Source organism: Pseudomonas sp. B21-028, from assembly GCF_024749045.1.
Classification (GTDB): Bacteria; Pseudomonadota; Gammaproteobacteria; order Pseudomonadales; family Pseudomonadaceae; genus Aquipseudomonas.
Genome location: NZ_CP087184.1, coordinates 1314948 through 1776320, shown reverse-complemented (window position 1 = coordinate 1776320; position 461373 = coordinate 1314948). Strand labels below are relative to the sequence as shown.

General features: G+C 61.1%; 429 protein-coding genes, 4 tRNA genes and 10 pseudogenes (1 of these 443 cut by a window edge). 174 read left to right on the top strand and 269 right to left on the bottom strand.

What is annotated here, in order from left to right; translation table 11 throughout:
• From fliH to LOY35_RS07925, 30 genes are all read right to left on the bottom strand, one after another.
• A protein-coding gene (gene fliH / locus LOY35_RS08070; RefSeq protein ID WP_041020345.1) for a flagellar assembly protein FliH crosses the window boundary here: on the bottom strand, positions 1-692 show its 5' portion. The gene continues 139 nt to the left of window position 1, outside the view; the window shows 692 of its 831 coding nt (coding positions 1-692); it begins with the start codon at positions 690-692; its stop codon lies off the left edge, out of view.
• A 7-nt stretch (positions 693-699) separates the two neighbouring features.
• Positions 700-1719, bottom strand: coding sequence for a flagellar motor switch protein FliG (gene fliG, locus LOY35_RS08065; protein ID WP_024778656.1), 1020 nt, complete (start codon positions 1717-1719; stop codon positions 700-702).
• Positions 1712-3496 carry a flagellar basal-body MS-ring/collar protein FliF gene (fliF, locus tag LOY35_RS08060; RefSeq protein ID WP_258631869.1) on the bottom strand — a complete coding sequence of 595 codons (1785 nt, stop codon included), beginning with the start codon at positions 3494-3496 and terminating at the stop codon, positions 1712-1714. The genes fliG and fliF overlap by 8 nt, the downstream gene beginning before the upstream one ends.
• A gap of 15 nt (positions 3497-3511) precedes the next feature.
• On the bottom strand, positions 3512-3838 hold the full coding sequence (fliE, locus tag LOY35_RS08055; RefSeq protein WP_041020343.1) for a flagellar hook-basal body complex protein FliE: 327 nt from the start codon (positions 3836-3838) through the stop codon (positions 3512-3514).
• A gap of 216 nt (positions 3839-4054) precedes the next feature.
• The gene (locus tag LOY35_RS08050) at positions 4055-5434 is read right to left on the bottom strand and encodes a sigma-54 dependent transcriptional regulator (RefSeq protein WP_258631868.1); all 1380 of its coding nucleotides are present in this window, start codon (positions 5432-5434) and stop codon (positions 4055-4057) included.
• Positions 5435-5439: 5 nt separating this feature from the next.
• Entirely contained in the window at positions 5440-6630 is a 1191-nt protein-coding gene (locus LOY35_RS08045) for a PAS domain-containing sensor histidine kinase (RefSeq protein ID WP_258633506.1), read from the bottom strand.
• A gap of 250 nt (positions 6631-6880) precedes the next feature.
• The gene (locus LOY35_RS08040; RefSeq protein WP_258631867.1) at positions 6881-8356 is read right to left on the bottom strand and encodes a sigma-54 dependent transcriptional regulator; all 1476 of its coding nucleotides are present in this window, start codon (positions 8354-8356) and stop codon (positions 6881-6883) included.
• Positions 8357-8525: 169 nt separating this feature from the next.
• The gene (locus LOY35_RS08035; protein ID WP_258631866.1) at positions 8526-8822 is read right to left on the bottom strand and encodes a flagellar protein FliT; all 297 of its coding nucleotides are present in this window, start codon (positions 8820-8822) and stop codon (positions 8526-8528) included.
• A gap of 11 nt (positions 8823-8833) precedes the next feature.
• Positions 8834-9229 (bottom strand): flagellar export chaperone FliS, encoded by a 396-nt coding sequence (gene fliS, locus LOY35_RS08030; RefSeq protein WP_109751342.1) that lies wholly within the window; start codon positions 9227-9229, stop codon positions 8834-8836.
• A 130-nt stretch (positions 9230-9359) separates the two neighbouring features.
• Positions 9360-10790, bottom strand: a complete 1431-nt coding sequence (gene fliD / locus LOY35_RS08025; RefSeq protein WP_258631865.1) for a flagellar filament capping protein FliD — start codon at positions 10788-10790, stop codon at positions 9360-9362.
• 82 nt (positions 10791-10872) lie between these two features.
• Positions 10873-11238 carry a flagellar protein FlaG gene (locus LOY35_RS08020; RefSeq protein ID WP_258631864.1) on the bottom strand — a complete coding sequence of 122 codons (366 nt, stop codon included), beginning with the start codon at positions 11236-11238 and terminating at the stop codon, positions 10873-10875.
• Between the two features lie 72 nt (positions 11239-11310).
• The gene (locus LOY35_RS08015) at positions 11311-12159 is read right to left on the bottom strand and encodes a flagellin domain-containing protein (protein WP_258631863.1); all 849 of its coding nucleotides are present in this window, start codon (positions 12157-12159) and stop codon (positions 11311-11313) included.
• Between the two features lie 338 nt (positions 12160-12497).
• On the bottom strand, positions 12498-13424 hold the full coding sequence (locus LOY35_RS08010) for a ketoacyl-ACP synthase III (RefSeq protein ID WP_258633504.1): 927 nt from the start codon (positions 13422-13424) through the stop codon (positions 12498-12500).
• A 331-nt stretch (positions 13425-13755) separates the two neighbouring features.
• Entirely contained in the window at positions 13756-16662 is a 2907-nt protein-coding gene (locus tag LOY35_RS08005; protein ID WP_258631862.1) for a TIGR00180 family glycosyltransferase, read from the bottom strand.
• A 64-nt stretch (positions 16663-16726) separates the two neighbouring features.
• Positions 16727-20308 (bottom strand): glycosyltransferase, encoded by a 3582-nt coding sequence (locus tag LOY35_RS08000; RefSeq protein WP_258633502.1) that lies wholly within the window; start codon positions 20306-20308, stop codon positions 16727-16729.
• Between the two features lie 109 nt (positions 20309-20417).
• Complete coding sequence (locus LOY35_RS07995) at positions 20418-21983, bottom strand: flagellar hook-associated protein 3 (RefSeq protein WP_258631861.1); 1566 nt, start codon at positions 21981-21983, stop codon at positions 20418-20420.
• 13 nt (positions 21984-21996) lie between these two features.
• Complete coding sequence (gene flgK / locus LOY35_RS07990; protein WP_258631860.1) at positions 21997-24063, bottom strand: flagellar hook-associated protein FlgK; 2067 nt, start codon at positions 24061-24063, stop codon at positions 21997-21999.
• Positions 24064-24073: 10 nt separating this feature from the next.
• Complete coding sequence (gene flgJ / locus LOY35_RS07985; protein ID WP_258631859.1) at positions 24074-25381, bottom strand: flagellar assembly peptidoglycan hydrolase FlgJ; 1308 nt, start codon at positions 25379-25381, stop codon at positions 24074-24076.
• Between the two features lie 10 nt (positions 25382-25391).
• The gene (locus tag LOY35_RS07980) at positions 25392-26477 is read right to left on the bottom strand and encodes a flagellar basal body P-ring protein FlgI (RefSeq protein ID WP_258633500.1); all 1086 of its coding nucleotides are present in this window, start codon (positions 26475-26477) and stop codon (positions 25392-25394) included.
• Positions 26478-26522: 45 nt separating this feature from the next.
• Complete coding sequence (gene flgH / locus LOY35_RS07975) at positions 26523-27218, bottom strand: flagellar basal body L-ring protein FlgH (RefSeq protein ID WP_258631858.1); 696 nt, start codon at positions 27216-27218, stop codon at positions 26523-26525.
• A gap of 52 nt (positions 27219-27270) precedes the next feature.
• Entirely contained in the window at positions 27271-28056 is a 786-nt protein-coding gene (flgG, locus tag LOY35_RS07970; RefSeq protein ID WP_024778628.1) for a flagellar basal-body rod protein FlgG, read from the bottom strand.
• A 49-nt stretch (positions 28057-28105) separates the two neighbouring features.
• Complete coding sequence (locus LOY35_RS07965; protein ID WP_003199043.1) at positions 28106-28843, bottom strand: flagellar basal body rod protein FlgF; 738 nt, start codon at positions 28841-28843, stop codon at positions 28106-28108.
• Positions 28844-29016: 173 nt separating this feature from the next.
• Positions 29017-30168: a dTDP-4-amino-4,6-dideoxygalactose transaminase gene (gene rffA / locus LOY35_RS07960; protein ID WP_258631857.1), complete on the bottom strand. Its 1152-nt coding sequence runs from the start codon at positions 30166-30168 to the stop codon at positions 29017-29019.
• A gap of 51 nt (positions 30169-30219) precedes the next feature.
• The gene (locus tag LOY35_RS07955; protein ID WP_258631856.1) at positions 30220-30897 is read right to left on the bottom strand and encodes a metallophosphoesterase; all 678 of its coding nucleotides are present in this window, start codon (positions 30895-30897) and stop codon (positions 30220-30222) included.
• Complete coding sequence (locus tag LOY35_RS07950) at positions 30878-31855, bottom strand: ATP-grasp domain-containing protein (protein ID WP_258631855.1); 978 nt, start codon at positions 31853-31855, stop codon at positions 30878-30880. Before LOY35_RS07950 ends, LOY35_RS07955 begins: the two co-directional genes overlap by 20 nt.
• Positions 31852-32700 carry an NAD(P)-dependent oxidoreductase gene (locus tag LOY35_RS07945; RefSeq protein WP_258631854.1) on the bottom strand — a complete coding sequence of 283 codons (849 nt, stop codon included), beginning with the start codon at positions 32698-32700 and terminating at the stop codon, positions 31852-31854. The genes LOY35_RS07950 and LOY35_RS07945 overlap by 4 nt, the downstream gene beginning before the upstream one ends.
• The gene (locus tag LOY35_RS07940; protein ID WP_258631853.1) at positions 32697-33425 is read right to left on the bottom strand and encodes a bifunctional 2-polyprenyl-6-hydroxyphenol methylase/3-demethylubiquinol 3-O-methyltransferase UbiG; all 729 of its coding nucleotides are present in this window, start codon (positions 33423-33425) and stop codon (positions 32697-32699) included. Before LOY35_RS07940 ends, LOY35_RS07945 begins: the two co-directional genes overlap by 4 nt.
• Before the next feature lie 45 nt (positions 33426-33470).
• Positions 33471-37007, bottom strand: a complete 3537-nt coding sequence (locus LOY35_RS07935) for a glycosyltransferase (RefSeq protein WP_258631852.1) — start codon at positions 37005-37007, stop codon at positions 33471-33473.
• Positions 37008-37058: 51 nt separating this feature from the next.
• Complete coding sequence (locus LOY35_RS07930) at positions 37059-37760, bottom strand: WbqC family protein (RefSeq protein WP_258631851.1); 702 nt, start codon at positions 37758-37760, stop codon at positions 37059-37061.
• Between the two features lie 123 nt (positions 37761-37883).
• Positions 37884-39443, bottom strand: a complete 1560-nt coding sequence (locus tag LOY35_RS07925) for a sigma-54-dependent transcriptional regulator (protein ID WP_258631850.1) — start codon at positions 39441-39443, stop codon at positions 37884-37886.
• A 288-nt stretch (positions 39444-39731) separates the two neighbouring features.
• Between LOY35_RS07925 and phhA the strand changes: the two genes are divergently transcribed.
• The 3 genes from phhA (at position 39732) to LOY35_RS07910 (ending at position 42165) form a co-directional block, all read left to right on the top strand.
• Positions 39732-40517 carry a phenylalanine 4-monooxygenase gene (gene phhA / locus LOY35_RS07920; RefSeq protein WP_258631849.1) on the top strand — a complete coding sequence of 262 codons (786 nt, stop codon included), beginning with the start codon at positions 39732-39734 and terminating at the stop codon, positions 40515-40517.
• 98 nt (positions 40518-40615) lie between these two features.
• Positions 40616-40972 carry a 4a-hydroxytetrahydrobiopterin dehydratase gene (locus tag LOY35_RS07915; RefSeq protein WP_003184087.1) on the top strand — a complete coding sequence of 119 codons (357 nt, stop codon included), beginning with the start codon at positions 40616-40618 and terminating at the stop codon, positions 40970-40972.
• Positions 40972-42165, top strand: a complete 1194-nt coding sequence (locus tag LOY35_RS07910; protein WP_258631848.1) for an amino acid aminotransferase — start codon at positions 40972-40974, stop codon at positions 42163-42165. Before LOY35_RS07915 ends, LOY35_RS07910 begins: the two co-directional genes overlap by 1 nt.
• A 173-nt stretch (positions 42166-42338) precedes the next feature.
• Here the strand turns inward: LOY35_RS07910 and LOY35_RS07905 are convergent, their stop codons facing one another.
• Positions 42339-42902, bottom strand: a complete 564-nt coding sequence (locus LOY35_RS07905; RefSeq protein WP_258631847.1) for an NAD(P)H nitroreductase — start codon at positions 42900-42902, stop codon at positions 42339-42341.
• Between the two features lie 164 nt (positions 42903-43066).
• On the opposite strand from LOY35_RS07905, the gene LOY35_RS07900 reads away from it, so the two are divergent.
• Positions 43067-44521, top strand: a complete 1455-nt coding sequence (locus LOY35_RS07900; protein ID WP_258631846.1) for a TrkH family potassium uptake protein — start codon at positions 43067-43069, stop codon at positions 44519-44521.
• Here LOY35_RS07900 and LOY35_RS07895 read toward each other — a convergent pair.
• Complete coding sequence (locus LOY35_RS07895) at positions 44478-45533, bottom strand: AraC family transcriptional regulator (protein WP_258631845.1); 1056 nt, start codon at positions 45531-45533, stop codon at positions 44478-44480. The two genes, LOY35_RS07900 and LOY35_RS07895, sit on opposite strands and share 44 nt — an antisense overlap.
• Positions 45534-45670: 137 nt before the next feature.
• Here LOY35_RS07895 and LOY35_RS07890 point away from each other — a divergent pair, with 137 nt between their 5' ends.
• Positions 45671-45982, top strand: coding sequence for a DUF962 domain-containing protein (locus tag LOY35_RS07890; protein WP_258631843.1), 312 nt, complete (start codon positions 45671-45673; stop codon positions 45980-45982).
• A gap of 27 nt (positions 45983-46009) precedes the next feature.
• Here the strand turns inward: LOY35_RS07890 and LOY35_RS07885 are convergent, their stop codons facing one another.
• Positions 46010-46825: a UDP-2,3-diacylglucosamine diphosphatase gene (locus tag LOY35_RS07885; protein WP_258631842.1), complete on the bottom strand. Its 816-nt coding sequence runs from the start codon at positions 46823-46825 to the stop codon at positions 46010-46012.
• A 133-nt stretch (positions 46826-46958) separates the two neighbouring features.
• Between LOY35_RS07885 and LOY35_RS07880 the strand changes: the two genes are divergently transcribed.
• Both LOY35_RS07880 and LOY35_RS07875 read left to right on the top strand, forming a co-directional pair.
• A complete protein-coding gene (locus LOY35_RS07880) occupies positions 46959-47708 on the top strand; it encodes an AraC family transcriptional regulator (RefSeq protein WP_258631841.1) in 750 nt (249 codons plus the stop codon).
• 187 nt (positions 47709-47895) lie between these two features.
• Positions 47896-48786 carry a DMT family transporter gene (locus LOY35_RS07875; protein WP_258631840.1) on the top strand — a complete coding sequence of 297 codons (891 nt, stop codon included), beginning with the start codon at positions 47896-47898 and terminating at the stop codon, positions 48784-48786.
• Here LOY35_RS07875 and LOY35_RS07870 read toward each other — a convergent pair.
• On the bottom strand, positions 48780-49067 hold the full coding sequence (locus LOY35_RS07870; protein ID WP_258631839.1) for a SelT/SelW/SelH family protein: 288 nt from the start codon (positions 49065-49067) through the stop codon (positions 48780-48782). The two genes, LOY35_RS07875 and LOY35_RS07870, sit on opposite strands and share 7 nt — an antisense overlap.
• Positions 49068-49138: 71 nt before the next feature.
• Here LOY35_RS07870 and LOY35_RS07865 point away from each other — a divergent pair, with 71 nt between their 5' ends.
• On the top strand, positions 49139-51340 hold the full coding sequence (locus tag LOY35_RS07865) for a patatin-like phospholipase family protein (RefSeq protein WP_258631837.1): 2202 nt from the start codon (positions 49139-49141) through the stop codon (positions 51338-51340).
• A gap of 157 nt (positions 51341-51497) precedes the next feature.
• Here the strand turns inward: LOY35_RS07865 and LOY35_RS07860 are convergent, their stop codons facing one another.
• From LOY35_RS07860 to recQ, 3 genes are all read right to left on the bottom strand, one after another.
• Positions 51498-53546: a FimV/HubP family polar landmark protein gene (locus LOY35_RS07860; protein WP_258631835.1), complete on the bottom strand. Its 2049-nt coding sequence runs from the start codon at positions 53544-53546 to the stop codon at positions 51498-51500.
• A gap of 101 nt (positions 53547-53647) precedes the next feature.
• Positions 53648-54082 (bottom strand): MarR family transcriptional regulator, encoded by a 435-nt coding sequence (locus tag LOY35_RS07855; RefSeq protein WP_258631833.1) that lies wholly within the window; start codon positions 54080-54082, stop codon positions 53648-53650.
• A 118-nt stretch (positions 54083-54200) separates the two neighbouring features.
• The gene (gene recQ / locus LOY35_RS07850) at positions 54201-56327 is read right to left on the bottom strand and encodes a DNA helicase RecQ (protein WP_258631831.1); all 2127 of its coding nucleotides are present in this window, start codon (positions 56325-56327) and stop codon (positions 54201-54203) included.
• Positions 56328-56630: 303 nt separating this feature from the next.
• Between recQ and LOY35_RS07845 the strand changes: the two genes are divergently transcribed.
• From LOY35_RS07845 to LOY35_RS07825, 5 genes are all read left to right on the top strand, one after another.
• Positions 56631-57218 carry a YecA family protein gene (locus LOY35_RS07845; RefSeq protein WP_024778612.1) on the top strand — a complete coding sequence of 196 codons (588 nt, stop codon included), beginning with the start codon at positions 56631-56633 and terminating at the stop codon, positions 57216-57218.
• A 10-nt stretch (positions 57219-57228) separates the two neighbouring features.
• On the top strand, positions 57229-57624 hold the full coding sequence (locus LOY35_RS07840; RefSeq protein ID WP_258631830.1) for a YbaN family protein: 396 nt from the start codon (positions 57229-57231) through the stop codon (positions 57622-57624).
• 122 nt (positions 57625-57746) lie between these two features.
• Positions 57747-59150, top strand: a complete 1404-nt coding sequence (locus tag LOY35_RS07835; protein ID WP_258631829.1) for an AAA family ATPase — start codon at positions 57747-57749, stop codon at positions 59148-59150.
• Between the two features lie 18 nt (positions 59151-59168).
• Positions 59169-59819, top strand: coding sequence for a retron Ec78 anti-phage system effector HNH endonuclease PtuB (gene ptuB, locus LOY35_RS07830; protein ID WP_258631828.1), 651 nt, complete (start codon positions 59169-59171; stop codon positions 59817-59819).
• Between the two features lie 351 nt (positions 59820-60170).
• A complete protein-coding gene (locus LOY35_RS07825) occupies positions 60171-60506 on the top strand; it encodes a DUF6124 family protein (protein WP_258631827.1) in 336 nt (111 codons plus the stop codon).
• Between the two features lie 161 nt (positions 60507-60667).
• On the opposite strand, the gene LOY35_RS07820 is transcribed toward LOY35_RS07825, so the two are convergent.
• Positions 60668-67789 (bottom strand): retention module-containing protein, encoded by a 7122-nt coding sequence (locus tag LOY35_RS07820; RefSeq protein ID WP_258631826.1) that lies wholly within the window; start codon positions 67787-67789, stop codon positions 60668-60670.
• 451 nt (positions 67790-68240) lie between these two features.
• On the opposite strand from LOY35_RS07820, the gene LOY35_RS07815 reads away from it, so the two are divergent.
• The 3 genes from LOY35_RS07815 to LOY35_RS07805 all read left to right on the top strand — a co-directional run bounded on the left by LOY35_RS07815 (position 68241) and on the right by LOY35_RS07805 (position 73366).
• Positions 68241-69599 carry a TolC family outer membrane protein gene (locus LOY35_RS07815; protein WP_258631825.1) on the top strand — a complete coding sequence of 453 codons (1359 nt, stop codon included), beginning with the start codon at positions 68241-68243 and terminating at the stop codon, positions 69597-69599.
• Between the two features lie 19 nt (positions 69600-69618).
• Complete coding sequence (locus LOY35_RS07810; protein ID WP_258631824.1) at positions 69619-71778, top strand: type I secretion system permease/ATPase; 2160 nt, start codon at positions 69619-69621, stop codon at positions 71776-71778.
• 223 nt (positions 71779-72001) lie between these two features.
• Positions 72002-73366, top strand: coding sequence for an HlyD family type I secretion periplasmic adaptor subunit (locus LOY35_RS07805; protein ID WP_258631823.1), 1365 nt, complete (start codon positions 72002-72004; stop codon positions 73364-73366).
• 138 nt (positions 73367-73504) lie between these two features.
• On the opposite strand, the gene LOY35_RS07800 is transcribed toward LOY35_RS07805, so the two are convergent.
• Positions 73505-74101, bottom strand: a complete 597-nt coding sequence (locus LOY35_RS07800) for a tRNA-uridine aminocarboxypropyltransferase (RefSeq protein ID WP_258631822.1) — start codon at positions 74099-74101, stop codon at positions 73505-73507.
• 7 nt (positions 74102-74108) lie between these two features.
• Positions 74109-75002: a LysR family transcriptional regulator gene (locus LOY35_RS07795; RefSeq protein ID WP_201868982.1), complete on the bottom strand. Its 894-nt coding sequence runs from the start codon at positions 75000-75002 to the stop codon at positions 74109-74111.
• A gap of 353 nt (positions 75003-75355) precedes the next feature.
• On the opposite strand from LOY35_RS07795, the gene speB reads away from it, so the two are divergent.
• From speB to LOY35_RS28525, 4 genes and pseudogenes are all read left to right on the top strand, one after another.
• On the top strand, positions 75356-76306 hold the full coding sequence (speB, locus tag LOY35_RS07790) for an agmatinase (protein ID WP_258631821.1): 951 nt from the start codon (positions 75356-75358) through the stop codon (positions 76304-76306).
• Positions 76307-76315: 9 nt separating this feature from the next.
• Complete coding sequence (locus tag LOY35_RS07785; protein WP_258631820.1) at positions 76316-76753, top strand: nuclear transport factor 2 family protein; 438 nt, start codon at positions 76316-76318, stop codon at positions 76751-76753.
• 23 nt (positions 76754-76776) lie between these two features.
• Positions 76777-78327, top strand: coding sequence for a cytosine permease (locus LOY35_RS07780; RefSeq protein WP_258633498.1), 1551 nt, complete (start codon positions 76777-76779; stop codon positions 78325-78327).
• 138 nt (positions 78328-78465) lie between these two features.
• A pseudogene (locus LOY35_RS28525) lies at positions 78466-78584 on the top strand (hypothetical protein); the annotation flags it as partial.
• 398 nt (positions 78585-78982) lie between these two features.
• Here the strand turns inward: LOY35_RS28525 and LOY35_RS28390 are convergent.
• Positions 78983-79096, bottom strand: coding sequence for a PA1414 family protein (locus LOY35_RS28390; protein WP_282958520.1), 114 nt, complete (start codon positions 79094-79096; stop codon positions 78983-78985).
• 139 nt (positions 79097-79235) lie between these two features.
• The gene (gene ptrR / locus LOY35_RS07770) at positions 79236-80129 is read right to left on the bottom strand and encodes a putrescine utilization regulator PtrR (RefSeq protein ID WP_258631819.1); all 894 of its coding nucleotides are present in this window, start codon (positions 80127-80129) and stop codon (positions 79236-79238) included.
• A 102-nt stretch (positions 80130-80231) separates the two neighbouring features.
• Between ptrR and LOY35_RS07765 the strand changes: the two genes are divergently transcribed.
• Positions 80232-81398, top strand: coding sequence for an MFS transporter (locus LOY35_RS07765; protein ID WP_258631818.1), 1167 nt, complete (start codon positions 80232-80234; stop codon positions 81396-81398).
• A gap of 121 nt (positions 81399-81519) precedes the next feature.
• On the opposite strand, the pseudogene LOY35_RS07760 reads toward LOY35_RS07765, so the two are convergent.
• Positions 81520-82358, bottom strand: a pseudogene (locus tag LOY35_RS07760) (S1 RNA-binding domain-containing protein).
• A gap of 340 nt (positions 82359-82698) precedes the next feature.
• Between LOY35_RS07760 and LOY35_RS07755 the strand changes: the two are divergent.
• The 3 genes from LOY35_RS07755 to LOY35_RS07745 all read left to right on the top strand — a co-directional run bounded on the left by LOY35_RS07755 (position 82699) and on the right by LOY35_RS07745 (position 84734).
• The gene (locus LOY35_RS07755) at positions 82699-82887 is read left to right on the top strand and encodes a hypothetical protein (protein WP_016702300.1); all 189 of its coding nucleotides are present in this window, start codon (positions 82699-82701) and stop codon (positions 82885-82887) included.
• 200 nt (positions 82888-83087) lie between these two features.
• A complete protein-coding gene (locus LOY35_RS07750; protein ID WP_258631817.1) occupies positions 83088-83804 on the top strand; it encodes a TorF family putative porin in 717 nt (238 codons plus the stop codon).
• Between the two features lie 63 nt (positions 83805-83867).
• Positions 83868-84734, top strand: a complete 867-nt coding sequence (locus tag LOY35_RS07745; protein ID WP_258631815.1) for a DUF6279 family lipoprotein — start codon at positions 83868-83870, stop codon at positions 84732-84734.
• Between the two features lie 140 nt (positions 84735-84874).
• On the opposite strand, the gene LOY35_RS07740 is transcribed toward LOY35_RS07745, so the two are convergent.
• Entirely contained in the window at positions 84875-85267 is a 393-nt protein-coding gene (locus LOY35_RS07740; protein ID WP_047701703.1) for a hypothetical protein, read from the bottom strand.
• Positions 85268-85441: 174 nt separating this feature from the next.
• On the opposite strand from LOY35_RS07740, the gene LOY35_RS07735 reads away from it, so the two are divergent.
• Positions 85442-86173 (top strand): thioredoxin family protein, encoded by a 732-nt coding sequence (locus LOY35_RS07735; protein ID WP_258631814.1) that lies wholly within the window; start codon positions 85442-85444, stop codon positions 86171-86173.
• 141 nt (positions 86174-86314) lie between these two features.
• On the opposite strand, the gene LOY35_RS07730 is transcribed toward LOY35_RS07735, so the two are convergent.
• Complete coding sequence (locus LOY35_RS07730) at positions 86315-88021, bottom strand: ShlB/FhaC/HecB family hemolysin secretion/activation protein (RefSeq protein ID WP_258631813.1); 1707 nt, start codon at positions 88019-88021, stop codon at positions 86315-86317.
• A 215-nt stretch (positions 88022-88236) separates the two neighbouring features.
• Between LOY35_RS07730 and LOY35_RS07725 the strand changes: the two genes are divergently transcribed.
• A complete protein-coding gene (locus LOY35_RS07725) occupies positions 88237-88512 on the top strand; it encodes a hypothetical protein (protein WP_258631812.1) in 276 nt (91 codons plus the stop codon).
• A 224-nt stretch (positions 88513-88736) separates the two neighbouring features.
• Here the strand turns inward: LOY35_RS07725 and LOY35_RS07720 are convergent, their stop codons facing one another.
• Entirely contained in the window at positions 88737-90083 is a 1347-nt protein-coding gene (locus LOY35_RS07720; protein WP_258631811.1) for a DEAD/DEAH box helicase, read from the bottom strand.
• A gap of 193 nt (positions 90084-90276) precedes the next feature.
• Between LOY35_RS07720 and LOY35_RS07715 the strand changes: the two genes are divergently transcribed.
• Positions 90277-91575, top strand: a complete 1299-nt coding sequence (locus LOY35_RS07715; RefSeq protein WP_258631810.1) for a mechanosensitive ion channel family protein — start codon at positions 90277-90279, stop codon at positions 91573-91575.
• Between the two features lie 258 nt (positions 91576-91833).
• Here LOY35_RS07715 and LOY35_RS07710 read toward each other — a convergent pair whose 3' ends face one another.
• Positions 91834-92478: a hydrolase gene (locus LOY35_RS07710; protein ID WP_258631809.1), complete on the bottom strand. Its 645-nt coding sequence runs from the start codon at positions 92476-92478 to the stop codon at positions 91834-91836.
• Between the two features lie 157 nt (positions 92479-92635).
• Here LOY35_RS07710 and LOY35_RS07705 point away from each other — a divergent pair, with 157 nt between their 5' ends.
• Positions 92636-93553, top strand: coding sequence for a LysR family transcriptional regulator (locus LOY35_RS07705; protein ID WP_258631808.1), 918 nt, complete (start codon positions 92636-92638; stop codon positions 93551-93553).
• Here the strand turns inward: LOY35_RS07705 and LOY35_RS07700 are convergent.
• From LOY35_RS07700 to LOY35_RS07685, 4 genes are all read right to left on the bottom strand, one after another.
• The gene (locus LOY35_RS07700) at positions 93516-94379 is read right to left on the bottom strand and encodes a carboxylate/amino acid/amine transporter (protein WP_041020167.1); all 864 of its coding nucleotides are present in this window, start codon (positions 94377-94379) and stop codon (positions 93516-93518) included. The genes LOY35_RS07705 and LOY35_RS07700 overlap by 38 nt on opposite strands.
• Before the next feature lie 244 nt (positions 94380-94623).
• Complete coding sequence (locus LOY35_RS07695) at positions 94624-96492, bottom strand: ATP-binding protein (protein WP_258631807.1); 1869 nt, start codon at positions 96490-96492, stop codon at positions 94624-94626.
• A gap of 221 nt (positions 96493-96713) precedes the next feature.
• Positions 96714-97313, bottom strand: a complete 600-nt coding sequence (locus LOY35_RS07690; RefSeq protein ID WP_258631806.1) for an FMN-dependent NADH-azoreductase — start codon at positions 97311-97313, stop codon at positions 96714-96716.
• A 139-nt stretch (positions 97314-97452) separates the two neighbouring features.
• Positions 97453-97767 (bottom strand): 3-phosphoglycerate kinase, encoded by a 315-nt coding sequence (locus LOY35_RS07685; RefSeq protein ID WP_258631805.1) that lies wholly within the window; start codon positions 97765-97767, stop codon positions 97453-97455.
• 50 nt (positions 97768-97817) lie between these two features.
• Between LOY35_RS07685 and LOY35_RS07680 the strand changes: the two genes are divergently transcribed.
• The 4 genes from LOY35_RS07680 to LOY35_RS07665 all read left to right on the top strand — a co-directional run bounded on the left by LOY35_RS07680 (position 97818) and on the right by LOY35_RS07665 (position 102036).
• On the top strand, positions 97818-98741 hold the full coding sequence (locus LOY35_RS07680) for a LysR family transcriptional regulator (RefSeq protein WP_258631804.1): 924 nt from the start codon (positions 97818-97820) through the stop codon (positions 98739-98741).
• A gap of 14 nt (positions 98742-98755) precedes the next feature.
• A complete protein-coding gene (locus LOY35_RS07675; protein ID WP_258631803.1) occupies positions 98756-99559 on the top strand; it encodes an alpha/beta fold hydrolase in 804 nt (267 codons plus the stop codon).
• A 4-nt stretch (positions 99560-99563) separates the two neighbouring features.
• The gene (locus LOY35_RS07670) at positions 99564-100118 is read left to right on the top strand and encodes a peptidylprolyl isomerase (RefSeq protein ID WP_258631802.1); all 555 of its coding nucleotides are present in this window, start codon (positions 99564-99566) and stop codon (positions 100116-100118) included.
• Positions 100119-100203: 85 nt separating this feature from the next.
• Positions 100204-102036, top strand: coding sequence for an ABC transporter ATP-binding protein (locus LOY35_RS07665; RefSeq protein WP_258631801.1), 1833 nt, complete (start codon positions 100204-100206; stop codon positions 102034-102036).
• A 172-nt stretch (positions 102037-102208) separates the two neighbouring features.
• Here LOY35_RS07665 and LOY35_RS07660 read toward each other — a convergent pair whose 3' ends face one another.
• The 6 genes from LOY35_RS07660 to aceK form a co-directional block, all read right to left on the bottom strand.
• Positions 102209-103333: a GNAT family N-acetyltransferase gene (locus LOY35_RS07660; RefSeq protein ID WP_258631800.1), complete on the bottom strand. Its 1125-nt coding sequence runs from the start codon at positions 103331-103333 to the stop codon at positions 102209-102211.
• Between the two features lie 272 nt (positions 103334-103605).
• Positions 103606-103842: an anti-sigma factor gene (locus LOY35_RS07655; RefSeq protein ID WP_024780432.1), complete on the bottom strand. Its 237-nt coding sequence runs from the start codon at positions 103840-103842 to the stop codon at positions 103606-103608.
• Positions 103836-104447, bottom strand: a complete 612-nt coding sequence (locus tag LOY35_RS07650; RefSeq protein WP_258631799.1) for an RNA polymerase sigma factor — start codon at positions 104445-104447, stop codon at positions 103836-103838. Before LOY35_RS07650 ends, LOY35_RS07655 begins: the two co-directional genes overlap by 7 nt.
• Before the next feature lie 179 nt (positions 104448-104626).
• On the bottom strand, positions 104627-105748 hold the full coding sequence (locus LOY35_RS07645; protein ID WP_258631798.1) for a beta-ketoacyl-ACP synthase III: 1122 nt from the start codon (positions 105746-105748) through the stop codon (positions 104627-104629).
• Positions 105749-106114: 366 nt separating this feature from the next.
• On the bottom strand, positions 106115-110026 hold the full coding sequence (gene hrpA, locus LOY35_RS07640; RefSeq protein ID WP_258631797.1) for an ATP-dependent RNA helicase HrpA: 3912 nt from the start codon (positions 110024-110026) through the stop codon (positions 106115-106117).
• Positions 110027-110174: 148 nt separating this feature from the next.
• Positions 110175-111896, bottom strand: a complete 1722-nt coding sequence (aceK, locus tag LOY35_RS07635; RefSeq protein WP_258631796.1) for a bifunctional isocitrate dehydrogenase kinase/phosphatase — start codon at positions 111894-111896, stop codon at positions 110175-110177.
• 129 nt (positions 111897-112025) lie between these two features.
• Here aceK and LOY35_RS07630 point away from each other — a divergent pair, with 129 nt between their 5' ends.
• Positions 112026-112934, top strand: a complete 909-nt coding sequence (locus LOY35_RS07630; RefSeq protein ID WP_258631795.1) for a DMT family transporter — start codon at positions 112026-112028, stop codon at positions 112932-112934.
• A gap of 119 nt (positions 112935-113053) precedes the next feature.
• Here LOY35_RS07630 and LOY35_RS07625 read toward each other — a convergent pair whose 3' ends face one another.
• The 3 genes from LOY35_RS07625 to cysK all read right to left on the bottom strand — a co-directional run bounded on the left by LOY35_RS07625 (position 113054) and on the right by cysK (position 116415).
• Positions 113054-113917 (bottom strand): DMT family transporter, encoded by an 864-nt coding sequence (locus LOY35_RS07625; RefSeq protein ID WP_258631794.1) that lies wholly within the window; start codon positions 113915-113917, stop codon positions 113054-113056.
• Positions 113918-114254: 337 nt separating this feature from the next.
• On the bottom strand, positions 114255-115193 hold the full coding sequence (locus LOY35_RS07620; protein ID WP_258631793.1) for an aspartyl/asparaginyl beta-hydroxylase domain-containing protein: 939 nt from the start codon (positions 115191-115193) through the stop codon (positions 114255-114257).
• Positions 115194-115440: 247 nt separating this feature from the next.
• A complete protein-coding gene (gene cysK / locus LOY35_RS07615) occupies positions 115441-116415 on the bottom strand; it encodes a cysteine synthase A (protein ID WP_258631792.1) in 975 nt (324 codons plus the stop codon).
• Between the two features lie 131 nt (positions 116416-116546).
• On the opposite strand from cysK, the gene LOY35_RS07610 reads away from it, so the two are divergent.
• Positions 116547-117623, top strand: a complete 1077-nt coding sequence (locus tag LOY35_RS07610) for a DUF748 domain-containing protein (protein ID WP_258631791.1) — start codon at positions 116547-116549, stop codon at positions 117621-117623.
• 45 nt (positions 117624-117668) lie between these two features.
• Here LOY35_RS07610 and LOY35_RS07605 read toward each other — a convergent pair whose 3' ends face one another.
• Both LOY35_RS07605 and LOY35_RS07600 read right to left on the bottom strand, forming a co-directional pair.
• Positions 117669-118169 carry a DUF2442 domain-containing protein gene (locus tag LOY35_RS07605; protein WP_258631790.1) on the bottom strand — a complete coding sequence of 167 codons (501 nt, stop codon included), beginning with the start codon at positions 118167-118169 and terminating at the stop codon, positions 117669-117671.
• Complete coding sequence (locus LOY35_RS07600) at positions 118157-118387, bottom strand: DUF4160 domain-containing protein (protein ID WP_258631789.1); 231 nt, start codon at positions 118385-118387, stop codon at positions 118157-118159. The genes LOY35_RS07605 and LOY35_RS07600 overlap by 13 nt, the downstream gene beginning before the upstream one ends.
• 198 nt (positions 118388-118585) lie before the next feature.
• Here LOY35_RS07600 and LOY35_RS07595 point away from each other — a divergent pair, with 198 nt between their 5' ends.
• Both LOY35_RS07595 and LOY35_RS07590 read left to right on the top strand, forming a co-directional pair.
• Positions 118586-119431: a MoxR family ATPase gene (locus tag LOY35_RS07595; RefSeq protein ID WP_003184225.1), complete on the top strand. Its 846-nt coding sequence runs from the start codon at positions 118586-118588 to the stop codon at positions 119429-119431.
• Positions 119432-119465: 34 nt separating this feature from the next.
• Entirely contained in the window at positions 119466-120644 is a 1179-nt protein-coding gene (locus LOY35_RS07590; protein ID WP_003198888.1) for a VWA domain-containing protein, read from the top strand.
• Positions 120645-120738: 94 nt separating this feature from the next.
• Here the strand turns inward: LOY35_RS07590 and LOY35_RS07585 are convergent, their stop codons facing one another.
• The 7 genes from LOY35_RS07585 to LOY35_RS07555 all read right to left on the bottom strand — a co-directional run bounded on the left by LOY35_RS07585 (position 120739) and on the right by LOY35_RS07555 (position 126640).
• Positions 120739-121659 carry a biotin-dependent carboxyltransferase family protein gene (locus tag LOY35_RS07585; RefSeq protein ID WP_258631788.1) on the bottom strand — a complete coding sequence of 307 codons (921 nt, stop codon included), beginning with the start codon at positions 121657-121659 and terminating at the stop codon, positions 120739-120741.
• Complete coding sequence (pxpB, locus tag LOY35_RS07580; RefSeq protein WP_258631787.1) at positions 121656-122360, bottom strand: 5-oxoprolinase subunit PxpB; 705 nt, start codon at positions 122358-122360, stop codon at positions 121656-121658. Before pxpB ends, LOY35_RS07585 begins: the two co-directional genes overlap by 4 nt.
• The gene (locus LOY35_RS07575) at positions 122357-123109 is read right to left on the bottom strand and encodes a 5-oxoprolinase subunit PxpA (protein WP_258631786.1); all 753 of its coding nucleotides are present in this window, start codon (positions 123107-123109) and stop codon (positions 122357-122359) included. Before LOY35_RS07575 ends, pxpB begins: the two co-directional genes overlap by 4 nt.
• A gap of 63 nt (positions 123110-123172) precedes the next feature.
• Complete coding sequence (locus LOY35_RS07570) at positions 123173-124459, bottom strand: MFS transporter (protein WP_258631785.1); 1287 nt, start codon at positions 124457-124459, stop codon at positions 123173-123175.
• A gap of 315 nt (positions 124460-124774) precedes the next feature.
• Positions 124775-125317 carry a DUF2937 family protein gene (locus LOY35_RS07565; RefSeq protein WP_258631784.1) on the bottom strand — a complete coding sequence of 181 codons (543 nt, stop codon included), beginning with the start codon at positions 125315-125317 and terminating at the stop codon, positions 124775-124777.
• A gap of 12 nt (positions 125318-125329) precedes the next feature.
• On the bottom strand, positions 125330-126106 hold the full coding sequence (locus LOY35_RS07560) for a class II glutamine amidotransferase (protein WP_047701739.1): 777 nt from the start codon (positions 126104-126106) through the stop codon (positions 125330-125332).
• A 33-nt stretch (positions 126107-126139) separates the two neighbouring features.
• On the bottom strand, positions 126140-126640 hold the full coding sequence (locus LOY35_RS07555) for an MFS transporter (RefSeq protein ID WP_258631783.1): 501 nt from the start codon (positions 126638-126640) through the stop codon (positions 126140-126142).
• Between the two features lie 90 nt (positions 126641-126730).
• On the opposite strand from LOY35_RS07555, the gene LOY35_RS07550 reads away from it, so the two are divergent.
• Together LOY35_RS07550 and LOY35_RS07545 are read left to right on the top strand one after the other, a co-directional pair.
• Complete coding sequence (locus tag LOY35_RS07550) at positions 126731-128785, top strand: S9 family peptidase (RefSeq protein ID WP_258631782.1); 2055 nt, start codon at positions 126731-126733, stop codon at positions 128783-128785.
• Between the two features lie 205 nt (positions 128786-128990).
• Positions 128991-129464, top strand: coding sequence for a cyclic nucleotide-binding domain-containing protein (locus LOY35_RS07545; RefSeq protein ID WP_258631781.1), 474 nt, complete (start codon positions 128991-128993; stop codon positions 129462-129464).
• Positions 129465-129587: 123 nt separating this feature from the next.
• Here LOY35_RS07545 and LOY35_RS07540 read toward each other — a convergent pair whose 3' ends face one another.
• Positions 129588-129875: a hypothetical protein gene (locus tag LOY35_RS07540; RefSeq protein ID WP_258633496.1), complete on the bottom strand. Its 288-nt coding sequence runs from the start codon at positions 129873-129875 to the stop codon at positions 129588-129590.
• A 74-nt stretch (positions 129876-129949) separates the two neighbouring features.
• Here LOY35_RS07540 and LOY35_RS07535 point away from each other — a divergent pair, with 74 nt between their 5' ends.
• The 4 genes from LOY35_RS07535 to LOY35_RS07520 all read left to right on the top strand — a co-directional run bounded on the left by LOY35_RS07535 (position 129950) and on the right by LOY35_RS07520 (position 132170).
• Positions 129950-130636 carry a spermidine synthase gene (locus LOY35_RS07535; protein WP_258631780.1) on the top strand — a complete coding sequence of 229 codons (687 nt, stop codon included), beginning with the start codon at positions 129950-129952 and terminating at the stop codon, positions 130634-130636.
• A gap of 48 nt (positions 130637-130684) precedes the next feature.
• Positions 130685-131059: a YajD family HNH nuclease gene (locus LOY35_RS07530; RefSeq protein WP_003184246.1), complete on the top strand. Its 375-nt coding sequence runs from the start codon at positions 130685-130687 to the stop codon at positions 131057-131059.
• Between the two features lie 185 nt (positions 131060-131244).
• Positions 131245-131715, top strand: a complete 471-nt coding sequence (locus LOY35_RS07525; RefSeq protein ID WP_003198862.1) for an RNA methyltransferase — start codon at positions 131245-131247, stop codon at positions 131713-131715.
• Positions 131716-131792: 77 nt separating this feature from the next.
• The gene (locus LOY35_RS07520) at positions 131793-132170 is read left to right on the top strand and encodes a DUF2892 domain-containing protein (protein ID WP_047701745.1); all 378 of its coding nucleotides are present in this window, start codon (positions 131793-131795) and stop codon (positions 132168-132170) included.
• Between the two features lie 134 nt (positions 132171-132304).
• On the opposite strand, the gene LOY35_RS07515 is transcribed toward LOY35_RS07520, so the two are convergent.
• From LOY35_RS07515 to LOY35_RS07485, 7 genes are all read right to left on the bottom strand, one after another.
• Complete coding sequence (locus LOY35_RS07515) at positions 132305-133537, bottom strand: hypothetical protein (RefSeq protein WP_258631779.1); 1233 nt, start codon at positions 133535-133537, stop codon at positions 132305-132307.
• Positions 133538-133561: 24 nt separating this feature from the next.
• The gene (locus LOY35_RS07510) at positions 133562-134011 is read right to left on the bottom strand and encodes a YcgN family cysteine cluster protein (RefSeq protein ID WP_258631778.1); all 450 of its coding nucleotides are present in this window, start codon (positions 134009-134011) and stop codon (positions 133562-133564) included.
• A 204-nt stretch (positions 134012-134215) separates the two neighbouring features.
• Complete coding sequence (locus LOY35_RS07505; protein ID WP_258631777.1) at positions 134216-135148, bottom strand: D-2-hydroxyacid dehydrogenase; 933 nt, start codon at positions 135146-135148, stop codon at positions 134216-134218.
• A 121-nt stretch (positions 135149-135269) separates the two neighbouring features.
• Positions 135270-135563: a YcgL domain-containing protein gene (locus tag LOY35_RS07500; protein WP_258631776.1), complete on the bottom strand. Its 294-nt coding sequence runs from the start codon at positions 135561-135563 to the stop codon at positions 135270-135272.
• The gene (gene rnd / locus LOY35_RS07495) at positions 135560-136693 is read right to left on the bottom strand and encodes a ribonuclease D (RefSeq protein WP_258631775.1); all 1134 of its coding nucleotides are present in this window, start codon (positions 136691-136693) and stop codon (positions 135560-135562) included. Before rnd ends, LOY35_RS07500 begins: the two co-directional genes overlap by 4 nt.
• A gap of 121 nt (positions 136694-136814) precedes the next feature.
• Positions 136815-137456, bottom strand: a complete 642-nt coding sequence (locus LOY35_RS07490) for a class I SAM-dependent methyltransferase (RefSeq protein WP_258631774.1) — start codon at positions 137454-137456, stop codon at positions 136815-136817.
• 69 nt (positions 137457-137525) lie between these two features.
• A complete protein-coding gene (locus LOY35_RS07485; protein ID WP_258631773.1) occupies positions 137526-139175 on the bottom strand; it encodes a phosphoethanolamine transferase in 1650 nt (549 codons plus the stop codon).
• Between the two features lie 275 nt (positions 139176-139450).
• Between LOY35_RS07485 and LOY35_RS07480 the strand changes: the two are divergent.
• Positions 139451-139723, top strand: a pseudogene (locus LOY35_RS07480) (LysR family transcriptional regulator); the annotation flags it as partial.
• 57 nt (positions 139724-139780) lie between these two features.
• On the opposite strand, the gene LOY35_RS07475 reads toward LOY35_RS07480, so the two are convergent.
• Together LOY35_RS07475 and LOY35_RS07470 are read right to left on the bottom strand one after the other, a co-directional pair.
• The gene (locus tag LOY35_RS07475) at positions 139781-140143 is read right to left on the bottom strand and encodes a 5-carboxymethyl-2-hydroxymuconate Delta-isomerase (RefSeq protein WP_258631772.1); all 363 of its coding nucleotides are present in this window, start codon (positions 140141-140143) and stop codon (positions 139781-139783) included.
• A 301-nt stretch (positions 140144-140444) separates the two neighbouring features.
• Positions 140445-141374 carry a LysR substrate-binding domain-containing protein gene (locus LOY35_RS07470; RefSeq protein ID WP_258631771.1) on the bottom strand — a complete coding sequence of 310 codons (930 nt, stop codon included), beginning with the start codon at positions 141372-141374 and terminating at the stop codon, positions 140445-140447.
• A 166-nt stretch (positions 141375-141540) separates the two neighbouring features.
• Between LOY35_RS07470 and LOY35_RS07465 the strand changes: the two genes are divergently transcribed.
• Positions 141541-141732, top strand: a complete 192-nt coding sequence (locus tag LOY35_RS07465; protein ID WP_047701756.1) for a DUF1508 domain-containing protein — start codon at positions 141541-141543, stop codon at positions 141730-141732.
• 102 nt (positions 141733-141834) lie between these two features.
• Entirely contained in the window at positions 141835-142203 is a 369-nt protein-coding gene (locus LOY35_RS07460) for a cupin domain-containing protein (RefSeq protein WP_201869464.1), read from the top strand.
• 32 nt (positions 142204-142235) lie between these two features.
• Here the strand turns inward: LOY35_RS07460 and LOY35_RS07455 are convergent, their stop codons facing one another.
• A complete protein-coding gene (locus LOY35_RS07455; protein ID WP_258631770.1) occupies positions 142236-143714 on the bottom strand; it encodes an amidase in 1479 nt (492 codons plus the stop codon).
• A 121-nt stretch (positions 143715-143835) separates the two neighbouring features.
• Here LOY35_RS07455 and LOY35_RS07450 point away from each other — a divergent pair, with 121 nt between their 5' ends.
• Positions 143836-144441: a TetR/AcrR family transcriptional regulator gene (locus LOY35_RS07450; protein WP_258633493.1), complete on the top strand. Its 606-nt coding sequence runs from the start codon at positions 143836-143838 to the stop codon at positions 144439-144441.
• On the opposite strand, the gene LOY35_RS07445 is transcribed toward LOY35_RS07450, so the two are convergent.
• The 3 genes and pseudogenes from LOY35_RS07445 to LOY35_RS28515 form a co-directional block, all read right to left on the bottom strand.
• Positions 144420-145190: a phytanoyl-CoA dioxygenase family protein gene (locus tag LOY35_RS07445; protein ID WP_258631769.1), complete on the bottom strand. Its 771-nt coding sequence runs from the start codon at positions 145188-145190 to the stop codon at positions 144420-144422. The two genes, LOY35_RS07450 and LOY35_RS07445, sit on opposite strands and share 22 nt — an antisense overlap.
• A 13-nt stretch (positions 145191-145203) precedes the next feature.
• Positions 145204-145983 (bottom strand): methyl-accepting chemotaxis protein, encoded by a 780-nt coding sequence (locus tag LOY35_RS28520; protein ID WP_408981250.1) that lies wholly within the window; start codon positions 145981-145983, stop codon positions 145204-145206.
• Positions 145984-146061: 78 nt separating this feature from the next.
• A pseudogene (locus tag LOY35_RS28515) lies at positions 146062-146838 on the bottom strand (MCP four helix bundle domain-containing protein); the annotation flags it as partial.
• Between the two features lie 427 nt (positions 146839-147265).
• On the opposite strand from LOY35_RS28515, the gene LOY35_RS07435 reads away from it, so the two are divergent.
• The 3 genes from LOY35_RS07435 (at position 147266) to LOY35_RS07425 (ending at position 148214) form a co-directional block, all read left to right on the top strand.
• Positions 147266-147532 (top strand): short-chain dehydrogenase, encoded by a 267-nt coding sequence (locus LOY35_RS07435; RefSeq protein ID WP_230166663.1) that lies wholly within the window; start codon positions 147266-147268, stop codon positions 147530-147532.
• 113 nt (positions 147533-147645) lie between these two features.
• Complete coding sequence (locus tag LOY35_RS07430) at positions 147646-147792, top strand: hypothetical protein (protein ID WP_258631767.1); 147 nt, start codon at positions 147646-147648, stop codon at positions 147790-147792.
• Positions 147793-147797: 5 nt separating this feature from the next.
• Positions 147798-148214 carry a type II toxin-antitoxin system YafO family toxin gene (locus LOY35_RS07425; RefSeq protein ID WP_230166661.1) on the top strand — a complete coding sequence of 139 codons (417 nt, stop codon included), beginning with the start codon at positions 147798-147800 and terminating at the stop codon, positions 148212-148214.
• A gap of 221 nt (positions 148215-148435) precedes the next feature.
• On the opposite strand, the gene LOY35_RS07420 is transcribed toward LOY35_RS07425, so the two are convergent.
• From LOY35_RS07420 to dapA, 5 genes are all read right to left on the bottom strand, one after another.
• A tRNA-Ser gene (locus LOY35_RS07420) sits at positions 148436-148525 on the bottom strand.
• A gap of 83 nt (positions 148526-148608) precedes the next feature.
• On the bottom strand, positions 148609-149322 hold the full coding sequence (purC, locus tag LOY35_RS07415) for a phosphoribosylaminoimidazolesuccinocarboxamide synthase (protein ID WP_258631766.1): 714 nt from the start codon (positions 149320-149322) through the stop codon (positions 148609-148611).
• A gap of 28 nt (positions 149323-149350) precedes the next feature.
• Positions 149351-150109, bottom strand: a complete 759-nt coding sequence (locus LOY35_RS07410; RefSeq protein WP_258631765.1) for an MBL fold metallo-hydrolase — start codon at positions 150107-150109, stop codon at positions 149351-149353.
• 4 nt (positions 150110-150113) lie between these two features.
• A complete protein-coding gene (gene bamC / locus LOY35_RS07405; protein WP_258631764.1) occupies positions 150114-151229 on the bottom strand; it encodes an outer membrane protein assembly factor BamC in 1116 nt (371 codons plus the stop codon).
• Between the two features lie 17 nt (positions 151230-151246).
• Entirely contained in the window at positions 151247-152125 is an 879-nt protein-coding gene (gene dapA / locus LOY35_RS07400; protein ID WP_258631763.1) for a 4-hydroxy-tetrahydrodipicolinate synthase, read from the bottom strand.
• Between the two features lie 316 nt (positions 152126-152441).
• On the opposite strand from dapA, the gene LOY35_RS07395 reads away from it, so the two are divergent.
• Together LOY35_RS07395 and LOY35_RS07390 are read left to right on the top strand one after the other, a co-directional pair.
• On the top strand, positions 152442-153002 hold the full coding sequence (locus LOY35_RS07395; RefSeq protein ID WP_041020812.1) for a glycine cleavage system protein R: 561 nt from the start codon (positions 152442-152444) through the stop codon (positions 153000-153002).
• A gap of 10 nt (positions 153003-153012) precedes the next feature.
• A complete protein-coding gene (locus tag LOY35_RS07390; protein WP_258631762.1) occupies positions 153013-153486 on the top strand; it encodes a peroxiredoxin in 474 nt (157 codons plus the stop codon).
• A gap of 118 nt (positions 153487-153604) precedes the next feature.
• Here the strand turns inward: LOY35_RS07390 and LOY35_RS07385 are convergent, their stop codons facing one another.
• Both LOY35_RS07385 and LOY35_RS07380 read right to left on the bottom strand, forming a co-directional pair.
• Positions 153605-154675, bottom strand: a complete 1071-nt coding sequence (locus LOY35_RS07385; protein ID WP_258631761.1) for an AI-2E family transporter — start codon at positions 154673-154675, stop codon at positions 153605-153607.
• Positions 154676-154705: 30 nt separating this feature from the next.
• A complete protein-coding gene (locus LOY35_RS07380) occupies positions 154706-154945 on the bottom strand; it encodes a sulfurtransferase TusA family protein (protein WP_258631760.1) in 240 nt (79 codons plus the stop codon).
• Between the two features lie 98 nt (positions 154946-155043).
• On the opposite strand from LOY35_RS07380, the gene LOY35_RS07375 reads away from it, so the two are divergent.
• Positions 155044-156477: a M48 family metalloprotease gene (locus tag LOY35_RS07375; protein WP_258631759.1), complete on the top strand. Its 1434-nt coding sequence runs from the start codon at positions 155044-155046 to the stop codon at positions 156475-156477.
• A gap of 208 nt (positions 156478-156685) precedes the next feature.
• Here LOY35_RS07375 and LOY35_RS07370 read toward each other — a convergent pair whose 3' ends face one another.
• The 4 genes from LOY35_RS07370 to rpoE all read right to left on the bottom strand — a co-directional run bounded on the left by LOY35_RS07370 (position 156686) and on the right by rpoE (position 160478).
• Positions 156686-158116 (bottom strand): DegQ family serine endoprotease, encoded by a 1431-nt coding sequence (locus LOY35_RS07370; protein WP_258631758.1) that lies wholly within the window; start codon positions 158114-158116, stop codon positions 156686-156688.
• A 207-nt stretch (positions 158117-158323) separates the two neighbouring features.
• Positions 158324-159268: a MucB/RseB C-terminal domain-containing protein gene (locus LOY35_RS07365; protein ID WP_258631757.1), complete on the bottom strand. Its 945-nt coding sequence runs from the start codon at positions 159266-159268 to the stop codon at positions 158324-158326.
• Positions 159269-159277: 9 nt separating this feature from the next.
• The gene (locus tag LOY35_RS07360; protein ID WP_258631756.1) at positions 159278-159865 is read right to left on the bottom strand and encodes a sigma-E factor negative regulatory protein; all 588 of its coding nucleotides are present in this window, start codon (positions 159863-159865) and stop codon (positions 159278-159280) included.
• Between the two features lie 31 nt (positions 159866-159896).
• On the bottom strand, positions 159897-160478 hold the full coding sequence (gene rpoE, locus LOY35_RS07355) for an RNA polymerase sigma factor RpoE (RefSeq protein WP_003172477.1): 582 nt from the start codon (positions 160476-160478) through the stop codon (positions 159897-159899).
• A gap of 558 nt (positions 160479-161036) precedes the next feature.
• Here rpoE and nadB point away from each other — a divergent pair.
• The gene (gene nadB, locus LOY35_RS07350) at positions 161037-162653 is read left to right on the top strand and encodes an L-aspartate oxidase (protein WP_258631755.1); all 1617 of its coding nucleotides are present in this window, start codon (positions 161037-161039) and stop codon (positions 162651-162653) included.
• Here nadB and LOY35_RS07345 read toward each other — a convergent pair.
• Together LOY35_RS07345 and LOY35_RS07340 are read right to left on the bottom strand one after the other, a co-directional pair.
• A complete protein-coding gene (locus LOY35_RS07345; RefSeq protein ID WP_258631754.1) occupies positions 162622-163074 on the bottom strand; it encodes a protein YgfX in 453 nt (150 codons plus the stop codon). The genes nadB and LOY35_RS07345 overlap by 32 nt on opposite strands.
• Positions 163058-163312: a succinate dehydrogenase assembly factor 2 gene (locus LOY35_RS07340; protein WP_003184348.1), complete on the bottom strand. Its 255-nt coding sequence runs from the start codon at positions 163310-163312 to the stop codon at positions 163058-163060. Before LOY35_RS07340 ends, LOY35_RS07345 begins: the two co-directional genes overlap by 17 nt.
• Positions 163313-163461: 149 nt before the next feature.
• Between LOY35_RS07340 and LOY35_RS07335 the strand changes: the two genes are divergently transcribed.
• Both LOY35_RS07335 and LOY35_RS07330 read left to right on the top strand, forming a co-directional pair.
• The gene (locus LOY35_RS07335; RefSeq protein WP_258631753.1) at positions 163462-164403 is read left to right on the top strand and encodes a folate-binding protein YgfZ; all 942 of its coding nucleotides are present in this window, start codon (positions 163462-163464) and stop codon (positions 164401-164403) included.
• Positions 164404-164437: 34 nt separating this feature from the next.
• Complete coding sequence (locus LOY35_RS07330; protein ID WP_258631752.1) at positions 164438-165259, top strand: HDOD domain-containing protein; 822 nt, start codon at positions 164438-164440, stop codon at positions 165257-165259.
• A 145-nt stretch (positions 165260-165404) separates the two neighbouring features.
• Here LOY35_RS07330 and LOY35_RS07325 read toward each other — a convergent pair whose 3' ends face one another.
• Entirely contained in the window at positions 165405-166796 is a 1392-nt protein-coding gene (locus LOY35_RS07325; protein ID WP_258631751.1) for a sensor histidine kinase, read from the bottom strand.
• Entirely contained in the window at positions 166789-167460 is a 672-nt protein-coding gene (locus tag LOY35_RS07320; RefSeq protein ID WP_041020823.1) for a response regulator, read from the bottom strand. The genes LOY35_RS07325 and LOY35_RS07320 overlap by 8 nt, the downstream gene beginning before the upstream one ends.
• Before the next feature lie 441 nt (positions 167461-167901).
• On the opposite strand from LOY35_RS07320, the gene LOY35_RS07315 reads away from it, so the two are divergent.
• The 4 genes from LOY35_RS07315 to LOY35_RS07300 are packed head-to-tail and all read left to right on the top strand — an operon-like array spanning position 167902 to position 171942.
• Positions 167902-168879 (top strand): Bug family tripartite tricarboxylate transporter substrate binding protein, encoded by a 978-nt coding sequence (locus LOY35_RS07315; RefSeq protein WP_408981183.1) that lies wholly within the window; start codon positions 167902-167904, stop codon positions 168877-168879.
• Between the two features lie 55 nt (positions 168880-168934).
• Positions 168935-169396, top strand: a complete 462-nt coding sequence (locus tag LOY35_RS07310) for a tripartite tricarboxylate transporter TctB family protein (RefSeq protein ID WP_258631749.1) — start codon at positions 168935-168937, stop codon at positions 169394-169396.
• Between the two features lies 1 nt (position 169397).
• A complete protein-coding gene (locus tag LOY35_RS07305) occupies positions 169398-170912 on the top strand; it encodes a tripartite tricarboxylate transporter permease (protein ID WP_258631748.1) in 1515 nt (504 codons plus the stop codon).
• Positions 170905-171942, top strand: coding sequence for an AbrB family transcriptional regulator (locus LOY35_RS07300; protein WP_258631747.1), 1038 nt, complete (start codon positions 170905-170907; stop codon positions 171940-171942). The genes LOY35_RS07305 and LOY35_RS07300 overlap by 8 nt, the downstream gene beginning before the upstream one ends.
• Positions 171943-172060: 118 nt before the next feature.
• Here LOY35_RS07300 and ung read toward each other — a convergent pair whose 3' ends face one another.
• Positions 172061-172756, bottom strand: a complete 696-nt coding sequence (gene ung / locus LOY35_RS07295; protein WP_175386948.1) for a uracil-DNA glycosylase — start codon at positions 172754-172756, stop codon at positions 172061-172063.
• A 127-nt stretch (positions 172757-172883) separates the two neighbouring features.
• Between ung and LOY35_RS07290 the strand changes: the two genes are divergently transcribed.
• The gene (locus LOY35_RS07290; RefSeq protein WP_258631746.1) at positions 172884-173996 is read left to right on the top strand and encodes an enoyl-CoA hydratase/isomerase family protein; all 1113 of its coding nucleotides are present in this window, start codon (positions 172884-172886) and stop codon (positions 173994-173996) included.
• 165 nt (positions 173997-174161) lie between these two features.
• Here the strand turns inward: LOY35_RS07290 and LOY35_RS07285 are convergent, their stop codons facing one another.
• Positions 174162-174545 (bottom strand): hypothetical protein, encoded by a 384-nt coding sequence (locus LOY35_RS07285; RefSeq protein WP_258631745.1) that lies wholly within the window; start codon positions 174543-174545, stop codon positions 174162-174164.
• A 382-nt stretch (positions 174546-174927) separates the two neighbouring features.
• Here LOY35_RS07285 and LOY35_RS07280 point away from each other — a divergent pair.
• From LOY35_RS07280 to LOY35_RS07250, 7 genes and pseudogenes are all read left to right on the top strand, one after another.
• Positions 174928-175533, top strand: a pseudogene (locus LOY35_RS07280) (GGDEF domain-containing protein); the annotation flags it as partial.
• Entirely contained in the window at positions 175526-175744 is a 219-nt protein-coding gene (locus tag LOY35_RS07275) for a cysteine-rich CWC family protein (RefSeq protein WP_258631744.1), read from the top strand. The pseudogene LOY35_RS07280 and the gene LOY35_RS07275, both read left to right, overlap by 8 nt.
• A 35-nt stretch (positions 175745-175779) precedes the next feature.
• Positions 175780-176472, top strand: coding sequence for a pseudouridine synthase (locus tag LOY35_RS07270; RefSeq protein ID WP_258631743.1), 693 nt, complete (start codon positions 175780-175782; stop codon positions 176470-176472).
• Between the two features lie 311 nt (positions 176473-176783).
• Positions 176784-177668: an alpha/beta fold hydrolase gene (locus tag LOY35_RS07265; protein WP_258631742.1), complete on the top strand. Its 885-nt coding sequence runs from the start codon at positions 176784-176786 to the stop codon at positions 177666-177668.
• A 169-nt stretch (positions 177669-177837) separates the two neighbouring features.
• A tRNA-Gly gene (locus LOY35_RS07260) sits at positions 177838-177911 on the top strand.
• 1103 nt (positions 177912-179014) lie between these two features.
• Positions 179015-179581, top strand: a complete 567-nt coding sequence (locus LOY35_RS07255; protein ID WP_258631741.1) for a Panacea domain-containing protein — start codon at positions 179015-179017, stop codon at positions 179579-179581.
• 218 nt (positions 179582-179799) lie between these two features.
• The gene (locus LOY35_RS07250; RefSeq protein WP_258631740.1) at positions 179800-179982 is read left to right on the top strand and encodes a hypothetical protein; all 183 of its coding nucleotides are present in this window, start codon (positions 179800-179802) and stop codon (positions 179980-179982) included.
• Positions 179983-180115: 133 nt separating this feature from the next.
• On the opposite strand, the gene LOY35_RS07245 is transcribed toward LOY35_RS07250, so the two are convergent.
• The 3 genes and pseudogenes from LOY35_RS07245 to LOY35_RS07235 all read right to left on the bottom strand — a co-directional run bounded on the left by LOY35_RS07245 (position 180116) and on the right by LOY35_RS07235 (position 182812).
• Positions 180116-181141 (bottom strand): phage portal protein, encoded by a 1026-nt coding sequence (locus LOY35_RS07245; protein ID WP_258631739.1) that lies wholly within the window; start codon positions 181139-181141, stop codon positions 180116-180118.
• Positions 181138-182550: pseudogene (locus tag LOY35_RS07240) on the bottom strand (terminase large subunit domain-containing protein); the annotation flags it as partial. The pseudogene LOY35_RS07240 and the gene LOY35_RS07245, both read right to left, overlap by 4 nt.
• Positions 182489-182812: a hypothetical protein gene (locus LOY35_RS07235; RefSeq protein ID WP_258631738.1), complete on the bottom strand. Its 324-nt coding sequence runs from the start codon at positions 182810-182812 to the stop codon at positions 182489-182491. The gene LOY35_RS07235 and the pseudogene LOY35_RS07240, both read right to left, overlap by 62 nt.
• Positions 182813-184505: 1693 nt before the next feature.
• Between LOY35_RS07235 and LOY35_RS07230 the strand changes: the two genes are divergently transcribed.
• Entirely contained in the window at positions 184506-185282 is a 777-nt protein-coding gene (locus LOY35_RS07230; RefSeq protein ID WP_258631737.1) for a hypothetical protein, read from the top strand.
• Positions 185283-185702: 420 nt separating this feature from the next.
• On the opposite strand, the gene LOY35_RS07225 is transcribed toward LOY35_RS07230, so the two are convergent.
• Positions 185703-186482 (bottom strand): SDR family NAD(P)-dependent oxidoreductase, encoded by a 780-nt coding sequence (locus LOY35_RS07225; RefSeq protein WP_258631736.1) that lies wholly within the window; start codon positions 186480-186482, stop codon positions 185703-185705.
• Positions 186483-186769: 287 nt separating this feature from the next.
• Here LOY35_RS07225 and LOY35_RS07220 point away from each other — a divergent pair, with 287 nt between their 5' ends.
• Positions 186770-188800, top strand: coding sequence for a hypothetical protein (locus tag LOY35_RS07220; RefSeq protein WP_258631735.1), 2031 nt, complete (start codon positions 186770-186772; stop codon positions 188798-188800).
• A 100-nt stretch (positions 188801-188900) separates the two neighbouring features.
• On the opposite strand, the gene LOY35_RS07215 is transcribed toward LOY35_RS07220, so the two are convergent.
• The gene (locus tag LOY35_RS07215; protein WP_258631734.1) at positions 188901-189377 is read right to left on the bottom strand and encodes an Lrp/AsnC family transcriptional regulator; all 477 of its coding nucleotides are present in this window, start codon (positions 189375-189377) and stop codon (positions 188901-188903) included.
• 142 nt (positions 189378-189519) lie between these two features.
• Between LOY35_RS07215 and LOY35_RS07210 the strand changes: the two genes are divergently transcribed.
• The 3 genes and pseudogenes from LOY35_RS07210 (at position 189520) to LOY35_RS07200 (ending at position 191026) form a co-directional block, all read left to right on the top strand.
• Positions 189520-190149 (top strand): LysE family translocator, encoded by a 630-nt coding sequence (locus tag LOY35_RS07210; protein ID WP_258631733.1) that lies wholly within the window; start codon positions 189520-189522, stop codon positions 190147-190149.
• A 249-nt stretch (positions 190150-190398) separates the two neighbouring features.
• A pseudogene (locus LOY35_RS07205) lies at positions 190399-190575 on the top strand (type II toxin-antitoxin system HicA family toxin); the annotation flags it as partial.
• A gap of 40 nt (positions 190576-190615) precedes the next feature.
• Positions 190616-191026: a type II toxin-antitoxin system HicB family antitoxin gene (locus LOY35_RS07200; protein WP_258631732.1), complete on the top strand. Its 411-nt coding sequence runs from the start codon at positions 190616-190618 to the stop codon at positions 191024-191026.
• 133 nt (positions 191027-191159) lie between these two features.
• Here LOY35_RS07200 and LOY35_RS07195 read toward each other — a convergent pair whose 3' ends face one another.
• A complete protein-coding gene (locus tag LOY35_RS07195; protein ID WP_193754057.1) occupies positions 191160-191306 on the bottom strand; it encodes a hypothetical protein in 147 nt (48 codons plus the stop codon).
• A gap of 175 nt (positions 191307-191481) precedes the next feature.
• On the opposite strand from LOY35_RS07195, the gene LOY35_RS07190 reads away from it, so the two are divergent.
• On the top strand, positions 191482-191886 hold the full coding sequence (locus tag LOY35_RS07190) for a low affinity iron permease family protein (protein WP_258631730.1): 405 nt from the start codon (positions 191482-191484) through the stop codon (positions 191884-191886).
• 48 nt (positions 191887-191934) lie between these two features.
• Here the strand turns inward: LOY35_RS07190 and LOY35_RS07185 are convergent, their stop codons facing one another.
• From LOY35_RS07185 to fos, 4 genes are all read right to left on the bottom strand, one after another.
• The gene (locus LOY35_RS07185; protein ID WP_258631728.1) at positions 191935-192843 is read right to left on the bottom strand and encodes an SDR family oxidoreductase; all 909 of its coding nucleotides are present in this window, start codon (positions 192841-192843) and stop codon (positions 191935-191937) included.
• A gap of 73 nt (positions 192844-192916) precedes the next feature.
• Positions 192917-193420 (bottom strand): DUF4142 domain-containing protein, encoded by a 504-nt coding sequence (locus LOY35_RS07180; RefSeq protein WP_258631726.1) that lies wholly within the window; start codon positions 193418-193420, stop codon positions 192917-192919.
• 348 nt (positions 193421-193768) lie between these two features.
• Complete coding sequence (locus LOY35_RS07175) at positions 193769-195118, bottom strand: GGDEF domain-containing protein (protein ID WP_258631724.1); 1350 nt, start codon at positions 195116-195118, stop codon at positions 193769-193771.
• Positions 195119-195273: 155 nt separating this feature from the next.
• A complete protein-coding gene (gene fos, locus LOY35_RS07170) occupies positions 195274-195690 on the bottom strand; it encodes a fosfomycin resistance glutathione transferase (RefSeq protein WP_258631722.1) in 417 nt (138 codons plus the stop codon).
• A gap of 306 nt (positions 195691-195996) precedes the next feature.
• Here fos and LOY35_RS07165 point away from each other — a divergent pair, with 306 nt between their 5' ends.
• Positions 195997-197232, top strand: coding sequence for an aminotransferase class I/II-fold pyridoxal phosphate-dependent enzyme (locus LOY35_RS07165; protein ID WP_258631721.1), 1236 nt, complete (start codon positions 195997-195999; stop codon positions 197230-197232).
• A gap of 119 nt (positions 197233-197351) precedes the next feature.
• Here the strand turns inward: LOY35_RS07165 and yiaY are convergent, their stop codons facing one another.
• A complete protein-coding gene (yiaY, locus tag LOY35_RS07160) occupies positions 197352-198500 on the bottom strand; it encodes an L-threonine dehydrogenase (protein WP_258631720.1) in 1149 nt (382 codons plus the stop codon).
• Positions 198501-198639: 139 nt separating this feature from the next.
• Between yiaY and LOY35_RS07155 the strand changes: the two genes are divergently transcribed.
• The gene (locus tag LOY35_RS07155; RefSeq protein ID WP_258631718.1) at positions 198640-199659 is read left to right on the top strand and encodes a DUF4917 family protein; all 1020 of its coding nucleotides are present in this window, start codon (positions 198640-198642) and stop codon (positions 199657-199659) included.
• Positions 199660-199842: 183 nt separating this feature from the next.
• On the opposite strand, the gene LOY35_RS07150 is transcribed toward LOY35_RS07155, so the two are convergent.
• The 6 genes from LOY35_RS07150 to LOY35_RS07120 form a co-directional block, all read right to left on the bottom strand.
• Positions 199843-200187, bottom strand: coding sequence for a YegP family protein (locus tag LOY35_RS07150; protein ID WP_258631716.1), 345 nt, complete (start codon positions 200185-200187; stop codon positions 199843-199845).
• A 71-nt stretch (positions 200188-200258) separates the two neighbouring features.
• Positions 200259-200840 carry a DJ-1/PfpI family protein gene (locus LOY35_RS07145; RefSeq protein ID WP_258631715.1) on the bottom strand — a complete coding sequence of 194 codons (582 nt, stop codon included), beginning with the start codon at positions 200838-200840 and terminating at the stop codon, positions 200259-200261.
• Positions 200841-201062: 222 nt separating this feature from the next.
• Positions 201063-202277 (bottom strand): SAM-dependent methyltransferase, encoded by a 1215-nt coding sequence (locus tag LOY35_RS07140; RefSeq protein WP_258631714.1) that lies wholly within the window; start codon positions 202275-202277, stop codon positions 201063-201065.
• Positions 202278-202509: 232 nt separating this feature from the next.
• Positions 202510-203127 carry a TPM domain-containing protein gene (locus LOY35_RS07135; protein WP_258631712.1) on the bottom strand — a complete coding sequence of 206 codons (618 nt, stop codon included), beginning with the start codon at positions 203125-203127 and terminating at the stop codon, positions 202510-202512.
• Positions 203128-203155: 28 nt separating this feature from the next.
• Positions 203156-203911, bottom strand: coding sequence for a TPM domain-containing protein (locus LOY35_RS28385; protein ID WP_309475899.1), 756 nt, complete (start codon positions 203909-203911; stop codon positions 203156-203158).
• A 124-nt stretch (positions 203912-204035) separates the two neighbouring features.
• Positions 204036-204644 carry a LemA family protein gene (locus LOY35_RS07120; RefSeq protein WP_258631710.1) on the bottom strand — a complete coding sequence of 203 codons (609 nt, stop codon included), beginning with the start codon at positions 204642-204644 and terminating at the stop codon, positions 204036-204038.
• 249 nt (positions 204645-204893) lie between these two features.
• On the opposite strand from LOY35_RS07120, the gene bglX reads away from it, so the two are divergent.
• Complete coding sequence (bglX, locus tag LOY35_RS07115) at positions 204894-207185, top strand: beta-glucosidase BglX (RefSeq protein WP_258631708.1); 2292 nt, start codon at positions 204894-204896, stop codon at positions 207183-207185.
• A gap of 132 nt (positions 207186-207317) precedes the next feature.
• On the opposite strand, the gene LOY35_RS07110 is transcribed toward bglX, so the two are convergent.
• From LOY35_RS07110 to LOY35_RS07095, 4 genes are all read right to left on the bottom strand, one after another.
• Positions 207318-208475 carry a phosphatidylserine/phosphatidylglycerophosphate/cardiolipin synthase family protein gene (locus LOY35_RS07110; protein ID WP_258631707.1) on the bottom strand — a complete coding sequence of 386 codons (1158 nt, stop codon included), beginning with the start codon at positions 208473-208475 and terminating at the stop codon, positions 207318-207320.
• 1 nt (position 208476) lies between these two features.
• Positions 208477-209067: a YceI family protein gene (locus tag LOY35_RS07105; protein ID WP_258631705.1), complete on the bottom strand. Its 591-nt coding sequence runs from the start codon at positions 209065-209067 to the stop codon at positions 208477-208479.
• Positions 209068-209388: 321 nt separating this feature from the next.
• Entirely contained in the window at positions 209389-209700 is a 312-nt protein-coding gene (locus tag LOY35_RS07100; protein ID WP_258631703.1) for an amidase, read from the bottom strand.
• Entirely contained in the window at positions 209697-210791 is a 1095-nt protein-coding gene (locus LOY35_RS07095) for a serine hydrolase (protein ID WP_258631701.1), read from the bottom strand. The genes LOY35_RS07100 and LOY35_RS07095 overlap by 4 nt, the downstream gene beginning before the upstream one ends.
• 319 nt (positions 210792-211110) lie before the next feature.
• Between LOY35_RS07095 and olsB the strand changes: the two genes are divergently transcribed.
• Both olsB and LOY35_RS07085 read left to right on the top strand, forming a co-directional pair.
• Complete coding sequence (gene olsB, locus LOY35_RS07090; RefSeq protein ID WP_258631700.1) at positions 211111-211866, top strand: L-ornithine N(alpha)-acyltransferase; 756 nt, start codon at positions 211111-211113, stop codon at positions 211864-211866.
• Positions 211866-212657 (top strand): lysophospholipid acyltransferase family protein, encoded by a 792-nt coding sequence (locus tag LOY35_RS07085; RefSeq protein ID WP_258631699.1) that lies wholly within the window; start codon positions 211866-211868, stop codon positions 212655-212657. The genes olsB and LOY35_RS07085 overlap by 1 nt, the downstream gene beginning before the upstream one ends.
• Positions 212658-212744: 87 nt before the next feature.
• On the opposite strand, the gene LOY35_RS07080 is transcribed toward LOY35_RS07085, so the two are convergent.
• Positions 212745-213338, bottom strand: a complete 594-nt coding sequence (locus LOY35_RS07080) for an ACP phosphodiesterase (protein WP_258631698.1) — start codon at positions 213336-213338, stop codon at positions 212745-212747.
• 165 nt (positions 213339-213503) lie between these two features.
• On the opposite strand from LOY35_RS07080, the gene LOY35_RS07075 reads away from it, so the two are divergent.
• The 4 genes from LOY35_RS07075 (at position 213504) to LOY35_RS07060 (ending at position 216911) form a co-directional block, all read left to right on the top strand.
• Positions 213504-213806 (top strand): helix-turn-helix transcriptional regulator, encoded by a 303-nt coding sequence (locus LOY35_RS07075; RefSeq protein WP_003198672.1) that lies wholly within the window; start codon positions 213504-213506, stop codon positions 213804-213806.
• Positions 213807-213818: 12 nt separating this feature from the next.
• Positions 213819-214985 (top strand): MFS transporter, encoded by a 1167-nt coding sequence (locus LOY35_RS07070; RefSeq protein ID WP_258631696.1) that lies wholly within the window; start codon positions 213819-213821, stop codon positions 214983-214985.
• Between the two features lie 32 nt (positions 214986-215017).
• Positions 215018-216067, top strand: a complete 1050-nt coding sequence (locus LOY35_RS07065) for an alkene reductase (protein ID WP_258631694.1) — start codon at positions 215018-215020, stop codon at positions 216065-216067.
• Between the two features lie 289 nt (positions 216068-216356).
• Positions 216357-216911, top strand: a complete 555-nt coding sequence (locus LOY35_RS07060) for a hypothetical protein (RefSeq protein ID WP_258631691.1) — start codon at positions 216357-216359, stop codon at positions 216909-216911.
• 137 nt (positions 216912-217048) lie between these two features.
• On the opposite strand, the gene LOY35_RS07055 is transcribed toward LOY35_RS07060, so the two are convergent.
• On the bottom strand, positions 217049-217681 hold the full coding sequence (locus tag LOY35_RS07055; RefSeq protein WP_258631689.1) for a TetR family transcriptional regulator: 633 nt from the start codon (positions 217679-217681) through the stop codon (positions 217049-217051).
• Between the two features lie 245 nt (positions 217682-217926).
• Here LOY35_RS07055 and LOY35_RS07050 point away from each other — a divergent pair, with 245 nt between their 5' ends.
• From LOY35_RS07050 to LOY35_RS07035, 4 genes and pseudogenes are all read left to right on the top strand, one after another.
• Entirely contained in the window at positions 217927-219096 is a 1170-nt protein-coding gene (locus tag LOY35_RS07050) for an efflux RND transporter periplasmic adaptor subunit (protein WP_258631687.1), read from the top strand.
• 3 nt (positions 219097-219099) lie between these two features.
• Positions 219100-222131: pseudogene (gene emhB, locus LOY35_RS07045) on the top strand (efflux RND transporter permease subunit EmhB); the annotation flags it as partial.
• Positions 222132-222250: 119 nt separating this feature from the next.
• The gene (gene adeC / locus LOY35_RS07040) at positions 222251-223708 is read left to right on the top strand and encodes an AdeC/AdeK/OprM family multidrug efflux complex outer membrane factor (protein ID WP_258631685.1); all 1458 of its coding nucleotides are present in this window, start codon (positions 222251-222253) and stop codon (positions 223706-223708) included.
• 282 nt (positions 223709-223990) lie between these two features.
• Entirely contained in the window at positions 223991-224134 is a 144-nt protein-coding gene (locus tag LOY35_RS07035; RefSeq protein ID WP_258631684.1) for a hypothetical protein, read from the top strand.
• A 62-nt stretch (positions 224135-224196) separates the two neighbouring features.
• On the opposite strand, the gene LOY35_RS07030 is transcribed toward LOY35_RS07035, so the two are convergent.
• Positions 224197-224550 (bottom strand): DUF6124 family protein, encoded by a 354-nt coding sequence (locus LOY35_RS07030; protein ID WP_258631682.1) that lies wholly within the window; start codon positions 224548-224550, stop codon positions 224197-224199.
• A 665-nt stretch (positions 224551-225215) separates the two neighbouring features.
• On the opposite strand from LOY35_RS07030, the gene LOY35_RS07025 reads away from it, so the two are divergent.
• Entirely contained in the window at positions 225216-226469 is a 1254-nt protein-coding gene (locus tag LOY35_RS07025; protein WP_258631681.1) for an OprD family porin, read from the top strand.
• A 202-nt stretch (positions 226470-226671) separates the two neighbouring features.
• On the opposite strand, the gene pcaC is transcribed toward LOY35_RS07025, so the two are convergent.
• From pcaC to pcaR, 11 genes are all read right to left on the bottom strand, one after another.
• On the bottom strand, positions 226672-227064 hold the full coding sequence (gene pcaC / locus LOY35_RS07020) for a 4-carboxymuconolactone decarboxylase (protein ID WP_041021408.1): 393 nt from the start codon (positions 227062-227064) through the stop codon (positions 226672-226674).
• A 10-nt stretch (positions 227065-227074) separates the two neighbouring features.
• Complete coding sequence (pcaD, locus tag LOY35_RS07015) at positions 227075-227875, bottom strand: 3-oxoadipate enol-lactonase (protein ID WP_258631680.1); 801 nt, start codon at positions 227873-227875, stop codon at positions 227075-227077.
• Between the two features lie 12 nt (positions 227876-227887).
• Positions 227888-229252, bottom strand: coding sequence for a 3-carboxy-cis,cis-muconate cycloisomerase (locus tag LOY35_RS07010; RefSeq protein WP_258631678.1), 1365 nt, complete (start codon positions 229250-229252; stop codon positions 227888-227890).
• Positions 229253-229310: 58 nt separating this feature from the next.
• Positions 229311-230606 (bottom strand): MFS family transporter, encoded by a 1296-nt coding sequence (locus LOY35_RS07005; protein WP_258631677.1) that lies wholly within the window; start codon positions 230604-230606, stop codon positions 229311-229313.
• A gap of 186 nt (positions 230607-230792) precedes the next feature.
• Positions 230793-231359, bottom strand: a complete 567-nt coding sequence (pcaG, locus tag LOY35_RS07000; RefSeq protein WP_258631675.1) for a protocatechuate 3,4-dioxygenase subunit alpha — start codon at positions 231357-231359, stop codon at positions 230793-230795.
• A 1-nt stretch (position 231360) separates the two neighbouring features.
• Positions 231361-232065 carry a protocatechuate 3,4-dioxygenase subunit beta gene (pcaH, locus tag LOY35_RS06995; RefSeq protein ID WP_258631672.1) on the bottom strand — a complete coding sequence of 235 codons (705 nt, stop codon included), beginning with the start codon at positions 232063-232065 and terminating at the stop codon, positions 231361-231363.
• Between the two features lie 37 nt (positions 232066-232102).
• Positions 232103-233308 carry a 3-oxoadipyl-CoA thiolase gene (pcaF, locus tag LOY35_RS06990; protein ID WP_258631671.1) on the bottom strand — a complete coding sequence of 402 codons (1206 nt, stop codon included), beginning with the start codon at positions 233306-233308 and terminating at the stop codon, positions 232103-232105.
• Positions 233305-234084, bottom strand: coding sequence for a CoA-transferase subunit beta (locus LOY35_RS06985; protein ID WP_041021415.1), 780 nt, complete (start codon positions 234082-234084; stop codon positions 233305-233307). The genes pcaF and LOY35_RS06985 overlap by 4 nt, the downstream gene beginning before the upstream one ends.
• Positions 234081-234941, bottom strand: a complete 861-nt coding sequence (locus LOY35_RS06980) for a CoA transferase subunit A (protein ID WP_258631668.1) — start codon at positions 234939-234941, stop codon at positions 234081-234083. The genes LOY35_RS06985 and LOY35_RS06980 overlap by 4 nt, the downstream gene beginning before the upstream one ends.
• Positions 234942-235230: 289 nt before the next feature.
• Entirely contained in the window at positions 235231-236577 is a 1347-nt protein-coding gene (locus LOY35_RS06975) for an MFS transporter (RefSeq protein WP_258631666.1), read from the bottom strand.
• Between the two features lie 115 nt (positions 236578-236692).
• On the bottom strand, positions 236693-237535 hold the full coding sequence (gene pcaR, locus LOY35_RS06970) for a pca regulon transcriptional regulator PcaR (RefSeq protein ID WP_258631664.1): 843 nt from the start codon (positions 237533-237535) through the stop codon (positions 236693-236695).
• 562 nt (positions 237536-238097) lie between these two features.
• On the opposite strand from pcaR, the gene LOY35_RS06965 reads away from it, so the two are divergent.
• Positions 238098-238298 carry a hypothetical protein gene (locus LOY35_RS06965; RefSeq protein WP_080686273.1) on the top strand — a complete coding sequence of 67 codons (201 nt, stop codon included), beginning with the start codon at positions 238098-238100 and terminating at the stop codon, positions 238296-238298.
• Positions 238299-238650: 352 nt separating this feature from the next.
• Entirely contained in the window at positions 238651-240126 is a 1476-nt protein-coding gene (locus LOY35_RS06960; RefSeq protein ID WP_258631661.1) for an inorganic phosphate transporter, read from the top strand.
• A gap of 276 nt (positions 240127-240402) precedes the next feature.
• Here LOY35_RS06960 and ccoM read toward each other — a convergent pair whose 3' ends face one another.
• The 3 genes from ccoM to LOY35_RS06945 all read right to left on the bottom strand — a co-directional run bounded on the left by ccoM (position 240403) and on the right by LOY35_RS06945 (position 241308).
• Positions 240403-240519, bottom strand: a complete 117-nt coding sequence (gene ccoM, locus LOY35_RS28380) for a cytochrome c oxidase subunit CcoM (RefSeq protein WP_047701837.1) — start codon at positions 240517-240519, stop codon at positions 240403-240405.
• A gap of 190 nt (positions 240520-240709) precedes the next feature.
• On the bottom strand, positions 240710-240871 hold the full coding sequence (locus LOY35_RS06950; RefSeq protein WP_258631657.1) for a hypothetical protein: 162 nt from the start codon (positions 240869-240871) through the stop codon (positions 240710-240712).
• Positions 240872-240966: 95 nt separating this feature from the next.
• Positions 240967-241308, bottom strand: coding sequence for an aspartate-semialdehyde dehydrogenase (locus LOY35_RS06945; RefSeq protein WP_258631656.1), 342 nt, complete (start codon positions 241306-241308; stop codon positions 240967-240969).
• Positions 241309-241555: 247 nt separating this feature from the next.
• Here LOY35_RS06945 and rapA point away from each other — a divergent pair, with 247 nt between their 5' ends.
• Complete coding sequence (rapA, locus tag LOY35_RS06940) at positions 241556-244402, top strand: RNA polymerase-associated protein RapA (protein WP_258631655.1); 2847 nt, start codon at positions 241556-241558, stop codon at positions 244400-244402.
• Positions 244403-244963: 561 nt separating this feature from the next.
• Here rapA and LOY35_RS06935 read toward each other — a convergent pair.
• The 4 genes from LOY35_RS06935 to LOY35_RS06920 form a co-directional block, all read right to left on the bottom strand.
• The gene (locus LOY35_RS06935; protein WP_258624523.1) at positions 244964-245992 is read right to left on the bottom strand and encodes an IS110 family transposase; all 1029 of its coding nucleotides are present in this window, start codon (positions 245990-245992) and stop codon (positions 244964-244966) included.
• Between the two features lie 101 nt (positions 245993-246093).
• Positions 246094-246975, bottom strand: a complete 882-nt coding sequence (locus LOY35_RS06930; RefSeq protein WP_258631652.1) for an ATPase — start codon at positions 246973-246975, stop codon at positions 246094-246096.
• A 107-nt stretch (positions 246976-247082) separates the two neighbouring features.
• Positions 247083-248066 carry an NAD(P)-dependent oxidoreductase gene (locus LOY35_RS06925; protein WP_258631651.1) on the bottom strand — a complete coding sequence of 328 codons (984 nt, stop codon included), beginning with the start codon at positions 248064-248066 and terminating at the stop codon, positions 247083-247085.
• Between the two features lie 76 nt (positions 248067-248142).
• Entirely contained in the window at positions 248143-249048 is a 906-nt protein-coding gene (locus tag LOY35_RS06920; RefSeq protein ID WP_258633490.1) for a LysR family transcriptional regulator ArgP, read from the bottom strand.
• A gap of 84 nt (positions 249049-249132) precedes the next feature.
• Here LOY35_RS06920 and LOY35_RS06915 point away from each other — a divergent pair, with 84 nt between their 5' ends.
• The 5 genes from LOY35_RS06915 to LOY35_RS06895 all read left to right on the top strand — a co-directional run bounded on the left by LOY35_RS06915 (position 249133) and on the right by LOY35_RS06895 (position 254879).
• Positions 249133-249534 carry an ACT domain-containing protein gene (locus LOY35_RS06915; RefSeq protein WP_258631649.1) on the top strand — a complete coding sequence of 134 codons (402 nt, stop codon included), beginning with the start codon at positions 249133-249135 and terminating at the stop codon, positions 249532-249534.
• Positions 249535-249538: 4 nt separating this feature from the next.
• Positions 249539-250141 carry a LysE/ArgO family amino acid transporter gene (locus LOY35_RS06910; RefSeq protein ID WP_258631647.1) on the top strand — a complete coding sequence of 201 codons (603 nt, stop codon included), beginning with the start codon at positions 249539-249541 and terminating at the stop codon, positions 250139-250141.
• Positions 250142-250315: 174 nt separating this feature from the next.
• Positions 250316-250912: a superoxide dismutase gene (locus tag LOY35_RS06905; RefSeq protein WP_024781210.1), complete on the top strand. Its 597-nt coding sequence runs from the start codon at positions 250316-250318 to the stop codon at positions 250910-250912.
• 306 nt (positions 250913-251218) lie between these two features.
• Positions 251219-253270: a bifunctional diguanylate cyclase/phosphodiesterase gene (locus LOY35_RS06900; protein WP_258631645.1), complete on the top strand. Its 2052-nt coding sequence runs from the start codon at positions 251219-251221 to the stop codon at positions 253268-253270.
• A 265-nt stretch (positions 253271-253535) separates the two neighbouring features.
• Positions 253536-254879 carry an imelysin family protein gene (locus LOY35_RS06895; RefSeq protein ID WP_258631644.1) on the top strand — a complete coding sequence of 448 codons (1344 nt, stop codon included), beginning with the start codon at positions 253536-253538 and terminating at the stop codon, positions 254877-254879.
• Between the two features lie 245 nt (positions 254880-255124).
• Here LOY35_RS06895 and LOY35_RS06890 read toward each other — a convergent pair whose 3' ends face one another.
• The 4 genes from LOY35_RS06890 to LOY35_RS06875 all read right to left on the bottom strand — a co-directional run bounded on the left by LOY35_RS06890 (position 255125) and on the right by LOY35_RS06875 (position 257710).
• A complete protein-coding gene (locus LOY35_RS06890; protein WP_258631642.1) occupies positions 255125-256360 on the bottom strand; it encodes an RNA polymerase sigma factor in 1236 nt (411 codons plus the stop codon).
• Positions 256360-256836 carry an SRPBCC family protein gene (locus tag LOY35_RS06885; RefSeq protein WP_041023843.1) on the bottom strand — a complete coding sequence of 159 codons (477 nt, stop codon included), beginning with the start codon at positions 256834-256836 and terminating at the stop codon, positions 256360-256362. Before LOY35_RS06885 ends, LOY35_RS06890 begins: the two co-directional genes overlap by 1 nt.
• A 27-nt stretch (positions 256837-256863) precedes the next feature.
• Positions 256864-257208, bottom strand: a complete 345-nt coding sequence (locus LOY35_RS06880) for a YciI family protein (protein ID WP_024781205.1) — start codon at positions 257206-257208, stop codon at positions 256864-256866.
• A gap of 67 nt (positions 257209-257275) precedes the next feature.
• Entirely contained in the window at positions 257276-257710 is a 435-nt protein-coding gene (locus LOY35_RS06875) for an SgcJ/EcaC family oxidoreductase (protein WP_258631639.1), read from the bottom strand.
• Positions 257711-257851: 141 nt separating this feature from the next.
• On the opposite strand from LOY35_RS06875, the gene LOY35_RS06870 reads away from it, so the two are divergent.
• A complete protein-coding gene (locus LOY35_RS06870; protein ID WP_258631638.1) occupies positions 257852-258355 on the top strand; it encodes a GNAT family N-acetyltransferase in 504 nt (167 codons plus the stop codon).
• On the opposite strand, the gene LOY35_RS06865 is transcribed toward LOY35_RS06870, so the two are convergent.
• Together LOY35_RS06865 and LOY35_RS06860 are read right to left on the bottom strand one after the other, a co-directional pair.
• A complete protein-coding gene (locus LOY35_RS06865; protein WP_258631636.1) occupies positions 258342-258830 on the bottom strand; it encodes a GyrI-like domain-containing protein in 489 nt (162 codons plus the stop codon). The genes LOY35_RS06870 and LOY35_RS06865 overlap by 14 nt on opposite strands.
• Before the next feature lie 79 nt (positions 258831-258909).
• Positions 258910-259572: a LysE family translocator gene (locus tag LOY35_RS06860; RefSeq protein ID WP_258631634.1), complete on the bottom strand. Its 663-nt coding sequence runs from the start codon at positions 259570-259572 to the stop codon at positions 258910-258912.
• 197 nt (positions 259573-259769) lie between these two features.
• Here LOY35_RS06860 and alaC point away from each other — a divergent pair, with 197 nt between their 5' ends.
• Complete coding sequence (alaC, locus tag LOY35_RS06855; protein WP_258631633.1) at positions 259770-260987, top strand: alanine transaminase; 1218 nt, start codon at positions 259770-259772, stop codon at positions 260985-260987.
• A 118-nt stretch (positions 260988-261105) separates the two neighbouring features.
• On the opposite strand, the gene LOY35_RS06850 is transcribed toward alaC, so the two are convergent.
• Positions 261106-262458 carry a GntP family permease gene (locus tag LOY35_RS06850; protein ID WP_258631632.1) on the bottom strand — a complete coding sequence of 451 codons (1353 nt, stop codon included), beginning with the start codon at positions 262456-262458 and terminating at the stop codon, positions 261106-261108.
• A 92-nt stretch (positions 262459-262550) separates the two neighbouring features.
• Positions 262551-263084: a gluconokinase gene (locus tag LOY35_RS06845; RefSeq protein ID WP_258631631.1), complete on the bottom strand. Its 534-nt coding sequence runs from the start codon at positions 263082-263084 to the stop codon at positions 262551-262553.
• Positions 263085-263299: 215 nt separating this feature from the next.
• Here LOY35_RS06845 and LOY35_RS06840 point away from each other — a divergent pair, with 215 nt between their 5' ends.
• The 3 genes from LOY35_RS06840 to LOY35_RS06830 all read left to right on the top strand — a co-directional run bounded on the left by LOY35_RS06840 (position 263300) and on the right by LOY35_RS06830 (position 265697).
• Positions 263300-264331 (top strand): LacI family DNA-binding transcriptional regulator, encoded by a 1032-nt coding sequence (locus LOY35_RS06840; protein WP_258631630.1) that lies wholly within the window; start codon positions 263300-263302, stop codon positions 264329-264331.
• Positions 264332-264496: 165 nt separating this feature from the next.
• Positions 264497-265048 carry a hypothetical protein gene (locus tag LOY35_RS06835; protein WP_258631629.1) on the top strand — a complete coding sequence of 184 codons (552 nt, stop codon included), beginning with the start codon at positions 264497-264499 and terminating at the stop codon, positions 265046-265048.
• A gap of 226 nt (positions 265049-265274) precedes the next feature.
• Entirely contained in the window at positions 265275-265697 is a 423-nt protein-coding gene (locus tag LOY35_RS06830) for a GNAT family N-acetyltransferase (RefSeq protein WP_258631628.1), read from the top strand.
• 123 nt (positions 265698-265820) lie between these two features.
• Here LOY35_RS06830 and def read toward each other — a convergent pair whose 3' ends face one another.
• Positions 265821-266360: a peptide deformylase gene (def, locus tag LOY35_RS06825; RefSeq protein WP_258631627.1), complete on the bottom strand. Its 540-nt coding sequence runs from the start codon at positions 266358-266360 to the stop codon at positions 265821-265823.
• Positions 266357-267316 (bottom strand): YihY/virulence factor BrkB family protein, encoded by a 960-nt coding sequence (locus LOY35_RS06820; protein ID WP_258631626.1) that lies wholly within the window; start codon positions 267314-267316, stop codon positions 266357-266359. Before LOY35_RS06820 ends, def begins: the two co-directional genes overlap by 4 nt.
• 237 nt (positions 267317-267553) lie before the next feature.
• Between LOY35_RS06820 and LOY35_RS06815 the strand changes: the two genes are divergently transcribed.
• The gene (locus tag LOY35_RS06815) at positions 267554-267931 is read left to right on the top strand and encodes a hypothetical protein (RefSeq protein WP_041023856.1); all 378 of its coding nucleotides are present in this window, start codon (positions 267554-267556) and stop codon (positions 267929-267931) included.
• A 194-nt stretch (positions 267932-268125) separates the two neighbouring features.
• On the opposite strand, the gene fadD1 is transcribed toward LOY35_RS06815, so the two are convergent.
• Together fadD1 and fadD2 are read right to left on the bottom strand one after the other, a co-directional pair.
• On the bottom strand, positions 268126-269817 hold the full coding sequence (fadD1, locus tag LOY35_RS06810) for a long-chain-fatty-acid--CoA ligase FadD1 (protein WP_258631625.1): 1692 nt from the start codon (positions 269815-269817) through the stop codon (positions 268126-268128).
• A 385-nt stretch (positions 269818-270202) separates the two neighbouring features.
• Positions 270203-271891, bottom strand: a complete 1689-nt coding sequence (gene fadD2 / locus LOY35_RS06805; protein WP_258631624.1) for a long-chain-fatty-acid--CoA ligase FadD2 — start codon at positions 271889-271891, stop codon at positions 270203-270205.
• A 225-nt stretch (positions 271892-272116) separates the two neighbouring features.
• Between fadD2 and LOY35_RS06800 the strand changes: the two genes are divergently transcribed.
• A complete protein-coding gene (locus tag LOY35_RS06800; protein WP_258631622.1) occupies positions 272117-273061 on the top strand; it encodes an alpha/beta hydrolase in 945 nt (314 codons plus the stop codon).
• A 44-nt stretch (positions 273062-273105) separates the two neighbouring features.
• Positions 273106-273576 carry a MaoC family dehydratase gene (locus LOY35_RS06795; protein ID WP_041023860.1) on the top strand — a complete coding sequence of 157 codons (471 nt, stop codon included), beginning with the start codon at positions 273106-273108 and terminating at the stop codon, positions 273574-273576.
• A gap of 179 nt (positions 273577-273755) precedes the next feature.
• Here LOY35_RS06795 and LOY35_RS06790 read toward each other — a convergent pair whose 3' ends face one another.
• The 4 genes from LOY35_RS06790 to LOY35_RS06775 all read right to left on the bottom strand — a co-directional run bounded on the left by LOY35_RS06790 (position 273756) and on the right by LOY35_RS06775 (position 277656).
• The gene (locus LOY35_RS06790) at positions 273756-274619 is read right to left on the bottom strand and encodes an HlyD family secretion protein (protein WP_258631620.1); all 864 of its coding nucleotides are present in this window, start codon (positions 274617-274619) and stop codon (positions 273756-273758) included.
• Positions 274620-274629: 10 nt separating this feature from the next.
• The gene (locus LOY35_RS06785) at positions 274630-274836 is read right to left on the bottom strand and encodes a DUF1656 domain-containing protein (RefSeq protein WP_024781186.1); all 207 of its coding nucleotides are present in this window, start codon (positions 274834-274836) and stop codon (positions 274630-274632) included.
• Positions 274823-276823: an FUSC family protein gene (locus tag LOY35_RS06780; RefSeq protein WP_258631619.1), complete on the bottom strand. Its 2001-nt coding sequence runs from the start codon at positions 276821-276823 to the stop codon at positions 274823-274825. The genes LOY35_RS06785 and LOY35_RS06780 overlap by 14 nt, the downstream gene beginning before the upstream one ends.
• Before the next feature lie 368 nt (positions 276824-277191).
• Positions 277192-277656 carry a PA2169 family four-helix-bundle protein gene (locus LOY35_RS06775; RefSeq protein ID WP_258631618.1) on the bottom strand — a complete coding sequence of 155 codons (465 nt, stop codon included), beginning with the start codon at positions 277654-277656 and terminating at the stop codon, positions 277192-277194.
• 205 nt (positions 277657-277861) lie between these two features.
• On the opposite strand from LOY35_RS06775, the gene LOY35_RS06770 reads away from it, so the two are divergent.
• Both LOY35_RS06770 and LOY35_RS06765 read left to right on the top strand, forming a co-directional pair.
• A complete protein-coding gene (locus LOY35_RS06770) occupies positions 277862-278098 on the top strand; it encodes a DUF3820 family protein (protein WP_258631617.1) in 237 nt (78 codons plus the stop codon).
• 12 nt (positions 278099-278110) lie between these two features.
• Positions 278111-279298, top strand: a complete 1188-nt coding sequence (locus LOY35_RS06765; protein WP_258631614.1) for an aminotransferase class V-fold PLP-dependent enzyme — start codon at positions 278111-278113, stop codon at positions 279296-279298.
• Between the two features lie 260 nt (positions 279299-279558).
• Here LOY35_RS06765 and LOY35_RS06760 read toward each other — a convergent pair whose 3' ends face one another.
• From LOY35_RS06760 to zwf, 3 genes are read right to left on the bottom strand one after another with little or no spacing between them, the layout of a single operon-like run.
• A complete protein-coding gene (locus tag LOY35_RS06760; RefSeq protein ID WP_258631612.1) occupies positions 279559-280224 on the bottom strand; it encodes a bifunctional 4-hydroxy-2-oxoglutarate aldolase/2-dehydro-3-deoxy-phosphogluconate aldolase in 666 nt (221 codons plus the stop codon).
• Positions 280225-280241: 17 nt separating this feature from the next.
• Entirely contained in the window at positions 280242-280955 is a 714-nt protein-coding gene (gene pgl / locus LOY35_RS06755; RefSeq protein WP_258631609.1) for a 6-phosphogluconolactonase, read from the bottom strand.
• Positions 280942-282411, bottom strand: coding sequence for a glucose-6-phosphate dehydrogenase (gene zwf / locus LOY35_RS06750; RefSeq protein WP_258631606.1), 1470 nt, complete (start codon positions 282409-282411; stop codon positions 280942-280944). Before zwf ends, pgl begins: the two co-directional genes overlap by 14 nt.
• 196 nt (positions 282412-282607) lie before the next feature.
• Here zwf and LOY35_RS06745 point away from each other — a divergent pair, with 196 nt between their 5' ends.
• Entirely contained in the window at positions 282608-283468 is an 861-nt protein-coding gene (locus LOY35_RS06745) for a MurR/RpiR family transcriptional regulator (RefSeq protein WP_171057240.1), read from the top strand.
• 124 nt (positions 283469-283592) lie between these two features.
• Here LOY35_RS06745 and LOY35_RS06740 read toward each other — a convergent pair whose 3' ends face one another.
• The 11 genes from LOY35_RS06740 to edd form a co-directional block, all read right to left on the bottom strand.
• Positions 283593-284450, bottom strand: coding sequence for a D-hexose-6-phosphate mutarotase (locus LOY35_RS06740; protein ID WP_258631605.1), 858 nt, complete (start codon positions 284448-284450; stop codon positions 283593-283595).
• Positions 284451-284701: 251 nt separating this feature from the next.
• Positions 284702-286048 (bottom strand): carbohydrate porin, encoded by a 1347-nt coding sequence (locus LOY35_RS06735; protein WP_258631602.1) that lies wholly within the window; start codon positions 286046-286048, stop codon positions 284702-284704.
• A gap of 229 nt (positions 286049-286277) precedes the next feature.
• On the bottom strand, positions 286278-287438 hold the full coding sequence (locus LOY35_RS06730) for an ABC transporter ATP-binding protein (protein ID WP_258631601.1): 1161 nt from the start codon (positions 287436-287438) through the stop codon (positions 286278-286280).
• Positions 287439-287440: 2 nt separating this feature from the next.
• On the bottom strand, positions 287441-288286 hold the full coding sequence (locus tag LOY35_RS06725) for a carbohydrate ABC transporter permease (protein WP_258631599.1): 846 nt from the start codon (positions 288284-288286) through the stop codon (positions 287441-287443).
• On the bottom strand, positions 288279-289187 hold the full coding sequence (locus LOY35_RS06720; protein WP_258631597.1) for a carbohydrate ABC transporter permease: 909 nt from the start codon (positions 289185-289187) through the stop codon (positions 288279-288281). The genes LOY35_RS06725 and LOY35_RS06720 overlap by 8 nt, the downstream gene beginning before the upstream one ends.
• A 172-nt stretch (positions 289188-289359) precedes the next feature.
• Positions 289360-290646 carry an ABC transporter substrate-binding protein gene (locus LOY35_RS06715; RefSeq protein WP_258631595.1) on the bottom strand — a complete coding sequence of 429 codons (1287 nt, stop codon included), beginning with the start codon at positions 290644-290646 and terminating at the stop codon, positions 289360-289362.
• A 116-nt stretch (positions 290647-290762) separates the two neighbouring features.
• The gene (locus LOY35_RS06710) at positions 290763-292022 is read right to left on the bottom strand and encodes an AGE family epimerase/isomerase (RefSeq protein WP_258631593.1); all 1260 of its coding nucleotides are present in this window, start codon (positions 292020-292022) and stop codon (positions 290763-290765) included.
• A 205-nt stretch (positions 292023-292227) separates the two neighbouring features.
• Complete coding sequence (locus tag LOY35_RS06705; RefSeq protein WP_258631591.1) at positions 292228-293697, bottom strand: ATP-binding protein; 1470 nt, start codon at positions 293695-293697, stop codon at positions 292228-292230.
• Positions 293687-294418: a response regulator gene (locus tag LOY35_RS06700; RefSeq protein WP_024776388.1), complete on the bottom strand. Its 732-nt coding sequence runs from the start codon at positions 294416-294418 to the stop codon at positions 293687-293689. The genes LOY35_RS06705 and LOY35_RS06700 overlap by 11 nt, the downstream gene beginning before the upstream one ends.
• 204 nt (positions 294419-294622) lie before the next feature.
• Positions 294623-295579 carry a glucokinase gene (locus LOY35_RS06695; protein WP_258631589.1) on the bottom strand — a complete coding sequence of 319 codons (957 nt, stop codon included), beginning with the start codon at positions 295577-295579 and terminating at the stop codon, positions 294623-294625.
• Positions 295576-297402, bottom strand: a complete 1827-nt coding sequence (gene edd / locus LOY35_RS06690) for a phosphogluconate dehydratase (protein WP_041022916.1) — start codon at positions 297400-297402, stop codon at positions 295576-295578. Before edd ends, LOY35_RS06695 begins: the two co-directional genes overlap by 4 nt.
• Before the next feature lie 229 nt (positions 297403-297631).
• Between edd and gap the strand changes: the two genes are divergently transcribed.
• From gap to LOY35_RS06645, 9 genes are all read left to right on the top strand, one after another.
• The gene (gene gap, locus LOY35_RS06685) at positions 297632-298633 is read left to right on the top strand and encodes a type I glyceraldehyde-3-phosphate dehydrogenase (protein ID WP_258631586.1); all 1002 of its coding nucleotides are present in this window, start codon (positions 297632-297634) and stop codon (positions 298631-298633) included.
• Between the two features lie 203 nt (positions 298634-298836).
• Positions 298837-299343, top strand: a complete 507-nt coding sequence (locus LOY35_RS06680) for an RNA polymerase sigma factor (protein ID WP_258631585.1) — start codon at positions 298837-298839, stop codon at positions 299341-299343.
• A 149-nt stretch (positions 299344-299492) separates the two neighbouring features.
• Positions 299493-300398: a FecR family protein gene (locus LOY35_RS06675; protein ID WP_408981249.1), complete on the top strand. Its 906-nt coding sequence runs from the start codon at positions 299493-299495 to the stop codon at positions 300396-300398.
• 119 nt (positions 300399-300517) lie between these two features.
• On the top strand, positions 300518-303109 hold the full coding sequence (locus tag LOY35_RS06670; protein WP_258631580.1) for a TonB-dependent receptor: 2592 nt from the start codon (positions 300518-300520) through the stop codon (positions 303107-303109).
• 165 nt (positions 303110-303274) lie between these two features.
• Positions 303275-303865, top strand: a complete 591-nt coding sequence (locus LOY35_RS06665; protein WP_258631579.1) for a biliverdin-producing heme oxygenase — start codon at positions 303275-303277, stop codon at positions 303863-303865.
• A 160-nt stretch (positions 303866-304025) separates the two neighbouring features.
• Positions 304026-304418 (top strand): YbaN family protein, encoded by a 393-nt coding sequence (locus tag LOY35_RS06660; RefSeq protein WP_258631578.1) that lies wholly within the window; start codon positions 304026-304028, stop codon positions 304416-304418.
• Between the two features lie 45 nt (positions 304419-304463).
• Positions 304464-305810, top strand: a complete 1347-nt coding sequence (locus LOY35_RS06655; RefSeq protein ID WP_258631577.1) for a CoA transferase — start codon at positions 304464-304466, stop codon at positions 305808-305810.
• 78 nt (positions 305811-305888) lie between these two features.
• Positions 305889-306248, top strand: coding sequence for a DUF5064 family protein (locus tag LOY35_RS06650; RefSeq protein WP_258631576.1), 360 nt, complete (start codon positions 305889-305891; stop codon positions 306246-306248).
• Positions 306249-306471: 223 nt separating this feature from the next.
• Entirely contained in the window at positions 306472-306648 is a 177-nt protein-coding gene (locus LOY35_RS06645; RefSeq protein WP_162843618.1) for a hypothetical protein, read from the top strand.
• 7 nt (positions 306649-306655) lie between these two features.
• Here LOY35_RS06645 and LOY35_RS06640 read toward each other — a convergent pair whose 3' ends face one another.
• Entirely contained in the window at positions 306656-307549 is an 894-nt protein-coding gene (locus tag LOY35_RS06640) for a helix-turn-helix domain-containing protein (RefSeq protein ID WP_258631574.1), read from the bottom strand.
• A gap of 173 nt (positions 307550-307722) precedes the next feature.
• Between LOY35_RS06640 and pobA the strand changes: the two genes are divergently transcribed.
• Together pobA and LOY35_RS06630 are read left to right on the top strand one after the other, a co-directional pair.
• Positions 307723-308913, top strand: coding sequence for a 4-hydroxybenzoate 3-monooxygenase (pobA, locus tag LOY35_RS06635; RefSeq protein WP_258631573.1), 1191 nt, complete (start codon positions 307723-307725; stop codon positions 308911-308913).
• A gap of 52 nt (positions 308914-308965) precedes the next feature.
• Entirely contained in the window at positions 308966-310501 is a 1536-nt protein-coding gene (locus LOY35_RS06630; RefSeq protein WP_408981182.1) for an MDR family MFS transporter, read from the top strand.
• 221 nt (positions 310502-310722) lie between these two features.
• Here the strand turns inward: LOY35_RS06630 and LOY35_RS06625 are convergent, their stop codons facing one another.
• Entirely contained in the window at positions 310723-312072 is a 1350-nt protein-coding gene (locus tag LOY35_RS06625; protein ID WP_258631569.1) for an MFS transporter, read from the bottom strand.
• Positions 312073-312355: 283 nt separating this feature from the next.
• Between LOY35_RS06625 and LOY35_RS06620 the strand changes: the two genes are divergently transcribed.
• Complete coding sequence (locus tag LOY35_RS06620) at positions 312356-314533, top strand: hypothetical protein (protein ID WP_258631568.1); 2178 nt, start codon at positions 312356-312358, stop codon at positions 314531-314533.
• A 277-nt stretch (positions 314534-314810) separates the two neighbouring features.
• Here the strand turns inward: LOY35_RS06620 and LOY35_RS06615 are convergent, their stop codons facing one another.
• Entirely contained in the window at positions 314811-315116 is a 306-nt protein-coding gene (locus LOY35_RS06615) for a DUF2288 domain-containing protein (RefSeq protein WP_309475911.1), read from the bottom strand.
• Between the two features lie 337 nt (positions 315117-315453).
• On the opposite strand from LOY35_RS06615, the gene LOY35_RS06610 reads away from it, so the two are divergent.
• The 9 genes from LOY35_RS06610 (at position 315454) to LOY35_RS06570 (ending at position 323309) form a co-directional block, all read left to right on the top strand.
• Complete coding sequence (locus LOY35_RS06610; protein ID WP_258631565.1) at positions 315454-316581, top strand: branched-chain amino acid ABC transporter substrate-binding protein; 1128 nt, start codon at positions 315454-315456, stop codon at positions 316579-316581.
• Between the two features lie 274 nt (positions 316582-316855).
• Entirely contained in the window at positions 316856-317779 is a 924-nt protein-coding gene (livH, locus tag LOY35_RS06605; RefSeq protein WP_258631564.1) for a high-affinity branched-chain amino acid ABC transporter permease LivH, read from the top strand.
• On the top strand, positions 317776-319029 hold the full coding sequence (locus LOY35_RS06600) for a high-affinity branched-chain amino acid ABC transporter permease LivM (RefSeq protein ID WP_258631562.1): 1254 nt from the start codon (positions 317776-317778) through the stop codon (positions 319027-319029). Before livH ends, LOY35_RS06600 begins: the two co-directional genes overlap by 4 nt.
• Entirely contained in the window at positions 319026-319793 is a 768-nt protein-coding gene (gene livG / locus LOY35_RS06595; protein ID WP_258631559.1) for a high-affinity branched-chain amino acid ABC transporter ATP-binding protein LivG, read from the top strand. The genes LOY35_RS06600 and livG overlap by 4 nt, the downstream gene beginning before the upstream one ends.
• Positions 319794-320495 carry an ABC transporter ATP-binding protein gene (locus tag LOY35_RS06590; RefSeq protein WP_258631557.1) on the top strand — a complete coding sequence of 234 codons (702 nt, stop codon included), beginning with the start codon at positions 319794-319796 and terminating at the stop codon, positions 320493-320495.
• A gap of 355 nt (positions 320496-320850) precedes the next feature.
• The gene (locus LOY35_RS06585) at positions 320851-321156 is read left to right on the top strand and encodes a DUF2282 domain-containing protein (protein WP_024776364.1); all 306 of its coding nucleotides are present in this window, start codon (positions 320851-320853) and stop codon (positions 321154-321156) included.
• A gap of 25 nt (positions 321157-321181) precedes the next feature.
• Positions 321182-322069, top strand: coding sequence for a DUF692 domain-containing protein (locus tag LOY35_RS06580; protein ID WP_258631556.1), 888 nt, complete (start codon positions 321182-321184; stop codon positions 322067-322069).
• The gene (locus LOY35_RS06575; RefSeq protein WP_258631555.1) at positions 322066-322827 is read left to right on the top strand and encodes a DUF2063 domain-containing protein; all 762 of its coding nucleotides are present in this window, start codon (positions 322066-322068) and stop codon (positions 322825-322827) included. The genes LOY35_RS06580 and LOY35_RS06575 overlap by 4 nt, the downstream gene beginning before the upstream one ends.
• Entirely contained in the window at positions 322824-323309 is a 486-nt protein-coding gene (locus LOY35_RS06570) for a DoxX family protein (RefSeq protein WP_258631553.1), read from the top strand. The genes LOY35_RS06575 and LOY35_RS06570 overlap by 4 nt, the downstream gene beginning before the upstream one ends.
• Before the next feature lie 83 nt (positions 323310-323392).
• Here the strand turns inward: LOY35_RS06570 and LOY35_RS06565 are convergent, their stop codons facing one another.
• Complete coding sequence (locus tag LOY35_RS06565) at positions 323393-324307, bottom strand: LysR family transcriptional regulator (protein ID WP_258631552.1); 915 nt, start codon at positions 324305-324307, stop codon at positions 323393-323395.
• Between the two features lie 104 nt (positions 324308-324411).
• Here LOY35_RS06565 and LOY35_RS06560 point away from each other — a divergent pair, with 104 nt between their 5' ends.
• The 3 genes from LOY35_RS06560 (at position 324412) to LOY35_RS06550 (ending at position 327525) form a co-directional block, all read left to right on the top strand.
• Positions 324412-325011: a short chain dehydrogenase gene (locus LOY35_RS06560; protein ID WP_258631550.1), complete on the top strand. Its 600-nt coding sequence runs from the start codon at positions 324412-324414 to the stop codon at positions 325009-325011.
• 79 nt (positions 325012-325090) lie between these two features.
• Positions 325091-325765 (top strand): COG3650 family protein, encoded by a 675-nt coding sequence (locus tag LOY35_RS06555; RefSeq protein WP_258633488.1) that lies wholly within the window; start codon positions 325091-325093, stop codon positions 325763-325765.
• Between the two features lie 146 nt (positions 325766-325911).
• A complete protein-coding gene (locus LOY35_RS06550) occupies positions 325912-327525 on the top strand; it encodes an NAD(P)/FAD-dependent oxidoreductase (RefSeq protein WP_258631548.1) in 1614 nt (537 codons plus the stop codon).
• A 172-nt stretch (positions 327526-327697) separates the two neighbouring features.
• Here the strand turns inward: LOY35_RS06550 and LOY35_RS06545 are convergent, their stop codons facing one another.
• A complete protein-coding gene (locus LOY35_RS06545) occupies positions 327698-328792 on the bottom strand; it encodes a PLP-dependent cysteine synthase family protein (RefSeq protein ID WP_258631546.1) in 1095 nt (364 codons plus the stop codon).
• 255 nt (positions 328793-329047) lie between these two features.
• Between LOY35_RS06545 and nhaA the strand changes: the two genes are divergently transcribed.
• On the top strand, positions 329048-330235 hold the full coding sequence (gene nhaA / locus LOY35_RS06540; protein WP_258631543.1) for a Na+/H+ antiporter NhaA: 1188 nt from the start codon (positions 329048-329050) through the stop codon (positions 330233-330235).
• A 257-nt stretch (positions 330236-330492) separates the two neighbouring features.
• Here nhaA and LOY35_RS06535 read toward each other — a convergent pair whose 3' ends face one another.
• Entirely contained in the window at positions 330493-330957 is a 465-nt protein-coding gene (locus tag LOY35_RS06535; protein WP_024776354.1) for a glycine zipper 2TM domain-containing protein, read from the bottom strand.
• Positions 330958-331128: 171 nt separating this feature from the next.
• Here LOY35_RS06535 and LOY35_RS06530 point away from each other — a divergent pair, with 171 nt between their 5' ends.
• Positions 331129-331413, top strand: coding sequence for a hypothetical protein (locus LOY35_RS06530; protein ID WP_258631541.1), 285 nt, complete (start codon positions 331129-331131; stop codon positions 331411-331413).
• Here the strand turns inward: LOY35_RS06530 and pdxH are convergent.
• The 4 genes from pdxH to dinG all read right to left on the bottom strand — a co-directional run bounded on the left by pdxH (position 331361) and on the right by dinG (position 336661).
• On the bottom strand, positions 331361-332008 hold the full coding sequence (pdxH, locus tag LOY35_RS06525; protein WP_258631539.1) for a pyridoxamine 5'-phosphate oxidase: 648 nt from the start codon (positions 332006-332008) through the stop codon (positions 331361-331363). The two genes, LOY35_RS06530 and pdxH, sit on opposite strands and share 53 nt — an antisense overlap.
• Before the next feature lie 24 nt (positions 332009-332032).
• A complete protein-coding gene (locus LOY35_RS06520) occupies positions 332033-333145 on the bottom strand; it encodes an OmpA family protein (RefSeq protein ID WP_258631538.1) in 1113 nt (370 codons plus the stop codon).
• A 116-nt stretch (positions 333146-333261) separates the two neighbouring features.
• Positions 333262-334407 carry a serine hydrolase domain-containing protein gene (locus tag LOY35_RS06515; RefSeq protein WP_258631536.1) on the bottom strand — a complete coding sequence of 382 codons (1146 nt, stop codon included), beginning with the start codon at positions 334405-334407 and terminating at the stop codon, positions 333262-333264.
• 109 nt (positions 334408-334516) lie between these two features.
• Entirely contained in the window at positions 334517-336661 is a 2145-nt protein-coding gene (gene dinG, locus LOY35_RS06510; protein WP_258631535.1) for an ATP-dependent DNA helicase DinG, read from the bottom strand.
• Between the two features lie 98 nt (positions 336662-336759).
• On the opposite strand from dinG, the gene LOY35_RS06505 reads away from it, so the two are divergent.
• Positions 336760-337224: a CopD family protein gene (locus LOY35_RS06505; RefSeq protein ID WP_258631534.1), complete on the top strand. Its 465-nt coding sequence runs from the start codon at positions 336760-336762 to the stop codon at positions 337222-337224.
• Between the two features lie 120 nt (positions 337225-337344).
• Here the strand turns inward: LOY35_RS06505 and LOY35_RS06500 are convergent, their stop codons facing one another.
• The 3 genes from LOY35_RS06500 to LOY35_RS06490 all read right to left on the bottom strand — a co-directional run bounded on the left by LOY35_RS06500 (position 337345) and on the right by LOY35_RS06490 (position 339232).
• Positions 337345-338103 carry a collagen-like protein gene (locus tag LOY35_RS06500; protein WP_258631531.1) on the bottom strand — a complete coding sequence of 253 codons (759 nt, stop codon included), beginning with the start codon at positions 338101-338103 and terminating at the stop codon, positions 337345-337347.
• Positions 338096-338368: a DUF1145 domain-containing protein gene (locus tag LOY35_RS06495; protein WP_258631528.1), complete on the bottom strand. Its 273-nt coding sequence runs from the start codon at positions 338366-338368 to the stop codon at positions 338096-338098. The genes LOY35_RS06500 and LOY35_RS06495 overlap by 8 nt, the downstream gene beginning before the upstream one ends.
• A gap of 168 nt (positions 338369-338536) precedes the next feature.
• Entirely contained in the window at positions 338537-339232 is a 696-nt protein-coding gene (locus tag LOY35_RS06490; RefSeq protein WP_258631526.1) for an OmpA family protein, read from the bottom strand.
• Positions 339233-339423: 191 nt separating this feature from the next.
• On the opposite strand from LOY35_RS06490, the gene LOY35_RS06485 reads away from it, so the two are divergent.
• The 4 genes from LOY35_RS06485 to LOY35_RS06470 all read left to right on the top strand — a co-directional run bounded on the left by LOY35_RS06485 (position 339424) and on the right by LOY35_RS06470 (position 341171).
• Positions 339424-339921 (top strand): DUF6231 family protein, encoded by a 498-nt coding sequence (locus LOY35_RS06485; protein ID WP_258631523.1) that lies wholly within the window; start codon positions 339424-339426, stop codon positions 339919-339921.
• Positions 339922-339935: 14 nt separating this feature from the next.
• Complete coding sequence (locus tag LOY35_RS06480) at positions 339936-340412, top strand: YchJ family protein (protein WP_144928775.1); 477 nt, start codon at positions 339936-339938, stop codon at positions 340410-340412.
• 64 nt (positions 340413-340476) lie between these two features.
• Positions 340477-340962 (top strand): LEA type 2 family protein, encoded by a 486-nt coding sequence (locus LOY35_RS06475; protein WP_258631520.1) that lies wholly within the window; start codon positions 340477-340479, stop codon positions 340960-340962.
• Between the two features lie 5 nt (positions 340963-340967).
• A complete protein-coding gene (locus LOY35_RS06470; RefSeq protein WP_003198420.1) occupies positions 340968-341171 on the top strand; it encodes an SEC-C metal-binding domain-containing protein in 204 nt (67 codons plus the stop codon).
• 175 nt (positions 341172-341346) lie between these two features.
• Here LOY35_RS06470 and LOY35_RS06465 read toward each other — a convergent pair whose 3' ends face one another.
• Complete coding sequence (locus LOY35_RS06465; protein ID WP_258631516.1) at positions 341347-341904, bottom strand: cysteine hydrolase family protein; 558 nt, start codon at positions 341902-341904, stop codon at positions 341347-341349.
• 155 nt (positions 341905-342059) lie between these two features.
• Between LOY35_RS06465 and LOY35_RS06460 the strand changes: the two genes are divergently transcribed.
• The 11 genes from LOY35_RS06460 (at position 342060) to pdeM (ending at position 356490) form a co-directional block, all read left to right on the top strand.
• Entirely contained in the window at positions 342060-342704 is a 645-nt protein-coding gene (locus LOY35_RS06460; protein ID WP_258631513.1) for a glutathione binding-like protein, read from the top strand.
• Between the two features lie 361 nt (positions 342705-343065).
• Positions 343066-345516 carry a penicillin acylase family protein gene (locus tag LOY35_RS06455; protein ID WP_258631512.1) on the top strand — a complete coding sequence of 817 codons (2451 nt, stop codon included), beginning with the start codon at positions 343066-343068 and terminating at the stop codon, positions 345514-345516.
• 254 nt (positions 345517-345770) lie between these two features.
• A complete protein-coding gene (locus LOY35_RS06450) occupies positions 345771-346796 on the top strand; it encodes a ligase-associated DNA damage response exonuclease (RefSeq protein ID WP_258631510.1) in 1026 nt (341 codons plus the stop codon).
• Positions 346793-348481, top strand: a complete 1689-nt coding sequence (locus LOY35_RS06445) for an ATP-dependent DNA ligase (RefSeq protein WP_258631509.1) — start codon at positions 346793-346795, stop codon at positions 348479-348481. Before LOY35_RS06450 ends, LOY35_RS06445 begins: the two co-directional genes overlap by 4 nt.
• Before the next feature lie 413 nt (positions 348482-348894).
• Positions 348895-349677: a transporter substrate-binding domain-containing protein gene (locus LOY35_RS06440; protein ID WP_258631508.1), complete on the top strand. Its 783-nt coding sequence runs from the start codon at positions 348895-348897 to the stop codon at positions 349675-349677.
• A gap of 58 nt (positions 349678-349735) precedes the next feature.
• Complete coding sequence (locus LOY35_RS06435) at positions 349736-350464, top strand: ABC transporter permease (RefSeq protein WP_258631507.1); 729 nt, start codon at positions 349736-349738, stop codon at positions 350462-350464.
• Entirely contained in the window at positions 350461-351171 is a 711-nt protein-coding gene (locus tag LOY35_RS06430) for an ABC transporter permease (RefSeq protein WP_258631506.1), read from the top strand. The genes LOY35_RS06435 and LOY35_RS06430 overlap by 4 nt, the downstream gene beginning before the upstream one ends.
• Before the next feature lie 18 nt (positions 351172-351189).
• The gene (locus tag LOY35_RS06425) at positions 351190-352308 is read left to right on the top strand and encodes a succinylglutamate desuccinylase/aspartoacylase family protein (RefSeq protein WP_258631504.1); all 1119 of its coding nucleotides are present in this window, start codon (positions 351190-351192) and stop codon (positions 352306-352308) included.
• A gap of 13 nt (positions 352309-352321) precedes the next feature.
• The gene (locus LOY35_RS06420; protein ID WP_258631502.1) at positions 352322-353086 is read left to right on the top strand and encodes an ABC transporter ATP-binding protein; all 765 of its coding nucleotides are present in this window, start codon (positions 352322-352324) and stop codon (positions 353084-353086) included.
• A gap of 264 nt (positions 353087-353350) precedes the next feature.
• Positions 353351-355837 (top strand): ligase-associated DNA damage response DEXH box helicase, encoded by a 2487-nt coding sequence (locus LOY35_RS06415; protein ID WP_258631499.1) that lies wholly within the window; start codon positions 353351-353353, stop codon positions 355835-355837.
• The gene (gene pdeM / locus LOY35_RS06410) at positions 355837-356490 is read left to right on the top strand and encodes a ligase-associated DNA damage response endonuclease PdeM (protein WP_258631496.1); all 654 of its coding nucleotides are present in this window, start codon (positions 355837-355839) and stop codon (positions 356488-356490) included. The genes LOY35_RS06415 and pdeM overlap by 1 nt, the downstream gene beginning before the upstream one ends.
• A 62-nt stretch (positions 356491-356552) precedes the next feature.
• Here the strand turns inward: pdeM and LOY35_RS06405 are convergent, their stop codons facing one another.
• Both LOY35_RS06405 and dcd read right to left on the bottom strand, forming a co-directional pair.
• A complete protein-coding gene (locus tag LOY35_RS06405) occupies positions 356553-356759 on the bottom strand; it encodes a hypothetical protein (protein ID WP_041022879.1) in 207 nt (68 codons plus the stop codon).
• 99 nt (positions 356760-356858) lie between these two features.
• Positions 356859-357425 (bottom strand): dCTP deaminase, encoded by a 567-nt coding sequence (gene dcd, locus LOY35_RS06400; RefSeq protein ID WP_017126297.1) that lies wholly within the window; start codon positions 357423-357425, stop codon positions 356859-356861.
• Between the two features lie 342 nt (positions 357426-357767).
• Here dcd and LOY35_RS06395 point away from each other — a divergent pair, with 342 nt between their 5' ends.
• Complete coding sequence (locus LOY35_RS06395) at positions 357768-357977, top strand: cold-shock protein (protein ID WP_024780123.1); 210 nt, start codon at positions 357768-357770, stop codon at positions 357975-357977.
• Between the two features lie 128 nt (positions 357978-358105).
• On the opposite strand, the gene LOY35_RS06390 is transcribed toward LOY35_RS06395, so the two are convergent.
• Complete coding sequence (locus LOY35_RS06390; RefSeq protein WP_258631494.1) at positions 358106-359113, bottom strand: DUF481 domain-containing protein; 1008 nt, start codon at positions 359111-359113, stop codon at positions 358106-358108.
• 162 nt (positions 359114-359275) lie between these two features.
• Between LOY35_RS06390 and LOY35_RS06385 the strand changes: the two genes are divergently transcribed.
• The 4 genes from LOY35_RS06385 (at position 359276) to LOY35_RS06370 (ending at position 364049) form a co-directional block, all read left to right on the top strand.
• On the top strand, positions 359276-359629 hold the full coding sequence (locus LOY35_RS06385) for an MGMT family protein (protein WP_258631492.1): 354 nt from the start codon (positions 359276-359278) through the stop codon (positions 359627-359629).
• Between the two features lie 44 nt (positions 359630-359673).
• The gene (locus LOY35_RS06380; protein ID WP_258631489.1) at positions 359674-361233 is read left to right on the top strand and encodes an AmpG family muropeptide MFS transporter; all 1560 of its coding nucleotides are present in this window, start codon (positions 359674-359676) and stop codon (positions 361231-361233) included.
• A 129-nt stretch (positions 361234-361362) separates the two neighbouring features.
• The gene (locus tag LOY35_RS06375; protein ID WP_258631487.1) at positions 361363-363078 is read left to right on the top strand and encodes a proline--tRNA ligase; all 1716 of its coding nucleotides are present in this window, start codon (positions 361363-361365) and stop codon (positions 363076-363078) included.
• A gap of 17 nt (positions 363079-363095) precedes the next feature.
• A complete protein-coding gene (locus tag LOY35_RS06370) occupies positions 363096-364049 on the top strand; it encodes a hypothetical protein (protein ID WP_258631486.1) in 954 nt (317 codons plus the stop codon).
• A 110-nt stretch (positions 364050-364159) separates the two neighbouring features.
• On the opposite strand, the gene dinB is transcribed toward LOY35_RS06370, so the two are convergent.
• On the bottom strand, positions 364160-365221 hold the full coding sequence (dinB, locus tag LOY35_RS06365; protein ID WP_258631484.1) for a DNA polymerase IV: 1062 nt from the start codon (positions 365219-365221) through the stop codon (positions 364160-364162).
• 282 nt (positions 365222-365503) lie between these two features.
• Here dinB and LOY35_RS06360 point away from each other — a divergent pair.
• From LOY35_RS06360 to LOY35_RS06345, 4 genes are all read left to right on the top strand, one after another.
• A tRNA-Met gene (locus LOY35_RS06360) sits at positions 365504-365580 on the top strand.
• Between the two features lie 261 nt (positions 365581-365841).
• Positions 365842-365918 (top strand) — tRNA-Met (locus LOY35_RS06355).
• Positions 365919-366086: 168 nt separating this feature from the next.
• Entirely contained in the window at positions 366087-368726 is a 2640-nt protein-coding gene (gene mprF, locus LOY35_RS06350; RefSeq protein ID WP_258631483.1) for a bifunctional lysylphosphatidylglycerol flippase/synthetase MprF, read from the top strand.
• Entirely contained in the window at positions 368726-370015 is a 1290-nt protein-coding gene (locus tag LOY35_RS06345) for a virulence factor family protein (protein ID WP_258631481.1), read from the top strand. Before mprF ends, LOY35_RS06345 begins: the two co-directional genes overlap by 1 nt.
• A 113-nt stretch (positions 370016-370128) precedes the next feature.
• On the opposite strand, the gene LOY35_RS06340 is transcribed toward LOY35_RS06345, so the two are convergent.
• From LOY35_RS06340 to LOY35_RS06325, 4 genes are all read right to left on the bottom strand, one after another.
• Positions 370129-371889 carry an L-tyrosine/L-tryptophan isonitrile synthase family protein gene (locus tag LOY35_RS06340; RefSeq protein WP_258631479.1) on the bottom strand — a complete coding sequence of 587 codons (1761 nt, stop codon included), beginning with the start codon at positions 371887-371889 and terminating at the stop codon, positions 370129-370131.
• 27 nt (positions 371890-371916) lie between these two features.
• A complete protein-coding gene (locus LOY35_RS06335; protein ID WP_258631478.1) occupies positions 371917-372600 on the bottom strand; it encodes an HAD family hydrolase in 684 nt (227 codons plus the stop codon).
• 26 nt (positions 372601-372626) lie between these two features.
• A complete protein-coding gene (locus LOY35_RS06330) occupies positions 372627-373622 on the bottom strand; it encodes an isocyanide synthase family protein (RefSeq protein WP_258631476.1) in 996 nt (331 codons plus the stop codon).
• Between the two features lie 274 nt (positions 373623-373896).
• On the bottom strand, positions 373897-375738 hold the full coding sequence (locus LOY35_RS06325; protein WP_408981248.1) for a potassium transporter Kup: 1842 nt from the start codon (positions 375736-375738) through the stop codon (positions 373897-373899).
• A gap of 335 nt (positions 375739-376073) precedes the next feature.
• On the opposite strand from LOY35_RS06325, the gene rimO reads away from it, so the two are divergent.
• The 5 genes from rimO (at position 376074) to tsaA (ending at position 380127) form a co-directional block, all read left to right on the top strand.
• Positions 376074-377414 carry a 30S ribosomal protein S12 methylthiotransferase RimO gene (gene rimO, locus LOY35_RS06320; protein WP_047701945.1) on the top strand — a complete coding sequence of 447 codons (1341 nt, stop codon included), beginning with the start codon at positions 376074-376076 and terminating at the stop codon, positions 377412-377414.
• Positions 377415-377639: 225 nt separating this feature from the next.
• Positions 377640-378113 carry a GNAT family N-acetyltransferase gene (locus LOY35_RS06315; protein WP_258631473.1) on the top strand — a complete coding sequence of 158 codons (474 nt, stop codon included), beginning with the start codon at positions 377640-377642 and terminating at the stop codon, positions 378111-378113.
• A gap of 75 nt (positions 378114-378188) precedes the next feature.
• Positions 378189-378899 (top strand): rRNA pseudouridine synthase, encoded by a 711-nt coding sequence (locus tag LOY35_RS06310; protein ID WP_258631471.1) that lies wholly within the window; start codon positions 378189-378191, stop codon positions 378897-378899.
• 58 nt (positions 378900-378957) lie between these two features.
• Positions 378958-379419 (top strand): DUF1456 family protein, encoded by a 462-nt coding sequence (locus LOY35_RS06305; RefSeq protein ID WP_258631469.1) that lies wholly within the window; start codon positions 378958-378960, stop codon positions 379417-379419.
• Positions 379420-379428: 9 nt separating this feature from the next.
• Complete coding sequence (gene tsaA, locus LOY35_RS06300; protein ID WP_258631468.1) at positions 379429-380127, top strand: tRNA (N6-threonylcarbamoyladenosine(37)-N6)-methyltransferase TrmO; 699 nt, start codon at positions 379429-379431, stop codon at positions 380125-380127.
• A 176-nt stretch (positions 380128-380303) separates the two neighbouring features.
• Here the strand turns inward: tsaA and fpr are convergent, their stop codons facing one another.
• Positions 380304-381083, bottom strand: a complete 780-nt coding sequence (gene fpr / locus LOY35_RS06295) for a ferredoxin-NADP reductase (protein WP_003184787.1) — start codon at positions 381081-381083, stop codon at positions 380304-380306.
• 121 nt (positions 381084-381204) lie between these two features.
• Here fpr and LOY35_RS06290 point away from each other — a divergent pair, with 121 nt between their 5' ends.
• Positions 381205-382131: a LysR family transcriptional regulator gene (locus LOY35_RS06290; RefSeq protein ID WP_258631465.1), complete on the top strand. Its 927-nt coding sequence runs from the start codon at positions 381205-381207 to the stop codon at positions 382129-382131.
• Here LOY35_RS06290 and LOY35_RS06285 read toward each other — a convergent pair whose 3' ends face one another.
• The 3 genes from LOY35_RS06285 to LOY35_RS06275 form a co-directional block, all read right to left on the bottom strand.
• Positions 382132-382494 (bottom strand): diacylglycerol kinase, encoded by a 363-nt coding sequence (locus LOY35_RS06285; RefSeq protein ID WP_041023590.1) that lies wholly within the window; start codon positions 382492-382494, stop codon positions 382132-382134.
• 71 nt (positions 382495-382565) lie between these two features.
• The gene (gene erdR / locus LOY35_RS06280; RefSeq protein WP_055128116.1) at positions 382566-383219 is read right to left on the bottom strand and encodes a response regulator transcription factor ErdR; all 654 of its coding nucleotides are present in this window, start codon (positions 383217-383219) and stop codon (positions 382566-382568) included.
• Positions 383220-383392: 173 nt separating this feature from the next.
• Positions 383393-384139, bottom strand: coding sequence for a tRNA-uridine aminocarboxypropyltransferase (locus tag LOY35_RS06275; protein WP_258631462.1), 747 nt, complete (start codon positions 384137-384139; stop codon positions 383393-383395).
• Between the two features lie 184 nt (positions 384140-384323).
• On the opposite strand from LOY35_RS06275, the gene LOY35_RS06270 reads away from it, so the two are divergent.
• Complete coding sequence (locus tag LOY35_RS06270; RefSeq protein WP_258631460.1) at positions 384324-384746, top strand: quorum-sensing-regulated virulence factor family protein; 423 nt, start codon at positions 384324-384326, stop codon at positions 384744-384746.
• A 43-nt stretch (positions 384747-384789) separates the two neighbouring features.
• Here LOY35_RS06270 and LOY35_RS06265 read toward each other — a convergent pair whose 3' ends face one another.
• Positions 384790-384990, bottom strand: a complete 201-nt coding sequence (locus tag LOY35_RS06265) for a hypothetical protein (protein ID WP_024780146.1) — start codon at positions 384988-384990, stop codon at positions 384790-384792.
• 235 nt (positions 384991-385225) lie between these two features.
• On the opposite strand from LOY35_RS06265, the gene LOY35_RS06260 reads away from it, so the two are divergent.
• A complete protein-coding gene (locus tag LOY35_RS06260; RefSeq protein ID WP_258631459.1) occupies positions 385226-386344 on the top strand; it encodes a TIGR00730 family Rossman fold protein in 1119 nt (372 codons plus the stop codon).
• Positions 386345-386394: 50 nt separating this feature from the next.
• On the opposite strand, the gene recX is transcribed toward LOY35_RS06260, so the two are convergent.
• The 41 genes and pseudogenes from recX to LOY35_RS06055 form a co-directional block, all read right to left on the bottom strand.
• A complete protein-coding gene (gene recX / locus LOY35_RS06255; RefSeq protein ID WP_258631458.1) occupies positions 386395-386862 on the bottom strand; it encodes a recombination regulator RecX in 468 nt (155 codons plus the stop codon).
• Positions 386863-386870: 8 nt separating this feature from the next.
• Positions 386871-387923, bottom strand: a complete 1053-nt coding sequence (gene recA / locus LOY35_RS06250) for a recombinase RecA (protein ID WP_258631456.1) — start codon at positions 387921-387923, stop codon at positions 386871-386873.
• 83 nt (positions 387924-388006) lie between these two features.
• On the bottom strand, positions 388007-388507 hold the full coding sequence (locus LOY35_RS06245) for a CinA family protein (RefSeq protein ID WP_258631454.1): 501 nt from the start codon (positions 388505-388507) through the stop codon (positions 388007-388009).
• 71 nt (positions 388508-388578) lie between these two features.
• On the bottom strand, positions 388579-389091 hold the full coding sequence (locus LOY35_RS06240; RefSeq protein WP_258631453.1) for a lysis protein: 513 nt from the start codon (positions 389089-389091) through the stop codon (positions 388579-388581).
• Positions 389088-389513 (bottom strand): cell wall hydrolase, encoded by a 426-nt coding sequence (locus LOY35_RS06235; protein WP_258631452.1) that lies wholly within the window; start codon positions 389511-389513, stop codon positions 389088-389090. Before LOY35_RS06235 ends, LOY35_RS06240 begins: the two co-directional genes overlap by 4 nt.
• Positions 389514-389600: 87 nt before the next feature.
• Positions 389601-390041 (bottom strand): DUF4376 domain-containing protein, encoded by a 441-nt coding sequence (locus LOY35_RS06230; protein WP_258631449.1) that lies wholly within the window; start codon positions 390039-390041, stop codon positions 389601-389603.
• 11 nt (positions 390042-390052) lie between these two features.
• A complete protein-coding gene (locus LOY35_RS06225; protein WP_258631447.1) occupies positions 390053-391291 on the bottom strand; it encodes a hypothetical protein in 1239 nt (412 codons plus the stop codon).
• A gap of 11 nt (positions 391292-391302) precedes the next feature.
• A complete protein-coding gene (locus LOY35_RS06220) occupies positions 391303-391902 on the bottom strand; it encodes a YmfQ family protein (protein ID WP_258631445.1) in 600 nt (199 codons plus the stop codon).
• Positions 391890-392930 (bottom strand): baseplate J/gp47 family protein, encoded by a 1041-nt coding sequence (locus tag LOY35_RS06215; protein ID WP_258631443.1) that lies wholly within the window; start codon positions 392928-392930, stop codon positions 391890-391892. Before LOY35_RS06215 ends, LOY35_RS06220 begins: the two co-directional genes overlap by 13 nt.
• A complete protein-coding gene (locus tag LOY35_RS06210) occupies positions 392920-393318 on the bottom strand; it encodes a phage GP46 family protein (RefSeq protein WP_258633486.1) in 399 nt (132 codons plus the stop codon). Before LOY35_RS06210 ends, LOY35_RS06215 begins: the two co-directional genes overlap by 11 nt.
• Positions 393318-393827, bottom strand: coding sequence for a phage baseplate assembly protein V (locus LOY35_RS06205; RefSeq protein ID WP_258631442.1), 510 nt, complete (start codon positions 393825-393827; stop codon positions 393318-393320). Before LOY35_RS06205 ends, LOY35_RS06210 begins: the two co-directional genes overlap by 1 nt.
• A 247-nt stretch (positions 393828-394074) precedes the next feature.
• Positions 394075-395115 (bottom strand): phage baseplate assembly protein, encoded by a 1041-nt coding sequence (locus tag LOY35_RS06200; protein ID WP_258631440.1) that lies wholly within the window; start codon positions 395113-395115, stop codon positions 394075-394077.
• Between the two features lie 3 nt (positions 395116-395118).
• Positions 395119-396357, bottom strand: coding sequence for a DNA circularization protein (locus LOY35_RS06195; protein WP_258631438.1), 1239 nt, complete (start codon positions 396355-396357; stop codon positions 395119-395121).
• Positions 396344-397840 carry a phage tail protein gene (locus LOY35_RS06190; protein WP_258631436.1) on the bottom strand — a complete coding sequence of 499 codons (1497 nt, stop codon included), beginning with the start codon at positions 397838-397840 and terminating at the stop codon, positions 396344-396346. Before LOY35_RS06190 ends, LOY35_RS06195 begins: the two co-directional genes overlap by 14 nt.
• A 130-nt stretch (positions 397841-397970) precedes the next feature.
• Positions 397971-398267, bottom strand: coding sequence for a phage tail assembly protein (locus LOY35_RS06185; RefSeq protein ID WP_047230006.1), 297 nt, complete (start codon positions 398265-398267; stop codon positions 397971-397973).
• A complete protein-coding gene (locus LOY35_RS06180; RefSeq protein WP_258631435.1) occupies positions 398264-398611 on the bottom strand; it encodes a phage tail tube protein in 348 nt (115 codons plus the stop codon). Before LOY35_RS06180 ends, LOY35_RS06185 begins: the two co-directional genes overlap by 4 nt.
• 62 nt (positions 398612-398673) lie before the next feature.
• Positions 398674-400170, bottom strand: a complete 1497-nt coding sequence (locus LOY35_RS06175) for a phage tail sheath subtilisin-like domain-containing protein (RefSeq protein ID WP_258631434.1) — start codon at positions 400168-400170, stop codon at positions 398674-398676.
• Positions 400170-400352 carry a DUF2635 domain-containing protein gene (locus LOY35_RS06170; protein ID WP_007907211.1) on the bottom strand — a complete coding sequence of 61 codons (183 nt, stop codon included), beginning with the start codon at positions 400350-400352 and terminating at the stop codon, positions 400170-400172. The genes LOY35_RS06175 and LOY35_RS06170 overlap by 1 nt, the downstream gene beginning before the upstream one ends.
• Complete coding sequence (locus LOY35_RS06165) at positions 400349-400933, bottom strand: hypothetical protein (RefSeq protein ID WP_258631432.1); 585 nt, start codon at positions 400931-400933, stop codon at positions 400349-400351. The genes LOY35_RS06170 and LOY35_RS06165 overlap by 4 nt, the downstream gene beginning before the upstream one ends.
• 452 nt (positions 400934-401385) lie before the next feature.
• Positions 401386-402402 (bottom strand): contractile injection system protein, VgrG/Pvc8 family, encoded by a 1017-nt coding sequence (locus LOY35_RS06160; protein ID WP_258631430.1) that lies wholly within the window; start codon positions 402400-402402, stop codon positions 401386-401388.
• A gap of 9 nt (positions 402403-402411) precedes the next feature.
• Positions 402412-402624 carry a tail protein X gene (locus tag LOY35_RS06155; RefSeq protein ID WP_047701972.1) on the bottom strand — a complete coding sequence of 71 codons (213 nt, stop codon included), beginning with the start codon at positions 402622-402624 and terminating at the stop codon, positions 402412-402414.
• Positions 402617-403000 (bottom strand): phage tail protein, encoded by a 384-nt coding sequence (locus tag LOY35_RS06150; protein WP_024779062.1) that lies wholly within the window; start codon positions 402998-403000, stop codon positions 402617-402619. The genes LOY35_RS06155 and LOY35_RS06150 overlap by 8 nt, the downstream gene beginning before the upstream one ends.
• Entirely contained in the window at positions 403000-405126 is a 2127-nt protein-coding gene (locus LOY35_RS06145) for a phage tail tape measure protein (RefSeq protein WP_258631427.1), read from the bottom strand. The genes LOY35_RS06150 and LOY35_RS06145 overlap by 1 nt, the downstream gene beginning before the upstream one ends.
• A gap of 128 nt (positions 405127-405254) precedes the next feature.
• Positions 405255-405839, bottom strand: a complete 585-nt coding sequence (locus tag LOY35_RS06140) for a phage tail assembly protein (protein WP_258631426.1) — start codon at positions 405837-405839, stop codon at positions 405255-405257.
• A gap of 141 nt (positions 405840-405980) precedes the next feature.
• Positions 405981-406487, bottom strand: a complete 507-nt coding sequence (locus LOY35_RS06135) for a phage major tail tube protein (protein ID WP_258631425.1) — start codon at positions 406485-406487, stop codon at positions 405981-405983.
• Entirely contained in the window at positions 406487-407653 is a 1167-nt protein-coding gene (locus tag LOY35_RS06130; protein ID WP_024779058.1) for a tail protein, read from the bottom strand. Before LOY35_RS06130 ends, LOY35_RS06135 begins: the two co-directional genes overlap by 1 nt.
• Positions 407654-407655: 2 nt before the next feature.
• Positions 407656-407865, bottom strand: coding sequence for a hypothetical protein (locus tag LOY35_RS06125; protein WP_258631424.1), 210 nt, complete (start codon positions 407863-407865; stop codon positions 407656-407658).
• Positions 407866-407954: 89 nt separating this feature from the next.
• Positions 407955-408392: a phage tail protein gene (locus LOY35_RS06120; RefSeq protein WP_258631422.1), complete on the bottom strand. Its 438-nt coding sequence runs from the start codon at positions 408390-408392 to the stop codon at positions 407955-407957.
• A gap of 81 nt (positions 408393-408473) precedes the next feature.
• Complete coding sequence (locus LOY35_RS06115; protein ID WP_258631420.1) at positions 408474-410021, bottom strand: phage tail protein; 1548 nt, start codon at positions 410019-410021, stop codon at positions 408474-408476.
• Positions 410022-410657 carry a phage tail protein I gene (locus LOY35_RS06110; RefSeq protein WP_258631418.1) on the bottom strand — a complete coding sequence of 212 codons (636 nt, stop codon included), beginning with the start codon at positions 410655-410657 and terminating at the stop codon, positions 410022-410024. It abuts the gene before it with no gap.
• Positions 410654-411649: a baseplate J/gp47 family protein gene (locus tag LOY35_RS06105; RefSeq protein WP_258631416.1), complete on the bottom strand. Its 996-nt coding sequence runs from the start codon at positions 411647-411649 to the stop codon at positions 410654-410656. Before LOY35_RS06105 ends, LOY35_RS06110 begins: the two co-directional genes overlap by 4 nt.
• Positions 411646-411978 (bottom strand): phage baseplate protein, encoded by a 333-nt coding sequence (locus tag LOY35_RS06100; protein WP_024779051.1) that lies wholly within the window; start codon positions 411976-411978, stop codon positions 411646-411648. The genes LOY35_RS06105 and LOY35_RS06100 overlap by 4 nt, the downstream gene beginning before the upstream one ends.
• A 10-nt stretch (positions 411979-411988) precedes the next feature.
• Complete coding sequence (locus tag LOY35_RS06095) at positions 411989-412600, bottom strand: phage baseplate assembly protein V (protein WP_258631413.1); 612 nt, start codon at positions 412598-412600, stop codon at positions 411989-411991.
• Between the two features lie 3 nt (positions 412601-412603).
• On the bottom strand, positions 412604-413116 hold the full coding sequence (locus LOY35_RS06090) for a hypothetical protein (RefSeq protein ID WP_258631412.1): 513 nt from the start codon (positions 413114-413116) through the stop codon (positions 412604-412606).
• A gap of 37 nt (positions 413117-413153) precedes the next feature.
• The gene (locus tag LOY35_RS06085) at positions 413154-413504 is read right to left on the bottom strand and encodes a phage holin family protein (protein WP_258631411.1); all 351 of its coding nucleotides are present in this window, start codon (positions 413502-413504) and stop codon (positions 413154-413156) included.
• Between the two features lie 183 nt (positions 413505-413687).
• Entirely contained in the window at positions 413688-414116 is a 429-nt protein-coding gene (locus LOY35_RS06080; RefSeq protein WP_258631409.1) for a hypothetical protein, read from the bottom strand.
• Positions 414117-414186: 70 nt separating this feature from the next.
• Positions 414187-414828 (bottom strand): hypothetical protein, encoded by a 642-nt coding sequence (locus LOY35_RS06075; protein WP_258631408.1) that lies wholly within the window; start codon positions 414826-414828, stop codon positions 414187-414189.
• Between the two features lie 84 nt (positions 414829-414912).
• Positions 414913-415029, bottom strand: a pseudogene (locus LOY35_RS06070) (Com family DNA-binding transcriptional regulator); the annotation flags it as partial.
• A gap of 466 nt (positions 415030-415495) precedes the next feature.
• Positions 415496-416230, bottom strand: a complete 735-nt coding sequence (locus LOY35_RS06065; RefSeq protein ID WP_024779046.1) for an XRE family transcriptional regulator — start codon at positions 416228-416230, stop codon at positions 415496-415498.
• Positions 416231-416429: 199 nt separating this feature from the next.
• Positions 416430-417329 carry a proline iminopeptidase-family hydrolase gene (locus LOY35_RS06060; RefSeq protein ID WP_258631407.1) on the bottom strand — a complete coding sequence of 300 codons (900 nt, stop codon included), beginning with the start codon at positions 417327-417329 and terminating at the stop codon, positions 416430-416432.
• A gap of 97 nt (positions 417330-417426) precedes the next feature.
• Positions 417427-418188 carry a LuxR family transcriptional regulator gene (locus LOY35_RS06055; RefSeq protein ID WP_258631405.1) on the bottom strand — a complete coding sequence of 254 codons (762 nt, stop codon included), beginning with the start codon at positions 418186-418188 and terminating at the stop codon, positions 417427-417429.
• Positions 418189-418362: 174 nt separating this feature from the next.
• On the opposite strand from LOY35_RS06055, the gene LOY35_RS06050 reads away from it, so the two are divergent.
• From LOY35_RS06050 to fdxA, 8 genes are all read left to right on the top strand, one after another.
• The gene (locus tag LOY35_RS06050) at positions 418363-419253 is read left to right on the top strand and encodes a proline iminopeptidase-family hydrolase (RefSeq protein WP_258631404.1); all 891 of its coding nucleotides are present in this window, start codon (positions 418363-418365) and stop codon (positions 419251-419253) included.
• Between the two features lie 3 nt (positions 419254-419256).
• Positions 419257-420204: an ABC transporter permease gene (locus tag LOY35_RS06045; RefSeq protein ID WP_258631403.1), complete on the top strand. Its 948-nt coding sequence runs from the start codon at positions 419257-419259 to the stop codon at positions 420202-420204.
• Positions 420201-421061 carry an ABC transporter permease gene (locus tag LOY35_RS06040; protein WP_258631401.1) on the top strand — a complete coding sequence of 287 codons (861 nt, stop codon included), beginning with the start codon at positions 420201-420203 and terminating at the stop codon, positions 421059-421061. Before LOY35_RS06045 ends, LOY35_RS06040 begins: the two co-directional genes overlap by 4 nt.
• Positions 421058-422044, top strand: coding sequence for an ABC transporter ATP-binding protein (locus tag LOY35_RS06035; RefSeq protein ID WP_258631400.1), 987 nt, complete (start codon positions 421058-421060; stop codon positions 422042-422044). Before LOY35_RS06040 ends, LOY35_RS06035 begins: the two co-directional genes overlap by 4 nt.
• Entirely contained in the window at positions 422041-423015 is a 975-nt protein-coding gene (locus tag LOY35_RS06030) for an ABC transporter ATP-binding protein (RefSeq protein WP_258631398.1), read from the top strand. Before LOY35_RS06035 ends, LOY35_RS06030 begins: the two co-directional genes overlap by 4 nt.
• Before the next feature lie 34 nt (positions 423016-423049).
• Positions 423050-424591 carry an ABC transporter substrate-binding protein gene (locus LOY35_RS06025; RefSeq protein ID WP_258631396.1) on the top strand — a complete coding sequence of 514 codons (1542 nt, stop codon included), beginning with the start codon at positions 423050-423052 and terminating at the stop codon, positions 424589-424591.
• 337 nt (positions 424592-424928) lie between these two features.
• Complete coding sequence (gene mutS / locus LOY35_RS06020) at positions 424929-427496, top strand: DNA mismatch repair protein MutS (RefSeq protein WP_258631395.1); 2568 nt, start codon at positions 424929-424931, stop codon at positions 427494-427496.
• A gap of 133 nt (positions 427497-427629) precedes the next feature.
• Positions 427630-427953 (top strand): ferredoxin FdxA, encoded by a 324-nt coding sequence (gene fdxA, locus LOY35_RS06015; protein ID WP_024779043.1) that lies wholly within the window; start codon positions 427630-427632, stop codon positions 427951-427953.
• A gap of 704 nt (positions 427954-428657) precedes the next feature.
• Here the strand turns inward: fdxA and rpoS are convergent.
• From rpoS to LOY35_RS05975, 8 genes are all read right to left on the bottom strand, one after another.
• Complete coding sequence (gene rpoS, locus LOY35_RS06010) at positions 428658-429665, bottom strand: RNA polymerase sigma factor RpoS (protein WP_041022899.1); 1008 nt, start codon at positions 429663-429665, stop codon at positions 428658-428660.
• Positions 429666-429771: 106 nt separating this feature from the next.
• Positions 429772-430617 carry a peptidoglycan DD-metalloendopeptidase family protein gene (locus LOY35_RS06005; RefSeq protein ID WP_258631392.1) on the bottom strand — a complete coding sequence of 282 codons (846 nt, stop codon included), beginning with the start codon at positions 430615-430617 and terminating at the stop codon, positions 429772-429774.
• Between the two features lie 211 nt (positions 430618-430828).
• Positions 430829-431464, bottom strand: a complete 636-nt coding sequence (locus tag LOY35_RS06000) for a protein-L-isoaspartate(D-aspartate) O-methyltransferase (protein WP_162843647.1) — start codon at positions 431462-431464, stop codon at positions 430829-430831.
• A 38-nt stretch (positions 431465-431502) separates the two neighbouring features.
• A complete protein-coding gene (gene surE / locus LOY35_RS05995) occupies positions 431503-432252 on the bottom strand; it encodes a 5'/3'-nucleotidase SurE (protein WP_258631390.1) in 750 nt (249 codons plus the stop codon).
• Complete coding sequence (truD, locus tag LOY35_RS05990; RefSeq protein ID WP_258631388.1) at positions 432240-433298, bottom strand: tRNA pseudouridine(13) synthase TruD; 1059 nt, start codon at positions 433296-433298, stop codon at positions 432240-432242. The genes surE and truD overlap by 13 nt, the downstream gene beginning before the upstream one ends.
• On the bottom strand, positions 433295-433768 hold the full coding sequence (ispF, locus tag LOY35_RS05985) for a 2-C-methyl-D-erythritol 2,4-cyclodiphosphate synthase (protein WP_258631387.1): 474 nt from the start codon (positions 433766-433768) through the stop codon (positions 433295-433297). The genes truD and ispF overlap by 4 nt, the downstream gene beginning before the upstream one ends.
• Before the next feature lie 43 nt (positions 433769-433811).
• Positions 433812-434657, bottom strand: a complete 846-nt coding sequence (gene fghA, locus LOY35_RS05980) for an S-formylglutathione hydrolase (protein WP_258631386.1) — start codon at positions 434655-434657, stop codon at positions 433812-433814.
• Between the two features lie 92 nt (positions 434658-434749).
• Positions 434750-435862: an S-(hydroxymethyl)glutathione dehydrogenase/class III alcohol dehydrogenase gene (locus tag LOY35_RS05975; RefSeq protein ID WP_258631383.1), complete on the bottom strand. Its 1113-nt coding sequence runs from the start codon at positions 435860-435862 to the stop codon at positions 434750-434752.
• A 107-nt stretch (positions 435863-435969) separates the two neighbouring features.
• Between LOY35_RS05975 and LOY35_RS05970 the strand changes: the two genes are divergently transcribed.
• On the top strand, positions 435970-436866 hold the full coding sequence (locus tag LOY35_RS05970) for a LysR substrate-binding domain-containing protein (protein ID WP_024779033.1): 897 nt from the start codon (positions 435970-435972) through the stop codon (positions 436864-436866).
• 134 nt (positions 436867-437000) lie between these two features.
• Here the strand turns inward: LOY35_RS05970 and ispD are convergent, their stop codons facing one another.
• From ispD to pyrH, 21 genes and pseudogenes are all read right to left on the bottom strand, one after another.
• Positions 437001-437708: a 2-C-methyl-D-erythritol 4-phosphate cytidylyltransferase gene (gene ispD, locus LOY35_RS05965; RefSeq protein ID WP_258631381.1), complete on the bottom strand. Its 708-nt coding sequence runs from the start codon at positions 437706-437708 to the stop codon at positions 437001-437003.
• Positions 437705-437983, bottom strand: coding sequence for a cell division protein FtsB (ftsB, locus tag LOY35_RS05960; RefSeq protein ID WP_024779031.1), 279 nt, complete (start codon positions 437981-437983; stop codon positions 437705-437707). Before ftsB ends, ispD begins: the two co-directional genes overlap by 4 nt.
• A gap of 171 nt (positions 437984-438154) precedes the next feature.
• The gene (eno, locus tag LOY35_RS05955; RefSeq protein WP_258631378.1) at positions 438155-439444 is read right to left on the bottom strand and encodes a phosphopyruvate hydratase; all 1290 of its coding nucleotides are present in this window, start codon (positions 439442-439444) and stop codon (positions 438155-438157) included.
• 161 nt (positions 439445-439605) lie between these two features.
• On the bottom strand, positions 439606-440451 hold the full coding sequence (gene kdsA / locus LOY35_RS05950; protein ID WP_258631377.1) for a 3-deoxy-8-phosphooctulonate synthase: 846 nt from the start codon (positions 440449-440451) through the stop codon (positions 439606-439608).
• A 4-nt stretch (positions 440452-440455) separates the two neighbouring features.
• Positions 440456-442087: a CTP synthase gene (locus tag LOY35_RS05945; RefSeq protein WP_258631375.1), complete on the bottom strand. Its 1632-nt coding sequence runs from the start codon at positions 442085-442087 to the stop codon at positions 440456-440458.
• 292 nt (positions 442088-442379) lie between these two features.
• Positions 442380-443690, bottom strand: a complete 1311-nt coding sequence (tilS, locus tag LOY35_RS05940) for a tRNA lysidine(34) synthetase TilS (RefSeq protein ID WP_258631373.1) — start codon at positions 443688-443690, stop codon at positions 442380-442382.
• Between the two features lie 134 nt (positions 443691-443824).
• On the bottom strand, positions 443825-444772 hold the full coding sequence (locus LOY35_RS05935; protein WP_024779026.1) for an acetyl-CoA carboxylase carboxyltransferase subunit alpha: 948 nt from the start codon (positions 444770-444772) through the stop codon (positions 443825-443827).
• Positions 444773-444922: 150 nt separating this feature from the next.
• Positions 444923-448444 (bottom strand): DNA polymerase III subunit alpha, encoded by a 3522-nt coding sequence (gene dnaE, locus LOY35_RS05930; protein WP_258631372.1) that lies wholly within the window; start codon positions 448442-448444, stop codon positions 444923-444925.
• A gap of 248 nt (positions 448445-448692) precedes the next feature.
• Positions 448693-449295 (bottom strand): annotated as a pseudogene (gene rnhB, locus LOY35_RS05925) (ribonuclease HII); the annotation flags it as partial.
• Positions 449292-450422, bottom strand: coding sequence for a lipid-A-disaccharide synthase (gene lpxB / locus LOY35_RS05920; protein ID WP_258631371.1), 1131 nt, complete (start codon positions 450420-450422; stop codon positions 449292-449294). The pseudogene rnhB and the gene lpxB, both read right to left, overlap by 4 nt.
• A gap of 2 nt (positions 450423-450424) precedes the next feature.
• On the bottom strand, positions 450425-451201 hold the full coding sequence (lpxA, locus tag LOY35_RS05915) for an acyl-ACP--UDP-N-acetylglucosamine O-acyltransferase (RefSeq protein WP_258631369.1): 777 nt from the start codon (positions 451199-451201) through the stop codon (positions 450425-450427).
• On the bottom strand, positions 451198-451638 hold the full coding sequence (fabZ, locus tag LOY35_RS05910; RefSeq protein WP_258631367.1) for a 3-hydroxyacyl-ACP dehydratase FabZ: 441 nt from the start codon (positions 451636-451638) through the stop codon (positions 451198-451200). The genes lpxA and fabZ overlap by 4 nt, the downstream gene beginning before the upstream one ends.
• A gap of 106 nt (positions 451639-451744) precedes the next feature.
• A complete protein-coding gene (gene lpxD, locus LOY35_RS05905) occupies positions 451745-452800 on the bottom strand; it encodes a UDP-3-O-(3-hydroxymyristoyl)glucosamine N-acyltransferase (protein WP_258631365.1) in 1056 nt (351 codons plus the stop codon).
• A gap of 3 nt (positions 452801-452803) precedes the next feature.
• Positions 452804-453307: an OmpH family outer membrane protein gene (locus LOY35_RS05900; protein WP_024779019.1), complete on the bottom strand. Its 504-nt coding sequence runs from the start codon at positions 453305-453307 to the stop codon at positions 452804-452806.
• Between the two features lie 45 nt (positions 453308-453352).
• On the bottom strand, positions 453353-455728 hold the full coding sequence (bamA, locus tag LOY35_RS05895) for an outer membrane protein assembly factor BamA (protein WP_258631363.1): 2376 nt from the start codon (positions 455726-455728) through the stop codon (positions 453353-453355).
• A 74-nt stretch (positions 455729-455802) separates the two neighbouring features.
• Positions 455803-457155, bottom strand: coding sequence for a sigma E protease regulator RseP (rseP, locus tag LOY35_RS05890; RefSeq protein WP_258631361.1), 1353 nt, complete (start codon positions 457153-457155; stop codon positions 455803-455805).
• Between the two features lie 52 nt (positions 457156-457207).
• Positions 457208-458398, bottom strand: a complete 1191-nt coding sequence (gene ispC, locus LOY35_RS05885) for a 1-deoxy-D-xylulose-5-phosphate reductoisomerase (RefSeq protein ID WP_258631360.1) — start codon at positions 458396-458398, stop codon at positions 457208-457210.
• A complete protein-coding gene (locus LOY35_RS05880) occupies positions 458395-459201 on the bottom strand; it encodes a phosphatidate cytidylyltransferase (RefSeq protein ID WP_258631358.1) in 807 nt (268 codons plus the stop codon). The genes ispC and LOY35_RS05880 overlap by 4 nt, the downstream gene beginning before the upstream one ends.
• Positions 459201-459956 carry a polyprenyl diphosphate synthase gene (gene uppS, locus LOY35_RS05875; protein ID WP_258631356.1) on the bottom strand — a complete coding sequence of 252 codons (756 nt, stop codon included), beginning with the start codon at positions 459954-459956 and terminating at the stop codon, positions 459201-459203. The genes LOY35_RS05880 and uppS overlap by 1 nt, the downstream gene beginning before the upstream one ends.
• A 13-nt stretch (positions 459957-459969) precedes the next feature.
• Entirely contained in the window at positions 459970-460527 is a 558-nt protein-coding gene (frr, locus tag LOY35_RS05870; protein WP_139647352.1) for a ribosome recycling factor, read from the bottom strand.
• Positions 460524-461267, bottom strand: a complete 744-nt coding sequence (pyrH, locus tag LOY35_RS05865) for a UMP kinase (RefSeq protein WP_024779012.1) — start codon at positions 461265-461267, stop codon at positions 460524-460526. The genes frr and pyrH overlap by 4 nt, the downstream gene beginning before the upstream one ends.
• Positions 461268-461373: the final 106 nt, after the last annotated feature.

Here is a 461373-nt window from a genome sequence, read left to right as displayed (position 1 = left end):
TGATCGAAGAGCTTGGCCATGATCTGGCTGATACGGGTTTCGACGGTCGCATCAATGCGGCTGTGCTCGGTTTCCACGCGGCAACCGCCCGGCAACAGGGCTTCGTCTTCGACGATGCGCCAGGTTTCCTCATGACGCTCGCGCAAGGCTTTGACCAGCTCGAAATCCTGGGGATTGATGTACAGCCGCACGTTGCCCACGCCCAACGGCAGAAGCTTGAGGGCCTCGCGCATGACGTGTTCGATCTGGCTCGAATCGATCGCCAGCTCACGCTGAATGACTTGCCTGGCGATGTGTTGCACCAGCCCCACCAGCGACTTTTCAATCTGGGTGTCCTGCTCGGCGATGGGATCGAACAGGTTGAGCATCAGTGATTCCAACGCCCGCAGCTTGGCCGTCAGGGCCACATCAGCTTCCTGACGGACCTTGAGCGAGGTGCTGTGGAAGCCTTCCTTTTCGCCGATGGCAAAGCCTTCGTTGTAGGCCTCCTGGCGAATGCCCTCGACTTCCTCGAGGGTCAGTGGCTGGACTTCCTCCAGCGGCACCTCTTCCATCTCCGGCAGCTCTTCCACTGGCTCGGGCTCGGGCTCGGGCACGTGGGGATCGAAGCTGGGCAACGACCAGACGTCGAAACCACCGACGTCCCGGGCGCGGATCAGGTCGCTGGGTGAATCATCACTCTTGGCAGACATAACGACCTTAGATCATCTCTTCGCCGCCCTTGCCACCGAGCACGATCTCTCCGGCTTCGGCCATGCGGCGGGCGATGGTGAGGATTTCTTTCTGCGCGGTTTCCACGTCGCTGACACGCACCGGGCCCTTGGCCTCGAGGTCGTCGCGCAACAGTTCGGCCGCCCGTTTGGACATGTTCTTGAAAATCTTTTCCTTGACGCCTTCGTCCGAGCCCTTGAGCGCCAGGACCAGCACATCGGAGGACACCTCGCGCAACAGCGCCTGGATGCCACGGTCGTCGACATCGGCCAGGTTGTTGAACACGAACATGAGGTCTTCGATCTGACCGGACAGATCTTCGTCGAACTCGCGGATCGAGTCCATCAGTTGACCTTCGATCGAACTGTCGAGGAAGTTCATGATGTCCGCCGCGCGCTTGATGCCACCCAGGGTGGTGCGCGAGGCATTGGAATTGCCCGAGAACTGCTTCTCGAGAATCTGGTTCAATTCTTTCAGGGCCGCCGGCTGCACGGTGTTGAGCGAAGACACCCGCAAAATGATGTCCAGCCGCACCTTGTGGTCGAAGTTGCCCAGCACTTCACCGGCCTGGTCCGGATCGAGGTAAGCCACCACGATCGCCTGGATCTGCGGGTGCTCGTAACGGATCACGTCGGCTACCGCCCGCGGCTCCATCCACTTGAGGCTGTCCAGGCCGCTGGTGTTGCCACCCAGCAGGATCCGGTCGATCAGGCCGTTGGCCTTGTCCTCGCCCAGGGCCTGGGTGAGCATTTTGCGCACGTAATCATCGGAACCCACACCCAGGCTGGTCTGATCGCCAACGATGTCGACGAACTCGCTCATCACCTGCTCGACCTGCTCGCGGTGCACGTTCCCCATCTGGGCCATGGCCACGCCCACACGCTGGACCTCCTTGGGCCCCATGTGGCGCAACACCTGGGCAGCATCGGTCGAGCCCAGGGACAGCAGCAGAATCGCGGCTTTGTCGACCCGGGACAATTTGGCAACAGCGGCTCGATTATCACTCATCTGCGTTGATCCACTCTTTCACGACCTGGGCCACGCGACCCGGGTCTTCTGCCACCAGACTCTTGATGGCGTTCAACTGAGCGTCATAACCTTCGCTCGGGCTTGGCAGCAGAATGCTCTGCGGCCCGCCGAGGCTGACGCGATCGTTAGCCAATTCGCCATCCAGGCCGCCCATGCCTCCCAGCTCTACATCGCCCAAGCCAGCCAGCTGCTTGTTCTTGCCGCCGTTGGTGATGTTGTTGAGCACCGGACGCAGGACACCGAACACCAGCACCAGGATGAACACCACACCCAATACTTGCTTGACCACATCCCAGAACCAGGGTTGCGAATAAAACGGAATATCGGCGATGACTTCACCACGCTCCGAGGAGAACGGCACGTTGATCACACTGACGCTGTCGCCACGGCTGGCGTCGAAACCGACGGCGTCCTGGACCAGGCGAGTGAAGCGCGCCAATTCGTCGGCGCTCCATGGCGCGCGACTGGTTTCGCCGTTGGCCGGGTTGACCTTGATCTGGTCGTCCACCACCACCGCAACCGACAGGCGCGTCAAACGACCCTGCTGTTGCTTGGTGTGGCTGATGGAGCGGTCGAGCTCGAAGTTCTTGGTCGACTGTTGGCGCTTGTCGGCCGGGTACGGGGCAAGCATCGGTTGGCCGGTGGCCGGGTCCATGATCTGCTGGCCGTTGGCATCCACCAGCGGCTGGCCTGGCTGCACCATGCCGGCAGCAGCGGTAGCGCCACCGGTGGTTTGCGGCGCGCTGGCCGGCGACGGCGGCTGATTACTCAAAGCGCCGGGCACGCCTTGCGGGCCGTTGCTGGCGGTGCGCTGCTCGTTCACCGACTGCTCGCTGCGCAACGCCGGTTGATCGGGGTTGAACTGCTCGGACGTCGACTCGACCGCGCTGAAATCCACGTCTGCCGAAACTTCGGCCTTATAGCGGTCGTTACCCAGGATCGGTTGCAGGATGTTGTGCACCCGCTGGGTCAGCATGCCTTCCATGCGACGACTGTAATCGAACTGCTTGCCGGCCATGGTCAGCGCGGAGTTTTCCACCTGGTCGGACAGCAAGTTGCCTTTCTGGTCGACCACGGTGATCTGGGACTTGCTCAATTCCGGGACGCTGGTCGCCACCAGATTGACGATGGCAAGGACCTGGCCTGGCTCCAGGGCGCGACCTGGATACAGTTCAACCAGGACCGACGCGCTTGGCTTGCGCTCGTCACGCACGAACACCGAGCTTTTCGGAATCGCCAGGTGCACACGGGCACCCTTGACGTTGTTCAGGCTGGAGATGGTACGTGCCAGCTCGCCTTCCAGGCCGCGACGATAACGGGTCGCCTCCATGAACTGGCTGGTACCCAGGCCCTGGTCCTTGTCGAGGATCTCGAAACCGATGTTGCCATCGGTAGGCGTCACGCCGGCGGCGGCCAGCTTCAGGCGCGCACGGGCCACGTCGTCGGCCTTGACCAGCAAGGCGCCGGAATTCGGCTCGACGGTATAGGGAATGTCGGCGGAAGCCAGGGTTTCCATGACTTGCTTGGCGTCCATGCCCGCCAGGCTGCCGTAGAGGGGACGGTAGTCTGGCTGCTGGGACCACAGCACCACGGCGAAACCAATAGCCACGCTGGCAGCCAGGCCGACCAACAGGCCCACCTGACGCAACATGGTCATCTCGGAGAGGTTTTCCAGGAAGGACAGCCCGAACAGCGGCGGTTTGCCGTCTGGTGGGGTGGCCTTGGCCGGAACGTTATCTACGGCTGCTTCTGCCATGACTCAATAGCTTCCTTAGACCGGCATCTGCATGATGTCTTGGTAGGCCTGGACCAGTTTGTTGCGAACCTGGGTCAGGGCCTGGAACGAGACAGTGGCTTTCTGCGAAGAAATCATTACGTCGGTCAGGTCGACGCCACTTTTGCCAATTTCAAAGGCACTGGCTAATTGGTTCGACGCCTGCTGGGTATCGTTCACTTTATTGACGGCCTGGCCAAGCATGTCGGAAAAACTGCTGCCGCCCACCTGGGGCACCGCGACCGATTTTGGCTGCGACATGGCGTCCATCTGCATGGCCCGCATGTCCAGCATCAACCGATTAAATTCAATACCTTGGCTCATGGTCTACTCTCTCTGGCGGCCCGCGTTTTTTTGACGCTTACTCGTAGGGTACACAGGTGTTAGCAACAAGGGTGCCAGCTCCATGGCGATAGCAATAAACTCATGTGGGAGCGAGCCCGCTCGCGAAAGCGGTGGGCCAGTCAACATCTGCATTGGCTGACCCGACGCTTTCGCGAGCAGGCTCGCTCCCACAAGGGGATTCCCGGTGTACACGACTCAACTGGCGAACAGATACGCCTCGACATCCATCCCCGCATCACGCATCTGCGCCAGCTTGTAACGCAGGGTGCGCGGGCTGATACCCAGGCGTTCGGCCGCTTCCTTGCGACGTCCGCGTTCGGCGCGCAGGGTGTCGATGATCATCTGGAATTCGCGTCGACGCAGGTCCTCTTCCAGCGCGCCGGCCAACTCGTTTTCCACCTCTACCCTCGGCGGGACCGGCGCCAGCGTCGGCAGTGGCGCGCAGGCCACGGGACCCGCCAGGCAGAAATCCTCCGGCTGGATCAAACCACCCTGCTGCAGGATCAATGCACGCTGAATGGCGTTATCCAGCTCCCGCACGTTTCCGGGCCAGGGATAGGCAATCAGGCACGCCTTCGCCTCGGGCGAAAGTCTTGCCGCTGCATGCTTCATTTTATTGACGTGCCGGGCCAGCAGACGCTCGGCCAGCGGCAGGATATCGGCAGTGCGCTCGCGCAATGGACGCCAGGCAAGGGGGAATACCGACAGACGGTAGTAAAGGTCCTCGCGAAAACGTCCTGCCGCCACCTCTCCGGCCAGATCCCGGTTGGTGGTCGCCACCACGCGGATATCCAGGCTGATGGGCTTGCGCCCGCCCACCCGCTCCACTTCCCGCTCCTGCAAGACCCTCAACAGCTTGGCTTGCAAGCCCAGGGGCATCTCGGAAATCTCATCGAGCAAGATAGTGCCGCCATCGGCCTGCTCGAACTTGCCCGCCTGGGCCGCAATGGCACCGGTAAACGAGCCCTTTTCGTGCCCGAACAGCGTCGCTTCAAGCATGTTGTCGGGAATCGCCGCGCAGTTGATGGCGATGAACGGTTCGTTGGCGCGACGGGATTGCTGGTGGATGTAGCGCGCCAGCACTTCCTTGCCGGTACCCGACTCACCGGAAATCAACACGGTGGAATCGCTACGCGCCACCCGCGCGGCCAACTCGAGCAATTGAGCGCTGGCCGGTTCGAGCGCCACCGGCCCCTCCCCCTCGACCGCAGGAACGCCCAGCGCATGGCGAGCCACCAGATCGAGCAGCGCCTTGGGCTCGAACGGCTTGACCAGGTAATCCGCGGCGCCCTGGCGCATGGCATCCACCGCCCGCTCGACCGCCCCATGGGCCGTCATCAGCAAGACCGGCAACTGCGGCTGGCGAGCACGCAACAGCCCCAGCAATTGATGGCCGTCCATGCCCGGCATGTTCACATCGCTGACCACCAGGCTGAAGGTCTCCCGGCCCACGGCCAGCAATGCGTCCTCCGCCGAACCGACCGCCGCGTAATCGTGCCCCGCCAGCAGCAGCGTGTCGGCCAACGCTTCGCGCAGGGCGCGGTCATCCTCAACCAGCAAAACCTTGATCGCCATCGACTTCACTCCACCTCCGGCGCGCCGGAAAACAGCGGCAGGAACACCAGCGCGCAAGTACCACGCCCCAACCGCGAACGTAGTTGCAATTCTCCCTGATGGGCACGGGCCACAGCCTTGACCACGGTCAGGCCGAGGCCGGTCCCGGTGGTCTTGGTCGTGAAGAACGGTTCGCCGAGACGCGCCAGCACTGCCGGCTCGATCCCGCCGCCATTGTCGCTGACACACAGGCGCAAGGTGTTGTTGCGGCTATACAGGTGAACCTTCAGTCGTACATCCTCGCCACTGGCCTGGATGGCATTCTCGATGAGATTCAACACCGCGCCCACCAAGGTGTCGCGGTTGCAGAGGACTTCCCCGGCATGGCTGTCGCACTGCCAACGGATTGGCAGACCCTGCACATGAGTCAACGCCGCGGCTTGCAAGGATTGCAAGAGAGCCTTTGGCGTGACGCGGTCGGTCAGTGGCAGCTCGCCACGGGCGAACACCAGCATGTCCCGCACTTGATGCTCGAGCTCATGCAAGCGCTCTTTCAGACGCCCGGCGAAGCGCTGCTGGGTTTCCATTGGCAACTGCTGCTCCGTCAGGTGACTGGCGTATAGCAACGCGGCGGACAATGGCGTGCGAATCTGGTGAGCCAGGGACGCCACCATGCGCCCCAGGGACGACAAGCGTTCGTGACGGGCCAATTGGTCTTGCAAGTGACGGGTTTCAGTCAGGTCGTTGAGCAGCACCAACTGGCCGGGTTCGGCATCCAGCGAGCGCGTCGAGATGGACAGGCGCCTGCCGTCCTTGAGGGACACTTCATGACCGTCGTCCTCGCGGGGAGCAAAACAACGCGCAATGACGTGCCGCCACAGCTCCCCTTCGAGCGGCAACCCGAGTAGCTCGCAGGCCGCCGGGTTGGCTTCGCGGACGAAACCATGGGCGTCGATAACGATGACGCCGCCAGGCAACAGGTCCAGCAGGTTCTGCAGCCGGTTGGCCAGGCGCTCTTTTTCCGCCAATTCCTGCATGCGCTGGGCGCTGACCACCGCCAGCTCGCCCTTGAGCTCAGTGACCCGGGCTTCGAGCAGACTGTAGGAATCGGTCAGCTGGCTGGACATCTGGTTGAACAGCGAAAACGCCTGCTCGAGTCCAGGGCGGCTTGCCTGCTCGGCGGACGGCATGAGCCCCGACTCAGGGACAGGAGACATCTGGACGTGGGCGGCTTGGCTCATCGAACTCTCTCGCTTGGCTGACCGTCATTTAAACGGTCTGTTGAGAGAGCTTTAGCAATAGCCGTGCCGGAAGGTGGTGAATATGAACCGAGCCGTAGCGGCGACTTTGTGGCGAGGGGATTTATCCCCGCTGGGCTGCGTAGCGGCCCCAAAAACAGGGCCGCTTCACGCCCCAGCGGGGATAAATCCCCTCGCCACAAAAAATCATGCGGTCATGAGACAGGCGTCAATCATCCGCCTGTTCATCGCCTTCACGACGACTCATGCCGTACTTGCGCATCTTCTCCACCAGGGTGGTGCGACGGATGCGCAGGCGTTCCGCTGCACGAGCCACGATACCGTTGGCGTCGTCCAGGGCCTGCTGGATAAGCCCCTGCTCCAGGCCACCCAGGTAATCCTTGAGATCGAGGCCTTCCGGGGGCAGCAAGGCACTGCTGGTGAAATCCGGTGTGTGGCCGTTGATCGCCACGCGCTCTTCCAGATCGCTGCGCAGGCTGTCGACCATTTGCTCGTCTTCGTCGTCAACGTAGCGGAATTTCTTCGGCAGCTCAGCCACACCGATCACGCCATAGGGGTGCATGATCGCCATGCGCTCCACCAGGTTGGCCAATTCGCGGACGTTGCCCGGCCAGCCATGGCGGCACAGGGACATGATCGCGGCCGAATTGAAGCGGATCGAACCGCGCTTTTCGTGCTCCATGCGCGAAATCAGCTCGTTCATCAACAGCGGAATGTCCTCGACGCGCTCACGCAACGGGGCCATTTCAATCGGGAATACATTGAGGCGGTAATAGAGGTCTTCGCGGAAACTGCCGACCTCGATCATGCTCTCGAGGTTCTTGTGGGTCGCGGCAATGATCCGCACGTCGACGCTCTGGGTCTTGTTGCTGCCCACGCGCTCGAAGGTGCGCTCCTGCAGAACCCGCAGCAGCTTGACCTGCATCGGCAACGGCATGTCGCCGATTTCGTCGAGAAACAGCGTGCCGCCGTTGGCCAGCTCGAAACGCCCGGCCCGGCTGGTGATCGCGCCGGTGAAGGCGCCCTTCTCGTGCCCGAACAGCTCGCTTTCCAGCAACTCGGCCGGAATTGCGCCACAGTTCACCGGCACGAATGGCGCTTCGCGACGCTTGGAGTGGTAATGCAGATTGCGCGCAACCACTTCCTTGCCGGTGCCCGATTCGCCCAGGATCAGCACACTGGCGTCCGTATCGGCGACCTGCTGCATCATCTGGCGCACGTGCTGGATCGCGCGACTGGTGCCGACTAGGCTGCGGAAAAGGTTGGGTTCGCGATGCCTGCCGCGCTCACGTGCCTGATCGTACATCTCGCGGTAAACCTGGGCGCGATGCAGCGAATCGAGCAATTTGCTGTAGCTGGGCGGCATTTCGAGCGTGGAAAGCACTCGGCGACGCTGGTCCTCAGGCAAGTCAAGGGAAGAATTTTCGCCCATTAACAAAACCGGAAGGAACTCATCCCAGGTTGAGAGTGTCTTTAGCAAGCCCAATAGAGTTGCGGGGGCATTTACGGTCCCGATGAGGACGCAAATGACTTCACGACTGGACGCCAGCGAGCCGACGGCCTGCTGCCAGTCATGGCTTCCGCAAGGTAAATTTTCTTCGCCAAGAAAATTTAAAATCACCGCCAGGTCACGGCGGCGGACGCTGTCGTCATCGATCAGGAGAATTTTGGTTTCACGCCACATGCAATAGCAACTTCCCTAGTCAACTCAGTGCCCGAAATTAGGGGGCAAGCTAGACGCTTGCAGACTTGTCATGCCTGTAGACGCCTGAAATCTGTAAACAGCTACTAGTTAAGTCAAAAAACGGTGCACAGTCAAATTTATGGCGCACTTTGTTCGGATTAACTGAGTATTAACCGAACAGATGGTAAACCTTTGCAGCGTTTTGTGCTTGATGGATCTGCTGCATCTCGTCGACGACCGCCTGACGTTCTCCCGTCGCCGCCTCCAGCAACTGCCGATACACTCCCAGCAACTCCTCAAGATTCAGCCGCAATGCCACCTCGTCCACCTGGGACTCGCTCAGGACGTCTTCCATGCAGGAACGACAAGCCAGGTCCAGCTGACCGATGGCCTCCCAGTTTCGCTCGGCCAGGGCATCTACCAAGGCATCACGGGTTTGTTCGATTCGCTGCAGGACAAGACTCATGAGAGTACCCCTTAGAATTGCGGACCAGGCGCGGCAATGGCATCCCAGCCTTCCTTGACCGTGCGAAGCAGATCGGTGACTTCGTCGAGGATCTTCGGATCGGCCTTCACGTTGGCTTCGGCCAGGCGCTTCATCATGTAAGCGTAAAGAGCATCCAATTCAGCGACCGACTCGGCCTGGTTTTCCAGGTCCAGGCCTTCGCGCAAGCCACCGACGATGCCGATGGCCTTGCTGATCAGAATGCCTCTGTTTGCAATATCCTTGCGCTCCATCGCGCCCTTGGCCTGGGCGATACGATCCAGCCCGCCTTCCATGAGCATCTGCACAAGACGATGGGGACTTGCTTCAGAGGTTTGCGCCTGGGCGCCAATCTTCTGGTATTGGCGAAGGGCTAACATCGGATTCATGTTCTACCTCATCAAAAAACTTCGGTTCGTATAAACAGCGTATCGACGCCGCGTCAAAAAACTTTAGATTGAAAAGCCAAAAACCCGGAACGTTGTCAAACGTTGCCGGGCTTTTGGCATCGGTCGAAAATCAGCTGTTTTTCTGCTGTGCCGTCAAGGCTTCGAACATCGAGGTGATGTTGCTGGCAGTGGCTTTCAGCTTCCCGACCAAGGTATCCATGTCGTTGTACTTTTTGGTCAGCGTGGCAGTCAGGGTCTCGACCCGGCGATCCAATGCTTCCTGATCGTTCTTCAGGCGGGTCTGGGTCCTGCTCAGTGCCGAGGTCCGCTGATCGAGAATTCCACCCGTCTGACTGTAAGATTCGATCGCCTTGCCCATGCGCTCCAGCAGCCCATTGGTGCCCGTGAACAACGTTTGGACTTCACCGCTGAGCTTTTTGTCGTTCATCGCCGTGTTGAACTTGGTGGTATCGAAGTTCAACGCGCCGGTCTTCTGGTCAGTGGTAATACCCAACTGGGCCAGAGACGTCAGCTTGTCGCCAGCGCCGGTTTCAGACAAGGGCGTTCGAATCGCTGCCAGCAGCGAGCGAGGCAATGCGTCACCGGTCAATTTAGCCGACACCGTCAGCTTCCCATCAGCGTCGAGGGATGGCTTGGTCAGCGCGGTGATGCTATTGGCGATCGCGTTATAGGCATCGACGAATTTCTGGATCGAGGCTTTCAGGCCGTCGTTGTTCGGTGCCACGGTGACGGTTGAAGTGCCCCCGTCCGCTACTCCGAGCAAATTCAATGTCAATCCGGAAATCGCCGTGCTGACCGTATTGCTCTTACTGGTCAGCGCCATGCCATCGACGGAAAACTTGGCATCCTGGGCCAGAGCACCAATGGCGCCCGCCGAAGCGGCCGTCAGCGCAGCACCGCCGGCACCCACGACGTTCGTCCCATCGATCTCCAACCCCGCGATACCGCTCACCGAGATGTCGGAACCTGCGCCGGTAGTGCTTGAACCCAGCACCAGACGCGAACCGAAAGAGTCGGTGATAATGTTGGCACTGAAACCAGCAGCTTTGAGCGAAGTGTCGGCGTTGATCGCGTCACGAACAGATTGCAGGGTCGCACCGGACGCCACGTCGAGGTTGTAGTCGACGCCGTTCTGCTTGATGGTCAACGTACCGCTCGGAATCGCACTGCTAGTGCCACCGGCGAAGGCTGCCGAGGTGACCTTGGAAGCCGTTGCGATATTCTCGACCTTGATTGCATAGGTACCGCCCACCGCAGAGTTGCTGGCGGTTGCCGTCAGAACAGTGGGGGTCGAGGATGTTGCAGCAAAACCCGAGAATTGCGGGGTCGTGGTGCTGGACAAGTCCTTCATGGCGGTATTGAAAGCTGCCAACAACGACTTCAGGGTTCCTACCCCGGAGATACTGTTGGTAGTCGTCGTCGTCGCTCGGGTGATCTGACCTTGCTTGGCGGCCTTGTCGGAATCGACCAGTGCCTTGACGATCGCAGTGGTATCAAGGCCAGAGCCTAGACCCAGGCCAGGTAGAATTGGACTTGCCATGTGGGACTCCCTTCAGTGTGTCGCCGGCCTTTTGACCTTTACAACGCCCAAAAGAACATAACAACAAAATTCGTGCCGGTTGTCAGGCTTCAGCGCTGAACAACAAGCTGCTTGCATCATTCAAACTGTTGGCCAGTCTCAGAACTTCTTCGTTCGGGATCTGGCGAATCACCTCACCGGAACCACTGGCAATCACTTTGACCACTACTTTGCCTGAAGGCTCATCAATAGAGAACTCCAGATTGCGCTTTACCGACTGAACGAACTTCTCGATTTCCTGAACGGCCTTCTTGAGTTTGTCCTGCTCGGCGGCAGCATCTTCAGGCGCTTGCTTGACCGGTGTTACGGCAGCAACGTCGGCTTGAGGCTTCTCCACTGGCTTGTCGGCCACAGCAGGTGCCGGCTTCGCCGCTGGATAAGACAAGTTCAGCTTCACGCTCATATCCATGTCCATCACCTCTTGAACGGAAAAAGCGAGAGAGCACGCAAGCGCACTCCCCCGCTAAAACTCATCCGGCTATTACTGAAGCAGCTTCAGTACAGCGGATGGCAGTTGGTTGGCCTGCGCCAGAACCGAGGTAGACGCTTGCTGCAGAGTCTGCTGCTTGGTCAGTTGTGCAGTTTCAGCAGCGAAGTCGGTATCTTGTACGCGACCCAGTGCAGCACTGGCGTTTTCGTTGATGTTCTGCAGGTTGGAGATGGTGCTGTTCAGACGGTTCTGGGCAGCACCGAGGTCAGCACGAGCACTGTTGATGGTGTCGATCGCGCTGGTGATTGCGTCCATGGCGGCCGAGAAGTTGGTTTCAGCAGTAGTGCTGTCGGAACCAACGATGGTGATCGCCGAGTCAACACCCAGAGTAGCAGCGTCGAAGCTGGCGCTCAGGGTCAGGGTGATCTGGTTGTCAGAACCGTTGTTGGAGCCGACCTGGAAGGTCATGGTGCTCGCGGTACCGTCAAGCAAGTTCTTGCCGTTCAGGTTGGTGCTGTTGGCGATACGGGTCAGTTCATCGCTCATCTGCGAGAACTCTTTGTTCAGAGCAATACGGTCATCTGCGCTGTTGCTGTCGTTACGAGACTGGATGGCCAGTTCACGCATACGTTGCAGAATGTTGGTTTGCTCCTGCATCGCGCCTTCAGCGGTCTGCGCCATGGAGATACCGTCGTTGGCGTTCTTGATCGCCATGTTCTGACCGCGGATTTGCGAGGTCATACGGGTAGCGATCTGCAGGCCGGCGGCGTCGTCTTTGGCGCTGTTGATTTTCAGGCCGGAAGACAGGCGGGTCATCGAAGTGGACAGAGCATCGGAAGCCTTGTTCAGGTTCTTCTGAACGTTCAACGATGTGACGTTAGTGTTTACTGTTAAAGCCATGACGAATTCCTCGTTGGTTGGGTACTGCGGCTTCCGGCCCTGGCAACCGCCGGGTGTGGCCTAGAGAACCTTCGTAATAGTTATCGTCGGATTGGGAACTTGCTTGAGGGCTTTTTTCAAAAAATTTGCTAGCAGGTGGCCACCCCTTGAGAAACAAGGGGTTAGCTCAGGGAAAAGGCTCGAAAAATGACGCCAAAAACCTGCTCCACCCAATTGCGGGCAAAAAAAAGTGGGAACAGGCTTGTTCGCGAAAGCGGTAGGTCAGCTTGTATCCGTGCCGAATCTACCGACGCCTTCGCGGGCAAGCCCGCTCCCACATCACATCTCAGGTTGATTGATCAGTCGCGATAGAGAATCGCCGACCCCCACGACAGGCCCACGCCGAAACCACTGATTGCCACGCGCTTCCAGTCAGCATCCAGCACGTGCTTTTCCAGTAGCAACGGAATGCTCGAGGAGACGGTATTCCCGGTCTCGACCATGTCCTTGATGAATTTCTCAGGCTTGTCTTCGAAACGTCGCGCCACCGCATCGACAATCGCCGCACTGCCCTGGTGGATGCAGAACGCGTCGATGTCGCCGGGCTGCAATGACGACTCGCCCAGCAGTTCGTGCAAGTGAGCCGGTACTTTTAGCAAGGCAAAGTTGAACACCTGGCGCCCGTTCATGAAAAACACACCGTCACTGACCTTCAGATGCGGTGCTCCGGAACCGTCGGTGCCAAACTTCGCCTTGCCCAGTTGCCAGATCGCCTCCTCGCCCATCCACGTCGCGGTGGCGGCATCACCAAATAGCATGGTGGTGTTGCGATCTTCAGGATCGACGATTTTCGAGTAAGGATCAGCCGTCACCAACAAGCCATTCTTCAGCCCTGCGGCTTCCATGAAACCTTTCAGGGCGTAGATGCCGTACACATAGCCCGAGCAGCCCAAGGAGATGTCGAACGCTGCGACATGGGTCGGCAGGCCCAGCTTGTGCTGTACGATGGCTGCTGTATGAGGCAATCCTTCTTCGTCACCGTTCTGGGTGACGACGATCAGCGCATCGATCGACTCGCGCTTGAGCTCGGGATTGCTGGCGAACAACGCGTTCACCGCTTCGACACACAGGTCCGAGGTTTCCTGGTCCGCGCCTTTGCGCGGCAGGAACGCCGAACCGATCTTGCCAAGGATGAATTCCTCATCCTTCTCGAATTTGGCACCCTGAGCGTAGTTATCCACACCAGCGGTCGGCACATAACTCGCTATGCTTTTTATGCCAATCATCATGGCTTCCCGATCATGAACAGCGACTAGGTTCACCCCCAAAAGCTCAGGGGCGCTTCAAATGGTTGATTTCCAAGGGCGGCCGCCTGGTCTGGCGAACGGACGAACCTCCACTCCATGGAACACAATACAGTGGAGATGCACTTTATGACCTATGCGTCACGCCGTTTTGTCCTGAAGGGGCATTTTTTCATGACAAACGAAGCCGTGTCACTTCCAGAGTCCGTGTCGGACACCGGATAAGAATCCTGGGGATGGCGGCGTGATCAGAAGAAAAGACGCCGGCAGGTTTCAACTGCCGGCGTTGAGGGAAAGCCTCGTACGGCTTGAGCTACGCAGCAGGTCCGTCCAGCAATTCGGTCCAGGGTACGTTGCGCACCGGTCCCAGGGTGAAACCTACGCCTTCCAACGCCAGGTTCCCGTTGTAGAACCGATCCTGGGCCAACGTCCCGGACCACTTTTCACGCAGTGCCGCACGTGCCTGTGGCGTACTCGCCAGGACGCCGGACTGAATGACCTGCACATGCGGAGTCCATACCGTCAAGTAACCGGCCTGGCCGACTCTGAGACAAAGATCCACATCTCCCAGGGCCTCGTCGAACAAACCGCTGTCTACGCCGTCAGCCGCTTCGAATAACTGCTTGGAAATCATCAGGCAGGCAAAGGACACCGCCGAGCAATTCTGCTCGACGACGAGTCTGTTCATGTAGCCTCTGGCACTCTTCGATTCGCCAACGAATGCCGAGCCGACTTCGCCGTTCAAGCCCAGGATCAGGCTCGCCTGGGTGACACGTCCATCGCGCTCGATCAGCTTGGCACCGACCACGCCGACTTCCGGACGCAAGGCCTGATTGAGCAGTGATTCGATCCAGTTGACGTTCACTATCTCGCTGTCAGCCGCCAGCGTCACCAGATAGTCGCCCTTGGCCTCCTGGCTGGCCGCGTTGATCAATGAGCCCGTCGCCATGCCTGGTTCAATATCCAACAAGCGAATACGACTTGCCTGGTGTCCCTGCCCCTGGAGCCAGGTACGCAGCACAGCGTTGTCTGCCGCAGCGGCGCAGAGCAACACCTCGTAGCGCTGATATCGCGTGCGCTGCAGTACGCTGAGCAGGCAGCGTTGAAGGGGCGTCAGATCGCAAGCGCCATGGACGATGATCGACACCATGGGCCGTTCGGCAAAGCGGTAGTCGATTTTATGCGTACCCGGCACGACCGCACTCACATCGGCCTGATAGCCACGAGCCGCCAGATGACGCAGCAGGGTCCTGCGCTCGTCGGCGTTGTCTTCCACCGCCGGCGCCTGGCAAATCAATAGAGGCTCATCCAGGTGGGCAAGCCCCTCCAGGCCATCCTGCTCGATCAGGCGCAACAGCAGATCGAACTCCATCGCATTCTTGAACTCACGCGAATAACCGCCGAGTCTGACCAACGTCTCGCGTCGTACCAGCCAATGCCGGGCCATCAAGGCCGGTGAACTTTGCAGCAAGTCAAGGTTGAACCCTGGCCGGAAGACATCGGCCAGCGTCCCGTCGGGCTGGCGCTGAAACTCATCCATTGCCACGGCCTGGCATTGTGGCGCGGCCAGCAATTCCACACCCGCTCGAAACAGACCGCCCGGCGTCAATTCATCGCCGGCCTCGGCCATGACCATCCAATCACAATCGCTCTGGCTGATAACCTGATTGATTTTGTCGACGTAGTTACTTTCGTTGACTTTGACAAAATGCAGGACTTGCTTTGGCGTCGTCTCGGCCGGCAGGTCCCCGGTAGTAAACACGACAATCTTGAACGCCCGGCAATAGCCATTTATCACGCTGTCGAAAGTTGCCTGCATCTTGAAGATGTCGGCGTCCAGATCCAGGATCAAGATGCCGAACGTCGGACCTCCTTTGCGAGCGGCCAGATATTTGGACACTTTCTGGGCTTCACTGGCGCTTGGTTCACGCGCCTCGAGCCAGCGCAGCAATTGGCCGGAGTGCGTGGCGTCGAACAACCTCGCGGTGTTTTCAAACGCCGCCGCCTTGAGCCGTGGTTCCCAGGCCTGGAGCATTTGCACGTAGCGCTTGTCACCCTTGGCCTGCATGACCTCGAACAGCTGCTCCACCAGATCCTGGTTGAAGGCATAACTCAAGAAAGCCCTCGCCAGCTGTTCATCAAGCGGCTCGGCGCTGGTGTTGCGCTGGGGGCGAGACAGTTCCTTCTGCTTGAGCATGACGGCTTCCAGCTCCTTCAACTGCACCGTCCCGCTTGGCGCCGCATGAAGCAGGAACTCCAGCGAAGTGAGCACGTCGAAAAAAACCTGGTTATAAAAGGGCAACTCAACGTATTGCGTCGGCTCAAAACGCCGAACCGGTTCGCCACGCCGGGAGTCCCAGGTCGACTCGAACAGTTTCTCGGACTGCGGCACCGCACGCTCGACCAGCTTCTTGAGCATGGCTCGAACATGTTCCCGCGCCGAAGCATCCGTACCCAAGACGTCGGCCAACATCGTGCCCATGCGTTCCTGTTCGGCGGCTGCTCGCAAGTCCTCGGTACCAAGCGCCATACCAACCGGGTTCCGTGGCTTCGCCACGCGACTGCGCTCGTGTACAGCGTAAGGAATGTCCAGCAAACGGACCTTTGCGTCCACCACCAGCCCAAGAGAATGGCCAGCCTCCTGCAACCGGGAATCAAAACCGGCGGGCAACAAAGCGTAACTGCGCCGTAGGGTTTCAGTTCGTGTGAGGGCATTCGCCAGGGACGGGCAATCCTCGGCAAACACGGCCAGCCGGGCGTCGACCGATGCGTTGGAGTAATCTTCACAGCCTTTGCGATCAAGCAAGTAATAGTCAACACGATCGGCATGCGCCTCGAATGCCAGGCTATAGCCTTGACAGGCACTGTATTGCGCATGCGCCTCCAGGAAACTCAATGCCTGCTCGAGCGCTTCGGGCAGCAGGAAGCTCTCGGCATCGGCAATCGCCAGGTAAGGCGTGGCGACTCGCTCAACGGCCTGGCGAACCTTGTCGCCGAAACCAATGGCCGTGGGTGTGTGCAGGTATTGCACACCGGGGCACGCTGCCGTGATATCAGCGTCGATCAGGCTCGATGAGTCGATCACCAATATGGCGAGCGAACTGTCGCGGTAGTGACGCAACGCCCGCCGCAAGGCAGTCGACTGGTCGTGAGCGAGCAGCACCAGGGTAACCCGTTCATTGAACGGCGCAGTCGATCCTGCTGGGACATTGCTTTGCATATTCATTCCTTAACGAGCGAGGTGGCCGCACCCGCGATGACCGGGGTCTCGCGATTGAAACCCATCAATCCGGTAGCCAACCATTGGCCCAATACTGCAGGTTATCGCCGCGCAAGATAAAGTCGCGCAGCACCACTTCACGTAATTCGTCACCCATCCGGTAGCTGGCAATCGGATCTGCCAGGTGCATACGGATTGCCTCCAGCCACTCTTCCGTGCTGTTGGTGAGGACCCGTGTACAAGGCAGGTGCCCCCGGTATGCCTCGGTATCCGAACAAATGACCGGATAGCCGCACGCACCGTATTCCAACAGGCGAAGATTGCTTTTACAGTCGTTGAAAATATGGAATTCCAACGGTGCCAAGGCCAGGTCGAGATTCAGGCTGGCAAGCTTCTTCGGATAATCCGCCAGGTTCACGCCCTGATGAAACTCATGGACATAGGGCTTGAGTAAATCGGGACACATGCCAAAGAAAACCCATTCGACTTCATCAGCCAATTCCCGGACGACATCGGCGATGAGCTCCAGGTCGCCGCGGTGGCTGGTGCCCCCTCCCCAACCGACACGCGGCTTGCTGGAGGTTGCACGCTGGCTTCTGAGCCGGCTCCACAGGCCAGCAGCCAGCATGTTCGGCACGACGCGGATGTCGTGGTGCATGCTGGACAAGACGTCCGCCAGCGGATGGGTTGACACCACGACCCGGTCACACAGGCCGATCCCCCTGCGTAGCATGTCCTCCAGGTTGTCCGGCATGTTGCGGCGGTGTTCGTTTTTTTCCGGGACCTTGGCGATGTAGTCATCCAATTCGTAGATGCGCATGGCGTTGGAGTAAGTCTTGACCTGAGTAATGTCCTTGAACTTACCCACGTTATAGCGACCTTGCAGGATGATCACATCCGGTGACTGACGCTCGATGTCGATGATCGAAGGCGTATCGTAGGCCACACGCCCCACGACTCGCCCAGCCGCTTCCAGTTCGAATAACGGTTGGCTGACGCGGTAATGCCCCACCGCCGAGGTATTGACCGCGAGCCCCAGGATCGAAGGAACGTTGCGTGTGACCAACGGATTCCAGCCGGTGCGTGGTCCAGGCTCAAGACTGAAACTTTTCCCGGTCAAGGTCAGGTTACGGTTGTAGGCAGGATCATTGGCGATCCTGGGCAGCCAGCGCCGGTAGAACGCCTCTTGCTCGTGCTCCAGCCGCTGCTTCCACTCAGCATCACGACTGGCTTCCACACCGGCCGCCAGCACGACGTCACTGTAAGGGGTGGTGACGATCAGGTAACCGTTTTTTCCGATCTGCTGGCATAACTCCAAAGAGTTGATCCGCTGCGTAGTGATCGACTCATCGAAGCCGCCGACTTCCTCCAGAACCTGCTTGCGCACCAACAGGCAGTGATCGCCGACAGCGCTCCAGTTCTGCACCGTCTGCAAGCGCTGCATATAGCCGCCAGACGTTACCGACTCGTTGACGAAAGCCCTGCCCGCCAACCCACCCAGTCCCATGATCATGCCGGAGTCAATGACCCGACCTTGCTGGTTGAGTGTGCGAGGCCCCACGATCCCCACCTCGGGACGCAGCGCATGATTGAGCAGCTCATCCAGCCAGGCAGCTTCCAGCACGATGCAATTGGCGTTGAGCAACAACAGGTACTCACCGCGGGCATGCTGTACGGCGAAATTGCGGATCACGGCTTCGCTGCCGCTTCCCGGGTGCAGGAATATCCGCAGCTTGTCACTGCCCAGCTCGGCCATGGCCCGCAGCCAATGCTGCAGCTCGGGGGTTTCACTGGCGTTATCCACAATGATGATTTCGTAATGCGCATACGTGGTCGTGCTGATCAGGCTGTTTACGCAACGCTCCAGCGCGCCCAGGTCATCCTTGACGCTGATGACGATCGACACCAGAGGGCGCTCATCGAACAGGTATTCGATACGCGGGACCAGCGCCAGGAGCGGCCCCGGATGAAGCCGGTGCGGCACGCCGATACGCTGTAGATGAGTGCTGATCAGCCGGGCGTTTTGCTCGATGACTTCGGGCAACGACAGCCATTGGGCAAACGAGAGCGTCGATTCAACCTGGACTTCCGGGATGTGACTGATGACCTGCGGCCCATCCGTCTCCACCAATCGCCAGATCAAGTCATGAGGCGCCAACTCGCCCAGGCTCGAATCGAATCCGCCCGAGGCCAGGAATCGGGCACGCTGGAAGGCCAATGTCCGGCCTACGTAGGGATAACCGCGCATCAGATCGAGATTGAAGTCGGGCTTGAAGATCGGCCCCACCGACTTGTCATCCACCAACGCACCTTCATCGCTGTAGATACAGGCAGAAGCCGGCGAGCTGACAATCCGGTCGGCCATTATCAGCAGCGCTGATTCCGTCAAGCGATCGCCGGCACGCAGCAGATAGAACCAGTCGGCCCCGTCCAGTTGAGGCAACAGCCCATTGAGCTGCTGCGCCCAGTCCGCTTGCAGGCCAAGGCGCATGACATGGTTGTCCACGGCCTGGCGCCCATTGGACAGCAACAGCACCGATTCGCAGGCATAGGTTTGGGCAGCGATGCTCTGCAGGGTAATACCCAACGCATAAGGATCGTCCTGCTCATCGATGATGACCGGTACGATCATCGGTCGATAGGCCCAGCGAGCAATCTGCCGGGACAAGACTTGCTTGCGCATTGGGCTGAAACGTCGACACGCCAACCATTGCGCATAGAGGTCTGTGTAACTTTCGATGTCAGTACCAACTTGTGAGCCGATGACACCCTGGCGAGTCGCAATAATCGAGTAAACGTTGATTTCTTCCCACTCGGACGTCTCCGAGTCCTTGCTGCGCTCCAGCGCCAGGTAACGCACCCAGCCACTGGCTGGCGCCGGCTCGCTACTGCGCTGGGCCAGCATTTCCTTGAGCCACGTCAGCTCTACCGTTGCCGCGTCAAGCATCTTGGCCTGACGCGCCAGGCGCTCCGGATGCAACCGCTGGCCGCTTCCCTCGGCGTAAAGCTGAACCAGATTACCCCGGCGCAGCAGGCAGATGAACAAGGCAAAATCGAGGACAGCCTCGAAACCTTCACCGGGCCTGGCCAAGGCTGGCAGCAAGGCTTCGACATCTGCGCGACGCATTAATGCGCCACTAAGACCGCCGAGAATATTGCGGGTGGTTTTTTCAAAATACGCCAGCATGTCGTTGCCGTTGAACATTGCATCGAACAGCGTGATGCCCGTGTTTTCAACGCGTACCGGCAAGGCAAAATTGTCTGCATCGATTAAATGATGCTTGTTGATCACCAGTGATACTTGCGCATGCTCTTGCAGGATGGCCGCCTGCTGTTTGACGCAGAACGCCAGCAACTGGTCGTCGTCGCACAGGAACTTGATGAATTCGCCCCGGGACTCTTCAAGGCAGCGCAACAGATTCTGCTGGAATCCCAGCCGAGTCGGGTTGTGCAGGTAGCGCACCGCAACACGGGAGCTCACGCCAACTTGCTGAACAATCTGCTCGATTTCATCGGTGCGGCAATCGTCGCAGATGACAACTTCAAGGTTCTCGTAGGTCTGCTCGAGCGCGCTTTGCAAGGCGAGGCGGAAAAAGCGTGGGTTGAACGCGGGGATGGCAATGCTGACAAGAGGAGCTGATTTCACACGCATGGCTCTCAACCGTTGGGCGCCAACTCAGGCGAGAGCAGGACGTCCTGAATCGTATAGAGGAACGGGTCAGGGACCGCACATATCGTCACGGTCCCTGCCCGAATCACATTTTGTTGAACAAGCCCAATTGAGCGATCTTGCTGAACGCCAACTGCGACGCCTGCAGCATAGTCTGCTGCAAGGTCAGGCGCGTCATCACTTCGGCCGGATCGGAATCACGGATTGCAGACTGGGTTTGCGAGTTCGCCAAGACAAAGCTCTGATTGGTATCGCTCTGGGTATCGAGCGCCTGTCCGCGGCCGCCGACCGAGCTCAGTGCACTGGTCAACTGGTCGGTGCCGCTGGCCAGGTTACCAATACCCGAAGCCAATGCCGCATTCAGTTTCTGGATAGCGATGTTGTCACCATCGGCTGGCGTGTTCAAAGCCGTCCGCAACTGGCTCACGGTGTCCAGGATGTTCTGCGTCTCATGGGTATTGACCGCGATGCTGAACTGATCGTTGGCGGCCGGGGCACCATTGAGGGTAAAACTCACACCGGATGCAGTGGCAACGTTGCCCGCCAGCGTGCCGCTGGACACCGGTTTGCTGTCAGCAGTCAGTGGCGCGGCGTATAGATCGAAATCCGTGGCGCTGGTGAACTTCAGCACCGCCGCCCCCGTCGGGAAGCTGGAGTGGTAGGCCACCGGATCGGTGATTGCGCTACCGGTGATCTGGGTTGCGGTGGAATTGCCCGGGCTACGGGCCGGAGCGAACGAGTCGGGCTTGGCAGCCAGAGTGAAAGTATGACCAGGCAAAATCGTGCCAGCCACATCGCCCGCATGGAGGTTGACGTTCAAGGTCAAGTCGACGCCACGAAAGCTCACAGTCTGCCCGATCTGGTTGTTCGGCTCGATGACCCCGCCCTTGCTGGCTTCGGCAGTCACATCATTGCCGCTCGAATCGGTGATTTTCAACTGGGTGCCGCTGGCAAACTCCACGGTGTACGGCTCGCCACTGCGGAACTGGCTATTGTAGGTCACACTGGAGGACACTTGGCCGTTGGTCAGCACGACGCGACCGTCATCCACCGCCGGCGCGGTCATGGTGACCTGGCTGCGGCTGGTGTTGATGGCTTGCTGGAACGCATCCCAGCCGGTGCTGTTGGTGGCCATGGACATGGTGTCGCCGATCGGCAGGTCAAGGGTGACCTGGTCACCGTTATAGCTGTAGCTGCCGTCGTCGTTACGGGTGAACGGTACGACATCGCCCTTGGAACCGGCAAAGATGTATTTGCCGTTTTCATCCTTGGTGTTCATCAGGCTCAGCAACTGATCTTCGATCGAACCCAATTCCGAGGCAACCGCTTTGCGGTCCGAGTCGGTGTAAGCGGCGTTACCGGCACTCACGGCCAATTCCTTGGCGCGCTGCAGCACATTACCAATACTGGTCATGACCGCTTCAGTCGTCCCAAGGGTCGCCTTGATGGTGGTGACGTTAGTTTCGTATTGGGAAAGCATCGAAGCCTGGTTTCCCAACTGCAGCAGGCGCGAAGCGCCCACCGGATCATCAGCGGCGGTGTTCACACGCACCAGGCTGCTGGCTTCTTCGCTGGTCTTGACCACTTTGGCGAAGTTTTTCTGGTAGTTCGCAGCCGTGCTTTCGTAAAACTGAGAAGTAGAAATGCGCATGGGCTACGGCTCCTTAAAGACTGTTGATCAATGTGCTGAAGATTTGCTGCGCCGCCTTGATGATCTGCGAAGACGCGGTGTAGTACTGCTGGAACTTGACCAGGTTGCCAGTTTCTTCGTCCAGGTCCACGCCTGACAGCGAGTCGCGGGCGTTCTTGGCGTTGTTCAGGATCGCACCGGTGGCGGCGCTGTCGAGCTTGCCCTGGGCAGCCTTGGAACCCACGCCCTCCACCAGCTTGCCGTAGGCATCACTCAGGGAAATACCGCCGCTGGAGGAACCGGTGTCGACGGTCTTGGCGGTCTGCAAACCGGCCAGGATGGTGCCGTTACGGTTGTCCAGGCTGCCCGCTTGGCTGACGCTGACGTTGATCGCGGCACCGTTGGACGGTGCTCCGGCGATGGACATGGCGAAGCTGACGGTGCGCTGCACCGGCGGCACCGACGAATCCATGATCGGGTTGCCGCTGGCGTCCTTCAGCGGAACGCTCAGGTTCAGGGTATTACTTTGGCCGGGCGTGATCGTACCGTTGCTGAGCTCATTGCCCTGGGCATCGAGCAGTTGGTAAGCCTGGCTGGCGCCGCCGGCGGAGATCGCACCGAACAGTACCTTGACCGGCATGGAGGTCTTGATGCCGTTCTGGATGACGCTGGTAGTGGCCGCGTCATAGATATCCAGCTTGGTCGTCAGGGTCGGCTGCCCACTGGCCGGAATGGTCAGCGTGCCGCTGCCGCCCGCTGCGATGGCTGCACCCAGCGGTGCGGCAATCGCCAGCCGCTTGGAGTCGGTCATCTCGGTCTTGATGTTGCCCGCCGCGTTGCGTGTCGGGGTGAGCTTGAACGAGTCGCCGGCCGCCGCGGTGCCGTTGGCGAAGGTCATCGAGAAGCCGTCGATCACCGGTGGTGGCGTGGTCGCGGTGCTGAACGCACCCATCGACGATCCGTCAGGCAAGCGCTGGACGGTGTAGTTGGTACCGCTGGTGAAGGTCACCTTGTAGTCGTTGATGGTCAGTTTGCCGGCGTCGGTGATGGCCACATTGAAATTGCCGGAGCCTGCACTGTTGTTCAGCGCGGCAACGCTGCGCTGACTGACCTGCGCGGCGCTGTTGATGTCATTGAACAGGTTTGAACCAAAGGCACCGTTCATGTCGATGCCCGACGCCTGCACGGTGTTCATCTGGTCAGCGACCACCAGGGCGACGCGACCCAGTTCGTTCATCGCCGGGTCGAGAACCGTGCTGCGATAGCGCATCAGGCCACCGATCTCGCCGCCAGTGAGCACCGAGGTGAGGTCCATGGAGCTGGAGCCGCTGTTGAGCTGGATACCCATGCGCCCCGGATCGTTCTTGTCCGGCACGGCTTCCAGGGTATTGACGATGGTGCCCATCACCAGCGGCTGGCCGGAACCCAGGTAGATGTCCAGGCTGCTGCCGTTTTCCACGACTTGGGTGCCGGTGAACGTCGACAGTTGGCGAATGGCTTCGCCACGGGAATCCAGCAGATCATTAGGCGCGCCGCCGGAGTTGGAGACTTCGGCGATTTTCTTGTTCAGTTGGGCAATGGTGACAGCGAGGTCGTTGACCTGGTTGACCATGTTCGACAAGTTGCCGTTGATGTTCTGGCTCTGCTCGGTCAACTGGCTGGAAATCGAGTTGAACCGGTTGCTCAAGGCCTGGGCATCGCTGAGCAGCAACTGACGGGACGCATCGTCACCCGGCTTGGCATTGACGTTCTGCACCGACGCGAAGAATTTGGTCAGCGCGCCGTTGAGGCCGGTGCCGCTGTCCGAGAGCAAGGAGTCCAGAGGCGTGATCTGGCCCTGGTAAGCCGCCGCATCGCTGTTGAGCGAGGTGGTGGTTTTCAGCTGTGCTTCAAGGTAGGAGTTGTAGACCCGACGCACGTCGGCCAGGGTCGTACCGGAACCAATGAACACGTTGCCGTATTGATTGGAGGCCTTGGTGGTCTGCACGGTCTGCTGACGCGAATATCCGGCGGTATCGACGTTGGCAATGTTGTTACCCGTGGTCACCAACGCGGTCTGGCTGGCTGACAGACCCGACATCCCTATATTGAGCAAACTCATGGTTCAGACCTTATAAAGTCGTGGTGGCGCCTGCGGATGCGTAGTTCTGGGAACTGGTCATCTGCCGGGCTATATGCGAAATCTTGCTGGCGTAGTGCGGATCGGTGGCGTAGCCGGCCTTTTGCAACTCGCGTACAAACTGTTCCGGGTTATCGGCCGACTTCAGCACAGCTTGATAGCGACTGTTGCTTTGCAGCAGATTGACCAGGTCATGGAAGCTGTCGCGGTACGAGGCGTAGGAACGGAACTCGGCCGTCTCCTTGACCATCTCGCCATTGCGGAACTCACTGGTGATTGCCCGCGCCGAATCGCCCTTCCAGTTCTGGCTGGCCTTGATGCCGAACAGGTTGTGACTGCTGCTGCCGTCGGGTTGACGCATGACCGATTTGCCCCAACCGGTTTCCAGGGCAGCCTGGGCCACCAGGTAACGTGGATCGATGCCGATGCGGGCCGCCGCTTCCTTGGCCATGGGCAACATGGCGTTGACGAATTCGTCGGCATCGCGGAAGGCTTTGCGGGCCGGCGCCAGCGGTGGCTGTGCCACGGCGCGACCATAGACCTGCATGTCACCGCTCGACCCGGAGGCCTTGAGCGCGGCCAGCCAGTCGCCATTGGCCATTTCGCCGGAGGCGGACCTGGCAGCGCTGACGGCGCGATCCGAGCGGATGTGCTGGGCCGGCGCATCGGTACTGGCGTCGGTCGATGCCGACGGCACCAGCCCGGCCAGCAGGCGGTCCGCCAGTTTCGGCGGCAGGGCCAGGCGACGCTGGTTGAGCAGCTCCATGTCGTTGCGATGACTGCCCTCGCCCGCCCCTTGCGGTGCGTTGACGGCCCGCGAGGCCCAGAGCGGACGCTGGCCGCTCTGGCGCGACAAAGGCCCGTTGGTGGGCAATGTTCCGGCGGCCACCGGGGTGGGCACCGCCTTGACCTTGTCCAGCGCCTCTTGCTGTTTGGCTGCCGACGCAGCGGCCGCTTCGCCCGACGCCAGCGGCTTGTTCTTCGACATCTGGCGCAGCAGGACATCGGCCAGGCCGATGCCGCCACCCTCGCGAGACATGGAAACGGCCAACTGCTGGTCGTACATTTCCTGATACTGCTTGGCTTCAGGCGTATTCATGGGGTTGTCCTTGCCCAATGCCTCGGTGGCAGAGCGCATGGACTTGAGCATTTCGCCGAGGAACAGCGACTCGAATTCCTGGGCCACTTTGCGCAGGTTGCCATCGCTGTTCTTGTCGCCAACCTTGAGCTGGTTCAGGCGGTTCAGGTCCGAGTAGGAGCCCGAATCCCCACTGATCAAAGCGCCCTTGCGCATATCCATGGCCCGTTCCTCAAATCACAATCAGGTCGGCTTGCAATGCGCCGGCCTGCTTCAAGGCTTCGAGAATCGCCATCAGGTCGCCTGGTGCCGCGCCGACCTGGTTCACCGCCCGGACGATTTCATCCAGGGTAGTGCCCGGGCCGAACTTGAACATCGGCTTGGCTTCCTGTTCGGCATTGACCCGCGACCGGGGCACAACAGCAGTCTGGCCGTTGGACAGCGGGCCAGGCTGGCTGACGATCGGATCTTCGGTGATGGTCACGGTCAGGCTGCCATGGGTCACGGCGGCCGGAGAAACCTTGACGTTCTGGCCAATCACGATGGTGCCGGTGCGTGAGTTGATGATGACCTTCGCCACGGCCTGGCCCGGATCGACCTCAAGGTTTTCCAGGATCGACAAATAGTCGACCCGCTGGCTCGGATCAAGCGGCGCGGTGACGCGGATCGAGCCACCGTCGATGGCCTGGGCCACGCCTGGGCCGAGCATGTCATTGATCTTGTCGACGATGCGCTTGGCGGTGGTGAAGTCGAAACGGTTGAGGTTCAGCGTCAGGCTGTTGCCCTGGTTGAAACCGCTCGGCACCGCACGTTCCACCGACGCACCGCCAGGGATGCGACCGGCCGACGGAACGTTGACGGTGATCTTCGAACCGTCACGTCCCTCGGCGTCGAAACCACCGACCACCAGGTTGCCCTGGGCGACCGCGTAGACGTTGCCGTCGATACCCTTGAGCGGCGTCAGCAGCAAGGTGCCGCCGCGCAAGCTCTTGGAGTTACCGATGGACGACACGGTGATGTCTACCTGTTGACCGGGCTTGGCGAACGCCGGCAGATCGGCACTGATCGACACCGCCGCGACGTTCTTCAACTGGACGTTGCCGGAACCTGGCGGCACCTTGATGCCGAACTGCGACAACATGTTGTTGAAGGTCTGCAGGGTGAACGGGGTCTGGGTGGTCTGGTCGCCGGTGCCGTTCAGGCCCACGACCAGGCCGTAGCCGATCAACTGGTTGGAACGCACGCCGGAAATGCTGGCGATGTCCTTCAGACGCTCGGCATGAGCGGTGAAGGCTGCCGACATCAGCAACGCACCCATCAACAGCTGTTTGAGGTTCAACCGCTTAAGATTCAACTGGGCCACCTAGAAAGGGAACTTCGGGCTGAGGAAGAAACGGTCGAACCAGCCCGGCTGACTCGCATCGGCAAAGGCACCGGTACCCGAATACGTGATGCGCGCATCCGCCACACGGGTGGAAGGAACGGTGTTGTCGGTGGCGATGTCGTCGGCGCGAACCATGCCGGCGATGCGCACCAGTTCGTCACCGGTGTTGAGCGTCAGCCACTTCTCGCCACGCACGACAATGATGCCGTTGGGCAATACATCGGCGACGGTCACGGTAATGGAACCGGTCAGGCTGTTGCTCTGGCCAGACTTGCTGTCACCCTTGGTGGCCCGGTCGGAACCGTAACCGGCGTTGAGGCTCAGGTCGCCGCTGCCAATGGGATTGTTGGTGGTCAGGCTGGAGCCGAACAGCGAGGTGAGGCCGACACTGGTGTTGCTGGTCTTGTCCACCTGGGAGTTGGCGTTCTTGCTCGCCTGGGTCCGCTCGTTCAGGGTGATGGTAATGATGTCACCGACCCGGAACGCCTTGCGATCGCTGTACAGGTTCTGCTCGAAACCGGCCTGGTAGATCGAGCCATTGTTGGCGGCTGCCGGCAACGGCGTGCGCGGCAACACCGGAGCGTAGTACGGGTCATTGGGCCTGGGCGTTGGCGCGACACACCCCGCAAGCGCGGTGATCCCACTCAGTGCCAGTACAGATACAAAGCGTTTCATGACCCTACCTCTCGGTGTAGCAGGCGGCCTTGAAGCCGCCCTATAGAAGTGATTACAGATTCTGCGTAACGAACGAAAGCATCTGGTCGGCGGTGGAGATCACCTTGGAGTTCATCTCGTAGGCACGCTGGGTGGTGATCATGTTGACCATCTCCTCAACGGTGCTCACGTTGGAGGTTTCCAGGGTGTTTTGCAGCGTGGTGCCGAAACCGTTCAAACCCGGGGTGCCGATCTGCGGCGCGCCGCTGGCAGCGGTTTCCAGGAACAAGTTGTTGCCTACCGCTTGCAGGCCGGCCGGGTTGATGAAGTCGGCGGTCTGCAGGTTGCCGATCACCTGGGCGGCCGGGTTGCCCGCCACGGTGATGGACACGGTGCCGTCACGGCCCACGGTGAAGGTCTGGGCATCGTTCGGGATGATGATGGCCGGTTCCAGGGCGAAACCGCTGGCGTTGACGATCTGGCCATTGGAGTCCAGGTGGAACGTGCCGTCACGGGTATAGGACGTGGTGCCGTCCGGCTGCAGGATCTGGAAGAAACCGCGACCGTCGATGGCCATGTCCAGCGGCTGCTCGGTGGTTTGCAGGCTGCCGGCGGTGAAGTTTTTCTGGGTGCCGACAATGCGCACACCGGTACCGACTTGCAGGCCCGACGGCAGTTCGCTGTCCTGGGTCGACTGGGCGCCTGGTTGACGCTTGACTTGGTACAGCAGGTCCTGGAATTCGGCACGGTCACGTTTGAAACCCGTGGTCGAGACGTTCGCCAGGTTGTTGGAAATGGTGGTCAGGTTGGTGTCCTGGGCGGACAGACCTGTTTTGGCAACCCACAGAGCCGGAAGCATTCGATTCTCCTCGTACGCCTGATTTTCGGCGCGACGCTTTAATTAATGGTTAGATCTGCAAGACCCGAGCCATGGCCTCGTCGCCTTCTTTGGCGGTGTTCATCATTTTCACGTGAAGCTCGAATTGCTTGGCCAGGGCCAGCACCGAAGTCATCTCGTCCACAGCATTGACGTTGCTCGCTTCCTGGAACCCTGACACCAGTTGCACATTGGCGTCGATCGGTGCCGGCTGGCCGTCCTTGGTACGGATGGAACCGTCCAGGCCCTTGGTCATGTTCTTGAGGTCCGGGTTGACCAGCTTGATGCGGTCCACTTCAGCCATCACACGCGGGCCTTCGCCCATGGCGCGGATGCTGATGGTGCCGTCTTGGCCGATTTCGATTTTCTGCTCCGGCGGCACGGCGATAGGACCGCCATTACCCATTACCGGCATGCCGTTGCCGGCCCGCAGTACGCCCAGCGCGTCGACGTTGAGGCTGCCGGTGCGCACGTAGCTTTCACCGCCGTCAGGGTTCTGCACCGCCATCCAGCCCGGCCCGCTGACCGCCACGTCGAGGTCGCGACCGGTCTCAACCAGCGCACCCGGGGTGAAATCGGTGGCAGGCCGCTCGGACATGGCAAACGCCCGCGCCGGAAAGCTGTCGCCGAACACCGGCATCGAACGTGCCTGCTCCAGGTCTTTCTGAAAACCATTGGTGGAGATGTTCGCCAGGTTGTTGGCATGGGCCCGCTGCGCCAGTGCGTTCTGGCTGGCGCCGGTCATTGCCACATATAGGTACTTGTCCACTGTCGTTCCTCTGCATGCCGGACGTTTGCCGCCCACTGCTGTGTTGCACAGCTTCAAGCAATTTGCAGACCAACTTTTCTCTGGCGAGCCCAGGCCCGGAAAACAAAGGGTCCTGGGGATTCGGAGGGCATCACTGAATGGATCGAAGTCGAAAAACCGGCGGTGTTATGCCGCTAAGTGGCAAGGGTTGCCAAAGCTCCGCCGAGCACCTCGACCACCCGGTCTTGTTGATCCCTGGTCAGACCGAGCCATATTGGCAAACGCAATAGCCGCTCCGAGTAACCATCGGTAATCGCCATAGAGCCATGCACACGCCCATAGCGCGCTCCACCGGGGGATGAATGCAGCGGTACGTAGTGGAAAACCGCATAGATTGCCTGGTTCTTGAGCATCTCGAGAACAGTCTGGCGCTCCACACCTGGCGCCAAGAGCACGTAGTACATGTGCGCATTGTGCTGGCAATCGTCGGGAACGATAGGACGACGCAGCAGCCCCTGCCGTTCAAGTCCCGCCAGAGCAGCATGGTAATGCTCCCAGATCGCCAGGCGGCGTTGGGTGATGGCTTGCGCCTCCTCCAACTGAGCCCAAAGGAAGGCTGCAGTCATTTCTCCGGGCAGAAACGATGAGCCCACCTCTTGCCAGGTGTATTTGTCCACCTCGCCCCTGAAGAAGCGACTGCGGTCGGTACCTTTCTCCCGGATGATCTCGGCTCGCAGTGCCATGGCAGGATCATTGGCCAGCAAAGCCCCACCTTCCCCCGAGATCACGTTCTTGGTTTCGTGAAAACTGAATGCTCCAAGGTCCCCGATGCTGCCCAAGGCTCGGCCCTTGTAGGTTGACATCACCCCCTGCGCGGCGTCTTCGACCACCGCCAGCCCGTGCTTACGCGCAATGGCCAGGATAGTGTCCATCTCGCAGGCCACGCCGGCGTAATGGACGGGCACGATGGCCTTGGTCCGTGACGTGATCGCCGCCTCGATCAGGCGCTCGTCCAGGTTCAAGGTGTCAGGACGTACGTCGACGAAAACCGGCACCGCGCCACGCAACACAAAAGCGTTGGCCGTGGAAACGAAGGTATAGGAAGGCAGGATGACTTCATCGCCGGGCTGAATGTCCAGCAGCAAGGCCGCCATTTCCAGCGCAGCGGTACAGGAATGGGTGAGCAATGCTTTGTTGCAACCCGTGTGGGACTCCAGCCAGCGGTGGCACTGCTTGGTGAACGGACCATCACCGGCGAGCATGTTGCCGAACTTGGCCTGGGCAATGTAATCCAGCTCCTTGCCGGTCATGTACGGGCGGTTGAAGAGTATCGTTTCTTTGCTCATTGCAAACTTCCCTGGGTGGGCATGTTGATGGGTGGTGCGCAGCACAGCATCTCAAACCGCACTGATCCGCCCACCGATCTGGCTGCCGATATCAAGATTGTCATAGAAGTACGGGGTAAATCCGGCCCTCTTCATCGCCTGTTGAGCCTCAGCGATATCGTATTCAACCCGGTGCAGATTGAACGCTTCACCGTCCCAGGTCGCGAAACCTGCCCGGGGATCACCGTCACGTGGCTGGCCGACCGAACCGGGATTGCAATAGATCTTGCCCTCGTCACTCCACAAGTACTGGACATGGGTATGGCCTGATGCGAAATGCCGACCAGGCAACGGCGCGAAATACGCTTGCGAGGGGCGTACGTACTCGTCCAGCGGATCGTTCCAGCCTCCATGGACGATGCTCACTCCATCCTGGATCGAGCGCTCCGGAAGTGATCCCAGCCAGGCCAGATTCTGCGAAGTGATGACGCCCTGTTGATAGTCCAGGCACGCATTGGCGCTATTGGAACGAGGACAGCGCTCATTCCTGGCCAGGTACCAGTCATGATTGCCCATCACGGAGAAAATGTTTCGCTCGCGCAGAGCTTCGCAACACTCATTGACCTGACTGTAATAACCGGCCGTGTCACCCAGGCAGATAATTCGCGACACACCCAGCCCATCAAGTTCGGCAAGCACTGTTCGCAGAGCGCTGTAATTGCCATGTACGTCAGAAATGATCCCGATCATAGACAATGAAATCCTCTATATAACGAACAGCGAAACCACCGCGAACGGCTGGCTGGGCCGGTGTCGTGCCATCCAGGTAATAATCCAGGCACATAGCCGCCTCGTTGTAGCCAAATGCGCGTCGTATCGAACTGGTCGAGGAGATACGCGGATTGATCTCGAGCAGGCACCAGGCCCCATCGCTGCCACGACGAAATTGCAGGTTGGTCGGCCCCACCGGCTTGAAAGCGCGGCAAAGCCTGGCGACCGTCTTGTCCAGAGAGTCATCCTGATAAACCCAAGCCTTGGCCGTAGACCCGTCCGAGGCCAATTTGCGCTGGAAGGCGATCATCGGACCAGTATCGCCTCGACCGTCGCCAAACGCCGCTACCGTGAATTCATCGGCTGCACTGCCAATGATCGGCTGGGCCATGAGGTAGTCGCCCAGCAGGGCGGCGTGTGGCGTGAAATCACTCTCCTCGCGAACCCAGACCAGCCCTTTGGACGCGTAACTCCGGCGTGGCTTGAGCAGGAACGGCAGGCCCAAGGCCTCCTTGAGCGAATGAAAATCCCCCGACAGCAGGCTGGGAATACGGCTTGCGTCCCCCAGCGCCACCAGCGCCTGGTCCATTGCCCACTTGTCCTTGGAAAGGCCGATCAAGTGCCGATTGTTGAGCACGGCCTGACAATTAAATGTCGCCAGCAACGCTCGGTTGTCCGACAGCCAATGGACATCCTGCTCGATCCCGGGAATCAGCAGATCGACCTCGTGCCCGGCCAACGTATCACCCAGCCACTGGCCGTACCTCGGGTCAGCGGTCAAGGGAGCCTGGACGAATACATCGCTCCAGCCGCGACCGACAGCATCGTCGTAGATATCGGTGCCGACGAGCCGAACAGAGGGGTCCGCAGCACGCAGCGACTTGAGTAGGCCGTAGCCCATGATGGCACCTACGCCAGTCACCATGACAGTCTTCATGACAGGCTCTCCCGGTGCGCTCGCATCAATTCGAAGCCCCGGCGAATGTCTATTCGCGGGGTGAAACCAATTCGGTCATACAACTCATGCGCACAATCGAAGTCAGGTAGATCGGGGATGTCGCTTTTCTCCGGCAGGAAGCGCACAGCCGACCGCTTGCCAAACGCCTCGAATGCGGCCCGCGCAATCTCGGAAAGACGGGGGGATTCGGGATGGCCGCAGTTATACAATCCAGTTACACCTTTCTCCGCCAGTCGCGCGCAGACCTCGGCGAGGTCGCTCAGGTGCAGGTAGTTACGCCTGGCGTCGTTACTGCCATACAGCTCGACGGTTTGCCCCGCCTGCGCCTTGTCGGCGATGGCATATAGCAACGGTTGGTGAGGCCTGCATTGCTCGCCGCCATCGTAGACCTGGCTGATACGCAGGATCGTCAACGCCATGCCGCGCTCTTGGCAGTACAGGCTCGCCGCTTCTTCGGCATGGCGCTTGGACAGCGAGTAGATGCCGAAGTAGGGATCCGTCGGACGGTCGCAGGCCGAACGCGACGACAGCAGAATGAAATGACGCGCCCCGCATTGTTCGGCCAGGCGGCAGGCCGTCAACGTGCCGACACTGTTGACCAACTCGGCGCGAACCAGGTCATCCGGCTGGCGACCGCCGAAATCGGCAGCAGCGAGGACGACGATGTCGAAGTGCTCGTAGCAAGCGCAAGGCTCATGACTGCTCAAGTCAAAGGTAATATCGGCCTCGCGGCGCCCAGCCAACTTGACTTCGCCAAGGCGCGACAACGCAAGGACGACCGCCTTGCCAATGACTGATGTATTGCCGATCACCAGGCTTTTCATGACGGAGCAAGTGTCGCTTCAAGCATCAGTGCACAGCTGAGCTCCGGATAATCGATGCCCACGGTGCACATGGCCTGGACGATGTCCGCACTCAAGTTCAGTTGTTTCAATTGCCCGGTGGTGAAGGGCTTGAGGAAAACGCCTTCCTTGCGCACCACCTCAAGGCCGGCGGCTTCCAATTCGGCGGTCAGGGTCTGTAGCGAATAACTACGCACATGGCCCAGTTCCAGATCGCCACTGCCCAGCGCCATCATGTTATCCAGCAACCCAGCCGCATGACCGAACCGCCGATGCAGCGACTCGCCATTGGGAACCAGCACGAAGCAACGACCGCCCGGAGCAAGAAAGTGCTTGAACCTTTGCAGTACCCGCTGTGGATCTTCGACATGCTCCAGGACAAACCCCATCACGATGAGGTCGAAGCGCTTGTCGGTGTCGAATGTCTCGAAGTAGCTCTCGACGATTTCGGCCTTACTGTCTGGATACTGGGTCTTGAACTGTGAGATCACCGATGCGGAGCCATCGATGACCGTGTGTTCGCGGAAGAACTGCGAGAAACGATGTGTACTGAAACCATGGCCAACCCCGAGCTCCAGCAGGCTTTGCGCCTGAGTGCAGAGCGCCATGATGCGTTGGGGATACCAGTTGAGAATGATGTTGTTGTCATACGCATAGCCAAAGCTGTCGCTGTAGGCTGCAATGAAGGTATCAAGATCGTTACTCATGTCACGTGCACTCCGCAGGGCGGCAAAGGTAATAGTCAGTACGAATCAATCGGCCAGCCAAGCCCGTTGCCAGGCGTCCAGGCGTTCGCCTTCGAGCAGCCACTGCGCTCGCACGGTCGACTGCAAGGCGTCGCCCAGGGCCGCGGAGGCGTCACGGTCCTCCAGATGCATGCGAATCGCCTGGATCCAGTCTTGCGTCGCATTATTCACCCGTGTAAGCGGCAATACCTCGCCCCCGGTAAAGCCCAGGACGCGGCTGCAAATGACAGGATGGCCACAAGCAGCATGTTGCAGGACACGCAGGTCACCCGAACAGGCATTGCCCAGGCTTTCCGCCATGGGTACCAGCGCCAGATCCAGATTCAGTGCCGCCAGGACCTCTGCCAACTGCTGCTGCGCGACGGCGGGATGCTGCTCCTTCAGAAAAGGCTGCAATGACGCGGGGCAGTCACCCAGCACCACCCAATCTACTTCGCCAGCGAACGCGGGCAGCACGTCAGCCAGCAGTTGAGTATCCTTGCCGCCCAGCAAGCCCAGGCGCGGCTTGGTCCCCGTGCGTCGTTTGCCTTGTACACGCCCCCATGCGGCCGGCAACAGGGTTTCCAACACGCGGATGTCGTGGTGTTGGCCCTGCAACAGTTCGGCCAGCGCCAACGTAGGGACCAGCACGCGATCAACCTGCATCATCCCGAACTGCAGGCGCTCCAGCAGCTCATCGGCGGAGAAATCCCCCTTCAGCGCCATTTGCGGCAAGTAACCGTCCAGGTCGTAGACGGTGAACGCCTTGGAAAATGCCCTCAGACGACTCAGAGCCAGCAGCCCGGCGTCATCCAGGGGTCGTTGCAACACTACGGTTGCCGGCGCCAGGCGTTCGACCTCCACTGGCGACAGCAGACTCGACACAGCAGTGCCTTCGATGTGCCCCGCTTCAACCAATGCACTGAACGGCTGAACGAGTCGCGAATAAGCCCCCACCTGCTGTTCAGTGACACAAACCAACACCCTGGGCACGCTGCCCTGCAGCGGATACCAGCACAGTTCCGTGTTTTCCCGGGCAAAGCCCTCGCCAGCGCGCAGCGAAAAGTTGGTGTTGTAGGCAGGGTCGCGGGCCAACTGTGGCAACCAGCGCGCGAACAAGGCATCCTCCTGCTCACTACTCGCCGGGGCGTCTGCCACAGGGTCTATCAAGAGTCGAGCGTCAGGAGTCCAGACGTTCAGGTAGCCTGCCTGTTGCAGCTTCAGGCACAGGTCGACAGCGGTCCAGGGCGCCAGCAGCGGATTGGTGTCAAAGCCATCGGCCTCGAGGAAAAGCGCTCGACGCAGCATCAGGCATTCACCGCCCACTGCGGAGCAATTCTGCTCAAGCCCAAGTCGCCCCATGTAACCTGCGGCCTGAGATGAAAGGCCCTCAAAAGCTCGACCGGCAACGCCACCCAGCCCCAACACCAGGCCCGCCTGGCGTATGCGACCCTGGCTATCCTGCAACTTACCCCCCACGGCACCGACCTCCGGGCGCTGGGCGTGATTGAGCAACGCTTGCATCCACCCCGGCTCAAGCACAGCGCTTTGCGCATCGAGCCAGAGCAGATACTCGCCACGCGCCTCCTGCGCCGCCGCGTTGCACATGGCTGCACGAGACTGCCCCGGCATGAAACGCAGCACCTGGAAACGGCCTTCGCCCATCTCCTCGACCAACCCCAGCCACTCCAGCAGTGCCGGCTCGTCGTTGCCCGGCTCAATCAGCAACACCTCGAGGTCCACCGCGTCAGTCTGCACCAGCAGGCTTTCCAGGCAACGCTGAAAACTCCCCAACTGGCCTTCCAGGTAAATCAGAATACTGACCGAGGCCTGCCGCTCGTGGCCGTAGTCGATACGATAGCGACCCGACTCCAGTGCAATCGCTCGCGCCTGACCGTAGCCCCGCGTTTGCAGATGCGCATCAATGACCGCACGCTCATCCGCGCATTCCGACTGCCGCACCTCGTTGGCGATCAACAGCGGTTCGCTGACATGACCGACGCTCGCCACGCCCAGCTCGCTGATCAGGCGCAGTTGGTAGGCCAATTCGAAGGCGCTCCCACAGGCATTGTCGAAACCGCACAGGCGCACCAGCGCCTCACGACGGTACATCCAATGACGGGAAAGGCTGGCTGGAAATGCCAACAGCAAATCCAGATTCAAGTCGGGCCGCAACGAGAGGTCAACCACTCCGCCCATGCGCAGCGCCTCGTCGGCGTACACCGCCAGGCAACTGTCAGGCGCTTCAAGCAGATTCAGCGCCGTCACCAGCAGCCCGGCGGCGGTGAACTCCTCCCCTGCCTCAACCAGCATGAACCAATCGCTCTGGACATCCCCGAGCAGACCATTGATCGCTGTTGCCGGTTGCTTCGGATCACTCGCCAGCCACTGGACGTTAGCACGCCCCGGGTCAGCGTCTCCCATCACGCACACATGGATGCGTTGATACAACTGTCGATCCAGGCTGTCCAGGGTATGGGCCAGCGCCAGCTGATTACCGTCATCGCGGACCAGGACAGTGAAGCTCGGCGCTGCCGAATTTGCCAACCGCTCATTGATCAGACGCAATGGCTGCACAGAGGGGTAACGCTGGCGCAACCAGTCGAGCACACCCAGACGGTTGCCGACCGCTTCACGAGCGGCAGTCGCTTGGGTTTTCGCAATAAACACGTCCAGTTGCTGCCAGAAAGACGCAGTGCGCTCAACGTAACGCGGCAGGGCGTCGCCGAGGCTTGCTCGCGCACGTTGCAACGGGTCCGGCTGATCGAGCATGGCAAAGCCGACACTGCCGAAGAAACTAGTGTCGAGCAGCGGCTGGTCAACGCCATGGCCAGGAATGAATATCACCGGGCATCCACACAACACCGCCATGACGCAGGTCATCGACCACTCATAGCTGTACATCACCTCTGCATTGCGCAGCAGCTCGGCCAGCTCAGGCAGGGCCAACGGGTTAGCCATGCTTAGCAGGCGGATATCCGCGGGCAGTTGCGAGTAATCGATCTGATCCAGCGGATGGCGATTCTGGTAGAGATAGCTACCCTTGCGCACAGCTCCAGCACCCACCGTCGAGAACAATTCGACATCAATGGCCGGCAGGCACAACAAGTCACCGTCAGGGTCACCACGGTGTTCGGCGAGTCGGGCTGCATAATAGAAAAACAAGTCAGTGGGCGCGGCGTTCATGCCATTGCCCGTGAGGAAGCCCTCGAAATTCAGCAGAAAACGCGCCACGACCGAACAGTTGAGTGGATTGCCAGGGAACACCTCGGGGTACACTGCAATCGGCACCTTGCCCGCTGCCGTATGGCGTTGTCTGATCGTCGAATTGAGCAGCGGCGTCTTGAGTTCCGGATTGACCACTTCGGTGCCGCAGATATAGGCCTCACGACCACTGAGATTGAGCATGTGGCAGAGGTAGTGCAGCGAAACGACGCCCGATGACGATTCACGGTATGCAGGTGCCAGGAAGTAGTACGGATGTTCGGGCTTGGCATACATCAGCCGCAGACGCGCAAACGCCTGTTCGAGCGAGTGAGCGTCCAGCTGCGCAAGGTTCGACATCGGGTGCTATCTCCAGAATCAAATCAAATGGGGTGTCACTGCAACGTCCGCTCAGGCAGGCCTTCTCTGCAGAAAGGCCGACGCATCCGCACCGGTATTAAATAACAGGTCGATCACACTGACCGCGTGCTGGAAGTCGCCGTACACCTGCGGGTACTCGGGATAGCCGGCATAGCTCATATACGACACCGTTATCCCTTTGGCGGCGAACGCCGCCTCATCGAGGTAGTGACTGGCCGCAGGTCCCGAGAGGTATCCATCGGCACCGAGGGCCTGACACAGGTGGATCAGGCGCTCATTCTTGCCCTCCACCCCCCCCAGGTCCTCGGAGCGGTAAAGCGGCGTATGGATGCCTAGCAAGGGGCACAAGCCGGCGATAAACAGGTGGTTGATGTGCGTCAGGTGGGTGAGATCGGCAGCCTGCTCGTAGAGCGCACGAATCGGCGCCTCCATCTGGGCGAAGCACGGTGCGCGCCGGTAGCTCTGCTCAATGGTCTTCCAGTGCCCGGCGGCCCAATCCAGACTGTTGACCTGGACTTCGTTGATCAACTGGCCGAGACGCCCCTTCTTCTTGACCGGAATACTCAGCCAATGCTCACCTTGGGCAGTCTTTATCTTGTTACGGTTGCGCCAGTCACTCCGGGTGTACTGGACATCGTCGTACAGGATGAACGCATCGACGCTGCGGATCAGATCGAAATAGCCCTTCCAGGGAATATAGTTCGACTGCACCACTGCAATTTTCTTATGCATTCTGAATCTCACGTACGCAGCGGAAACCGGGGCTGAGCCCTGTCAAAAAGTCGCCACAGAATGTGAATAAGCGGCGCACAGACCTCGGTCGAGCAAATCCCATACCAACTATTTCCGATGCCGTCAGGACTCTGCCTTGCCCACCTCGTACTCCCGCAACTTATTGGCAATGGTGGTATGGGACACCCCCAACCGCTTGCCCAGTTGCCGGCTGCTGGGATGTTCGGAATAGAGGCGCTCCAGCACCGCCTTCTCGAATCGCCCGACGATCTCGTCCAACCCGCCGTCCAGGGAAAAGTCGCCCAGGGGCTGGCGCACGCCGTAGTCCGGCAGGCGGATATGCTCGGCCTTCACCTTCCCACCGTCACACAGGGAAACCGCCTGGAACAGCACGTTTTCCAGTTGCCGGACATTGCCCGGCCAATGGTAGTGGCTCAGGCGTTCCATCGCCGCCGGGGCCAGTTTTGGCAACGCACAGCCGATCTGGCGACTGGCCTGGTCGAGAAAGTGCTCCACCAGAGGCTCCAGGCCGTCGAGGCATTCGCGCAACGGCGGGATGTGCAGGGACAGCACATTCAAGCGGTGATACAGATCCTGGCGAAACTCCCCTCGGGCACAGAGCTCGGACAAATCCACCTGGGTCGCGCAGATCACCCGGACATCCAGGTACACCTCCTCGTCGCTGCCGACCCGCCGGAAGCAACCGTCCTGCAAAAAGCGCAACAGCTTCACCTGCAGGCGCGGGCTCATTTCCCCCACCCCATCGAGAAACAAGGTGCCGCCAGCCGTCAATTCCAACAGGCCGAGCTTGCCTTCGGCCCGGGCGCCTTCGAAGGCACCGGGGCCGTAGCCGAAGAGCTCCGTCTCGGCCATGGACTCCGGCAGCCCGGCACAGTTGAGCGCCATCAGCGGTGATTGCCCGCGCGGGCTCGCCAGGTGGCAGGCCCGGGCCAGCAACTCCTTGCCAGTGCCGGTTTCTCCTTCGATCAGCAGCGGCGCGTCCAGCGGGGCCATGCGCCTGGCTTCGCGGACCACCGCTGCCATCACCTTCGAGCTCTGGAAGATACTGTCGAAGCCACGCAGTTCCTGCTTGCGCACGTTGTAGATACGCTCACCGACCCGGTCGGCCCGATGCAACGTCAGCACCGCGCCAGCCATGGCCTCGCTGTCGTCATGTTCCGATTGCAATGGGGCGATGTCGGCCAGGAACACATCGCCCTTGACCTTGACCCGCAGCCCATTGATGCGCGACTGGTTGGCACGCACCAGTTCCGGCAGGTCGAAATCCTCGGCGTAGCGCGACAGCGGAATCCCCGGCACTTCGTCCACGCGCACCCCGAGCAACTGCGCCGCCGCCCGGTTCGCCGCGACGATGGAACCGCCCATGTCGATGGACAACACCGGAAACTCCAGGGCGCCGAGCAACGCATTGAGCTCCATGTGCCGGCGCTCGCTGGGCATCAGCCCCACCCGCTTGACGCCGAACACACCGGCAATGCCTTCGAATTTCGGGCGTAATGCCTGGAATTGAATGTTGATCAGGTTCGGGCAGTGCAGGTAGATCGCATTGCCATGCTCGCCACCGACTTCGCCCCGGGCGACGTTGATGCCGTACTCCACCAGCAGGTTGAGAATGTCCCGCAGGATGCCGATGCGGTTCTGGCAATGGACTTTGATGCGCATAAAAGACCCAGACGTTCGTGGCTGCTCTCTGCCACCCGATTTTTTACCGAGTGGCGCAAATTCTTGTAAATATTATGTGACAGCAACAAGCAAATTCCCACAGAAAAATCCAGACACTGCTGCATGGAGACGGCTTTCGTAACGAAAAATTTACGAAATAGCCCCTATCACCTTGAACACACCTGCGCCGTCCTGCTGCACCCACGAAGACTTCGGGTTATCTCTATTACATCGCTGGACATAACAACAAACAGTCTTCCCCTCGAGGGAAATCAGCAGGAGAGCAGCATGAAGCAGACGCAGTACGTGGCCCGCGAGCCCGATGCGCAAGGTTTTATCCACTACCCCGCCGAAGAACACGCGGTGTGGAACACGCTGATCACCCGCCAGTTGAAAGTCATCGAAGGCCGTGCGTGCCAGGAATACCTGGACGGCATCGACAAGCTTGGCCTGCCCCATGACCGCATCCCGCAATTGGGCGAAATCAACAAGGTGCTGGGCGCGACCACGGGCTGGCAAGTTGCCCGGGTACCGGCGCTGATCCCCTTCCAGACCTTCTTCGAATTGCTCGCCAGCAAACAGTTTCCGGTAGCGACCTTCATTCGCACCCGGGAAGAGCTGGACTACCTGCAAGAACCGGACATTTTTCACGAGATCTTCGGCCACTGCCCGCTGTTGACCAACCCCTGGTTCGCCGAATTCACCCACACCTACGGCAAGCTCGGCCTGCAGGCGTCCAAGGAAGAGCGTGTCTACCTGGCGCGCCTGTACTGGATGACCATCGAGTTCGGGCTCGTGGAAACAGCGCAGGGCCGACGCATCTACGGTGGCGGCATCCTGTCTTCACCCAAGGAAACCGTGTATTGCCTGTCGGACGAGCCGGAGCACCAGGCCTTCGATCCGCTGGAAGCGATGCGCACGCCGTATCGCATCGACATCCTGCAACCGGTGTATTTCGTCCTGCCAGAGCTCAAGCGTTTGTTCGAGCTGGCCCACGAAGACATCATGGGCATGGTCAAGCGTGGCCAGGAACTGGGCCTGCACACACCGAAATTTCCACCGAAAGCCGCCTGAATGGCTTTCTTTGATCCCAAGTGAGTCTGTTGCACTGCGCAGCTTTGCTTTAGCGTGGGTGCATCGACGTTCTACCCAATTCGATCCAGGAACACACCATGAACACTCTGAACCAAGCCCATTGCGAAGCCTGCCGTGCCGACGCCCCACAGGTCAGCGACGAAGAACTGCCGGTACTGATCAAGCAGATCCCGGACTGGAACATCGAAGTGCGTGACGGCGTGATGCAGCTGGAAAAGGTTTTCCTGTTCAAGAACTTCAAGCACGCCCTGGCATTCACCAACGCCGTCGGTGAAATCTCCGAGGCCGAAGGCCATCATCCAGGCCTGCTCACCGAGTGGGGCAAAGTCACCGTGACCTGGTGGAGCCACTCCATCAAGGGCCTGCACCGCAACGACTTCATCATGGCCGCCCGCACCGATGACGTGGCCAAGACCGCCGAGGGCCGCAAGTAATGCATTTCGACGCCATCGGCCGGGTACCCGGCGACCCGATCCTCGGCCTGATGGAGGCCTACTCGGCGGACAGCAACCCGAGCAAGTTCGACCTGGGCGTGGGCGTCTATAAAGACGCCCAGGGCCTGACGCCGATTCTCGAATCGGTGAAACAGGCCGAGCGGCGACTGGTGGATCAGCAGACCACCAAGACCTACATCGGCGGTCATGGCGACGCCGCTTTCGGCCGGTTGATCACTGCGCTCGTCCTGGGTGCCGACGCCTTGCAGATCGCCGAACAACGCGCCGGCGCCACCCAGACCCCGGGCGGCACCGGCGCGCTGCGCCTGAGCGCCGACTTCATTGCCCAGTGCCTGCCGGGCCGTGGCGTATGGTTGAGCAACCCGACCTGGCCGATCCACGAAACCATTTTCGCCACCGCGGGCGTCAAGGCCAGCCACTACCCCTATGTGGGCAGCGACAATCGCCTGGATTTCGAGGCGATGCTGGCGACCCTCAGCCAGGCACCGAAGGGTGACGTGGTCCTGCTGCACGCGTGCTGCCACAACCCTACCGGTTTCGACCTGTCCCAGGATCAATGGCGCCAGGTGCTGGAGGTGGTGCGCAGCCGTGAGCTGTTGCCGCTGATCGACTTCGCCTACCAGGGCTTCGGCGACGGACTGGAACAGGATGCCTGGGCAGTCCGGTTGTTCGCCCAGGCGTTGCCCGAGGTGCTTATCACCAGTTCCTGCTCGAAGAACTTCGGCTTGTACTGCGATCGCACCGGTGCGTTGATCGTCTGCGCCCGCGATGCCGACAAGCTGGTGGACATCCGCAGTCAGTTGGCCAACATCGCCCGTAACCTGTGGTCGACACCGCCGGATCATGGCGCGGCGGTGGTGGCGACGATCCTGGGCAACCCGGAACTCAAAAGCTTGTGGACCGACGAAGTGGAGGCCATGCGCCTGCGCATCGCCCAGCTGCGCAGTGGCCTGCTGGACGCCCTTGAGCCCCATGGCTTGCGGGACCGCTTCGCCCATATCGGCGTGCAACGCGGAATGTTTTCCTATACCGGCTTGTCGCCGGAACAGGTCAGACACCTGCGTGAACGCCACAGCGTGTACATGGTCGGCACGGGCCGGGCCAACGTGGCCGGTATCGATGCGACGCGCCTGGACCGGCTGGCCGAGGCGATAGCGGACGTTTGCAAGTAAGCACCTGTGGCGAGGGGATTTATCCCCGCTGGGCTGCGAAGCGGCCCTAAGAACCGGCGCCGCGGAGTGTCAGGTCTTCTTGTACAAGCAGTTGGGGGGCTGCTTCGCAGCCCAGCGGGGATAAATCCCCTCGCCACAAAATCCATTCTTGCCGCAAAGCGTGTAAATGGCTGCTACGAACCTGTCCACTCGCGAACGAATTCAGTGGTGTCTTCCTTCGGTGCCGTCCGCGCTTCTTTCTGCGGTGTGCCCAGGTAAAGGAAGCCAATCACCTCTTCGCCCACGTCTAGACCCAGCCCCTTGGCCACGTGCGGCGAGTAGGCCAGTTCACCGGTACGCCACACGCCACCAACGCCTTGGGCATAGGCCGCCAGCAGGATCCCGTGAGCTGCGCAGCCGGCGGCCAGCAATTGCTCGGATTTCGGGACTTTGAAATGGTCCTGCAAACGCGCGATCACCACCACGACCAACGGCGCCCGCAGCGGGCCATTGAGGGCTTTTTCCACAACCGCCTCGGATACCAGCGGATCATTGAATCGCGCCGCGTCAGCCAGAAGTTCGCCCATGCGATAGCGCGCCTGCCCTTCGACCGTCAGGAAACGCCAGGGCCGCAACTGACCATGATCGGGAGCGCGCATCGCCGCGGCGAACATGATCTCCCGCTGTTCAGGCGTGGGCGCCGGTTCCACCAGGCGTGGAACGGAAACACGGTTGAGCAAAGCATCGAGAGCCTGCATCGGCCACCTCCCTGAAAAAATGTCTGGCTATTCTAGTGTCCTGTACGGTGAGTCCGTTAGCGCAAATTGGCCGCCGACGCATACACCAGTCGCGCCGAGTGCGGTTTACATGCCGCTTGCCGTCGGTAGAATGGCGCCCTTCTCTTTCAACCCGAGCGGACTTCATGGCGTTGCCGACCCTGCGGATCATTGGCTTCATCATCGGCATCTTCCTGATCACCCTGGCGATCTTCATGGTCGTGCCCATGGCCACTCTGCTGATCTTCGAGCGCACCGGGGACCTTCCATCGTTCCTCTGGTCCAGCATGATCACCTTCGTCGCCGGCCTGGCCCTGGTGCTTCCCGGACGCCCCGAGCATGTGCACCTGCGCCCGCGGGACATGTACCTGCTGACGGTCAGCAGTTGGCTGGTGGTGTGCATCTTTGCCGCGTTGCCGTTCCTGATGACCCAGCACATCAGCTACACGGACTCGTTCTTTGAAAGCATGTCGGGGATCACCGCCACCGGCGCCACGGTCCTGAGCGGCCTCGACACCATGTCCCCGGGTATCCTGATGTGGCGCTCGCTGCTGCACTGGCTCGGCGGGATCGGCTTCATCGGCATGGCGGTGGCGATCCTGCCGCTGTTGCGCATCGGTGGCATGCGCCTGTTCCAGACCGAGTCCTCGGACCGTTCGGAAAAGGTCATGCCCCGCTCCCACATGGTGGCGCGGCTGATCGTGGCGTCCTACGTCGGCATCACCATTCTCGGCACCCTGGCGCTCTGGTGGGCCGGGATGAGCCTGTTCGATGCCGTCAACCATTCGATGTCGGCGATCTCGACCGGCGGTTTCTCCACCTCGGACCTGTCCCTGGCCAAATGGAGCGAGCCGGCTGTGCACTGGGTCGCCATCGTCATCATGATCCTCGGCAGCCTGCCGTTCGCCCTGTACGTCTCGATGCTGCGAGGCAATCGCCGGGCGCTGATCAAGGACCAGCAGGTCCAGGGCCTGATCGGCGTGCTGCTGGTGACCTGGCTGGTGCTCGGCACCTGGTACTGGGCGACCACCGACCTGCATTGGCTGGACGCGCTGCGGCACGTGGCCCTGAACGTGACGTCGATCGTCACCACCACCGGTTTCGCCTTGGGGGACTACAGCCTCTGGGGCAACTTCTCGCTGATGCTGTTCTTCTACCTGGGGTTCGTTGGCGGCTGTTCAGGGTCGACGGCCGGCGGGATCAAGATCTTTCGCTTTCAGGTTGCCTACATCCTGCTGCGGGCCAACCTCATGCAACTGATTCACCCACGCGCGGTGATCAAGCAGAAATACAACGGTCACCGCCTCGATGAAGAAATCGTGCGTTCGATCCTGACGTTCTCGTTCTTTTTCGCCATCACCATCTGCGTGATCGCCCTGCTGCTGTCGCTGCTGGGGGTGGAGTGGATGACGGCGCTGACCGGCGCGGCCAGCACCGTATCCGGCGTCGGCCCCGGGCTGGGGGAAACCATTGGCCCGGCCGGCAACTTCGCGCCGCTACCGGATGCCGCCAAGTGGATTCTGTCCGGTGGCATGCTGCTGGGCCGACTGGAGATCATCACGGTGTTTGTGTTGTGCATCCCGGCGTTCTGGCGTCACTGACCGCCTTGGCCAGCCTCGCCGCCCGGTATTCGCCGGGGGTGACATCGAACCAGCGGCGGAAGGCGCGAAAGAAATTGCTCGGGTCGGCAAACCCCAGCAGGTAGGCGATCTGCAGCAAGGTGGTGGCCGGCTGCGCCAGGTACTGCTCGGCCAGTTCGCGACGGGTGTCGTCGAGCAAGGCCTGGAAACTGGTGCCCTCTTCCCGCAGGCGCCGCTGCAAGGTGCGCTGGGATAGATGCAGGGCCTGCGCTACCACGTCACGCTTGGGTTCGCCCTGGGGCAACAACCGACACAGCACCTGGCGCGCCTTGTGGGTCACCCGGCTTTCCGAAAAGCGCGCCAGGTACTCGCCGGCAAACCGGTCGTGGAGCTGCGCCATGGCCTCGTTGGCCGTGGGTAGCGGTACCTCCATGTCAGCCCGCTCGAAAACCAGCGCATCAAAGGGTGCGCCGAACACCAGTGGTGCGCAGAACGCCTGTTGATAAGGTGCACGATCGACCGGTTCGGCCCCCTGGAAAAGTACTTTGACCGGATGCAGGGTTCGTCCGGTCAGCCAGTTGCACAAGCTCAGCGCACAGGCCAGGGACGCCTCGGTACTTTGCCGGGTGGTGGGGAGATGATCGCCGTGCACCGTCAGAATCAGCGCGTAGTTGCCTTCCATCTGACGGATGCTTACATCGGCACTTTCGGCAATGATCCGCTGGTAACGCACCAGTCGCTGGAAACCTTCGATCAACGTCCGACTGGACATCAGGGCGTAACCGACCACATGGAACGACGCCGGGCGCACCACCTTGCCCATGTTCAGGCCAATGGCCGGGTTGCCCGACAGCTCCACCGCCAGTTGCCATAGCCGCGTCATCGAATCCTGGGGGAAACGGGCGTCCGGATCTTCCAACGCGTCAAAGTCCAGCCCCAGTTGCTTGAACAGCGCCTGACAATCCAGGCCGTCCATTTCCAGCGCCTTGACAATCCCCATCGCCCAGCTTGAAGAAGTCGTTCGTTCGCTCATGACGTATCGCTTGCATGACAAGCCGCAGAGTACGGCCGGATTTGCGAAGGATACTAAAGTGGCGCTCATTGTCACTGGCCGTTGCAGCCGATCGCTCTAGACTTGAAAACAGAACCATCACCAAAGAGCCCGCAGTCTTGGAAAACATCCAACAATTCAAGAGCTTTGCTGACTTCTACCCGTACTACCTGGGCGAACACAGCAATAGCACCTGCCGACGACTGCACTTCATCGGCACCTCCCTGGTCATTCTGATTCTCATCCTGGCGCTTGTCGCAACCGCCTGGTGGTGGTTGATCGCCTTGCCGGTGGCCGGCTACGGCTTTGCCTGGGTCGGGCACTTCTTCTTCGAAAAGAACCGACCGGCCACCTTCAAGCACCCGCTCTACAGCCTGCTGGGCGATTTCGTCATGTACCGCGACATGCTGCGGGGCAAGGTTCCGTTCTAGGAAAAAAACATCCCCATGTGGCGAGGTTCAGGCCGGCTCGGCGATTTTGAGGGTTTTCAGCTGGGCTTCGCGCGCCTGGGCATCCGCCAACCGGTACAACTCGATCGAGCCGTCCCAGTGCTCGATCAGCGCCGTACAGGACTCGACCCAGTCGCCGCAGTTGAGGTATTCGACCTCACCCACCTTGCGGATCTCGGCGTGGTGAATGTGCCCGCACACCACACCATGCAATTCGCGCTTCACACATTCATGGGCGATGGCTTCTTCGAAGTCGCTGATGAAGCTGACGGCGGTCTTGACCTTGTGCTTGAGGTACGCCGACAACGACCAGTAGCCGTAGCCATAGCGGGCCCGCCAATGGTTGAGCCAGCGGTTGAGCGTAAGGGTGAACTCGTAGGCCGAATCCCCGAGAAATGCCAGCCAGCGGTGGTAGCGGGTGATGACATCGAACTGGTCGCCGTGAATCACCAGCAGGTGCCGGCCGTCGGCGGTGACGTGCACCGCCTCATCCACCAGTTGGATATTGCCCAGGATCAGTTTCGAATAGCGGCGCAGGAACTCGTCGTGATTGCCGGTGACGTAGATCACCTCGGTGCCGCGTTTGCTCATGGTCAGCAAACGGCGGATGACGTTGGTGTGGGCCTGGGGCCAGTACATGCCGCCGCGCAGTTTCCAGCCATCGATGATGTCACCGACCAGATAGATCTTGTCGGCGTGATAGCCCTTGAGGAACCGCGACAGATGTTCGGCCTGGCAATCCCGGGTACCGAGGTGCACATCGGAAATCCACAGGGTGCGGACACGCTGCTTGCGGCTGGGTCTGGCGAGCTCGGCGCTGGTCATGAGCAACCCTCTGATCGTTTTCACCACTGTGCACACCGGCGGTTAATCGCCCATGACAGGCACATGTCGATTACATGACAGGCCACGCGATACTTCTGCGGTGTATGCTGGCGGCCTGCCCCGGGAGACCGCGATGAGACCGATCCTCACGCTGCGCCACTACAGCCACGACCTGATCGTCCACAGCCATGACCACGCCCAACTGGTCTTCGGCTTGTCGGGCGCGCTGGATTTCGAGGTGGAGGGCCGTGGCAGCCAGGTGGTGCAGCAGAGTTTCGTGGTGGTGCCGGCCGGTGCTCATCACGCCTGCGGCAGCCCTCGCGGCAGCCAGTGCCTGGTGCTGGACGTCCCGGATGATGAGTGGGTCGGCCAGTGCCTAGGGGATCACGCCGACGCCAGCCGGCGCTTGCTGGACAGCACCGTCCGCCGGCCCCTGGATGCGGGACAAAGCCAATTGGTCAACTGGCTCGCGGGCAGTCCGGTGAACGACTCGCTGATCGCCCAGCAAGGTGCAGTACTGCTCCTGGCCAGTCTCAACGGCGCTCGCCAGGAGCCAGCCGGCCGTCGGCGCCTGCCCTACGCCGCCCTCGACGCGCACATCGACCAATACGCCGCCTATCCCCTACAAGTGGCGGACCTGGCGCGGATCGCGGGGCTTTCCGCCGCTCGGCTGCATGCCCGGTTCGTCGCCGAATGCGGGCAAACCCCGATGGATTACATCCGCAGCCGCCGCTTGCACAAGGCTGTAGCACTGCTGCGCGACTCGGACCTGCCCATCGGTGAAATCGCCCACCGGGTCGGCTACAGCTCCCAGAGCGCCTTCGCCGCGGCGATATTGCGCGAATTCGGCACCTCGCCGGGCAAACTGCGGCGCTCGCGCTAGCCTGGCGCTAAAAAACGCCAGCATCGCGACAGACAGCCACTCATCCAAAGGTTTAAATATTGATCCCTGTGGGAGCGAGCCTGCTCGCGAACGCGGTGTGTCAGTTGATAGACATGCTGACTGATAGGCCACTTTCGCGAGCAGGCTCGCTCCCACAGGGAATGTGATGACTGCTCTAAGGACTGCAATGACTCCCCGTACCGCCCTGGGCGCCCTGCACATTGGCGCATTGATGTTTGGCCTGACCGGTGTGTTCGGCAAACTCGCCGCCGCCTCGCCGGCGATCATCGTATTTGGCCGCGCCGTATTTGCCGTGCTGGCCCTGGCGGTCTTCGCCCGCTTCGCCAGCCACACCCCATGGCAGAAACTCCGGCCGCGGGACGGCTGGCGACTGCTGCTGAGCGGGCTGTTGTTGACCGGACATTGGGTGAGTTTTTTTATCGCGGTGAAAGTCGCCGGGGTGGCGATCGCCACGCTGGGGTTTGCCAGTTTCCCGGCCTTCACGGTACTGCTCGAAGGCTTGGTGTTTCGCGAACGGATTCGGGCCAATGAAATCCTGCTGGTGGTACTGGTCAGCATCGGCCTGGTGCTGGTCACCCCGGACTTCGACCTGGCCAGCGGCGCCACCACCGGTCTGCTGTGGGCGGTGGCGTCAGGGTTGCTGTTCTCCCTGCTGTCGTTGACCAACCGCGCCGGCGCAGGCTTTGTACCGCCCGTGCAGGCGGCGCTGTGTCAGAACCTGGTGGTGGGGGCCTGCCTGTTGCCGATGGCCGCGCCACAACTGGGCGCGGTACGTCCGCTTGACTGGCTGTGGATCGGCCTGCTCGGCGTGTTCTGCACCGGCCTGGCCCACAGCCTGTTCGTCGCCAGCCTGGGGGTGATCAAGGCTCGCACGGCGGCGGTGGTGTTCGCCATGGAGCCAGTCTACGGCATCACCATGGCCTGGCTGCTGTTCGGTGAAACCCCGACCCTGCGCATGCTGCTGGGCGGCGCGCTGATCATCGCCGCCATCGTGGTCTCAAGCCAGCTAAGCGGCGCGAAGAAACCGCTGGCAGGCAGCGAAGCCCCCTCTCACTGAACCCGGTCGTTGTGGCCCAGGTCCCGCTCCGGGTCGATCCGGTCACGAACCCGCTGCTTGAGCACCTTGGCCTCAGGGAAACCGCCATCAACCTTGCGCTCCCAGATCTGCTCGCCATTGCAACTGATGTGGAACACCCCGCCGGTGCCCGGCACCAGGGACACCTTGCCCAGATCGTCACCGAAGGTACTGAGCAGTTCCTGGGCCAGCCAGGCAGCGCGCAGCAACCATTGGCACTGGGTGCAATAGGTAATGATGACTTCCGGTTTTTGCTCGCTCATTGCAGGTCGACTCGTGGCATCGAAGGCGCCGCTATAATACTCGCCTTTGACCGCCTGCCCCGAGATTGACGATGCGCCGCCTGCTGCCTTGCCTGTTCCTGTTGCTATTGCCCCTGCTCGGCCAGGCCAGCGAGCCCGCCGCCGAAACGTCGCGCCCGAAAATCGGCCTGGTGCTGTCCGGCGGCGCGGCGCGAGGCCTGGCCCACATTGGCGTGCTCAAGGCCCTGGAAGAGCAAGGCATCAAGATCGATGCCATTGCCGGCACCAGCATGGGCGCCGTGATCGGCGGGTTGTACGCCTCGGGGTACAAGATCGACGAACTGGAAAAACTCGCCCTGGGCATCGACTGGCAACAAGCCTTGTCCGATGCCCCGCCTCGCAAGGACGTGCCGTTCCGGCGCAAGCAGGACGACCGGGACTTCCTGGTCAAACAGAAACTGAGCTTTCGCGATGATGGCAGCCTTGGCCTGCCGCTGGGCGTCATCCAGGGACAGAATCTGGCCCTGCTGCTTGAGAGCCTGCTGGCCCACACCAGCGACACCCGGGACTTCGACAAACTGCCGATTCCTTTCCGCGCCGTCGCAACCGACATCGCCAGCGGTGAAAAGGTCGTGTTTCGCAACGGCCACCTGCCCAAGGTGATTCGCGCCAGCATGTCGATCCCGGCGGTGTTCGCCCCGGTGGAGCTGGACGGTCGGTTGCTGGTGGACGGCGGCATGAGCGACAACATTCCATTGGACGTGGCGCGGGAAATGGGCGTGGACGTGGCCATCGTGGTCGACATCGGCACCCCGCTGCGCAATCGCAAGCAACTGGTCACGGTGGTCGACGTCCTGAACCAGTCCACCACCTTGATGACCCGGCGCAACTCCGAAGAGCAACTGGCAACGCTGAACAAAGAGGACGTGCTGATCCAGCCGGCCCTGGCGAGCTTCGGCTCCACCGATTTTGGCCGGGCCCGGGACATGATCGATGCCGGCTACCGGGCCACGCAGATACTCAAGGCCCGCCTGGCACTACTGCACCCTCCGGAGTCGACCGACGTCGCACTCATGGCAGCGCGTACCCCCGGCCAGCGCACACCGGTCATCACCGCCATTCGCGTGGAAAACGACTCGAAAGTCGGCGACGACGTGATTCGCTATTACGTACGCCAGCAAATCGGCGAGCCGTTGGACCTGGGACGCCTGCAGACCGACATGGGCACGCTGTATGGCCTGGATTATTTCGAACAGGTGCAATACCGCGTGGCGCACAAGGGCCCGGATAACACGCTGGTGATCAGCGCCCGAGGCAAACGTACCGGCACCGACTACCTGCGGCTGGGGCTGAGCCTGTCGGACGACATGCGTGGCGACAGCGCCTTCAACCTCGGCGCCAGCTATCGGGTCAACGGTATCAATCGCCTCGGCGCCGAGTGGCTGACCCGGGCACAGATCGGCGACAGGCAGGAATTGTACAGCGAGTTCTACCAACCATTGGACGTGGGCTCGCGCTACTTCATCGCGCCCTATGGGCAATTCGAATCTCGCAACGTCGAAGCGATTCTGGATAACGATCCGATCGCTCAATACCGCGTTGAACGTTATGGCCTGGGCCTCAACCTGGGTCGGCAGATCGGCAACAGCGGCGAGATCCGTTTCGGCGTTGGCCAGGCCTGGGGCAAGGCGGATGTGCGCATCGGCGATCACAGCCAACCCAGCGAGGACTTCAATGAAGGCTTCTACGAACTGAAGTACTCGTTCGACTCCCTCGACAGCGTGTACTTCCCGCACGAAGGCGAAGACATCGGCCTGACCTGGCGCCAGTACGAACCGGGGCTAGGCTCCGACCAGCGTTACCGCCAATGGGAGTTTAAACTGGACAAGGCCCTGAGCAGCGGGCCCGACACCTTCATCCTGGGTGGGCGCTACGGCCGCACCCTCGACACGGCGCAAATCGTGACGTCGAGCTTCGTGCTAGGCGGCGCGCGGCAGTTGTCGGGTTTTCGCGAAGACGGGATTTCCGGCCAGAACATGAGCCTGATGCGCGCCGTGTATTACCGTCGGCTGACACCGCGGGCCTACCTGCCCCTGGACTTTCCGCTGTACCTCGGCGGCTCCCTGGAGCGCGGCCGGGCCTGGAATAACGACAACGAATTCGACAGCGGCTATATCAATGCCGCCAGTATTTTCCTCGGATTCGACACGCCACTGGGGCCGCTGAATTTCAGCTATGGCTTTAACGACGATGATGAGCAGGCGGTGTATCTGAACCTGGGGCAGACATTCTGATCGGTCGTCGCCAACACCCTGTAGGAGCAAAGCTTGCTCGCGATAGCGGTGGGTCAGTGGCCATCTATGCAGAATGTGCCACCGCTATCGCGAGCAAGCTTTGCTCCTACAGGTCGCTCCCACATTGGTTCCGCTACTGTCCATCGATCTGCTTAGTTCAGCGAATCCCGGCCAGCAGCACCCGGGCCGTCTGCTTGAGGGGCTCGTCGCCGTCCTGGAGCAGTTCTTCAAGGAGGGTGATCGCCGTCTTCAAGTCGCCATCATCGATGCAGTTCTGCGCTTGCTCCAGTTTTTCAGCGTATTCCGGTGCGTCGGGCTCAAGGAACATGCTTTCCAGAGGCATGGTTTCCAGGGGCATGGTCTCCAGAGACAAGGCCCCAGACTCACGCTCGAGGGGCAGCGCTTCCAGCTCCAGCGACTGCTCTTCATCGGCAAACCCGTCGAGAAAAGCATCGTCCAGAGACTCGGTTTCCATTGGCGCCGTCCATTGCAGCTCCGGCTCGTCGAACCCCGAGAGTGACAGCTCCTCGGAGACGTCAACGGCAGGCGTCGCGGCGGCGGCTTTTTCCTTGGCGCTGTCCTGCTCATCGGTCAGGTCCCAGTTGCTGTCCATGGACAGCGCATCCAGATCCAGCTCGAATTCGTCGCCGGGCGCGTGAACAGGCGCAGGAGCGGGGGCTTCGGAGGCTTGAGGCTCTGGCGGTGCCGCCACCACGGGCGTGACAACCAGAGCGACCTTCGGGTAACGCCCGCGAATGTCTTCCAGTGTCCTGGCATCGACGCCCTGCGCCAATAAATGATGTTCCTGGGCCTGAAACCCGATGACATCGCCCTGTTTGCCCAGTACCTCCAGCAACTTGAGGCCCAGGTCCGTGCGCTCCGGCTCCGCCAGCAATGCCGCGCGCAACAACCCCGCCGCCTCGGTGAAGCGGCCATAGGTCAGGTAGATCCCGACACCCTCCAGCACATCCCCCAACGGCGCATCACCGTTATTGAACGACGAAGCGACCTCGGGCTGTTCCGTATCGGCGGCCGATGCGTAGGTTTCAGCGTTGTCTTCGAGCATTGGTTCGGGGCGTTCCGGCATCGGCTGTACGTCGGCCTGCTCCTGTCGACGACGGATGAACAGCAGCAATGCAAGCAACCCCAGAAGAGCCACCAGCCCCGCCACCCACAACCAATTGATGCCCTCGGGCTCCGGCTGCTCTGCCGCAGGTTGTGACGGCGTCACTGGCTGCGGCTCAACCACGGGTGCGTCCTTCGCCGCCTCGGTTACCGGAGGCACAGAGGGCGGCGCAGTCGACGTAGCCGGGCCCGGAGCGACCTCGGCCAGTTTCGCCTGCAGTTCGCTGATCTGCTTGCGCTGACTGGCAATTTCTTCGTCCTGGGCCTGAAGCCGGGCCTGCAAGTCGTCGATGGTTTTCTGTTGCTGCTGGTTCTGCAGCACGCTGGCAGCCAGTTGCTCGTCGGCGGCAACGGTAACTGGCGTGGCGGCGGGTTCCGCCGGGGATGGCAACACGGCCGAATCGGGCAGCAGCAGGCGCTGGCCGATAGAGAGCCGGTCGCTGCCTGGGTTCAAGGCCTGGATCCCTTGCATCAGTTCATGGACCGAAGCGCCGCTGCCGGCATCGTGCAAGCGTTTGGCGATAACCCAGGGGTTATCACCCTGCACGACGGTGTAGCGCTTGCCCTGGGTCGCCGGGGGCGGCTTGATGGCCGGCACTGACGAGGTCGACATTGAAGACCGGGGAGCGGCGGCGGGCTCGTCGGAAGCGGGCACGATACCCGGCGTACCCGGAGGGTCGATCAGCACGGTGTATTCGTGCAGGAGACGCCCGTTGGGCTGGTTGAGCTGCACCAGGAAATTGAGGAAAGGTTCTTTCACCGGTTTGCTGGAAGTGACCCGAATGAAGCTACGCTCGCCGCGTATCACCGGGGTAAAGCGCAGGTTACTGAGAAAGAACACCCGCTCCACGCCGGCACGCTTGAAGTCGTCCGGACTTGCCAGACTGGCTGACAGATCACTCTCGCTGAGTCCGGCCGCATCGACCAAGGTGATGTCAGCGCGCAACGGCTGGTTCAGGGCGGAATGGAGCGTGATCTCTCCCAACCCCAGCGCAGCCGCCAAAGCCGGATACCCCAATGCACCCAAGACAACTGACACGTTGACCCAACTGCGCAACGTGGACTGCAAACTTTCAAGCATGGGTATCCCTTTCGATTCGAGCGCTTCCAATACGATCGCTTAGTACTGGTTATAGTTCGCTAATCGCCGAATCTCAAAAGTCGGGGTATCGCAGAAATACCTCAGGATTTTTCCAGATTGGCCAGGATCGTGCCGTGGACCCGCATGCACACCCGCATGTCTTCTTCGTCGATGCCTTCGAACAGCTCCCGGCGCAGTTGCGTGGCAATGGTTTCAATCTGTTCGATCAGCGGCCGGGCCGGTGCACAGAGCACGATTTTCTTGGCCCTGCGGTCCTCCGCCACGGCTTGGCGCTGCACCAGCCCTTGGGTTTCCAGGCTGTCGAGCAAACGGGCCAGGGTCGGGCCTTCGACGGCAACGCTCTGGGCCAGTTCGCGCTGGGTTGGCGCGTGTTCGAAGCGGGCCAGGTGCAACAGCACCAGCCAGCGCGCCTGGGACAGGCCCAGCCCGGCCAGACGCCGGTCCAGTTCGGCACGCCAGCCCCGGGACATCTGCGCCAGTTGCATGCCAAAACGGTGTTGATCGGTCAACGACATAAAAAACTCATCAGATCTGAAATAGGAGAAATGCTAATTATTAGTCAGCTAAGCATGCACACTGGATTCAAGCAAGGCCTGCCCGGCACTGAATCGTTAAAGGAACGCAACTTACTGATCAGACTTCGAATTCCGACTGCAACGCAGCCCTCACGCAATACAGGACACCTTCCGGTACTCGACCGACGAACAGCACCGCGATCTCCGCCACTGCCGGCAGCTCGCCCTCCCCGTCGAGGAACGCATCCTGCACTTCCCCCATCAGTTCCTCGGGCAAATCCAGGGCCTGTTCCAGCGACAGTTGCTGCTGGCCGATGGCTTCGGCAAGCATCGTGTAGACATTTTTCTCCGAACACTGGAGCTGTCCGGCGATCTGCAACGGGGTCATGCCGGCCCGGGCCAGGGTGATCAGCTCATGGCGCACATCGGCCACTGCCTTCGGCGCCTCGGCCTCGCCGCCCAGTACCTGGAGGAAGGCTTCGCCATAACGCTCCAGCTTGCGCGCGCCGACGCCGCTGACCCGGGCCATCTCCGCCAGGGAAGTGGGTTGGCTGCGCAGCATTTCCAGCAGCGTCGAGTCGGGAAAGATGACGTAAGGCGGCACGGCATGCTCCTCGGCCAGCTTGCGTCGCAAGGCACGCAAGGCTTCCCATTGATCGCGCTCTTCGCCACGGACCAGTTGGCTGGCCTGGCTCTTGCTGCTCTTGACCGCAGTCGCCGGCTTGAGATCGCGGCGCAGCTCCAGACTCACCTCGCCCTTGAGCAACGGCCGGCAGGTCTCGCTCAAGCGCAGGCCGCCATAGCCTTCCAGGTCGATGTCCACCAGGCCACGGGCCACGAGCTGGCGAAACAGCGAACGCCATTCACTCTCGGAGCGGGCCTTGCCGACGCCGTACACCGACAGGTGCTGATGACCAAAACTGCGGACCTTCTCGTTGTCCTTGCCCAGCAGGACATCCACCAGATGCCCCACGCCATAGCGCTGGCCGGTGCGGAAAATGGTCGACAACGCCTGGCGCGCCGGCTCGGTGGCGTCCCAGGTTTCCACGCCATCGACACAGTTGTCGCAGTGCCCGCACGGCTGGGGCATGTCTTCGTCGAAATAGGCCAGCAAGGTCTGGCGACGGCAGCGGGTTTCTTCGCACAGCGAGAGCATGGCATCGAGCTTGTGCTGCTCCAGGCGCTTGTGGCGCTCGTCACCTTCGGAGTTCTGCAACATCTGCTTGAGCATCACCACGTCTTGCAGGCCATAGGCCATCCAGGCGTCGGCCGGCAAGCCATCCCGGCCGGCACGACCGGTTTCCTGGTAATAGGCCTCGAGGGATTTGGGCAGGTCCAGGTGCGCCACGAAACGCACGTTGGGCTTGTCGATGCCCATGCCGAACGCCACGGTGGCGACCATGATCAAACCTTCCTCGTTGAGAAAGCGCTTCTGGTTATGGGCCCGCAGTTCGTTGGGCAGGCCGGCGTGATAAGGCAACGCCGGAAACCCCTGGTCGCAGAGAAACGCCGAAACCTCGTCGACCTTTTTCCGTGACAGGCAATAGACGATGCCGGCATCGCTGCGCCGTTCGGCGAGGAACGCCAGCAATTGCTTGCGCGGCTGCTCCTTGGGCACGATGCGGTAGAAGATGTTGGGGCGATCAAAGCTGGAGAGGAACCGCTCGGCGTCCTGCAAGTGCAGGCGCTCGACGATTTCTTCCCGCGTCCGTTTGTCGGCGGTGGCGGTCAGGGCGATACGCGGGACATCGGGGAACAGCTCCGCCAGTTGCCCCAGTTGCAGGTATTCGCGACGGAAATCGTGACCCCACTGGGACACACAGTGGGCTTCGTCAATGGCAAACAGAGCGATTTCCAGGCTCTGCAGGAAGGCCAGCATGCGCGGCTGTACCAGGCGCTCCGGGGCCAGGTAGAGCATTTTCAGCTCACCGCGCCGGATCCGCGCCGCCAGATCCCGCTGCTGCTCGGCGCTCAGGGTGGAGTTCAGCGAAGCCGCGGCAACGCCCAGTTCCTCGAGCGTCGCGACCTGGTCGTCCATCAAGGCGATCAACGGCGAAACCACCACCGCCAGGCCATTGCGCAACAGCGCCGGAACCTGGAAGCACAAAGACTTGCCGCCGCCGGTGGGCATCAGCACCAAGGCATCGCCACCGCTGGCCACGCGCTCAATAATGGCACCCTGACGGCCACGAAAACTGTCGTAGCCGAAGATGTCCTTGAGGACGCGTTGAGCCTGTTCGAGCATAGAAACTCCAAAAATCACCGAAACATCCCTGCAAGGCTGGTTCAGAACCGAACATGCTGCACCGGCAAATCGTAAGTGCGCGTTTCGAACCGGTGGGACGCCGCAGGGCATCACAAAGCGCCGCAGTATACCCGAGGCCTTCCGCGCAGAGGGTGTTGCTGACAGGAGGTGTTTGAGAGATGGCAGGTCAGCCACAAAGCCCCTGTCAGTCGCAGCGAAGCAGGCAAATCTGCCAAGCGGCTGGCCTGGGCGCTCAAGAAAGCCTAGAATTCCCGCATTGTTTATTCCCCAAGGTAGCCTGTAATGTCCTTCGCTGAGCAACTGACCCGCCTGCAAGTCTTTCTCGACGCCGATGAGCTGCACGAGGAAGCGCTGGACTACGTGGCCGCTCATGGCTACCTGACCGCCCTGTCGATCTGCTCCGAGCAGGTGCCGGACCGCGAGTGGATCGACGCCCTCTTCGCCGAAGAGCCGCACTACACCGACGAAGCCCAGCGCATCGAAATCGAAGCCACGCTGGTCGGCCTCAAGGCGCACATTGCCCGTCAACTGGCGTCCGACGAAGAGTTCGAGTTGCCCTGCGAACTGGACCTGGGCGATGACCCGGACGACTCGGAACTGCGCGGCTGGTGCATCGGTTTCATGGAAGGCGTGTTCCTGCGCGAAGCGGCCTGGTTCGAAACCGCCGAAGAGGAAGTCAGCGAAATGCTGCTGCCGATCATGGTCGGTTCCGGCCTGTTCGACGAGCAACCGGAATTCTCCGACATCGCCGCCGACGCCAACCTGATGGACGACATGATCGTACAGATCCCGGAAGCCCTCACCGCGCTGTACCTGTTGTGCAACGCTCCGGACGAGAAGCCGGCGATCCTCAAGCCTCGTCACCACTAAGACGCGGCCTATGGACAACCCCATAGGCAACCGCCCCCTGATGTTGCGCTACGTACTGCTGGCCATCGGCTGGCTGAGCGTGGCATTGGGGGTGATCGGGATTTTCCTGCCAGTACTGCCTACCACCCCCTTCCTGCTGCTGGCCGCCGCCTGCTTCGCCCGCAGCTCACCGCGCTTCTACCAATGGCTGGTGGAGCACCCGCGACTCGGGCCATGGATCAAGGACTATCTCAGCGGCAAGGGCATCCCGCTCAAGGGCAAGGTCTACGCCATCGGGTTGATGTGGGCGAGCATTCTGTTGTCGTGCTACCTGGTGCCCTTGCCATGGGCACGGGGGTTCATGTTGACGAGTGCGGTGTTAGTGACGGTTTATATCCTGCGACAGAAGACCCTGCACAAACCGTGATTCGCGATGGGAATTGTGAGTAGTATTCACCTGTTTTCATTCACAGTAGAATTCGCGCCACATCTGTCCCCGGAACATCACTTCTGCCGTAGCCTGGCATCGGTCCACATGGAGGAAAGTCTGTGAAACTGATCAGGCTGGAGCTAGAAAACTATCGCTGCTTCCCTACCCTGACACTTGAGCTGGATTCCCAGCTGACTTTGTTGGTTGCGCGCAACGGTCAAGGCAAAACGAGCTTGCTGGACGCGATTAAAGTCGCGTTGTGGCCCTATGTCCGCGGTTTTGATCTTGGCAGTACCACCAACGATGTAACTGGTATTCACCCGGAAGATGTTTTCCTGCGCCCTCTCGCGGCCCATCAAATGGAGCCATCTCTTCCCGCTCGATTGACTGCACACGCCCACTTTCAAGAAAAAACCTGGACATGGTCGCGCCGTCGGGAAAGCATCCGTAAAGGTACCCAAACCCGAGGGGATGCCAGCACCAACATGCTGGAAATGGCTGCCGAAGCTCTTGAAGTACAAATATTCAAACGAGCGGCGTCCGGCAAGCACGACCCCTTCGACCTTCCGGTTCTTGCCTACTACGGCACTGGACGGCTCTGGAGCCAGAAGAAACTGACCGCGACGCAGGAAAAAGCGGAAAACGCGGAGCTCTCCAGAACCTACGCCTATCGCGACTGCCTTGACCCTGCTTCAAGCTATAAGCACTTCGCCAAATGGTATACGCGAATCTTTCGCAGCTATCGGGAAGAGCAGATCCGTAACTTGGAACGTGGAAAACTCAGCGTCGATGTTAAGGACGAATTTGCCCATCCGGTGTTGGCGGTACAGAACGCGGTAAATGCCGTCCTCGCGACCCGTACAGGATGGCGAGACCTGGCGTATAGCAGTGAATTCTCCGACCTGGTGCTGGAACATCCTGTCCATGGAGTATTGAAAGTCAGCCAACTCAGCGATGGTATTCGCAACATCGTCGCCCTGGCTGCCGACATTGCCTATCGCTGCGTGAAACTCAACCCTCACTTGGGCATTTCGGCGCCTCGTAAGAGCTCTGGCGTCGTCTTGATCGATGAAGTCGACATGCATTTGCACCCAGCATGGCAACAAACCGTCGTACCTGACCTGCTCGATGCTTTCCCACACATTCAATTCGTCATGACGACGCACAGCCCACAGGTGATCAGCTCGGTGCATGCTCATTGCATCCGGGTCCTTCAAACGGTAACCGATGAGGGCGGACGACAGATCACCGTCAATGATGTGGAGCAACAGACTCAGGGAGTTGCCAGCTCTCAGGTGCTGGCCTACGTCATGGACATCGATCCGACGCCTGATAACGAGCCAGCTCAAAAACTGAGCAAATACATGGCGTTGATCCAGCAGAACCTGCATGAAACGACAGAGGGTCTGGCACTGCGTCAGTACTTGGACAAACACTTTGGCGTCAAGCACCCGAACATGCTCGACTGCCATCGGCTGATCCGGCTGGAAACCTTCAAACGCAAGAAACTGACAAAACCGTGAGACAAGGAAATCGGGGCCATGCGCAAGCTTGTTAGAGGTGAAGGACCGCGTTGCCTCACCCGCTACAAACACGGAGTGCATAAATGGTCGCCACAGTCCCCGACCGCACTGGAGCGCGAGCAGGTCTGGGAGTGCCTCCAAGCCATGCAGGATACCCGATGCGCTTACTGTGAAGCCGATATCAGGACATCTCGTCATATTGAGCATTTTCGACAACGAGATAGATACCCTAAGGGCACCTTCGAATGGATAAACCTCTTTGGCTCATGCTGCCGTGAAGATGCCTGCGGTAAGTTCAAGGACCGCTGCGCCGCCTATGAACATGCCATTCTGGTTAAACCTGACGTGGACAATCCCGACGACTATTTCATTTTCGTCAGCGACGGCACCATTGTCCCGCGAGCAAATCTGGATGATCGGTCGAGACACAGGGCAGTCGAAACATTGCGAATCTTCAACCTGGATGCTCAGAACGGAGCGTTGCGTGAGATGAGGCGAGAGGCGGTTCGTCCTTACCTAAACACCGCACAAGCACTCATGGATATGATGGATATGCCTGAAGAATATTCGGAGAACGATATTCAGGATTTCCTTGAAGAGGAAGTTCAAAAAATCGCAAGCCTGCCCTTCTCTACGGCGATCAGGCACACGCTATCGATAAAGCATTGATCTATTGTGTTTATTGAGCCGTAGGACACTACTGCACTCAGCTACACCGCCTTGCGCCATTGCCTACAACTACGCCAGAATCCGCCGGCTTGTGCACCAGGGGGGCGAGATCTATCGTTTGCCGGTCGCTGACGAATCAGCGATCGGGTTTGGTAGCCCGTCCTCCACATGACGCACAGCGTCACCTTCAACGGTGTCTTTTTGGCATTCGTCTTATGGTGGCCATGCGCAGGGCGCCCTCGGGCGCGCCGGCTTTCCATGTGGTCCGGTCTACCAACCTTCGTATGGCCGCCACCCTTCGTTTGGTAGCGAGGGTGATGGCTCCTTTCATTACACATGGAGCTTCATCTTATGTTCAAAGTAACTCCCAATCCGCCAGACGCCGACCCCACATCCTCATATGACAAAGCCGCCGATCGCGCCCTCGACTTTTACCTGAAACCCAAACCGAGCGGGTCCGAGATCGATCCGCCCTTCGATCAGCTCTTTGCCGTCGTCAATGGCATCGACACTGAAATCCTGCTCGCCAACCTCAGCGAAACCCTGGCCTCGGCCAATGCCATGGTCAGTGATCTGGCCTTCGAGCTGAACGGTTCCCGGCGGCATGTGGCGTTGGGTATCCAGCAATTGATTGAACTGGGCGCATTGCTCGCGAACCGGGCACTGGACAACGTCGAACATCGCTAGCCACTCCGCCCTTGATCGTTCCCACGCTCTGCGTGGGAATGCCTCAACGGACGCTCTGCGTTCGGCTCTTGGAGACGCAGAGCGTCCCAGGCTGCATTACCACGCGGAGCGTGGGAACGATCAAAACCCGGAAACGGCGGGGTTTGCCGTTTCAACTCAGCTCACACCGTATCCACCTTCAACGAATGATCATTCAACATCCCATTGATGATGGTCGCCGTGTCCGCCCCGCCCGCAATCATCCCTCCTGCTCCCGGTGTCACGCCGTAGTGACTGGCGAGGTCGACGCCGGCCAGGTCGATGGTCTGGTTCGGCGTGGCGCCGGCCGTGGCGCTGACGTCGACGCTGGTGATGACCGATGCGCCGCTGCCGGTGACGGTGAAGTGCAGGTAGTCGTCCAGCGATGCACTGGTGCCGTTTTCTCCCAGCAGCAGTTGCGACAGGTCGAGTTTGTCGAGGCCGGGGGTGAAGTCGGTGACCACGTCATGACCGCTGTTGCCCACCTGCCACTGGAACGTGTCGGCGCCGCTGCCGCCGGTGAGGGTGTTATTGCCCAGGCCGCCGATCAGGATGTCATCGCCGCCACCGCCATTGAGCACGTCATGACCCAACCCGCCGTCGATGCGGTTGCTGGCTCCATCGCCGGTGAGGGTGTCGTTGAAGTTTGAGCCGACGAGGTTTTCGACACCGCCCAGGGTGTCGGTACCGGCGCCTAGCGTGTTTTGCGCGGCGAGCAGGCCCAGGTTGACCGTGACACCGGCGGTGGCATGGGCGTAGCTGGCGGTGTCGGTGCCGGTGCCGCCATCGAGCAGGTCATTGCCCGCGCCGCTGTAGAGCAAGTCATTTCCTGCTCCGCCGTGCAAGGTGTTGTTGCCCGAACCGGCACTGAGGATGTCGTTGCCGTCCCCGCCGCTGAGGAGGTTGTCGCCATTGCCGGCCAACAACACGTCGTCTCCCGTGGTGCCGGTCAGGGTATGGCCCGCCTGGTAACTGATGCTCACCGCCGCACTGTCGCTGCCGCCATGACTATCGCTGGCGGTGTAACTGCCATGGTAATCCGGCGTGCTGTCCTGGGCGCCGGCGTAGTTGACGGTCAGGGTCAGTTGGTAGTTTTCCGCGGCGTTGGCGTTGCCGCCACCGGGGTTGGGGATGTTGGTCACGTGGATCTGGTAATTGCCGTCCGCCGCCGCGGTGAACGAGGCCCCGTCGTTGATCGCGATGAACGGTCCGCCATTGAGGGAATATTCCATGGCAATGCGACCAGCCGCGAGATTGTGGTCCAGGGTCAGGGTTTCGCCCTGCTTGAGGCTGATGTTGAGGCGGTCCTCATCGTTGGTATTGTTGTTGGACACCATCCCCAGCGCCCCGCTGACTACCAGTACGGCGGTCATGGCGGCGGCATTGGCGACGAAGGTGCTGCGGTCGAGATTGATCGACTGCACGTTGTTGCCGGTGAAACTGGCCGTGCCAGTGCTGCCGGTGAAGTCCCCGCCCTTGCCGACCCAGCCTGTGTTGAAGCTGGTGGGTGAAGCGCTCAGCGGATCGCCATTGGCGTCGCTGTCGTTGCCCAGCAGCAGTTCCCCCGGTACCACGATATTGCCCGACAGCACGTTGGTGATGACGTTGTCGTCCATCGCCACGGGTGGACTATCGGGCACGACGTTGATCACCAGGCTGGAGCTTGCCAGGTCGCCATCGTTGTCGCTGACGGTGTAGCCGATATTTTCGCTGATCACCGTGCTGGTGGTGGTCTGGGAGGTGTAGCTGTACTCGCCGCTGTCGAGGTTGATCACCAGCGTACCGTTGTGGGCAGTGGCGATGCTCACGCTGTTGTTCACGCTGTCGAACGTGCCGTGGTTGGCCCCGCCACTGGCTGTCAGTGCACCCTGGCCACCGTTGGCGGCTGGGTCATAGCTGTACGTGGTGCCGTCGACCACCAGGCTTTTGACATAGCCGCCGTCGGCGCCGAACGTACCGCCCTCGCCCAACAGGCTGCCGGTGACCGGCACGCCTTGCACGGTGCCGGACAGTACCGAATTGAGCTGGCTGAGATCGGTTACCACCACGGCGTTGGTGTTGGTATGGGTGCTGCCGTCGTAGGCCAGCGGGTCGAGGTTGGCATTGCTGACGCCGCTGCCCAGACCGATGGCGTAGTTCTTGATGTCGTTGGCGTCGAGGAAGGCTTTCCAGGCCGCTTCATCGGCCGCACCGGTTTCCTGGCCCGACGTCGGTTTGCCGTCGGAAAAGAAATAGCCGATGTTCTGCGCCCCGGTCAGTTGCCCAGAGGTGACGAACGCAGTCTTGGCCGCCGCCACTGCCGCATCGTAGTTGGTCCCGCCGTCAGCCGTCAGGCTGGCGAGGAGCGTCTTGGCCGTTGCCACATCGACCCACACCGAAGTCTGGTCGGTGGCACTGCTGCTGAAGGTCACGAGCTGGACTTTGACGTCTCCCAAGTCGTCGTACTTGTCGAACAAGTCGCTGATAGCCTGCTTCGCCAGATCCAGCCGCGAAAGCCCCGGTACGCCGGAGGCATCGGCCATGCTGCCAGACACATCGAGCACGATCAGCAGGTTCGAATCGATCTCCACCGCCGTCACTGAACGTTCAGACGCAACGGCGCTGGGCACATCGTCGACGATGCTCACCACCAGGCTGCCGCTAACGTTGTTGCCCAGAGCGTCCGTGGCCTGGTAGGTGAAGCTTTCGCTCAGGACGTTCGGGCCGTCATTGGCGTGAGGGGTCGTCGTGGCGGGTGAGGTCAGGGTGTAAGTGTAGGAGCCGTCAGGATGGAGCAGCAGCTGACCATAAGCCCCCGTGGCGTTGCCCACCAGAGTGAAAGTCACCGCGCCAGTGGCACCCGAGACCGACCCGACCAGGCTGCCGCTGGCCGTTTCGCCGGTACCGCTCGGGTCGCTGCCGGTGACCGCGCCAGGGGCCAGGTCCTGGCCGTCCTGGTTCAGGTCGAGGGCTTTTTCGTAGACGGTAATGTCATGGTCGGTTTCGGCGACAAGGCAGCTGTTGTGTACATCGATAGTGATGGTAGTGGTGCTCTCATCCCCATCGCCATCACGCACGGTGTAGGTGAACACGTCCGTGGCGCCGGATGCGCTGACACTGTCCGGGTTGCTGTGGTAGACCGCGTTGCCATTGGCATCCAGGGTCAGGTAGCCGTAGGTACCATTGATCTGGGTGTTGAGGCCGCCAACCGCCGGGGTTGAAGTATCGCTGCCACCCCGTACACCGATGACGGTACCGCCATCGGCGCCGAGCACGTCGTTGTCCAGCACGTTGCCGCTGACCGTCCCGCCCTCCACCACCGCGGCGGTGTCGCAATAAGCCTTGGGCACATCGTCGACGATGTTGATGACGATGGTGCTGGTGACGGTGTTGCCCAGGGAGTCCGTGGCCTGATAGGTGAAACTCTCACTCGTTACGTTCGGGCCGTCATTGGCATGGGGCGTTGTCGTGGCGGGCGAGGTCAGCGTGTAGGTATAGGAACCGTCCGGGTTGAGCAGCAACTGCCCATGGGCGCCGGTGGCATCGCTTACCAGGGTAAAGGTCACGGCACCAACGGCACCGGTCACCGCCCCCACGAGACTGCCGGTGGCGGTTTCGCTGGTGGCGCTCGGGTCACTGCCGGTGACCGTGCCGGGGGCCAGATCCTGGCCATCCTGATTCAGGTCGAGGGCTTCTTCGTGGACGCTGATGTCCTGATCCGGCGTGGCGACAAGGCAGACGTCGTGCACGTCGATAGTGACGGTGGTGGTGCTTTCATCGCCGTCGGCATCGCGTACGGTGTAGGTGAATACGTCCGTGGCGCCGGGTGCGCTGACGGTGTCCGGATTGCTGTGGTAGACCGCGTTGCCATTGGCATCCAGGGTCAGGTAGCCGTAGGTGCCGTTGATCTGGGTGTTGAGGCCGCCGATCGCCGGAGTCGAGGTGTCGCTGCCGGCGCGTACGCCGATCACCGCGCCGCTGGCAGCGGGCCCATCGGCACCGCCCACGTCGTTGTCGAGGACGTTGCCGCTGACCGTCCCGCCTTCATTCACCGTGGCGGAATCGGCGTGGGCGGTGGGCAGGTCATCGACGATGTTCACATCGAGATTGCCGGTTGCCGTGGTGCCGTTGTCATCGGTGACCACGACATTGAATTGCTCGCTGAGGCTGTTGGCGCCGTTGGCGTTTGGATGGGCTTCGTTGTCCAGCAAGGTGTAGCTGTAGCTGACCACCCCTGTGGCGGTGTCGAAGCCGGTGATGGTCAGGGTGTTGCCCAGTGCCGTCGTGATGGACTGTGGAAAACCAGCCGCCACGCCGCCGCTGACGACAGTGATGCCGCCGACGCTCAAGGTCTGCACACCGTCCAGCGCGGTTACGGTGAAGGTGCCGCTCTGGGTCAGGGCCGGCCCATCCGGGCTCGTGCCGTCACTGAGGTTTTTCTCCTGCACCGTCAGCTCGCCGCCCTCAGTGTCCAGGCCAGTGATGATCACCGGATCGTCGTTGTTGTGCACTTGCAGCACCAGGTTCGCAGTGCTGCTGTCACCGTCCGCGTCGGTCAGGGTGTAGGTGAAGGTTTCAGTGCCGTTGCCGCCACCGTGCAAACCTTTGAAGTCCGTATCGACGGGATTGAGGGTGTAGGTGTAGGAACCATCGGCGTTGAGCACCAGGGTGCCGTAGGTGCCGGTAAACGTACCCGGTGTGATCGGGCCCGAAACCACATGGTCTGCGCCTTCGGTGTCGTTGGTCAGCACGCTGCCGGTCAGGGTCAGGTTGGTTTCAGATGCGGTGCCGACGTTACTGTCGTCCACGGCATGAGGCAGGTCGTCGACGATGTTTACATCGAGATTGCCAGTTGCCGTGGTGCCGTTGTCATCGGTGACCACGACATTGAATTGCTCGCCGAGGCTGTTGGCGCCGTTGGCGTTTGGATGGGCTTCGTTGTCCAGCAAGGTGTAGCTGTAGCTGACCACCCCTGTGGCCGCGTTGAAGCCAGTGATGGTCAGGGTGTTGCCCAGTGCCGTCGTGATGGACTGTGGAAAACCAGCCGCCACGCCGCCGCTGACGACAGTGATGCCGCCGACGCTCAAGGTCTGCACACCGTCCAGCGCGGTCACGGTGAAGGTGCCGCTCTGGGTCAGGGCCGGCCCATCCGGGCTCGTGCCGTCACTGAGGTTTTTCTCCTGCACCGTCAGCTCGCCGCCCTCGGTGTCCAGGCCGCTGATGATCACCGGATCGTCGTTGTTGTGCACTTGCAGCACCAGGTTCGCAGTGCTGCTGTCACCGTCCGCGTCGGTCAGGGTGTAGGTGAAGGTTTCAGTGCCGTTGCCGCCACCGTGCAAACCTTTGAAGTCCGTATCGACGGGATTGAGGGTGTAGGTGTAGGAACCATCGGCGTTGAGCACCAGGGTGCCGTAGGTGCCGGTGAACGTACCCGGTGTGATCGGGCCCGAAACCACGTGGTCTGCGCCTTCGGTGTCGTTGGTCAGCACGCTGCCGGTCAGGGTCAGGTTGGTTTCCGATGCGGTGCCGACGTTACTGTCGTCCACGGCATGAGGCAGGTCATCGACGATGTTCACATCGAGATTGCCGGTTGCCGTGGTGCCGTTGTCATCGGTGACAACGACGTTGAATTGCTCGCTGAGGCTGTTGGCGCCGTTGGCGTTTGGATGGACTTCGTTGTCCAGCAAGGTGTAGCTGTAGCTGACCACCCCTGTGGCGGTGTCGAAGCCGGTGATGGTCAGGGTGTTGCCCAACGCCGTCGTGATGGACTGTGGAAAACCAGCCGCCACGCCGCCGCTGACGACAGTGATGCCGCCGACGCTCAAGGTCTGCACACCGTCCAGCGCGGTTACGGTGAAGGTGCCGCTCTGGGTCAGGGCCGGCCCATCCGGGCTCGTGCCGTCACTGAGGTTTTTCTCCTGCACCGTCAGCTCGCCGCCCTCGGTGTCCAGGCCAGTGATGATCACCGGATCGTCGTTGTTGTGCACTTGCAACACCAGGTTTACAGTGCTGCTGTCACCGTCTGCATCGGTCAGGGTGTAGGTGAAGGTTTCGGTCCCGCTTCCCCCGCCATGCAGCGCCACGAATTGCGGGTCGCTGGTGTCCAGGGTGTAGGTGTACGTTCCGTTGGGGTTGAGCACCAGGGTGCCGTAGGTGCCAGTGAACGTCCCGCCGATGATCGGCCCGCTGTCGGGGCCGGTGGGAATGCGGTCGGCGCCCTGGTGGTCGTTGGGCAATACGTTGCCGGTGAGAGTGACCAAGGTTTCCGATGCGGTGCTGGCGTTGCTGTCGTCGATCGCCTGGGGCACGTCGTCGGTGATGTTGACGTCCAGGGTGCCGGTGGCGCTGTCGCCGTCGGTGTCCACGGCCACGACCGGGAACTGTTCGGTGAGAGTATTGGCGCCGTCGCCGGCAGGATGGCTTTCATTGTCGAGCAGGGTGTAGGTGTAGCTGACCACCCCGGTGGAGGGGTTGTAGCCGGTGATGGTCAGGGTATTGCCCAGCGCGGTGGTGATGGCCTGAGGAAAACCTGCGGGAACGCCGCCGGCTATCACGCTGATGCCGCCGATGCTCAGGCTGTTCAGCCCGTCAGGCGCGTTGATGGTGAACGTGCCGCTTTGCACCAATGCGCCCGGATTGCTGGCTGAGCCGTCGGGCAGGTTGGCCTCGTTGGCGGTCAGTTCGCCACCTTCCACGCTCAGGCCGTCGAGGGTCACGGGGTTGTCCGGTGGTTCAGGGGTCACCGGTGGCACGGCTTCATTGTTGCCGTTACCATTCTCATCGCCAGCCAGGCGTATCAGCGGAAATTCGGGAACCCCGTTGAATCCGGCCGTAGGGAAGCCGATCTGCGGCGCCACGACGCCGCCCACCTCTTCCAGCAGGACAAAGCTGTGCCCCCCGCCCAAGGCTCCGGGCGCATTACCGGCACCGGGGCCAGCGGCGGTGGCTTCACCGGTCTGGGTCGGGTCGGCACCGGCGGCGATGGCTTGCTGCAGTTTCTGCACATCGGTCAGTTGCCCGGCCGTCGGTGTCGCCGCTTCAGGCGCATCGACATGGGGAGCCTGGTGGGCCAGCAGTTGCGCAGTGAGGGTCAGGTTGCTTTCACGGCCCAGGGTCAGGTCCTGGCCATTCGCAAGGTGCACGGCCACCGCCCCTTCAGCACCGGTGATCAGGTGCTCGCCGGCATACAGCCGGTCCCCTTCGACCAGAGGACGCCGCTGGCCTGCGGCAGTCTCCGCGAAAACCTGCCCCACAATCTTGCTGACGGTACCGATGAGCGCTGCCATGTGCATCCCTCCGTTGCCAACCGCGGTCGGCACTTTTTTGGGTGAAGAAATCCGTGCTTAGGGACAACCAGAAATCTGGAAAATCTGCCAGCTTTCGCAGGTTCAAGAAGCGCTAGCTATTCGCCACAACGACAAAAAACCGTCACTTAAAAACCCTGCTCATTCGACCCTGCTTGCACCTCTTCACATTGTTTAAAAATTCCAACGGAACTTTTATTTGACGTCTAAAAGCCGTCAGAACCCGCAATTTCAAAGGACTCGCCCTTGAACAATGTGCCGCTTTTTTCCGGGCACATAAGTTTTTTTCGGCATAAGTCTTATGAGAAATTCTTCTTAGGTTTCCCTCAGGATGTTCTTAGCTGTGTTGTTACAAGGTTGAAACGGTTTTGATCTTAAATACGTCAATATTCTGGCGAAACAGAAGCACAACAGACCTCAGGAGATGCACCCCATGCGCGTTTTATCCCCTCTTTGCAGCGCGGTTTTGCTGGCGATGGCCTGCTCTTCTTCTGCGCAGGCCATGTCGCTGACCGAAGCGATCCAAAGCACCATCGCGACGCACCCTGAATTGGCGCAACGGGTGGACAGCCGCCTGTCGGCCAATGAAGACGTCAAGGTCGCCAGGGGAGGCTTCTTTCCGTCAGTGGACTTGAATGCCGGCTACGGCCGTGGTTACAGCGACAACCCCAACACCCGTGCTTTGGGCAATCACAACACCAACACCCTGACCTACACCCAGTCGGAGCTACGTCTGCGGCAGATGCTCTTTGACGGGTTCAACACCAGCAATGAGGTGGAGCGCACCAAGGGTGTGGTCAATTCCCGGGCCTATTACGCACAAGGCACCGCCCAGGACCTGGCCCTGCGCACCATCGAGGTCTACCTCGAAGTGCTCAAGCGTCGAGAATTGGTGACCCTGGCCAAGAACAACCTGCAGGCGCACCTGCGGGTCAACGATCAGATCGGCTTGCGCACCCAGCGCGGGGTGGGCAGCACGGCCGACTCCGACCAGTCCAATGCCCGTCGGGCGCTGGCGGAAAACAACTACGACACCGCCCAGGTCGACCTCGCAGACGCCGAGGCGAACTTCTACAGCGTGGTCGGGCGCATGCCCGATGAGCTGGAAGCACCGCCATCGACCAAGGGGGAAATGCCCGCCGACCTGCGCGAAGCCCAGCAGAGCATGGTGGAGAACCACCCATACCTGAAATCGGCCCAGGCCGACGTGCAGTCCGCCGAGAGTCAATATGAAGTGGCCAAGTCGCCGTTCTACCCACGCTTCGACGCCGAGGCCGCGGTGGGCGCCAATAACAACATCGGTGGCGAAGAAGGCCACGACAACAACTGGCGGGTCGGTGTGGTGATGAACTACAACCTGTTCCGCGGTGGCAGCGACAAGGCACGACTGGCCTCCAACGCGCACCAGATCGATCAGGCCATGGACATTCGCAACAACGCCTTGCGCCAACTCAACGAAGACACGCGCCTGGCCTGGAACGCGATGCTCAACGCTCGCAAACAGACCCCCACCGCCCGGGAATATGCCGACACCACCGCCCGCGTGCGCGCCGCCTACCAGGATCAGTTCGGCCTCGGCCAGCGGACCCTGCTCGACCTGCTCGACAGCGAAAACGAGCTGTACAACGCCAACCGTCGCTACACCGAAGTGCGCTACACCGAGGAATACTCGATGTACCGGGTGCTGGCGAACATGGGCCTGTTGTTGAGCAAACAACGGATCGTGCTGCCGGCCGACGCCATCGCCCAGACCGAAGTCAAGAGCGAAGCGCGGTTGCCCGAATTGAAGTAACCCACTGGGAGCGATCAATGTGACCAGCATGGAACCCGCTATCCCCGGCGCCGATCCGCGCCTGAGCTTCGATGACCCTCTGCTGGATGGTCTGTTGATCCTCTGCAAACTCCATGGCGCGACGGTCAGCCGCGCCAGCCTCAGCGCCGGGCTTCCAATGGCGCACCAACGGCTGAGCCTGGACCTGCTGCCACGTGCAGCGGCCCGGGCCGGTTTGCAGGCACGGGTGCTGCGCCGTGGCCTGGCCGAGATTTCGCCCCTCAATCTGCCAGTGATGCTGATGCTGGCGGGTGGGCGTTGCGCGGTATTGCGACGCTGGCATGAGGACGGCCGGGCACTGATCCTGCCCTGCGAAGCCGACGGCGGCGAACAATGGGTCAGCCGCGAGGAACTGACCGCCGACTACAGTGGCCAGGCGCTGTTCGCCCGGCCACGCCATGAACTCGAAGACCTGCGTGCGCCCCTGGTGCCACGGGTCGAAGCGTGGTTTCGCGACACCTTGAAATTGTCACGCTGGCTGTACAGCGACGCGATCCTGGCAAGTCTGCTCATCAACCTGCTGGGGTTGATGGTGCCGCTGTTCGTCATGCAGACCTACGACCGTGTGGTACCGAACCAGGCCACGTCTACCCTGTGGGTGTTGGCGGTGGGGCTGTTGATCGGCACCGGGTTCGAGCTGGTACTGCGAGTGGTGCGCGCCCATTTGCTGGACAGCGCCGGCAAGAAAACCGACGTGATTCTCTCCGCCACCCTGTTCGAGCGCATCACCGGCATGGCGATGAAGGCCCGGCCGGTGACCATCGGCGGGTTCGCCCAGAGCATCCATGACTTCCAGGGCCTGCGGGAATTTCTCACCGCCGTGACCCTCACCAGCCTGATCGACCTGCCCTTTGCCGTGCTGATGCTGTTGGTGATCGGTTTGCTGGGGGGCTGGCTGGTGGTCATTCCGGTGGTGGCGTTCCCCATCACGGTGATCTTCGCGCTGATCATCCAGGTGCGCCTGCGCGACACCGTACAAAAAAGCCTGGCCCTGGGTGCCCAGCGCCAGGCCTTGCTGATCGAAACCCTCGGTGGCCTGGAAACCCTCAAAGCCTGCAGCGCGGAAAGCGAACGCCAGCATCAATGGGAAAGCACCCACGGCGCCCTCACCCGCCTGGACAGCCATGCGCGCAACCTCTCGGCGCTGGCGACCAACGGCACCCTGTTCCTCCAGCAACTGGCCGGCATGAGCACCATCGTCGCCGGGGTCTACAGCATCATCGCCGGCAACCTCAGCGTCGGCGCGCTGGTGGCGTCCTACATGCTTGGCAGCCGGGTCCTGGCGCCACTGGGGCAGATCGCCGGGTTGATCACCCGCTACCAGCAGGCCCAACTCACCATGCGCAGCACCGACGCCCTGATGGCGTTGCCCCAGGAGCGCGATGCCAAACAGCGGCCGCTGGACCGTACCCAATTGCAGGGCGCGCTGGACGTCCACGGCGTGACGTTCCACTACAACGACCAGAGCACCCCGGCGCTGTCGAACGCGAGCTTCCAGCTCAAGGCCGGTGAGCGGGTCGGGATCATCGGCCGCAGTGGCTCGGGCAAAAGCACCCTGGCGCGCCTGGTGATGGGATTCTATGAACCGCAGGAGGGCCAGTTGCTGCTCGACGGCCTGGACCTGCGGCAACTGGACGTCGCCGACCTGCGCCAGCAGATCGGCTATGTCGCCCATGACCTGCCGCTGCTGGCCGGCAGCCTGCGCGACAACCTGACCCTCGGCGCCCGCTACGTCAGCGATGCCCGCATGCTCGAAGTGGCGGAACTGACCGGCGTCGGCGAACTGGCCCGTCAACATCCCCAGGGTTTCGACCGCCCGGTGGGCGAACGCGGCCAACTGCTCTCCGGCGGCCAGCGCCAGGCCGTGCTGCTGGCCCGGGCCCTGTTGCTCGATCCGCCGATCCTGCTGTTGGACGAACCCACCAACGCCATGGACAACAGCAGCGAAGATACCTTGCGACAAAAGCTCCACACCCACATCCAGGGCAAGACCTTGCTGCTAGTCACCCACCGCACCTCGATGCTGAGCCTGGTGGATCGCCTGGTGGTGCTGGACAACGGCCGGATCGTCGCGGATGGACCGAAAGAAGTGGTGATCGATGCACTACGCAAGGGGCGGGTGGGTTCCGGAACGGTTTAGCAAACACCACCGAACCCTGTGGCGAGGGGATTTAGCGAAACGTCGCACCGCCCCGCTGGGCTGCAAAGCAGCCCCAAACCAGTCAACTCAATCTGCCTGATATACCGAGGTGTCAGGTTTTAGGGCCGCTGCGCAGCCCAGCGGGGCGGTGCGACGTTTCGCTAAATCCCCTCGCCACAAAAACCTCATCCGGCTTTATTTCACTTAACCGACGGGTATCCCCATGTCTGCCCAAACATCCGATCCAGCCGCCCGAAGCCACTTCGGCAGTTTCAGCAAAAGCGCCGAAAGCGAGTTCATGCCGGAAACCGCCGGCGCGGCGTTGCAGGACTCACCCCGCCGCTCCCGCGTCACCGTGTGGCTGGCCGCCGGGCTGATCGTCACTGCACTGGTTTGGGCGAAGCTGGCGATCCTGCAGGAAGTCACCACTGGCGAGGGCAAGGCGATTCCGTCGAGCAAGGTCCAGGTGATCCAGAACCTGGAGGGCGGCATCGTCACTGAGATTTTCGTCCGCGAAGGCCAGATGGTGAACAAGGGCGACACTCTGCTGCGTCTGGACGATACGCGGTATCGGTCGAACAAGGGCGAGAGCGAGGCCGACCGCTATGCTTTGATGGCGCAGGTCCAGCGTCTGTCGGCGGAAGCCGAGGGGCGGCCGTTCCAGGCATCAGCCGAGGTGACCGCCAAGGCTCCGCAAGTGGCCGAGGACGAGCGCGCGCTGTACGAGCAACGGCAACGGCGCCTGGCCAGCGAACAACGGACACTGACCGAGCAACTGCGGCAGAAGACCCAGGAACTGGCGGAGTTTCGTTCCAAGCAAGGCCAGTTCAGCTCCAGCCTGGCCCTGCTGCAAGAGGAAATGAACATGTCCGCGCCGCTGGTGAGCACCGGGGCAGTGTCACCGGTGGAAATCCTGCGGCTCAAGCGCAGCGCGGTGGAGATCCGTGGCTCGCTCAACGCAACCACCCTGGCGATTCCCCGGGCCGAATCAGCGATCAACGAAATCAAGAGCAAGATCGACGAATCGGAACAGACTTTCCGCTCCGACGCGGCCAAGGAGCTCAACGAGAAACGCACGGACCTGTCGAAGATCACCGCCTCCAGCATCGCCATCGACGACCGCGTGACCCGCACCACCGTGGTTTCACCGGTGCATGGGGTGATCAAGCAGCTCAAGGTCAACACCATCGGCGGCGTGGTGCAGCCCGGCAGCGACATGGTGGAAATCGTGCCCATGGAGGACAACCTGCTGATCGAAGCCAAGGTCCGCCCGCAGGATGTTGCTTTCCTCAACCCGGGCCAGAAAGCCATGGTCAAGTTCAGCGCCTACGACTACACCATCTACGGTGGGCTGAGCGCCCGGCTCGAACTGATCGGCGCCGACACCATCACCGACGACAAGGGCAACAGCTTCTACCTGATCCACGTGCGTACCGATAAGAACCATCTGGGCGGCGACACCAAGCCGCTGCTGATCATTCCGGGGATGGTGGCGACGGTGGACATTATTACCGGGGAGAAAAGTGTGCTGGATTACCTGCTCAAGCCAGTGTTGAAGGCGCGGACCGAGGCGATGCGCGAGCGGTAGTCTGAGCCAGGATGTTCATTGATGGTTCTACCGCTATCGCGAGCAGGCTCGCTCCCACAGAGGATCTCCAGTGGATACAAAATGTGTGATCATCACTGCTTTACTGTGGGAGCGAGCCTGCTCGCGATGAGGCCAGCACTATCTGTCAGCATGATTACGCCGAAACGTCTCCTCCCCCATCGCCGCAATCTGCCCCTCGATCAACGCCTCGAACGGCCGGAGCAACGGCTCGAAACTGATCGGCGCCTCCAGCACCTGCAACGCCTGGACAATCGCCTCCACCGTCGACAACGCGCCCGGTCCCGGAGCCTTGCGCAAACGGTAACGGGACACCCCGCCGTCGGCCAGCGTCACCCTCGGCAACGCCGCCAGCGAAGGATTGAGGTGCAGCAACTTGCGCGCCTTGCGCCAGGTGCCGTCCGGCACGACCAATAAAAGCGGGTCATCGGACGGTCCATAGGCCTGCATCGGCTGCGCATCCTCGCCGGGAAACAGCAGGCAGGCCCGATAACCCGGTCGATTGAGTAACGCAGGCAGATGCTCGAACACCTCACCCACGATCAACTCGGCATTGTTGAGCCCCAGCGCCGCCAGCCGGGCGGTATTCAGGGCGTGGTTCACTTCGCTGGGGTGTTGCAGCAGCAAGACCCGGGTGCGGCTGTCGAGGCTGGGAATCAGCGGGCACAGGCAATGGCTTTGCGGTCGGAGGCAGCGCGGGCAATGGATTCTGGACATCGTCACCTCAGGCCTGGTGGAGCTGCGCTTTAAGCAGGTCGCGGAAAGTCTGGATCAGCGGCTCGCGGCTGCGGCCCCGGCGCATGATCATCGAAAACGGCGCCTGATAGCCGAACGTGGCCGGCAGCAGCACCCGCAAGTCACCCTTGTCGACCCAGGCCTGGGCGTAATGCTCGGGCAGGTAACCGATGTAGGCGCCGGACAAGACCAGGATCAGTTGCGCCTCCATGCTCTCCACCGTCGCGGCGCTGTGCTTGAAGCCGTGGCGGGCCAGCTCGGCCTGGCTCCAGTAACCGCGCCCGACCATCCGCTGCTGGGTGATGAGCTGTTCGGGGATACGCCGTTCGTTGAACAGCGGGTGGCGATTGCTGCAGTACAACCAGTGTTGCTCGCGGTACAGCGGCATGTAGACCAGCCCGCTCATGCGCGTGGAAAACGCACCGATGGCCAGGTCCAGGCGATTGTCCTGCACCCCGAGTTGCAGTTCGTAAGGGCTCATGACCGACAAGTGCAGGTGCACCGCCGGGTGCTCAAGGCTGTAGGCGCCGATGACCTCGGCGAACGGCAGGGCCTTGTCGCTGACGGTGGAATCGATCACCCCCAGGTTCAACGTGCCACGCAACTCACCCTTCAGAGCTGCAGCGTACTGCTCGAAACCTTCGAGCTCGCCCAACAGGCGCAGGGTTTCCTGATGGAACAACTCGCCCTTGCTGGTCAGGCTGAAACCGCCCCGACCGCGATGACACAGCACCAGGCCCAAGGCCGACTCGAGCTGGCTCATGTAGGTGCTGATGGCCGACGTCGAGAGGTTGAGTTCGTGCTGGGCATTGGCGAACCCCTGGTGCCGGACCACGCTGACAAAAATGCGCAGCAGTTTCAGGTCGGGTAGAGCGTTGGTCATTGGGGGTTCTCCATACCGGCGTTCACTCGCAAAACTTTGTGGCGAGGGGATTTAGCGAAACGTCGCACCGCCCCGCTGGGGCGCGAAGCGGCCCTAAAACCTGAACACATGGTGGGTCAGAAAATTTGAATTGGGGCCGCTTCGCAGCCCAGCGGGGCGGTGCGACGTTTCGCTAAATCCCCTCGCCACAGGGTATCCATCAGGGCCAGCCTTGCTGGACTGGAGTCTATCGCCCCACTCCGCATTAGTTTAGAAAAATCTGAACTAAGTATTTGCCCCCAGCGATTCTTCGCAGCCACCGCTTTTCGCAGAATCGGCCCCTGATAACTAGAACAAACGATGAGGCCCTACCCGTGGACAAGATTCTTCACCAGCCACTGGGCGGCAACGAAATGCCGCGCTTCGGCGGCATCGCCACCATGATGCGACTTCCCCACGTGCCCACCGCCGCCGGCCTGGACGCTGCCTTCGTCGGCGTGCCGCTGGACATTGGCACCTCCCTGCGCGCCGGCACCCGTTTCGGGCCGCGGGAGATCCGCGCCGAATCGGTGATGATCCGCCCCTACAACATGGCCACCGGGGCCGCACCGTTCGACTCGCTGTCGGTGGCCGACATCGGCGACGTGGCGATCAACACCTTCAACCTGCTGGACGCGGTGCGGATCATCGAGGAGTCGTACCACAAGATCCTCGAACACAACGTCATCCCGCTGACCCTGGGCGGCGATCACACCATTACCCTGCCGATCCTGCGGGCCATCCACAAGAAGCATGGCAAGGTCGGCCTGGTGCACATCGACGCCCACGCCGATGTGAACGATCACATGTTCGGCGAGAAAATCGCCCACGGCACCACCTTCCGCCGCGCCGTCGAAGAAGGCTTGCTCGATTGCGACCGCGTGGTGCAGATCGGCCTGCGGGCCCAAGGCTACACCGCCGATGACTTCAACTGGAGCCGCCGCCAGGGCTTTCGCGTGGTCCAGGCCGAAGAGTGCTGGCACCGTTCCCTGGCACCGCTGATGGCCGAAGTACGGGAGAAAGTCGGCGGCGGCCCGGTGTACCTGAGCTTCGACATCGACGGCATCGACCCAGCCTGGGCCCCTGGCACCGGCACCCCGGAAATCGGTGGCCTGACCACCATCCAGGCCATCGAAATCGTGCGCGGCTGCCAGGGCCTCGACCTGGTCGGTTGCGACCTGGTGGAAGTCTCGCCACCGTACGACACCACCGGCAACACCTCGCTGCTGGGCGCCAACCTGCTGTACGAGATGCTCTGCGTACTGCCCGGCGTGGCCCATCGCTGAGGAGCCGTCATGAACGAACGAGATCAAGTACTCAAGGCCGCCGCGGAACTGGTGTCGGCTTTCGCTCGCAATGACCGCGACGGCTACTTCGGCGCGTTCACCACGGATGCGAGCTTCGTGTTCCACACCCTCGAACAGCCCCTGCTGTCTCGCGACGCCTATCAGGCGTTGTGGGACCGCTGGCGGTCCGAGGAGGGTTTCGAGGTGCTCTCGTGCACCTCGAGCAACGCCTTCGTCAGCCTGCAAGGGGACGTGGCGGTTTTCATCCATGACGTGGCCACCGAGCTGCGCATGTTAGGGGAGCGACACTTTAGCCAGGAGCGCGAAACCATCCTGTTCCGCAAGCAGGAAGGACGCACGCAAGCACAACAGGGCCTTTGGCTGGCCTGCCACGAACATTTATCCGCAATGCCCCATAGCCAAACAGACGACGCCCACACTCGATGAGCGCACCTCGATGATCGGAGCAGATCATGCCTAACAATAACGACAATAGCCTTACGCAAATCGAAACCAACGGAGTCGAACAGATTCCGGACCACGAACGAACCGCCGGCCCGGGCGACCTGTTTCGTCTGATCTTCGGCGGCGCCAATACCTTTGCCACCGCCGTGCTCGGCAGCTTCCCGGTGCTGTTCGGCCTGTCATTCCAGGCCGGGGCCTGGGCGATCGTGCTGGGCGTGCTGGTGGGTTCGATCATCCTCGCCCCCATGGGCCTGTTCGGCCCGCTCAACGGGACCAACAACGCCGTGTCCTCCGGTGCGCACTTCGGCGTGCATGGGCGGATCGTCGGTTCGTTCCTGTCGCTGCTGACGGCCATCGCGTTCTTCTCGCTGTCCGTCTGGAGTTCCGGGGACGCGCTGATCGGCGGCGCCAAGCGCCTGATCGGCGTGCCAGAGACCGACCTGAGCCTGGGCCTGGCTTACGGCCTGTTCGCCCTACTGGTGCTGACGGTGTGCATCTATGGCTTCCGCTTCATGCTGTGGGTCAACCGCATCGCCGTGTGGGCCGCCAGCCTGTTGTTCCTGCTGGGTATCTTCGCCTTCGCACCGACCTTCGACAGCCAGTTCGCCGGCACCGTCGGCCTCGGCCAGCCGGGTTTCTGGGCGGCCTTCATCGGCGCGGCGCTGGTGGCCATGAGCAACCCGATTTCCTTCGGCGCGTTCCTCGGTGACTGGTCGCGCTACATCCCGCGCCACACACCCAAGCGTCGCATCATGGCGGCGGTGATCGCCGCGCAACTGGCGACGCTGATTCCGTTCCTGTTCGGCCTCGCCACCGCCACCATCGTGGCGAGCAAGGCACCGGACTACATCGCGGCGAACAACTACGTGGGCGGGCTACTGGCGGTGTCGCCGACGTGGTTCTTCCTGCCGGTGTGCCTGATTGCGGTGATCGGCGGCATGTCCACCGGCACCACGTCGCTGTATGGCACCGGGCTGGACATGTCCAGTGTGTTTCCTCGGGTGCTGTCGCGGGTCAAGGCGACGCTGTTGATCGGCGTGCTGTCGATTGCCTTCATCTTCATCGGGCGCTTCGCGGCGAACCTGGTGCAAAGCGTGTCGACCTTCGCCGTGCTGATCATCACCTGCACCACGCCATGGATGGTGATCATGATCATCGGTCTGCTGGTGCGACGCGGCTTCTACTGCCCGGATGACCTGCAAGTGTTCACCCGGGGCGAAACCGGCGGCCGCTACTGGTTCCGCCACGGCTGGAACTGGCGCGGCCTGGGGGCGTGGATCCCCAGCGCGCTGGTCGGGCTGTGCTTCGTCAACCTGCCGGGGCAGTTCGTCGGCCCGCTGGGCGAACTGGCCGGCGGCATCGACATCAGCCTGCCGGTGACCCTGGGCCTGGCTTCGGTGGCGTATCTGGTGTTGCTGGGGGTGTTCCCGGAACCGGCGGCGGTGTACGGGCCGGGGGATTCGCGTAACAAAAGCCAGCCGAGTGCTGACCCTGTGGCGAGGGGATTTATCCCCGCTGGAGCGCGCAGCGGTCCCAACCCTGATACCTCGATGTAACAGGCAGATCAAGTTGACTGCCTTTGGGGCCGCTCCGCAGCCCAGCGGGGCGGTGCGACGCTTCGCTAAATCCCCTCGCCACAAAGGCAGCACACGCCCCGACTTCACTATAAAAAAGACAATTAGAGACACGCCATCATGGCTTTGGATTTAATCGTGGTTCTCATCTACGCCGCCGGCATGATCGCCCCGGCTGGTACGGCATGCGCCGCGCCAAGACCCGTGACGACTACCTGGTCGCCGGGCGCAACCTCGGCGGCGATCACCAGCATGTCCCTGGGCTTCCTGACAGCGCTGTTCTTCATGCTCAAGGATGGCCTGGACGCCAACACGCCGATCTATTACAGCCTGGGCGTGGCGCTGGTGAGTTTTGTGGTAGTGAGTGTGTTGTCGCCACGGGCGAATGTGGTGGCGAAGATGGTTTGATCTACGACTGAGAAAAGTTTGCTTCTAAGGGTGTGGTGTCGGTGGCCACACCTTTTTTATTTGTTTAAGGCAAAAATAGAAATAGACGCAGTTGTGGCGAGGGGATTTATCCCCGCTGGGCCGCGAAGCGGCCCTCGCATCTGGATTATTCCAACATGACAGACGAATGGAGTGAGTCTGTTTGGGGTCTGCTTCGCAGCCCAGCGGGGATAAATCCCCTCGCCACAGGTTAGCGGCGGCGTTGCTCGTCATCGGTGCGAATTGGTATCGGTTGCATGGGCGGTTCGATCAGGCCGAGTGCGACACCCAAGTCGTGAAGCCAGTTCTGGATTTTCTCTTTCATCGTGGTGCCCCCTCAGGGTCATGCGAGCGGCAGATTTCTGTGGCCCCTTCGCGTTGATAATAGTCCGATGTGCTGCGCAATGCTCGTCTCCGTTTGCAATGATCTGTTACTGAATTGATCCAAATCCCGCGCCCGTAGTTCAAGCCGATTGGGCCGTTGCCACCGGCGTCCGCGGCCAGGCCTGTTGCTGCAACTCGATCCAGGCGTTCAGGTTGGCCCCGACCATGCCTTTGCGCCACATCAGCCAGGTCGTGGCGCTGGCAAACGGCTCGGCCAGCGGATGCACCGCCACCCGCTCGCGGCCCGGCATGCTGGCCAGCATCGACTCGGATAACAACGCCACCCCGGACCCGGCAATCACGCACGCCAGCATCCCCTGGTAAGACTCGATCTCCATCGCCCGGCCCATGGTTGCATGATCATGGGCAAACCAGGCTTCCAGGCGCATGCGGTACGAACAGCCCCGGCGAAAAGTGAACACTGAGCGGCCCTGGACATCCAGCGCACTGCGCACCGGCGGATGATCGGCCTCGGTAATCACCACCAATCGCTCGTCGCACAACGGCACGCCGTCCAGCCCCGCCAGCTCCAGCGGCCCATCCACCAGCGCCGCATCGAGCCGGCCGGTGAGCAAGCCCTCGAGCAATTCGCCACTGGGCCCGGACTGCACTTGCAGGTTTACCGCCGGATACGTCCGGTGATAACTGGCCAGCAGGTCCGGCAGATGAATCGCCGCCGTGCTGTACATGGTGCCCAGCACAAACTCCCCGGCCGGCTGCCCGCCCTGCACGGCCGCATGGGCTTCGTCGTGCAAGGCAAAGAGCTTGGCCGCATAGTCCAATAGGACTTTTCCCGCAGGCGATAGCTGCAAACGCTGACGCTCCCGCAGGAAAAGATCCACGCCCAGTTGCTCTTCAAGCTGCTTGAGCCGGGTCGACAGATTCGACGGTACCCGGTGCAGGCGCTCGGCGGCGCGGGTGATGGACCCTTCCTCGGCCACGGCCTGAAAAATCCGCAACTGGCTGAACTCCACGACATTCTCCAAAAAGGAACAAGTTACTCACTATTATTCATTTTTAATGAAAGTCAATCGGTTCTAGCCTGACGGTCATTCGCCTCAATGTGGAGAACGACCATGTCGCCCCTTGTTCGCCTGCTTGCCAGCTTCATTGCCTTGATGATGGCCATGGGCATCGGCCGCTTCGCCCTTACACCTCAGTTACCTCATCTCATCGGCGAGGGTCAGATCGACTTGACCGCCGCCGGTCTGATTGCCGCCGCCAACTACCTGGGTTATTTCTTTGGCGCACTGGAGGCCATGTTCGCCCGTCGCCCGGGCCAGGTACGCCGGCGTTTGCTCGGCGGCTTGTGGCTGTGCGTGCTGCTGACCCTCGCGTCGTTCTGGGCCTGGGGCTTCTGGCCGCACCTGGCACTGCGCTTCGGCACGGGCGTGGCAAGTGCCTGGGTGCTGGTGATGATCACGGCCTTGAGCCAACCCCTGGCAGCCGCGGCGGGACGACCACGGCTCGGCGCGCTGGTATTTGCCGGACCGGGGTTGGGGATTTTTCTCACAGGCCTGCTGGCCTTGGGCTCGAACCTGTTGGGCCAGACATCCGCCACGCTGTGGCTGGTGTACGCCGGTGTGGCCCTGGCGATGCTGCTGGTGGTGCTGCCGATCCTGCCGCAACCCGCAGCAGCCGTGACCGTTGCACCGCCGGCCGACTCATCGCCGAACCGTGGCATTGCCCGGCTCGGCGTGGTGTACGCCTTGTACGGCGTGGGCTACATCATCCCCGCCACGTTCCTGTCGCAAATGGCCTCGGCGCAATTCCATGGTCAATGGCAGGCCGACCTGTTCTGGCCCTGCTTCGGCCTGGCCGCCGCCCTCGGTGTGCTGCTGGTGAGCCTGCGTCGACCGACCCCGAACACCTCCGGTCGCTGGTTGATCGGCACGTTATGGTTGCAGGCCGCCGGGGTGTTTGCCTGCCTGCTGGGCAGCGGGCCGGGGCTGGCATTGGGGGTCATCCTGTGTGGCGCGCCGTTCCTGGCGTGCATGCAGCTGGTGATGCTGCGCTCGCGGGAGCTTGCGCCCCATGCCACCCAGCGCAACGCCGGGCTGTTGACCGCCTGCTTTGCCGTGGGCCAGCTCAGCGGGCCGTTGCTGGCGGCACTGAGCAGCCACTTCAGCGGTGGCCTGCAACCGGCGCTGATCATTGCCGGTTGCGGCCTGGTACTGGCCGGTGGGTTGTTGCTACCCCGCCAGAGCGCGGCGAACCCTTGTGCCCAAACCGTGCTGCGTTGATCAGGCCGGGCCGACTGAACTGAACTGAACTGAACTGAACTGAACTGAACTGAACTGAATAATGGGCTCGGTTGCGCGGCCGGCTCAAGCCACCCCCACCATGATTGGTCAGGCTGGAGATTCAGCTCAACTCAATGCGATCCGCATGAATGACAATTTGCCCATTCTTGTACAGCGCACCAATGGCCTTCTTGAAGTTGCCCTTGCTCACGCCAAACAGGCTGCTGATCAGCGCCGGATCGCTCTTGTCGCTGACCGGCAGGGTGCCGTTGTTGTCACGCAACTTGGCGAGGATCTTGGCATTCAGGCTGGTGGCGGCTTCCTGGCCCACTGGTTGCAGGCTCAGGCTGATCTTGCCGTCCCCACGGATTTCCTTGATATAACCTTTTTTCCTGTTTGCCGGGGCGCAGGAACTTGAAGACTTCGTTCTTGTGGATAAGTCCCCAGTGGCGGTTATTGATGATTGCCTTGAAACCCATGTCGGTGGCCTCGGCAACCAGCAGATCCACTTCCTGTCCCGGCGAGTAGTTGGCTGGCGTCTTGTCCAGGTAACGGTCCAGGCGCGCCGTGGCGGTGATACGGCGGGTGTGCTTATCGAGATAGACGTGCACCACGCAATAATCCCCGGCAGCCATCTGACGTTTTTCTTCCGAGAACGGCAGCAACAGATCCTTGGGCAGCCCCCAGTCGAGGAACACACCGATACTGTTGACTTCAACCACTTTCAGGCTGGCGAACTCACCGACCTGGACTTTGGGTTTTTTCCGTGGTCGCGATCAATTTGTCGTCGCTGTCCAGATAAATGAAAACATTGAGCCAGTCTTCATCTTCGCTGGGAATATCCTTGGGGATATAACGATTGGGCAAGAGGATTTCGCCGTCCGCACCACCGTCCAGATATAAACCGAAGTTCGTGTGTTTAACCACTTGCAAACTGTTGTAGCGCCCGACTAAAGCCATTTCCGAATACCCTCATTGCGTGGGCGGCATTCTACCCGGTTTTGCGGTGTGATTCGTGACCGACAGGAAAGCGCCCGTCCCAGCCATGGATTTGCCAGCGTTTTTCTCCGTAGAGCGGCCATTCGTCAGGCAGGCGAGGCTCCGTGCGACCGATTCGCACAGGCCGCCCGACGTTATATTTCGCTCTCGGTTGTTATTTAAAACAGTGGCTTAGGGCATTGATTGCGGCTTAAATCAACCAACTGTCCAGTCTCATCCAGATCAATCAGCGGGATATCAGCCAAGCAAGGGTCATGTATTTCCTGTACGATGCCTGGCCCAATTAATTATCGACAGGTTAATGGCCGCCATGCGTGTAAAAGCATCCAACAGCAAAGCAAAGCCAGCTCCAGCCGTTGAAACCAGCGAATCGATCAACGACCAGATCGCTGCGTTCCTCAAGTCCGGCGGTGAAATCCAGCAAATCGCCAAAGGCGTCAGCGGCCAGACATTCGGCCCGTCCAAGCAGATCAGCCTGGGCAAGAAGTAATCCCCGCATCACCTGGTCCCAAAGCGCTTTGAGCTTCGAAGCGCTTGGACTGGAACCTCCCCCGCCACATCCCACTTGCAGAAATCGACGAACGGCCTACACCGCCGGGTATTCGTGGGTATGCTTGCACCTCTCTAGCTCAAGTGTTCTAGCTCAAGTGTTCCAGCTTGTCCTGCTCCTCGCTATTCACGGAGTGAAGCATGCGTAACCCCATTGCCCTGCTGACCATCAGCCTGTTGGCCTGTCCATCTGCCCACGGACAGATTTTCCAGCGCGAACTCGGCGACTTCGACCTCAAGCTCGGCACCAGCCCCAGCCGCAGCATGGCCCAAGGCCTCGTCACGCCTGCGAGCACCGGCTCATTTCACGGTGGACTGGACTTGAGCCATGACAGCGGCTGGTACTTTGGGCAATGGTCACCCAGCGCCGGTCTGACCTCATCCGCCGACCTCGAGGTGGATTCCTACATGGGTTTCAAACACCCCTTCGACCAAACCCTGGGCTACGAAGTCGGCCTGATCCACTACAGCTACCCCACCCTCGACACCCTCGACAGCCAGGAACTCTATGGTGGCCTGACCGTGCTCGGCAGCCGTTTCGGCGCAGCCCTGAGCAACGACCCGGACAAACAGAACAGCACCCTCTTCACTGACCTGGGCGGTAACGTGCCGTTCGGCATCGGCGTCAGCGCCAAGTACACCACCCATCAGCTCAACACGCCGGTTTCGGTCGAGAACGGCTATGTAGGCAGTTTCAGCGACTGGTCGTTGAAAATTTCCCGTCCGTGGCGCGGCATCGATCTGGACCTGATCTACAGCGACTCCAGCCTCAGCGGTAGCAGTTGTTCGGCCTACTCCGGCCACAACAGCGAATGCGACGGCCTGTTGACCCTGAAGATGGCCCATCCGTTTTACTAGGCTGAACTGCCGCGCGCCTGCCATGCTCAAACAAGTCATCGATGGCTTCGCAAGGACTCGCTCATGTCGCGCTGGTTTACACGCACCGTCACGTTTATCGCCCTGCTGCTGTTGCTCACGGCCTGCAGCCGCATCGGCCTGGCCTACCGCAACCTCGACCTGATCATCCCCTGGACCCTCAACGACTATCTGGAGATCAACGGCGAGCAAAAGGACTGGTTCAACGAACGCCTCGAGGAGCACCTGAGCTGGCACTGCACCACGCAACTGCCCGGTTACCTCGATTGGCTGGACCGCTTGAAGACCATGGTCCAGACCGGTCAGGTGACCGACGAAGCCCTGCAACAGCGCACCCGGGAAGCCAAGGCCGCCATCGCCGAAACCGCTCGGGAAATTACGCCGTCAGCCATCGAATTGCTGCAAGGCCTGAACGACGAACAAGTCGCCGACATGGACGCCGCGTTCATCAAGGACCAGCGCAAGCGCCAGCAGGAATACCTCAAGCCGTCACTGCAACAGCAGATCAAGGAACGCAGCGAGCGCATGGAAAAACGCCTGAACGACTGGCTCGGCCCCCTCAACATCGCCCAACGCCAGCGCGTGGTGGCCTGGTCCACCGCCCTGGGCGACCAGAACCAGCAATGGATCGCCAATCGCGCCCACTGGCAAAACCAGTTCAGCGCCGCCGTGGCCCAGCGCCACGACCCTGACTTTCCAAGACGCATCGAGCAATTGCTGGTCAACCGCGAAAGCCTCTGGACCCCGGCCTACCGCGAGGCCTACAACAACACCGAAGCCCAGGCCCGCAGCCTGCTGGTAGACCTGATGGCCGACAGCACCCCGCCCCAGCGCGAACGGCTGCTGAAGAAGATCGACGGGGTGAAGAAGGATTTCAGTGATTTGAAGTGCCTGAAAGGCGCAAAAAGCTGAACGGACACGTTCTCAAAAACACTGAAGAACCCCTGTGGGAGCGAGCCTGCTCGCGATAGCGGAGTGTCATCCCGCGTACATGGCGACTGACACACCGCTATCGCGAGCAGGCTCGCTCCCACAAGTGTTGTGTACAGCCCTCAGGCAATCTGCGCCTTCGAAGCCAGATCATCAAAGGTAAACTCGTCCAGCGCATCCTCCTGCTCATCCAGCACCTGGCGCGGATGATCATTACCAGGAATGCTACTGTCGATCAGGCTCAACAAACGCGACCCCCGCACCGTCAGCACGAAATTCTCGCCATTGCCGCCCTCTTCCTCCGGCCGAGGCTCAATGAAGCCACGTTCCAGCAGCAACTTCTCGTACTCCCCGGCGACCGCTTTCAGATGATCGAGGTTCTCTATCTCCTCGCCTGCGGCCGCTTTCGCCGCCGCGTACTGCTCCGCATAAGGCCGAGGAGTAAAACTGTGGCCGGCGCCGTTCTGCACTTCGTGCAACAACCGTTCGATCAAGTCCCAGTTATAAGTCGTCATCCTGGTCCATCCTCCAAAGAGTGAGATGTCTACTTAGGGTGTGACCGAGGCGCCACGCCACCGTTCAGCCAGGCTTCCAGGCGGACCGTCGCGCCAACCGACCAACGGTCTGTCGAATTCATCCAGGGCCAAACGACCACTTGTTGAAACGCCCTGCCTCCAGGAGAAATCACCATGAACGTAGAGAATCATCCAGTCGTCTCGCGGGAAGAATGGCTCAAGGCCCGCCAACAACACCTGGCCCACGAAAAAGCCTTCACCCGCGAACGGGACAAACTCAGCGCCGAACGCCGCGCCCTGCCCTGGGTAAAAATCGACAAACCCTACCGCTTCCAGGGACCTAACGGCGAACTCAGCCTGGCCGACCTGTTCGGCGGCCGCAGCCAACTGATCGTCTACCACTTCATGTTCGGCCCTGGCTGGACAGAAGGCTGCCAAGGCTGCTCCTTCCTCTCCGACCACATCGACGGCGCCAACCAACACCTGGCCCACCACGATGTGGCGGTGGTCGCCGTCTCCCGCGCGCCGTTCGCCGAATTCCAGCCGTTCAAACGCCGCATGGGCTGGGCCTTCGACTGGGTCTCCTCAAACGGTTGCGACTTCAACTACGACTTCGGTGTCAGCTTCAAAGCCGAAGACACCGCCGCCGGAACGGCCACCTACAACTACGAAAAAACCGACACCGCCGAAGGCGAACTCCCAGGCCTGAGCGTCTTCTATCGCAACGAAGCCGGCGAAATCTTTCACACCTACTCAACCTACGCGCGGGGTCTGGACATGCTGGTCGGCACCTACCAATACCTCGACCTGGCGCCCAAGGGGCGTAATGAGGACGAGATCATGGATTGGGTGCGGCATCATGATAAGTACGAGGATGCGAAGGCTCATAGCTGCTGCCACGGTTGATGCTGGGCGCTCACCTACCGCCAGTCGAGCAAAGCTCCCCGTGGCGAGGGAGGTTTTTCGCCTGGATCTCGGCGTTGATCTTGGCGCTGCGGGTGATGATTTCGAAGCGGTCGTCCATGATCAGGTCTCGTTGCAACAGAATTAAATGGATACATCCACGCGGAAATAGATCGGCGCTTCACGTTCGGTCAGGGCATCCGGGCGTTCCAGGGAGTGAGCAAAGGTGACGCTGGTGGTGAGGTGCTCGCCGCGGGCGAACAGCTCCACCGAGTTGCTCGACATGCGCCCGTGCTGATCGCCGTTGTAGCGGGTCCCGCTGATGACGCCCTGGTCATAGCCCAGGCTGGTGCCGTATTCGGCAAATATCGGACGCAACCATTCCAGGGTCACCGGACGGCTCCAGCGCAGGTCGTTGCGCCAGTACCCACCGTTGTCGCCAGCCAAGGACTGGTCTTTGTAGCCACGAATCGAAGACTCCCCGCCCAGGCTCATGCGCTGCGGGCTGAACAGCACGTCTTCGCTGTGCTGGCCGGTCATCAGGCTGCTGAAGCTGAAGGACTCGCCCCACAGCTGGAACGGTTGCAGGTAGCTGGCCGTGGCGGTGTATTTGCGATAGCGGGCGTCAGCCTGGCCGGGGGCTGGGTTGTGGTTGGCCTGGGCATCGAAAGCGCCGATACCTTGTTGCATGCCCAGGTCCAGGTTGACGAAGGCACCGCCGATCCGCCGACCGTGGTTGATACCGAACTGCGCTTCGCTCAGGCGATTGCTGCTCAGGGCCAGTTTGCTGTCTTCGATGAAGTTGTTGCTGCGCAGGTAGGCCAGACCGGTGTTGAGGGAGGTCTTGCTCAAGGCGTCGCGATGGATGACGCGCTCGACCAGCAACTGATGGTTCTGACTGTCGCCGCTCTGCTTGAAGTTGAAACCGTTGGCCGCGATCTGCGAGCGGTACTCGCTCTGGCTGTAGGTGTAACTGACATTCCACCAGCCAAACGGCAGGTTGTAATAGAGCATGGCGTTTCGCGAGGTGTGCTGGTGATCGCTCATCGCGTCATGACCGCCGCGCAGCATCAACTGATCGGCCAAGCCCAGCGGGCTGTCCCACTCGAAGCGGGTGCCCCACTGCTGCTCGCCGGTGCTGCGCTGGCCGTCGTTGCTGCGCGACAGCCCGGCACGCCAGGGCTTCTGCGGGGTATTTTTGACCAGCACTTCACTGCCGCCGACGTTCTGGCCGGGGGTCAGCTCCATCTGCGCCTGGTTCGACGGCAGGCGATTGAGCTGGTCCACCATCTGCTCGATTTCCCGCAGGTTGACCAGCTCGCCGGTCTTGCCGGGAAACGACATCGCCAATTCACGCTCCGACAGGTGGCTGTTCTCGGCGCCTTTCAAGCCTTCGAGCCGGCCCTCGACCACCAGTACTTGCAGGTGACCAGCGGACAGATCCTGCTGCGGCAAGTAGGCACGGCTGGTGACCAGGCCTTTTTCGATGTAGTGGTCGGTGATGACTTTGAGCAGTTCATTGAGCTGGGGCACACCCAGGCATTGGCCGATGTAGGGCTGGAGCAGCCGCTCGCGCTCGCTGGCGGAAAGGCTGTCGGCGCCCTTGAGTTCGATGGCCTTGATAGGGAAGCAACGGGTATCGGCCGGCTCGCTCGGCTGGGTCGGTTTCGCTTCCTTACCGGGGAGATCCTTGAGCTCCTCCAGACGGCGGCGCTGCTCTTCGAGCAAACGGTTCTGGCGCTCGCGGATCAGGTCGGTTTCACCGGGAGTCGGGGCGGCGTGAGCCAGGGTGAGCGGAGACAGGCACAGCAAAGCCAGGCACAACCTCGCCCAACGGGCGGGTGAGAACATGTTCGATCCCTCGATACGAAAGTGACATCAAAATAGTGGCGCGATATTAGAGAGCCATCATTTTGGCGTCAATTACCTAAACCCCCAGCCATGAAAGTTTCATAAACCACCTATCGAAAAACCCATAGGGCGTACTCGATTCACGCTGGTGAACTTTCCACCCGCACCAAGCCTCAACCCATTACCTGCCCAACAAGGAATACGAGGCCCACACCATGAAAACCCTCCTCACATTCACCCTCGCCGCCACGCTCACCTGTGCCCTGCCCGCCTGGGCCACTTGCACCCCGGAAGAAGCCACCGCCAAACGCGAACAGCTCGCTCAGGAAGTCACCAAGCTCACCCAACAGAACCCGGCCAAGGCCAAGGAGATGAATGACGAGTTGCAGGCCATGGATCTGGAGACAGCCAGCAAGGACGTGCCGGACAAGTGCCAGTTGATTGATAAGCGTCTGGAGGAACTGAAGGATGCCGGGAAGAAGGCTGAATAGAGGCGATGCATGGCTCCGCTTTTGTGGCGAGGGGATTTATCCCCGTTGGGGTGCGAAGCAGCCCCATTACTGTCTGCCTGACATATCAGGTCGGCTGGTTTTAGGGGCGCTTCGCACCCCAACGGGGATAAATCCCCTCGCCACAGAGTTTGTGTAGATGAGTGGAATGCGCATAAAAAAACCGGACCCAAGGTCCGGTTTTTTCATGCTGCGCTACAGGCGACTCACTCAGACGCCGGCGCTGGCGGCTTGCGACGCTTGAGCGGGGCCATGCCGTCCTTGCTGACCAGTGCCGGGGCGTCGGCCTTCGGGCGGTTGGCGGTCTTGCGCTTGGTCGGGGCCTTGGCGGCGGTTTTCTTCTTGTCGCCCTTGGCGTCGACCTTTTTCTTCTTCACGCCCACGGCCTTGCCCGAGGCCTTGACCTTTTTCGGCCCGCCGTAGGTGCCTTTGACTTCCTTGATGGTGCGGCGCTCGAAGCTCTGCTTGAGGTAGCGCTCGATGCTCGACATCAGGTTCCAATCGCCGTGGCAGATCAGCGAGATCGCCAGGCCATCGTTGCCGGCACGACCGGTACGGCCGATGCGATGCACGTATTCGTCACCGCTGCGAGGCATGTCGAAGTTGATAACCATGTCCAGGCCGTCCACGTCCAGGCCGCGCGCGGCGACGTCGGTGGCCACGAGGATCTTCACGCCCCCCTGCTTGAGACGGTCGATCGCCAGCTTGCGATCTTTCTGGTCCTTCTCGCCGTGCAGCACGAACGCCTTGTATTCCTGTGCCACCAGGCGGCCATAGATGCGGTCGGCCATGGCGCGGGTGTTGGTGAACACGATGGCTTTTTCGTAGGTTTCGTTGGCCAGCAGCCAGTTCACAATCTGTTCTTTGTGAACGTTGTGATCCGCCGTGATGATCTGCTGACGAGTCGTGGAGTTCAGTTGGCTGACCGCGTTGAGCTGCAAGTGCTCCGGGTTGTTCAGCACCTTGGCGACCATCTCCCGCAGGCCCGAGCCGCCAGTGGTGGCGGAGAACAACATGGTCTGCTGGCGGTTGGCGCATTCGTCCACCAGGCGTTGCACGTCTTCGGCAAAGCCCATGTCGAGCATGCGGTCGGCTTCGTCCAGCACCAGCACTTCGACTTCCTTCAGATCGAGGTTGCCGGCGTTCAATTGCTCGATCATCCGCCCTGGCGTACCGATGAGGATGTCCGGCACCTTGCGCAGCATGGCGGCCTGGACCTTGAAGTCTTCGCCGCCGGTGATCAGGCCGGACTTGATGAAAGTGAACTGCGAGAAGCGCTCCACTTCCTTCAAGGTCTGCTGGGCCAGTTCACGGGTTGGCAGCAGGATCAGGGTCTTGATGCTGACACGGACCTTGGCCGGACCGATCAGGCGGTTGAGGATCGGCAACACGAACGCGGCGGTCTTGCCGCTGCCGGTCTGCGCCGTCACCCGCAGGTCACGCCCCTGGAGCGCGAGCGGAATGGCCGCTGCCTGCACTGGCGTTGGCTCGACAAATTTAAGCTCGGCCACGGCTTTGAGCAGGCGTTCGTGCAGGGCGAATTCGGAAAACACGGGTGCTACCTCGAAGAAATGCAAAAAAACAGCTGCATAGGGTAACGGTTTCGAGCGCGAAGGCCGAGTTTCTTTATGCAAACGGCGACAATCAGCGGCTTTTTTCACGGCCGACTCGCCATCGAAGGTCACTTCGACAGGCTTAAATGCTCTAATCCTCCCGTCGCATTTCAATAGAAGACCCGTTTCGCCCATGGACATCAAACAGCTCTGGCTCAACATCCAAGACTTCTGGGGAGCCCTCGACCAGCACCCGCTCCTGCATACCGGCCTCGCTCTGGTGTTGCTGCTGACCATCGCCCTGGTGCTCGGACGCGTGGCACGTTATCTGATCCTGCACGGCGCCAAGCTGCTCGGTCGCCAGCCGGCCCTGCATTGGGTCAGCGACCTGCGCCACAACAAAGTCTTCCATCGCCTGGCGCAGATGACACCTTCGCTGCTCATCCAGTTCGGCCTGCCCCTGGTGCCCGGGCTCGGCAAGACCAGCCAGGTGTTCCTCGGCAATGTCGCTACGGCCTTCACCGTCCTGTTCATGATGCTGACCCTCAGCGCCCTGCTCAACGCGCTGCTGGATGTCTATGCCCGCACCGAACATGCCCGGACCCGCTCGATCAAGGGCTATGTACAACTGACGAAAATGGTGCTGTACGTATTCAGCGCAATTATCATCGTCGCGACCTTGATCGACCGTTCGCCGTTGTTGCTGCTGTCGGGCCTGGGCGCGATGTCGGCGGTGATCCTGTTGGTGTACAAGGACACTCTGCTGTCGTTCGTCGCCAGCGTGCAACTGACCAGCAACGACATGTTGCGAGTCGGCGACTGGATCGAAATGCCCCAGGTCGGCGCCGACGGTGACGTGGTGGACATCACGCTGCACACGGTCAAGGTGCAGAATTTCGACAAGACCATCGTCTCGATTCCCACCTGGCGGTTGATGTCCGAATCGTTCAAGAACTGGCGCGGCATGCAGCAATCCGGTGGACGGCGGATCAAGCGCAGCCTGTTCATCGACGCCAGCGGCGTGCGCTTCCTGCATGACGAGGAAGAACAGCGCCTGACCCACGTGCGCCTGCTGACCGACTACATCAGCCGCAAGCAGGCCGAGCTCAAGGCCTGGAACGAAGCCCAGGGCAACATTGCGGCGATGTCGGCCAACCGTCGCCGGATGACCAACCTCGGCACCTTCCGCGCCTATGCCCTCGCCTACTTGAAGAGCCACCCCGAAATCCAGCCGAACATGACCTGCATGGTCCGCCAGATGCAAACCACGGCCCAGGGCATCCCGCTGGAAATCTACTGCTTTACCCGCACCACCGCATGGGCCGACTATGAGCGCATCCAGGGGGACATTTTCGACTACCTACTGGCGGTGATGCCGGAGTTCGGGTTGAACCTGTATCAACAGCCCAGCGGCATGGATTTGCGTTCGGGGTTGCTGCCGGCGGTGTTGGGGGCGAGTCATATTCCGGAGGAGCAGAAGCAGTTGCTCTGAATACACCGCTGATCCTTGTGGGAGCCAAGCTTGCTCGCGATGGCGGTGGGTCAGTCATATCTCTTTTGAATGTGCCGCCGTCATCGCGAGCAAGCTCGGCTCCCACAGGTCATGCGCCATACCCGTAAATCATGAACACCACAAACCCCTGTGGGAGCGAGCCTGCTCGCGATTGGCAATACCAGTCGACATCGATGTCGTCTGACTGATTGCTATCGCGAGCAGGCTCGCTCCCACAGGGGTTGCAGCTATGTCTAATTACTTGGCTTGGCGCTGCGGGGCCTTGTGCACCATGGTGTAGGCGTAGTCCACGCCCATGCCATAAGCGCCGCTGTGCTCCAGTACCAATTCCATCACCGCTTCGTACGTCTCTTTGTGTGCCCAGTCACGTTGGTATTCCAGCAGCACTTGTTGCCAGGTCACCGGTACCGCACCGGCCTGAATCATCCGCTGTACCGACATGTCGTGCGCTTCTTTGCTGGTGCCGCCCGAGGCGTCGGTGACGATGTAGACCTCGTAGCCTTCAGCCAGCGCTTCCAGTGCCGGGAAGGTCAGGCAGACCTCGGTCCACAGCGCCGCGATGATCAGTTTCTTGCGGCCGGTGGCTTTCACCGCACCGACCAGCGCCTTGTCTTCCCAGGAGTTCATCGAAGTGCGCTCGATGGGCTTCTGCTCCGGATGAACCGCCAACAACTCAGGCCAGATGTAGCCGCTGAAGCTTTCGGTTTCGACCGAGGTGTAGATCGTCGGTACGTTGAAGATCTTTGCCGCCTTGGCCAGGCCGACGGTGTTGTTCTTCAAGGTCTGACGGTCGATCGACTGTACGCCGAAGGCCATTTGCGGCTGGTGGTCGATCAGGATCAGGGCGGAGTTGGTTGGGTTCAGCAGTTCGCGGATAGACATGGTGTGTTCCTTTTTAATGTCGAAATTTCAATCGGTTAGGGTTTTTCAACGTTCGCTTCAGCGGTGATGTCGTCGGCATGGGTGTACTTTAGGGGCTAGCTACAAAAGGGACAATTACCTAAAATCAGGAATCATTGATTCTAAAAAAGGAACAATCATGGATCGCATCGAATGTATGCGCGCCTTCGTCGTCACCGTGGGCGAGAACGGCTTCGCGGCAGCCGCCCGGGCCATGGACGTGCCGAGGTCGAAGGTCAGCAAGCAGATTCAGGCGCTGGAAGAAGCCATCGGCGTGCAACTGCTGCAACGCACCACGCGCAGCCTGCATCTCACCGAAGCAGGCGCTGAATATTTCGATGCGGCCCGGGAGGTTTTGGCGGCACTGGATGAGGCCGAGCAGCGGGCGCGGGACGGGATCGGTGAGTTACGCGGGGTGTTGCGGGTCAACGCGCCGATGTCGTTCGGCCTGCGACGGCTGGGCAAGCTGATACCGCTGTTCCATGAGCGGCACCCGAACATCGAACTGCAGGTGGTGCTCAGCGACCAGCAGGTGGATCCGGTGCGCGGCGGTTTCGACGTGACCATCCGCATCGCCAGCATGCCCGACTCGACCATGATCGCCCGACAACTGGCGCCAGCACCGCGCATCATGGTCGCCGCCCCCACCTACCTGGAGCGCGCAGGCGTCCCGCAGACGCCCCAGGACCTGCGGGCCCATCAGTGCCTCAACTACGGCTACCTGCAAAGTGGCGTGAGCCTGCAATTGAGCAATGGCAAGGAGACGCAACGGGTCAATGTCACCGGTCCCCTGCACGTCAACAACGGCGACTTGCTGGCGCAGGCCGCCGAAGCCGGCATGGGCATTGCGCTGCTGCCGGATTTCATCGTGGAAGACGCTCTGGCTGCGGGGCGGCTGGTGCCGGTACTGTGCGAATGGCAAGCGCCGGCAATCAGCATCAACGCCGTGTATTCGTCAGCCCGGCGCCTTCCGCAGAAAACCCGGGCCTTCATCGACTTCCTGGTCGAACAATTGGCGATCAGGCCACCTGCGGCTTGCGCAAGCTCAATCGACTGATCCACACCGCAAGCAGAATGACACCGCCGCCCAGGAACAACCGGCCCAATGCCTCGTGCTGGTTCCAGATCAGCAGGTTCAGCAACAGCCCTACAGGTACGTGCAGGTTGTTCATCACCGCCAATGTTCCGCCTTGGACCAGGCAGGCGCCCTTGTTCCACCAATACAGCCCCAGCGCCGTGGAGACGAGGCCGAGGAACACCAGCACGCCCCATTGCAGCGGCGCTTCGGGCCAGAAATTCGTCTTGCCGAACAGCAGGAAAGCCGGCAACGCCACCGCCAGCGCGCCGAGGTAGAAGTAGCCGAAACGCCGGTAGTGTGGCAGGTCGCTCGGGTGACGGGCCACCAGGTGCTTGTACAGCACCTGCCCGGCCGCGTAGGTGAAGTTGGCCAGTTGCAACAGCAGGAAGCCCATGAAGAAATCCGGATTGATCCGGTCATAGCGAATCACCGCCGCGCCGGCCACGGCCACCAGCGCGGCGACCAGTGCCCAGGGATTGAAGCGGCGGTTCAGCGCATCTTCGATCAAGGTCACGTGCAGCGGTGTGAGGATGGTGAAAAGCAGCACCTCGGGCACCGTCAGCACTCGGAAGCTCAGGTACAGGCAGACGTAGGTCACGCCGAACTGCAAGGCGCCGATCAACAGCATGCCGCGCATGAACGACGCTTCCACCTGACGCCAGCGGGTCAAGGGAATGAACACCAGCCCGGCCAGCAACACCCGGACCAGCACCGCGAAATAACTGTCCACATGCCCGGCCAGGTATTCGCCGATCAGGCTGAAGGAAAATGCCTGGATCAATGTCACAAAAAGTAGATAGCCCATACGCCAATGCCTGTCAGTTAAGAAAAATAGAAGCTATACACAGCTCTTGTGGCGAGGGGATTTATCTCCGCTGGGTTGCGCAGCAACCCCGGACAGTCAACACAATCTGTCTGATGCACCGAGATATCAGGTTCTGGGGCCGCTTCGCAGCCCAGCGGGGCGGTGCGACGTTTCGATAAATCCCCTCGCCACAGAGTCCTGCGACACTGACTGTTTAGGTGATGGCGTTTATTCCCAAGCCACCTCAACAGGAAACTTCATCCACCGCCAACGTGCGAACCTGACGTTGCTGCCGATCGTTGGCTGCACGCTGAAGCACCCGGGTCACGGCGTGGAAATTCGCCGGTTTGGCGAGAATGTCATCGGCACCGGCGGCCCTGAAACGTTCGACCTCATGGGCAAAGACACTCGCGGTAAAAGCCACCATGTAACAAGCACTGCCCTGCGGCAGCGCACGGATCTTGCGGATCGCTTCCACCCCATCCATGCCAGGCATGTTGATGTCCATGAGGATGACCTCGGGCGTCGACGTCGAACACCGCCTGAGCGCCCCCAGGCCATCGGATGCAAGGTCCGGGGTATACCCCAGCGCTTCCAGCATCGCCATGGCCACTTTCTGGTTCACCGGATGGTTCTCCACCAGCAGGATATCGAGCGGGTAACGCCTGGCAAAAGATGAGTCGAAACCCACCGCGTCATGGTCGTCACCCAAGGGGATTTCCGAGCCTCGGAAAGGCGCCAGGGGGAGCGAGAAGGAGAACGTCGAACCGATACCCGATTGGCTGGTAAAAGATAAAGTCCCCTGCTGTGCTTCGACTAGTTTCTTGCAAATTGAAAGACCGAGGCCACTCCCACTGAAACGTTGACTGGCTTGCCCTTTAAGCTGAACGAAGGGCTCGAACAGACTGCCTTGCCGCTCTTCGGGGATGCCTATGCCGGTATCGTGTATGGAAACGTCAAGCCGGGCTCCGGCGTCGTGTTCGCTCGTCGTGACCATGAGCGATACGTTCCCGCTTTCGGTGAACTTGATCGCGTTGCCCAGCAGATTGATCAGTATCTGACGCAGACAATCGAGATCGGTTTTAACCCAGCGGGGTACGCTCGCGGAAACTTGACTCTCAATGACGACCGGCTTGTCCTTGATGTTCTGCCGGATGATTTCAACGCTGGATGAAACCAGTGTCCGCAATTCAAATACGCGAGGCTTCAACTCAAGTTTGCCCGCTTCGATTTTTGCCAGATCGAGCACGTTGTCGATCAGCGACAGCAAGCTTCGTCCGCTGGTATGAATCGTTTTCAGGAGGCTGGTCTGCTCGACGGTCAGGGACGAACGCGCCAGCAACTCGGTTGCACCGATGACGCCGTACATGGGGGTACGGATCTCATGGCTCATGGTGGCTAAAAATTGGGTTTTTGAACGGTCCGCTTCCTCGGCGGCATCCTTTGCCTCGTTCAATATCCGTTCGTTCGTTTTCAACTGCTGGAGATGACCACGGGTGCGGAAAAGGCTGAACGCGAGAAAAACCAGAATGGCAAGAATGATATGGTCCAGCGAATCCTGATTGAGTTGGTGGTAGTAATCCGCCAACGTCATCTCCGCCCCCGCCACATAGACCGTACCGTCCTTGGACTTCATCGGAACGAAGACGGCACGAAAGTCCCCCCAATGATCCGAATAATCGATCCAGGTGGGCTCGCTACGCTCGAAGCTGTCGAGTAGCGCCTGGCTGGCATCGGGATAAGGATCGAAGAAACGCACGAAGTTTTTTTCCTCGATTTCCTTCTTCGATGCGCTGGAACTGATCAGATACGCCTTTCCATCACGCTTGATCACGCTGTAGACAAAAGCAGTGCCCATTGACTCGTTGAAACTGGAAAGCCGCTGAATGGCGTCCCAGTCTTGCGCCGGCGATTTGGACTGTTTGTCGATCAGGCTGTCATGGTAGCCGTCGCCGAGGATGGCCGAAGCACCCAGCGCGGCATGCAGCAGCTTGCTATTGATGTTGTCGGTCAGGATTTCCTGGGTCTCGACATAGAGGTAATAGATGTAGCCACTGACCCCTACGATGTAGACCAGAAGTAACGCCCATGTTTTGCGCCTGAGTTTGAACATCTTTCACAGCCTCCATACTGTCCGGCCCAGCATAGAGCGAAGCTCGGTTAAAAACCATTTTCCAAAAAAAAGCCCGATCTCGCCAATGCGTTCAATCGGGCTACTGCACTCAGGAGCAACAAGTGCAAAGGGAGGTTCGATGCGCGAAACGGTTTGAAGGGAATCGCCAGCTCATCAGTGGCCCTACTAGACCACCCGACGATTACCCGAGGATTAACAGCTCAGGCAACCTGGGACAGTTTGGCGTTGGCCTGATTCAAGCCCTTCTCCTGGAAGTCACCGCCCAGGTTCATGCCTTCGGCATGGATGAAAGTCACGTCGTGGATCCCGATGAAGCCCATGACCTGGCGCAGATAGGGTTCCTGGTGATCGGAGCTGCCGCCGGCGTGGATGCCGCCGCGAGCGGTCAGCACGAAAGCCCGCTTGCCGGTCAGCAGGCCTTGGGGCCCGGTGGGGGTGTACTTGAAGGTCACGCCGGCACGCAGCACATGGTCGAGCCAGGCTTTCAAGGTGCTGGGGATAGCGAAGTTGTACATCGGCGCGGCCATCACCAGCACATCGGCGGCCAGCAGTTCATCGGTCAGTTGGTTGGAGCGCTCCAGCGAGGCGTTCTCGATGTCGTTGCGCTGCTCGGCGGGCTTCATCCAGCCACCCAGCAGGTTGACGTCCAGATGAGGCACGGGATTGACGGCAAGATCGCGGACGTTGATTTCATCGGCCGGGTGAGCGGCTTTCCATTGCTTGATGAAGGTCTGGGTCAGTTGACGGGAAACCGAGTCTTGCTGGCGGGCACTGCTTTCAATGATCAGAACGCGGGACATGGGATGTAGGCTCCATCTGAATGTGTTGTCAGTCGATGGAGCAGAGACTAATAGGGACTATATCGATAAAAAAGCGCAAATATTTGCTGCAAAGCATCGATAAATTCGCTTATAAGCTGAACAAGCGTCCCAGTTCGGATTACTTTGGCTTACAGGTCAGTTCGATGCGCAGCTTGATGATGTTGCGGTTGAACTTGGCGGTGGCGTTTTTGAACTTGCCGGCGGCCACCTCGATCTTGCGGGTACGAGGCGCTTCCGGACCATTGCGAAACACCACGGTGCAGGCCGCGTCGGTGCTGCCGTAGTTGTTGACCTGGATGGAGCCGATGTCGGCGTCAGTGTCATAGGCGGTGTAATCGATGCTCAGGCCGTTGAGGTGTTTTTCCACATCGATCGGGTATGCGAACGCAGTCAGCGGCAACAGGGCCAGCACTGCACAACAGATTTTCTTCATTCGGCTGTCTCCACCAAGGGACCGCCAGCTTAGGACAAGAGGAGCTCAATATGAAAGCGCCCCGCGTGACCCTTGATCAATGGCGGACGTTGCAGGCCGTGGTGGACCACGGCGGTTTCGCCCAGGCCGCCGATGTGCTGCACCGCTCCCAATCGTCGGTGAGCTATACCGTGGCCCGCATGCAGGACCAGCTCGGCGTGCCCTTGCTGCGTATCGATGGACGCAAGGCGGTGCTGACCGAGGCCGGCGGCGTACTGCTGCGGCGTTCCCGACAACTGGTGAAACAGGCCAGCCAACTGGAAGACCTGGCCCATCACATGGAACAAGGCTGGGAAGCGGAAGTACGGCTGGTGGTCGACGCCGCCTACCCCAGCGCCCGCCTCGTCCGGGCCCTGACGGCGTTCATGCCACAGAGCCGCGGCTGCCGGGTGCGCCTGCGGGAAGAAGTGCTGTCGGGCGTGGAAGAGGTGCTGCTCGAAGGCGTGGCTGACCTGGCCATCTCTGGCTTCAGCATCCCCGGGTACCTCGGCGCGGAGCTGAGCGACGTGGAGTTCGTCGCGGTGGCCCACCCCGAACACGCGTTGCATCGACTCAATCGCGAGCTGACGTTCCAGGACCTGGAAAGTCAGCTGCAAGTGGTGATCCGCGACTCCGGTCGCCAGCAACCCCGGGACGTCGGCTGGCTCGGTGCCGAGCAACGCTGGACCGTCGGCAGCCTCGCCACCGCCGCGACCTTCGTCGGCAGCGGCCTGGGTTTTGCCTGGCTGCCCCGGCACATGATCGAGCGGGAACTGCGGGAAGGCACGCTCAAGCGGCTACCCTTGGATCAGGGTGGCAGCCGCAACCCGAGTTTCTACCTGTATTCGAACAAGGAAAAACCCCTGGGCCCGGCCACGCAGATCCTCATCGAACTGCTGCGTACCTTCGATACCGCGCCGCTGGATGCGCCGTTCGCCGCCCCTGAACAAGCCTGACAAGGATTTCGCCGATGGCCTATTTCGTACACGAAGACTGCAATCTGCACTACGAGGAATATGGCCACGGCGCCCCCCTGCTGCTGGTCCATGGGCTGGGTTCCAGCACCCTGGATTGGGAAAAGCAGATCCCGGTATTGTCCGTCCATTACCGCCTGATCGTGGTGGATGTGCGTGGCCACGGACGCTCCGACAAACCCCGTGGGCCCTACAGCATCGAAGGTTTCAGCGCCGACCTGATCGCCCTGATCGACCACCTGGACCTGGGCCCGGTGCACCTGGTGGGCTGGTCCATGGGCGGCATGATCGCCTTTCAGTTGGCGGTGGATGAGCCCGGGCGGGTCAAGAGCCTGTGCATCGTCAACAGCGCGCCGCAAGTCAAGATCCGCACCCTGGACGATTGCTGGCAATGGTTCAAGCGCTGGAGCCTGATGCGTATCCTCAGCCTGGCAACCATCGGCAAGGCCTTGGGGGCCAAACTGTTTCCCAAGCCCGAACAGGCGGATTTACGCTTTGAAATGGCCCGACGCTGGGCAAAAAACGACAAACATGCTTATCTCGCCAGCTTCGATGCCGTCGTGGGTTGGGGTGTCCAGGAACGACTTTCGCAGATTGCCTGTCCAACCCTCGTCATCTGCGCCGACCACGACTACACCCCAGTGGCACTGAAAGAAGCCTATGTAAAACTGCTGCCCGATGCACGGCTGGTGGTCTTCACCGATTCAAGGCACGCTACTCCGCTGGACCAACCCGAACGCTTCAACCAAACCCTGCTCGACTTTTTGATCGCAATCGACTCCACCACCCAGGATCAATGAACCCATGCTGAAAAAGATCGCCCTCGCCGCCGGCTCCGTTCTGTTTGCCGCCAACCTGATGGCAGCACCTGCACCCCATGTGCTGCTGGACACCACCAACGGCCAGATCGAAATCGAACTGGACCCGGTCAAGGCTCCCATCAGTACCAAGAACTTCCTCGAGTACGTGGACAGTGGCTTCTACAACAACACGATTTTCCACCGTGTGATTCCGGGCTTCATGGCCCAGGGCGGCGGCTTCACCCAGCAGATGCAACAAAAGGACACCAAGGCGCCGATCAAGAATGAAGCCAGCAACGGCTTGCACAACGTTCGCGGCACCTTGTCGATGGCCCGCACTTCCGATCCGAACTCGGCCACCAGCCAGTTCTTCATCAACGTGGCCGACAACGCGTTTCTCGACCCGGGTCGTGACGCCGGTTACGCCGTGTTCGCCAAAGTGGTCAAGGGCATGGATGTCGTGGACATCATCGTCAACTCCCAGACCGCCACCAAGCAAGGCATGCAAAACGTGCCGATCGACCCTGTGATCATCAAGTCGGCCAAGCGCATCGACTAACTGAAGTACAGGGCAAGCCTGAGCGGCGACGGCGATCCCGCGCCGCTCACAGCAAAAAAGGAGAGCCCCGCCCGGGCTGCTTAGCATGGTTTATCGCCGTTTCGAAAAGCTGATCGATATCTTCCGCGACGCCCCGAGTTCGGCCCCGCCGAACCGCGTCCTGCCCTTCTACACGTATTACCTGAGACAAGTCTGGCCGAGCTTCGCCGTCCTGCTGGTGGTGGGCCTGATCGGCGCACTGATCGAAGTGGCGCTGTTCAGTTACCTGAGTCGCATCATCGACCTGGCCCAAGGCACGCCCAACGTCGACTTCTTCAAGATCCATGGCCTGGAACTGGCCTGGATGGCAGTGGTGGCGCTGGTCCTGCGGCCCATTTTCGTGGCCCTGCATGATCTGCTGGTGCACCAGACCCTGAGCCCCGGCATGACCAGCCTGATCCGCTGGCAGAACCACAGCTATGTGCTCAAGCAGAGCCTGAATTTTTTCCAGAACGACTTCGCCGGGCGCATTGCCCAGCGCATCATGCAGACCGGCAACTCCCTGCGGGATTCGGCGGTGCAGGCCGTGGACGCGTTATGGCATGTGCTGATCTACGCCATCAGCTCGCTGGTGCTGTTCGCCGAAGCCGACTGGCGCCTGATGATCCCTCTGTTGCTGTGGATCGCCGCCTACATCGGCGCGCTCTATTACTTCGTGCCACGGGTCAAGGAACGCTCGGTGGTGTCGTCCGATGCCCGCTCCAAGCTCATGGGCCGGATCGTCGACGGCTACACGAACATCACCACCCTGAAGCTGTTCGCCCACACCAATTTCGAACAGCAGTACGCTCGCGAAGCCATCCAGGAGCAGACCGAAAAAGCCCAACTGGCCGGCCGCGTGGTGACCAGCATGGACGTGGTCATCACCAGCATGAACGGGCTGCTGATCGTCGGTACCACCGGCCTGGCGCTGTGGCTGTGGACCCAGTCGCTGATCAGCGTCGGTGCCATTGCCCTGGCGACCGGGCTGGTGATCCGTATCGTCAACATGTCCGGCTGGATCATGTGGGTGGTCAACGGCATTTTCGAAAACATCGGCATGGTCCAGGACGGCCTGCAGAGCATTGCCCAACCGGTCAGCGTCACCGACCGCGAGCACGCCAGGCCATTGGCCGTGGCCCGGGGCGAAGTACGCTTCGAGCATGTAGATTTCCATTACGGCAAGCAGAGCGGTGTGATCGACGATCTGAACCTGGTGATCAAGCCAGGGGAAAAAATCGGTCTCATCGGCCCCTCCGGCGCGGGGAAATCCACCCTGGTCAACCTGCTGCTGCGTCTTTATGACGTCGAGGGCGGGCGGATTCTCATCGACAGCCAGGACATCGCCGAAGTGAGCCAGGAAAGCCTGCGCGAACGGATCGGCATGATCACCCAGGACACCTCGCTGCTGCACCGCTCGATTCGCGACAACCTGCTTTACGGCAAACCGGACGCCACCGACGCGCAGCTCTGGGAAGCCGTGCGCAAGGCCCGTGCCGATGAGTTCATCCCGCTGCTGTCGGACGCCCAGGGCCGTACCGGCTTCGACGCCCACGTGGGTGAACGCGGCGTGAAACTCTCCGGCGGCCAGCGCCAGCGCATCGCCATTGCCCGGGTGCTGCTCAAGGATGCGCCAATCCTGATCATGGACGAAGCAACGTCAGCACTCGACTCGGAAGTGGAAGCGGCGATCCAGGAAAGCCTCGAGACGCTGATGCAAGGCAAGACCGTGATCGCCATCGCCCACCGCCTCTCGACCATCGCCCGGATGGACCGGTTGGTGGTGCTGGAAAACGGCCGCATCGCCGAAACCGGCAGCCACGCCGAACTGCTGGCCCATGGCGGGTTGTATGCGCGGTTGTGGCAGCATCAGACGGGAGGGTTTGTGGGGATTGACTGAAACCTGACTCAACCCACCTGTGGCGAGGGGATTTATCCCCGCTGGGCTGCGAAGCAGCCCTAAAGCGAATACCTTGGCGTGTCAGGCAGATTGAGTTGGACCCTCTTGGGGCCGCTTCGCAGCCCAACGGGGATAAATCCCCTCGCCACAAGATTTCATGTTCGCAGAGAACTCAACACTGCCGATACGGCAACGCCCCCCTCGCCTCCTCGGCATACGCCAACACCCCCTCCTGCTCCCGGTTCAGGAAATCCGCCACCGCCGCTTTCAACCCGGAATGGCGCAAGTAATGCCACGACCGGGTAATCACCGGTTCGAAACCGCGAATGAGTTTGTGCTCGCCCTGGGCGCCGGCATCGAATCGCTGAAAGCCTTGGGCGATCGCATAATCCATGCCTTGGTAGAAACAGGTCTCAAAGTGCAGGCGGTCGAACTCTGCCAGGCAGCCCCAGTAACGCCCGTAGAAACTGTCGCCGCCTACCAGGCTGAACGCCATCGCCACCGGCCGCGATCCTTGCCTGGCCAGCACCACGCGAATGGCCTCGGGCATGCGTTCGGCCAGCAGGCTGAAAAATTCTCGGGTCAGGTACGGTGCCTGTCGGCGCACGGCGTAGGTATTGGCGTAGCAGGCATAGACGAAATCCCACTGCGCCTCGTCCAGTTGATGCCCCTCGAACCATTCGAAGTCGATGCCCTGCCCCGCCACTTGCTCGCGCTCCTTGCGCATCTGCTTGCGCTTGCGGGAACTGAGTGCGTCGAGAAAATCCTGGAAGTCCCGATAGCCGCGATTGTGCCAGTGGTACTGGCAACCGATCCGCTGCAGCCAGCCCTCTTGAGCGGCCAGTGCCGTATCGGTGAAGGGATCCGTGAAGTTGATGTGGGCACTGGAAAGCCCTTCGATTTCCAGGTAGCCCGGCAAGCTCTTGAGCAACTCGAAACCATCTTCGACCGAGGCCGCCAGTAGACGCGGCCCGCTGACCGGACTGAACGGCACAGCGGTCAACAGTTTCGGGTAATAGTCGATACCGGCACGCGCGCAGGCGTCCGCCCAGCCATGATCGAACACATACTCGCCGTAGGAATGCCACTTGCGATAGCTGGGCAACGCAGCGACCAACCGGTCACCGTCCATGTGCAGCAGATGCTCGGGCTGCCATCCGGAATGCGGGCCGACACTGCCGCTGTCCTCCAACGCGCTGAGAAAGGCGTGGCGCAGAAACGGCTGGCGTTCCGGTACCAGGGCATCCCAGGTGCGTGGCGCTATTTCAGACAGTCTGTGCAGGCGCTGCAACGGCATCGATTCCTCTCCACTTGGCGATTCAGAGCCGCGCCAGTATCGCTTATCGCCGTGAGTTCCACACCCCGCAGCGTCGACAAGCCCCTGTTCAACAGCGTTCGGAAAGCCCTGAATCGTTCCGCCCGATGCAGCAACGCAAGTTTTTTGTGTTTAGCCGCCCCTGTGGGAGCGGGCCTGCTCGCGATGAGGCCGTCCAGTCGACATCCCGGTCAACTGACAGACCGCTATCGCAAGCAGGCTCGCTCCCACGGGGGGTTGTGATGACTCAAGATTCAGCGCGAATGCCGGCGACGTTCGGCGGCGAGTTTTTCGGCGAGGTGATCCAGGTCGGGGACGGGTGGCTCGGGGAGCTTTCTGAGGGTGGCCTGCATCAGCTTCATCTGGCGAATGAAACGTCGGCAGTTGGGACAGAACATCAGGTGATGACGCACCATCAGGCGTTCGCGAAAGCTCAGCTGGCCGTCGAGATAATCGCTGGAGCGCGCCACTTGTTCCTTGCAGGTCAGCATTCGCCGGTCTCCTCGAAATGTTCCACGGTCGCGAAGACCTTCAGCCGGGCGCGATGCAACAGCACGCGTACGTTAGAGAGCGAGATGTCCAGAAGATTACAGATTTCTTCCAGCTCCAGCCCCTGACGTTCACGCAAGGTCAGCACGCTGCCTTGCAGTTCCGACAGGCTGAGCAGCGTGTGCTCGAGGCAATCGCGTAATTCGCTTTCCGTCAGCAGCGCTTCCGGCGTGTCCTGGTGCCAGGCGAACGGCGCAAGCAGCCAGTGGCCATCGGCGGCGAAGCGATCGTCGCCCAGCGTGCCATGGGGCGACGGCAGGTCGTCGAGCAACACCTCGCGACGGTTCTGCTTGTAACGCCCCTTGGCAGCGTTGGCCGTGATGGTCAGCAGCCAGGTCTTGAGGCTGGAACGGCCCTGGAAACCACCAAGGTTGCGCACCACCGACAGCCAGGCGTCCTGCACCACTTCGTCGGCATGGCGGCTGCCGACGATGGCATAGGCGACCGCGCGCATCGGGCTCTGGTAGGTGCTGACCAGCTCCTTGTAGGCGCGCTGCTCCCCCGCCAGCAGGCGTTGGAGCAATTGAGTGTCGTTGGTGGTGGTCATTCAACCTCTCATATGCCTGCCACCATTGTGGCGAGGGGATTTATCCCCGCTGGGTTGCGGAGCGACCCTGAAAGCAGTCACTCAATTTGCCTGATACACCGCAGCGCTTGGTTTTAGGGCTGCTTCGCAACCCAGCGGGGATAAATCCCCTCGCCACAATAAATCCGCCAACAACTGGATTAATGCTTGCGTAGAATCACGCTGCCAATCGAATACCCCGCCCCAAACGAACTGAGTACCGCGACCGAGCCGCTGGGCAAGTCATCCTGGTTCAGGTGGAACGAAATCACCGAACCGGCCGAGCTGGTGTTAGCGTAGCGGTCGAGGATCACCGGGGCTTCCTCTTCGGTGGCTTCGCGCCCCAGCAGCTTGCGCACGATCAGGTGGTTCATGCTCAGGTTGGCCTGGTGCAGCCAGAAGCGCTTCACCTGCTCGACGTTCAGCTGGTTTTCTTGCAGATGAGCGCCGATCAGTTCCGCCACCATCGGACAAACGTCGCGGAATACCTTGCGGCCTTCCTGGACGAACAGCTTGTCACGGCTGCCAATGCCCTCTTCCGCGGCGCGGTTGAGGAAGCCGAAGTTGTTGCGGATGTTGTTGGAGAACTTGGTGAGCAGCTTGGTGCTGACCACGTCGAACTGGTACGGCGAGGTCGCCAGGTCCGCCCGCTCAATGATCACGGCGGTGGCCGCGTCGCCGAAGATGAAGTGGCTGTCGCGGTCGCGGAAGTTCAGGTGACCGGTGCACACTTCGGGGTTGACCATCAGGATCGCCCGGGCCTGGCCCAGTTGCACGCTGTTAGCCGCGGTCTGGATGCCAAACGTCGCCGAGGAACAGGCCACGTTCATGTCGAAACCGAAACCTTCGATGCCCAGGGCTTCCTGGACTTCGATGGCGATGGCCGGGTATGCGCGCTGCAGGTTGGAGCAGGCGACGATTACGCCGTCGATGTCGGCGGCGGTACGACCGGCACGTTCCAGCGCCTGTTTCGCGGCGCCGACGGCCATTTCGCAAAGCACCGACCATTGCTCATTGGAGCGCTCGGGCAGGCGTGGGGTCATGCGTTGCGGGTCGAGGATGCCGTCCTTGTCCATGACAAAGCGGCTCTTGATGCCGGAAGCCTTTTCGATGAACGCAGCGCTGGATTCAGTCAATGCCTCGACTTCACCGCGCTCGATGACGTCGGCGTTGTCGGCATTGAACTGCGCGACGTAGGCATTGAAGGATTGCACCAGCTCTTCATTGGAAATGCTGTTGGCCGGGGTATACAGGCCGGTGCCACTGATGACGACGTTATACATGGTCGTGTCTCTGATCTGTTCAGGCAGAAAGTATTGGTACCGACGTACCAATACGCAAAGAGTCTTTTCCCATCCAGGGGAAGCAGACCTGGCATCGCTTTATTCCGATCCGCCCGGTGAATTGAAGCTCAAAACCACGGGACCGGCATTTATAGGCGCGAAGTTTGCCATAAACGCTGGCGTTTGGCCCATTCTCCATAAGCCAAGACACAAAACCCTTGTGGAAGATGCAAAACCCAGGGCAACACCCAAGACCCTGTGGGAGCGAGCCTGCTCGCGATAGCGATCTGTCAGTTGATAGGGACGTCGACTGACACTGCCTCATCGCGAGCAGGCTCGCTCCCACAATGGATAAATGGTGTGGCCTCAGGGCTCCACCTGCCCCCACTGCTTGCCCAGGCGCTTGTCCGAAATCGGTACCTTGGTTCCCAGTTGCTGGGCGAACAGCGACACTCGGTATTCCTCCAGCCACCAGCGGTAAAGCTCCAGTTGCGGGTCGCGCTTGCCTTCCTGGGCGTGTTTGCCGGCGCGGGTCTGGTATTGGGCCCAGAGATTCGACAGTTCGCCGCTCCAGACCCGGTCTTTCTGCACCTGGCTGCCCAGCTTCTCGAAACGCTGCTCGATGGCCTTGAGGTAGCGCGGCAGTTCCTTGAGCCATTGATGCGGGGTTTCGCGCACGAAGCCCGGGTACACCAGATGGCTGAGCTGTTGCTTGATATCGTTCAGCGCCACGGCCTGGGCCAGGTCGATCTTGCCCTTGAAGCGCTTTTGCAGGCCGTGCCAGAGCTTGAGGATATCCAGGGTCAACTTCGCCAGGCGTTCGGCGTGTTCAGTCCAGCCGCCGCGCTTGCGCTCGGCCAGGGACGCCAGCGCGGCGCCGTCGCGGGGCAGGCTCGCTTCGCCTTCCAGCACGCAGCTGTCGAGACTGGCCAGCAGGATGTCTTCCACCAGGCTGTCGATGCGTCCCAGTTCACGGTAGAGCAATCCCAGCTCCGTCAGCCCCGGCAACTTGCCCCGCAGGAACTTGGCCGACTCCGCCAATTGCTGCATCAGCAACCGCTGCAAGGCGCGGCGATGCTGGAACTCGGCTTCGGCCGGGGTCGGGAAACGCCCTTCCTTGACCACGCCACCCTCCTCCACCAACGCCGGATACACCGTCATCGACAGCCCGGCGATCTGCTGCTGGGTCTTTTCCGCCACCGGCGCGAAGACCTTGGCCTCCACCGGCGCCTGGCTTTTTGCCGTTTGCGGCACCGCCAAGGCAGCCTGGCTGGCTTCGGCAAAGCGCGCCGTCAGCTCGGCCAGGTCGCGGCCCTCGCCGAGGAACTTGCCCTGGCCATCGACGATTTCCAGGTTCATGCGCAGATGACCTTCCACTTGCTGCGCCGCTTCGGCCCAGGCTTCATCGCTGACCCGCGCGCCAGTCATGCGCAGCAGCTCACGGCCCAGGGATTGCGGCAACGAACCTTCAGCGAAGGTGATGCGTTGCAGCGCAGCCTTGACGAAGTCCGGCACCGGCACGAAGTTCTTGCGCAGGGCCTTGGGCAGGTTGCGCACCAGGGCAATACACTTGGCCTCGATCATGCCGGGCACCAGCCACTCCAGGCGCTCCGGCGGCAGCATCGGCAACAGCGGCGCCGGTACCCGCAACGTCACGCCATCACGGGGATGGTTGGGTTCGAAGTGGTAGCTGAGCGGCAACGTCAGGTCGCCGACGCGCAAGGTGTCGGGGAAGTGCGCGGCGGTCACTTCGCTGGCCTCGCGAGCCAACACGTCCTCTTCGCGCATGATCAACAACTGCGGGTCTTTCTGGCTGTTGATCCGGTACCAACTGTCGAACGTCGCAGTCTGGTGGATCTCGGCCGGCAACCGTGCGTCATAGAAAGCGAACAGGGTTTCCTCGTCCGCCAGGATGTCGCGGCGACGGGCCTTGGCTTCCAGTTCGTCGAGTTGCTCCAGCAATCGGGTATTGGCCGCCAGGCACTTGGCCTTGGACTGGATCTCGCCGCGTACCAGGGCTTCGCGGATGAACAGCTCGCGCGACACCACGGGGTCAACCGGCCCGTAATGCACCGGCCGACGGCCGACCACGATCAGCCCGAACAGGGTGATCTGTTCATACGCCACCACTTGCCCGCGCTTCTTCTCCCAATGGGGTTCGAAGTGGTTCTTCTTGATCAGGTGCCCGGCCAGCGGTTCGATCCAGTCCGGTTCGATCTTGGCGACCATGCGCGCATACAGCTTGGTGGTTTCCACCAGTTCGGCGGTCATCAGCCACTGCGGACGCTTCTTGCCCAGCCCCGACGAAGGGTGGACCCAGAACCGCCGTTGGCGGGCGCCCAGGTAGTCGCCGTCTTCGGTTTTCTGGCCGATCTGGCTCAACAGGCCCGAGAGCACCGCCTTGTGCAGTTTCGGGTAATCAGCCGGGTCCTTGTTGAGGCTCAACTGCATGTCACGGCAGATCAGGCTCAACTGGCGATGAGCGTCGCGCCACTCGCGCAGGCGCAGGTAGTTGAGGAAGTTCTTGCGGCACCAGTTGCGCAACGGGCTGGCTGTCAGGGCCAGGCGTTGCTCTTCAAAACCGCGCCACAGGTTGACCAGCCCGGCGAAGTCCGAGTCCGGATCCTTCCATTGGGCGTGGGCCTGGTCGGCGGCCTGTTGGCGTTCGGGCGGACGCTCGCGCGGATCCTGGATCGACATGGCACTGGCGACAATCAGCACTTCCTGCAGGCTGCCCAGCTTCGCCGCTTCCAGCAACATGCGGCCCATGCGCGGGTCCACCGGCAAGCGCGCCAACTGACGGCCCAATGGGGTCAGTTGGCTGTTGCGGTCCACCGCCGACAACTCTTGCAGCAGGTTGAAACCATCGCTGATGGCCTTGCCATCCGGCGGCTCGATGAACGGGAAATCAGTGATCTCGCCCAGGCGCAGATGGAGCATCTGCAGGATCACCGCCGCCAGGTTGGTGCGCAGGATCTCGGGGTCGGTGAATTCCGGCCGGCCGAGGAAGTCTTCTTCGCTGTACAGCCGCACGCAGATCCCCGGCTCGACCCGGCCGCAACGCCCCTTGCGCTGGTTGGCGCTGGCCTGGGAGATGGCTTCGATGGGCAGGCGCTGGACCTTGGCGCGATAGCTGTAGCGGCTGATCCGCGCGGTGCCGCTGTCGATCACGTAGCGGATGCCCGGCACGGTGAGCGAGGTTTCGGCGACGTTGGTCGCCAGCACCACGCGACGGCCCGGGTGGGACTGGAAGATCCGCTGTTGTTCGGCCGGAGACAAACGCGCATACAACGGCAGAATCTCAGTGTGCTTGAGCTGGGCCTTGCGCAGCATTTCCGCCGCGTCGCGAATCTCCCGCTCGCCCGGCAAGAACACCAAAACATCGCCAGGGCTGCGACGCTCGCTGCGCTCATGGGCGGCGATTTCATCGAGGGTGGCGAGAATCGCCTGGTCGACGGTCAGGTCGTCCTCGACCCGGTTGCCCTCCTCGTCCTGCTCCAGGGTCAGCGGGCGGTACCAGGTTTCCACCGGGAAGGTGCGGCCAGAGACTTCCACGATCGGCGCATCATCGAAGTGTTTGGAGAAGCGCTCCAGGTCGATGGTCGCCGAGGTGATGATGACCTTCAGGTCCGGGCGGCGCGGCAGCAGGGTTTTGAGATAACCCAGCAGGAAGTCGATGTTCAGGCTGCGCTCGTGGGCTTCGTCGACGATGATCGTGTCGTAGCGCTCGAGGTAGCGGTCGTTCTGGGTCTCGGCCAGGAGGATGCCGTCGGTCATCAACTTGATCAGGGTGTTGGCGTCGCTCTGGTCCTCGAACCGCACCTGATAACCCACCAGCGCGCCCAACGGCGTCGCCAGTTCCTCGGCGACCCGGCTCGCCACACTGCGGGCGGCGATCCGGCGTGGCTGGGTGTGGCCGATCAAGCCATGCTGGCCGCGGCCGATTTCCAGGCAGATCTTCGGCAATTGCGTGGTTTTGCCCGAACCGGTTTCGCCGGCGATGATCAGCACCTGGTGCTTGAGCAGCGCGTCCTTGATTTCGTCACGCTTGGCGGCAATCGGCAGATTGTCGTCGTAGCGAATCAGCGGCAGGCTGGCCTTGCGCGCCAGCACCTGGTCACACGACGCTTGCATGCGCGCCACCCACTGGGCCAGCTTGGCCTCATCGGGTTTCTTGCGCAGCTCGAGCAACTGCCGCCGCAACCGGTGTCGGTCGGCGAGCATGGCGTGGTCGAGGTTCTTCAGCAGTTTGTCGATAGCGGGGGCTTGGTCAGTCATCAGGTACGCAAGGGTCGTCGGTTTTGTGCAGGGGGCGATTGTCGCAGATTTGCGCCCATGTGGGAGCAAGGCTGCCCGCGATGAAGATGACACGGTCTCTCGGGGGACCGAGGCGCCTGCATCGCGAGCAAGCTATGCTCCCACTGGGTTATTCGTTGCCCCGGTCCTTACGCCGATACGGGAACACATCGATCACCTTCCCCGCCCGAATGGCCTCTTGCAGGCCTTTCCAGTAATCGGCGTCGTACAGCTCGCCGTGCAGCTGGTCGAACAGTTTGCGCTGCCCGGCGTCGGCGAACAGGAACGGCGGGAACTCTTCGGGAAAGACGTCCAGCGGACCGATGGAGTACCACGGTTCGGAAGCCATTTCGTCTTCCGGGGTGCGTGGCTGGGGGATGTGTCGGAAGTTGGCTTCGGTGAGGAAGCAGATCTCGTCGTAGTCGTAGAACACCACGCGGCCATGGCGGGTCACGCCGAAGTTCTTGAGCAGCATGTCGCCGGGAAAGATATTCGCCGCCGCCAATTGCTTGATGGCCAGGCCATAGTCCTCCAGCGCCTCGCGCACCTGGGCTTCGCTGGCGTTTTCCAGGTAGAGGTTCAGCGGGGTCATGCGCCGTTCGGTCCAGCAGTGACGGATCAGCACCGTATCGCCTTCCACCGACACGGTGGAGGATGCCACTTCCAGCAGTTCTTCCAGGCACGCCGGTTCGAATTTGCCCAGGGGGAAACGGAAGTCGGCGAACTCCTGGGTATCGGCCATGCGCCCGACCCGGTCGACGCTTTTCACCAACCGGTACTTCTCGATCACCGTGGCGCGGTCGACGTTTTTCGACGGTGAGAAGCGGTCCTTGATGATCTTGAACACCGTGTTGAAACCCGGCAGGGTAAACACGCTCATGACCATGCCGCGCACCCCCGGCGCCATGATGAACTGGTCGTCGGTGTTCGCCAGATGATTGATCAAGGCCCGGTAGAATTCGGACTTGCCGTGCTTGTAGAAACCGATGGAGGTGTACAGCTCGGCGACGTGTTTGCCCGGCAGGATACGCTTGAGGAAGCCGATGAATTCCGCCGGCACCGGCACGTCCACCATGAAATACGAGCGGGTGAACGAGAAGATGATCGAGACCTGGGCCTCGTCGGTGATCAGCGCGTCGATCTGGATGCCCCGGCCCTCGCGATGCAGCAACGGAATCACCAGCGGCCACTGGTCGTCGTGGGTGAAGATCCGGCCAACCAGATAGGCTCCCTTGTTGCGATAGAGCACCGATGAGAACAGCTCCACGGTCAATTCCGGGTCCTTGCAGACCCAATCCGGCAGGTTTTCCCGCAGTTGGGCTTCGAGGCGCCGCAGGTCGCTCGCCAGGTCGGCGTAGTCCTCGCTGAAACGGTAATCGGCGAAGATACCCGCGAGCATCCGGTCCAGTTGCCCCACGGGCTTGTAGGTACGAGTCTGCGCGGAGCGCGCCCGGCGCAGGCTTGGCCGGGTGGTGTGGATGAACATGGTGCCGTCGCTGATCAGGTCATGGCTGAACAGACCGCAGAAAATCGAGTTGTACCAGGTCTCGGACAGCTCATCGTCGAAACGCAGGTCGATCAGGCTGATATAGGCACTTTTCACCAGCGGCCAGCAGCCGACATCCATCAGCGCCTCGGCGTCGAAGGCCTTGCGCAGCCGGGCCACGGTTTCGAAGACTTTTTCTTCGTACAGATTGATCCGCGCCGCCGACGCCGCTTGCGCCTCCTGCCATCGGGCCTGCTCGAAGCGGGCACGGGCACCGTCGGTAATCTGCCGGAAATGCTCGCGATAATCGTCGAAGCCGTCGAGAATCGAGCGGGCGATAGCGCTGGCGGGCCATGGCTGCGGCATAGGGAAAACCTCGGCGGGGCGTCTTGTTGTGAGCGGCTGAGCTTAGAGGCCAATCACGCGGCAACGCAACCATTGCCATCGGTCCCAGGGAGGGCGACACTTGCCGGCCAACCATGGAAGGAATTCCCCGTGAACCTCGTCGATCTCCTGCGTCTGCTGTCCCTGGCCGCCATCTGGGGGGCGAGCTTCCTGTTCATGCGCATTATCGCGCCCGTCATCGGCACGATCCCCACCGCTTTTTTTCGGGTCTCCATCGCCTTCGTCGGATTGGTGGTGATCCTGGCACTGATGCGGGTCGACTGGAATTTCCGCGGCAAGCTGAAAGTCGTGATGGGGCTGGGCCTGATCAATTCGGGCATTCCGGCGACCTTCTACTCCCTGGCGGCCCAGACCCTTCCGGCCGGTTACTCGGCGATTTTCAATGCCACGACGCCCCTGATGGGGGTGTTGATCGGCGGGCTGTTCTTCAGCGAGCAGCTCACGATGGCCAAGGTCAGCGGGGTGTTCCTGGGACTGCTCGGCGTCGGCATCCTGACCCGCGCCGGCCCGGTGGCCTTCGACCTGCAGTTGCTGATGGGCGCCCTCGCCTGCCTGATGGCCACCACCTGTTATGGCTTTGCCGGATTCCTCACGCGGCGCTGGCTCGATCATCAAGGCGGGCTGGACAGTCGTCTTTCCGCCCTGGGCAGCATGTTCGGGGCCACGGTGTTCCTCCTGCCGCTGTTCGGCTACAGCGTCATCAGCCACCCTCCGGCCAGTTGGGGCGGCTGGAGCGTCTGGCTGTCATTGCTGGGGTTGGGCCTGGTGTGCACCGCGCTGGCGTACATCCTTTATTTCCGGCTGATCAGTTCCATCGGGCCGGTCAAGTCGATGACCGTCACCTTCCTGATCCCGCCTTTCGGCGTGCTGTGGGGGGCGTTGTTGCTGGATGAGCCGCTGGGGATGGCGCACCTGTATGGCGGGGTGCTGATTGCGGCAGCGTTGTGGCTGGTGTTGAAACCGGCGGCGCAGAAGCCGGTCGAGGTGTCCGCCCGATAGTGCATCGGCGCTTTGAGCCTGTCATCGCGGGCAAGCCTTGCTCCCACAGGTTATGCGACGTCCTGTGGGAGCTTGGCTTGCCCGCGATGGAGGTACTGCAGTCACTGAGCCGCTAACGGCTAGCGGCGTTTACGAAACACAAACACCAGCCCGACGATGATCAGCACCATGCCCAGCAAGCTCAACAGCGCCAGCCGGTTGCCGAACACCAGATAATCCATGACGGCCGTCACCGCCGGCACCAGATAGAACAGGCTGGTGACATTCACCAGATTGCCCCGTGCAATCAACCGGTACAGCAGTAGGGTCGCCAGCACCGATACCACCAGCCCCATCCATAACACCGGCACGATGAAGCCCGCGTTGCTTTCGAAATGGAACGGCTGGAACGGTACGAACACCGCGCACAGCAAAAGCCCGGCCAGGTACTGCACCGGCAGCGTGCCGAGGGGATTATCGGTAATGCGTTTCTGCATGATCGAGCCCGTGGTCATGGACACCAGCGCCAACAAGCCGCACAGCATCCCGGTCAAGGACATCCCGGCCAACCCGATGCCCTGGTACACCACCATGACCAAGCCGACCAACCCAAGCGCCAGGCCGAACAGACGCTGCCCGGAACGCTGCCGTTCCACGAGTACCACGGTGAGAATCGGTTGTACGCCCATCAGGGTTGCCATCACGCCGGGCGTCACGTTCATTTGCAGGGCCAGCAGATAAAAAATCTGATAGGCCCCCAGCAGCACCAATCCGGTGGTCGCGGCAAAGATCATCGGCTTGCCGGCCTTGGGCAGCTTGAACTTGAACACCGGGATCAACAACACCAATGCACACAGTGCGATGGCAAACCGGATCAGCAGAAAAGCAAAAGCTGAAGCGTGGGCCAGGCCCAGTTTGGAAAAAATTGCCCCGCTGCTCCACAGCAGGACGAACAGGCTCGTGGAAGCCGCCGCCAATAAGGCGTTCTTGGATAGGGAAAACATGGATACCACCTGTAGTCAGGCAAAAGCCAACTCAGCCGAGGCTGAAGTCCAGTAGTTTTTTTCAGGCGGGCACAGGGGATGGCAACTGTTGCCGATCAGCCCTGTATGCCAACACCCGGCGGTGATACGACGGCGTATACCGGTGGGCTACTGACAGGTGGGTATTGACCGATCTGCACAGGCTGCTGATCCCCGCACGGCACGACGCCAGCGTTGAACGCTGGAACCACAACCGCGATGACAGGGGATACAGGCATGAGCCGATCTCTTTGGGGAGGTGGGTTCGAAAACCCGACGAGCGCCGACTATAACCAGCGCCCGATGTATTGCGCAACAGTCAACCGAACAACCAATAGCCAAGCGCCGTGAGCACCAGCACCGCCAGTACCGGCCGCATCACCCGGTACACCTTGGGATACTTGCGTTTCCATTGCTTGACCCGACCGCTGATACCGTCGCTGAACGACTTGCTCCAGGCATAGGCCTGGTTGATGCCGCCGACGCGTTCGTCATCCAGGTTCTGCGGCGCGGTAGCGCGACCAAGCATACCGCTGACGGCGCGATTGAGACGGGTCATCAACCGGTTGCTCAAGGGCCGCTCGACGTCGCAGAACAGGATCACCCGGGTCTGGGGTGTTTCATTCTTGACCCAATGCACATAGGTCTCATCGAACATCACGTCTTCGCCGTCGCGCCACGCATAGATCTGGCCATCGACGAAGATCCGGCAATCGTCGGAGTTGGGCGTGGAAAGCCCCAGGTGGTAGCGCAACGAGCCGGCGAACGGATCGCGGTGCGGGTTCAAATGGCTGTCACCCGGCAACAGTGCGAACATCGCGCCGCGGACATTGGGAATCCGGTTGACCAGCTCGACGGTCCTTGGGCACAGCACTTCGGCCGACGGCAGCGGTTTGTCGTACCACTTGAGGTAGAAACGCTTCCAGCCCTTCTTGAAGAACGAACCGAAGCCGGCGTCGTTGTTCTTTTCGGCTGCCCGGATATAACCCTCGTCGAACAGGTGCATTGCCTCCTCACGGATGACCTGCCAATTGTCCTTGAGCACATCCAGTTCGGGAAACTTGCTGCGGTCCAGGTACGGCCGGGAGGGTACGCCGGAGAACAGGTACATCAGGGCGTTATAGGGAGCGAACAGCGCCGAATGGTTGACGAACTGGCGCAACACCGGCAAACGCGCCTTGCCGCGCAGGTGCACGTAAAGGGTACTGCCCAGGAACAGCAGCAGTACCGACGCCTTGGCGACAAACGAAACGGTCATTTATAACTCCTTGTCAAGAAACAACAGGGCAACGTCAACAGCCCGACGTGGCCGTGGGCCATGCTAAATGCTCATGGCCCGGGTAAAAATCGTCTGATGCAATATTCACTGTTGTGCAGGACGTAATAAACCTGACAGACGTCACCTGAACCCTGGCTGACGCCAGTCAAAACACCTTTAGTCCTGCTGAAGGCTTCTGTGGCGAGGGGATTTATCCCCTCGCCACAGAAACTGTCCTGCCACCGGGTTACTGCTGGTTTTCCTGCTCGGTAAACAAATCACTGAACAGCATGCTCGACAAGTACCGCTCGCCCGAATCCGGCAGGACCACCACGATCGTCTTGCCCTGCATCTCCGGTTTTTCCGCCAGGCGCGCGGCCACGGCCATCGCCGCGCCACAGGAGATGCCACAGAGAATGCCCTCCTCCTGCATCAACCGCAGAGCCATGGCCTTGGATTCGTCGTCCGTGACCCGCTCAACCTGATCGACCATCGACAGGTCCAGGTTCTTCGGGATGAATCCAGCGCCAAGTCCCTGGATCTTGTGGGGGCTGGGCTTGATTTCCTGGCCCGCGAGCGCCTGGGTGATCACCGGCGAACTCTCGGGCTCCACCGCCACCGACAGGATCGGCTTGCCACAAGTGTTCTTGATATAACGGGAAACCCCGGTAATGGTGCCACCAGTGCCCACGCCCGCCACCAGCACGTCCACCGCGCCGTCGGTGTCGTTCCAGATTTCCGGACCGGTGGTTTTTTCGTGGATCGCCGGGTTCGCCGGGTTATCGAACTGCTGCGGCATGAAGTAGCTGGACGGGTCGCTGGCAGCAATCTCGGCGGCTTTGTCGATGGCCCCCTTCATGCCCTTGGCCGGCTCGGTCAGCACCAGCTCGGCGCCGAGGGCCTTGAGGACCTTGCGCCGTTCGATGCTCATGGAGGCCGGCATGGTCAGCATCAGCTTGTAGCCACGAGCGGCGGCGACGAACGCCAGGCCGATTCCGGTATTGCCCGAGGTCGGCTCGACGATGGTCATGCCCGGCTTGAGCCTGCCGGTGCTTTCAGCGTCCCAGATCATGTTCGCGCCGATCCGGCACTTGACCGAATACCCCGGGTTGCGCCCTTCGATCTTGGCCAGGATGGTTACGCCCCGCGGGGCAATCCGATTGATCTGCACCAGTGGCGTATTGCCGATGGAATGGGCGTTGTCAGCGTAGATACGGCTCATGACGAGGTCCTTAGTGAGGCGTGAATACAAGCGCCTAAAGGTATGCCTGTTGCCCAAGGGCGTCCAGTTGCACCGAACGTTCGCGATGCCGCAACGGTCAATGGTTTTAATATCGCCGGAGACCTAATGACATGAAGCGTCGATACAGCTGGCCACTGTGGACCCTCGCGGCCATCGTTGCGGTGCTGGTGGCCTTGCATTTCACGTTGCCTTACCTCGTGCGCAATTACTTGAACGACAAACTGGCCGACATGGGCGACTACCGCGGCCAGGTCATTGATGTGGACCTGGCGCTCTGGCGCGGGGCCTATCGGATCAACGGCCTGAAAATCGTCAAGGTCGACGGCAAAGTCCCGGTACCGTTCGTCGACGCGCCGCTGGTCGACCTGTCGGTCAGTTGGCACTCGCTGTGGTACGACCACGCGGTGGTGGCCGAGGCGGAGTTCGCCCGGCCCGAAGTGAACTTCGTCGATGGCGGCGGCAACCGGCAGAACTCCCAGACCGGCCAGGGCACCAACTGGCGCGAGCAACTGAGCAAACTGCTGCCCATTACGTTCAACGAAGTGCGAATCAGGGACGGCAAGGTGACCTTTCGCAACTTCAATTCCAAGCCGCCGGTCAACTTGCGGGCTACCGAGGTCAACGCCAGCTTCTATAACCTGACCAACGTGGTCGACACCGAAGGCAAGCGCGACGCCCGCTTCGAGGGCAAGGCCCTGGTGGCCGAACACGCACCGCTGGAGGTGCAAGCCACCTTTGACCCACTGAGCAAGTTCGAGGATTTCGATTTCCGCCTGCGGGCCAGGAACATCGAACTCAAGCGTCTGAACGACTTCGCCGCAGCCTATGGCAAGTTCGACTTCAACGCCGGCCATGGTGACCTGGTGATCGAAGCAGAGGCGAACAACGCCAAACTCACCGGCTATATCAAACCTTTGTTGCGAGATGTGGATGTATTCGATTGGCAGCAGGATGTGGAAAACGAGAAAAAGAACATTTTCCGCTCGGTCTGGGAAGCGCTGGTCGGCGCTGGCGAAACGGCCTTGAAGAACCAGCGCAAGAACCAGTTCGCTACGCGGGTTGAACTCAGCGGCAATGTCCATCAACAAGACATCAGCGCCTTCGAAGCCTTCCTGCAGATCCTGCGCAACGGTTTCGTCGAGGCCTTCAACGCGCGCTACGAACAGCCACCGCCGTCGAAGGACTAGTGGCCCGTACAACTGATTCGAGTACTCAATTAGCCACACAAGCCCTTACGGTTTGCGGGTGACGGTATAGCGGCCGGGCGGCTCTGCCGCCACTGCACCTGCTCCACGCTGCAGCGAGTCCCAGCCCAGGCACGCCAGGGCCAGAGAGCGCGGAACAGCCTCGCGTCCGCTGCTGTACCGGCTGATGCTGCGAGCGCTGACACCCAACGCTTCAGCTGCTTTGTTCAACGGCAGACCAGTGCGGGCGCGCCACTCAATGAAGATACGGGTATTTTCGTCCTCGGCGTTTTGCGCCAGCGCGTCAAGGTACAAGGTATCGGCGCCGATCTGGATATCCAGCGAGGGCCATTCCACGCTCCAGCCATCGTCGCCCAGGGTCGCGCCTGCAAACGCACCCTCCTCGAGCAAAGGCCGCAACCCCGGGTAACGTTGCACATCGCTGCTCAAGTCGAGCATCAGCTTTTGCCCGTCGATGAACGCCAGCTCCAGGCTGAGTGGCAACACGGCTTGTACGGCCAACAGCCTGGGCCGCTTCATGGATAACATCGTTTCCAATCCTCCAGCAGTTGCGCCTGGTGAGTCCTGACCCAGTCCAGTGCTTCCTTGATGATCAACGGCGGCGCCCGGCCCATCATGACTTCGACGGTTTCCAAGCTCAGCATCACGTCCAGCCCGCCACCGGTGAGATGGACATGGGGCGGTGGATGGTCCCGTTCGCGCAGTTGAATGCGGTACCTGTTCTTGAATCGATATTTAGTAGACATGCCTCAAACATATCGCCAAATTGGCGATATACAATACTGGCAAGCGGCCGAGACTGAGTCAACATGTGACGCCCCATTCAGAGACTGAATACAGCGTCTGCGTTCACAGTCGGCGGGACGTCGCGTTATAGTCGGGCACGCCATTTATTTCGCGCGCCCCGCCTCGCCGGGCCAGCGACACGCTCGAGGAAACTGCAGATGAAGTTCGAAGGCACCAGCGCCTACGTGGCCACCGATGACCTGAAGCTGGCCGTGAACGCCGCCATCACCCTGGAGCGGCCATTACTGGTCAAGGGCGAACCGGGTACCGGCAAGACCATGCTGGCCGAACAACTGGCGGAGTCCTTCGGCGCGCGCCTGATCACCTGGCACATCAAGTCCACCACCAAGGCCCACCAGGGCCTGTACGAGTACGACGCGGTCAGCCGCCTGCGGGACTCGCAACTGGGCGTGGACAAGGTCCATGACGTACGCAACTACCTGAAGAAGGGCAAGCTTTGGGAGGCTTTCGAGTCCGAGGAACGGGTCATCCTGCTGATCGACGAGATCGACAAGGCCGACATCGAGTTTCCCAACGACCTGCTGCAGGAACTCGACAAGATGGAGTTCTACGTCTACGAGACCGATGAAACCATCAAGGCCAAGCAGCGCCCGATCATCATCATTACCTCCAACAATGAAAAAGAGCTGCCGGATGCGTTCCTGCGCCGCTGTTTCTTCCACTACATAGCCTTCCCGGACCGCGTCACCCTGCAGAAAATCGTCGATGTGCACTACCCGGACATCAAGAAAGACCTGGTCAGCGAAGCGCTGGACGTGTTCTTCGACGTGCGCAAAGTACCGGGCTTGAAGAAGAAACCCTCCACTTCCGAGCTGGTGGACTGGCTCAAGCTGCTGATGGCCGACAACATCGGCGAAGCGGTGCTGCGCGAGCGCGATCCGACCAAGGCCATCCCACCGCTGGCCGGTGCCCTGGTCAAGAACGAACAGGACGTGCAGTTGCTCGAGCGTCTGGCGTTCATGAGCCGTCGCGGCACGCGTTGAGCCCTCTTCGTCAACAAGCGCGAGGGCAACTGCCATGCTGCTGAACCTGTTCAATGAGATGCGCGCCGCCAAGGTGCCCGTGTCGGTGCGTGAGCTGCTGGACCTGATCAACGCGCTGAAACAGCGGGTGATCTTTGCCGACATGGACGAATTCTATTATTTGTCCCGGGCGATCCTGGTGAAGGACGAGCGCCATTTCGACAAGTTCGACCGGGCGTTCGCCGCTTACTTCAACGGCCTGGAAAAACTCGACGACCATCTCCAGGCACTGATTCCCGAAGACTGGTTGCGCAAGGAATTCGAGCGCTCGCTGACCGATGAGGAGCGGGCGCAGATCCAGTCTCTGGGTGGCCTGGACAAGCTGATCGAGGAATTCAAGAAGCGCCTGGAAGAACAGAAGGAGCGCCATGCCGGTGGCAACAAGTGGATCGGCACCGGCGGCACCAGCCCGTTCGGCTCCGGCGGCTTCAACCCCGAAGGCATCCGCGTCGGCGACGCCGGCAAACGCCAGGGCAAGGCCGTGAAGGTCTGGGACCAGCGCGAGTACAAGAACCTCGACGACCAGGTGGAACTGGGCACCCGCAACATCAAGATCGCCCTGCGCCGCCTGCGCAAGTTCGCCCGCCAGGGCGCGGCCGAAGAGCTCGACATCGATGGCACCATCGACCACACCGCCCGGGACGCCGGCCTGCTGAACATCCAGATGCGCCCCGAGCGACGCAACACCGTCAAGCTGTTGCTGCTGTTCGACATCGGCGGCTCGATGGACGCCCACGTGAAAATCTGCGAAGAACTGTTCTCGGCCTGCAAGACCGAGTTCAAGCACCTGGAGTACTTCTACTTCCACAACTTCGTGTACGAGTCGGTGTGGAAAAACAACCTGCGCCGCACCTCGGAACGCACCTCGACCCAGGACCTGCTGCACAAGTACGGCGCCGATTACAAAGTGATCTTCATCGGCGATGCCGCCATGGCGCCCTATGAAATCACCCAGGCCGGCGGCAGCGTCGAACACTGGAATGAGGAAGCGGGCTACGTGTGGATGCAGCGTTTCATGGAGAAATACAAGAAACTCATCTGGATCAACCCTTACCCGAAGGACACCTGGGGCTACACCGCCTCGACTAACATCGTGCGGGAGCTGGTGGAAGACCGGATGTACCCGCTGACCCTGCGGGGGTTGGAGGAAGGGATGCGGTTTCTTTCCAAGTAAGATTTTTTACCGCCTGACAGGGCCTCATCGCGAGCAGGCTCGCTCCCACATTTGGAATACGTTCTCTGTGGGAGCGAGCCTGCTCGCGATGCTTTCAGCGGTCCATGAATCCGCGCAAGCACTCCACCTGCTGTCGATGCGCAACCTCCTGCACCACCGGCCGCAACCGCACCTGCGTCCCTGGCAGGCATTGCGCCAGCCGCGCCAGGGCCAGTGGCGTCAAGGCGCCAAGGCGGGGGTAGCCGCCAATGGTCTGCCGGTCGTTGAGCAGCACGATCGGCTGGCCATCCGGCGGTACCTGCACGGCTCCCAGGGGAATGCCTTCGGAAATCATCGCAGGGCCCTGGTATTCCAGGCCGGCGCCCAGCAAGCGGATGCCCATGCGGTCGGCGCGGCTGTCCAGTGTCCAAGGCGTGTTGAACGCATCGAACAGGCTCCGTCCGCTGAACGCGCCATTCTGCGCCCCCAGAATCAGGTCCAGCGGCTGGGCCTGCTGGAAATCCGGAATCAGCCTGCCCGGCATCGGCCGAGGCGTGACCGGGCCTGAATAGCTCAAGTGCTCGCCACGGCCCAACGCGCGCCCCAGCCCATCCAGGCCACCGAGCTCTTCACGCACCACCGTCGACCGGCTGCCCAGCACCGCCGGCGCATCGAAGCCACCGGGGGCCGCGAGGTACGCCCGGGCACCGAGCACAGGTTGGGTCAACGCCAGGGTCTGGCCCTTGCGCAAACTGAAATAGCGCCACGCTGCCACGGCCTGGCCGTCCAGCCGTGCCCCGAGGTCAGCCCCGGCCAGCGCCAGTACACAATCCTCTTCGGCCACCACTGTGAAGCCGCCGAGGGTGATTTCCACCACAGTCGCGCCCAGGGCATTGCCCAGCATCCAGTTGGCCCAGGCCATCGACAGCCAGTCCGCCGCGCCGCCCTGGGTCACGCCCAGATGCCTGACGCCGAAACGGCCGCCGTCCTGCAACAGGCACAGCGGTGTGCTGGCCTCGATCAACAAACGGCTCATGCCAGGGCCTCCTGCGGTGTGTCGTCGCCACCCAATGCGATGAATTCGGCGTGGTCCACGGCGACAAAGCGCACCGTGTCGCCGGGTTGCATCAGGCTGTAGCCGTCACGCTCACGATCGAACAGTTTGGCCGGGGTACGACCGACCAGGTTCCAGCCACCGGGCGACACCAGCGGATACGCCGCGGTCTGGCGCTCGGCGATGCCGACGCTGCCCGCCGCCACCCGCTTGCGCGGCGTGTCGAGGCGCGGCGCGGCCAGTACTTCGTCCACCAACCCCATGAAGGCAAATCCGGGCGCAAAGCCCAGGGCAAACACCTGGTATTCGTGCTCGCTGTGGCGACGGATCACCTGCTCCACCGTCAACCCGCTGCGACTCGACAACAGGTTCAGTTCGGGTCCGACACTGAGGTCGTACCACACCGGCAGCACATGGCACTGGCCGACCGAGCGGGCGTCGGGGGAGAGATTGTTCAGCGCCTCGTTGACCAGATCCCGAGCCTGTGCCGGGTTCAGCGCCAGCATGTCGTAATGCACCATCAGCGTGGTGTAGGACGGCACCAGGTCGATCAGGTACTCGGCGAACACCTCGCGCAGACGCCCACTGGCAGCAAGCATCCACGGCATGTGGGTCTCGGCGATCTCATCGAACAGGCGCACCATCAGGCAGTCCACCGCCACCACTTCCACCCGTGGTTTCATGATGCACGCTGCCCGTCCAGCGCTTCACGGATGCGTTGCACCGCCGCCACGGAGCTGGCGTTGTCACCGTGCACACACAAGGTATTGGCATGCAGGAGCAACGCGCTGCCATCGCTGGCGGTCAGCGAGTCGCCGCGGGCGATGGTCAGGGCCTGCCCGATGATGACCTCGGCATCGTGATGCACCGCGCCCGGCAACTGGCGCGAAACCAGGTGGCCGGCGCTGTCGTAGGCACGGTCGGCGAAGGCTTCGAACCACAACGTCAGGCCATACTCGTCACCCAGGGCCTGGGCGGCGCTGTTGTCCCGGGTTGCCATCAGCATCAGCGGCAACTGCGGGTCGTAGGCCGCGACGGCCTGGATCACGGCACGCAGTTGCGCCGGATTGGCCATCATGTCGTTGTACATCGCGCCATGGGGTTTGACGTAGCTGACCCGCCCGCCCTGGGCCCGGCAGATGCCGTCAAGGGCACCGATCTGGTAATGCAGCAGGTCCTGCAGTTCCTGGGCGGTATAGGCCATGGAGCGGCGGCCGAAACCCGCCAGGTCCTGATAGGCCGGGTGTGCGCCGATTTGTACGCCATGGCTCAGGGCCAGGCTGACGGTCTTGCGCATGATGCTCGGGTCACCGGCATGAAAACCGCAGGCGATGTTGGCGCAATCGATGAAGGGCATCACCTCGGCGTCCAGACCCATGGTCCAGTTGCCGAAGCTTTCGCCGATGTCGCAGTTCAATAGCAGGCGGTTCACTGTGAACGCTCCTGTAGGTTGTTTCTTTTCTGGCCGTGGGGCATGTGCCCCACAGGTTATCAGTTACTCGGCATCCAACTGTTTGCCCTGGGTTTCCGGCAGGCTGAGCGCCGCCAGGATCACCACGCCGTAGGACACGGCCGCGAACGCCCCGATGCCGACACTCAAGGGCACCTTCTGGCTCAGCAGGCCGATCAGTAGCGGAAACAGCGCCGCCAGTGCCCGACCGATGTTGTAGCAGAAACCCTGGCCCGAGCCGCGGATGCGGGTCGGAAACAGCTCGGTAAGGAACGAGCCCATGCCGCTGAATATCCCCGACGCAAAGAATCCCAGGGGGAAGCCCAGCCAGAGCATCACGTTATTGCTCACCGGCATCTGGGTGTACAGCAGCACGATGACGAACGAACCGACGGCGAACAGGACAAAGTTCTTCTTGCGGCCCAGGATGTCGGTCAAATAGGCGCTGATGACGTAACCCACGTAGGAACCGGCGATCACCATCGCCAGGTAGCCACCGGTACTCAGAACGCTCAAGCCACGTTCATTCTTCAGGAAGGTCGGCAACCAGGAGGTGATGGCGTAGTAGCCACCCAGCGCACCGGTGGTCAGCAACGAAGCGCGAATCGTGGTGAAGAGGATGCCGGGGGCGAAAATCTCGTAGAACTTCGCCGGATTGCTCGGTTCCTCACGGGCCTTGGTCTGGTTATAGATCTCCGGGTCCTTGACCAGTCGCCGGACGAAAATCACGAATATCGCCGGGACCAGGCCAAGCATGAACAGGGCGCGCCAGGCGTCTTCCGGCGCCAACACCGAAAACAGCAGCGCATACAGAATCGCTGTCATGCCCCAACCCAGCGCCCAGCCCGCCTGCACCATGCCAACCGCCTTGCCGCGGTCCTTGGCGCGGATCACCTCGCCCATCAGCACCGCGCCGGCGGTCCATTCGCCACCGAAGCCGAAGCCCATCAGGGTACGGGCGATCAGCAGCTGTTCATAACTCTGGGCCAGGCCACACAGGAAGGTGAAGAAAGCGAACCACAGCACCGTCAGTTGCAGGGTACGGACCCGGCCGATGCGGTCCGAGAGAATACCGGCCACCCAGCCGCCGATGGCCGAGGCGATCAGGGTGCTGGTGTGGATCAGCCCTGCTTGCCCGGTGGTGATGCCCCACATCGCGATCAGGGTCGGCACCACGAAACTGAGCATCTGCGTATCCATGCCGTCCAGGGCATAACCGATCTTGCAGCTCCAGAAGGTGCGGCGTTCCTGCTGATTGATGTTGCGGTACCAGCCGAACGGACCGGAACGGGCCTGGGGTTGGCGGACGCCGAGTGTGTCAGGGGCACTCATGGTGGTTCTCCACGGTTTTATTGTTATAAGCCTCGACGCTGGAAACGTAGAGACCGGTTGCGCCGATTCTTGGGCCCACGGCGCGGCGCGTCCAACGAATAAAATTGCGGACGGGTCATAAGAAAAAGTTGATTGGGTGGGAAACGGGGTGCTTGGCTACTCACCATTAGTGGCGAGGGGATTCATCCCCGCTGGGCTGCGAAGCAGCCCCAAAAAACATCGCCCCAGTGGTGTGTCAGACAGATCCAATGGGGCTGCTTCGCAGCCCAGCGGGGATGAATCCCCTCGCCACAGAAAAGCTCTATTTGGGTTGGGTCAAAGCCCGCGCAAATCCCGCTCTTCAATCGGCCGGCTCTGGCGCAGGCGCTTGCCACCCAGTACCACCCAGTCGATCAGGCGGAACAGGCATTCCAGGCCGAACGACAGCAGCATGGCGCCGCTGATGCCCCAGATCATCGCTTCGGGGGTCAGCAGGATCTGGTAACTGTAGCCATTCCAGGTTTCCTTGCGGATGTCCGGATCGGCGGCCAGCGCCACTTGCAGCAGACGGATATACCACGGGCCTTGCATCGCCTGGTATTGCTTGTCCAACGCCTGCTGGCGCACCAGCAGGGTGTTCAGGCTGTCGGCATCGCTGCGAAAGATCGGGTCCTCGCTGGCACGGTAATGCGCCACCAAGGCCTGCATGTCACCTTTGAAAAACTGGTTGGCGGTGCCCTGAAACCCTTGCAGGCCCTTCTGGGCCTCGATCAGGTGCGCTTCGACCCGCTTGGCGTAATCGCTGATGAAACCCGGCACCTGGACCCCGATCAGCAGGCCCACTGCAAACAACACCAGCCGTAGATAACTGAGCAACATAACGTGACGTCCTTATTCGGTGCGGCCATGGCTGACGCATTCGCCGCGTCGCCACAGGCTCCATTGGCCCGGTTCGTAGCGGGTCCAGGTTTCGTTTTCGGTCAAGGGTTCGGTGGCGATCACCGTGACCACGTCGTTGGGCGTGGTTTCGGCCTGGAAATCCACGATCACATCCACATCCTTGAGCCGCGCCGGGCCAAACGGCGCGCGACGGGTGATCTGGGCCAGTTTGGTCGAGCAATAGCAGAACAGCCAGTCGCCGTCGCTGAGCAGGCAATTGAACACGCCCTTGCTGCGGTATTCGGAGCAGGCCTGGATCAGCGACGGCAGCAGTAACTCCACCTCCACCGGCTCCGGAAAAGCCTGGCGCACGCGGTTGAGCAGGTCGCAGAACGCCGCTTCGCTGTCGGTATCGCCCACCGGGCGGTAGAAACTCACCGCTGGCTGGAAACCGGCGAGCTGGCCGTTATGGGCAAAACACCAGTTCCGTCCCCACAACTCGCGCACGAACGGGTGGGTGTTGGACAGGCAGACCTTGCCGACATTGGCCTGGCGGATATGCCCGATCACCACTTCGCTCTTGATCGGATAGCGCTGCACCAGGTTCGCCACTTCCGACTCGCTGCTGGCCGCGGGGTCCTGGAACAGGCGCAGGCCACGGCCCTCATAGAATGCGATGCCCCAACCGTCCCGGTGCGGCCCGGTCTTGCCGCCGCGCTGCATCAACCCGGTGAAGCTGAACACGATGTCGGTCGGCACATTGGCACTCATGCCCAGTAGCTCACACATGCTCGGACTCTCGCTTGAAGGGGACAGGCCGGGTTACAGACGCGGCTCGATACGCGAACGCTGGGGATTGCTCGGCACCGGCGGGCGACCGTAACGGTCATCGCCGGCCACGCCGAACGGCGGCTCGTCATCCTCCGCATCGGCCGCGGCAGCTGCAGCTTTCGCGGCGGCGGCCCTTTCCTTGCGGGCGTTGGAAGCACGCTCGATGGGGAAACGGATCAATGCGAAGATCAAATAGACGCCAAAGGCGATCATGCCGTACATGAGCAGGTCAGACGCTGCCCGCCAGACGTTGTTGCCAACCTTGAACAGAATGTCCAGGGCGGCAATCGCCAGGGCCGGAGCGAACTTGTCCTTCACCGGGTCGACAATGGTGGGGCAGAACAGCAACACCGCCATCAGCAACCGCAGCGGCTCGCGCAACCAGCGCCACATCCAGCGGGTGATGCGCATCCATACCAGCAGGCAGCCCAGTGCGGCGAAGGCGTAGAGGCCCCAGGCGATCAGATAGTCGTTCTCGGTCATGGTGTCCATGGCAAGGCAGGCAAAGAGGCGCTTATAGTAACGGCTTTTCGCCCGTCAGGCTGCCCAGACGTGCGCCATGAATATGTTCGAGAGCCTTTCATGTCCTTATCCATCCCTGTTTCCAACGCCCCGGTAGCCCGCAAGGACCCCGGTGTCGACCCGTATGCCTGGCTGCAGGAACGCGACACCGACGCCGTGCTCGACTACCTCAAGGCCGAAAACCGCTTCCAGGAAGATCAGCTCGCCGATCAGGCCGAACTGCGCGAAACCCTGTTCCAGGAGATCAAGGGGCGGATCCTCGAGACCGATCTGTCCCTGCCCTCGCCCTGGGGTCCCTACCTGTACTACACCCGCACCACCGCCGGTGACGAATACCCGCGCCACTACCGCTGCCCGCGCCCGGCGGACGACAGCCTGACCGTGGACGAACACCACGAGCAATTGTTGCTGGACCCTAACGCGCTGGCAGGTGGCGGTTTCTTTTCTCTCGGCGCCTTCAGCATCAGCCCCGACCACCAACGCCTGGCCTACAGCCTGGACACCACGGGCGACGAGATCTACACGCTGTTCGTGAAAGAGCTGTCCAACGACAAGGTCAGCGAACTGTCCTTCGAAAACTGCGACGGCAGCATGACCTGGGCCAACGACAGCCTGACGCTGTTTTTCGGCGAACTGGACGAAACCCACCGTCCTCACAAACTCTGGCGCTATCGCCTTGATGGCACCGCCGCCGAAGAAGTGTTCCATGAACCGGACGGGCGCTTCTTCCTGCATTGCTACCGTTCGAGCTCCGAGCGGCAGTTGATCCTGTCTCTGGGCAGCAAGACCACCAGCGAAGTCTGGGTACTGGACGCCGCCCAACCCCAGCAGCCCTTCACCTGCCTGGCACCACGGGTGGAGCATCACGAATACGACGTCGACCACGGCCTGCTCGACGGTCAATGGACCTGGCTGATCCGCACCAACCGCGACGGCATCAATTTCGCGCTGTACCAGGCCCCCGATACGGGCGTGGCGCCGACCGAGGCCGACTGGCGGAACCTGATCCCCCACAGCGACACGGTGATGCTCGATGGCCTGAGCCTGAACGCTGGCGCCATGACGTTGAGCCTGCGGGAAGGTGGCCTGCCGATCATCGAGGTTCATCCACAAGGCTTGCCGGCCTTTCGCGTGCAACTGCCGGATGCCGCCTACAGCCTGCATGTGCAGAACAGCCTGGAGTTCGTCAGCGAGCGCATCCGCCTGCGCTATGAAGCCCTGAACCGTCCGGCGCAGATCCGTCAGTTGGACCTTGCCAGTGGCGCACAAGTGGTCCTCAAGCAAACCCCGGTGCTGGGTCCATTCGACGCCGATGCCTACGTCAGCCAGCGGCTGTGGGCTACGGCACCGGACGGCACCCAGGTACCCATCAGCCTGGTGGTCAAGCGCGAAGCCCTCGGCCAACCGGTGCCGCTGTATCTGTACGGCTACGGCGCCTATGGCGAAAGCCTCGATCCGTGGTTCTCCCACGCACGACTGAGCCTGCTTGACCGCGGCGTCGCCTTTGCCATCGCCCATGTGCGTGGCGGCGGCGAACTCGGCGAAGCCTGGTACCGCGCCGGCAAGCAGGAACACAAGCACAACACCTTCAGCGACTTCATCGCTTGCGCCGAGCATCTGATCGACAATGGGTTTACCACTGCCGACCAGCTGGCGATCAGCGGCGGCAGCGCAGGCGGCCTGTTGATCGGCGCGGTCCTCAATCAACGCCCGGAGCTGTTCAAGGTCGCGATTGCCGAAGTGCCGTTCGTCGATGTGCTCAACACCATGCTCGACCCGGACCTGCCACTGACCGTCACCGAATACGACGAATGGGGCAACCCGGAGGAGCCGGACGTCTATGATCGGATCAGGGCCTATGCGCCCTACGAAAACGTCCGCGCCCAGGCGTACCCGGCGCTGCTGGTCATCGCCGGCTACAACGACAGCCGCGTGCAGTACTGGGAAGCGGCCAAGTGGGTCGCGAAACTGCGCGCCACCAAGACCGATGACAACCCGTTGCTGCTCAAGACCGAACTGGGTGCCGGCCATGGTGGAATGAGCGGGCGCTACCAGGGATTGCGTGACGTAGCGCTCGAATATTCATTTGTGTTGAAGATTTGGGGCAAGGCTTGAGGAACTCTGGTTGAGGGCCGGGTCTTAGCTCCATGAGCAGGGCCCAGCCTTGGCACAATTCAGAACTGTGGGAGCGAGCCTGCTCGCGATAGCGGTCTGCTTTTCAACATTGAAGTCGACTGACGCTGTGCTATCGCGAGCAGGCTCACTCCCACAGTGATCATTCCCACTCTTGCAAAGAACACAAGAAGAAAGACCGTAAGCCATGCCAGAACCGACCTTACTGAACAACGAAATCCGCGACTGGCTGATGGACTGCGGCCTGTTCGATCAGTTGCTGCCCGTCGACTTCGCCGCCGCGTCGGGTTACTTCAGCATCAGCGCCATCGCCCAGGGCGAAGCGATTTTCCGCGAGGGCGATGCGGGCAGCTTCATGTGCATTATCCACACCGGCCAGGTAGCCGTGCAGAAGACCGGCCCCGACGGGCAACCGGTGACCATCGCCACCCTGCGCAGTGGCCGGGCGTTTGGTGAAATGGCCGTGCTGGACGGCGAGCGGCGTTCGGCCAGTTGCATCGCCGCCAGTGATTGCCAACTGCTGAACCTGGGCAAGGATTCCCTGGAAAAAATGCTCAACGATGCCCCCAAGGTCGCCGCAAAAATCATCCGCGCCCTCGCCGTCTCCCTGTCCAAGCGCCTGCGCATGGCCGATGGGCAGTTGCTGTCACAACAGGTCTAGCACCTGTGGGAGCGAGCCTGCTCGCGATAGCGCCGGATCAATCAATATCCATGTGACTGACCCACCGCTATCGCGAGCAGGCTCGCTCCCACAAGGGGGTCGTCATTCACATAGGCCATGGGATCAGCCCCCCGGCGACTTGACCTTGGGCGGCTTCACCTCCATCCCTGGTAATGGTTGATCCTGCGGCGGCCTGGGTATCTCGATCGGTGGCAGCAATGGCGGCCCGTCATTTCCGGAATCGGCCTTGGGCACGCTGCTGGGCGCGACCGGTGGGTAGGGCATCGGGGTGGCGGTACCAGGCGAACCAGGGACGCTGGGTGGGCTTACCGGAATCGTCGGCTGCTGGGCCTGTGCACAACTTATTGAGAGCGCCGCCAGGGCAATGGCCGTTAGAATGCTGCACTTCATCACTGGCTCCGTGGCTACTGTCATCTTCAGGCTAGACCCTACCGCAGCGGTCCGCCCTTCCTCATGAGATTTCCATGAAACGTTTCGTTCTGCTCGACACCACTCCCATCCCCGACAATGGCGGTGCCCTGTGCCTGTTCGAGTACGGCGAAGACTTCGTCATCAAGATCCAGGGCGGTGACGGCGGGCAGTTGATGAACACCCGCATGCACGGCTCCGAAGACGCCCTGGCGGAGATTCCCTGCCGCAAGGTCGCCGGCCGGCCGGGTTCGCGGGTGCTGATCGGCGGCCTCGGCATGGGGTTCACCCTCGCCTCGGCCCTCAAGCACCTGGGCAAGAACGCCGAAGTGGTGGTGGCCGAGTTGGTGCCCGGCGTGGTGGAGTGGAATCGTGGCCCCCTGGGCGAAAAGGCCGGGCGGCCGCTGGAGGATCCGCGCACGGTGATCCGCCTGGAAGATGTCGCCAAGGTGCTGCAAGCCGAGCCCCAGGGTTTCGACGCGATCATGCTGGATGTCGACAACGGCCCCGAAGGCCTGACCCAGAAAGCCAACAGTTGGCTGTATTCGGCCGGCGGCCTGGCCGCCTGCGCAAAGGCCCTGCGGCCCAAGGGGGTGCTGGCGGTCTGGTCGGCCAGCGCTGACCGGCAGTTTTCCGACAAACTGAAAAAGGCCGGCTTCAAGGCCGAAGAGGTGCAGGTGTTCGCCCACGGCAACAAAGGCACCCGCCACACCATCTGGATTGCCGAGAAGCTCAAGGGCTGAGCTAAACTTCGTTCAACCGTCATCAGTCTTATCTACAAAGGTGAACCCATGAGTTCGTCAACGCCTCCTTCCAATACCGCGAAGCTGGACCGCATCCTCGCCGACGCCCAGCGCGACCGGGAAATGGGTTACCGCGACAAAGCCCTGAAAATGTACCCCCACGTCTGTGGCCGCTGCGCCCGCGAGTTCTCCGGCAAGCGCCTGAGCGAACTGACCGTTCACCACCGCGACCACAACCACGACAACAACCCCCAGGACGGTTCCAACTGGGAACTGCTGTGCCTGTACTGCCACGACAACGAGCACTCGCGCTACACCGACCAGCAATACTTCGGCGACGGCTCCCTGAGCACTCCTAAAATCGCCAAGGCGACTCACAACCCGTTTGCCGCACTGGCTGGGTTGATGAAGAAAGACGAGTAGTCGGCAAGGCACTGAGCGCCTGCCAGGCCCTCATCGCGAGCAGGCTCGCTCCCACATTGGAATGCGGTCTCCTGTGGGAGCGAGCCTGCTCGCGATGGCGATGCTACTTTCACCGCCAATCTTGAAACTGACCACCCTCCCCCATTCCCCGTATAATCGCGCCTTTTCCCAAAGGCACCCCGCCCGTGGCCAACAAACGCTACAGCTGCATCGGTCTGTTCAACCCCAAATCACCGGAAAACGTCGGTTCGGTCATGCGCGCCGCCGGCTGCTACGGCGTGGCGTCAGTGTTCTACACCGGCAAGCGCTATGAACGGGCCGCCGACTTCGTCACCGACACCAAGAAGGTCCACTACGACATTCCGTTGATCGGCATCGACGACCTGAAGAAAATCCTGCCCCTGGGCTGTGTGCCGGTGGCCGTGGAGCTGGTGGAGGGCGCCCGCCCGCTGCCCGAATACACCCACCCGGACCGGGCGCTGTATATCTTCGGCCCCGAAGACGGCTCGCTGGACAAGGACATCCGGGACTGGTGCGAAGACGTGGTGTACATCCCCACCACTGGCTGCATGAACCTGGCGGCCACGGTCAACGTCGTGCTGTACGACCGCATGGCCAAAGGCAACAACACCCGCTCGGGGCCGCAATTCCGCTGATCGGTGGGAAATTCCATGGAACGACGGATTCGCTCCGGCAGTCAGTTTTATACCAATCCCCACACTGGAGACAGACCATGAGCGATAACAATCCGTTCGAGCCGATCGAGAGCACGCCATTCCAATCCCGCCCTGCACAAAACGTCCACGGCTGGGAACGCGCGGGCTCCCTGGCGGGCGGCGTACTGATGATGGGCAAGGGTTTGCGGCGTGGCGGCATCATTGGTCTGGCGCAACTGGCCATCGGCGGCATGGCGCTGGCGCGGGGCATCACCGGGCACTGCTCGGCCAAGACGCTGCTGGAGAAAAGCCGTCAGAACCTGAGCAGCGCCCGTGCCCGTATCGAACAGGCCGGCGATGAACTGGTCCGCATGAAGGCCAACGCCGAGGCGGCAACCGGTACGGCTACGGTAACGGGGAATGATTCGTTGGATTCACCGAAGGCCGGGCTTTGAGCTTGTAGCGCAGCTAAAGACCAATCGCGGGCAAGCCTTGCTCCCACAGGAATCCCGGTGTCTGTGGGAGCAAAGCTTGCCCTGATGCCAGTCAGGTAAACCTGTGGGAGCAAAGCTTGCTCGCGATGGCGGTATTACTGGAGTAACCGACTATCCAGTACCGTAGAAGCCCCACCCAGAATGCTCTCGCTGAGCTGCACGAACTCCCGGGTATCGACCGTTTCCAGGCGCATCGCGGCCTGCAGCACATCGTCGAGCGAGCGCTTGTTACGGGTTTTCAAACGAATTTCCCGATCCAGCTCCTGCAGCAATAGCACCGCCTTGGCCGTTATCGCGGAGCTTACCTGTTCGCCGCGCAAAGTCGTCACGCCCTGGCTGTCCCGCACTAGACGCTCGTTCAGGGTCTGGTAACGCTCGTCGCTCATGCCGCCGGCGCGGCGCAGCAGTTCGATGGCGTAGTACTCGGCCAGGCCTTCGCTGATCCAGTCGCTGCGCTCACGGTCGTGGACACGAGCGAGGGTCTGCACCAGTTCCCGCAGCAACGGGCTGGTGCCCCGCTCGCTGACCAGCGGCGGACGGCTGTGCAGGTAAATCGACTCATGGCCAGCCTGGGCACCACGCCACATCGGATCCTGGGCACCGACAATCAGCAGTTTCGTGGGGTGGCGCGGTATCAGCGCCTGCACCTGCGGCCAGACGAAGGTCAGCAACGTCAGCACGTCCATCCGGCGCATGCCCTGACCCAGGGGCGAGGCCACGGTAACTTCGGTTTCACCCAGGCGCGTGCGACGGCTGCCCAGCTTGCCGGCCAGCATCCAGCCCGTGGGACGGTCGAACAGGCGTGAGGGGTTGTCGACGCGAAAACGTTGCTTGCCGATCCGTGGCCAGGGCGTTTCGATGCTTTTCCAGCCGGCGGGCAATTCAACGTCCAGGCGCGCCACCAGTTCGATGCCGTCCTGCTGGTCGAGCCGGGCCGACGGCACCAGGTTATCGCCGCGCAGCAAGGCCCAAGCAGGCGTCATGCGGGTTTCGAAGGAGCCATTCTTGCGCCCATGACTGATGCGCACCCGGTAGGTCAGGCTGGCCTTGTCGGCGCTCGGGCGCCAGAGGCCGCGCGCGGTTTTACCCGGCATCAGTCGCCATTGACCGTCCGCCTTGAAATCGCTGTAGCGGCTGCCGTCGCCGAGGTCGAAATCCAGGCTGCGCACCGCCGAGCCACGGGCCAGGGTCAAGCGCACTTCGGCCTGATCGCTCTGTGGCAACAGGTGCACGTGGTAATCCAGATCGACTTTCTGCGCCGCCCATAGCGGACCGCACACCGCCAGCAGCCCGCCGGTCGCCAGCAGCCGTTTCCATTCTGCGCTCATGGGCTCTCCCCAACGCCTGACGATTCAGCCGGCGCGAAAAATCAGATGATCTTCCCAATCGTCTTCGGGCACGCTGCCTTCGGCCAGCATCCGCCCGGATTGGGAAATGCGCTCGTGGTGCACGGCATCACGATCACCACAGACCAGATGGTGCCACAGCGGCAGGTCCTTACCCTCGCTGACCAGCCGGTAGGCGCAGGTCGGCGGCAACCATTTGAACTCATCGGCCTTGCCCGGCGTGAGCTGGATGCAATCGGGCACGGATTCGCGGCGGCGTGGGTAATCGGTGCACTGGCAGGTTTTCAGGTCCAGCAGTTTGCAGGCGATGCGGGTGTAGTAGACGCTGTTGTCGTCTTCGTCTTCGAGCTTTTGCAGGCAGCATAGGCCGCAGCCGTCGCACAGCGATTCCCATTCCTGAGAATCGAGTTGATCGAGGGTCTTGCGTATCCAGAAGGGTTCGACTTTGGCGGCCATGGCTCGAGCATCAACATCAGGTGGTGAAAAGGCCGACAGTCTAGTGCCGGGGCTGCTTGAGGCCAAGCGTTGGCGACTGTCGGTAAGTGCCAAGCACCTTTGTGGGAGCGAGCCCGCTCGCGATAGCGATGCAACAGCCGATATCAATGTTGATTGACACACCGCTATCGCGAGCAGGCTCGCTCCCACAGGGCTGATTGGGGGTCAATAGCCCCGGGCGAAATCCACTTCCCCGCGCAAGGCTTCGCCGGCCTGGTAGGCGCGCAGGTTATCCAGGAACAGCTGGGTCATCAGCGGCGGCGAGGTCGGTGCCGAACTGTGACCGGTCAGCAGCAAACCCCAGGCCGTCCAGAACGGATGACGCTGGGGCAGCGGTTCCTGGCGACAAACGTCAATCACCGCACCAGCCAGATGCCCATCTTTCAAGGCTTGCACCAGGTCCGCGTCCACCACGGCCACGCCGCGTCCGGCATTGATGAACAATCCGGTGGGCTTGAATTGCTTGAACAGCGCCGCGTCGTACACGTCATGGGTCTGGGGCGTGTTGGGCAGCAGATTGATGACGTAATCCACTTCGCCGACCAGGCGCGGCAGTTCCTTCATCGCCCCGACCTCGACGAAAGGGGCCAGCTCCCGCGCCTCGCTGGCAATGCCATAGAGCTGCACGCCAAATGGCACGAGGAACTGCGCCACCCGTTGACCGATATCACCGGTCCCGACGATCAGCGCCTTGCGCCCCGCCAGGCCCTGCCCCTGGCGGTTGTCCCACTTGCGCTCGACCTGGCTGACCAGCCGCGCCAGCACCTCGCGCTCATGGCCAAGCATGTAGGTGAGCACGTACTCAGCCATCAACTGGCCAAAAATGCCTACCGCGCGGGTCAGCCGGTAGTCACGTGTCAGCCCCTCGGCCAACAGCGGCGTGATGCCCGCCCAGGTCGATTGCAGCCATTGGGGGCGATGGCCCTGACGCAACAAGGTAGCCAGCAGATCGGGCTGGCCTAGCCAGACCACGCAATCAGCGGCCAGCCGTGACAACTCAGCAGAGTCACCGCTGGTCAGCACTTCGATATCGGGCGCAGCCTGGCGCAACAGTTGGGCATATACCGCGTGGTCGTGTTCGGCAATCAGAACGCGCATGAATCAAACCTTTCAAAACAGTGCAGACGAACGCCGACAGAGTGTCGCTCCATCCATGCGGCGATCGTCAAAAAATTCCAGTGTATTTCAAGAGGCCCCAGGACGGTGCCTCAGTATCGATTCAGACCGGGTCGTTGCGTCGCAGCAACTCTTCAGGCAGATGCTCGATGTACTCATCTTCGGCCGGTGGCATCTGCAGGTGATAACCCTGGGTGTCGAGATTTTCCAGCACCTTGTTGATGTCCTCCCGGGACAACTGCCGCTCAGGGCTCAGAACCAGGTCGAAGGCATGGGTCGCCTTGCCAAAGGCCGCCATCAAGGGCTCAGGCACACGCGCCAAGGCATCGCTCTTGAGCACATACAGGTACATTTCGTTTTTCTTCGAGCTGCGATAAATGGAGCAAATACGTTTCAAGGCTGTTCTCCGGCAGTGGCCAGGCTGTCGAGCAGCGCCTGGCCCATCAGTTCGCGACGCCAGCCACGCAGCGAATCAGGCAATTGGTAAGGCCCCTCGGGAAAGCCGCTCTTGATCAGAGCTTCGAGGGTTTTCTTGCGCAGCATCAGTTCCGGGGCAATGCCCAGGCGTTCGGCTTCAGCCTGCCCCAGGGCCCGCAGACGCTTGACCAGCGCCGCGGCCTCGATGGGCAACGGCTCGGCCACGGCCGGCGGCCATTGTTCGGGCGGCACGCTGGCGGCGCGCTTGATCAGGTCCAGCAGAAACTCGCCGTCCTGGCGCACGGTGCGCGGGTGCATGTCTTCGATTTTCGCCAGGGCACCGAGGTTATCCGGCTGGGTACGGGCCAGGGGCCACAGCGAATGCTCGCGGATGATGCGGTTGCGCGGCAAGTCACGGGCCCGCGCCTCCCGCTCGCGCCAGGCGCAGAGCTCACGCAGCACGGCCAGTTGCGCGCGGGACAGTTTCCAGGCCAGCTTGGCGTCGCGGTACACCTCGTTGGGGTCGACTTCGCGGCGCAGGTTGGCGACCAGCTCAGCGCCGTCCTCCAGGACCCAGGCGAACCTCTCATCGGAAAGCTTGGGACGCAGTTGTACGAAGACTTCAGCCAAGTGCACCGCATCTTCCGCGGCATAACTGATCTGCGTTTCGGACAGCGGCCGTTGCAACCAGTCGGAGCGGGTCTCGCCCTTGGGCAATTCGATGCCCAGAACGTCCTGCACCAGCCGCGAGTAGCCCATGGAGAAACCCAGGTTCAGGTAGGCGGCAGCCAGTTGTGTATCGAACAGCGGCGCGGGCAGGCTTCGGGTCAGGCGCAACAGGACTTCAAGGTCCTCGCTGCAGGCGTGCAGCACCTTGAGCACGGACGGGTTTTCCAGCAATGCCGACAGGGGCTGCCAGTTGTCGATGGTCAAGGGGTCGATCAGGTAGGCACGCTTGCCATCGCCGATCTGCAGCAAACCGGCGATAGGATAAAAGGTGTCGACCCGCATGAATTCAGTGTCGAGGGCGACGAAGGGCAACTGCTGCCATTCGGCGCAAAACCGACCGAGGCTATCGTTGTCGCGAATCCAGTGAATATCGATGGCCACACGGCTCTCCCTTGAATAATGGCGCGCAGTATATATCGCCGTCAGCGATTGCGAGCATCCATAGAGCAAGAGCCTGAGAGAAATCGCCTGCGCAATCGCAAGAATAGTCCTACATTCGAAGCTAACTGGTCTTACGCAAGACATAAACCCGCGTCAGCGCAAATCCAGGCAGGAAGTCTTGGTGCCATAGCACGTTGAAACCGGCCTGGAGGAACTCGGCCTCGACATCGGCTTTGTCCGCCAGGCTGTGGGGCGGTGGATGGCCGAGTTTGAAACGTCCGTCGATTTGAACCGACACGATGACCGTGTCGCGGCTGACCCGTCGAAACTCGCGCAGCAGCGCCAGGCGATGCTCACTGGTACTCACGTGGCGAAACAATTGCAGGCAACAAATACAGTCCACCGCATTTTCCGACAAACCGATGGTAAACGCCGAACTCGGAAAGGTCTTGACCCGCTTGAGCAACGCGCCGCCATGGTGGGTGAGCGCGTGTTCGAGCATGTCCGGCGAGGGGTCCGCCGCCAGGATCACCCGGTTGGCATGTTCGGCCAGCACCGGCCAGAACCGCCCAGCCCCACACGCCACGTCCAGCACCAATCCCGGCTCACCGGCCACTTTCAGGGCGTTGCGCACCATATGCTCATCGCGCCAGAACGCCAGGCGCAGCCGTCGAGGGGCCGGCCGGGAGCAGACTTGCGCATGCTCCCGGTCGTGATGCCTGGCGAACTCAAGCTCGACGGTAGATGGGGGTAGCCCGGACATACGAACGGCTCTTGGAAAATGGACAGATGACAGGTTAAACGGCGCGGCGTGAAAAAAAGGTGTAGGCGTTTACTCTCGCGCCAACACACCGTCAATCACCGCGCTGCGACAACCGGCAAACAGATCCAGGTCCCGGTTATAGACATTGCTGTTGACCTCCAGCAAGCCGAGCATCGAGTGAAACAGGTTGTCCTGGCTCAAGGGCTTTTCCCGACTCAACTGCAGGCAATGGGTGTCCACCGCGAAGGATTTTTGATAACTGTCGGAAAACCAGGCGAGCATCGCCACATGCTTCTGCTGCTCCGGGGCAAGCATGTAGGGCGTGCCATGGAGAAACAGGTTGTATTCGCCCAGGGACTCACCATGGTCCGACAGGTAGAGCATGGCCGTATCGACCTTGTCCTGGTTGGCCCGCAGCAGATCGATCAGGGTCGAAAGAACGTGGTCGGTGTACACCAGCGTATTGTCGTAACCGTTGACGATGCTTTCGCGGCTGCAATTGTTCAGCGCATTGCTTTCGCATACCGGCGTGAAGTGTTCGTACTCCTTGGGATAACGCTTGAAGTACTCAGGCCCGTGGCTGCCCATCTGGTGCAGGACCAGCACCGTGTCCTTGTCCAGGGTGTCGATGAAATGCTGCAGCCCCTGAAGCAGGATCTCGTCCCGGCACTCACTGTTGGCGCACAGGGTCGGATCCTTGAGATTGCTCACATCCTGCAGGGTAACCCGGTCGCAGGTGCCTTTGCAGCCAGACTGGTTGTCCCGCCAGATCACGTCCAGGCCGGCGCGCTGGAGCACATCCAGCAGGCCTTCTTCATGCTTGGCCTTGCTGGCGTCGTAGTTCTTGCGGCCCATGTTGGAAAACATGCACGGTACCGACACAGCGGTTTCGGTGCCGCAGGAATGCACATCCGTGAAAGCGATCAGGCCCGCCTCGTGATTCAACGTCGGCGTGGTGTCACGGTTATAGCCGAGGATGCCGAAGTTCTCGGCGCGAGCACTCTCCCCGACGACCAGTACCGTCAGGGACTTGCGGGTGTGGGTCCGCCAGGCCGGATTGCGACTGGCATCCTCGCCCAACTTGATGAACGGTTGCTTGGCCGACACCACCTGCTCGCGCAGGTAACCGACCGAAGCACCAATGTAATTGCTTGGCACGATCATCAGGTGCAATTCGTGATGGTTGCGAAACAGAGAAGACAGCCCTTGGTAATTCGCCAGGGCAACCACGCCAATCAGCGCAGCCGAGGCTACACCGACCAACAGCTTACTTAACAACTCTTTGGACCAGCTGCGGTACTTGATCGGTGTCTTGAACAATAACCAGGAAGGTAAGACGCCAAGTAAGCCGAGATAGGCAAATAACTTCAGGGACAACAAGTCACGAACTTCGGTGGCATTGGTTTCGGCAAAGTTGCGCAGCATGCCGACGTCGATCAATACACCGTATTGGGCCATGAAATAGGCCACGCCGGCGCTGATCAGGAACATCAGCATCAGCACGGGCTTGAGCAGCGGGCGGAACGCCACGAACGTCAGTACCAGGTTGAATGCAAAGAAAATCATCACGCCAAAGGCCGCGCACATCAGCAGGCCCCGACCGTCAGCCGCCGTGATCGTCAACAAGTGCTGCCAGAGAATGAAGTTGAAACCAACTAATAAAAAGGCACTGGCGAGCAGCGTCACCCACTCGGGGCGCACGGCTTTAATGGTCAGCATGATGGTGGGCGTTTTCCTGAAAGTTGCTCTTTGGAGAAGAAGTGCCTAGGAAAGCGTGAAAAACCCGTTCCCTACGGCAACACAAACTTTAGGCAGCACACCATCAATTTTTCGTGAAAAAGTTGCTATTAAATTATTATTTAAGCGACAAGACCCAACCATAACCTGCTTGTAGCTCGTAGCTCCCACGGCATTCACTTGGGACCATCGTTCCGTTATGATCACGGATCTTGTTTGCGCAAGATCCGCGCAAGGAGCACAGCGAGAAGCAACGGATGCTAAACAGCAACGCCCTCAGAAAGCTCGATATGCAGGACCTCATGGTGTTTAGCGCCGTGTACGAACAAAGCAGTGTCAGCGGCGTGTCCGAGGCATTGTGTGTCAGCCAGTCAACGGTGAGTTACTGCCTGAAGAAACTGCGGACCTGTTTCAAGGACGAGCTGTTCATCAACACCCGCACCGGCATGCGCCCCACCTGCAAAGCCGAAGGCATGTACGATCATGTGCGCACCATCTTGCAAAGCATCAACTTGTGCCACGCCGGTGCTGGCTCACCCATGCCACAAACGGGCGATCGGAGCCGGCACCCGGCTGATGCCTGAGCCTCAGTTGTCGAGGATAGCCTTCGCGTAGCAGCCGCGATCCATATCGACGATTTCCACACTGAACTGCACGCTGACACCGGCCGGCCACGGCCCCAGGTCCTGGATCACGGTCAACAGGCTTTCTCCCAGCTGCTTCTTGATTTCCGGCGAACGACCACTCAACAACGCCAGCTGCACGTGCACGAAACCACGCTCGCCCAAACCGGTGCCCACCCGGAAATGTTCGACCTTCACGGCCCGGCTCTTGATGTCCGTCTCCGCGAACTGACCGGACGCCACCAACGCGTTGTTCAAGCGCAGCAAAGCGACGTCGGCGTTCAGCTCGGGCAGGTTGGCGGTGTACTCGATGTGCAGGTGAGGCATGTTCGACTCCGATTCGAAAGATGACGACGTGAATTCAGCCGACGCAACCATACGCCTACTTGGCGCTCAAGCACAGAATCCTGTGGTTGAATCCCCTCACCGGGGTTAAGCACGAGGCTTTTTGGTTAACCAGATTCCAATGCTAAACACAGAACTTTGTGGCGAGGGGATTTATCCCCGCTGGGCTGCGGAAGCAGACCCAAAAATCCAACTGTCGCTGCGGTGTGTCAGGTCCGACGCAGAGGACCGCTTCGCGCCCCTGCGGGGATAAATCCCCTCGCCACAAAAACCATGTACTGCTCTAGCCTAGCGCCTGCCCCGACACCCCGCGCTCACTCATGAACGCCTCCAGCCGGGACCGTAACCAGCGTTCCGCCGGGTCAGTGTCGACATGGCTCAGCCAGACCATGGACAGATCCAGAGTCGGGGTCTTGAACGGAAAGGGTTCGCTGAACAACTGGCCCGAAGCCGCCATGGCGACGGCGGTATAGTCCGGCAGGCTGGCGATCATATCGGTGCCGGCCAGCAGCGCCGGCAACGCGCTGTACTGCGGCACGGACAACACCACTTGACGCTTGCGACCGATCTCGGCCAGCCATTCGTCGGCGAACCCGGCCACGTTCGCGGTATGGGACACCAGCACGTGGGGGCGCGAACAATAGTCGTCCAGGGTCAGCGGCGTCTCCGAGGCATCAGCCCGCAACACACAAGGCTGGATGTGTCGCAACAGTTTACGCTTGGCATTGGCCGGTAGCCCGCGGGTCTGGCTGATCCCCACGGTGATGTCGCCGGACGCCAGCAAATCGGGAATCCGCCAGTAATCGACGTGCTGGACCACGAACACCACTTGCGGCGCTTCCTGGCGCAGGCTGCGCAACAGCGGCGGCAGCAGGCCGAATTCGACATCGTCCGAAAGGCCGATACGAAACGTCATGTTGCTGCTGGCCGGGTCGAAATCATGGGTCAGACTCAGGGCCGCCGACAGCGAGTCCAATGCCGGCGACAAGTGCTGGATGATCTCCTCCGCCCGCGCCGTGGGTTCCATGCGATGGCCGACGCGAATGAACAGCGGATCGTTGAACCGCGCACGCAATCGGTTGAGGGCCGAACTGATGGCTGGCTGTCCCAGGAACAGTTTTTCTGCCGCCCGTGTCACATTGCGCTCAAGCATCAGCGTTTCGAAAACCACCATCAGATTGATGTCAGCCTTGCGCAATTCGTTGCGGTTCATCCTTTACTCCCGGTTCGAGTCAGTTCGAGCGAACGCTGTCATTATCGGCAATATTTCATAACCATTGGAAACGTATTTCCGATAGCGAAAACTTTCAGCTTGGCTAGGCTTCCGACGACATGTTCAAAAACATGTCTTGAATGAGTCAATCGCAGGGAGCGAACCGATGTACTTTGAAATCTACAGACAGACCCGAGGCACCCACAGCAGCGGCAAAGGCCAATGGCGCTGGCGTCTGCGCGCGGGCAACCACGAAACGATCGCCAGCGGCGAATCCTATGTGAACAAGGCTGACTGCCTGCATGTCATCGGGCTGATCAAGAACGTCCAGGGCGAGACGCCAGTGAAGGAAATCTGACACAGCGTCGCGCCATTACCGCCCCATCAGCTGCTTCGCCGGGCCCTGCCTGTCGAGCAGCTTGTTGCGGCCTCATCCAAGTCCCACAGCGAGTATTGCGCGATGGCTACCCATGATGCCCCTGTCAACTTTGCCCAGAAATACGCCCTGTTCCAGGATCAGTGGGCTCCCAAGGTCGTGGCTGAAATGAACGACTACCAGTTCAAGGTTGCCCGGCTCGAAGGTGATTTCGTCTGGCATTCCCACGCCGACACCGATGAAACCTTCATCGTGCTGGAAGGCGAGCTTCGTATCGATTTTCGCGACGGTGCGGTGACCATCGGTCCTGGCGAGATGTACGTCGTCAAGAAAGGCGTCGAACACAAACCCTGGGCCGCACAGGAAGTAAAGGTGTTGTTGATCGAACCTCGCGGGGTCATCAACACAGGGGAAACCCATGAGCGAACGGCAGACAACGACGTCTGGATCTGAGGTTGACCTCCGCACGCTCATCGGATGGCGAATCAGCCTTTCGATGCGCGCTCCGTTGGGGACGATGCTTGAGCATCCCGATCACCCGCCCACACTGTCGGCCGTCGGTTGCGCCAAGGCATCGCACGCTCCAGCTGTGCCGCCAGTTGCAGCAACAGGTCTTCACGACCGTAACCCGCCCCGAACTGCAGCCCGATGGGCAGGCTGCTTTGCGCGTCTTGGACCAGGGGCACGGACATGGCCGGACAACCGCTGACGTTGAATACCGCGGTGAATGGAGAGTAACTGAATACCCGTGCCATCCACTCGCGCCCATTGAGTCGCTCCTGGCCGGTGTTGTACTCCCCGACCAACGGGGCGACGTCTGGCAACGTGGGCGTCAGCAACACGTCGTAATCGGTGAACACCTGGCCCATATGCCGGGTCACCAGGTTGCGATTGTGCATCGCGCCCAGCAACTGCATGGCGCTCAACTCTTGGCCCATGCGGTACAAGGCCAGGGTGGCCGGTTCCAGGGTGCTGGCATCGATGGGGCGTCCGGTCGCGCCCGCGATGGCGTCGATCCAGGCGGCGGTATTGCTGGACCAGAAGCAGGCGTTGAGGTCGACGAATGCTTCCCAGCTCAGTCCGATGTCGGTTGGTACGGGGATGACCTGATGCCCGAGGGCTTCAAGCACCTTGCACACCCGGTCGAGGGCATCATCCACTGCGGGTGCGTTCAACTGGCCGCTCAAGGCCCGGTGTTGCACGGCAATGCGCAAGGGTTTGGGATCGCGATCCAGTAAAGAAGCATAGCGTTCGGCAGGGGGCGCCACGTGGAACGGGTCGCCCACGGCAGGACCGTGCAGACAGTCCAGCAAAGCGGCGGTGTCCCGCACCGTCCGGCTTAACACACCGTGTACCGCCAGCCCGGACCATACTTCGTCGACAGCGGGGCCCATGGGCAGGCGACCACGACCAGGCTTGAGACCGAACAGGCCAGTGGACGCGGCGGGCACTCGAATGGAGCCGCCGCCATCGGTGGCATGGGCCACGGGAACCGCTCCGGCCGCCACCGCGGCAGCCGAGCCACCACTTGAACCACCCGCGCTGCGGGCCAGATCCCAGGGGTTACGAGTCGGTCCATCCACACGATTCTCGGTGGTGGTACTGGCCGCGAGTTCCGGCGTGGTGGTACGGCCCACCGGCAACAGGCCTGCACGACGAAACCGCAGCATCAATTCGGAATCCTCAGGGGCAACGCACCCCGTGGCCAGTCGGCTGCCCAGTTCATTGAGGCGGTTGCGTACCGTCAACCCCAGGTCCTTGACCAGCAACGGTACGCCCAGGAAAGGGCCCGACTGGGGTGCTGGCTCATCCTCCCAGACCTCGATGACCGCGTTGATGCGGGGATTGACGGCGTCGATTGCCGCTAACGCGGCGCTGCGCACCTGCGCTTGGCTGACCTGGCGATCCCTGATCAACTGTGCCAGACCTACAGCGTCCTGTTCGGCGTATTCAAAGCGATTCATATGACCTCCTGCCCAGAATAGATACTACAAAGTATCGAACGATACTGTTTAGTATCATGCAATACCATGTAGTATTCATGTCAAGCAGAAATCTCAATTCTCGGAGAACACCTTGAAGCTCATTCACCCTGAACGCATCGCACAGTTGCCGCCGCGTGAACGCATCATCGATGCCGCGCATGCCTTGTTCGTCGAACAGGGCATTACCCGCGTGACCGTGGATGCCATCGCCGCCCTCGCCGGCTCGACCAAAATGACCTTGTACCGGCATTTCGAAACCAAGGATGTGTTGGTGCTGGAATGGCTGCGCTTGCTCACCGCCCAGTACAGCCGGGTGCTCGACGACCTCGCGGCGCAATGGCCAGGCCAGCCGGTTCAGCAGTTGTTGGATTTTAGCCAATTCATCGCGCAGGATCTGGCTCGTGCCGGCTACCGTGGTTGCTCCTTCACCAATTGCCTGGCCGAACTGGCCGACCCGCAACATCCGGCGCGGCAACTGATCGAGGCGCACAAGCAACGTCAGTTCCAGCGACTGGTGACCCTGTGCCAGGAGGCGAAGATGCCCGATGCCCAAGCCACCGCCCGCGAGCTGACGTTCCTGCTTGAAGGGGCCCAGGTTGTCGCCCAGAACAAAGGAGTGAGCAACGTGGCGGAACACCTGTTGCAGATGGTCGAGAAACGTCTTGGGGTTGAGGCACCGGACAGTCAGTCGTACTCGGCTTCCTGATGCTCGCCCAGCAGGCGCCGCTGGCGAGGTGACGCGGTCGCCAAAACGGCCGGGGTGAATTGCCAGTGCAGGTAAGGCGAAAATTTCTGCGCCACCATGCGTCGGCCATAGTGCACTTGCAGCAGGTACCGCGTGCGGTCGGCGGTCCGGTTGTCGCTGCCGGCATGCCATAACTCGCTGCGCAGCACCAGCACATCGCCAGCCCGACACAACACCGGCTGCGCAGCCTGCCCTGACCACTGGGTTTCACCTGCCACGGGTGCCCGCCCCGCCCGGTGGCTGCCGGGAATGACACGGGTTGGGCTCAAGTCGGCATCGATGTCATCGAGATAGAACTGCGCGGTACAGACCTGCATCGGCAACTCGAAAGCAGGGTCGGCCAAAAGACTCGGCGGCAGCGCCATCGGCAGGTAGTCCAGGTGCAGCGGCGCCCCGATAAACCCGGGATGGCAACGCCAGGCCGTCTGGCCGATGACATGACAGTCATCCCCCAGGGCGGCCTCGGCCAGTTCGATCACGCCGTCTACGTCCAGAAATGGCAACCAGAACGGGTCGCGATTGAAAACGCATTTGTAATGATCGATGACACCGCTGTAGTCCCAGTGCTGGGGTTTGAGCTGGTCGATTGCCTGGCGCAGCGCCACGATTTGCGCGGCGCCCAATATTGCCGGCAGCAGCACGAAGCCGTCCCGATGCAGGGCCCGCAGGCGCTCGCGAGTGAGCGCCGCCCGGGACTTGCGGGTAGACACGCCCGTGCCCGACTCAGGTGCGGAAGCGGCCGGTGAGTTCCGCCAGGCTCTTCGACAGCGTGGACAGTTGCCGGCTGGCCTGCATGCTCTGGGCGGAATTCTCTGCCGCTTCGTTGGACAAGTCGCGGATGTCGGAGATGTTGCGGGCAATCTCCTCGGTGACACTGCTTTGCTCTTCACAGGCGTTGGCAATCTGCGCGGCCATGTCGTTGATCCGCTGTATCGAGCCACTGGTACCGCTGAGCACCTGATCGACGCCCGCGGCGCGCTCGACACTGTCGCGGGCCTTGTCGCTGCCGGCCTGCATGGCCTGCACCGCCTTGGCCACCCCGCTCTGCAGCCGCTCGATACGCACCTGGATGTCCTTGGTCGAATCCTGGGTACGCGCCGCCAGGGCCCTGACTTCGTCGGCCACGACGGCAAAACCGCGGCCCTGCTCGCCGGCCCGCGCGGCCTCGATGGCGGCGTTCAGCGCCAGCAGGTTGGTCTGTTCGGCGATGCCTCGAATCACCTCGAGGACGGCACCGATGCTGGAGGTTTCCTGGGCCAATGCGCCGATGGTACCCGAGGCGCTTTCCACCTCCTGGGCCAACTGGCGGATCGACTCAATGGTGCTGCTGACCACCTCGGCGCCGTCGCGGGACTGGCTGCTGGCTTGTTTCGCGGCGTCCGAGGCATTCACGGCACTGTGCGCCACTTCATGCACGGCCGCGCTCATCTGGGTGGCGGCGGTACTGACCTGATCGAGCGCCGCATGTTCGCTGCTGATCAGTTGATCATTGGTCGCGGCCATACTGGCCATGGTGCGGGCCGCGGCATCGACCTCCCCGGTCACCCGGCCGACCTCGGCAATCAACGGCTGGAGTTTGTCGAGGAAACGGTTGAAAGCACTGCCAAGCTGCCCCAACTCATCAGCCGAACGTACCTCGAGCCGCCCCTTCAAATCACCGCCGCCCTCCGCAATCTGCTCGACGCGGTGAAGCAACCGACGCATGGGGTGCAGCACCACAAGCGGCAAGACAAAAACCAGCAGGATGCACCCGAGCAGGCCGATCAACAGAATGCCGCCTTGTTGCCGCCCCACCGCCTCGCCATGGCCTATCGCTGCCTGCCCTTCGTTAAGCGACGCCTGGTCTTCCAGCTCGCCCAGCTTGTCGATGGCATCGCGCATGGTGTCAAACCGGTGTTCGCTGTCGCCGAAGCTCAGGGTACTGGCCGCCTGCGGATTGGTCGTGGCCTGCTCCACCACCTGCCGCGACAGCTGTGCCCACTGGGCAAAACTGTCATCGAACTGTTTGACCAGCGCCAGCGCCTCGTCCCCCGGCTGCATCGCCGCGTACTTGTGCACGCGATCATAGGCCTGCTTCATATTCTCGGCATGGCTGGCGCGCAGCGCTTGCACATGATCGCCCGCATTGCCGGCGAGCAGGCTGCGCTCGGCCACGAACGCCTGATAGAGATCGCGGTCGGCATTGAGCAGCAGGCTGATGGCCGGCAGATAACGCTTGGTCAGTTCCGTACTGGAGTCAGTCACCTGATCAATGCCACGCACGCCCGTCCAACCCATCAACACCAACAGCAACGCCAGGAAAGCGATTGGCAGGGTGATTTTCCAGCGAAAGCCCAGGTCGGCGAAAAATCGTGGCATGGGGTGTCACTCCTTTTTAGGGTATGCCCTACCTATCGGCAGGATGTGCATTCTGCTAGAGAGACATTAGCCCAATTGTCACAGGGTGGTGACGAGCGGCGGAGAGACTTTTTTCTTACACCCTGCACCTACGCAATTCAAAGAATCGTCTTACACACCATCTTATTGATGATCTCGGCAGAAAAACCCATAGTTCAGGTGCCGTCGCAAGACGACTCGGGTTTGGCGACTCGAAGACAAATACGCAGAAACCTCCCGCATGTTTGCGGATTGCTTCTGCGCGCAATATGCTGCTTTCCGGTGGCTGTGCGCGGGAGATCTTCGGATCTGCCGGTCTTTCCATTTGTCCCGGTTCGCCAACCCGCGTACAGCCACCACCTTTTCGTTTGGCGACGATTAAGTTGGCTTCAATCAAATGGAGTTCCAAATGAACAAATACATGGCTCTTACAAGCAATGCCGATGATCAACCTCTCTTCGTCGACACCACTGCTCCTTTACACATATTGCTCGACACGGCAGGTTATAGAATACGCGCTGTAACCCAGCTTTTAGAAAACCTCGCGATGCGAGGAGACATTCCAACCGACGCAATCATACTTCAAGACTTTGCGCAACTGTGCTGCATTCCCTTAAGGGATGGCTGCGACGTGCTAGACGTCATAGCACGACGACTGGATGCAGAACCTGCTTAATAGAAAAGCCCCCAGCAAGCCGCGGGGGACTTGTGCCCCCGCCCTCCCATTTGCCCGGATACGATTATTCACATAAGCTGATCAGCATGAATACACATACCTCGGAGGCTCCGATGGCCACCACAAAAAAAGCCGACAAACCGCAGAAAAAGGTCGTTCACGACGAGCTCACTTTTCTTGATGTCAGGCAGGCCGCGCGTGATGGACAAAAAGCATTCGATAAATTTGTAATCACTGGCAAGCTTCCTATTACAAAGTAGGCCTGATGCCAGCCATTAAAATTTCCGCTCTGTTTGAAGAAATACATAACTGGAAAAACTTCGCCGCACACTTTTATAACTACAAAGTGTGCGGCGAAATCCCAGCCATCTTCGGTAGGGATGAAGGGCTCGACTTGAGCGAGATGTATCACATTCATCTCGCGAGCACTGAAAAGACACAAATCCGTTGGGCAAAAATGGATAGTCAATACTATCGCACCGCCTTGAAAGACGATCCAGCCAATGACTTCTGGCTTATCTATGCATACGATGATTTCAGAGATGAATATCTGTTGCTGACAATTACTGGACCCGATGCTCATAGTCGTTCGCAGTGGGGGTCGTTCTTGCGTACGATTCATAGCGACATCGTGGAGCCTTGGGTATTGGGCAAGATCGTGTTTCCTGATCTGGATGATTAGTCCAGAAACCCAATGGTTATCGTTGATAAATCCCGTACGGTAATGCAGACGTGACGAGGGTGCTTGCTCCATGTGAGTACGGAGCGCTCACAAAGCGGGGTCGCTTTGCAGCCCAGATGTGTCTACTGCTCGACGACATGAACCGCGGAGCATTAAAACGCCAGAAACGAAAAAGCCCCTGAAATGTTCAACCATTTCAGGGGCTTAGTCGTATTCAATAATGGCGGAGAGATAGGGATTTGAACCCTAGGTACTGTCGCCAGTACAACGGATTTCGAATCCGTCCCGTTCGGCCACTCCGGCATCTCTCCAGTGGCGCGCATCATACCAGCACATTCGCCGGAAGCGAACCCCCGAGCGAATTTTTTTCCGTGCTATCAGATGCTTGCGTCGATTACAGCGGCACACCCAGACGTTGGGCGACTTCTTCGTAGGCTTCGATGACGTCACCGAGGCCCTGGCGGAAGCGGTCCTTGTCCATCTTCTTCTTGGTGGTCTTGTCCCAGAGACGGCAGCCGTCCGGGCTGAATTCGTCGCCCAGGACGATGGAGCCATCGCTGAACACGCCGAATTCAAGTTTGAAGTCCACCAGCAGCAGGCCAGCGTCGTCGAACAGCTTGCTCAGCACTTCGTTGACCTTGAGGGACAGCTCTTTCATGCGCGCCAGTTGCTCGGTGGTGCCCCAACCAAATGCCACGACGTGGGATTCGTTGATGAACGGGTCGCCCTTGGCGTCGTCCTTCAGGAACAGTTCGAAGGTGTACGGATTGAGCTTCATGCCCTCTTCCACACCCAGGCGCTTGACCAGGCTGCCGGCGGCGTAGTTACGCACGACGCATTCCACCGGGATCATGTCCAGTTTCTTGACCAGGCATTCGTTGTCGCCCAGCAGCTTGTCGAACTGGGTCGGCACGCCGGCAGCTTCGAGCTTCTGCATGATGAAGGCGTTGAACTTGTTGTTCACCATGCCCTTGCGGTCGAGCTGTTCGATGCGCTTGCCGTCGAACGCCGAGGTGTCGTTGCGAAACAGCAGGATCAAGCGGTCGGCGTCGTCGGTCTTGTAAACCGATTTGGCTTTGCCGCGGTAGAGTTCTTCACGTTTTTCCATGATGGGCTCCGCTTGCTAAGTAGATGGGCTAGGCGATATGTCGCCAGTCGAGCCCTGAATCTTGATCGGCCAGTTGCAGCCAGTCCGGGTCGCACCCGAGGGTGTCGACAAAACATTGCCGGGCCAGCTGCGGCAGGTTGTTCTTGCTGCTCAGATGGGCCAGGACCAGGTGTTGCAGGCCTTGCCAGCCCAACTCGGCCACCAGGTACGCCGCCTGGTGGTTATTCAAATGTCCGTGTTCTCCGCCGACCCGCTGTTTGAGGAAGTACGGGTAGTACCCACGTGCCAGCATGTCACGGCAATGGTTGGACTCGATCATCAAGGCATCGAGGTCCCGATAACTGTCCATGACCCTGTCGCAATACGATCCCAGGTCGGTCAACAAGCCGAAACGCCGCTCGCCATCGCTGAACACATACTGCGTCGGCTCCCGGGCATCGTGGGCCACGCTGACCACGTCGATGTCCAGGGCGCCAATGCGCAATTGTTCGCCACCGGCCACGAAACCGGCTGGCTCGATAGGTTTGCGCAGGCCCTCCAGCGTTCCGCGGCTGAGGTAGACCGGCAGATTGTAGCGCCGTGACAGCAAACCCACGCCATGCACGTGGTCGGCATGTTCGTGGGTCACGAGTATCGCGCTCAGTTGCGCCGGATGCACACCCAGGCGCAACAGGCGTTTCTCGGTTTCCCTCAGGGAGAAACCACAGTCGACCAGCACATACGTACCGGCGCTGGCTACCAGCGTGCCGTTCCCTTGGCTACCGCTGCCGAGAACGGCAAAACGCATCGGATCAGCCCAGGTTGTCCTGAATCACACCCAGCACCTTGCGGGCCACTTCGGCCGGCGCCACGGTGTTGATATTCTTCTCGACGGTCACCTGGACGTTGTCGCCCACCTTGCTCAGGCGAACCTGATAACGCTCGGCGCGGGCCTCGACTTCTTCCTTGTCCGGCTTGCCGCCGAACAGACCACTGAAGAAGCCGGGCTTCTCGTCTTTCTTCTCGGCTTTTTCGGCGAGGTTGATGTAGTACAGGCCCAGGCTGCGGTTGATGTCTTCAACCCGCCATTCGCCCTGCTCCAGCGCGCGGCCGACGCTCGACCACGCACGGTCCAGGTCGGAGCCGACGTTGAGCACCGGGTTGCCGCTGCCGTCTTCGGTCAGACTGACACGGCTCGGCGTGTCGAAATCCCGGGAAGCCAGCATCGAAACCGAACCGCCCTGCTCGGCGGAACGGGTCATGCTGGCAAGCATGTCGTCCACCAGCGCAGCGTCGAGACCGGTATTGACCGAACGATTGGTGAACGCCACGTCGGCCGTGCTGCCGGCGGGACGCTCGGCGCTGACCACGTAGACTTCACTGGTGTTGCGCTGCACGCCCGGCTCGATACGCACCCGCACGCGGGACTCGCTGTCGCTGCCGACGCCGGCAGCACTCAGGCGCTTGCCCATGGCGGCGGACAATTCATCGGCGTGTTGCCAGGTGGTGGTGAACTCGCCGGTTTGCGGACGCTGTTCATCGATGCGGAAACCGTTGTCCTGGAAGAACTGGATCGCCACGGGCCAGACTTCGGCCGGAGGGTGCTGGGCCATGACCCAACGTGAATCGCCACTCTTCTGCAGGGTGTAGTCGCTGGCATCGGCCATGGCCGACAACGGCTGCGGACGAGGAACGTCGTATTCGCCCTTGACGGTGTCGTCGGCCACGTTACGCGGGATCGGCAGCAGCGGATCCAGGCGCTTGGCGACATGGACATCCGGCGGCAGTTGCATCGGGGCAGTCTGTTGCGCGTTCAGGTAATCGCTACCACGATCGCGGAAGTAACCTTCCGGGCCCCAGATCCACCCACAGCCACTGGTGCTGGAGATAATCAAGGCAAGTGCGGAAAGTCCGGCAATTCGCTTCATGCGGTGTACTTCCTCAATTAAACCAGGACGCCGGACTGGCGCATGGCCTGCCGCAGCGGTTCGTGACAGGCGTTGCTCAGCCAGGTGAGTGGCAGGCGGATGCCTTCGTGCATCAGGCCCATTTCCACCAGCGCCCACTTCACCGGGATCGGGTTGGCTTCGATGAACAGGTCCTTGTGCAGCGGCATCAGTTTTTCATTGATGGCCCGTGCGGTCTCGGCGTCGCCCTTGAGCGCGGCCTCGCACAGGTCGGCCATTTCCCGCGGCGCGACGTTGGCGGTGACGGAGATGTTGCCCTTGCCGCCCATCAGGATCAGCTCGACCGCCGTCGGATCGTCACCGGACATCACGATGAAGTCCTTGCTCACGCCATCAAGGATGGTCTTGGCGCGCTTCAGGTCGCCGGTGGCTTCCTTGATGCCGATGATGTTCGGGACGGTCGACAGGCGGATCACGGTCTCTGCCTGCATGTCGCAGGAAGTGCGGCCGGGAACGTTATAGAGGATCTGCGGGATGTCGACCGCTTCGGCGATATGCTTGAAGTGCTGGTACAGGCCTTCCTGGGTCGGCCGGTTGTAGTACGGAACGACGAGCAGGCAGGCGTCGGCACCGGCTTCCTTGGCGTTGCGGGTCAGCTCGACGGCTTCGCGGGTCGAGTTGGCGCCAGTACCGGCGATGACCGGAATGCGACCGTTGACCTGCTTGACCACGGCCCGGATGACTTCGATGTGCTCGTTGACATCGAGGGTCGCCGACTCGCCGGTGGTACCGACGGCGACAATGGCGTGGGTGCCGTTTTCAAGGTGGAAGTCCACGAGTTTGCTGAGGCTGGCCCAGTCAAGACGCCCTTGTGCATCCATGGGTGTGACCAGTGCCACCATACTGCCCGCAATCATGAAACCGCTCCTGCCGGAAAAAGAGAGCCGTAATGGTACTGGCGCCAAGATGCTTGTACAAGCGAACTCCCATTCCCCTGGGCGATGGTTTTCGCTACCCTTCAGACTTTGATCGGTACCGACACGCTCACAGGCCGGTTCCCAGCCTCCGTTTTCGTCGCCACAAGCCCCCGATCCTGCGTTTGCCTTGGCGTATTCCCCTCTGTTGCGGAATGCCGCGCAACCCCAGGCACAGGGCTTGAGTCGTTCGCTTTCGCAGGCTGGCGCCATGCAGGGTGACGTAGGTATCGACCGCTCATCGCTTTAGGAATGCTGCATGTCCACCCCCACAGTCCGCGAACAATTCCTTGTCATCAGTGCCCTTGGCGCCAACCCCATGGAGCTGACCAACGTCCTGTGCCGCGCCAGCCATGAAAACCGCTGCGCCGTCGTGACCTCACGCCTGACCCGCCACGGCGAATGCAGTGCGCTCGTGCTTGAGGTTTCCGGCAGCTGGGACGCCCTGGCCCGCCTGGAAGGCAGCCTGCCGGTATTGGCCAAGAAGCACACCTTCACCGTCAACGTGGTGCGCAGCGCCGCGCTGGAAAACCGTCCACAGGCCCTGCCCTACGTGGCCTATGTGAGTTCGGCGTACCGCCCGGACATCATCAACGAACTGTGCCAGTTCTTCATGGATCACCACGTCGAGCTGGAAAACCTCACCTGCGACACCTACCAGGCCCCGCAGACCGGCGGCACCATGCTCAACGCCACGTTCACCGTGACCCTGCCGGCCGGCACCCAGATCAGCTGGCTGCGCGATCAGTTCCTGGACTTCGCCGACGCGATGAACCTGGACGCACTGATCGAACCGTGGCGCCCACAAAACCCAATGTAAGGAAGCGCCCATGGCCGTCGCCATTGACCAACCGGTTACCGATTTCCAGGCACCCGCCACCAACGGGCAGACCGTCAGCCTCGCCGCCCTGAAAGGCAAGCAGGTGGTGATCTACTTCTATCCGAAGGACAGCACCCCCGGCTGCACCACCGAAGGTCAGGGCTTTCGTGACCAGTACCCACAGTTCAAGGCTGCCAACACCGAAGTGTTCGGCGTCTCCCGGGACAGCCTCAAGTCCCACGAGAACTTCAAGTGCAAGCAGGAATTTCCGTTCGAGCTGATCAGCGACAAAGACGAAGCCGTCTGCCAGTTGTTCGATGTGATCAAGCTGAAAAAGCTCTATGGCAAGGAATACCTGGGCGTGGATCGCAGCACGTTCCTGATCGACAAGGACGGCGTGCTGCGCCAGGAATGGCGTGGGGTGAAAGTGCCCGGGCATGTGGATGCCGTGCTGGCGGCGGCTCAGGCGCTCGATAAGGCCTGAGGCTTTTTATTGCCTGTCGGGCCCCATCGCGAGCAGGCCCGCTCCCACATGGATTGTGTAGGACCCCGTGGGAGCGAGCCTGCTCGCGATGGGCCATCAGCCTCACCTGATAAGTCAGCTAGAGCAACGGCGCCACCACCGGCTCCTTGCTCGGCCACGCATCCAGCACAGCCTTGAACAGCGTCGCCAGGGGGATCGCAAAGAACACCCCCCAGAATCCCCATAACCCACCAAACAGCAGCACCGCGCAAATGATCGCCACCGGGTGCAGGTTCACCGCTTCGGAGAACAGCAACGGCACCAGCACGTTGCCGTCCAGCGTCTGGATGATGCCGTAAACCGCCATCAGATAAATGAACTGGTCGCTCCAGCCCCACTGGAACAACGCAATCAACGCGACCGGCACGGTCACCACCACCGTGCCGACATAAGGCACCACCACCGATACCCCCACCAGCAGCGCCAGCAACGCAGCGTAGTTGAGCCCGAGGGCCACGAAGCCGATGTAGGTCACACCGCCGCAGATGAACACCTCGATGACTTTCCCGCGAATGTAATTGGCGATCTGGCGATTCATCTCCTGGGCCACCCGGGTAATCAGCGCCCGCTCACGGGGCAGGTAACCACGGACCCAGCGCCCGATCATTTCCCGGTCCTTGAGAAAGAAAAATACCAGGATCGGCACCAGCACCAGGTAAATCATGATGTTCACCAACAGCGGCAGACTGGACAGCGAAAACGTCAACGCCCACTGGCCGAACTTGCCGATCTGGCCGCGCACCACTTCGATGGTCTGGAGTACCTGCTCGTCCGATACCAGGTGCGGATAACGCTCGGGCAACAGCAACAGCAGGGATTGCCATTTGGCGAGCATGCCCGGCAACTCGTTGAACAGCGTCACCAATTGATGCCAGAGCAGCGGCACGATTATTACGACGAACACCACCAACAGCCCCATGAATAGCGCAAACACCAGGCCCACCGCCACGGTGCCGGGCAGCCGCAGACGCTCCAGCGTCGTGACCAGCCCTTGCATCAGGTACGCCAGCACCATCCCCGCCAGCACCGGTGCCAGCATGCCGCCCAAGGTGAGGACAGCCGTGAACCCCAGGAATAGCAACACTGCCAGCACCACTGCTTCTTCATCGGAGAAGTAGCGCTGGATCCAGTCGCGTAACACTTTGAACATTAAAAATCCTTAAGCAACACCATCGGTTATTCAGGCTTTCTTCAACCAGTAACGGTAGACGCCGTTATCGTCTTCTTCACGCAGCAGCGTATGTCCGGCCAGCCGGGCGAAGGTGCGGAAATCACGCTGGGAGCCCGCATCCGTGGCGATGACCTTGAGCACGTCGCCACTGGCCAGGCGGTTGAGTTCCAGCTTGGCCTTGAGCAATGGCAACGGACAATTCAGGCCACTGGCATCCAGTTCGGCATCGTGGGCTACAGCATCGGTCATGGATTCACTCCGCAGCAGGTCGTAGAGCCGCCTAGAATATCTGGTCCCGGGCCCGGTGTCCGGCTACAGTAGGGTCTTTGTCGACTAAGGCCCCGTGCATGACATTTCTGCGCCCCACCCTGCTGACGCTCGCTTGCCTGCTCGCCTCACCAGGCTTCGCCGACGACCTGCCGTCACTTGGCGATGCCAGCTCTGCCATTGTCTCGCCGGAGCAGGAACACCAGCTGGGTCGTGCCTGGTTGGCCCTGCTGCGCAGCCAGGTCGAACAACTCAACGATCCACAGCTCAAGGATTACGTCGAGACCAGCGTGTACAAACTGGTGGAAACCAGCCAGGTCAACGATCGCCGTCTGGAATTCATTTTGATCAACAGCCCGCAACTCAACGCCTTCGCCGCACCTGGCGGGATCGTCGGGGTCAACGGCGGCCTGTTTCTCAACGCCCAGACCGAAGGCGAATACGCCTCGGTGATGGCCCACGAACTGGCTCACCTGTCGCAACGCCACTTCGCCCGCGGCGTCGAAGCCCAGCAGCGCATGCAGGTGCCGATGATGGCCGCGCTGCTGACCGGTATCGTGATTGCCGCCGCCGGCGGTGGTGATGCGGGGATCGCGGCCATTGCCGGGACCCAGGCCGCCGCCATCCAGGAACAACGGCGTTTCTCGCGCCAGAATGAGCAGGAGGCCGACCGCATCGGTATCCAGAACCTGGAAAAAGCCGGCTACGATCCACGCTCCATGCCGACCATGTTCGAGCGCCTGATGCGTCAGTACCGCTTCGACGCCAGGCCACCTGAATTCCTGCTGACTCACCCGGTTACCGAATCCCGGATCGCCGACACCCGCAACCGTGCCGAACAAGCCAAGCCGGGCGGCATAGAAGACAGCATGCGCTATCAACTGATTCGCGCACGGGTCCAGTTGATCTACGAAGAAACCCCGGGCCTGGGCGCCAAGCGCTTCCGGGCGCAGCTGGATGAAAACCCCAAGAACGACGTGGCCCGCTATGGCCTGGCGATTGCGCAGATCAAGGGCGGCCAGTTGAACGAAGCTCGGGAGAACCTCGCGCCGCTGCTGGCCAAGTCTCCCAACGAAATCATCTACAACCTGGCCCAGGTCGACCTGGACATTACCAGCAACAAGCTGGCCGACGCTCAATCCCGCGTCGAGCGGATGCTGGCCCAATACCCAGGCAATTACCCACTCAATCAGGTGCGTGTCGACCTGCTGCTCAAGCAGAACCGTCCCGCCGACGCCGAGAAGGCCCTGGAAACCCTGCTCAAGAAGCGCCCGGACGATCCGGATGTCTGGTACATGGTGGCCGAGACTCGCGGGCTGTCGGGCAACATCATCGGCTTGCACCAGGCCCGCGCCGAGTACTTCGCCCTGGTGGGTGACTACCGCCAGGCCATCCAGCAACTGGACTTCGCCAAGCGGCGCGCCGGCACCAACTTCCCCTTGTCGTCACGCATCGATGCCCGGCAGCGGGAGCTCATGGAGCAGGAGCGCATGGTCAAGGACATGATGGGCTGAGAAGACAATATTCTCGGTCAGGCTCTGCCTCTGTGGGAGCGAGCCTGCTCGCGAAAGCGCTGGTCAGCTTGCAGTGATGTTGGATGTGCTACCCCTTCGCGAGCAGGCTCGCTCCCACAGGGGCCATATATTCGCCAATGGATGCCCATTCACCGGGCACAGAAAAACCGCCTCTCTCGAGGCGGTTTTTCATTGAGCCACTAACCGATCATTCGGCCAGCTTGAAGGTGATGAAGCTCGCACGCCCCTGGCGCAGCACCCGCATCGAGACCGAGCGATTCTTCGGCAGGGCCTTGGCGATCTCGGTGAACTCCTTGGTGGAGCCAATGGCCTGGTTGTTCAGGTGCGTGATGATGTCACCGGGTTGCAGGCCGATCAGGGCGGCAGGACCGTCCTGCACCTCCTTGATCACCACGCCTCCCTGCAGTTCCAGGGCTTTCTTCTGCTCGGCCGTCAGCTCGACCACCGCCACGCCCAGACGATTGCTGCTGCGCTCGACGCCGGACTTGGGTTGCGACTCCAGCTCCGCGCCTTCTTCAGGAATGGCACCGACCGTCAATTCGATGTTCTTGCGCTTGCCCTCGCGAATCACTTCCAGATTGGCCTTGGCACCGGCCTTGAGGGCGCCCACCAGATGTGGCAGGTCGGCGGACATGATGATCGGCTGGTCATTGAGCTTCAGGATCACATCACCGACCTGCAGGCCACCCTTGGCAGCCGGACCGCCTTCCTGGATCTGCGCCACCAGCGCACCCGCCGGCTTCTCCAGCCCGAACGATTCGGCCAGGTCCTTGTTCACTTCCTGGATGACCACGCCCAGCCAACCGCGACTGACCTTGCCTCCACTTTTCAGCTGATTGGACACGTCCATGGCCACATCGATCGGAATCGCGAAGGACACCCCCATGAAACCGCCCGAACGGGTGTAGATCTGGGAGTTGATGCCCACCACTTCACCGGCCAGGTTGAACAACGGACCACCGGAGTTGCCCGGATTGATCGGCACGTCGGTCTGGATGAACGGAACGTAGTTTTCGTTCGGCAGGCTGCGACCGATCGCACTGACGATGCCCTGGGTCACGGTATGGTCGAAGCCGAATGGCGAGCCAATGGCCACGACCCACTGACCGGCCTTCAGGTCCTGGGACTTGCCAAGCTTGAGCACCGGCAGGTCCTTGCCGTCGATTTTCAGCAGCGCCACGTCGGAACGCGGGTCGGTCCCGATCAGCTTGGCCTTGAGCTCGCTGCGATCGGCCAGGCGCACCAGGATTTCGTCCGCATCGGCGATCACATGGTTATTGGTCAGGATGTAGCCGTCGGGCGAAATGATGAAACCCGAGCCCAGGGACTGCGCTTCACGCTGACGACCACCGCCCGGCGAACGCGGCTGCTGTGGCATGCCGCGCTCGAAGAACTCGCGCAGCATAGGGGGCAACCCTTCCAGGTCCGGCATCTGCTGCTCCGAAACACGGCGATCCGGCAGCTTCTGGGTGGTGCTGATGTTCACCACCGCAGGCGAAGCATTTTCGACCAGCTGGGTGAAGTCAGGCAAGCTGTCCGCCACGGCGGGAACAGCCTGGCCGAGCACCAGCACGGTGGCAAGAATGGAGAAATAGGTTTTCAAGCTTGGTATCGACATACGGCTCCCGTTACGACGAGCAGGGTTAAGCGATATGGAGCAAAAAATGCCGGTGGAAATACACGCCGGTATCATTGTTCCGGAAAAACAGGCAAGGACAGAGCCGAGCGGCTCTGACCTAATAGAAAAAAAACTGAAGTTTTGCAAATGAAAATGCTGACAGGAAGTTTCGGCATTTCGATCAAGGCCGAACCACCGGGCCGCACGTCACTGAGTCGCCGTGGCATCGGAACGCATCGAAAGCGCGATCCGCTCTGCCGTACCGATAGGGATCTCGCCGACCACGGTCACCATCATTTCGCCCTGAGGTGTCGTGAGGCGACGAGAGACGGCTGCCGTCGGGCCGAGCTGGGTACGCGTGTCAGTGACGGATGCGCCGTTCAGGGGCTCCAGGAACACAGAGAAACGGGCCAAGCCATCGTCGTACATCAGACTGCTGACCTGAACGCCGGTCTCCGGGTCCTTGCGCACGGCACTGTTGGTCAATTCGAAGCCAGGGGGAAGCCAATCCGAATGCCAGCTGGCTTTCGCCACGGCGGTCTTACTGGCGCCCCGGACAACTGCCTTGCACTCGGCACTGGCTTGCAGGTCGCTGTCCGCCGGCTCGGCAATGTTCAGGCGTGTGAACTGGAAACGCTCGAGCAACTGCCCCTTGTCGTTAAGCAGCAGGGACTTGAGCGGCAGACCGGTCTCTTTGTCCAGGTGCAGCTCAAAGCCGTAACGATGCTGGTCTTTGGGCGTCAGGGAAACGATGACAGCCGGTCGCCCGGCCACGCGCGACTTGCCGATGACGGCAAGGTCGTACCAATTCTTGAGTTTTTGCGGATCGAGCGCACGGGCGGCGCCTTCGGTGTTCCCAAGCCCTGGAATCAAGGAGCCGCTGACGCATTGAGTATGTCCATCAATGCGCAGGACTTCCTGCGCCGAGCCGTCCTGCTGGAGCAACCGCTCGCGTACTTTGCCATCCTGGACACGATGCCAGATGTTATGAGTAGAAAAACTACCGTTGCGCTCGTAAACGAAGGTGCCCTGGAAGCTTTGCTGTTGCTCGGCCTGGCCCAACCGATTCAACCAGTCCTGAGCCTCATCGGCATACGCTGGGACAGCACACCAGCCACCCAGCAGCAGCGTGAATAGAGGTATGGCGCGCAAGGGTTGTCCTTAACGGTTTTCCAGACTGGCTGCACGGGCGTAAGGCAATGCGCTTTCAGTCCCTTTCAGGGCAGCCTGTTGGGCATGCTGACGCAGGTAGTTGGGCAGACGCTGGTCATGCCAGCCTGGCTGACCCTGCAGAACACCGTTGACCATGGGACCGGCGGCTTCCGAGCTTTCGCTGTAACCGGCCAATACCGCAGGGCCCTTGACCTGTGGAGCGACCAGGCCTGGCTGGTTGGATTGTTGCGCCATCTGTACACCGGCGATTTCATCCTGGTTGTACAGACGTACACCGGCCAGAACGGCGACGGTCACCGAAGCAGCCACTGCCAGACGACCCAGGCTACGCCATGGGCTACGGGAAGCTTTTGCCGGTACGGCTTCGTCAGCCAATGCAGCAGAAACGGCCGCAGCGATGTCCAGGCGCGGAAGCAGCAGGTCCTTGTGCATGACAGCCCGGGCGATCTGGTAACGAGCCCAGGTCTCACGGGTTTCAACATCGTCACAGGCATTCAATACCCGACGTAATTCCAGTTCGTCCGCTTCGTTATCCATCACTGCGGACAGCGATTCCTGCAGGGCTTCACGACTCATGGCGTTCCTCTCTTGGCTATCGCCGCTGTCTTTAGTTTTCCTGCAACAACGGTTGCAGGGCTTTATCGATGGCCTCCCGGGCGCGGAAGATCCGGGAGCGCACGGTGCCTACCGGACATTGCATGACGCTCGCAATGTCCTCGTAACTCAGACCGTCGAATTCACGTAAAGTTAACGCCGTACGTAAATCTTCAGGCAGTTGCTGGATGGTCCGATGGACGGTGCCCTCGATCTCATCCCGCAGCAACGCTCGCTCCGGGGATTCGAGATCCTTGAGGCCATGATCGCCATCGTAGAACTCTGCGTCTTCGGAACTCACATCGCTATCCGGCGGCCGGCGGCCGCGTGAAACCAGATAGTTTTTCGCCGTGTTAATGGCTATGCGGTAAAGCCACGTATAAAACGCGCTGTCCCCGCGAAAATTACCAAGTGCGCGATAGGCCTTGATGAAGGCTTCTTGAGCGACATCCTGGGCTTCATGGGTGTCGTGCACAAACCGCACGATCAACCCGAGAATTTTGTGCTGGTATTTCAGCACTAGCAGATCGAAAGCTCGCTTGTCGCCGCGCTGAACACGTTCGACCAGCTGCTGATCCTCTTCCTGGGTTAGCATGAACACTCCTCGATAAGCTCGAAGGAGGCTTGCATGACTAATTGACCGGACTTGCAAACATAGACTCGGGCTTTTCGCAAAAGTTCTCCCCCTTTCAAGCAAGTTTCCGGCGTGCTCTGATCCGGCACGCACGAAAAACGCAGCACGAGATTCCCCGGCTGCGCGAATAATCTGTCACCGGGCCTGCTGGCAAGGACTCGTATCGAAGTCCTGCACCAACCCGACGCTGTTCCCTTTTGCAGACAACCGTCTATTGAACGTAGGCGATCAGCAAAAGTTCCCATCATTTACAGCCATTCAAAGCAGACATTGAGCGACCGTGATGAGATCGGCCGCGTTTATCCTCGAAAAAGCGGTCTTGTCACCTATCGGCGAAAAAGCCGATCCGACGAAGCGCGTCGCTTTTCTGTCACGCTGGTTTCACATTGCCATGAATGCCCGGCTATTGTGCCGTTCCACCCCTCTATATACTAGTGGGCTGCGTGGCTGCCTGACTCCGCTGAAGCGGATGCCTTGCGCCAACCCCGACCCGGGTCGCCTTGAGCGGAAACCTATCGAATGAGCCAACAGTTCCAACATGATGTTCTGGTAATCGGCAGCGGTGCCGCCGGATTGAGCCTTGCACTGACATTGCCGGAGCACCTGCACATTGCAGTGCTGAGCAAAGGCGACCTGGCCAACGGCTCGACGTTCTGGGCACAGGGCGGTGTCGCAGCCGTGCTGGATGATACCGACACCATCGAGTCCCATGTCGACGACACCCTCAATGCCGGTGGTGGCCTGTGCAATCCTGAAGCGGTGCGCTTCACCGTCGAGCATAGCCGCGAAGCCATCCAGTGGCTGATCGACCAGGGCGTGCCTTTTACCCGCGACGAGCAGTCCGGCACTGAAGACGGCGGATTTGAATTCCACCTGACCCGTGAGGGCGGCCACAGCCATCGGCGCATCATCCATGCGGCCGATGCCACCGGCGCGGCGATTTTCAAGACGCTGCTGGCCCAGGCACAGCGGCGACCGAATATCGAACTGCTGGAGCAACGCGTCGCAGTCGACCTGATCACCGAAAAACGCCTGGGCCTGGCCGGAGATCGTTGCCTGGGTGCCTACGTGCTCAATCGCGGCACCGGCGAAGTCGACACTTATGGCGCACGCTTTGTGATCCTGGCGTCCGGTGGCGCAGCCAAAGTCTATCTGTACACCAGCAACCCCGACGGTGCCTGCGGCGACGGCATCGCCATGGCGTGGCGCTCGGGCTGCCGGGTCGCGAACCTGGAGTTCAATCAATTCCACCCCACCTGCCTCTACCACCCGCAGGCGAAGAGTTTCCTGGTCACCGAGGCTCTGCGTGGCGAAGGCGCGCACTTGAAGCTGCCTAATGGCGAACGTTTCATGCAGCGCTTCGACACGCGCGCCGAGCTGGCACCGCGGGACATCGTCGCCCGGGCCATCGACCATGAAATGAAGCGCCTGGGTATCGACTGCGTTTACCTGGACATCAGCCATAAACCCGAGGCGTTCATCAAAAGCCATTTCCCGACGGTGTATGAGCGCTGCCTGGAATTCTCCATCGACATCACCAAACAACCGATCCCGGTGGTACCGGCCGCGCATTACACCTGCGGCGGCGTGATGGTCGACCAGCACGGCCGCACCGACGTACCGGGCCTGTACGCCATCGGCGAAACCAGCTTCACAGGCCTTCATGGCGCCAACCGCATGGCCAGCAACTCGCTGCTGGAGTGTTTTGTCTACGCCCGCTCGGCCGCGGCGGACATCCTCAAACAGTTGCCACAGATTGCCATCCCGGCTGCCCTGCCCTCGTGGGACGCCAGCCAGGTCACCGACTCGGACGAAGACGTGATCATCGCCCACAACTGGGATGAACTGCGGCGCTTCATGTGGGACTACGTGGGTATCGTGCGCACCAACAAGCGCCTGCAAAGGGCCCAGCATCGGGTGCGGCTGTTGCTGGACGAGATCGACGAGTTCTACAGCAACTACAAGGTCAGCCGTGACCTGATCGAACTGCGCAACCTGGCCCAGGTGGCCGAGCTGATGATTCGCTCAGCGATGGAACGCAAGGAAAGCCGAGGACTGCATTACACCCTCGATTATCCGAACCTGCTGCCCGAGGCGCTGGACACTATCCTGGTGCCGCCCACCTACGCCGACTGAACCTGAGCCGCACCCGCAGGCGCCGATGGACATCCGGCGCCAGCGCGTCGCGGGGAACACACAGAGAGCGGATCCGCCACTCGCCCTTCAAGCGAAAGCGCAGTATCACGATCAGTGGCAGTGCCAGGCTGTCAGGGCGCAACTGCACTGCCTGCCAGCCATTGGCCCTGTTCCAGAGCTGCCAGCCATCGACATCCCGACGCAACCCGCAGAATGCCTGGCGGTGAGTCAGCAACAATTGTCGCGGTATCGCCCAGGTACCGTGGGCCAGGCACAGCACGACGCCAAGTATTGCAAACCCCGACGGGACAGACATCAGGAGCAACGAGCCCAGCGCGAAGACCTGGGCCAGGACATAGGCCGCCAGCAGTTGCCCGGAGGCCTGCCAGCGGCATTCGAAGCGATTACTTCGGCTGGACACGGTCCAGGATCATCCGGACCATGCGCTGCAATTCCGGATCTTCGGATTCGCTGCGTTCCATGAACCAGCCGAACATGTCCTGGTCTTCACATTCGAGCAGGCGGACATAGCAGGCGCGGTCCACTTCATTCAGGTGGGGGTAGACCTCTTTCACGAACGGCACCAGCAAGACATCAAGCTCAAGCATGCCGCGGCGGCTGTGCCAGTAGAGGCGATTCAGTTCTACATCTTCGACCATGGAGCGCTCCTCAAATAGAGCGCAAGTATACAGGCCCGGCCGCGGTGAAACAGACAGCTTTGGTCAGTCGCCATCGATCCTTTGTGAACTACCCATTTCAAGGGCGCGCCCTTATGATGTCTACCAGACTTTTTATCCTGCGATGACTCATGGCTGATTCCGCTTTTTTCTGCACCCTGTCCCACGAAGGCGTTCTTGCGGTCCGCGGCGTGGACGCCGGCAAATTCCTGCAGGGCCAATTGACCTGCAACCTCAGCTACCTGAGCGACAGCCGGGCCAGCCTCGGCGCCCGGTGCACCCAGAAGGGCCGGATGCAATCGAGCTTTCGGATCCTGCTCGAAGGCGACGGTGTGCTGATGGCCATGGCCACCGAGTTGCTCGAGCCGCAATTGGCGGACCTGAAGAAATACGCCGTGTTCTCCAAATCCAAGCTCACCGACGAAAGCGCAGCCTGGGTTCGCTTCGGCCTGGAAAACGCCGACACGGCGCTGGCTCAACTGGGCCTGACGCTACCAGCCGACATCGACAGCGTGGCGCGCCACGAATCCTTGATCGCCATCCGGGTGTCTCCTGGCCGAGCCGAACTGTGGGCTCCCGCCGAACAGGCCGACGCGCTGAAAACCCGTCTACGCGCCACCCTGGCCGAGACTGACCTGAACCCGTGGTTGCTGGGGCAGGTCCGCGCAGGCATCGGCCAGGTCATGCCTGCCACCCGCGAGCTGTTCATTCCGCAGATGCTCAACCTGCAGGCCGTCGGCGGCGTGAGTTTCAAGAAAGGCTGCTACACCGGCCAGGAAATCGTTGCCCGCATGCAGTACCTGGGCAAGCTCAAGCGACGCCTGTATCGCCTGCAACTGGACGCCGGCGAACTGCCGGAACCCGGCACAGCCTTGTTCTCTCCCGCTCATGGCAGCGCCATCGGTGAGGTGGTGATCGCAGCGCAAGCCGAGCGAGACATTGAACTGCTGGCGGTGTTGCAGGCTGAAGCAGCAGAAGAAGGCAATGTGCACCTCGGTAGCCTGGAAGGCCCGATACTGAAATTGCTGGACCTGCCTTACGAACTGGATCGCGACCGCGAAATCCAGCGTTGATCGCAGCATTTGTCGCAATACCTAGAGAATCGAAATGAGCGATTTGGCGGATAAGGTCCAACGGGACTTGGTGGAGGCCATCGATAACGATGACCTGGTTCTGCCGACATTGCCGGAAGTGGCCCTGCAGATTCGCCGTGCCGCCGAAGACCCGGAAATCAGCGTCAGCAACCTGAGCAAGGTGATCGGCCGCGACACGGCGCTTTCGGCGCGCCTGATAAAAGTGGTCAACAGTCCATTGCTGCGCGCCACCCAGGAAGTCACCGATCTGCACACGGCCATTACCCGGCTGGGCGTCAATTACAGCAGTAACCTGGCCATCGGGTTGGTCATGGAGCAGATCTTCCACGCCCGCTCCGAGGTGGTCGAGCAGAAGATGCGCGATGTCTGGCGCAGAAGCCTGGAGATCGCCGGCGTCAGCTATGCGTTGTGCCGGACTTACACACAGCTCAAGCCCGATCAGGCCGCGCTGGGAGGGTTGGTGCACCAGATCGGCGTACTGCCGATCCTGACCTACGCCGAAGACCATAACGAACTGCTGTCAGACCCGGTCAGCCTCAACCACGTCATCGAAACGATTCACCCCGTGCTGGGGGACAAGCTGCTCAGCGTCTGGGAGTTTCCGGAAAGGCTGGTGAAACTGCCGGGCCTTTACCTGGATTTCGCCCGGGATTCCCGGCAACTCGACTACGTCGACCTGGTGCAGGTCGCTGCGCTGTATTGCTACAAGGACACTGATCACCCCCTGGGCAGGATCGACGCGTTCAAGGTGCCGTCATTCCAGAAGCTGGGCATCGACCCGAGCGATAAGGAACGATGCGCGCATCTCGAAGAAGCGCGGTCGATGTTTTACTAGACCAGGAGGGTCACCTGTGGCGAGGGGATTTATCCCCGCTGGGGCGCGAAGCGGCCCTCCGCGTTTTGTCTGATACAACGCAGGGGGGCCGCTTCGCAGCCCAGCGGGGATAAATCCCCTCGCCACAACAGGGTTCGTCTCAGGATCAATCTGAGCCGGGGATAAAACTCACCCGCACCTTCAACCCACCCTCTTGCCCGTCATGCAAGCTGATCTGGGCCAGGTGGGCGCGGCAGATTTCTCCCACGATGGCCAAGCCCAGGCCAGAACCGGCGACCTGCTGGTTGCGCCGGTAGAAACGTTCGAAGACACGATCGCGCTCATGCAATGGAATGCCGGGGCCATCGTCCTCGACCTCCAGCACCGCCGGCGCGGCGACCCGCAGAATCACGTTGCCGCCCGAGGGTGTATGGGCCAGGGCGTTGTCCACCAGATTGCTCAACAGCTCGTTCAACAAGGTTGGTTCACCGCGCAGCCACACCGGCTCGTCGGCTTCCAGGGCCAATGCCACGCCCCGCGCATGAGCCAGCGGCGCCATGGCCATGCCCAGCTCACGAGCCAACTGGCTGAGATCGAGCAACTGCGCGCCCCCTTCGGCGATGGCCCGCGCACCGTTTTCCACCCGTGCCATGGACAGTAACTGGTTGGCCAGATGCGTCAGCCGATCGGTGCCCTGGGCCGCGGTTTCCAGGGTTTCCCGCCAGGTCGCCGGCTCACTGGCCCGCAGCCCCAGCTCAAGCCGCGCCTTGAGCGCAGCCAGAGGCGTGCGCAGTTCATGAGCAGCGTCAGCGATGAATTGCGCCTGGCGCTCGAACTGCCCGCGCAAACGCTCGGTAAAGTGGTTGAGGGCGCGCACCAGAGGCCATAACTCATGCTGCACTTCCACCAGTGGCAACGGCCGCAGGTCGTCCGACTGGCGCTCTTCCACCGCCGTACGCAAGCGCTCCAGCGGACGCAACGCCGCGCTGACCGCGAACCACACCAACAACAGGGCGCCCACGGCCAGCATGCCCAGGCGCAGCAGTGTGTCGGCCATCAGGCCGCGGGCCATGCTGACGCGGGCTTCTTCGGTTTCCGCCACACGGATTTCCGCCATGCCGTTCATGTTCGGCTCGCTCACGGCCTTGAGCAGACTCACCACCCGCACATCCTGGCCTTGATAACGGGCGTTGTAGAAACGCGCCAGGGCCGGGTAATCGTCCGTGCGCGGTGTACCGGGTGGCGGACCGGGGAGGTTTTCATAGCCGGAAATCAGCTTCTTGTTGATGTCATTGACCTGGTAATAGATGCGTCCGGCACTGTCATAGGCGAAGGTGTCCAGGGCCACGTAGGGCACATCCGCGCTGAGGCTGCCGTCGCGTTGCGAAAGGCCGGCGGCGATGGTCCGGGCCGAGGCCAGCAAAGTCCGGTCATAGGCCGTATCCGCGGCTTCACGACCGTTCCAGTAGGCGCTCAGGCCGCTGGCCAGCATCAACACCACCAGCAACAGCGCCAGGTTGCGCAGCAGTCGCCAGCGCAGGCTGTCGGGTTTACGCATCGCGGGTTTCCAGCAGATACCCCAAGCCCCTGAACGTCACGATCGCCACGGCATGCCCATCGAGTTTCTTGCGCAGGCGGTGAACGTAGATTTCAATCGCATCGGGACTGGCTTCCTCGTCCAGGCCGAACACCTGAGCGGCGAGTTGCTCCTTGCTCATCACCCGCCCCGGCCGCGCGATCAACGCCTCCAATACGGCTTGCTCGCGGGACGTCAGGGTCAACAGCTCGTCGTCGAGGGTAAAGCGCCGGGTATCCAGGTCATAGATCAGCCCGCCACAGCGCTGCTGGCGTTCGCCGCCCAGTACGCTACGCCGCAACAGTGCCTTGACCCGGGCCTCGAGCTCGGTGAGTTCGAAGGGTTTGGCCAGGTAATCGTCGGCACCGAGATTGAGGCCATGCACCCGGTCCTTGACGTCGCTGCGAGCCGTCAGCATCAACACCGGCAAGGTCTTGCCCCGAGCCCGCAGGCGCGCCAGCACTTCAAAGCCGTCCATGCGCGGCAACCCGACATCGAGTACCGCCACCGCGTATTCCTCGCTGCTCAGCGCCAGGTCGGCGGCCACCCCGTCGTGCAACACATCCACAGTCAAACCGGTGCTCTTGAGCGCCTGGGCGACGCTTTCGGCAAGCTGCAAATGATCTTCGACGAGCAGAACACGCATGTTTTTTCCTCGATTCAGGAACGGTCGGCGCCATTCACTGGCGCGGAGTTTACAGCCGCATCCGCTGCTGTGAAGCCAAAAAACATCCTGAAAGCTTTTGAAAGGTTAGCGAAAGGTTGAGCTATTAGAGTCCGCTCACGGACAGTTTCGACTGCCGATCGCCAAACACAATCGCGAACGAGAAACGCCCCGATGCGTTTTCACATAAGAACAATAAAGCGGAGTATCCCCATGCTGTCCATGCAGCCCCAGGCGCCTGTGCCTGCTCGCTTCTCCCGCCCCAACCCGCCCCCTCGTGGCCAGTGCCGCCAGCGAATGCCCGGACATGTGCCGGTGGGTCAGCTATAGATTCAAGGTCCTGCGATGAACCTGTTGCCCGATCCCGAAGGTTCGGCGGCACAACGACTGCAACACACAATAACAACTCCTGTGGAGACGAAAATGAACCTATCAATGCGTAAAGTAGCCCTGGCCGTCGGATGCCTGATGTTCACCGGACAGTTGCTCGCCGAGCCGAAACGCCCGGAGTGCATTGCCCCCGCAGCGCCCGGCGGTGGTTTTGACCTGACCTGCAAGCTGGCGCAAAGCGCGCTGGTGAACCAGAAGTTGTTGACCAAGCCGATGCGTGTCACCTACATGCCTGGCGGTGTCGGTGCGGTGGCCTACAACGCCGTGGTCGCGCAACGCCCGGCGGACGCCGGCACATTGGTGGCCTGGTCCAGTGGCTCATTGCTGAACCTGGCACAAGGCAAGTTCGGTCGTTTCGATGAAACCAACGTGCGTTGGCTGGCAGCCGTGGGCACCAGCTATGGCGCCATCGCGGTGAAAAGCGATTCGCCCTACAAGAACCTCGACGATCTGGTACAGGCCCTGAAGAAAGATCCTGGGTCCGTCGTCATCGGTTCCGGCGGCACCGTCGGCAGCCAGGACTGGATGCAAACCGCCCTGATCGCCAAGGCCGCGGGTATCGATCCACGCAAATTGCGCTACGTGGCACTCGAAGGCGGCGGTGAGATCGCCACTGCCCTGCTGGGCGGTCACATCCAGGTAGGCAGTACGGACATTTCCGACTCCATGCCCCACATCCTGAGCGGTGACATGCGCCTGCTGGCGGTGTTCGCCGAGAAGCGCCTGGACGAGCCGGAAATGAAGGACATCCCCACCGCTCGCGAGCAAGGCTACGACATCCAGTGGCCGGTGGTGCGCGGCTTCTACCTCGGGCCAAAGGTGAGTGACGAGGACTACGCCTGGTGGAAAGACGCGTTCGACAAGCTGCTGGCTTCCGAAGAGTTTGCCAAGCTGCGTGACCAGCGCGAATTGTTCCCGTTCGCCATGACCGGCCCGGAACTGGACACCTACGTGAAAAAGCAAGTAGCCGATTACAAGGTGCTGGCCAAAGAGTTCGGCCTGATCCAGTAACCGTCTCTGTTCTCGCGGCGGCGTCGGTTCCCCCGGCGCTGCCCAGGAGTTAGTCATGCTCACCCTCCAACGTATTTTTGCCGCGGTGCTGTTGCTGGCCTGTATAGGCCTGGCACTGATGGCTTGGCCGTACCAGGCCGCTTTTTCCTATGAACCTGTGGGCCCACGTGCCTATCCCTTGCTCATGCTGGGATTGATGGGCCTGGCGCTGCTGTACATGGTATTCCGCCCCACCCCCATCGTGCACAGCGAAGACGACCCGCAACTGGACCGTGAAACCCTGCAGAAGATCGGCATCTGCATCGCGCTGTTGCTGGTCTTTGCCGGAACCTTCGAGCCCCTGGGCTTCATCCTCTCCAGCATCCTGATCGGGGTGCCGATGGCCCGTCTGTATGGCGGCCGCTGGGTGCCGAGCGCGGTGATCATCTGCCTGATGGCCATCGGTCTTTATCTGTTGTTCGACAAGCTGATGGACGTGCCGCTGCCCCTGGGCCTGCTCGACGTCCTGGAGAATTGATATGGATACCCTGAATTATCTCGGCCAGGGTTTCGGTGTCGCGCTGACGCCTTATAACCTCGTCACGGCGCTGACCGGCACCCTGATCGGCACCGTGGTCGGCTTGCTGCCCGGCCTGGGTCCGATCAACGGCGTGGCCCTGCTGATCCCGATTGCGTTTGCCCTGGGTCTGCCACCGGAATCGGCGCTGATCCTGCTGGCGGCGGTGTACCTGGGTTGCGAATACGGCGGGCGCATCAGCTCGATCCTGCTCAACATCCCGGGGGAAGCCTCCACCGTGATGACCACCCTCGACGGCTACCCGATGGCCCGTCAAGGCCTGGCTGGCGTGGCGTTGTCGCTGTCGGCGTGGAGTTCGTTCATCGGTGCGTTCATTGCCACGTGCGGCATGGTGCTGTTCGCGCCCCTGCTGGCCAAGTGGGCGATTGCCTTCGGTCCGGCGGAATATTTCGTGCTGATGGTATTCGCCATCGTCTGCCTCGGCGGCATGGCCGGCGACCGCCCGCTCAAGACGTTCATTGCGGCGTTGATCGGGTTGTTCCTGTCTTCTGTCGGGATCGATGCCAACAGCGGCGTGTACCGCTTCACCGGTGACAACATCCATCTGACCGACGGCATCCAGTTCGTCGTGCTGGTGCTGGGCCTGTTCTCCATCAGCGAAATCCTGTTGCTGCTGGAAAAAACCCATCGCGGCCAGGAAGCGGTGAAAGCCACCGGGCGGATGATGTTCAACTTCAAGGAAGCCGCGTCGGTGTTCGTCGTGAACCTGCGTTGCGGCGTGCTTGGCTTCATCATGGGTGTACTGCCGGGCGCCGGCGCAACCCTGGCCAGTGCCGTGGCCTACATGACCGAGAAGCGCATCGCCGGTGCCAGCGGTACCTTCGGCCAGGGCGACAAGCGCGGCCTCGCCGCCCCGGAAACCGCCATCGGCGGCGCGGCCTGCGGTGCGCTGGTACCGATGCTGACCCTCGGCGTTCCCGGTTCGGGCACCACGGCGGTGATGATCGGCGCACTGTCGCTGTACAACATCACCCCCGGGCCACTGTTGTTCCAACAACAGCCGGACATCGTCTGGGGCCTGATCGCGTCGTTGTTCGTTGCCAACATCATGCTGGTGATCCTCAACATCCCGATGATCCGCGTGTTCACCCGTATCCTGGCGGTGCCGAACTGGGCACTGGTGCCGGTCATCGCCATCATCACCGGGATCGGTGTCTACGCGGTGCACGCCACCACGTTCGACCTGTTCCTGATGATCGGCATCGGCATCTTCGGCTACATCCTGCGCAAGCTGGACTTCCCGCTGTCGCCGGTGCTGCTGGGCTTCATCCTCGGCGGCCTGATGGAGCAGAACCTGCGGCGCGCACTGTCGATTTCCAACGGTGCACTGGAGATCCTCTGGTCAAGCCCGATCACCTTTGGCTGCTGGATCCTGACGGCAATCATGCTGTTCATGCCACTGTTGCGGATCTGGCGTCGTCGCAGCGCCCAACGCCGTGCCGTGGCCGATGTCTGAAACAACCTTCAGACAATGGTGGGGAACACCGCTGGTCGGTCTGGCCGGCGGTTATCTGGCCAGCCTGATCGGCTGGCCTTTGCCCTGGATGGTCGGCTCGTTGCTGGCGATCATCCTGGTGCGCTGCCTGACACCGTGGCAGTTGATGGAAATCCCCGGCGGCCGTAAATGCGGCCAATGGGTGGTAGGCATCGGCATTGGCCTGCACTTCACCCCGCTGGTGATGGAGCAGGTCCTGGGCCACTTCGGCCTGATCTTTTTCGGCGCGCTGATCACCAGCGTGTCCAGCGTGGTGAGTGTGTGGCTGATGCGCCGCACCGGCGAAGACCGCGCCACCGCTTTCTTTTCCAGCATGCCGGGCGGTTCCGGCGAAATGGTCAACCTTGGCTCGCGCAATGGCGCGGACCTGAGCCGCGTCGCCGCGGGCCAGAGCTTGCGGGTCCTGGTGGTGGTGCTGTGCGTGCCCGCCGCGTTCAAATACCTGTTGGGCGAAGGCGCCCCGGTGCAGCACGCCACCGCCGTGGACTGGCTGTGGCTGGCGCTGTTGTTCCCGGCGGGTGCCCTGCTCGCCTGGATCTGGGAACGCCTGCGTCAACCCAACCCGTGGTTGTTCGGGCCACTGCTGGTGAGCGCGGCGGTGAGTATCGGCTGTGACCTGCACATAGGCCTGCCCAATGGCGGCAGCCAGATCGGCCAGTGGCTGATCGGCAGCGGATTGGGTTGTCACTTCAACCGGCAATTCTTTCGGCGGGCGCCCTCGTTCATGGGGCGCACCTTGATTGGCACGGTGTTGACGATGCTGATCGCCACCCTCGCGGCCCTGGGCCTGAGCACGCTGACCCATCTGGACCTGCGTTCACTGACCCTCGGCATGATGCCCGGTGGCATCGCGGAGATGAGCCTGACGGCGGAGACGCTGCAATTGTCGGTACCGTTGGTGACGGCATTGCAGGTGATGCGGCTGTTGTTCGTGTTGTTTCTGGCGGAGCCGTTGTTCAGGTGTTGGATGCGCCGACCGGGTTCCGACTGATCGTTCGTGTCGCCCTTTCGCGAGCAGGCTCGCTCCCACATGGTTCTGTGCCTGCGCCGCAGATCCTCTGTGGGAGCGAGCCTGCTCGCGATGAGGCCCGGCCCGCATTGCCGAACACTTAAACCGGCGGCAACCGCCAATCGATCGGCGCCTCGCCGTGTTGTTCGAGAAACTTGTTGGTCCGGCTGAAATGCCCGCATCCCAAGAAGCCACGATAAGCCGACAGCGGCGACGGGTGGACCGAGGTCAGCACCAGGTGCTTGGTGGCATCGATCAGCTTCTGCTTGCTCTGGGCATGGGCGCCCCACAGCAGGAACACCAGATGCGGCTGATGGGCGCTGACCACTTCGATGACCCGGTCGGTAAAATGCTGCCAGCCCTTGCCCGCATGGGCGTTGGCATTGGCGCGTTCCACGGTCATGGTGGTATTGAGCAGCAACACGCCCTGGTCGGCCCAGCTTTGCAAGTAGCCGTGGCTGGGGATGTCAATGTTCAGGTCGCGCTTCAATTCCTTGAAGATATTCACCAGCGACGGCGGCGCCGGGACGCCCGGCTGCACCGAAAAGCACAGGCCATGGGCCTGACCCGGGCCGTGGTACGGGTCTTGCCCGAGGATCACGACCTTGACCTTGTCCAACGGTGTGGAATTGAGGGCATTGAAAATCAACGAAGCCGGCGGATAGATCTCCTTGCCGGCGGCGTACTCCTGGCGCAGGAATTCGCGCAACTCTGCCATGTAGGGCTGGTCGAACTCGGCACGTAGCGCCTGCTTCCAGCTCGGTTCGAGTTTGATACGGTCGTCAGCAGTCATGATTGCACCCGGTAAAAACAATGGGCGCACCCTAGGAAAGCCTACATGGCTTGTCAATTGATCTGACGCAGAACCGGCACTTTCCCACGTAGCGTTCATACTGAACATTCAATTTCTGATCGAGGTCACGATGAATCTGCACTTCGAAGAGCTCACGGGCATTACGGGAGCCCGTATCGGCATCGCCACCCTGGACGCCGAAAAATCCTTGAACGCCCTGTCCTTGCCAATGATCAACGCCTTGCGCGATCGTCTCGATGCCTGGGCCCGGGAACCACAGATTGTTTGTGTATTACTGCGTGGCAACGGCGCCAAAGCCTTCTGCGCGGGCGGCGAAGTACGCAGTCTGGTGGAAGCCTGCCGTGCCCATCCCGGCGAAGTGCCGCCACTGGCGGCGCAATTTTTCGCGGCGGAATATCGCCTGGACTTCAACTTGCACACCTATCCCAAGCCCTTGGTGTGCTGGGGCCACGGCTATGTGCTCGGCGGCGGCATGGGCCTGCTGCAGGGCGCCAGCACCCGGATCGTCACACCGAGCAGTCGCCTGGCGATGCCGGAAATCAGCATCGGCCTGTACCCGGATGTCGGCGCCAGTTGGTTCCTGTCGCGCCTGCCTGGCAAGCTCGGGCTGTTTCTCGGCCTGACCGGCGCCCACATGAATGCCCGGGATGCCATCGACCTGGGCCTGGCCGACCGATTCTTGCTGGACGAGCAACAGGACGATCTGATCGAAGGCCTGCTACAGCTCAACTGGCAGGAACAGACCGACATGCAACTCAATAGCCTGCTCAAGGCCTTGCAGCGCGAAGCGCTCGATCGGTTACCCGAAGCGCAGTGGTTGCCACGTCGGCAACAAATCGACGAATGGCTGGATGTCAGCGACGTGCGCTGCGCCTGGAAGGCCCTCAGCTTGCTGGTGGACCATCCGGACCCACTGATTGCCAAGGCCGCCAGGACCATGACCGAAGGCTCTCCGTTGACCGCCCATCTGGTCTGGGAACAGATCGCCCGGGCCCGGCATTTGTCCTTGGCCAGCGTGTTTCGCATGGAATACACATTGAGTCTCAACTGCTGCCGGCATCCTGAATTCAGCGAAGGGGTGCGGGCCCGGTTGATCGACAAGGACCAGAAACCTCATTGGCACTGGCCGGACATCAACCATGTGCCGGAAGCGGCGGTGGAAGCGCACTTCCACAAGGCCTGGGAAGGACGGCATCCGCTGGCGGACCTGGCCAATGAGTAGAAATCCCGAATGAAACAGTGTGGGAGCGAGCCTGCTCGCGATAGCGGTGTGTCAGCAACTTTGATGCAGCTGACCCGACGCTTTCGCGAGCAGGCTCGCTCCCACAGGCTTTGTTGCAGGCGAAAAAAAGCGGCGCTCGATGCGCCGCTTTCAATAACCTGAAGGTCAGCGGTGACTGCCCCGTCCATCATGATCGCCCCGACCGCGCCGATCATGCCCGCCACGCCGATTATCATCCCAACCACCCCGGCCACGGCCGTCCCAGCCGCCCCGACTTGGATAAGAGCGATAGGCCGCCCGTGGTGGTGAATAATAGCGGGGGCCGTGTTGGTAATAGCGCGGTGCCGAATAATAGCGTGGCGCCGGTTGGTAGTACCTGGGTGCCGAATAGTAGCGCGGCCCCGAGTAGTAACTCCCACCGCCGTAATAGACCGGCGCCGGTGAGGTGTAGACCTCGGAACGGTAATAGCTCGAGTCTCCGTCGTAGTAAGGCACGCATGCCGAAAGAGTCAAACCGAGAAACGCAATGAGCAACAGTCGTCGATACATGGCGGCCTCCTGGACCGCGAATGAGCCACAACAGCGACGCTGATGGGCGGCAGCTACCTTTCGGTAACTGTCGATTAATCTGACAACAAAAACGGAATCTGGTGCGATTTCGCAATAAGTTGAAACACGTAGCGATTTGCCCAATTCCCAGACCTGCCACAGCGCATCCGGCACAAATCCCGTCGCCATTTCCTACAAGCCACTAAACTGAATCCATCCGATCGCCGCTCAGGGAATCGCCATGTCGCCTCGTTCGCCGTTGTATTCCCAACGCAAGCCGCTCCTGACTCTGGCGGTACTGTTGGGGACGGGTTTTCTGGTGATTTCGCTGCTGGGCTATTACGTCGCCCACACCTCGATACGCGACCACCAGCTCAAGGTCCTGTACCTGAACCTTGTGATTGGCCTGCTGGTCACGCTGGTAGTGCTGGCGGTGCTGTGTCGGATCATCAGTGGCTATCAACGCCGCATCGACGCCCAGACCACGCTCGACAGCCTGACCGAATTGCCCAACCGCCGTGGCTTCGACCTGCTGGCCGTGCAAGCCCTGCATGAGGCCCAGCGCGAGCCCAGGCCCCTGACTGCCTTGTTGCTGGAACTGGATGATTTCAAGCGACTGGACATCGCCCATGGTCACATCGCCAGCGACCAGTTGCTGACCGGGTTTGCCCGCGACCTGACCGATAGCCTGCGGCATTCGGACATCGTGTGTCGCTGGAGCACCGACGCCTTTGTCGTCCTGCTCAAGGACACCGACGGACAGACAGGTCTGAAAATCGCTGAGAAAATTCGCCAACACATCGAGAAGCAGCACTATTTCTGCAGCGGCAAGCAACTGTTGGCGACCATCAGCATCGGCCTCACCACTTTGCAGGACAACGACACCTTGCACAGCCTGCTGTCGCGGACCGATCATGCGCTGCAACGTGCCCGACAGACCGGAAGCAACCGAACCTGCGTTGAGATGCCTCACTCCAGTTATGAATAAACCCGACCTGTGCCCTGCCTGCGGCAGCGCCAATGACTGCACCCTGGCCAACCCTGGAACAGCCGACCGAGCCTGCTGGTGTTACGGCGTGAGTATCGACCCGGCCGTGCTCGAGGCATTGCCGGCCGAGCTGCGCGATCAATCCTGCCTGTGTCCGCGCTGCGCCCAGGTCGAAAGCCAATTGCGCGCCAGGCAGCCGCCGATCGCGTAAGATTCCCACCCTCCGCTCCTTTGCCTGAATGCCCCATGCGTGTCGACCGTTTCCTCAGCAATCTGCCGCGCTTCAATCGCCAACAGGTCCGGTTGTTGTTGGTGGCGCGCCGGGTAAGAATCGACGGCCTGGTGATCAGCGACCCACACGCCCAGGTCCGTGAGTTCAGCCGTGTCGAAGTCGATGGCGAACTGTTGCAGGCGGGCCGACCGACGCGGTACTTCATGCTGCACAAACCCGCCGGCTGCGTCAGCGCCACGCGCGATCCGCAGCATCCCACCGTGCTCGATTGGCTGGACGAACCGGACAAGGACGACCTGCACATCGCCGGGCGCCTGGACTTCAACACCACCGGGCTGATGCTGATTACCAATGACGGCAACTGGTCGCGACGACTGACTCAGCCACAGACCAAACTGCCCAAGGTCTACTACGTCGAAACCGAGCAGATCATCACTGCCGAATACGCCACCACCTTCGCCCGTGGCCTGTACTTTGCCTTCGAAGACCTCACCACACAGCCTGCGAAGTTGACGCTGCTGGGTCCGAACTCGGCGCGGCTGAGCATCATTGAAGGGCGTTATCACCAGGTCAAGCGGATGTTCGGCCACTTCGACAACAAAGTGCTGCGCCTGCACCGCGAACGCATGGGGCCGCTTTCGCTGGACGCCGATCTCGAGCCGGGCCAATACCGCGCCTTGAGCCCCGAAGAAGTCAACCTGATCTGAGCGGACGACCGCCGGGCAGAAGCGTCGAACAATTTGCAGAAGGACACTTGCGCAACGGCTGTCCCCCTGCTTGAATCAGACCGTCGGCCGAAATGTGACCGATGAGTCACACCATACTCCCAAGAAACTTTTTGTCGGCCGGAACCCTCTGGTCCCGCCTTGCCCGCCGACAGACTGCCCGCCTAATAACAACACCCGTCGACCGCTTCTTTTGGATCGACTTGGGCCTTATCTTCCAGGCGAATGCCTACCTGTCACATTGCCCGTGCAATCTCATTGCGCGCATACCCGCTTGCTCAGGAGTCTATGACATGAGGCCAGAAATCGCTGTGCTGGATATACAAGGTCAGTATCGGGTTTACACGGAGTTCTATCGCGCAGACGCCGCACAAAAGACCATCATTCTGGTCAACGGCTCGCTGGCCACTACCGCGTCGTTTGCACAGACCGTCAAGAACCTTCACCCGCAATTCAACGTCGTGCTGTACGACCAGCCCTACGCGGGTAAGTCCAAACCCCACAACCGGCATGAGAAAATGCTGACGAAGGAAGTCGAAGGCCAGATCCTGCTGGAGCTGATCGACCACTTCGCCGCCGAACACGTGCTGTCATTCTCGTGGGGCGGCGCCGCCACGTTGAGCGCGTTGTCCCACCGCCCATGGCGCATCGAAAAAGCGGTGATCAGTTCATTCTCACCGGTTCTCAACGCGCCGATGCGCGACTACCTCGAGCGTGGTGTCGATTACCTGGGCAACCTGGACGGCGACCGCGTGGGGCATCTGGTCAACAGCACCATCGGCAAACACCTGCCGCCGCTGTTCAAGCGCTTCAACCATCGCCATGTCAGCAACCTGGCCGAGCATGAGTACGGACAGATGCACTTCCACATCAGCGAGGTACTCCAGAGCGACCTGCGCTGCTACGCAACGGCAGCGAAAAAAATCAACGTACCGGTGCTGTTCCTGAACGGCGAATGGGATGAATACACCTCGGCCGTCGACGCCAGGCTGTTCGCCGACTATGTGCAGCACAGTACGTTCAGCACGCTGCAAGCCACCGGGCACTTTCTGGACATGGAACACAAGGCCGCCTTCCGGGACAGCCGCAACGCCTTGCTAGGCTTCCTCAAGCCGGGTCACCCCGAAAACCGGCCACGCTACAGCCAGGTACAGGGCTACCATGCACTGGCAATCTGAAACCACGTCCTCGTGGGCAAGCCCCGTCTCCTTCACAACGGCGCTTGCCCGCGAATGACCGCTCTGGCTTGAGGTCTGGCTTGAGGCTTGCGTCGACGGGCCACCTCACCGCCGGTAAAGAAAAACTTCAAATCCGCGCCCACATCTGGTACAAAGTCAGCCGCTCTAAGCGGGTGTCGTATAATGGCATTACTCCAGCTTCCCAAGCTGATAACGAGGGTTCGATTCCCTTCACCCGCTCCACTGCTTTCAAGGCTTCCAGCGGTGCACGAACATCATCGCAATCCACTGGGGGCTGTTTCGGGGTCTGTTTGTGTGTTAATGCGTCAGAGTGCCCTAGCACGCGCATAGCGCACGCAGGTGTATGCATCCTCGCCATTTTCGGATGAGGCCTCGGAAATGAGTAAGATTAGTAAGCCCCTCCGCAATTCCGCCTCAAAGCCTTGATTTCATTGGTTTTTGGGTGCATTCCCCATAGTAATTTTGAAGTAATGTAGAAGTAAGATAATTACTCTTTGGCAAGGTAATCTTTTCTTTTCTACAACCCTTTAAAATCAAGCACTTACGCGAAAATTACTTCTTCAATTACTCAAAATTACCTTCTGATGTAATCCGGCAGAGCCAATGAATACGGGCCTTTCGACGGAGCCAACGCCTCAAATTTCCTTATTACTCTTTTCCGACTTCGTTCCTGAAAATCAACTCAGCCAGGGAAGCTTTCAGATCTCAATTCAGTTGTCCCGTCACCTGCACTGAATCACCCCCACCCGTCGCAGGGATCCGCAAGCTTTTTGCCCTTCGCCATCATCAGGACAGCACCCGACCTTGGCCGCGCTGAATGGTTTGCAGCGGTGCGGAAAAAAAGACCTATTTAGCCCGCAGGCGAGGTGGGGGGGGCGACGGCGCGCGCCACTCAAGAAACAGCTATGTAGCACGTCAATACCCCGTACAACCGAGCGAATCTTGTGACGCCTCTGCGTCACAGATTAGGACTATCCCACGCGCCGGCCGCCGCTCAGGATACTGTATATACATACAGTCAGATTTGATGCAAACTAGCACCGTCGGCGCTAGATTGCGTTGATGAATTTGGTTGGGATCCAATCACTCACTGTGCGTTGACAACCTCCTATCGAACGTAGACGGTAGCCGCCTGTCGAATAAAGTGTGACTAAGGCGCTTAACGCCTGATAAAGGTATGTCATAAAGCCATAAGTGATTGACAAGGGATTTGACTTGTTGATAATCGCCGTCCAGAGTTGTCCTAGGTTGTGGATAAGTTTCTTGACAACCTGTGCGTAACGTTCATGGAAGATTGCTCCGCATGAACATGTCCGGAGAAAAAAATGGCCTTTAACGAAAGAAAAGCTGCCCAGATGGCTGCTTTTTTCCTTCATCAGGGTGGAGGAAAGCTCGAAGTATTGAAGCTGATGAAGCTTCTTTATCTTGCTGATCGTCAAGCGATGGATTGGTACGAGCAGCCAATTTCGGGTGATCGGATGGTCTCCATGCCCAATGGCCCTGTCCTGTCCCGAACCTTAGATTTGATGAACGGTAGTCGCCCCACGGTCGAAGACGGCTGGCAATGCTGGGTTGCTGACCGAGAATCCTACGAGGTTGCCCTACAGCCTTGTCATTTAGAAAATGGCGAGCTTTATCTAGGTGCGCTCAGCCAAGCCGAAATTGAGGTTCTCAATGCAGTTTGGGCTAACTTCGGTGGGATGGGTAAATACGATTTGGTGGATTACACACATGATCGTTGTGCCGAATGGAAAGATCCTTGCGGATCATCACGCCCAATAAGCTATGCGGACGTGTTTTTGGCTCTTGGCCGTGATGGGGGGGAGGCAGAAGAAGCAGCTCAAGCCCTGGAAGGCCAAGACACAGTGGATAGGATATTCGCGAGCCTTTAATGTTTATAGCTACCCGTAGAGCCACCGTTTTGGTTCCCAGTGGAACTCCTCAAAGGCCAGACCTGAAACACCTGTTTATCCTCCTCAACGATCCTGCTGGGGAGGATCAATTGGTTTTGATCGTAAGTATCTCTACTGTCAAGGCGGGTGGTAGGCACGACCAAACATGTCTCCTATATCCGGGAGATCATCCCTTCATACAAGTACCGAGCTTCGTTATGTATGGGATGAGCAGGCTTGAGCCAGCGAAAAAGCTGATCAAAGCTGTTGACCAAGGCATTTTTGTCCCTAAAGACCCGATAGATGGCGGTATTTTTGCCCGAATCTGCAACGGTGTTCTCGACTCAGCATTTACAGCAGCCGAGTTCAAAGCCTTTTTCTCAAAGATTTGGACCCGGTGAGAAAGTCCGAACCACTTGCTGTGCTTTTCTTCCCATGATGAGCAAACAGATTTTTAGATAGTCCGCCAAGAGCCTATTGCGACGAGCCTGTGTTGACGCACCGGTTCGTCGCCTCGTTTGCTGCGTGGAGCTTTTACGTCTCCCCGCCCACCTCGTAAGGTTTGAATCTCATAATCTCTTCACCCAGCCAGTCGTTCAGCTGGGTCATCCGCGTCTGAATGGGCTGCAGCTCGTTAGCAGCATAGATCTGTGTCGCCTCCCTGATCGATCCGAATCCACCCGCATTCTGCGGCACGATTCCCATTAACTGCGGAGGAATACGCAGGCTCGCCAGCACATCATCGCGGGTTTGATTCTTGATCGAATTGAATTCGTCCTTTGCCGCGACTTCGCTGACTGGAATCAGTTGAATACCGTCCTTCTTGCCCGTGGGCGAATAGACAAACAGATTCCGAAAATTCCCCGGCCCCTTGGACTCTTTCAGTGCCTTACGTAAAGCGTCGATATCCGCCTCGGTCTGCGCCGCATCGGTCATGTACAAAATGAACCCGGCGTGACTACCGTTCTCGTAATACTTGCGCCGGAACAGGGTCGCCGACTCGTTGAGCAATGCCGATTGCAGTGCGCTGACCCACTCCGGTAACCCGTAGATCTCTTGGTGCAAATCAGCCTCGCGTAGGTGAAAAATGCTTCCCGGCTCGAAGGCGTGCTCGTTCTTCCAGCCCTGAACCTGGTAGAACAGCCCCTCCGGCCCAACCCGCATGTACTTCGCCAACGACGGCACCAGTTGCCGCGTACCGCCCAGAACCGAGCGGCGTTTCTCCAGATACGCGTTGCCCAGGCACAGAAAGTCCAGGGCGAACTGCTCGAAAGCCGCCCGGGACAGCATCGAATGCGGGATAAACGTCTTGCTCAAGAGGTTGCACTTGAACATCAACCCCGAATGCAAATGCACGCTCGCGCCCACTGACCGGGCCAGGCCATTGAGCGACAACGGCGGCTCATACCACCTACCGTTGAACCAGCACTCCAAGTAATCAAACACCTCGCGACCACCCAGTACCGGCGTCGGCTCCCCGAAGCTGAACACCTGGGTTCCCGCACTGGCGGCGTCGAGGGTGGCCGGCAGTAGTGCCTGACTGGCGAGTTGTTCGGTCATGTGAAAATCTCCATTCGCCCGGTATTGGCAGCGGTCTGCCCTTCGAGCGGTTCGTTCTGCAATGCGTGGAAGAGCGCCCAGGCCAGGTCGGCGTGGCCGGTGTTGTCGTTGCGGCCTGCGGTGTAGGTGAACTGGCGACCGCCTGCGGTGATGGTCTTGCGGATAGCCATGAGCGACTGGGCCATGTCGGTCCAGCCGGCGTCGAACTCCAGCCGGCCCTTGTGAATTACGTCGTAGGCCTTCAGCACCAGGCGGGTTTTCACCTCGGGGGAGTAGCTGAAGGTGGTCACCGCCGGGAAGAACTGGCGCACCAGCTGGGCCACGCCGCTGCCCAGGCCGGTGACGTCGATGCCGATGTAGGTCACCCAGTAGCGGTCGCACACGCCCTTGATGGCGGCGGCCTGCGCGGCGAAGTCCATACCACGGAACTGGTGACGCTCGAGCACGCGAAACTTGCCGCCGGGCACCAGGGGCGGCGCGACCACCGCCAGGCCGGAACAATCGCCCGTCTCAGCCGGGTCATAGCCGACCCACACCTGGCGGTCGCCGAACGGACGCATGGCAAACGGTTTGTAGTCCTCGGCCCACTCGACCCAGCTATCGACCATGCAGGACTGCAACACCGACAGCGGAAAGATGCTCGCGCCGTCATCAACGAACTCGCACATCAGCAGATTGGCGAACGCCTCGGGGCTGTACTCCCGGCGCAGCTCTTCGATGTCGAACAGATCGCAGCCGCCCCGCTCTGCGTCGAGGATAGTGACAATCTGGCACCACAGCCGGTCCTCACAGAACCGTCCCTGCTGGAGCGCGCCATGAGACACGTCCACTTTGGTGTGCTGCGCGGCGGGTTTGCCCTTGTTGAAGCGCTCGCCCGTCCAGAAGGTGTACGCCTCGTGGGCCATGCTCGACGGGGTCGAGAAATAGGTTTTCCGCCATTTCTTGTGCATCGCCATGCCCGAGGCGACCTTGTTCAACTCCTCGAACTTGAACGTCCAGAAGAACTCATCGAAGTAGAAATTGCCGTGATAGCCCTGAGCGGTGCGGGCATTGGTGCCGAGGAAAAACAGCTCGGCGCCGTTGGGCAATACAATCGGGTCACCGGTCAGCTCGACGCCGATGACTTCCCGGGCGAAGGCCTGGATGTAACCCCGGAACAGGTACGCCTGACTCTTTGATGCCGACAGGAAAATCTGGTTGCGACCAGTGTCCAGGGCGTCGATGAACGCCTCGCGGGCGAAGTAGTAAGTGGCGCCGATCTGCCGGCTCTTGAGAATGACGCGAGTGCGCTGGTTACCGGCCCGGTGCCAGTCTTTCTGGTAATCGAAACAGCCGTCGATGAAGGCCTCACGCAGCAGCTCGATCTGGTCTTCGCTGATATCGTTCTTCGGGGATTTTTTCTTCGGTCCCTACTTGAAACGCGGTATGCAGTTGCGATCGGAGGCGGTTGCAGTAAGTCGTCACGCCGTTCGCGATCATCCTGGCGATGATGTCTCTAATTTCACCAGGACCAATCAGGACCGCCGGAAGCTTTACCAGATTCGGGAATGGTTCGGACACGTAGTGTTTGAAGGACCACTTCACGTCCTCGACCGAGGCTGCACACTCCCCCGCGAGTTTGGCGATGTAGCCGTCCATCACATTCTGAAACGTGCCGGTCGCGATCACCACTTCCTTTTCGGCGCGGCACAGATCCCTGGCAGCGGCGAGGCCCAGTGTTGGCCATGTACCGAGTTTGCTCTTGAGCTTCTTTCCCGTTGCTGTAGCGCTGGAAATAGAACTCCTTCGTCCCGTTCGGACGCACCCGCAGAAACAGAACGCCCTCGCCTCGGGCAGTGCGGCCGTCCGAGACCGTGAACTCCTTTTCCGCAGGCTTCATTGCCTTGATTTGTTTCTCTGTGAGCATTTGGGGGCCGTTGCTGGGGGCTGTATGCGTGGAATATGGGGCAAACCAGTGAAACAGATTGAAATCGTGCCTCGCACTGAGCCCCAATTAAGACGGGGCTTTGCGGGGCACAAGCATACATCCAGCGTCCGTCTGAAACACCACCCACCCAAGATTCCCAAGCTGATAACGAGGGTTCGATTCCCTTCACCCGCTCCACTATTTTCAAGGTCTCCAGCGGTGCATATTCGTCATCGCAGTCAGTTGGGGGACGTATTCGTTGCCACATGATAGCGAGCCTCTACAGCCCCCCTGCAGTTCATGAAATCTCACGGGGATCTGTTCACCAAACACTTCCTTCCAGATCTTGACGATCAGACTGTCTTACTCAAAGCGCATCTGTTGATTGAAGAGATGCTCAGAGACTTTTGCTACAAATCAGTGCGCTCACCCGAACACCTCCATAAAGCCCGCCTTAACTTCACCCAAGTCACCAAGCTCGCGAGATCACTATGTGCCTTTGACTCTGCACAGCTCGGTCATGTGTGGGGGATGGTAAAGCTGGTGAACGACCTAAGGAATTTCATGGCTCATGAACTTGAGCCTGACGTAATCAAGTTCGAAACGTGTCGGGACTCATTGATCAAGTCTTCTGCACTCAAACAGAATGAAAGTGATGGCTCACCGGTGAAACGTCTGGCTCCCAGCTTGAGCTACCCCTGCGGAGCGATGTCCGCGATGCTACAGGTCTCGTTAGCGATCCAATTCCCTGACGAATTCGCGGCCGACTGAACGGAAACAGACGCAAAGAGTCAGCACAGTTGAGCCGACCTCCTACAGGTTCCGACCTTAAAATCTGCCGGGGTCCGAAAAATAGTAATATTAATAATATCTACTCCGAGAAACGGCCACAGCCCTTGTCTATCAAGGCTTCCAGCGGTTTGGGGGAAAGGCGATATTTAAGCGATAGGAAGGCGATAGTATTACCTTTCTTAGAAGCTATATTTCTATTCCCTAAAATCCAATAAATCCGGGGCTTGACAGAAATATTACTTTATATCGCTTCATATTACCTTCCCTTGTAATACCAAAAGCCCAGTAAGACCGTGGCCTCCAGACCCATTACCACGCCCGCATAGCTGATATCGCTTTTTTCAAAACGACCACCCCTCACTTAAGAATCAATCTCAATAGAATGAAATTTTTTCAGGGGCTCTATCGCGCCCAGCTGGAGTCGGGTGTATCAGCCCTCCTCAGACCCCAAACTCCTAAGACGATGCGAGATTTGGGCGTACCAGAGAAGCCACCAAGCTAACTATTAGTAGGCTAATTACTGGAGTGCATTAATTCCGTAGCCAATCCAAAAAAAACGAACTACATTTCACGTAATCCTGTAGGGAACCTCATATTTTTTATGAGCAGCAGGATTAATAATAGACTTGACCATCTTGAAAAACTTATAACCGGGGAGATAAATTAATGAAAGCTAGTTGGTTAGCACTTTATATTGCGTTATGTTGTTTCGGGTTCAATGCTTATGCTAACGAAGCTTCTATAATAATCCCGAAATATGGCGGACAATCCGGCGCTAGCTCTTTAAGCGATGAAACTAAGCAGGAACGATCGGAAAGAAGACATAAAGCCAGAGAACAGAAAGCTGCGGAGCATGAAAAAAAGGTTGCATATTACAGATCCAACTACGACCCATGTGTATATTCAGATGAAATGCGCAAATTGTCATTTGACGCAATGTTCGATGATGTGGACCTCACTGACATCAAGTGTTCCAAGGAACAAGAAGATGCTCTAATGGAGAAAAGGATCGCAGCAGAGAAGAAAAGAATTAGTGATGAAAAGCGCAAAATTTTAGCGGAAAAAACCAAGGCCGCCTCTGAAAAAAACAAAACTGCTACAGTTAAGAGCAAAGCGGAACCTGAAAAACAAAAAACTCAAAATAAACAGATCTATTCTTATGTAAGAACATCAAAATTCAAAAGCCCTGTCGGCGCTAACACCCAAGAGGAAGCGCTGAGCGCTTTGAACAAAGACATTGACAAGGCAGAGCAAGACGCCTCAAAGCCTTTTCTAAATCATATTAGCGGTAAAATCATAAATCGGCCTGCACCCACCTGTAAAATAGGTGCGTATCAGAAAAAATGGTGGTGTGAAAGCACTGTTACTTTTTCCGGCCAAACGTATTCAGACCCAGCAAAAGAAAAGCAAGCTTCACAAACAACCAAAGTGCAAGAGCGATAAGCTCAGCAAAACAGCAAACCATTTACGGCAGGCCAACTCAAGGCCTGCCTAACAACTATGACTACGCCAATCATCGAACGTTTACAAGCTGGAGAAATCTATAACACTTGGGGAAAGGCAAGTTACTTTCAATTAATTAAAACATTAGAGAGCAATGAACTTAAGTGATACGCCCTTACGGGGTATCCATGGGCTGATCACACCTACACACATACACGCTTCTGGGCGAAGATGGCCAATAAAGGTTCGATTCCCTTCACCCGCTCCAATCGAATTCTGCTCTCGCGTCGTTGTGGTTTTGACGGGGGATATAAAAAACCGGCATTGAATGGCCGGTTTTTTTTGGTCTGGTGTTTTTGAATGGTCCGCCTTGGGCTGGCTGAAGGGTTAACCCCTGCTCACCGCCGAAACGCACTGCGCTCACCTAGGGCTTTTGTTCTCGGAGAGGCAGTTGCCCCCATCCACCACGAGAACCTCGCCCGTAATGTAGCTGGACTCCGGGGAAGCAAGAAAAGCGACCGCCGCTGCGACCTCGTCCGGTCTACCGGCACGCCCGACGGGAACATACTGCGCCGCGCTCATTTCCCCCGCAGTGCTGGATTGCGTCGCGATCCACCCGGGGGCAACAGCGTTCACGGTGATACCGTACGGCGCGACTTCCAGCGCCAGGCTCATGTTCATACCCACCATCCCCGCTTTCGCCGCCGCATACGCGGCCTCGCCAGGGTTGCTGACGCGGGTGCCGGTCGTAGAACTGACCTGGACGATGCGTCCGTAACGACGATCCTGCATGCCCGGTAACACAGCGCGGGTCAGCAGAAATGCAGTGGTCAGATTACGGGCAATCGAAGTGTTCCACAGCTCGACGCTCATAGTGGCCACTTCAGCGAACGTTTCGGCATCACCCTGAATCGCCATACCGGCGTTGTTCACGAGTACATCGATTCGTCCCCAGAGCGATTCAGCCCACGTCACCAGTTCGACGACCTGAGCCGGCTGCGTAAGGTCCGCAGCACGTCCCTGTACCTCATAACCTTCCGCACTCAGCTGCGCGACGCGATCATGGATACGGGCACTGCTGCCGGTGATGATCAGCTTTACACCCGCGTCCCCGAGCCGTCGCGCGATAGCCAGGCCAATCCCATATTCGCTGCCAGCGCCGCTGACCAATGCGACCTGACCACTCCAGCTTTTGACCATTGCACGGCTCCACAGAGAGACACTCGAAGACAGGTTGACAGTTCAGAGTAGACGCCAGGCGCCCGCATTGATGCACTAAAGATTGTGAGCGGCAGGAAATGGCCAGAAGCGGATGGTCTGTCTTGTGCAATAAGACCCGGCTTGTTAACCCTATTTGCGTGAATAAAGAGGCCACAGGCCACTAGCACGGTACGGATACCGGACTAGACTTTTCAGCGCTGTCGCTTCGGCAGCCACCAAGCGCATTACTCAAAAGCTGTTTTTATCCGCGGATAGGGAGATCTCTCATGTTCAGCCTCGACGCCTCTGGATATACGAAAAGTGCCACCGCCCCCGCATTTGCCACAGTTCCGCCCATCAGTGGCGGCATCGAAAGCACCAGCGTGACCGTTGTTTGGCAGAATATTCTGCAAAGTGACGTGCTCCAGATGCTCTCGGGCATCGATCCCCCCCTGACCGGTTCCTTCATTGATTACCGCTACTGGGCAAACGGCATTCTCCGTTGGGCACTGAGCCAGCAGGACGACAATGGAAACCCGCTTTATGCTTTCGCTATCCCGTCATGGGAAACGGGCTTCGATGACAACGGCAATCCCGTCGTCGGAGCGTTTCTGTTCCCTGTGGGAACCCAGGTCACCGTGCTCCAGCCCAGCGACGACGAACTCAACGCCGCGTTGGCGAGTGCCTATGGCAACCTGCCGCCCCTCACATTGACCTCGAACCAGACCGGCGATCCTGACGAGCGCCGCTGGGCCGCTGCCGCCCATGCCTATGCCCTGACGCAAAACGACGCCAACGGTAACGCCTACGTGGCCGGCATCCCGAGCTGGGAAATGGCGGTCGAGGGCGACCAGACCGTCCGCGGCGTTTTCGCGTTCAGCAACACCCCCGGCATCCAGGTGCTCAGGGCTGGTCGCGCCGCCCTGATGGATCAGATCCTCGCGGGCATTCTCGAACCCTTGAACAGTCCGAACCTGATGGACACGAACATGAGTGTCCTCGCCGTGGCCGCCAACCGTTGGGCCATGCGCTACGGTGGTGTGTGCGGCGCCGGTACCTTTGGCTATTGCTCCGCCAAATACCCCGAGGGGGAAGAGTGGGACACCATTTTCACGCACGACATTGTCATCTGCTTCGCGCCACAGCAGCCGACCGTGGACTTGTTGCAATCCATCGTCGATCAACCCGCCGTGGCCTGGCCCGATTTCAACAATGCCTACTCGCAGCTGTGCATCGCCCTCGGCAACATCATCAATGGTGCGAACTCCAATGACCCACTCGATCCGCGTGGGCTGGCGGCGGCCTCCCCCGAGTGGTCCCCGAACGCCGTCGCCACCCAGCTCGACAACTGGTTGCAATTCGATACGAACGGCAACTACAACCTGTCTCCAACCGCTCCCCCGGCGCCAACGGGCGTGGCTGCTGACGACTGGCTCCAGATCATCCATACCGTCTGGCAGGAGATGAGCGCTGTCGAACAACTCCAATCGCTCTACAGCTATACCCAAGGAACCCTGAACACAGCGCAGGGCACGGCAAATACCCTGATAAACGGGGCGATCGCCAACATGCAAGCCAAGACTGACGACAGTACGCTGCTGGACTTCGGCCAGTTGCTCAAAGACCTCGGTTATTCGCTGGTATGGTTCTTCTCCGGAACCACTGCTGCCTGGGCCAACCTGGCGGCGGTTGCCGTGACCGATGTCATTCGCGTGATCACCAGCGCCTTCGGCGGGACGACCAGTTCGATCACCATCGGCCAATACTGGGACCAGGTCGCCGACTCCTTCGAAGCGAGCAACAAGAGCCTCAGTAACTTCTACACGACCATCGCCAGCGACCACGGACGCCTGATGAGCTTCTACAGGTATGCCGACAACGGTAACCTCCCGATACCCACTGGCAACAACGGCGGTTCCTCGACAACGGACCATGACAGCTCCACCGCAACCGCCATGGCCAACGGTCTGATGTTGCAGGCCTACCAGAACCTGATGCCGCTCTACTGGGCAATCGCCTGGGCCTGCCCCAATCCGTTCGTCGGCCCGGGATACAGTGCTTATACGACGCTCACCATTCCGGAAGCACCCGAGGGCACCTATGTCGAGGGGCCATATTACGAGTTTGCGATCATCTGGAGCAGCAGTGGCGTCATTAAAAGCTATCCAACGCCGGCGATGATGATGGACCTCACCGACACACTGAACGTCAACCTGATGGATGTCCTGGCGCGGACCGACCCCTGGCTCGGTATTACCGCCTGGTTTGGCTGGTTCGCTGGCACTCAGGTCAACTTGCAAGGCCCTTATACCCGCTAGTCCGTAGGCGCTCCCCCAACGACGCGGCGACCGCGCCGTTGGGGATCCCATTAGCCACGCATCCGAATTGCAACTTGCACCATAGCCGGCAAAAACTGACTCACGCCCCAGGCAAATGCCCCAATGGCAGCGCTCCCGGGGTCTTCACGGTATGGATCGCAAAATTACTGCGGATATCACTGACCCCCGGCAACTTGAGCAGTCGCCCCGTAAGAAAGCGGTCATACGCCCGTAAGTCCGGCACCACCACCTGCAGCAGAAAGTCCGACTCTCCCGATACCAGGAACGCTGAAATCACCTCCGGCAATGCCGTAACAGCCTGGCGAAACGCGTCGGCTTGTTCATCGTTATGCCGTTCAACCTTGATACCGACGAAGATCGTCAGCCCAAGGCCCACTTCGTCACGGTCGAGGATGGCCTGGTAGCCGCGAATCACGCCAGCGTCTTCGAGCATCCGCACGCGGCGCAGACACGGTGAGGGCGACAGGCCGATTTCCTCGGCCAGTTGCACATTGCTCAGGCGGCCATCGCGTTGCAATGCGGCGAGGATCTTGCGATCGAAGGCATCGAGCTTCATGGGTTGGCATTTTCCAGTTTCTTTTATTCGATCGTTGGCAGGTTATGCCAATTTTTGCCAACTTAGAAGCTGACTTCGCAAGCACCTGCCCTGCCCTCCCGCTTTAGACTGGCATTTTTCAAACGTTGCGAAGGAGCGTGGCATGGCAGAGTTCTGGTTGTTCCTGATGGCCTTGACGGTGGCGTATCTGTTGCCGGGACCCGACATGATTCTGTTGCTGCAAACCGGCGCGCGTCAGGGCAAGGGTCCGGCACTGGCAACGGCGGTGGGTTTGGGAATCGCTCGGGGATGTCATGTCGTATTGGCCGCGTTGGGGCTCTCGGCATTGTTCAAGACCGCCCCCTGGACATTCGATGCGGTGCGCCTGCTCGGTGCTGCCTATCTGTTATGGATCGGCTTTCAATGCCTGCGGACCCGTTTGTTGCCAAGCCTTGAAGCGGCCGGCATCGAACCTGTAAAGCAGCGTTGGGGCCAGGCGATTCGGCGCGGGTTACTGACCAACCTGCTCAATCCCAAGGCATTGCTGTTCTGTTCGATCCTGCTGCCGCAGTTCATCGACCCACGGGGCGGCCCGGTGCTTGGGCAATTTGCGGTCCTCGGTGTGATCCTGGTCGGTGTTGGCTTGCTGTTCGATTGCGCCTACGCCCTGGTGGGTGTGGCGCTTGGGCGCTGGTTGCAGCGCTCACCTTCGGCTCAGCGTGTGCAGCAGTGGTTGTTTGGGAGCTTGTTGATCGGGTTTGCGGTGCGGCTGACATTCGTACAGCAGTCATAGCGCTGCGGATGTCCCAAGGCCTCGCCCATAGAGGCAGCCCAGCGGGAGCAAGCTCCCTCGCCACGTTTTTTCCGTCCTTCATATCCGGTAATAACCCCATCCCACCTCCCCGCCGGCCTTATCTGGCGCGGCTTCTAGACTTCGTTGCGATGAACGCGCCTGCTCGCCTGATCCGGGGCGGTGATTATAGTGTTGATCACAAACTCATAGTAGGTATAGTACCCACCAAGCACACCACACGGAGGTGATGTGAATAGCCGTTTTTTGATAAGCCAACTCCTTGCGGACGGTTGGTACCTGGTGCGGGTTCGGGGCAGCCATCATCATTTCAAGCACCCGAGCAAGCCGGGACTGGTCACCGTTCCTCACCCGAAGAAGGACCTGCTCAAGAAAACGGCCATCAGTATCCTGCAACAGGCCCTGCTCCAGATCGCCCGTTGCCCTGCGCTCCCGGAGGACGATGAACATGCTGTACCCGATTGCGATTTCCATGGGTGATGAAAAACACGCCTGGGGTGTTGAAGTGCCGGATATTCCGGGTTGTTTTTCCGCGGGAGACGATCTGGATGACGCCATGGCCATGGCCCGCGAGGCCATTGAAGGTCACTTCGAGATTCTTGCCGAAGACGGCTCGCCGATTCCAACGGCCAGTAAAGTCACCGTCCACGCGGCCAACCCGCACTATGCCGGTTGCACCTGGGCGCTGGTGGACATTGACGTAACCAAGTACCTGGGCAAGGCGCAGAAACTCAACATCACCCTTCCCGGCTATCTGCTGAACCGTATCGATGAATATGTGCTGCATCATCCTGAAGAAAAGAGCCGCTCCGGGTTCCTGGCTTCGGCGGCGCTCAAGGTGTTGCAGCAAGGACGGTAAACAGCTCGCGCCTGGATACAAAACCTGTGGGAGCGAGCCTGCTCGCGATGACGATGGTTCAGCAACATCGGCGTTGCCTGACACACCGCCATCGCGAGCAGGCTCGCTCCCACAGGGTTTTGCGGATCGATGTCTATTTTTTCTGGGCGTCGGATTCTTTCATCTGCACCGAAGACTTGGTGCCGTCAGTGTTGTCCTTGGTTTCATTGTCCGAATTGTCGAAACAGCCTTGCAGGACGAGCAGGCTACAGGCGAGGCAGAACGTGCGCGTGAGGTTCATGGTGTACTCCGCTGAGGGCTTTAAGGAGTGACCGATGAACGCGGCAAATGGTTGCGACAGACTTCAGCCAGGACGACAGACGTTCTCCCCCAGGGTCGCACCTAAATGTAAGTAGAATTTTCACCGAGGCGTTGCTGTCACACCAGACAGGTGCAATCCCATAAGGAACACAGCAATGACCTTCGCAAAAATCGCGCAAAAACTGTCCCTGTGGGCGGGGAGCCCCAAGACATTTCTGGGGGCTATCGTGCTCCTCGTGCTTTGGGCCTGCAGCGGGCCACTGTTCAAGTTCAACGATACGTGGCAGCTGATCATCAATACGTCCACGACGATCATTACCTTCCTGATGGTGTTCCTGATCCAGAACACGCAGAACCGCGACACCGATATCCTGCACCTGAAGATCGACGAATTGTTGCGCGCGACCAGCGAAGCGCAAAATGCAATGCTCGGACTCGAGGCGCTGGACCTCAAGCAACTGGAAGCGCTGAGGAAGCATTACCAAGCCATGGGACAAGGCGAGGCTAAAAGCCTGGAAGGGGTAGGGAAGAAGAACAAGATCGATCTGAATCAGTGCTGATCGCGATGCGCGAGTGGCGTGGCACCACTCGCGCATCGCGAACGAACCTCAAGGCAGCGGATTACCCCCCGTCACGCCGAAGACTTCGCCAGTGATGTAGCTCGACTCCTGAGACGCCAACAGTACATATAGCGGCGCACATTCGGCCGGTTGCCCGGGACGCTTCATCGGCACCTGAGAGCCAAAGGTAGGAATCTTCTCCTGGGGTTGTCCCCCACTGGGTTGCAACACCGTCCAGATCGGTCCGGGCGCCACGGCGTTGACGCGGATACCCTTGCTGATCACTTGCCCCGCCAGTGCCTTGGTGAAGGCCACGATGGCCGCCTTGGTGGTGGCGTAATCCAGCAGCGTCGCGGACGGGTCGTAAGACTGGATCGATGCGGTGTTGATGACCGTTGCCCCCGCCGGCATCAGCGGCACCGCGGCCTTGCAGATCCAGAACATCGCGTAGATGTTGGTTTTCATGGTGTCGTCGAATTGCGCGGTGGTGATGTCGGCGATGTCCTTTTGCGCCTCCTGCTTGCCAGCAACGTTTACCAGGATATCCAGGCCCCCCAATTGCTCGTGAGCGCTTCTGACCAATTGGGCGCAGAAGGCTTCGTCCTTGAGATCACCGGGAATCGCAATGGCTTTGCGGCCTTCGGCTTCGATCAGTTCGATGACTTGCCGGGCGTCGCGCTCTTCGCTGGGCAGGTAATTGATGGCCACATCAGCCCCCTCCCGGGCGTAGGCAATGGCTGCCGCGCGGCCGATACCCGAGTCGCCGCCGGTCACCAGCGCCTTGCGACCTTCCAGTCGGCCGAAGCCTTGATAGCTTTTTTCGCCATGATCGGGCTTGGGCACCATGTCCTGGTCGATGCCGGGCGGCGATTGTGGCTGGTCGGGAAAGGGTGGGCGGGGATACTGTGTCAGCGGGTTCTGCATCGCGTATTGGTTGGGTTCTCGGCGTGTGGACATCGAGGTTCTCCTTTCGGCGGGCAAGACAAGCCGGGAGCGAACGCCCCGGCCCTGAATGTGAGACGTGCCGCGATCAGCGGCTGGCCTGCAGTGCCCTTGCCATCTCCAGGTGGGTCTGCAATTTAGGCAGGGTTTCATCGGCAAACGCCTTGATTTCCGGCACTTCGGTGGTCTGGGCCTCCTGCTCGATCTGCGCGATGGCTTCCTCGGTGGCCTTGACCTGGCTGGCGGCATAAGCCGCTTCGAACGACTCGCCTTCCTGCATCTGCGGGATCATGGCCTTGGCCTTGTCAGCGACTTCCTCCCGCGGTGCGACTGGCAGATCGAGTTTTTTCGCAATCTTGGCCAGATGCTGATTGGCGGTGGTGCGGTCGTTGATCACCATGATGGTGTAGTCCTTTACCTCTCTGGATTCGGCTTTGCCGTGCGCCATGCGACTGGCCTCGATGTCGGCCATGCCTTTGGCGGAGGCATCGTTGATGAATTCGGCTGGCGATTGGGCCCAGGCACTGTTGGCACCCAGGCCCATCAGCACGACGAGACTGGTGGTGCGATAAAAGGTAGCCATCCGGCTCATGGTCGCGCCCTCCTCGTAGTTAAAAGTTCGGGCAGGTCGCCCTGCCTCTGCATCAGAACCATCGATGACCATTCAGCGACATGTCCGACCCGGTTTGCGAACGGTTTCGGCTTTCGACGGGTGCTTGTCGACGGTCATGATGGTAGTTCTCCCACTTTTGCGACCCGCTTCAGACACCTTGGTTCGATCATGGATGACATTTGCGGGATGAACGCTTCGTGAACCCGGCATGGTCTGGCCCTCCAGATGCTTGAATGTTGGCGAGCAGGGCCCGCCTGACATTCGAAAGGACCAGGGACGCAAAGGTTTGAATAAACGAGCGGCGCGACGACGAACGGTGACGTGCTTTCAGATGCCGAAGGCCCTGTGATTCTGGCGCTTGGCGGCGTACATCGCTTCGTCGGCATGGCGAAACAGTGCCACGTCTTCGATGCCGTGGTCAGGGAAACAAGCCACGCCGATGCTCGGTTCGATGCTCAGGCAGTGCCCGTCCAGTCGCAGCGGCTGGGTCAGCGCCTGGCGGATTTTTTCCTGCACCCCGTGGGCATCTTCCAGAGCCTGGATGCTATGGAGCAGCACCACGAACTCATCGCCGCCAATACGCGCGACTGTGTCGGAATCACGTACACAGCCCTGGAGCCGACTGGCCACCGCTTGCAACAGCAGATCGCCGACACCGTGGCCGTAGGTGTCGTTGACCTGCTTGAAGCGGTCCAGGTCGATATACAGCAATGCCATGCGCCCTGACCCCAAGCGGGCGCTCGCCAGCGCGGCCTTGAACCGTTCACGCAGCAGTTCGCGGTTCGGCACCTGGGTCAGCTGGTCGTATTGGGCCATGCGCTGCAAGCGGGCGTGCAATTGCTGGCGTTCGATGGCGATGGTGATCTGCGCACAGACGTACTGCAGCAACTCCATGTCCTGCTCGGTGTAGCGCTCACTGTTCTGGGCACTTTTGAGGATCAGCGCGCCAATCGTGCCGTTTTGCGAATTCAGCGGCACACCCAGCCAGCACGGCGCGCCCGGCTGCGCCATGAGGTCGAAAAAATCCGCTGGCAGTGGGTTGCAATCAGGTGTGAGCAAGATCGGCTGACCGCTGCGAATCACCTCGGTGCACAAACGCCCGGTGATTGTCCCCGGCAGTTCGGGTTGCCCTTCCTGGTCGTCGACGTGATAGGCGAAATTCAATTGAGCGCATTGTTCATCGTACAGCGCCACCGAGAAATTCAGGGCCGGTAGCCACTCGCCGATGATCAGGTGGATACGCTTGAACAGCGCCAGCAGGTCCGCCGCGGCATGGGCCGCTTCGGAAATGGCGTACAGCGCCGCCTGTCGGGACTCCGCCAGTTTGCGCTCGGTAATGTCCCGGGCCACGGCGATGCGCAATTGATCAATTTCCGACCAGCGCGCCGACCACAGGATATGCACCACCCGACCGTCCTTGCGCAGGTAGCGATTCTCGAAGTTGAGCTTGGGCTCGCCGTCCATGATCTCCCGCGCCGCCTCGAGGGTACGCTGGCGATCGCCAGGGTGAACCAGTTCGATCATCGGCCGGCCGATCAGCTCCTGGGGGGTGTAACCGAAAATGCGTTCGCAGGCGGCGCTGACGAATACGAAGCGCCCCTGGCCGTCGACGGCACACACGGCGTCCAGCAGAAGATCGATGTAACTGGCCAGCGGCGCGGAATCTCGAGTACCCATTGAGCTGGAAGCCATCCGGAGAATGCAGCGGTGGGTGAACTGGGTGATCGGACGTACACCCACGATTACACAGAGGATAGCGCAGGCAATCAGGGCACCCGAGAAATTGATTGCAATAAGCCATCTATTTACCAGGGGTATGGCCGGGCTGCCCATCAGGGCGTCGTGAAGAACACCATCCCGGCATAAGGTGCCTGCCGACAGGCCTCCAGCCGGGACGCGAGGTCACCCACATGGATCTCAAGCTTATGCCCGTCCGGGTCGAGAAAATAAAACGAATCGCCTTCGCTACGGTTGTCCCGCCATGACGTTACCTGCGCGGCGCTCAGTCGTGCCACCAGCACCGGAAAATGTTCGGCAGCCAGGCCGAATGCGTAATGGGTGTAGTCCGCCACGGGTTCGGTCTTACGCTGAGGGTCGAGAGCCAGGCACAACCACAACCCGGGCAGGGACAGATAGGCCCCGCTGTCCCACCTGGCCTCGAGACGCAGCTGCAACAGTTCACGATAGAACCCGACGCTTCGATCCAGATCGATGACGGCAAGGGTCAGGTGATTGAGGCCTGAAAGCATCGACAGCGATCCCCAAAGAAAGAAATGAATGTTACGCCCGTTTACCGATGCCTTGACAGCGCTTCAGGCCAGACAAACCCAGCGGATCCAGGCCCATCCGGCTAAACCCACCGAGCTCCGACTGCCCGAAGGGATTCCCCGTCCACGTTCATAGGCAAGGTCCTACACCGAAGACTCCAGCAGCCCTCAAGCACGCCGGAAACAGCCGATTCAAAGCCCTGCGCGGTGGTCTGTAAAGTCCGGAAACACACAGATATTGAAACAACCCACGGACAGCAGCTCTCAACCAAGGAATGTCATCGCACCATGAACCAGATCGCGCAACCCACTCATCGTTTCACCAACTACCGCAAGGTCATCTCCCTGGCGGATCAGGACTGGCAGTGCGCCGAGGCCGGGAAAATCTCGGGGCTCAATGTCGAGGTCAAGACGCCCAACGTCCTGGTCGACCAGTACGGCCGTACCCTCCACCACTTCTGTACGACGTCCTACCTGGGCCTGGACTATCACCCCGCCCTGCTGGATGGCGCCATGACTGCACTCTGGGAAACCGGAACCCTGCGTGTCGCCGACTCGAAGAACCGCTGCAAGCTGGCGATTCTGGCCCAGTACGAAACCCAGCTGTCGGAGCTGTTCGGCGCCAGTTGCCTGAGTGCCTTGTCCTGCAGCGCGGCCAGCGCCGGGATCCTGCCGCTGCTGGCCAGCGGCGCATTCACAGGCAATCGGCCACCCGCCATGGTCTTCGACAAGCATGCCCACTGTTCGATGAACCACTTCAAGACCGCCTGCGCCGATGAAACGCAGGTCATCACCTGCCCCCACAACGACATGAACTTCATCGAGGACTTGTGCAAGCGAGAGCGCAACGTCGCCTACGTGACTGACAGTGCCTACAGCATGGGCGGCATGGCGGACCTGGACAGCCTGCTGTTTCTCAAGCAGCGGTATGGCCTGTTCCTGTATATGGACGACTCCCACGCGTTGTCCACCGTCGGCAAATGCGGTGCGGGGCTGGTCCGTTCGCGTCTGCCTGCCGTGGACGATCGCACACTGATCGTCGCCTCGCTGGCCAAATCTTTCGGCGCCAGTGGCGGGTTGGCCATGTTCGGCAGTGAGCGGCATAAAGCACTGGTGCAGCGTTACGGTGGGCCGAGCAGTTGGTCCCAGAGCCTGAACGCAGCGGCCATTGGTGCCGGCATGGCCTCGATCCGCCTGCACCGCAGCCGGGAGCTGGTCTCGTTGCAGGAGCGTTTGCAGGCTAATATCCGCGTCTTCGACAACCTTGTCCGTACCGAACAGCACGGCAACCCGATGGCGATACGTCTGGTGCCCTGCGGTGAAGCCACCTTGGCCAACCGCCTGGCGGTTGAGCTGGCGGAGCTGGGATACCTCACTTCGGCAGTCTTTTTCCCCGTGGTGCCACAAGATAAGGCGGCCATACGCATAACCCTGCGCGCCGACATGGAAACGAGCGTGATCCAGTCTTTTTGCAAACAGATCACCAACCTGCTGCAGGCCCACGGGCGTGATATCCGCCCCTGACGCGGGTCCTCGATGAAAAGCCGTACAACCCTGATCGTCACTTGCACCACCGTTGCGCTGTACACACTGCTGGCGGTGGCGGCCATGGCCTGCGTGAAGGCCATGGCGTCTCGGGGTCGCTAGAACGCGTTGCGGAAAATTTCCTCGATCTGCCGTTGATCGGCTGCCCGCGGGTTGGTCAGGCCGCAGGCGTCTTTCAGGGCGTTGGCGGCCAGTACCGGCACGTCATCGAGGCGCATGCCCAATTCACGCAGGCCGGCCGGGATCTCCACGTCCCGGGCCAGGCTGACGATCGCGGCGATGGCGGCCCGGGCGCCTTCCTCCGGGCTGGATCGAAGCGTATCGACCCCCATGGCACGGCCCACATCGGTCAGACGCGTGGCGCACACCGAGGCATTGAAACTCTGCACATGGGGCAACAGCACCGCGTTGCACACGCCGTGGGGCAAGTCATAGAAACCGCCCAACTGGTGAGCCATGGCGTGCACGAAACCCAGCGAAGCATTGTTGAATGCCATCCCTGCGAGGAACTGCGCGTAGGCCATATTCTCCCGTGCCGCCAGATCATTGCCGTCACGCACCGCCAGGCGCAGGTTGTTGCTGATCAGGATGATGGCTTTCAAGGCACAGGCATCGGTGATCGGGCTGGCGGCGGTGGACACGTAGGCTTCGACCGCGTGGGTCAGCGCATCCATGCCCGTCGCAGCCGTCAGTCCCTTGGGCATTGCCACCATCAGCGCCGGGTCGTTGACTGACATGAGCGGCGTCACGTTACGGTCGACAATCGCCATTTTCACGTGGCGCGATTCGTCGGTAATGATGCAGAAGCGAGTCATCTCACTGGCGGTGCCGGCCGTGGTGTTGATGGCGATCAGCGGCAATTGCGGCTTGCCCGACCGGTCGACACCCTCGTAGTCGCGGATCTGCCCGCCATTGGTGGCGCACAGGGCAATGCCCTTGGCGCAGTCATGAGGCGAACCGCCGCCCAGCGACACCACGAAATCGCATTGGCTTTCTTTCAACAATCCCAGGCCATTCTCGACGTTCGCGGTGCTCGGGTTGGGCTTGGCGCCGTCGAATATCACCGACTCGATGTCCTGCAGCGCCAGCAGGCCGGCCACCTTGTCCGCAACGCCGGCCTTGGCCAGCCCCGCGTCGGTCACGATCAAGGCCTTGCGAAAACCGTAGTTGCGAATGGCGGTCATGGCCTCGTCGAGGCAACCCAGCCCCATGACGTTCACGGCGGGAATGAAAAAAGTGCTACTCATGGGACACGCTCCTGAAGGGGCCGGATCGGCACGGGCCCACAGGATTGACCAATCAGTCACGCGGCTCCTTGATCTGGCTCAAGAGTCGGTCGTGATAAAGTCGCGCCCTGCCCTTGCCACGTTTTGAGATGACTTTCCAATGACCGACTTCCAGGAATACGACGCCCGGCTTGAAGATTGGGGGACCTTGCGCGCCCATACCGCTTTCAGCGGGCTACTGGTGGGCAATGGCGCCAGCCGCACCGTATGGGATGATTTCGGCTATGACTCGCTGTTCGAAAACGCCCGCACCGTCGAGGAAAAGCCCCTGAGCCCGTCGGAGTTGAGCGTGTTCGACGCGCTGCAGACCCGCAGCTTCGAACAGGTGCTCAGTGCGCTGAAAGCCACCAGCCGGGTCAACAAGGCCCTCGCCGTCAGCTCCGCCGCCCCGCGCAATCGCTACTACGCGATCAAGGAAGCGCTGATCAACACCGTGCACGCGGTGCACATTCCATGGCGGCTGGTGCAGCCGTCGACCCTGGCAACGCTCAACCAGGAGTTGAGCCGCTATGCCACGGTGTTCACCACCAACTACGACCTGCTCAACTACTGGGCGATCCAGCATGCGCCGCAGGCCATCACCGATCTGTTCATCGGTGCCGAGCACAGTTTCGATCTGAACCAGGTGACCACGGACAAACCGCGCTTGTTGTACCTGCACGGAGGCCTGCATCTGGTGCGCAACCAGGACGGCACGGCGCGCAAGCTCACGTCCACCGAAGGTACGCTGCTGGGCAATTTCGCCATCAACAACACCCTCAAGACCCTCGACGACGTACCGTTGTTCGTCAATGAAGGCCCGAGCGAGGACAAGCTCAAGACCATCCGCAGTTCCGACTACCTGTCGTTCTGCTACGACCAACTGCTGCACCACGGTGACAATCTGTGCCTGTTCGGCCAAGCCCTGGGCGAGCAGGACCAGCACATCGTCCGCGCCCTGCGCCAGGCGAAACCCCGCACCATGGCAATCTCGATCTACCCTCGCAGCCAGGCGTTCATCCAGCACCAGAAGCGCCATTACGCCAAGCTGTTCCAGGGGTTGGACATGGAACTGCGGTTCTTCGATGCCAAGAGCCATCCGCTGGGCGATCCGCAGCTGTCGGTGCCGGTGGAGGTGTAGAAATAGAATCAGCGCAAAAGCCTGTGGCGAGGGGATTTATCCCCGCTGGGGTGCGTAGCAGCCCTCATCATGGCAACTCGGAGTGTCAGATGGATCTGAGGTATTTCACTTTTGGGGGCGCTACGCACCCCAGCGGGGATAAATCCCCTCGCCACAGGAAACGCGTCGCGGCATCGGTTGCTTTCAAAGCGCCAACAGGGTCTTGTCCTTGATCACCGTACTCGGCCCGTTCGCCTTGACGCTGGCAATGCCCTTGTCCCGGGCGGCGTCCGATGAATAGGCTTCACTGCTGCCGATCACTTCATGGTTGGCGGCCTTGAGATTGAAATAGGGATGGCCGTCCCTGGTGTTCTTGAGCTCATAGCGCTCGGCCAACGGGCTGTTCTTCTGCACCGCGGCGATGCCCCCGTCGGCACCGCTACGGGTGGTGTACAACTCGCTGGTCAAGATCGTTTCGGCATTGGCTGCCTTGAGCACGAACCGAAACTGGCCACTGCTGTTCTTGCTGATTTCGTACCATCCGGACATGATCATTTCCTTGAGAGGTCAAAAGCCTCAAGAGTAAAGACCCGTCCCGCCGGCTCTGCCAGTCGGCGCCACTACAGGGTGATGGCCGTGCCCAATAGCGTCAGGAACCCCGCCAGCCAGTTCGGATGAGCGGGCCAGGCCGGTGCGGTCGCCAGGTTGCCCTGGACATGACCTTCGGTCACCGGAATGTCGATGAAGGTCCCGCCCGCCAAGCGCACTTCCGGAGCACAGGCCGGATAGGCGCTGCACTCACGCCCCTCCAGAATGCCCGCCGCCGCCAGCAATTGCGCGCCATGGCACACTGCGGCGATCGGCTTGCCCGCCACGTCGAAATCGCGCACCAGTTGCAGGACTTTTTCATTCAGGCGCAGGTATTCCGGCGCTCGCCCGCCGGGAATCAGCAGCGCGTCGTAGTCAGCCACGCCGACACCGAAAAAATCATGATTCAGGGTGAACAGATGGCCCGGTTTCTCGCTGTAGGTCTGGTCGCCGTCGAAGTCGTGGATCGCCGTGCGCACGGTCTGCCCGGCGGTCTTGTCAGGGCACACCGCGTGCACGGTGTGGCCGATCATCTGCAAGGCCTGGAACGGCACCATCACTTCATAGTCTTCGACGTAATCGCCGACCAGCATCAGGATTTTCTTTGCGGCCATGGGTTGGACTCCTTTGGGCATGCGTGAGGGGTGAACGCATTAAAGGTAGTCCGGTGGGGAGGGCTTCACTTGTCATCTGACGGGCTGCACGACGATGGAGGCTGAATGTTGTTCTGTGGGAGCAAAGCTTGCTCGCGATTCAGCGCCGAGGTTCAGCAGCACAATTGAGTCATCGTTCATCGCGAGCAAGCTATGCTCCCACAGCGTTGCATCTGTCCCGCATCAGGGGAGGTAACCGTCAGCCCGCAACAGCGTTTCGAGGCAATGCTCGGTGATGTGGTAGAACGCCTTCAGTTCCTGGATCTTCGCCAGCAACTCGGCCGGATCGATCGGCGTGGCGCGTTTGACCGCCAGGATCATCTTGTTCTTGTTGGTGTGTTCCAGGGAAATGAACTCGAACACTTTGGTTTCGTAGCCACAGGCCTCCAGGAACAGCGCTCGCAGGCTGTCGGTGACCATTTCCGCCTGCTGGCCCAGGTGCAGGCCGTATTGCAACATCGGCTTGAGCAACGCCGGGCTCTGGATCTGCAAGCGGATCTGCTTGTGGCAGCACGGCGAGCACATGATGATCGAGGCGCCCGAGCGGATGCCCATGTGGATCGCGTAGTCGGTGGCGATGTCGCAGGCATGCAAGGCGATCATCACGTCCACCGCGCTCGGCGCCACGCTGCGCACGTCGCCGTGCTGGAAGCTCAGGCCCGGGTGTTCCAGGCGCCCGGCAGCCTCGTTGCACAGCCGCACCATGTCCTCGCGCAACTCGACGCCGGTCACCACGCCTTCGGCCTGCAAGGTGTTGCACAGGTAGTCGTGAATGGCGAAGGTCAGGTAGCCCTTGCCCGAACCGAAATCCGACACCCGTACCGGTTTGTCCAGGTCCAGCGGGGAAGAGGTCAGCGCATGGCTGAAGACTTCGATGAACTTGTTGATCTGCTTCCACTTGCGCGACATGGCCGGGATCAGCTCGTGCTTGTGGTTGGTCACACCCAGGTCGGCCAGGAACGGCCGACTCAGGTCGAGGAAGCGGTTTTTCTCGCGGTTGTGTTCCACCGAGGGCACTTCACGCAGTTGCTGGGGCTTGCTCCTGAACAGTGAAGACTTGCCTTTCTTGCTGTACTCCAACTGCGCTTCGTCGGTGACCGTCAGCAAATGAGCGTTCTTGAAGGATGCCGGCAACAACGCCGCGAGGGTCGCCACGCCTTCGGCCAGTGGGAAATTCTTGGTGATGTCGCGGGTTTTGTAGCGGTAGACGAAGGACAGGCAAGGCTGCTCCTTGACCGTCAGTTGCTTGATGATCAGCCGTTGGAGGTCCGCTTCGTCGCCGACATGCCTGGCCAGCACCAGTTTGATGAAAGCATTCTGGTCGAGGCTGGCCTGCAGCAGCTCGATGAACTCGGCGTGATGATCCGGCGCGGGACGGGCGGTGGTGGTAACGGACATGAACAAGCGGCCTCGGGGCGGGCGGATCGGGAATGGCGGGTATTTTAAGGGGGATGAGGTGTCAGGGCACGAGGAATTGTTGTGGCGAGGGGATTTATCCCCGCTGGGCTGCGAAGCAGCCCCAACAGGATCAACTCCAATCAATCTGATACACCGATATGGCACTTTTAGGGCTGCTGCACAGCCCAGCGGGGATAAATCCCCTCGCCACAACGGAACCCGATAGGAAGCCTCAGCCTAAAACCACCAACCGGTTCGGCAGTTCATTGCGTTCGTGGGTCACCGGCACATGTTCCTTGAGCAATTCGCCGCAGGCTTCGATGCAGGTCACGAAGCCCTGCAAGGTCTGCCCCTGGCGGACCTGCTCGGTGAAGGCCGCGACAATGGCATCCCAGTTCCGGTTGTCGAGACGCTTGGAAATGCCTTCGTCCACCAGGATCTCCACGTAGCGCTCGGCCTCGCAGACAAAGATCAGCATTCCGGTGCTGCCCACGGTGTGGTGCAGGTTCTGTTCGAGAAACTGCCGGCGAGCCAGGTTGGACGCCCGCCAGTGGCGCACCGAGCGGGGGATCAGGTGAGTGGTGATCTTCGGAATGCGAAACATCAGGCACAGCACGATGAAGCTGATCCACTGCACCAGCAACAGGCTGTGCATGGTCAACCAGCCCGTCAGGTAATGCAGCACACCTGGCACCACCAGGGCCAGCAGGCTGGCCCACAGCAGCGGGATGTAGGCATAGTCGTCGGCGCGCGCAGCGAGCACCGTGACCAGTTCGGCGTCGGTATCCCGCTCGACCCGGGCGATGGCTTCGGCCACCTTGCGTTGTTCGTGTTCAGTCAGTAATGCCATGATTAGAAGTGCCTGCTCATTATTATTGTCACCAGCCGCCCGACGAACCGCCGCCCCCGAAACTGCCACCGCCGCCGCTGAAACCACCGCCTCCGCCACCGCCGAAGCCACCGCCGCCAAAGCCTCCCCCTCTTGAGCCGCTGGAGCCGCCTCCCCCGGCCGGCAAGATCCCCAGCACCTGGCAGACCATGATCGTGACGATGAACAACATCACCAGCATCACGAATGTCCATGGATGACGCGAGACAAAGTCGCCCTCCTCCTGCTCGCCTGAAGAGTACGCGGCAGCCGGCTCATCCAGAGGGCTACCGCCCAGCACCACCAGCATCGCCGCCACGCCGTCGCTGATGCCTTTGTTGAAATTGCCGGTCTTGAAGGCCGGGGTGATGACCTGGTTGATGATCACCGAACTCTGGGCATCGGTCAGACGATCTTCCAGGCCGTAGCCCACTTCGATTCGCAGTTTGCGATCATCCCGGGCCACGATCAGCAGTGCCCCATTGTTCTTGTCCTTCTGCCCGATGCCCCAGTGGCGTCCCAACTGATAGCCGAAGTCTTCGATGCTGGAACCTTGCAGGTCAGGCAGCGTGACGACGACCACCTGTTCCCCGGTCGCCTGTTCATGGGCCTTGAGCTGCGCGTCCAGCTGTTCGCGCACCGACGGCTGGAGCAACTGGGCAGTGTCCACCACCCGGCCGGTCAGCGCCGGAAACTTCAACTCGGCCTGGGCCGTGACTGCAAACACCCAGAGCAACAGCACCAGGCCAAATTTCAACACACGCATTGGAACTCCTGTGGGAGCGGGCTTGCTCGCGAAAGCGGTGGGTCAGCGGGCAACAATCATTGGATGTGCTGCCGCCTTCGCGGGCAAGCCCGCTCCCACAACGCTTCAGGCTGCCGGGTATCGGTCAGAATTTCACCTGTGGCGCTTTCTCGGCGTCAGGGCTGGTGGCCTCGAAGGTCTGGCGGATCGGAAGGTCGCTGTACATCACGCTGTGCCACAACCGCCCCGGGAAAGTCCGGATCTCGGTGTTGTACTTCTGCACCGCCAGGATGAAGTCGCGACGGGCCACGGCGATGCGGTTCTCGGTGCCTTCGAGCTGCGATTGCAGCGCCAGGAAGTTCTGGTTGGCCTTGAGGTCCGGGTAGCGCTCGGACACTACCATCAGGCGGCTCAGCGCGCCGGTCAACTGATCCTGGGCCTGTTGGAACTGCTTGAGCTTCTCCGGGTTGTCCAGCGTGGTGGCATCGACCTGGATCGAGGTGGCCTTGGCCCGCGCCTCGATGACGGCGGTCAGGGTTTCCTGCTCGTGCTGGGCATAGCCCTTGACGGTTTCCACCAGGTTCGGGATCAGGTCGGCGCGGCGCTGATACTGGTTCTGCACCTGGCCCCAGGCAGCCTTGGCCTGTTCGTCGAGGGTCGGAATCGTGTTGATGCCGCAACCGGCCAGCAGTGAGGTGAACAGCATCAGGGCCAGCATTCGCAAGCCGCTTTGGTGGTTCAATCGTAGATTCATCGGGTGAAGCTCTCCCTTGCCTTTATATTGGAAAACACGGCCACCTATCCCACCGGTGTCTGGGGCATAATCTGCCGCCGCACTGGATTGAAACGGATCGATGGGCTAAAAGATGCGCAGTGCGAAACTAAGTTCAGCCCCATGGGTTCGAAAGTGTGCTGCATTTGACCGAACAACAATAGCCACTCCTCACATTTCGGCTGACGGCGTGTCCTGATTACCGCCTTTGGGCCTGCGAGAAAACTATTCATGAAGAAGCTGTGTTTGCTGGGCCTGTTTGTCAGTCTGGCCAGTCAATCCGTATTAGCCGACAACCTGCCAGCCCCCATAGAGAACAAGGACGCGTTCATCAGCAACCTGATGAAACAGATGACCCTCGATGAAAAGATCGGCCAGTTGCGCCTGATCAGCATCGGCCCGGAAATGCCCCGGGAGATGATCCGCAAGGAAATCGCCGCCGGCAACATCGGCGGCACGTTCAACTCCATCACCCGTGATGAAAACCGTCCGATGCAGGACGCGGCCATGCGCAGCCGGCTGAAGATCCCGATGTTCTTCGCCTATGACGTGATCCACGGCCACCGCACCATTTTCCCGATTCCCCTGGCCCTGGCTTCGAGCTGGGACATGGACGCCATCTATCACTCCGGCCGCATCGCCGCCCAGGAAGCCGCCGCCGACAGCCTGGACATCACGTTCGCGCCGATGGTCGACATTTCCCGCGACCCACGCTGGGGCCGGACCTCCGAGGGTTTTGGCGAAGACACCTACCTGGTGTCGCGTATTGCCGGGGTGATGGTCAAGGCGTTCCAGGGCAACGGCGCCAACGCGGCCGACAGTATCATGGCCAGCGTCAAGCACTTCGCCCTGTACGGCGCCGTTGAAGGTGGCCGGGACTACAACACCGTGGACATGAGCCCGGTGAAAATGTACCAGGACTACCTGCCGCCCTACCGCGCCGCCATCGACGCCGGTGCCGGCGGGGTGATGGTAGCGTTGAACTCCATCAACGGCGTGCCGGCCACGGCCAACACCTGGCTGATGAACGGCCTGCTGCGCAAGGAATGGGGCTTCAAGGGCCTGGCCGTCAGCGATCACGGCGCCATCTTCGAACTGATCAAGCACGGTGTGGCCCGGGATGGTCGCGAAGCGGCGAAGCTGGCGATCAAGGCCGGCATCGACATGAGCATGAACGACTCGCTGTATGGCAAGGAGTTGCCGGGGCTGCTCAAGTCCGGCGAGATCGAGCAGAGCGACATCGACAATGCCGTGCGTGAAGTGCTCGTCGCCAAGTACGACATGGGCCTGTTCAAGGACCCGTACCTGCGCATCGGCAAGGCCGAGGATGACCCGGCCGACACCTACGCCGAAAGCCGACTGCACCGCAGCGATGCCCGCGACGTGGCACGCCGCAGCCTGGTTCTGCTGGAAAATCGCAACCAGACCCTGCCCCTGAAGAAGAACGCGAAAATCGCCCTGGTCGGCCCGCTGGCCAAGGCACCGATCGACATGATGGGCAGCTGGGCCGCCGCCGGTCGCCCCGCGCAGTCGGTCACCCTGTTCGACGGCATGAGCCGCGCCCTCGGTGGTGACGCCAAGTTCATCTATGCCCGTGGCGCCAACATCACCAGCGACAAGAAAGTGCTCGACTACCTGAACTTCCTCAACTTCGACGCCCCGGAAGTGGTGGACGATCCGCGCCCGGCCCAGGTACTGATCGACGAAGCGGTGAAAGCCGCCAAGCAAGCCGATGTGGTGGTGGCCGCCGTGGGTGAATCCCGTGGCATGTCCCACGAGTCTTCGAGCCGCACCGACCTGAACATCCCCGCCAGCCAGCGCGAGCTGATCAAGGCCCTGAAGGCCACCGGCAAGCCGCTGGTGCTGGTGCTGATGAACGGCCGTCCGCTGTCGCTGCTGGAAGAAAAGCAGCAGGCCGATGCAATCCTGGAAACCTGGTTCAGCGGTACCGAAGGCGGCAACGCCATCGCCGACGTGCTGTTCGGCGACTACAACCCGTCTGGCAAACTGCCGATCACTTTCCCGCGCTCGGTGGGTCAGATTCCGACCTACTACAACCACCTGAGCATTGGCCGTCCGTTCACCCCGGGCAAGCCAGGCAACTATACCTCGCAGTACTTCGATGACACCACCGGCCCGCTGTACCCGTTCGGCTACGGCCTGAGCTACACCGAGTTCAGCCTGTCGGACATGGCCCTGTCTTCCACCACGCTGAACAAGACCGGCAAGCTCGACGCCAGCGTGACTGTGGAGAACACCGGCAAGCGTGACGGCGAAACCGTGGTGCAGCTGTACATCCAGGACGTGACCGGCTCGATGATCCGCCCGGTGAAGGAACTGAAGAACTTCCAGAAGGTGATGCTCAAGGCCGGCGAGAAGAAGGTCATTCACTTCACCATCAACGAAGACGACCTGAAGTTCTACAACGCCCAGCTCAAGTACGCTGCCGAGCCAGGCAAATTCAATGTGCAGATCGGCCTGGACTCCCAGGATGTGAAGCAGCAGAGTTTTGAGTTGCTCTGACGCCAGAGCGACATGACTCCCCTGTGGGAGCGAGCCTGCTCGCGATAGCGGTGAATCAGTCAACCACTCAGTCGGCTGACATACCGCTATCGCGAGCAGGCTCGCTCCCACATTTGGATTCTCGGTGTATCGTCAGCCTCGCCGATCCAGCAGATTCACCACCACCCGATCCACCAATCCCCACAGCCGCTGCTTGAAACGCTTCCACAACGGCCGGCGCTGCCAGGCGTCGAGGCTGACTTGCAGGCTTTGGCTGAAGTCCTGCTCGAAACTGGCCGCCACTGCACGGCTGAGCCTGGAATCCAGGGCTTCGAGGTTCGCTTCCAGGTTGAAGCGCAGGTTCCAGTGGTCGAAATTGCACGAACCGATGCTGACCCAATCGTCCACCAGTACCATCTTCAGGTGCAGGAAACACGGCTGGTACTCGAAGATCTTCACACCGGCCTTGAGCAGGCGCGGGTAGTAGCGGTGCCCGGCGTAACGCACGGACGGATGATCGGTGCGCGGGCCGGTGAGCAACAGACGCACGTCGATGCCCCGGGCGGCGGCCTTGCGCAAGGAGCGACGCACGTTCCAGGTCGGCAGGAAATACGGCGTCGCCATCCAGATGCGTTTCTGGCCGCTGTTCAGGGCCCGGGACAACGATTGCAGGATATCGCGGTGCTGGCGGGCGTCCGCATACGCCACCCGGCCCATGCCCTCGCCCGCCGGAGGCACCCGGGGCAGACGCGGCAGACCGAAGTTGGACGCGGGCTTCCAGGCCCGGCGATGACGGTTGGCGAGCCACTGGCGATCGAACAGCAGTTGCCAGTCCAGTACCATCGGGCCGACGATTTCCACCATGACTTCGTGCCAGTCGCTGCGGTCGTCGAGGGGGTTCCAGAACTCATCGGTCACCCCGGTACCGCCGACCACCGCCAGACGCTGGTCCACCAACAGCAGCTTGCGGTGGTCGCGGTAGAGATTACGCACCCAGCGGCGCCAGCTCAGGCGGTTGTAGAAACGCAGTTCCACACCGGCTTCGATCAGACGGTTACGCAAGCTCAGGGTAAACGCCAGGCTGCCGTAGTCATCGAACAGGCAACGCACCCGGACACCGCGCTCGGCAGCCTGGACCAGGGCCTGGACCATCGCTTCGGCGCAGGCGCCCGCCTCCACCAGATACAGCTCCAGTTCGACTTGCTCCTGGGCGCGGGCTATTTCCACGAGCATGCGCGGAAAGAACTGCGGACCGTCGATCAACAGCTCGAACCGATTGCCTTCACGCCAGGGAAAGACCGGGCCGCTCATGTCAGCGCGCCGTGAAGATCAGCACCGCATTCACCGGCACCGAAAGGCTGATGGCCGACAGCCCGGCCATTTTTCGCAACGTCTCCAGCCCCGGTGCCAGATCGAAGTCCGCCGCGTTGAGCACCACCGGCTCCAGGGTCACTACCTGGAAGCGGCGTTCATCCAGGCGCGTGGCCAGGAGTTCGACGTTGTATTCGTGTTGCTTGCCGTGCAAATCCACGGTCAGCGGCAGGCGCAGTTCCAGTTGTGCGCCGTTGGCCAGGTCCTGGATCGGCAACAGATCGATCTGCGCAGTGACGGTGGCTTCGCCGAACTGCTTGATGTCGAACAGTTCGGCGCGCATGCGCTCGTCCCGCAGGGGAATGCCGCTGTTGATCGACTCCAGTTCCACTTCCAGCCGCGCCAACCCCTTGGGCTGGACCTGGCCATGCAGCACCAGAAAGCGCTGGACCTCGGAAACGTTGCCGTTCTTGCTGCTGATGAACGACAACCGTGACGACTCACCGTCCAGGTACCAATCAGCCCGGGCGGGCAGCACAGCGCCGGCCAGCAGCAAGGTCGCGACAGCGAGGGAAAGAAACCGCTTGAACATACACACTCGGAGGGCAGATAAACCTGTGGCGAACCTTAACCGGGCCGAGGGCGCTTGCAAACTGTCTGTTTAACCAATCGCCCGGCCCGCAAACTCCTTGTGGTGAGGAGATTTACCTGTGGTTAGGGAATTTATCTGTGGCGAGGGGATTTATCCCCGTTGGGTTGCGAAGCGACCCCAGGATCTATCAACCACTGCAATGAATCAGGTAGGACGCAGGGGGTCGCTTCGCAACCCAGCGGGGATAAATCCCCTCGCCACAGATGAATCCCCAGTCACAGAACCATCCGCTTGCCATATTGGGTTCGCGTCGCTCCAGGCTCACGGCTCCAACCGACACCCCTGCCGTGCCCCCAACCAGCGCGCGCTGTTGCTGCGTCCCAGCCCGGAGACCGTCACGCGTTTCTCTTCAGGGGTTTCGAGAAGGTCGCTGATGGGTACCGACTGTTTCACGTAGCCACGACAGTAGTCGGCCGGTTGCAGCATCACGTAGCGGCACGAGCAATACTCCTTGGCGGTGTAGGCGCTGATGATGTCGGGGAACGCCCGCAGCGCCACCCGATCGATCCAGAGCCAACCGAACAGCGTAATGAGCAGCGCCATCATCAGCGTCAGCAACGGCCTGCGTTTCATGGCTGCACCGCCCCGGCGAACGCCGCCATGACGCGCTTGAGCAATTCGTTATGGCGATAGCTGCCGTCGCGATCATCGCCGTAACGCACGATCACCAGCCTGGCGCTGGGAATCACATACAGCGCCTGCCCCCAATGCCCAAGCGCAGCGTAGGTGTCCGGCGGAGCATCGGGCCAGGGGTGGAGGCTGGGGTCGGCGGCGCGGTTGAGCCACCAGTGTCCGCCGGGCACCGCCTCGTCCTGGCCGGCCTGGAACCGGGCGAAGGGTTCGCGATTGAACGCCACCCACTCCTTGGGAACCAGTTGCCGCTCGCCCCAGCGGCCATCGCGCTGCATCAGCAAGCCGACACGGGCCAGGTCGCGGGCGGTGAGATAGGCGTAGGACGAACCGACAAAGGTACCGCTGGCATCGGTTTCCCAAACCGCATGGCGGATGCCCAGCGGCTCGAACAACGCCGTCCAGGGATAGTCGGGATATCGCGCCGGGCCGACGATATTTTTCAAGGCTGCCGCCAGCAGGTTGCTGTCGCCGCTGGAATAACGGAACGACTGCCCCGGCGGACTGTAGCGCTCGTGTTGCGCAGTGAACGCCGCCATGTCGCGGCGCCCCCGGGTATAGAGCATCGCCACCACCGAGGAATGGAGCGGTGCGTATTCGTAGTCTTCCTGCCAGTCCAGGCCCGAAGCCCAGTGGAAAAGATCGGCCAGGGTCAGGTCCGGCGAGTGGCTCAACGCGGCGTAATACCGGGCCACCGGGTCCTGCAGGGCAAACCGCTGTTCACCGTACGCCACGCCAAACACCGTCGCCATCAGGCTTTTGCTGATGGACCAGGTCAGGTGCGGGGTGTCTGCGGTGGTGGGGCCGGCGTAGCGCTCATAGACCAGACGCCCATCCTGGATCACCAGCAGTGCGTCGGTGCGAATGCCTTGGCGGGTGTCGTCGCCGCGCAGCGGAAAAGCGTACTGCTCGAGGGCTTCGATGGCCGTCCCGGTGGGCCTCTGGCCAGTCGACCATTGCTCGCCGGGCCAGTCTTCGGCATGGGCGCCCAAGTTGAACAGCAGGAGCGGAATCAGGAACCAGCCTTTGCGCATACGGTGGGGCTCGGAGGATTGAACCTGTCGAGCTTAGCCTGGGTTGATGACGGTTCTGATATCTACGCCATTCCCTTGTGGGAGCGAGCCTGCTCGCGATAGCAGGGTATCAGCCAACATCGATGCAACTGATCCACCGCTATCGCGAGCAGGCTCGCTCCCACAGGGCGCCTCCTTGAGGGCTGTCACATAAGCATCACCAAAGCTTCATGGCGATGACACCGGGGCTACATAGCCTGACTTTGCACAACATGGCTGCATAAAGAAAGTCGATTGGCTCACCCCCAAGACGGGTGCACAGCCCGCACGGAGATTCGCTATGACTCAGATCGCCCGCATCAGCGACACCGGCAATGAACGCCGCCTGCAAGCCGAACGCCTGATCGGCGCCCAGGCTTTGCAAGAAGCCCAAGCCCTGCGCTTCAACGTCTTCAGCGGCGAATTCAACGCCAAGCTCAAGGGCGCGGAAATGGGTCTGGACATGGATGACTATGATGTTCACTGCGCCCACATCGGTGTACGCGACCTGAACACCGGGCGCCTCGTGGCGACCACCCGCCTGCTCGACCACCAGGCCGCCAGCAGCCTGGGCCGTTTCTACAGCGAAGAAGAATTCAATCTCCACGGCCTGATCCACCTCAAGGGCCCGATCCTGGAAATCGGCCGCACCTGCGTCGATCCGGCCTACCGCAACGGCGGCACCATCGCGGTGCTCTGGGGCGAACTGGCCGAAGTCCTGAACGAAGGCGCCTACAGCTACCTGATGGGGTGCGCGAGCATTCCGATGCAGGACGGCGGCATCCAGGCCCAGGCGATCATGCAGCGCCTGCGCGAGCGTTACCTGTGCACCGACCACTTGCAAGCCGTGCCGAAAAAGCCGCTGCCGGCCCTCGACGTACCGTCCAATGTCATCGCCGAGATGCCGCCGCTGCTCAAGGCCTACATGCGCCTGGGCGCGAAGATCTGCGGTGAGCCGTGCTGGGACGAAGACTTCCAGGTCGCCGACGTGTTTATCCTGCTCAAGCGCGACGACCTTTGCCCACGCTACGCCCGCCACTTCAAGGCAGCGGTGTAATGAGCCGGTTACGGGTGTACGCGCGTATCGCGCGAGTGCTGCTGGTGGTGGCGCTGGGCCTGACGATGGCCGGCGTGTTCGGCCTGTTCGAGCGTCTGGGGCTCGCCAACTCCATGATGCGTCGTCAACGCTGGTCGAGATTCTTCATGGCGCGCTTGAGCAATGCCCTGCCCTTTTCCGTGACGGTCCACGGTCAGTTGCCGCAACGGCCGATGCTGTGGGTCAGCAATCATGTGTCCTGGACCGATATTCCGCTGCTGGGCATGCTCACGCCATTGTCGTTCCTGTCCAAGGCCGAGGTGCGTACCTGGCCGGTGGCCGGTTGGCTGGCAGCCAAGGCCGGCAGCCTGTTTATCCGGCGCGGGTCAGGTGACAGCCAGTTGATCCGCAAGCAGATGAGTCGCCATCTGGAACAGGCTCATCCGTTGCTGATGTTCCCGGAAGGCACCACCACCGATGGCCGTTCGTTGCGCACCTTCCACGGTCGCCTGCTGTCGGCGGCCATCGATGCCGACGTCGCGCTGCAGCCCGTGGCGATCCGTTACTTGCGCAACGGCGAACCTGATTCGCTGGCGCCGTTCATTGGCGATGACGACTTGCTGTCGCACCTGATGCGCTTGTTCAGCAACGACCTGGGGGATGTGCATATCCACCTGTTGCAACCGATCGCCTGTCATGGCCAGGAACGTGCCGCCCTGGCCTTCCAGGCGCAACAGGCGGTGCACAAGGCCTTGTTCGGTGTGATTCCCGAGAAGCAACAGGCGCCGATGCGCCCGGCCATTGCGGCTTGAGCCGAAATCCTTGCGCAATCCCCTGTGGGAGCGAGCCTGCTCGCGATAGCGGTGTAACAGTCAGCATCTCCATTGAATGTCAGACCGCTATCGCGAGCAGGCTCGCTCCCACAGGTGGCTCGCCGCAAACGTCTGAAGCTGCGGATAGAACAAGCGGAAATCCTCGCTCAACGGTTCATAGAGCCGGATCAACTCCTCCATCGCGCCAGCCAGTTCCTCCGGCCGGGACAGGCGTCGGGAAATGCCCCGCAGCACCTGCCCGAGCACTTCGAATTCCCGATAGGACCCCAGCCAATCATCCGCGGCCATGTAGGGCGCGATTTGCGCAAGGCGTCCCGGCAGTTGCGGTTCGTCGGCCAGCACCCGGTACACCCGGGAGGTGAATTCCGTCAGTGCCCCATCGCCATACAACGCCCAATCCCGGGCCAGGCAATGGTCGAAGAACACGTCCAGCACGATGCCGGCGTAGCGCCGCCGCACCGTGGAAAAACGCGACAATGCGCCATCCACCAACGGGTGCTGGTCGGTGTACTGGTCAATGCGCCGATGCAGGGCAATGCCCGCTTCGATCCGTGGGTCGTAGGTGCCTTGCAGCGGTCCCTTGACGAAATCGCCATAGAGACTGCCGAGCAGTTGTTCCCGGCCGGAGCCGCCAAGATGCAGGTGCGCGAGGTAGTTCATGACGCGTAGCTTAGCATCACCGCGCCCATATCGTTATAACCCGATATAGCGATTTGTTCGGTATTCAGATCGAATCCATATTGGTATATCGCGAAATAACGATTTAAGGTTCGCCTCATCGCGATATAGCGTTTTACTCACCTGAACCCACTGCGAACTGCCCTCATGACCCTTGACCTCGACGAAATAATAAAAGCACTGGCGCACCCGGTACGGCGAGACATCCTCAACTGGCTCAAAGACCCCAAGGTCCAGTTTCCTGAACAATTGCACAACCACGAGTTCGGCATCTGCGCCGGACAGATCGACCAGCGTTGCGGCCTGTCGCAGTCCACGGTGTCGGCCCATCTGGCGGTGTTGCAACGGGCTGGGCTGATCACCAGCCAGAAGGTCGGTCAATGGCACTTCTTCAAACGCAACGAAGAAGTGATCCAGCAGTTCCTCAAGCAAATGAGCCAAGAGCTCTGACAAGGACTCGCCATGCCCCTCTCACTCCTTATCCTGGCCCTCAGCGCCTTCGCCATCGGCACCACCGAGTTCGTCATCATGGGCCTGTTGCCCGATGTGGCGGCTGACCTGGGTGTATCGATCCCCGGCGCCGGCTGGCTGGTGACCGGCTACGCCCTGGGCGTGGCCATCGGCGCTCCCTTCATGGCCCTGGCCACCGCCCGGCTGCCGCGAAAGGCCGCCCTGGTGGCGTTGATGGGGATTTTCATCATCGGCAACCTGCTGTGCGCCATCGCCAGCGACTACAACGTGCTGATGTTCGCCCGGGTCGTGACCGCCTTGTGCCACGGCGCGTTCTTCGGGATCGGTTCGGTGGTGGCCGCCGGCCTGGTGGCGCCCAACAAACGCGCCTCGGCCGTGGCCCTGATGTTCACCGGCCTGACCCTGGCCAACGTCCTCGGCGTCCCGCTGGGTACGGCACTGGGCCAGGAAGCCGGCTGGCGTTCGACCTTCTGGGCCGTGACCGTCATCGGCGTGGTGGCGCTGATCGGTCTGATCCGCTTCCTGCCGGCCAAGCGCGATGAAGAAAAGCTCGACATGCGCTCGGAACTGGTGGCGCTCAAGGGAACGGGCCTGTGGCTGTCCCTGGGCATGACGGCGCTGTTTTCCGCCTCGGTGTTCACCTTGTTCACCTACGTCGCCCCGTTGCTGGGTGAAGTCACCGGCGTCTCGCCCCGTGGCGTGACCTGGACCCTGGTGCTGATCGGCCTGGGCCTGACCCTGGGCAACATCATTGGCGGCAAGCTGGCGGACAAGAGCCTGGCGAACACGCTGATCGGTGTGTTCATCACCATGGCCGTGGTCTCCACCGTGTTGAGCTGGACCAGCGTGGCGCTGATCCCGACCGAAATCACCCTGTTCCTCTGGGCCACCGCCTGCTTCGCCGCCGTGCCGGCCCTGCAAGTCAACGTGGTGACCTTCGGCAAAGAGGCACCGAACCTGGTGTCCACCCTGAACATCGGCGCTTTCAACATCGGCAACGCCTTGGGCGCCTGGGTCGGCGGCAGCGTCATCGACCAGGGCCTGGGCCTGACCAGCGTCCCCCTGGCCGCCGGCGCACTGGCGGTACTGGCGCTGCTGATCACCCTGATGACTTTCCGCCAGGGCGCCAACCCCGACCTGGCTCCGGCAACTCGTTGACTTTTACTTTCCACTTTCGAGGTTTTTAATTCATGACGACTATTTTCGACCCGATCAAACTCGGCGACATCGAGCTGAAGAACCGCATCATCATGGCGCCACTGACCCGCTGCCGCGCCGACGCGGGTCGCGTGCCCAACGCGTTGATGGCCGAGTACTACGTGCAACGCGCCTCCGCCGGCCTGATCCTCAGCGAAGCCACCTCCGTCACGCCAATGGGCGTGGGTTACCCGGACACCCCGGGCATCTGGTCCAACGATCAGGTGCGCGGCTGGTCCAACGTGACCAAGGCGATCCACGGCGCCGGCGGCAAGATCTTCCTGCAACTGTGGCACGTGGGCCGGATCTCCCACCCGTCGTACCTGAATGGCGAAACCCCAGTGGCACCCAGCGCCATCCAGCCTAAAGGCCACGTGAGCCTGGTGCGCCCATTGGCCGACTACCCGACACCACGGGCCCTGGAAACCGCTGAAATCGCCGACATCGTCGACGCCTACCGCGTAGGCGCCGAGAACGCCAAGGCCGCCGGTTTCGACGGCGTGGAAATCCACGGCGCCAACGGCTATCTGCTCGACCAGTTCCTGCAAAGCAGCACCAACCAACGCACCGACAGCTACGGCGGTTCCCTGGAAAACCGCGCTCGCCTGTTGCTGGAAGTGACCGACGCCGCCATTGAAGTCTGGGGCGCCGGCCGGGTTGGCGTACACCTGGCACCACGTGCCGACTCCCATGACATGGGCGACGAGAACCGCCTGGAAACCTTCAGCTACGTGGCCCGCGAGCTGGGCAAGCGTGGCATCGCCTTCATCTGCTCCCGCGAGAAGGAAGGCGACGACAGCATCGGCCCACAACTCAAGCAAGCCTTCGGCGGCCCGTACATTGCCAACGAGCGCTTCACCAAGGACCGCGCCAATGCCTGGCTGGCCGAAGGCAAGGCCGATGCCGTGGCCTTCGGTGTGCCTTTCATTGCCAATCCGGACTTGCCGGCACGCTTGAAGGCCGATGCGCCGCTGAATGAACCACACCCGGAAACATTCTATGGAAAAGGTCCGGTGGGTTATATCGATTACCCAATGATGTAAGTTCAAAAGCGGCTGTTACTGAAAAGCCCCGACTCGAAAGAGCCGGGGCTTTTTTATGCCTGCAAACTTTAAGTCCACATCAATTATCAACAGTCGAAACATCGGATAACAAGACCACACTTATCCACTATGGATTCACATATCGGACAACGCTAATAATAACTCCGCACACAACACCACCCACTCAAAGGAATGACGCTTATATCTTCTATTTCCGATATTTTTAAAAACGCGGACAAGTAGCGCTCAGCAAAACAACACCCAATCAAACACAGCAACCTATCAATCAATGTATGCAGGCTTCAGCGAGCCTTGCTTTTATGAGAAACCCATCACCATGAACATTCTGAAAAGTTTCATCCTTGCCCTGGCACTGGGGCCCGCAATGGTTGCCAACAGCATGGCCAACACCGGCATCTCCGTGGAGATCAAAAACAACACCAACGGTACGTTGACCATGACCAACCTGCTGACCGACCCGCCACAGCCTGCAGACTTTTCCTCGAACGCTTATGACGTGTCGCCCAAGTCCATTCGCAATATCCACTTCATCCATCAAAGGAATTACACCTATCCCACCGCGGGCTGGCAGCCCACACTGAAGAAAGTCAAACCGATTGAACTCGTTCTCTCTTATGCCCTGAGCAATTACGACTTCGAATGCCAGATACAAACCCGATTCCAGGCCCCAATCGTCTTTGGCGCCCTGGAGCCCCGCTACAAGCCGGACTGGAACAGCCGATCGACCTACACCGGAGATGGCAAATACACTTGCAGGACTGAAATCTCGCAAAAGATGCTTGAGCCGCCCTTCAACTACACTGTGCGCCTGATTGTCGAATAGGCCGTGGACCCACGACAGCGACTCACGCGTTGTCAACGTGGCAGCGGTTCATTTATAAAGTACCCCGTCAGGCTCGAAGTCTGGCGGGTATCCGTCATCAGCTATTGACACATATCGACGCAATTACGCATTTTGTTTCATTTGCGCAGGCTTGGGCTCAGGCGCAGCATATCCAGCCCAATGTCCACCCAGCGCTCGGCCTCACCAGCCAGGGCGAAGCTGTTGGGAACCAGCAACCACTGGTAGAGGATGCCGTCGATATAGGCATGAAGGGCAACCGCCGCCCTTTCCGGGTCCAGATCACCCGGCAACTGTCCACGCTTCATCGCATTGCGCAACGACAGCGCGATACGCACATTGCAGTCGAGACTGACTTGGCGCCGCTGCTGGCGCAAATCGCACATCTCATCGGTGAACTCGCACTTATGGAAAAGAATCTCATTGATGCGTCGGGTTTTCGGGTCCAGGGCCACCTGCTGGAACAACTGCACCAGCAGCTTCTGGACGCATCCCAACGGGTCCAGCTCCTCTTCGTTTTCACTGGCGCGGGCCAACTCATCGAGCGGCTCGTGCAAGGTGTCGAGCATGGCCTGGAGCAGATCCGCCTTATTGCTGAAATGCCAGTAGATAGCCCCGCGTGTCACACCGGCCAGGGTCGCAATGTCGGCCAGCGTCGTGCGCGCCACGCCACGCTCGAAAAAGGCTTTTTCGGCCGCTTCGAGTATCTGGCTGCGAGTCTCCAGGGCTTCCTCTTTGGTACGACGAACCATGGCAGTGAACACCTCGATCAGGATCTATCAGCAATGCGTAAAGGGCGCCCTCTCTCATAGGACGGACCTCCGGTCAACAGGGCCTTTGTCAGGCTTTTGTAAATACGGATGGTACGCAATTTGGCTGTTTACAAACAACCGTGTACGTAAGTATATTTCTTAGCAACCTACTAATTGAAAAATGCTGCCTTTTTAACCTTCCACCTTTCGAGTGCGCCTGTTGCGCGCCTGACCCGAGGATTTCCATGCAATTCAAGCCAGCTGTTACCGCTCTGGTTACCGCCATCGCCCTGGCATCACTGCTCAGCGGATGCAAAAAGGAAGAGGCGGCCCCCGCCGCACCACCCCCTCAGGTCGGCGTCGTAACCCTCAAAACCCAGCCTTTCACCTTGACGTCCGAGTTGCCCGGCCGTACCAGCGCGTTCCGCGTCGCGGAAGTCCGTCCGCAGGTCAACGGCATCATCCTCAAGCGTCTGTTCAAGGAAGGCGCCGACGTCAAGGCCGGTCAGCAGCTGTATCAGATCGACCCGGCCGTGTACGAAGCGACCCTCAAGAGCGCCGAGGCGAACCTGCGGTCGACCAAATCCATCGCCGATCGCTACAAGCAGTTGGTGGATGAACAGGCCGTCAGCCGCCAGGAATACGACACCGCCATGGCCAATCGCCTCGAGTCGGAAGCCAACCTGCAAACCGCCCAGATCAATGTGCGCTACACCAAGGTCTATGCACCGATTTCCGGTCGGATCGGTCGTTCTTCGGTCACCGAGGGCGCCCTGGTCAGCAACGGTCAGGCCGACGCCCTGGCGACTATCCAGCAGTTGGACCCGATTTATGTCGACGTGACCCAGAGTTCGGTCGAGCTGCTGCAATTACGCCGTGAGCTGGAAAGCGGCCGGTTGCAGAAGGCTGGCGACAACGCCGCCATGGTCAAGCTGACCCTGGAAGATGGCAGCCAGTATGCCCACGATGGCAAGCTGGAGTTTTCCGAAGTATCGGTCGACCAGACCACGGGCTCCGTCACCTTGCGGGCCGTGTTCCCCAACCCTGACCACACCCTGCTGCCGGGCATGTTCGTCCATGCGCAATTGCAGGCCGGTGTGAACAGCGCGGCGATTCTCGCGCCACAGCAGGGCGTGACCCGCGACCTCAAGGGCATGCCGACCGCATTGGTGGTAGGCCCGGACAACAAAGTCGAACTGCGTCAGCTCAAGGCCAGCCGCACCGTCGGCAGCCAATGGCTGATCGAAGACGGGCTCAAGGCCGGCGACCGCTTGATCACCGAAGGCCTGCAATACATACGGCCAGGGGTTGAAGTCAAGGCCACCGAAGCCAGCAACGTGGGCACCAACGCAGCCACCAAGAACCCGGCCCCCGCTCAGGCAGCTGACAAAGCAGCCGGCGGCAAAGGGGAGTAAACCATGTCGAAATTCTTTATCGACCGTCCGATTTTCGCCTGGGTGATCGCCCTGGTGATCATGTTGGTCGGGGCCTTATCGATCCTCAAGTTACCGATCAACCAGTACCCGAGCATCGCGCCGCCGGCCATCGCGATCCAGGTCACCTATCCGGGTGCGTCCGCGCAAACCGTGCAGGACACCGTGGTCCAGGTGATCGAGCAGCAGCTCAACGGTATCGACAACCTGCGTTATGTGTCCTCGGAAAGTAACTCCGACGGCAGCATGACCATCACCGCGACCTTCGAGCAGGGCACCAACTCCGATACCGCGCAGGTCCAGGTCCAGAACAAGCTGAACCTGGCCACTCCGTTGCTGCCGCAAGAAGTGCAGCAGCAGGGTATCCGCGTGACCAAGTCAGTGAAAAACTTCCTGATGGTGATCGGCGTTGTGTCGCGCGACGGCAGCATGACCAAGGACGACCTGTCCAACTACATCGTGTCCAACATGCAGGACCCGATTTCGCGCACCGCCGGTGTCGGTGACTTCCAGGTCTTCGGCGCCCAGTACGCGATGCGGATCTGGCTCGACCCGGCCAAGCTGAACAACTATGCCCTGACCCCGGTGGACGTCAAAAACGCCATCGCCGCGCAGAACGTCCAGGTGTCCTCCGGCCAGCTCGGCGGCCTGCCTGCCCTGCCCGGCCAGCAACTGAACGCCACCATCATCGGCAAGACCCGCCTGCAGACCGCCGAGCAGTTCAAGGCGATTCTGCTCAAGGTCAACCCGGATGGCTCGCAAGTGCGTGTCGGCGACGTCGCCGACGTCGGCCTGGGTGGCGAGAACTACAGCATCAGCGCGCAGTTCAACGGCGCCCCGGCCTCGGGCCTGGCCGTAAAACTGGCCAACGGGGCCAACGCCCTCGATACGGCGAAGGCGCTGCGCAAGACCATCAACGACCTCAAGCCGTTCTTCCCGCAAGGCATGGAAGTGGTGTTCCCCTACGACACCACGCCAGTGGTGAGCGAGTCGATCAAGGGCGTGGTGGAAACCCTGGTGGAAGCCGTCGCCCTGGTGTTCCTGGTGATGTTCCTGTTCCTGCAGAACTTCCGCGCCACCATCATCACCACGATGACCGTGCCGGTTGTACTGCTGGGTACGTTCGGGATCCTCGCGGCATTCGGCTTCAGCATCAACACCCTGACCATGTTCGGCATGGTGCTCGCCATCGGCTTGCTGGTGGACGACGCCATCGTCGTGGTGGAAAACGTCGAACGGGTGATGGGTGAAGAAGGCCTGTCGCCCAAGGAGGCGACGAAGAAGTCCATGGGCCAGATCCAGGGCGCCCTGGTGGGTATTGCCCTGGTGCTTTCGGCGGTACTGCTGCCGATGGCCTTCTTCGGCGGCTCCACCGGTGTGATCTATAAACAGTTCTCCATCACCATCGTCTCGGCCATGGCCCTGTCGGTATTGGTGGCGCTGATCTTCACCCCGGCACTCTGCGCGACCATGCTCAAACCCATTGCCAAGGGTGACCACGGCGTGGCGAAGCGTGGGTTCTTCGGCTGGTTCAACCGTAACTTCGACCGCAGCGTGCAAAGCTACGAGCGGGGTGTCGGCAATATCCTGCGCCATAAAGCGCCGTACCTGCTGGTCTACCTGATTATCGTCGTCGGTATGATCTGGCTGTTCATGCGTATTCCGGCCTCGTTCCTCCCGAGGAAGACCAGGGGGTGCTGTTTGCCCAGGTCCAGACCCCGGCCGGGTCCAGCGCCCAGCGCACCCAAGTGGTGGTGGACAAGATGCGTGAGTACCTGCTGCGCCCAGGCAAGGATGGCGGTGAAGGCGATGGCGTGGCCTCGGTGTTCACCGTGACCGGCTTCAACTTCGCCGGCCGTGGCCAGAGCTCGGGCATGGCGTTCATCATGCTCAAGCCGTGGGAAGAGCGTAACGCCGATAACAGTGTGTTCAAGATCTCCGCCCGCGCCCAGCAGCATTTCTTCACCTTCCGCGACGCCATGGTGTTCGCTTTTGCCCCTCCGGCGGTGTTGGAGCTGGGTAACGCCACAGGCTTCGACGTGTTCCTGCAGGATCGTGCCGGCGTCGGCCATCAGAAGTTGATGGAAGCGCGTAACCAGTTCCTGGGCATGGCCTCCCAAAGCAAGGTACTGGCCCAGGTACGTCCGAACGGCCTGAACGACGAGCCGCAATACCAACTGGAAATCGATGACGAGAAGGCCAGCGCACTGGGCGTGACCATTTCGGATATCAACAACACCCTGTCGATCGCCCTGGGCAGCAGCTACGTCAACGACTTCATCGACCGTGGTCGGGTGAAGAAAGTGTATGTCCAAGGACAGGCAGGCGCTCGCATGAGCCCCGAAGACCTGCAGAAATGGTACGTGCGCAACAGCGCGGGAACCATGGTGCCGTTCACCGCGTTCGCCAAGGGCGAATGGGTCTATGGCTCGCCGAAGCTGTCCCGTTACAACGGTGTGGAAGCGATGGAAGTCCTGGGCGTTCCGGCGCCGGGTTACTCCACCGGTGAAGCCATGGCCGAAGTCGAAGCCATCGCCAAGAAGCTGCCGGCCGGTGTCGGTATTTCCTGGACCGGCCTGTCGTATGAAGAACGGCTGGCAGGCTCCCAGATGCCGGCGCTGTTCGCCCTGTCGATCCTGATGGTGTTCCTCTGCCTGGCGGCGCTGTATGAGAGCTGGTCGATCCCGATTGCGATCGTGCTCGTGGTGCCGCTGGGGATCATCGGTGCGTTGATGGCAACCAGCTTGCGCGGTCTTTCCAATGACGTGTACTTTCTGGTGGGCTTGTTGACCACCATCGGCCTGGTCGCGAAAAACGCCATTCTGATCGTCGAGTTCGCCAAGGAACTGCACGAGCATGGCAAGAGCTTGCAGGAGGCGGCCATCGAGGCTTGCCGGATGCGATTGCGGCCGATCATCATGACCTCGCTCGCGTTTATCCTGGGCGTCGTGCCGCTGGCGATCTCCACGGGTGCAGGTTCAGGCAGCCAACATGCCATCGGTACCGTGGTCATCGGCGGGATGATCACCGCCACCGTCCTGGCGATCTTCTGGGTGCCGCTGTTCTTCGTGGCCGTGTCGTCGATAGGTCGTCGCAAGCAGGACGACACCCCTGAAACTATTAAAGAGGCTGGGCAATGAGCAAGTCGTTACTCTCTCTGACCATCGCCGCCGTCGTGCTCAGCGGCTGCTCGCTGATCCCCGACTATCAGCGGCCCGAAGCACCGGTCGCGGCGCAATACCCGCAAGGCCCGGCCTACGAGCCGGCCAAGGCGGCCGGCCAGGCAGCCGCGGAACAGGGTTGGAAGCAGTTCTTCCATGACCCGGCCCTGCAGCAGCTGATCCAGGTCGCCCTGGAAAACAACCGCGACCTGCGCGTCGCGGCGCTGAACATCGATGCCTACGCCGCGCAGTACAACATCCAGCGCGCGGATCTGTTCCCGGCGGTCTCGGCCACGGGTTCCGGCAGCCGCCAGCGGATACCGGCGCGGGCCTCGCAAACCGGTGAAGCGGCCATCAGCAGCTCCTACTCGGCCACCCTGGGCATCAGCGCTTATGAACTGGACCTGTTCGGTCGGGTTCGCAGCCTGAGCGAGCAAGCGCTGCAGAGCTACTTCGCCACCGAGGAAGCCCGTCGCAGCACCCAGATCAGCCTGGTGGCCAGCGTCGCCAACGCCTACCTGACCTGGCAGGCCGACAAGGAACTGCTCAAGCTGACCCAGGAGACCCTGGGAACCTACGAGCAGAGCCTCAAGCTGACCACCCGCAGCGCCGATGTCGGCGTTGCCTCGGCGCTTGACCTGAGCCAGGCGCGCACGGCGGTGGAAAACGCCCGCGTGCAACTGGCCCGCTACACCCGCCAGGTGGCCCAGGACGAAAACAACCTGACCCTGCTGCTCGGCACCGGCCTGCCGGCCAACCTGAACTCGCAACCGCTGAGCGACGACCTGCTCAGCGAAGTGCCGGCCGGGTTACCGTCGGACTTGCTGCAACGTCGTCCGGACATTCTCCAGGCCGAACACAACCTGCTTGCCGCCAACGCCAACATCGGCGCCGCGCGGGCCGCGTTCTTCCCGAGCATCAGCCTGACGGCCAACGCCGGCACGCTGAGCCCGGACCTGTCCGGCCTGTTCAAGGGCGGCTCGGGTACCTGGACCTTCGCCCCGCAGATCAACCTGCCGATCTTCAACGCCGGCAGCCTGCGGGCGAGCCTGGACTACGCCAAGATCCAGAAAGACATCAACGTCGCTCAGTACGAGAAGTCGATTCAGACGGCATTCCAGGAAGTGTCCGACGGCCTGGCGGCGCGCCAGACCTACAACGAACAGTTGCAGGCCCAGACCGACTTTGTCGCCGCCAACCGGGACTACTACCGCCTGGCCGAGCGTCGCTATCGCATTGGTGTCGACAGCAACCTGACCTTCCTCGACGCCCAACGTCAGTTGTTCAGCGCCCAACAATCGCTGATCACCGATCGCCTTGCGCAATTGAACAGCGAGGTCAATCTGTACAAGGCACTGGGTGGCGGCTGGAATGCCGAGACCGGCAAGAACGAGCCGGTGAAGGAAGAAGCGCCGAAGATGAAGTTGTTCTGATCGATGCTTGAACGTTGAACACGAAGCCCACCGAAAGGTGGGCTTTTTGTTTGGATTTCTACGGGGTTGTGTGGGAGCAGGCGGCCGGGGTTTTGTTTACTGAGTACATATCCATTGCTGCGGTAACGGCTGCTTAGGGTTTCGCCCTGACGGCGACTTACTTTCTTTCAAACGCCAAAGAAAGTAAGCAAAGAACGCTGGCCCCACCACTCGGCACCTCGCCTGGGCGAGGTGTTCCCTCACTCCGGCATTGCTCCGTGGGCCCGCCGCGAAGGGCCATCCATGGCCCAGCGCGGCTATCCCGGCATCCATGCCGGGATGCCCACTGCGCAATGCCTGCGTTCGGCCAGCGTGGTTAATGGGGCGTTCAAGATCAAGATCAAGATCAAAAGCCAAAGCCAAAGCCAAAGCGCGGTGATCAACTGAAGTACTGGCATCGCGAGCAAGCTTTGCTCCTACAGCCCAGTTGGGGGATAAACCCCACTTGGCTAACGCGGGTCGACGATATCCAACGCACGATTAGCCAGTAGCTCACTCAATTCAATCATCTGCGCCACGCCCAATGCGACATGCCGCCGCGAGCCTTCCAGATCGAACGCCAGGTCACTGACCATGGCATTGGCCGAAGCCAGGGTTTCGCTGAGATTCGCCAGCAGAGACTCGGTGTCGAGGGTATCGATGACGGTGAAAACTTGAGTTGAGGTTTTGGGCTTGGGATCAGGGTGGGTGCCGAGATGGAAATCGAGTGCTCGGTCTGCGGCCTCTTGGAGCTTGTCTGGATCGGGGTCGTTGTAGGGGAAGGTGGAACCGGGCGCAGGGGGATTGGGTGTTTCTTTGATCATGATAGTGCTCCTAACGAAATGAGAGCCGCCAGCATCACTTGCAGATGATAGGTGGCAGCTGTGTACGGGTCTGCAAGACCGAGTCGTTAGGCAACCTCGGCAGACCCGAAGGTCTCCCGCACACAGCCACCATAAAACGATGGCATCAGAAAACGCCATGGATTATAGGGGCGCGGCTAGGCACCTAACAAATTCAGCGGGCTTGCAGTCCCGGTCGCTGAATGGGCAGCGACATAAAAAGGCTAGAGGCACGGCTTCCGAGCGGCAACCTTAAAAGCTTGTCGGAAAAATCGACGCGTCTGTCAGACCGTCCACGAACCCTGTGGGAGCGAGCCTGCTCGCGATAGCGGAGGACCAGGCACAGCTGTGTCGTCTGACACGCCGCTATCGCGAGCAGGCTCGCTCCCACAGGTTCTTTGTGTGGGGCTGAGGTGTGTTTTTGCCGTTCGATAATCGCCCAAAACCGATAATCGCCAATTGAAGCGATCCCGGCCTGCCCTTCACCATCCCTCGCACACAACAAGAACGACAGGTTCCTCGCCATGACCACGCGCCCCGCCTCGCCCGGCTGATCCTCAGCCATTTACCCGTTGGTTCTACCGTTTCGTCTGCAACCCAGGTTTGCGGCAGCGGTTCTTCTCGTCCATAAAAATAGAGACACGCCCATGAAGTCCACTCAGCATTTGTTCCCCAGCCTCATCGCCGTTGCCCTGGCCGGTTCCGCCCTGCCGGTCCGGGCCGCAGAGTCGGGGTTTGTCGAAGATGCGAAGGTCAATCTCAACCTGCGCAACTTCTACTTCAACCGCAACTTCACCAACCCGAGCGCGGCCCAGGGCAAGGCCGAGGAATGGACCCAGAGCTTCATCCTCGATGCCAAGTCCGGTTTCACCCAAGGCACGGTGGGTTTCGGCATGGACGTGCTGGGCCTGTACTCGATCAAGCTCGATGGCGGCAAAGGCACCGCCGGCACCCAGTTGCTCCCGGTGCACGATGATGGTCGCCCGGCCGATGACTTCGGTCGCCTGGGGGTGGCCCTCAAGGCCAAGGTATCGAAGACTGAATTGAAGGTCGGCGAATGGATGCCGGTGTTGCCGATCCTGCGTTCCGACGATGGCCGTTCCCTGCCGCAAACCTTCCGCGGTGGCCAGGTCACTTCCACCGAGATCAGCGGCCTGAGCCTCTACGGCGGCCAATTCCGCGGCAACAGCCCGCGCAACGATGCGAGCATGGAAGACATGTTCATGAACGGCCGCCCGGCCTTCACCTCCGACCGTTTCAACTTCGGCGGCGGCGAATATGCCTTCAACGACAAACGCACCCAGGTCGGCGTCTGGTATTCGGAACTGAGCGACATCTACCAGCAGCAGTATTTCAACCTGACCCACAGCCAGCCCATCGGCGACTGGACCCTGGGCGCCAACCTCGGTTACTTCATCGGCAAGGAAAACGGCAGCGCCCTGGCCGGCGACCTGGACAACAAGACCGCCTTCGCCATGCTCTCGGCCAAGTACGGCGGCAACACCTTCTATGTCGGCCTGCAGAAACTCGGCGGCGACGATGCCTGGATGCGCGTCAACGGCACCAGCGGCGGCACCCTGGCCAACGACAGCTACAACTCCAGCTACGACAACGCCAAGGAAAAATCCTGGCAAGTGCGCCACGACTTCAACTTCGCCGCCGTCGGCGTGCCGGGCCTGACCTTGATGAACCGCTACATCAGCGGTGACAACGTGCACACCGCCACGGTGGACGACGGCAAGGAATGGGGCCGTGAAAGCGAACTGGCGTACACCGTGCAGAGCGGTGCGCTGAAGAATCTCAATGTGAAGTGGCGCAACTCGACGTTGCGGCGGGACTTCAGCACCAATGAGTTCGATGAGAACCGGTTGATTGTCAGCTATCCGATGAGCTTGTTGTAAGGCGGCTGCGGTGGGTCTGTCGTTCAGGTGGCGACTGACCCACCGCCATCGCGAGCAGGCTCGCTCCCACAGGGATGGTGGCAGGCATCACCGGACCATTGTGGGAGCGGGCTTGCTCGCGAAGGGGCCGTCAGATCCAACATAGACTCAAGTTGACCCACCGCATTCGCGAGCAAGCCCGCTCCCACAGAATTCAGTGAGCCTACTCTCGGGACTCGACGCCCAACTCGTCCCACACCGACTCGGCCAGGTGGAACGTGGCGTTGGCAGCAGGAATGCCGCAGTAGATGGCGCTCTGCATGATCACTTCTTTGATCTCGCCACGGCTCACACCATTGTTGGCCGCGGCGCGCAGGTGCAGCTTGAGTTCTTCGTTGCGGTTCATGCCGATCAGCATGGCGATGGTGATCAGGCTGCGGGTGTGGCGCGGCAGGCCCGGGCGGGTCCAGATGTCGCCCCAGGCGTGACGGGTGATCATCTCCTGGAATTCACTGTTGAACTCGGTCAGAGCATTGAGGCTGCGATCCACATGGGCATCGCCCAGTACCGCGCGGCGGACCTGCATGCCTTCGTCGTAACGCTGTTTCTCGTCCACAAAAAGCTCCTCAGGCGCGGCTGGAATCAAGCAGGAAATCCAACACCCGTTCGCTGAACGCAGCGCCGGCCTGGACGTTGGACAAGTGCGCGGCGTGGAACTCGGCGTACTGCGCCCCACTGACCCGCTCTTGGATGAAATGCCCGCCCGACGGCGGCGTCACGGCATCTTCGGTACCGGCCACCACCAGCAGCGGCACACGGATCGAGGACAGTTGATCGCGAAAGTCGGCATCGCGCACGGCGGCGCAGTTGGCTGCGTAGCCCTGGGGCGAGGTGGCGGCGAGCATGTCGGTGATTTTCCTCGCCGTGTCCGGGTTGGCCTGGGCGAAGTCCGGGGTGAACCAACGGGCAATCGACGCATCCCGCAGCGCCACCATGGCCGCCTTGCCGTCACGCAGTACGGTTTCGATGCGCGGGTTCCACATCGACGGATCACCGATCTTGGCAGCGGTGTTGCACACCACCAGCTTGTGCAGCCGCTCGCCGGCGTTGATGCCCAGCCACTGGCCGATCAGACCGCCCATGGACAGCCCGCAGAAGTGCACCTTGTCGATACCCAGCGCATCGAGCATCGACAGCACATCGCGGCCCAGTTGCTCAATGCTGTAAGGCCCTTCGGTGACCAGCGACTGGCCGTGACCACGGGTGTCGAAACGCAGCACGCGAAAATGCTCGCTGAACGCTGCAACCTGCTCGTTCCACATGTGCAGGTCGGTCCCCAACGAATTAGAGAGCACCAACACCGGGGCGTCTTGCGGCCCGTCGAATCGATAGTTCAGTTCGCCGTCGGCGAGTTTGACGAATCCCACAACAATCTCCTTTCAGGCCTTCAAGGCAAGGTGTTCGGCCACTGCCCGGGCGACCCAGGTCTGGGCCTGGCCGAGGTAATGGGCGGGGTTGAGCAAATGATCGAGTTCGGCCGCGGACAAGTGTGCGCAAACCTGGGAATCGTCCCCCAATACGTCGCGCAGGTGACGCTGTTCGGCCACGGCACGCTTGCAGCACTGCTCCAGCAGGTGGTGCGCGGTGTCCCGACCGACACGCTGGGCCAGGACGATGCTCACCGCTTCGGCCAGCACCAGGCCCTGGGTCAGGTCGAGGTTGCGGGCCATGCGCACCGCGTCCACCTCCAGCCCCTCCGCCAACAGCCGCGCCTGTTGCAGGGCACCGGACACCAGGCAGCAGATCTCCGGCAGGGTTTCCCATTCGGCATGCCAGAGACCCAGGCTGCGCTCATGTTCCTGGGGCATCGCGCTGAACAGCGTCGACAACAACCCGGGCACTCGCGTTGCCGCACCGATCAGCACCGCCGCGCCCACCGGGTTGCGCTTGTGGGGCATGGTCGACGAACCGCCCTTGCCCGGTGCCGACGGCTCGAACGCTTCGCCGGCCTCGGTCTGCATCAACAGGCTGATGTCGCGGCCGAGTTTGCCCAGGCTGCCGGCAATCAGGCCCAGCACCGAGCCGAACTCCACCAGCCGATCGCGCTGGGTGTGCCAGGGTTGTTCCGGCAAGCTCAGTTGCAGCTCGGCGGCCAGGGCTTCAGCGACAGGCAGCGCCTGTTCGCCCAATGCGGCAAGCGTTCCGGAAGCGCCTCCGAATTGCAGCACCAACAAGCGCGGCTTGAGTTCCAACAGACGCTGTCGGCTGCGGGTGATCGCTCCCAGCCACCCGGCGATTTTCATGCCCAGGGTGACCGGTGTCGCATGCTGTAGCCAAGTGCGTCCGGCCAATGGCGTGGCGGTGTAGCGCTCGGCTTGGCGGACCAGGATAACGGCCAGTTGCGCCAGCTCATCCTCGATCAGTGCCAGCGCCTGGCGCAGTTGCAGGACCAGGCCGCTGTCCATCACGTCCTGGCTGGTGGCGCCCAGGTGCACGTACCGCTCGGCCTCGACGCTCTCGCTGGCAATGCGCTTGCCCAATGCCTTGACCAGCGGAATCGCCGAATTACCGGCATTGGCAATGGCCTCGCTCAATGCCGAAAAATCGTACAACTGGGCGCGACAGGCAGCCTCGATGGGAGCCACCGCGTCCTGGGGGATCAGCCCTACCCGCGCCTCGGCCCGGGCCAGTGCCGCCTCGACGTCGAGCATGGCCTGCACCCGGCCCGCATCGCAGAACACCTCGCGCATGTCGCGGGCGGTGAAGTAGGCATCGAACAGCTGATTGCCCGGTCGTTCGCTCATAAACAGTCCTTGGGTGCGCCGGCCTCTCGGCCGGTCGCGGTGGGATCAAAGGAGTGGCTCATAGATCGTGGTGCAAGTACGTCGGTTGCTTCGGCAGGCGCAGGCTGAACAGGAACGCCACCACCATCATGACCGTGACGTACCAGTAAAAGGTGTTTTCCATGCCTTGGGCTTTCAGGCTCAAGGCAACGTACTCCGCCGAACCGCCAAAAATCGCGTTCGCCACCGCGTAGGCCAACCCTACCCCCAGCGCCCGCACTTCGGGTGGAAACATTTCTGCTTTTACCAGGCCGCTGATGGAGGTGTAGAAGCTGACGATTGCCAGGGCCAGGGTGATCAGGACGAACGCCAGGAATGGGCTGCTGATGCTTTTGAGGGTCAGCAGGATCGGCACCGTGCACAAGGCCCCCAACGCGCCGAACCAGAGCATGGAATTACGACGGCCAATCTTGTCCGCCAGCATGCCGAACAACGGCTGCATGCACATGTAGAGAAACAGGGCGCCGGTCATGATGTAACTGGCGGTCTTGGCGTGCAGGCCCGCGGTGTTCACCAGGTATTTCTGCATGTAGGTGGTGAAGGTGTAGAAAATCAGCGAGCCGCCGGCGGTGTAGCCCAGCACAGTGATGAACGCGGCTTTGTGGTCGCGAAACAGCGCGGCGATGCTGCCGGCATCTTTGTTCTCGCGCATTTCCTTGCTGCTGGTTTCCTTCAGGGAGCGGCGCAGGAACAGGGAAATCAATGCGGCCACGGCGCCGACCACGAAGGGGATCCGCCAGCCATAGGTACGCAGCTCGTCTTCGTTAAGGAACTGTTGCAGGATCACCACCAGCGACACGGCGAGCAGTTGCCCGCCGATCAACGTCACGTACTGGAACGAAGCGAAAAAACCGCGCTGGCCCTTGAGGGCGACTTCGCTCATGTAGGTGGCAGTGGTGCCGTACTCACCGCCCACCGACAAACCTTGTAGCAAACGGGCCAGCAACAGCAACAGCGGCGCCCAGACGCCGATGTCCTTGTAGGTGGGCAGGCAGGCGATGAGCAACGAGCCGAAGCACATCATCAGCACCGAAATCATCATCGAGTTCTTGCGCCCGTGACGGTCCGCCACCCGGCCGAAAATCCAGCCGCCGATCGGCCGCATCAGGAACCCGGCGGCGAAGACACCGGCCGTGTTGACCAGTTGCACCGTGGGGTTGTCGGACGGGAAGAAGGCCGGCGCGAAATAGATCGCGCAGAACGCATAGACGTAGAAATCGAACCATTCGACCAGGTTGCCGGAGGAGGCACCGACGATGGCGAAGATGCGCTTGCTGCGTTCTTCGCCGGTGTAGTGGCTGGTTAGGGTGGTCATGGGTTATTCACTCTTGGGGAATCGACAAAGTCTAGACACACTTCGTAACAGTCCCGTTCCACAGTTCGCGGTACCTGTGCTGGCGCCATCGCGGGCAAGCCTTGCTCCCACAGAAGTGTGCTCGCCCGGCAGGGAGGCAACACTGTGGGAGCAAAGCTTGCTCGCGATGCAATCTTGAGCACTCACTCAGTAATCGAAAAACACCGTCTCGGCATCCGTCCCCTGCAGGATCACATTCCACTGGTACACGCCCGACGCATCGGGTTTGCTCACGATAGTGGCACGTCGTTCTTCAGGTACGCAGGCCAGCAACGGGTCGGCTTCGTTGGCCTGTTCGCCATCGAAGTAGATACGCGTCAGCAGGTGTTTGACCAACCCACGGGCGAAGACCAGCACCACCAGGTGCGGTGCTTGGGTCGTGCCTCCCAGGCCCGGCACAGTGCCCGGCTTGATGGTGGTGAACCGAAAACGCCCCTCGGCGTCCACCGGCACCCGGCCGAAACCTTCGAAATTCGGGTCCAGGGGTTTGTCCTGATCGTCTTCGGGGTGGGCATATTTGCCGGCAGCGTTGGCCTGCCAGACTTCCAGCATCGCGTCGTTGACGAACTCGCCGTTACCGTCGATCACCTGCCCGGTGATCGCCACGCGCTGGCCGAGGGTTTCGGCGACGGTCAGGTCTTCGCGGTTCAGCCAGGTCAGGCCGATGTGGTAGTAAGGGCCAACGGTGTGGGATGTGGTGGCGGTAAGCGTCATCTTATTTCTCCATCGGCGTGGCGTCGCGGCCGCGCAAGACGATGTCCCAGCGATAACCGAGGGCGTAGTGAGGGATGGTTTTTTCCAGGTCGAAGCTGGCGATCAGGCGCTCCTTGGCGCTGGTGTCCGGCACGCAGTTGTAGATCGGATCGTAGGCCAGCAGCGGGTCGCCGGGGAAATACATCTGCGTCACCAGGCGCGTCAGGATGCTTGGCCCGAACAGCGAGAAATGGATGTGCGCCGGGCGCCAGGCATTATGGTGGTTGCCCCAGGGATAGGCGCCGGGCTTGATGGTCTGGAACTGGTACCAGCCGTCGGCATCGGTGATGGCGCGACCGGTGCCGGTGAAATTCGGGTCCAGCGGCGCATCGTGTTTGTCGCGCTCATGGTTGTAGCGACCGGCGGCGTTGGCCTGCCAGATCTCTACCAGAATGCCCGGCACAGGATGGCCGTTCTCATCCAGCACACGCCCGTGAATGATGATCCGCTCCCCCTGGGGCTCGCCAGCATGTTGGGCGGTCAGGTCGTTGTCCTTCTCCTGGACACGGTCGGCACCGATGGTCGGGCCGGTGATTTCCGACAGGGAGTGAGGCAGATGCACCAACGGCTTGGACGGCGAGCGCAGGTTGGTGGACTGATACGGCGGGTGCAGGTACTCCGGCTGGGTGCCCACTTGGGGGCGGCGGTAACCAGGCTTGTCAGTCATGAAGCATTCCTCGGTTTCTTATGAGTAGTACGGCGCGTCAGACGCGCTCGATAGCCAATGCCAGGCCCTGGCCGACGCCGACACACATGGTCGCCAGGCCTTTCTTGCCACCGGTCTTTTCCAGATGATGCAACGCCGTCAGGACCAGTCGCGCCCCGCTCATGCCCAGTGGATGGCCGAGGGCGATGGCGCCGCCGTTCGGATTGACCTGCGGCGCATCGTCCGCCAGCCCCAATTCGCGCAGCACCGCCAGGCCCTGGCTGGCAAACGCTTCATTGAGTTCGATCACATCAAAATCGGCGACTGCCAGGCCCAGGCGTTCCGTCAACTTACGCACCGCCGGCACCGGGCCGATGCCCATCACCCGTGGCGCCACGCCGGCACTGGCCATGCCCAGCACTTTGCCGCGAGGGGTCAGGCCGTGTTTCTTCACCGCTTCAGCCGAGGCCAGGATCAGCGCCGCCGCGCCATCGTTCACACCCGAGGCGTTGCCGGCGGTGACAGTCTTGTCCGGGCCGTTGACTGGTTTGAGTTTGTTCAGGGCTTCCAGCGTGGTGTTGGCACGGGGATGCTCGTCCTTCTCGACCACGGTTTCGCCTTTCTTGTGGGCAATGCGCACCGGTACGATTTCTTCGGCGAAAAATCCTGCGGCCTGGGCCGCCGCGGTGCGTTGCTGGCTGCGCAGGGCAAACGCATCCTGGTCGGCGCGGGACACCGCGTAATCGTCCGCTACGTTATCGGCGGTCTGGGGCATCGCGTCCACGCCGTACTGGGCTTTCATCAACGGGTTGATGAAGCGCCAGCCAATGGTGGTGTCTTCCAGTTTCATGTTGCGGGAAAACGCCGCGTCGGCCTTGCCCATCACGAAAGGCGCGCGAGACATCGACTCCACGCCGCCGGCGATGGCCAGCTCCATTTCGCCACTGGCGATGGCGCGAAACGCCGTGCCGATGGCGTCCATGCCCGAAGCGCAGAGACGGTTGAGGGTCACGCCGGGAATGCTCTCCGGCAGGCCCGCCAGCAGCAGCGCCATGCGCGCCACGTTGCGGTTGTCTTCGCCGGCCTGGTTGGCGCAACCGAGGAACACCTCATCCACCGCGCTCCAGTCCACCGACGGGTTGCGCTCCATCAGCGCCTTGATCGGCACGGCCGCCAGGTCATCGGCGCGCACCGCGGCCAAACCACCGCCGAAGCGGCCGATGGGGGTACGAATCGCATCACAGATATAGACGTCGCGCATCAAGCTTCTCCCGGTGCCTGGCCGTGGGCCGCAGCCGTGCGAGCTTCCAGGTCGCGCAATGCGCGCAGCTCTACCTCGGTCGGTTCGGCGGTAGTGTGTACCTGGTCGGCGAAACGAATCGCCCAGCCGGTGGCGGCAATGACTTGCTCGCGAGTCACGCCGGGGTGCAGCGCAGTGACCACGAATTCATGGGTACCGGCTTCCGGCTCCATGATGCACAGGTCGGTGATGATACCCACCGGCCCCGCACCCGGCAGGCCCAGGCGCTTGCGGGAATCGCCGCCCTCGCCGTGACCGACCGAGGTGATGAAGTCCAGCTTATCGACGAACGAGCGCGCCGACTGCTTGAGGATGATCAACACGCTTTTGGCGGAACCGGCGATTTCCGGGGCACCGCCGGCGCCCGGCAGACGGACTTTTGGCTGATGATAATTGCCCACCACCGTGGTGTTGATATTGCCGAAACGGTCGACCTGGGCCGCGCCGAGGAAGCCGACGTCGATACGCCCGCCCTGCAGCCAGTAGCGGAAAATCTCGCCGGTCGGGACGACGGTGTCCGCCGTTTCCGCCAGCTCGCCGTCGCCAATGGACAGCGGCAACACGCTGGGCTTGGCGCCGATCGGGCCGGACTCATAGATCAGCACGACATCCGGCGACGAGGTCAATCGCGCCAGGTTGGCCGCTTTCGATGGCAGGCCGATGCCGACGAAGCACACGGCGTTGTTCTTCAACCGACGGGCCGCGGCAACGGTCATCATTTCGTTGGTGGAGTACGTCATTGTTTCGCCTCCAAAGCGGCTGCCAGTTTGGCCTGCAATTCACTGAAATCCCGGGTGCCATGGATGTATTCGTTGATCCAGGCGGTAAAGGTCTCACGGTCCCGGGCGATGGCATCCCACGCCTGGTAGAAACGATTGTCACGCTCGGTGTAGCCGTGGGCGTAGGACGGATGAGCCCCCCCGGGCACGTGGCAGACCGCGCTCAAGGCCCAGGTCGGCAGGACACAGGCATTCATCGGTGCGTTCAGGTCGTCGACGACCTCTTCCACGGTGACAATGCAGCGCTTGGCGGCCAGGGCGGCTTCCTTCTGCACACCGAGGATGCCCCACAGCAGCACGTTGCCCTTGCGGTCGGCTTTCTGGGCGTGGATCACGGTGATGTCGGGACGCACCGAAGGCACTGCGGCCAGGACTTCACCGGTAAAGGGGCAGGTCACGCTTTTGATCAGCGGGTTGACCTTTGGCAGGTCGGAACCGGCATAGGCCCGCAGCACGGCGAACGGCAGGCCGGAGGCGCCGGCGACGTAGGCGTTGGCCAGGTCGGCGTGGCTGTGCTCCTCGATCTCCAGAGGCTGCGGCCATTGCTTCTCCACGGCATCGCGCAGACGGTGCAGCGAGCCCACGCCCGGGTTGCCGCCCCAGGAGAAGATCAATTTGCGGGCACAGCCTGCGCCGATCAACTGGTCGTAGATCAGGTCCGGGGTCATCCGCACCAGGGTCAGGTCTTTCTTGCCCTGGCGAATGATTTCATGACCCGCCGCCGTCGGGATCAAGTGGGTGAAGCCTTCGAGGGCGACGGTATCGCCGTCGTTGACGAATTGCTTCACCGCGTCGTGCAGCGAAAGGATTTCAGCCATGGGCAGGCTCCCGTTTTTCCAGTTGACCGACATGAAGAAAAAGGCGCGAGGTTCAGCGCCGGAGTGACTGAAGATTAAGCTGCGGGAAAACGCCAAACAATCCGATAATCGACTGAGTGTTCGTTTATCGAACAGATTGTTGTTTAGCTATCGATTTACTTGGCAAAAGAATTCCGGGTGGGAGCGAGCCTGCTCGCGATGGCGGTGTATCAGGCAATAAGTTCGCTCCTGATAGACCGCTATCGCGAGCAGGCTCGCTCCCACAGGGTGAGGCGCTCAGGTCAGCGAGTCAGGTCGCATCCGCATGGCTGACCATGCCCTTGATCACCACCGCCACGGTTGCCAGCGCCGCGGGAACGACCAGCGCGGTCAATACCTGCTCGAAGTTCCAGCCCAGGCCCAACAGCGTCGCGCCCATCCAGGCCCCGAGAATGGCGCCGAACCGGCCGATGCCCAGCATCCACGACACCCCCGTGGCGCGGCCTTGGGTCGGGTAGAAGCGTGCCGCCAGGGAGGGCATCGCCGATTGCGCGCCGTTGACGCACATCCCGGCCACCAGCACCAACGTCGCGAGTACCGTGATGTGGCCCAGGCTCTGCCCTACGGCGTAGGCAAATAACCCGGCCATCAGATAGAAAAAGCCGATGACTTTGTGGGGATTGAACCGATCCATTGCCCAGCCCACGCCCACCGCGCTCAACACGCCCCCCAGCTGGAACAGTGCGCCGATGAAGGCGGCCTGCTCCATGCTCGCGCCACTGTCGCGCATCAGCGTCGGCAGCCAACTGGTCAACAGGTAAACGATCACCAGGCCCATGAAATAGGTCAGCCATAGCAGCAACGTACCGGCGCTGTAGGTGCCGGAGAAAATCACCGCGAGCACGTTCCGGGCCTTCACGGTTTTCTGCTCGGGCACACTGAAGCTGGCCGCCTGGGCAATAGTGGCCGGGTCGATCGGCGCCAGGGCCTTGCGCACCTTGTCGGTGCCACGATTGCGCACCAGCAGGTAGCGCGCCGATTCCGGCAGCCAGAACAGCAGCACCACCGCCAGGATCAATGGCAGGATCCCGCCGATCAGCAGCAAGCTGTGCCAGCCGAACGCCGGTATCAATTTGGCCGAGATGAAGCCGCCGCCGGCCATCCCCAGGTTGAACCCGCAGAACATGCTGGTCACCAACAGGGATTTCTTGCGCTCCGGGGTGTATTCCGACAGCAAGGTGGTGGCGTTCGGCATCCCCGCGCCCAATCCCAGGCCCGTCAGGAAGCGCAGCACCAGCAATTGTTCGACATTGGCGCTATAGGCCGACGCCAGGCTGAACGCACCGAACAGCATGACCGCGCCTACCAGGACGACTTTTCGCCCGAAGCGGTCAGCCAGTGGCCCGGAGCCCAGCGCGCCGAAAACCATGCCGATCAGCGCGGCGCTCATGACCGGGCCGAGGCTGGCGCGATCGATGCCCCAATCCTGGGACAAGGCCGGGGCGATGAAGCCCATAGCCGCCGTGTCGAGGCCATCGAGGAAGACGATCAGGAAACAGAGGATCACTACCCGCCACTGATAACGCGAAATGGGTTGTCCGTTGATGAAGGACTGCACGTCGAGGCAATGGCCTACGGAGGTCTGGGGCTGGTTCATCGTCTCTCTCATTATTATTGTGCCGATCGCGCCGGATGACGCTGCCGCGACATTAATGAGGCCGGATAAATACCGTCAATTGACCCGAGACGTCTCCGTGCGTTTATCGAACAGCTTAAGCGAACAACTGCGCGCTCAGGTCCCGGCTGGCTCCCAACAGGCTGGGCAGGAACCGCTGCTCCAGCTCATTGCGGCTGACACGCCCGGCATGGGTACTGACATTCAGCGCCGCTACGACCTGGCCGGAAGCATCGTAGACGGGAACGGCAATCGCCCGCAGGCCCTGCTCCAGCTCCTGGTCAACGATGCACCAGCCTTGCAATCGCACCTGCTGCAGGCACTCGAGCAGCGCCTCGGGGGTGTGCAGCGTCCGGCTGGTCTTGGCCTGCAGCTCGGCATGATCGAGGTAGTCACGCAGCGAAGCGTCATCCAGGGCCGCCAGGAGAATTCTGCCCATGGAGGTGCAATAGGCCGGCAGGCGTCCACCGACGGACAGGTCCACGGAAATCAACCGCTGGGTGGTGGCCGATCGGGCGATATAGAGAATGTCATCGCCTTCGAGCGTGGCCATGTTGCAGGCCTCGTGCAACTGCTCGCTCATGCGATCCAGGTACGGCTGGGCAGAAACCGCCAGCGGCGTTGACGACAGATAGGCGTGGCCGAGGGTCAACACTTTGGGCAGCAGCGAATAGGTGCGCCCGTCGGTGGTGGCGTAGCCGAGCTTGATCAACGTGTGCAGGCAGCGCCTGACGGCAGCACGAGGGATCTCGGTGCGATGGCTGATCTGCGCAATGGTCAGGTGCCGCTTGCGCTCCTGGAAGGCCTGGACCACGGCCAGTCCGCGGGCCAGGGACGTCATGAAGTCCGGGTCGCCGGTCAAGGCCTGGATCCGCTTGGCCGGTGAGGCGACAATCGGTGGCGCGACTGAAGAGAAGGCGTTGCGCAATTGGTCGTTCATGTCTGGTACTTCCCCGACGGTGACGGTCATTACAAACGGCGGCCTGAGGAACGACAAGGGCTGGCCCCTCAGGACCGTGCGATTATCGAACCCTCGACCGATAATCGCAATCGACGAAACTGCTCCAGACATCGCCCGACCACCCGACGCATCCACCAACAAGTTTGAAGAGCCGCGTCAGGCACATTTGACTTTGAACAACCAGATTGCAATATTGAACTTGTCGCCTTGAACGGCGCGAGGGTATCGGCACGGGTGGTATTGCTTGAAACGTAAGTGCCACAAGTTGCACATGCAAACATGGGTACACACAACAATCCGCCCTTTAAATATTTCCCGATAGTGTTCTTCGGGTGGACCGCTATAATGCAACCCAGTGACGGTAAGGCCCATCGGTCTGTTCCGTCCCCAGGTGCCTGAAGCCCCATGGCCGCTTCCCCTGTATCGGCAACAACACGAAGCCCTGATGCTACGTCAGCTGTCAGCTCTGGTGCCGTGGCCGTCTGCGTGGATACATGCAGTGCGTATCACCAGATTCAATTTCACTTTGCTAGGTAATACTGTGACGAAAGACGAACTGCGCGCGGAACTTGAGCGCCAGGAACAACGTTACAAGGAAGTTTACGGCGGGGAAGTCACCACCTACGCCGCACAACCTGAACCGGAACGCAAACCCTGGCGTAAACGCGCCACTGTTCAGGACCAGGCCTTTTCCCAGGAACTTCAGAAAATGGAAAAGGAACTCAGGCCCGAAGAGCGATAACACGCTTTCTTTGGAAACAGTATCCGGTCGACACCCCGACCGGATACCGCGCTGGAGGCCCGTCATGAGCGGGCCGCCCTCTCCTTCCGCCACAGGTGGAGGAAACCGTGACTGACTTTCTTTTCAGATATTTCATACAACTACCTAGGGCCCAGCTCAGCCTCAACGACCCTTGCTCGCCTGGCTTTTAACCCCGGAATCAATGGGTTGCACGGGCCTTGGAAAACCTGGTCCCGGAAGGTTTCCTACAAACTATTTCATTGAAGAATGTTACCGATGAGCAGGCAGTGCATCGATCAACGTGGTTTTCTGGCATAATCGCGCCCCCTTATGACCGGGTCAGAAAACCTTCATGATCGATTTATTCAGCGGACTGGATGCTTGGGTGCTTGTGAGCCTCTTGCTCGCCCTGGCTTTTGTCCTCGCCTTCGAGTTCATCAACGGCTTTCATGACACCGCTAACGCGGTTGCCACTGTTATCTACACCAAAGCGATGCCGCCGCACCTGGCGGTGTTCTTTTCCGGGGTGTTCAACTTCCTCGGCGTGCTGCTGGGCGGCGTGGGGGTGGCGTATGCCATCGTCCACCTGTTGCCCGTGGAGCTGCTGATCAACGTGAACACCGGACACGGGCTGGCGATGGTGTTTTCGCTGCTCGCAGCGGCCATCACCTGGAACCTGGGTACCTGGTACTTCGGTATCCCGGCGTCCAGTTCCCATACGTTGATCGGTTCGATCCTCGGCGTGGGTCTGGCCAACGCGCTGATCAACGACATCCCGTTGGGCGACGGAGTGAACTGGCAGAAGGCAATCGATATCGGTGCCTCCCTGGTGTTCTCGCCGATGGCCGGTTTCCTGGTTGCGGCCCTGGTGCTGATTGGCCTGAAGTGGTGGCGTCCGCTGTCGAAGATGCACAAAACGCCGGAACAGCGTCGCAAGGTCGACGACAAGAAGCATCCTCCGTTCTGGAATCGCCTGGTGCTGGTGATTTCGGCCATGGCCGTCAGCTTCGTCCACGGCTCCAACGATGGTCAGAAAGGTATTGGTCTCATCATGCTGGTGCTGATCGGCATCGTGCCAGCGCAATTCGTCCTCGACCTGAGCAGCACCACCTACCAGATCGAGCGCACCCGTGACGCAACCCTGCACCTGAGCCAGTTCTACCAGCGCAACAGCGAACCCCTGGGCGAATACCTGGCGCTGGGCAAAAGCGTGCCGGGGGATCTGCCGGAGAAGTTCCGCTGCAACCCGCAGCAGACCGAACCCACCATCAATGCGCTGCTCGACACCCTGAAAGGCGTGGCCGACTACCACTCGCTGCCGTCGGAAAGCCGCATCGAGATTCGTCGCTACCTGCTCTGCCTGGATGACACAGCCAAGAAGGTCGGCAAGCTGCCAAACCTGGCAGCCCGGGAAAAAGACGATCTGAACAAACTACGCAAGGACCTGACCGCCACCACCGAATACGCTCCGTTCTGGGTGATCCTGGCGGTCGCCCTGGCACTGGGCCTGGGCACCATGGTGGGCTGGAAGCGCGTGGTGCTGACCATCGGCGAGAAAATCGGCAAACAGGGCATGACCTACGCCCAGGGCATGTCGGCGCAGATCACCACCGCGTGCATGATCGGCCTGGCAAACGTGTTCAGCCTGCCCGTGTCCACCACCCACGTGCTGTCTTCCGGCGTGGCCGGCACCATGATCGCCAACAAAAGCGGCCTGCAAGGCGGCACGGTACGCAACATCCTGCTGGCCTGGGTCCTGACCCTGCCGGCAACGGTGGCGCTGTCGGCCGGGCTGTTCTGGCTGGCTTCCAAGGCCCTGGGTAGCTGATTCCAGCGGCTTACAAAAAAGGTGCGGCCCTTGCGGGTCGCACCTTTTTTTATGCCAGTGGCTTTATCCCTGTGGGGAGCGAGCCTGTGGGAGCAGAGCTTGCTCGCGATGAACGGAAACACGGTCTGTAAATCGAGGTGCCTTCGTCGCGAGCAAGCTTTGCTCCCACAGGCTCGCTCCCACAGGGGCTTGGTGTGTGGGCAAGAATCTGGCACAAAAAAAAGGGCGACCGAAGTCGCCCAAAATGCCTTGCGTGCTCGTTGCAGCCGGAAAGACCTACGGTTTTTTGCGCTTGTGTGCGTCTTTCCAGATGAATAATCCAAAAACGGCGAAAAATACGAACATGAAGCCGACCGTCAACATTCCGGCAAACACCACATTGTCGAAAAACATGATTGGCCTCCTGGTCCCGCCCCTGTTGTGTTGGAGCAACGTTAACCAATCGAACCGGGATGAACATTGACCGGGGTCAATAACGCTCGCGACTGAGCGCAAAGGAAGGGAAATAAGCAGTGGCCTGTGTGGCTGATTCGTGCGCCCAAACTAACCGTACAGGCCGCTGCCTCAATGGATCGAGGGGGCGTCAACGTTTCTTCGGTTTGTTCTTGGGCTTTTTCCTGGCTTTGCCCAGGGGCATGGCCTGCTCGAAAGCCTGGCGAACTTCATTGAGGCGCTTTTCGTTGAGGTCGTGAACACGCTTGGCGCGCTCAGCGTTGAGGTCAACCAGTTTGTCGTCTTGGCTCATGGCGTGTCGGCATCATGCAGTGAAGTGCGAATGTGTCCATGATGGGGGCTGTCGGCTGCGTTGACCAGCCTGCGTACGTGGACAAATACAGGAAATCAGATCTGGATATCGACCCACAGGCCCTGCCGCGCCTCATCGTCTATCAGGGGCTTCACCGGCACGGTGTTATCGGCGTTGAGTTCGTTTCCCGGTATGGCCAGGTGCTCCTCGGGATCTTCATCGGCCTCGCGACGGCGCCTGTCACGCTCCTGCTGGCGACGCTGCTCCTCGCGCAGCAACAGCGCAGCCTCTTCCGGATCACGCTTTTGCAGGTCGATGGTGCTTTCGCTGGAGGTTTGCTGTACCGGGACCACGGGCGGGATGTCCGGTCGCTGGCGGACCGGATCCTGTTGTGCCGTGATGGGTACGGTGCTCAAAGGGAGCGTGGGTAGCAACATAAAAATCTCCTGTCATCAGGCTATCGGCTGCAGCGCAGACGGCTTGAACCGCTGGTCCGAAACTTGTGACCCGGTTGGCATTAACGCAAGGCAGGCACAAGCCTGTTTGATCGCGAAACCCGCCGAAGTTCCCTCGGACCGGTCGGAGGATCGGCCGTCATAACAGCCTGCTGCATGCGTAATTTCTTTGGTCTGGGAGATCATTCCGTTAAGATAATCGGCTTTTTCAAGGCGGGAGTCAGGCAGCATGGCGCAGCAGTATCAACCGGGGCAACGCTGGATCAGTGACAGCGAAGCCGAGCTGGGTTTAGGCACCGTTCTGGCACAGGACGGCCGCTTGTTGACCGTGCTCTACCCGGCCACTGGCGATACCCGCCAGTACGCGCTACGGAATGCGCCGCTGACACGTGTACGGTTTTCGCCGGGCGACGTGATCACGCACTTCGAAGGCTGGAAAATGACCGTGCGCGAAGTCGATGATGTCGACGGGCTGCTGGTCTATCACGGCCTCAACGGGCAGAACGAAGTCGTCACCCTGCCGGAAACCCAGCTGTCGAACTTCATCCAGTTCCGCCTGGCCAGCGACCGCCTGTTCGCCGGCCAGATCGACCCGCTGGCCTGGTTCTCCCTGCGCTACCACACCCTGGAACACACCAGCCGCCAGTTGCAGTCCTCGCTCTGGGGCCTGGGTGGCGTCCGGGCCCAGCCCATTGCCCACCAGTTGCACATTGCCCGGGAAGTGGCCGATCGCATTGCACCGCGGGTATTGCTGGCGGACGAAGTGGGGTTGGGCAAGACCATCGAGGCCGGCCTGGTCATCCACCGCCAGCTGCTGTCCGGACGCGCCAGCCGCGTATTGATCCTGGTTCCGGAAAACCTTCAGCACCAGTGGCTGGTGGAGATGCGTCGGCGCTTCAACCTGCAAGTCGCCTTGTTCGATGAAGAACGCTTCATCGAAAGCGATGCGAGCAACCCGTTCGAAGACACGCAACTGGCGCTGGTGGCGCTGGAGTGGCTGGTGGACGACGAGAAGGCCCAGGACGCGCTGTTCGCCGCCGGTTGGGACCTGATGGTGGTCGATGAAGCCCACCACCTGGTGTGGCACGAGGATCAGGTCAGCCCGCAATACGCGCTGGTCGAGCAGCTTGCCGAGACGATCCCCGGCGTACTGCTGCTCACCGCGACGCCGGAACAATTGGGCCAGGACAGCCACTTCGCCCGCCTGCGCCTGCTGGACCCGAACCGCTTCCACGACCTCAAGGCCTTCCGCGCCGAGAGCGAAAACTACCGTCCGGTGGCCGAGGCCGTGCAGGAGCTGCTGGACAAGGGCCGCCTCTCGCCCGAAGCCCACAAGACCATCCACGGCTTCTTGGGTAACGAAGGCGAAGCGCTGCTGACCGCCGTCAATGACGGCGACGTCGAAGCCAGCGCCCGCCTGGTCCGCGAGTTGCTGGACCGCCATGGCACCGGCCGCGTGCTGTTTCGTAATACCCGCGCCGCCGTACAGGGCTTCCCTGAGCGCAAACTGCACGCCTATCCGCTGCCGTGCCCGGACGAATACCTCGAGCTGCCCCTGGGCGATCACGCCGAGCTGTACCCGGAAGTCAGCTTCCAGGCCCAGCCGGATGCCAGCGAAGAAGAACGCTGGTGGAAATTCGACCCACGCGTCGAGTGGCTGATCGACCAGCTGAAGATGCTCAAGCGCACCAAGGTACTGGTGATCTGTGCCCATGCCGAAACCGCCATGGACCTGGAAGATGCCTTGCGCGTGCGCTCCGGCATCCCGGCCACGGTGTTCCACGAAGGCATGAACATCCTTGAGCGCGACCGTGCCGCCGCGTACTTCGCCGACGAAGAGTTTGGCGCGCAGGTGCTGATCTGCTCGGAAATCGGCAGCGAAGGGCGCAACTTCCAGTTCGCGCATCATCTGGTGCTGTTCGACCTGCCTGCTCACCCGGACCTGCTGGAACAGCGGATCGGCCGTCTGGACCGGATCGGCCAGAAGCACACCATCGAGTTGCATGTGCCGTACCTGGAAACCAGCCCGCAAGAGCGGCTGTACCAGTGGTACCACGAAGCGCTGAACGCCTTCCTCAATACCTGCCCGACCGGCAACGCCTTGCAGCATCAGTTCGGCCCGCGCCTGCTGCCCTTGCTGGAGGAGGCCGACGATGGCCAATGGCAAGCGCTGATCGATGAGGCCCGTGCCGAACGCGAGCGCCTGGAGAGCGAGCTGCACACCGGTCGCGACCGTTTGCTGGAGCTCAACTCCGGCGGCGCCGGTGAAGGCGATGCACTGGTGGAAGCCATCCTCGAGCAAGACGACCAGTTCGCCCTGCCGATCTACATGGAAACCCTGTTCGATGCGTTCGGTATCGACAGCGAGGACCATTCGGACAACGCGCTGATTCTCAAGCCGAGCGAAAAGATGCTCGATGCCAGCTTCCCGCTGGGCGACGACGAAGGCGTGACCATCACCTACGACCGCAACCAGGCGCTGTCGCGCGAGGACATGCAGTTCATCACCTGGGAGCACCCGATGGTGCAAGGCGGTATGGACCTGGTGTTGTCCGGCTCCATGGGCAATACGGCCGTGGCGCTGATCAAGAACAAGGCCCTCAAGCCCGGCACCGTGCTGCTGGAACTGCTTTACGTCAGTGAAGTGGTCGCCCCGCGCTCGCTGCAAATGGGCCGTTACCTGCCACCGGCCGCCCTGCGCTGCTTGCTGGACAGCAACGGCAACGACCTGGCGGCCCGGGTTTCGTTCGAGACCTTGAACGATCAGCTCGAAAGCGTGCCTCGCGCCAGCGCCAACAAGTTCATCCAGGCCCAGCGTGATCAACTCACCCCGCGCATCAATGCCGGTGAAGAGAAGATCGCCCCACGGCATGCCGAGCGCGTGGCCGAAGCCCAACGCCGCCTGGCGGCCGATACTGACGAAGAGCTGGCCCGTCTGACCGCCCTGCAAGCCGTCAACCCGACCGTGCGCGACAGCGAGCTGGTAGCCCTGCGCAAACAGCGCGAACAGGGCCTGGCGATGCTGGAAAAGGCTGCCCTGCGCCTGGAAGCAATCCGGGTACTGGTGGCGGGCTGATCAGCCCTGGTAATACAAAAAAAAGGCCCGCAGCGATGCGGGCCTTTTTTTGTACTCACAACACCCCCGAAACACTGTGGTAATGCTGTTCACTTAAGACTTGCCCGGTTCATTGTGGCGAGGGGATTTATCCCCGCTGGGCTGCGCAGCAGCCAACACAGGCGACTCAATCCGCCTGATACACCGAGTAGCAGGGTTTTGGGACTGCTTCGCAGCCCAGCGGGGATAAATCCCCTCGCCACAAGTTCATCGCTTTTCTTAAGTGAACAGCATTACGAAACACTGTGGGAGCGAGCAGGTCGCTCCCACATCTATGGTTACCCCCTTTTCTGCAATACTGTCTTTGATGCGTGTTTGGCTTGCTTTCATCTATCCGGCGTCTGGGTGGGGAATTGCGTCCCCCGCGCCTTGATGAGAATTCGATGCCCGACGATCCTGATTAGTTGAACGGCCTTGCAGCCGTGTGGGAGCCCAGGGTTTTCGTCAGGCCGGTTAGCCGTTCATGTCATCTGTTATCCAGCATCGCAAAACCAGGTAGGTGGTGCTCGGGTAATAGCGGGGTCAGGCGTTCATCGCGCTTGGCCCTGCATCGAATACCGTATGGTTTGCCGCAATTGACCAAGCGATCCTGGCTAACTTGTTGGCCAGTGCGCAGACCACAAGGTTGCGGTGACGGTGGCTGGCCAGGAGCTTGCGAACCCAATCGGCCAGCTTCCCTTCCTGTCGATCCAGCCTGTTCACATACGTCTGGGCACACTGGACGAACAGGCGCCTTTGATTTCGATCGCCACGCTTGCTGATGCCCAAAAGTACCGTCCGTCCGCCCGTTGAGTGTTGTTTGGGGACCAGTCCAATTGACGCTGAGAAGTCTCGACCACATTTGAACTGCTTACCGTCGCCCACTTCGGCAGCCAGGACGCTGGAGGTGATCGGACCCACGCACGGCATTGTCATCAGGCGGGAGGCCAGATCATCTCCAGCGGCCTGGCAGTCGACCTCCTTGTCTAACGCCTTGATACGCAGATTGAGGTAGAGGTAATGCTCGTACAAGTCCGCCAGGAGTTTGCGGATGAGCCCATGAAATGAACTTGCCTCCAACAGGGCTGGTATGTCCTTGAGCGATTTGTAGCCTGGAGTCAGGCTGACGCCGACTTCCAGAAACGCTGCATGGATCCGATTGACGGTCGCCGTGCGATCCTTAATGAACGAGTCGCGCACCGAGTTGAGCATCGCCAAAGCCTGCTGAGCTTGGTTTTTAACCGGTACAAAGCGCATCGTGGGACGACTGGCGGCCTCGCAGATTGCCTCGGCATCGGCGAAATCGTTTTTGTTGCTTTTCACATAAGGACGTACGAGATGAGGCGCTATCAGTTTGGGAGAATGCCCAAACTTGGCGACTTCTTGCGCCATGAAATGGGCCCCACCACAGGCTTCCATCACGACGATGCACGGTTCGAGATTTGCTAGATGCTGGAGGAGCTCCACTCGCTTAAACTTTTTGCGCAGAAGTGGATGCCCCTGATCATCTTGCTCATGTACGTGAAAGGTGAGCTTTCCAAGGTCGATGGCGACAACGGCTACTTTGTTCATGACGGCGGTCTCCGGTAGATCCCCCTGTGAAAGCTTAGTGGGCGTTCACAGGGGGCAGCGGGGGTAGCCATCTCATTAGGTGTGGTGGTGTTAAAAACCTGTCACTGCCCCCGAGCGCTGAGCTGCTGTTGCAGGTTCTGGATCTGTGCTTGCAGTGTATTGATGTTGCGGGTGACCTGGCCGCGGAAGGCATCGAATTCGGCCGTTCCGCCGCCCGAGCGGTTATCCTGCTGACTCTTGAGTACCATCATCTCCTGCTCCAGGCGCTCGATGGCAGGGTTCTGGTTATTCCTTTTCAGGGCAGTGATATCGGCACCGATGCTCTTGAGCTGGGCATCGAGCACGCCGTCTTCACCTTGGTTCTTCAGGGTGGTCACTTCAGCCGCCAGTGCCTTGACCTGGGCCTGAAGCTCCTTGTTGGCCGCTTGCAGCTGAGTGCTGGCGTTCTGCTGTTCAGTGGCCTGGGCAATGAGCTGGGCCAGTTCCTTGTCCAGGTCGGCGGACGGACCGAAGGTGGCTTGCTGTTGCTTGTACTGCTCTTGCAGCTTGCTTTCGAATAGCCGGGCCTGCTCTTGCAGCTTGTTGTCCAACTGCCTGACCTGCAGCTTCAAGGCTTCACTGTCGCTCATGACATTGGACTGGCCGGCCACCACCTTGCCGGAAATGTCCTTCAAGCGTCCCGCCGCGTCTTCACTGATCCGCGCGAAACTCTCCTGGGTCGCCACCAACTGTTGCTCCATCAGGGAAATCTGCTGGAAGCTCCACCAGGCCAGGAAGCCGAGCGCACACAGCAACGCGCCGACCAGAGCCCACAGCGGTCCGGTGCTGGGCCCCTTGACCTTGGCTGCCGCCACGGGTGTCGGACGCGCTTGCACATGCGCCTGACGGTTGGGCAGGAAGTCATCGTCATCGGGGACGTCGGCGCGCATCCGCAGGCTCGGTACATCGTCGAAGTCGTCGTGTTCATCATTACGCGTGGGCATGGATTCAACCTTTGAAAAACCAGTAATGGCTCGATGCGGCGAGTATAACCCCCTCGCCCGCCGCACCCATTGACCCCGAACCCGGCACTCGGTTCATGACGGACCGATCAGCGGGCTTTCCACCAGGTGCAGAATTCATCGAGAGCGGTCCACAGGCTGACTTGCGGATCGTAATCGAGATAATGCCGGGCACGGCTGATGTCGAGGGTGAAATTTTTGTTCATGACCTGCATGCCCAGGCGCGACAGTGTCGGTTCGGGACGGCCCGGCCACAACTTGCAGGCCCCTTCGTTCAACGCGGCAATGCTGTAGGCGAGCCCGTAGGAACGGTAACGCCTGACTTGTGGGACGTCCATCTGCCGCATCACATAGTTGACCACGTCCCACAACGGAATCGGCGTTCCATTGCTGATGTTGTAGGCCTTGCCCAACGCCGAACCGGTGGCCAGCAAGCTGCTGAGCAACGCCTCGTTGAGGTTGTGCACACTGGTGAAATCCACCTTGTTCAAGCCGTTGCCGACAATCGCCAACCGCCCCTTGCGCTGCATGTTCAACAGGCGCGGGAAGATGCTCATGTCGCCAGCCCCGGTCACGAAGCGCGGCCGCAGGGCCAGCACTTCGAGGCCGAACTCCTGGGCACCGAAGACGTTCTGCTCGGCCAGGTATTTGGTGGCGGCGTAGGGATGGCTGAAGCGCTTGGGCACTTGCTCTTCGGTTAACCCAAGGTGGTCACGGCCATCGAAATAGATCGACGGTGACGACAGGTGAACCAGGCGCCGGACCTTTTGCTTGAGGCAGGCCTCAACAACATTTTCCGTGAGCTGGACGTTGCCCTGGTGAAAATCCTGATAGCGCCCCCACAACCCCACGGAACCGGCGCAATGCACCACGGCCTCGACATCCAGGCACAGATCACGGGCCAGCAGCGGATCGCCCAGGTCCCCCGGGACGAATTGCGCACCGCGACGCACCAGGTGTTCCACGCTCTCGGCCCGACGTCCGTTGACCCGTACATCCAGGCCCTGCTCCAGGGCGAAACGCGCAAAGCGCCCACCGATGAAGCCGCTTGCGCCGGTAACCAGAATTTTCATGAATGCTCCCAACCCGTGCAGTGGCAAGCGTCGAGCCGCCACGGCAAATTAATCTGCGCCGCTTGCGGCTTGACGCTCATTGCGGCCCCCAAGGCACCAGCCAGCGCTTTGAGAAGTGAATCAACTGATCGGTCAACAACCCGAGCAACTGCCCACCGTTGCGCCAATGATGCCAGTACAAAGGCACATCGATCGGTTTATCTGCCAGCAACTCCACCAACACACCCCGCGCCAGTTGCTCGCGCATCTGTAGTTCCGGCACCAGCCCCCAGCCAAGCCCCGCTTCGGCCAGGCGCAGGAAACCTTCGGAAGACGGACACAGATGGTGCTCGAAACCGCCTTCGACGCCGAGGGAAGCGAGATAGCGGTGTTGCAGGAAATCATCCGGGCCGAACACCAGGGCCGGCGTGCGAGCCAATTGCTCGGCACGTACGCCATCGGGAAAGTACCGGGCGATGAAGGCCGGGCTCGCCAGCGCCCGGTAGCGCATCGCACCCAGCAAGACGCTGCGAGCCCCGGCCACCGGGCGCTCGCTGGCGCAGACACACGCCGCCACTTCGCCGGCACGCATGCGTTTGAGGCCGACGGTCTGGTCCTCGACCACCAGGTCCATCAACAAGTGATGTTCGGCGCAGAAATCGCCCACGGCCGCCGCCCACCAGGTCGCCAGGCTGTCGGCATTCAGGGCGATGCGCAGGCGTTCGGGCAGACCTTCTTCATCGAGTGCCGGCACCAGGCTTTGCAGATCGCGCTCCAGCAAGCGCACCTGCTGCACATGGTTGAGCAAACGGCGACCGATCTCGGTGGGCGCCGGCGGCGTAGCACGTACCAGCACGGGTTGGCCGACACGCGCCTCCAACAGTTTGATCCGTTGGGAAATGGCCGATTGGGACAAACCCAACACCTGGGCGGCACGCTCGAAGCCGGCCTGTTCCACCACGGCAGCCAGGGCCGCCAGCAGTTTGTAATCGAACATCAGTATTCCTAATGAGCAATCAGCAAGATTTGTTTTTCTTATACAGCCTTCGACCGGAAAATGGCCAGCATCACCTGGAAGGAGCGAGCCATGTCTGGCGAAATATCATTGAACACCCTGCTGCGCAGCATGAGTCCGCGGCTCAACGCGGGCGAATACGTGTTCTGTAGCTTGCCCGATGGCCGGATCCCGGCCGACATCGCGATCGTCGGCAGTTTTCTCGAGCGAGAGGGACTGACGGTGATCCTGGAAAAATCCCAGGCGCAAAAGGCCGGACTGGGCTTCGATTATGTCGCCGCCTGGATCACCCTCGAGGTGCACTCGGCCTTGCAGGCCGTGGGCCTGACCGCCGCGTTCGCCACGGCATTGAGCAATGCCGGTATCAGTTGCAACGTGATTGCCGGTTTTTACCACGACCATCTGTTCGTCGGTCACGACGACGCCGGACAGGCCATGGCCGTGCTCCAGCAACTGGCCGCGAACGGGGAGTGAAATCATGTGGCAGAGTTATCTGAACGGGCTGCTGGTGGCCCTCGGGCTGATCATGGCCATCGGCGCCCAAAACGCGTTTGTGCTGGCCCAGAGCCTGCGTCGCGAACATCATTTACCCGTGGCTGCGCTGTGCGTCACCTGCGATGCGCTGCTGGTCATGGCCGGCGTATTCGGGCTGGCGACGCTGCTGGCCCAGAGCCCGTTGTTGCTCTCGATTGCCCGCTGGGGTGGCGCGGCGTTCCTGCTCTGGTACGGCAGCCTCGCCTTGCGCCGGGCCTGTTCGAAGCAGAGCCTGCAACAAGGTGAACACCAGGCCGTGCGCTCGCTGCGGACGGTATTGCTCAGCGCGCTGGCCGTGACACTGCTCAACCCTCACGTCTACCTCGATACCGTGCTGCTGATCGGTTCCCTCGGTGCCCAGCAGAGCGTGCCCGGGGCCTATGTCGTGGGCGCCGCCAGTGCTTCGCTGTTGTGGTTTTTCACCCTGGCCTTCGGCGCCGCATGGCTGGCTCCCTGGCTGGCTCGCCCGAGCACCTGGCGGATCCTCGACCTGCTGGTGGCGGTGATGATGTTCACCGTGGCGGTGCAGTTGATCGTCATGGGCTGATTATTCAAAACCGCTCTGGAACCTCTATCCCACACAGTTGTTGCGTGGTTATGCCGCACCCCCGGTGCTATGATCCGACCCTGCGCCGCAAAGAGTACAAACTCCCCGGCGCTAGTCCGGCCGCCCGTGATCGGCCTTGCGCTCACCGCAACTGACCTGATTAGGAGAATCACCATGGCTTTCGAATTGCCGCCGCTGCCCTACGCACACGATGCACTGCAGCCGCACATCTCCAAAGAGACTCTGGAATTCCACCACGACAAGCACCACAACACCTACGTCGTGAACCTGAACAACCTGGTGCCTGGCACCGAGTTCGAAGGCAAGACCCTGGAAGAAATCGTCAAGACTTCCTCGGGTGGCATCTTCAACAACGCCGCTCAGGTCTGGAACCACACCTTCTACTGGAACTGCCTGGCGCCCAACGCCGGCGGTCAACCTACCGGCGCACTGGCCGAAGCCATCAACAAGGCCTTCGGTTCGTTCGACAAGTTCAAGGAAGAGTTCAGCAAGACCTCCATCGGCACCTTCGGCTCCGGCTGGGGCTGGCTGGTGAAAAAGGCTGACGGCTCCCTGGCCCTGGCCAGCACCATCGGCGCCGGCAACCCGCTGACCAGCGGCGACACCCCGCTGCTGACCTGCGACGTCTGGGAACACGCCTACTACATCGACTACCGCAACCTTCGTCCGAAGTACGTCGAAGCGTTCTGGAACCTGGTCAACTGGAAATTCGTGGCCGAGCAGTTCGAAGGCAAGGCTTTCACCGCCTAAGCTTCGATCCGATGCCAGACAAAGAACCCGGCACCTTGCCGGGTTTTTTTTGCCCTGCGCACATCCCGCTCCGGTTTCTAGCGGATGACCTCACGTCCGAATCCCAACAAAAATTCCTCCGAGGCCTCAAGTTGCGAGCCTCTGCAACCGACACAATGACCGTAGAGCAATCACTCTGGAAAAACCGCATATCGGCCATGTTCCAGGCAAAACCCCTTGTGTTTGATTGTCCCTTTGACTGACATCACAGGATTGCCAATACTCATGGCAACTTGACGCTACCCGCACGGTACAAGGAATCCCTCTTTGAAGCTGGAACTCAAGAACAGCTTGTCTGTGAAGTTGCTCCGGGTCGTGCTCCTCTCGGCATTGATCGTTGGCCTGATATTGAGCTGTGCCCAGATCGTGTTCGATGCCTATAAAACCAACCGGGCCGTCGCCAGCGATGCCCAGCGCATTCTCGATATGTTTCGCGACCCCTCGACCCAGGCCGTCTACAGCCTCGACCGGGAAATGGGCATGCAAGTGATCGAAGGGCTGTTCCAGGACGAGGCTGTCCGCATGGCCTCCATCGGTCACCCGCACGAAACCATGCTCGCGGAAAAGACCCGTCCCTTGCAGCGCTCCGAAAGCCGCTGGCTGACCGACCTGATCCTGGGCAAGGAGCGTACCTTCACCACGCAATTGGTCGGCCGCGGTCCCTACAGCGAATATTACGGCGACCTGAGCATCACCCTGGACACCGCCACCTACGGCCAGAGTTTCATCATCAACTCCGTGATCATTTTCATTTCCGGCATGTTGCGGGCCCTGGCAATGGGCCTGGTGTTGTACCTGGTCTATCACTGGCTGCTGACCAAGCCGCTGTCGCGGATCATCGAACACCTGACGGAAATCAACCCCGATCGCCCCAGCGCCCACAAGATCCCGCAGCTTCGCGGCCACGAACACAATGAGCTGGGCCTGTGGATCAACACGGCCAACCAATTGCTCGCCTCCATCGAACGCAATACACACCTGCGCCACGAAGCGGAAAACAGCCTGCTGCGGATGGCCCAGTACGACTTCCTTACCGGCCTGCCCAACCGCCAGCAGCTCCAGCAGCAACTGGACAAGATCCTGGTGGATGCCGGGCGCCTGCAACGCCGGGTGGCGGTGCTGTGCGTGGGGCTGGATGACTTCAAGAGCATCAACGAACAGTTCAGCTATCAGACCGGCGACCAACTGCTGCTGGCCCTGGCCGATCGGCTGCGGGCCCACAGCGGACGCCTGGGTGCGCTGGCACGACTGGGAGGTGACCAGTTCGCCCTGGTCCAGGCCGACATCGAGCAGCCTTACGAAGCCGCCGAGCTGTCGCAAAGCATCCTCGACGACCTGGAGGCACCCTTCGCCCTGGACGACCAGGAAATCCGCCTGCGCGCCACCATCGGCATCACACTGTTTCCCGAAGACGGCGACAGCACCGAGAAGCTGTTGCAGAAAGCCGAGCAGACCATGACCCTGGCCAAGAGCCGCTCGCGCAACCGCTACCAGTTCTACATTGCCAGCGTCGACAGCGAAATGCGCCGCCGTCGCGAGCTGGAGAAGGATTTACGCGAGGCGCTGGTGCGCGAACAGTTCACCCTGGTCTACCAGCCGCAGATCAGCTACCGCGACTTGCGGGTGGTGGGCACCGAAGCCCTGATTCGCTGGCACCATCCCGAACATGGCTTCGTACCGCCGGATCTGTTCATTCCGCTGGCCGAGCAGAACGGCACCATCATTGCCATCGGCGAATGGGTACTGGACCAGGCCTGCAAGCAGTTGCGCGAATGGCACGACCAGGGTTTCGTCGACATGCGCATGGCGGTCAACCTGTCCACGGTGCAACTGCACCACGCCGAACTGCCCCGGGTGGTGAACAACCTCCTGCAGATGTACCGGTTGCCGCCGCGCAGCCTGGAGCTCGAAGTCACCGAGACCGGCCTGATGGAAGACATCACCACCGCCGCCCAGCACTTGCTGAGCCTGCGCCGCTCCGGCGCGTTGATTGCCATCGATGACTTCGGGACCGGCTATTCGTCCCTGAGTTACCTCAAGAGCTTGCCGCTGGACAAGATCAAGATCGACAAGAGCTTCGTCCAGGACCTGCTCGATGACGAAGACGACGCGACCATCGTCCGCGCCATCATTCAGCTGGGTAAAAGCCTCGGGATGCAGGTGATCGCCGAAGGCGTCGAGACACTCGAGCAGGAAGCCTACATCATTGCCGAGGGTTGCCATGAAGGTCAGGGCTACTACTACAGCAAACCCCTGCCGGCACGGGAGCTGGGCGCTTATCTGAAACAGGCGCAGCGCAGCAAGGCCTCCATTCTCTGACCCTCCAGGATCGCGGGCTTGCCCGCCGGAGCTGGCAAAAGCTCTGGCCGCGTTCGGACGATCTTTTGATTTCCCTTGGGACTCAAGTGCCTGGAAAAAGGTCGCAGTCTCGCTTCGCTCGGCAGCGTCTACCCGTCCGCGTTTACTAAATAAGAAATATTTACAGGCGCAACCCTTTACACATAATGCAAATCTTTCGCATTATGTCGCAGCTTTTGCGCACCCCCGCGCCAGTCCCATCCATTTTCGAAGCAGGATGTTTGCCATGATTCGTATGCCCCTGGCTACCGCCAGTCTGCTGGCCATCGCTATTTCCCTCGCCGGCTGCGGCGAAGGCAAGGACAAGGCCGCCGCGCCGCAAGCGCCAACGCCTGCCGCCAGCACCGCTGCACCAGCCGCCCCTGCGGTTGCCGGTAAACTCGATGAAGCCGCCGCCAAGGCCGTCGTCGCGCACTACGCCGAGATGGTCTATGCCGTCTACAGCGATGCCGAATCCACTGCAAAAACCCTGCAAACCGCCATCGATGCCTTCCTGGCCAAGCCGAACGCCGACACCTTGAAAGCCGCCCGCGCTGCCTGGGTCGCCGCTCGCGCGCCTTACCTACAGAGCGAAGTGTTCCGCTTCGGCAACACCATCATCGACGACTGGGAAGGCCAGGTGAACGCCTGGCCCCTGGACGAAGGCCTGATCGACTACGTCGACAAATCCTACGAGCACGCGCTGGGTAACCCGGGCGCCACCGCCAACATCATTGCCAACACCGAAGTCCAGGTGGGTGAAGACAAGGTCGACGTGAAAGACATCACCCCGGAAAAACTCGCCAGCCTGAACGAGCTGGGTGGTTCCGAGGCCAACGTCGCCACCGGCTACCACGCCATCGAATTCCTGCTGTGGGGCCAGGACCTCAACGGCACCGGCCCTGGTGCCGGCAACCGCCCGGCTTCCGATTACCTGGAAGGCGCCGGCGCCACTGGCGGCCACAACGACCGTCGTCGTGCCTACCTCAAGTCCGTGACCCAATTGCTGGTCAGCGACCTGGAAGAAATGGTCGGCAACTGGAAGCCGAACGTGGCCGACAACTACCGCGCCACCCTGGAAGCGGAACCTGCCGAAAGCGGCCTGCGCAAGATGTTGTTCGGCATGGGCAGCCTGTCCCTCGGTGAACTGGCGGGCGAGCGCATGAAGGTGTCCCTGGAAGCCAACTCGCCAGAAGACGAGCAGGACTGCTTCAGCGACAACACCCACAACTCGCACTTCTACGACGCCAAGGGCGTGCGTAATGTGTACCTGGGCGAATACACCCGCGTCGACGGCACCAAGATGACCGGCGCCAGCCTGTCGTCCCTGGTGGCCAAGGCCGATCCGGCCGCGGATACCGCGCTCAAGGCCGAGCTGGCCGATACCGAAGCCAAGATCCAGGTCATGGTCGATCACGCCAACAAGGGTGAGCACTACGACCAGTTGATCGCGGCCGGCAACACCGCCGGCAACCAGATCGTCCGCGACGCCATCGCCGCCCTGGTCAAGCAGACCGGTTCGATCGAACAGGCTGCCGGCAAACTGGGCATCAGCGACCTGAACCCGGACAACGCTGATCACGAGTTCTGATCAACGCTGGCTGAATGAAAAAGGCGACCTTCGGGTCGCCTTTTTCATTCAGCCACCGAAAAGCCGAACACTGTCTTGTGGCGAGGGGATTTATCCCCGTTCGAGTGCGAAGCGCTCGTCAACAGACTGCGCCTGCTGCACAAAGCGTGGGATTGCTTCGCAAGCCGACGGGGATAAATCCCCTCGCCACAAATAAATCCCCTTCGCCCCAAATAGCCCCCTCACCGCGGGTCTTTGAGATCACATCACGCCAGCTCCGCCAACCGCCCTTCAAGAAACCGTCGCTCCGGCAGTTGCTGTGTCAATTCAAGCGCACGCCGATAAGATGCCCTCGCCTCTTCCACTCGCCCCAATTGCCGGCAGAACTCTGCCCGTGCCGAGTGGGCCAGGTGATAGTCAAGCAAATCGCCCCGCCCCAGGATCGCCTCGATCTGGCGCAACCCGGTCTCCGGCCCATCGCGTTTTGCCAGGGCGACGGCGCGATTGAGTTCGATCACCGGTGACGGCATGACCCGCAGCAGCACGTCATACAGCCCGACGATCTGCGGCCAGTCGGTGTCCTGCGCGGTGGGCGCTTCGGCGTGGACGGCGGCAATCGCCGCTTGCAGGCAATAAGGCCCGAACCGGCGGGTATTCAACGCGGCTTCCACCAGCGCACAGCCTTCGGCAATCAGTTGCGCATTCCACAAGGAGCGGTCCTGTTCATCCAGCAGCACCAGCTCGCCGGTATCCGACGTGCGCGCCGTCCGCCGGGACTCGTGCAGCAGCATCAGCGCCAACAACCCCATAACCTCGGCTTCAGGCAACAGCTCCATCAACAGCCGGGCAAGGCGGATGGCTTCGCGGGTCAGGTCTTCTCGGGTCAACTCGGCGCCCATCGAAGCCGAGTAACCTTCATTGAACACCAGGTAGATCACCCTCAGCACACTGTCCAAGCGTTCGGGCAGTTCCGCACGGGACGGGACCTGGTAGGGAATTTTCGCGTCGCGAATCTTCGCCTTGGCCCGCACGATACGTTGGGCGATGGCCGCGGGGGCAGCGAGGAAGGCACGGGCGATTTCCTCGGTGGTCAGGTCGCAGACTTCCCGCAGCGTCAGCGGCACCTGGGCATCCGCCGCCAGGGCCGGGTGACAGCAGGTGAAAATCAACCGCAGACGATCGTCTTCCACGTCTTCGTCGCTCCAGTCAGACTGCTCAAGCGCCTCGAGCTGGGCGATCAGCATTGGCTGGGACGCCGCGAAACGCGCCCGTCTGCGCAAACTGTCGATGGCCTTGAAGCGCCCGGCGGACACCAGCCAGGCCCTCGGGTTGTCCGGCACGCCATCACGCTGCCAACGCTCGACCGCAATGAAGAAGGCTTCGTGCAGGGCTTCCTCCGCCAGGTCAAAATCCCCCAGCAAGCGAATCAGCGTCGCCAGGATCCGCCGCGAGTCCTGCCGATAGACCTGCTCGACCCGCGTCTTGACCACATCGGCCGACATCAGTCGGGCATGCCTTGGGTGACCAACGCTTCGAGCCGGTCCAGGCTCTGGCCCCAGCCGTCATGGAACCCCATGGCCTCGTGGGCCTGCCGGTCCTCTTCGCTCCAGTGCAGGGCACGGGCGGTGTAGCGGGTTTTGCCGCCCTCCTCTTCAAGCACCACCTCCGCGGTCATGAAGGCCTTGCCGGAAGGCACCCAGCCGGGCACGAACGCATCGGTGAACACCAGCCGCCGCGGGGCGACGATTTCCAGGAATACCCCCATGGTCGGGTACTCGCTGCCGTCGGGCGCACGCATCAGGGTACGAAACTGACCGCCGACCCACAGGTCCATTTCGCACTCCGGCGTGGTCATGCCGTGGGGACCCCACCACTGGACCAGCAGGGCCGGCTCGGTCCAGGCACGGAAAATCTTCTGGCGCGGAGCGTCGATCAGCCGGCTGATGGACAACTCGAAAGCAGCAGGTGTGAGGTTCATGAATCGAATCCTGTTTGTGATGGTTGTTCAGGGGTTCAATTGGCGCACCGGTCGGACTTCGACACAACCGACCCGGGCCGCCGGAATGTTGCCGGCGACCTGGATGGCCTCGTTCAAGTCCTTGGCATCGATCAGGTAGAAACCCGCCAGTTGTTCCTTGGTTTCGGCGAACGGCCCGTCGGTGATCGACAGCTTGCCGCCGCGCATGCGCACGGTGGTCGCGGTCTGCACCGACTCCAGGGCCTCGGCGGCGATCATCCGCCCACTGCCCTGGATCGACTCGGCGTAGGCCATGCACTCGGCGTCCTCCGGGCTGTCGGGCGAGTTGTGCAGCGTTTGTTCGTTGCTATACACCAGGCATAAGTACTTCATGGAAAACTCCGGGATCGAACTGATCAACTATGACGGTAGAAGGACGCGGTGGCGAAAAAACCGACGATCAGGGCTGAAGATCGAATATCGCCGTGCCCGCCATCGGATCGAACGGCGCCGACCAATGTTCATGGACGATCTTCCACTGTCCCGCCATGCGCTGGTAGCAGGCCGTCACGCGCATCCAGCACGCCTGTTCTTCGCCCTTGTCGTTGGTGCCGCCGCAATAGGCCAGCCAATGGGCGAAAGCGATGCTGTCCGCCGCGTTGATCTTGACCTGATGGAAGTCGAACTTGTGCGGGCCGGGGCACATTTCCATGCAGGCCTGCCAATGGGCGCGATAGGCGACCTTGCCCTTGAATTGCAGGGCCTGGATGGCGTCGAACGAGACGATATCGTCGGCATAGAGCGCCATGACTTTTTCAACGTCCTTGGCCATGACAGCCTGACGATAAGTGTCGATCAGGGCCTGGATTTCGGTTTCGGTGGCTTGGGTATTCATGGTGATTCTCCACAGGTTTTTGTTGAAGACACCCTTTGTCGTCTGGGGAAACGGCGAATCGACATCCCGGATAAAAATAATTCAAGAAAGAAAACTCGCTAGAATCCAGCCTCATCCTGCCAGCGGACAACGGACGTTACTGTGACTGCTCAACTTGTCGCCTATGAACATCTGAACACTGTCCAGCGCCAACAGGTGGAAGCCATCGAGCTCCTTCCCGAACAGGTCCGGTTCGCCGGCGATATCCACGGCGCACTGCACATGCTGCTGTCCCGGCCCTGCCCGGGGGTCAAGGGTTTCGCGTGGCTGGTCGACGGCGTGCCGGTGGCGTTCCTGCTGCTCAAGCGTCCCCCCGTGCTGCCCGCCTGGGCCGATGAGCACAGCGCGACCCTGCACGCCCTGCAGGTCGATCACCGGGCCCAGGGCAAGGGCCACGGCAGGGCCTGCCTGCAGGCACTGCCCGCCGTGGCGCGTGCGGCCTGGCCGGAAATCAGGGGGTTGGAGCTCTCGGTGGATGCCGGTAACGAATCGGCCATTGGCCTGTATACCCAAATGGGCTGGATCGACTGTGGCGAGGCCTATAAGGGCCGCATTGGTTATGAGCGGCGGATGGGCTTGATGCTCCAAGGCTCTACCGACTTTTGAGCGGTATCCAGATCTCCAGCGTGCCTTCGCTGGTCCTGGGGTTGAAGTCTTCGCTGTAGCGCTCGAACTCCGGCGCGTCCGCCGCTTCGTGACCCGATTGGGGCAACCAGACATTCCAGATGTAGTGAAAGGTGTCCGGCAGGGTCTTCAATGGCCCACGGTGTTCGAACACCGCATAGTGAGCGGGCTGGATTTCGATCCAGCGGTACTGTTCCGGCAGATCATCGAGCCGACTGATCTCCACGCCGGCGATGTATTCGAACCCGCCCTTCCCGTCCGGGTTGCAGCACACACCGTAGGTGACTTCGCTTTTCTGCCCTGGCACGTTGCCGAGCCAGGGCAGGAACTTTTCCCAGAGCAGGGGGATATCCTGGGCGGTTTCCTGGGTAAAACGGCCGCCAAAACCGGCAATAAGATGAAAATTTCCGTGTTCGAAGCGTGGTCCGGCTGTGCAATCGCTTTGGGGCTTTTCCATGCGTCAACACTCCGCAAAACATGAGGTCGGGCTTGGCAGTATAGAAGCCAAACCGTGATTGCCAGGGCCGTTTCGCTTGTCAGGTCGCTGGAATGACCGTCGCTACAGAAGCCCCTACAAACTCGTTGTAGCCAGAAACGATCACGTAAACGGCGAAATAACAGAAGATCGCAGCGGATGCCCAATAGGAATAACGCAGCAATTTATCCCCCAACAATTTTCCACCCTGGGTCGCCGCCAGGCATAAGCCGGCACTCCACAACAACCCGGCGCAGAGGAAACCGCCGAGGAAAAGTACCGAACTGAGCACGCTGCCACCCCCTGAACGGGCGATGAGCGTGCCGCCCACGGCCGCGAACCAGAGGATGGCGCTGGGGGATGACATGGCCAGGAAAATCCCGCGCAGAAATTCCTGGCCAGAGGAATTGCCCTGCACCTCGCCCGTCTGCTCCAGCACTGCACCGTGATAAATCGCCGAATGGACCATTTTTGCCGCGAAGTACAGCAACAGCACCGAACCGCCGATCCACAGCACCCAGCGCACCGCTTCGTATTGCAGCAACACCGTCATGCCGGCCAGGGCCAGTACCGCGTAGACCAGATCGCCCACGCAGGTGCCCAGGCCCAGGGCGAAGCCCTGGAAATAGCCACGCTGCATGGCGAGGGTGATCATCGCGATATTGGCGATGCCGATGTCCAGACACAGGGAGAGACTCAGCAAAAAGCCGCTGGAAAATTCCATCATCATTCCGTTCGGTTGGGGTATGGCGAATTGAACAGTCCGCACGTATCCCACGCACGGGTCGACAGTGTCGTCGAAAATAGTTGTGCGCCGCCACTGGACAAGCGGCCATTGCGGCCATTATCTTGCGCCGCAGGCCACCGCAGTGGCCAACGTCGCTCGGACGGTTCCGGGCGCTCACGTATCTCGAGGCAACAATGGCCGAACAAGGTTCGCCGCGCCGCTTTGCGCGCATCGATCGACTCCCCCCTTACGTTTTCAATATCACTGCCGAGCTGAAGATGGCTGCGCGTCGGCGCGGCGAAGACATCATCGACTTGAGCATGGGTAATCCCGACGGCGCCACGCCTCCCCATATCGTGGAAAAACTGGTCACCGTCGCCCAGCGTGAAGACACCCACGGCTACTCCACCTCCAAAGGCATCCCGCGCCTGCGCCGCGCCATTTCGCGCTGGTACAAGGACCGCTACGAGGTGGACATCGACCCTGAAAGCGAAGCCATCGTCACCATTGGCTCCAAGGAAGGCCTGGCACACCTGATGCTGGCGACCCTGGACCAGGGCGACACGGTGCTGGTGCCCAACCCCAGCTATCCGATCCACATCTACGGCGCGGTGATCGCCGGCGCCCAGGTGCGCTCGGTGCCACTGGTGCCAGGCGTGGATTTCTTCGACGAACTGGAACGGGCCATTCGCGGTTCGATTCCCAAGCCGAAGATGATGATCCTGGGCTTCCCGTCCAACCCCACCGCCCAGTGCGTGGAGCTGGATTTCTTCGAGCGGGTCATCGCCCTGGCCAAGCAGTACGATGTGCTGGTGATCCACGACCTGGCCTACGCCGACATCGTCTACGACGGCTGGAAAGCACCATCGATCATGCAGGTGCCCGGCGCAAAAGACATTGCGGTGGAGTTCTTCACCCTGTCCAAGAGCTACAACATGGCCGGCTGGCGCATCGGCTTCATGGTCGGTAACCCGGAACTGGTCAGTGCCCTGGCGCGGATCAAGAGCTACCACGACTACGGCACTTTCACCCCGCTGCAGGTGGCCGCCATCGCCGCATTGGAAGGTGATCAGCAGTGCGTGCGCGACATCGCCGAGCAGTACCGCCAGCGCCGCAATGTGCTGGTCAAGGGCCTGCATGAACTGGGTTGGATGGTGGAGAATCCCAAGGCGTCGATGTACGTCTGGGCCAAGATTCCCGAAGCCTATGCGCACCTGGGCTCACTGGAGTTTGCCAAGAAGCTGTTGGCCGAAGCCAAGGTCTGCGTGTCGCCGGGGGTGGGCTTCGGCGAGTATGGGGATGATCATGTGCGCTTTGCGCTGATCGAGAACCAGGACCGGATCCGCCAGGCTGTGCGTGGGATCCGGGCGATGTTCCGGGCGGATGGGTTGGTCGGCAAGACCAGCGCCTGATACACAACCCAATGTGGGAGCGAGCCTGCTCGCGATAGCGGTGGGTCAGTTGCATGAATGCTGCTGACATACCGCCATCGCGAGCAGGCTCGCTTCCACAGTTGTTTGTGCTGGGCCTTTAGACCACCAGCGACAGCAACAGGATAAAGCCCAACCCCACCACCGACAGGATGGTTTCCATCGCCGTCCAGGTCTTGAAGGTTTCGGCCACGGTCATGTTGAAGTACTGCTTGACCAGCCAGAAGCCGGCATCGTTGACGTGAGACAGAATCAACGAACCGGCACCGGTCGCCAGCACCAGCAGCTCACGGTTCACGCCCGGGATCATCCCGACCACGGGCACCACGATGCCGGCACCGGTAATGGTTGCCACGGTCGCCGAGCCAGTGGCGATACGAATCACCGCCGCCACCAGCCACGCCAACAGGATCGGCGAAATCTGCGCACTCACCGCCATGTGACCGATCACGTCGCCCACGCCGCTGGTGACCAGCATTTGCTTGAAGCCACCGCCCGCACCAATGATCAGGATGATCGCGGCGGTGGGTGCGAGGCTGGCGTCCAGCCATTTGAGCATCTGGCTGGAACCAATGCCCTGCTTGTAGCCAAAGGTGTACAACGACAGCAGCAACGCCAGCAGCAAGGCCGAGATCGGGTGGCCGATCATGTCCATCCAGGCGCGAAAGAGATTGCCGTCCGGCAGCGCCACGTCAGCGAAAGTCTTGAGCAGCATCAGGAACACCGGCGACAGTACGGTAATCAGGGTGATGCTGAAGCTTGGCAGTTCGGCGGCGTTTGTTTCGCGGGCCAGTTGGTCCACCAGTTCCTGGTTCGGATGGCCGGGGATGCGCTTGGCAATGAACGTACCGAAGATCGGGCCGGCAATGATGGCGGTCGGCAGCGCGACGATCAGGCCGTAGAGAATGGTCTTGCCGATGTCAGCACCGAACACGCCAATCGCCAGCAGCGGCCCCGGGTGCGGCGGCACCAGGCCGTGGACAGCGGAAAGGCCAGCCAGCAGCGGGATACCGATCTTGATGATCGACACGCCGGTGCGGCGCGCAACGATGAACACCAGCGGGATCAGCAACACGAAACCGATTTCGAAGAACAGCGGGATGCCCACCAGGAATGCGGCGAACATCATCGCCCACTGCACCTTGTCCTTGCCGAAGGCACGGATCAGGGTCTGGGCGATCTGATCGGCCCCGCCCGACTCGGCCATCATCTTGCCGAGCATCGTGCCCAGCGCCAGGATGATGCCGACAAAGCCCAGCACGCCACCGAAGCCGTCCTGGAACGCCTTGATGATGGTGCCGGTCGGCATACCCGACGTCAGACCGAGGAACGCGGCGGCGATGGTCAGTGCAATGAACGGGTGGAATTTGAACTGGGTGATGAGGAGGATGAGTCCGATCACCGTGACCACTGCATCAAGCAGTAGGAACGTCTCGTGGGACATGCCGAACATGGGAGGTGTCTCCTGATTTGTTGTTGTTATTGAAGCAGTTATTTATGGGCCGTCGGGACAGCGCTATCTTTCTGACGCAAAATTTTTGCAACTCAGCTGGCAAGCTTCAAACCGTGGGCCAACCACCAGACGTAAGCCTGGTGGGCCAGTTCGTCAACGCTGTGGCTGGACGCGTCCAGAGCCAGGGTCAGGGGCTCACCGACAGGGGATTCAAGGGTGGCGAACTGGCTGTCGATCAGGGTCGACGGCATGAAATGGCCGGGCCGGTGGGAAACACGGTCGGCGGCCACCTCGGGCGTCAGTTCCAGAAATACGAAGCCCAGGCCAGGCAAGGCACTGCGCAGACGGTCGCGATAACTGTGCTTGAGGGCCGAGCAGGTCAGCACCGGGCGCTCGCCCGTGGCGTCGACACGGCGCAACTCGTCGCACAGGCTGTCGAGCCAGCCGGCACGGTCGTCGTCGTTCAGAGGAATACCGGCGCTCATCTTCTGGATGTTGGCCGCGGGGTGGAAGGTGTCGCCTTCGATGGCGGTGGCGCCGCTCAATTGGCACAGGGCCTGGCTGACGCACGTTTTGCCGCAACCGGCAACGCCCATGATGACCAGGGCGGTGATGGGATTGTTCATGTAACACCTCAGCGCGCAGACAGCGCTACCTTTGCCAGTTATGACACCGCAGCAAAAGCAGAAGTTGCCGACGCCTTCTTGTCATTTTTGTGGTTGCAGCATTTTTCGTCCACGACCCCAACGGATGGGATTCAGGCAAACCCCACTCGCGCATTTGCAGCCGCGTCGAGACAGCGCTACCTTAGTGCCTTGATTTTTGTTTGGCAAGCCACCTGATGACCGTCCCCAAGAACGATAAGAATACCCGCACCACCGGTCGCCCTACGCTCAACGAAGTCGCACGCCTGGCCGGTGTCAGTCCCATCACCGCTTCCCGGGCCTTGCGCGGCGTCAGCACCGTGGCCACTGACCTGGTGGAAAAAGTCCGACAGGCGGCACAGACACTCAACTATGTCGTCAATCCCGCCGCCCGCGCCCTGGCTTCGGCCCAGAGCCATTCGGTGGTGGTGTTGGTGCCGTCGCTGTCCAACCTGTTGTTCATCGATACCCTGGAAGCCATTCATCGTGTCTTGAGGCCCAAGGGCTTCGAAGTGGTGATCGGCAACTATCACTACTCCCGGGACGAAGAAGAAGACCTGCTGCGCAACTACATGGCCTATCAGCCTCGTGGCCTGCTGCTGACCGGCTTCGACCGCACCGAGAGCGCCCGCCGCATGATCGAGGCCAGCAACATTCCCTGTGTCTACATGATGGAACTGGACCCCGGGGCAGGCCTCAACTGCGTCGGCTTTTCCCAGATCAAGGCCGGCGAGACGGCGGCCGGGCACCTGATCTCCCGCGGTCGCAAGCGCCTGGCCTACATCGGCGCGCAACTGGACCAGCGCACCTTGTTGCGTGGCGAAGGCTTCCGCCGGGCCCTGCAGCAGGCCGGGCTGTACGACCCGGACCTGGAGCTGCTGACGCCGCGCCCGTCATCGGTGGGCCTGGGCGGCGAATTGTTCCTGCAACTGCTGGCCAGCCACCCGGATGTCGACGCGATCTTCTTCGGCAACGACGACCTCGCCCATGGCGCCCTGTTCGAAGCCTTGCGCTGTGGCATCAGGATTCCCGAACAGATCTCGGTCCTCGGTTTCAACGACCTGCCCGCCTCGGCCCACATGGTACCGCGCCTGAGCAGCATCAACACGCCGCGGGAAGCCATCGGCCGCCGTGCCGCCGAGCAGATGCTGACGTTGATGGCCGGCAACCGCATTGCCCAACCCGTGGTGGACCTGGGCTTCGAACTCAAGATTCGCGAAAGTACCTGACCCCGTCTCGTGACGCAGAGGCGGTCGATCCCTGCCGGCCAACGGCAAGGGTTGGCCGCTTCGCTTCGCCTGGTACCCCTACATCCCTTGAAACCTGAGGCTCCGAGCGGTCGGCATGGGAATTGCTCCTGCCCATCGCTCAGTCATTACCTACAGGTATCCATCATGTTGGTCAGTGCCAAACAGCAAGCGATGATTCTGCCGCTCAAGCGCCCGGGCGAGGATCCGACCGCCGACGCCGCCAGTGGCCTGCAAAGCGCCGCGCTACAGGCGTTGCGCGATAACGTCCAGGCCCAGGCCAGCCAGGGCAATGCCCAGGTCCAGGAGTCCATCACCCGACAGGCCACGCGGCAGGTCAATGCCGCCACCGCCATCAGCGACAAGGTCGACGAGGCGTTCGCCAAGACCCGCGTGCAGTTGCAGACCGTCGCCTCCCAGGATGCCCCGGCACGCCAGACCGAGAGCGCGGCACTGAAGGATTTCAAGGACTACATGAGCAAGACGCCCGAAGAGCGTCTGCGTGACGCCATTCTCGCGGAGATGGGCATCAGCGAAGAAGAATACGAGGCGATGCCACCCGAGAAACAACTGGCGGTCGGTCAGGAAATTGCCCAGCGCATGCAGGACAAGGCCGCGATGTCGCAGTTGGAAAAGGCCCAGGAGCAGCGAAACACCGGCGATAAGGATCCGGCCGCGACACTCCTCGCGTCGCTCTGAGCCTGCCGGCGACCAGCAGATGAGGCGCCGGGGTTAGCCTAATACCAGTCAGTTAAGGATCAATCGACGCAAACCTGTGGGAGCAAAGCTTGCTCGCGATTGCGGTAAATCAATCACCAACAATGCTGACGGGTCTGTCGCTATCGCGAGCAAGCTTTGCTCCCACAGGTTTATCGAAACGTGTTCCTTTATAATCTGCCCCCCTCACCGCCGCCACGACGTTGCCATGTCCGAAATCCGCTATGCGCTGCTCGATGAACCGCTGTGGCCGCTGATGAACAAGTTCTACCGCGCCCATCAGTCCTCGATGAAAGCCGTGCGTGACGCGCAGCTGTGGGTGGCGAGACAGGATGACATCGTCGCCGCCCTCTGCCTGCGATCGGTGTCGGGTGGACACTGGTTGACGGGGTTGTTTGTCGATCCGGCACACCGTGGCAAAGGTGTCGCGGCGGGGTTGATCGCCGAAGCGGTGAAAGCCGTGGAGGCACCGGTGTGGCTGTTCTGCCACCCGGAACTGCGCGGGTTCTACGAGCGACACGGCTTCACTTTCGATCCCGCCCTGCCCTACGCGATGGCCGAACGGCTGAGCCGGTATGCCCGGAGCAAGCCGATGATTGCGATGGGATTGGCGCCGGCAACGCGGTCCTGATGCCTATCATCGGCCCTGTGGGAGCGAGCCTGCTCGCGAAGGCGGCAGGATATTCAACAACGATGCAAGCTGACCCACCGCTATCGCGAGCAGGCTCGCTCCCACAGGTGGCGAAGGTGAATATCAGTCGTCGGCCGTCGGGTCCAGATCCGGAAACATCACTTCGGTAAACCCGAACTTGCTGAAGTCGGTGATCCGAGACGGGTACAAGCGCCCGATCAGGTGATCGCATTCATGCTGCACCACCCGCGCATGGAAGCCCGAGGCTGTCCGCACGATCGGCTCACCCTTGGGGTCGAAACCTTCGTAACGGATGTGCTGGTAACGATCCACCGCGCCACGCAGGCCGGGCACCGACAGGCAACCTTCGAAGCCTTCTTCCATCAACGGGCTCAGCGGCGTGATCAGCGGGTTGATCAGGATGGTCTGGGGCACGGCCTCCGCATCGGGATAACGCTCGCTGTGATCGAAGCCGAAAATCACCAGTTGCAGGTCCACGCCGATCTGCGGCGCCGCCAGGCCGACGCCACCGACGCTTTCCATGGTCTGGAACATGTCGTCGATCAATTGCCACAGCTCCGGGCTGTCGAACATCTGCGACGGAACCGGTGGGGCGATACGCAGTAGGCGCGCATCGCCCATCTTGAGAATTTCTCGAATCATGGTCGGGCTTCGCCTGCGTTCGGATCGCTGTCCGGCTTGATGGAGTGGTCGCGCGCCAGCCCCGAGACATGCTGTTTCCAGTGCTCGTCCGGCACCTTCTCACCACGGTCCTTGCCTTCGGCGGACATATGTTCGATCACCGCGTTCATCTCCGCGCCCAGCAACAGCACCGCCGCCGAGATATAGAAGTACAGCAGCAACACGATGATCGCGCCGATACTGCCATACATGGCGTTGTAGTTGGCGAAAGTCTTGACGTAAAAAGCGAAGCCCAGGGAGGCGATGATCCAGACCACCACGGCCAGCACCGAGCCCGGGGTGATGAAGCGAAACTCCTGCTTCACGTCGGGCATCACGTAGTAGATCAGCGCCACCGCCACCATCAACAGGATCACGATCACCGGCCAGCGCACGATCGTCCAGAGCGTGACGATGAATTCCTCCAGCCCGACCTGGGCCGCAATCCACTCCATCACCTGCGGTCCGAGGACCATCAGCGCCGCCGCGATGAGCAACATGCCGGCGATGCCGACCGTGTAGAAAATCGACAGCGGAAAGCGCTTCCAGGCCGGACGCCCCTCGACCACATCATAGGCGGCATTCATCGCGCTCATCATCAGCCGCACCCCGGCCGAGGCCGTCCACAACGCAACCACAATACCCACCGACAGCAACCCGCCCTTGGATTGCTGGAGCTGGTCGATCACCGGGTTGACCTGCTCCAGTGCCTGGGGCGGCAACACCAGCTCGGACTGCAGGCGCAGCCACGAGAAGAAATCCGGCAGATGCAGGAAGCCGATCAGCGCGATCAGGAAGAGGATGAAGGGGAACAGGGAAAACAGCATCTGGTAGGCCAGTGCCGAGGCGTAGGTGGACATCTCGTCGTCGAGAAATTCGGTCACCGTACGCACCATCACACGATGCAAAGGCAAGCCTTTCATGTCCGGAAATATCATGAGCGTCTCCTTTCGCCGCAAAAAAGGGGTCGCGTGGCGACTCAAGGGGCGTTTTTTACCTCAAAGTAGCCTGTTTGGCGAATTTGGGACAATCTCATCCCGACGCAGAATTGACCCATGCCCCACAGAGCAAGTTTCATTCTTCGCACCGGCGGGGCTTTATGTTTGCCCGGCAACCGTCGAGAATGCCCCACGTATTCAGGCTGCGGCCCGAAGCTTTAATCCCGTAGGAACGTTATGAAACTCGATAAGAAGCAGGCCATCGCCCGCAGAAACCAGGAACTGGGCGGCGCCGTCCTGGGCGTCAACAACTGCCATTTCAGCGAATTGAACCGCAACCGCAACATCTTCTGGTTCAACATCCCGGTGACCCGCCTGGCTGTCGGCCAATACGAATGGATTCATCTGCTGCTGCACACCCCGGCCACCGACGAGTTGCTGCACCTGAAAGTGCCGACCGTGTTCCTGCGGGAAAAACTGGAAGGCCTGGAAGTGCGTAACCAGGGCAAGCGCAAGGCCGCCTTGAGCCTGGAACTGAGCGCCGATAAGGATTCGTACCTGCAGGACATGCGACCGGGGGGCACCAACCTGGATTTTGCGCAGTTCAGGTTGTAACCCTGCTCACAACCGCCACAGCCTTTGTGGCGAGGGGATTTATCCCCGCTGGGCTGCGAAGCAGACCCAAAAAAAAGCGAGGGCCGCTTCGCGCCCCAGCGGGGATAAATCCCCTCGCCACAAAGCCGGCGTCGCTTCAGGTTGCCACCCAACAAAAAGCCCCGCTTCGGCGGGGCTTTTGTTTACACGCAATACTACTTCTTCAAGCCCAACTTCCTCAGCTCTTCATCCCGCAACTCACGCCGCAGGATCTTGCCCACGTTGGTGGTCGGCAACGCATCGCGGAACTCGACGGCCTTGGGCACTTTGTAGCCAGTAACGTTGGCGCGCATATGCTCCATCACCTGTTCCTTGGTCAGCGTGGCGCCTGGCCGGACGACGATGAAGATCTTGATCGCCTCGCCGGATTTCTCGTCCGGCACACCGATAGCGGCGCATTGCAGCACGCCCGGCAAGGTTGCCAGCACATCTTCCAGTTCGTTGGGGTACACGTTGAAGCCGGAGATCAGGATCATGTCTTTCTTGCGATCGACGATGCGCATGTAGCCGTCCGGCTGGATTACCGCGATATCACCGGTCTTGAGCCAGCCCTCGCTGTCGAGGACTTCGTCGGTGGCCTCCTGGCGCTGCCAGTAGCCCTTCATCACCTGCGGACCTTTCACACACAACTCGCCGACTTCGCCCAGAGGCAGTTCGACGCCAGCATCATTGATGACTTTGCACAGCGTCGACGGCACCGGAATGCCGATGGTGCCGACCTGGATGTTCTGAATCGGGTTGACCGTGGCCACCGGGCTGGTTTCAGTCATGCCATAGCCTTCGCAGATCGGGCAGCCGGTGACCGCTTTCCAGCGCTCGGCCGCGGCCAGTTGCAGTGCCATGCCGCCGGACAGGGTGACTTTCAGCGCGGAGAAATCCAGCTTGCGGAAACCCTCGTTGTTGCACAGCGCCACGAACAGGGTATTGAGGCCGACGAAACCGCTGAACTTCCACTTCGACAGTTCCTTGACCATCGCCGGAAGGTCGCGCGGGTTGCTGATCAGGATGTTGTGGTTGCCGATCAGCATCATCGCCATGCAATGGAAGGTGAAGGCGTAGATGTGGTAAAGCGGCAGCGGCGTGATCAGCACTTCGCAACCTTCATTGAGGTTGGAGCCCATCAGCGCCTTGCACTGCAGCATGTTCGCCACCAGGTTGCGATGGCTCAGCATCGCGCCCTTGGCCACGCCGGTGGTGCCACCGGTGTACTGCAACACAGCCACCTCATCGCTGCCCGGGTTGGCTTCGGTCACGGGCCGGCCATGACCCTTGCTCAGCACGTCGTTGAACTTGACGGCCTTGGGCAGGTGATAGGCCGGGACCATCTTCTTGACGTACTTGATCACGCTGTTGATCAGCAGTCGCTTGAGCGGCGGCAACAGGTCGGCCACCTCGGTGACGATGACGTGCTTGACGCCGGTCTTCGGCACCACGGTCTCGGCCAGGTGTGCCATGTTCGCCAGGCACACCAGCGCCTTGGCGCCGGAGTCGTTGAACTGGTGCTCCATCTCCCGCGCGGTGTACAGCGGGTTGGTATTGACCACGATGAAACCGGCACGGATCGCCCCGAACACTGCCACCGGGTATTGCAGAACGTTGGGCAATTGCACGGCGATTCGATCGCCCGGCTGCAAATCGGTATGCTGTTGCAGATACGCGGCAAAGGCCCCGGACAATTCGTACAGTTCACCGTAGGTGATCGTCTTGCCGAGGTTGCTGAATGCCGGCTTGTCGGCGAAGCGTTGGCAGGACTGCTTCAACACCGCCTGAATATTCGGATACTCGTCTGGATTGATGTCGGCAGCAATCCCAGCTGGGTACTTATCCTTCCAAAAGTCTTCGAACATGGAAGCCCACTCCTCAGCAACGCGAATTCTCACCGCATTTGATGCGATTATTATTGGTGTGTTTGTTGGTGAATCTGGCTTGGATGAAGGCCGAGAAGTCACAAAAGCGCGCCGAGAGTAGCAGCTTTGCCAAAGGTCGACTAGAGCCAAAAGTGGCCGGCATGGTCACTAATCAGACTCAAGAATATGCAATGGTCACTTTTAGAGTAAAAATTCTACGAACTTGTAGGAACGCTCTGAAGCCGGCCCTCTTTTCTGTTTAAACCCAAAACCAATGTGGGAGCGAGCCTGCTCGCGATAGCGGTGTGTCAGCCAATATTCCTGTGGCTGATCTACCGCTATCGCGAGCAGGCTCGCTCCCACAAAGGTTTGTACTCGATCTACATCAAGCGATATCGCGCAGCTCCCTGCGCAGGATCTTGCCCACCGGCGTCATCGGCAGCGAATCCCGCAACACGATGTGCTTGGGAATCTTGTAGCCGGTGAAGTTCTCCTTGCAGTAGGCCTTGAGTTCTTCGAGGCTGACGCCCGTCTCCCGCGCCACCACGAACAGCTTCACCGCCTCCCCCGAACGCTCGTCCGGCACGCCGATCACCGCGCAATTGGCGACCTTCGGGTGGGCCATTACCACGTCTTCGATTTCGTTGGGGTACACGTTGAAACCCGAGACGATGATCATGTCCTTCTTGCGGTCGACGATCCGCACGAAACCGTCCGGGTCGATCACCGCGATGTCACCAGACTTGAACCAGCCTTCGCTGTCCAGCACCTCGGCGGTGGCTTCGGGCTTGTTCCAGTAGCCTTTCATGATCTGCGGCCCCTTGATGCACAGCTCGCCGCGCTCGCCCAGGGGCTGTTCGGTCCCGTCGTCGCTGATCACTTTCATCAGCGTGCCCGGCACTGGCATCCCCACCGTACCCAGCCGGGATTTACCACCATAGGGATTGGCACTCGCCACCGGCGAGGTTTCGGTCAGGCCATACCCTTCGGTAATGCCACAACCGGTGATCTGTTGCCAGCGCTCGGCGGTGGCCTTGATCAACGCGGTGCCGCCGGAATTGGTGACCTTGAGGTTGGAAAAATCCAGGGTCTTGAAATCCGGATGGTCCATCAGCGCCACGAACAGCGTGTTGAGCCCCAGCAATAACGAGAAACGCCAGTTCTTCAGCTCCTTGATGAAACCGGCAATGTCCCGCGGATTGGTGATCAGCACGTTGTGGTTGCCGGTCACCATCATGCACATGCAGTTCGCCGTGAAGGCGTAGATATGGTACAGCGGCAGCGGCGCGATCATGACCTCCTGGCCTTCGCGCAGCAGCGGCTGGCCGTCATCGCTGAGCTGTCCCAGGCAAGCCCGGGCCTGCTGCATGTTGGCCACCAGATTGCCATGGGTCAGCATCGCGCCCTTCGCCAACCCGGTGGTGCCGCCGGTGTATTGCAGCACCGCGATGTCATCGAGGCTGACCTTCAATGGCTTGATGGCCTGGCCACGCCCCAGGCGCAAGGCGCTCTTGAAGGAAATGGCCTGTGGCAGCGAATACGCCGGGACCATCTTCTTGACCTTGTTCACCACGGTGTTGACCAGCCAGCCCTTGGCGGTGGGCATCAGGTCGCCCATTTTCGCTTCGATCAGATACTGCAGGTCCGTGTCGGGCAGCACTTCCTGGACCTTGCTGCCGAACAGGTTCATGTACACCAGCGCCCGGGCACCGGAATCCTTGAACTGGTGGCGCATTTCCCGCGGGGTGTACAGCGGGTTGGTGTTGACCACGATCAACCCGGCGCGCAAGGCACCGAACACGGCAATCGGATATTGCAGGACATTGGGCATCTGCACCGCGATACGGTCACCGGGAACCAGATCGGTATGGGTTTGCAGGTAACCGGCAAAGGCTGCGCTGTAGCGCTCGAGCTCGGCATACGTGAGGGTCACGCCCATGTTGCTGAACGCCGGGCGGTCGGCGAATTTCTTGCAGGAACGCTCGAACACCTCGATGACCGACTTATAGGCCCCCAGGTCGACATCCAGGGGCACGCCGGCCGGGCGTTTGTCATTCCAGAAATCAGGCTGCATTGTTTTTATCCTCTTTACCTGAACCTATCCCGGGGCCGCTTCCGTACTGCTCGCGGAAGCGGTGCTCTTGGGACACTAGCAGCTCTGGCCGATCAGGCAAATACGGCAATTTGTGTCATAGATTGTGTGAATCTTGCCGCCTACGTGTGGCCTGATCAGGCGAGACGCAACGGATGCGCTATACAATGGAGCAACATCGCGCATGCGCCCATGTAAAGGATCGTCATGATTCATCAAACGTTCTGGCTGACCGCAACCGATCACAGCCGCCTGTTCGTCAATCAGTGGCTGCCCGAAACCGCGCCCGGGGCAGTGATCATGCTGGCTCACGGCATGGCCGAACACAGCGGCCGCTATGAGCGCCTGGCTCAGGCCCTGTGCGACGAAGGCTACGGTGTCTACGCGCCGGACTTGCGCGGCCATGGCAAGACCGGCGAAGGGGCGATCCTGGGCCATTATGCTGACGAAGATGGCTGGGCCAAGGTGGTCGGCGACCTGGCCAGCCTCAACCATCACATCGGCCAGCAGCATCCCGACATGCCAATCGTGCTGCTGGGCCACAGCATGGGCAGCTACATCGCCCAGGCGTACCTGCTGCATCACAGCGCGAGCCTGCATGGGGCGATTCTCAGCGGGTCCAATTTCCAGCCCGTGGCGCTGTATCGCGTCGCACGCCTGATCGCCCGTTTCGAACGCTGGCGCCAGGGTGCTACCGGGCGCAGCGCCTTGATCGAGTGGCTGTCGTTCGGCAGTTTCAATCAGAAACTCAAACCGACCCGCACGCCCTTCGACTGGCTCAGCCGCGACCCGGCCGAGGTGGACAAGTACATCCACGACCCACTGTGCGGCTTTCGCTGTAGCAATCAGCTGTGGGTCGACCTGCTCGGCGGCTTGCAGCAAATCAGCAAAGCGTCCAATCTCGCCCAGATCGATCCGGACCTGCCGTTGCTGGTCATTGGCGGTGAATGTGATCCGGTAAGCGACGGCAAGCGTCTCAAGGATCTGGCCGACGCCCTGCGCGCCGCCGGCAGCCAGCACCTGCAGTTGACGATTTATCCACAGGCCCGGCACGAACTGTTCAACGAAACCAACCGCGATGAAGTGACGGCCGATGTGCTGGCCTGGATCGCCCAGGCCCTGAACCACAAGCGCCCGCCACGCAGCGAATAGCTTTCCAGCGTTTTTTCCATTACCCGCCATAGGATCGGAAACAGATGACCCAGGTTACCAACACACCTTACGAAGCCCTCGAAGTCGGCCAGACCGCCAGCTATAGCAAATCCGTCGAAGAGCGTGATATCCAGCTGTTCGCCGCCATGTCGGGCGATCACAACCCGGTGCACCTGGACGCCGAATTCGCCGCGGCGAGCATGTTCAAGGAGCGCATCGCCCATGGCATGTTCAGCGGTGCGCTGATCAGCGCGGCGGTAGCGTGCGAGTTGCCTGGGCCTGGGACCATCTACATCGGCCAGCAGATGAGCTTCCAGAAACCGGTGAAGATCGGCGACACCTTGACCGTGCGCCTGGAGATCCTGGAAAAACTGCCAAAATTTCGCGTGCGCATCGCCACCCGCGTGTTCAACCAGCGCGATGAACTGGTGGTGGACGGCGAGGCCGAGATCCTCGCGCCGCGCAAGCAGCAGACGGTGACCTTGCCGACGTTGCCGGCGATCAGCATCGGCTGACCGGCCCTATCTCTGGGGTGGCATCTACCTGTGGCGAGGGGATTTATCCCCGCTGGGCTGCGCAGCAGCCCTAGAACCTGTCACCTCGGTGTGCCAGACGGATTGAGTTGGCTGTTTTGGGGCCGCTGCGCAGCCCAACGGGGATAAATCCCCTCGCCACAATGATCTCAGGGTCAGCGTTATCGATCTTGCTCCTGCACCTGCACACTCGCCGTCATCCCCGCACTCAGGTTCACCCCTTCGGGTACCTTGTCCAGCTTGATCCGCACCGGAATCCGCTGGGCCAGGCGCACCCAATTGAAGGTCGGTTCCACTTCCGCCAGCAACTGCGCGTCCGGGTTGGTGTTGCGGTCGGTAATGCCGCGGCTGACGCTTTCGACGTGCCCTTCCAACGCATGACCGGCGCTCATCAGCCAGACCTTGACCGGATCGCCCACGCGGATCCTCGGCAGTTTGGTCTCTTCGAAATAGGCCTGCACATAGAACGTCGAATCGTCGATCAGCGCCATGACCGGCTGCCCGGCGTTGACGTAGTTGCCTTCGGCCAGCCGCAGGTTGGTGATGTGACCGCTACGAGGCGCCAGCACCTGGCTGCGAGCCAGGTTGAGCTCGGCGACCTTGGCCTCGGCTTGGGCTTCGCGCAGTTCGCCCCGGGCGATGCCGGCGTTGATCTGGGCATTTTCCCGCAGCTCGGCGCTGATGGCCTGGGGCCCCAGGGCGGCACGGCGACTGGCTTCGTGCTCGCGCAGACTCAGTTGCTGCTGACGGGTCTGGACCACCGCCCTGGCCTTCTCCACGGCCGCTTCGAAGCGCTCGCGGTCGATGCTCAGCAATAGATCGCCGGCCTTGACCTGCTGGTTATCCACCGCCTTGAGCTCACGCACCCAACCCGACACATCGGGAGCGACCACCACTACGTCGGCTCGAATCCGCGCATCGCGGGTCCAGGGCGTGAGCATGTAGTACTGCCACAGGTGAAACCCGGCGAAAATCGCCAATGCCACTACGCCGAGCGTAATGGCGACACGTACGGAGGTACGCATGTTCAACTCCTTATAACGGCCCGAGGACCAGGGTAATCACTGTCAGGACACAGACATACAGGGCACAGTCGAACAAGGCTTCGTGCCAGATCCAACGGCCGGCCGGCACCAGGCTGAGCAACAGGCGCAGTGCACCGGTCACCAGCAAGGCCAGCACCACATAAATCAGGAACGGGCTGAGCAACACCCCGCCAATCGACCATTCACGCAAGCCCATGGCTGTGCTCCCCTCGTTCCGGTTCGTGCTGGCGGCACCAGGCGCGCCAGCTGTTCTGCAATTGCACCACCGCGCCCTGGGCCAACTTCAACGCATCGCCGGGGGGCTGTGTCGACAGCACCTTCAGGAACTCGGCACTGGCCGGGGCCAACGCATCAGCCTGCTCACCGGACGGACCCTGTTCGAGCACCTGCTCCAGCGCTTCGAAATAACGGCGCTGCGCCCGGCTGTCGGACACCCGGGCGACGGCCAGGCTCAGGCGCAGGTGCAGCAGCTCGTCGCCGATATCCAGGCCGAGCAAGCCATCATCCCAACGGCTGCGCGCCGGGACCGGCAACTCGGGGTAATGCCGCGCCAGTTGCAACAGCCGGTCGGCCATGCGCCCGCCGAACCAGCTCTCGGCGCCGCTCAGGTTGCGCCGGGTCAGGCGTACCAGGTCGTCCAGGGTCGCGGCCAGCAGGCGACGGCCGTGCCAGGCCGGGTCGCGCAGAATCAGCAGATTGAATGCCAATACCGCCGCCCCCACACCGATCATCATCGCCTGAGCGTTATTGAAGAACGCCGCCACGTCGTACTTCATGGCGTTGAGCGGTGATATCAGCACCACAAAATGCAGACAGAACGACGTGGCCGTGGCAAAGATCGGCGGCTTGGCCATGCCCAGCGCACCGAAGAACAGCGGAACGCCCATGGCCATGCAGAGCATGGCGAAGCTGCTCCACTGCGGCAGCAGGATCTCGCCGATCACGAATGCGGTCGGCACGGCCAGCAGAATGCCCCGCAGGAAACTCATGCCGATCTGCGCGCCGTTTTCGCGACTGGCAAACAAGCTGCACACCACACACGTCAACACCAGCGCACCCGACGCGGCGGGCCAGGCCGTTGCCAGCCAGAAGCAGGAGACCGCCAGAAAGGCCAGGGCACTGCGGGCGCCGAATACCATGGCCAGGGACACGTCGCGATGGGGCGTCAAGGTGCGCGGCGGATCCGACGCCTCCCTGCCCTCCCGCACCGCAGCCAGCGCCGCGCAGGCGGCCAGGGCGGTGTCGAGCAACAAGGCGAAACGCGCCAGGCAGTAACTTTGCGCCGAGCTGATCGAGGGATCGTGAGAGGCGTCCAGTACCCGCGGTCGCAAGGCTTGCAGCGTTGCTGTGTCGGCATCGAGGGCTTGCTGAACCTCGTTCATCCAGGGTTGCAGGGCCTCGGCTTCTGTGGGTTCGAGTTGTTTCCATTGCCGACGCACCGAACGGGCAATGCGCAGCAGCATCAGCAATTTCTGGCTCAAGCCGCTGATGGCCCGGGCGCGCTGGCGACCCAGGCTACCCTCGAACCAGGCATGTTCGCGCTGGGCATCCACCGCGACGATCCGGCCAAGAATCTCCAGCAAGCCCTTGCGCGCCTGGGCGTCGCCCGCCAGAGTCGCGCGGGCCGCCAGCATGCCGCTCTGCCAGGCGGCATGGGCCTGGCCCGCCAACTGTCGCTCGACCCGCAACGGCCAGAGCAAGGCACTGGCGGCCGTGGCGCAGAAAATGCCCAGGCTGATCTCGGTGCAGCGCGCCACCGCCTGATCGAACACCCCCAGCGGGTGGGAAACGGCCGGCAAGGCGATGATCGCCACCGTGTACCCGGCCAACACGAAGGAATAGGACCAGGCACTTCGCAGCAGCGTCGAACAGGCCGTGCACAGCCCCAGCCACAAGGCCAGCGCCAACAGGAACAACCACGGTGTCTGAGCGAACAGCCCCATGAAGACCACCGACATGACGGTACCCACCAGCGTGCCGAGCAACCGCGCCAGCCCCTTTTGCACCACCATCCCGGACAGCGGCTGCGCCACGATGAACGCGGTCATCAACGCCCACGACGGCTGCTCCAGCCCCCAGCGCAATGCCAGCCACAACGCCAGTCCACCACCGAGCACGGTCTTGATGGCGAATTGCACAGCGAGGCGGTCGGGGGCGAACATGGCCTGGAGGGTAATGGGCACGCAGGAAACTCTTTCTGGGGTTGCAGTAACGATAGTTGCAATGAAGGGTGATGGGGCAAGCGCAATTATTAGCTAGCTACCTATTTGAGTCCAGAGCTGATTAGGCCTGGATTCGACAAGACACTTTTTCTGAAAACGCTGAAACACACGAGTTAGTAGAGAATTCTTGTGGCGAGGGGATTTATCCCCGCTGGGGCGCGGAGCGGCCCTCGCTGTTTTGGGCCTGCTGCGCAGCCCAGCGGGGCGGTGCGACGTTTCGCTAAATCCCCTCGCCACAAACAATCCTCCTTGCCCCAAAATGTGCTTGCCGATAAATTGCCATAAAAAAACGCCAGACAAGCTGGCGTTTTCTAGATCAAGCACATGTATCAGCTGGCGCGTGCCTGGTTACGCAGCGCCTTGACCTGATCATGGTTGCGTTGCACGCCATGGTACTGGCGTTCAACCAGATCACGGATGCCGACCAGATTGTGCTTGGTGATCTTCTCCATGGCTTCCTTGTAGGCCTTCAGCGCATGGTCTTCGCCACGCTCGGCCTCGTTGAGCACCGCTTCCTCGTCCTTGCCGGTGAACATGGACTTCACATCCACCCAACGACGGTGCAGGTCACCGGAAACACTGGTGGAAGTTTCCGGGTCACCGCCCAACGAGCGAACGGCGGCCTGCAGTTCGGATGCAGCGGTGGCACAATCGGCGGAACGCTGTACGAACAGGGCCTTGAGTTGCGGATGCTTGATGTCTTCGGCGCAGGTCTTGAAGCCTTCCTGACCATCCTTGCTGGTCTGGATCAGGTCATTCAGGACGGCGATGGCTTCTTTGTTCATATCGGTCATTTTTCAATTCCTTTGCTGGTGAATAAAAAACCTGCAAGGAATATTGCATCGGGCATGCCAGCTCCGACCGACGAGAATTAATCTTAAAAATCAACAAGTTAATTAAACAGACAAAATCTGTATCCGCGTTATTTGCATGATCTGTCATTTGGCCTGCATGCAGAATGCCTGTATTTTCAAACCTGTTTGATCCAAGACATTTGCCATGAACCCGGAAACCCTCGAACTGCTGATCACGCGCCAGATGCCCTTCGGTAAATACAAAGGCCGAATCCTTGCCGACCTGCCCGGTCAATACCTGAACTGGTTCGCCCGCGAAGGTTTTCCCCACGGTGAGTTGGGCGGTTTGCTGGCGTTGATGCAGGAGATCGACCACAACGGTCTGTCAGACCTGCTCGACCCGTTGCGCGTCAAGCACGGCAAACCCAAGCCCCGTCCCTGATTAGGCCCTCCCATGCCCGAGAACACCCTGCGCGCCCACGATGAAGCTTTCTGGCAGACCTTTGTCGACCGCTACGACGTCGCCGCCGATGGACCGCTGAACCTGGAGAACGGCTACTTCGGACGCATGTCGCGGACCGTGGTCGAGGAGTACCAGCGCAATATCGATTTCATCAACCGCAGCAACTCGGTGTACGTGCGCCAGCATTTCGACCGTGAACAAGGCGAGGCGATTCGCCGCCAGGTCGCGGAGTTGATCAAGGCGCCTGCGCAAACCGTGGCGCTGACCCGCAGCGCCGTGGACTCCCTGCAATTGTTGATTCGCAACTACAACGGCCTGAAGCCGGGCGACCAGGTGCTGATCTGTGATCTGGAATACCAGTCGGTCAAGAGCGCCATGCGCTGGCTGGCCCGCCAGCGTGGCGTGGAGCTGATCGAACTGGTCCACCAGCATCCGGCCAGTTTCGAGAGCCTGGTGGGAACTTACCGGGAGGCGTTCATTCGCTACCCGCGCCTGAAACTGATGACGCTGACCTACGTCAACCACCTCACCGGGCTGGTGATGCCGGTACAGGCCATTGCCGAAGCCGCTCGGGAGTTCGATGTCGACATCATCCTCGACGGCGCCCATGCCTTGGGCCAGATCGATTTCGACCTGGCAAAAATGGGTATCCCGTTCGCCGGATTCAATCTGCAGAAATGGATCGGCGGGCCCCTGGCCCTGGGCTTCCTGTACATAGACCCGCAACGCCTGGCCGACATCGACCCGGACATGGACGACAGTCATTACCCGGCAAACGACATCCGCTCGCGCACGCCCCACAGCACACCGAATATTCCGGCCCTGCTGACCCTGCCCCTGGTGTTCGAAGAACACCGCGCCCTGGGCGGCGCCCTGGCCAAAGGTGCGCGACTCTGCTACTTGCGCGACCTCTGGGTCAACGCGGTGCGCGATCTGCCGGGCATCGAAGTCATGACCCCGGATGATCGGCGACTCTACTGTGGCATCACCTCGATGCGCTTTACCGCTCAGGCGGATCAGCAGGCGATGGCCGATCGATTGCTCAACGACTATGGGATCTTCACCGTGGTGCGCCAGACCAGTGTCGGGCCTTGTATCCGTATCACGCCGGGGTTGATCACACTGGCGAGTGATATCGAGCGGCTTACCCGGGCCCTGATCGAGCTGAGCCGCACATAGCCTGCACAGCCCCCCTGTGGCGAGGGGATTTAGCGAAACGTCGCACCGCCCCGCTGGGCTGTGCAACAGCCCCCCAAAAAATGGGGCCGCTGCGCGACCCAGCGGGGATAAATCTCCTCGCCACAGATAAATCCCCTCGCCACAGAATAGGTGCTCCCAACACCAATCAGTGTTCGGCCAAAACCCAGGCAAAAAAAAACGGCGCGCCGACCAAGCGCACCGTAAAGCCGTAGAACACCCAACGAAGTTCGGTAAAACAATCAATCCAGCAGCGCCAGTGCCTCGGCGGTGCATTCCTGGATGCGGGCCCAGTCGCCGTTCTTGATCCATTCCGGATCGAGCATCCAGCTACCGCCCACGCACATCACGTTTTTCAACGCCATGTAGCTCTTGATATTGGCCGGGCCGACGCCACCGGTCGGGCAGAATTTCACTTCACCGAACGGACCGCCCAGGGCCTTGATGGCGGCGACACCGCCACTGACTTCCGCCGGGAACAATTTGAAGCGGCGATAACCCAGACCGTAGCCCTCCATGATGCCGGAGGCGTTGCTGATGCCCGGCAGCAACGGAATCGGGCTGTCGACACTGGCTTCGAGCAGGTCACGGGTGATGCCCGGGGTCACGATGAACTGCGAACCGGCCGCTTCGGCAGCCGCCAGCATTTGGCGGTCGAGCACCGTGCCGGCACCGGTCACCAGTTCCGGACGCTGATCGCGCAGCACCTGGATGGCCTTGAGGCCGAACAGGGAACGCAAGGTCACTTCCAGCGCCGTCAGGCCACCGGCCGCCAGGGCATCGGCCAGCGGCAGGATGTCCTGTTCACGGGCGATGGTGATGACCGGCAGGATCCGCGCCTTGGCGCACAGGTCGTCGATCAGGGTAACTTTGTCCGCCATGGAAACGGTCGGGGATAGGTTTGTCATAGCGGCTGATCCTTGGTTCATGGGCACCAGTAAATCTCTAACGTAGGTTGCAAAAACGCGCGGATCGGCATTTCGGCGACGTTGTCACCGGCCACCGCAGCGTTCAGGGTGGTCAATTTCGATTGACCGGAAATCGACAGCACTTTGTGCTTCGCCGAGGCCAGCAAGGCGCGACTCATGGTCAGGCGCTGGTGCGGCACGGTCGGCGCCAGCATTGGCCAGCAACGACGAGCCCCCTGGATGTCCAAGGCTTCGGCCAGGTTCGGGCTGTCGGGGAACAACGAGGCGGTGTGCCCGTCATCGCCCATGCCCAATACCAGCACATCGATAGGCGGCAGCTCGGCCAGCAGGCGATCCGCCTGCTCGGCGGCAGCCTCCAGGTTGGCACTGGCGCTGTAGAGGCTCAGGAACTGGGCCTTGGCCGCCGGGCCTTGCAACAGGTAACGCTTGAGCAGACCGGCATTGCTGTCGGCATGTTCAACCGGCACCCAGCGCTCGTCCGCCAGGCTCACCACCACTTTCGACCAATCCAGCGTCTGCTTGGCCAGGCTCTGAAAAAATGCCACCGGACTGCGGCCGCCCGACACCACCAGGACCGCCGCGCCACGTGCGCTGATTGCCTCGCGCAGTTGCTCGGCCACCTTCAATGCCAGGCCTTCGGCCAACAGCACCGGGCTCTTGAACCCCAGGGCGCTGACGCCCTGGGGCAGTTTCACTTCAGATATCGCCATACCATGACCTCCCATCCCGCGTGATCAGTGCAATGGAGCTCATCGGCCCCCAGGACCCGGCCGCGTACGGCTTGGGCGCATCACCGGACTTTTTCCACCCGGCGATCAACTGGTCACACCAGGTCCACGCGGCTTCGATTTCATCTTTACGGACAAACAGGTTCTGATTGCCGTTCATGACTTCCAGCAACAACCGCTCGTAGGCATCGGGAATCCGCGCGCTACGCCAGGTGTCGGAAAAGTTGAGTTGCAAAGGACCGCTGCGCAACTGCATGCCCTTGTCCAGGCCCTGGTCCTTGGTCATCACCCGCAGGGAGATCCCTTCGTCCGGTTGCAGGCGAATGATCAGTTTGTTACTGATCTGCAAGCGCTGCTCGGGAGCGAAGATGTAATGGGACGGTTCCTTGAAGTGAATGACGATCTGCGACAGCTTTTGCGGCATGCGCTTGCCAGTACGCAGGTAGAACGGAACCCCGGCCCAACGCCAGTTGCGAATGTCGGCGCGCAGGGCGACGAAGGTTTCGGTGTCGCTCTGGGTGTTGGAGTTGGGCTCTTCCAGGTAGCCCGGAACCGCCTTGCCCTCGCTGTGGCCGGCGATGTACTGGCCGCGCACCACTTGGGTGGTCAGGCCTTCGGGACTGATCGGCGCCAGTGCCTTGAGCACCTTGACCTTCTCGTCCCGGATGCTGTCGGCGGACAGTTCGGCCGGCGGGTCCATGGCGATCAGGCACAGCAGCTGCAACAGGTGGTTCTGGATCATGTCCCGCAGCTGTCCGGCCTTGTCGAAATAGCCCCAGCGGCCTTCGATGCCGACCTTCTCGGCCACGGTGATTTCCACGTGGGAAATGTAATGCTGGTTCCACTGGGTTTCGAACAGGCTGTTGGCGAACCGCAGCGCGATCAGGTTCTGGACCGTCTCTTTGCCCAGGTAGTGGTCGATACGATAGGTGCGGTTCTCCGGGAAGAACTGCGCCACGGCGTCGTTGACCTTGCGCGAGGACTCCAGGTCCGAGCCGATGGGTTTCTCCAGCACGACACGGGTGTTTTCGCTCAAGCCGACCTTCGCCAGGTTCTCGCAGATCGCCCCGTACACCGCCGCTGGCGTGGCGAAATAGGCAATGACCTGCTGGGCCGCCCCGACCTGTTCGGCCAACGCGACATAGTCGTCGGCCTTGAGGAAATCCACATGCAGGTAAGTCAGCCGCGCCATGAAGCGCTCGACCACGGTTTCGTTCAGCTCCTTGTCGCCCACATAGCGGCGCAGTTCCGTGGCGATGAACGCCAGGTGCTGCTGCTCGCTGCCGGCTTCACGGGCCAACGCGATGATTCGCGTGTCCTCATGCAGCAGGCCGGCGCCGTCGAGTTGGTAAAGGGCAGGAAACAGCTTGCGCAGGGCCAGATCGCCCAGCGCGCCGAACAAGGCAAAGGTGCACGGTTCAACCGTTATCGAAGGCATGATGTTTGTTCTTTTATCAAGTTAGGCTACAAATACCTTTTTTTAAGGCATCACTCAAGGGAAAATGTAGTAATAACCACAACATTTTCCGAAAATACCGATTCCGAGTGGTGGTCCGTCGGAGCCATCAGTAGGATAGGCCACCGCAAAGGGTCGTATCAAAGACCCGTCTTTCTAGGAATCGTCTATGGACCGCGTGCGAAATTTACTGGAGCAGATCCAGAGTCGCCTTGAAGACCTGAACAAGGCAGAACGCAAGGTGGCCGAGGTGATCCTGCTCAACCCACAGCAGGCCACCCGTTTCAGCATCGCCGCCCTAGCCCAGGCCGCGTCGGTCAGCGAGCCCACGGTCAACCGTTTCTGCCGTTCGTTCGGCGTCAGCGGCTACCCGGAGCTCAAGCTGCAACTGGCCCAGAGCCTGGCCAGCGGCGCCGCTTATGTCAGCCGTGCAGTAGAGGCCGACGACAACCCCGAAGCCTACACCCAGAAAATCTTTGGCAGTGCCATTGCTTCGTTGGACAGTGCCTGCCAGGCACTTGATCCAAATTTGATCAGCCGCGCCGTGGACCTGCTGATCCAGGCCCGCCAGATCCACTTCTTCGGCCTCGGCGCCTCGGCCCCGGTGGCACTGGACGCCCAGCACAAGTTTTTCCGCTTCAACCTGGCAGTGACCGCCCATGCCGACGTGCTGATGCAGCGCATGATCGCGTCGGTGGCCCACACTGGTGAGCTGTTCGTGATCATTTCCTACACCGGCCGCACCCGCGAACTGGTGGAAGTGGCGCGCATCGCCCGGGAGAACGGCGCTTCGGTATTGGGCCTCACCGCGGAAAACTCCCCCCTGGCCAAGGCCAGTACCCTGAGCCTGAACATTCCGCTCCCCGAAGACACCGACATCTACATGCCGATGACCTCGCGGATCATTCAGCTCACGGTGCTGGATGTGCTCGCCACCGGGATGACCCTGCGCCGGGGCGTGGATTTCCAGCCGCACCTGCGCAAGATCAAGGAAAGCCTGAACGCCAGCCGGTATCCGGTGGGGGATGAGTTCAACTGATTCGGCTCAGGAGCTTTGGCGTCTGTTAGTCCGTCTTCGCGAGCAAGCCCGCTCCCACAAGGGAATGCATTTCAAATGTGGGAGCGGGCTTGCTCGCGAAGAGGTCGGTAGCAACTACAAATCCTCAATCAAGCCCCACCCGCGCCTGCAGACTCAGGTGCGCCCGCTCCCCCGGTGCCAGGCACAGGCTGTCGGTGCCGCCGCTGGCCGCTTCGACGCAGACGAACTCGCTGACTTCATCCCAGCTCACCCCCAGCAACGGCCGGGTACCGGGATGCCACACCACCGTGTCGGCGCTGTCGCCGGTATCGATGCACAATGCTCGCTGCCAGGCATGGTCCTTGAGCTGCAACTCCCCTTCGTGCTGAAACACCCGCTGGCAGCCGCCTTCGACCCGCAACTCACCTTCCTGCTGGCAGACCGCGCGGTTCAGATGGTCGTAACCTTGCGCGCCTTCCAGCCCAGACAGCGCTACCTCGCCGACGTCGCCAATACGCCAGTAGGCATGCAAAGCCTGGCTCAACTGGCACGGCAAGCTGTCCTGGTGCTCGGTGCTCAGGCGCAGCTCCATGCGCTCGCCAAGATCTGCGTGCAAGTCCACCTGCCAGTCGCACAACTGCAATTGCCAATGCAGATGCACGCCATCGTCGTCGCTGCGGCTGTCCAGCAGCTTCCAGTCGATCAGCCGCGCCCAGCCATGGGACGGCCAGGCGTTTTCGCTCGGATGACGGCCATACCACGGCCAGCACACCGGCACTCCACCCCGTATCGCCCCGACCTGGGGCCATTTGGCCGCGCACCACAACCAGGGTTTCTGCCCGCGGGGCTGGAAATGCAGCAACTGCGCACCCTGGCGACTGAACACCGCTTGGCACAGTGGATGATCGATCACCAACACATCGCGCTGCCGATAGCGCTCCCACGCAAACACCGGGCGCTCGCGCAAGGATCTGAAAAAGCGTTGCAGTGGATGCTCATACATGGGCCGCGGTCCTGGAAATCATTGAACTCTCAACTGGCTATTTGTGGCGAGGTAGCTCGCTGTGGGAGCAAAGCTTGCTCGCGACACAGGCGCCTCGGCTCTGGGGCAAACCGCAAACCGCATTCAGCTTCATCGCGGGCAAGCCTTGCTCCCACAGCTGACCTCCCTGCGCGGGACTCCCCAAAAAAAAGCGGACAGCCTTGGCCGTCCGCAAATTATGCGCACATAGAGAGGAGCTTATCGCAACAGCGTTAGAACACCGACTGAATTTTCAGGCCGGCCACCAGCGCGTTGTCCACCTCATCGACGCCACCCGGGTGGGTGATGTATTGCAGGTTGGGACGTACGGTCAGCCAGTTGGTCACGTGGACACCGTAGTTGAGCTCGTAGTTGTACTCGGTGCTACGCAGCGGCGCGAACAGTGGGTCGTTGTAATCGGTCACACCATTGGCAGCGTTGGTCAGCTCGGCGTTTTTCTTCACGTCCTCGTTGACATGGATACGGGAGAAACCGATGCCGATGTCATCTTTAGGACGAGCATCGAACGGCCCCTTGTACACGAACATCAGCGACTGGTAGTTATCGACAATGTTGGTGTCCTTGTCGTGGAACGTCGCGTTGGCTGCGATATTCAGGCCGCGGGACGCATCACCGTTGTGGGTGGTGAGTTGCTGCTGCGCCACGAACCAGTAGCCATGCTTGCTGTTGTGGCTGCGATAGGCGTTCTGGGTGGTCGCGGCATCGTCGCCGTTGTCGTCTTCACGGACGTCATTGGCATCGGCCGTGCTCTTGTAGTAACCGACACGGTATTCACCCGGCAGGCTGTTGACCTTCGGCGACCAGACCAGTTCGACCGGGATCACGGTGCCCTTGGTACCACTGCCGCTGAGCTTGAAGCCGTTGCCATGTTCCAGCTGCGAAGGGTTCTGGTTGTAGGCACCGATCTGCGCATAGAACTCAGGCGTGATGTTGTACTTCACGCGCAGAGCAGCCTGCATGACTGGCCAGTTGTACCAGATACCGGTGGCCCAGTTACCCACTTGGGAGCCGCAGAACGCCAGGTTCTGGAATTCGCAAGGGAAGGTGTTGAAGTCTTCGCCTTCGCCGAAGTAACCAGCCTTGACATCCAGCTTGCCATCGAGGAACTGGTGCTTGATCCACAGTTGGGTCAGACGGACCATGTGGCCACGGCCGTAGACTTCCTGGGAGGAACTCAAGGTGCCGGCACGCGGGTCGCCGACGCGGTCGTTGGAAATGTTTTCGCCGTTACGGTTGGTCAGCTGGATCTTGGCCTGGGTGTTATCCCAGCCCCACAGCTTTTGCAGGTCCAGTGCCACGCCCAGACCGAACTGGTCGGCGTAACGCGCGGTCTTGTCGTTGTTGTAGCCGCCGTGCAGGTTGCCACCCACTTCACCGACGTAGTCAGCCTTGATGTCGATACCCTGCTCGATCAGCTTGGTCCGCTCACCACCCCAGTCACCCGTCATCCACTGCGAGTCGGCGCTGAACGCGTCGGCAGCGTGTGCGCTACCGGCCAGCATCATAGCCGCAACGGCTGATAACTGGCAGATAAGCCGGGCATTGTTTTTCGTCTTCATCCCTACATTCCTCGTCTTTATTGTTATTAACTGTTTTTATTTTTCTAACGCGGTTTACAACGATTGCGCTGGGCAGTCCCCCACCCACCGCATACTTCTTTTTGTGGGAGCGAGCCTGGGTGGGAGCTGAGCTTGCTCGCGATGAAGACGCCTCGGTCTTTTGGATGACCGCGTTATCGTTCTTCGCGAACAAGCTTTGCTCCCACAGGCTCGCCCCCACATTTGCTCTTCACCGGCCTTTGAACTGCGCCACGTTCGGCGCTCGCTCCTGGGCTTGTGCCTGACCAGCGACTCCTAAGCGTTCGCCGGTCTGAGCATCAAATAGTAATACTTTTTGCGGGTCAAGCTGAAGCGTCATCGTTTCTCCGGCCCGTGGCGCCGCGTCCGGCGCCAGGCGGCAGCAAACTTTGGTGTCATTTAGACTGACAAATACCAGGGTGTCCGGGCCGGTGGGCTCGGTGACCTGGACTTCGGCACGAATGGTCGGCAAACCGTTCGGCTCGCTGCCAGCCAGTAAGATCTGTTCCGGACGCATGCCAAGAATCACTTCGCGGTCTTCCAGGCCGGCATCCTGCAGGCCCAATGGCAACTCGCAACGGGCCTGACCGCTGTCGAGCAGCGCCACCAGGCGACCTTCCTTGCGCTGCAGGCGCAGGGGAATGAAGTTCATCGGCGGCGAACCGATGAAACTCGCCACGAACAGGTTGGCCGGGTTGGTGTAGATCTCTTCCGGCGTGCCGAACTGCTGGATGATCCCGTCCTTCATCACCGCCACTTTGTCGCCCAGGGTCATGGCCTCGATCTGGTCGTGGGTCACATAAACCGTGGTGGTCTTCAGGCGCTGGTGCATCAGTTTCATTTCGGTGCGCATCTCGACCCGCAGCTTGGCGTCGAGGTTGGACAGCGGTTCGTCGAACAGATAGATCTTCGGCCGCCGCGCCAGGGCTCGGCCCATGGCCACGCGTTGCTGCTGGCCACCGGAGAGCTGGCCGGGCTTGCGATTGAGCAGGTGTTCGATCTGCAACAGCTTGGCAACCCGGGCCACTTCCTCGTCGATGGCCGATTGCGGCATCTTGCGGATCTTCAAGCCGAACTCGATGTTCTCGCGCACGCTCATGGTCGGGTACAGCGCATAGGACTGGAACACCATGGCGATGTCGCGATCCTTGGGGCTCATGCCGCTGACGTCCTGGTCGCCGATCATGATCGCGCCGCCAGTGATGGTTTCCAGGCCGGCGATGCAGTTCATGAGGGTCGACTTGCCGCAGCCCGAAGGCCCGACGAGGATCAGGAACTCACCGTCCTTGATCGACAGTTCGATGTTCTTCAGGGTGTCGGGCAGGCCGACGCCGTAAGTCTTGTTTACATTGCGAAGTTCGAGCGTTGCCATGATTACCCCTTGACCGCGCCGGCCGTCAGCCCGCGCACGAAATACTTGCCTGCGACCACATAGACCAGCAGGGTCGGCAGCCCGGCGATCATCGCCGCCGCCATATCAACGTTATATTCCTTGGCCCCGGTGCTGGTGTTGACCAGGTTGTTCAACGCCACCGTGATGGGTTGCGAATCGCCGCTGGAGAACACCACGCCGAACAGGAAGTCGTTCCAGATCTGCGTGAACTGCCAGATCAGGCAGACCATGATGATCGGCGTCGACATCGGCAGGATGATCATGCGGAAGATGGTGAAGAAACCCGCACCGTCCAGGCGCGCCGCCTTCACCAGCGCATCAGGAATGCTGACGTAGTAGTTGCGGAAGAACAGCGTGGTGAACGCCAGGCCATACACCACGTGCACGAACACCAGGCCGGTGGTGGTGCTGGCCAGGCCCATCTTGCCGAGGGTGAACGAGGCCGGCAGCAGTACGGTCTGGAACGGCAGGAAGCAACCGAACAACAGCAACCCGAAGAACAGCTGCGAACCGCGAAAGCGCCACATCGACAAGACATAGCCGTTCAGTGCACCGACGGCGGTGGATATCAGCACCGCAGGCACGGTGATTTTGATCGAGTTCCAGAAGTAACCGTTGACCGAGGCCCAGGCCTTGACCCAGCCGATGCCGCTGACCACGGTCGGCCAGCTCAACAGGTTGCCGGTGCTGATGTCCTCCGGGGTCTTGAAGCTGGTCAACAGCATGACCACCAGCGGAACCAGGTAAAGCAGTACGGCGAGGATCAGCACTGCGTAGATCGCGATGCGACTCAGGCTGATGCCGGGTTTGGTGGCGAGACTAGTCATGACGCTTGGCCCTCAGCTCGGAATACAGGTAAGGCACGATGATCGCGAGGATCGCGCCGAGCATCAGGATCGCACTGGCCGAGCCCATGCCCATCTGGCCGCGGCTGAAGGTGAAGGAGTACATGAACATGGCAGGCAGGTCGGACGAATAGCCCGGGCCACCGGCCGTCATGGCCGCCACCAGGTCGAAACTCTTGATCGCGATGTGCGCCAGGATCATCACGGCGCTGAAGAACACCGGACGCAGGCTCGGCAGGACCACTTTCCAGTAGATCCTGGGCATGCTCGCGCCATCGATCTGCGCGGCGCGGATGATCGATTGATCGACACCCCGCAGGCCGGCCAGGAACATCGCCATGATGAAGCCCGAGGCTTGCCATACCGCGGCGATCACCAGGCAATACACCACGCGATCCGGGTCGATCAGCCAGTCCAGGCGAAAACCTTCCCAGCCCCAGTCACGCAGCAGCTTGTCCAGGCCCATGCCCGGGTTGAGCAGCCACTTCCAGGCGGTACCGGTCACGATCATGGAGAGCGCCATCGGGTACAGGTAAATGGTGCGGATGAAACCTTCGCGACGGATACGCTGGTCGAGGAAGACGGCCAGCAGCACGCCTATCACCAGGGTGACGCCAATGAACATGCCACCGAACACCGCGAGGTTCTTGCTCGCGACCCACCAGCGGTCGTTGTCGAACAACCGGGCGTATTGCGCCAGGCCGACCCATTTATAGGTGGGGAGGAAAGTCGAGTTGGTGAACGAAAGAAGAAACGTCCACAGGATGTAGCCGTAAAAGCCCACCAGGACGATGAACATGCTGGGCGCCAGCACCAGTTTGGGAAGCCAGCGCTGCAACGCATCGAACGGCGAGGCCTTGCTGAACACAGCAACAGAGCTCATGGGGAAATCCAGTACTTGAAAACTACAGTGACATCCCTTGTGGGAATCGCCTGTGTGGGGCCCGAGCTTGCTCGCGATGAAAACGCCTCGGTCTTTCGACGGACCGCGTTATGTTCATCGCGAGCAAGCTTTGCTCCCACAGGCTCGCTCCCGGGGATCCAGGTATTAACCGTTACTTCGCGGACTTGACCGCAGCGCCGAGTTTCTTGGCAGTGTCGGCAGGGCTGGCGCTCGGGTCGTTGATGTAGTTGGTCACCACGTCAAAGAACGCGCCTTGTACCGCCAACGTGGTCGCCATGTTGTGCGCCATGCTCGGCTGCAAGCCACCGGTCGTGGCGTCGGTCAGGAAGTCCTTGGCGGCGGTCTGGGCGCAGGAGTCGAAACCGTACTTGCCCATGTCCTTCAACATGTCATTACGAACCGGGATCGAACCTTTGTTGATGCTGAAGACCTTCTGGAAGTTTTCACCCAGCACGACCTTGGCAATGTCCTGCTGACCGGCGGAAGTGCCCTTGTCTTTCTGCTTGAACACCGCCAGGGAGTCGATGTTGTAGGTGAAAGCCTTGTCGGTACCCGGGAAGGCTACGCATTCGTAATCCTTGCCGGCGACTTTCTTGGCCGCTGTCCACTCGCTCTTGGCCCAGTCACCCATGATCTGCATGCCGGCCTTGCCGTTGATGACCTTGGCCGCCTCGAGGTTCCAGTCCTGGCCCTTGCCGTCCGCGTCCATGTAGGTCGCGACTTTCTTCAGCTCGGTCAGGGCCTTGACCATTTCAGGCCCGGTCAGCGCAGCGTTGTCCAGGTCGACCAGGGCTTTCTTGTAGCCATCGGCGCCCATGACCGACAGCACCACGGCTTCGAACACGGTGCTGTCCTGCCAAGGCTGGCCACCGTGGGCGAGCGGAATGAAACCCGCCGCCTTCAGCTTGTCGCCAGCGGCATAGAATTCTTCGAGGGTGGTCGGGTTCTTCGTGATGCCGGCTTTCTTGAAGACTTCCGGGTTGATCCACAACCAGTTGACGCGGTGGATGTTCACCGGCACGGCCACGTAGTCGCCTTCGTACTTCACGGTATCGGAGACTTTCTTGTCGAGAAGGGAGTCCCACTTCTCTTCTTTGGCAACGCCTTTGAGGACGTCGCTGTCGAGCAGCCCGGTGGACGCCCATTCCTGGATGTCAGGGCCCTTGATCTGGGCAACGCCAGGCGGGTTGCCGGCGACTGCGCGGCTTTTCAGCACGGTCATGGCCGTGGCACCACCACCGCCGGCGACGGCACCGTCTTTCCAGGTGAAACCGTCCTTCTCGACTTGGGCCTTCAGGACATCAACAGCTGCCTTTTCACCGCCCGAGGTCCACCAATGCACAACTTCGACCGTCCCTTTCGAGTCGGCGGCAAAAGCACTGAGGGGAAACAACGAGGCAATGGAAACAGCAACTGCGAGGCGATTAATCGCGTTCATCTGAGTACCTTTTTTTTGTTGTTATGCCTGCAAGCCTGTGGCTTGCGCTGCATGGATTCTAAACAGGGGGATTCCCTTCACAGGTAACGAAGGGATGCGTAAATGTCACGACATGGTTACACGGTTGCCGGAGCTGAAAATTGCGCCAGGGCCGAGGCCATGCTCGGCGCCAGGGGCAGGCGTGGAATCAGCACCGCCTGCCAGGCGTGATACAGGTCAGGCTTGCCCGGCCAGATGTCGGCACTGGGGCGGTTCTGCGGATCGAGTTCGTGGTGCCAGCTGCCGTTGCACCGGTCGATGAAGTGCTTCTCGCAAAACTCCCAGAAGCACCGGTACCAGGTTTCGTATTGCGCCTCGTCGGTGCGCTTGAGCAATGCGCTGGCAGCCGCCGCCGCTTCGGCATGGACCCAGTGCAGGCGATGGCGGACCACCGCGCGATTGTCCCAATCCAGCGTGTAGACAATGCCAGGCGCGCCATCGACGTCCCAGCCGTGACGGCAGTTCTGCTCGAACAGTTTCTGCGCATCCTGGACCAGCCAGCCCGGGGTCAGCATGCCGATCCGCACCCGAGCGGCCTCGAGGTGCAAGAGCAGGCGGGCCCATTCGAAACCGTGGCCCGGCGTGGTGCCATACGGCCGGAAGCCATCGGCGGGATTGTCGTGGTTGTATTCGCGCAGCGGCTGCCAGTGGCGGTCAAAATGTTCCACCACCAGATAATCATTGGCCGCCGCGTGGCCGTGGATCACCCGTTCGACGATGCGCAGCGCGCGGGCGAGCCAGCGCGGATCGTCGGTGACATCGGCAAGCGCCAGGAAGGCTTCGGTGGCGTGCATGTTGCTGTTGGCGCCGCGATAGGCTTCCTCGACACTCCAGTCACGGTTGAAGGATTCGCACAGGGCGCCCTCTTCCTCACTCCAGAAATGCGTGTCGATGACCCGCACGGCCTCGTCCAGCAGCGCCTGGGCACCGGGACGCTGGGCCACCACGGCGGAACTGGCGGCCAGGGCCACGAAAGCATGCAGGTAGGCGGCTTTGCCGGTGTCGTCTTCATGGGGTTGCGTCGTGGCAAACCAGCCGCCGTATTCGGCGTCCCGCAAAGGGCCGCTGAGGGCCTCGATGCCGTGGTCCACCAATTCGGCGAAACCCGGCAGACCCTGGACATGGGCCATGGCGAAGCTGTGGGTCATGCGGGCGGTGTTCATGGTTTCAGCCCGGGCCCCGGTCGGCAGGCAGCCGCGCTCGTCCAGGTTGCCGAAACCGTCCGGCAGCCTCGACGCCTTGGCGAATGCCAGCAACCGCAAGCCTTCGGCGGCGAGCCATTGCTGGTGGGCAGGTGCGTTCAGCCAACTGCTGAAGGCCGGTTGGAAGGTGTCCATCAGGCGTACCTTTTTGTTGTTTTTGACGCAGGGAGTCTAAACAAGGGAGGACGGAGGGCAGGTAACGAAAGGGGCGAGTTATGTCACCACTCCGTTACAAAACAGAAGACGCCATCGCGAGCAGGCTCGCTCCCACAGGGGGTGTGAGCGCCTTGGACCCCTTGTGGGAGCGAGCCTGCTCGCGATGAACGATAACGCGGTCTCGCTAATCGACACTGCGAGGCAGCTGCAACGTCACCCGCAACCCACCCTCGCGCAGGTTCTGCAGGCTCACCTCGCCACCATGGCTGTGGGCAATGTTGCGGGCGATACCCAGCCCCAGGCCATATCCCTGCTGCTGCCCGGCCAGACGGAAATGCGGTTCGAAAACCTGCTCGAGACGCTGCTCCGGCACGCCCGGACCTTCATCGTCGACGTGCAGGACGAATGCGGTTTCATCGTCGTCGATGTGCAGATGGGCGTTCTGCCCGTATTTCAAGGCGTTGTCGATCAGGTTGCCGATGCAGCGCTTGAGCGCCAGCGGCTTGCCGGGATACGGCGCCAGTGCCCGGCCATCCTGGGTCACACGGCCGTTGCCGTTGGGGGCAAGGTAAGGTTCCACCAGGCAATCGAGCACATGGTTGAGGTCCACCGGCTCGATGTTTTCATGGATGTCGGTGTCCTTGACGCATTGCAGCGCCCCTTTGACCAGCAATTCCAACTCGTCCAGGTCGCGGCCGAACTTGGCCTGCAGGTTCTCATCCTCCAGCAGTTCGACCCGTAGCCGCAGGCGGGTGATCGGCGTGCGCAGGTCATGGGAAATCGCGCTGAACAACTGGCTGCGCTCGGTCAGGTAGCGGCTGATGCGCTCTCGCATGGCATTGAATGCCCGGCCCACCTCGACCACTTCGCTGCCGCCACCTTCGGCCACCGGTTCCACTTCGGCGCCCAGAGACATGTCCCGGGCCGCCCGGGCCAGGCGCTTGAGTGGCCGGCTCTGCCAGTGCACGAGCAAGCCGATGAACAGCAGCAACAGGCTGCTGGTCAGGACGATGAAGCCGACCTGTTGCTTCGGCAGGTCCTGCTCTTCGAGGCTGGTGTAGGGTTCGGGCAGCAGCGAGGCGATGTACAACCATTCGCCCGGCGCCATCTGGATCTGCGTGACCAGCACCGGCGGGTTCACGGGTTCAAGCGTCAAGGCGTAATGAGCCCACGAGCGTGGTAACTCGTCGAGCTTCAGTCCGCCGTTGAAAATCCGTAGGTCGTCGGGGCTGACGAAAGTCACGGAAATATCGGTGTTATTGCCCAGGGACCTGCGCAGCACTTCGTCCACCGCCTTGAGCACCGCCAGTTTGCGCGGCGTGACCGGTAGCACGTCCATGCCCAGGGGCTTGTCATTGAGCGTGACGACAAACCGCGTGCCGCCCATGCTGCGCAATTGGTCCAGCACCAGCGGCCGGTACGCCACCGGCAACGAACGCAGGTAGCTGACGCTGGCCGTCATCGAATGGGCCAGGCTGCGGGCGCTGGTGACCAGGCCTTCGAGCTGGGTGGCGCGCAGTTGCGACACCCAAATGACGCTGGACAACGTCTGGGCGAACAGTACCACCAGCAAGGTCAGCAACAGCATCCTTCCAAGCAGCGAGCGCGGCACCGGCACCCGTCGGGCGACTTTCCTGGCCCAGTCAATGACCATTGCTGGCAACCACATTGGCCGCCAATTGATAACCACTGCCGCGCACCGTGCGGATCAGCCGTGGCGGCTTGTCGGTATCACGCAAGCGCTGGCGCAGGCGACTGACCGCCATGTCGACGATCCGGTCCAGGGGCATCAGCTCCCGACCCCGGGTGGCGTTGCCGATGGTGTCGCGGTCGAGGATTTCCTGGGGATGATCGAGAAACAGCTTGAGCAGGGCGAAATCGGCGCCGGAGAGAATCACTTCCTCGCCGTCGGTGTGAAACAGCCGATGGCTGACCATGTCCAGCCGCCACTCGTCGAAGGCCAGCACCTCACCGCCGGAGCGCTCCTGGCCGAACTGTGCCCGGCGCAACAGGGCCTTGATGCGCGCCTGCAATTCACGCGGGCTGAACGGCTTGCCGAGATAATCATCGGCCCCCAGTTCCAGGCCGATGACCCGGTCGGCCTCGTCGGAACTGGCAGTGAGCATGATGATCGGCACGTGGGCCTGGCGCGGGTGCTGGCGAACCCAGCGGCACAGGCTGAAGCCGTCTTCGTCGGGCAGCATCACGTCGAGGATCACCAGATCGCTCGGCGCGTCGTTCAACGCCTGGCGAAACCCGGCGCCATCGGGCGTGGTCCGCACCTGGAACCCCGCACGACTGAGGTAAGTGTCCAGCAGCTCGCGAATCTCCTGGTCGTCGTCGACCAACAAAATCGATTTGTTTACTGAACTCACGGGGCCGCGTCCTTGTTGTTTGGATTAGTGCGGATTATGCCTGATGGGGAAAGCCTATAAACACACCACAAACCCTTGTGGGAGCGGGCTTGTGCGGGAGCCGAGCTTGCTCGCGATAAAGACGCCTCGATCCATTGACCGTGTTTTCGTTCATCGCGAGCAAGCTTTGCTCCCACAGGCTCGCTCCCACAGGGGGACTGCATTTCAGCTGGCCGACTGCTCCAGCGCCACGCCCGCGCCCATCAGGCCGGAGTACGGCGCGGTGACCAGCCAGACCGGAATGCCCTTGAAGTAATCGCTCATGCAGCCCTTGTCGGCGAAGCAGCGGGCGAAGCCGCTTTCGAGGAAGAAATCGGCAAACCGGGGGATCACCCCGCCGACGATGTATACACCACCTCGGCCGCCCACCGTCAGCACGTTGTTGCCGGCCACGCGTCCCAGCCAGCGGCAGAACTGCTCCAGCACTTCCAGGGCGATGGGGTCACCGGCCAGGCCGGCGGCGGTGATGGATTCGGGAGTATCGAGCACGGGCTCATGCCCGTCCACCGCGCAGATCGCCCGATACACCCGGGGCAAGCCGCTGCCGCTCAGGGCGGTTTCGGCGCTGACGTGACCGATCTCGTTGTAGATGTGCTGCCAGAGCTGGGTTTCCCGCGAGCTGCTCATCGGCAGGTCGACATGACCGCCCTCCCCCGGCAACGCCGCAAAGCGACCGTCACCCAGATCCAGCAATGTACCGACGCCCAGCCCCGTGCCCGGCCCGATCACCACCGCCGGACGCATCGGCTCCGGGGTGCCTTCGCACACGACCCGGTACTCATCGGGGCGCAAGCGGGTCATGCCCAGGGCCATGGCTGAGAAGTCGTTGACCAGCAACAGCTTCTCGACCTGCAAGGTCTTGCAGAACGCCAGGTTGCTAAGGCGCCAGTGGTTATTGGTGAAGCGAAACAGATCGCCCGCCACCGGGCCGGCCACCGACAGGCACACCGAGCCAATGGCGCCAGGCGCCAGGCCCATGCCGCTCAGGTACACCTTGATGGCATCTTCAGGACAGGCGTAATCCGCCGTCGCCAGCACCTGGACATTTTCCAGGTTGTGGTTCTTCCACAACGCGAAGCGCGCGTTGGTCCCACCGATGTCACCGACCAGGGCCAGTTTCAATTAATCGTCTCCAGTGCAGCCGTGAAGGCGCTGGCGCCCTGCTCTGCCGAGCTGAAGGCCATGCGCATGAAACCGAACAGTTCGCGACCGGTGCCGATGTTGTTGCCCAACAGGCCCTTGGCCGGTTCGCGTGCGGCAAATTCCTCGGCGTCCACCTTCAATTCCAGGGTGCCTTTGACGCCGTCGACACGGATGATATCGCCCTCCTGCACCCGGGCCAACGCACCGCCGACGTAAGCTTCGGGGCTGACATGGATCGCCGCCGGAATTTTCCCCGAGGCGCCGGACATGCGCCCGTCGGTCACCAGCGCCACTTTGAAACCGCGATCCTGCAACGAACCGAGGAACGGGGTCATCTTGTGCAGCTCCGGCATGCCGTTGGAGCGTGGCCCCTGGAAGCGCATTACCGCGACAAAATCCTTCTCCAGCAGCCCGGCCTTGAACGCGTCCGCCAGGTCCTGCTGGTCCTGGAAAACCATGGCCGGCGCTTCGACGATCTGGTTCTCCAGGGCCACGGCGGAGACTTTCATCACGCCACGGCCCAGGTTGCCTTCCATCACCCGCAAGCCGCCTTCCGGCGAGAACGCACGGGCCACCGGGCGCAGGATGTTTTCGTCGAGGCTTTCGATCGGGCCGTCGCGCCACACCAGCTCGCCATCCTCAAGGAACGGTTCCTGGGTGTAGCGGCTCAGGCCGTGACCGAGCACGGTGTTGACGTTTTCGTGGAGCAGGCCGGCTTCCAGCAGTTCGCGGATCAGGAACGACATGCCGCCCGCCGCCTGGAAGTGGTTGATGTCGGCCTTGCCGTTCGGGTAGACGTGGCTCAGGGTCGGCACCACCTCGGAGAGGTCGGCCATGTCCTGCCAGGTCAATTGAATACCCGCCGCCATGGCGATGGCCGGCATGTGCAAGGTGTGGTTGGTCGAGCCGCCGGTGGCGTGCAGCGCGACGATGGAATTGACCAGCGAGCGTTCGTCGACGATTTCGCCGATGGGCATGAAGTTGCCGCTCTGCTTGGTCATGCGCGTCACCTGGAACGCCGCTTCGCGGGTCAGGGCATCGCGCAGCGGGGTGTTCGGGTTGACGAACGAGGCGCCCGGCAAGTGCAGGCCCATCACTTCCATCAGCAGCTGGTTGGTGTTGGCGGTGCCGTAGAAGGTACACGTGCCGGGGCTGTGGTAGGACTTCATCTCCGACTCCAACAGCTCTTCGCGAGTGGCCTTGCCCTCGGCGTAACGCTGGCGCACGTCAGCCTTTTCCTTGTTGGAAATGCCGGACACCATCGGCCCGCCGGGCACGAAAATCGTCGGCAGGTGACCGAAGCGCAGCGCTCCCATCATCAGGCCCGGGACGATCTTGTCGCAGATGCCGAGCATCAGCGCGCCGTCGAACATGTTGTGGGACAACGCCACCGCCGTGGACATCGCGATCACTTCGCGACTCGGCAGGCTCAGCTCCATCCCCGCCTCGCCCTGGGTGACGCCGTCGCACATGGCCGGCGTGCCGCCCGCGAACTGGCCGACCGAGCCGATCTCGCGCAGGGCCTTCTTGATCTGTTCCGGGAAGGTTTCGTAGGGCTGGTGGGCCGAGAGCATGTCGTTGTAGGACGACACGATGGCGATGTTGGCGGCGTTCATCATCCGCAGGTGATGCTTGTCTTCGCTGCCGCAACCGGCCACGCCATGGGCGAAGTTGGCGCATTGCAGCTTGCCGCGCATCGGACCGTCGCTGGCAGCACCGCGGATCAATGCAAGGTAAGCCTGACGCGTGGCGCGGCTGCGGGCGATAAGCCGTTCGGTGACCTCAAGAACGCGGGGATGCATGTGTAGAACTCCAGGCTAACGGGTGTGGCGACCTGATTGTCTATGCTGGTCAGAGCCGGTTGCGCGCCCCGTGATAGAGAAGGCGACAAACGGTTTTTGACCAATCGGACCAGTTGATTCAGGTCACTCGTTGTAGATAAAACAAAATATTGCCATCAAAAAGGCTTGTTTTCTATTTTTATGCGAATAATCTTGTAATTCCAACAACAAATCGACGGCGGCGCAGTTAATGACTCTTCGAATCGCAATCAATGGTTTTGGCCGCATCGGCCGCAACGTCCTCCGTGCACTGTATACCCAAGGCTATCGTCGCGACTTGCAGATCGTCGCCATCAACGACCTGGGCGACAGTGCAATCAATGCTCATCTGCTCAAGTACGACACCGTCCACGGCACTTTCGATGCCGAGGTGCAGCACGATAACGAAAGCCTGACGGTCAATGGCGACCGCATCGCGGTCAGCGCCATCCGCAACCCGGCCGAACTGCCTTGGGCCGCCGAGAAGATCGATGTGGTGTTCGAGTGCACCGGGCTGTTCACCGACCGCGTCAAAGCCGCCGCCCATATCAGCGCCGGCGCCCGCAAGGTGATCATCTCGGCCCCGGCCAAGGGCGCCGACGCCACGGTGGTGTATGGCGTGAACCACGACATCCTGCGCCAGTCCCACCAGATCATTTCCAACGCTTCGTGCACCACCAATTGCCTGGCCCCGGTGGCCCAGGTGCTGCATCGCGAGCTGGGCATCGAAAGCGGCCTGATGACCACCATCCATGCCTACACCAACGACCAGAACCTGACCGACGTCTACCACACCGACCCGTACCGCGCCCGCTCGGCCACCCAGAACATGATCCCGAGCAAGACCGGTGCCGCCGAAGCGGTGGGCCTGGTGCTGCCGGAACTGGCGGGCAAGCTGACCGGCATGGCCGTACGCGTGCCGGTGATCAACGTGTCCCTGGTGGACCTGACCGTGCAGCTCAAGCGCGAAGCCTCGGCCGAAGACGTCAACGAACTGCTGCGCCAGGCCAGCCAGCATTCGAAGATCCTCGGCTACAACACCCTGCCGCTGGTCTCCAGTGACTTCAACCACAACCCGCTGTCGTCGATCTTCGACGCCAACCACACCAAGGTCAGCGGCAAGCTGCTCAAGGTACTGGCCTGGTATGACAACGAATGGGGCTTCTCCAACCGCATGCTCGATAACTGCCTGGCGTTGTGCAACGCCGAGTGATCGAGCACGGCTGTTGAGCTCTTTTGTGGGAGCGAGCCTGCTCGCGATAGCGGTATGTCAGTCAGCATTTTTTTCGACTGACACACCGCTATCGCGAGCAGGCTCGCTCCCACAGTGGTTTTCGGGTAGTGATGAAATCCGGGCTTGACCCATCGAGTAGATGATAAGCATTATCATCTACTCGAATCGGATCGGGCCTCACCGTGAGTCAATCGCGCTTTCACCACGTCTTCCTCGCCCAGCGCATACCCCTGCTGCGCACCCTCGAGCGCATGGTCAACAACCCCAGTACCGCCGAAGACCTGCTCCAGGAAACCTATCTGCGGGTCTCCCGCGCCGTGGGCGAACGCACCGTCGAGCACCTCGAACCCTTTGTCTTCCAGACCGCCCGCAACCTGGCGCGGGATCATTTGCGTGCCCGACGCATGCAGTCCCGGACCGTGCTGGACGATGTGCCGCTGGAGGTCGTCCACAATGTGGTCGCGCCCCAGAGCAGCGCCGAAGACGCCGCCCATGCCGAACAGATGCTTGAGCGCCTCAACGTCAGCCTGCAAGCGCTGAGTCCGCGTCAACAGCGGATTTTCATTCTCAGCCGCCTGCATGGCCATGGTTATCAGGACATCGCCGCAGAGCTGGGTGTGTCCCTGAGTACCGTGCAAAAGGAACTGAAACTGATCATGGCGATCTGTGTGAGGAGTTGTCAGTTATAAGCTTCAAGCGACAAGCCACAAGCAGCGCATGCTTGCCATCCGTTGCTTGCCGCTCGTAGTTTGTCGCTTGCCACCAATGCCGAGTAACCACCGTGACGGATAATTACCACGCTCCCGAGTCTGCGTCAGCACAGGACACCGCCCATGCCATGGAGCAGGCGCTGGACTGGCTGATCCTGCTGGACAACCCCAGCCAGGAGCAGGCCCGGCAATTCCAGGTCTGGCTGGCGGCTGATCCGCGCCATGGCGAAGCATTCCTCAGGGCCCAGACCCTCTGGAACGGCCCGCAAGTAAAAGAGAGTGCCCGACAGCTCCAGGCCGCCTCCAGGGTGAGCGCGTTGTCACGCCTGCGCGCCCATTGGAAACCCCTGGCCACCGCTGCCGTGCTGTTTCTCGGCTTGTTCAATTTCAGCGACCTGCCCCTGCATTTCCAGGCCGATCACCTGACGGTGGTCGGTGAACGCCAGCGCGTGCAACTGGAGGACGGCTCCAAGGTCCTGCTCAACACCGACTCGGCCTTTTCCAGCACCTTCAACGAACAGCGCCACGTGGCCCGGTTGTACAAGGGCGAAGCGTTTTTCGAGGTGCCCGACACTCGCAGCCTGCCACTGGAGATCGACGCCGGGCCGGTCACCGCCAGTGTCAGCAACACCACGTTCGCGGTGCGCTACCTCGACGGCGTGGCCCAGGTTCAGGTCCAGCGTGGCGACGTGGACCTGCGGGCCAACCGCAACGACACCCATGTCCGGCTCTCGGCCGGAGAAAGCATCCGCATCGGCCCCAACGGCTTCGACCGCCCGGCCCCGCTCGACGCCAGCACCGACCTGGCCTGGGTCCAGGGTCGGCTGGTGTTCGAGAACCGGCCGCTGAGCCAGGTTCTGGCCGAACTGCGGCGCTATTACCCCGGCTGGATCATCAACCGCAACGAGCAATTGGCCCAAGTCGCGGTGACCGGTAACTACCGCCTCGACCAGCCGCTGGACGTGGTTCGCTCCCTGGCTCACATCACCTCTGCACAGCTTCAGGAATTCCCCGCGCTGGTGATCCTGAACTAAATGAGAATTATTTTTACTCGATAGCCTTCGCTGATTCGTCTCGTTATAGCCAATGCAACTGATTCGCATCTATCGATGCCAATCTGCACCTATAACAGATGCGACACGGAGCGCTATCGATGTCCTCTCGCCTTACCTGCCGGTTCCTTGCCCCTTCCCGCACGCTGTCGTTGTTGACTGCTGCCATCCTCATGGCAGGCATCGCGCCCGCCGTCCTGGCCGCTGCGACACAACCGCCAGCCCGCAACATCGGCGACTACACCTTCGTCATCGCCCAGCAACCCCTGGTATCGGCCCTGAACGCGTTCATGGCCGTCACCGGCTGGCAAGTGGGGCTGCCGGCCGAGCTGGCCGAAGGCGTCGCATCGCCCGGCGTCAGCGGTTCGCTGCCACCGGAGAAAGCCCTAGAGCGCCTGCTGGCGGGAACCAACCTGAGCTACCGCAAACTGGGTGACAACAGCATCGTCCTGGAGAAGCGCAGCGCCGGCAATGTGGTGAACCTGCAACAGATGACCATCAGTGCCACTCGCCAGGAGCAGGACATCAGCGGCGTGCCCAGTACCGTCAGTGTCCATGACCGCCAGGCACTGGACCGCAACAACGTCAACACCCTCAAGGACCTGGTGCGCAACGAGCCCGGCGTGTCGGTGGGCGGCGCAGGCCAGCGCGGCGGCATCAGCGGCTACAACATCCGCGGCATCGACGGCAACCGGATCCTGACCCAGGTCGACGGCGTGGCGATTCCCGACGGCTTCTTCAATGGCCCCTACGCCAAGACCCAGCGCAACTACGTCGACCCGGAAATCATCAAGCGCGTGGAAATCCTCCGCGGTCCGGCGTCGGTGCTCTATGGCAGCAATGCCATCGGCGGCGCCGTCAGCTATTTCACCCTGGATCCGGATGACATCATCAAACCCGGCCAGGACGTCGGTGCCCGTCTGAAGACCGGCTACAGCTCCGCCGACGAAAGCTGGCTCAAATCCGCCACCGTCGCCGGCCGCAGCGGGACATTCGACGGCCTGCTGCACTACAGCCAGCGCGACGGCCATGAAACCGAATCCTACGGCAGCCATAACGGCACCGGCCTGGACCGCACCGCGGCCAACCCGGAGGACGTGCGCGCCAGCAACGTACTGGCCAAACTCGGCTGGAACTACAGCGACGATGCGCGCCTGGGCCTGGTCTACGAGAAGTACAAGGACGACCGCGACACCGATCTGAAAAGCGCCTACGGCGGCCCCTTTTTCAACGGCCAGCCGACCATCCCCCCGAGCATCCTGCCGGGCGGCATGTACCAGTGGCGCACCGGCAACGACACCGTCACCCGCGAGCGTTTCGGCCTGGAGCACAGCTTCGCCCTCGACAGCCTGCTGGCCGACAACATCAAGTGGAGCCTGAATCACCAGATCGCCAAGACCGACGAGAGCACCGCCGAGTTCTACTTCCCGATCACCCGCCAGGTCCTACGTACCCGGGAAACCCTCTACGAAGACAAACAATGGGTGTTCGACGCACAACTGGACAAGGCCTTCAGCCTCGCCGACACCGATCACGCACTGACCTACGGCACCACGATCAAGCAACAGAAAGTCACCGGCTCGCGCAGCGGCAATGGCGTGTGCCTGGCGGTCGGCGTCGGTTGTTCCGCCGTCGGCGCCATCAGTACCCGGGACGTACTGGCAAAGGCCAGCGACTTCCCGGACCCGACCATCAACACCTACAGCCTGTTCGCCCAGGACCAGATCGGTTGGGACAAGTGGACCTTCACCCCGGGCCTGCGCTACGACTACACCCAGCTCAAGCCGCGCCTCACCCAGGCCTTCCTCGACACCGTGGACCCGACCGGCGGCGGCCAGGTCAGCGACAGCAACAAGACCTGGCATCGCGTCTCGCCCAAGTTCGGCCTGACCTACGCCTTTACCGGCCAGTACACCGGCTACGGCCAATACGCCGAAGGCTTCCGCACCCCGACCGCCAAGGCCCTGTATGGCCGTTTCGATAATCCCGACGTCGGCTACAGCGTGAAACCCAACCCCGACCTGGAACCGGAAAAAAGCAAAAGCTACGAGACCGGCTTGCGTGGCCGGTTCGACTCCGGTTCGTTCGACGTGGCGGTGTTCTACAACAAGTACCGGGATTTCATCAACGAAGATGCCATCACCCCCGGCGCCGATCAGTTGACCTTCCAGAGCAACAACATCAAGCACGCCACCATCAAGGGCGCCGAGATAAAGGGCCGCCTGGACCTGGACGTATTGGGTGCGCCTCAGGGCCTCTATACCCAGGGCTCGGTGGCCTACGCCTACGGTCGCAACGACGACACCGGCCAGCCGATCAACAGCGTCAACCCGCTGACCGGCGTGTTCGGCCTGGGTTACGACCAGGACGATTACGGCAGCTTGCTCACCTGGACCCTGGTCAGGAAGAAAAACCGTGTCGATGACAGCAACTTCAACTCGCCGGATGGCGTCAGCAGCCAGTTCAAGACGCCCGGGTTCGGAATACTCGACCTGACCGGTTTCTACAAGGTGACCCAGGACATCACCGTCAGCGGTGGTCTCTACAACCTCACCGACAAGAAGTATTGGCTGTGGGACGACGTGCGCGGCTACGACAGCGTCGGCGAAGCGGCCGTGCTGAGCCCCGCCAACCTCGACCGCCTGACGGCGCCGGGGCGCAACTTCGCGGTCAACCTGATCTGGGATATCTGATCCGCTGACCACAGCAAACAGTTTCATAGGTGGGAGCAAAGCTTGCTCGCGATACAGGCGCCTCGGTTTCTAAAGGACCGCATCGTCTGCATCGCGGGCAAGCCTTGCTCCCACAGTGGTTCCCCTCGCCACAACAGCGACTTGTTTCCATTCGAAGGATTATTCATGACCACCCAACGTCCCACCGCCCGCTCCCAACGCCTCAACCAGATCACCCACAAGCCCCACGGCAAGCTCGACGCTCTGGTCAAGGCCCACGCCCCGTTCGAAACCCCGGCCAGCTTTGCCCGTTTCGTCGTCGCCCAGTACCTGTTCCAGTCGGAACTGGTGGCGCTGTACAACGACGCGCAGCTATCCGCCCTGATCCCCGACCTGCCGGCCCGCTGCCGTGCCGAAGCGGCCAAGGCCGACCTGGCGGACCTGGACACCGATGTCCCGACCCCGGTGGCCGGCGCGCTGGACAACCCGACCATGGCCGAGGCCCTGGGCTGGTTGTTCGTTTCGGAAGGCTCGAAGTTGGGCGCGGCGTTCCTGATCAAGCGCGCAGTAAACCTGGGGCTGAGCGAAACCTTCGGCGCCCGCCACCTGGCCGAACCGGCGGGCGGCCGCGCCGAAGGCTGGAAGACCTTCACCCGTATCCTTGATGAACTGAGCCTCACCGAACAGCAGGAAGCCGAGGCGGACAAAGGCGCGCTGGACGCCTTCAACCGGTTTACGGTGTTGCTGAAACAGGCCTATAGCGCTGAGTTGGCCTGATAGACGCCGCAAGCCACTGTGGGAGCGAGCCTGTGTGGGAGCCGAGCTTGCTCGCGATGAAGACGCCTCGATCCATCGACCGTGTTTTCGTTCGTCGCGAGCAAGCTTTGCTCCCACGGGCTCGCTCCCACAGGGGTTGTGCATCACTGAACAGAGACATATGAACCACCCCAACAAAGCCGTCCAACTACTCTTCGGCCTGCTCGCCTACACCAGCCTCGCCATCGGCCTGGTCGCCATCGTCGTGCCTGGCCTGCCGACGACCGAGTTCATCCTGCTGGCCGCCTGGGCCGCGACTCGCAGCTCGCCACGCCTGAGTGCCTGGCTGGAGCGCCATCGGCTGTTCGGGCCGATGCTGTACAACTGGCGCAACGGCAAGGTCATTCCGCGTCGGGCCAAGGTGGGCGCAACCCTCGGCATGCTGTTCTGCGCGGCACTGATGCTGGCAACGCTCGAGCATGGCTGGCCGGTCTACCTGGCCCTGACGGGCATGGGCGCGGGCAATCTGTGGATCTGGTCCCGTCCGTCTGCAACAGCGCAGGCGTCCGAATAAACCGTTTTGATCTATGCTCGGCCTCTCACATCCGGAGGGCCTCCGATGACAGATCTACTCGCATCCATGCAAGCCGCCCTCGGCTTGCCCACGACCCCGATCCGCTTCGCGAGTGACGGCGCCCTGCCTTCGGCGTTCGCCGTCACGGAGCTGGCCAGCGCCAGTATCGCCGTGGCCGGCCAAGCGATAGCAGAGCTCATTAACCAACAGACTGGCCGCTTGCCGTCCCTCGAGGTCGACCGACGCCTGGCCTCGTTCTGGTTTTCCACGTCCCTGCGCCCCATTGGCTGGAGCGTGCCGCCGATGTGGGACCCGGTGGCCGGTGACTACGCCACCGCCGACGGCTGGATTCGCCTGCACACCAATGCGCCGCATCATCGACGGGCGGCGGAAAAGGTCCTCGGTGCCTGCGTTGACCGCGCCGACATGGCGAGCAAAGTGATCCGCTGGAACAAGACCGAACTGGAACAAGCCGTCGTCGACGCCGGTGGCTGCGCCGCCGAGATGCGCTCGTGGCAGGCCTGGCAAGCGCATCCCCAAGGCAGGGCAGTGAATGCCGAGCCGCTGGTGCATTTCACTGAAAACGTCGAGGCACACCGCAGCCCCTGGCCCGGCTCCATGGCCCAACCACTGGCCGGCCTCAAGGTGCTGGACCTGACCCGCGTGCTGGCCGGTCCCGTCGCCAGCCGCTTCCTCGCCGGCCTGGGCGCCGACGTCCTGCGGATCGACCCACCGACCTGGAACGAGCCCGGCGTGGTCCCGGAAGTCACCCTCGGCAAACGTTGCGCCCGCCTCAACCTGCATCAGCCCGACGACCGCGCCGCGTTCGAAGCACTGCTCAAGGACGCCGACATCCTCCTGCATGGCTACCGGGCCGACGCCCTGGAGCGCCTGGGCTACGGCGCCGAGCAACGCCACAGGATCGCTCCTGGCCTGATCGATGTCAGCCTCAACGCCTACGGTTGGAGCGGGCCGTGGCAGAACCGGCGCGGCTTCGACAGCCTGGTGCAGATGAGCAGCGGCATCGCTGATGCCGGCATGGCCTGGAAACAGACCGACAAACCGACACCGCTGCCCGTCCAGGCGCTGGACCACGGCACCGGTTACCTGATGGCCGCCAGCGCCGTGGTGTTGCTGGCCCGGCGTCTGGAGAACGGCCGCGGCGGTTCGGCACACCTGTCACTGGCACGCACGGCCAAGCTGTTGATCGAGCAGGCTGCCGGCGGTCAGGATGCGCTACGACCGGAGGACGCCAACGATCAAGGGTTACTGGTGGAACAGACGCCGTGGGGACCGGCGCATCGATTGCAGGTGCCGATGAAGCTCGTTGGTACACCGCTGCAGTGGACGCTACCGGCTGCGAATCTGGGGGAACATCGAGCACAGTGGTGACTTCACCCCCACCGAAAAAGGAAACTTGTAAGGCAGATGCCAGGTCTGCCTTTGCATACTGACGAAGGAGAGCCGCTCATGGCCATGTTCCAACCCGGTCACCTGCACATAGAGCGCCGTGCGCTGAACACGGATGATTTCAGCTACAACCTCTGCATCGATTACGAAGTGGCCCAGGATCCCAAGGAAGGCACCGGCATGTCGTTCCGGTTGCACGGCACGGTCGAGGACAAGAGCGTGGACGAGAGCTTTTTCCTGCCCAAGGACCTGGCCTTCGACTTTGCCCGGCACGCCACAAACATCGCGCAAAAATATGGCATGCCGAAGAGCGCCAGCATCGGCTCGCTGCACACGTACTACGACGACATGTTCGAGGATGTGCGCAAGCAACTGGATGTGAAACCGGGCGATCCGGTGAAGCCCGAGCATTTGGCGTAATTCGATCTGGCTACCCCCGACACCCTGTGGGAGCGAGCGATAGCGGCCTGTCAGTCGACAGGGATGTGACAGCTCCACCGCCATCGCGAGCAGGCTCGCTCCCACAGGGGATATCAGTGTCCTGAATGCCAGGGTAATTGCACCTTCCACCCCACTGGCAACTCCCCCCCGCTGACCTATGCTGAAAACAGTACCCCAGGGTATTCGTTCAGAGGTCATCGCCATGAACATCAGGACAAAAAGACGCCTCGCCATCTTCGTGACCTGCGCCGCTACGCTTGCGTTGTATGGCACGGCGGCCTACCGGGTCGAGCAGGCCAGGCAACTGCCCCGTGAATACGCCAGTTGCAACTTCGAACGCTGCATTCCGCACAACGCGACCCTGAACGCCCTGCGCTGAAGCGCGCTCAGTCGTCCTGCTGATCGGTCTTGAGCCGGTCCCGGAAAGCCTTGGGCGAGATGCCGACACGGCGGCGGAACAGGCGGGTGAAGTTGGTCGGGTCGGAGAACCCGAGCATCTCGGAAATCTCGTAGATGGTCATGCCGGTGTAGGTCAGCATTCGCTTGGCCTCCAGCAGTTGACGCTCGTGCATGATCTGCAACGCCGGCTGTCCCGCCAGCTCGCGGCAGGTGCCGTTGAGGTGCGACACGGAAATGCCCAGGCGATGGGCCAGGTCTTCCACCTTGACGTGCTCGCGATAGGTTTCCTCCACCAGTTGAATGAACCCATTGAGGTATTCCCGGGCCCGCTGCGGGCGCTGGGTCTGGGTCCGTCGCTGCATGACCTGGCGGCTGACCCAGACCATGATCACGTTGACCAGCGCGTGCATGAGCATTTCCCGGGCCGGTTGATGCCCCATGTACTCGCTCTGCAAGGCGCTGAACAGGCTGTTGAGGTAGTCGGCATTTTCACCCGCCGGGTAGCTCTCGGCCTGGGCCAGGATGTTCACCGAATGGCCCAACTGCCCTTGCAGGTGGGTCACCAGCGGCGCCGCCAGGGTCACCACGTAGCCTTCCACGTCTTCGGAAAATCGGAAGCCGTGGACCGACAGCGGCGGCAGGATCTGCACCGCCGGCTCGTCGAGCTGGGTGCGCTGGCCTTCGATTTCCAGCTCCGCCCGGCCCTTGAAGACGAACAGCAACTGGCAGAGGTCCGCATGCCGGTGGGGTTTGATTTCCCATTGATGCTCGCGACTGCGCTTGGAAATGGTCTCGCAGTGCAGCAAGTCTGGCGTCGGCCAATCCTGGCTTTCGCCGTAGAGCTTGAACACCGGGATCGAAGGCAGGTCTGTTTTCTTCATAACGAGGATCGGCCTCGGGTAGCGGGCGATAATCGCACCGATTGGCAGAAAGTACAGGTATCGGCTCAGTTTTCCCCTTCAATTGACAGGCCCGCAAGGAAAAAATGCAAGGACTCGATTCATAACAATCCACACCGGCCCTGGTCGCGTGCTCCGTGCGAGTCATAACAACAATGAAAACCCTCAAGACCCAAGTCGCCATTATCGGTGCAGGCCCCTCTGGACTGCTGCTCGGCCAGTTGTTGCACAATGCCGGAATTGACACCTTGATCCTCGAACGCCAGGCCCCGGATTATGTCCTGAGTCGCATCCGCGCCGGTGTGCTGGAGCAAGGCATGGCCGAACTGCTGCGGCGGGCCGGCGTCGGCCAGCGCATGGATGCCGAGGGACTGGAGCACGACGGCTTCGAACTGGTCCTCAATGGACGGCGGGTGCACATCGACCTCAAAGGGTTGACCGGCGGTAAAAACGTAATGGTCTACGGTCAGACCGAAGTGACCCGCGACCTGATGGCCGCCCGCGAAAAGGCCGGTGCCCGGACGCTTTACCAAGTCGACAAGGCCCAGCCCCACGACATGCAGACCGACCGGCCTTTCGTGACGTTCGAGCACCAGGATGAAATCTGGCGCCTGGAGTGCGATTACATCGCCGGGTGCGACGGTTTCCATGGCGTGGCGCGGCAATCCATTCCGGCGGAAAAGCTCAACGTCTTCGAGCGGGTCTACCCCTTCGGCTGGCTCGGCATCCTGGCGGACACCCCGCCGGTCAACGAGGAACTGGTCTACGCCCGCCACGAGCGCGGATTTGCCTTGTGCAGCATGCGCTCCAAGACCCGTACCCGTTACTACCTGCAAGTGCCCGCCGAAGAACAGGTCGCCGACTGGCCGGACGAGCGCTTCTGGACCGAACTCAAGACCCGCCTGCCCGCCGACCTGGCCGAGGCCCTGGTGACTGGTCCGTCCATCGAGAAGAGCATCGCGCCGCTGCGCAGCTTCGTGGTCGAACCGATGCAGTACGGGCGCATGTTCCTGGTGGGCGATGCCGCCCACATCGTTCCGCCGACCGGCGCCAAGGGCTTGAACCTGGCGGCCAGTGATGTCAGCACGCTGTTCGACATCCTGCTCAAGGTCTATCGCGAAGGCCGGGTGGACCTGCTGCAACAGTACTCGGCCATTTGCCTGCGGCGCGTCTGGAAAGCCGAGCGCTTCTCCTGGTGGATGACATCGATGCTGCACCGCTTCGACGACGACGCCTTCAACCAGCGCATCAGCGAAGCCGAGCTGGAATATTTCGTCGACTCCGAAGCCGGACGAAAAACCATTGCGGAAAACTATGTCGGACTTCCTTACGAGGCTATCGAATAGCCGACTACCGACTTACACTGCGGGCTCCGTCCCCACTCGCCGCTCTGGCGTGATGCCCGCAGGTTCTACCGTGACTCAGCTCAATACCCTCAACGTCCAGCAGCCCGCCATCCGCAGCGTACTGGTGGCCCTGATGCTGGCGATTTTCCTCGGTGCGCTGGACCAGACCATCGTCGCTGTTTCGATGCCAGCCATCTCCGCCCAGTTCAAGGACCTCAGCCTGTTGGCCTGGGTCATTTCCGGCTACATGGTCGCCATGACCGTGGCGGTGCCGATCTACGGCAAGCTGGGCGATCTCTATGGTCGCCGGCCGCTGATGCTGTTCGGCATGGGGCTGTTCACCCTCGCCTCGCTGTTCTGTGGCCTGGCGCAAAGCATGGAACAGCTGGTGCTGGCGCGGATCATCCAGGGCATCGGCGCCGGCGGGATGATCTCCGTGAGCCAGGCGATCATCGGCGACATCGTGCCGCCCCGCGAGCGTGGCCGCTATCAGGGCTACTTCAGCAGCATGTACGCGGTGGCCAGCGTGGCCGGGCCGGTGCTGGGCGGCTACATGACCGAGTACCTGTCGTGGCGCTGGGTGTTCTGGATCAACCTGCCGCTGGGCCTGGGGGCCTGGCTGGTGGCCCGCCGCACCCTCGTCGGGCTGTCGGTGCCGCAACGCACGCCGATCATCGACTACCTGGGCACCGTGTTGCTGATCATCGGCCTGAGCGCCTTGCTGCTGGGCATCACCCAGGTCGGCCAGGGACAGGCCTGGCACAGCCGTGGCGTACTGGGCCTGCTGGGGTGCGCGGTGGTGACACTGGGCGTGTTCGTCTGGCACGAACGCCGCGCCCGGGAGCCCTTGCTGCCGATGCACCTGTTCGTCAACCGCAGCGCGGTGTTGTGTTGGTGCACGGTATTTTTCACCAGTTTCCAGGCGATTTCCCTGACGGTGCTGGTGCCGTTGCGCTTCCAGAGCGTGACCGGTGCCGGCGCCGACAGCGCGGCCTTGCACCTGCTGCCGCTGGCGATGGGCTTGCCGATCGGCGCGTATTTCGCCGGACGTCGCACCTCGATCACGGGCCGCTACAAACCGATGATCCTCAGCGGCGCCCTGCTCTTCCCCTTCGCCATCCTCGGCATGGCTTGCACGGCGCCCGACGCGTTCTGGCTCAGTAGCCTGTTCATGCTGCTCGGCGGCATCGCCTCCGGCATGCAGTTCCCCACCTCACTGGTGGGTTCGCAAAACTCGGTGCTACAACGGGATATCGGCGTCGCCACCAGCACCACCAACCTGTTCCGCTCCCTGGGCGGCGCGGTGGGCGTGGCGCTGATGTCGGCGTTGCTGCTGGCCTTGCTGCAGGACTCAGGTTTCGCCCAACTCGCCGGCTCGTCGCTGATTGGCGAAGGCCATTCCGGCAACATCCTGCTGGACGGCCTGAATGCCGCCCCGGGCGAAGCACGGAACGCACTGCGTCAGGAGTTGCAGATCACGTTCCGGCATCTGCTGCTGATCAGCGCGGCGGTATCGCTGCTGGGGTTGGCGGCAGCAGTGGCGATGCCGAATAGACTGTTGCGTGGGCGGGAGGAACAGGTTCGGTAGTTGCCTTGAAACACAAAACTCTGAATGAAATACAAAACCGAGAGTTGAAATACAAAACCTGTGGCGAGGGGATTTAGCGAAACGTCGCACCGCCCCGCTGGGCTGCGCAGCAGCCCCCTTGAGGTCTATTTGATATCACATAGTGGCAGACAGACTTGGGGGCGCTTCGCACCCCAGCGGGGATAAATCCCCTCGCCACAAAAGCCTCACATTGTCCTACCTCAAGCCGTCGCCACCACAATCCCCGGCTCCACCTGCGCACTCATCCCCTCCTTCATCCGCCTGGCATCGCGGGCGAAACAGCGCGATGCCAGGAACAGGAACACCATGGTCAGGAACAGCGCCACCGGAATCAGGTACATCGCGTCGTGCAAACCGATGGCCTTGAACGCCTCGGTCATCTGCGGGACACCGGCAGCGGCCATGGCCGTGCGGGCGAAGTAGTCCGACAGACCGCCGACCACCACCGGCCCCAGGCCGCCGCCGAGCAGGTACAGCCCGGCAAAGAACAACGCCATCGCCGTCGCCCGCAGGCGCGGCTCCACGACGTCCTGGATCGCCGTGTACACGCAGGTATAGAAGGTATAGGCAAACAGCCAACCGACGCTGAACACCGCAACGAACACGCCGATTTCAATCCGTCCGGCATGCAATGCCCAAGCCGTGGTCAGTGTGGAAATGATCAGACTGAACCCAGCGAACAGCAACCGGCCATTGGCAACGCGCTGATGAATCTTGTCGGCGATCCAGCCGCCCAGGGTCAGCCCGAACAACCCGGTCACGCCCACCATGATCCCGGTGGCCACGGCGGCTTCGTGCAGGGGCATCAGGAAGTAACGCTGCAACATCGGCACCAGGAACGAGTTGCAGGCATAGGTGGCGAAGTTGAAACACAACCCCGCCAGCACCAGCCACAGAAAAGTGGGAATCGCCAGCACCCGACGGATCGGCCGGTCGATTTTCTCCTGAGACACCGGCACGGTTTCCGCAGCACCGCGCTTGGGCTCCTTGATAAAGAACATGAAGACCGCCAGCACCAGCCCCGGCACCGCCGCAATAAAGAACGGCGCGCGCCAGCTGTCGAAGGCCTTGACCATCGCCCCGATGGTAAAGAACGCCAACAGCAATCCGATCGGCAGGCCCAGCATGAAGATCCCCATGGCCCGCGCCCGACGGTGGGCCGGGAACAGGTCACCGATCAGCGAGTTGGCAGCCGGCGCATAACTGGCCTCGCCAATGCCGATGCCCATGCGCACCAACAGGAACGCCCAGAAACTGCCCACCAGGCCATTGACGGCCGTCAGCCCGCTCCAGGCCGCCAGCCCCCAGCCCATCAACTTGCTGCGCGAACCGGTATCGGCCATGCGCCCCAGCGGCAGGCCGGCAATGGCGTACACGATGGTGAACGCAGTGCCGATGATGCCGATCTGGAAGTCGCTGAGGCTCCATTCCATGCGGATCGGCTCGATGATGATCGCCGGAATGGTGCGATCGAAAAAATTGAACAGGTTGGCCAGAAACAACAGGAACAGAATGCGCCAGGCATTCGCCGCTTGGGTCGAGTTCTGCATTGATTCCGTCTCTTTATTGTTATGGGCGAGGCATCCGAGCCCGGAATCTGCAATCTAGACAGCAGCGCGGGGGCTGTCTCCAATCATTCGCAGCGCTGATACCCGACCATGGGGCACGAGCCGTTTATTGATGCCGATCAACAAACTGTAACAATTGCCATCATTTTGCCGGCTCTTGATTAAAGATCATGTCCCGGTGGCCGATTCATCATGAAGCTTCTTTCATCCGCGATGGTTCGATGACAGCGGTCGTCCAACCCACCAGTTCAGGCTACGGCGCACAATGACCTCAAAAAAAACAGCCACTGCGGTATCCGATCTGACCCTGGGCCCGGCCGCCAACGGCCCTGAGACCCCGAAGTCATCGACCAGCTCGCGTCCCCTGGAGACGCAGCAGTATCTGTATTTCACCGAGACCAACACCGACCGCATCCTCGACAACCTCGATGGCTTGCGCGACATCGTATTTCCCCGTCCTCCCCATCTGGTGGACGACGAGAGCGAACGCGACCAGCAGGAATTCCCGTCGGTGTGCCTGATCGGCCTGGGGCGTTGCGGCTCCAACATCGCCCTGGACGTGGCCGAGCTGGTCTACAACGCCCGCAAGTTCTACCTCAACGAATTCAACAACGAAGACAAGGCCTACAGCGACAAGGGCTACCGTCCCGCGCAGTGGATCCGCAACAACCTGCGCCTGGGCACCGGCAAGGCGAGCAAACCGGTGTTCCTGGTGGAGCCGCTGGTGATGCTCGGCGACCTGGACAAGGACATCGCCGGACGCATCCGCTTCTCACGCAAGGGCGAAAAGACCGGCTTCCTGCGCGACTACAGCAAGATGAAAATCATGGACCTGTCGGAAGTCCATGCCGGTGGCGCCGGTAACGCGCCGATCCTGGGCCAGTACCTGGCCAAGATCATCCTGAACAAGGATACCCAGCGCTTCTCCAGCCCCGACTGGAAGATGATCCACTCGTACCTGATCGACAGCTGCGGCATCAAGGCCAACCAGTCGCGCCTGTACTTCTCGATCTTCAGCGCCGGCGGCGGTACCGGTTCGGGCATGGCCTCGGAGTTCGGCCTGGCCCAGCAGCATTCGTACATGAACAAGACGTTCGACACCAAGCCGATGGACGAGCACGACGGCAAGAGTGGCCACTCTTTCGTCTTCGAACCGATCTTCACCAGCGGCATCTGCGTACTGCCGAACATTTCCGATCACCGCAGCGAAATGTCCGAAGCCCTGCACATCAACGCCGGACGCCTGCTGTGCAAGTACCTGTCGGAAGAATGGGACTTCTCGTACAACTTCGCCAATGAAGACAGCAGCGAAGCCAGCGTCATGGGCCGTATCCGCCCCTGGAACGCAATGATGCTGATCTCCAACGACATCATGCGCTACGCCGAAGAGAACGATGACGGCAACATCCAGAACATCGACGTCAACGCCATGGAGAAGCACGCCAACCAGTACATCTCCCAACAGATCTTCAACATCCTGACGGCCCAGGCGGTCACCACCGACTACGACCAGAACTATTTCCGTCGCGCCGGCATCGACATCGGTGAAACCATCCGCCTGGACGCCAACGACCTGTTCATGAGCCTGGCCGGTCCCGTGGCGATTGCCTATGCCGAATCCGTCGTCCCGGAAACCCCGGCGCCGAGCGGCGACAAGTTCAAGGTGTTCGACAAAGAACCGCCACGCCTGAACATCGACGACCTGTTCTTCCGCTCCATCGACCTGCCGCACTTCAATAAAGTGACCCAGGCCATCGAAGGCATCAGCCTGTTGCCGATCGAATCCAAGCGCTACCGGGCCTCGCTGGAGCAGTACAAGAATTCCGGCTACGACGCCGCCGCGCTGCATGACCTGCACTTCTTCAAGAACTGCTCCTCGGTGGTGTCCATCGTTTCGCTGCCCAAGGACTACAAGCTGTCTTACATGGACCTGAACCGGCTCAAGACCCACCTCAACAGCCTGTTCCCCAACACCACGCTCAAGCGTTATGCCCTGGTGATCGGCGCCTCGGCCAACCTGTCGCTGACCACCCTGATCGCCAAGAGCCCATGCCTGTCGGATGATTTCCTGACCCTGATCGTGGCCTTCATCAAACGCTGCTTCGCCCGCAACCCGTACCGCTTCGACGACACCCTGGACAACTCGATCCTGGACTTCATCATCAATGAAGACTTCGATGAGGAACGGATAGACGAACTGCTCAACGAATTCGAGAACCCGGCGAAAATCCTCGACACCAACTGGTACGCGATCAAGCCGATGTACGAAAAGAAATACCGCGAGCTGATCAGCGACAAGGACAAATTCGTCTCGATCAACGACATCCGCCTGTCCCGTGATTGCGTGAAGAAAGCCATCAAGTACCTGCGCGAGATCTACCGTCATCGCATTGGCAAGACCAAGGTTATTTCGCTTAATAACCATACTGGCAGGACTTATTGAGGTCGGCTTAGGACCGCGGCGCCGCTATCGCGAGCAGGCTCGCTCCCACAGGAAACCGCAATCCAATGTGGGAGCGAGCCTGCTCGCGATAGCGGCCTGTAGGACTACCGGAAACAACATCCAGAAACAATTAAGCAGCCCGAAGGCTGCCCCATGAACTGTTCCCGTTACGTATACGTCACCCTGCCCTGTGGCGTTTCACCACGGCAGGGTGCCATCACGCTACTCAGCTACACACTTTTATTCGATTCAACCACGAACCAATTTGGTGCATTGATCAATTCGACGCCCTTTCCTGGATCATTATCCAGGGCGAAACCACCACCGCCCACAGCACTGGATCGCGCTCCAGAAAATCCAGCGCCCGCGTTTCAGACAGCTTGGCGAGCTGCCCGGCGGCCAGCCAGGCGGCGACTTTATCGCCTTCGTCCTGAGCGACAGCCTCGGCGGCAGCGATCAAATCCAGTGCAGGTTCGACCCATAACAGGGCACCCTTGGCAAAGAACGGCTCCAGTTCTTTCCAGGTAATGGATGCAGTTTCTCCAAGCAGTTTGGCATAGAGGGTGCTAGGTTCTTGATTCATGGGACTGTCCGGAAAAGAAATCGGCGCGAATGATAACGTCGGTGGTCTGGCAGAAAAACCCGGTAGCAATTGGAGTACGATTGAAAAACGCAGTAAAGCCACGGGGGTGTCGGTTTGACCCGGCACTACCGCCGCTATTCTGTCTTTTTCTTTCAATAAGGCGACACCCCCTGAATTTGCCCCCAAGCGCCAGCTTCCCTTGCCAACAACCGGCGCTCTACACTGTACCGGTACAGTTGCCGGGGGCATTTTCCGAGGGGATATCCAAGATATCTGACCCGGTTCTGCTGCTACGGCGCCAGGACTATAAAAACTACAACAGCATGAGTGGAGCACTATGACTAAGGCTACTAAGCAGATTTCCAAACTGTTTGCCGCTATGGTTCTGGCCGGGGTTGCCAGCCATTCGTTCGCCGCCGACACCATCAAGATCGGCATCGCCGGTCCGAAAACCGGTCCGGTGACCCAGTACGGCGATATGCAATTCGTTGGCGCGAAACAAGCCATCAAGGACATCAATGCCAAGGGCGGCGTCGACGGCAAGATGCTCGAAGCCATGGAATACGATGATGCCTGCGACCCTAAACAGGCCGTAGCCGTGGCGAACAAAGTGGTCAACGATGGCGTCAAGTTCGTCGTCGGCCACCTGTGCTCCAGCTCCACCCAACCGGCTTCGGACATCTACGAAGACGAAGGCGTGATCATGATCACCCCAGCAGCCACCAGCCCGGAAATCACCGCCCGTGGCTACAAGCTGGTCTTCCGCACCATCGGCCTGGACAGCGCCCAAGGCCCTGCCGCCGGCAACTACATCGCCGACCACGTCAAGCCGAAAGTCGTTGCGGTCCTGCACGACAAACAGCAATACGGTGAAGGCATCGCCAGCGCCGTCAAGCAGACCCTCGAGAAGAAAGGCGTGAAAGTCGCCGTATTCGAAGGCCTGAACGCCGGTGACAAGGACTTCTCCTCGATCATCCAGAAGCTCAAGCAGAACAACGTCGACTTCGTTTACTACGGCGGCTACCACCCAGAGCTGGGCCTGATCCTGCGTCAATCCAAGGAAAAAGGCCTGAACGCCAAGTTCATGGGGCCTGAAGGCGTCGGCAACGACTCCATCTCGCAAATTGCCCAGGGCGCTTCCGAAGGCCTGCTGGTGACCCTGCCGAAATCCTTCGACGCCGATCCCGAGAACCAGGCAATCGTTGCGGCCATCAAGGCCGACGGCAAGGATCCAAGCGGCCCGTTCGTGTTCCCGGCCTACTCCGCCGTCGAGCTGATCGCCGAAGGTATCAAGGCCGCCAAGAGCGAAGACACCGCCAAGGTTTCCGAAGCCATCCACAAAGGCACCTTCAAGACCCCGACCGGCGAACTGTCGTTCAACGAGAAAGGCGACCTGAAGGACTTCAAATTCGTGGTCTACCAGTGGCACTTCGGCAAACCGAAAACCGAAGTTTCCCCTCAGTAAGCCAGGCCTAGTGTCCTGTCTCACACATACGTTCTTTTTTTGTGAGACAGGACACTCACGGTCAACGAGCCCACTGTGCAAGCAGTGGGCTTTGTTTTACGAGGTTTATGGGCCAGGCACCCGCGATCCGGGCGCTGGTTCACCTGAAAATCTTAAAACCGTCACCAGCGGTTCGCTGGCAAACGCTTTGTGCAAATGTGCTCACAGAACACAGCACAAGGCCGGAACATGACTCCACCAGTGAAATGCGTATCGGGTTTTTAGGAGCGCTGTAATGCCTGAGATCTATCACTTTTTCCAACAGCTGGTTAATGGCCTGACCATTGGCAGCACCTATGCCTTGATAGCCATTGGCTACACAATGGTTTACGGCATCATTGGAATGATTAACTTCGCCCATGGCGAGGTCTACATGATCGGTTCCTACGTGGCGTTCATTGCCCTTGCCGGGCTGGCCATGCTGGGTATCCACTCACTGCCGCTGTTGATGACCGCCGCGTTCATAGCGTCGATCGTCGTGACCAGTGCCTATGGCTACAGTATCGAGCGTGTTGCCTACCAGCCCTTGCGTGGCAGCAACCGTCTGATTCCGCTGATTTCCGCCATCGGCATGTCGTTGTTCCTGCAAAACACCGTATTGCTGTCCCAGGACTCCAAGGACAAGTCCATTCCCAACCTGATCCCGGGGAGTTTCTCCTTCGGCCCGGGCGGTGCTGAAGAAGTCCTGATTTCCTACATGCAGATCGTGGTCTTCGTCGTGACCCTGATCGCCATGCTCGGCCTGACCCTGTTCATCTCCCGTTCCCGCCTGGGCCGCGCCTGTCGCGCCTGTGCCGAGGACATCAAGATGGCCAACCTGCTGGGCATCAACACCAACAACATCATCGCCCTGACCTTCGTCATCGGTGCCGCGCTGGCGGCCGTCGCTGCCGTGCTGCTGAGCATGCAGTACGGCGTGATCAACCCGAACGCCGGTTTCCTGGTAGGCCTGAAGGCCTTTACCGCGGCGGTACTGGGTGGCATCGGCAGTATTCCGGGGGCGATGCTCGGCGGGCTGGTGCTGGGGGTGGCCGAAGCATTCGGCGCCGATATCTTCGGAGACCAGTACAAGGACGTGGTTGCGTTCGGTCTCCTGGTCCTGGTTCTGTTGTTCCGGCCGACCGGCATCCTGGGCCGCCCGGAGGTTGAGAAAGTATGAGCAAATATCTTAAACAGGCGCTGTTCAGCGCCCTGCTGGTCTGGGCCGTAGCCTTTCCGGTGCTCGGCCTCAAGCTGAGCATTGTCGGCGTCAACCTTGAAGTGCACGGTACCGGCCCGCTGACGCTGAGCGTCATTGCCTTGTGCTCGGTGCTGATGTTCCTGCGGGTGCTGTTCAGCCAACAGGTCAACGCCGTGCTGCGCTCCAGCCATGGCCCGCTGGTTTCGCCCAAGGTCAGCCAGTTCCTGACCCTGCCACGCACCCAGCGCCGGATCATCATCGGCCTGATCGTGGTTGCCCTGATCTGGCCGTTCTTCGGCTCCCGAGGGGCAGTGGATATCGCCACCCTGATCCTGATCTACGTGTTGCTGGGCCTGGGCCTGAACATCGTGGTCGGCCTGGCCGGGCTGCTTGACCTGGGTTATGTGGGATTCTACGCGGTGGGCGCCTACAGCTACGCGCTGCTCTCCCACTACTTGGGCCTGAGCTTCTGGATCTGCCTGCCGATCGCCGGGATGATGGCGGCCACGTTCGGCTTCCTGCTGGGCTTCCCGGTGCTGCGCCTGCGGGGCGACTACCTGGCCATCGTGACCTTGGGCTTCGGTGAGATCATCCGCTTGTTCCTGCGTAACCTCACCGACCTCACCGGCGGCCCCAACGGCATCAGCAACATTCCCAAGCCGACCTTCTTCGGATTGAGTTTCGACCGCAATGCGGCCGAGGGCATGCAGACCTTCCACGAGTTCTTCGGGCTGACCTACAACCCGGTGAGCAAAGTGGTGTTCCTCTACCTGGTTGCACTGTTGCTGGCCCTGGCCGCGCTGTTCGTCATCAACCGCCTGCTGCGCATGCCCATCGGCCGTGCGTGGGAAGCGCTGCGCGAAGACGAAATCGCCTGCCGTGCCCTGGGTCTCAACCCGACCGTGATCAAGCTGTCGGCCTTCACCCTGGGTGCCGCTTTCGCCGGTTTCGCCGGCAGCTTCTTCGCTGCCCGCCAGGGCCTGGTGACGCCGGAATCCTTCACCTTCATCGAGTCGGCGATCATCCTCGCCATCGTGGTGCTGGGCGGGATGGGCTCGCAGCTGGGTGTGATCCTGGCCGCCATCGTGATGATCCTGCTACCCGAAATGATGCGTGAGTTCAGCGAATACCGCATGTTGATGTTCGGCGCCTTGATGGTGCTGATGATGATCTGGCGTCCTCAAGGTCTGCTGCCTATGCAACGCCCCCACATGGAGCTGCGCAAATGAGCCGCGAGATCCTCAAGGTTGAAAACCTAAGCATGCGCTTCGGCGGCCTGCTGGCGGTCAATGGCGTGGCCCTGACCGTGAAAGAGAAACAGGTGGTTGCCTTGATCGGGCCGAACGGCGCGGGCAAGACCACGGTGTTCAACTGCCTGACCGGCTTCTACCAGCCAACTGGCGGCAGCATCCTGCTGGACGGCGAGCCGATCCAGGGCCTGCCGGGGCACAAGATCGCCCTCAAGGGCGTGGTGCGCACCTTCCAGAACGTGCGGTTGTTCAAGGACATGACGGCCATCGAGAACCTCTTGATCGCCCAGCATCGTCACCTGAACACCAACTTCTTCGCTGGTCTGTTCAAGACCCCGTCGTTCCGCAAGAGCGAACGCGAAGCGATGGAGTACGCCGAGTACTGGCTGGAAAAGGTCAATCTCACGGAGTTCGCCAACCGTACCGCCGGCACCCTGGCCTACGGTCAACAGCGGCGCCTGGAAATCGCCCGCTGCATGATGACCCGTCCGCGGATCCTCATGCTCGACGAACCGGCCGCCGGCCTGAACCCGAGGGAAACCGAAGACCTGAAAGCCCTGATCGGCGTGCTGCGTGAGGAGCACAACGTCACGGTGCTGCTGATCGAGCACGACATGAAACTGGTCATGAGCATTTCCGACCACATCGTGGTGATCAACCAGGGCACTCCCCTGGCCAACGGCACGCCGGAACAGATCCGGGACAATCCTGAAGTGATCAAAGCCTACCTGGGGGAAGCGTAAATGCTGCAGTTCGAAAACGTTTCCACCTTCTACGGCAAGATCCAGGCCCTGCACAGCGTCAACGTGGACGTGCGCCAGGGCGAAATCGTGACGCTGATCGGCGCCAACGGTGCTGGCAAGTCCACCCTGCTGATGACCCTCTGCGGTTCGCCCCAGGCCCACAGCGGCAGCATCCGCTACATGGGTGAGGAACTGGTGGGCCAGGACTCGTCAGAGATCATGCGCAAGAGCATTGCGGTGGTGCCGGAAGGCCGTCGGGTGTTTGCCCGGCTGACCGTGGAAGAGAACCTCGCCATGGGCGGATTCTTCACCGACAAGGGCGATTTTCAGGAACAGATGGACAAGGTCCTGCACCTTTTCCCACGCCTGAAAGAACGCTTTACTCAGCGCGGCGGCACCATGTCCGGTGGTGAACAGCAAATGCTCGCCATCGGCCGCGCGCTGATGAGCAAGCCCAAGCTGCTGCTGCTCGACGAGCCCTCCCTGGGCCTGGCACCGATCATCATTCAGCAGATCTTCGACATCATCGAACAGCTGCGCAAGGATGGCGTGACAGTGTTCCTGGTGGAGCAGAACGCCAACCAGGCCCTGAAAATCGCCGACCGGGCGTATGTGCTGGAGAACGGTCGCGTGGTGATGCAGGGCACCGGTGAAGCGCTGCTGACCGATCCGAAGGTGCGCGAGGCGTACCTGGGTGGTTGAGCGGTTGCAATAACAAAAACGGCCTTCGGGCCGTTTTTTTTGCACCCGCTAGAAGTGAACACCTTTGTGGCGAGGGGATTCATCCCCGCTGGGCTGCCAAGCAGCCCCCATCACAGCAGCCTCAATCTGCCTGACTCACCGAGTTGCCTGGTTTGGGGCTGCTTTGCAGCCCAGCGGGGATGAATCCCCTCGCCACAAAGGATGGAGATGCCTCTTTTAATCCCTTTCAGCACACAATTTCACGGTGATAAAAAATAATTCGAAACTCGCTGTAACACTTCCCCACCTCCCCTCTCTAGTTCAGCAGACCGGCGCTGAAGCCGGTTCATTTCCCAAGAAGAACTGGAGAAGCATCATGTCCGCTACCACCCGTACCCTGTCCGCCTCCGCCCTGGTCCTGGCCCTCGGCTCCGCGTTGAGCATCGCCGCCGTATCGACCGTCCACGCCGCTGACGACAATATGGAAAAATGCTTCGGCGTGGCCATGAAAGGGCAAAACAATTGCGCCGCCGGCGCCGGTACCACCTGCGCCGGTACCGCCAAGATGGACTACCAAAGCAACGCCTGGAAGCTCGTCCCGAAAGGCACTTGCATGACCACCATGAGCAAGACCTCGCCCACCGGTTTCGGTCAGCTCGAAGCCTACAAAGCCAAGTCCTGATCCACCGCCCGCCTGAGTGTCGACCATGACCACGTCTTACGCATTTGCTTCTACCGGCACTCAAGCAGCCAACGTCGAGCTCCCGACCCGTGCCGGGCTGGGGCTCAAGGCCGGGCACTTCGAGCAAGTGCTCGGTTCAAGGCCGGACATCGGTTTCTTTGAAGTCCACGCCGAAAACTACATGGTGGACGGTGGTCCGTTCCACCATCTCCTAGGATTGATCCGCGAGCTGTATCCGCTGTCGCTGCACGGCGTCGGCCTGTCCATCGGTAGCGAGGGCAAGCTGGATGCGACACACCTGCAGCGCCTCGCCGAACTGATCGACCGCTATCAGCCCCAAGCCTTTTCCGAACACCTGGCCTGGTCGAGCCATGGCCAGGTGTTCCTCAACGACCTGCTGCCCCTGGCTTACGACGCACCGACCTTGAACCGCGTCTGCGCCCATATCGGACAAGTGCAGGACACCCTCAAGCGCCCGATGCTGCTGGAAAACCCTGCCACCTACCTGGCGTTCCAGCGCTCGACCCTCGACGAGGCGGACTTCATCAGCGAAGTCATTCGCCGTACTGGCTGCGGACTGTTGCTGGACGTCAACAATCTCTACGTTTCCTGCATCAATCATCAACGCGATCCACTGGCCTACCTCGATGCCCTGCCGCTGCAGGCCGTCGGCGAGATTCATCTGGCCGGGTTTGCCGAAGACTCCGACAACCTGGGCGACCGTTTGCTGATCGATGATCATGGCGCGCCCATCGATCTGGCGGTCTGGACTCTGTACCGACAGGCGCTGGAGCGGGTCGGTCCGGTGGCCACCCTGATCGAGCGGGATAACCAGGTACCCGCCTTCGGCGTCCTGTTGGCCGAAGCCCATCAGGCCGACGCGCTGTTGCAGTCAGCGAGGAGGCCGACATGAGCAGCCAAGCCGCGTTCACCGCAGCCCTGCTCGACATCCGGCAACCGTGTCCGGATGGCTTGTGCTGCGCCAACGGTGCGGACCCGGCGAGCCGTTTCGCCGTGTATCGCAACAACGTCCAGGGTTCGCTGATCAACGCATTGGCGGACGCCTACCCGGTGGTCCGGCAGTTGGTCGGCGATGAATTCTTCCGCGCCATGGCGGCCGCTCATGTGCAAACCTCAGCGCCCCACAGCCCGGTGATGAGTGGCTATGGCGCGGATCTGGCCGACTTTATTGAAAGCTTCGAACCGGCGTTTTCCCTGCCATACCTGGCAGATGTTGCCCGGCTGGAAAGGTTGCGCACCGTCGCCTATCACGCCGCTGACGCTCACTCCTTGGGCCATGAGCAGATCGCCGCGGCTATGGCCGATCCACAATCCCTGGACGGTCTGTGCGTCACCTTTCATCTGTCCGTGCGCCTGCTCGATTCAGCGTTCGCGATCGTCGCGATCTGGGTCGCCCATCAGACAGATATGACGCTCGCCGAGATCGACCCGAACCAGGGGCAATGCGCATTGGTCCTGCGCAATGGACTCGAGGTTGAAGTGTTTGCCCTCGACCCTGGTGCCTTCAGCTTTATCCGCAACTTGCACAACGGCCAACCGCTCGGGCAGGCCCTGGCCGGTGCTCCCACGTTCGACGTTGCACAAACCCTGGCACTGCTGATCAGTCACGGCGCCATTACCCGCCTGCATCACGACAAGGTATCGCCATGAACAGCCCCGTCACCCGCGTCATTACCCTGCTGGAGAAAATCCCCCACAGCCTGATCGCATTCATTGCGCGGTTTTCCATCGCGGCGGTGTTCTGGAAATCCGGGCAAACCAAGGTCGAAGGCTTGGCCATCGACCTGATCGACGGCACCTTCCAGCTCGGATGGCCGCACCTGGCCGACTCAACCATCCCGTTATTCAAGAGTGAATACGCCATCCCGCTGCTGTCTCCGGACATCGCCGCACACCTCGCCGCGTTCGCCGAGCACTTCTTTCCGATCCTGATTCTGCTGGGGTTTGCCACGCGGTTTTCGGCACTGGCGCTGCTGGGCATGACCCTGACCATTCAGCTGTTCGTCTATCCCGATGCCTATCCGACCCACGGCACCTGGGCAGCGGTGTTGCTTTACCTGATGGCTCGCGGCCCCGGCGTGCTGTCCGTCGACCACCGGATTGCCGTGTGGGAGCGAGCCCGCTCGCGATAGCAATGCCAGCTTTACACAATGGTTGACTGACCCTCCGCTATCGCGAGCAGGCTCGCTCCCACAAAGGCTGGCGTGATGCCTCATTATTGCTGGAGCCGGTCCAGCGCCTCACCACTGCGCTTGAACCAGGCAATCAGGTAATCGGCCAGCACCTGGGTGCGCTTGGGCAAGCCGCCCTGATAGGGGTGCACCAGGTACATCGGCATGCGACGGGTCTGAAAATCCCGTAGGAGCCAGCACAAGCGCCCATCAACCAATTCTTCATTCAGCAGGTAGGACGGCAGCCGGGCGATTCCGGCACCCGCCAAGGCGGCTTTTTTCAGCAAGCTGTAGTGATTGCTGGCAAACGGTCCCGATACCCGGACCCGCAGCAGTTCGTGTTGCTGGTGGTACAGCCACTCTTCCCGACCGCTGTAGTGGCTGTTGAGCAGGCAGCGATGCTCAGCCAGCGCCTGAGGCGTTTGTGGTTCGCCATACTGATCGAGATAGGCCGGGCTGGCGCAGGTCATCTCGTGCCACGCCAGCAACGGACGGGCGACCAGTCGCTCATCGATGGCGGCGTCGGAGCGGATCGCCAGGTCGAAACCGTCCCGGGTCAGGTCGCGATAGCCGTTGTTGAGTTCCAGTTCGATCTGCACGTCGGGATACGTGCGGGCAAATTCCAGCAGCAATCCCTCAAAGAAGGTTTCGCCCAACGACACCGGAACCGTCATGCGCACCGGCCCGGAAATATCGTCTTTCAATCGGGCCAGGGCCTGACGCGCCCTTTCCACTTGAACCAACAACGCTTGGGCCTGGGGTAGCAAGGCCGCCCCGGCCGCCGTGAGACTCAGGCGCCGGGTGGTGCGCTGCAGCAACACCACCGAAAAGCGGCTTTCCAGCAGGCTGATGCGCTTGGACAACTGGCCCTTGCTGCATCCCAATTGCTGGGCCGCCAGGGTAAAGCTGCCGGCATCGATCAACACGGCGAACGCCGCCAGGTCATCCATCTCGCTCATTGGATTGTTTCCAATTGAAAACCAAAGGTTGCCTATTAGCACGCTTATCAATGGAAAAAACCACTCTAAACTGCAACCTCGTTCAACCCACTGAGGAACAGTCCATGAAAATCCTGTTGATCGGCGCCAACGGCACCATTGGTTCGGCCATTGCCAACGAACTGGCGCCACGCCACGAAATCATTCGAATTGGCCGCAACAGCGGAGAATTGCACGTCGACATCAGCGACAGCGCCTCGATCCGCGCCCTGTTCGAAAGAACCGGGCGCTTCGATGCGCTGATCTGCGCCGCCGGCAGCGTCACGTTCGCACCGCTGGGTGACATGACCGAGGAAAGTTTCACCCTCGGCTTGAAGGACAAGCTGATGGGCCAGGTGAACCTGCTGCTGATCGGTCGGGAATTCGCCAACGACGGCGCCTCCTTCACCTTCACCAGCGGTGTGCTGAGCCACGACCCGATCAAAAGCGGCGCTTCGGCGGCGCTGGTCAACGGCGCCTTGGACAGCTTCGTACGAGCCGCGGCCATCGAGTTGCCACGGGGCCTGCGAGTCAACTCGGTGAGCCCGAACGTGCTGCTGGAGTCCATGGACAAATACGCCCCTTACTTCCGCGGCTACGAACCGGTTGCGGCCGCCTATGTGGCGTTAGCCTACGCCAAGAGTGTCGAAGGCCTACAAACTGGTCAGACCTTTCACGTAGGTTGAATAGCACCTTGCCTACGCTCCTGCTTGTGATGCGGGATCAGTCTGAGTAACGTGGCGGCACCTGTCTGGAGACCCAATGATGCGTGCCGCCCGTTCCCTGTTGTGTATTGCCCTCCTTCCCCTGTTCGCCGGCTGCCAATTGCTCGACGCCCCGCGCCAGAGCGCATCCCACGCCGGCCAGACGCGCATGCAAGGCGAACTCACGGCGGCCGACGGCAAGCTGGTGTTCCAGCCGTGCCAGGAACAACGCCGCTACATCGTCAATGACAGCGGCGGCACCAGCGTGCTGCAACAAGCCGCCGGCCTGGCCGATGAGCGCGGCAAGCTGTTCGCCGACGTACGCGGCCATATCGTCTCCAGCGCCACGGCGGGCGCCGACAGCCAATTGGACCTGGAGCAGTTGTATCGCCTGGAACGCTCGGGCACGGCCTGCGACGATGGCGATTTCAAACGGCTGGTGCTGCACGCCACCGGCCACGGTCCGGAGTGGAGCCTCAAGGCCAGCGGCAAGGGCCTTGTGCTGGAACGTGACGGCCAGCCCGCGCTGGCGGTGCCTTACGTTGAAGAGCAACTGGGGGATGGCCGTTTCGACCTGAGTACCGAAGCGAATGGCCAGAAAGTCGAGCTGTGGGTCGCCCCCCAGCGTTGCATCGACAGCACCAGCGGCAGCGTCCGGCACATGAGTGCCGAGTTGCGGGTCAACGGCGTGGTCCAGCGTGGCTGCGCCTACTTTGGCGGTGCGCGTAACGACTGATGCTCATTTAAAACCTGCCCTCGCCACAGGTTCATTTACTTCCTTAAGTTGAACACCACGGTATGGGTTCCGGGGATTGCAGCTTATAATCGCCGGTTTGAAGAACGCCCTGGCGCAGTTGTGCGCCCCGCGAACCGGATCCCGTCATGTTACGAATCACCGAACTCAAGCTGCCGATCGACCATCCCGAAGAAGACCTGCGCCCTGCCATCCTGCAGCGCCTGGGCATCCCCAGCGATGACCTGCTCGACTTCACCTTGTTCAAGCGCAGCTACGACGCGCGGAAAAAGTCTTCCGAACTGTGCTTCATCTACACCCTCGACCTGACGGTACGCGATGAAGCCGGCCTGCTGCGCAAGTTCGCCGACGACCGTAACGTCAACGAAGCGCCGGATGTCAGCTACAAGATGGTCGGCCAGGCACCGGCAGACCTGGGCGAGCGGCCGATCGTGGTCGGTTTCGGCCCGTGCGGCATCTTCGCCGCTTTGTTGCTGGCGCAGATGGGCTTCAAGCCGATCATTCTCGAACGCGGCCCGGAAGTACGCCAGCGCACCAAGGACACCTGGGGCCTGTGGCGCAAAAGTGTGCTCAACCCCGAATCCAACGTGCAATTCGGCGAAGGCGGCGCGGGAACGTTTTCCGACGGCAAGCTCTACAGCCAGATCAAGGATCCGAAGTTCCTCGGTCGCAAAGTACTGCACGAATTCGTCAAGGCCGGTGCCCCGGAAGAAATCCTCTATGTCAGCAAGCCGCACATCGGCACCTTCCGCCTGACGGGCGTGGTGGAAACCATGCGCGAGCAGATTCGCGCCCTCGGCGGCGAAGTACGCTTCCAGCAGCGGGTCACGGATGTGCTGATCGAGGACGGCCAGTTGGTCGGTGTCGAACTGGCCAGCGGTGAGCGCATTCATTCCAGGCATGTGATCCTGGCCCTGGGCCACAGCGCCCGGGATACCTTCCGCATGCTCCACAGCCGTGGCGTGTACATGGAAGCCAAGCCATTCTCGGTGGGTTTCCGTATCGAACACCCGCAATCGCTGATCGACAGCGCACGCCTGGGCAAATACGCCGGCCACCCGAAACTCGGCGCCGCCGACTACAAACTGGTGCACCACGCCAAGAACGGCCGTTCGGTGTACAGCTTCTGCATGTGCCCGGGCGGCACCGTGGTAGCGGCGACTTCCGAGCCGAACCGCGTCGTGACCAACGGCATGAGCCAGTATTCGCGCAACGAACGCAACGCCAACTCCGGCATCGTCGTGGGTATCACCCCGGAAGTGGACTACCCGGGCGGCCCACTGGCCGGGATCGAGTTGCAAGAACGCCTGGAGTCCCACGCTTTCGTGCTCGGCGGCAGCAACTACGAAGCCCCGGCGCAACTGGTGGGGGATTTCATCGCCGGCAAACCGTCCACGGCACTGGGCAGCGTCGAGCCGTCCTACAAACCCGGGGTTGCGCTGGGCGACCTGGCGCTGGCCCTGCCGGACTTCGCCATCGAAGCCATCCGCGAGGCCCTGCCGGCCTTCGAGAAACAGATTCGCGGCTACTCGCTGCACGACGCCGTGTTGACCGGGATCGAAACCCGCACCTCATCGCCGCTGCGCATCACTCGCAACGAGTCGCTGCAGAGCCTGAACGTGAAGGGCCTGTTCCCGGCAGGTGAAGGCGCCGGCTACGCGGGCGGGATCCTGTCGGCGGGCGTGGACGGGATCCGCATTGCCGAAGCGGTGGCACGGGATATCCTCGGTCTGGAAGGCTGATCCCGTTTCAGGTGTGCACCGCCATCCCCTGTGGGAGCGAGCCCTGTGGGAGCAAGGCTTGCCCGCGATGCCTACGCCTCGGTTTATCCTGCTACCGAGGCGATATTGTCGCGGGCAAGCCTTGCTCCCACAGAGGCTCGCTCCCACAGGGATTTCCAGTGTCTGGAAGGTTTCAGATATTGGCCCGCAGCACCGTCTCCGGCAACGCCTCGCCGCGCTCCGCACTCGCCGCTACCGCGTCCATCAACCCATCCAACTCATACCCCTGGGCCTTGAGCCACGCCGGGTCGTAATACGTCGTCGCATAACGCTCGCCGCCGTCGCACAGGATCGCCACGATCGACCCCGACTCTCCGGCTTCCACCATCCGCTTCGCGGCGATCAGCGCGCCGATCAGGTTGGTGCCGCTGGACCCACCGACCCGTCGTCCCAAGTGCTGGGCCAGGTAGTGCATCGCCGCCAGCGATAAGGCATCGGGTACCTTGACCATTGCATCAATGACTTTGGGCAGGAATGACGCTTCCACCCGTGGCCGGCCGATCCCTTCGATCCGCGAGCCGCACTCCAGGCGCAGGCTGGCATCGCCGCTGCGGTAGTAGTCGAAGAACACCGAACGCTCGGCGTCGGCACACAGTACGCGGGTACCGTGCTGCCGATAACGAACATAGCGACCCAGGGTCGCGGTGGTTCCTCCGGTGCCAGGACTGGAGATCAGCCAGCTCGGCTCCGGGTGCTGCTCGAAACGCATCTGCTGGAAGATCGACTCGGCAATGTTGTTATTGGCCCGCCAGTCCGTGGCGCGTTCGGCGTAGGTGAACTGGTCGATGAAGTGCCCGTCATGCTCACGGGCAAGCCGCTCGGACTCGGCATAGATCTGCGTAGGATCGTTCACCAGATGGCTCTGGCCACCATAGAAAGCGATCTGTGCAATTTTTTCCCGGGACGTCGTCGCCGGCATGACGGCTATGAACGGCAGGCCCAGCAACCTGGCGAAATAGGCCTCGGAAATGGCCGTCGAGCCACTGGAAGCCTCAATCACCGGGGCGCCGGGCTTGAGCCAGCCATTACACAGTGCATAGAGAAACAGCGAACGAGCCAGTCGGTGCTTGAGGCTGCCGGTGGGATGGCTGGATTCATCCTTGAAGTACAACTCGATGCCCGGAAAACCCGGCAGTGGCAGCGGAATCAGATGCGTGTCGGCGCTGCGCTGGAAATCGGCTTCAATGATGCGAATCGCTTCGCGTGCCCACTGACGGTGGTCGTTCATGTGTTTTCTCGCAGGAATAGGTTCGACGCGGGGAAAGCCTGGCGGTCAGGACTGGATATGGGAAAACCAGTCATAAGCTTAGGAAAAAACCGACATCACGCACAGGTACAGCTAAGGTCCAATATGCCCTGCAACTGCCCGACCGCCACACCGGCCTTGTAACGACATATAACAAAAAAGAATATAACTTCTGTTTTAACAACTAACAGTACGGGTTAGGGTGTGGGCACTTTGATTGACGAATGGAGAGCGATCTTGCCTCTACGTAACTCCCTGACCCGTTTTTTTCAGCTGGAAGCTGCCAGCGGCCTGTTGCTGATTGCCGCCGCGGTGCTGGCCCTGATCATCAACAATTCGCCCCTATCCTGGCTGTATGGCGGCTTGCTGGATACCCCCGTGGTGGTCCAGGTCGGCGCCTTGAAAATCGCCAAGCCACTGCTGCTGTGGATCAACGATGGCCTGATGGCGATGTTCTTCCTGCTCATCGGCCTGGAGGTCAAACGGGAAGTGCTCGATGGGCAATTGTCGAAGCCTTCGCAAATTGTCCTGCCGGGGGCGGCGGCGATTGGCGGCATGGTGGTGCCTGCGCTGATCTACTGGTATCTCAACCGTGACAATCCAGCGGCCCTTTCGGGTTGGGCCATCCCCACGGCCACCGACATCGCCTTCGCCCTTGGGGTGCTGGCCTTGCTGGGCAAGCGAGTGCCGGTTTCACTCAAGCTGTTCCTGATGACCCTGGCGATCATCGACGACCTGGGTGCCATTATCATCATCGCCATTTTCTATTCCGGCGCCCTGTCGACCTTGTCGCTGATGCTGGCGGCCGGATGCATCGCCCTACTGGTGGCGATGAACCGGATGGGCGTGGTCAGGCTCGGCCCCTACCTGATCGTTGGCCTGATTCTCTGGGTCTGCGTGCTCAAGAGTGGAGTCCATGCGACCCTGGCCGGGGTCACGTTGGCGTTCTGCATTCCGTTGCGCACGAAAAACGCCGAAACCTCGCCGCTGTTGACCCTGGAGCATGCCCTGCACCCCTGGGTGGCCTACGGCATCCTGCCGCTGTTCGCCTTCGCCAATGCCGGCTTGTCCCTGAGCGGTGTCACCGTTGAGAGCTTCACCCACCACGTGCCAATGGGCATCGCGGTCGGCCTGTTGCTGGGCAAGACCGTCGGCGTATTCGGCCTGACCTGGCTGGCCGTGAAAATCGGCATCGCCAATCTGCCCAGCGGCGCCAATTGGGGTCAGATACTGGGGGTGGCGATCCTGTGCGGGATCGGTTTCACCATGAGCCTGTTCGTCGGCTCCCTGGCTTTCGAACCCGGCGCCAGCGAGTATGCCGGCATGGACCGGATGGGCATACTCACGGGGTCGATCCTCGCGGCACTGCTAGGCTACACAGTAGCAGCGGCGGCCAGTCGCAAGCCTTCCGCGTTGTCCTCCTGATACGCCCGCGCTAGAAGGGATCGCTGTATAGCGATCCCTTCTTCTTGAAGCAAACGCTATCTCCCTGTGGGAGCGAGCCTGCTCGCGGTAGCGTCGGCACATCCAGCATTTATTCAAGCTGACCCACCGCTATCGCGAGCAGGCTCGCTCCCACAGGGGAACGCGTACGCTCAAAAAAAACGGCGCTTCCTCCAATGGACGAAGCGCCGTTTTCTTGAGCAGGCGTTAAAACCAGAGAAACGCTTACCCGATCCAGCTTAGTGCGATACGCGACTCGTCCCACCCACAGTGGAAATACGAACCCGCTCACCCACGCGGAACACTTCGTTTTCCTGAACCTGTTGCACGTAGGCGCGCATGCTGCCGTCGTCTTCGCGAACGGTGATTTCCACGCCTTGGGTACGGGTCAGGCCTTCTTCAGTCGCGGAGCCGATCAGGCCGCCAGCCACGGCACCGATCACGGCAGCAACGATACTGCCACGGCCGCCACCGATGGCGCTGCCACCGACGCCGCCCACCACCGCACCGGCGGCACCGCCGATTGGGGTCTTGGTGCCTTCGATCTTGACCGGACGCAGGGATTCGATGGTCCCCATGCGAATGGTCTGCACGCGACGCGCTTCGTCACGGGAGTAAGAGTCACCGGTCAGGCTCGACTGACAGCCAGTGAGCAACATCGCCATCGTGGAAAAGGAAGCAACCAGCAAAACAGACTTACGCATAGCATCAAACTCCAAAAGACAGGGAACTATTAAACTCCGCAGCTTGACGCCTGTCACGGCTTGGCCGGGATAAAATTGTTTTCATTCAGGTGGGATACAGACACACCCGAAAAATTCACCCAACAGTAGCGTCAATTTCCGAAACCTGCGTCATCAGACCAAGGATTTTGCATGGATTATTTCATCATCGTCGCGACCACCGTCGCCGGTCTGTACTTCCACTGGTGGTTGTACGTGCGGATCAAACGCTGGATGGACCGCGATCTGGCGCTGTCATTGGCGGGGCAGGATGAGCAGAAGAAAACCTACATGCTGCAACAGCTAGCCCGCTCCCGAGAACAAGGGATCAAGCGACGGGACCTGCCGCAATGGCTTCAAGCCGCTGCGACAGGTTATGCCGTTGCTAAGGCGCCAGACGCTCGCGAGTCCAGTCCGTCCCTTGCAGACGGTAATTGAGGCGGTCATGCAGGCGGCTCGGGCGCCCCTGCCAGAATTCGATGCGCTCGGGCAGTAAGCGATAACCTCCCCAATGTTCCGGACAGTGGGGCTGGCTATCACTGAAGCGTTGTTCGGTGGCCTTGAGCAAATCTTCCAGCTCGCCACGACCGGCAATTACCCGGCTCTGGGGCGAGGCCCAGGCGCCGAGACGACTGCCCAGGGGGCGAACCTGGTAATAGGCGTCGGACTCTTGCGCCGTGACCTTCACCACCTTGCCCTCGATGCGCACCTGACGCTCCAGGGTCGGCCAGAAGAACGTCATGGCAGCGAACGGATTCGCGGCCAGTTGCTGGCCCTTGGCGCTGTCGTAGTTGGTGAAGAACGTGAAGCCCTGGGTATCCAACCCCTTGAGCAACAGGATCCGGCAGTGCGGACGGCCATCGGCGTCCACCGTGGCCAGGGTCATGGCGTTGGCCTCCACCGGGGCCTGTTCGGTTTTCACCGCTTCGGCGAACCATTGGTGGAACAGCGCAAAGGGCTCGGCCGGGGCTTGCGTCTCGGTCAGGCCATCGCGGGTGTAGTCGCGGCGCATATCAGCCAGCGTTTGGGTCATGGCGCACTCCTTGTGGTTCACCTATCACTGCTTGGGAGTATCGGCGGCCGCGACTTTCTTGGCATCGGTGGCGGCCTTGGCCGGCTGAGGTTTCTTCGCCGGGGTGGCCTTCTTGGCCGGGGCTTTCTTCGCTGGAGCCTTGGTGGCGGCTTTCTTGGCCGGCGCCTTTTTAGTGGCCGGGGCCGTGGCTTTCTGGGTCGCAGGCGCCGGGACAGCTGGCTTCACGTCCTGGGCGGCCACCAGCGTGACCGGTGCCGGGGCTGGCATATTGTATTTGCCGAGCAGCGCGACCAGGGTGTTCTGTGGCGTCACCAGCAATTCCACACGACGGTTCAAGGCGCGACCTTCAACGCTGTCATTGGCCGCACGTGGCTCTACGGAGCCCATGCCTCGCAGCATCAGGCGATCACGTTGCAAACCACTGAGACGGAAAATCGCCGCCACGGACTGGGCACGCTCCTGGCTGAGCTTCAGGTTCGCCGGCGCGGCACCCAAGGTGTCGGCGTGGCCCAGAATCAGCACGGCGGATTTCGGGTCGGCTTCCAGGACTTTCGCCACGCGAGTGAACGGGCCAAGGGTCACCGGCAGCAGCATGGCCGGACGATCCGGGTTGAAGGAACTGTCCACTGGCGCCGTGACCACCAGCACGTTGTCGCGGCGCTCCAGCTGGAGTTTGCTACCCTCGATGGCGGTGCGCAGCTTTGGCTCGTAGTCGTCGAGCCAGGCCTGGGTGACTTTCGGATCGGGCAACGGTGCCGCCTTGGTGGCTTCCTGTTCCTTGCCGCCGAACGGCCACCACCATTTCCCACCACTTTGCGTTTCGGCCTTGGCTACAGGCGTCGGGGCCTTCGGTGCAGGCTTGGCTTCAGCCTTGACCGGGTCTTTTGGCGCCGCATTGTTGGCTGCGTCATCGGAAGAAAACGGCCACCACCAGTGGCTGGCGCTCTCGGCCTTGGCCTGCGGCGCAACGGCCGCCGGCTTCAGAGGAGCCGCAGGCGCCGCCTCTTTGACCGCAGCCTGGTCGGAAGAGCCGAACGGCCACCAGCCACTGCCGCCCTCGGCATCATTTTGTGGAGTTTGCGCGCAACCGGTGATCGCGAAGCACAGCGCCAGAGCGAGGGATTTATTCGATAACATTGGATATCCACAAAATGATGTAAATGAAAAATACAGGACCCTGTCCGGGCACATAAACAGACGCTTTGAAACCGAAAAGGACACCAGGTTCCGATGCGCGCCCCTTCAGGAACGTTTTACAGACAAGTGGCAAGCACCCGCGCCAGATTCTGCGCGCGCGGATCCATCAACACGTAAGGCCCCAGCGTGTTCGTCACGAAGCCGAACGCCACGTCATGCTCCGGATCGGCAAACCCGATGGAGCCACCTGCCCCCGGATGACCGAATGCCCGCGGGCCCAGGCCATAGGTGGCATTCGCTACATCCGGCTGGTCCAACATGCAGCCCAGGCCGAAACGGGTCCGGGTCAGCAACGTCTTGTCCTCGCCGAAGCTGTGCTGGCGGGTCAGTTCATCGAGCATTTCACCTTCCAGCAGGCTGCCATCCAGCAGACCGGCGTAGAACCCGGCGATGCTGCGGGCATTGCCGTGGCCGTTGGCGGCCGGTTGCTGCATGCGTCGCCACTCGGGCTTGTTGGTGCTGGTCAGGACGGATGGCGGATTGGTGAAGGCCCGGGTGGTCATGGCGGTGGGTTCGCGCATCGTCACCTGGAGCAGACGTTGCGCTGCCGCATCGCCAACGTTGCCTTTGCCGCGAGCGATATGAGCCACGCGATGGAACTCCTGGTCCGCGAGGCCGACGTGGAAATCCAGGCCCAACGGTCTGGCAACCCGTGCCACGATGGACTCTCCGGGCCCTCGATCATCGGCTCTGCGCAGCAGCTCACCGACCAGCCAGCCGTAGGTGATCGCGGCATAACCATGGCCATCCCCCGGTGTCCACCAAGGCGTTTCGGCAGCCAGGGCGTCGACCATCGTGCTCCAGTCATACAAGGCTTCGGGCGCCAGCAATGCACGCAACGCCGGCAATCCAGCCTGATGGCAGAGCAATTGGCGCAGGGTAATGGATTGCTTGCCGGCCGCGGCAAATTCGGGCCAGTACCGGGCAACCGGGACGTCCAGTTGCAACTTGCCCTCGGCCACCAGCTGCAGAGCAGTGACCGCGGTGAAGGTCTTGGTGCAGGAAAACAGATTGGCGATGGTATCGCTGTGCCAGGCCTCATGGCCGTCCTTGTCAGCCGTACCGGCCCACAGATCGATCACCGTCCGGCCGCCGACCTGGATGCACAGCGCCGCGCCGCGCTCCTGGGGATCATCGAACAGCGCTGCGAAGGCTTCGCGTACCGCCTCGAACTGAAGTTCATAATGGCCTTGAATCTGCACCCGCAACTCCTTTGAAACAAAGACTTTCTCAAGTGGCCGCATTGTTTCAGCCATTGGTGGTTTTGGAAACCGTCACGGGACGGCTGGCCAACCACAAAATCACGGTCTCCTAGGAAATCTCCCGCCGAAACGGCGGCAACGCATTGAGAATCGCCTTACCGTAGCGCTGAGTTACCAGGCGACGGTCGAGCAAGGTGATGGTGCCGCGGTCTTCTTCGGTACGCAGCAAACGGCCACAGGCCTGGACCAGTTTCAGCGAGGCATCCGGCACGGAGATCTCCATGAACGGGTTGCCGCCGCGGGCTTCGATCCATTCGGCCAATGCCGCTTCCACCGGGTCATCCGGGACCGAGAACGGGATCTTGGCGATCACCACGTGCTCGCAATAGGCACCGGGCAGGTCCACCCCTTCGGCAAAGCTCGCCAGGCCGAACAGTACGCTGGAATCCCCGCCATCGACCCGCGCCTTGTGCTTGTTCAGGGTCTCCTGCTTCGACAGGTTGCCCTGGATGAACACCTGCTTGCGCCAGTCACGGTCGAGACCGTCGAACACGTCCTGCATCTGTTTGCGCGAAGAAAACAGCACCAGGGTGCCCCGCGCCCCCTCCACCAGTTCCGGCAGGTCACGGATGATCGCGGCGGTGTGCGCGGCGGCATCCCGTGGATCGGCCTTCAGGTCCGGTACCCGCAACACACCGGCGTCGGCGTGATGGAACGGGCTCGGAACCACGGCGGTCACGGCGGTTTTCGGCAGGCCGGCGCGCATGCGGAAGCGATCGAACGTGCCAAGCGCAGTCAGCGTGGCGGACGTCACCAAGGCCCCGTAGGCCACGTTCCACAGATTGCGACGCAACATGTCCGCCGCCAGGATCGGGCTGGCATTGACCTCGATATCGAACAGCGAACCGCTTTCGGCCAGGGTCAGCCAGCGCGCCATCGGCGGATTGTCCTCCGGGTCCTCAGTAGTGAAGGCCGTCCACAGCTCCCAGTTGCCCTGGGAACGGGACAACAGGCTGCCGAACAGCGGGTACCATTCCTCGGCCTGGTTGCTGGCGATGCCGATATTGACCTCGCCATCCATCCCTTCCTTGAGCAGGTCGGTCAGGCGCGTGAACAGGTCGGTGAGGCGGGCAAAGCCCTTCTTCAGCTCGATGCCCATTTCGCGCATGTGCTCGGGGACGACGCCGCCGACGAAACGATGGCGTGGCCGCTCGCGGCCCTCGACATCCTCGCCCGGCTTGAAGTCGGCCACCTGTTCGCAGGCGGTGAACATGAACTGCTGGTTCGTCTTGATCTCCCGCGCCAGCTCGGGGACTTGCTCGATGAACTTGCCCAGGTCGCCCGGCAGCGGATGCTGGGCCAACAGCTTGGTGAGGTTCTTGGCGGTGGTTTCCAGCCAGTCGGCGGTGGAACGCAAGCGGGTGTAATGGGCGAAGTGACCGATGGCCTTGTCCGGCAAGTGGTGACCTTCGTCGAATACGTAGATTGTATCGCGCGGGTCCGGCAGCACCGCGCCACCGCCCAGGGCCAGGTCCGCCAGTACCATGTCGTGGTTGGTGACGATGACGTCGACCTTGCCCATGCCTTCGCGGGCCTTGTAGAAGGCACACTGGCCAAAGTTCGGGCAATGACGGTTGGTGCACTGACTGTGGTCGGTGGTCAGGCGAGCCCAGTCGGCATCTTCCAGGGTAGTGGGCCAGCTGTCGCGGTCGCCGTCCCACTTATTGCCGGCCAGTTTCTCGATCATGCTGGTAAACAGCTTCTGACTGGCCTCATCGACTTCGATCTTGAAGCCTTCTTCTTCGAACAGCTGGGCCGTGGCCGTCTGCGCCTGGCCTTCTTGCAGCAACATGTCGAGCTTGGACAGGCACATGTAGCGCCCGCGCCCCTTGGCCAGTGCAAAGCTGAAGTTCAACCCGCTGTTGCGCATCAGGTCAGGCAAGTCCTTGAAGACGATCTGCTCCTGCAGGGCGATGGTGGCCGTGGCGATGACCAGGCGCTTGCCGGCGGCCTTGGCCGTGGGGATCGCCGCCAGGCTGTAGGCGACAGTCTTGCCGGTACCGGTACCGGCCTCCACCGCCACGACGGCAGGATCGCCACCGCGCCGGCCTTCGTCATCAGTGGCGATGTCACCCAGGACTTTCGTCACTTCGGCGATCATCAGGCGCTGGCCATAACGCGGCTTGAGGCTCTTGGCTTCGAGAAAACGCGAATAGGCGCCCTGGATCGTGGTTTTGAGTTCGGTGCTGATCATGAATGTCGGGCGCTAAAAACGCTGGATAAATTTTCAGTGGTTCGGATCGGCGGCTATCATACCCCGCTAATGAATCCTGCGCAGAACGGAGTAACTCAATGACACCCTTTGCCTTCATCTACACCCTGCATTTACTGGCGGCCCTGGTCTGGGTCGGCGGCATGTTCTTCGCCTGGATGATCCTGCGCCCCGCCGCAATGACGGCGCTTGAGGGCCCTGCCCGGCTGAAACTGTGGGTAGAAGTATTTCAACGTTTTTTCATCTGGGTCTGGGTGGCTGTGGTGCTTTTGCCGATCAGCGGTGTAGGCCTGATCCACGTACGCTTCGCCGGTTTCGAAGCGGCACCGCGTTACGTACAGATCATGATGGGGCTGTATGTGGTGATGACGGCACTGTTCATCCGCATCCAGGGCTTGCAGTTGCCGGCATTGCGCAGCGCCGTGGCGGCGCAGGACTGGCCGGCCGCTGCGTCTGTGCTGGGAAAAATCCGCAAACTGGTGGGAATCAACCTGCTGATCGGATTGCTGGTGGTCGCGATTGCCGCGGCCCGACCAATGTTCTGAAATTCGAACAGCCCCCTGTGGGAGCGAGCCTGCTCGCGATAGCGTCCGGTCAGTCAGCCCTGATGTGACGGATAGATTGCTATCGCGAGCAGGCTCGCTCCCACAGGGTTCCCTCCAGACTTAGAACCGTTGTACGGTCACCGTCCCCGCTGCTCCGGCAGGACCCGGCTGGCCGGCGGTTCCCGGGCGGCCACTTTTACCGCCGTCGGCGGTGTAGACGAAACAACCCTTGGCCTTGCCGCCGGCGCCAGGCTTGCCACCGGGACCCGGCGCACCGCCGGCGCCGCCATCGACCACAACCTTGATCCGCTCAGCCGGGTAATCCCGGGGCAGTTCGAGGCGCACCAGCGCACCGGTCGCCCCCGGCTGGCCATCACTGCCATTGCTGCCATCGGCACCGCGTCCGGCCGAACCCCAGGTGCAACCCGGGGCCTGCCCGTTGGCACCGTCAAGGCCCACGTAGCCTGGCGCACCCGTGCCGCCACGAGCATCCACCGACAGCACTGGTGCATTCAACGCATTGAAACGCAGGTTGAGATCGCGCCCCGGCCGTGCAGCCTTGGTATAGGAGCCCCGCGCGCCGCGGGAAGTGATCTGGCTGCCATCAGCCAGTTCAGCCTGGGTCACGCTCATTGCCAGCGGCTGTTGCGCAGGCACGATGGCGATCCGCGCTTCGCGCCCAAGGTGCAATTGGCCAATGGACAATTGAGTGACGTTCGACGGCACCAGCAACGTGCCGTAGTCGGCCACCTCCAGCCGCTCCAGGGTCAAGGTGCTGGCGGTATTGGGCAGACGCATCAACGAGTGGGTTTCTACCTGGACCACTTGAGCACACGCCCATGGGCACACGAATGCAGCGAGCAGACACAATTTACGCATGGGAGGCCTCTGCGGCAGTCGGGAGGGTTTGCAGATGAAAGATGCCGAACAGCAGCACTCTGAGGCGTTCACGACCGGGCGAGGGCAAGCCACGAAAACTGGCCCGAAACCACAGCAGCTCAAGCAAGTGGACCGCCAGCAACAGCACCCCGGCAAGATTGACCAACACATGCAGCGGATGGACGAACGGCACGACCAGATTGACCAGCACCACCAGCCAGAACAGCAGGGTCAACAAGCGCCCCAGCCCCCAAAACACCTTCATACGCCCCCCAGGTGAACATTATTCTTTGCACGCACAGTAACGGCTTGCGCGCTGGTTAAGCCAGAGGGCGGAGCAAATTTAATCCATGTGACAAGGGCGCAGGCATTGGCTGGAAAACCTGTCGTGGCGAGGGAACCCTCACCACGACAGACTCACCACCACAGGGGGTCAGCGGTTTATCTTGATTTCAGTGCGACGGTTCATGGCGCGTCCATCGGCGGTGTTGTTGTCGGCCACCGGCTGACTCTCACCGGCACCGGCAACCGAGACGAAACTGGCGCGAGGCACGCCGCTTTCGACCAGGTACTGCACCACTGAGTTGGCCCGTTTCTCCGACAGTCGCTGGTTGTAGGCATTGCTGCCAACACTGTCGGTATGACCGGTTACCCGCAGCTGGGCAGTGGACGACTCCTGTTTCAGGCGGGTGGCAACGCCACTCAGCACCTCTTTGTCGGCCGCCGTCAACGTGGACTTGTTGAATTCGAAATGCACATCGCGAACCACGATGGTTTCCTCTTTGACGACAACCGGCTCCTCGGCCATCGGCGCTGGAGCGGGCGGCGGGCAACCATCTGCGTCGACCTGCACGCCTTTCGGTGTGCCCGGGCACTTGTCGCGGCTGTCCGGCACACCGTCGCCGTCTTCATCACCGTCTCCGTGCACCCAGCAATAGGCCGCCGCCATGGTGCCGAGAAACAGCGCGCCGCCGCCGGCCCAGGAGGTGCTTTCAGTGGCGCCCAGTCCCGCGCCAACCACGCCGCCGACGGCCGCACAGGTCGGCCAGTCGGTTTTTTGCAAACCTGCGCAACCAGTCAACACACCGGTTAGCAGAACCAGGGGTAACGCTGTCCGAACTATGCTCATCGGGTTTCTCCTTGAGGGATCGGCTTTGCACCGATTCTGGGGAGTAAAGACCCGAGTTCGGATCTGCGCCAGCACCGCGCTATCGCGGATTTTGTCCAGTATTTGCGGCCGTTCGGCACGTTTTGATGCAAACCGCTCTAGGCCACGTTGTCCAGGCAGGCTATCGTGGCGGTTCTGATCGAGGAATTTCAATGACCGTTGCCATTTCATCGCGCACACCCCAGCAAGCACTGGCCGCCGTGCTTGACCGTTATGCCCCGCGAAAACTGCTGTTGGTCGGCGCCAGCAGCTTTCCCGCCCTCGAGGCGTTCCAGCAGGCGCATCCCGACACCGAAGTGGTCCAGGTTGCTCCCGGCCCGCTGCCGGTGGAGGTGGCCGGACAGCGCTTCGACCTGGCCCTGGCACTCGATTGCCTGGAACACGTGCCCAAGCGCGACGGTCTGAACCTGCTGGGCGGCATTCGTAATCTCAACGCCAGCCGTATCGCCGTGTTGGCTGACCTCGATGCCTGTGGCTGGCAGGAAACGGACTTCTTTTCCCTGGCCCTGCAAGCCAGTGAGCGGTTCCAGCGCGAGGAACAGGTGCTGACCCTGTTTACCTACGATCTGCTTGAATACAAACAAGTCCCCGATTGGCTCAATTCACGTTTTTGGGCCAACCCCGAAAACTTCGGAAAATATTGGTGGTAGCCGTGAACACAAGCTTGAACGCAACCATTTGTCCCTGTGGCAGTGGCAACCCGTTGAACGCCTGCTGCGGCCATTATCACGACGGCCACCCGGCCCCCTGCGCCGAAGCCCTGATGCGTTCGCGCTACAGTGCCTATGTGCTGGGGCTGGTGGATTACCTGGTGAGCACCACCCTGCCCGCCCAGCAGGAGGGCCTCGATCGCCTCTCCATCAGTGAGTGGAGCAGCAAAAGCACGTGGCTGGGGCTGGAGGTGGAAAGCAGCGAGGTGTTCGGTGGGCAGCCGGAGCATGCCTTTGTCACCTTCACCGCGCGTTGGCACGACGGCCAGGGGGAACACGCCCATCGCGAACAGTCGTCATTCGTGCAGAACGAGGGGCGCTGGTATTTCATCGACCCGACCGTACCGGTCAAGACCGGGCGCAACGACAGTTGCCCGTGCGGCAGCGGGCACAAGTTCAAGAAGTGCTGCGCAGGCTACTTCGCTCGCTGATTTCGGAAATGTCCGACGCTTGCCCCTGTATCAGCGGGCTAGACTGGAAGCAGAGGCGCGGACAATGACCCATCCATTACACACGCTACGCATCACCTGCCTGCTGCTGTTCATCGGGCTTGGCGGCTGTGCGTCCTGGCTAACCGACGAGGCATCCGAGCCGCAGGTACATCTGGTCAAGGTCGAGGTGGTGCGGGCCCGGCTGCTGGAACAGCGGTTCATACTGCATTTGCGGGTCGATAACCCCGGCGACAGCGACCTGACCGTGCGCGGTCTGACCTACCGGATCCATCTGGGCGACCTGCTGCTGACCGAAGGTGAGCATGAGCACTGGCTCACCGTCCCTCCCGGGCAAAGCGGCGACTTCAAGATACCGATCCGCACCAATCTGTGGCCGCAGGTGCGGGAAGTGGTGAAACTGCTCGAAAAACCCCGCCAACAGATCCCCTATCGTCTGGAAGGTGAGCTGGAAACCGGATTATTCATCGCCCACTACGTGCACCTGAAACGCAATGGCGTGATAATCGCCGCCGATTTTATTGCGGAGTAACCCCGATGACCCAACAACCCCACGTTCACGGTCCTGATTGCAACCACGATCACGACCATCACCACGATCATGACCACGGCCACGTCCACGGTCCGAACTGCGGCCATGCCCACCAGGAGCCGGTGCGCAATGCCTTGAAGGATGTCGGCCGCAACGACCCTTGCCCCTGCGGCAATGGCAAGAAATTCAAGAAGTGCCACGGCGCTTGATGGCCGCGGCGGAGCCTGTCTTCGCCGATTGAATCGTCATCGCGAGCAGGCTCGCTCCCACAGGATGACCTGCGGTATTCAGTGTGGGAGCGGGCTTGCTCGCGAATAGGCCATTACATTCAACACCCATGTTGGCCGGCAAACCGCTTTCGCGAGCAAGCCCGCTCCCACATGATCAGCCCGCCTCCAGAATCCGCTTCACGCTGACCACCGTCGCATACTCGCCGTGCAGGTTGCCCAGGGACATGGCGTGTACCTCCTCGGCCGAACGGGGCCTGCCGAAATAATCGGCCTTGTCAAAGGTAAAACAGGCGTCCTCGGCCACCCAGGTATCGAAACCCAGGTTGCCTGCCGTACGCGCCGTGGACTCCACCGAGTTGTTCGTCGCCACGCCAACGATCACCACTTGTCCGATCCCCGCCCGGCGCAAGTCAGCCTCCAGGTGAGTGGCACAGAATGCGTCCGGCACGTCCTTGTGGATCAGCCACTCCCCTTCCTGCGGTTCGAACCGTTCCTGGACCTCCACCCCCTGTTGACCAGGCCAGAACACCGATTCCGGCGAACGGGACAGATGGTGGACATGGATCACCATCCGCGCCGAATCTCGCCAGAAGACCAGCAGTTCGAGCATGCGCAACTCTGCCTCGGGGTTGTTGCGAGAACCGAGCCTGGGATGCAGGATGCCTTTTTGTTGATCGATGAGGATCAACGCTGCGTTGTTCTCTAGCTCCATTTCCAACTCCATTCCGATTTTTTCGCTTGCCCGGTCATTGAATTTTCCACACTGGAGCATCACCTCTGCCTACAGGCAAGCCTTCGGGTAAAAGAAGACGACCTCCTGCCATCGATTGCTGTCCATTCATCACGCTGTCTCATCTGGAGCCCTCCATGATCGACCTGTATTACTGGACCACCCCCAACGGCCATAAGATCTCGCTGTTCCTCGAAGAGGTCGGCCTGCCTTACAAGGTACATCCGGTCAACATCGGCCAGGGCGAGCAATTCAAACCGGATTTCCTGAAGATCGCCCCCAACAACCGCATCCCGGCCATCGTCGACCATGAGCCCGCCGACGGTGGCGAGCCGATCTCGCTGTTCGAGTCGGGCGCGATCCTGCTGTACCTGGCGGAAAAAACCGGCCGTTTCATTCCACAGGACCTGCGCGGACGACAGGAGGTCCTGCAATGGCTGTTCTGGCAGATGGGCGGCCTGGGGCCGATGGCCGGGCAGAACCATCACTTCAGCCGATTCGCTCCGGAAAAGATTCCCTACGCGATCAAGCGCTACGTCGACGAAACCGCTCGCCTGTATGGCGTGCTGGATCGACGCCTGGCGGACCGTGATTTCGTGGCGGGCAGCGAATACAGCATCGCCGACATGGCGATCTACCCCTGGACGGTTTCCCATCAATGGCAAAGCCAGCGCCTGGAAGACTTCCCGAACCTGCAGCGCTGGTTCAATCGCATCAAGGAGCGCCCGGCCACGGTAAGGGCCTATGCGCTGGTGGATAAGATCAATCCACCGAAATCCTGAACAACCTGAGGCGAGAAGGATTTATCGGTGGCAAGGGATTCATCTGTGGCGAGGGGATTTATCCCCGCTGGGCTGCGAAGCGGCCCCCTTTTTCACTCACTTCGATTTTGTGTTGACTGAGCTACTTTTGGGGCCGCTTCGCAGCCCAGCGGGGATAAATCCCCTCGCCACAGATAAATCCCCTCGCCACCGATGAATCCCTTGCCACAGATAAATCCCCTTGCCACAGAAAACCAGGCGTACCGTCGAGCATGGAGTTTCATCCAAATCCACAAATAACCCCCGCCCCCGCTTGCGCGGGCCCCTCCTGCTCACTAACGTAGCGCCTTTATTTGCCGCCCCCTCCCGCAGGAGCTTTGTCATGGCCTCGCCAGCCTCTAATTTTTTCTTCCCCCGGCTCGGCATTGCCGCCGCCGTGGCCGGTGTGCTCGGTTTGAGCGGCTGCCAGGCCTGGAATACCCAGGACACTGTGCCACCGACTTCCGGCGTGCAACCACTCAAGGGACTGGCGCAGAACGTCTCGGTTCGGCGCAATGCCATGGGCATGCCGCTGATCGAGAGCAACAGCTTCCATGATGCGCTGTTCGCCCTCGGCTATGTCCACGCCAGCGACCGCATTACCCAGATGGTGACCATGCGCCTGCTGGCCCAGGGTCGGCTGGCGGAGATGTCCGGTGCCGAACGGCTGGACGTCGACCGCTACATGCGTGCGATCAATCTGAAGAAGAGTGCCGACGAGCTGTACAAGGCTTCGTCGCCGCGACTCAAGCGCTTCTTCGAAGTCTACGCCCGTGGCGTCAACGCCTACCTGTTCCGCTACCGCGACAAACTGCCGCCGGACCTGGCCGCCACCGGTTACAAGCCCGAATACTGGAAACCGGAAGATTCGGCGCTGATGTTCTGCCTGCTGAACTTCAGCCAATCGGCCAACCTGCCGGAAGAAATCGCCGCCCTGGTCATGGCCCAGACAGTCAACCAGGACAAGCTGGCCTGGCTGAACCCGTCCTACCCGGACGAACCCCTGCCCCAGGGCGAAGCCGACAAGCTCCAGGGTGTCCGGCTCAACGGCCAGATTCCGGGCCTGAACGACATCAACAACGCCAGCCGCCAGCTGGCCGAACTGAACCTGTTGGGTGCCACGTCTTCGAATAGCTGGGCCATGGCCCCGCAACGCAGCCGCAACGGCAAGAGCCTGCTGGCGAGTGACAGCCATGGACCGCTGGGCGTGCCGTCGTTGTGGAGCGTGGTGCAGATCCGCGCGCCTAAGTATCAGGCGGCCGGGGTTTCCGTGGCTGGCATCCCTCTGATTCTGGCGGGCTACAACGGTGACGTGGCCTGGAGCATGACCAGCGTCCAAGGGGACAACCAGGACCTGTTCCTGGAAAAAATCCGACGTCAGGGCAATGGTTTGTCCTACGAGGTCAACGGCAAATGGCAGCCGGCGATGCTGCGCAACGAGACCTACTTCGTCAAAGGTCAGCGGTCGATTCGTGAAGCCGTGTACGAAACCCGCCATGGCCCACTGCTCAACAGCGTTCAGAGCCTGGCCACGGCCAATGGCTTTGGCCTGGCCTTGCAGACGCCGAGCCTCACCGACGACAAGACCCTGGACGCATTCTTCGACCTGTCCCGGGCACAGAGCGCCGAGAAAGCCTCCGACGCCAGCCGTGAAATCCGGGCCATGGCGGTGAACCTGGTGTTTGCCGACGCCAACCACATCGGCTGGCAGGTCACCGGGCGCTATCCGAACCGCCGTGAAGGCGAAGGCCTGTTGCCGTCGCCGGGCTGGGACGGTCGCTACGACTGGGAAGGCTACGCCGACCCGATGGCGCATCCTTACGATCAGGATCCGAGCCAGGGCTGGCTGGGCAACGCCAACCAGCGGGTCATTCCCCATGGCTACGGCATGCAGCTGTCCAACTCCTGGGCCGCACCGGAACGTGGCGAGCGCCTGGCCGAACTGGCCGGCGCCAGCAAGCACGACATCCGCAGCCTGACTGCCATGCAATACGACCAGACCACGACGTTCGCCGCCAAACTCAAGAAAGTCTTTGAGGCTCCGGGCATGGCCCAGCCCCTCAAACAGGCCATCGAAACCCTGCCAGTGGCTGACCGGGCCAAGGCCCGCGAAGCCTATACCCGCCTGATGGCGTTCGATGGCCGACTCAACCCGACCTCTGCCGACGCGGCCATCTATGAACTGTTCCTGCAAGAAAGCATGAAGCAGATTTTCCTCGACGAACTGGGCCCGGAAAGCAGCCCGGCGTGGAAAGCGCTGGTTGCCAACGGCCAACTGTCCTATTCGGCCCAGGCCGATCACTTGCTGGGCCGCGAAGACAGCCCGTTCTGGGATGACCTGCGTACGCCGCAGAAAGAAGACAAGGCCGTTATCCTCGCCCGCAGCTTGGCGGCGACCATCAGTGCCGGTGATAGCCAATTGGGTGGCGACCACAAGGCCTGGCAGTGGGGCAAATTGCACAGCTACGCCTGGAAGAACGGCAGCGGCCAGGTCGTACGCGGTCCGCTATCGGCCGGCGGCGATGCCACCACGCTCAACGTCGCGGCATTCGCCTGGGGCCAGGACTTCAACGCCACCCAAGCGCCGGACATGCGCTTCATCGTCGATTTCGGCCAGCCCGAACCGTTGATGGTCCAGGGCGGCGCGGGTCAGTCGGGCAACCCGGCCAGCCCCAACTACCTCAATGGCATCGATCCGTGGATCAAGGGGCAGTACCAGAACCTGCCGCTGCAACCGCAGAACTTTGATCGGGGGTATGGCAAGACTCGGCTGACCCTGGTGCCGGGTAAGTAGTTTCCCTCTGTGGCGAGGGGATTTATCCCCGCTGGGCTGCGAAGCGGCCCTAGAACCAGACAACTCGGTGTGTCAGGCAAATTGAGTTGCTACTTTGGGGCTGCTTCGCAGCCCAGCGGGGCGGTGCGACGTTTCGCTAAATCCCCTCGCCACATTTGTCTATCTTGTCTCCTGATCTTGTCGTACCCAAACCCGATAGAACTTCTCTTCCCGCCATCGCCTCTACCTGACAAGCCCATCGCCCCGGTGATTGCATGGATCTTGTCATTGCCCGCCCCGAAGGTCTGTACTGCCCGCCCGGGGATTTCTACATCGACCCCTGGCGTCCGGTTGAGCGCTCGGTCATCACCCATGCCCACGGTGACCATGCCCGCGGCGGCAATCAACACTACCTGGCAGCCGCTCCCGGTGAAGGTATTTTGCGGTCGCGACTGGGCCAGGACATTCATTTGCAGACCCTGCCCTACGGCGAGCGCCTGCAACATCACGGCGTAACCTTGAGTTTTCATCCCGCCGGCCACGTACTGGGATCGGCCCAGGTGCGGTTGGAACATGAAGGCGAGGTCTGGGTGGCATCCGGGGATTACAAGGTCGAACCCGACGGCACCTGCACGCCGTTCGAACCGGTGAGATGTCATACGTTCATCACCGAATCCACGTTCGGCCTGCCCATCTATCGCTGGCAACCTCAGGCGCAGATATTCGACGAGATCAATCAGTGGTGGCGCGCAAACATCGCCGTCAACCGGGCCAGCGTGCTGTTCTGCTATTCCTTCGGCAAGGCCCAGCGGATTCTCCATGGCATCGACGCCAGCCTGGGCCCGATCCTCGCTCACGGGGCGGTGGAGCCGTTGAACCGGGTCTACCGCGACGCCGGGGTTCATTTGCCACCGACGATTTATGCCGGTGACGTCAAGAAAAATGACCCGATCATGGGCCAGGCCCTGGTCATCGCCCCGCCATCGGCCGGTGGCAGCACCTGGATGCGCCGTTTCGGCGATTACAGCGATGCCTTCGCCAGCGGCTGGATGCGCCTGCGGGGCACTCGACGGCGGCGTGGCGTGGATCGGGGCTTCGTGCTCTCCGATCACGCCGACTGGCCCGGCCTGCTCTGGGCCATTGAGCAGACCGGCGCCGAGCGGGTCATGGTCACGCACGGGTCGGTGGGGGTGCTGGTGCGACATTTGTGCGAACTCGGCCTCGACGCCCAGGGTTTCAGCACCGAATACGGCGACGACGAAGAAGACGTCATCGCCACCACGGACGAGGACGCATCGTGAAAGCCTTCGCCGAGCTCTACGCCGACCTGGACGCCACCACCTCCAGCAATGCCAAGCTGGCCGCGATGCAACGCTACTTCACCCAGGCGCCGCCCCAGGACGCAGCGTGGGCCGTGTACTTTCTGTCCGGTGGCCGTCCCCGGCAACTGGTACCGGTGAAAATCCTCCGGGACCTGGCCGTACAGGTCTCCGGCTTGTCACCCTGGCTGTTCGAAGAAAGCTATCAGGCCGTGGGCGACCTGGCCGAAACCATTTCCCTGGTGTTGCCGGAGTCTCCCCACACCTCTGCCGAAGGCCTGGCGCTGTGGATAGAAGAGAAACTGCTGCCGCTACGGGGCGAAACACCGGAGGTATTGGCGCAGCAGCTGCCCACTTTGTGGGCACAGCTCGACCGTTCGAGCCTTATGCTCTGCATCAAGCTCATCACTGGCAGTTTCCGGGTCGGGGTGTCCAAACTGCTGGTGACCCGGGCGCTCGCCGGGATGGCCGGGCTGGACAGTAAGCGGGTCGCCCAGCGCCTGGTGGGTTATACCGACCTGTCCCATCGCCCGACGGCCGAGGGTTACCTCAAGCTGATCGCCGCCGAATCCGAAGATGAACATGCCCAACGCGGCGGCCAGCCGTACCCGTTTTTCCTGGCCCATGCCTTGTCCGCTCCGGTAGATCAGTTCGAGGCGCTGCTAGGGCCGGCCAGCGATTGGCAGGTGGAATGGAAGTGGGACGGCATCCGCTCCCAGGTGATCAAGCGCGACGGGCATCTGTGGGTCTGGTCCCGAGGCGAAGAGTTGGTGACCGAGCGCTTCCCTGAATTGCATTCCCTGGCATCGGTGCTGCCCGACGGCACGGTAATCGACGGCGAAATCGTGGTCTGGAAAACCTCACAACCGGTGACCGCGGATGCCTTCGATGCGGACGCGCCACTGCAACCGGCCGTACAACCGTTCGCCCTGTTGCAACAGCGCATCGGTCGCAAGACCCTGAGCAAGAAAGTCCTCGAAGACGCGCCGGTGGTGGTGATGGCCTACGACCTGCTGGAATGGCAAGGAGCGGATTGGCGCAGCCGTCCCCAGGCCGAGCGCCGTGAGCAATTGGAGGCATTGATTGCGGACGCCCAAAGCCCGGTACTACTGCCGTCGCCGATCGTCTCCGGCCAGGACTGGCTCGACCTCGCCCGCCAGCGCGAAGCGTCCCGTAGCCTCGGCGTCGAGGGCATGATGCTCAAGGCGCGCAACGCGCTGTATGGCGTCGGCCGGACCAAGGACATGGGCGTGTGGTGGAAATGGAAAATCGACCCGTTCAGCGTCGACGCCGTGTTGATCTACGCCCAACGCGGTCACGGTCGGCGCGCCAGCCTGTACAGCGACTACACGTTCGCCGTCTGGGACAACCCGCCGGGCAGCCGCGAGCGCAGTCTGGTGCCGTTCGCCAAGGCTTATTCGGGGCTGACCGATGAAGAAATGCGCCAGGTCGACAGCATCGTGCGCAAGACCACCGTGGAGAAGTTCGGCCCGGTCAGCAGCGTCACGCCCACCCTGGTCTTCGAGTTGGGCTTCGAGGGCATCGCCTTGTCCAAGCGCCACAAGAGCGGAATCGCGGTGCGGTTTCCGAGGATGTTACGCTGGCGCCAGGACAAGACCGTTGACGAGGCCGATACCCTGGCAACGCTTCAGGATCTGCTGAAGTAACCTCTCTGTAACTGCACTATCACTCTCTGTGGCTGCACTATCAATTGTGGCGAGGGGATTTATCGAAACGTCGCACCGCCCCGCTGGGCTGCGAAGCAGCCCCAAAAAACTTCAGCCACTGTGGTGTGTCAGACAGCGCCAAGGGGCCGCTTCGCGACCCAGCGGGGATAAATCCCCTCGCCACAGAACATGCACCTTGCCGGCCCTACAGAGCACCATCCCGGTGCGCCTTTTGTTGTACGATCTCCTCCGCGCACCAACGCGCTTCACGTCTGCCGCAGAAACTTTTAAAACGCTTGTTCGGCACTCTGGTTCGGAAATTGCTACCTTTATGCCGTCTTACCGTTCTTATCTTCACCGGTAACAAAAACTTATGCGCCACAAGCGCTCATCATGGTTTTAGGGACTCGATAATGAAAAAAGCACTGCTGACCCTTTCTGCACTGGCATTGTGCATGGCCACCGGCGCCGCCACGGCCAAGGAATACAAGGAACTGCGTTTTGGTGTCGACCCATCCTATGCCCCATTTGAATCCAAGGCCGCCGATGGCAGCCTGGTAGGTTTCGATATCGACCTGGGCAACGCGATCTGCGCCGAATTGAAGGTCAAATGCAAATGGGTCGAAAGCGATTTCGACGGCATGATCCCCGGCCTCAAGGCCAAGAAATTCGACGGTGTGATCTCGTCCATGACCGTGACCCCTGCGCGGGAAAAAGTCATCGACTTCTCCAGCGAACTGTTCTCTGGCCCAACGGCTTATGTATTCAAGAAGGGCTCGGGCCTGAGCGCAGATGTCGCCTCGCTCAAAGGCAAGACCGTCGGTTATGAGCAAGGCACCATTCAGGAAGCCTACGCCAAGGCCGTGCTGGACAAGGCCGGCGTCAAGACCCAAGCCTATGCCAACCAGGACCAGGTCTATGCCGACCTGACCTCCGGTCGCCTTGATGCGGCGATCCAGGACATGCTGCAAGCCGAGCTGGGCTTCATGAAAACGCCAAAGGGTGCCGACTATGAAGTCAGCAAACCGGTGGATAGCGAACTGTTGCCTTCCAAGACCGCCATCGGTATCAACAAAGGTAACAAAGAGCTGAAGGCACTTTTGGATAAAGGTATCAAAGCGTTACACGACGACGGCACGTACGTCGAAATCCAGAAAAAACACTTTGGCGATCTGAATCTGTACAGCGGCAAATAATGCGCGGCGCCCATCCGATCACGGATGGGCGCTTTTTGACTGCCAAAGGCCTCCTTTCATGCTCGAACAACTCCTACAAAATCTGGGGCTCTCCGCCTTCAGCCTGAAGGGCTTTGGCCCACTGCTGATGCAAGGCACCTGGATGACCATCAAACTGGCGGCCCTGTCGCTATTGTTGAGCGTCTTGCTCGGCCTGCTGGGTGCCAGCGCCAAGCTGTCCCCGGTCAAACTGCTGCGAATCCCGGCCCAGCTCTACACCACGCTGATTCGCGGCGTGCCGGACCTGGTGCTGATGCTGTTGATTTTCTACAGCCTGCAAACCTGGCTGACCTCTTTTACCGACTTCATGGAATGGGAATACATCGAGATCGACCCATTCGGCGCAGGGGTGATTACCCTGGGCTTCATCTATGGCGCGTACTTCACCGAGACCTTTCGCGGCGCGATCCTCGCGGTGCCAAGAGGCCAGGTCGAAGCCGCCACCGCGTATGGCCTCAAGCGTGGCCAGCGCTTCCGCTTCGTGGTGTTTCCGCAAATGATGCGCTTTGCCCTGCCGGGTATCGGCAACAACTGGATGGTGATGCTCAAGGCCACGGCGCTGGTGTCGATCATCGGCCTGGCCGATCTGGTCAAGGCGGCCCAGGATGCGGGCAAGAGCACCTATCAACTGTTTTACTTCCTGGTACTGGCGGCGCTGATCTACCTGTTGATTACCAGCGCCTCCAACTTCATCCTGCGCAGGCTTGAACGCCGCTACGCCGCCGGAGCACGGGAGGCGGTGCGATGATCGAGCTTCTGCAAGAGTACTGGCGACCGTTCCTCTACAGCGACGGCATCAACGTCACGGGCCTGGCGATGACCCTGTGGCTGCTCAGCGCTTCGCTGCTGATCGGCTTCCTGGTCTCGATCCCGCTGTCCATCGCCCGGGTTTCGCCCAAGCGCTCCGTGCGCTGGCCGGTGCAGTTCTACACGTACCTGTTCCGCGGCACGCCGCTCTATATCCAGCTGCTGATCTGCTACACCGGTATCTACAGCATCGAGGCGGTGCGCGCCCAACCCCTGCTCGACAGCTTCTTTCGCGATGCGATGAACTGCACGATCCTGGCCTTCGCCCTGAACACCTGCGCCTACACCACGGAGATCTTTGCCGGGGCGATCCGCAGCATGAACCACGGCGAAGTCGAAGCGGCCAAGGCCTATGGCCTGACCGGCTGGAAGCTGTATGCCTATGTGATCATGCCTTCGGCGCTGCGGCGTTCGCTGCCCTACTACAGCAACGAAGTGATCCTGATGCTGCACTCGACGACCGTGGCATTCACCGCTACCGTTCCAGACGTGCTGAAAGTGGCCCGGGATGCCAACTCGGCCACCTTCCTGACCTTCCAGTCGTTCGGGATCGCCGCGTTGATCTACCTGACCGTCACCTTCGCACTGGTAGGCCTCTTCCGCCTCGCCGAGCGCCGCTGGCTGGCCTTTCTCGGGCCGACTCATTAGTCCAGGACACACAAGCAAATGCGCCACCAGATCCATGACCTGCTGGCCCCGCTACCGGGGACCGCACGCAAGATCCACAGTTTTCACTTCGGCCCGGAAAAAGCCGTCGGCAAGATCTACATCCAGTCGTCACTGCATGCCGATGAACTGCCCGGCATGCTGGTGGCCTGGCATCTCAAGCAACGCCTGGCGGAGCTCGAGGCGTCCGGCCACCTGCGCCACCAAATCGTACTGGTGCCCGTGGCCAACCCCATCGGCCTCGAACAAGTGCTGATGGACGTGCCACTGGGTCGCTACGAACTGGAGAGCGGGCAGAACTTCAACCGCCGTTTCATCGACCTGAGCGAGGAAGTCGGAAACGAGATCGAAGAGCTGCTCACCCAGGATCCGCAGCACAACCTGATGCTGATCCGCACCAGCCTGCACGATGCCCTTGCCCGGCAGACCGCGACCACGCAACTGCAATCCCAACGCCTGGTCCTGCAACGGCTGGCCTGCGACGCCGACATGGTGCTGGACCTGCATTGCGATTTCGAAGCCGTGGCGCACCTCTACACCACGCCGGAAGCCTGGCCCCAGGTCGAGCCGCTGGCCCGCTACATCGGCGCCGAGGCCAGCCTGCTGGCCACCGACTCGGGCGGCCAGTCGTTCGATGAGTGCTTCACCTTGCTCTGGTGGCAACTCAAGGAACGTTTTGGCGAGCGCTTCGAGATTCCCCTGGGCAGCTTTTCGGTCACCGTCGAATTGCGCGGCCAGGGCGACGTCAACCATGGGTTGGCGAGCCTCGACTGTCAGGCCCTGATCGAATACCTGATCCGCTACGGCGCCATCGACGGCGAACCGATGCCCCTGCCCGAACTGCCCTATCCAGCCACGCCGCTGGCCGGCGTCGAGCCGGTGGCGACGCCCGTGGGCGGGCTGCTGGTCTATAGCGCCTTGCCTGGCGAGTACCTGAAGGCCGGTCAGTTGGTGGCGGAAATCATCGACCCGGTCAACGACACCGTCACCCCCATTCATTGCTGCAATGCCGGGCTGATGTACGCCCGCTCGCTGCGTCGCATGGCCACCGCCGGCATGGTCATCGCCCATGTCGCCGGTGCCGAAGCCTACCGCAGCGGCTACCTACTTTCGCCTTGAGGATGCCTGTTCCATGTACAAACTGACCATCGAAGGCCTGCATAAAAGCTACGGCGAACATGAGGTGCTCAAGGGCGTTTCGCTCAAGGCCAAGACCGGCGACGTCATCAGCCTGATCGGCGCCAGCGGCTCGGGCAAGAGCACCTTCCTGCGCTGTATCAACTTCCTGGAACAACCCAACGACGGCGCCATGAGCCTGGACGGCCAGCCGGTCCAGATGATCAAGGACCGCCACGGCATGCACGTGGCCGACGCCGATGAACTGCAACGCATCCGCACACGCCTGGCCATGGTGTTCCAGCACTTCAACCTGTGGAGCCACATGACCGTGCTGGAAAACATCACCATGGCGCCACGCCGGGTGCTGGGCATCAGCAAGCAGGAAGCCGATGAGCGAGCCCGTCGCTACCTCGACAAGGTCGGCCTGCCAGCGCGCGTGGCCGAGCAGTACCCGGCGTTCCTGTCCGGCGGCCAGCAGCAACGCGTGGCCATCGCCCGCGCCCTGGCGATGGAACCGGAGGTAATGCTGTTCGACGAACCGACCTCGGCCCTGGACCCGGAACTGGTGGGGGAAGTGTTGAAGGTCATCCAGGGGCTGGCCGAAGAAGGCCGGACCATGATCATGGTGACCCACGAAATGAGCTTCGCCCGCAAGGTTTCGAACCAGGTGCTGTTCCTGCACCAGGGCCTGGTGGAGGAACAAGGTGCGCCGGAAGACGTGCTGGGCAATCCGAAGAGCGAGCGGTTGAAGCAGTTCCTCAGTGGCAACTTGAAATAGAACCCTATACCGGAACAGGCTGAAAAACGTGTGGCGAGGGGATTTATCCCCGCTGGGTCGCAAAGCGGCCCCAGATAGTCTGAAGACAATCTCCCTGACTAACCGAGGTGCCAGGCTGAGGGGCCGCTTCGCGACCCAGCGGGGATAAATCCCCTCGCCACAGGGTTCTGCAGGGCTATCTGCGGCAACTCTATTCGCCTATTTAAACCTTTCCCCTGCCGCCGTGGTCACTGAAAGAGGACTTCCAGGGCGCACGCGGCAGGCATGGCGACATCCAACAACTTCGCAAACCAGTGGTTCAGCGCCCGCGGCTGGAAGCCGTTCGCCTTTCAGAAACAGGTATGGGCCGCGGTCAAGCGCGGGGAGTCGGGCTTACTGCACGCCAACACCGGAGCCGGTAAAACCTACGCAGTATGGTTTGCCGCCCTCAACCGTTTCGCCCGTGCCGCCCCGCCCCCGGACAAGCCGCGCAAACGCAAACCTGCGACCGACCCGCTGACCGTCCTGTGGATCACGCCGATGCGTGCACTGGCCGCCGACACGGGTAAAGCCCTCGAAGCACCGCTGGCGGAACTGCAGATTCCCTGGAGCGTCGGCCTGCGCACCGGCGATACCAGTGCCAGCGAACGGGCTCGCCAGGGCCGGCGCCTGCCCACGGCGCTGATCACCACTCCCGAAAGCCTGACCCTGATGCTCGCCCGTGCTGACGCGCAGACGGCGACGGCAACGCTGCGCATGGTGGTGGTGGACGAATGGCATGAACTGTTGGGCAACAAGCGAGGCGTGCAATTGCAACTGGCGTTGGCGCGCCTGCGGCACTGGCATCCCGAACTCATCGTCTGGGGCGTGTCCGCCACCTTGGGTAACCAGGCCCATGCCGAGCAAGTCCTGATCCCTCAGGGCAACGGGGTCAGCATCCAAGGCGCCAATGACAAAACGCTGCGGGTCGATACCCTCCTGCCCCCCGTCCTCGAACGCTTTCCGTGGGCCGGACACATCGGTCTGAAAATGCTGCCCCAGGTTATCGCGCAAATCGACGCCAGCAGCAGTTGCCTGGTCTTTACCAACACCCGGGCGCAATCCGAAATCTGGTATCAGGCGCTTCTTGAAGCCCGCCCGGACTGGGCCGGACTGATCGCCCTGCACCACAGCTCGCTGTCCCGCGATACCCGGGACTGGGTCGAAAGTGCGCTCAAGGACGGTCAACTCAAGGCGGTGGTGTGCACGTCCAGCCTGGATCTGGGCGTGGATTTCTTGCCCGTCGAGCGGGTGTTGCAGATCGGCTCGGCCAAGGGCGTGGCGCGACTGATGCAACGCGCAGGTCGCTCCGGTCACGCGCCGGGACGAACCTCGCGGATCACCCTGGTGCCGACCCACAGCCTGGAGTTGATCGAGGCCGCCGCCGCCCAGGATGCCGTGGCCCAGCGGCGCATCGAACCTCGCGAATCGCCCCACAAGCCTTTGGATGTACTGGTGCAACATCTGGTCAGCATGGCCCTGGGTGGCGGCTTCGTACCCGATGAGCTGTACCGGGAAGTGCGCGGCGCCTGGGCCTACCGTGACCTGAACGAAGCGGAGTGGGCCTGGGCCCTGGCCTTCGTGCGCCATGGTGGCCTGTCGTTGACCGCCTACCCCGATTACCGTCGGGTCGAGCCGGACGAGCACGGCATCTGGCGAGTCCCTGATGCACGCCTGGCCCGGCGTCACCGCATGAGCATCGGCACCATCGTCAGCGATGCCAGCCTGCAGTTGAAGTTCTGGAGCAAGGGCGGTGGTGGCAAGACCCTGGGCAGCGTGGAGGAAGGCTTCATCGCCCGCCTGCGACCGGGGGACGGCTTCCTGTTCGCCGGACGCTTGCTGGAGTTGGTCAGGGTTGAGGACATGACTGCCTATGTGCGTCGCAGCCAGGCGAAAAAAGCCGCCGTGCCGCGCTGGAACGGCGGGCGGATGCCGCTTTCCAACGAACTGGCCGCCGCCGTCGTGGCGCGCCTGAGCGAAGCCGCCAAGGGGTGCTTCGAGGGTCCGGAGATGCAAGCCGTGCAGCCCTTGTTACTGACTCAGCAGCGCTGGTCCGGCCTGCCCACGCAAACGTCATTGCTGGCCGAAGCCCTGAAATCCCGGGAGGGCTGGCACCTGTTCCTGTACCCGTTTGCCGGACGCCAGGTGCATCTGGGGCTGGCGAGCCTGTTGGCCTGGCGCGTCAGCCAACAGGAACCGGTGACCTTTTCCATTGCGGTCAACGACTACGGCCTGGAGCTACTCAGCGCCACGGCGCTGGATTGGTCGCACTACCTGAAACCCGCACTCTTGAGCACCGACAACCTGCTAGCCGACGTGCTCGCCAGCCTGAACGCCGGTGAGTTGGCCCTTCGGCGCTTTCGCGAAATCGCCCGGATCGCCGGCCTGGTCTTCGCCGGCTACCCCGGCGCACCGAAAAGCACCCGACAGGTCCAGGCCTCCAGCGGGTTGTTCTTTCAAGTGTTCAAGCAATACGACGCCGACAACCTCTTGCTGGCCCAGGCCGGGGAAGAGGTCCTGCGTGAAGAACTGGATATACGTCGCCTGGAGCAGACCTTGGAACGCCTCAACACCTTGCAACTGGACCTGCACATCATCAAGCGCCCCACTCCGCTGGGCTTCCCGTTGCTGGTGGAACGGTTCAGGGAAAGCATGAGCTCGGAAAAGCTTGCCGATCGCATCCGGCGAATGGTCAACGAGCTGGAAAAAACCGCCGATCGGGGTGATGCCTGATGCCCGCGCCTTATCCTGTCAGTCTGGCCGGAGAAGAACTCTGGTTGCTGCCGGAAAAAGCCATCTACTGGCCCGCCCAGGAAACCCTGATGGTGGCAGACGTGCATTTCGGCAAAGCCGCCGCCTATCGCAGTCTGGGCCAACCGGTACCCCACGGCACCACCGCCAGCAACATCGCGATCCTGGATGGATTACTGGCTCACCTGCCATGTCGACAGCTGATTTTCCTCGGGGATTTTCTCCACGGCCCTGGCTCCCACGCGCCAGGTACCTTGAGGGCCCTTTCCGAATGGCGTGACAGGCATCCGCACCTGGCCATGACGCTGATTCGCGGCAACCACGACAAACGCGCCGGTGACCCACCACCCTCGCTGAACATTCGCGTCGTACCGGAACCCCTGCTGCTCGGCCCCTTCGCCGTCCAACACGAACCTGACCCGCACGCGAGTCGCCATGTGCTGGCCGGTCACGTACACCCGGTCTATCACCTCAGCGGTAAGGGCCGGCAACGCCTGCGTCTGGCGTGCTTCCGGCTGGGCAGCGCCATCAGCCTGCTGCCGGCCTTCGGCGCCTTCACAGGCGGCTATCGGGTCGAGCAGGACAACGACTGCAGGGTTTTTGTCATTGGCGATAACGAAATATGGCCGGTATAGCTGCAAGCCTCAAGCTGCAAGCCACAAGAGGTGTCGTGCTTGCTTGTAGCTTGTGCTGATTTTTAGGCTACAGGCGCAGGAGGCGGCTCATCCGGCAGGGTTGGTTCGCCCGGCTCGGTGGGTTGTTCATTGGGGGTATCGGGATCGGGCTGGCCAGGAATACCGCCTGCCGCTTCGGCAGGGTGGGCCAGCAGGGACCAGGCCATGACGCCGATCTGATTGGGCTCAAGCCTTGCCAGTTCGGCACTGATTCGCGGATCGATCTTCATAGAGCAACTCCTGAGCGAAGCCCGCTGCGCTGACACAAAAACGGGCAGTACACGCAATAGAGTGTCTGCCCGCTCAGGAATTCCCACTGTTCGTCAGAATCAGGTGCGTGGGAGCGTCACACCCCGCTGGCCCTGGTACTTGCCACCCCGGTCCTTGTAGGACACTTCGCATTCTTCATCGGATTCGAGGAACAGCATCTGCGCCACACCTTCGTTGGCGTAGATTTTCGCCGGCAGGGTCGTGGTGTTCGAGAACTCCAGGGTCACGTGACCTTCCCACTCCGGTTCCAGCGGCGTGACGTTGACGATGATGCCGCAACGGGCATAAGTGCTCTTGCCCAGACAGATGGTCAGCACGTTGCGCGGGATGCGGAAGTACTCGACGGTGCGGGCCAGGGCGAAGGAGTTCGGCGGAATGATGCAGACGTCGCTTTTGATGTCGACGAAGCTTTTCTCATCGAAGTTCTTCGGGTCGACGGTGGCCGAATTGATGTTGGTGAACACCTTGAATTCGTCGGCGCAGCGCACGTCGTAGCCGTAGCTGGAGACACCGAAGGAAATCAGTCGGTCGGCGCCTTCACCGCGCATCTGGCGCTCTACGAAGGGCTCGATCATGCCGTGCTCTTGCGCCATGCGGCGAATCCACTTGTCCGATTTGATGCTCATGGCGGGTGTCCTGAATAGCGAGGTGGAGAAAACTGTCCGGCATCTTACCGGGGCGAGCGGCAGGGTTCAAAGCGCGTGAAGCAATTCTCGCCGACCCACCCTATTTTCCTGCGCATGGACGCCCGCCAGTCACCAAAATCGAGAAACCTTTGCAAAGACCATTGGCACGTTTCGGAAAAAGGGTTAAGGTGGCGTCACTGTGTTGCTTGTGTCACTGAGAATCTCTACACGATATGTTGAATTTCGATCCAACCATCTACAAGAATTTTTCCTGCTCTTTGCACTCAGTCTCGATCAGGGTTCTTCCTGAGTCGCAGTTATCTTTGTTCAAGGAGTTACACCATGTCTAATCGCCAAACCGGTACCGTTAAGTGGTTCAACGATGAAAAAGGCTTCGGCTTCATCACCCCACAATCCGGTGACGATCTGTTCGTACACTTCAAAGCTATCCAATCCGACGGCTTCAAAAGCCTGAAAGAAGGCCAACAGGTTTCTTTCGTCGCTACCCGCGGTCAGAAAGGCATGCAAGCTGAAGAAGTAACAGTTATCTAACTGTTCCTGCTTCGGTAAAAAGCCCCGCCCTCAAAAGCGGGGCTTTTTTGTGCCTGCCGGTTTTGCCACACAAAAAAACTGTGGGAGCGAGCCTGCTCGCTCCCACAGGGGCCATTTCTGCCCGGGGCTTACCAAGTCACGCCAAACCCGGCCGTGTAGCGCGTCTTGCTCAAGTCACTCTCCTCGGAACCTTCAATCACGTCCTTCTCGGCCTTGAGGTTGAGCGAGGCCCAATCGGTGACCTTGTAGCGCAAGCCCATCTCCGCGTCATAGGCGTACTCCGCAACGCCGGACAGCGGCTTGCCCACTTCGCCATTGGTGAAGAACTCGACGCGCTTGCCTACGAGATAGCGGTTGTAATCCCACTTCATGGCGACGGAATAGAAGTTATCCTTGCCGCCGTCCTGGTACTCGTAATCGGTGCGGTTCAACAGCGAACCCAGCGAGAACGCGCCCAATTCGTCATCCCAGAACTGGTAGCCCGGACCGGTACCCACCACCCGCTGACGGGCCAGGTCCTCGACCTTGTCACGCTTGTAGTTCAGGCGCCCCTGCCAGAACCATTTGTCCGTCAGGAAGCGGTCGAGGGAATACTCCAGTTTCCAGTTGTCGGCCGAAACCACGTCGTCCTGGAATTCGCGGTTGTATTCGCCCTCGGCGGTGTGCCGCCATCGGCCGTGGCGGGCTGTCGTCTTGAAATCGATGTCGTAGTCGTCGACATCTTTTTCCGCCCGCTGGTAATCCAGTGCGGCATCGACGTTGCCTTTCCACACCAAGTCTTCGACCACCGGCTTGGGCTTGAGGATCTGCTGGATACTGGCCAATTCGACGGTCTTGGGCGCGTCACCGTTGGCCAAGGTCACCTTGCCCTCTTCGGCGGCGTGCAGGGCCTTGGCTTTCTCGCCGCTGTAGGCGTCCTGCTTGACCAGCAACTGCTGGTCGCTTTCAAGGGTCTTGACCTGTTTCCAGTCGATGGGAACGGCGCCGGCATAGTCGGTCTGGATCAACAACTTGCCGCCGTCGAAAACGGTAATCTTGCCGCTGAGTTTGTCTCCGTTCTTCAACCAGACGGTATCGGCGAGCAAGGGCGTGGAGGCGCTGGCAACAGCCAGGCAGAGCAGGGTTCTGGACAACATAAGCGTATAAAGAGCTCAGGTTTGCGGTGAAAAGGCGGCATTATCCCCAGGACGACACCTCAGCAAGGACTGACCCAAGGATAGGGGATGAGTTCATTTCTCAGTCAGCTCTGCCAGAATAAACCTACGAACGGACATGAATTTCTCCTAGGAACCCTACCCGTGACCGACATTCCAGTAGGCCCCGAAGCCCCCGCGCAGGTACGCCGCACCACGCTCTACCTGACCCTTGCGCAAGTGCCGCCCGGCAAAGTCGTCACCTATGGCCAGCTCGCCGAGATGGCCGGCCTGGGTCGGGCGGCGCGTTGGGTGGGCCGTACCCTCAGCCAACTGCCGAATGACACCAGCCTGCCCTGGCATCGGGTATTGGGCGCCGGTGGTCGGATCAGCCTGCCGGCGGGCAGCGTCTCAGGGGATGAACAGCGCGCACGCCTGCGCATGGAAGGGATCAGTATCCTGAATAATCGTGTTGATATTCGGTGCCATGGCTGGCGCCCGGTAGAGCACAGCGGTTAGAGTGCGCGCTTTGTTTTCGCAATTTTTGAGGCAGACTCCAGCCCATGCCCCGTAAAACCTGGCGCGCCGCCCTCGCCGCCTATGCCAGTCCTTCGACGCTCGTGCTGTTGCTGCTTGGCTTCGCTGCCGGCTTGCCCTACATGCTGGTGTTTTCCACGCTTTCGGTCTGGTTGCGCGAGGCCGGCGTGGCGCGTGAAACCATCGGCTACGCGAGCCTGATCGGCCTGGCCTATGCCTTTAAATGGGTCTGGTCGCCGCTGCTCGACCAATGGCGCCTGCCGGTGCTGGGCAAACTCGGGCGTCGCCGATCATGGCTGGTGCTTTCCCAGGGCCTGGTGATCCTCGGCCTGGTCGGCATGGGTTTCTGCGACCCGCAGAAACATCTCTCATGGTTGATCGCCATTGCCGTACTCGTGGCGTTCGCTTCGGCCACCCAGGACATCGCGGTCGATGCCTATCGCCTGGAAATCGTCGATGACACCCGCCAGGCCGCCCTCGCCGCCAGCTACATGTCCGGCTACCGGGTCGCCGCACTGCTGGCGACCGCCGGCGCACTGTTCTTCGCCGAGGGTTTCGGCTCCACCGGCTTCAGCTACAAGCACTCGGCCTGGGCCGGTACGTATCTGCTGTTCGGCGTGTTGATGGTCCCGGCATTGCTTACATCGCTGTTCATGCGCGAACCGCCGGTACCACTGCGTACGCAATTGCAGGCCGGGCGCTATACCTTCGTGCATCAACTGGCATCGGTGTTCGTGCTGATCGTGCTGCTGGTGTCAGTCCCGGCGATGTTCACCCAGCTCTACAACACCGACTTCGCCAGCGTGCTGTTCGAGGGGGTCAGCCTGCTTGATCTGCTGCTCGAAGACCGCGCCTTCCTGCGGGCCATTCTCTATATCCTCCTGACGGCCATGTGCCTGTCGGCCATGGGCCGTCGCGGCCTGGCACCGGTACTCACGCCGATCAACGATTTCATCCTGCGCTACCGCTGGCAGGCCTTGTTGCTCCTCGGGCTGATCGCCACGTACCGGATGTCCGACACGGTCATGGGCGTCATGGCCAACGTGTTCTACATCGACCAGGGCTTCACCAAGGACCAGATCGCCAGTGTCAGCAAGATTTTCGGGCTGATCATGACCCTCGTCGGCGCGGGCATGGGCGGCCTGTTGATCGTACGTTTCGGCATCCTGCCGATTCTGTTCATTGGCGGCGTGGCCTCGGCCGCCACCAACATTCTGTTCCTGATGCTCGCCGACATGGGCCCCAACCTGAAGATGCTGGTGCTCACCATCTCCTTGGACAATTTCAGCTCCGGCCTGGCCACCTCCGCGTTCGTGGCATACCTGTCGAGCCTGACCAACCTGAAGTTTTCCGCCACCCAGTACGCCCTGCTCAGCTCGATCATGCTGTTGCTGCCACGCTTGATCGGTGGCTACTCCGGGGTGGTGGTGGAGAAGTTCGGCTACCACCACTTCTTCCTGATCACCGCCCTGCTCGGCGTCCCGACCCTGCTGCTGATTGCCCTGCATTGGTTCCAGGAGAACCGCCGCCAGGACTCACCCTCCTCCCCGGACCCGACCTCCACCCGGCCGGCGGAAGAATCGTAGGAAACTTCAGCAAGCGTCGGTGAAACCGGCATTCGCACCTGGAGACCGGCCACGCGCCTGTACGCCAAGGCATCTCGCCCGTACAATGCTCCGTCACTTCTCGTCATCAGCAACCGACAACGGCCCACCATGCGCACCAGTCAATTTTTGCTCGCCACACAGAAAGAAACGCCTTCCGACGCCGTCGTGATCAGCCATCAGTTGATGCTGCGTGCCGGCATGATCCGCAAACTTGCCTCGGGCCTGTACACCTGGCTGCCGATGGGCCTGCGGGTCATGCGCAAGGTGGAAACCATCGTGCGTGAAGAGATGGACGCCGCCGGTGCCCTGGAAGTGCTGATGCCGGGCACCCAGCCGGCCGAGTTGTGGCAGGAATCCGGACGCTGGGAAGAATATGGCCCCGAGCTGCTGCGCCTCAAGGACCGTCACGGCCGCGACTTCTGCGCCGGCCCGACCCACGAGGAAGTGATCACCGACCTGATGCGCAACGAGCTGAGCAGCTACAAGCAGTTGCCTATCAACCTGTACCAGATCCAGACTAAATTCCGTGACGAGATCCGCCCACGCTTCGGCCTGATGCGCGGCCGCGAGTTCATCATGAAGGACGCCTACTCCTTCCACGCCGACCTGGCGTCGCTGCAAGTCACCTACGACCGCATGCACCAGGCGTACTGCAACGTGTTCACCCGCCTGGGCCTGAAATTCCGTCCGGTCGAAGCCGACAACGGTTCCATCGGCGGTGCCGGCTCCCACGAGTTCCACGTACTGGCCGAGTCCGGTGAAGACGACATCGTCTTCAGCAGCGGCTCCGACTACGCCGCCAATATCGAGAAAGCCGAAGCCGTGCCACGGGAAACCTCCCGTCCTGCGCCATCGGAAGAACTGCGCCTGGTGGACACGCCGAACGCCAAGACCATTGCGCAGCTCGTGGAAGGCTACAACCTGCCGATCGAACGCACGATCAAGACCCTGATCGTCCGCGCCGAAGAAGAAGGCAAGCTGATTGCCCTGATCGTCCGTGGCGATCATGAGCTGAACGAAATCAAGGCCGCCAACCAGCCAGGCGTCGCCAGCCCGCTGGTCATGGCCACCGACGCCGAACTGCGCGATGCCATCGGCGCCGGCGCGGGCTCCCTCGGCCCGCTGAACCTGCCCCTGCCGATCATCATCGACCGTTCGGTGGCACTGATGAGCGACTTCGCCATCGGCGCCAACATCGATGACAAGCACTATTTCGGCGTGAACTGGGAGCGCGACCTGCCGGTTCCGGCCATCGCCGACCTGCGCAACGTCGTGGCCGGCGACCCGAGCCCGGACGGCAAGGGCGTGCTTGAGATCAAGCGCGGCATCGAAGTCGGGCACATCTTCCAGCTGGGCAACAAGTACAGCAAGGCGATGAAGTGCGAAGTGCTGGGCGAGAACGGCAAGCCGGTGACCCTGGAAATGGGTTGCTACGGCATTGGCGTGTCCCGCGTGGTGGCGGCCGCCATCGAGCAGAACAACGACGAAAAAGGGATCATCTGGAGCGACACCCTGGCGCCCTTCCAGGTTGCCCTGGTGCCGTTGCGCTACGAGACCGACCTGGTTCGCGAAGCCACCGACAAGCTCTACGCCGAACTGACGGCCGCCGGCTTTGAAGTGCTGCTGGATGACCGCGACAAGAAAACCAGCCCCGGCATCAAGTTCGCTGACATGGAACTGATCGGCATCCCGCACCGGATCGTCGTCAGTGACCGTGGCCTGGCCGAAGGCAACCTGGAATACAAGAGCCGCACCGAAGCCGAGCCGCAAGCGCTGCCGGTCGCCGACGTGCTCGCCTTCCTCCAGGCCCGTATCCGCCGCTGACACCAGATAGAGACGTCATGTTCAAGCGAAACACCTTAGGCCTCGGTGGCGCCGCGCTCTGCGGCGCCCTGCTGGTCAGCGGCTGCGCCAACCAAATGTCGCAACGCAGCGAGCACGAAGAGCGGGTCGAGCGTAAATTGCTCGACCATAGCCTGCAGATCGATGTGGGCGAACCTAAAGTGCTCGACCTGCCACAACGCCGGGTACGGATCCATGAGCAAAAGACCTTCGAAGTCACCGAGTTCGAAGTCACGCGCCGTTACGATCGCTATACACCGTACCAACCCTGGCGGGAAATCTACGAGATCCCGCTGGGCGCGGTAGCGGTAGTGGCCGGCATCGGCGCAAACGTGGTCAACGTGTTTGCCCTCGGCAACCTGCCGGAAACAGCCACCCATGACTGGCTCAGCTACGGTATCGCCGGGCTGAACCCGTTCATGAACGCACCCTCCCATGGCCGCGCCCAACAGAACCTGGCGGGCATCGATGAGGTCCAGCGCGACAAACGCACGGAACACTCGAGCCTGCCCTGGAGCGAACGCCCGGTTGAGGTCAAGGCCGGCCGGCAGACATTCGAGCTGGGCACCGACCGCAATGGCGTGCTGCGCCTCAACCTGTTGGAAAGCCCGTTCGCCGAGCAGGACCTGAGCCAGTTCGGCAAGTTGCAGATCAGCGTGACGGACGCCCTGGACGAGGTGCACACCGACTCATCCCTGAGCATCAGCAGCAACCTGCGCAGCAAGCTGGTGGAAGCCCACGCCTTGATCTACGACGATCTGGAAGACGACGAGGTGAGCCAGTGGGTTCATCGGGTCAAGCGCCTATCGGAACTGGGCCTGGAAGAAGAAGCCAGCGGGCTGGAACAGAGCCTGATCGAACTGACCCGCAATGACCCGGAATTGCAGGCCGAGTTCATGAAGGCACTGACCAAGGGTGGCGGAAGGTTGGTGGCGGACCCGGGCGCTCACTGACACCCTTGTGGCGAGGGGATTTAGCGAAACGTCGCACCCCAGCGGGGCGGTGCGACGTTTCGCTAAATCCCCTCGCCACAGAAAGCCTTCTGAGCAGCCCATCCAAGGCATCACCGCTCAAACAACTCCAACTGCTCGAACCCGCCGCGCAAATCCTCCAGCCGTACCCCGATTCCCAGCAACCGCACCGGCTTCGCGCCGCGATTGAACGCCTGGGTCAACAACGACTGGTAACTGCCCAGGTCACGCCCTGCCCCTGCCTGCTCCAGGGTGGTCTGGGTGAAGTCGTGGAATTTCACTTTGACGAAGGGCTTGCCGGGCCGATAGCTGCTGTCGATTCGCGCCATGCGCCCGCTCAGGGTTTCCATCAGCTCCGGCAGTTTATCGAGGCAGCTCGCCAGGTCGGGCAGGTCAACATCGTAGGTGTTTTCCACACTGATGGACTGACGTCGACTGTCGTTGTGCACCAGGCGCTCATCGATCCCACGGGCCAGACTCCAGAGTCGCTCACCAAAACTGCCGAATTCGCGCACCAGCGCCAGCTTGTCCCACTGCCGCAGTTGCAGGCAATCGGCAATCCCGAGCCTGTTCAGCTTGTCGGCCGTGACCTTGCCGACGCCATGGAGCTTGCTGACCGGCAGGGCCGAGACGAAGTCCTCGACCTGGTCCGGAGTGATGACGAACAGGCCGTTGGGCTTTTTCCAATCACTGGCAATCTTGGCCAGGAACTTGTTCGGGGCGACACCGGCGGACACCGTGATATGCAGCTGATTGGACACGCGTCGACGAATGTCCTGGGCGACGCGGGTGGCGCTGCCGCCAAAATGGGCGCTGTCGGAAACGTCCAGGTAGGCCTCGTCCAGGGACAGCGGCTCGATCAGGTCCGTGTAATCGCGGAAGATGCCCTGGATTTCCTTCGACGCCTCGCGATAGGCGTCCATCCTGGGCTTGACGATGATCAGGTCCGGGCAGAGTTTCAAGGCGTGCCCGGAGGACATGGCCGAGCGCACTCCGTAGGCCCGCGCCTCGTAGTTGCAGGTCGCGATCACACCCCGTCGATCCGCCGAACCGCCGACCGCCATGGGCTTGCCGGCCAGCCGCGGGTCATCGCGCATCTCGATGGCGGCATAGAAGCAATCGCAGTCGACGTGAATGATTTTGCGTTGCGTCATAAAGAAGCGGGATGTGGGACAAATCGGACCGCCAGTATCGCATCAGGAACTGTATATAGCACCAGTAGTTTGAAAGATCCGACGCTTAGCTTGGAAAAGGGCTACGTAAAATGTATTTCTTCAATCGCAACGAACCGCCCGATAGAGCCACAGCCCTTGCCCCGCCTGCGTCACAGCGCGAACACAATCCTTTTTGAAAGGCTAAGCACTTGAAGCGGAACAGTTTTTTTCTGGTACGGGGTTGACAGCTCAGCGATCCTCTGTAGAATGCCGCCTCACAGACGCGGGATGGAGCAGCCTGGTAGCTCGTCGGGCTCATAACCCGAAGGTCGTCGGTTCAAATCCGGCTCCCGCAACCAACATCAAAAAAGGCCATTCGAAAGAATGGCCTTTTTTGTGCGCGTATCTTTTTCACAACGTCCTCGCTGCGTCCCTTACCACACTTGGGGCGCAATCATCCGCCACGCTGGCCAACACCAATGAGTCCGGAGTTGTAGGACAATTTCCCTTTTAATTTCTGGTATTTAGAAAGGAAAGGGATGCCTCAGTCATTAATTTGCCTCCGCCCCCTTTTAACAGTTGACACTCAAGCGTTCGCCTGTAGAATGCCGCCACACAGACGCGGGATGGAGCAGCCTGGTAGCTCGTCGGGCTCATAACCCGAAGGTCGTCGGTTCAAATCCGGCTCCCGCAACCAACATCAGGAAAGGCTACTCGAAAGAGTGGCCTTTTTTGTGTCTGTCACTTTTTCTGGCTTGTCTAAAATCGGCCTCATTACAAAAGTTTTGTAATTATTTTCTGCCGAAGGGATTGGTAACTTGGCTGGATACCCCCATCCTGTCGCGCATAGCTCAAGAGGTGATTGATGCGCGCAAATTCTGATCCGCAAGACACTGTTACCGCGACACAACCGATCAAGGCCGAACGACTGCGCTGGCTGGACCGGATCAGCCAGTACCGCCAACCTATCGGCCTCGCCGTCACGTTGCTGCTGTTTGCGATTGCGCTCATTGCCTGTCGCCATCTTCTGAGTGAACTCGATCTTTACGCGCTGCACGACTCCATTCTCGATGTGTCCCGACCGGCCCTGCTCGGTGCGGTCGCTGCCACGGTCGCAGGCTTCATCATTCTTCTGGGCTACGAATGGTCGGCGAGCCGCTATGCCGGCGTGACATTGCCGCCACAGACCCTGGCGCTGGGCGGGTTCACCGCGTTTGCCATCGGCAATGCCATTGGGCTGTCGTTGTTGTCAGGCGGCTCGGTTCGCTATCGCCTGTATGCTCGTCATGGCCTCGGGGCTTCGGACGTCGCCCACATGACCTTGTTTGCCAGCCTGTCCCTGGGCTGTGCGCTGCCGCCACTGGCGGCCCTGGCCACCCTCAGCAACCTGCCTGCCGCGTCCGCCGCGCTGCATCTGCCTGTCACCTTGCTGGCGGGTGTCTCCCTGGCGGTATTGCTGCTCATGGGCGTGCTAGCCATCGGCATCTATCGTCGGCGCTTGCCGGAGCAACCTCATCGGGATGCGCTCCTGGTCAAGGCCGGACGTCGCACCCTGCGCCTGCCGAGCCGACGCTTGACCTTCCTGCAACTGATCATCACGGCGCTGGATGTCGCGGCCGCCGCCACGGTGCTGTATCTGTTGCTGCCCGAAGCGCCACCATTCGGCGCGTTCCTGCTGGTCTACCTGTTGGCGCTGGCTGCGGGCGTGCTCAGCCATGTTCCCGGTGGCGTCGGCGTATTCGAAGCGATCCTGCTGGCGGCATTTGCCGACAAACTGGGCGCCGCACCGCTGGCCGCGGCCCTGCTGCTGTATCGCTTGATCTATGTACTGTTGCCGATGCTGGTGGCCTGCGTGCTGTTGTTGATCAATGAGGCCCAGCGACTGTTCCAGACGCGCCAGACCCTGCGGGCGGCATCAGGCTTCGCGGCGCCGATCCTGGCGGTACTGGTGTTCCTCTCGGGCGTCGTGCTGCTGTTTTCCGGTGTGACCCCGGAGATCGATACACGCCTGGAGCATATCGGTTTCCTGATTCCCCATCGGCTGGTGGACGCTTCGCACTTCGGCGCCAGCCTGGTGGGTGTGTTGTGCCTGTTGCTCGCCCAGGGCTTGCGCCGTCGCCTGTCGGCCGCCTGGATGCTGACCACCGTTTTGCTGCTGGTGGGTGCCCTGCTCTCCCTGCTCAAGGGGTTCGACTGGGAGGAAGCCACGCTGCTGACCTCGACAGCAGCCCTGCTGGCGATATTCCGGCGCTCCTTCTACCGTCCGAGTCGCCTGACCGAACTGCCTTTTTCCCCGCTGTTCCTGATCGCCAGCCTCTGCGTGCTCGGCGCGTCGATCTGGCTGCTACTGTTTGCCTACCAGGACGTGCCCTACAGCCATCAACTGTGGTGGCAGTTCACCCTCGATGCCGACGCTCCCCGTGGCCTGCGCTCGTTGCTGGGGGCCGCGGTGCTGCTGGTGGTGGTGTCCCTGACCTGGCTGCTGCGCACCGCGCGGCCGGTGATCCATCTGCCCACGGCAGAAGAACTGGAGCGGGCCAGGAAGATCCTCATGGCGTCCTCGCAGCCTGACGGTGGCCTGGCCCTGACCGGTGACAAGGCGCTGCTCTTTCATCCCAACGACGAAGCGTTCCTGATGTACGCCCGCCGTGGGCGCAGCCTGGTAGCTCTGTATGATCCAATCGGACCTGCCCAACAACGGGCCGAAATGATCTGGCAGTTCCGCGACCTGTGCGACATCCACCACGCCCGTCCGGTGTTCTACCAGGTGCGCGCCGAGAACCTGCCGTACTACATGGACATCGGCCTGACAGCGATCAAGCTGGGTGAAGAAGCCCGGGTCGACCTCAAGCGTTTCGATCTCGAGGCCAAGGGCAAGGAGATGAAGGACCTGCGCTACACCTGGAACCGCGGCACCCGGGACGGCCTGTCGCTGGAGATCCATGAACCGGGGCATGCGCCGATGGATGAGCTCAAGGTCATCTCCGATGCCTGGCTGACCGGCAAGAACGTACGCGAGAAAGGCTTTTCCCTGGGCCGCTTCAGCGATGACTACCTCAAGCATTTCCGCATCGCCGTGATTCGCTTCGAGGGTCGTCCGGTGGCGTTCGCCAACCTGCTGGAAACCCGCAGCCATGAGCTGGCCAGCCTCGACCTGATGCGTGCCCACCCCGAAGCGCCGAAGCTGACCATGGAATTCATGATGGTCGGCTTGATCCAGCATTATAAGAACCATGACTACGCCCGCTTCAGCCTCGGCATGGTCCCACTGTCGGGCCTGCAACCGCGTCGCGGTGCGCCATTGACCCAGCGCCTGGGCTCGATGGTGTTTCGCCGTGGCGAGCAGCTCTACAACTTCCAGGGGCTGCGCCGCTTCAAAGACAAATTCCAGCCTGACTGGGAACCTCGTTACATGGCCGTGCCCGCCGGACTCGATCCGCTGGTGGCGCTGGCCGATACTGCCGCCTTGATTGCAGGCGGCCTGACTGGACTGGTGAAACGCTGATGATGCAACGCTCCTGGCGATACGTAGTGGCCGCCCTGCTGATGCTGGCGGTGATTCTCGGTGGCGGTTATTGGTATTGGAACCGCCCGGCCCCGCAACCCACCCTTGAACAACTGACACCCGCCGACGGCGCGCCGATGACCCGTGTCATCCCTGGCACCAAGCCTCGCGCTCAGGTGCTGGTGGCGGTCAATGAAGATCAGAAGCTCAGCGACACCCAGTTGACGACTCTCAGCCGCAGTGGCTCGGCGCAGATCGTCCAGGTGATCCTGCCCAAGGACTGCATGCTGCAGGGTCGCGCCTTGCAGGCAGGCCTGAGAGAACTTCAAGGACCGGCGACGCTGGTCAGCGGCATCGGCCCGGGCGCCGTGCTCGCCTGGCGTTGGCTGGCCGAACAGAAAGACGACAAGGCCAAGGCCATTTCGGTGGACCTGGCCCTGGAGAAGCCCGGCTGCACGCACTTGCTGCCCAAAACCGCGGCCCACGGTCATTGGCTGGTGGCCTGGAACGACAACCCGGACGACACCAGCGCCGCTTTCGTGCGGGATCAGAAGAATGCCGAAACCAGCATCAGCGACTACGACATCAACCTGGCGCAAGTGCTGAACAACGAACTGCGCAAGATCCTCGTCGGCACCGACAAGGCCAAGGGGGGCCTGGCCATTCCGGTGGTCGAGGTGCCTGCGAGCCAGGCCCGGGATACCGTGACCCTGTTCCTCTCCGGCGATGGCGGCTGGCGTGACCTGGACCGCGACGTAGCCGATGAAATGGCCAAGATCGGCTACCCGGTGGTCGGTATCGACACCCTGCGCTACTACTGGCAGCACAAGAGTCCGGAACAGAGCGCGGTGGACCTCGCCGAACTGATGCAGCACTACCGTCAGGTCTGGGGCACCAAACGCTTCGTCCTGACCGGCTACTCCTTCGGCGCCGATGTGTTGCCGGCGATCTACAATCGCCTGCCGACCACCGAACAGCAACGGATCGACGCAATCATTCTGCTGGCCTTCGCCCGCACCGGCAGCTTCGAGATCGAAGTCGAAGGCTGGCTTGGCAACGCCGGCACCGAAGCTGCCACCGGACCGGAAATGGCCAAGTTGCCAGCCGAGAAAGTGGTGTGCATCTACGGCGGCGAAGAAGCCGACGAAAGCGGCTGCACCGACAAGACTGCCGTGGGTGAAGCTATCAAGTTGCCGGGCGGCCACCACTTCGACGAAAACTACCCGGCCCTGGCCAAGCGCCTGATCGATGAGATCAACAAGCGCCAGCCCAAGCCTGCCGACCAGTAATCCGATGCTGGCTTAACAAGAAGCCCCTGCTGCCTTCCGACATGCAGGGGCTTTTTGTTGTGACAGTGCCGCCGTCTTCGCGAGCAGGCTCGCTCCCACAGACGAGGCTGGCCTTAGTAGACCTGCACCCGCCACAGCTCCCGCGAAGCAGACCCCGCCGACATCGGCAACCGACCGTGCAGCGTTCGGTAGTTGTCGATCAGCACCAGATCGCCTTCGCTCCATGGATGGGCAATCAGGCACTCCGGGTCGTAGACCAGGCTGTTGACCTGATCCAGCAGTGCCTGTTGAGCCGCTTCGTCATGATCCTGCACAGCCTGGCTGAGGGTCTGCAGCGTCGAATCGGTGCCTTCCTGGTAGCGCAGGATGAGTTCGCCACTACGGGGGTGACGATCCACCAGGCTGTACATGCGCGGCGAACCGCCGAAGTAGGTCATCTTGGTGTAGTAGGTGATGTTCACCGCCTGCCATTGCCGAGCGACTTGCAAGCCGACCTTGCGCAGCACGTTCCGGCTGTCGACGACGGTGGTCTGGCCTTCGCCCGGTAGCGGCGCCGTCTTGCAATACAACATGAACTTGCTGGCGCAGAATTTCGGGTTGCGCTGCACCTGGGCATCGCTGTCGGGCAGCATGTTCAAGTCCCAGTGCAAAGGCGTTTTTTCCAACGAATGCACCACGCCTTGGGGTTTGTCCGCCGGCTTGACCACGTGTACCGCGCCGAAGGCCCATTCGTACAACGTGCCGAAACGTTCGCAACTGCGGGCGAAACTGTCCTGGTCCTCAAAATGACAGCCCTTGAGGCAAACGAAGCCGAAGATCTCCACCAATGATTCCAACAACCTCGTGGACAGTCGCTCGAAACCCAACCCCAACGGATCCCGCACCACCAGGCCAAAGAGCGGGAGCTTTTGCAGCTCGTACTCGAAGCCTTGTACCTGGGGACCTTCTGTCTGGTGGTAAAGCCACGGCCGCCCCTGCCAGGTGACCAGCACGTGCTGCTCAAGGTCGACCTGGGCCCGCGCGCGCAGGCTCTGGCTCCCATCGAGGTTGCACACAGGCACGGCGTGCCAGGGACTGTCGACGCGGCTCAGCCCTTCGGCCAGCCCGACGGTAAACTTGGGCCCGGCATTGCTGTACTGGTGAACCGACAGTCGAATGTCATCGGGGAAGAAGCGATCCACCGCCGCATTCAAGGCCTGTCCGCGCAGCATCATCTGGTAGGCCTTGTAGTTGATCTGCTGCAGATATTCGTCGTCGCTCTGCCCTTCCTCGCGACAAAGGCGCAGGTCGTTGTAGAGATGACTGCAGAGATTGTCATGGGTCCGACCGAGGCCTTCATCATGCCGGCTCTGCTCGATCAGGTCCCCCAGGTTTTTCCAGGGCAACCGGGCCTGCTTGACCAGGCTGGCGCGTACCGCCTCGGCACTTTGTGCCTGCGGGAACAGGTCTTCCATGCTGACCCACTCGATCGTGTGAGTCATACACAGTTCACGCAGCGCCCGGTTATAGGCCGCACGAACATCGTCGCTCACCCCGACGATGTCATTGAAAGTCGTACCATCGCTGAGGATCGATACCACGCACCCAGGCTCATGCAACGCGGCAATCGCCTGGCCCATCTGGTCGAGGCGCTCGATAGCCATGAACTCGCCATAGTCCGGCAGCACGCCGAAGGTCTGGTCGATGGCATTGGGTGATTTGCAGGGAAAGCCCGGCAGGATCAGGCGCACGGGACGGCGCTGATCGAAGCATCGCCCTAGCTGGAGTGCCAGCTGGTCCCGGCCCTGTGTTTCGAAACGATCATCCGTACCCTTGAACAGGTAACCGGCCAGCAAATCGCTGGCGGCCGTGATCCAGGCTTCTCTATGTTCCATGGAACAGCTTCCTTGAGAGTGGGTGTATCAACAGGATTTGACGGTATCGCCACGCTCGGTGAATGCCTGCGCGGCGCCACCGTGTTGCTTGAGGATGTGTAACAGCCCGGCCGGCTGTTCACAGTAGAAATCCGAGGCCTGCCCAGTGCACGTAGCGCCATAGCCCCAGGCGACCAGTGCCGAGGGCATACCCGCGGCATGGGCGGTCTGCAGGTCGATCTCCGTATCGCCAACGAACAGGCAGTGGCGAGGATCGACCGACAGGCGTCGGGCCGCTTCCCACGCCACGTCCGGCTGGGGTTTGAGGGACCGGCCTGCGCGGTGCCCCAGGACCGCCTTGAAGATCGTGCGCGCAAGCAGCGCATCAGCGACCTGGCAGGCCATGGCCTCGGCTTTGTTGGTGACGATCGCCAGGGGCAACCGCAGTTCTCGGCAGCCTTCGAGCATTGCCAATACACCGCTGAAGGGCTTGGAAAACTGCACCAGATGATCCTGGTACACCCTGACATAACGCCGGTGCAACATGGCCGCATCGGCGATACCAAACCGGTTCGCCACCGCCTCGATCATCGCCGTGGTGCCGCCACCGATAAAGTCCCGCACCGTTTCCGCGGTCAGCGCCAGACAACCGTGTTCCAGCAATACCTGATTCAGGCTCCAGGTGATGTCCGGCAAGGTGTCCACCAAGGTACCGTCCAGGTCGAAGAGCACGGCCTCGATCCGCAACCGAGACGCCCTCATTGGGCACTGGCGTAGTGACAAGGACGCCCCTTGCGAAAGACCAGTCGATGGAAGCGCTCGTCGACATTGCTGCGTTTTTCGAGGGTGACCACACCCCGTCGCTTGATTGCCACCGAATGCCAGGGCGTACGCCACAGGTCACTGGTCGGTACGAGGCGGATACCGATTTTCGTCGACACCGCCAGTTGTGGGTGGATCGACAAGCGCAGGCAATCCGGATAGCGCGCCTGCAGCAACGCGCTCCAGGCTTCACTGCGCTGGATCACCCGCTGCGAGGCCGGCTTGGCGATCTTCTTTACCGCGTTGAGGCTCATGCCGGCGAATGCCTCAATCCCTGAATAATCCTCGGACAGGAAGCGATGGATGCCGCAGTACATCAACATCATGTGCGGGTCATCCTTGAAGCGCTGCTGCAACAGGATCAATGACTGACCGTGCTCGATCATCATTTCTTCGCGCATGGCGTCCAGGCAGTTGAGCTGGGGATAGGCATCTCTGAGGTCGAAATGGGCGAACATACCGCCGTAGTGCTGCTCGGCGTAATCCTGGATCGCGTCGGTGTAGGCCTTGACGTCCGCATCGGGAACACGCACCAGGTCGGCAAACACATAACCATCGGAGCAGATGTGGATCAACGCACCGGGCGCGTAGATCGCCTGGATCTCCGCACACAGGCGATGGAGCTCGTCGATGGCATGGTATTCAGCCAGGTCAGGCAAGTGACTCAGGGTCTTCTTGCGGCTGGGGGATTTTCCTGGAAAGGCCGGCAGGACCATTTCAACTTTGCGACCGCTCTGGACCGCCCGCATGACTTTCGCCAGATGGGGCTCCAGCACTTGGAAAGAAAGCTCGTCGCTTTCACCGGGGGCGAGGCTGCGACGGCGAAACAGACATTCGAGAATCTGTTGGGCAATGTTCCGAGGCGAGACGGGCTGATGCTCGTGCACGCGCTGACCGCCCACCTGTTGAGCAACGGTAGTTGAACCCTGCATAGACAATCCCTTGTTTGATGGTGACGGTAGCCAGAATCCTTGGCCACCGGCAGATACTCCTTGATCTGCGAGCCGGTAAAAAATCCTACAGAAAGCAAACACTTGTCAAATTTTCCGAAACACCACAGGACAATGCTGTCACGGAATACCGGGACAAATGCGGCAAGAAGCCCCCGCTGCCGCAAGGCAACGGGGGCTTTTTGATTGACCGCTCCCTCGTTCGGCCAGGAACGTTCTACGCGCCAAGGCACTGAACGCAGATCATCGGTGGACGCTACATCTCGACCTGCGTCCCCAACTCGATCACCCGGTTCACCGGCAGATTGAAGAAGCGCAGGTTGCCGTTGGCATTCTTCAGCAGGAAGGCGAACAACAATTCACGCCAGCGGGCCATGCCTTCGAGCTTGGAAGCGATGACCGTCTCGCGGCTGAGGAAGTACGTCGTGCGCATCGGGCTGAAGTCCAGGTCATCCAAATGACAGAGCTTGAGTGCCTGGGGCACATCCGGCTCGTCGGTAAAGCCGAAATGCAGAATGACCCGGAAGAAGCCTTCGCCATAGGAATCGACCTCGAAGCGCCGCTGCGGCGGAACCCGCGGGATGTCTTCGTACACCACCGTCAACAGGACCACTTGCTCGTGCAGCACCTGATTGTGCAACAGGTTGTGCAACAGCGCGTGAGGCACGGCGTCGGAGCGCGCGGTCAGGAACACGGCAGTGCCCTGCACGCGATGAGGTGGCTGCACGCGGATGCTGCTGATAAAGACCGGCAGCGGCAAGGCGCCTTCATCTAGACGCTCCACCAGCAATTGCTTGCCGCGCTTCCAGGTGGTCATCAATACGAACAAGGCGATACCGGCGATGACCGGGAATGCGCCGCCCTGGATGATCTTCGGCACGTTGGCGGCGAAGTACAGGCCGTCCACCAGGAGGAAACCGAGCAGCACCGGCACCGCCAGCAGCGGCGGCCATTTCCACAACAGCAGCATCACGGCCGACACCAGGATAGTGGTCATCAGCATGGTCCCGGTCACCGCCACGCCATAGGCCGAAGCCAGCGCACCGGAGGATTCGAACCCCAGCACCAGCAGCACCACGCCGACCATCAGCGACCAGTTCACCGCGCCAATGTAGATCTGGCCCTGCTCGGCGCTGGAGGTGTGCTGGATGTACATGCGCGGTATATAGCCCAGTTGGATCGCCTGGCGCGTCAGGGAAAAAGCGCCGGAAATCACCGCTTGCGAAGCGATCACCGTCGCCAGGGTCGACAGACCCACCAGCGGGATCAGCGCCCAGCTTGGTGCCAGCAGATAGAACGGGTTGCGCGCCGCTTCCGGGTCGCCCAACAGCAACGCTCCCTGACCGAAATAATTGAGCACCAGCGCCGGCAACACCAGGATGAACCAGGCACGGGCGATGGGTTTGCGGCCGAAGTGGCCCATGTCGGCGTACAGCGCTTCGGCGCCGGTCAGCGCCAGCACCACGGCGCCGAGGATCGCCACGCCCATGCCCGGATGAACCACAAAGAAGCGCACCGCCCAAGCCGGGTTCACCGCTTGCAGCACTTCCGGATGCTGGCTGATGCCATAGACACCAAGGGCGCCAAGTACCAGGAACCAGGTGACCATGATCGGGCCGAACAGGATGCCGATCCGTGCAGTACCGTGGCGCTGGATCAGAAACAGCGCCACCAGGACCACCAGCGACAACGGCACCACCCAGTGGTCGATACCCTCGAACGCCAGGCCCAGGCCTTCGATCGCCGAAAGCACGGAAATCGCCGGGGTGATCATGCTGTCGCCGTAGAACAGCGCAGCGCCGATCAGGCCGCAGATCACCAGAAACGTCCGCAATCGCGCCCGTCCCGCCGCTGCCCGTCGCGCCAGAGCGGTGAGTGCCATGATCCCGCCTTCGCCCTGGTTGTCGGCACGCAGGACGAACATCATGTACTTGATCGACACGACCCAGATCAACGACCAGAAGATCAGCGACAGGATCCCCAGCACGCCGTCATGGCTGACCGGTACGCCATAACCGCCGGTAAACACTTCCTTAAGGGTATATAACGGGCTCGTGCCGATGTCGCCATAAACCACCCCGACCGCCGCGACCAGCATGCTCAGCGACTTCGTTGCCGAACGCTCGGCGCCCGCCGCCTGACTACTTGCATGACCCATCCAGCACTCCTGATTCCAGACCCGTCTTCTTGTTCAACGAAGCCTTATGCCCCGTTACGCAGCATGCGCTGTTTTACATGTAGTTACAGATGTTTAGTTGACTGTAATGACCGGTAAAGCGCAAAGGCGCGAAGCATAGCGCAGCACTCGTCGCTTTTCCCTGTATAAAGCTGGTCAAGTGCCTCGCCCATCGCTAGAATTGCGCACTTTTTGATCAGAGGCGCGTCAGGCGCCCTGTCTCGGCAAGAGACGATCCCCCTACACCGAGGTTAGACATGTCCACCACTACTACGCCAGCCAATCCCAAGGTCGGCTTCGTATCCCTGGGTTGCCCGAAGGCTCTGGTCGACTCCGAGCGCATCCTGACCCAGTTGCGCATGGAAGGGTATGACGTCGTGTCCACGTACCAGGACGCCGACGTGGTAGTGGTCAATACCTGTGGCTTCATCGACTCGGCCAAGGCCGAATCCCTTGAAGTGATCGGCGAAGCCATCAAGGAAAACGGCAAGGTCATCGTTACCGGCTGCATGGGCGTGGAAGAAGGCAACATCCGCGACGTGCACCCAAGCGTGCTGGCCGTGACCGGTCCGCAGCAGTACGAGCAGGTGGTCAATGCCGTGCACGACGTGGTGCCGCCGAAACAGGACCACAACCCGCTGATCGACCTGGTGCCGCCGCAAGGCATCAAGCTGACCCCTCGGCACTACGCTTACCTGAAGATTTCCGAAGGCTGCAACCACAGCTGCAGCTTCTGCATCATCCCGTCGATGCGCGGCAAGCTGGTGAGTCGCCCGGTGGGCGATGTGCTCGACGAAGCCCAGCGCCTGGTCAAGGCCGGTGTCAAGGAACTGCTGGTGATCTCCCAGGACACCAGCGCCTACGGCGTCGACGTGAAATACCGCACCGGCTTCTGGAACGGCGCGCCGGTGAAGACCCGCATGACCGAACTGTGCGAAGCCCTCAGCACCCTCGGCGTCTGGGTCCGCCTGCATTACGTCTACCCGTACCCACATGTGGATGAGCTGATCCCGCTGATGGCCGCTGGCAAGATCCTGCCGTACCTGGACATCCCGTTCCAGCACGCCAGCCCGAAAGTCCTCAAGGCCATGAAACGCCCAGCGTTCGAAGACAAGACCCTGGCGCGAATCAAGAACTGGCGGGAAATCTGCCCGGACCTGATCATCCGCTCGACCTTCATCGTCGGCTTCCCCGGCGAAACCGAAGAAGATTTCCAGTACCTGCTGGACTGGCTGACCGAAGCCCAGCTCGACCGCGTCGGCTGCTTCCAGTATTCGCCGGTCGATGGCGCACCCGCCAACGACCTGGACCTGGACGTGGTGCCGGACGACGTCAAGCAGGACCGTTGGGAGCGCTTCATGGCGCACCAGCAGGCCATCAGCTCGGCGCGCCTGCAAATGCGCATCGGCCGTGAAATCGAAGTGCTGGTGGATGAAGTGGACGAGCAAGGCGCCGTCGGCCGCTGCTTCTTCGACGCCCCGGAAATCGATGGCAACGTCTTCATCGACAACGGCAGCAACCTCAAGCCCGGCGACAAGGTCTGGTGCAAGGTGACCGATGCCGACGAGTATGACTTGTGGGCTGAACAGATCAACTGATCGAGCCACTGCAATACCTTGTGGGAGCGGGCTTGCTCGCGAAGGCGGAGTATCAGTTAACAGTAATTTCGACTGACACACCGCCTTCGCGAGCAAGCCCGCTCCCACAGGTTTTTCGAAACCCGGTAAAAATTGACAAGCCCCGCCCTTGCGACAAGATGCGGGGCTTTTTTACGGCTATCGTATGGATAAACACAGGACATCCAGCACAAGGAACAGGCGGGCATGCGCCAGCATTCGGTCATCCACACACCGAAACCCAGCGATTACCAGGAACTGACCCAGGTCTGGGAGGCTTCGGTACGGGCTACCCATGATTTTCTGCCGGACAGCTACATCGAGCTGCTGAAGAACCTGGTGCTCACCCGTTACCTGGATGCGGTGATGCTGATCTGTACCCGGGACACCCACCAGCGCATCACCGGTTTCGCCGGCGTCGCGGCCGGCAAGGTCGAGATGCTGTTCATCGATCCGCACTATCGCGGCCAGGGCCTGGGCAAGCAATTGCTGCGCTATGCCATGGACCATTTGAATGCCTATCAGCTGGATGTCAACGAACAGAACCCGCAAGCCCTGGGCTTCTATCTCAAGCAAGGCTTCGAAGTGGTCGGCCGTTCGGCACGGGACGGCATGAATCAGCCCTACCCGTTGCTGCACATGCGCTACGGGCAGCCCGACCTGAAGGCCCGACGCGGGTAGACGAGACAAATGGACACGCGATTAACCGGCGCCAGGCAGGTACAATGTCCCCCCTCTTTTTGTTACGGCCCTGTCATGACTGACCCGATCCGCCTCTCCAAACGCCTCATCGAACTTGTCGGCTGTTCCCGTCGGGAGGCTGAGCTGTTCATCGAGGGTGGCTGGGTCACCGTGGACGGTGAAGTCATCGACGAGCCGCAGTTCAAGGTCGGCGACCAGCGTGTCGAGCTTGACCCCGAGGCCAAGGCCACCGCGCCGGAGCCGGTGACGATTCTGCTGAACGTGCCGGCCGGCATGGATACCGACACGGCGATGGCCACCCTCAAACCAGAGACACTGAGCGAAGAACACCGCTTCGGCAAGCGCCCGCTCAAGGGGCATTTCCTGCGCCTGACCGCCAGCGCCGACCTGCAGGCCAACGCCAGCGGGCTGCTGGTGTTCACCCAGGACTGGAAGATCCTGCGCAAGCTCACCGCCGACGCCGCCAAGATCGAGCAGGAATATGTGGTGGAAGTCGAAGGCGAGATGGTCGCCCATGGCCTGAATCGCCTGAACCATGGCCTGACCTACAAGGGCAAGGAATTGCCGGCGGTCAAGGCCAGTTGGCAGAACGAGAACCGCCTGCGCTTCGCCATGAAAAACCCGCAACCGGGCATCCTGGCCCTGCTCTGCCAGGCCGTTGGCCTCAAGGTAGTCGCCATTCGCCGTATCCGCATCGGCGGCGTGTCCATTGGCAAGGTCCCGCCGGGACAGTGGCGCTACTTGTCCGCCAAAGAGAAATTCTAATTTTTTCGGCGCCGCAGCCGGCTGGGGCGCCCATTGCCGATTGATCAGGATTGCACACATGATTCACAACGACGTACTGCGCAGCGTGCGCTACATGCTCGACATCAGCGACAAGAAAGTCATCGAGATCATCAAGCTGGGCGGCCTGGAAGTGTCTCTCGCGGACCTGGCGGGCTATCTCAAGAAAGACGAAGAAGAAGGCTTTGTGTTCTGCCCTGACGAGGTCATGGCGCACTTTCTCGATGGCCTGGTGATCTTCAAGCGTGGCAAGGACGAAAGTCGCCCGCCACAGCCCATCGAAGTACCGGTGACCAACAACATCATCCTCAAGAAGCTGAGGGTGGCCTTCGAGCTGAAGGAGGACGATCTGCATGCGATCCTCAAGGCCGCCGAGTTCCCGGTGTCCAAGCCGGAGCTGAGCGCCCTGTTTCGCAAGTTCGGCCACACCAACTACCGTCCGTGTGGCGACCAGTTGCTGCGTAACTTCCTCAAGGGGCTGACGCTGCGCGTTCGCGGCTGACTCCGACCCATGACCTACACGGTGTCCCCCATCGGCTTCGTCCGCTCCTGCTTCAAGGAGAAGTTCGCCATCCCCCGCCAACCGCAGCTGGCCCCGGCCGCACGGGGCGTGCTGGAGCTGGTGGCGCCGTTCGACCAGGGCGATGCGGTGCAGGGCCTGGAGCAGGTCAGTCACGTCTGGCTGTTGTTCCTGTTTCACCAGGCCCTGGAAGACAAGCCGCGCTTGAAGGTGCGCCCGCCGCGCCTGGGCGGCAACAAGTCCATGGGGGTGTTTGCCACCCGCGCCACCCATCGCCCCAATGGCATCGGCCAGTCCGTGGTCAAGCTGGAACGGGTCGAAACCGGTCGGTTGTGGATCTCGGGCATCGACCTGCTGGACGGCACGCCAGTGCTGGACATCAAGCCCTACGTGCCCTACGCCGACATCATCGGCTCAGCCACCAACGATATCGCCAGCGCGGCGCCTGGGCTTATTCCAGTGCAGTGGACGGACTCGGCGCTGCTCCAGGCACGAGATCACGCCATGCGCCTGGAAGAGCCCTTGGTGGAGCTGATCGAACAGTGCCTGGCTCAAGACCCACGCCCGGCGTACCAGACGCCTACAGCAGCACGGGAATATGGCGCGCAGTTCTGGGATCTGGATGTCCGTTGGCATTACCCGCAACCGGGATTGATCCGGGTGCTGGAAGTCGTTGCCGTCCGACCCTGACCGCCGGAAACGAAAAAGCCCGCGTGGCCTTCATCAGGCAACGCGGGCTTTTTCATGGAGTTGGGATCGTGCCCACGCTCTGCGTGGGCATGCCGCAACGGACGCTCTGCGTTCGGCTCTTTGGGACGCGAAGCGTCCCTGGCTGCGTTCCCACGCAGAGCGTGGGAACGATCCGCTTACTTCTCTACGAACGCCCGCTCGATCAGGTAGTCACCCGGCTCGCGCATACGCGGAGAAACGGTCAGGCCGAAGCTGTTGAGCACTTCGCTGGTTTCATCCAGCATGCTCGGGCTGCCGCACAGCATGGCGCGGTCGTCCTGCGGGTTGATCGGCGGCAGGCCGATGTCGCGGAACAACTTGCCGCTGCGCATCAGGTCGGTCAGGCGACCTTCGTTCTCGAACGGCTCGCGGGTCACGGTCGGGTAGTAGATCAGCTTGTCGCGCAGCGCTTCACCAAAGAATTCGTTCTGCGGCAGGTGCTCGGTGATGAATTCGCGGTAGGCGACTTCATTGACGTAACGCACGCCGTGGCACAGGATCACTTTTTCGAAACGCTCGTAGGTTTCCGGATCCTGGATGACGCTCATGAACGGCGCCAGGCCAGTACCGGTGCTGAGCAGGTACAGGTGTTTGCCAGGCTTGAGGTCGTCCAGCACCAGGGTGCCGGTAGGTTTCTTGCTGATGATGATCTCGTCGCCTTCCTTCAGATGCTGCAACTGGGAAGTCAGCGGGCCATCAGGCACCTTGATGCTGAAGAACTCGAGATGCTCTTCCCAGTTCGGGCTGGCGATCGAGTAGGCACGCATGAGCGGGCGGCCATTGGGCTGTTGCAGGCCGATCATCACGAACTGACCGTTCTCGAAGCGCAGGCCCGGATCGCGGGTGCACTTGAAGCTGAACAGAGTGTCGTTCCAGTGATGAACACTGAGGACACGCTCGTGGTTCATGTTGCTCATGTACGTGGGACTCCTGGGAATGATGCCTGCGTCGTGATATGCGCATTTGCAGCGCATTCTAATGGCAGCGACAATATCTGTTAACTGAATTATTAAGATAAGGGTTATCGGTTATATCGATATGCGATTTACTCTACGTCAACTCCAGGTCTTCGTCGCCGTTGCCCAGCAAGAGAGCGTTTCCCGTGCCGCGGGCCAGCTCAATCTGTCGCAATCGGCCGCCAGCACTTCCATTACCGAACTGGAGCGACAATCCAGCTGCCAGTTATTCGACCGCGCCGGCAAGCGCCTGAGCCTCAATGCCTTGGGTAAACAGCTGTTGCCCCAGGCGGTGGCGCTGCTGGACCAGTCCAAGGAGATCGAAGATCTGCTCAACGGCAAGTCCGGCTTCGGCTCACTGGCGGTCGGCGCGACCCTGACCATCGGTAATTACCTGGCGACCCTGCTGATCGGCGGATTCATGCAGCGCCATCCGGAAAGCCAGGTGAAGCTGCATGTGCAGAACACTGCCAATATCGTGCACCAGGTCGCCCACTATGAAATTGATCTGGGTCTAATCGAAGGCGATTGCAGCCACCCGGACATCGAGGTACAGAGCTGGGTAGAGGACGAACTGGTGGTGTTCTGCGCCCCCCAGCACCCGCTGGCCAAACGCGGTCAGGCGACCATGGAGGAGTTGACCCATGAGGCATGGATCCTGCGGGAACAGGGTTCCGGCACCCGTCTGACGTTCGACCAAGCCATGCGCCACCATCGCAGCGCGCTGAACATCCGCCTGGAGCTGGAACACACCGAAGCTATCAAGCGCGCCGTGGAGTCCGGTCTGGGGATTGGCTGCATCTCACGCCTGGCGTTGCGCGATGCTTTCCGGCGCGGCAGCCTGGTGCCGGTGGAAACGCCAGACATGGACCTGGCGCGGCAATTCTATTTCATCTGGCACAAGCAGAAGTACCAGACCTCGGCGATGCGCGAATTCCTCGAACTGTGTCGGGCATTCACCGCCGGGGCACAGCGCAGCGACGAAATCGTGCTGCCGACCATTGCCTGATCAGAGAAGGACCAGGCCCCACACCAGGGCAATCATGGTCAAAGCGACCAGCTGGGCGGCACTGCCCATGTCCTTGGCGTTTTTCGACAAGGGGTGCAGCTCCAGGGAAATGCGGTCGATGGCCGCCTCCACCGCCGAGTTCAGCAACTCCACGATCAATGCCAGCAGGCAGACCGCAATCAGCAGCGCCTGCTCGACACGGCTGACGTTCAGGAAGAACGACAGCGGAATGAGGATGACATTGAGCAACACCAATTGACGGAATGCCGCTTCACCGGTGAAGGCGGCGCGCAGGCCGTCCAGAGAGTAGCCGGAAGCATTCAGGATGCGTTTCAGGCCGGTTTGGCCTTTAAAAGGAGACATAGGATGAGCAACTGATTGAAAGAAGTGGGAAAGCTAATTCAACCCTGGTCAAAAAAGCGTGAATAAAGACGTTATGACTGAGGTGAAATTGACTCAAGTTGTTGCAGCAACAGGGCCGCCTGGGTCCGGGTCCGCACGTTCAGTTTACGAAAGATTGCCGTCACGTGGGCCTTGATGGTGGCCTCCGACACGTTCAATTCATAAGCGATCTGTTTGTTCAACAGGCCTTCGCAGACCATGGTCAATACTCGGAACTGCTGCGGCGTGAGACTGGCCAAACCTTCGCTGGCCGCCTTGGCCTCCTCGGACACGCTCACCGCTTCGAACGCCTGGGGCGGCCAGGCGGCGTCACCATCCAGGACTTTTCTCACGGCCTGCTGAATCATCTCCAGGGAACTCGACTTGGGTATGAACCCACTGGCACCGAACTCCCGGGCCTTGACCATCACAGAGGCCTCTTCCTGGGCGGACACCATCACCACCGGAATCTGCGGATACTGCCCCCGCAACAGCACCAGCCCGGAAAAACCGTACGCGCCAGGCATGTTCAGGTCCAGCAGGACCAGATCCCAGTCGGCCTTTTCGGTCAACCGGGTCTCCAGTTCCGCAATACTGGCCACCTCCGTCAGCCGGACAGCCGGGCCAAGGCCCAGGGTCACTGCCTGATGCAACGCGCTGCGAAAGAGCGGATGGTCATCGGCGATCAGGATTTCGTATGTGGCCATTTTTCAAATGATCCTGTTTTTATGGGAGACCCGATGCAATCGCGCCTCGCCAAAACAACTCAAGACACCGCGCAGCGTTTCGAACGTCGGCCGCTCCCTGGTCGGCGCCAAGCATGCCCAGCGAAGCCGGGGTGGTCAAGCAGCACGGCCATCACTGTCCTGAGTATGGGCCACTATTGTGTCGATATCGCTTGGGGCACGCGGATGAAGGGCTGCAACTCGGCGTGAGCCGGTGTCGACACATCCATCTCCTGCTGCCGCTTGGCGCCCAGGTAATGTTGGCTGAACACGTCGAAATAAGCATCCAGGGCCGACGCGGCGTCGTTGTCCCCGGCCAGTTCAAGACACAGCGCCGCCACTTCGGCGGTGCACAAATGTTCACTGCGGGTCGAACGGCGCAAACGGTAGCGCGACAGTTTGTCGGGCTGCAGGCTGAGGATCGGCAAGCGGTCGAAATACGGACTCTTGCGGAAGATCTTGCGCGCCTCCGTCCAGGTTGCATCCAGCAGAATGAACAGTGGTCGCCTGGAATGATCGAGGTCCACCGTCTGGGTAACGCGCGATGGCTCGACATATTCACCGGGAAATACCAGGTAGGGTTGCCATTGCGGGTCGTTCAGCAGCGCCAGCAATTGCGGGTCCACTTCGGTGCGCGACCAGATGAAGGCATGATTGTCACGCACCACATCGGCGATCAGCCAACCGGTGTTGCTCGGCTTGAACACTTCCTTGTTGGTCATGATCAGGCAGACCCCGGAACGGGTTTCGACACTCGGACGCCAGGCGCACAGGCAGTGGCTTTCGATCACCCGGCAGGCGTTGCATCGGGGTGCGCGCCAGCCACGGGCCTGTAGCGGCTTGATGCCCTCATCGACGCGCTGGTCGCGCAGACGGGCTACGGCGTTAGGGGCATGGTTCATCGCGGGCAACGCCTACGGACAAAAGAACTCGACACGAACAACACTCGGCAGGGCAATAAAGGCCGGCAGTCTACCAGAGCGCGCAAACCTGTACCGTCCACCCGGCCTCCCCTATAATTTGCCGCCACTGAACGCACAGTCATGTGACCGGTCGAAATAGCCGTCACTGAACCAGGAGAGTTTCATGCTGCGCCTTATCGTCCCTACCGTTGCCGTTCTGCTGGCTACGTCCTTCAGCGCCCAGGCTGCCTCGCTGAAAGAACTCGAACTGAACAAGATGCTGCAGAACGTCGCCGCGCAAAGCAGCGTCGGCACCCCGCGGGCAATCAGCGAAGACATTCTTGATCAAGGCTATACCGTCGAAGGCACCGAGTTGATCAACCACCTCAGTGTGCAAAGCAGCCATGCCCAGCAAATGCGCGCTGACCCCAAGGCTGTGTATTTCCAGTTGGGTGCCAAAGTCTGCACCAACCCGGGGTTTCGCAAACTGATGGCCAAGGGCGCAACGATGCGTTACGAGTTCACCGAGGTTAAGACCAATCGCCCGGTCGCCACCGAACGCTTCCAGGAATCGGATTGCCCGAAACCGGCCAAGACCAAGAAATAGTCAACCCAAGCCAGTGGCTTGTCCGATCAATCCGCCTCATGGATTAGCCACACAGGCCACTGTCGCGCCGCTGCTCATCGTCGGCGCGCAGTTCCGCCACCAGTGCCTGTAAATAGCGCGAGCGCCAAGCCCGGCCTTCCAGACGGCGACAACATTCTTCCTCGAGACTGACCCGATTGGCCTGAGCCGCTTCCAACAGCGCCAGATACAACTGCCTGTCGAGTTCCAGAGTTACCCTGGTCATCTTTCCCGCCTCCTTGCCCGATCTACTTCAATCCATCGCGTGGCCCAGCCGTGGGCATCGAATTGCATGGCACGCCTGTTATCAGTAAATCAGAGCGGCACGTACCCGGCCGGTATTCTGACGAGCGGTGGGGTCGTTCACTGCTTGTTGCCAACTGTCACTTTCGAGGGCCATGATCAGGGCAGCGAAAATCAACGCGAGGGTCTAGGATTCAGAAGTAAGAAGGAGTAGCTGAATGCCTTATAAACCGAATGACCAGCTCAGTCGTCATTTTGAAAGCCATGGCCACGACCTCACCCGCAAGGTCGAAGAGCAACTCAACCTGGTATCGCCCGACAGCCCGAACCTTCCCATCTACCGCGACATGATCCTGACCGTGCTGCGCATGGCCCAGGAAGACCACAACCGCTGGAACGCCAAGATCACCCTGCAGGCACTGCGAGAGCTGGAACATGCGTTTCGCACGCTGGAACAGTTCAAGGGCCGGCGCAAGGTCACCGTCTTCGGCTCGGCCCGAACACCCATCGAACACCCTCTGTACGGCTTGGCTCGTGAACTGGGAGCGGCGCTGGCCCGTTCGGACATGATGGTCATCACCGGTGCCGGCGGTGGCATCATGGCCGCCGCCCATGAAGGCGCGGGCCGGGAGCACAGCCTGGGATTCAACATCACCCTGCCTTTCGAGCAACATGCAAACCCGACGGTCGAGGGCACGCCGAACCTGCTGCCGTTCCACTTTTTCTTCACGCGCAAACTGTTCTTCGTCAAGGAGGCCGACGCCCTGGTGCTCTGCCCGGGCGGCTTCGGCACCCTTGATGAAGCCCTGGAAGTCCTGACACTGGTGCAGACGGGGAAAAGTCCCCTGGTGCCGGTGGTGTTGCTGGATGCGCCAGGAGGCAAGTTCTGGCAAAGCGCCCTGGACTTCATCCGCGAACAACTGGAAGAAAACCGCTACATCCTGCCCACCGACATGAAACTGATGCGGCTGGTGCACAGCGCCGAAGACGCCGTGGAGGAAATCAACCAGTTTTACCGCAACTTCCACTCCAGCCGCTGGCTCAAGCATCAGTTCGTGATCCGCATGAACCATAAGCTCAACGAACAGGCCATGGCCCGGATACAGATCGAGTTCGCCGACCTGTGTCTGAATGACTGTTTTTATCAGCAAGGCTACAGTGGCGAAGAGCAGGACGAGGCCCGATTCAGTCATTTGACGCGACTGGCGTTCAATTTCAACGCCCGCAACCAGGGGCGATTAAGAGAACTGGTGGACTACATCAACCTGCCGGAAAACTGGGCCATGCCCTCCACCGAGGTGCACCCTCTGACATGGGAACCCATCAAGGTAACCTGAACCCATAAAAAAACGGCCCGCTATCGAAATAGCGGGCCGTTTTATTCAATTCAATCATCCAGGCCACGACCGCTGAACAAGCGGTTGATCATTTCCATGGAATAGCCTCTATACGCCAGGAAACGTCCTTGCTTGGCTCGTTCTCGCGCATCGATGGGTAAATGCCCGGAGAACTTTCGACGCCAGGTATCCGTTAACTGGTCCTGCCAATCGATACCACTTTCACGCAAGGCCTGTTCGATATCCGGACGTTGCAAACCACGCTGGCCCAGCTCCTCACGAATTCGCAACGGACCGTAGCCGGAGCGGGCGCGATAAGAAACAAAACTCTCGAGGTAGCGGCTTTCCGATAACAGGCCCTCTTCCGTCAATCGGTCGAGAGCCGTTTCGATCAAGTCATCCGGAGCACCGCGCTGACGCAACTTTCGCGTCAGCTCGACCCGACCATGCTCGCGTCTGGCGAGCAGGTCCATCGCGGTTCGCCGCACCGCGACGAGGGTATCAAGTACGGCGGTCATCGAATCGATCAAATATCAACGTCAGCCATGTCGTCAGCGGTTTCGCGGTTGGCCAATGCCTTGACGTCGGCAACCGGGCTCAGCAGCTTGTCACGCAGTTGCTTCTCGAGCGCTGCGGCAACGTCCGGGTTGTCCGCCAGGAACTTGGCCGAGTTGGCCTTGCCCTGACCGATCTTGGTGCCGTTGTAGGCATACCAGGCGCCGGACTTCTCGACGAAACCGTGCAACACACCCAGGTCGATCATCTCGCCATTGAGGTAGATGCCCTTGCCATAAAGGATCTGGAACTCGGCCTGACGGAACGGCGAAGCGACCTTGTTCTTCACGACCTTGACGCGGGTTTCGCTGCCGACCACCTCGTCGCCTTCCTTCACCGCGCCGGTACGACGGATGTCCAGGCGAACCGAGGCGTAGAACTTCAGCGCGTTACCGCCGGTGGTGGTTTCCGGGCTGCCGAACATCACGCCGATCTTCATGCGGATCTGGTTGATGAAGATCACCAGGCAGTTGGCGTTCTTGATGTTACCGGTGATCTTGCGCAGGGCCTGGGACATCAGGCGAGCCTGGAGGCCCACGTGCATGTCGCCCATTTCACCTTCGATTTCCGCCTTGGGAACCAACGCCGCCACGGAGTCGACGATGATCACGTCAACCGCGTTGGAGCGCACCAGCATGTCGGTGATTTCCAGGGCCTGCTCGCCGGTGTCCGGCTGGGAAACCAGCAGGTCGTCGACGTTGACGCCCAACTTGCCGGCGTACTCAGGGTCCAGGGCGTGTTCGGCGTCGACGAAGGCGCAGGTCGCACCGGCTTTCTGGGCCTGGGCGATCACGGACAGGGTCAGTGTGGTTTTACCGGAGGATTCAGGACCGTAGATCTCGACGATACGACCTTTTGGCAAGCCGCCGATGCCGAGCGCGATGTCCAGGCCCAGGGAGCCGGTGGAGATGGAAGGAATAGCCTGACGGTCCTGATCGCCCATACGCATTACGGCACCCTTGCCGAATTGACGTTCGATCTGACCCAAGGCCGCAGCCAAGGCTTTCTTCTTGTTGTCGTCCATTAAAGTCCTCACGTAATCAATAAGGCCTGGCGGCCAACACCTGTATAAGTAGCCAGTATTATTCCACAGGGATTCAGGATCGCCTACCCCTGATTTGAGATTTCTACGGCGGCATGTTGCAGCAGCCCCTCTAGCGCGGCCTTCACCGTCTGTCGGCGGACCTCATCGCGGTTGCCGGGAAAGAATCGCTGCTCGCTGAAGACCCTCTCGCCGACGCCCCAGGCAAGCCACACAGTGCCCACCGGCTTGTTCGGCGAACCACCGTCCGGCCCGGCCACGCCGCTGACCGCCACGGCAAACCGCGCCAGACTTTTCTGCTGGCCCCCTCGCGCCATGGCCTCGACCACCTCGCGACTGACCGCCCCGACCCGCTCGAACAGCTCGTCGGGCACATTCAGTTGCTGGGTTTTCTGGCGATTGGAATAGGTCACGTAGCCCGCCTCGAACCAGGCCGAGCTCCCCGGAATCCGAGTGATCGCCTCGGCAATCCCGCCACCGGTGCAGGATTCGGCCGTGGTCACATGGGCATTGAGCAATTGCAGGCGCCTGCCCAGCTCAGCCGCCAGTTCGGTGATGTCATCCATGAGGCTCTCCTGATTCGACGCAATTGGAGCCTACCGTACACGAGCATTCGCCGCTTGCAAGGCTCGGCGGACTATTGACCCAACGCCTTGACGTAGGCCTGGCAGGCGTGCAAGGCGATCAATCCACGGTCGCCGTCGTCGGTGATGGCGATAATTCGTTGAGCATGCGCCGGGTCAAGTCGGGCACGTGGGGTGCCATGATCCAGGCTGCCGGTGCCGGTGGCGGCAGGCAGCGTGTGGTCACCAGTTGCGTTTTCGGCAAGGAGGACTGACAACCGCAGATCAGAAGTGGCAAGGCGATCGCGCAGACGCGCTTGATCTTTCTGTGCATGGATCATTACCTGATAGTGTGTTTGCTCATTGATCGACAACCTGTTTTCCAGGGCCATGCGCTTGCCCTGCTCCGCCTGGGCCTGGGCGGCAGCCGCTCTACCGATATCGGCCAGCTCCGACTGATGCAAGCGATCCTGTTCGGCCAGCAACTTTCCATAGCGCCAGTCCTGAACCTTCCATGTGGATCCGGCAACCAGCAGCAGGAACATCAACACGCCAACAACGACCAGCTTCCACGAGATCGGATTCATGGAACGTCCTTGAAGAACAGATGATTGCCCAGGCGCAGAGTCTGCATGGCCTTTGCGGCCCAGGCGGGCGGCTTCAACATCGTGATTGCGTAGTAGTGGGTGGCTCCACGGGTGATATCAGGACCGGTGCTTGAGATCACCCGATCCGCCACCCGCAAGGCCTGGGCGAATTGTTCGGGCGGAATCGGCTTTGCACCGCTCACAAACGGATAGTTAGGATCATTCTTGTTCCAACAACTGAATTGGTATGGCTTCAGGCAAACACCAACATACCCCTCTCCCCACCATGACTTGGCCTTGCCATCTTCCACACGATTGCGGATGCTCCAGGCCACCGCGATCTGACCGGCGACGCCCTCACCGCGAGCTTCGCCCCAAAGCGTAAGTGCGAGAACTTCGCGATCCGTGTCAAAAGCCGTCATTGTTTTCTCCAGGCATAAAAGAACCCGACCGGGTCGGGTTGTCTGTGTACTGCTGGGTGTCGCCTATTTGCTTCGTACAAAAAACGATCACATAGGCCAACCCTCTCTTAACATCGCCTCAGTAAATGAGCCATTACTCAATGCAGCTAGAAGCACAGCTTCCCGGCTGTAACACGCCTGCACGTAGTTACAGACGCCATCCGACAAAGCAAGAATTGCGCTAGACGTCAACGCTACGAATGAACCATCGGACAACTTCCAATCGACTGTATAGTCTGCATTGCGGTTGGCTTGTAACGCCGCACTAGTCAACTTGTTCTGCGTTGTCCGGTCCGTAGAAACACTCAATCCGTTAACGACGGTGCCTGCAACTTCATGATCAAAGCGGGTGCTGGCGATCAGCGCGGTCAAATCAGCCAAGAGGACCGGTATATCATTCTCGTCAACCCATTCTTCAGCGTAGCCAGGCTGAGCATTAGCAAAGCGACATGTAATCTCACCGGCATCATTTCTTTGAACGTAAGGCATTTTTATCTCTCTTAAAGTTCTGTATAGCCCAAAGTAGATACTGCGTAGTAAGCCGTGCCACCGCTCGACGCCATAGTCCACTGCAAAATCACTGACGCGCTAATGTCCGTCAGACACTCAAACGGGAACGCCAAGTAGTCAACATCTGATGTATTACCACCAATGCCCACCTGCCACCCCGGGATTGCCCCGGTAACAAATGCCATTGCCACAGCGCTGGAATCTGTCGGTCTCATGTAAGTGAATCCGCCGATACCGCTCATAGCGACATGAGTCATTACCTTGACTCTAACGCCTGGAGGAACAGACAGCGCCAACGTGGCAGATCCCGAACTACCGCCGGATGCTGCTGAGGTAGAACCGACAACGTCCTTAATCGGTGTTGAGAAATAAAACTGACGCCCAACGTTTATGAAGGGAATGATATTCCCCGTGCTGTCCGTCTTGACGGAGCCGATACGCCGCGATCCGGTGTACCCGGCAGGCAGGGTCGGAGTGGTAGCACTCAGCGAAAACAGTAGCTCGGCTACTCCGTCAGCGACTTTTCGAATCAGAAACAAGTGATACCAGCTGCTCGCAGCGCGAATGCCTATGTCGAGCTTCTGGTTGCCGGAACCCGCTGCCCAGGCTCCGGAAGCGAGAAGACCGGCAGCCAGGTTGGTAGAAAGAACAATATCGAAAAGGTCATCAGAAGACTTTGCGGCACCTGGATTTACATTGATAACGGTTGCTGGAGCGCCAGGGCTATTCCACATGCGCAAACCGGAGAAATATCCAATCGGCAAAAATACAGACAATCGCTGCGCCAGCTTTTTGGGACTGACTATTGTTGTATCATCAACGCCTCCATTGACCACCAACTGAGTACCAATTGCCGCCATGCCGGAACGGGACTCCGTGGCCGTACGAGACGCGAGTGCTGCTGGTGTGACCGCACGCAAGGCATCCGTTCCGGACTGAGTTTCTGCGTTCGTAGCCAACTCAACAAGCCCCTTCTGCGTGACTGAAGCATCAGGCGGCGACGCGGGAATCGCATTGGTGATTTTCGTGTTGATTGCTGCAAGAAGCTGAGCGTTGTTACTTTCGCTCGGCGTCTGTCCACCGGAAGTAATGACATTCAACACCTCTTCTGTAACAGCATTCCCCCACTGAGCCGGAATCAAAGATCCCGGCGTCCCCGTTACCGGGTTTTCATCTACAAACTTCCCATTCACCAGTCCGGCACTGGGAACGCTTTTTGGATAATCCATCCATCTACTCCTTAGTCATAATTGATATGCACCTGCGTATGCGCCGGTGCATTGCGATGAATCAGGCACTCCAACGCCGACCCTGGGTTAACGCCAAAGCGCTCTCCCCAGTAGCTGGCGCCAAAACGACGACCGAGAGACAGGCGCCCCCCGGTGTTGAGAATCCACATGAACTGCGCTTGCCATGTACCGAAATGCGCCTCTCCGAAACGTGCGCGGCCCATGCGAGGCGCCTTGAGCTCGGTAACGGTGGCGTTGGGATAACCCTGACTCCTGGCGATTTCCACGTAATAAGCGATGGCCTGGTTGCCCACCGCCAACAACCGCCGACGCACCGCCAACCTCCGGTCGTCATACAGCGGCGTGGCTCCCAGACACGGATCCGGCAGGTTCATCACCCGCTCCCAATCCGGCACCAGTTCGCTCACCCCCGCCGGATCCATTTCATGCAGCAGGTCAGCGGCACGGGCATCAAGACGCGCCAGTTCTTCGGCGATATCTCCCAGCACTTGCTCCAGTTCAGGCACCCGCTCCCGGTCCCATGCGGGACCGCTGGGCAACAGGCTGCGCAGTTGGGCCAGGTATTCCCCGGCTGTTCTTATTCCAGCCATACGCAGCCTCCGAAAGTCAGCAGCTGATTGCTCGCCGCAATCACATCGGCAACAGGTGCGATGAGCGTGTGATCGGTCTCGCCGGTGGCGCTGCTGATGGCTTCGGCGATGTGAGTCAACAGCAGGGTTTCGCCGAGGCCGGCTTCGCGGTTGTGCAGGTCGCGCAGTTGGGCTTCGACGGCAGCGCGCACGGCGCTGGTGTCGGGAGTGATGCGCAACCTGTAGGTCACCGGAACCTGCACCGGCGCCAGCACGTGCACCTCGGCGGTGACCGGGCGCAGGGGCTCGATGTAGGCCCGGACCTCCTCCAGTTGCTCGGCATTGGGAATCGGCTGCGGATCGTCGTCACGCATGATGAACAGGCCGACGGTGCCGGGTCCCAGATAGCTGCCGCGGCACCAGGCGCGGGTGATGCCGGGGCATTCCAGGGCCCAGGTTTCATAATCCTGGGCCGAGCCGCCATGGGGGATGATGCGGTAGGAGCGGATCACCCTGGCCCGCAGGGATTCGAGGCTTTCCCGGGCGACGCCGCCGGTCAGCCCCGGCGCCAGCACGGTGAAGCTGCTGGAGATGCCGAGGACGGGTTGCACCGGCGTCAGCACCAGGCCGGCATCGGCATTGCCCAGGCTGCCGGCCTCCAGCGCGGCGATGGTGGTGGTGTTGAGGCCATTGCCGGTGGTGCGGGCGCTGGTCACTTTGTAGGCGCGGCCGTCGGCGGATTGCAGCAGCGTGTCGACATCCAGCACCGCACCGGCGGTCGCGGTGAAACTGACGCTGCCGCTGGCCGCCTGAGCGGCTTTGCGCGCCTGGTTCAGCCGCAGGGCGGCGATGCGCTCCAGGGTGGACTCGTCGGCCTTGTCCGGCAGGATCTGCTCGGCGATCCAGTCCAGGTAACCGTACAGGCCATAGGCTGCGCCACCGAGGGTACGGGCCAACACTTGGGCATCGGACTGGCGCAGCGAGTCGCTGGCCAGGTCGCTTTGGGTGCGTTTGATCAGCACCGGCAGCGAAGGGGTTTCAAACGGCATAGGTCACCTGCCAACTGTTATCGGGATTGATGTCCAGGCGCTGGCCGTCAGCCAGGGTCAGGACCGTGCGCAGGTTCAGGCGCTGGGCATCGAGGCGTTCACTGATGATGTCGATGACGCTGCAATGACCATCATCGATCAGCCATTGCAGGGCTTCGCGGGCATAGAACTCGGCGTCGAGCTGGGTCTGGCGGGTCAGCTTGACCCGGCGCAGCAACCACAGCCGCGAGCCGATGCGGTCATCGGCGACTGTAGGAAAGGTGTCGCCCCACCAGCCGAAACGCTCCTCGTCATCGACGGCGTCGTCGTCAGCGGCGCGTCGCCAGGTAAACAGGCTGATCAGCACCGAGCGGGTCAACGCGGCATGCAGGTTCTGGCTGATAAACATCATTGGCCTCCCGCCGGCGCGCCGGTCTGGCCGCTGCCGGTCTGTACGCCGACATGCACATGCTTGATCTGGCTGATGCCGCCGGCGATCTGGTCGCCTTGGGAAACGATCTTGCCGGTGTGGTTGATGACGGGGCTGTCGATGTTCACCGCGTTGCTGGCGCGGATGTTCAGGGTGGCGGTGTCGATGTCGATGACACGGCTGCGCTTGAAATGGATCCTGTCGCCCTCGTCGGTGTAGATCGCCACCTCGCCGGGGGCCAGGGCCTTGAGGCGAAAGCGGCGGTCAGCGACCACCAGCACCACGGCGTGGGAACGGTCGCCGCCCAGGAAAGTGGCGATGCCCTCGGCGCCGGCCAGTGGGTTGCTGGTGAAGCCGTAGGGTTCGAAGTGCTCCATGTCGTCGTTCACTTCGCCAGCGGTGAGGCGCATCTGCAGCGATTGCAGCTTGGAAGCCGAATTGGCGAGCACGACAGTGCCGCGCGCCAGGAGGCGGGTCAGTAGGCTCATTGGGGTTCCTTCGGAAATCGGGTTGGGGGCGGGCTGGGTGTCAGTCGAGGTTGGCGGTGCTGGGCCGCCGTCATCGCGAGCAGGCTCGCTCCCACAGGGGATGTGTGGTGGATGGGGATTTTGTGGACATCCCGGAAACAGTGTGGGAGCGGGCTTGCTCGCGAAGGCGGCGTATCAGTCACCCCTGTGTCCGCTGACCCACCGCCTTCGCGAGCAAGCCCGCTCCCACAGGGGGTCGGTGTCAGGCTCAGGACTTGGGTGGCACCGGGTTCGCGTCGAAGGTATGGGGCGGGGCGACTTGCAAGGTGGTCACCGAGCCTTGAGCAGACAGTGAATAGGTCACCTTGGAAATCAGCATGTCGCCGTCGAACCCCAGCACCGGGTCGATCACCCGCACCAGACTGTTGTGGCGCCACAAGTCGCCATTGGCCTGGCGCCAGCCCTGCACGCGGTAGGTGGTGGTCAGGGCGCGACCGGTGCGGATGGCGCTTTCCCAGTCGGCCCGTTGCTGGGCCAGCTCGAAGGTCAACTGGGCGCTTTCGCTGATCACCGTCACCCGCTTGCGTTTGAAACTCAAGTCGGTGGCGGTGCCCGCCACTTCGCTCACCGCCGCCCCACTCTGCTGGTCATTTCCCTTGTGCTGGCCGATGACCCGGTATTCGGAGAACACCTGGCTGTAGTCCATCGGCGCGTTGCCCGAAAGAATGTTCTTGCCCAGTTCCAACACATCACTGGCCCGTCCAGCGCTGCCAGGTTTGGCCAGCAGCACGCGGCCTTCGGCGTCGTCAGTGGAAAACACCCGGAATAACGTCAGCAAACGGTCGATGGATTGAAAGACGGTTTCTCCCGGCACGATGCTGTGTTCGCTCAAACGCGCCGTTTCCGGGATTTCACTGACCACCCCCACGCCATATTGCGAGGCCAGTGCCTGGACGATGCTCAGCACCGTCTGCCCACGCCATTGGCTCGGATGATTGATCGCTGCGCAATCCACCAAATCCTGGGTCCTGGAACCTCCCTCGATGCTCAGCGTGATCTGGCGCCCGTCATAGCTGACCGGGGCCTTGAACACATAGCCGCTGAGCACCAGGTCGGCACCGATGCGCACCTGGCATTCATCACCGGGACGGATCGGCACCGCCTGGGTCTGCCCCGGCCATTGCCAGGTGACGTCGAGTTTGAAGGTGCGGAACTGACGCTCCAGGTCCGCACTGATTTCCACACTTTTCCAGCCGCCGTAGTCCAGCCCGCCGACGGTGAGCGTGACGACGTTATCGAACTCGCTCATGGCTTACTCTCCCGAGACTTTCAGGTCGTTGGGCGGCAGGAAACCCGGGTGGGCCACGCCGTTGCGCTGGATCACTTCGGTCACCCGGGTGGCATCGGCAAATTGCTGATAAGCCACCACCAGCGCCGGCAGGCTTTGCTTGAACGACAGGTTGATCAACCTGACACCCGACGACGCCACCGCCGTCAGGTGTGCGGCCATTTGCTGACGCAGGTTGTTCAACGCCTGGTAGTGATCCGGGTCGGCCTTGAGAGAGGCCTGCCAGATCGCTTCGTTGAGGGCATCGCGCAGAGCCAGCACATCGTCGGCCACCGGTACGTCCCGGCGTTGGATCGGCTGCACGGCCTGCTGCGCCACTGAAGGCGTGGCGCCGAGCTTGACCACCGGCGCCGCCACGGGCATCGCCGCAATCCATTGCGCGGCCTGTACCAACAGCGTGTCCTGGACCAGATCGGCCACGGCCTGGGCCGCCGCCGTGGTGTCCTTGCCGGTGGTGAGTTTGGGCGCGTCCGCCTGGCGGATGGCTTCGACCTGTTGTGACACGCTGGCAATCACGCCGCGATAGCCGTCACGGGCAAAGTCCTTCAGCTCTCGGATATCCCCCAGCAATCCCTTGAATTCCGCCGTCACTTCTTTGGGCAGCTCCTTCACCGCTTTGACCAGCTCGCTGAGCTGCCCATAGACCTCGATCAACGGCTTCAGCTCCTGCTCGATGACGCCGTAGACTTCCTTGAGACTATTGCGCAGGTCGGCGATGCCGATCCGCGCGGCCTTGATCAAGGTCATCGCGTCTTCGAAACGCCGCACCGCCGAACCCAGGAAGTTGTCCGCCGACACCAGCAGCAGTTTCTGGCTGTTGATCGCCGCCGAAGGAAATTGCAGCGGCTGGTCGGGGTAGAACTTCAGGGCAAACGTGACCAGTCCGCCGTCCTGGCGGGTCTGGGTCATGTCGCACTCGCCGACCTTGACCTGCATCCGTCCCAGCCAAGGGTGCACCAGCTCGCCGCGGCCCTGCTCCAGCGCCTTGAGCAGCTTGTCGCGCTGCTCCAGGCAGTCGGGGCCGACGATAAACGCGGTCAGTTCATGGATCCTCGCCTGCTGGCCCAGCCCTTCGAAAAACGGCTGGTCGCGCTGCGGGTATTCATGCAGCTGGCCCTTGTGCCCTACCGGGGTTTTCGCCTGGTCGACCCAGAACCCGACGCCACGGAACGACGCCGGCAACAAACGATCACGCCAGCTCATTGGAACCTCCTGCGGACAAAGAGCGATAACCGATGCGCGAACTCACCGCCAGGCCCGATTGATTGGTCTGCGGTGGGTCGGCGCGCAAACCGGCCGGCGCGTTTTCGAAGCGTACGGTCAGGCCGCCTTCAAGCTGGGTGCGGCTGTTCGCGGCGCTTTGTTGCACCAGCGCACTGGAGCTCTGCGGCAACGCGCCGGCGCTACCAAACAACCCCGGAGCCAGTTCATCCTTGCCTTCAGCATTGGTCTTCTGTTGCGCTTCGGTCAACCCTTGGACCTTGCCGGTGAACGTGGTGATGACCTCGCCAAAACCGCCATTGAAGAACGCCTTGATCGGCGCGATCACGCCCTGCAGCTCGTCCCACCACTGACTGAACCACTCACCCACCGGCCCCCACTGCTTCGTGAGGCTTTCGATGGGCGACCAGTCGAACAGGCCGCTGAACACTGCCAGCATGATCGACACCTGGTTACGGATGCCTTCCCAGATCCCGGCGAAGACTTCCCCGATCGTTCCCCAGTTGGCCATGATCAGGCCCAACGGCGTCCAGTTGAAAAGCCCTTGGAGCGCGTCCATCACCGGCACGGTCAAGGCCTTGAGCAGATCCCAGATGGCCGAGAACAACCCGGTCAGGGGCCCCCAGTTGCTGACGATCAAGCCCAGGGGCGACCAGGCGAACAACGTCTGCATGAAACCGATGACAGGCGTCGCCGCCGCCACGAGCACATTCCACAACGCGCCGAAGAAACTGCTGATCGGCCCCCAGTTGCTGATCACCTGCCCCATCGGGGTAAAGGCGAACAGCGTCTTGAAGAACTCGGCCATCGGCACAACGATGGGCGCAAGCCTTTGCCAGAGCCCGGCGAAGAACGCCGAGATCGGTTCCCAGTAGGCGATGATCATCCCTGCCGCCAAGGCGATGCCCATGGCGATCAGGCCAATGGGGTTCATCTTCAAGGCCAGGCTGACCACTTCGAGCGCCTGGCTCGCACCGCTGACGGCGGTCTGCATCGCGCTGAACGCCACGGCCCCCGTCGCCAGGCCCTGCACCAGTTGCGGATTGTCCTGCAGCACCTGGGCTACACCGCCGATCATTGGCTGTAGACCGATTGTCAGCGCATTGACCGCGGGCACCAACGCGGAGCCGAACTGCAACGACACATTACTGATGGATGTCTTCAATCCATCGAGCCCCTGTGCCGCCACCAATGGCGCTGCCGGAGTCTGGACGGCGCCGGCCGCCGCGCTCACCTCAACGACCTCACCCTTGAACGCCACCGCCGACTTGAGCCCTTCCATGAACGGTTTGGCGATACCTCCGTCCGGCAGCAGCCCGGAAATATCCAGGCTGCCGAGGCCGGTCGCATCGAGATTTTGCTTGAAGCTCTGGACCTTCGCCCGAAGGCCGGCGAGCTTGGGAGACAGCTCGTCGATGCCGGTCAGCAGCACCGCTTTTTTCTCTACCTTTTGTGTGTCTGCCATCACTGCACCTGCTGCATCGCATTGATCCGTTGCGCGTGCTCCAGGGATTCACGGAGCACATCCAGTGGCCTGGCCATCATCTGTTCGGGGTCAACCTTCCAGAACCAGGCCAGGTCATAGGCGGCTGCGATCAGGTCGCCGATGGCTGCGACGCCGCACTCATGAAAAAACTCGCGACGGCCCAGCTCAGCGCGTTGAGGTCGGCCAGGTCCAGTTGGTTGACCGACGACGGTGGGATACCGGCGCAAACTGCGATGTATTTGGCCGCGACGTCCATGTCCAGGCTCACCTCCTCGCTCTTGTCGATCTTGTACGGCAGCGCCTTGATCGCCCGGACTTCCTGCACCGTCGGACGGCGCAGGGTCAGTTCGCTCAACGGCTCGCCGTGGGCCTCGATGGCCACGCGCAACGTCACTACATCGCTCATTGCCAGGTCCCCTTGATGCCTTCGAACTTCAGCTCGATGGTGGCGTCGTCGCCCTTGGACACCGGCTCTTCCACCAGGTAGGCGCCGGCCAGCACGTAGACCTTGCCGTTGTTGAACTCGCAAGTGACGGTCATGTCGGTGCCGGACACCAGTTGTTTGAGCGGGAAATCCGCGGTGTGCAGCGCCGTCACCTTGAAGGACGGAGCGATGTCGGTTTCCTTGTAGAAACCCGGTACGACGGTTTCACGTTTGGTGAACATCAGCGGCGCTTCGCAGCCACCGTTGATGGTCAGTTGGGCGCCGTCCACTTTGACGTAGCAGGTGCCCGCAATCAGTTGACCCATGGTGTTTCTCCTTCAAATAAAAAGCCCACGCGGGGTGGGCTGAATTCATGCAAACGCGACAGTCAGGCGGCAGCGTCGTACTGCAGACGGAATTGGTTGAGCAGCGCGAACACCCTCAGGCCGTTGATGTAATCCGGCGGGAACAGCACATTGACCCGGCTCGGATCCTGGCTGTCGCGCTCAACGATCAGGTGTTCGGCGAACAGCGCGGCGTTTTCCACGTGGCCTTCCAGCTCGAGCTTGGCGTACTGGGCGATCAGCTCCCCACGAATGGTGCTCGGGGTCACGATCGGCTGGCCGGCGCCGAAACGGGTGCCGTCGGAGGCCAGTTTGTGGCGGCCGTACTTGCTGGTGATCACGCTTTGCAGACGACGCACGATGAACGCCGACTGGTGCATGGTTTCGCTGTCCAGGTACGAATTGTCAGCTTGGCCGAAGGCATTCTTTTGATACGTGGTGATCGAACGCTGAATACGTACGTAGCCGCCTTCGTAATAGGCGGTCGCGATACCGTAGTTGAGCAACGACTGGCGCTCGGTCAACGTGAAGCGCTCGCTGGCCGGCGCCGGATCCAGGCCCGGCAGGCTGCCGCTCTGGGTCGGACGGCTGGCGTCGGCCGAGATGAACACGGCGGTGCGCGCGGCCAGTGCGGCGGCCTGGACCCACGACGGTTGCGGTACGCCCGGTTCCAGGGCCTGAATGGTCATGTGCTGGTCGTTGCGCGCCTGGCCGGCCGCCACCAGGGTGCCGATGGTGCCGCGCTTGGCACTGTAGACATGGCCGAACAGCTGCTTGGCCCAGGACCAGCGGCCGGTGCTGTCATCCATGACCGCTTGCCAGGTGTTCAGGCTCGACAGGTCGGACCACGGCATGGCGATGAATTCGAACGGTTCGTCACCCAGGGCCGCGACGGCGGCGGTCTGGTCCGGCACGCCTGCGCCGCCGGTCATGGCGGTGACGGCGGTGGTCAGGCCCGCAGGGGTGTCTTCGCCATTGCTCTTGCCCAGGCGATTGAACTGCAGGCTGATGTCGTTGCCACTGTCGCCGGTCCATTTGGCGCTGAGGGTCACCACGCCGTCGACGGCCGCGGCGGTCACTGGCAGGTCGGCCGTCGCATTGACTTTCAAAGCCAGCGCCGTGGCGGCCTGGGCCTCGGTGGCACCGTTGACGATGGCCGCCTGGACGCGTACACCGCCGACGTACAGGTTGAGCACGCCACTTTCGGTGGCGGTGCCGGTGAGGGTCAGCACGCCCTTGGCGATGGCGCCTTCGACGTTGTGCAGCGGCAGGCACCAGATTTCGCCGAGCGGATCGGTCTTGCGCCAGGTCTCGTACATCGAGGCGAGCATCGAGCCCTGCCCGCCGATGCTTTTGGCCAGGGCGACGCTGGAGACCAGCACCAGCTTGCCGACCTCTGCCGGGGCAACGTTGTCGTTGACCTGGGCCACGATCAACCGGCGCATGGCCGACGACGCGCTATTGGCGGCCGAGTTGTCCATCTCGGCGTAGAACAGCGGAACACGAATGTCCGCGGGGATATTGCTGAATCCGATCGCCATTATTTGGCTCCCTGTGGTTTCGCCGCTTTCACGGCTTTGGTAGTGATATCGCCATCGGCCAGACGTCGACGCCACCAGGCGTTGTCCGGCACTTCGCGGCCTTCGAGGGGCAACAGGTCGCCCGCTTCCGGGTCCGGTACCACACGGCCCGGGGCCGGCAGCACGGTGATGCGTTTGCTCATGGGGTTACGTCTCCAGAGAAAGTCAGTTCCAGGCGCCCGTCGGGGCCGGGACGTTTCAGGTTGGGGTCCGCCGGGTCGATGGCATCGACCCGCACGGTGGCCCCGGTAAAGGACGACAAGCCGTCCAGTTCACGTTCGTGCCAGCTTTCGGCAGGCTGGCTCGCCAGATTGCGGCCCAGCTGGAACTCAGCGAAAAAGCGCAACCGGAACAACGCTCGGTCGCTGTTGACCGAGATCGGTTCGCTGCCGTCGTATTCGATGCCGGTGTAAGTGACGCCGGGCTTGAACCCCACCAACCCGCGCCACAACTCGGAACGCAGGTCGTGCAGCCGATCCAGTGCATTTGTCGGGTCGGTGGCGTCGAGCACCAGCACCACGTCGAAACGGTCACGCACCGTTTGCAGCGTGACGTTCTGCGCCGTGTTCCGGCTCGCCACATCGGCGGTCGGCAGGACGTAGGCACATGGGGTTTGCAGTGGTGTGCCGGCTTGTAGCGTGGCGAGGTCCAGCCCCGCGACCACTCGGCTGGCGAGCGTCGGGCATTGCTCACGCAACTGCGTGAGGATCGGCGTGATCTTCATGGAGAGTGCTCCGGTGATAGGCAAATGAAGTCAGAAGCCCTGTGGGAGCGGGCTTGCTCGCGAAAGCGGTGGGTCAGTCGAGACAGATGTTGGATATGTCGGCCTCATCGCGAGCAGGCTCGCTCCCACAGAGGTGCTGCGTTTATTCACGAATGCTGTGATCGCCAACGATCCAGGGTGGGAGCGGGCTTGCTCGCGAAAGCGGTGGGTCAGTTGAAGTGGATGTTGGATGGGCTGGCCTCATCGCGAGCAGGCTCGCTCCCACAGAGGTGCTGCGTCATTCACGAATGCTGTGATTGCCAACGATCCAGGGTGGGAGCGAGCCTGCTCGCGATGGCGGTGGGTCAGTCGAGATAGATGTTGGATATGCCGGCCTCATCGCGAGCAGGCTCGCTCCCACAGGTCCTGCGTCATTCCCGGATGTCGTGATTGAGGGCGATCCAGGGTGAGAGTCAGGCCCTGGCGTCGAGGCAGGTTGCGTCGATCTTGCAGCGATAGCTTTTTTCCCGGTCACCGCTGGCAGTGACCTTGTCGATCGACCAGCGGCCGCGCATGAAATCCGGCCAGGTCGGGTCCAGCAGGACGATACCCTCGGCGGACAATCCCGGGTTGCCCGGACATTCGATGGCGACTTTGAGGGCTTCGCGCATCAGCCGGCGCACTTCGCCTTCACCGACGGCGCGGGCGTCTTCTGCGCTCTGAAAATGCTGTCGAAGGATCTTGAACGGCGCGATGCCACTTTCCTCCACCTGCACCTTGCCGGCCGCCGCGTCCCACCAACGGGTCTTGCAGCCCTGGTACTTCGCCCGGGCGGTTTCATCGAGGACGGCGGAGATAAAGGCTTGATCGCCAGGACGATTGTTCGTCGTCACCGACAGCTTGATCTCCGGCAAAACCTTGCCCGACAGCGACTTCGCCTGACCACGCCGAGCCAGCACATACACTTCGTTGATCGGTTTGGCGACGGCGTCATACCGGTGGGCCAACCGCGTCAGGAAGCCCATATCGGTTTCGTTGGACTGGTCGATGTGCTCGATTTTTATCAGCGACAGCTCCGGCGCCACACGCGGCGAAAAACCATGCCTGGCGGTCAGTTCACGAAACAACGCGCCCAAGGTCGTCGGGCCATGGCTGACGGACCGGCGCTGCTTGAACCCGGTCTGGTCCGCCGCACTGAATGGCGCCGCCATGGCCACCAGCGTCAAGCGCAGGGGAAACAGCGTCGGCGTGCGCCGGGTAATGACGAACTCACCCTTGTCCACCAGTCCGGACTCCAGGTAACCCACCCGCAGACCAATTTTTCCTCCCAGGCTGGGTAACCCCTCAAGCCCTTCCAGGCTGATGACGAGGGTCAACTGATCGGACTCGATGCCCGCCGCGTCGACGTGGGTCCAACTGAGCAATCGCTCATTGAGCAGTGCCGCGTTCGCACCATAGATTTCCACTGCGGGCGTGAAACCCAGTGACATGTTGCCTCCTTAATCCCAAGCCGATACCGGTGCGGGTGCAACGGGTTTCAGATCCACTTCAGGCAAGGCAACCCACACCCCTGCCGGCAGCACCGGCCCCCATTCGGCCAGTCCGGGATTGAGCAGCCAGAGCGCTTGCTCGGTGGCATCGTCACAACACTCGAGCTCGCGGTACAGCAACAGATTCACCGAATCACCGGCGATACTTCGAACCCTACGCATTGGCGAACTCCGTCAATTCAATCACCCAACCGACCACCATCGCCGTGCCGTCATCGATGACCTCGGTCTGGGTTTCCGACACCTTGTTGATTTGCCACAACCCCCAGTTGCGCCCAATGCCATCCACCAACGGCACAGGCACGCGCAAGGCCTGCAATGCACGCAGCTCATCGAGCCGATCCATAGCGGTCGCGTACATCGACTTGCCAGTGATGGTCAGCCCTTGCAGACCTTGGCCGACCTGGCTGGACTTGGGTTTGCTGGTGAGGATGTCGATGCTCTTCCAGCCGCCATCCGAGGTGCGTACCAGCGAGTGGTACGCGAAGTTTCTCGACAGCCCGAAAATGAAACTGCCGAGTGCCATTTGCTGACGCATCACGTACCTCCGTCGGTCAGGGCCGCATCACTGCGCATGGCCAGTGAGTTGGGCATGGTTGTCAGGCCGAACTGGCCGGTGATCTGCTGCACCACCAGATTGGCCAACTGACTGGCGCTGGCCTGGTCCTGACCGTTGATGTAGATGTTGGCGGTCATGGTGTTTTGTTGAGTGCTGGCCTGGCTGCTGGTGAGGTCTTTGCTGACCTGTTCCGGGGCGTCGAGCTTGTCGGCGGGGGTGGCCAGTTTTTCACCCAGCCACTCACCGCCCCAACTGCCCGCCATGCTCCCCAGCAACCCACCGATTACACCTCCGACCGCGGTTCCCAGGATGGGCACCACGCTGCCGATCATCGCGCCAGCGGCGGCACCGGCGTAGGTCCCTGCGAGCCCGCCACCGGCAGAGCCCAATGCCCTACCGACCGCTTTGTCATCGCCGTCTTGCAGGCCTTTGGCGACATCGTAGCCAGCGCTGAGTAACATCAGCGGCGCGGCACGGCGGGTGACCGCCGAGCCCATCCTGGCGGCGCCCAGCAAACGGCTCTCGCTCGTCATGGACGGAATCTGGAGAGAGGCCTTGCCGGCGCTGCCTTGCCTGGCGCGTCGGGTCGTTTTCTTGCCTTTGCGGCGCTGTTCCGGCGCATCGACCGTCAGGTCTTGCGCCTCGGAAATCTGCCTGGCACCGGCCAGCGCCAGGAGTTTTGTCGCGGCCGCCGTGACGGCCGAAACCATCGCGACCTTGATCTCGGCGCCGCGTGCCAATGCCAGAGCCCCTGCGAGTACCAGCAACCCGGCGGTCGCTTTCGGTTGCGCCTGGGCCACTTCGCTCAGGCCATCGGCCAGGCCACCGAGCGATACCATGACACCGTCAGTCAACGGCGCCAGGGCATTGCCGCCCTCAGCGAGCATCCGGTTCTTACTGGCATCCAGCGCATTGAAGCGCCCCTGGGACGTGTTCCCCAGCGCCTCGGCGGTGGCCGCCAGCGAACCGTTGAACTTCGGCAGTGCCCCATCGGGGGTGCGTTCGGACACCAACGTGAACGCTTTCTGAGCACCTTCCGGCTTCTTCAGCAGTTCCAGAATCGCCGCGTTTTCACCAAACAGTGTCTTGCTCAGCGCTTGCTGTTCTTGCGCAGGTTTCTGCTTGAGGGCTTCCAGCACCTGGCTGATCGTGCCGGCGGCGTTGTTGCGCAAGCCGTTGGCGATCACAGCAGGATCAAACTTGGGGTTCAGCTCCGCCCAGGCCTTGCGTTGCTCAGGCGTTGCCGCGTTGCCCTGGGCCAATGCCGTGGTGAACCCTTTTGCCGCATCACCGGCATCCGCCTTGCTCACGCCGCTGTTGAGGAACGCCGCCGCGAGGGCCGCCACCTGTTCCGGGGTCATCCCCGCGGCGAGGCCCGCCTCGCCACTGCGCTGCACCACGGCGCCGATATCGGCCGCCTTGACATTCAGGCCGCTGTTGCCGAGGTGGTTGGTGGCGTCTGCCAGCGTCTGGCGCTGGCCCCGATCCAGGTTCATCGAGCTGCGCCAACCGAGCAACATTTCGCTGGCGGTCTTGACGTCGAGGTTGAGGGCCGACGCCATCACTGCGCTGTCACGGGTGAAACTCAGCAGTTCGTCCTGCCGTTTGACCGGATCAGAACCCTCGCCGATACCCGCCTTCGCCGCCGCCAGTTCGACCTGGACCAACTGGACCGCCGTGGCCCCGCTGGGCGCGACCTGTCTGTCGGCGGCCATTTTCAGATTGGCCTGCGACAGCTGCTGCAACGCGGCCCTATCCAGCTTCAGCACCTGGTTGAGCTCGACCATCGCCAACTCGGTCGCCATCGCAGATTTGAGCAGGCCCGGCGGCGCCTGCTGGTCAACGTCGGCCTTGAGCTTCGACTTCGGCTCACTGTTTGGCGCCGGTACCGAAGCACCGGCCTTGAGCAATGATTGTTGCGTCGACAGGACGGCGTTCAACGACGCCAGCGCTTCACGCAACTTGACCTGCTCCGACACCAGCAGGCGGATGTCGAGACTGGCCGTGCTCAGGGCCAGATTCAGCCCCGACGTTTCAGACACACTGCCCAGTGACGGCAACTCAATGCTGGCCGCACCGGACAGCGAATACTTACTCTCTGCCATCCCGCTCTACTCCTGTTTCACGCCAAGGCGAGTGATCGCGATGTCGTAACGGCGCAATGCCTTGCCGGCGTCCCATTCCAGAATCTCCGCCTCACTTACCGGGTAAATGAGCGGCACCACATCGAGGATCACTTCGATGTCGCGCTCCGAAAGAAGTCCGCCGGTTTGTTTAAAAAATCGTCGATGCGCACCTGCAGTTGTGTCCAGTCGGGCACGGTCAGCAGGTCCAGGTCGGGCAGCATCAGGCCGGTGCAGTGGGCGGTGATGAATTCGGCGCGTTCCTTGGCCGTCTTCAGCTTCTTCATCGCCTTGGTGGCCCGCAGCACCGGCATTTCCAGGGCCAGCGACGTCACGCTGCGACCTGCCACGTTGAGCGGTTGCAGCAATTGCACTTGGTCGTGATCGGCCGGTGCGTGGTCCGCTTCGGCTACCTGTTCGAGGAAATACGCCGCCGGACGGGTCGACATGTCGTGCACGTACTGGGCGATGCTCACGTAGTCCGGGCGCTTGAGCTGATCCAGCTCCTTGGCCGACAGGCCGGTGGCCAACCTGGCCAGCTCGAAAAACTGGTCGTCCTCATCGTCGCCGGCACGGGCCAGGGCGTCTTTCTGCGCGGCGTAGAACAGGGGTTTGAGTTGCAGCTGGTCGATCTGCGATCCGTCGTCACCGGTGATAGGTGACAGCAGAAGGTGTTGGGGAGGCGTCCAGGACATGAATCAATTCCTTGGGTGAATGTGGGCCCCTTGTGGGAGCGAGCCTGCTCGCGAATGCGCCAGGACCTTCAGCATCAAGGTGTCTGGCACACCGCTATCGCGAGCAGGCTCGCTCCCACAGGGACGGTGTTCAACTGAGGTTCAAGGCAACAGCACCGCACGGCGCGCATCGCCGAGAATGTCGACGCCGTTGAGCACGAACTTCTGGGTACGCACGTCGATGTCGATCACCGGAACGCCGTTTTCCAGGCGGTTGTAGGTGCGGCACGACAGCTCGAGATTGGTCTTGGGCTTCTCGCCCATCTTCAGCGCGGTCTCTTCCAGGGATTTCAGCTTGCCGCCGACGGTGTGGTAGGTGAACCAGGTGTTGCCATCCTGATCCTGGCCGGCTTCACGCACGTTCAGCAGGATGTCGTCACCGACGCTGACGCCCAGCGCCAGCATGACTTCCGGGCCGACACCTTGCAGGCTGAGCTTGGCATTGAGCGCCTTGCCACCCTTGGCCATTTCCTCGGTGATGAAGCGCCCGCCGCGCATTTCTTCCATGTCGAACTCGATCTTCGGCGGGGTGAATTCTTCCACGGTCGCCGACAACGGCAGGCCTTGCAGGGTGGCCGCGATGGCCTGTCTTACGCGGTTGGTAAACATTAGAGAACGTCCTCCAGGAACTGCTCGATGATTTCATCGCGGGCGTTGAGTTGATAAATCATGTGTTCGTTCGGCGCGTAGCGGCCGTAATCGATCACCACGTACCAGGTGCCGTTCTTGTACTTCTCGACACTGTTGAGTTCCGGATGCAGGTAGACGCTGCCGCCCGGGATGGTTTCATCGGCCACCAAGGTTTGCAGCCAGTCGTTGATGCGCTTGACCTCCTGGTCCATGAAGGACTTGGTCAGGTTCTTCGCCATGGCCTTCTGGCCAGCCTTGACCAGCTTGCGGCTGATGGCATCTTCCAGGCCGACGTAGCTGATGAACTTGCCGGTGATGGAGCGGTTGCCCAGCAGCGAGAAGCCGCCGAGGATGGTCCGGGCGTAATAGCTGATGCCGTAGCGGTTGAGCAGGTCGCCTTCGGTGGAGGTGTCGAGGATGTTGTATTCCACGGTGCGCGAGACGTCTTCGGCGTAGGTCACCTGGTTGCCCGGGCTCTCCCATTGCTTGACCTTGGCGAGCGCGGCGATGGCCAGGCTCGATGGGGCCAGGAAGACGTTTTTCTTCGCGGCCTTGGAGTACACCGCCGGCATGTTGTGCACCACCAGGCAACGGTCGAAACCAAGGTCGGCGCCGCCGAGTTCCTGGCTGTAGGTCACTTGATCGGCGACCGCGGCATCCTTGCCGTCGAGTACTACGCGAGCCTTGATGCGCTTGCCGAACGAGGCGAACTCACTGGCCACCGCCTTGGTGCCGGTGAAGCCCGGCGCGCCAATGATGGTCAGGTCTTCTGCCACGCCACTCAAGGCCGCCAGGCCCAGCTTGCGACCAGTCTGCGCTTCGATGCCGCCGATGACGTTGTTCTGCGTATCGGCGGGGGTGGCGCCCTCTTCGACGATGACCACATAGACCGGCACCTTGACCACTTTGAGGATCTGGAACACCGCGTGATACAGCGTACCGGCCTCAGTGCCGGTCGGATCGAGCAACGCCTGGGTGGTGAAACTGTTGATGCGGAACGGGGCATTGCGCGGAATCAGCGGATCGGCCTTCGGCGCGGTGCCGACCAGCCCGATGACGTTGTCCCCCAGGCCACCCATGGCCTCCGGGGATTCGGTGGCATTGACGGTAATGCCGTTGTGCTCGAAGTTCAAAACCTCAGCCATGGTTATTCAGCCTTCTTGGTAGCGGCCTTCTGGGCCTTGGTGGGTGTGGAAGCCGGCTCAACGGCCTCGGCTTTTTTCAGTTCCAGGCGACCGGCGCTGTGCAGGGCGCTGGCCTCGACGTCGAGCAGATCGAGTTCCTGATCGATGGTCGACCAGTGGCCGCCGCCGGTGGGGAATGGGACGAGTACGGTGTAGGTTTGGCGTAATGCCATTTGGGTTTCTCCAGATACGAAAAAGCCCCTTCGGGAAGGGGCTTTCAGGGTTTTGACGGATAAGAAAACGCCCCGTTGATGCGGGGCGTTTATTGGGGCTGTTCAGGTAGCCAGAACGGGGCTATCGGACGATGGTCGAGCATAGGAAACTCCCCGGACTCCGGCCAATTGCGTAGCGACCGGCGATACGCTTGAAGCTCCGAGTATTGTTCGACAGAAAGAGTAGTCACTCGTCCATCCTCCAACTCGTCGCGATGCCGTGCAACCATGCCATCGCTCACAACAAGTTGGCCGTCACGCCATCCTCGCTCAATTGTTGCTAAAGACTCAGGCGATTGCGCAGGTGGATCGACCAATATTGGATAGCCATCTTCGCCACTTGAAATCCGCTTCCCTAAGGACTGCCCCTCAAGAAGCTCTGTATGGCGCTCTCGGGTTATTTCAACCGCATCCTCGGGGATCTGCGCAACAGAATGGATGAAGTCATCGTAGAACCCCCCCGTTGTCTTGCTTGAAAAAAGAGTCATCTTCTCACCTCGCACTCACACTCCCTGTATCCAGGACTGATGAAGTAGTTTTTACTTTAATAGTGTTTCTTATCCTGAATGTCAGTAACCGATGGCAAACAGGAAAATGGCGTCCCCTCCAGTTGCCAACTGACTCGCAATGATGGCTGATACTTTAGGGGTTCCAGAGGGATGGGCTCCACATGCATACATGCTGGCACCAGAAGCCGTGCCGTCGTTACTGGCAAACACACGAAAAGCCGCGTTTGGAAATGCTATCGGGTAAGTCCACGTCCCGAATCCGTTTGCATTACCGGCGGTGCCCCACTGGATAATCAGACCGCTCGGGAGTTTCTGATAGCCATTGGCAACAAGGCTCGCGCCAAACTGGCTGCTATGTTTGTTAAGGTGAGAACCGCCAACCATTCGCCAACCTGATCCGACATTCACAAGAGTGACTGAATCAAGGGCGCCAATGGAAAATGAGGTGATAGTTGACCCCGTCGCACCTACGTTCGGACCTATGATGTCGGACTCAGCCGCCGCAATAGTGGTATCAGCGACACCGGCAGAAAAATGGATCGTCGCGCCGGTAGGTAGCCCGCTGATGGGTGGTAACGTTACAACTTTACCAAGAAGTCCAACAGACCCAACCAATAGGAAGCCACAATGCGCAGCCGTCAGGCTGATCGTATCGGTGATAGCTATAGCGGCACTAAGATTACCCAGAGCCCGTTGCACGAACAAGTTCGTAGCAAGCTTGTTCGTGTTATCGAACTGAGCCGCTGTTTGAGCTGTAGGCGTTCCTTGTAAAGCTGGAGAGTTAATCGGTGCAAATCCTTGAGTGACGTTTTGAAACATCAACGCCGTAGCACCCAATACAATCCCACCATCAGTAATCAATTGCCAGATCGTATTGGCGAGTGCCGCGCCCTCCTCCACCGAGACAATCAAGCCCGAAGTAACCTCGGCATTCGCATCGGCATCCTTTGCCCGAACCCAGGCGTTGTTAGCGACTGCATAAATGCCATTATCTTTCGCCAACGTCTGGGACTTAACGAGCACCCGGTCCCCGGCAACCACTGCGACACCATCAATAGTCTGAGCACCACTCAAAACAATATTCGCCGTGGTCGCCACCCGCACCGACTGCTTCCTGTCGAGCTTGGCAAGTTCATCAGCGACATAACTGCTGACCCAAGCCCGCGTCGCCTTGACTACCGTATCGTCAATCAGCAACGTCACCAACGCCGCATTACTGGTCTCGAAAATCGACCGGATATAAAACTCTTTCCCCGAACCAGACGTCGCCAACACCGGCTTGAACGACTCCGGATATTTGACAATCGCATACAGAACCCCGGTATCGGTCCAGATCCCGGCCTCACGCACATACCAGCCGCCCACTTCAGGCGGGATGGTCACTTCGGCCAGCAACCAACTCGGATTTTTCTCATCCTGGAACAACGCATTGAGCGGCCCGCGCCAGACTTCGCGCTTGAGTGCTGTAGCGGTTGCAGCCGGGTTGTAGACCGCACCACCGCCGTCTCCGACGGATATCTGCGAGAGTTTGATGGGTGTGCCCGCCGCCTTGCAGGCGGTTTCGTAGGCGATGCCTGCATCGGTAAGCAGGGTGTAATAGTCAGCCATTCAGGCCCCCTCTGGATAAATGGTGGATATTTCGACGGCGTAGAGCCCGGCAGCCATGAAGACTTGTCCCGAGGCTTCCAGTCCTTCGATGACGATCGGGTAAACCGTGGTCAGTTCACCGCACAGCGTGGCGGCGCCGATGACGTGCTTGCCGAATGCGCTCAAGCCGACCGACACCGTCAAGGTGTCACGCTCGCTTTTGGCGTCAGCCAGACGGTGATCGAGACGGGCGTCGATTTCTTCGCTGTAGGGTTGTTCGGTAAAAGCCCTGACGGAAAAGCTGTAGGGCGAACCAACGGGCGTTTGCTCATACCAGGCGCGAACTTCGGGCACCAGTTGCAGCCCCTTGGCCGCGTTTTCCAGTGCCTTGCGCGTCCCGGCTTGCCGTGCAGTCGGCCAGGCAAGTTCAAGGGTCAGACGCTTTTCAACCTCTGGGGCCGTGGTGCTCCACTCGTTGACCCCGCGATCCGCCGCGAGATACGGCAGGAACGCCGCAGGTGTTGCAGCCGGGTTCATCAGCTTCGGAAACGGCGGGTCGATACGTTCGAGCAGCCGGGCAAAACCGATATCCAGGGCCCTTTCCAGCGCTGAGCTATTGACCGGCAGCAGGCTTGGGGTCGGGGTGTCATCACTCATAACGTGTCCACCTTCACCTCGACACCCGTGCAATACGGCGCCTGGAAAGCCGTTGTCACGATCGGCGCCAACGGTTCGAGAATCTCGAGCCGAACCGCACCGGCGCTGTGCAATGTGTAGTCGATCCAGCTTGGATCGACCCGGCCCTCCAGGCGATGGCACGCCTCGGCGTATTCCTGCAATTGCCGTTGCGCAGCTGCCTGGGTCAAGCCCGAATCAGGGCCTGGATTGATCTTCGCCACGACGCGGATTTTGTAGGGCTTGATCTGCGCGGCCTGGACGATGACCAGGTCCGTTTCCGGTCGCACATCGGGCCGGGCAAAATGCTGGCGGACCCCGTCGAGCAGTGCCTGGGAGGGCACGCCGTCGTCCTCGCGGGACAGCACCGTCACCGTGACTTCGCCCGGTGCCGTCCGGCGTCCGTTGCCGTCCTTGACCTGGGCTGCAAGCCCGTCCGAGTCGAAGGTGTAGGTCACCGTCACGACCCCCGCCGCACTGCTGTCCACCTTCACTGCGGGCCGCTCGCCAAGGGTGAAAATCTCCCGTCGATACTGCATGCGCGACCCGGCCGCCGGGGCATGGGGCGCGAGGTAGTAACGCAACCGGGCGTCATCGTCGCTCTCGTAGACCGGGGCGATGGGTGGGAACGCCGCCGGGTCACCCGGGTCGAGCAACTGGCGTTCGAGCCCCATATCGGCCAAGCGGGCATCGAGGTTACTGCCAGTGGCCCACCACGCCAGCATCTGCTTGATCCGGGCGTTGTATTTGCGTTCGTGGGTTTGCAGGCGCACGCAGAAGGCCTCGAGGGCCAGGGTCAGCAATTCGCTTTCGTTTTCCAGGCTGACCTTCAATCTGGCCGCGCTGTCGGGGGAGCGTGCACCGACGTACTCGACCACGAAGGTCTTGAACTCGGCGAGCAGATCCTCGAACGCGTCGACGGTGACGATGGCCGGTTCGGCCAGTTGGTTCTGGCCGGGTATCAACATGCTCATGTCACCACCTCGAAAGTCTGTTTGCGGTTTTTCCAGGTGCCGGCGAAGCGCAGCAGCAATCCGGCGCCCTGGCGGCTGGCGACGATGACCTGCGGCTCGAAATCGCCGATGCCGTTGTGGGGGTTGTAGAAGGCTTGGGCTGCGTGGCTCTGGGCAAGAATCAGCAGGTCATCACCGAGGTTCTGCCCCAGCAATTGCGTGAGCGCGCAGCCATACAAAGGGCGTTTCTGGCGGGTGCCCAAGGGAGTGGTGAGCGCCCGGGTGGCGCGTTGGACGAACTGCGGCCAGTCGTCCACCGTGGCGCCGGTGTTTCTATCGATTCCGATCATGGGAAGCTCTTTATGCGGTACTGATGACACGCCCCTGGTGATCCACCAACGGGCCGCTCAGGTGCACACCGGAAGCGTCGAGCCGGATGCCGACAGCGCCCAGTTGCAGGTCGATGGCCTCAGGTGTCATCGCCAGCCTCGACGGGCCGATGGTCAATTCGAGGGATTCACGGGAACCGGTGAATGTCGCCGGGCCGTTTTCCCAGTGCAGGACATGACTGGCATGGTCGTAGCCGTTTTCCGAACCGTCCGGGTAAAGGCGACGGGTCAGCGTTGCCTGTGTCGAGACGGGGGGAAACTGACCGCCGTTGAGGCCGAACAACGCCACCGACTGTCCGCCGCCATCACCGCCGCCATGGTTCAACAGCAGGCACTGCTCACCCACGGAGGGAATCCGCGATTCGCTCTGGGCACCGGCACTCGGGTTGAAAAAGCGGATCGCCGGGGTCAACAGCTCGCCATGGGCGACCTTGCAGGTATTGGTGGCTGCATCGACTTCCTGGCAGACGCCGATGCGACAGAGATTGTCTGCGCGCCGGTACAAGTCTTCGAGCTCGGTTTCCATCCCGGCCAGACGCTCGATGATCGGCCCCAGGTACAAGCGTAGAAGCGCATCGAACATGGTTCAGCCCTCCAGTGCGGTGTATTGGTCCGGGTCGTCGATGTCCGACACTTCCCAGGTCCGGGCGAATTTAGGGATGCCCAGCGGGTCCTCCAATAGCGTCGGACCGAGGTACAAGGTTTGGGTAAATGAAACGGTCCAGGCGCTGTATGGCCGTGTCCCGCCAGTGAACACGGACGCAACGCCCTCGATATCCGTGGGTCGGCTGCATTGCTCGGCCGACAAATTCCAGCGGTTGTCGACGATCACGCGTTTCAATTCACAGGCCAGGTCGCACGCCGTCAAACCCGTGCCGGATGACACGACTTGCATGGAAAGCGACAGGACATGCGCGATACGCCCGTCGTTGGCTCGGCTGCCTGACGCATCGCGCTCAATGGCAATCAACACCCAAGGTTGATCGCCGGTGTCGTCAAAGTCCTGGGGACTCCCAACCCTCAGGCCGGGAATGGTGGTACGCAGCGTCTCGGCAATGGCGGAAAACAACTGCGAAGGTTTTTCGATGAGTGTGGGCATTGGATGGCCTCTTTCCTGTGGATCGACGGCACTGGGCTCACTGTTGGTCAGGACGGGAATCCGGCGGTGGCACTTCGTAGATACCAATCCGCTTCGCGACCCAGCGTTCGTAGAGACCGATGGCCACATCGGCACCGGCCATGGCGGTCAGGCAACCCAGGGCGCAAGCACTCCAGATCGACATGCCGAGGGCATACAGCAGCATGGTGGCCGAGACGCCGCAGACCACACAGGCGCCGGAGCGCAGGACCACGCGCCGCAGCAAAGGCCAGCCACGGGCACCTTCCTTGTCGGCGCGCCACATCTCACCGGACACCCCGCCCACCAGGGCGAGCACGATGACCAGCCAGATCGGCATGTCCAGCAACGCTTGTTGCTCGTTTGTCATTCACGTCTCCTGGGGGGTGATTGAGATTGGCAGGGAGATTTTTTTGAAACTGAACGAGGCATGGTCAGTGCAACCAACCAGTCGCTACTAACAGCCTGAAACAGAAAACCCCACGAACGCCTATGGCTGAACAAGAGCACGTTCGAAGGGGCCGAGAGATTTAAAGTTTGAACAGAGTCAGCATCACTTGGGTGCCCCGCAGGTCGCGCCCTGGTAAGTCATGGTGTAGGTGTAGTGCCGATCCCAAGGCAGCGGAAGCGTACTGGGTGCTGCCCACTCCGCGTAGTTGCCCGCCATCGAGCCAGTAGCGACGACTTTACCCATGGCAATGGTGGCGAGGTTGTTAGCGCTTCCTGCTCCACTCATCGGCACGCTTCCATTCCATTGGAGGTCGTCCCCATTCTGAAACCATGCGCCCTTCCAGCCAGCCTGGGAACTTGAGTACCAGGTATTGTCAGCTTTGAAGCAGATCGTTTGATTTGCGTAAAAGCCACCGCCCGGAACGTGGTAGGAAGCGAACTTCCAGGAACCGACAGGCGAGGTTTCGGCGAGCGCATGAAACGTCTGGGTCGCAAGGATTGCTGCGACCAGTATGCTGGAAAGCCTTTTCATTAAGTTTTCTCCTTGAGATATATAAGCTTGGGGCAGGTCGATACAACCTTCTTCTGGATGATTCCCAGCCTCAACTTGTGATCAACATGTCGATCGTGCTTGAGTCGCACGAATAATTAGTTTTCTTATCCAGTACAAAATAGAGGGTCGAGGCCACGGTGACAGGCACATCGCTCAAGGAAAAAACAGCACCCGTACCTTTGGCCAGGCTACCGGACTGTAGAACCGTGTTGCCTTGATTGAGGGACCACGCGATACCGTCACCACAAGCAGCATGGATACTATTGATACGTCCCAGAATGTTGACGGTTCCGGTGATAGGACTGGTCCAGCGGATGATGGTTTGGCTGTTCATGCCTGGGTGGAAAATAACGTTACCCGCAGGAACAGTAAAACTGCCGTTTCCGCTGTAGTTATACGTTTCTTTATGTACGGTCACATGCGCGCCAGACGGCACATCTTGCCAACAGGTGGCAGGTTTTCCGCCGCAGACATCGGCCGTGAACGAAGGCAGGAGAACGTAATTATCGGGGTTATTCACTCCCGATGTATTTTCCATAAATGCCCAGGGCGAGCTTGGCGACACACGCTCTTTTGCAAAAATCACATCTTTTGCCAAGTTCCAGGACATGGCAGTTTCTGCCCAGGCGTTGATGGACATACCTGAGAACAGCAACAACCCCAATACTGAAGCGATGGTAAATTTTTTCATGATAATGACCTATTGAGTCGAGAGCTTGAATGGCTCTGCGTTAGTCGCAGATGTTGTTGCTCCATGGCGATTCACTCGAGGCTCAACGGCCTTCACATGATTCAACGTCCCGCATCGGGAACACTTGATCTGGAGTTCGGTGTTCTCGCCCACACGGGCCAGAAGTCGTTTACAGCTACCGCATCTGAAATCCTTCAGCATTGAAAGCCCTCCATTGGCGGCGGTATTTTTTGAAGCGCCTCACGGCGCAGGCATTCCAAAAAGCCCGGTCACCCAGGCTTTTCAGTAATGCGCTTGATCTTTCGGCGCGACTGGCGCGGTACGGATCCATTCAAATTGTTCCTCCGGCCGCGGTCCCTGCCCGCCGGATAACTGCTTCTGGTGCTTTACGCTGCACACCCGGGCCAGTTGCCAACCCTCTGAACCGTTGAGGCCGGTTCATCGCTGCCTGTTGATGGAACTAAAGAGCTGTGTTGCCAGCCGGCTTTGTTGAGCGGCTTGGACACAGAATATGCACTAACGCATAGACAGTCAATGCACAAACGCAATTATTTATGCGCTTTAAATGCACCAACGCATTCCCATCCAACAGGAGCAAGGTTTGGCGCCCTTTTTGAGGGCGAAAAAAAACCCGCACGACGGCGGGTTTTATCTGATAACGGAAGGGTTAACGGGCGTACATGCCCCACCAGAAGACATGACCAAGGATGACGATCTGCTCATCCTGCATTTCCTGGAAGCTGTAGTCTTCGTCCGGATGTTCATCACGGTTGAAGCTACGCAGGCGAATGCCGGTGGGCAAACGGTAAAGCTGCTTCACCCGCAACTGGCCGTTGTGATTGATGGCGTAGAGGTCACCGTCGACGATGTCGCCGATCCCGCATTTGCCCGCATTCACCCCCACCGTGGCGCCATCGCGCAGCACCGGCAACATGCTGTTGCCGCGCACCGTCACGCATTTGGCCTGGTCGAACTGCACGCCGTTATGACGCAGGCTGCGCTTGCCAAAACGCAGGCTGGAGCGCTCGCTTTCCTCGATGACGAATCTTCCTGATCCAGCAGCCAATTCAACCTCACGCAGAAAAGGAACCGATACCTCGTCTTCTTCGACAGGGGTGTCGTCGTCCCACAGGCTTATGTCCTTGAGTTCGGAATGCGGCTCGTCGCGGCGGCTGTTGCCGGCAGGCAAAACATCGGCGCGCCCGCGCAACTGGTCGGTGCTCACGGCGAAGTATTCGGCGATCTTCGAGATGTGTTTATCCGAAGGATCGACGATCTTGCCGCTGAGGATCCGCGAGAGGGTGGATTGAGGCACGCCGGTACGCCGGTGAAGCTCCGTGGGGGAGATCCCGTGCTGATCGAGCAATGCTCTTAATACGGTAGAAACGTTGCGTTTTTGCATAACGCGCATAATGCTTGTTCTTCTTGCAGAAGACAATTGCTGTTCTGCATAAATATGGATGAACGGCAGCACATCCAACACAGAGGCAGGCTGAACCACCGCTGTCGCAAGTCCGACATTGCAGAACCCGAGGCGAGGGAGCCTGCTTCCCAGGCCAGCCGGAGCAGCTTCCCTCGTCACAGGGATGTGTCGCGGAACGCTACAGGTTCTCGTCGAGGAACTTGACCACTGTCCCCATGCAGGCCACCCGCTCCTCTACATGGGGCATGTGGCTGGAATTTTCGAACAAGGCCCAGCGGATGCCCGGGATCAGGTCCAGGTACGGCTTGACCACCAGCGGCGTGGCTTCGTCATAGCGTCCAGATATCAGCAGGCTCGGCACGTTGATCTGCGGCAGGCGGTCAACGATAGTCCAGTCCTTGGTGCTGCCAATGATGTGGAACTCGTTGGGTCCGGTCATGGCGTGGTACACGGTCGGATCGGCATCGACCTGGGCGAAGGTGCGGGCCACCTCGTCCGGCCAGGGGTTCAGGCGGCACACGTGGCGGTTGTAGAACACCCGGGTAGCGGCGAGGTAGTCGGCCGCGGTGTAGTCACCCACGGCTTCATGACGCAGCAATGTGGCCTGCACGTCTTCGGGAAGCTCCTCGCGCAGGCGATTGGCCTCCTTGACCCAGGTGCGCATGTCTGCCGGCGAGTTGGCGATCACCAGACAACGCAGGCCCGCCGGGCGCCGTACCGCATGCTCGCTGGCCAACATGCCACCCCAGGACTGGCCCAGCAGGGCGTAGTGACCGCTGATACCCAGGTGCTCGAGCAGATTGTCGAGCTCCTCCAGGAACAGCTTCACCGTCCAGAATGACGATGGCATCTGCGGCAGGTGGGTCGAACGCCCATTGCCCAACTGGTCATAGTGGATAACGGGATAGCCACCAGCCGAGACATCTTTGTAGGCATCGACATAATCGTAGGTACAACCCGGCCCGCCATGCAGGATGATCAGCGGGGTGCGACCACAACCCAGGTCACCCGTGACGCGGTACCAGGTCTGGTAGTCGCCGAACGGGGCAAAACCTTCACGCGATTTGATGAGTTCCATTTCATCCGGCTCCATGCGAATCGTGGAGCACACCATATCCCGACGCGCGACGAGGCATAACTAGAGAGTTCTCTAGGTTTTTCGGATTTTTTACCCCTCAGTTGTCGAGCAGACGGTAGTGCACCGCCCGGGCGACCGCCTGGACCCGGTTCCTTGCCCCCAGCTTGTGCATGGACGAGGTCAGGTGCAGGGAAACGGTGGCCAGCGAGCGGTTGAGCCTCTCGGCGATCTGCGCCGCGGTCAGGCCTTCGGCGGCCCAGCGCAGGCACTCGAGCTCACGGCGGGTCAGGCGGATAGCGCGGCTGGCCGCCTCCTTGCCGAGCAAGGGGTAGGCAACCTCCTGCAAGGCATGGGCGATCAGGCTGAAGCTTGCGAGGTTGTGCCGGACATCGTCCAGGTCACTTTGACTGGCCTGGGGCCGCAAGCCGGTCAGGGTCGCCAGCCCACCGCGTGGCAGGTGGATGGGCACGGTAACGCCACAGGCCAGCTGCGCATCGAGCAGGTAACCGACCACCGGCGCATGGCGACGGTCGATCAGGCGCTGCAGGACGGTCTCGCCCTTGGGCAGGTACGACCAAGCGAACGGCGCGATGGAGGACACAGCCAGTTGCTGCACCGGATCGATCTGGTAGAAGCCTTCGGAGCACCACAGGTCCTGCCAATCTCCCGGGGTCTGGCGCAGCCTGACCACGGAGGGGGTGATCAGCTCGCCGAGGTGGTCCAGCGGCACCGGACTGTAGTCGTACACCAGCGCATCGAAGCCCAGTTGCGCCGCCAGGTCGGCGACGCTGTCCATCTGTTCGTCCAGGCTGCTGCCCGACGACAGACGGGTATGGAGATCAGCCAGCTTGGCCTGCATTCCTTACACTCCCTGTGTATACCCAATTGGATTTCCATCTCGATGTCCGCCGAGTAGAATGCCACGGCTCGGCGCGGGACTGCCAGACAAAACCTATAAGAAATACTAGCTTGTAGGCGGCGCACTCTCCTGTGCACGGTATAGCTGTAAGCCATGGCCAACAGGAGAGTAGCAATGTGGCGTGAGATGCAACCTGACCAGCAGTTCAATGTATCGGTCGATGGCCACAATCTCGTGGTGTACAGCTTTGGCGAAGGGGACGAGGTACTGCTCTGCCTCAACGGCGGGCCGGGCCTGCCCTGCGACTACCTTCGCGATGCCCATGGCTGGCTCAAGGACAAGGGCATCCGTGTGGTTGCCTTCGACCAGTTGGGGACTGGCGCCTCAGACCGCCCCGACGACGACAGCCTGTGGAACATCACCCGTTACGTGGCCGAGGTCGAGCAGGTCCGCCAAGCCCTGGACTTGGGCCGCGTGCACATGCTGGGACATTCCTGGGGCGGCTGGCTGGCGATCGAATACGCCATCCACCATCCGCAGTCGCTCAAAAGCCTCATTCTGGAAAACACCGTCGGCGACATCCCGCACCTGACCGGCGAGCTGGAACGCCTGCGCGGCGCCTTGGGCAGCGAAACCGTGGCGATGATGCAACGCTACGAGGCCCTGGGAAACCTCGACCATCCCCAGTATCAGGCAGCCATCACCCTGCTCAACCACCGTCACGTGTGCCGCCTCGATGAGTGGCCGGCACCGGTCAAACGCTCGCTGAACGACTGGAACATGGGTCCCTACACCACCATGCAGGGCCCCAACGAGTTCCTCTACATTGGCAACCTCAAGGACTGGAACCGCCTGGAGCAGATGCGCGAGTTCTGCATGCCGGTCCTGATCACCACCGGCCAGCACGACGAACTGACCCCCGCCTGCGCCCTGCGCATGAAACTGGCGCTGCATGAGCAGGCCGAGCTGCACGTGTTCCCCAACAGCAGCCACATGCCGTTCTACGAAGAGCCACAGGCCTATTTCCCGGTGTTGCTGGATTTCCTGCAGCGCAACCGGGACTGATCGATGAACCTGGCACGCTACCGGTTCGTCCTGACCCGTCCGTTGCAACTGCTGCCGGTGCTGCTGGGCATCAGCCTCATCACCTTCGTGCTGGTCCGCTCGATTCCGGGCGATCCGGCGCGAGTGCTGCTGGGTACGCGCAGCACCCCGGATGCGATCCAGAAGATCCGCGCCCAGTTTGGCCTGGACGAGCCGATCTGGGTGCAATACCTGTACTTTCTGAAAAACCTGCTCAACGGCGACCTGGGCAAATCGCTGCTGTACAAGATCGATGCCCTCCCCCTGATCGCCAGCCGCATCGAGCCGACCCTCATGCTCGTGCTCGGCAGCGTGCTGCTGGCGCTGCTCATCGCCGTGCCGCTGGCCGTTCTCGCCGCGCGCCACAAGGGTGGCTGGACCGACAACCTGATCCGCCTGTTCACCACCGCGGGCCTGGGCCTGCCGGCCTTCTGGCTGGGCCTGATGCTAATCCTGCTGTTCAGCGTGCACTGGGGGCTGTTCCCGGTATCCGGTTATGGCCGGACGTGGGCCGACAAACTGCATCACCTGGTGCTGCCCTGCCTGACCATCGCCCTGGCGCTCTGCGCGGTGCTGGTGCGCAACCTGCGCGCCAGCATCCTGCAGGAGACGCAGGCCGACCACGTCATCGCGGCCCGCGCCCGAGGCCTTGGCGAAGGCGCACTGCTGCGGCGGCACATCTTGCCCAACTCCATGGTGCCGACGATCAACCTGCTGGCGGTCAACATCGGCTGGCTGATCAGCAGTACCGTGGTCATCGAAAGCCTGTTCTCCCTGCCGGGCATCGGCCAATTGCTGGTGCGCGGCATCTTCACCCGCGACTACATGGTGGTCCAGGGCGTGGCCATGGTGCTGGCCTGTGCCACGGTGGCAGTGAATTTCCTCGCCGACGTGCTGACCATCGCCCTTGACCCCCGGGTGAAGATCCAATGAGCCGCGGCCTCAGTCCCACGCTTCCCCTCCGCTGGCGCCTGGGCTGGAACCTGGGCAACGGTCGCCTGACCTTGTACTGCGGCGTGGCCATCGTTCTGGGCTGGTGCATGCTGGCGCTTTTCGCGCCATGGATCGCCCCGTTCGACCCGCTGTTGCAGAACGGCGAGCTGCGTCTGGCCGCTCCCAGCCTCGCGCACCCCTTCGGCACTGACAATTTCGGCCGCGACGTGCTGTCGCGAGTGATCTGGGGCGCGCGCATCGACTTGCAGATGGCTCTGATCGGGGTGATCTTCCCTTTCCTGCTGGGCACCTGCATCGGCGCTATTTCCGGTTATGTCGGCGGCTTGCTGGACAACGCCTGCATGCGCCTGATCGACATCGTCCTGGCCTTCCCTTTCCTGGTACTGATGCTGTCGATCATGGCCATTCTCGGCCCGGGCCTTGGCAGCTTCTATATCGCCATGGCCCTGGTCGGCTGGGTGTCCTATGCACGACTGGTCCGCTCGCAGATCCTCGTGCTCAAGGAAAGCGACTTCGCCCTGGCCGCCAGGAGCCTGGGCTTCAGCCACCGGCGCACACTGTTCGGCCACCTGCTGCCCAACGCACTGTTCGGCTCGGTGGTGTTCTGCATGTCGGATGCGGTGCTGGTGCTGCTCAATGGCGCCGCCGTCAGCTACCTGGGCCTGGGTGTGCAGCCGCCGACCCCGGAATGGGGCTCGATGGCGGCCGAAGGCCAGAGCTTCATCACCAGTGCCTGGTGGATCTGCACCTTCCCCGGCCTCGCCGTGGTAACCCTGGCCATGGGCTTCAGCCTGCTGGCCGACGGCGTCGCTGAGCGCCTGGGCGCGCGCGCATGAGCACACCGTTGCTGCAAGTCCGGGAGCTGAGTGTGATCGCCCGCAACGGCCGGCACGAGACCACCCTGGTCGAACGCCTGTCTTTCGACCTTGGCCAGGGCGAGATCCTTGGCCTGGTGGGCGAAAGCGGCTCGGGCAAGACCCTGGCCTGCCGTGCCCTCATGCGCCTGCTGCCCACGCCGAACCTGCGAATCGAAGGCAAGGCCGTGCACCTGGCGGGCCACGACCTGCTGCAACTGGACGAGGCCGGCATGCGCCGCTTGCGCGGACGCGAGCTGGGCATGATCTTTCAGAACCCCAGCAGCCACCTGGACCCGCTGATGCGCATCGGCGACCAGATCGCCGAGGGTATCCGCCTGCATCAGGGCGCCTCGCGCCGCGAGGCTCGGGCCGAGGCCATCGAAGTGCTGCGCCAGGTCGGCATTCCCGATCCCAAATCCCGGGTGGACAACTACCCTCACGAGTTTTCCGGCGGTATGCGTCAGCGGGCGATGATCGCCGTGGCCCTGGGCTGCAACCCGAAAGTGCTGATCGCCGACGAGCCAACCACGGCCCTGGACGTCACCGTACAGGCACAGATCCTGCGCCTGCTGTTGGAGCTGCGTGATCGTCGTGGCTTGTCGATGATCCTGATCAGTCACGACCTGGGGGTGGTGGCGCAGACCTGCGACAGCATTGCCGTGATGTACGCCGGTCGCCTCTGCGAGCACGGCGGCAAGCACGAACTCTTGGCCCACCCCAGCCATCCGTACAGTGCCGGGCTGCTGGCCTGCCACCCCGCGGCGCAACGCCAAGCGTCCTTGATGAACACCATTGGCGGGCAACCGCCCCTGCTCGATGACCTGCCCCCGGGCTGTCGCTTCGAGCCACGCTGCGCCCAGGCCGGGCCGCTGTGCCGGGAGCAGTTGCCGGAGCTGCGTGAGACCGGCCCCGGCCACCGACTGGCCTGCCACGCCCCGTTTCTGGCCGGAGTCCTGTCATGACCACGCTGTTGCAGGTCACGGATCTGCACGTGCAATTTTCCGCCGCCGGCGGCGGCTTGTTCGGCCTGCGTCCACGCAAAATCAACGCGGTCAACGGCGCCTCGCTGACCCTCGCGGCCGGCCAGACCCTTGGCCTGGTGGGCGAGTCTGGTTGCGGCAAGAGCACTCTGGCCCGGGCCATCCTGCAACTGAACCCGATCACCGCTGGGCAGGTGATATTCGACGGCATCGACATGACCCAGGGCCGCAAGGTCGATATCGCCCGCCTGCGCCGCGAGACCGCGATGATCTTCCAGGACCCGTACAGCGCACTCAATCCGGGCCAGCGCATCGGCCAGATCCTCGCCGAAGTCTTGCAGGTGCAGCGCAAGGTGCCTGCCGCGCAGATCCCCGCGCGGGTCGACGAACTGCTCGAACTGGTCGGCCTGCGCGCCGAATTGGCCGAACGCAAGCCCGGCTCGCTCAGCGGCGGCCAGTGCCAACGGGTCGGCATCGCCCGAGCCCTGGCCGTCGAACCCCGGCTGATCGTCGCCGACGAATGCGTCGCCGCCCTGGACGTGTCCATCCAGGGACAAATCATCAACCTGCTGATGGCGCTGCGCGAGCGCATGGGCCTGGCGCTGCTGTTCATCACCCACGACCTGGGCGTGGTGCGCCGGCTGTGCGACCGGGTAGCGGTGATGTACCTGGGACAGATCGTCGAGGAAGGCCCGGTGGACGAGGTGTTCGATACCCCCCATCACCCCTACACCGCCGCGCTGATCCAGTCGATCGCCGATATCGACCCGGCCCGCCGCCTGCCAGAACGGCCCCTGGCCGGAGAGCCGCCGAGCCCGTTGCACTTGCCACCTGGCTGCGCCTTCCACCCACGCTGCTCGCAAGCGCTGCCCACCTGCCGCGAAACCGCCCCGCCCTATCACTCGCTGGGTGCCCGGCGCCATGCCTGCATCCACCCACGACCGCAGTACTGACACAACAACCATGACTATCAAACGGAGCTTGAGCATGAAATCCGCAGCATTGAAGTTACTCACCGTCGCCGTGCTGGCCGCCAGCACCCTGGCCACCGGCACAAGCCAGGCAGCTGGCGTGCTGACCATCGGCTGTCGTGAGGAGAGCACCACCTTCGACCCGATCAAGAGCGCACAGAACCGCGACAGCTGGGTCTTCGCCAACGTCTACGACGTGCTGATCCGGGTCGACAACAGCGGCACCCGGCTGGTCCCGGGCCTGGCCGAAAGCTGGAAGGTCTCCGACGACGGCCTGACCTACACCTTCAAGATCCGCCCGGCCAAGTTCTCCGATGGCTCACCGCTGAGTGCCAGCGATGCGGCGTTCTCCCTGCTGCGCATCCGTGACAACCCCGGCTCGCTGTGGGCCGACTCCTACAAGATCATCGACAAGGCCCAAGCCCCGGACGAGCGCACCCTGGTGGTGACCCTGAAGAACAAGTCGGTGCCGTTCCTCTCGCAACTGGCCACCGCCAACGTCTCGATCCTGTCGAAAAAAGCCATGGACAAGATCGGCGAGGACGCCTACGCACAGGAACCGGTGACCTCCGGTGCCTTCAAGGTCAAGGAGTGGCTACGCGGTGACCGGGTCATCCTGGAAAAGAACCCCTACTTCTGGGAGGCCGACAAGGTCAGCCTGGATGGCGTGGAGTGGATCTCCATCCCCGATGACAACACCCGCATGCTCAAGGTCCAGGCCGGTGAGCTGGACTCGGCGATCTTCGTGCCCTTCTCCCGTGTCGACACCCTGCGCAAGGACCCGAGCCTGAGCATTCACATCGACCCTTCGACCCGTGAGGACCACCTGCTCATCAACCACGCCAAGGGGTTGCTGGGCAAGGTCGAGGTGCGTGAGGCGATCGACCTGGCGATCGACAAGAAGGCGCTCGTGGATACCGTAACCTTCGGCCATGGCGAAGTGGCCTATTCGTACATTCCCAAAGGCGCGCTCTATCACAACGCCAACAACCCACAGCGCCCGTTCGACCCGACGAAAGCCCGCGAGCTGCTGAAAAAGGCTGGCGCCGAGGGGCTCAAGGTCAATTACGTAGTCAACGCCGGCAACGAGGCCGACGAACAGATCGCCGTGCTGGTGCAGAAGCAGTTGGCCGATGTCGGCATCACCGCCAACCTGCAGAAAGTCGACCCGACCCAGAGCTGGCAGATGCTGGTGGATGGCGACTACGACCTGTCGGTGATGTACTGGACCAACGACGTGCTGGACCCGGACCAGAAGTCCACCTTCGTCCTCGGTCACGACACCAACATGAACTACATGACCCGCTACCATAACGACAAGGTCAAAGACATGGTGGCCGCAGCCCGGGTTGAAGTCGATCCGACCAAACGCAAGCAGATTTATGAGGAACTGCAGAAGCTGGCCAAACAGGACGTCAACTGGATCGACCTCTACTACAGCCCGTACATCAATATTTCGCGCAGCAATATCCAGAACTTCCTGCAAAACCCGCTGGGGCGCTTCACCCTGGAAGAGACCGTGAAGCTGGAAGCCGGTGAAAAAACCGCGCAAAACTGAAGCCTGCCAACGCCGGGCCCGCCCCGAATGACCTTGTGGGAGCGAGCCTGCTCGCGATAGCGACCTGCCAGACACCTGCTTGCTGACAGTTGCTCCGCTATCGCGAGCAGGCTCGCTCCCACAGGGTTACCCTCGACTGGTCTGACCGACATCCATATGTCGGTTTTTTTGTTCCTGACAATCAAGAGCACCGTTCAAAGGCTCATCTGGACACTCCATCTGGGTAGCACCAGACCACCCATGTTAACCTTGCGCCCATCGCGGAAAAGCCGGGCCGATGCCCCTCCTTTTGCCCCACCCCTTTCAACGAGCTTGCCTGACACCGATGAATACAGCCGTGAACGATCTGTCCTCCCACACGCCGATGATGCAGCAGTACTGGCGCCTGAAGAATCAGCACCCCGATCAGTTGATGTTCTACCGCATGGGCGACTTCTACGAGATCTTCTACGAAGATGCGAAGAAGGCCGCCAAGCTGTTGGACATCACCCTGACGGCGCGTGGGCAATCGGCAGGTATGGCGATTCCGATGTGTGGGATTCCTTACCATGCGGCGGAAGGTTACCTGGCGAAACTGGTCAAGCTCGGTGAGTCGGTAGTGATTTGCGAGCAGGTCGGTGACCCGGCCACCAGCAAGGGGCCGGTGGAAAGGCAAGTGGTGCGCATCATCACGCCGGGTACGGTCAGCGATGAGGCATTGCTGGATGAACGCCGGGACAACCTGATTGCCGCTGTGCTGGGGGACGAGCGCCTGTTCGGCCTGGCCGTGCTGGACATCACCAGTGGCAATTTCTCGGTGCTGGAGATCAAGGGCTGGGAAAACCTGTTGGCAGAGCTGGAGCGGGTCAACCCGGTGGAGCTGTTGATTCCGGACGACTGGCCCAAGGACCTGCCGGCAGAAAAACGCCGTGGCGTTCGGCGCCGGGCACCGTGGGATTTCGAGCGCGACTCGGCGCTGAAAAGTCTCTGCCAACAGTTTTCCACCCAGGACCTCAAGGGCTTCGGTTGCGAAAACCTGACCCTGGCCATCGGCGCCGCCGGTTGCCTGCTGGCCTACGCCAAGGAAACCCAACGCACCGCCCTGCCCCACTTGCGCAGCCTGCGCCATGAGCGCCTGGATGATACGGTGGTGCTGGACGGTGCGAGCCGGCGCAATCTGGAGCTGGACACCAACCTGGCCGGCGGACGGGACAACACCCTCCAATCGGTGGTCGACCGTTGCCAGACCGCCATGGGCAGCCGGCTGCTGACTCGTTGGCTGAACCGCCCCCTGCGGGACCTGACGGTACTGTTGGCGCGACAGACCTCCATTACCTGCCTGCTGGATCGTTATCGCTTCGAGCAGTTGCAACCGCAGCTCAAGGAAATCGGTGACATCGAGCGGATCCTGGCGCGTATCGGCCTGCGCAACGCCCGTCCACGGGATCTGGCGCGCCTGCGCGATGCCCTCGGTGCGCTGCCGGAACTCCAGGTGGCGATGACCGACCTCGAAGCGCCGCACCTGCAACAACTGGCGCGCATCACCAGCACGTACCCGGACCTGGCCGCGTTGCTGGAAAAAGCCATCATCGATAACCCGCCCGCCGTGATCCGTGACGGTGGCGTGCTGAAAACCGGCTACGACGCCGAGCTCGACGAGCTGCAAGCCCTGAGCGAGAACGCCGGCCAATTCCTGATCGACCTCGAAGCCCGGGAAAAAGCCCGTACTGGCCTGAGCAACCTCAAGGTCGGCTACAACCGCATCCACGGCTACTTCATCGAATTGCCGAGCAAGCAGGCCGAGCAAGCACCGGCCGACTACGTTCGGCGCCAGACCCTCAAGGGTGCCGAACGCTTCATCACCCCGGAACTGAAAGCTTTCGAAGACAAGGCGCTGTCGGCCAAGAGTCGTGCCCTGGCCCGGGAGAAGATGCTCTACGAAGCGCTGCTCGAAGACCTGATCAGCCAACTGCCGCCCCTGCAGGACACCGCGGCCGCTCTGGCGGAACTGGATGTGCTGAGCAACCTGGCCGAGCGTGCATTGAACCTGGACCTCAATTGCCCGCGCTTCGTCAGCGAGCCGTGCATGCGCATCAGCCAAGGTCGTCATCCGGTGGTCGAACAGGTACTGACCACCCCGTTCGTGGCCAACGATCTGAGCCTGGACGACAACACCCGCATGTTGGTGATCACCGGTCCGAACATGGGCGGTAAATCCACTTACATGCGCCAGACCGCACTGATCGTGCTGCTGGCCCACATTGGCAGCTTCGTACCGGCAGCCAGCTGCGAATTATCCCTGGTCGACCGCATATTCACCCGGATCGGCTCCAGCGACGACCTGGCCGGCGGACGCTCCACCTTCATGGTGGAAATGAGCGAAACCGCCAACATCCTGCACAACGCCACCGAACGCAGCCTGGTGCTGATGGACGAAGTCGGGCGCGGCACCAGTACCTTCGACGGCCTGTCGCTGGCCTGGGCCGCGGCCGAACGCCTGGCGCACCTGCGGGCCTACACGCTGTTCGCCACCCATTATTTCGAGCTGACGGTGCTGCCGGAAAGCCAGCCGCTGGTGGCCAACGTCCACCTCAACGCCACCGAGCACAACGAACGCATCGTGTTCCTGCACCATGTGCTGCCCGGCCCGGCCAGCCAGAGCTACGGCCTGGCAGTGGCACAACTGGCCGGTGTGCCAGCCGAGGTGATCAGCCGCGCCCGCGAGCATCTGAGCCGCCTGGAAACCTCCAGCCTGCCCCATGAAACACCACGCCCGAGCAAAGGCAAACCGGCCATACCGCAGCAAAGCGACCTGTTCGCCAGCCTGCCCCATCCGGTGCTCGACGAACTGGCCAAGCTCGACCTGGACGACCTGACACCACGCCGTGCGTTGGATTTACTCTATACATTGAAGACACGGATCTAACGCACGGGCGTTCAAGCTGTTAGAATCGCGCGCGGTTTGGGATGCTGCGGACTATTAGCCGGGTCCGCTCCCAAGCCTGGCGACCCCACCGTGAAGAGGGATCCGCTGCCGCCGCCTGAGGAGAGAATTAGAAATGACCTTCGTCGTCACCGACAACTGCATCAAGTGCAAGTACACCGACTGCGTAGAAGTCTGTCCGGTGGACTGCTTCTACGAAGGGCCGAATTTCCTGGTCATTCACCCGGACGAGTGCATCGACTGCGCCCTGTGTGAACCGGAATGCCCGGCGAACGCCATTTTCTCGGAAGACGAAGTGCCGTCCGGCATGGAGAACTTTATCGAGTTGAACGCCGAGCTGGCGGACATCTGGCCGAACATCACCGAGAAGAAAGATGCGCTGCCGGACGCTGAAGAGTGGGATGGCAAGCCAGGCAAGATCGCAGACCTCGAACGCTGATCATCCGCGTTCTTCGAAAAGGCCCCTTGCGGGCCTTTTTGCTTTCCGGTGGCGGAACCGATCAGAGGGTCGAACGCAGCGCTTGGGCGATTCGCAGGCAAAAAAAAGGGGCGGTTTGACCCGCCCACATTTTTTCCCTATTCCCTTTGATCCTTTTCATCATCCTGATGAATCGCGTCCTGCGATGTCCTTCCTTCCCCATCGTCCTTGACGGGTGTGTCTGTCCGTCGACACAGGACTGATATTAGTGTTTTCCCCAACGAGCGCAATTGAAGGCAGACGTCGTTGAGGAGTCCTGTCACGGATCAGTCACAAAATAAAAATGCTTGTTAATCAGATAAATACGAGTTTTCTACGTCACCTATAGACGTCTATCCTTCCAGAGGAGAAACCGAACGCTTACGCAATACTAGGCAAAAGCTTACAAGCTGAGCCGGGAAATGGAGCAGGACTGGAAGCGACCGCGCTGAAATGGACAGCCCCCTGGTGGCGAGGGATTTATCCCCGCTGGGCTGCGAAGCGGCCCCATAACTGTGTACCCAATATGCCTGACACACCGGATGGCTGGTTTTAGGGCTGCTTCGCAGCCCAGCGGGGATAAATCCCCTCGCCACAGAATCATTCCCAGACCGCCCCCAAAAATGAAGAAGGGCGCCTTTTAGCGCCCTCCTTCACTCGCAGTGCATCACCTGTTAAAACGGGTGCTACTGGAACAGCGACTCGCTCGACAGACCATTCTTCTCCAGGATCTCACGCAGACGCTTGAGGCCCTCCACCTGAATCTGTCTCACCCGCTCACGGGTCAGACCGATCTCCAGGCCTACGTCTTCCAGGGTGCTGCTTTCATGACCACGCAGGCCAAAGCGGCGGATTACCACCTCCCGCTGCTTGTCCGTCAGCTCCGAAAGCCATTGGTCGATGCTCTGGGACAAGTCGTCGTCCTGAAGCAGCTCACAAGGGTCCGTGGGGCGCTCGTCAGTAAGGGTGTCCAGCAGGGTCTTGTCCGAGTCCGGCCCCAGCGAGACGTCCACCGAGGAAACCCGCTCATTGAGCCCAAGCATGCGCTTGACCTCGCCTACCGGTTTTTCCAGCAGGTTGGCGATCTCTTCGGGTGAAGGCTCATGGTCGAGCTTCTGGGTCAGCTCACGGGCGGCCCGCAGGTAGACGTTAAGCTCCTTGACCACATGAATCGGCAACCGGATGGTGCGCGTCTGATTCATGATCGCCCGTTCGATGGTCTGGCGGATCCACCAGGTGGCGTAGGTCGAGAAGCGGAAGCCTCGCTCGGGATCGAATTTCTCCACGGCGCGAATCAGCCCCAGGTTGCCCTCTTCGATCAGGTCCAGCAGCGAAAGCCCACGATTGACGTAGCGTCGGGCGATTTTCACCACCAGGCGCAGGTTGCTTTCAATCATGCGTTTGCGACCGGCCGGGTCACCGCTTTGCGACAGGCGCGCAAAATGAACTTCTTCCTCGGGGGAGAGCAGCGGCGAGAAACCGATTTCGTTGAGGTACAGCTGAGTGGCGTCCAGCGCCCGGGTGTAATCGATGTACTTATGTTGTTTAAGTGAAGCGGAGTGTCTGGATTTGGCACGAACGGAAGGAGGAGACGCTCCCTCATCATTCGACATCGAATCCATAGCGATGCCGGTCTCCATCAGGAGAACCTCATCGTCGATGTCAAACTCCGGCACTTCTTTACTGAGAGCCATTGTTATAGTCCTTTGGTGAGTTCGACCTCAAGCTCAAGCGACGCCTTTATCCTTGGCAACGCTGGAGCCTGTTCCCTCTACGTGACGGAACAGGCTGACAACCAAATCAACGACGTGGCAGGAATTGCAGTGGATCTACCGGTTTACCTTGTCGGCGAATCTCAAAGTGCAGTTTCACCCGGTCTGTACCCGTTGACCCCATTTCGGCAATTGTCTGTCCGACCTTGACCTGCTGCCCCTCCCGAACCAACAGCCTGCGGTTGTGACCGTAGGCACTGACGTAGGTATCGCTGTGTTTGATGATCACGAGTTCGCCGTAGCCCCTCAAACCACTCCCGGCGTACACAACCGTGCCATCAGACGCGGCTAAAACAGGCTGTCCCAAATCCCCGGCGATATCAATTCCTTTATTCAAACTACCGTTTGAAGAGAATTTTCCAATGAGAACGCCACTAGAAGGCCATCCCCAGCCCGTCGGGGCGGGGCCTGCCGCAGGCATGGGAGCAGGCGCCGGCTTGCTCGCGACGGACGGTACTGTCGTCGTTGCAGCCCCGACCGGCCGACGAATAACCGTGGTTTTACTCGAGGATGAAGGTGTCGAATCCGACTGCGTGACGACCGCGGTAGGCGTTGAACCGCTGCGACCATCGAAGCGAATCGTCTGACCTGGATGAATCGTATAAGGCGCAGGAATGTTGTTCCGCGCCGCGAGAGACTTGTAGTCCCAGCCGTAGCGAAAAGCGATGGAAAACAGTGTATCGCCGCGACGGACTACATACTGACCGGTCGTTACTGTAGGACGTTGCGGTGCAGCATTGTTGCGATCGACAACCCGGACATTGCCGGAAGGTGTACTGGAACAACCGACCAGCAACGTACTCAAGACAAGGCCAGTCACCAGGCGCTGAAAGCTCGTGATACCCATACGCTGCGCAATGACTGTGAGACTCACCCGCCGCTCCCTTTGTGGTGGCTGAAAAATTGGAAACTGCCTGCCCAGGCAGACACGATGCAAGTATAACGAGGCACGATCATGCCTCTATTAATGAAGCGCCAAGCACTGTCGCACACGTTTGCTCGACGCCATTGGGTCTTGTTCGGCACTGGGGTGTCGCTGTAAGACACAACCCACGCCGCAGAATTCAGCGTCCGTTTATAAATGCTCAGGCCAATGGCCCGTTGAGCAGCGGCACGAACCGTACGGCTCCCAGGACATGGCGTGAAAAACCGTGTTCTTCACGCACGATCAACATCAATTGCTGAACCTCACCGGAACCCACCGGAATCACCATCCGCCCGCCGGGGGCAAGTTGATCCAGCAGGGCCTGGGGCACATCGGTGGCCACCGCGGTGACGATGATGCCGTTATAAGGCGCCAGCGCCGGCCAGCCTTCCCAGCCATCGCCCCAGCGAAACACCACGTTGCGCAGGTTCAGTTCAACCAGGCGTTCCTTGGCGCGATCCTGCAACACCTTGATCCGCTCCACGGAAAACACCCGCTCCACCAGTTGCGACAGCACTGCCGTCTGGTAGCCCGAACCGGTGCCGATTTCCAGCACCTTGTCCAACGGCCCCGCCTCCAGCAGTAACTCGCTCATGCGGGCCACCATATAAGGCTGGGAAATGGTCTGGTTGTGGCCGATCGGCAACGCCGTGTCTTCGTAGGCGCGATGGGCCAGGGCTTCATCGACGAACAAATGCCGAGGCGTGCGGCGAATCACTTCCAGCACCTGGGCGTTGGACAGGCCTTCTTCGTAAAGCCGCTGAATCAGTCGCTCCCGGGTACGCTGGGAGGTCATGCCGATCCCCCGGCGCAACATATCGTCTTGCTCGCGCATCAACGCAGTCCCTCCAGCCAGCCATCGAGGTGTCGAAAGGCATCGTTGAAGGTGCGGTCGAGCTGCAACGGGGTGATCGAGACATACCCCTGCATCACCGCATGGAAATCGGTGCCCGGCCCGCCATCCTCCGCATCGCCGGCGGCGGCGATCCAGTAACCGGCCTTGCCTCGCGGGTCGACCACGTGCATGGGCTTGGCGGCACGGGCACGATGGCCCAGGCGCGTGAGCTGGATGCCACGGATGTGATCCAGGGGCAGGTTCGGGATATTCACGTTCAGCACCGTGCGCGGCGGCAAGTCCAGTTCGCCATGGGCTTCTACCAGCTTGCGGGCAAAGTAGGCGGCGGTAGGCAAGTTATCGACCTGGCGGGAAACAAACGAAAAGGCAAACGACGGCTGCTCCAGGAAGCGACCTTCCAGGGCGGCGGCGACCGTACCGGAATACAGCACGTCATCCCCCAGGTTCGCGCCCAGGTTGATGCCCGAAACCACCATGTCCGGTTCGCGCTCCAGCAGGCCGTTGAGGCCCAGGTGCACGCAATCGGTGGGGGTGCCGTTGAGGCTGATGAAACCGTTATCCAGATAGCAAGGGTGCAACGGACGGTCGAGCGTCAGCGAGCTGCTGGCGCCGCTTTTGTCCTGGTCCGGGGCGATCACCACGCACTCGGCAAAATCCGCCAGCGCAGCATAAAGCGCGGCAAGACCGGGTGCTGTCACCCCGTCGTCGTTAGAAATCAGAATACGCATGGGCTGTCCGTCTGCCCCACCGGCACCAGATCGACGAGTTCGCGCACCAAGACAGTGGCGAAACATCCGGCCGGCAGGACGAATTCCAGTTGCAGAATGTCTAGCGAGGGATAATGCCACGACAGCCCGCCAATGGGCAGTCGCAGGATGCGACGTTCGTGACTCATTCCCGCGTTTACCAACCAATCGCGCAAGTCCGCTTCGCCCTCGGCGACGGCCTGTTCCAGATCGTGGATCACACCCGAGGCCGGTGAAGGACCTTCGCCCCACTGTGGCCCGGTCGGGTGCAGATCGAGGATCGCCAGGCGCGGATCGTTGCATTCGGCTTCACCGGCCGGGAAAAAGCTGCGGCTGTCGGTGAAGGCCAGCAAGTCGCCCACTTGGGCTTGTTGCCAGGTACCGTCGGCCACCCGGGCCGCCAATACACGGTTGAACAGGAAACTACGGGCTGTCGACAACAGCCGCGAACGCACGTTGCGTTGCTCCGGCAGGGCCTTGCGTGCCGCCCAGGCACGGGCATCGACGACGTTGCCGCCGTCATGGCCAAAGCGCTGGGCGCCGTAATAATTGGGAATACCCTGACGGACGATCTGTTGCAGGCGCGCGTCGATGGCCGCCGGGTCGCCCTTGAACTGGGTCAGGCGCAAGGTAAAACCATTGGCCGAGTGCGCGCCGCGTTGCAGCTTGCGCTTATGGCGCCCGGTCTTGAGGATCTTCAGCGTGTCGTTCTCCGCCGCCGACAGGTCCGGATCCGCCTTACCCGGCAATTGGACGCTGAACCATTGCCGGGTCAGGGCCTGACGGTCCTTGAGCCCGGCGTAGCTGACGGTACGCAGCGGCACGCCGGCGGCCTTGGCAATTCGCCGGGCCGCCTCTTCAGTGTTCAAGCCGCGCTTTTCGACCCAGATCCACAAATGCTCGCCATCGCCGCTCAACGGGATGTCGAGTACTTCATCGACCTGAAAATCTTCAGCGGTGGCCTTGAGTACCGCGCTGCCCAGCGACTCGCCATAGGCACGTGGCCCCAACAATTCCAGTTCGGTCATGGGCGCAGCAACAAGGCGACGGAATGGACGGCAATGCCTTCTTCGCGACCGACGAAACCCAGTTTCTCGGTGGTGGTGGCTTTCACGTTCACCTGGTCCAGCTCAACTTGAAGATCCTCGGCAATCAACTGGCGCATGGCCTCGATGTGCGGTGCCATTTTCGGCGCCTGGGCGACAATGGTGTTATCGACATTGCCGACCTTCCAGCCCTTGGCGTGGATCAGCGAAACCACATGGCGCAGCAGTTCGCGGCTGTCGACGCCCTTGAATCGAGGATCGGTGTCGGGGAAATGCTTGCCGATATCGCCCAGGGCCGCCGCGCCGAGCAATGCGTCGCTCAGGGCGTGCAGCAGGACATCACCATCAGAATGCGCGAGCAGCCCGAAACCGTGTGCGATACGCACGCCGCCCAGGGTAATAAAGTCGCCTTCAGTGAAACGGTGAACATCGTAGCCGTGGCCAATACGCATAAAAAAACGCCCTGATTTCTGTCAGGGCGTGATTCTACCTGCATTAGACGTTTAGAGCGCGTGCATGATGTTGCAGATGCTCATCAATGAAACTGGCGATGAAGAAGTAACTGTGGTCGTAGCCCGGTTGCAAGCGCAACTCCAGGGGATGACCCGCGGCCTTCGCCGCCTGCTGCAAGGCTTCGGGCTTGAGCTGGTTGGCCAGGAAATCATCGCGATCACCCTGGTCCACCAACAACGGCAGCTTCTCTTCAGCCTCGGCAATCAGCGCACAGGTATCCCATTCACGCCATTTCGAGCGGTCTTCCCCCAGGTAACGGGAGAAAGCTTTCTGCCCCCACGGACAATCCATCGGATTGTTGATCGGCGAAAAGGCCGACACCGAACGGTAACGTCCCGGGTTGCGCAAGGCGCAGACCAGCGCGCCGTGGCCGCCCATGGAGTGACCGCTGATGCTGCGCTTGTCCGACGCCGGAAAATGCGCTTCGACCAACGCTGGCAATTCCTGCACCACGTAGTCATACATCCGATAGTGCCGCGCCCAGGGTTCCTGGGTGGCGTTCAGGTAGAACCCCGCGCCCAGGCCGAAGTCCCAGGCCTTGTCCGGATCACCCGGCACGTCGGCGCCACGCGGGCTGGTGTCTGGCGCGACGATGATCAACCCCAACTCGGCAGCCATGCGCTGGGCGCCGGCCTTCTGCATGAAGTTCTCGTCGGTGCAGGTCAGCCCGGACAACCAATACAGCACGGGCAACTTGCCGCCCTGTTCGGCTTGCGGTGGCAGATACACGGCAAACACCATGTCACAGCCAAGCACTTCGGAGCGGTGCCGGTAACGCTTATGCCAGCCGCCGAAGCTTTTCTGGCAGGAGATATTTTCGAGGTTCATAACTTCACCTCAGCTCCAAGCCGCAAGATCAAGCTGCAAGAAAAAGCACCGCGCTTCACTTGCAGCTTGTAGCTTGCAACTTGCAGCTGCTCTTAAAAATGAATGACGGTACGGATGCTCTTGCCTTCATGCATCAGGTCGAACGCCTTGTTGATATCTTCCAGGCCCATGGTGTGGGTGATGAAGGTATCCAGCGGGATTTCGCCCTTCTCGGCCATTTCCACGTAGCTGGGCAGTTCGCTGCGACCGCGCACGCCGCCGAACGCCGAACCGCGCCAGACGCGCCCTGTCACCAGTTGGAACGGACGGGTGGCGATTTCCTGGCCGGCACCGGCCACGCCGATGATCACCGACTCACCCCAACCCTTGTGGCAGCACTCCAGTGCGGCACGCATCAGCTGGACGTTGCCGATGCACTCGAAGGAAAAGTCCACGCCGCCGTCAGTCATGTCGACGATGACTTCCTGGATCGGACGGTCGAAGTCTTTCGGGTTGACGCAATCGGTGGCGCCCAATTGCTTGGCAATCTCGAACTTGGCCGGGTTGATGTCGATGGCGATGATGCGCGCTGCCTTGGCCTTCACGGCACCGATCACCGCCGACAGGCCGATACCGCCCAGGCCGAAGATAGCCACGGTGTCACCTGGCTTGACCTTGGCGGTGTTGATCACCGCGCCGATACCGGTGGTGACGCCGCAACCGAGCAGGCAGACCTTTTCCAAGGGTGCCGCCTTCGGGATTTTCGCAACGGAGATTTCCGGCAACACGGTGTACTCAGAGAACGTCGAGGTGCCCATGTAGTGGAAAATGGTTTCGCCCTTGTAGGAAAAGCGCGAAGTGCCGTCCGGCATCAGGCCTTTGCCCTGCGTGGCGCGAATGGCCTGGCAGAGGTTGGTCTTGCCCGACTTGCAGAATTTGCACTGGCCGCATTCCGGCGTGTACAGCGGGATCACATGGTCACCCACCGCGACCGAGGTCACGCCCTCGCCGATGGCTTCGACGATTGCACCGCCCTCGTGACCGAGGATCGACGGGAAGATGCCTTCCGGGTCGGCGCCCGACAGGGTGTATGCGTCGGTATGGCAAACACCGGAAGCCACCACACGCAACAGCACTTCACCCGCCTTGGGCATGGCGACGTCGACTTCAACGATTTCCAGGGGTTTCTTGGCCTCGAAGGCAACGGCAGCGCGCGACTTGATCATCCGGTCTCTCCATCAAATAAAAACAAGACCGGGAGTGTAATCCGCCTCAGGACGATGAATAATCCAATCGAAAGCAAAACATTATTGCCATACAGGGATAATCCTTCATGTCCGATAACCGCTGGGAAGGGATCGACGAGTTCGTCGCGGTGGCCGAGTGCAGCCAATTCACCGCCGCTGCCGAACGCCTCGGGGTTTCCTCCTCTCACATCAGTCGACAAATCGTACGGCTTGAAGAGCGGCTACAGACACGATTGCTGTATCGCAGTACCCGTCGGGTCACCCTGACCGAGGCCGGGCAGACCTTTTTGCAGCATTGCCAACGGTTGCAGGATGGCCGCGAGGAAGCACTCCGCGCAGTGGGCGATCTCACCAGCGAACCCAAGGGCATGTTGCGAATGACCTGTGCGGTGGCCTATGGCGAGCGCTTTATCGTGCCGCTGGTGACACGGTTCATGGGGCTTTACCCACAACTGCGAGTAGACATCGAACTGAGCAATCGGCCCCTCGACCTGGTCCACGAAGGGCTGGACCTGGCGATTCGCCTGGGTCGTCTGCAGGACTCACGCCTGATTGCCACGCGCCTCGCGCCGCGTCGCATGTACCTGTGCGCCTCACCGTCTTACCTGGAGCGGTATGGCCGCCCTCATAGCCTGTCGGAGTTGAGCCGTCATAACTGTCTGATCGGCAGTTCCGACCTCTGGCAACTGGAACAGAACGGGCGGGAATTTTCCCAACGCGTGCAGGGAAACTGGCGCTGCAACAGCGGCCAAGCGGTGCTGGAGGCGACCTTGCAGGGGGTCGGGCTGTGCCAGTTACCGGATTACTACGTACTGGAGCATTTGCACAGCGGCGCGTTGATCTCACTGCTGGAGGCGCATCAGCCACCGAATACGGCCGTGTGGGCGCTGTATCCACAGCAACGGCACCTGTCGCCGAAGGTGCGCAAGCTGGTGGACTACTTGAAGGAAGGGTTGGCTGAGCGGCCGGAGTATCGGGGTTGATGCCGGAGATCAGCGGCGTTTGAACCAGCGCTTCGCGAGCAGGCTCGCTCCCACAGAGGATCTTGGGTGGACACAAAATCTATGTACGGCAGAGATCTTTGTGGGAACGAGCCTGCTCGCGATGGCGGTTTCACTTAATGACGATAAGCCCAACGCTGGCGCAACCACTCCAGATCTTCTGGCCGGGTGACCTTGATGTTGTCCGACCGCCCTTCGATCAACCGAGGCGCCTGGCCCGCCCACTCCATGGCCGAGGCTTCATCGGTAATCACCGCATCCGCCACCAGGCTATCGGCTAACGCCCGATGCAGGGCCCCGAGGCGAAACATCTGCGGCGTATAGGCTTGCCAGATCACACTGCGATCAACGGTTTCCACTACACGGCCGTGTTTGTCGACGCGTTTGAGGGTATCGCGGGCCGGGACGGCCAGCAGGCCACCGACCGGGTCGTTCGCCAGCTCGCCGAGCAAGGAGTCCAGATCGTCCCGGGACAGGTTGGGCCGGGCGGCATCATGCACCAGCACCCAATCGTGATCGTCAGCGCCCTGGGCATGCAGGTGCAACAAGGCATTGAGCACCGAATCCGAACGCTGCGCGCCACCGTCCACCCGTTGGATGCGGGTGTCGCCAGCACAGGCCAGGGTCGGCCAGTAAGGATCATCGTGTGCAACGCAGACCACCACGCCCTTGACGGTCGGATGGTCGAGGAAACAGCCGAGGCTGTGTTCAAGAATTGTGCGCCCGCCCAGTTGCAAGTATTGCTTGGGACGGTCAGCGGCCATACGGGCTCCGACGCCCGCGGCAGGAATCACGGCCCAGAAGGCCGGCAAGCGGATACTCATTGGGCCAACTGGTAGAGGGTTTCGCCCTCCTTGACCATGCCCAACTCATGGCGAGCCCGCTCTTCAACGGTCTCCATGCCTTTTTTCAGTTCCATCACTTCGGCGTCCATCACCCGATTACGCTCCAGCAATGCTTCGTTCTCGGCATGCTGGTCGGCAATCTGCTGTGTCAGGTCGGCCACTTGCGCCAGGCTGCCATTACCCACCCACAGGCGGTACTGCAGGCCGGCCAGCAACAGGAGCAAGACAAGAAACAACCAATTGGGACTGCGCATCGAATATCAGGTATCCAGTGAAAAAAGACCGCCATGCCAAACTTTGAAACGTCTGATAGCACGAAGCCTGGAAGAACCAGGCTTGTGCTTCATAAGGCATCAGATTAGAGGCAAAACCGCCGCTATCGCGACTTTAACGCCCTAACCCGCTGTCTTTTTACCATTTACCGCTTAACCGCGAAACTCGGCACGACCGTTGTACTTGGCCTTGCCGTTCAACTGCTCTTCGATACGCAGCAGTTGGTTGTACTTGGAAACGCGGTCGGAACGGCACAGCGAACCGGTCTTGATCTGCCCTGCCGCGGTGCCCACGGCCAGGTCGGCGATGGTCGAATCCTCGGTTTCACCGGAGCGGTGGGAGATCACGGCGGTGTAGCCGGCGGCCTTGGCCATCTGGATGGCTTCCAGGGTTTCGGTCAGGGTGCCGATCTGGTTGAACTTGATCAGGATCGAGTTGGCAATCTTCTTGTCGATGCCTTCTTTCAGGATCTTGGTGTTGGTCACGAACAGGTCGTCGCCCACCAGCTGGGTTTTCTCGCCGATCTTGTCGGTGAGGATTTTCCAGCCAGCCCAGTCGGACTCGTCCAGGCCGTCTTCGATGGAGATGATCGGGTAGCGCTCGGTCAGGCCCTTGAGGTAGTCGGCAAAACCTTCGGCCGTGAACACCTGGCCTTCGCCGGACAGGTTGTATTTGCCGTCTTCGAAGAACTCACTGGCGGCGCAGTCCAGGGCCAGGGTCACGTCGGTGCCCAGCTTGTAGCCGGCGTTGGCCACGGCTTCGGAGATCACTTTCAGCGCGTCTTCGTTGGACGCCAGGTTCGGGGCGAAACCGCCTTCGTCGCCAACCGCGGTGCTCAGGCCACGGGCCTTCAGCACGGCCTTGAGGTGATGGAAAATCTCGGTGCCCATGCGCAGGCCTTCGGAGAAGGACTTGGCGCCAACCGGCTGGACCATGAACTCCTGGATGTCGACGTTGTTGTCGGCATGCTCGCCGCCGTTGATGATGTTCATCATCGGAACCGGCATCGAGTAGACGCCCGGTGTACCGTTGAGGTTGGCGATGTGGGCGTACAGCGGCAGGTCCTGGTCCTGGGCGGCAGCCTTGGCGGCGGCCAGGGACACGGCGAGGATCGCGTTGGCGCCCAGGGTGGCTTTGTTCTCAGTACCGTCGAGCTTGATCATGGCCTGGTCGAGGGCTTTCTGGTCGGCAGGATCCTTGCCCAGCAACAGGTCACGGATCGGACCGTTGATGTTGGCAACAGCCTTCAGTACGCCCTTGCCCAGGTAACGGCTCTTGTCGCCATCACGCAGCTCCAGCGCTTCGCGCGAGCCAGTGGAAGCACCGGACGGCGCGCAGGCGCTGCCGATGATGCCGTTGTCGAGAAGCACGTCCGCTTCAACAGTGGGGTTGCCACGGGAGTCGAGAACTTCACGACCTTTGATGTCGACGATTTTTGCCATTGTTGTAAACACTCCAAAGTTGACGAAACGCTGTGGGAGCACGGCTTGCCGGCGATGGGAGCCTCAAGGGCGCCATCGCTGGCAAGCCATGCTCCCACAAGAGCAGTGCGGCCAGCGGGCCAGAGCGATAATCGAGCGGTACTTTACCGGAGAAAACCGTGTTACGCGGTTTCTATCGTCGGAAAACCCTTGACCAGATCGTCCAACGCCTTGAGCTGAGACAGGAACGGCTCCAGCTTGTTCAGGCGCAAGGCGCAAGGGCCGTCGCACTTGGCGTTATCCGGATCCGGGTGGGCCTCGAGGAACAGGCCCGCCAGGGACTGGCTCATGCCGGCCTTGGCCAGGTCGGTCACTTGGGCACGACGGCCACCGGCGGAGTCGGAACGGCCGCCAGGCATCTGCAGCGCGTGGGTCACGTCGAAGAACACCGGGTATTCGAACTGCTTCATGATGCCGAAGCCGAGCATGTCCACCACGAGGTTGTTGTAGCCGAAGCTCGAGCCGCGCTCGCAGAGGATCAACTGGTCGTTCCCGGCCTCTTCGCACTTACTCAGGATGTGTTTCATTTCCTGAGGCGCGAGGAATTGGGCTTTCTTGATGTTGATCACCGCACCGGTCTTGGCCATCGCCACCACCAGGTCGGTCTGGCGCGACAGGAAGGCCGGCAACTGGATGATGTCGCAGACCTCGGCAACGACCGCGGCCTGGTCAGGCTCGTGGACATCGGTGATGATCGGCACGCCGAAGGCTTGCTTGATGTCCTGGAAGATGCGCATGCCCTCTTCCAGGCCCGGGCCACGGTAAGAGCTCACGGACGAACGGTTGGCCTTGTCGAAGCTGGCCTTGAAGACGTAGGGGATACCCAGTTTCTGGGTAACCTTGACGTACTCCTCGCAGACCTGCATCGCCATGTCGCGGCTTTCCAGCACGTTCATGCCGCCGAACAGCACCATGGGCTTGTCGTTGGCAATCTCGATGTCGCCGACGCGAATGATCTTCTGGGTCATCGTCTTATGCCTTTTTCTGGTGTTGAGCCAAAGCGGCCTTTACGAAACCGCTGAACAGCGGATGACCGTCCCGTGGCGTCGAGGTGAACTCGGGGTGGAACTGGCAGGCGACGAACCATGGATGGTCCGGGGACTCGACCACTTCCACCAGCGCGCCGTCACCGGAACGACCGGAGATCTTCAGGCCAGCTTCGATCAGTTGCGGCAGCAGCTTGTTGTTCACTTCGTAGCGATGGCGGTGACGCTCGACGATCACATCCTTGGCATAGCAATCGTGCACCAGGGAGCCGGTTTCGAGCAGGCATTCCTGGGCGCCGAGACGCATGGTACCGCCCAGGTCGGACGTTTCGGTCCGCACTTCCACGGCGCCGGTGGCGTCTTCCCACTCGGTGATCAGGCCCACGACCGGGTGACCGCTGGCGCGATCGAACTCGGTGGAGTTGGCGTCCTTCCAGCCCATCACGTTACGGGCGAACTCGATGACCGCCACTTGCATACCCAGGCAGATACCCAGGTACGGCACCTTGTTTTCGCGGGCGTACTGGACAGCGGTGATCTTGCCTTCCACGCCCCGCAGGCCGAAGCCGCCTGGAACGAGGATCGCATCGGCGCCTTCGAGCAGGCCGGTGCCCTGGTTCTCGATGTCTTCGGAGTCGATGTAGCGCAGATTGACCTTGGTGCGGTTGCTGATGCCGGCGTGACTCATCGCTTCGATCAGCGACTTGTAGGCGTCCAGCAGTTCCATGTACTTGCCGACCATGGCGATGGTGACTTCATGCTCGGGGTTGAGCTTGGCATCGACCACGGCGTCCCATTCGGACAGGTCGGCACCGGCACATTGCAGGCCGAAACGCTCGACGACGAAATCGTCCAGGCCCTGGGAGTGCAGGATGCCCGGGATCTTGTAGATGGTGTCGGCGTCTTCGAGGCCGATGACCGCGCGCTCTTCAACGTTGGTGAACTGAGCGATCTTGCGGCGCGAGGAGATATCGATCGGGTGATCGGAGCGGCAGATCAGCACGTCCGGCTGCAGGCCGATGGAGCGCAGTTCCTTGACCGAGTGCTGGGTTGGCTTGGTCTTGGTTTCGCCGGCGGTGGCGATGTACGGCACCAGCGTCAGGTGCATCAGCATCGCGCGCTTGGCGCCGATTTCGAAACGCAACTGGCGGATGGCTTCGAGGAACGGCTGGGACTCGATGTCGCCCACGGTACCGCCGATCTCGACCATCGCCACGTCGGCGTCGCCGGCACCCTTGATGATGCGGCGCTTGATCTCGTCGGTGATGTGGGGGATGACCTGAATGGTCGCGCCCAGGTAATCACCACGACGCTCCTTGCGCAGCACGTGCTCGTAGACGCGGCCGGTGGTGAAGTTGTTGTTCTGGGTCATGGTCGTGCGGATGAACCGCTCGTAGTGGCCCAGGTCCAGGTCGGTCTCGGCGCCGTCATGGGTGACGAACACTTCGCCGTGCTGGAACGGGCTCATGGTGCCCGGGTCGACGTTGATGTACGGGTCCAGCTTGAGCATGGTGACCTTAAGTCCCCGCGCCTCCAGGATGGCCGCCAATGAAGCCGAGGCAATGCCTTTCCCCAATGAAGAAACAACACCGCCCGTGACGAATATGTAGCGCGTCATGAAAAACCCTAGAAGTCTGCGTTAAAGCGGTCCGAGCCGCCGGGGAAAGCGAAGGAAGGCCGAAGCCCCCGATCACCTGCATTAATCACAGTGCACCTTTCAAAAAAACCGCCGCGTTGGGACAGACCGGAAGACAAATCACCGGTACGTTGCTCGCTACACATTTTTTGGAATCGCCCAGCAAAGACTGCTTGGTAATCGGCAACTCCTGCAATTCAGGCGAATCCACAGAAGTTGTATCAAGAAGGGAGCGTAGTCTACCGGAAAGCCCCTTTCAGCTCAAACCCAGATCTTACTCCGATGGCTGCCAATGCAATTGCCAGGTGCCATTAGCGCCTCCATCGAGCCCCGGCAGGTTGGCCACCGCCAGCAATTGTCCGTCCCGATACAGCAGCGGCAATCGGCCGCGAACGAACGCCGGCAGGCCACTTTCGTTGAGCAAACGCTTGAGATCCCGATGGCCACGGCCCGGCACCGCCATCACCTCGCCGCCCTGACGATAGCGAACGCAAAGCCGACCGTCGGGGATTTTGCCAGTGAGGATCACCCGGCCATTGCCCGGCAGACCCAAGGGATCAGTTGTCCGGGGCCATTCGACACAGCCCGAGACTGGTTGCAGCCAAGGGTCGGGTAACCACCAGACCCGCCCGCCGGCCCGGTGCAGCTCACCGCCGGCCAGGCGCCAGATCGGCCGGGCATCGTCCCCCGCGTCGCGCAGCGAATCCCAGCCGGCCCAGTGGTCGCTGTCCGGCAGCAGGGTCAGCGGCGCCAGCCAGTGGCTCATTGCATTGCGCTGGCGAGCCACCGACAAGGCCTGCAAAGGTGCCAGCGCCAGGGACGGCAGGCCGAGCCAGTCAAACGCGCCCGGGGTCCTGGCGTCGGCCAGATCGATCCGCGCCAGGTCATCCAGCAGACCCTGGGCCTCTGTCAGGTGCGCAGCGCCACGGGCCAGGCTCGACGCAGCCTGGGGCCAGTGTTCGGTCAGCACCGGGAAAACCCGCTGGCGCAGGTAATTGCGCGAATACCGATGATCGTTGTTGGACGGATCTTCGATCCAGCTCAAACCCTGCTGCTTCCCATAGGCCTCCAGCTCCGCGCGGGACACATCGAGTAACGGGCGCAGCAAACATCCCTGCCCAAGGGGACGCTGCCTCGGCATCGCCGACAAGCCCCGCACGCCCGCCCCCCGCAGCAAACGAAACAGCAGGGTTTCAGCCTGATCGTCACGGTGCTGGGCAGTGAGCAGCACTTCATTGTCCTGGAGCGCCGCGGCGAAAGCGCCATAGCGTGCCTCCCGGGCGGCCCGCTCGAGACTGGCGCCGGGGCGGACCTGGACCTCGACCACCTGCAGCGGCACTCCCAGCGCTTCACACACCCGACGACAATGCTCCGGCCAGGCATCGGCCGCGGCCTGGAGGCCGTGGTGGACATGGATAGCGCTAAGGGGTGGCAGGGTCTGCGTGTTTGAAAGCGATGCGAGCAAGTGCAGCAGGACGGTGGAGTCGAGACCGCCGGAGAAGGCGATACGCCAGACGGCAGCGTTGCGCCAGGGGGAGAGATTCAGCAGAAGCCGGGCTGCAAGATCAATCGTTGGTTGGCTCATATCGATCACCTTGCACAAAACGAATGTGGGAGCGAGCCTGCTCGCGATGGCTGCTTAACATTCAACATATCTGTTGACTGTTATACCGCAATCGCGAGCAGGCTCGCTCCCACATGGGGTGAAGCAGCTTCAGGTCAGAGACCGTAGCTCATCAACCGCTCGTAGCGACGGGCCAGCAGCGCGTCGTTGTCGAACTTCTTCAGCATCGACAGCTGGGAACTCAGCTCGGCGCGGATCAGCGCGGCAGCCGCGGCCGGGTCACGGTGGGCGCCGCCCACGGGCTCGTTGATCACTTTGTCCACGATCCCCAGGCCTTTGAGACGTTCGGCGGTGATGCCCATGGCTTCCGCGGCGTCCGGCGCCTTCTCGGCGGTTTTCCACAGGATCGAGGCGCAGCCTTCCGGCGAGATTACCGCGTAGGTGGAATACTGCAGCATGTTCAACTGGTCGCAGACGCCGATGGCCAACGCACCGCCGGAACCGCCTTCACCGATGACGGTGGCGATGATCGGGGTTTTCAGCCGTGCCATGACCCGCAGGTTCCAGGCAATCGCTTCGCTCTGGTTGCGCTCTTCGGCGTCGATGCCCGGGTAGGCGCCCGGGGTGTCGATGAAGGTCAGGATCGGCATCTTGAAGCGCTCGGCCATTTCCATCAGACGGCAGGCCTTGCGATAGCCTTCCGGACGCGGCATGCCGAAGTTGCGGCGGACTTTCTCGCGCACTTCGCGGCCCTTCTGGTGACCGATGACCATCACCGGCTGGTCGTCCAGGCGGGCGACACCGCCGACGATCGCGGCGTCGTCGGAGAAGTGACGGTCGCCGTGCAGTTCGTCGAACTCGGTGAAGATGTGATCGATGTAGTCCAGGGTGTATGGACGACGCGGATGACGCGCCAGGCGCGCGATCTGCCAGCTGGTCAGCTTGCCGAAGATGTCCTCGGTCAGCGTGCGGCTCTTGTCCTGCAGACGAGAGATCTCATCGCCGATATTCAGCGAATTGTCATTACCGACCAAGCGCAACTCTTCGATCTTGGCTTGCAGGTCGGCGATCGGCTGTTCGAAATCTAGAAAATTCGGGTTCATAGGCGTCCGTCTTGGGTCGACGTCCAAGAGAGCTTGGGCCGGCCGGTTGTCTATTCGCGCCCTACCTTAAGGGAGAGGCGCGTTCAGGTCGAGATTAAAAATTCGGGTCGCGGTCAGGGACACTCCAAGTCCAGGAGTGGCCCCTGGCCGTCAACGGTATTGGAGGAAGACGTTGTCTTTGCCGAACTGGTCACGCAAGGCTTGAATCAACGCGTCCGCCGGATCGATCCGCCAGCCCTCGCCGAACTGCAGCACGGCCTTGGCGTCGGGGCGCACGTACTCCATGGTGATCGGACAGGCACCGCGATGGCGCTTGAACAACTCACCCAGCCAGCGTAGCTGGTCGCCCTTGAGGTCCTGGGTCTGCAACTTCAGGCGCAGGCTCTCGGCCAGGTTGGTCCGGGCATCTTCCATGCTCATCACCCGCTTGACCCGAAGCCGCAGGCCACCGGAGAAGTCATCGTTGCTGACCTCGCCTTCCACTACCACCATCGCGTCGGTCTGCAACAGTGACTGTGCCGAGTGGAACGCATCGGCAAACAACGAGGCCTCGATGCGCCCGGAACGGTCGTCGAGGGTGATGAACCCCATCTTGTCGCCCTTTTTGTTCTTCATCACCCGCAGGGCGATGATCATGCCGGCGACGGTTTGCGTATCGCGAGCCGGCTTCAGGTCGATGATGCGCTGACGGGCAAAGCGGCGGATTTCGCCTTCGTATTCATCGATCGGGTGACCGGTGAGGTACAGCCCCAAGGTGTCTTTCTCGCCTTTGAGGCGCTCCTTGAGGGTCAACTCCTTGGCCTTGCGATGGTTGCCGTAGACATCGGCGTCTTCTTCGACGAACAGGCCGCCGAACAGGTCGGCGTGGCCGCTGTCATGGGTGCGAGCGGTCTGTTCGGCGGCCTTGATCGCTTCTTCCATGGCCGCCAGCAACACCGCGCGGTTGCGGTCGATGTTGGCCTGGTAGGCCTTGGGTTCGTCATGGAAGTACGGACCCAGCCGGTCCAGCGCGCCGCTGCGGATCAAGCCGTCGAGGGTGCGCTTGTTGATACGCTTGAGGTCGACCCGGGCACAGAAATCGAACAGATCCTTGAACGGCCCCTCCTGGCGTGCCTCGGTGATGGCCTCTACTGGCCCCTCGCCCACGCCCTTGATCGCGCCCAGGCCATAAATGATGCGGCCCTCATCGTTCACCGTGAACTTGAACTCCGAAGCGTTCACGTCCGGCGCGTCGAGGCGCAACTTCATGGTCCGCACTTCTTCGATCAGGGTCACGACCTTGTCGGTGTTGTGCATATCCGCCGACAGCACGGCCGCCATGAACGGCGCCGGGTAATGCGCCTTCAGCCATGCAGTCTGGTACGACACCAAACCGTAGGCGGCAGAGTGGGATTTGTTGAAGCCGTAACCGGCGAATTTTTCCACCAGGTCGAAGATGTTACCGGCCAGGTCCGCATCGATGCCGTTGTTCGCACAACCTTCGATGAAGCCCCCGCGCTGCTTGGCCATCTCCTCGGGTTTTTTCTTACCCATCGCCCGACGCAGCATGTCCGCGCCGCCGAGGGTGTAGCCGGCCATGACCTGGGCAATCTGCATCACCTGTTCCTGATACAGGATGATGCCGTAGGTCGGTGCCAGTACCGGCTTGAGGCCCTCGTACTGGTAATCCGGGTGCGGGTACGCCAGTTCGGCGCGACCGTGCTTACGGTTGATGAAGTCGTCCACCATGCCCGATTGCAAAGGGCCCGGACGGAACAGGGCCACCAGTGCGATCAGGTCTTCCAGGCAGTCGGGCTTGAGCTTTTTGATCAGCTCCTTCATGCCGCGGGATTCGAGCTGGAACACCGCCGTGGTTTCGGCCTTCTGCAACAGGCTGTAGGTCGGTTTGTCGTCCAGTGGAATGAACGCGATATCCAGCGGCTCTTCGCCGACCTTGGCCCGGTCGCGGTTGATGGTCTTCAACGCCCAGTCGATGATGGTCAGGGTCCGCAGGCCCAGGAAGTCGAACTTCACCAAGCCGGCCGCCTCGACGTCGTCCTTGTCGAACTGGGTGACCAGGCCGTCGCCCTCCTCGTCGCAATAGATCGGCGAGAAGTCGGTCAGTTTGGTCGGCGCGATCACCACACCACCGGCGTGCTTGCCGACGTTACGCACCACGCCTTCGAGCTTGCGGGCCATCTCCCAGATTTCCGCGGCCTCTTCATCGACCTTGATGAAGTCCCGCAGGATTTCTTCCTGCTCGTAGGCTTTTTCCAGGGTCATGCCGACTTCGAACGGAATCATCTTCGACAGACGATCCGCCAGGCCATAGGACTTGCCCTGTACCCGCGCCACGTCACGCACCACCGCCTTGGCGGCCATGGAACCGAAGGTGATGATCTGGCTCACCGCGTTGCGGCCATATTTCTCGGCCACGTAATCGATCACCCGGTCACGACCGTCCATGCAGAAGTCGACGTCGAAGTCGGGCATGGAAACCCGTTCCGGGTTGAGAAAGCGTTCGAACAGCAGGTCATATTCCAGCGGGTCGAGGTCGGTGATCTTCTGCACGTAGGCCACCAGCGACCCGGCACCCGATCCACGACCCGGCCCTACCGGCACACCATTGCTCTTGGCCCACTGGATAAAGTCCATCACGATCAGGAAGTAACCGGGGAAGCCCATCTGGATGATGATATCCAGTTCGAAATTCAACCGGTCGACATAGACCTGACGCTTGGCTTCGTAGTCCTCGGTGGTGTCCTTGGGCAGCAGGACGCTCAGGCGCTCTTCGAGGCCGTCGAACGAGACCTTGCGGAAATACTCGTCGATGGTCATGCCATCGGGAATCGGGAAGTTGGGCAGGAAGTGCTTGCCCAGCTTCACTTCGATGTTGCAGCGCTTGGCGATCTCGACGGTATTTTCCAGCGCCTCGGGCAGATCGCTGAACAACTCGGCCATTTCCTCGGCGCTTTTGAGGTATTGCTGATCGCTGTAGTTCTTTGGCCGGCGCGGGTCATCGAGGGCCCGGCCCTCACCGATGCAGACGCGGGTTTCGTGGGCTTCGAAGTCTTCCTGCTTGATGAAGCGCACGTCGTTGGTCGCCACCAGCGGCGCGCCGATCTTGTCGGCCAGCGCCACGGCGGCATGCAGGTGCTCTTCGTCATTGGGACGATTGGTGCGCTGCACTTCGATGTAGAAACGGTCCGGGAATACCGCCATCCAGTCGCGGGCCAGCGTCTCGGCTTCCTCGGCGTTGCCGCTGAGCAGGGCCAGGCCGATTTCACCCTCCTTGGCCGCCGACAGCATGATCAGGCCTTCGCTGGCCTCGGCCACCCACTCGCGCTCGATGATGATCGAACCGTTGCGCTGGCCATCGATGAAGCCGCGGGAGATCAACTCGGTCAGGTTGCGGTAACCCAAGGCGTTCATGACCAGCAGGCTGATACGGCTCAACGGTGCGTCCGGATCCTTGCTGGACAGCCACAGGTCGGCGCCGCAGATCGGCTTGATCCCGCCGCCCATGGCGGTCTTGTAGAACTTGACCAGCGAACACATGTTGTTCTGGTCGGTGACCGCCACGGCGGGCATGTTCATGCCCACCAGAGTCTTGACCAGTGGCTTGATCCGCACCAGACCGTCGACCAGGGAGTATTCAGTGTGCAGGCGTAGATGAACGAATGAAGCCGGCATAGTGATCCTGCGTTAAGTCATGAAAACAACAAGGCCCGGATTGTACCGGGCCTTGGGTCTGAGTGGCGAATGCCCGTCAGTCGAAAAACCGACCTGGTGGGAGCGAGCCTGCTCGGGAAGGCGCTATATCAGGCCACATCAATGTCTACCGTGCCGCCCTCTTCGCGAGCAAGCTCGCTCCCACAGGGGATTGCATTTGGCTGAACGGGACCAGCCGTTACCAAACCCTCACGAGCCTCATACGCCATCCGCACCGGTGCGAACGAACGTCGATGAATGGGCGTTGGCCCCAGTCGCGCCAAGGCTTCCAGATGCACCGGCGTCGGGTAACCCTTGTGGCCACCGATGCCGTAGCCCGGGTAAATCAGTTCGAAGGCGCTCATCTCCCGGTCACGGCTGACCTTGGCCAGGATCGATGCCGCCGCGATAGCCGGCACCTTTGCGTCACCCTGGATCACCGCCTCGGCGCGCATCGACAGTTTCGGGCAACGATTGCCATCGATCATCGCCAGCTTCGGCGTAATGTGCAGGCCCTGTACGGCACGCTGCATGGCGAGCATGGTGGCGTGCAGGATATTCAGTTCGTCGATTTCTTCGACCTCGGCCCGGGCGATGCACCAGCTCAGGGCCTTCTCGCAGATTTCGTCGTAGAGTTTCTCGCGACGGGCTTCGGTGAGTTTCTTGGAATCGTTGAGGCCCAGGATCGGCCGGTTCGGGTCGAGAATCACCGCCGCCGTCACCACCGCGCCGCACAATGGGCCGCGCCCCACCTCATCGACGCCCGCCACCAGTTCTTCGACTTCGGCGACCAGATTGAAGTCCAGGCCCATCTGCTGCTTCGAATGCTTCATGGCTTGGCACCGATCAAGGTCAGTACCGCGTCTGCCGCCTGGTTCGAGGCATCGCGGCGCAACGTGCGGTGGATCTCGTCAAAGCCCCGGGTCTGTTCCTGGCCGCCGTCGATCAACGGCGCCAGCGTGTTGGCCAATGCGTCGGCTGTTGCATCGTCCTGCAGCAACTCGGGCACCAGCAAACGCTGGGCCAACAGGTTCGGCAAGGAGATGTAAGGACTCTTGACCATGCGCTTGAGGATCCAGAACGTCAGCGGTGCCAGACGATAGGCGACCACCATCGGGCGCTTGTACAGCAACGCTTCAAGGGTAGCAGTGCCGGAGGCAATCAACACCGCATCGCACGCAGCCAACGCCTGGTGGGAGCGACCGTCGAGCAGCGTGACCGGCAGATCGCGGCCGGCCAGCAATGCTTCGAGCTGCTCACGCCGCTGCGGACTGGCACACGGCAGGACAAAACGCACGCCGGGACGCATCGCCCGAAGGCGCTCGGCAGCATCGAAAAACAAGCCGCCCAGGCGACTCACTTCGCCGCCCCGACTGCCCGGCATCAAGGCCACCAGCGGCCCGTCGGGCAAGCCCAACGCCTGGCGGGCGCCCGCACGGTCGGCTTCCAGGGGAATGGTGTCGGCCAGGGTATGCCCGACAAACCGTACCGGCACGCCCTTCTCCTCATAGAACCTGGCTTCGAACGGCAGCAGCGTCAGCATCAGGTCGCAGCCTTCGCGAATCTTCAGCACGCGCTTCTGCCGCCAGGCCCAGACCGACGGGCTAACGTAGTGCACGGTCTTGATCCCGGCCTGGCGTAACTTGAGTTCGATGTTGAGGGTGAAATCCGGCGCGTCGATGCCGATGAACACATCCGGTTTTTCATCAATCAGGGTCGCAATCAGCTTCTTGCGCCGGGCCAGCAGCTCTCGCAACCGACCGAGCACTTCCACCAGCCCCATCACCGACAAGCGCTCCATCGGAAAATAGGAGGTCAACCCCTCGGCCTGCATCAATGGCCCGCCGACACCGATGAACTCGACCGCCGGATGCTGCGCCTTGAGCGCTCGCATCAAGCCTGCACCCAGGATATCGCCGGAAGCTTCGCCCGCCACCAGCGCAACACGCAAATGGCCCATGGTCAGCGAGTGATGCCGCGGGTCGAAGATTGGATGGAGTCGCGGAACACCGCGACTTCCGGGAACTGGGTCGATGCTTCGGCCAACTCGACGAGCGCCTGCTCTACGGTCAAGCCCTGGCGATACACAACCTTGTAGGCCCGGCGCAACGCGGCAACCGCTTCTTCGCTGAAGCCACGACGGCGCATGCCTTCGAAGTTCATGCTGCGGGCCTCGGCCGGATTGCCGAACACGGTGACATACGCCGGGACGTCCTTGCCGATGGCGGTGCCCATGCCGGAAAAGCTGTGGGCGCCGATATGGCAGTACTGGTGAACCAGGGTGAAGCCAGACAGGATCGCCCAGTCGTCCACGTGGACATGGCCGGCCAGTGCGGTGTTGTTGACCAGGATGCAATGGTTGCCAATGACGCTGTCGTGGCCGATGTGGGCATAGGCCATGATCAGGTTGTGGTCGCCCAGGGTCGTTTCGGAACGATCCTGAACGGTGCCACGGTGAATCGTCACGCCCTCGCGGATCACATTGTGATCGCCGATGACCAGGCGGGTTTCTTCACCCTTGTATTTGAGATCGGGGGTGTCCTCACCTACCGTAGAAAACTGGTAGATACGATTGTGCCGGCCGATCCGGGTCGGTCCCTTGAGCACCACGTGCGGGCCGATCACCGTACCCTCGCCGATTTCCACACCTGCGCCGATAATCGACCAAGGGCCGACCTCGACGCCGTCGGCCAGGACGGCCGTCGGATCGATGATTGCGCGAGGGTCAATCAAACTCATAGCTTGCGTTCCGCGCAAATGATTTCAGCGGAGCAGACAGGCTTGCCGTCGACCGAAGCCTGGCATTCGAACTTCCAGATCTGGCGCTTGCAGCTGATGAACGTGGCTTCGAGGATCAACTGATCGCCCGGGGTCACCGGCTGGCGGAAACGCAACTTGTCGGACCCGACGAAGTAGTAGAGCGTGCCGTCCGCGGGTTTCACGTCCATGATCTTGAAACCAAGGATCCCGGCAGCTTGAGCCATGGCCTCGATGATCAGCACGCCCGGCATGATGGGATGCGCAGGGAAGTGACCATTGAAGAACGGCTCGTTGATGCTGACATTCTTGTAGGCGCGAATGCGCTTGCCCTCAATATCCAGGTCCACTACCCGATCCACAAGCAGGAACGGGTAACGGTGAGGCAGGTACTCGCGAATCTCGTTGATGTCCATCATTTCGGGGGGAAGCCTATGTAAAGATTGGGAGGTGCGCGATAGACGCGCGCTCCGCTAGCAAATCAAGGAAGCCTGGCGGCCGTGCACACTTGATATGGAAATGGTATCAGCCATCTGATGAAGCATTACCGCCAGGGGTCACGTCCCCTACACGCTTTTCCAGCTGTCGCAGGCGTCGCGCGATGTCATCGAGCTGACGAATACGGGCCGCGCTCTTGCGCCATTCAGCCGCCGGCTGCATCGCCGTACCGGAGGAATAGGCACCCGGCTCGGTAATCGAGTGGGTCACCATGGTCATCCCGGTCAGGAAAACGTTGTCACAGATATCGATGTGCCCCACCAGCCCCACGCCACCGGCGAGCATGCAGTGCTTGCCGATCCTGGTGCTGCCGGAGATACCCACGCAGGCCGCCATGGCGGTGTGGTCGCCAACCTGGACGTTGTGGGCGATCTGGATCTGATTGTCCAGCTTCACACCATTACCGATGATGGTGTCAGCCAGCGCGCCGCGGTCGATAGCGGTATTGACGCCGATCTCCACGTCATCGCCAACGGTGACGCCACCAATCTGGGCAATCTTCTGCCAGATGCCCTTCTCGTTGGCGAAACCGAATCCTTCACCGCCCAGCACCGCGCCGGACTGGATCACCACGCGCTTGCCGATGCGCACATCGTGATACAGGGTGACCCGGGGAGCCAGCCAGCCACCTTCACCGATCTCGCTACGGGCCCCGACGAAACAATGAGCCCCCAGCGTGACACCGGCACCGATCCGCGCCGCGCTTTCGATGACCACGAAAGGACCGATGCTGGCCGTCGGGTCGACCACCGCATCCGCCGCAATCACCGCACTGGGATGAATGCCGGCAGCCGCCTTGGGCTTGGGGTCGAACAGATGGGAAATCCGCGCATACGCCAGGTATGGATCGGGCACGATCAGGGCGTCGCCGGCAAAACCTTCGGCATCGGCAGCCTTGAGCAACAACGCGGCGGCCCGGCTATCGGCCAGGTATTTGCGATACTGAGGATTTGCCAGGAAGCTCAACTGAGCTGGGCCAGCCTCTTGCAAAGTGGCTAGCCCAGTAATTGCCTTCTCCGGGTCGCCACGCAGGGTGGCTCCGAGGAACTCGGCCAACTGACCGAGTTTTATAGTCGCTGTCATGGATTACTTCAGCTGATTCATGCGCTCGATGACCTGGCGCGTGATGTCGTACTGAGGCTTGACATCGATCACTGCGCCACGCTCGAACACCAGGTCAAAACCACCTTTCTTGATGACTTCTTCCACGGCGCTGTCGAGCTTCGGCTTGAGCTGCTTGAGCATTTCACGGTCGGCAACGGCTTTCGCTTCGTTCAGCTCCTTGGACTGGAACTGGAAGTCACGGGCCTTTTGCTTGAATTCAAGCTCCAGACGCTCGCGCTCGCCCTGGGCCATCTTGTCGCCACCGGCGACCAGGCGATCCTGGATGCCTTTGGCACTGCTTTCCAGGCTCTTGAGCTTGGTCAGTTGCGGGCCGAATTTTTTCTCCGCGTCCACGGCGTATTTCTTCGCCGCGTCGGATTCCAGCAAGGCCATCTGATAGTTCAGTACGGCGATCTTCATGTCGGCAAAAGCCGGACCTGCGACCAGTACGGTCGCCAGGAGAACCAATTGAGTCAACTTACGCACGATGTACTCCTACAAAATCCATTGTCGTTATCTTGGGTCAGACGCTTAGAACGTCTGGCCGAGGGAGAATTGGAACACTTGGGTTTCAGCGTCATCCGGTTTCTTGATCGGCATCGCCAATGCGAAGCTCAAAGGACCGAGTGCGGTCACCCACGTCACGCCTACACCAACGGAACTGGCCATGTTGCTGAGGCTGATGTCATTGCACTGAGTGTTGGACTTGGTGCCGTTAGAGTTGGTGGTGTCGCTGCACTTGGAGTCGAAGACGTTACCCACGTCCCAGAAGACCGAGGTCCGCAGCGAACGTTGGTCCTTGACGAACGGCATCGGGAACAGAACCTCGAGACCACCCTGGATGAGTACGTTGCCACCGAATGGCAGGGGATCCTGGTCCGGGTCGCGGATGGTACCCGGGTTGGTGCCCCGGCTCGGAGTACTGCGTGGTCCCAGGGTACTGTCCTTGAAACCACGGACCGAGTTGAAACCACCTGCGTAGTAGTTCTCGTAGAACGGCAAGCCGTCGGTCGAACCGTAGCCATCACCATAGCCCAGTTCGGTATGCAGGCGCATGGTGTAGTTGTCAGTCAGCGGCTGGAACAGCTGGCCGCGATAATCGAGTTTGAAGAACGACAGGTCACTGCCAGGGGTCGTCGTTTCCAGGACAAGGCTCTGGGAATGACCACGCGTCGCCAGCACGCCCTTGTTCAGGGTCGATTCGGACCAGCCGGCGGACGCCTTGAAGTTCAGGTAGCTGTCGCCTTCCTTGTTAACGAAATCGAAGATCTCGTCGACGGTGTATTTACCGGTGTTGATCTTGTCCTGCTGGGCAGTCAGACCGAACGTCAGGCGCGAGGTCTCGCTGATCGGATAGCCGATGTTGGCGCCGACACCGTAGCTGTCCACCGCATAGCTGGAGATATCGGAGTCGAGCTCGTCATAGTCGGTGGTGCGATAGAAGGCGTTGTAGCCCAGGCTCACACCGTCGGCAGTCCAGTAGGGGTCCACGAAACCGAAGTTGTAGCGGGTCTGGTATTCGCTACGGGTCAGGCCGACGCTGACCTTGTTACCGGTACCCAGGAAGTTGTTCTGGGTGATCGAACCACCGAGGATCAGGCCGGCGCTCTGGGCAAAACCGACACTGGCGGTGATCGAGCCGGAAGCCTGCTCTTCGACGCTGTAGTTCACATCGACCTGGTCATCGACGCCCGGTACCGCCGGGGTCTCGACGTTGACTTCCTTGAAGAAGCCCAGGCGCTCCAGACGGGTCTTGGACTGGTCGATCAGGTAGGTCGAAGCCCAGCCACCTTCCATCTGACGCATTTCACGACGCAGCACCTCGTCCTCGGACTTGGTGTTGCCACGGAAGTTGATGCGGTTGACATAGGCACGCTTGCCCGGGTCCACGGCGAAGGTGATGTCGACGGTATGGTCTTCATCGTGTGGCTGCGGCACGCCGTTGACGTTGGCGAAGGTATAGCCTTCGTTACCCAGGCGACGGGTGATCAGCTCGGACGTGGTGGTCATCAGCTTGCGCGAGAACACCTGGCCTTTCTGTACCAGCAGCAGCGACTTGACCTGGTCTTCAGGCACCTTCAGGTCACCGCTGAGCTTGACGTCGCGAACCGTGTACTTCTCGCCTTCGTTGACGTTGACGGTGATGTAGACGTGCTTCTTGTCCGGGGTAATGGACACCTGGGTCGAAGCGATGTCCATGTTGATGTAGCCGCGATCCAGGTAGTAGGAACGCAGGCGCTCCAGGTCACCGGAGAGTTTTTCACGGGCGTACTTGTCATCGTTCTTGAAGAACGACAGCCAGTTGGTGGTCTTGAGTTCGAACAGGTCGATCAGGTCTTCATCGGGGAAAACCGTGTTGCCCACCACGTTGATGTGCTGGATGGCCGCCACGGTGCCTTCGTTGATGTTGACCTTGAGGCCGACACGGTTGCGCGGCTGCGGCACCACTTCGGTGTCGACGGTGGCCGAATAGCGACCCTGGGCGACGTACTGGCGCTGCAGCTCGTTACGCACGCCTTCGAGGGTTGCGCGCTGGAAGATCTCGCCTTCGGCCAGGCCGGACTGCTTGAGGCCTTTCATCAGGTCTTCGGTGGAGATCGCCTTGTTGCCCTCGATCTCGATGCTGGCGACTGACGGCCGCTCGACGACCGTGATGACCAGGACGTTACCGTCACGGCCCAGCTGGATATCCTGAAAGAAACCGGTCTTGAACAGCGCACGAGTGGACTCCACCAGGCGCCGATCATCCGCCTGCTCGCCGACGTTCAACGGCAAGGCACCAAAGACGCTACCCGCGGAAACCCGCTGGAGGCCGTTGACACGAATATCAGAGATAGTGAAGGACTCGGCGTGAACTTCGGCGATCATCAACACGGTAAACACCGCGGTTAGCAGCAGACGTTTCATGAAGTCCTTTCTTATTCCAACTGGCAATAAACAAACTGCCGCAAAATGCGGCAGATTCGCAATTCAGCGACGCGTTACAGACGACCCAGATCGTTGACCAAGGCAAGCAACATCACCCCGACCACCAAGCTGATACCGATCTGTATCCCCCAACCTTGAACCCGATCCGACAAGGGACGACCACGCGCCCACTCGATCAGATAGAACAGCAGATGCCCCCCATCCAGTACCGGAATGGGCAGCAAATTCAGAACCCCCAGGCTAATGCTCAGATAAGCAAGGAAATTCAGGAAATCAGCAACGCCCGACTGGGCAGAAGCGCCCGCCACTTTAGCAATGGTTATCGGTCCACTCAAGTTTTTTACCGAGAGCTCGCCGAACAACATTTTCTTCAGTGAGTCGAGGGTCAGGACACTCATGGTCCAGGTACGACGCGCACCCTCGCCAATCGCCGCAACCGGGCCGAAGCTGACCTCGCGGATCATCTCCGGCGGCCAGTCGACAGCCTTGACGCCCGCCCCCAGGTAACCTGCCGGCGTCTTGCTCTCGCCGCGGGCGGCCAGGCTCACCGGGACGTCGATTGAAGCACCGTCGCGCTCGACGCGCAGCACAATTTTGGTATCAGGACGTACACGAACCGCGTCGACCACCTGCTGCCAGTCATTGACCGATTGACCATCAAGGGCCAACAGTCGATCACCGATCTTGAGCCCGGCAGCCTGGGCCGGCCCCTTCGGATCGAGCTCGGCCAGCACCGGCGCCAGCGCCGGACGCCAGGGGCGGATGCCCAGGGAACGGATCGGATCCGGCTCGTCGGCCCCCTTGAGCCAATTATCCAGCGCCAGCTCCCGCGGAGAATCCGTTGTCGAGCCCTGCTCGCGCACCATCAATTGCAACGAGCCGCTTTCGCCCAGGCGACGCACGAGTTGCAGATTGACGGCAGCCCAGCCGGAAGTCGGCTCGCCGTCGATGGCAACGATTTCCTGACCTGCGCTCAGCCCGGCCCGGGCCGCAACGCTGCCGGCCTCCACCGCGCCAATGACGGGACGCACCTGCTCGCTTCCCAATATGGCCAGCGCCCAGAAGAACACCATGGCCAGCAGGAAATTGGCGATCGGCCCCGCCGCCACGATGGCGATACGCTGCCGGACAGTCTTGCGATTGAAGGATTGATCGAGCTGATCGGCAGGCACTTCGCCTTCACGCTCGTCGAGCATCTTCACGTAACCGCCCAGCGGTATGGCGGCCACGACGAATTCGGTGCCCTTCTTGTCATGCCAGCGCAGCAGGGGCATGCCGAAGCCGACGGAAAAACGCAGGACCTTCACGCCACAGCGACGGGCGACCCAGAAATGACCGAATTCGTGAAAAGTGACCAGCACACCCAATGCCACCAGGGTGCCGACAATCATATAGAGCGCGCTCATCTGTTTTCTCCGCAATCCTGTCCAGGGCAGCCCCGGCTAACGTACCGCAGCCTCAACGCCCGTGGCGCCTCAACCACTGACCCGCCAGCTCGCGGGCCCGGGCATCCACGGTGAACACCGCTTCGAGATCATCGAGGGAAACCACGGCCTCGAGATTCAAGACTTCCTCGATGATACTCGCGATCTCGAGGTAACGGACACGTCCATCAAGAAACGCGGCCACCGCCACCTCATTGGCGGCGTTCAACATGGCCGGGGCACTGTTGCCCGCCTCGGCCGCTTGCCGCGCCAGGCGCAGGCAAGGGAAGCGTTGCTCATCGGGGGCCTGGAAATCCAGGCGGGCGACGGCAAACAGGTCCAGCGGCGCCACACCCGAATCGATTCGATCCGGCCAGGCCAGCGCGCTGGCGATGGGCGTGCGCATGTCCGGGTTGCCCAATTGGGCCAGCACTGAACCGTCAACATAGTCCACCAGCGAGTGAATCACGCTCTGCGGATGAATCACCACCTCGACCTGGGACGGCCTGGCATCGAAAAGCCAGCAAGCCTCGATCAGCTCAAGGCCCTTGTTCATCATGCTGGCCGAATCCACGGAAATCTTGCGCCCCATGGACCAGTTCGGATGAGCACAGGCCTGCTCGGGTGAAACATGCTCCAATTCTGTCAGCGGTGTCTGTCGGAACGGACCGCCGGAGGCTGTCAGCAAGATCCGCCGGACACCCACCGCACCCAGGCCACGAGAGAAATCCCGCGGCATACATTGAAAAATCGCATTGTGCTCACTGTCGATCGGCAGCAGCACCGAACCACTTTTGCCCACAGCCTGCATGAACAACGCGCCGGACATGACCAGCGCTTCCTTGTTGGCCAACAGGATCTTCTTGCCGGCCTCCACCGCAGCCAGCGTCGGGCGCAGCCCCGCAGCACCGACAATCGCCGCCATCACCGCATCGACCTCGGGATCGGAGGCCACTTCGCACAGGCCCTCCTCGCCTACCAGCACGCGGGTCGACAGGCCAGCCGCATGCAGGTCATCCTGCAGCGCCCGTGCCACGCCGGCCTCGGGCACCACGGCAAACCGCGGGGTGTGACGAATGCACAACGCCAGCAGCTCGCTCAGGCGCGTGAAGCCACTGAGAGCGAACACCTGGTAGCGCTCCGGGTGCCGGCCGATGACGTCCAGCGTACTCAGGCCGATCGAACCGGTAGCCCCCAGGACAGTGATCTGCTGGGGGCGGCTCACGACGCCGCCATCCACAGCAGCACAGCGAAGATCGGGACAGCAGCGGTCAGACTGTCGATACGATCCAGCACGCCGCCGTGGCCAGGCAGCAGGTTGCTGCTGTCCTTGATCCCGGACTGGCGCTTGAACATGCTTTCGGTCAGGTCACCGACCACCGAGACGAAGACAATCAGGGCGGCGCCAAACAGACCTATCAGCAGCTGTCCGGCCGTCCATTCCCGCATGACCCCGACGATCGTCGTGATCACCAGGCTCAGCGCCAGGCCACCGTAGACCCCTTCCCAGCTCTTGCCGGGGCTGACTTTAGGCGCGAGCTTGCGCTTGCCGAATGCCTTGCCGGAGAAGTAGGCCCCGACGTCGGCCCCCCAGACCAGCACCATCACAGCCATGATCTGCCAGTTACCCAGCGCGCCTTGCTTGATCCAGATGAGCCCTTGCCAGGCCGGCAGCAGGATCAACAGGCCGATCATCAGTTTGGTCGCGGCATTGGCCCAATGATGGGTCGTGCGGGGGTAGGTCAACACCAGGAAGGTTGCCGCTGCCCACCAAAGCACCGAGGCGCCCAACACCCAAGGCGCAATACCGGGCACCACATACATGACGAACAGCATGGCCGCCACGACGGCGGCGTAGGTCACACGGGCCGACTGCGCGGCAAAGCCGGCCAGCCGCGCCCACTCCCACGCCCCCAGTGTCACGACCAGCCCGATGAACAGGGCGAAGCCCGCACCGTCAAGCAGGAAGAACCCGCACAGGGCGATGGGCAATAGGATCAGCGCAGTGATGATTCGTTGTTTGAGCATTAAACCCGGGCTCCAGCTTCGATCTGCTCGCTCGTTTTACCGAAACGACGCTGACGGGAAGCGAAATCAGCCAGCGCAACGCGCATGGCTTCGTGTTTGAAGTCCGGCCAGAACAGGTCGGAGAAGTACAGCTCGGCGTAAGCCAGCTGCCAAAGGAGAAAATTACTGATGCGATGTTCACCACCGGTGCGGATGCACAGGTCCGGCAAGGGCAGGTCGCCCGTGGCCAGACAGGTCTGCAGCAGTTCAGGCGTGATGTCTTCCGGCCGCAAGTGCCCGGCCTGGACTTCCCGCGCCAGCCGCTGGGCTGCCTGGGCAATGTCCCACTGACCGCCGTAGTTGGCGGCGATCTGCAGGACAAACCGGTCGGCGCCGGCCGTCGCGGACTCGGCCTCGCGCATCGCAGCCTGCAGTTCCGGATGAAAACGCGAGCGATCACCGATGATGCGCAGGCTGATGCTGTTCTCGTTGAGGCGCTTGGCCTCACGACGCAAGGCCTTGAGAAACAACTCCATCAAGGCGCTGACTTCGTCGGCCGGACGCTGCCAGTTTTCGCTGGAGAACGCGAACAGGGTCAGCACCTCGACGCCAGCCTCGGCGCACACTTCGATGACCGCGCGAACCGCATCGACCCCCGCCTTATGCCCGGCGACACCGGGCATGAAGCGCTTCTTGGCCCAGCGGTTATTGCCGTCCATGATGATCGCTACGTGGCGCGGCACCGCGAACGACGCGGCCTGCTTGGTCTTATCCATGAAAACGAGACCCTTATACGGCCATCAGATCCGCTTCTTTTTGCTTGGTGGCCGCATCAATATCAGCCTCTGCCTTGTCGGTCAGCTTCTGGATATCGGCCGCCGCGCGACGCTCTTCGTCTTCGCTGATTTCCTTGTCCTTGACCAGCTTCTTCAGCTCGCCCAGGGCATCGCGGCGGATGTTGCGCACGGCAACCCGAGCATCCTCGGCCGCGCTGCGCGCCTGCTTGGTAAAGCCTTTGCGGGTTTCTTCGGTCAGGGCAGGCATGGAGATCAGCAACAACTCGCCCAGGTTGGTCGGGTTGAGGTTCAGGCCGGCGCTCTGGATCGCCTTGTCGACTGCCGCGAGCATGTTGCGCTCAAAGGCCACGACTTGCAGGGTCCGCGAATCCTTCACGGTGATGTTGGCAACGCCGCTGATAGGCGTGTCGGTGCCATAGTAAGGAACCATCACGCTACCCAGGATGCTCGGGTGCGCCTTGCCGGTACGAATCTGGCCAAACGCGTGACTCAGGGACTCCAGGGACTTCTGCATACGCGCTTGGGCGTCTTTCTTGATTTCGTTGATCATTGTTGAACTTCCTCGATCAGGGTTCCTTCGGCGCCGCCGTGTACGATATTCAACAGGGCACCGGGCTTGTTCATGTTGAAGACGCGCAGCGGCATCTTGTGGTCGCGGCACAGACAGATGGCCGTCAGGTCCATGACCCCCAGCTTGCGATCCAGCACTTCATCGTAGGTCAGATGATCGAACTTCTCGGCATGCGGGTCCTTGAACGGGTCGGCGGTGTAGACACCATCGACCTTGGTTGCCTTGAGCACGACATCGGCATCGATTTCGATCGCTCGCAGGCACGCCGCCGAATCCGTGGTGAAGAACGGATTACCGGTACCAGCGGCAAAAATCACCACTTCCTTGGCGTTGAGGTGGCGCATGGCTTTGCGGCGATCATAGTGATCGGTCACGCCAACCATGGAAATGGCCGACATCACGATGGCCGAGATATTGGCACGCTCCAAGGCGTCGCGCATAGCCAGGGCGTTCATCACAGTGGCCAGCATGCCCATGTGGTCGCCCGTGACCCGATCCATGCCGGCCGCGCTCAGCGCTGCACCACGGAACAGGTTGCCGCCGCCGATGACCAGGCCGACCTGAACGCCGATCCCGACCAACTGACCCACTTCGAGGGCCATGCGGTCCAGCACTTTCGGATCGATCCCGAACTCTTCCGAGCCCATCAGGGCCTCGCCGCTAAGCTTGAGTAGAATGCGTTTATAGCGAGCCTGATAACCACTGCCCTGCTGAGCCATTGCGAATCTCTCCTGCGGCGTATTTACGAAAATTCTTGGCAGACTGTTTGCAGCCTGCATTCACTCCAGGCTTTGAACGAAAAGTGCCGCTCGACGACTTTTCGTT

Coding starts and splice junctions, on each gene's coding strand:
- fliG (WP_024778656.1), bottom strand. CDS start 1,719: ATGAGTGATAATCGAGCCGCTGTTGCCAAATTGTCCCGGGTCGACAAA.
- fliF (WP_258631869.1), bottom strand. CDS start 3,496: ATGGCAGAAGCAGCCGTAGATAACGTTCCGGCCAAGGCCACCCCACCA.
- fliE (WP_041020343.1), bottom strand. CDS start 3,838: ATGAGCCAAGGTATTGAATTTAATCGGTTGATGCTGGACATGCGGGCC.
- LOY35_RS08050 (WP_258631868.1), bottom strand. CDS start 5,434: ATGGCGATCAAGGTTTTGCTGGTTGAGGATGACCGCGCCCTGCGCGAA.
- LOY35_RS08045 (WP_258633506.1), bottom strand. CDS start 6,630: ATGTCTCCTGTCCCTGAGTCGGGGCTCATGCCGTCCGCCGAGCAGGCA.
- LOY35_RS08040 (WP_258631867.1), bottom strand. CDS start 8,356: ATGTGGCGTGAAACCAAAATTCTCCTGATCGATGACGACAGCGTCCGC.
- LOY35_RS08035 (WP_258631866.1), bottom strand. CDS start 8,822: ATGAGTCTTGTCCTGCAGCGAATCGAACAAACCCGTGATGCCTTGGTA.
- fliS (WP_109751342.1), bottom strand. CDS start 9,229: ATGAATCCGATGTTAGCCCTTCGCCAATACCAGAAGATTGGCGCCCAG.
- fliD (WP_258631865.1), bottom strand. CDS start 10,790: ATGGCAAGTCCAATTCTACCTGGCCTGGGTCTAGGCTCTGGCCTTGAT.
- LOY35_RS08020 (WP_258631864.1), bottom strand. CDS start 11,238: ATGGATATGAGCGTGAAGCTGAACTTGTCTTATCCAGCGGCGAAGCCG.
- LOY35_RS08015 (WP_258631863.1), bottom strand. CDS start 12,159: ATGGCTTTAACAGTAAACACTAACGTCACATCGTTGAACGTTCAGAAG.
- LOY35_RS08010 (WP_258633504.1), bottom strand. CDS start 13,424: ATGATTGGCATAAAAAGCATAGCGAGTTATGTGCCGACCGCTGGTGTG.
- LOY35_RS08005 (WP_258631862.1), bottom strand. CDS start 16,662: ATGCAAAGCAATGTCCCAGCAGGATCGACTGCGCCGTTCAATGAACGG.
- LOY35_RS07995 (WP_258631861.1), bottom strand. CDS start 21,983: ATGCGCATTTCTACTTCTCAGTTTTACGAAAGCACGGCTGCGAACTAC.
- flgK (WP_258631860.1), bottom strand. CDS start 24,063: ATGAGTTTGCTCAATATAGGGATGTCGGGTCTGTCAGCCAGCCAGACC.
- flgJ (WP_258631859.1), bottom strand. CDS start 25,381: ATGGATATGCGCAAGGGCGCTTTGATCAGTGGGGATTCGGGCTCCTAC.
- LOY35_RS07980 (WP_258633500.1), bottom strand. CDS start 26,477: ATGGGTGCGTTGCTGATGTCGGCAGCCTTCACCGCTCATGCCGAGCGT.
- flgH (WP_258631858.1), bottom strand. CDS start 27,218: ATGAAACGCTTTGTATCTGTACTGGCACTGAGTGGGATCACCGCGCTT.
- flgG (WP_024778628.1), bottom strand. CDS start 28,056: ATGCTTCCGGCTCTGTGGGTTGCCAAAACAGGTCTGTCCGCCCAGGAC.
- rffA (WP_258631857.1), bottom strand. CDS start 30,168: ATGAGCAAAGAAACGATACTCTTCAACCGCCCGTACATGACCGGCAAG.
- LOY35_RS07955 (WP_258631856.1), bottom strand. CDS start 30,897: ATGATCGGGATCATTTCTGACGTACATGGCAATTACAGCGCTCTGCGA.
- LOY35_RS07950 (WP_258631855.1), bottom strand. CDS start 31,855: ATGAAGACTGTCATGGTGACTGGCGTAGGTGCCATCATGGGCTACGGC.
- LOY35_RS07945 (WP_258631854.1), bottom strand. CDS start 32,700: ATGAAAAGCCTGGTGATCGGCAATACATCAGTCATTGGCAAGGCGGTC.
- LOY35_RS07940 (WP_258631853.1), bottom strand. CDS start 33,425: ATGAGTAACGATCTTGATACCTTCATTGCAGCCTACAGCGACAGCTTT.
- LOY35_RS07935 (WP_258631852.1), bottom strand. CDS start 37,007: ATGTCGAACCTTGCGCAGCTGGACGCTCACTCGCTCGAACAGGCGTTT.
- LOY35_RS07930 (WP_258631851.1), bottom strand. CDS start 37,760: ATGCATAAGAAAATTGCAGTGGTGCAGTCGAACTATATTCCCTGGAAG.
- LOY35_RS07925 (WP_258631850.1), bottom strand. CDS start 39,443: ATGCGCATCAAAGTCCATTGCCAGAACCGCATCGGCATCCTGCGGGAC.
- phhA (WP_258631849.1), top strand. CDS start 39,732: ATGAAGCAGACGCAGTACGTGGCCCGCGAGCCCGATGCGCAAGGTTTT.
- LOY35_RS07915 (WP_003184087.1), top strand. CDS start 40,616: ATGAACACTCTGAACCAAGCCCATTGCGAAGCCTGCCGTGCCGACGCC.
- LOY35_RS07910 (WP_258631848.1), top strand. CDS start 40,972: ATGCATTTCGACGCCATCGGCCGGGTACCCGGCGACCCGATCCTCGGC.
- LOY35_RS07905 (WP_258631847.1), bottom strand. CDS start 42,902: ATGCAGGCTCTCGATGCTTTGCTCAACCGTGTTTCCGTTCCACGCCTG.
- LOY35_RS07900 (WP_258631846.1), top strand. CDS start 43,067: ATGGCGTTGCCGACCCTGCGGATCATTGGCTTCATCATCGGCATCTTC.
- LOY35_RS07895 (WP_258631845.1), bottom strand. CDS start 45,533: ATGAGCGAACGAACGACTTCTTCAAGCTGGGCGATGGGGATTGTCAAG.
- LOY35_RS07885 (WP_258631842.1), bottom strand. CDS start 46,825: ATGACCAGCGCCGAGCTCGCCAGACCCAGCCGCAAGCAGCGTGTCCGC.
- LOY35_RS07880 (WP_258631841.1), top strand. CDS start 46,959: ATGAGACCGATCCTCACGCTGCGCCACTACAGCCACGACCTGATCGTC.
- LOY35_RS07875 (WP_258631840.1), top strand. CDS start 47,896: ATGACTCCCCGTACCGCCCTGGGCGCCCTGCACATTGGCGCATTGATG.
- LOY35_RS07870 (WP_258631839.1), bottom strand. CDS start 49,067: ATGAGCGAGCAAAAACCGGAAGTCATCATTACCTATTGCACCCAGTGC.
- LOY35_RS07865 (WP_258631837.1), top strand. CDS start 49,139: ATGCGCCGCCTGCTGCCTTGCCTGTTCCTGTTGCTATTGCCCCTGCTC.
- LOY35_RS07860 (WP_258631835.1), bottom strand. CDS start 53,546: ATGCTTGAAAGTTTGCAGTCCACGTTGCGCAGTTGGGTCAACGTGTCA.
- LOY35_RS07855 (WP_258631833.1), bottom strand. CDS start 54,082: ATGTCGTTGACCGATCAACACCGTTTTGGCATGCAACTGGCGCAGATG.
- recQ (WP_258631831.1), bottom strand. CDS start 56,327: ATGCTCGAACAGGCTCAACGCGTCCTCAAGGACATCTTCGGCTACGAC.
- LOY35_RS07845 (WP_024778612.1), top strand. CDS start 56,631: ATGTCCTTCGCTGAGCAACTGACCCGCCTGCAAGTCTTTCTCGACGCC.
- LOY35_RS07840 (WP_258631830.1), top strand. CDS start 57,229: ATGGACAACCCCATAGGCAACCGCCCCCTGATGTTGCGCTACGTACTG.
- ptuB (WP_258631828.1), top strand. CDS start 59,169: ATGCGCAAGCTTGTTAGAGGTGAAGGACCGCGTTGCCTCACCCGCTAC.
- LOY35_RS07825 (WP_258631827.1), top strand. CDS start 60,171: ATGTTCAAAGTAACTCCCAATCCGCCAGACGCCGACCCCACATCCTCA.
- LOY35_RS07820 (WP_258631826.1), bottom strand. CDS start 67,789: ATGGCAGCGCTCATCGGTACCGTCAGCAAGATTGTGGGGCAGGTTTTC.
- LOY35_RS07815 (WP_258631825.1), top strand. CDS start 68,241: ATGCGCGTTTTATCCCCTCTTTGCAGCGCGGTTTTGCTGGCGATGGCC.
- LOY35_RS07805 (WP_258631823.1), top strand. CDS start 72,002: ATGTCTGCCCAAACATCCGATCCAGCCGCCCGAAGCCACTTCGGCAGT.
- LOY35_RS07800 (WP_258631822.1), bottom strand. CDS start 74,101: ATGTCCAGAATCCATTGCCCGCGCTGCCTCCGACCGCAAAGCCATTGC.
- LOY35_RS07795 (WP_201868982.1), bottom strand. CDS start 75,002: ATGACCAACGCTCTACCCGACCTGAAACTGCTGCGCATTTTTGTCAGC.
- LOY35_RS07785 (WP_258631820.1), top strand. CDS start 76,316: ATGAACGAACGAGATCAAGTACTCAAGGCCGCCGCGGAACTGGTGTCG.
- LOY35_RS28390 (WP_282958520.1), bottom strand. CDS start 79,096: ATGAAAGAGAAAATCCAGAACTGGCTTCACGACTTGGGTGTCGCACTC.
- LOY35_RS07765 (WP_258631818.1), top strand. CDS start 80,232: ATGTCGCCCCTTGTTCGCCTGCTTGCCAGCTTCATTGCCTTGATGATG.
- LOY35_RS07755 (WP_016702300.1), top strand. CDS start 82,699: ATGGCCGCCATGCGTGTAAAAGCATCCAACAGCAAAGCAAAGCCAGCT.
- LOY35_RS07750 (WP_258631817.1), top strand. CDS start 83,088: ATGCGTAACCCCATTGCCCTGCTGACCATCAGCCTGTTGGCCTGTCCA.
- LOY35_RS07745 (WP_258631815.1), top strand. CDS start 83,868: ATGTCGCGCTGGTTTACACGCACCGTCACGTTTATCGCCCTGCTGCTG.
- LOY35_RS07740 (WP_047701703.1), bottom strand. CDS start 85,267: ATGACGACTTATAACTGGGACTTGATCGAACGGTTGTTGCACGAAGTG.
- LOY35_RS07735 (WP_258631814.1), top strand. CDS start 85,442: ATGAACGTAGAGAATCATCCAGTCGTCTCGCGGGAAGAATGGCTCAAG.
- LOY35_RS07730 (WP_258631813.1), bottom strand. CDS start 88,021: ATGTTCTCACCCGCCCGTTGGGCGAGGTTGTGCCTGGCTTTGCTGTGC.
- LOY35_RS07725 (WP_258631812.1), top strand. CDS start 88,237: ATGAAAACCCTCCTCACATTCACCCTCGCCGCCACGCTCACCTGTGCC.
- LOY35_RS07715 (WP_258631810.1), top strand. CDS start 90,277: ATGGACATCAAACAGCTCTGGCTCAACATCCAAGACTTCTGGGGAGCC.
- LOY35_RS07710 (WP_258631809.1), bottom strand. CDS start 92,478: ATGTCTATCCGCGAACTGCTGAACCCAACCAACTCCGCCCTGATCCTG.
- LOY35_RS07705 (WP_258631808.1), top strand. CDS start 92,636: ATGGATCGCATCGAATGTATGCGCGCCTTCGTCGTCACCGTGGGCGAG.
- LOY35_RS07700 (WP_041020167.1), bottom strand. CDS start 94,379: ATGGGCTATCTACTTTTTGTGACATTGATCCAGGCATTTTCCTTCAGC.
- LOY35_RS07695 (WP_258631807.1), bottom strand. CDS start 96,492: ATGTTCAAACTCAGGCGCAAAACATGGGCGTTACTTCTGGTCTACATC.
- LOY35_RS07690 (WP_258631806.1), bottom strand. CDS start 97,313: ATGTCCCGCGTTCTGATCATTGAAAGCAGTGCCCGCCAGCAAGACTCG.
- LOY35_RS07685 (WP_258631805.1), bottom strand. CDS start 97,767: ATGAAGAAAATCTGTTGTGCAGTGCTGGCCCTGTTGCCGCTGACTGCG.
- LOY35_RS07680 (WP_258631804.1), top strand. CDS start 97,818: ATGAAAGCGCCCCGCGTGACCCTTGATCAATGGCGGACGTTGCAGGCC.
- LOY35_RS07675 (WP_258631803.1), top strand. CDS start 98,756: ATGGCCTATTTCGTACACGAAGACTGCAATCTGCACTACGAGGAATAT.
- LOY35_RS07670 (WP_258631802.1), top strand. CDS start 99,564: ATGCTGAAAAAGATCGCCCTCGCCGCCGGCTCCGTTCTGTTTGCCGCC.
- LOY35_RS07665 (WP_258631801.1), top strand. CDS start 100,204: ATGGTTTATCGCCGTTTCGAAAAGCTGATCGATATCTTCCGCGACGCC.
- LOY35_RS07660 (WP_258631800.1), bottom strand. CDS start 103,333: ATGCCGTTGCAGCGCCTGCACAGACTGTCTGAAATAGCGCCACGCACC.
- LOY35_RS07655 (WP_024780432.1), bottom strand. CDS start 103,842: ATGCTGACCTGCAAGGAACAAGTGGCGCGCTCCAGCGATTATCTCGAC.
- LOY35_RS07650 (WP_258631799.1), bottom strand. CDS start 104,447: ATGACCACCACCAACGACACTCAATTGCTCCAACGCCTGCTGGCGGGG.
- LOY35_RS07645 (WP_258631798.1), bottom strand. CDS start 105,748: ATGTATAACGTCGTCATCAGTGGCACCGGCCTGTATACCCCGGCCAAC.
- hrpA (WP_258631797.1), bottom strand. CDS start 110,026: ATGACTGACCAAGCCCCCGCTATCGACAAACTGCTGAAGAACCTCGAC.
- aceK (WP_258631796.1), bottom strand. CDS start 111,896: ATGCCGCAGCCATGGCCCGCCAGCGCTATCGCCCGCTCGATTCTCGAC.
- LOY35_RS07625 (WP_258631794.1), bottom strand. CDS start 113,917: ATGTTTTCCCTATCCAAGAACGCCTTATTGGCGGCGGCTTCCACGAGC.
- LOY35_RS07620 (WP_258631793.1), bottom strand. CDS start 115,193: ATGACCGTTTCGTTTGTCGCCAAGGCGTCGGTACTGCTGCTGTTCCTG.
- cysK (WP_258631792.1), bottom strand. CDS start 116,415: ATGAGCCGTATCTACGCTGACAACGCCCATTCCATCGGCAATACGCCA.
- LOY35_RS07610 (WP_258631791.1), top strand. CDS start 116,547: ATGAAGCGTCGATACAGCTGGCCACTGTGGACCCTCGCGGCCATCGTT.
- LOY35_RS07605 (WP_258631790.1), bottom strand. CDS start 118,169: ATGTTATCCATGAAGCGGCCCAGGCTGTTGGCCGTACAAGCCGTGTTG.
- LOY35_RS07600 (WP_258631789.1), bottom strand. CDS start 118,387: ATGTCTACTAAATATCGATTCAAGAACAGGTACCGCATTCAACTGCGC.
- LOY35_RS07595 (WP_003184225.1), top strand. CDS start 118,586: ATGAAGTTCGAAGGCACCAGCGCCTACGTGGCCACCGATGACCTGAAG.
- LOY35_RS07590 (WP_003198888.1), top strand. CDS start 119,466: ATGCTGCTGAACCTGTTCAATGAGATGCGCGCCGCCAAGGTGCCCGTG.
- LOY35_RS07585 (WP_258631788.1), bottom strand. CDS start 121,659: ATGAGCCGTTTGTTGATCGAGGCCAGCACACCGCTGTGCCTGTTGCAG.
- pxpB (WP_258631787.1), bottom strand. CDS start 122,360: ATGAAACCACGGGTGGAAGTGGTGGCGGTGGACTGCCTGATGGTGCGC.
- LOY35_RS07570 (WP_258631785.1), bottom strand. CDS start 124,459: ATGAGTGCCCCTGACACACTCGGCGTCCGCCAACCCCAGGCCCGTTCC.
- LOY35_RS07565 (WP_258631784.1), bottom strand. CDS start 125,317: ATGTTGCTCAGTTATCTACGGCTGGTGTTGTTTGCAGTGGGCCTGCTG.
- LOY35_RS07560 (WP_047701739.1), bottom strand. CDS start 126,106: ATGTGTGAGCTACTGGGCATGAGTGCCAATGTGCCGACCGACATCGTG.
- LOY35_RS07555 (WP_258631783.1), bottom strand. CDS start 126,640: ATGGACACCATGACCGAGAACGACTATCTGATCGCCTGGGGCCTCTAC.
- LOY35_RS07550 (WP_258631782.1), top strand. CDS start 126,731: ATGTCCTTATCCATCCCTGTTTCCAACGCCCCGGTAGCCCGCAAGGAC.
- LOY35_RS07545 (WP_258631781.1), top strand. CDS start 128,991: ATGCCAGAACCGACCTTACTGAACAACGAAATCCGCGACTGGCTGATG.
- LOY35_RS07540 (WP_258633496.1), bottom strand. CDS start 129,875: ATGAAGTGCAGCATTCTAACGGCCATTGCCCTGGCGGCGCTCTCAATA.
- LOY35_RS07535 (WP_258631780.1), top strand. CDS start 129,950: ATGAAACGTTTCGTTCTGCTCGACACCACTCCCATCCCCGACAATGGC.
- LOY35_RS07530 (WP_003184246.1), top strand. CDS start 130,685: ATGAGTTCGTCAACGCCTCCTTCCAATACCGCGAAGCTGGACCGCATC.
- LOY35_RS07520 (WP_047701745.1), top strand. CDS start 131,793: ATGAGCGATAACAATCCGTTCGAGCCGATCGAGAGCACGCCATTCCAA.
- LOY35_RS07515 (WP_258631779.1), bottom strand. CDS start 133,537: ATGAGCGCAGAATGGAAACGGCTGCTGGCGACCGGCGGGCTGCTGGCG.
- LOY35_RS07510 (WP_258631778.1), bottom strand. CDS start 134,011: ATGGCCGCCAAAGTCGAACCCTTCTGGATACGCAAGACCCTCGATCAA.
- LOY35_RS07505 (WP_258631777.1), bottom strand. CDS start 135,148: ATGCGCGTTCTGATTGCCGAACACGACCACGCGGTATATGCCCAACTG.
- LOY35_RS07490 (WP_258631774.1), bottom strand. CDS start 137,456: ATGTCCGGGCTACCCCCATCTACCGTCGAGCTTGAGTTCGCCAGGCAT.
- LOY35_RS07485 (WP_258631773.1), bottom strand. CDS start 139,175: ATGCTGACCATTAAAGCCGTGCGCCCCGAGTGGGTGACGCTGCTCGCC.
- LOY35_RS07475 (WP_258631772.1), bottom strand. CDS start 140,143: ATGCCTCACCTGCACATCGAGTACACCGCCAACCTGCCCGAGCTGAAC.
- LOY35_RS07470 (WP_258631771.1), bottom strand. CDS start 141,374: ATGAACCGCAACGAATTGCGCAAGGCTGACATCAATCTGATGGTGGTT.
- LOY35_RS07465 (WP_047701756.1), top strand. CDS start 141,541: ATGTACTTTGAAATCTACAGACAGACCCGAGGCACCCACAGCAGCGGC.
- LOY35_RS07460 (WP_201869464.1), top strand. CDS start 141,835: ATGGCTACCCATGATGCCCCTGTCAACTTTGCCCAGAAATACGCCCTG.
- LOY35_RS07455 (WP_258631770.1), bottom strand. CDS start 143,714: ATGAATCGCTTTGAATACGCCGAACAGGACGCTGTAGGTCTGGCACAG.
- LOY35_RS28520 (WP_408981250.1), bottom strand. CDS start 145,983: ATGGCCGCGACCAATGATCAACTGATCAGCAGCGAACATGCGGCGCTC.
- LOY35_RS07435 (WP_230166663.1), top strand. CDS start 147,266: ATGAACAAATACATGGCTCTTACAAGCAATGCCGATGATCAACCTCTC.
- LOY35_RS07430 (WP_258631767.1), top strand. CDS start 147,646: ATGGCCACCACAAAAAAAGCCGACAAACCGCAGAAAAAGGTCGTTCAC.
- LOY35_RS07425 (WP_230166661.1), top strand. CDS start 147,798: ATGCCAGCCATTAAAATTTCCGCTCTGTTTGAAGAAATACATAACTGG.
- purC (WP_258631766.1), bottom strand. CDS start 149,322: ATGGAAAAACGTGAAGAACTCTACCGCGGCAAAGCCAAATCGGTTTAC.
- LOY35_RS07410 (WP_258631765.1), bottom strand. CDS start 150,109: ATGCGTTTTGCCGTTCTCGGCAGCGGTAGCCAAGGGAACGGCACGCTG.
- bamC (WP_258631764.1), bottom strand. CDS start 151,229: ATGAAGCGAATTGCCGGACTTTCCGCACTTGCCTTGATTATCTCCAGC.
- dapA (WP_258631763.1), bottom strand. CDS start 152,125: ATGATTGCGGGCAGTATGGTGGCACTGGTCACACCCATGGATGCACAA.
- LOY35_RS07395 (WP_041020812.1), top strand. CDS start 152,442: ATGTCCACCCCCACAGTCCGCGAACAATTCCTTGTCATCAGTGCCCTT.
- LOY35_RS07390 (WP_258631762.1), top strand. CDS start 153,013: ATGGCCGTCGCCATTGACCAACCGGTTACCGATTTCCAGGCACCCGCC.
- LOY35_RS07385 (WP_258631761.1), bottom strand. CDS start 154,675: ATGTTCAAAGTGTTACGCGACTGGATCCAGCGCTACTTCTCCGATGAA.
- LOY35_RS07380 (WP_258631760.1), bottom strand. CDS start 154,945: ATGACCGATGCTGTAGCCCACGATGCCGAACTGGATGCCAGTGGCCTG.
- LOY35_RS07375 (WP_258631759.1), top strand. CDS start 155,044: ATGACATTTCTGCGCCCCACCCTGCTGACGCTCGCTTGCCTGCTCGCC.
- LOY35_RS07370 (WP_258631758.1), bottom strand. CDS start 158,116: ATGTCGATACCAAGCTTGAAAACCTATTTCTCCATTCTTGCCACCGTG.
- LOY35_RS07360 (WP_258631756.1), bottom strand. CDS start 159,865: ATGAGTCGTGAAGCCCTGCAGGAATCGCTGTCCGCAGTGATGGATAAC.
- rpoE (WP_003172477.1), bottom strand. CDS start 160,478: ATGCTAACCCAGGAAGAGGATCAGCAGCTGGTCGAACGTGTTCAGCGC.
- nadB (WP_258631755.1), top strand. CDS start 161,037: ATGAGCCAACAGTTCCAACATGATGTTCTGGTAATCGGCAGCGGTGCC.
- LOY35_RS07340 (WP_003184348.1), bottom strand. CDS start 163,312: ATGGTCGAAGATGTAGAACTGAATCGCCTCTACTGGCACAGCCGCCGC.
- LOY35_RS07335 (WP_258631753.1), top strand. CDS start 163,462: ATGGCTGATTCCGCTTTTTTCTGCACCCTGTCCCACGAAGGCGTTCTT.
- LOY35_RS07330 (WP_258631752.1), top strand. CDS start 164,438: ATGAGCGATTTGGCGGATAAGGTCCAACGGGACTTGGTGGAGGCCATC.
- LOY35_RS07325 (WP_258631751.1), bottom strand. CDS start 166,796: ATGCGTAAACCCGACAGCCTGCGCTGGCGACTGCTGCGCAACCTGGCG.
- LOY35_RS07320 (WP_041020823.1), bottom strand. CDS start 167,460: ATGCGTGTTCTGCTCGTCGAAGATCATTTGCAGCTTGCCGAAAGCGTC.
- LOY35_RS07315 (WP_408981183.1), top strand. CDS start 167,902: ATGAACCTATCAATGCGTAAAGTAGCCCTGGCCGTCGGATGCCTGATG.
- LOY35_RS07310 (WP_258631749.1), top strand. CDS start 168,935: ATGCTCACCCTCCAACGTATTTTTGCCGCGGTGCTGTTGCTGGCCTGT.
- LOY35_RS07305 (WP_258631748.1), top strand. CDS start 169,398: ATGGATACCCTGAATTATCTCGGCCAGGGTTTCGGTGTCGCGCTGACG.
- LOY35_RS07300 (WP_258631747.1), top strand. CDS start 170,905: ATGTCTGAAACAACCTTCAGACAATGGTGGGGAACACCGCTGGTCGGT.
- LOY35_RS07290 (WP_258631746.1), top strand. CDS start 172,884: ATGAATCTGCACTTCGAAGAGCTCACGGGCATTACGGGAGCCCGTATC.
- LOY35_RS07285 (WP_258631745.1), bottom strand. CDS start 174,545: ATGTATCGACGACTGTTGCTCATTGCGTTTCTCGGTTTGACTCTTTCG.
- LOY35_RS07275 (WP_258631744.1), top strand. CDS start 175,526: ATGAATAAACCCGACCTGTGCCCTGCCTGCGGCAGCGCCAATGACTGC.
- LOY35_RS07270 (WP_258631743.1), top strand. CDS start 175,780: ATGCGTGTCGACCGTTTCCTCAGCAATCTGCCGCGCTTCAATCGCCAA.
- LOY35_RS07265 (WP_258631742.1), top strand. CDS start 176,784: ATGAGGCCAGAAATCGCTGTGCTGGATATACAAGGTCAGTATCGGGTT.
- LOY35_RS07255 (WP_258631741.1), top strand. CDS start 179,015: ATGGCCTTTAACGAAAGAAAAGCTGCCCAGATGGCTGCTTTTTTCCTT.
- LOY35_RS07250 (WP_258631740.1), top strand. CDS start 179,800: ATGTATGGGATGAGCAGGCTTGAGCCAGCGAAAAAGCTGATCAAAGCT.
- LOY35_RS07245 (WP_258631739.1), bottom strand. CDS start 181,141: ATGACCGAACAACTCGCCAGTCAGGCACTACTGCCGGCCACCCTCGAC.
- LOY35_RS07230 (WP_258631737.1), top strand. CDS start 184,506: ATGAAAGCTAGTTGGTTAGCACTTTATATTGCGTTATGTTGTTTCGGG.
- LOY35_RS07225 (WP_258631736.1), bottom strand. CDS start 186,482: ATGGTCAAAAGCTGGAGTGGTCAGGTCGCATTGGTCAGCGGCGCTGGC.
- LOY35_RS07220 (WP_258631735.1), top strand. CDS start 186,770: ATGTTCAGCCTCGACGCCTCTGGATATACGAAAAGTGCCACCGCCCCC.
- LOY35_RS07215 (WP_258631734.1), bottom strand. CDS start 189,377: ATGAAGCTCGATGCCTTCGATCGCAAGATCCTCGCCGCATTGCAACGC.
- LOY35_RS07210 (WP_258631733.1), top strand. CDS start 189,520: ATGGCAGAGTTCTGGTTGTTCCTGATGGCCTTGACGGTGGCGTATCTG.
- LOY35_RS07200 (WP_258631732.1), top strand. CDS start 190,616: ATGCTGTACCCGATTGCGATTTCCATGGGTGATGAAAAACACGCCTGG.
- LOY35_RS07195 (WP_193754057.1), bottom strand. CDS start 191,306: ATGAACCTCACGCGCACGTTCTGCCTCGCCTGTAGCCTGCTCGTCCTG.
- LOY35_RS07190 (WP_258631730.1), top strand. CDS start 191,482: ATGACCTTCGCAAAAATCGCGCAAAAACTGTCCCTGTGGGCGGGGAGC.
- LOY35_RS07185 (WP_258631728.1), bottom strand. CDS start 192,843: ATGTCCACACGCCGAGAACCCAACCAATACGCGATGCAGAACCCGCTG.
- LOY35_RS07180 (WP_258631726.1), bottom strand. CDS start 193,420: ATGAGCCGGATGGCTACCTTTTATCGCACCACCAGTCTCGTCGTGCTG.
- LOY35_RS07175 (WP_258631724.1), bottom strand. CDS start 195,118: ATGGGTACTCGAGATTCCGCGCCGCTGGCCAGTTACATCGATCTTCTG.
- fos (WP_258631722.1), bottom strand. CDS start 195,690: ATGCTTTCAGGCCTCAATCACCTGACCCTTGCCGTCATCGATCTGGAT.
- LOY35_RS07165 (WP_258631721.1), top strand. CDS start 195,997: ATGAACCAGATCGCGCAACCCACTCATCGTTTCACCAACTACCGCAAG.
- yiaY (WP_258631720.1), bottom strand. CDS start 198,500: ATGAGTAGCACTTTTTTCATTCCCGCCGTGAACGTCATGGGGCTGGGT.
- LOY35_RS07155 (WP_258631718.1), top strand. CDS start 198,640: ATGACCGACTTCCAGGAATACGACGCCCGGCTTGAAGATTGGGGGACC.
- LOY35_RS07150 (WP_258631716.1), bottom strand. CDS start 200,187: ATGTCCGGATGGTACGAAATCAGCAAGAACAGCAGTGGCCAGTTTCGG.
- LOY35_RS07145 (WP_258631715.1), bottom strand. CDS start 200,840: ATGGCCGCAAAGAAAATCCTGATGCTGGTCGGCGATTACGTCGAAGAC.
- LOY35_RS07140 (WP_258631714.1), bottom strand. CDS start 202,277: ATGTCCGTTACCACCACCGCCCGTCCCGCGCCGGATCATCACGCCGAG.
- LOY35_RS07135 (WP_258631712.1), bottom strand. CDS start 203,127: ATGGCATTACTGACTGAACACGAACAACGCAAGGTGGCCGAAGCCATC.
- LOY35_RS28385 (WP_309475899.1), bottom strand. CDS start 203,911: ATGCGTGTGTTGAAATTTGGCCTGGTGCTGTTGCTCTGGGTGTTTGCA.
- LOY35_RS07120 (WP_258631710.1), bottom strand. CDS start 204,644: ATGAATCTACGATTGAACCACCAAAGCGGCTTGCGAATGCTGGCCCTG.
- bglX (WP_258631708.1), top strand. CDS start 204,894: ATGAAGAAGCTGTGTTTGCTGGGCCTGTTTGTCAGTCTGGCCAGTCAA.
- LOY35_RS07110 (WP_258631707.1), bottom strand. CDS start 208,475: ATGAGCGGCCCGGTCTTTCCCTGGCGTGAAGGCAATCGGTTCGAGCTG.
- LOY35_RS07105 (WP_258631705.1), bottom strand. CDS start 209,067: ATGTTCAAGCGGTTTCTTTCCCTCGCTGTCGCGACCTTGCTGCTGGCC.
- LOY35_RS07100 (WP_258631703.1), bottom strand. CDS start 209,700: ATGAAACGCAGGCCGTTGCTGACGCTGATGATGGCGCTGCTCATTACG.
- LOY35_RS07095 (WP_258631701.1), bottom strand. CDS start 210,791: ATGCGCAAAGGCTGGTTCCTGATTCCGCTCCTGCTGTTCAACTTGGGC.
- olsB (WP_258631700.1), top strand. CDS start 211,111: ATGACTCAGATCGCCCGCATCAGCGACACCGGCAATGAACGCCGCCTG.
- LOY35_RS07085 (WP_258631699.1), top strand. CDS start 211,866: ATGAGCCGGTTACGGGTGTACGCGCGTATCGCGCGAGTGCTGCTGGTG.
- LOY35_RS07080 (WP_258631698.1), bottom strand. CDS start 213,338: ATGAACTACCTCGCGCACCTGCATCTTGGCGGCTCCGGCCGGGAACAA.
- LOY35_RS07075 (WP_003198672.1), top strand. CDS start 213,504: ATGACCCTTGACCTCGACGAAATAATAAAAGCACTGGCGCACCCGGTA.
- LOY35_RS07070 (WP_258631696.1), top strand. CDS start 213,819: ATGCCCCTCTCACTCCTTATCCTGGCCCTCAGCGCCTTCGCCATCGGC.
- LOY35_RS07065 (WP_258631694.1), top strand. CDS start 215,018: ATGACGACTATTTTCGACCCGATCAAACTCGGCGACATCGAGCTGAAG.
- LOY35_RS07060 (WP_258631691.1), top strand. CDS start 216,357: ATGTATGCAGGCTTCAGCGAGCCTTGCTTTTATGAGAAACCCATCACC.
- LOY35_RS07055 (WP_258631689.1), bottom strand. CDS start 217,681: ATGGTTCGTCGTACCAAAGAGGAAGCCCTGGAGACTCGCAGCCAGATA.
- LOY35_RS07050 (WP_258631687.1), top strand. CDS start 217,927: ATGCAATTCAAGCCAGCTGTTACCGCTCTGGTTACCGCCATCGCCCTG.
- adeC (WP_258631685.1), top strand. CDS start 222,251: ATGAGCAAGTCGTTACTCTCTCTGACCATCGCCGCCGTCGTGCTCAGC.
- LOY35_RS07035 (WP_258631684.1), top strand. CDS start 223,991: ATGGCCCAGCGCGGCTATCCCGGCATCCATGCCGGGATGCCCACTGCG.
- LOY35_RS07030 (WP_258631682.1), bottom strand. CDS start 224,550: ATGATCAAAGAAACACCCAATCCCCCTGCGCCCGGTTCCACCTTCCCC.
- LOY35_RS07025 (WP_258631681.1), top strand. CDS start 225,216: ATGAAGTCCACTCAGCATTTGTTCCCCAGCCTCATCGCCGTTGCCCTG.
- LOY35_RS07010 (WP_258631678.1), bottom strand. CDS start 229,252: ATGAGCGAACGACCGGGCAATCAGCTGTTCGATGCCTACTTCACCGCC.
- LOY35_RS07005 (WP_258631677.1), bottom strand. CDS start 230,606: ATGACCACCCTAACCAGCCACTACACCGGCGAAGAACGCAGCAAGCGC.
- pcaG (WP_258631675.1), bottom strand. CDS start 231,359: ATGACGCTTACCGCCACCACATCCCACACCGTTGGCCCTTACTACCAC.
- pcaH (WP_258631672.1), bottom strand. CDS start 232,065: ATGACTGACAAGCCTGGTTACCGCCGCCCCCAAGTGGGCACCCAGCCG.
- LOY35_RS06985 (WP_041021415.1), bottom strand. CDS start 234,084: ATGACGTACTCCACCAACGAAATGATGACCGTTGCCGCGGCCCGTCGG.
- LOY35_RS06980 (WP_258631668.1), bottom strand. CDS start 234,941: ATGGCTGAAATCCTTTCGCTGCACGACGCGGTGAAGCAATTCGTCAAC.
- LOY35_RS06975 (WP_258631666.1), bottom strand. CDS start 236,577: ATGAACCAGCCCCAGACCTCCGTAGGCCATTGCCTCGACGTGCAGTCC.
- pcaR (WP_258631664.1), bottom strand. CDS start 237,535: ATGAACGACCAATTGCGCAACGCCTTCTCTTCAGTCGCGCCACCGATT.
- LOY35_RS06960 (WP_258631661.1), top strand. CDS start 238,651: ATGATCGATTTATTCAGCGGACTGGATGCTTGGGTGCTTGTGAGCCTC.
- ccoM (WP_047701837.1), bottom strand. CDS start 240,519: ATGTTTTTCGACAATGTGGTGTTTGCCGGAATGTTGACGGTCGGCTTC.
- LOY35_RS06950 (WP_258631657.1), bottom strand. CDS start 240,871: ATGAGCCAAGACGACAAACTGGTTGACCTCAACGCTGAGCGCGCCAAG.
- LOY35_RS06945 (WP_258631656.1), bottom strand. CDS start 241,308: ATGTTGCTACCCACGCTCCCTTTGAGCACCGTACCCATCACGGCACAA.
- rapA (WP_258631655.1), top strand. CDS start 241,556: ATGGCGCAGCAGTATCAACCGGGGCAACGCTGGATCAGTGACAGCGAA.
- LOY35_RS06935 (WP_258624523.1), bottom strand. CDS start 245,992: ATGAACAAAGTAGCCGTTGTCGCCATCGACCTTGGAAAGCTCACCTTT.
- LOY35_RS06930 (WP_258631652.1), bottom strand. CDS start 246,975: ATGCCCACGCGTAATGATGAACACGACGACTTCGACGATGTACCGAGC.
- LOY35_RS06925 (WP_258631651.1), bottom strand. CDS start 248,066: ATGAAAATTCTGGTTACCGGCGCAAGCGGCTTCATCGGTGGGCGCTTT.
- LOY35_RS06915 (WP_258631649.1), top strand. CDS start 249,133: ATGTCTGGCGAAATATCATTGAACACCCTGCTGCGCAGCATGAGTCCG.
- LOY35_RS06910 (WP_258631647.1), top strand. CDS start 249,539: ATGTGGCAGAGTTATCTGAACGGGCTGCTGGTGGCCCTCGGGCTGATC.
- LOY35_RS06905 (WP_024781210.1), top strand. CDS start 250,316: ATGGCTTTCGAATTGCCGCCGCTGCCCTACGCACACGATGCACTGCAG.
- LOY35_RS06895 (WP_258631644.1), top strand. CDS start 253,536: ATGATTCGTATGCCCCTGGCTACCGCCAGTCTGCTGGCCATCGCTATT.
- LOY35_RS06890 (WP_258631642.1), bottom strand. CDS start 256,360: ATGTCGGCCGATGTGGTCAAGACGCGGGTCGAGCAGGTCTATCGGCAG.
- LOY35_RS06885 (WP_041023843.1), bottom strand. CDS start 256,836: ATGAACCTCACACCTGCTGCTTTCGAGTTGTCCATCAGCCGGCTGATC.
- LOY35_RS06880 (WP_024781205.1), bottom strand. CDS start 257,208: ATGAAGTACTTATGCCTGGTGTATAGCAACGAACAAACGCTGCACAAC.
- LOY35_RS06875 (WP_258631639.1), bottom strand. CDS start 257,710: ATGAATACCCAAGCCACCGAAACCGAAATCCAGGCCCTGATCGACACT.
- LOY35_RS06865 (WP_258631636.1), bottom strand. CDS start 258,830: ATGGAAAAGCCCCAAAGCGATTGCACAGCCGGACCACGCTTCGAACAC.
- LOY35_RS06860 (WP_258631634.1), bottom strand. CDS start 259,572: ATGGAATTTTCCAGCGGCTTTTTGCTGAGTCTCTCCCTGTGTCTGGAC.
- alaC (WP_258631633.1), top strand. CDS start 259,770: ATGGCCGAACAAGGTTCGCCGCGCCGCTTTGCGCGCATCGATCGACTC.
- LOY35_RS06850 (WP_258631632.1), bottom strand. CDS start 262,458: ATGTTCGGCATGTCCCACGAGACGTTCCTACTGCTTGATGCAGTGGTC.
- LOY35_RS06845 (WP_258631631.1), bottom strand. CDS start 263,084: ATGAACAATCCCATCACCGCCCTGGTCATCATGGGCGTTGCCGGTTGC.
- LOY35_RS06840 (WP_258631630.1), top strand. CDS start 263,300: ATGACCGTCCCCAAGAACGATAAGAATACCCGCACCACCGGTCGCCCT.
- LOY35_RS06835 (WP_258631629.1), top strand. CDS start 264,497: ATGTTGGTCAGTGCCAAACAGCAAGCGATGATTCTGCCGCTCAAGCGC.
- LOY35_RS06830 (WP_258631628.1), top strand. CDS start 265,275: ATGTCCGAAATCCGCTATGCGCTGCTCGATGAACCGCTGTGGCCGCTG.
- def (WP_258631627.1), bottom strand. CDS start 266,360: ATGATTCGAGAAATTCTCAAGATGGGCGATGCGCGCCTACTGCGTATC.
- LOY35_RS06820 (WP_258631626.1), bottom strand. CDS start 267,316: ATGATATTTCCGGACATGAAAGGCTTGCCTTTGCATCGTGTGATGGTG.
- LOY35_RS06815 (WP_041023856.1), top strand. CDS start 267,554: ATGAAACTCGATAAGAAGCAGGCCATCGCCCGCAGAAACCAGGAACTG.
- fadD1 (WP_258631625.1), bottom strand. CDS start 269,817: ATGTTCGAAGACTTTTGGAAGGATAAGTACCCAGCTGGGATTGCTGCC.
- fadD2 (WP_258631624.1), bottom strand. CDS start 271,891: ATGCAGCCTGATTTCTGGAATGACAAACGCCCGGCCGGCGTGCCCCTG.
- LOY35_RS06800 (WP_258631622.1), top strand. CDS start 272,117: ATGATTCATCAAACGTTCTGGCTGACCGCAACCGATCACAGCCGCCTG.
- LOY35_RS06795 (WP_041023860.1), top strand. CDS start 273,106: ATGACCCAGGTTACCAACACACCTTACGAAGCCCTCGAAGTCGGCCAG.
- LOY35_RS06790 (WP_258631620.1), bottom strand. CDS start 274,619: ATGCGTACCTCCGTACGTGTCGCCATTACGCTCGGCGTAGTGGCATTG.
- LOY35_RS06785 (WP_024781186.1), bottom strand. CDS start 274,836: ATGGGCTTGCGTGAATGGTCGATTGGCGGGGTGTTGCTCAGCCCGTTC.
- LOY35_RS06775 (WP_258631618.1), bottom strand. CDS start 277,656: ATGACCGATATGAACAAAGAAGCCATCGCCGTCCTGAATGACCTGATC.
- LOY35_RS06770 (WP_258631617.1), top strand. CDS start 277,862: ATGAACCCGGAAACCCTCGAACTGCTGATCACGCGCCAGATGCCCTTC.
- LOY35_RS06765 (WP_258631614.1), top strand. CDS start 278,111: ATGCCCGAGAACACCCTGCGCGCCCACGATGAAGCTTTCTGGCAGACC.
- LOY35_RS06760 (WP_258631612.1), bottom strand. CDS start 280,224: ATGACAAACCTATCCCCGACCGTTTCCATGGCGGACAAAGTTACCCTG.
- pgl (WP_258631609.1), bottom strand. CDS start 280,955: ATGGCGATATCTGAAGTGAAACTGCCCCAGGGCGTCAGCGCCCTGGGG.
- zwf (WP_258631606.1), bottom strand. CDS start 282,411: ATGCCTTCGATAACGGTTGAACCGTGCACCTTTGCCTTGTTCGGCGCG.
- LOY35_RS06740 (WP_258631605.1), bottom strand. CDS start 284,450: ATGTATGAGCATCCACTGCAACGCTTTTTCAGATCCTTGCGCGAGCGC.
- LOY35_RS06735 (WP_258631602.1), bottom strand. CDS start 286,048: ATGAAGACGAAAAACAATGCCCGGCTTATCTGCCAGTTATCAGCCGTT.
- LOY35_RS06730 (WP_258631601.1), bottom strand. CDS start 287,438: ATGGCAACGCTCGAACTTCGCAATGTAAACAAGACTTACGGCGTCGGC.
- LOY35_RS06725 (WP_258631599.1), bottom strand. CDS start 288,286: ATGACTAGTCTCGCCACCAAACCCGGCATCAGCCTGAGTCGCATCGCG.
- LOY35_RS06720 (WP_258631597.1), bottom strand. CDS start 289,187: ATGAGCTCTGTTGCTGTGTTCAGCAAGGCCTCGCCGTTCGATGCGTTG.
- LOY35_RS06715 (WP_258631595.1), bottom strand. CDS start 290,646: ATGAACGCGATTAATCGCCTCGCAGTTGCTGTTTCCATTGCCTCGTTG.
- LOY35_RS06710 (WP_258631593.1), bottom strand. CDS start 292,022: ATGGACACCTTCCAACCGGCCTTCAGCAGTTGGCTGAACGCACCTGCC.
- LOY35_RS06705 (WP_258631591.1), bottom strand. CDS start 293,697: ATGGTCATTGACTGGGCCAGGAAAGTCGCCCGACGGGTGCCGGTGCCG.
- edd (WP_041022916.1), bottom strand. CDS start 297,402: ATGCATCCCCGCGTTCTTGAGGTCACCGAACGGCTTATCGCCCGCAGC.
- gap (WP_258631586.1), top strand. CDS start 297,632: ATGACTCTTCGAATCGCAATCAATGGTTTTGGCCGCATCGGCCGCAAC.
- LOY35_RS06675 (WP_408981249.1), top strand. CDS start 299,493: ATGGAGCAGGCGCTGGACTGGCTGATCCTGCTGGACAACCCCAGCCAG.
- LOY35_RS06670 (WP_258631580.1), top strand. CDS start 300,518: ATGTCCTCTCGCCTTACCTGCCGGTTCCTTGCCCCTTCCCGCACGCTG.
- LOY35_RS06665 (WP_258631579.1), top strand. CDS start 303,275: ATGACCACCCAACGTCCCACCGCCCGCTCCCAACGCCTCAACCAGATC.
- LOY35_RS06660 (WP_258631578.1), top strand. CDS start 304,026: ATGAACCACCCCAACAAAGCCGTCCAACTACTCTTCGGCCTGCTCGCC.
- LOY35_RS06655 (WP_258631577.1), top strand. CDS start 304,464: ATGACAGATCTACTCGCATCCATGCAAGCCGCCCTCGGCTTGCCCACG.
- LOY35_RS06650 (WP_258631576.1), top strand. CDS start 305,889: ATGGCCATGTTCCAACCCGGTCACCTGCACATAGAGCGCCGTGCGCTG.
- LOY35_RS06645 (WP_162843618.1), top strand. CDS start 306,472: ATGAACATCAGGACAAAAAGACGCCTCGCCATCTTCGTGACCTGCGCC.
- LOY35_RS06640 (WP_258631574.1), bottom strand. CDS start 307,549: ATGAAGAAAACAGACCTGCCTTCGATCCCGGTGTTCAAGCTCTACGGC.
- pobA (WP_258631573.1), top strand. CDS start 307,723: ATGAAAACCCTCAAGACCCAAGTCGCCATTATCGGTGCAGGCCCCTCT.
- LOY35_RS06630 (WP_408981182.1), top strand. CDS start 308,966: ATGCCCGCAGGTTCTACCGTGACTCAGCTCAATACCCTCAACGTCCAG.
- LOY35_RS06625 (WP_258631569.1), bottom strand. CDS start 312,072: ATGCAGAACTCGACCCAAGCGGCGAATGCCTGGCGCATTCTGTTCCTG.
- LOY35_RS06620 (WP_258631568.1), top strand. CDS start 312,356: ATGACCTCAAAAAAAACAGCCACTGCGGTATCCGATCTGACCCTGGGC.
- LOY35_RS06615 (WP_309475911.1), bottom strand. CDS start 315,116: ATGAATCAAGAACCTAGCACCCTCTATGCCAAACTGCTTGGAGAAACT.
- LOY35_RS06610 (WP_258631565.1), top strand. CDS start 315,454: ATGACTAAGGCTACTAAGCAGATTTCCAAACTGTTTGCCGCTATGGTT.
- livH (WP_258631564.1), top strand. CDS start 316,856: ATGCCTGAGATCTATCACTTTTTCCAACAGCTGGTTAATGGCCTGACC.
- LOY35_RS06600 (WP_258631562.1), top strand. CDS start 317,776: ATGAGCAAATATCTTAAACAGGCGCTGTTCAGCGCCCTGCTGGTCTGG.
- livG (WP_258631559.1), top strand. CDS start 319,026: ATGAGCCGCGAGATCCTCAAGGTTGAAAACCTAAGCATGCGCTTCGGC.
- LOY35_RS06590 (WP_258631557.1), top strand. CDS start 319,794: ATGCTGCAGTTCGAAAACGTTTCCACCTTCTACGGCAAGATCCAGGCC.
- LOY35_RS06585 (WP_024776364.1), top strand. CDS start 320,851: ATGTCCGCTACCACCCGTACCCTGTCCGCCTCCGCCCTGGTCCTGGCC.
- LOY35_RS06580 (WP_258631556.1), top strand. CDS start 321,182: ATGACCACGTCTTACGCATTTGCTTCTACCGGCACTCAAGCAGCCAAC.
- LOY35_RS06575 (WP_258631555.1), top strand. CDS start 322,066: ATGAGCAGCCAAGCCGCGTTCACCGCAGCCCTGCTCGACATCCGGCAA.
- LOY35_RS06570 (WP_258631553.1), top strand. CDS start 322,824: ATGAACAGCCCCGTCACCCGCGTCATTACCCTGCTGGAGAAAATCCCC.
- LOY35_RS06565 (WP_258631552.1), bottom strand. CDS start 324,307: ATGAGCGAGATGGATGACCTGGCGGCGTTCGCCGTGTTGATCGATGCC.
- LOY35_RS06560 (WP_258631550.1), top strand. CDS start 324,412: ATGAAAATCCTGTTGATCGGCGCCAACGGCACCATTGGTTCGGCCATT.
- LOY35_RS06555 (WP_258633488.1), top strand. CDS start 325,091: ATGCGTGCCGCCCGTTCCCTGTTGTGTATTGCCCTCCTTCCCCTGTTC.
- LOY35_RS06550 (WP_258631548.1), top strand. CDS start 325,912: ATGTTACGAATCACCGAACTCAAGCTGCCGATCGACCATCCCGAAGAA.
- LOY35_RS06545 (WP_258631546.1), bottom strand. CDS start 328,792: ATGAACGACCACCGTCAGTGGGCACGCGAAGCGATTCGCATCATTGAA.
- LOY35_RS06535 (WP_024776354.1), bottom strand. CDS start 330,957: ATGCGTAAGTCTGTTTTGCTGGTTGCTTCCTTTTCCACGATGGCGATG.
- LOY35_RS06530 (WP_258631541.1), top strand. CDS start 331,129: ATGGATTATTTCATCATCGTCGCGACCACCGTCGCCGGTCTGTACTTC.
- pdxH (WP_258631539.1), bottom strand. CDS start 332,008: ATGACCCAAACGCTGGCTGATATGCGCCGCGACTACACCCGCGATGGC.
- LOY35_RS06520 (WP_258631538.1), bottom strand. CDS start 333,145: ATGTTATCGAATAAATCCCTCGCTCTGGCGCTGTGCTTCGCGATCACC.
- dinG (WP_258631535.1), bottom strand. CDS start 336,661: ATGATCAGCACCGAACTCAAAACCACGATCCAGGGCGCCTATTCGCGT.
- LOY35_RS06505 (WP_258631534.1), top strand. CDS start 336,760: ATGACACCCTTTGCCTTCATCTACACCCTGCATTTACTGGCGGCCCTG.
- LOY35_RS06500 (WP_258631531.1), bottom strand. CDS start 338,103: ATGCGTAAATTGTGTCTGCTCGCTGCATTCGTGTGCCCATGGGCGTGT.
- LOY35_RS06495 (WP_258631528.1), bottom strand. CDS start 338,368: ATGAAGGTGTTTTGGGGGCTGGGGCGCTTGTTGACCCTGCTGTTCTGG.
- LOY35_RS06490 (WP_258631526.1), bottom strand. CDS start 339,232: ATGAGCATAGTTCGGACAGCGTTACCCCTGGTTCTGCTAACCGGTGTG.
- LOY35_RS06485 (WP_258631523.1), top strand. CDS start 339,424: ATGACCGTTGCCATTTCATCGCGCACACCCCAGCAAGCACTGGCCGCC.
- LOY35_RS06475 (WP_258631520.1), top strand. CDS start 340,477: ATGACCCATCCATTACACACGCTACGCATCACCTGCCTGCTGCTGTTC.
- LOY35_RS06470 (WP_003198420.1), top strand. CDS start 340,968: ATGACCCAACAACCCCACGTTCACGGTCCTGATTGCAACCACGATCAC.
- LOY35_RS06465 (WP_258631516.1), bottom strand. CDS start 341,904: ATGGAGCTAGAGAACAACGCAGCGTTGATCCTCATCGATCAACAAAAA.
- LOY35_RS06460 (WP_258631513.1), top strand. CDS start 342,060: ATGATCGACCTGTATTACTGGACCACCCCCAACGGCCATAAGATCTCG.
- LOY35_RS06455 (WP_258631512.1), top strand. CDS start 343,066: ATGGCCTCGCCAGCCTCTAATTTTTTCTTCCCCCGGCTCGGCATTGCC.
- LOY35_RS06450 (WP_258631510.1), top strand. CDS start 345,771: ATGGATCTTGTCATTGCCCGCCCCGAAGGTCTGTACTGCCCGCCCGGG.
- LOY35_RS06440 (WP_258631508.1), top strand. CDS start 348,895: ATGAAAAAAGCACTGCTGACCCTTTCTGCACTGGCATTGTGCATGGCC.
- LOY35_RS06435 (WP_258631507.1), top strand. CDS start 349,736: ATGCTCGAACAACTCCTACAAAATCTGGGGCTCTCCGCCTTCAGCCTG.
- LOY35_RS06430 (WP_258631506.1), top strand. CDS start 350,461: ATGATCGAGCTTCTGCAAGAGTACTGGCGACCGTTCCTCTACAGCGAC.
- LOY35_RS06425 (WP_258631504.1), top strand. CDS start 351,190: ATGCGCCACCAGATCCATGACCTGCTGGCCCCGCTACCGGGGACCGCA.
- LOY35_RS06420 (WP_258631502.1), top strand. CDS start 352,322: ATGTACAAACTGACCATCGAAGGCCTGCATAAAAGCTACGGCGAACAT.
- LOY35_RS06415 (WP_258631499.1), top strand. CDS start 353,351: ATGGCGACATCCAACAACTTCGCAAACCAGTGGTTCAGCGCCCGCGGC.
- pdeM (WP_258631496.1), top strand. CDS start 355,837: ATGCCCGCGCCTTATCCTGTCAGTCTGGCCGGAGAAGAACTCTGGTTG.
- LOY35_RS06405 (WP_041022879.1), bottom strand. CDS start 356,759: ATGAAGATCGATCCGCGAATCAGTGCCGAACTGGCAAGGCTTGAGCCC.
- dcd (WP_017126297.1), bottom strand. CDS start 357,425: ATGAGCATCAAATCGGACAAGTGGATTCGCCGCATGGCGCAAGAGCAC.
- LOY35_RS06395 (WP_024780123.1), top strand. CDS start 357,768: ATGTCTAATCGCCAAACCGGTACCGTTAAGTGGTTCAACGATGAAAAA.
- LOY35_RS06390 (WP_258631494.1), bottom strand. CDS start 359,113: ATGTTGTCCAGAACCCTGCTCTGCCTGGCTGTTGCCAGCGCCTCCACG.
- LOY35_RS06380 (WP_258631489.1), top strand. CDS start 359,674: ATGCCCCGTAAAACCTGGCGCGCCGCCCTCGCCGCCTATGCCAGTCCT.
- LOY35_RS06375 (WP_258631487.1), top strand. CDS start 361,363: ATGCGCACCAGTCAATTTTTGCTCGCCACACAGAAAGAAACGCCTTCC.
- LOY35_RS06370 (WP_258631486.1), top strand. CDS start 363,096: ATGTTCAAGCGAAACACCTTAGGCCTCGGTGGCGCCGCGCTCTGCGGC.
- dinB (WP_258631484.1), bottom strand. CDS start 365,221: ATGACGCAACGCAAAATCATTCACGTCGACTGCGATTGCTTCTATGCC.
- mprF (WP_258631483.1), top strand. CDS start 366,087: ATGCGCGCAAATTCTGATCCGCAAGACACTGTTACCGCGACACAACCG.
- LOY35_RS06345 (WP_258631481.1), top strand. CDS start 368,726: ATGATGCAACGCTCCTGGCGATACGTAGTGGCCGCCCTGCTGATGCTG.
- LOY35_RS06340 (WP_258631479.1), bottom strand. CDS start 371,889: ATGGAACATAGAGAAGCCTGGATCACGGCCGCCAGCGATTTGCTGGCC.
- LOY35_RS06330 (WP_258631476.1), bottom strand. CDS start 373,622: ATGCAGGGTTCAACTACCGTTGCTCAACAGGTGGGCGGTCAGCGCGTG.
- LOY35_RS06325 (WP_408981248.1), bottom strand. CDS start 375,738: ATGCTGGTCGCGGCGGTCGGGGTGGTTTATGGCGACATCGGCACGAGC.
- rimO (WP_047701945.1), top strand. CDS start 376,074: ATGTCCACCACTACTACGCCAGCCAATCCCAAGGTCGGCTTCGTATCC.
- LOY35_RS06315 (WP_258631473.1), top strand. CDS start 377,640: ATGCGCCAGCATTCGGTCATCCACACACCGAAACCCAGCGATTACCAG.
- LOY35_RS06310 (WP_258631471.1), top strand. CDS start 378,189: ATGACTGACCCGATCCGCCTCTCCAAACGCCTCATCGAACTTGTCGGC.
- LOY35_RS06305 (WP_258631469.1), top strand. CDS start 378,958: ATGATTCACAACGACGTACTGCGCAGCGTGCGCTACATGCTCGACATC.
- tsaA (WP_258631468.1), top strand. CDS start 379,429: ATGACCTACACGGTGTCCCCCATCGGCTTCGTCCGCTCCTGCTTCAAG.
- fpr (WP_003184787.1), bottom strand. CDS start 381,083: ATGAGCAACATGAACCACGAGCGTGTCCTCAGTGTTCATCACTGGAAC.
- LOY35_RS06290 (WP_258631465.1), top strand. CDS start 381,205: ATGCGATTTACTCTACGTCAACTCCAGGTCTTCGTCGCCGTTGCCCAG.
- LOY35_RS06285 (WP_041023590.1), bottom strand. CDS start 382,494: ATGTCTCCTTTTAAAGGCCAAACCGGCCTGAAACGCATCCTGAATGCT.
- erdR (WP_055128116.1), bottom strand. CDS start 383,219: ATGGCCACATACGAAATCCTGATCGCCGATGACCATCCGCTCTTTCGC.
- LOY35_RS06275 (WP_258631462.1), bottom strand. CDS start 384,139: ATGAACCATGCCCCTAACGCCGTAGCCCGTCTGCGCGACCAGCGCGTC.
- LOY35_RS06270 (WP_258631460.1), top strand. CDS start 384,324: ATGCTGCGCCTTATCGTCCCTACCGTTGCCGTTCTGCTGGCTACGTCC.
- LOY35_RS06265 (WP_024780146.1), bottom strand. CDS start 384,990: ATGACCAGGGTAACTCTGGAACTCGACAGGCAGTTGTATCTGGCGCTG.
- LOY35_RS06260 (WP_258631459.1), top strand. CDS start 385,226: ATGCCTTATAAACCGAATGACCAGCTCAGTCGTCATTTTGAAAGCCAT.
- recX (WP_258631458.1), bottom strand. CDS start 386,862: ATGACCGCCGTACTTGATACCCTCGTCGCGGTGCGGCGAACCGCGATG.
- recA (WP_258631456.1), bottom strand. CDS start 387,923: ATGGACGACAACAAGAAGAAAGCCTTGGCTGCGGCCTTGGGTCAGATC.
- LOY35_RS06245 (WP_258631454.1), bottom strand. CDS start 388,507: ATGGATGACATCACCGAACTGGCGGCTGAGCTGGGCAGGCGCCTGCAA.
- LOY35_RS06240 (WP_258631453.1), bottom strand. CDS start 389,091: ATGAATCCGATCTCGTGGAAGCTGGTCGTTGTTGGCGTGTTGATGTTC.
- LOY35_RS06235 (WP_258631452.1), bottom strand. CDS start 389,513: ATGACGGCTTTTGACACGGATCGCGAAGTTCTCGCACTTACGCTTTGG.
- LOY35_RS06230 (WP_258631449.1), bottom strand. CDS start 390,041: ATGCCTTACGTTCAAAGAAATGATGCCGGTGAGATTACATGTCGCTTT.
- LOY35_RS06225 (WP_258631447.1), bottom strand. CDS start 391,291: ATGGATTATCCAAAAAGCGTTCCCAGTGCCGGACTGGTGAATGGGAAG.
- LOY35_RS06220 (WP_258631445.1), bottom strand. CDS start 391,902: ATGGCTGGAATAAGAACAGCCGGGGAATACCTGGCCCAACTGCGCAGC.
- LOY35_RS06215 (WP_258631443.1), bottom strand. CDS start 392,930: ATGCCGTTTGAAACCCCTTCGCTGCCGGTGCTGATCAAACGCACCCAA.
- LOY35_RS06210 (WP_258633486.1), bottom strand. CDS start 393,318: ATGTTTATCAGCCAGAACCTGCATGCCGCGTTGACCCGCTCGGTGCTG.
- LOY35_RS06205 (WP_258631442.1), bottom strand. CDS start 393,827: ATGAGCCTACTGACCCGCCTCCTGGCGCGCGGCACTGTCGTGCTCGCC.
- LOY35_RS06200 (WP_258631440.1), bottom strand. CDS start 395,115: ATGAGCGAGTTCGATAACGTCGTCACGCTCACCGTCGGCGGGCTGGAC.
- LOY35_RS06195 (WP_258631438.1), bottom strand. CDS start 396,357: ATGAGCTGGCGTGATCGTTTGTTGCCGGCGTCGTTCCGTGGCGTCGGG.
- LOY35_RS06190 (WP_258631436.1), bottom strand. CDS start 397,840: ATGGCAGACACACAAAAGGTAGAGAAAAAAGCGGTGCTGCTGACCGGC.
- LOY35_RS06185 (WP_047230006.1), bottom strand. CDS start 398,267: ATGAGCGATGTAGTGACGTTGCGCGTGGCCATCGAGGCCCACGGCGAG.
- LOY35_RS06180 (WP_258631435.1), bottom strand. CDS start 398,611: ATGGGTCAACTGATTGCGGGCACCTGCTACGTCAAAGTGGACGGCGCC.
- LOY35_RS06175 (WP_258631434.1), bottom strand. CDS start 400,170: ATGGCGATCGGATTCAGCAATATCCCCGCGGACATTCGTGTTCCGCTG.
- LOY35_RS06170 (WP_007907211.1), bottom strand. CDS start 400,352: ATGAGCAAACGCATCACCGTGCTGCCGGCCCCGGGCCGTGTGGTACCG.
- LOY35_RS06165 (WP_258631432.1), bottom strand. CDS start 400,933: ATGAAGATCACGCCGATCCTCACGCAGTTGCGTGAGCAATGCCCGACG.
- LOY35_RS06160 (WP_258631430.1), bottom strand. CDS start 402,402: ATGTCACTGGGTTTCACGCCCGCAGTGGAAATCTATGGTGCGAACGCG.
- LOY35_RS06155 (WP_047701972.1), bottom strand. CDS start 402,624: ATGCGTAGGGTTCGAAGTATCGCCGGTGATTCGGTGAATCTGTTGCTG.
- LOY35_RS06150 (WP_024779062.1), bottom strand. CDS start 403,000: ATGCGTCAGCAAATGGCACTCGGCAGTTTCATTTTCGGGCTGTCGAGA.
- LOY35_RS06145 (WP_258631427.1), bottom strand. CDS start 405,126: ATGGCAGAGAGTAAGTATTCGCTGTCCGGTGCGGCCAGCATTGAGTTG.
- LOY35_RS06140 (WP_258631426.1), bottom strand. CDS start 405,839: ATGTCCTGGACGCCTCCCCAACACCTTCTGCTGTCACCTATCACCGGT.
- LOY35_RS06135 (WP_258631425.1), bottom strand. CDS start 406,487: ATGTTTACCAACCGCGTAAGACAGGCCATCGCGGCCACCCTGCAAGGC.
- LOY35_RS06130 (WP_024779058.1), bottom strand. CDS start 407,653: ATGGCTGAGGTTTTGAACTTCGAGCACAACGGCATTACCGTCAATGCC.
- LOY35_RS06125 (WP_258631424.1), bottom strand. CDS start 407,865: ATGGCATTACGCCAAACCTACACCGTACTCGTCCCATTCCCCACCGGC.
- LOY35_RS06120 (WP_258631422.1), bottom strand. CDS start 408,392: ATGACTCTTTTTTCAAGCAAGACAACGGGGGGGTTCTACGATGACTTC.
- LOY35_RS06115 (WP_258631420.1), bottom strand. CDS start 410,021: ATGGCTGACTATTACACCCTGCTTACCGATGCAGGCATCGCCTACGAA.
- LOY35_RS06110 (WP_258631418.1), bottom strand. CDS start 410,657: ATGAGTGATGACACCCCGACCCCAAGCCTGCTGCCGGTCAATAGCTCA.
- LOY35_RS06105 (WP_258631416.1), bottom strand. CDS start 411,649: ATGAGCATGTTGATACCCGGCCAGAACCAACTGGCCGAACCGGCCATC.
- LOY35_RS06100 (WP_024779051.1), bottom strand. CDS start 411,978: ATGATCGGAATCGATAGAAACACCGGCGCCACGGTGGACGACTGGCCG.
- LOY35_RS06095 (WP_258631413.1), bottom strand. CDS start 412,600: ATGTTCGATGCGCTTCTACGCTTGTACCTGGGGCCGATCATCGAGCGT.
- LOY35_RS06090 (WP_258631412.1), bottom strand. CDS start 413,116: ATGCCCACACTCATCGAAAAACCTTCGCAGTTGTTTTCCGCCATTGCC.
- LOY35_RS06085 (WP_258631411.1), bottom strand. CDS start 413,504: ATGACAAACGAGCAACAAGCGTTGCTGGACATGCCGATCTGGCTGGTC.
- LOY35_RS06080 (WP_258631409.1), bottom strand. CDS start 414,116: ATGAAAAGGCTTTCCAGCATACTGGTCGCAGCAATCCTTGCGACCCAG.
- LOY35_RS06075 (WP_258631408.1), bottom strand. CDS start 414,828: ATGAAAAAATTTACCATCGCTTCAGTATTGGGGTTGTTGCTGTTCTCA.
- LOY35_RS06065 (WP_024779046.1), bottom strand. CDS start 416,230: ATGCAAAAACGCAACGTTTCTACCGTATTAAGAGCATTGCTCGATCAG.
- LOY35_RS06060 (WP_258631407.1), bottom strand. CDS start 417,329: ATGGAACTCATCAAATCGCGTGAAGGTTTTGCCCCGTTCGGCGACTAC.
- LOY35_RS06055 (WP_258631405.1), bottom strand. CDS start 418,188: ATGCAGGCCAAGCTGGCTGATCTCCATACCCGTCTGTCGTCGGGCAGC.
- LOY35_RS06050 (WP_258631404.1), top strand. CDS start 418,363: ATGTGGCGTGAGATGCAACCTGACCAGCAGTTCAATGTATCGGTCGAT.
- LOY35_RS06045 (WP_258631403.1), top strand. CDS start 419,257: ATGAACCTGGCACGCTACCGGTTCGTCCTGACCCGTCCGTTGCAACTG.
- LOY35_RS06040 (WP_258631401.1), top strand. CDS start 420,201: ATGAGCCGCGGCCTCAGTCCCACGCTTCCCCTCCGCTGGCGCCTGGGC.
- LOY35_RS06035 (WP_258631400.1), top strand. CDS start 421,058: ATGAGCACACCGTTGCTGCAAGTCCGGGAGCTGAGTGTGATCGCCCGC.
- LOY35_RS06030 (WP_258631398.1), top strand. CDS start 422,041: ATGACCACGCTGTTGCAGGTCACGGATCTGCACGTGCAATTTTCCGCC.
- LOY35_RS06025 (WP_258631396.1), top strand. CDS start 423,050: ATGAAATCCGCAGCATTGAAGTTACTCACCGTCGCCGTGCTGGCCGCC.
- fdxA (WP_024779043.1), top strand. CDS start 427,630: ATGACCTTCGTCGTCACCGACAACTGCATCAAGTGCAAGTACACCGAC.
- rpoS (WP_041022899.1), bottom strand. CDS start 429,665: ATGGCTCTCAGTAAAGAAGTGCCGGAGTTTGACATCGACGATGAGGTT.
- LOY35_RS06000 (WP_162843647.1), bottom strand. CDS start 431,464: ATGACCTCCCAGCGTACCCGGGAGCGACTGATTCAGCGGCTTTACGAA.
- surE (WP_258631390.1), bottom strand. CDS start 432,252: ATGCGTATTCTGATTTCTAACGACGACGGGGTGACAGCACCCGGTCTT.
- truD (WP_258631388.1), bottom strand. CDS start 433,298: ATGACCGAACTGGAATTGTTGGGGCCACGTGCCTATGGCGAGTCGCTG.
- ispF (WP_258631387.1), bottom strand. CDS start 433,768: ATGCGTATTGGCCACGGCTACGATGTTCACCGTTTCACTGAAGGCGAC.
- fghA (WP_258631386.1), bottom strand. CDS start 434,657: ATGAACCTCGAAAATATCTCCTGCCAGAAAAGCTTCGGCGGCTGGCAT.
- LOY35_RS05975 (WP_258631383.1), bottom strand. CDS start 435,862: ATGATCAAGTCGCGCGCTGCCGTTGCCTTCGAGGCCAAGAAACCCCTG.
- LOY35_RS05970 (WP_024779033.1), top strand. CDS start 435,970: ATGTCCGATAACCGCTGGGAAGGGATCGACGAGTTCGTCGCGGTGGCC.
- ispD (WP_258631381.1), bottom strand. CDS start 437,708: ATGAGTATCCGCTTGCCGGCCTTCTGGGCCGTGATTCCTGCCGCGGGC.
- ftsB (WP_024779031.1), bottom strand. CDS start 437,983: ATGCGCAGTCCCAATTGGTTGTTTCTTGTCTTGCTCCTGTTGCTGGCC.
- eno (WP_258631378.1), bottom strand. CDS start 439,444: ATGGCAAAAATCGTCGACATCAAAGGTCGTGAAGTTCTCGACTCCCGT.
- kdsA (WP_258631377.1), bottom strand. CDS start 440,451: ATGACCCAGAAGATCATTCGCGTCGGCGACATCGAGATTGCCAACGAC.
- LOY35_RS05945 (WP_258631375.1), bottom strand. CDS start 442,087: ATGACGCGCTACATATTCGTCACGGGCGGTGTTGTTTCTTCATTGGGG.
- tilS (WP_258631373.1), bottom strand. CDS start 443,690: ATGAGCCAACCAACGATTGATCTTGCAGCCCGGCTTCTGCTGAATCTC.
- LOY35_RS05935 (WP_024779026.1), bottom strand. CDS start 444,772: ATGAACCCGAATTTTCTAGATTTCGAACAGCCGATCGCCGACCTGCAA.
- dnaE (WP_258631372.1), bottom strand. CDS start 448,444: ATGCCGGCTTCATTCGTTCATCTACGCCTGCACACTGAATACTCCCTG.
- lpxB (WP_258631371.1), bottom strand. CDS start 450,422: ATGGGCCATTTGCGTGTTGCGCTGGTGGCGGGCGAAGCTTCCGGCGAT.
- lpxA (WP_258631369.1), bottom strand. CDS start 451,201: ATGAGTTTGATTGACCCTCGCGCAATCATCGATCCGACGGCCGTCCTG.
- fabZ (WP_258631367.1), bottom strand. CDS start 451,638: ATGATGGACATCAACGAGATTCGCGAGTACCTGCCTCACCGTTACCCG.
- lpxD (WP_258631365.1), bottom strand. CDS start 452,800: ATGACAGCGACTATAAAACTCGGTCAGTTGGCCGAGTTCCTCGGAGCC.
- bamA (WP_258631363.1), bottom strand. CDS start 455,728: ATGAAACGTCTGCTGCTAACCGCGGTGTTTACCGTGTTGATGATCGCC.
- rseP (WP_258631361.1), bottom strand. CDS start 457,155: ATGAGCGCGCTCTATATGATTGTCGGCACCCTGGTGGCATTGGGTGTG.
- LOY35_RS05880 (WP_258631358.1), bottom strand. CDS start 459,201: ATGCTCAAACAACGAATCATCACTGCGCTGATCCTATTGCCCATCGCC.
- uppS (WP_258631356.1), bottom strand. CDS start 459,956: ATGGATAAGACCAAGCAGGCCGCGTCGTTCGCGGTGCCGCGCCACGTA.
- frr (WP_139647352.1), bottom strand. CDS start 460,527: ATGATCAACGAAATCAAGAAAGACGCCCAAGCGCGTATGCAGAAGTCC.
- pyrH (WP_024779012.1), bottom strand. CDS start 461,267: ATGGCTCAGCAGGGCAGTGGTTATCAGGCTCGCTATAAACGCATTCTA.